Below are 458570 nucleotides of genomic sequence, written 5' to 3'. Positions count from 1 at the left end.
ACGGTGGCGACGCGGACAAGATCGTGATCATGGGGGAGAGCGCCGGCGGCAACCTTGCGGCATCGACGGCGCTGCGTGCCCGTGATGCCGGTCTGAAGCTGGCTGGGCAGGTCCTGGTCTATCCGCCGACCGACCCCGAGGCGTCCACGCAGTCCCGAGTCGAGTTCGCCGACGGGCCGTTCCTCTCGGTCAAGGCGGTGGACACCATGTGGGGTGCCTATCTCAACGGCGCCGAGGTCACCGAGACCGTCGCACCCCTTCGTGCCGAGAATCTGCGCGATCTTCCTCCCGCGCTCATCTTCAGCATGGAACTCGATCCGACGCGCGACGAGGCCGAGGACTACGCGCGGGCACTGCAGGACGCGGGAGTTCGAGTCGAGCTTCACCGGTTCGAGGGCATGATCCACGGGGTCTTCAACATGGACGCCATCGTGTCGGCCGCGCCCGAGATGTACTCCCTGACAGCACAATTCGTCGCCGACACGGTCACCGCCGAACCGGTATCCGTCCGGTAACCGGCGCAGCAGTGTCGGTCGGGTGACCGCACGTCGGCGAGCGTGGTGACACGCCCGCCGACGTGACACTCGACCGCCGACCCGACGGCCTGGCCCGGACCGAACGCGGTCTCCGCCGCAGACCCGTCGAGTTGCAGCGGTCGGCCATCTCGACCTTCGCGAGTGCTGAGAACGACACCTACACCGCACCGGGGGTGTACGGCGGAGCACTCGGCCGTTCCCGGCTTGCCTTCAGCAGCGAGTCCCCGGCCTCTCAGGGCCACTACCCGAGGAGTTCACCATGCCACGCGCATATTCCAGCGGCGTCATCGACGCCTCGGCCGACCAGGTCTGGTCCGTTGTCAAAGACTTCGGCCGCGTCGACAGCTTCCTGCCCCCGGTGGCGCACAGTGAGCTGATCGACGGCGCCACCACACAGATCGGTGTAGTGCGTCGACTCACCCTCGCCGACGGGGGCGCCACCCTCGACGAGCGCCTGCTCGACCTCGACGACCGCCGCCGCCAGTTGTCTTACGAGTTCGCCGGCGACAATCCGTTCGGTGCCCGGAACTACCGGGCCACCGTGCGTGTGAGCCCCATCGGCGAACCCGAAGGCGCCTTCGTGGAATGGTGGGCGGACTTCGAGGCCGACCCGGCCGAGGTCGACACCCTGGTCGGTGTCTTCGCGGACGGGGTCTTCGGCAGCGGCATCCGCAGCCTGCGCACGATGTTCGCCGATCGGAATGTCGTCGCCCGGGCCCGTCGCCACTCGGTGTCGGACCTGCTGCACCGCTCGGCGCAGCGATATCCGGACAAGACCGCCGTGGTCGACGGTGACCGACGGTTCACCTTCGCCGAGTTCGACCGGGTCGTCACCCGGTTCGCCGGTGTCCTCCACGCCCACGGACTCGCCAAGGGCGACCGGCTCGCCTTGATCGCCCGCAACTCCTGGCAGTTCGGTGCCCTGGCGTTCGGTGCGGCACGCATCGGCGTGGTGCTCGTGCCGATCAACTTCATGCTCAACGCCGAGGAAATCGCGTTCATCCTGGGTCATTCCGGGGCAAACGGAGTGATCGTCGACGACGAGTTCTCTGCGGTCGCCGATGACGCCATCGCTGCAGCCGCTCCGGATCTGAAGCTGTCGGCGATCATCGGCCCCCACGGCGCCGAAACCGGTGCGGGCTGGGAGTCGGTCGCCGATTGGGAGGCAGGCGAGGTGCCCATCCTTCCCGACGTGGCCGTCGCCGACGACGATCCGGTACGCATCATGTACACCTCGGGTACCGAGTCCCGCCCGAAGGGCGTCCTGCTCTCCTCCCGCGCACTGATCAGCCAGTACGCCTCGTGCGCGATCGACGGCGGCATGAGCCACGACGACGTCGAGGTACACGCGCTACCGATGTATCACTGCGCACAGATGGACTGCTTCTTCTCGGTGGACGTCTACCTGGGCGCCACCAGCATCATCCTGCGCGGCCCCGACCCCACCCAGATCCTCGAGACCATCCAGCGGGAACGGGTCACCAAGCTGTTCTGCCCACCCACCGTGTGGATCTCGCTACTCGGCCACCCCCACTTCGACGACTACGACCTGTCCTCCTTGCACAAGGGCTACTACGGCGCCGCACCGATGCCGGCAGAGGTGTTGCGTGAGCTCACCACACGGCTACCGCAGGTACGCCTGTGGAACTTCTACGGCCAAACCGAGATGTCCCCGATCGCCACGATCCTCGCCCCCGAGGACCAACTGACGCGTGCCGGCAGCGCCGGCCGGCCCGCCCTCAACGTGGAGACCCGGATCGTCGACGACGCCGGCCAGCCCCTCCCGCCGGGCGAGGTGGGCGAGATCGTGCACCGCTCCCCGCATCTGACGCTGGGCTACTACAACGATCCCGCCAAGACCGCGGAGTCCTTCGCCGGTGGGTGGTTCCACTCCGGTGATCTGGGCGTCATCGACGAGGACGGCTACCTCACGATCGTCGACCGCAAGAAGGACATGATCAAGACCGGCGGCGAGAACGTCGCGTCGCGGGAGGTAGAGGAGGCCCTGTACCTGCTGGACGGGGTCGCCGAGGTCGCGGTGTTCGGGGTGAGCCATCCGTATTGGATCGAGGCGGTGACCGCCGTGGTCGTCCCGAGGAGCGGTGTGGATCTCACCGAGGACGACATCAAGGCTCACGCGCGCGACAAGCTCGCCGGATACAAGCAGCCGAAGTACGTCGTGGTCACCGACGCCCTGCCGAAGAACCCCAGCGGCAAGATCCTCAAGCGCCAGCTCCGGGAACGTTACGACCACCTCTCGAAGGAGATGAGCCGGTAATGGCCGACAGGGACGAATTCCGACTCGACGGGGAGGTCGCCCTGATCACGGGGGGCGCGCGCGGTCCGCGGTGCCGATGGACTTCGTCGCGCTGAACGGTGGTCGAGTTCGAGACGAACAACTACAAGGTCGTCGCCTCGGTACAGGAGATGTGGGCCTCACCCAGTTCGGGTGGTGCCCACATCTCCTGTGACCTGCTCTGGCGAACGCACGGGGCGGGAGCGGATATCAGGTATCAGAGCTGGTCCAAACCGTCGGCAACGACGATCCATCCGAGACGTCTTGCCGTCTTGATAGGCAAACCGGTGTGGGGCATGACCGACGCGACGGCGATCACCATCATGCCGTTGAGCGCAGGTCCGGTATGTGTGCGCGCCCACCCCTCATCGGTTCCCGGCACGTCGAACTCGACGATCTTGCCGGGGCGGCCTTCCCATCCTCCGAGGAGCTCGGCCCACAGAATCAGCCCCGCGATCAGCGTTGAGAAGATCTGGATGGGGCCGTGCTATGGCAGTGGAGGAACCAGTATCTCGTCCGGCTCCTTGTCCGGCCGCAGTCCCTTCCAACTCGGGTGGCGCAGACTGTCGCCGGTGAACTCGCGATACTCGACGTCCCCGACCAGCACCGGCTCGGCCCATCGGGCGGCCCGGACGACGGGCGCCGGAGGTATCACGTCGAACGGATCGCTGGGCCGCTCGAGTTCGTCGAGCCGCTCCCACAGGGCGCGCCGGCCGGCGGTGGTGAAGCCGGTGCCGAGGTTGCCGATGTGGACGAGACGGCCGTCGTCGTCGTGGGCGCCGAGGACAAGGGAGCCGAACGTCGCGCGGTGCATGCCGGTGCCCGGCAACCATCCCGCGATCACGGCCTCGGTGCTCTTGCGCAGGGCGGTCTTGATCCATGCCGTAGCGCGGCGTCCCGGTTGGTAGACGGAATCGGTCCGCTTGCAGACGATGCCTTCGAGACCGTGATCGCGGGCAAGGTCGAGGAGGATCTTCGTGTCGGTGCCGACCCAGTGCGGCGGCGTGCGGACCAGGGGGCCGGACATCGACAGGTCGACCAGCCGACGGCGACGTTCGAGGTACGGCAGCCGGGTCGTCGGCGCGCCGTCGAGCGCGAGCAGGTCGAATGCGTAGAACTCCACGGGGATGGTCCGGATCAGGGCCGCCGTCGGTTTCGCCACGTGGATGCGGCTCTGCAGCCGGGCGAACGCCGGCGCCCCGGACCGCGGATCGGGAGCGACGATCTCCCCGTCGACGACCATCGGCCGACCCCGGGACACCGCCGACAGTGCGATCGTCAATTCCGGGTAGACCCCCGAGACGTCCTTGCTGTTGCGGCTGTAGAGCCGGCACCGCTCGCCGTCGCACACCGCCACCGTGCGGGCGCCGTCCCACTTCATCTCCACCGCCCAGCCGGTGCCGATCGGCGGCCGGCCGGGCGTGGCCAGCATCGGGGCGGGCACCGCGGAGCGGGAGGCGGGCATGGGTCGAATTATCCCGTGTGCCGTGCCCGGCTGCAGGGCAACTGTTCGGATCACCCTGTACCGGAATGAATTACACGCGTGTATTCCGCTGCCGTCCGGTGGCGCCGGTGCATTGCCGCAGTTTTCGTGCCGGTGGCGAGACCTGTCGCTCGTCTTGACGAAACTCCTGCGGAGTGTCTACCGTCACATACATCCACTCAGCGGACATGCGTTCGCATTACGAACATACGGATCGAGGATCGGGTATGAACGAGCGGCACCTCGCCGGCCCAGACGAGTCTCAGGCTCGGCGCGCAGCCTTCGGCAGCTTCGTCGGCGCCGTCATCGACTGGTACGACTTCATCCTCTACGGCCTGGTGGCCGCGCTCGTCTTCAACAAGGAGTTCTTCCCCAACGTCAGCCCGGCCATCGGCACGCTCGCCGCGTTCGCGACTTTCGGCGTCGGATTCCTCTTCCGGCCGCTCGGTGGGGTGGTCTTCGGTCACTTCGGTGACCGCCTCGGTCGCAAACGGATGCTGGTGCTCACCATCGTGATCATGGGAAGCGCCACTGCCCTGATCGGCCTGCTGCCGAGCTTCGCGTCGATCGGGTGGTGGGCGCCGGTCCTGCTCGTCACGCTGCGGGCTGTGCAAGGATTCGCCGTCGGCGGTGAATGGGGTGGTGCCGCGTTGATGGCGGTGGAGAGCGCGCCACCGAAGAAGAAGGCTCTCTACAGCAGCGGCGTACAGGTCGGCTACTCCGTCGGCCTGATTCTCGCCACCGGTTTCGTCATGCTGATGAGCAGTGTCACGACCGACGAGGCTTTCACCCAATGGGGGTGGCGTGTTCCGTTCGTCGCCAGCATCGTGCTCGTCGCCTTCGGCCTGTGGGTACGCTCCAGCGTGGAGGAGAGTCAGGAGTTCACCGAGAAGGTCGAGAGGCTCGAAGCGGAGCTCGGCGAGCAGAGCCGCAAGCGCATCCCCCTCGTGGAAGCACTGACCAAGCATCCCAAGGCTTTTCTGCAGATCATCGGTCTGCGCTTCGTCGAGCTGTTCTCGATGTACATCGTCACGACGTTCGCGCTCAGCTATTCCACCAACGAACTCGGCATGGAACGCAGTTTCATGCTCAACGTCGGCCTGCTCGTCGGTGCCCTCGGAATGGTGACCATCCCGTTGTTCGCGTGGCTGTCCGACCGGTACGGGCGTCGCCGGGTGTACATGCTCGGTTCCGCACTCGGCGCCGTCTGTGCGTTCCCGTTCTTCGCGATGCTCGAGGGCGGCTCGATGATCGGAACCGTCATCTTCGCGGTGCTGTTGGTCAACATCGCCCACGACATGGTGGTCAGCGTGCAGCAGCCGCTGTTCACCGAGATGTTCGGCGCGGAGTACCGCTACAGCGGCGCCGGGGTGGGCTACCAGGTGGCCAGCGCGGTCGGGGGTGGCTTTACCCCCTTCATCGCGGCGGCCCTGGTCACCGTCTCCGGCGGGTCGTGGCACCTGGTGGCGGTCTATCTCGCCGGCGGATGCGTGATCTCCGGGATCATCGCCTGGCGGCTCGGACACGACCACGGTGACGCCGGCCGGGCCGCCCGGGCGTCGCGGACATCGACTGTCGCGACCGCGCCCTGAGACGCGGATCGACCGGAGGCGGCGACGGACGGGGCCAGGGGCGTGGGCGCTCGAAATCTCCTACGCGTAATGGCTTCTCGATCACGAAATGCTGCACGGATCGGTTGATCCGCCTCGCCGGGCCGGGTGCGGCCGAGCATGGAAGGGGAACCGCCGGCACCGCGCACGGCTCATGGGCCGCTGATCGCGAGATCGGCCCCGATCCGCTGGGCTGCTTCCTGCAATCGGGAGACCACTCGTGCCTCGACGTCCGCGCCGGAATGCGCGATGTTCTGCAGGGAAGAGTTGAGCGCGGCGACGATCCGGCCGGTTCGGTCCCGGATGGGCACGGCGACGCCGCGAACCCCCAGTTCCAGTTCGTCCTCCGACAGCGCCCAACCCCGCTCGGCCGTGGTCAGGATCTCGGCGCGCAGCCGGTCCGGGTCTACGAGGGTCTGCTCGGTGAACGCCCGCAGTTCCGTCGTCTCCAGGTAGCGGTCGAGTTCGTCGGCGGTAAGGCCGGACAGCAGGACCCGGCCGTGCGAGGTCGCGTACGCCGGGAAGCGCATGCCGACCGAGATCGCGATACGCACGATCCGCGGCGAACGGACTCGCGCGACGTAGAGTGCGTCCGATCCGTCGAGCACGGTGACCGAGACGGTTTCCTCGAGTTCGGCGGCGAGTTTCGCCAGGTGCGGTTCGGCCAGCTGCGGGAGCGCCAGCCCGGACAGGTAGGAGAAGCCGAAACGGAGAACGCGCGGGGTCAACATGAAGCGACGACCCTCCTGCCGCAGGAACCCGAGATCGACGAGGGTCAGCAGGATTCTTCGCGTTGTCGATCGGGTGATCCCCACCACCTGGGCCACCTCGCTGAGAGTGCGCTCCCGGTGCTGTTCGTCGAAGCACTCGAGCACCGCGAGCCCACGGTCCAGAGACTCGAGGAAGTACCGTTCACCGGCGGCCGATCGCATGAGCCAATCCTAGGCACGCGACGTGTCTTCGCCTGCCCACGGCTGGGCCTCCCGGGAGGCAGGCCGGTGCCGGATCACGATCGCATGGTTCGTGCCCGGCCGGTACCGTCGCCCCCGGCGAGGCCGCGGAGGTACACCGCGATCGGCCGGGCCAATTGCGCGACGCTCGCGGCGGTGCCGGCGGCGAGTCCCTCCAGCGACCGGGCGCCGAGCAGCCGGTCCACGGTCAGTCCCTCGGCCAGGCTCACGAGATCGGCAGCCGCGGAGTCGGCGTCGTCGGCGCCGCAGGCGGCCACGAGGTCGCGCGCGGCGGCGCGGGAGAACAGGGCGGCTGCAAGGCCGGCGCGTTGCTCGGCACCGATGGCCGGGTCGGTGGCCAGGGCATACCGCACGAGCAGATCCCGGCGGCGGTGGGCCAGGTCGCGGTCGAGTGCCGTCGCGACCGCGCGCGCGGCGGCGTCGACGTCGACCGGGGTCGTCGGGCGGGTGAGACCGGAGTGCTCGAACGCGTCTCGTGATCGCTCGGCGAGCCGGTGCACGGCGGCGTCGAGCAGGGCTCCGCGGGTGCGGAAGTAGTACGAGCACGAGCCGTCGGGCAGGGCGAGGGCGCGGTCGACGGCGCGGTGGGTCAGCGCGCGCAGTCCGTCGCGGGCGATCAGGTCGAGGGTGGTCTCGGCGATCAGGGTGCGACGGTCGGGGCTGCTGGCCATGATTGAACTCTACATATGTAGAGTCCTCTACCAATGTAGAGGAGGTGGGATGGCCGAGGATCCGTACCAGCGGGCCGGCGCCGCCGCCCTGGGGCGGCTGCACCGCGACCTCGCCGCGCAGCGCACCACCCCGCGCGGCGTCTACCTGTGGGGGCCGGTCGGTCGCGGCAAGACGTGGCTGATGGAGCGGTTCCTCGAGGCCGTGCCCGGTCCCGCGCGACGGCACCACTTCCACGGCTTCTTCGCCGGCCTGCATGCGCAGGCGCATCGCCTCGGCTCGATCGACGACGCCGTCGACGCCGCGCTCGGCGACGCCCGTGTGCTGTGCTTCGACGAGTTCCACGTCCACGACGTCGGCGACGGCATGCTCGTCGCGCGCGCCGTACGCATCCTTCACGAGCGGGGCGTCGCGCTCGTCGCCACCTCCAACTACCCGCCCTCGGGCCTGTTGCCCAACCCGCTGTTCCACCACCTGTTCGAGCCCACCATCGCCCTGCTCGAACGCCGGCTCGAGGTGGTCGAGGTCGGCGGGCCGATCGACCGTCGCCGCACCGGTACGGCCACCCCGGGCGACGGGTTCGCCTCGGGTGAGTTCCTCCCGCCCGGCGCTCTCGACGTTCCGGAGCCGGGGGAGCGGCGAACCCTGCGACCGTCGGGCCGCGCACTACCCGTCCTCGCCGTGCGCGGCGACGTCGTGTGGTTCGACTTCGCCGACCTGTGCCGCGCCCCCACCGCGCCCGCCGACTACCTCGCCGTCCTCCGCGAGCACGGCGAGTGGGTCGTCACCGGTGTCCCGCCGCTGCGCGAGCTCGACGCGGACGCCCTGCGCCGCTTCGGCAACGTCGTCGACGTGCTGTGCGACGCCGACGTCCGGCTCACGGTGTCGGCCACCGTCGCGCGCGCCGACTTCGCGACGTCCGTCCCCGCCGAACCCGACGTCGACCGGCTGCTCAGCCGCCTCGCACTGCTCCGCGAACCCGCCCGAGCCTGGATTCAGGACAGCCAAACCTTATAGACTGCCGCGGTGGTACCACGTTCTTCCGAGCTCGTCGACTGTCCGACGGTTCCGTTCGTCCGACATCTCGCCGAACACGGCGAACGGACCGCACTCGTCTGCGACGGCACCGAGATCACCTATCGCGACCTGGCCGAGCGGGTCGCCGCCGTCGCCGACCGCCTCGGCACCACCCGGCGTCTCGTCCTGGTCGCCGGGGCCAACGCCGTCGACCCGATCGTGGCCTACCTGGCGGCGCTGTCCGCCGGCCATCCCGTGCTGCTCGTGCCCGGCGACCGGCCCGACGCCCTGGCCGCGACGATCGAGGCCTACCGGCCCGACGTCGTCGTCGACGGCGGCCGGATCGAAGAACTCGCCGACGGCACCCACGACCTGCATTCCGACCTCGCGCTGCTGCTCAGTACGTCCGGCTCGACCGGCTCGCCCAAGCTCGTGCGCCTCTCGCACCGCAATGTGCAGGCGAACGCCGAGGCCATCGCCGACTACCTCGACATCCGCGACACCGACCGCGCGATCACCACCCTGCCGATGCACTACTGCTACGGCCTGTCGGTCCTGCACAGCCACCTGCTGCGGGGCGCCGGGACCGTGCTCACCGACCGGTCCGTCACCGACCCCGGATTCTGGGACCTCGTGCACCGGCACCGGGTCAGCGCCCTCGCGGGCGTGCCGTACACCTTCGACCTGCTCGACCGCGTCGGCTTCGCCGACATGGACCTGCCGAACCTGCGCTACGTCACCCAGGCCGGCGGCCGTCTCGACCCGGATCGCGTCCGCCGCTATGTCGACCTCGGCCGGCGCGACGGGTGGCAGTTCTTCGTCATGTACGGCCAGACCGAGGCCACCGCCCGCATGGCCTACCTGCCCCCGCACCTCGCCGCGGAGCACCCCGGCACGATCGGCGTCCCCGTTCCCGGCGGCGCCTTCCGCATCGACCCCGTGCCCGAGGCCGGCGACGGTGCCGGCGAACTCGTCTACACCGGGCCCAACGTCATGCTCGGCTATGCCACCGACCCGTCCGAGCTGGCCCTCGGGCGTGTCGTCGACGAACTGCGCACCGGTGACCTCGCCGTCCGCACCGACGCCGGGCTGTACCGGATCGTGGGCCGTCGCTCCCGCTTCGCGAAGCTGTTCGGCCTGCGCATCGACCTGCAGCGCATCGAATCCGTCCTCGCGCGCCACGAGCTCGTCGCGTGCTGCGCCGGCGGCGACGACGAACTGATCGTCGCCGTCCAGGGAGCCGACGCCGCGCCCGTGCGGGCGGTCGCGGCCCGCGCGAGTGGGCTGCCCGAGTCCGCGGTGCGGGTGTGCGTCGTGGCCGAGTTGCCCCGCACCCCCAACGGCAAACCGGACTACCGCGCCGTCGCCGCGCTCGGCGCCGCCCCGGAACCACCGCAGCCGGCGCCCGAGGCGCGGGCCGTGGACCCCCGGCAGCTGCGGGCGCTGTACGCGGACGTTCTCCGCCGCGACGACGTCACCGACGACAGCACGTTCGTCGACCTCGGTGGCGACTCGCTGTCGTACGTGCGCATGTCGGTGCGGCTCGAGCGGCTGCTCGGGCATCTGCCCGCCGACTGGCCGACGACGCCCCTGCGCGAGCTGAGCCCGTCGACGCACCGGACACCGCAAGGCTGGCGGACCGTCGAGACCAACGTGCTCATCCGCGCTGTGGCGATCGTGCTCATCGTCGGCTCGCATCTGCACCTGTTCGCCCTCGTGGGCGGGGCGCACGTGCTGCTCGCGGCCGCTGGCTACAACTACGCGCGATTCCAACTGCCCAAGCCCCGCGCCGAGCGGCTGCACACCACCCTGCTCAGCGTCGCCCGGATCGCCGCACCGGCCGTCGTGTGGATCGGCGCGGTGCACGCGCTCACCGGCGAGTACCGCTGGTCGAGTGTGTTCCTGCTCAACGGGGTGCTCGGACCGCCCGCGTGGACGAAGGAATGGCGGTACTGGTTCATCGAGGCGCTGGTGTACGCGCTGGTGGCGGTGGCTCTGTTGCTCGCCGTGCCGTGGTTCGACCGGCACGAGCGACGGTTCCCGTTCGCGTTCCCGCTCGCGCTGGTGGGCGTGGGCCTGCTGACCCGGTACGAGGTGCTCGGGCCGGACATGCCGACCAGTCAGATCCTGGCGTCGTACGTGGTGTTCTGGCTCTTCCCGCTCGGCTGGGCGGCCGCCCGGGCGACCGCGGTGTGGCAGCGGCTGGTGGTGTCCGTCCTGGCGGTGGCGACGGTGCCAGGGTTCTTCCATGCCGAAACCGACCGCACCGCTCTCGTGATCGGCGGCCTGCTCCTGCTGATCTGGGTGCCGCGGACCTGGTGGCCGGCGCTGCTGGTGCGGCCGGCCGAGGTGCTCGCCGCCTCGTCGCTCTACATCTACCTGACCCACTTCACGGTCTATCCGCTGCTGCGGGACATCGACCCGTGGCTCGCGTTCGCGGCGTCGCTCGTGGTGGGTGTGGCGTACTGGCAGCTGTGGGTGCGGCTCGGCCGGCTGTGGGGCCACTTCGGCCGGGTATCCGTCCTCACCATGCTTGCGCGGCGCGGTGCTACCCGCGCGCGTGAGAACGCGCGCGGGTAGCACCGACGGGCGCGGATATCCGGCGCCTTCTCGTCAGGGCAGCAGCCGGTCGATGAAGCTGTTGCTGAATACCCGATGCGGGTCGAGCCGGTTGTACACCGCCCGCGCGGAGTCCCAGTTCTCGTCCGCGGGCACGCCTTCCCGGTAGGTGTCGGGCAGGACCTGCTCGATGACCCGCTGGTCCGTGTACGGCAGTTCGGGGCCGAACGCCCAGCCCTTGGACCATTCGGGCCGGAAAGTGGAGTCGGCGTTGTTGTAGTGACCGCGCATCCACTGCTCCATCTCGCGGTAGAACGCGAACATGCCGGGGGTGCCCGGCACCCCGAGCACGTTGAGCCAGATCGCGGTGTCCCACTCGGGGTGGTCGGGTCGCGGCCGGGTCGCGGAGATGGTCGGCGGCCCGGCGGACGGGACCCGCACGTCGTCGGGTTGATCGAGCCCGCAGCACCGGATCTCGACCGGGCCGTTGAGCGGGTACTGCCCCAGCGCCCGGTAGTGCTCGATGCGTTCGTGGAACCACTGCGTGAAGTCGTGGATCACGTTCGCGATGTGGGCGCGGTTGGTGAGGACCGCGCCGCCGCCCTCCGTGAGCCGCAGGGTGGTGGCCTTGATGTAGAACTGCAGGTCCTTGGACCAGCCCCAGATGTCGCTCGAGTTCGTGGCGGCGAGGCCGGCGACGGTGGTGTTGTAGTAGACCTGCCCGAAAGCCGGCGCGATGGCGGGGTTCCCGGCCGTCATCTGCCCGAGCAGGTCGGTGACGGGCTCGGGGACGTTGTCCGAGAACGGATAGTTGTACGGGCCGAACACCTCTCGGGACGTCACCGGCTTCTGCGGAGCGAGGGACCACACCTTCATCCACGGCTTGTCGGTGAACGGATACCAGATCGCCTCCGCGCGCCCGCAGGCCCGCACGAAGCTCTCGAAGGTGCGTCCCGGTGCTCCGGCAGGCGCGAACAGCTCGCGCCAGTCGATGTCGGTGTAGCTCTGGCACCGCATCCGGGTGTCCGGGCCGGCCTGCAGGGTGACCGAGGTGACGAACGTCCGGCCGAGGTGGGCGAGCAGCGCAGTGATGTCCGCGTCGGCGCGCGTGTAGGTGCGCAGCGCGTACTCGCTGCCGTTCCACGCCACCGTGGTCAGTTCCGTGACGAGATTGCTCAGCGAGCCGAAGGTGTGTCCCGGGACGTTCTTTTCGCCGTCGGCGGGCAGCGCCGCACCGTGCGCGTTGACGGCCAGTGCACCGGCGATGGACAGCACCCCGGGTGCGGGGAGGTTGGCCCAGCCGAGGCCGTGCCCCTGCAGCGCCGTGGTGATCGCGTCGAGTGTCGCTCCGGCTCCGGCGGTGACGGTGGCGGGGTCCGAACCGGAGTGCACCGACACCCCGTTCAGATGCGCCATCGTGTCCGCCAGGATCACCCTGTCCACCGGTGCGCCGTTGACGATGGTCAGCGGAGTCCAGCCGTGCATCGCGCCACGCGGCCGGACGGTGTAGCCGTGAGCGTGGGCCCAGTTCGCGAGCCGGACGACGTCCTCGGGACTGCGCGGGGCGCACGTCCAGATCGCGTCGAGCATGATCTCCTTGGACCAGTTCTGGTAGGCCTGCTGGTAGAGGGCGATGCCGTCGGGAAACGCGGCCGGGGTGGTCAGGGTGGCACCGGACGAGCCGGCCGGTACGGCGTGGACGGGGGTCCAGCCGCCGAGCGCGGTGGCGGCGAGCGCGCCCGCGCCGGCGGCGAGGAAACCCCGGCGCGACAGGCGCAGGGGTTCGGTGCGAATCGTCATGAACACACTGCTTTCTCACCGGCCCGTGGCGGGCCGGTGCTGGGGGAGGACGGGGTGTCAGGCGATGGTGAGGACCACGTCGGTGAGGGCGGGCGCGAGGTCGCGCTCGACCACCGCGGCGGTCGCGAGCAGCCGGTCGCCGGTGCGCCAGGCGCGCACCCGCAGGGTCTCGCCGGGAAAGACGACGCCGGCGAACCGGGCCGTGAATCCGTGCACGGACGCGGCATCACCGTCGAGCGCCGCGTCGGTGAGCGTCTTGCAGACGATCCCGTACGTGCACAGCCCGTGCAGGATCGGAGCGGGGAACCCGGCGGCCTGCGCGAACTGCGGGTCCGAGTGCAGCGGGTTGCGGTCGCCGCACAGCCGGTACAGCAGGGCCTGTTGCGGCAGCGTCGCGACATCCACCTCGAAATCGGGTGCCCGGTCCGGCAATTCGACGGACTCGGACGGTCCGCGTTCGCCGCCGAAGCCGCCCTCGCCGCGGGCGAAGATGGACGAGCGGGCCGTCCACAGCGGGTTGCCGGCCGGATCCGTGGTCGTCGACTCCTGCACGATCACCGCGGCCTTGCCCTTGTCCCACACCTCGGCGATTCGGGTCACGGTGCGGCCCTTGCCTTCCGGTGGCAGGGGAGCGTGCACCGTCACCTCCTGGCTGCCGTGCACCACCTTCGCCAGGTCGATCTCGATGCCCGGGAACGAGACCTTCGGCGGCTCGGTGTCGTGGAACGTCGCGGCGACGGTGGCGAAGGTGGGCAGGACCTGCGGATCACCGTCGCGCAGGTAGCGCAGCTCACCGAGGTCGGTGGGACGCGCGCCGGCGCCGAGACCGAGGTGATAGAGCTGAACGTCGCTGCTGCTCCAGGCGAATTCCTGGGCGGGCAGTTCGGCGCCGAGTGCGACGGCGGGATCGATGGGCACGCGGGACCCTTTCTGTTCGGCGGACGGGGTTCGGCCGGATCGAGTGCGGCTCAGTGCTGTTCGGCGGTCTCGGAGATCGGCCGCGCGGCGGGCTGCTCCGGTCGGCCGAGGGCGTCGAGGACCGCGAGATAGGCGAAGGTCATGGCCGGGCCGATCGTGGCGCCGGGGCCGGCGTAGGTGTGGCCCATGACGGGACCGCTGGCGTTGCCGGCCGCGTAGAGACCCTCGATCACGGTCCCGTCCTCGCGCAGGACCCGGGCGTCGGCGTCGGTGCGCAGGCCGCCCTTGGTGCCGAGATCGCCGGGCACCACCTTGATCGCGTAGAAGGGGGCCTTGTCGATGGCGCCGAGGCTCGGATTGGGCTTGTTGCGCGGGTCGCCGTAATAGTGGTCGTAGCCGGATTCGCCGCGTCCGAAGTCCTCGTCCCGGCCCGCGCGGGCGAAGCCGTTGAATCGTTCGACGGTCGCGGTGAGGGTCTGCGCCGGCACGCCGATCTTCTCGGCGAGCTCGTTGATCGAGCCGGCCTGGACCACCACACCCGCCTTCAGCCACCGCTTGGGGAAGGGACTGCGGGGCGTGATGCCGGCGAAGGTGTAGCGATTGCGGTAGCGCTGGTCGAGGATCATCCAGCACGGGATGTTCTCGCCGGGTCCGTCGCCCCGGCCGTGGCGGCCACCGTACATGGCGTGCACCGCCTCGACGTACGGAGCGGATTCGTTGACGAAGCGCCGGCCGGCCGCGTTGACCATCATCGAGCCCGGCAGGCTGCGCTCGGACAGGGCGAACCACGGGCCGCCGGTGAGCGGGAAGGACGGACCCCACCAGGCGTCGTCCATGAAATCGACGGCGGCACCGAGAGCCTGGCCCGCGCGGATGCCGTCCCCGGTGTTGGCCTTCGCGCCGACGGTCCACTCGGTGCCGATCGGGGCGCGCTGATACTGCGTACGCATCTGCTCGTTGTGCTCGAAGCCGCCGGAGGCGATCACGACGCCGCGGCGGGCCCGGATGGTGTCCGTCCGTCCGTCCGACTCGACGCGCACACCGCGCACCACCCCGTCCTCGACGACGAGGTCCGTCAGGGCCGTGTTCAGCAGCAGCGGTACCCCGGCGTCGCGCAGGCCGACGCGGAGTCCGGCCATGAGCGCCTGGCCGCGGACCAGCAGGTGCTTCCTCATCGCGCGGGCCCACAGGTATCGCATGCCGACCTTCGCGGCGCGGACCGGTCCGCGCGGGTTGCGCATGAGGAGGTTGAGCCACTTGTAGTCGGCCTGGGTGATGACGAAGTTCGGCGGGCCCTTGACGTAGTCGGGCTCGAGCAGGGCGAGATCGTCGCCGAGGCGCTTGCCGTCGAACGGTTTCGGCTCGACGGACCGCCCGCCGAGCCGGCCGCCGGGGGCCTCGGGGTAGTAGTCGGAGTAGCCCGGCACCCACTGCAGTTCCAGGGCGCTGTGCTTCAGCACGAAGGACAGCATCTCGGGCCCGCGGTCGATGTAGGTGTCGATCTTGTCGGCGGGCACCACGTCGCCGATGATGCTGTGCAGGTAGGTGCGGGCCGAGTCCGGGGTGTCGGTGACCCCGGCGGCCCTCAGGGCCTCGTTGTTCGGGATCCAGACCCCGCCGCCCGAGCGCGCGCTCGAGCCGCCGTAGTGGGGTGCCTTCTCGATCAGGACGACGCTCGCGCCCTGGTGCGCGGCGGTCAGCGCGGCGGTCATTCCGCCGGCACCGCTGCCGACTACGACGATGTCGTATTCCTGCTTGATCATGTAGAACACGTTATAGAATGATGGCGCGGTGAGTCCATCCCTTCTGCCAGGAAGAATCACCCGCACACCACGGGCCGAACGGAAACAGGTTGCAGAACATGCCGGTCGCCGGTGAACAGGAAGGAACCGCAATGCTGCCGACGCAACTGCGCACCCGGCTGGCGGACGAGCTCGAGGCCGCCGAACGCGACCGCACCCCCGTCGGCCCGCTCGTGGCCCGGCACCCCGACATCGACGTCGTCGACGCCTACGAGATCCAGCTGATCAACATCCGTCGCCGGCTCGCGGCCGGTGCCCGCGTGGTCGGCCACAAGGTCGGGCTGTCCTCGCTGGCCATGCAGCAGATGATGGGCGTGGACGAACCCGACTACGGCCACCTGCTCGACGACATGCAGGTCTTCGAGGACCGGCCCGTCGACACCTCGCGGTACTGCTTCCCGCGGGTGGAAGTCGAGGTGGCCTTCGTGCTCGGCAAGGACCTGCCCGGCGCGGACTGCACCGAGAGCGACGTCCTCGACGCCACCGTCGCGTTCGCGCCGTCCATCGAACTGATCGACAGCCGGATCAAGGACTGGAAGATCGGCCTCGCGGACACCATCGCCGACAACGCCTCCTCCGCCGGATGGGTGCTCGGCGCGCAGCGGGTGGCGCCGTCCGGCGTCGACATCAAGGGCATCGACGCCGTGCTCAGCCGCAACGGCGAACGGATCGCCGAGGGGCGCAGCGACGCGGTGCTCGGCAATCCCGTCACCGCCGTCGCCTGGCTCGCCCGCAAGGTCGAGAGTTTCGGAGTGCGGCTGAAGGAGGGCGACATCGTCCTGCCCGGCTCGTGCACCCGGGCCGTCGACGCGCGCCCCGGCGACGAGTTCCACGCCGAGTTCGCGGGACTGGGCTCCGTCTCGCTCACGTTCTCGTGACCACCCGGTCCCGACTGCAAGGAGAAACAATGGCCAAGGCAAGTGTCGCGATCGTCGGGTCGGGCAACATCAGCACCGACCTGCTCTACAAACTGCAGCGTTCGGACCTGCTCGAGCCGCGGTGGATGATCGGCATCGACCCGGCGAGCGAGGGCCTCGCCCGCGCCCGCACGCTCGGCCTGGAGACATCGGCCGAGGGCATCGACTGGTTGCTCGCGCAGCCGGAGAAGCCGGACCTGGTGTTCGAGGCGACGTCCGCGTACGTGCACCGGGCGGCGGCGCCGAGGTACGAGGCGGCCGGCATCCGGGCGATCGACCTCACCCCTGCCGCCGTCGGACCGGCCGTCGTGCCACCGGCGAACCTCGGGGCGCATCTCGACGTGCCCAACGTCAACATGATCACCTGCGGCGGTCAGGCCACCATCCCGATCGTGCACGCCGTCTCCCGGGTGGTGGACGTGCCCTACGCCGAGATCGTGGCGTCGGTGGCGTCGGTGTCCGCCGGGCCGGGCACCCGCGCCAACATCGACGAGTTCACCAAGACCACCAGCCGGGGCATCGAGACCATCGGCGGTGCCCGCAAGGGCAAGGCGATCATCATCCTCAATCCGGCGGACCCGCCGATGATCATGCGCGACACCATCTTCTGTGCCATCCCCGAGGACGCCGACCGGGACGCGATCGCCGAGTCCATCCACCGCGTCGTCGCCGACGTGCAGGAGTACGTGCCCGGCTACCGCCTGCTCAACGAACCACAGTTCGACGAGCCGACCGTCGTGTCCGGCGGGCACGCCACCGTCACCACCTTCGTCGAGGTGGAGGGCGCCGGCGACTTCCTGCCGCCGTACGCCGGCAACCTCGACATCATGACCGCGGCCGCCACCAAGGTGGGCGAGGAGATCGCCCGCGCGCTCCTCTCGGCGGACTCCCTCCCCTCGAACTCCACCGTGAAGGCCTGACTCCGATGACCTCTTCGAACTCCGACCTCCGTCGCGACGACATCTTCTTCGAGCCGTCGTGGGACATCCGCGTGACCGACACGTCGCTGCGCGACGGCTCGCACCACAAGCGTCACCAGTTCGACCGGGAGGAGGTGCGCGCCGTCGTCGCCGCCCTCGACCTCTCGGGCGTCCCCGTCATCGAGGTCACGCACGGCGACGGCCTCGGCGGGTCCTCGTTCAACTACGGGTTCTCGAAAGTGCCGGAGCAGGAACTGATCAAGATCGCCGTCGACACCGCGCAGCACGCGAAGATCGCCTTCCTCATGCTGCCCGGTGTCGGCATCAAGGAGGACATCATCGAGGCGCAGGACAACGGCGCCTCGATCTGCCGCATCGCCACCCACTGCACCGAGGCGGACGTGTCCGTCCAGCACTTCGGGCTCGCCCGCGAGCGCGGGCTCGAGACCGTGGGCTTTCTGATGATGGCGCACACCGTCACCCCGGAGAAGCTGGCCGAGCAGGCCCGCATCATGGCCGACGCGGGCTGCCAGTGCGTGTACGTCGTCGACTCGGCCGGCGCGCTCGTTCTCGAGCAGGTCGCCGAACGCGTCGAGGCGCTCGTCGCGGAACTGGGTTCCGACGCGCAGGTCGGCTTCCACGGGCACGAGAATCTCGGCCTGGGCGTGGCGAATTCGATCGCGGCGGTCCGCGCGGGTGCCAAGCAGATCGACGGGTCGGCCCGCCGGTTCGGCGCGGGTGCCGGCAACACCCCGGTCGAGGCGTTCGTCGGCGTATGCGACAAGGTGGGGATCAAGACCGGCATCGACTTCTTCGCCGTCGCGGACGCCGCGGAGGACGTCGTGCGCCCCGTGATGCCCGCCGAGTGCCTGCTCGACCGTCAGGCCCTGATGATGGGCTACGCCGGGGTGTACTCGAGCTTCCTGCGCCACGCCGAGCGCCAGGCCGAGCGGTACGGGGTCTCCGCCGCGGAGCTGCTGGTGCGGGCGGGCAAGCGCAAGCTCATCGGCGGCCAGGAGGACCAGCTGATCGACATCGCCCTCGAACTCCAGCGCGAACAGCAGACCGCCTGACCGACCGAATGTCACATGGCGTCAATTCGATCGACGCAATGTGACATTCGGCCCCAACGGGTTTCGACGCTCAGCCATCCGGGTTCGCCACCGGTAGCGTCCTCACGGTCCATCAGCGAGGTCTGTCGCTGTTCGAATTCGAATCGCCGCGACCCTTCGAACACCGCACCGACCTCCTCGAACCCCGTTGCCGCCACCGGCCGTGTGCGACCGTCCCCGCTGCGCCGGAGCAGGCGATGACCCGTCAGACGGCTCCACAACACCTCGACCGCGGCCGCGCCCACCAGCAGGCAGGCCAGTCCCGGAATCGTCATCGCGAACAGCGCGCCCATCGTTCCAGGGTATCGAGCCGTGGAACGCGGCAACGATTCCCGGAGCGCAGGGGCGGGTATCGAGGTACTTCGCCGGAGCTCGGACGCCGCCGGTGCTCGCGCTGCGGGACTCGTCCGGGGTGCTGTCGGGTGGATGAGGGACGGTGCATGTGCCACCGACGCGGTCAAGCCTGCCCGGGCCGTCTCCGGGCCGGGCCGGCCCGGCCCGACAGATGCCGCGATGTCCTGGCCGATATCCGGGGGGACCGTGAACCGATCGTGGGCGAGAGCCGCCACAGTCCGGTGGCGGCGAGAATGTGCCACAGCGCGTGGCCTTGCAGGACACTACTCGGCCGGCAGAGCGAGGTCCGGTCGCCGATGGTGCCGAGCACGGCGCCGGACGCGAGAAGCAGTGCCGCGATGATCGTCGTGCGGCGCAGGTGCGGACGGACGCGGGCGCGTTCCAGCGCGAGTCCCACAGTGACCGCGGCGAGCAGTGCCTGCACGATCGTGGAGGCGCTCGAGCCGGCTGCGACGACGGGAACCATCACGAACGGAACGACGAGCCACCACCGCGGCGACAACCGTCGGTCGAACCGGTCGGAAGCGGCGTCGACGGCTGTGTAAGCGAGCAATGTCGCGATCGGTATGTCGTGTGCGTAGGCCTGCCACGGCGGGTTCGGTCCGTGCGCTATGAGGGATCCGGCGCCGACCGCGATGACGAGGAGACCGTAGGTCACCGTCGCCGTGCCCTGCCGACGACGTGCGAGCACGGCCAGGCCGGCGATCACGAAGGCCAGGCTGGTGGCGGCAGCCGCTGGTTGCCCGAGAAAGCCTGCGTCTCGATAGAGCTCGCAGACGTTCGCCAGCATCATGGCTCGAGGCTATCCGTTACCGGTCCGCATCGGACATACACAACGGCAGCCGTCTCGACCTGGCTGTCGGGCCGAACGGTGCCGGGGTGGCCGGCACCGGTTGCTCATCTCTTGGTTCGTCGACTGCCACCGTGCCAGTCCTGCTCCACTCCCACCTCGTCGGGAGCGACGCCGAGACCGGGCAGCTGCGGCAGTTCGCGCAGGCTACGTTTGAGTTCGGCGAAGCCGGGGAAGCTCGCCAGCCCGACGACGTGGTCCCACAGGCGGAGGGCGTCCTCTTCGCCGGGTAGCCGGCTGATCACCGGCCCGAAGAAGGCCACGCCGTTCGGCGGCTGGAAGTGGATGATCGGCGTGCCGACGTCTCTGCCGGTCAGGCGCAGTGCCTCGTCGGTCTCCGCCTGGATGAGCGCATCGAGCGAGGGGTCGTCCAGCGCGTCCGCCACCTGCACGGGTAGGCCCGCCCGGGCCAGGATCGGCTCGAGGAAAGCCCGCGTTCCTTGCTGTTCCGGTCCGGCGGTGTTGTCGGCGTCCGGCGTGGTCTCGAATATCCACGCACCGAGCGCCCGGTACAGCGGATCCACCGCCTCGCGCCCGTGCTCGGCCCGCACTCGCGCCGCGACCCGGAGCAGCCGCAGCCCACTCGTGTGACCGGCTTCGTACTCGGGCGGGAAGTGAGCGTCGTAGTCGACGTGCGCGTTGATCAGGCGCAGCGAAATGAACCGCCAGTCGACTCGGAATTCGCGCTGGGCCGCCACCAGGCGCACCCACTTGCTGGTCATCCAGGCGAACGGGCACACCGGGTCGAAGTAGAAGTGGATATCTGCATCACTCATGCCTCGTCAGGCTACGGAGTGCTCGGGCGGTCGCCGGCACAGACACCCCTCTCGTCTGAGACGTCGTCGATCAGAGAAGATTCGGATCGCGGGGTCGACAGGCTGATCGCCTACGGCTTCACAAGTCCCGTTCGGTAGGCGATGACGACCAGTTGCGCGCGGTCGCGAGCACCGAGTTTCACCATGGCATGGCTGACGTGGGTGCGGGCGGTGGCCGGGCTGAGGCAGAGTTCGGCGCCGATCTCGTTGTTGCTCATGCCCATACCTACCAGCGTCAGGACCTCGCGTTCCCGGTCGGTGAGGACCTCGAGCCGACGATCGGCGGCCTTGTCGGCTGTGTGCTGTGCGGTGAACTGGGCGATGAGGCGGCGCGTGATGCGCGGTGCGAGCAGAGCCTCTCCGGCGGCGACCACGCGGATGCCGTGCAGGAGCTCGGCCGGGCCCGCGTCTTTGAGCAGGAAGCCGCTGGCGCCGGCCTGGAGGCCTTCGAAGACGTAGGCGTCGGTGTCGTAGGTCGTCAGGATGAGGATGCGTACGTATTGGAGCCCGTTGGTGGTGGCGATCTGCCGGGTGGCCTCGATGCCGTCCATCTTCGGCATACGGATATCCATGAGCACGACATCCGGGCGCAGGGCCCGGGCTTGCTCCACGGCTTCGGCGCCGGTTGCGGCTTCCCCGACCACCGTGATGCCGTCCTCGACCTCGAGGAGGATCTTGAAGCCGGACCGCACCAGATGCTCGTCGTCCACGAGTAGGACCTTGATCGGAGTGTCGCGGCCGGATGCGCCTGTCACCGGGTTCATACCTTCACCGTTGCGGCCGGGGCCAAGGGCAGCCGGGCGGTGACGGTAAAGCCGCCGCCCGGGAGCGGGCCGGCGTCGAAGTCGCCGCCCAAGAGCTGACAACGCTCGCGCATCCCCACGATCCCGCGGCCGCGTGTGTCCGTGCCGGCGAACCCGGCGTCCGCACGGTCGGCGCCTCTGGCTGCTTTGTCGGTGTCCCCATCCGCACGCGGGCCGTCGTTCGTCACGCGGACTTCCACGGCGTCGGGGCCGTAGTTCAGGGCGACCGCGACCCTGGTCGGTCCGACATGGCGAATCACATTGGTGATCGACTCCTGCAGGATCCGGTACACGGCGCTGCCTACCGCGCTGGGTACGGGCGGTGGGGGTGATGTCGTCTCCAGCTCGACGTCGAGCCCGGCTTCGCGTGCCCTGGCGGTGAGTTCGTCGACCTGCCCGAGCCCTGGGGGTGGGAGGCGGCCGTCGTGGTCGTCGCGAAGGACCCCGAGGATGGCCCGCATCTCCTGCAGGGCCCGGGAACTGGTCTGCTCTATGGCCTCGAGCGTCTGGCGTGCTTGTTCCGGTCGCTTGTCCAGCACGTGTGCGGTGACGCCGGCTTGGACGTTGATGATGGCGATGGCGTGCGCGACGGTGTCGTGGACCTCGCGCGCGATCCGGAGCCGTTCCTCGTCGACCCGGGCGCGTGCTTCGTCCTCACGAGAGCGTTCGGCCAATTCGGCGCGCTCGAGTGCTTCTTCCGCGATGACTCTCCTCGAGCGGACGCTCTCCCCGAGGGCGGCACTCATGCCCGCGGCGCCTATCCGGAAGTACACCCAGCCGACGGCGGCTGGGGGTTCGATGTCGGTCGCGGCGATCAGCCAGACCGCGGCCAGTGCTGCGATGCCCACAACGGCCATCACCAGCGAGCGACGTCCGTCGCCGCGGGCGGTGAGGGTGTAGAGGGCCACGAACAGGCCCAGCCATCCGGGGCCGTCCGGGAAGTCGAGGGTGTAGTACACCATGCTGGCGAGCGCGGTCACGGCGAACACTGCGACTGGCCAGCGGCGGCGCAGGACCAGGACCGCGCCACCGGCGATCAACAGCAGGTAGCCGAGGTTCCCGAGGTCGGACAGGGGGCGCAGCACTGCTTCGGGCTCCCCGCTGTTGCGGACGACGGTGCCCTGGACCTGCATGACAGTGATGAATACCGCCAGCAGCACATCCTGCGCCCAGGCGGGCGGGCGGAACAACGTGACGCGATCCGGCATGGCGCGATCATATGGTTCCGGGTGGGGAAAACAACTCCCGCGAACTGCGCGGCCGCCTACGTCGAGAAGCGTGGTTGTGCGCGAGCCACCTACGTCGAACTTCGTATCCGCTGCCGCCCGCTGTCCGAGGACACCCCGTTGCCGAGACGCGACGATCGTATGCGTCCGCTCAACGACGGAGGCCTCCATGAGCGCGGCCGGAACCCGTCGTTCGACCGAAAGGATCCGCAATGCCTGTCCTCGATTTGCTTGCCGCACCGGCGATCACGCACGTCTCCGTTGTCGCTGCCGGTTACGAGCTCGGCGTCGGGCGAACCGTGCCCACCGCGGCAGCCGTGCTGGGGCTGATCAGCGCCGTCGCCGGTGGGCTGGCCCTGGCCCGATCCCGCCGCACCGGCACCGGACGAGCTCGGACGATCGTGGCCCTGGTGCTGGGACCGATCAGCGTCATCGCCGGCGGGGTGCACGGGGTCAACTCCGCCGGTGGACTCGGCACCGGCAACGGGCTCGCCGGCGCCGTCCTCGCCGTGGCGCTCGGGCTGATCGGCACGGTCCTCGGTGGGCTGGCTCTGGCCCGCTCTCGTCGCACCAGCCGATCCGGTCACGATTCCAGGCCGGTGCCCGCGTCGTGACCCCCGCCCGCTCCGTGCACCGCCACCGAGTGCTGCGCGGGGCCTGGCGCCGGCTCGGCCCGGCGCAGCTGTCCGCCGCCACGGCCGCCGCCGGGCCCGGCGTTCCCCTGGTCGCAGACGGTGGCACGTGGCGAATCGAGCGCGCCTGGGCCTGCGCCCACCTGGGCGCCCGCTGCCGACGCGGGGGGCCTTGTCGAGCCGGCGCGGCCCGCGTCGAGGTGGCTGCGGTGACGAGCAGGACGAGCCCTGCCGGTGACGGGCAGTATGGGCTCGCGGTGCGGTGACGTCGAGCACCGTGAGCTGGTGGCCGGGTGCGTTCTCGGTCGTGAGCGGCGGGCCAGGTGGTGCGATGGTTACCCTCGACTGATGGCGGCATTCCCGGAGTCCACGGTAGGCACGAACTCGGCGGTGGCGCGCCTCGAGAGCACCTTTGCCGACGAGTTGGCCGCCCTGGCGGTGCCGTGGCAGGGCGCTCATGCCCCCGACCCGACGTTGCTGGTGCTCAACGAGCAGCTCGCGGTGTCGCTGCGATGGGACGTGGAGGTGCTGCGGAGCGAGGTCGGGATCGGGGTGCTGTCCGGATCGACGGCGCCGGCTGGGGCCACGCCGGTCGCGATGGCGTATGCGGGACATCAGTTCGGCGGGTACGCACCCCTGCTCGGGGACGGCCGGGCGTTGCTGCTCGGCGAAGTGGTGGGCAGTGACGGTCGGCGAGTGGATCTGCACCTGAAGGGCTCGGGGCCCACGCCGTTTTCTCGGGGCGGTGACGGCTTCGCGGTCCTCGGCCCGATGCTGCGCGAATACCTGGTCAGCGAGGCCATGTATGCCCTCGGTATTCCCACGACGCGTGCGCTGGCGGTGGTCGCGACGGGCCGCCGCGTTCGCCGAGACGGCGCCGAGCCCGGTGCCGTGCTCGCCCGGGTCGCGGCCAGTCACCTGCGGGTGGGCACCTTCGAATTCGCGGCCCGACAGGAGGGAGTCCTGCAGCGGCTCGCCGACTACGCGATCACTCGCCACTACCCGGAGTTGACCGAGCTGCCGGCGACGGGTGAGGGCAGTCGCTACCTGGCATTCTTCGAGGCGGTGGTCGAGGCGCAGGCAGCACTGGTGGCGCAGTGGATGCTCACCGGGTTCGTGCACGGGGTGATGAACACCGACAACACGACCATTTCGGGGGAGACCATCGACTTCGGTCCGTGCGCCTTCCTCGATGCGTTCGATCCGGCGGCGGTGTTCAGTTCGATCGATCACGGCGGCCGTTATGCGTTCGGCAATCAGCCCGCTGTCCTGAAGTGGAATCTGGCGCGCTTGGCGGAAACGCTGCTGCCGCTGCTCGATTCGACGCCGGATGACGCGATTGCCGCGGTGTCGGCAGTCCTCGATACCTTCGACGCGCGTTACGAGGGCCACTACGCCGCCGGGATGGCGGCCAAGCTCGGGGTGGCCGGCCCGCTCCTCGATCGAGCGCTGGTCGACGACCTGCTGAGGTTGATGGCCGAACACGGCGCCGACTGGACGGGCAGCTTCCGGGCGCTCGCGGACGAACTCCGTGGGCATTCGGCGCCGCTGCACGCCCTCGTCCCGCGCGAGCACATCGGGCCGTGGGTGGATCGCTGGCGCGGCGCCCTGAGCACACAGGGGCGTGGGACAGCGCAGACCGCGGACGCGATGGACGGCGTGAACCCGCTGTACATCCCGCGCAATCATCAGCTCGATGCGGCTCTGCGTGCTGCGGCCGACGGTGAGCTCGCTGCTTTCGAGAGGCTGCTCGAGGTCGTCACGCATCCGTTCGACCGCCGTGACGAGTGGTCCGACTACACCACACCCGCCCCCTCGTCGTTCAGTGCAACCTTCCGAACCTTCTGCGGCACATAACGCCCGAATACCCGCCGCTGGGCACTGCTGTGTTCGTGTCGGGGGACTCCCTCGCCGGTGCTGCGCCGCCGGGAACGACGTCGGCAGACCTCGCGGAGGCACCCCCGAGGACACGGACCCAGCTGGTGCGGGGCGGGTTCAGCCGTCCCGCCCGGCGCCGCGGTCGGGGGCGCTCATGTCCCCGGTGCCGGGTATGCCGTCGGCGCGCCCGTAGCGCAGGTACACGGTGCCCGTCGGGCCGGCGACCGGCGGTGCGAGGAGGGTGAGGTTGGTGGGCACCGCGCCGGCGTCGAACACCTTCTTCCCGACGCCGAGCACGATCGGGTGCACCCACAGGTCGAGCCGGTCGAAGAGTTTCTCGCGCAGCAGGGTCTGGACCAGGTTCAGGCTCCCGACGACCTTGACGTCCTCGTGCCGGTCCCGGATTTCGCGCACCGCGCCGGCCAGATCCGGGCCGAGTTGCGTGGATCCGGCCCAGGAGAGGTCGGGCCGGCCGCGGGAGGCCACGTACTTGGGGACGCTGTTGAAGAGCGTGGCGATCTCGTGGTCCTCGCCGCCGTCCTGGTACGGCCAGTAGGCGGCGAAGATGTCGTAGGTCCGGCGGCCGAGCAGCAGGGCGTCGGTGCCTTCGTAGGCGGCCCCGATCTGCGCGCCGGTGACCTCGTCGAGCAGGGGTACCTGCCAGCCGCCGAACGGGAACCCTTCCGGGTCTTCGTCGGGGCCGCCGGGTGCCTGTCCGACGAGGTCGAGGGTGGTGAACAGTTCGATGTCGATCAGGCCCATGGCTCGGCTCCCGGTGAAGTGATGTGTCTCGGTTGCAAAGGTAGACCTGCGGGCGTTGGCGGACTCATCGCTGTGACGGCATCGAACTTCGTCCTCCTCGACCGGCCTCGCGGTGCATCGGTCGCCACCGGTTCTGCGGTGGGCGTCCGTGCGTTACCCGGCAGTCCGGGCTCGGCGGGCGGTGCACATCTCCTCACTCGCCTCGATCGGGGTGGGGTCGCGCAGGTCGTGCCGGAGAACGGCCGCCCATGCGGTCGGCGGCGTCGCGCGGGCACCGTTGGGGGCAGTGCCCCAGGGGTATGGTTTCCCGACCGGGTGGTGTCGGAGAAGGGCGCTGGACAGTTTCAGCTCTTGACGTGACCGAGCAGTGGGCGAGTGATAATGTGGTGAGCTTCGGTGAGGATCGACCCGACCGCTGTCTCGCAGCTGCCGATGCCGTGGATCAGGCTTGGACTTGGCCGGCCCACCAGAGGCCGCCTTCTGCGGTGCCTCGGCGAACGTGCCGCTGCGCTGCTCGCCACCCGATGGATGGCAGTCGACAGGATCACCCTGTGCCCCAAGAGAATCGGTTCTATCATCTCGGGCCTGGTAGCCGGTCTGGTGGTCGATGGGGGTGGGGTCGTGGAAACGGTCGCGCGCCCGGGAGGCAGTGCCCGTGACGAAGTGTTTCGACCGGATTGTAAAAGGCTCTGTTGCGCAACGATTTTCGTGTGACAGCGCATGGTGCTGTAGCTGTTGGAACAACTCCGGTGCTCGAGTCCATTCGTCGATCCCTGTGTCGGCTGAGTGCGCCGACGCACGCTCCGTCGGTGGCGCGTCGACGATGAAGGCGCTCAGACTTCGACGGCGGTGCCGCAGATGCCACATTCCTCCAGCTGCCGGCGCTTCCATCGCGCGACCGGAACGAAGAACAACGTGAACTGGCTGAATTCCCGGATCCGTGCCCACTGTGTGGTGTTGTGGCAGCGCGGGCACGTTCGGGTCTGCCCGGAGCCGAGGTGTTGCCGCTTGGTGCCGTATCCGAATAGAAGGAACACCACGCCAGCATAGAGCGATGCTCAGTAGACGGTCGTCAGGTGGCAACGGTCTCGAGGGAGACCACGCGATGACCACAGCCGACGATATCGATCGGCACCAGTTGCCCGAAGACCGACTCGCCAGCCAACCCCGCCTGCCGGCGATCTGCTGTCGCCTCTTCCGCCGGCATACAGAAGCCGTGAGCCGGGTAGCCTCACGAGGACGAACATCGAGTGGAGGAAGGGCTATGACGACTGACTTCTCCGTCGGCGACCATGTCCGGTGGAACTCCGAAGCCGGATACGTCGAGGGCGTCATCATCAGGAAGCACACGAAGGACGTGGAGTTCAAGGGGCGCACACGGCGTTGCAGTGAGAGTGACCCTCAATACGAGATCAAGAGCGACAAGACCGAGCACATCGCGATGCACAAAGGCGATGCGCTGACGAAGCTTTAGGGGGCCGGAATCCCGATGGTCACTCGAGACGAGACGAGCATCATCGACGCGGTCCGGGAGGCAGTCGCTGCCATCCCTCCGGGCTCGGTTGCCTCCTATGGCGATATCGGCAAGAGAATCGGGGCGGGTCCACGGCAGGTGGGCCGAGCGATGAGCCTGCTGGACGACAACGTTCCCTGGTGGCGAGTCGTCTACGCCGACGGAACAACCGCCTCGTGTCACGGCGGTCGTGCACCGGCACTCCTGCTCGAAGAGGGCACCCCCGTGGCCGGGAAGCGGGTTGACATGCAACGCGCTCGGCAAGGATGGATGGACTGACGATCCCTGACGGTGGGTCAGCTCGAGGAGCACCGGGTGCGGCACGTCTATCGGGTGTCGGCGACGGCGCCGGTGCTCGATTCGCTCGAACAACTCGCCGCTCCGCGGCGCGGCGACGTCAGTCCGGCACGGTGATCCGGCCGTCGAGCACCGCCTGCTCGATGCTTGCGCGCAGTTGCGGGCAGCCGTCTCGCAGGGCGCCCGGGGTCGCGTCGTCCCGGAAGTTCGGGCACACCGACGCGGGGTTCTCGCACCACTGCACGCTCGTGTGGTCGAAGCTGTTCTTGCGCACCAGCACGCAGGTGCCGCACTCGCGGCACCGCACCTCGTGCAGGCCCGAATCCAGGTAGTTGATCTTGTCGATGGCGGTCTGCGCGCGGACCGCCTCGACCCGCGCGGGCTGGCCGGCGAAGTCCGGGGCCTTCGCCCACCGGCGCGCCCGGGTCGAGGGATCCATCGTCAGACCTCCGCTTCCTGCTTGCCCTGTTCCTGCTCGGCCTTCTGCCGCGCGAGGTTCTCGGCGACCTCCGCCTGCCACGCCTCGTTGGCCTTGGTGGTGTCCACCTCGTATTCGAAGCGCTGCGTCATCTTCTCGGTGACGTTGGCGACGTCGACGTAGAACTGCTCGTACCAGCGTCGCAGCTGATAGACCGGGCCGTCCTCCTCGCACAGCAGCGGGTTGTCGATCTTGGTCTTGTTCTTCCAGATCTCGACGTCCTGCAGGAAGCCCTCGCCGATGCCCTCGGTGAACTTCGCGGCGAGCTTGGCCGACATCTCGTCGGACATCCCGGTCGGCTTCTTGACGATGATGCCGTACTGCAGCACGAACGAGTCGTGGGTCACGGGGTAGTGGCAGTTGATCAGCACCGACTCGACCTCGTAGCCGCCGTAGCTGTTGGTCATCGGATTGATCATGTAGGAGGGACCGTAGTACGCCGCGAACGACTTCAGCAGCGACTCCATGCCGTACTGGGTGGACATGCCCTTGTCGGGCCGGCCGCGGGTGTTGAGGTACTGCGCGGCGACGTGCCCTTCGAAGACGTTCTTGAAGTAGGTCGGGAACGCGTAGTGGATGTAGTAGAAGTGCGCCATATCCACGACGTTGTCGATGATCTCCCGGCAGTTGGCGCCCTCGATGAGGATCGAGTTCCACGTCCAGTCGGTCCACTCGCCCGACCCGTACTGCTCGATGTCGGGGATCGTGACCTCCGGCGGCGGGGGGTTGCCCTCGGGGTCGTTCCATACGAACAGCTGCCCGTTCTTTTCCATCGTCAGCCAGGAGCGGGTGCGGGCGAGCGGCGGCACGCGACGGGCGTAGGGAATGCCGGTGCACTTGCCGTTGCCGCCCCACCGCCAGTCGTGGAAGGGGCAGGCGACGGAGTCGCCCTTGATCTCACCCTGCGACAGGTCGCCGCCCATGTGCCGGCAGTAGGCGTCGAGGACCTTCGGGTCGCCCTGGCTGTCGGCCCAGACCACGAGCTTCGTGCCGAAGGCCTCGACGGCGTGCGGCTTGCCGTCCTTGAACGTCCTGGCGAGCCCGAGGCAGTGCCAACCCCGCGCGAAACGCGTGCGGACCTCTCCGACGTCGATCTCGCGAATCTGTGCCATTGTCCCCTCACTTCCCTTCGGTTCATCTAGTAGAACACGTTATAGAATATTGCGGCGATCCGGAAGCGATCCGGGACTTTCGTCCCACAGAAAAGACGCCGACGTGCGGTGATTCCGCGGTCTCGACATGAATGGGAACGTGTTCTAGTCTCGAAGCAAGCGATCATTTCCGGAACAGACGGGAGCGTCCAGTGGGCGACCACGAGAGCCACGAGGTACTGCAGCGGATCGACGCGCTGCTGCCCGCCCTGCGGGAACGTGCACAGGAGACCGAGGATCTTCGCCGCATCCCCGACGACTCGATCAAGGCGCTGCAGGAGACGGGGTTCTTCCGGCTGCTCCAGCCGAAGCAGTGGGGCGGCTACGAGGCCGACCCGGTGCTGTTCTACACGGCTGTCCGCAACATCGCGAGCGCGTGCGGCTCCACCGGATGGGTGTCCGGGATCATCGGTGTCCACAACTGGCACCTGGCCCTGTTCTCGCAGCAGGCCCAGGAGGACGTATGGGCCGAGGACACCGACGTGCGCATCTCCTCCTCCTACGCCCCGATGGGCGCCGGCGAGGTCGTGGACGGCGGCTACCGGGTCAACGGCGCGTGGGCCTGGTCCTCCGGGTGCGACCATGCCACGTGGGTCGTCGTCGGTGGCCCAGTCCTCAAGGACGGCCGCCCCGTCGATTTCGGCAGCTTCCTGATCCCGCGCGCGGACTACGGGATCGACGACGTCTGGAACGTGGTCGGCCTGCGCGGCACCGGGTCGAACACGATCGTGGTCGAGGACGTGTTCGTGCCCCGGCACCGCTTCCTCAGCTTCAAGGCGATGAGCAACCTCACCGCCCCCGGCCTCGAGCGCAACACCGCGACGGTCTACAAGATGCCTTGGGGCACAATCCATCCCACCACGATCTCCACGCCGATCGTCGGCATGGCCTACGGCGCCTACCGGGCCCACGTCGAGCATCAGGGCAAGCGCGTGCGCGCCGCCTACGCGGGGGAGAAGTCCAAGGACGATCCGTTCTCGAAGGTGCGGATCGCCGAGGCCTCGAGCGACATCGACGCCGCGTGGCGCCAGCTGTCCGGAAACGTCGCCGACGAGTACGCGCACCTCGTCGCCGGCGAGGAGGTCCCGATGGAACTGCGGCTGCGCGCCCGTCGCGACCAGGTCCGCGCCACCGGCCGCGCCATCGCGTCCATCGACCTGCTGTTCGAGAACTCCGGTGCCACCGCCCTCGCCAACGGCACGCCGATCCAACGGTTCTGGCGCGACGCCCACGCCGGGCGTGTCCATGCCGCCAACGACGCCGAGCGCGCCTATGTGATGTTCGGCGCCGGCGAGTTCGGACTGCCGATCACCGACACGATGGTGTAGGGAGACCGAATTGACTGCGACGGAAGAGATCACCTACGAGTCGACGTCCCGGTTCGCTCAGGTGCGCCACGACCTGCGGCTGCACTACCACGAGGCGGGGGTCGGACACGACACCACGATCGTGTTGCTGCACGGCGGCGGTCCGGGCGCCTCCGGCTGGTCCAACTTCGCCCGCAACATCCCCGTGCTGGCCGAGCGCTTCCACGTCATCTGTGTCGACCAGCCCGGTTACGGCAAGTCCGACAAGCCCACCGAGCATCCGCAGTACTTCGTGCACAGCGCCACCGCGCTGAAGGACCTGCTCGACCACCTCGGCGTCGACGGGCGCGTGCACCTGCTCGGCAACTCGCTCGGCGGCGGTGCCGCGGTGCGGTTCGCACTGGACTTCCCGGACCGGGCCGGACGGCTCGTGTTGATGGGGCCGGGGGGATTGAGCGTCAATCTCTTCGCGCCCGACCCTACCGAGGGCGTGAAGCACCTCGGCCGGTTCGCGGCGCCGCCGGAGGGCCCGACCAGGGAGAAGCTCGAGGCGTTCCTCCGGGTGATGGTGTACGACCAGTCGCTGATCACCGAGGAGCTGGTCGAGGAACGCTTCGCCGCCGCGAGCACCCCCGAGTCGCTCGCCGCTGCGCGCGCGATGGGAAAGTCGTTCTCCGGACCGGACTTCGAGCTGGGGATGCTCTGGCGCGACGCGTACAAGCTGCGGCAGCGGGTGCTGTTGATCTGGGGCCGGGAGGACCGGGTCAATCCGCTCGACGGGGCACTCGTCGCGCTCAAGCTCATCCCCCGCGCCCAGCTGCACGTCTTCGGCGGCTGCGGGCACTGGGCCCAGCTCGAGAAGTTCGACGAGTTCAACCGCCTGACAATCGATTTCCTGACCGACCGGAGCGGTCGGGGCGAGCGAAGCGACGGGAGTGTCTGACATGGGTATCCGATCCCTCGCGTATCTGCGCATCGGCGCCACCGACATGGACGCCTGGCGCGAGTACGGGCTGAAGGTGCTCGGCATGGTGGAGGGCAAGGGTGTCCACCCGGACGCCCTGTACCTGCGGATGGACGACTTCCCGGCCCGGCTGATCATCGAGCCGCACGAGAGCGACCGGCTGCTGGTCGCGGGCTGGGAGACGGCGAACGCCGCTGAGCTGCAGGAGGTGCGCGACAACCTCGCGGCCGCCGGGGTCCCGTTCAAGGAGGGCACGGCCGAGCAGCTCGCCGACCGTCGTGTGGACGAGCTGATCGTGTTCCAGGACCCGTCCGGCAACACCCTCGAGGCGTTCCATGGGGTGGCGCTCGAGCACCGCCGCGTGGTCAGCCCGTACGGGCATCGGTTCGTCACCGGCGAGCAGGGACTCGGGCACGTCGTCCTGTCCACCCGCGACGACGAGGAGGCCCTGCACTTCTACCGCGACGTCCTCGGCTTCCGGCTGCGGGACTCGATGCGCATGCCGCCACAGATGGTGGGCCGCCCGGCCGACGGGAAACCGGCCTGGCTCCGCTTCTTTGGGTGCAACCCACGGCACCACAGCCTGGCGTTCCTGCCGATGCCCACGCCGAGTGGCATCGTGCACCTGATGATCGAGGTGGAGAACGCCGACGACGTCGGGCTGTGCCTGGACCGGGCGCTGCGCCGGAAGGTGAAGATGTCGGCGACGCTGGGCCGGCACGTCAACGACCTCATGCTCTCGTTCTACATGAAGACCCCGGGTGGCTTCGACGTCGAATTCGGCTGCGAGGGAAGGCAGGTCAAGGACGAGGAGTGGATCGCCCGGGAGTCCACAGCGGTCAGCCTGTGGGGTCACGACTTCAGCGTGGGGATGCAGCCGTGACCACCGCCGACGACGGTGGGATCGACCCCCGGGTCTTCCGGAACGTGCTGGGCCAGTTCTGCACGGGGGTCACGATCATCACCACCGTCGACGCGGGCGAGCCGGTGGGATTCGCCTGCCAGTCGTTCGCGGCGCTGTCGCTGGACCCGCCGCTGGTGTTGTTCTGCCCGACGAGGACGTCGCGGTCGTGGACCGCGATCGAACGATCCGGGCGCTTCTGCGTCAACGTGCTCGCGGAGGAGCAGCAGGACACGTGCGCCCGGTTCGGGTCCCGGGAGCCGGACAAGTTCGCCGGCGTCGAGTGGCGCCCGTCGCCGCTCGGCTCGCCCGTCCTGACCGGATCCCTGGCGCACATCGACTGCACCGTCGAGACCGTGCACGACGGCGGCGACCACTGGGTGGTGTTCGGACGGGTGTCCTCGCTCAGCGAGGTGCGCGACGAGAAGGAGCGGCCGCTGTTGTTCTATCGCGGCCAGTACACCGGCATCGAGCCGGACAAGACCGTGCCGGCCCCCTGGCGCGACGACCTCGAGGCGTTTCTCACCAGTACCTCGGAGGACACCTGGCTCTAGGGGGCCGGCACGGCCGGCCGGACGGTTACTCGCCGGGCTGGGGCACCTGGATGCTGTCGGGCAGCTGGTCGCGGGCCCGGTCGAGTTGCTGTTCGAGCTGCTCGACCATGCGGTCGTTGTTGAGCACCGTCACCACACCCGCCACGTAGGCGATCGACAGCACGAGCGAGACGATGCTGAGCACGATGCCCGCGATGGCGACGCCGCGCCCGGTCACGCCCAGTCGACGTGCCGCGCGAAGACCCACGATGCCGAGCACGAGCCCGACGACGGACAGCACCAGACCCACGGGGGAGAGGACGAGCGAGAGCACGCACACCAGGGCGGCGGTGCCGACGGCGAGTGCGAGGGCGGCGGCCACACTCGTCTTGGCCGGCTTCGTCGTCACCCGCTCCTCGAAGGGCGCGGCGGCGGTGGTGCGGTCCGTCACCCGGTCGTCCGTGACCACGCGCTCGCGGCCGGGAACGGGGTCGCGGCCGGGAACGGGGTCGCGGCCGGCGGCACTGGCACCGGCAGGCTCGCGTTCGATCATCGTCGGTCCTCCTGGTCGGGGTGCTGGCCGGGGGCGCCCTCGTCGACGTAGTACTCGGTGGTCACGACCCGCTTGTGGAGTCGCGGGCCGGGCGAGGGGGCGCCGTGTTGCGTTGTGTCACCGGTGCCACCGGGATGCGACGGTGTGGCCGACGGCGGAGCCGAGGTGGACACACCCGGCGCGCCTCCCTGCGGCGTCCGATGGGTCTCCGGTGTCCGGTCGGTGTCGCGCAGCCGATCGGCGTCGGGTGTCCGGTCGGTGTCCGGCGTCCGGTCGGTGTCGCGCAGCCGATCGGCGTCGGGTGTCCGGTCGACGTCCGGTGCGCGACCGGTGTCGGTGTCGGTATCCGCCCTGTCGTAGTAGCGGTAGAGCTGCGTCTCCTCCTCGGGGGTGAGACGGCCGTCCTCGTCGATGTTCGGGGCGCCGGTCACCGTGTCCTTGTCGAACGGCAGACGGATGTCCTTGCCGTCCAGCTCGGCGACGTCGATCGGCACGAAATGCCGACGGGTGCCGAACAGGCCGGTGACGACGGTGATCCAAGCAGGGTTCCCGGTGCGGTTGTCGAGGTAGACCTCGCCGACCTTGCCGAGCTTGTCGCCGCCGGGTCCGTAGACGGTGGCGCCGACAAGTGCATCGATGTCGCTGTTGTTGATCATGGTGACCTCACCGATCGATTGTGTCTTCGACTCGGTGGGTGCCCGCTGCGACGGGCGCCGAAACCCGAAGGCCGGATCAGATCGGTTCGGCGTCTCCGAAGGTCATCTGCAGACGGGGGATCGACGAGGTGAGCAGCGCGCGCCGGGGCAGCCCCAGCGCGCGCAGTTCGCCGGCGATGGGGTGGGTTCCGAGGCGCAGGGTGGCACCGCCGACGCGGCTGCGCACGCCGGCGGGATTCATCGCCCATCCGGTGCGCCGGGTGATCCCGTCCAGATGGGAGTAGGCCGTGACGGAGGCGGCGGCACCACGCCCGGGAACCGCGAGGCCCGGGCGCACCGACAGTTCCGCGATCAGCTGCCCGTCCCGGCTCACGGACGCGCGCTTGACGGCGCCGGCGTGGTCGGCGTCGAAGTCGGCGAGGATCTTGGGGAACCCCCAGATTCCCCGTCCTGCCGCCAGGGTGAACTCGCCGTCGACGGGCAGTTGATGGATCAGGGCGCCGGCGCCGCCGCGGGCGAGTTCCCGCAGATCCTGCAGCACGGTACCGCCGCGCCGGCGATGGTCACGAACGAGGAAGCACACGCCGAACTCGTTGTAGGGTCCGAGATCTCCGTCGACGTAGTCCACGAACACCAGGATGCAGATACCGCGCCCCGGGCGGTGGTGCAGCAGTTCGAGTCCCGTGTGATCGATCAGGGCCCGAGCCGGGGCGGCGGGCACCGAGTACATCGCCATGAATGCCGTCGCGGTCCGAATCCGCACCGGCATCTCGATCGGGGTGCCCGAGATCATGTGTGTCGTCACGTCCTGCCCCTCTGCGCGAACCGATCGCGAACCCGCGACCGGCCGGGTCCTGAATGAGAACGTGTTCTACTATTTGTGCTGCGTCCTGGAAGCGCAAGGTGATCGGCGAATACGCCCGGAAACGGGCAGCCGCGTGCCGAGGGGCGCGGCTGCCCGTGCGGGGATCGTCCGTCAGTCCGGCGCGCCGATGTTCATCTCGTCCGGGTGCATGCCGACGCGCGTGCCGTCGTCGAGGGTCGCGATCTCGCTTAGGTCGAGGTCGTCGAGTTCGAAGTCGAACACGTCGAAGTTCTGCGCGATCCGCGCGTCGTGGACCGACTTCGGAATCACGATCAGGCCGTTCTGCAGGTGCCAGCGGATCAGCACCTGGGCCGCGGACTTGCTGTGCCGGTCCGCGATGCGCGTGATGATCGGATCGATCAGCAGCGTGTTCGGCTTGGAATCGCGCCCCCACCCGGAATTGCTGGTACCGCCCAGCGGGCTCCACGATTCGACGGCGATACCGTGGTCGGCCGCGAAGGCGCGGATCTCCTGCTGGGGCAGGTGCGGGTGCAGCTCCACCTGGTCCACGGCGGGCAGCATGCCGCCGCGATCGACGAGCAGCTGCAGGTGGTGCGGCTCGAAGTTGCACACGCCGATCGCCTTTGCCCGGCCGGACCCGGCGATCTTCTCGAGTGCGTCCCAGGTGCGCAGCAACCGGTCGTTGTCCTGCAACGGCCAGTGGATCAGGTACAGGTCGACGTAGTCCGTGCCCAGGCGGCGGAGGCTCTCGTCGAACGCCTGCAGTGCCCGGTCGTAGCCCTGGTCGGCATTCCACAGCTTCGTGGTGAGGAAGACGTCCTCCCGCGGGACCGCGGAGGCCGCGATACCGCGCCCGACGCCCTCCTCGTTCCCGTACGCGGCGGCGGTGTCGATGTGCCGGTAGCCGGCCTCGTCGAGGGCGAAGCGCACGGCGTGTTCGGTCTGCTCGTTGGTGGCCTGCCAGACTCCCAGGCCGAGCTGCGGGATGGTGGTTCCGGAATTCAGCGTGATCACGGGAGTGCTCATCGTCCCAGGCTAACGACTGCCGGATCGCCCCGCGGCCCGAGCGAATGTACCCCTCACTCGATCAGGCCGACGCGATGGTTCATTCGCTCGGGCACGCGGGCGTCACATTCCGATCGCGGCCAGGAACTCGCGCGGCTGCCCGAACAGCTGGGCGGTGCCGTGGGCGCGCTTGAAGTACAGCTGCGCGTCGTGTTCCCACGTGATGGCGATGCCCCCGTGCAACTGGATCGTCTCCGCGGCCACCTGCTCGAACGCCTCCGAGCAGTACACCTTCGCCGCATACGCGTCCTGCGTATCCTGCGACAGCGCCGCCGCGTACGACATCGAGCGCGCGGTCTCCACCAGCGCGTACATGTCGGCCATGCGGTGCTTGAGCGCCTGGAAGGACCCGATGACGCGGCCGAACTGCTTGCGGTTCTTTGTGTACTCCACGGTCAGATCCAGCGCGGCCTGTGCCGCACCGACCTGCTCGGCCGACAGCGCGATCAGCGCGACGGTGCGCAACCGGTCCACGAGATCCTCCGGGCACGCGAGCGGCCGTCCGGTCACCCCGTCGAACCGCAACTGCGCGAGGCTGCGGGTCGGGTCCATCGTCGGCACCCGGCGCCGGGTCACGCCGGTCGCGTCCGGATCCACCCCGAACAGGGCGACGGCGTCCCCGTCGCGCGCGAGCACCAGCAGGGTGCTCGCGACGTCTCCGCCGAGCACGTAGTGCGCGGTGCCGTCGAGTCGGTCGCCGGTCGCGGTCACCCCCGGCGACGACCAGCCCGCCCCCGAGGCCCAGCACACGGCCGCGATCTCCCCGGCGGCGATGCCCGGCAGCAGCCGCGCGCATGCTTCGGTGTCGCCGGACAGCAGCAGCGCCTGCGCCGCGAGCACCGCCGAGCCGAGCATCGGTGACGGCGTCAGCGTCCGGCCGAGTTCCTCGAGCACGACGTGGGTCTCGGCGAGCGAGGCGCCCACCCCGTCGTAGTCCTCGGGCACGGCGAGCGCCGCCACCCCGATCTGCTCGACCATCCGCTCCCACAGGCCGGCGTCGTAGCCCTCGGGCGCGGTGATCGCCTTGCGCACCGCCGACGAGTCGGAGTGCTTGGCGAGCAGGTTGCGCACCGACTCGCGCAGCGCGGCGCGGTCCTCGGTTTCGAACGTCACGACGCCTCCAGCGCGTCGACGATCCGCGCCCGGTGCACGTCGGGCGTGCCCCATGCGGTGACGAGGGCGCGGACCTTCGTCAGCCACAGCGACAGATCGTGTTCCCGGGTGTAGCCGATGGCGCCGTGCACCTGCAGCGCGGTCCGGGCCGCACGGTAGGCGGCGTCGCCGCATGCGACCTTGGCGGCAGAGACGTCCCGCGACGCCTGCGGCAGCCCGTCGCGCACCGACAGCGCCGCGCCGTGCAGCAGCGGCCGGGCCATCTCCAGCGCGACGGCCACCTCGGCGAGGTGGTGCTTGACGGCCTGGAAGGAGCCGATGGCCCGGCCGAACTGCCGGCGCTGCTGCGCGTACTCGGTGGTGCGCTCGAGCAGCGTCCGGCCGAGCCCCTGCAGCTGCGCCGCGGTGGCGAGCGCGCCGAGGTCGAACGCGGCGCCGAAGTCGGCTTCACCCAACGACTCTCCCGCCGAGACGGGGAACAGCCGGCGGGCCGGGTCGACGGACTCGCGCGGCTGCCCGGGGGTGCCGACGGACACGGCTGAGCCGTCGACGTGCAGCACCAGGTCGGCGATGTCGGCGTCGACCGCGAACGGCACGTCCGGAGCGGCGGCGACTGTCGCGAGCGCGCCGGAGGTCAGGGCCGGCAACCGGTCCGGCGCCGCGGCCGCGAGCAGCACCGGGGCGACGGCGACGGTGTCGACGACCGGGCCCGGCACGGCGTGGCGGCCGAGTTGTTCGACGGCGACGACGAGGTCGACCGCGTCGGCACCCACGCCGTCGTGGTCCTCGCCGACGAGCAGGCCGCCGAGCCCGATCTCGGCGAGACGCTGCCACACCTTCAGACCGGGGCCGGTGTCGCCGGCGCTCCACGCGCGGATCACGGCCGGCATGTCGGACTTGGCGAGCAGCGCATCGATACTGGACGCGAAGTCCTCGTGGGAGGAGTCGAGCGCGAATCTCATCGGTCGCCCTTCGGGAGGCCGAGCAGGCGCTCGGCGATGACGTTCTTCTGGATTTCGTTGGTGCCGGCGTAGATCGGGCCGGACAGCGAGAACAGGTAGCCGTCCGTCCAGCCGTCGACCAGCTCGGCGGCGGCGCCCTGCAGATCGAGCGCCGTCTCGTGGGCGGCGATGTCCCACTCCGACCAGAACACCTTGTTGATGGACGACTCCGCGCCGAGCTGCCCGCCGTCCTGCAATCGCGTGACCGTGCCCCAGGTGGACAACTCGTAGGCGCGCGCGCCGATCCAGGTGTCGGCGACGCGGTTGCGCAGGGCCGCGTCGCCGTGCAGATCCGACGACTTGTACAGCTGCAGCAGCCGGTCGGCGGTGGCGAGGAACCGCCCGGGGGAGCGCAGCGACAGGCCGCGCTCGTTGGAGGCGGTGCTCATCGCGACCCGCCAGCCCTCGTTCACGCCGCCGATGACCCCGGACGCGCCGGGGTCGGCGGGGTCGTCGGGCACGAACACGTCCTCGAGGAAGATCTCGGCGAAGCCGGGCTCGCCGTCGAGCTGGTCGATGGGCCGGACGGTGACGCCCTCCGCGCGCAGGTCGAACATGAAGTACGTGATGCCCTTGTGCCGCTGCGCTTCCGGGTCGGAGCGGAACAGGCCGAAGCCCATGTCCGCGAAGGACGCCCGGGAGCTCCACGTCTTCTGCCCGTTGAGCAGCCAGCCGCCGTCGACGCGGGTGGCCGTCGAGCGCAGCGACGCGAGGTCGCTGCCGGACTCGGGTTCGGACCAGGCCTGTGCCCAGATGTCGTCGGCGCGCGCCATGCGGGGCATGATGCGGGCGAGCTGGTCGGGGTGGGCGTGCTCGAACAGGGTGGGGGCGAGCAGGAAGATGCCGTTCTGGCTGACGCGTCCGGGTGCCCCGGCGCGGTAGTACTCCTCCTCGAACACCACCCACTGCAGCAGCGAGGCGTCGCGGCCGCCGAGTTCCTCGGGCCAGGACACCACGGACAGCCGGGCGTCGGCGAGGGTGCGTTCCCACCGCCGGTGCTCTTCGAAGCCCTCCGCGGTGTCCATCGACTTCAGTGGGGTCTGCGGGACGTGCTCGGCGAGGAACGCGCGGACCTCGTCGCGGAAGGCGAGGGTTGCGTCGTCGAACTCGAGATCCACTACTTCGCTCCGTCCTGGGCCGTGGGGCCCGCGTTGCTCGCGGGGGAGGGGCGGGCGCTCGCCGCCATCGACTTGGCGTTCATGCCGCCGAGGGAGTCGGTGCCGACCTCGGCGTTGTGGGCGTGGGCGAAGTGGTGCAGGCCGAACACCGAGTCCATGCCGTTCCGCATGCCCATCTGGTCCTCGCACTGGTTGACGGCGCGCTTGGTCAGGGCCAGGCCGAACCGTGGCATTTCGGCGATACGCGCGGCCAGGGCGAGGGTCTCCTCCTCGAGCTTCTCGCGCGGCACGACGCGGTTGACCATGCCGACCTCGTATGCGCGCTGGGCGCCGAAGCGGTCGCCGGTGTAGAGGATCTCCTTGGCGAAGCGGGTGCCGAGGACCCACGGGTGGGCGAAGTACTCCACTCCGGGAATGCCCATGCGCACCACGGGATCGGAGAAGAACGCATCCTCCGACGCGACGATCAGGTCGCACACCCAGGCGAGCATGAGGCCGCCGGCGATGCACGCGCCCTGCACCATCGCGATCGTCGGCTTGGGGATCTCCCGCCAGCGGCGGCACATGCTCAGGTACACCTCCATCTCGCGGGCGTAGCGCTGGTCGCCGCCGGGCTTGTCGACGTGGTCCCACCACATGACGGCCTTGTTGTCGTAGTGCACGTGGTGATCACGCCCGGGGGTCCCCAGGTCGTGGCCGGCGGAGAAGTGCTTGCCGTTGCCGGCGAGCACGATCACCTTCACCTCGTCGTCCTCGACGGCCCGTTCGAACGCGGCGTCGAGGGCGTAGGTCATCACCGAGTTCTGCGCGTTGCGGTAGTCCGGCCGGTTGAGGGTGACGATCGCGACGCCGTCGCGCACCTCGTAGGTGACGACGTCGGGTTCGTAGGGGACGGTCATGACTTCTCCTCACGCAGAATGTTTTTCAGAACCTTGCCGGACGGGTTGCGGGGCAGGTGCCCGGTGAAGCGGACCGAGCGGGGCACCTTGAAGTTGGCCAGCTTCTCCTTGCAGAACGCGATCACGGCCTCCTCGGTCAGGCCGCTGCCCTCGAGGGCGACGACGTACGCGCGGCCGACCTCGCCCATGCGCTCGTCGGGCACACCGATGACCGCGACCTCGTGCACGCCGGGCAGACGCATCAGCGCCGCCTCGATCTCGGCGGGATAGACGTTGAACCCGCCGCTGATGTACATGTCCTTGAGCCGGTCGGTGATGTCGAGGTAGCCGCGTTCGTCGAGGGTGCCCACGTCGCCGGTGTGCAGCCAGCCGTCGGCGTCGATCGTCTTGGCGGTGGCCTCCGGGTCGTCGAGGTAGCCGAGCATCACGTTGGGGCCCCGCAGCAGGATCTCGCCCTTGTCGCCGATGCGGACCTCGAAGTCGGCGGTGGCGCGGCCGGAGGAGGTGGAGACGGTGACGGGATCGTCGTCGGTGCGGCACATCGTCGCGACCACGGCCTCGGTCTGCCCGTACGCGGTGAGCACCGCGTCGAAGCTCAGTTCGTTCTGCATGCGTTCGACGAGCGCGACGGGCACGGGTGCGGCCCCGGTGACCGCGATCCGCAGGGACGACATGTCGAATTCGTCGCGGCGGGGGTGGTCGAGGATGCTCTGGTAGATCGTCGGCGCCCCGGGCAGCACGCTGATCCGCCGGTCGGCGACGGTGGCCATCACCTTCTCGACGTCGAACACCGCCATCGGCACGACGGTGCTGCCCGCGAGCAGCGCCGCGACGAAACCGGCCTTGTATCCGAAGCTGTGGAAGAACGGGTTGATGACGAGATAGTTGTCGTCCGGCGTGAGTTCGGCGCAGTCCGCCCACGCCCGGGCGACCCCGATCAGCTGCCGGTGGGCGCTGAGCACACCCTTGCTGCGCCCGGTGGTGCCGGAGGTGAACAGGATGTCGGAGACGTCGTCGGGGGAGACGGCCCGCGCGCGGGCGTCGGCTTCGGCGCGCGCGTCCTCCGTCGCCGAGGCCAGGAACTCGTCCCAGTCCACCACGCCGTCGGCGGGGGCATCGGTCCCACCCAGCGGGACCCGCACGACGGTGGGAAGGTGCAGTTCCGGCGCCGCGGCGCGCAGGGCCGCGTACCGGTCGGTGCCGAGGAAGTCCCCGGCAACGACGAGGGCGCCGGCGTCGATCCGGTCGAGGATGTCGTGCGCCTCGTCGCCGGTGTATCGGGTGTTGACGGGGACGACGATGCCGCCGGCCCAGTGGATCCCGAGCGCGGCGACGATCCAGTGGTGCGTGTTGGGCGACCAGATCGCGACGCGTGCGCCGGGCCCGACGCCGTGGGCGACGAGGGCGGCGGCGAATTCGCGGACGTGGTCGCGCAGTTGTGCGAACGTCGGTTGCACGTCGCCGTCGACGATCGCGGTCCGGTCGGCGTGCGCCGATGCGGCGCGTTCGAGGGCCGCCGGTGTGGTTCTCGGTTGTGCGGTCACGGAGCTCCCTACCTAGCAAGTGCTTGGTAGGTTATCGTACAGACGTGCATCAGAGCGAGAGACTGGACGACACGGGTTTCGACAACGCCGCGTTCGCCGCCACCGTCCGGCAGTGGCTGGAGGACAATCTGACCGGCGAATTCGCCGAGCTGAAGGGCAAGGGTGGCCCGGGCAGCGAGCACGAGTACTTCGAGCAGCGCCTGGCCTGGGACCGGCATCTCGCCGCCGCCGGATGGACCTGCATCGGCTGGCCGGCCGAGTACGGCGGACGCGGCGCCACCCTCGAACAGCAGGTGATCTTCCACGAGGAGTACGCGAAGGCGAACGCGCCGGCCCGCGTGAATCACCTCGGCGAGGAACTGCTCGGGCCCACCCTCGTCGCCTTCGGTACCGAGGACCAGAAGCGCCGCTTCCTGCCCGGCATCCGGAACGTCACCGAACTGTGGGCCCAGGGCTACTCCGAGCCCGGCGCCGGTTCCGACCTGGCCAACGTCGCCACCACCGCCCGGCTCGAGGACGGCAAGTGGATCATCAACGGCCAGAAGGTGTGGACGTCCCTCGCGCACGTCGCACAGTGGGCGTTCGTGGTCTGCCGCACCGAACCCGGCTCTTCCCGGCACCATGGCCTGAGTTTCCTGCTCGTGCCGCTCGATCAACCGGGCGTCACGGTCCGGCCCATCCAGCAGCTCACCGGCACCTCCGAGTTCAACGAGGTCTTCTTCGACGACGCCGTCACCGACGCCGACCTCGTCGTCGGCGCCCCCGGCGACGGGTGGAAGGTCGCGATGGGACTGCTCACCTTCGAGCGCGGCGTCTCCACCCTGGGCCAGCAGATCGGCTTCGCCCGTGAGCTGCAGGGCGTCGCCGACCTCGCCGCATCCAACGGTGCCGCCGAGGATCCGCACATTCGCGAGCGGATCGCGCGCGCCCGCATCGGCCTGCGCGTGATGCGCGCCCACGCCGTGCGCACCCTCGGCGAGGCCGACCCCGGCCAGGCGTCGGTGGCAAAGCTGCTGTGGGCCAACTGGCACCGCGACCTCGGCAAGCTCGCGATGGACGTGCAGGGCCCGGCCTCGCTCGTCGGGCCGGAGCACGACCATGCCGGCAACCCGTCGGTGCTCTCGGATCCCGAGCATCTCGAGCTCGCCGAGTGGCAACGGCTGTTCCTGTTCACCCGCGCCGACACCATCTACGGCGGATCCAACGAGGTCCAGCGCAACATCATCGCCGAGCGCGTGCTCGGCCTTCCCCGAGAGGCCCGTCCGTGACCACTTCCCCCCTCGCCACGCCGCCCGTCGAGACCCCGGGCCACGGCCTGCTCGCCGGCAAGAAGGTCGTCGTCACCGCCGCCGCCGGCACCGGCATCGGTTTCGCGACCGCCCGTCGCGCCCTGCTCGAGGGCGGCGACGTGCTCGTCTCGGACTTCCACGAGCGTCGGCTCGGGGAGACGGTCGACAAGCTCGCCGCCGAGTTCCCGTCGCAGCAGGTCGACGCCCTCGTGTGCGACGTCTCCTCCACCGAGCAGGTCGACGCGCTGATCACCGGCGCCGCCGACCGGCTCGGGCGCATCGACGTGCTGGTCAACAACGCCGGCCTCGGCGGTGAGACCCCGGTGGTCGACATGACCGACGAACAGTGGGACCGCGTCCTCGACATCACCCTCACCAGCACCTTCCGCGCCACCCGCGCCGCGCTGCGCTACTTCCGGTCGGCCGGCCACGGCGGCGTCCTCGTCAACAACGCCTCGGTGCTCGGCTGGCGCGCGCAGCACTCGCAGGCGCACTACGCGGCCGCCAAGGCCGGCGTGATGGCGCTGACCCGCTGCTCGGCGATCGAGGCCGCCGAGTACGGGGTCCGGATCAACGCCGTCGCCCCGTCGATCGCGCGGCACGCCTTCCTCGCGAAGGTCACCAGCGAGGACCTGCTCGACCGGCTCGCCGCCGACGAGGCGTACGGGCGGGCCGCGGAGGTCTGGGAGATCGCCGCGACCATCGCCATGCTCGCCAGCGACTACACCACGTACCTGACCGGCGAGGTCGTCTCGATCTCCTCGCAGAGGGCCTGACCCGTGCGCGGTTCCGGTAGCCGCCGCCACCGGAACCGCGCACGGCAGCCTGAAAGGATGCCTCCATGACTCCTCCCAGAGACGATGCTGCCAAGTCCGGGCGTCGCGCCGAGTTGCTCGATATCGCCGCTCAGCTGTTCGCCTCGCGCGGGGTGCGTGCCACCACCGTGCGCGACATCGCCGACGCCGCGGGCATCCTGTCGGGCAGTCTCTATCATCACTTCGACTCCAAGGAGTCGATGGTCGACGAGATCCTGCGGGGATTCCTCGACGACCTGTTCGGCCGCTACCGCGAGATCGTCGCCTCGGGGGCGGACTCCCGCGCCACCCTCGAGGCGCTCATCACCGCGTCGTACGAATCGATCGACAAGTCGCACGCCGCGGTCGCGATCTACCAGGACGAGGCCAAGCGGCTCGTGGAGAACGAGCGGTTCTCCTACATCTCCGACCTCAACACCGAATTCCGCAACCTGTGGGTGGGGGTGATCGAGCGCGGCATCGCCGACGGCACGTTCCGGCCGGACGTCGACGTCGAACTCGTCTTCCGGTTCCTGCGCGACACCGTGTGGGTGGCCGTGCGCTGGTACCGGCCCGGCGGCACCCTCACCGCCGACAAGGTGGCGCAGCAGTACCTGTCCATCGTGCTCGACGGACTTGCCAACCCCTGAACCGACCTTCCCCGGAACCGACTAGGAGTCCCTCATGACCGAGGCATACATCGTCGACGCGGTACGCACCCCGATCGGCAAGAAGAACGGCGGCCTGTCCGCCGTCCACCCGGCCGACCTGGGCGCGCACGTGATCAAGGCGATCGTCGACCGCACCGGCATCGACCCGAGCGACGTCGACGACGTCGTCTTCGGCTGCGTCGACGCCATCGGTGGCCAGGCCGGCAACATCGCCCGCACCGCGTGGCTCGCCGCCGGCTACCCGCAGCACGTTCCCGGCGTCACCGTCGACCGGCAGTGCGGGTCGAGCCAGCAGGCCCTGCACTTCGGTGCGCAGGCCATCCTGTCCGGCACCGCCGACCTCATCGTCGCCGGCGGCGTGCAGAACATGTCGCAGATCCCGATCTCCGCGGCCATGATCGTCGGGCAGCAGTACGGCTTCGACACCCCGTTCGGCGGTTCGACCGGCTGGACCGAGCGCTACGGCGACCAGGAGGTCTCGCAGTTCCGCGGCGCCGAGATGATCGCCGACAAGTGGGATCTCAGCCGCGAGGACCTCGAGCGCTGGGCGTTGCAGAGCCATGAGCGGGCCAAGGCGGCCATCGCCGAGGGCCGGTTCGAGGGCGAGATCGTCCCGCTCGGCGACGCCACCGTCGACGAGGGACCCCGCGAGACGAGCCTCGAGAAGATGGCGTCACTCGCGACGCTCGTCGAGGGCGGCCGGCTCACCGCCGCCGTCGCCAGCCAGATCTCCGACGGTGCCTCGGCGGTGCTGCTCGCCTCCGACGAGGCCGTGCGCAAGTACGGCCTGAAGCCCCGCGCCCGGATCTACCACCTCAGTGCCCGCGGCGACGACCCGATCTTCATGCTCAGCGCGCCCATCCCGGCGACGCAGCATGCGTTGGAGAAGACCGGCCTGAGCATCGACGACATCGACCTGATCGAGATCAACGAGGCCTTCGCCCCCGTCGTGCTGGCCTGGATCAAGGAGATCGGCGCCGACCCGGCCAAGGTCAACGTCAACGGCGGCGCCATCGCGCTGGGCCACCCGCTCGGCGCCACCGGCACCAAGCTGATGGCGACTCTGCTGAACGAGCTCGAGCGCCGCGAGGGTCGCTACGGCCTGCTGACGATCTGCGAGGGCGGCGGCACCGCCAACGTGACGATCATCGAGCGGGTGTAGACAGGCGGCTGCGCCGCCGGTGTGTCCCTTGGGCTGTCAGGGCAGCCCAAGAGACACACCGGCGCGTCAGCGCAGGGTCGGATCGGTGACCCGGTCGCTGCTGCCGGCGGTGCGGAACGCGTGGTCGGCGAGGTCGGCGAGCGGATCGGCGGGCAGGACGTGGACGATCTGCTCGTGGACGATGCCCCCGTCCGGGCACCAGACGAGCACGCGCCGCGGTCCGGGTGCGACGCCGTGGGCGACCATCGAACCGGACGGTTCGACGGGCAGGCTGCGGGTGTGGCCGTCCGCATCGGGATCGACACGGCAGCTCTCCGGATGGACGGGCACACCGTGCACCGTCACCTTCACCCGCTCCCGGCCCGCGACGACGTCGGCGGTGGGCCCCGCCTGCGCCGTCGCCGGGACGGCCAGGGCCGCAACGATCGTGGACAGCGCCGCCGCCGTGACGCCTGCGGAACCGAATCTCATGGTTTCTCCCTCCCGTGCGGGCCTCTCCCACCCGCCCGGCTCAGCCTACGACACGGGTGGGCGCCGGCTCAGGACCGCAAGGACACCCGGGCGTGTAGTCCCTCCGGCATGAGGGTGAGCCGTTCGGCCACCTTCAGCCGATAGGCGGGGTCCATCGCCAGGTCGTAGCGGCGCAACAGGGTTCCCAGCACGAGCGTGGCCTCGTGCAGCGCGAACTGCCTTCCTATGCAAGCGCGTTCGCCGGTGCCGAACGGTTTGTACACGTGCGCGGGCCGGGCCCGGACCCGTTCGGGCAGGAAGCGGTCGGGGTCGAACTCGTCGGCGTCGTCGCCCCAGACCGCCGGGTCGCGGTGCACCGCGGGCAGCAGCACGAGCACCCAGTCGCCGGCACGCATCCGGTATCGGCCGGCGAGGGTGGTGTCCACCCTCGCCTCCCGCGCGTACGCGGGCGCGGTCGGCCACAGGCGCAGCGCCTCGTCGAGCACCCGGCGGACGTAGCGCAGCTTGGCGATCTGCTCGAATGCGGGCTCGCCGTCGCCCCAGATCTCCTCGACCTCCGCCCGCGCCCGCGCGTAGGCCTGTGGGTCGCGCATCAGGTAGTAGAGAGCGAACGACAATGCGCCCGAAGTTGTTTCGTGACCGGCGACGAGGAAGGTGAGCACCTGGTTGCGGATGTTGATCTCGTCGAGCTTGTTGGGATCGTCCTCCCGTGCCGCCCGCAGCATCAGCTCGAGCAGGTCGTCGGGGGCGGGGCCGGGGGCGTCGCGCCTGCTGTGGATCACCGCGTCGACGACGTCGCGCATGTGCGCCCGGTCGAGGTCGTACTGCCGCTTGGCGGCGGGGAAGAGGAAGCGCCCGACGACCGGCACGGTGCGCAGCATGCTGCGCTGCGAGAACGAGAGTCCGCCGACCATCGCCTCGACGAACGGGTGCCGCGCCGCACGCTCGAACGGCTCGAACGAGTAGCTGAAGCCGCTGCGGCCGATGGTCTCCAGCGTCAGCTTCGTCATGTCCGCGGCGATGTCCACGTCGCCGCCGCTGCGCGCCGTACGGTCCCAGTGTGCGACGAGCTGGGCGGTGACGTCGAGCATCGTGGCGTGGTACCGGCGCATCGCCTGCTGGGTGAACGCAGGCATCAGCAGCTCGTGCGCGCGGCGCCAGTTCGGTTCCTCGTTGAAGGCGGTGAACAGCCCGTCGCCGCCGATCGCGCGCAGGGCCTCCACACCCGGCGCGAGGTGCTTGGCGAAGCGTTTCTCGTCGGACAGCTCGGCCGTGAGCTCGCCGGAGCAGACGAACACGAAGCGGCGGCCGAAGGCCGTGCGCTCGAACACCGGGCCGAGGGCCTTGTGGATTGCCATCGAGTTCTGCACCGGGGTCTCGAGCGACATGCCCAGGACGTCGCCGACGAGGGGGAGACGTTTCGGCGGGCGCGGAATTTCTGTGTCGAACACCCGTGACGTGGCCATGGCCATGCTCCGACCCCCAGTTATTGAATCCGTGTACAGTAATCACGCTACGCCGGGACGGACGGGTGTCAAGAACTAGATTGAGTCCGTGGCCCGATCCCGCCGACGACTCGATCCCGAGCAGCGCCGCGCGCAGCTGCTCGACATCGGCGCGCGCCTGTTCGCCGAGCGCGCCTACGAGGACGTGTGGATCGAGGAGGTCGCCGAACTCGCCGGGGTCTCGCGCGGCCTGATGTACCACTACTTTCCGACCAAACGAGACTTCATGGCGGCGGTCGTCCAGCGCGAGTCCGACCGGCTGCTCGCCGTCACCGAACCGGATCCGCAGCTCACCGTCGCCGAGCGGATCATCGCGGGCCTCGACGCCTACCTCGACTACGTCGCGTCGCACCGGCAGGGCGTCGCGGCGGTCAACCGGGCCGCGGACTCCGCCGACGCCGGTATCCGCGCGATCGTCGACTCCGAACTCGGCGTTCAGCAGGAACGCATCCTCGACGCGCTCGCCCCGCCCGACGACGAACGCGAACTCGTCGCGGTGGCCGTGCAGGGATGGATCGCCCTCGTGCGCAGCGTGTGCGTCGACTGGCACGATCACCCCACGGTCACCGGGACGCAGCTGCGGGAGCTGTGCCTGAATGCGCTGCGCGGCATGCTCGGCGGTCGCCTCGGCTGAGGACCCGGGTTACCCTCGGTCCATGTGCCGGAACATCACGGAGCTGCGCGGGCTCGAGCCGGCAGCGACCGCCGAGGAGATCGAGGCCGCCGCCCGCCAGTACGTGCGCAAGGTCAGCGGCGTCCACAAACTGTCCGACGCCACCCGCGAACCGTTCGAGGAGGCCGTCGCCGAGGTCACGGCCGTCACCATGCGACTGCTCGACCGGCTCCCGCCGCGCCGGCAGCCGCCGCCGACGGTGCCGCCGCTGCGCCGGCCGGAGGTGCAGGCACGGATCGCGGCGCGCGGCTGAACGACGTCGCACCCCGAGTCCCGCGGCGGCCGTCAGCCGGGCGCGTGTGCCGCTCCCGCGGCGCGGGCGTGCACCCAGGCGACCACCTGGGTGCGGGATCCGACGCCCAGTTTGTCCAGGATGTGTTCGACGTGCCCGTCGACCGTCCGGTGCGAGATCACGAGCTGATCCGCGATCTCCCGGTTGCTGAGGCCCCGGGCGACGAGTTCGGCCACCTCCTCTTCCCTGCGGGTCAACGGGGAGGCGGTGGGTGACGCGGTCGCCGATCCGCCCGCGGGCGTCCCGAGAGCCGTGTCGACAGCCTGCTCGATGGCCGGGTGTGCCGGCGGTGTCGACAGGCGCGCATACTTCTTCGCTCCCAGCGACTGTCGGACCCGCTGTTCCCAGTGCGCCGAATCACCCGTGATATGGGGACCGAAGGCGGCGACGGACGTGCCGAGTCGCTGCCACACCGCCCTGGCCGCGCCGAAGAGCGTGGCGGACCGCTCGGTGTGACCGACGGCTTCCGCCGCCCAGGCGAGAAGTTCGATCGACAGGGCGGTGCAGATCTTGTCCTTGAAGTCGCGCTGGATGTGCAGTGCCTGTTCCGCGGCGTCGACGGCGTCGTCGATCCGGCCGAGGTGGAAGTAGGCCAGGCTCGAAACCCACAGGGCGTACGCCTTGTTCCACTGCTCGCCGTGCTCGTCCGCCACGTGGATCACGTGTGCACACGTGGCGAGTGCGTCGTCGAGCCGGCCGTCGTAGGTCTGGGCCATGGCCAGCTGGAACAAGGCGGTGAGGGTTGCTGCGCGATCGCCTCGGGTGCGATGAACGGCGATCGCCGCGTCGTAGAGATCGATCGCGTCGGTGGTTCGTCCGCAGAACAAGGCGTGCAGGGCAGCCCAGTGGTCGTGGTGCGCCTGCAACTCGGCATCTTCCAGTTCGGCTGCGATGGATCCGCATTCGGCAAGATGAAGTGCGGCTCCCTCCCGGTCCCCCTGGATCAGGGCCGTCCACGCGGTCACCCACAGGACGTGGCCCCGGTCGCGAGTGGACCGGGGCAGTCGTTGCAGAAGCCGCTCGAGCCTGGTGCGGCCGTGGGAGAGGTTGCCTCCCGCGATCCAGTGATACCGAAGCGCCACGGCGAGGGCGGCCGCGGCCGACAGGTCGCTGTCGTCCCGTAGCGACCAGTCGAGCGCGGCCATGAAGTTCGGATGGTCGATCCGCCACCGCGACAACAGTTCCGATTGTCTCGGCCCGTACCAGTCCGCCGCGTGACGTTGCGCCCGCTCGAGGTAGTGGTCTCGGTGCCGCCGGTACAGATCGTTCCGTCGTCCACCGGCGTCGAGCAGCTCGTGCCCGTACTCGCGCACGGTCATCAACTGCGAGTAGCGGAAGGCCTCTGCGGAACGATCGACCGTGACAAGCGATTTCGACACCAAACCGTCGAGCAGATCCATCACCTGTTCCGGGGGAAGGTCTTCGTCCCCGCAGATCGACTCGGCGGCTTCGAGATCGAAGCTGCCGGGAAAGACCGACAGCCGCGCCCACAGCGTGCGCTCCGGTGCGGAGCACAGTTCGTAGCTCCAGTCGATCAGCGCCCGGAGCGTCTGCTGCCGGGGCACGGCCGCGCGGTTGCCGCCGGTGAGCAGGGCGAAGCGCCGGTCGAGCCGTTCGACGAGCTGGGCGGGGGACAGGGTCCGCAACCGGGTTGCGGCGAGTTCGATGGCCAGGGGGATGCCGTCGAGCTGGATGCACAGCTGGGCGACGGCGTCGGCGTTGGCGTCGGTCATCCGGAATTCGGCGACCACACTCTGGGTGCGCTCGACGAGAAGCGTGACCGATTCGAACAGGGCCAGGTCGGCGGCGCGGTTGCCGGTCGATTCCGTCGGGGTGCTCAGCGGCGGCAGCACGTAGGTGAATTCGCCGCCGACGCCGAGCGGCTCCCGGCTCGTCGCCAGAACGCGCACCTCGGGTGCGCCGGTGAGGACCGTGGTGACGAACGCGGCCGCCGCGTCGAGCAGGTGCTCACAGTTGTCGACCACGATCAGCATGTGGCGGTCCCGCAGGTGATCGAGGATCTTGTCCCGCACGGGACGGGTGGACTGGTCGGTGACGCCGAGCGCCGCGGCCGCAGCCGACGGGAGCGCCTCGGGATCGCGGACCACGGCGAGGTCGATCCAGCAGAAGGCGTCGCGGAAGGCGCGGGCGGAGCGGAGGGCGATCTCCTCCGCCAGCCGAGTCTTGCCGACCCCGCCCGGACCGAGCAACGACAGGAGCCGGGCCTGTTGCAGGCGGGCCCGAGCCTCGTCGATCTCCCGGCGACGGCCGACGAAACTGGTCAGCGAGGGCGTCAGCCCTTTGGTGCGGGGCAGGGGGGACTCCATCTTCACGCTTCCCAGAGATAGTGGTCAGAACATACCCGAATGCGGTGTGACGCCCAACACAGGTATCGAAAGGGGTGATTTCCCCCGCGTGGGGGTGAGGTGACGCGGGTCATTGTCGTGGTCAGGCATCGAAGCGCCCCGGACGGGGCCGAACCCCATTGATCGTGAGGAGCCCGCACCATGACCGAAACCGATTTCTCCGCTCCCGACGTCGACGTCGTCGTCGTGGGAGCCGGCTTCGCCGGCCTGTACGCCCTGCACAAGCTGCGCGACACGATGAACCTGGCGGTGCGGGTGTTCGAGGCCGGCGCCGACGTGGGCGGCACCTGGTACTGGAACCGCTACCCGGGCGCTCGCTGCGACATCGAGAGCATCCACTACTCGTACTCCTTCGACGAAGAGCTGCAGCAGGAGTGGCGGTGGAGCGAGAAGTTCGCCGGCCAGCCGGAGATCCTGCGGTACCTCGAGCACGTCGCCGACCGCTTCGACCTACGCAGGGGGATCACCTTCGACACCCGGGTGATCGGGGTGCACTGGGACGACGAGAACTCGATGTGGACGGTGCACACCGATGACGGCCGCAGCGTGCGCAGCCGGTACTTCATCTCCGGCGCCGGCAACCTCTCGGTCCCCAAGACTCCCGAGTTCGGCGGCATCGAGAACTTCCGCGGCGAGGTCCTGCTCACCGGCAACTGGCCGCACGAGGGCGTGGACTTCGCAGGCAAGCGTGTCGCGGTCATCGGCGCCGGTGCGAGCGGCATCCAGGCGATCCCCCTGATCGCCGAGGAGGCGGCGGAGCTGATCGTCTTCCAGCGCACCCCCAACTTCGCCACCCCGCTGGGCAACGGGCCGCTCGACCCGGAGGTGGAGACCGAGGCCAAGCAGAACTACCGGAGTCTGCGCGACGCAGCCCGCAACCACTTCCTCGGCGTCCCGTTCGACCAGGTCCAGCCCTCGGCTTTGGCCGTCGACGCGCAGGAGCGCCGCCGGGTGTTCGACGAGCGCTGGAACGCCGGCGGGTTCCGGCTGTTCATCGACAGCTTCCAGGACATCCTGTTCGACAAGAAGGCCAACGACACCATCGCCGAGTACATCCGCGAACGCATCCGCGAGCGGGTGCAGGACCCGGCCAAGGCCGACAAGCTCGCACCCGAGGGCTACGCCTACGGCACCAAGCGTCCCCCGCTCGAGACGAACTACTACGAGGCCTACAACCGCGAGAGCGTGCACATCGTCGATGTGAAGGACACTCCGATCGACGAGATCACCGCCACCGGGGTCCGGGTGGGGGAGCGCACGTACGAGGTGGACACCGTCGTGCTGGCCACCGGCTTCGACGCCATGACCGGGCCGCTGCTGGCGATGGACATCCGCGGCCGCGGCGGACAGACGCTGGCCGAGAAATGGGCCCACGGGCCGCGGACATACCTCGGCATCATGATCCACGGGTTCCCGAACCTGTTCACCATCACCGGGCCGCAGTCGCCGTCGGTGCTCTACAACATGCCGCTGGCCATCGAGGACCACGTCGACTTCGCCACCGACGCGATCGACTATCTGCGCGCACACGACCTCGACGTGATCGAGCCGACCGCGCAGGCCGAGACCGACTGGCTGCACCTGACCAACGAGATCGCCGGGCAAACCCTCCTGCCGCAGACGAACTCCTGGTACATGGGCGCCAACATCCCCGGCAAGCCGAGGGCCTGCATGGTCTACCTCGGCGGTGCCCCGACCTACCGGCAGACCTGCGCCGAGGTCGTCGCCGGCGGCTACACCGGCTTCGACACGACGAGTTCGCGCGCGGTGGTCGCGACCGCCGTCTCCTGACCCCACCGTCCATTCCCCGGAAGGAAATGCCATGGCACTCGACCACCACGTCGAGCAACTGCTCGCGGGACTGCAGGCGCAAGGACTGAAATCGTTCGAGAACATGTCCGTCGACGAAGCCCGCGCGGTCGTGTCGACGTTCACCGGCTTGCAGGCCCCGTCCGAACCGGTCGCCCGGATCGAAGACCTCCACTATGTCAGCGACACCACCGAGCTTCCGCTCCGGATCCACCTTCCCGAAGGGACCGGTCCGCGCCCGGTGGTGCTCTACTTCCACGGCGGTGGGTTCGTCGCCGGTGATCTCGAGGTGGTCGACGAACCCGCCCGGGCACTCGCGAACGAGACGGGAACGGTCGTCGTGACCGCCGCCTACCGCCGGGCGCCCGAACATCGGTTTCCGGCGGCCGCCGACGACGCCTGGGCCGCGCTGAACTGGGTCGCCGCGCACATCGCCGAGCACGGCGGGGACCCGGGCAACATAGTGGTGATGGGCGACAGCGCCGGGGGGAATCTGGCGGCCGTCACCGCGCTGCGCTCGCGAGACCAGGGAGGGCCGGCCCTTCGCGGACAGGTGCTGATCTACCCGGTGATCGACCCGAACGCTCAGCTGCCGTCCCGAATCGACTACGCCGACGGCTACCTCATCACCGCCGCGGCCCTGGACTGGTTCTGGGAGCAGTACCTGTCCGCACCGGAGGACGCCGACAACCCGTATGCCGTCCCCACCCGGGCGGACCGCGTGGACGGACTCCCGCCGGCCCTCATCCTCACGACGGAGAACGAGGTCACCCGCGACGAGGCCGAACAGTACGGCGCTCGGCTGCGCGCCGAGGGCGTGGACGTCCGTACCGTCCGATTCGACGGGCTGGTGCACGGCGTGTACTGGATGTCCGGCGCGGTTCCCCGCAGCCGCGAGTTGCGCGCCGCCGTCGCCGATTTCGTCAAGAGCGTCGTCGCCCCCACGTCGGCGGCCTGACGGTCTACCGCCCGGCGGACGTGATGTCGTCCGCCGGGCGCGATGGACGTGCGAACCGGTCGGCTGCCCCGGTGACCGTGTCGGTGCCGGATGTCAGGATGCCGGCATGGACGAACGACCGGTGTTGGTTCTCGGTTCCACGGGCACCGTCGGGCGACGGGTCACCCGGCAGTTGCGCGAACGCGGGCACGCGGTCCGTGCCGGCTCCCGCTCGGGCGACGTGCCGTTCGACTGGTTCGATCCGCACACCTGGAAACCCGCGGTGTCCGGTGCCGGAGCGGTGTTCGTCATGGCGCCCGACGGCGTGCCGGTCGCGGACGGATTCGTCGATATGGCTGTCGCCGAGGGGGTTTCGCGATTCGTCCTGCTGTCGAGCAAGGCGGTCGACGTGATGGGCGATGAGCGGCTGCTGGCCGCCGAGCGTGCCGTCACGTCGTCCGGCGCGGAGTGGACCGTGGTGCGCCCCGACTGGTTCGACCAGAACTTCGACGAGGGTTTCCTGCGCGCTGCCGTGCTCGCGGGCGAGATCGTCCTGCCCCTGGGTGACATGCGTCAGGCGTTCAACGACGCCGGGGACATCGCCGCCGTCGCCGTCGCCGCGCTCACCGGGGACGGCCACGCCGGCCGGACCTACGAGCTGAGCGGGCCGGACGCGCTGTCGTTCGGCGAGGCCGCGGCCGTGATCGCCTGCGCATCGGGGCGCAAGGTCCGTTACCGCGGTGAGCCGGACGCCTACCTCGAGACGATGACCGGCCTCGGCCTGGACCGGGCGCAGGTGCTCGCCGAGATCGAGGCATTCGAGGCCCTGCGGGCGACCGGCGACGCGACCCCGAACGACGTTGTCGCCGAGGTGGCGGGCCGGCCGCCCGTGTCCTTCGAGACCTACGTGCGCGCCGCGGCGGAACGCGGGGCCTGGGCCTGACCGCGCAGCGCGGCCACTGCGTCGATCCGCTCCACGGCCTCGGCGACGATCCGGTCGATCAGCTCCCGGCAGCTCGGCAGGTCGTCGAGCATGCCGACGACCTGCCCGGAGGCCAGCACACCGGCGTCGGTGTTGCCCTCCACGAGCCCGGCCTTGAGCAGCATGGGGGTGTTGGCCGCCATGATGATCTGCTGCCACGTGCGGTCGCTCGCCCGCTTCATCGCGATGCCGTCCTTGACGAGCGTCGACCACTTCATCCCGGTCATGGCCTTGAACTTCGCCGCGTTCCTCGCGGCGGCGACCAGGCCTTTCGCGTAGCTGCCGCGCTCGAGGCTGTCGACGAGGTCGGTGTTGAGCACACGGTGCGGCATGCCGTCGACCTTGAGGGAGACCGTGGTGTCCTGCAGGCCCCGCCTCAGGTACTCCTGCTTCACCGAGTCGGGCACGGCGCTGTCGCTGGTGAGCAGGAACCGGGTGCCCATGGCGACGCCGGCCGCCCCGTAGGCGAGCGCCGCGGCGAGCCCGCGCCCGTCGAAGAATCCGCCGGCCGCGACGACCGGGATGTCGACGGCGTCGAGCACGCTCGGCAGCAGCAGCGTCGTGGCCACCGGCCCGGTGTGCCCACCGCCCTCGCCGCCTTGCACGATCACCGCGTCGGCCCCCCACGAGGCGACCTTCACCGCGTGCTTCGCGGCGCCGATGGACGGGATCACCACGATGCCGTGGTCCTTGAGCTTGGCGATCAGTTCCTTCCTGGGCGCGAGGGCGAAGGACGCGACCTTGACGTTCTCACGGATGAGCAGGTCGATGCGCTGGGCGGCGTCCGACGCGTCGGCCCGGATGTTCACGCCGAAGGGCTTGTCCGTCGCCGCCTTCGTCTTCGCGACGGCGGCCTCGAGTTCCTCGTACGTCATCGTCGCCGAGGCCAGGATGCCGAGACCGCCCGCGTTGGAGGTCGCCGCGGTCAGGCGCGGGCCGGACACCCAGCCCATCCCCGTCTGGACGATCGGGTGCTCGATGCCGACGAGGTCGGTCAGTGCCGTCGTCAGGCGCGGGCTCATACCGCCACCTCCCGATCCCGCAGGCCGCGCGGATCGAGGACCTCGCGGATCAGGCGCAGCTCCTCGGCGGTGGGCTCGCGGGTCACGCCCGCCTCGTCGAGGCCGGCCACCTCGAAGGAGGTGTTCTCCGCGACCTGCTCCGCCGTGACCCCCGGGTGCAGGGCCAGTGCCCGCATCGTGTGGCCGGGACCGCCGAAGTCGAACGACCCGAGATTGGTGACCACCCGGTGCAGGTGCAGGTACTTGAAGGCCGGGTTGGCCGGGTCCACCCTGTCGTAGCCGACGCCCGAGACGATGTCGACCTTGTCGCAGAACGCGCGCGTGTTGTGCTTGCCGACCCAGTAGCTCGTCGGGTGGTTGATGGTGTTGCCGGGGGCGCCCCGCACGCCGAACATCTGCCGGGTGGGGTGCTGCAGCGGGCCGAACGCGGAGAGATTCTGGTTGCCGTGCCGGTCGATCTGGTTGGCGCCCATCACCACGTGGCGGCGGCCGGAGGCGACGACGTCGAACACCTTGCGGAACGGCATCCAGCCCTCGATCGGGCCCTTCGCTCCGAGTGCGGGAGTGTCCGCGAGGATCAGCGCCTCCCCGTCGGTGATGAGCAGGTCCGGTTCGGTGGTCAGCCGGGCGAGGCGGGCGCCGATCAGCGGCAGCGTCGCCATCGGGCTGGCCATGATTTCGCCTGCCCCGGCGAAGATCTCGGCGCATGCGATGGCGCAGTACTCGGCCCGGGTCACCGTGCCCGTCGTCGCCGGGGTGGTCGTGTCGGTCATGCCTGCTCCTCGGTGAAAGTCTTGACGGCGGCTCGGTAGTCGTCCTCGCTGCCGGAGAGGAACCGGTCGACGAACGCCTGCCAGGTCTGCGGGTCCTTCGCGGCCTCGGCGTAGTGGCGCTGGAATTTCTCGTCGCGGCCGTAGCTGTCGCCGGCGAGGGTGAAGTGGGCGCCGTCCGGTGCCTCCACGACCCCGTCGACCATCAGGCGGTTGAGGATGATCGACTGCAGCGGAACGGACTTGACGAGTTCCTCGGTCTCGACGATGCGCTCGACCGAGACGTACCGCTTCTCCGCCGCCAGGCAGTACAGGTCGTCGAAGTAGGGGTCGACGCCGGTGTAGGCGGCGTTGCCGTGCGCGTCGCCGATGTTCAGATGTACCAGGGCGGCATCGAGATTCAGTGCCGGCATCGCGATCAGTGTCTCGGGCGTGCCGGACGCGTCGGGGTACGGGGAGGTGACGGTCCGCAATTCACCCTCCCAGAAGTCCGGGACGGCGGAACCGAGTCCCGCCCGGATCGGCAGGAACGGCAACCGGGCGGCGGCCGCCTCGAGGCCGCACTTGACCATGCCCTCGTCCATCTCCCGCGCGACGATCTCCCCGTTCGTGCGCGCCTTGGCGAACCACGGGTCGTAGAAGGGGGCCGAGTCGAGGGAGACGAACCCGTAGTACGCCTTCTTCACCTTCCCGGCCGAGCACAGCAGCCCCAGGTCCGGGCCGCCGTAGGTCACGACGGTCAGGTCCTTCACGTCCGAGCGCAGGATCGCGCGGACGAGCGCCATCGGCTTGCGCCGCGACCCCCAGCCGCCGATGCCGATCGTCATGCCGCTGCGCAGCTCGCCGACCACGTCGTCGAGCGACATCCTCTTGTCACGCATGGTGTTTCTCGTCTCCTGGTCAGTGGTTGGCGCGCGGTTTGCCGGTGGCGACGAACTCGTCGCGGTGCTCGTCCGCGATGCCGGCGAGGTTGAGTTCGAAGGTGAAGCCCTGCTCGAAGCGGTAGCTTTCCTTCACGTTCACCGGGTCGATGCCGTTGATGGCTTCCTTGGCGCACCGGATGACGCGGGTGTCCTTCGCCGCGATCTTCTCGGCGATCTCGCGGGCGGTGGCGTCGAGGTCGGCGCGCGGGACGACCTTGTACACCGAGCCGAAGTGCTCGAGCTGCTGGGCCGTGACGTTCTGCGCCGTGTAGTAGAGGGTGCGCATCATGTGCTGCGGCACCAGCCGGGCCAGGTGCGTGGCGGCGCCGAGAGCGCCGCGATCCACCTCGGGCAGGCCGAAGACGGCGTCGTCGGAGGCGACGATGACGTCGGCGTTGCCGACCAGGCCGATGCCGCCGCCGACGCAGAAGCCGTTCACGGCGACCACGACGGGGACGGCGCAGTCGTAGACGGCGCCGAAGGCGGCGGCGCAGCCCCGGTTGGCGGCGATGAGGGCGCCGTGGCCGTCGGTGGCCTGCATCTCCTTGATGTCGACGCCGGCATTGAAGCCGCGGCCCTCCGCGCGCAGGATCACCACGTGCGTGGCCGGATCCTTGCCCGCGGTGAGGACCGCGTCGGCCAGTTCGAACCAGCCCTGGGAGGGGATGGCGTTCACAGGCGGGTAGTCGACGGTGACCGTGGTGATGCCCGCGCCGTCGGTGGTCGAGGTGATGCCCATGGCAGGTTCCTAACGTCTGTACCGAACCAAGCGATTGCTTGGTAAGTTAGCACATGCGGGGCGCAGACCCCAGGGAGCGGAATCGTGGAGGCGGGGCGAGTATGTCGCCCGGATTCCCCGACAACGACATCTATTCGAGGAGAAGACAAGTGAGTGGACTGGTCAACGGGCGCGTCGTGATCGTCACCGGCGCGGGGCGCGGCATCGGGCGGGCCCACGCGCTGGCCTTCGCGGCCGAGGGCGCGAAGGTCGTGGTCAACGACATCGGGGCCGGCGCGGACGGTTCCGCGACGGGGGAGAGCCCCGCCGAGCAGGTCGTCGCGGAGATCCGGGCGGCGGGCGGCGAGGCCGTCGTCAACGGCGACGACGTCGCCGACTGGGCCGGCGCACAGAACCTGGTGCAGACGGCCCTGGACGCCTTCGGGCGGCTCGACGTCCTGGTCAACAATGCGGGATTCCTGCGGGACCGCATGCTCGCCAACATGAGCGAGGAGGAGTGGGACGCCGTGATCCGGGTGCACCTCAAGGGTCACTTCGCCCCGATGCGGCACGCGATGGCGTACTGGCGCGGGGAGGCAAAGGCCGGCAACCCGGTGGACGCGCGGATCGTCAACACCAGCTCGGGCGCCGGCCTGATGGGCAGCATCGGCCAGGGCAACTATGCCGCGGCGAAGGCCGGGATCGCGGCCCTCACGATCCAGGCGGCCGCCGAGTTCGCCCGGTACGGCGTCACCGTCAACGCGATCGCGCCGGCCGCCCGGACCCGCATGACCGTGGGCGCGGGGGGCGCGATGGCCGAGTCGATGGCCGCCCCGGAACAGGGCTTCGACGCGATGGCCCCGGAAAACGTCTCACCGCTGGTGGTGTGGCTCGGCAGCGCCGAGTCGAAGGACGTCACGGGCCGGGTCTTCGAGGTGGAGGGCGGCAGGGTTTCCGTCGCCGACGGCTGGCGGCACGGTGAGGCGATCGACAAGGGCGAGCGCTGGGATCCGAAGGAACTCGGCCCGGTGGTGGAGAAGCTGATCGCGCGCAGCGAGCCCCCCACCCCCGTCTACGGGGCGTAGGCAGCGAAGCTGCCGGTGCGTCCTTTGGGCGGTGGGAACGACCCGAAGGACGCACCGGCGGCGCAGCCGCCTACGCGGGCGAGCGGACGATGATGGTGGTGCCGGGGAAGTACGCGGCCAGCTCGGTGCGGGCGTGTTTGAGGGTCGCGGTGCCGTAGCCCTGCTTGCGCAGCTCCGGGTGGACCCAGATCGCGACGTCGACCTCATGGCCCTGCAGCTCGCCGAACGCGAAGCCGACCGGCTTGGGTTCGGTGCCGGACAGGTCCTCGGCGACCAGCCACACCGCGGACTCGTCGTCGATGCGCGACAGGCCGGCGGCGCGCTCCTGTTCCACCCGCGCTGCACCCGCGTCGCCGAGCTGCTCCTCGCACCGGACGCGGAACAGCTCGCGGTCCGGCTCGCTGTCGCTGAACTGACGCAGCCGGAAATGGGCGCCGGTGGCGTAGGGACGCTCGGCGGGCGTCCACTTGAGCACCGCGTCGAGGTCGTCGAGCTCCTCCCGGATCTTCTTGCGCTCCGCCTTGGTCAGCCGCCGGAACGGAAGGTTGAGCACCGCTTCGGCGCAGAACTCGTCCGTGTCGAGCAGCCGCGCGACGGTCGCGACGGCCTCGGCCCTGTCGTTGCTCTCGACGATGGCATCGAGGACCTCGTGCCGGCGTTCGAGCGCGCGCAGCAGTGCCGCCGCGATCTCCCGCTTGTCGAGTACCTGATCGTGGTTCGCGGTTGTCATCGGGTGACATCCCTTCTCGAGAGCAGCTCGACCGGGCACCCCACTGGTTCGTGCCCGGTCGTGCCGGCTCCCGCGAGGGTCACTCGCACACCACCACCGGGATGACCCGATCCGTCCAGGACTGATAATTGTCGAAATCCGCGTACATTGCCACCAGCCGCGGCCAGTAGTGCGACCGCTCGTCGGGCGTCGCCGCCCGTGCCGTCATCTGCCGCACCCGGGACTTCACCTGCACGGTCACCCGCGGATCGGCCTGGATGTTGCGGAACCACAGCGGGTGCTCGGGCAGGCCGCCCTGGGACGCGACGAGCACCACCCGCTCGTCGTCCTCGAGGAACAGCAGCGGAACGGTCCGCGGCCGTCCCGTCTTCCGGCCCGTGGTGGTCAGCAGGCAGACGGGGATGCCCCACGGAAAGGCGCTGCCCACCCGCCACTTTCCCCCGATCCGGCCGCCGGTGGCCTGATAGGCCGCCACGTTGGCGCGCGACATCCACTTGATGATCGGCACGGTCCACTTCGAGTCGAGACCCTTCGGCGCGGCGGGCCCGTTCATGTCAGATCCGCTCGATGATCGTGCCGGTGGCCAGCGCGCCGCCCGCGCACATGGTGATCAGCGCGGTGGCGCCGTCGCGCCGCTCGAGCTCGTGCAGCGCGGTGGTGATCAGCCGCGAGCCGGTCGAGCCGACGGGGTGGCCGAGCGCGATCGCGCCGCCGTTCACGTTGACCTTGTCCATGTCGGGCTCGTGCACCCGCGCCCACGACAGCAGCACCGACGCGAATGCCTCGTTGACCTCGAACAGATCCAGGTCGCGGATCGTCATGCCGGACTTCTCGAGGACGCGGCTCGTCGCCTGCACCGGGCCGTCGAGATGGAACTCGGGCTCGGCGCCGACGAGGGCCTGCGAGACGATCCGGGCCCGCGGCTTCAGGCCGAGCGCCGCGGCGCGGTCGGAGTCCATGAGCAGCACCGCAGCAGCGCCGTCGGAGATCTGCGACGAGGTGCCGGCGGTGTGGATGCCGCCGTCGAGGACCGGCTTCAGCTTCGCGAGCGATTCCGTGGTCGTCTCGCGCAGGCCCTGGTCGCGGGCGACGGTCTGCTTCTCGCCGGTGAGGGTGCCCTCCTTGTCGACGACGGGCGCGACGACGGGCAGCACCTCGCGGTCGAAGCGGCCCTCGTCCCACGCCTGCTTGGCCAGCGCCTGCGACCGGACGCCGAGCGCGTCGACGTCCTCGCGGGTGATGCCGCGACGGCGGGCGATGCGCTCGGCCGCCTCGAACTGGTTGGGCAGGTCGATGTTCCACGACTCGGGCCGCCGCGGGCCGGCGAGTTCGCCGACGTTCGCGCCGAGCGGCACCTGCGACATCGCCTCGATGCCGCAGGCGATGCCGACGTCGATGGCGCCGGTGGCGATGAGTCCGGCGATCAGGTGGTTGGCCTGCTGGGCCGACCCGCACTGGCAGTCGACCGTGGTGGCGCCGACCTGCCACGGCAGGCCGGCGTGCAGCCACGCGGTGCGGGTGATGTTGTTGGACTGCGCGCCGGCCTGGGTGACACACCCGCCGATCACCTGCTCGACGAGGGCGGGATCGAGGCCCGCGCGCTCGATCAGTCCGCTCTGTGCGGCCCCGAGAAGCTCGGCCGCATGCAGGCCGGCGAGCCAGCCGCCGCGCTTGCCGATCGGGGTGCGTGCCGCCTCGACGATGACTGGTGTGCCCACGGTGGGCTCCTTTCTGGTCCTTGTCCTCGCAAAGTAGAACAGGTTTCCGGGGCAGACAAGGCGGGGTCCGAATGATCGGGACTTGGCGATTCCTTGGCCTGCGGGCCGCCCTGTGCTTGAATGCTTTTAGAACGTGTTCCACATCACGACACGGTGCACTCGTCAGGGCAGGAGAGAATTCAGTGGCGCAGCCCAACATCCCCGAAGACATCGACTTCACCGATCCGGATCTCTACGCCGAGCGGATGCCGTTCGAGGAGTTCGCCGAGCTGCGTAGGACGGCCCCCGTCTGGTGGAACAAGAAATCCCCGGACGTCGGCGGATTCCACGACGAGGGATTCTGGGTCGTGTCCCGGCACGAGGAGGTCCGTGAGGTCTCCCGCCGGAGCGACGTGTTCTCCAACTGGGAGAACACCGCGATCCCGCGGTTCAACGACGACATCCCGCGCGAGGCCATCGAACTGCAGCGCCACGTCCTGCTCAACAAGGACGCGCCCGAGCACACCAAGCTGCGCAAGCTCGTCGCCCGCGGTTTCACCCCGCGCGCGATCAACGGCCTTCGCGACGAGCTGAACGCCCGCGCGAAGAAGATCGTCGAGGAGGCCTGCCGGGCCGGCGGGGGCGACTTCGTCACTCAGGTCGCCGCGGAGCTGCCGCTGCAGGCCATCGCCGAACTCATCGGCGTCCCGCAGGAGGACCGCGACAAGATCTTCGAGTGGTCGAATCAGATGACCGGCTACGACGACCCGGACAACACCGCCGACCCGGCGGCCGCGTCGATGGAGGTCCTCGGCTACGCGTACCAGATGGCCGCCGCCCGCAAGGAGTGCCCGGCCGACGACATCGTCACCACCCTGATCGAGGCCGACATCGACGGTGACGAGCTCTCGCCCGAGGAATTCGGCTTCTTCTTCATCGTGCTCGCCGTCGCCGGCAACGAGACCACCCGCAACGCGATCACGCACGGGATGGCGGCGTTCCTCGACAACCCGGAGCAGTGGGAGATCTTCAAGCGGGACCGGCCGAAGACCGCGGCCGACGAGATCATCCGCTGGGCCACGCCGGTCACGTCGTTCCAGCGCACCGCGCTCGAGGACACCGAGCTCGGCGGCCGGACGATCCGCAAGGGCGACCGCGTCGTGATGCTGTACGCGTCGGCGAACAACGACGAAGAGGTGTTCGAGAACCCCCGCACCTTCGATGTCCTGCGAGATCCCAACCCGCACCTCGCCTTCGGCGGTACCGGTGCGCACTACTGCCTCGGCGCGAACCTGGCGCGGATGGAGATCGACCTCGTGTTCAACGCGATCGCCGACTACATGCCCGACATCACCAAGGTCGCCGATCCGAAGCGGCTGCGCTCCGGCTGGCTCAACGGCATCAAGGAGTTCCGGGTGGACTACAAGACGCAGGGCGGCTGCCCGGTCGAGCACTGACCCGGGTGGGGCGGCGCCGAGAGATCGGGAATCCCCCGGTGCCGCCGCGCTTTCCGTGTGAGCGGGGCTGCGGGAGCCGGCGGCATGGGTGCACCCCGCCGAAATTGGGGGTGAGGGCGGGGTGCTCGCCCACAGTATTCGGCCGCCGAGGCGCCCCCGGCTTTCGGTCCTACTGGCCGGGACCTGTTTGCGCGACCGCCGCCGTGCCGGGTCCGGCCTGCGCGGGCCGAACAGCGGGACTCGGCGCCGAGCCCCGAGAGAACCTGCGCAGCAGGGGCCGTGCCTGTTGTTCCACCCAGTGAGACGTCTCCTCCCGCGCGCCGCGGTTGCGGAAATAGTGTCACGTGCTCCTGGAACGGAATCGGCGAAAGGCATCGAACATGGTGGAATGGGCGGAAGAATGCGACGTCCTCGTCGTCGGATCGGGCGCCGGCGGCTGCTGTGGCGCCTACACCGCTGCCCGCGAGGGACTGTCCGTCGTCCTGGTCGAGGCCTCCGAGTACTTCGGCGGCACCACCGCATATTCCGGCGGCGGCGGGGTCTGGTTCCCCACCAATGCGGTGCTGCGACGTGCCGGTGACGACGACACCATCGACGACGCCCTGACCTACTATCACGCGGTCGTCGGCGACCGCACCCCCCGCGACCTGCAGGACGCCTATGTGCGCGGCGGTGCTCCCCTGATCGACTATCTCGAGGCCGACGAGGACATCGAGTTCACGGCCTACCCCTGGCCGGACTACTTCGGCAAGGCTCCCAAGGCCAGCGCGAAGGGCCGTCACATCGCGCCGACGCCGCGGCCGATATCGGACGATCCCGAACTCAACGAGTCCGTCCGCGGGCCGCTGGGTCGCGAGCGCAACGGTGATCCGTTGCCGGACATCCTGATCGGCGGGCGCGCCCTCATCGGCCGGTTCCTGATCGCCATGCGCAAGTACCCGAACGTGCAGTTGCATCGGAACACTCCGCTCGAGGAACTCGTCGTCGAGGACGGCGCCGTGGTCGGCGCGATCGTCTCCCACGGCGACCAGCGGCGGGCGGTGCGGGCCCGCAAGGGCGTAGTGCTCGCCGCCGGCGGATTCGACCACAACGACGAGATGCGCGCGCAGTACGGCGTTCCCGGCGCGGCCCGCGATTCGATGGGGCCGTGGTCCAACCTCGGCAAGGCCCACCAGGCGGCCATCGCGATCGGTGCCGACGTCGACCTGATGAGCGAGGCGTGGTGGTCGCCGGGGCTGACCCACCCCGACGGGCGCTCGGCCTTCGCGCTGTGCTTCACCGGCGGCATCTTCGTCGACCAGGACGGCAACCGCTTCACCAACGAGTACGCGCCCTACGACCGGCTCGGCCGCGACATCATCGCCCGGATGGACAAGGGCGAGATGACGCTGCCGTTCTGGATGATCTACGACGACCGGGGCGGCGTCGTGCCGCCGATCGCGGCGACGAACGTGCCGCTCGTGGCGACCGAGAAGTACGAGGCGGCGGGACTGTGGAAGACCGCCGACACGCTCGCCGAACTCGCCGACCTGATCGGGGTGCCGGCCGAGGCGCTCGAGGCGACCGTCGCGCGGTTCAACCGCCTCGCCGCCACCGGCGTCGACGAGGACTTCGGCCGCGGGGACGAGCCCTACGACGTGGCGTTCACCGGCGGCGGTTCGGCGCTGGTCCCGATCGAGAAGGGCCCGTTCCACGCCGCGCAGTTCGGCATCTCGGACCTCGGCACCAAGGGCGGCTTGCGCACCGACACGGTCGGCCGCGTGCTCGACGGCGCCGGGACGCCCATCGCCGGGCTGTACGCGGCGGGCAACACGATGGCCGCCCCGAGCGGCACCGTCTATCCCGGCGGTGGCAACCCGATCGGCACCAGCGCGTTGTTCGCCCACCTGGCGGTCCGGCACATGGCCGGAGCATAGGAACGCCGCGACTCGTCCGGTCCCGCTCAGTGGGTCCTGCGTCACACTCGGAGCACTTCGTCCGTACGGTTCACATCGACGAACCGTAGGAGTTTTCATGAGTACATCGTTGGCACCCGAACGGTCCCCCTCGACCCGTGCCGAACGCCGTTACCAGCGGACCCGGCCCGTGGGGGCGGTGGTGGCGATCCTCATCGCCGTCGAGGTCATCAGCGCATTCGAGACGTCGATGATGTACGCGGCCCTGCCGACGTTCGCTCGCGTCTTCGAAGCCGACGCATCCGCGGTCGGATGGAGCGTGACGGCGTTTCTGCTGGTGGCGGCCGCCTCGGCGGCGGTGTGCGGCCGGCTCGGCGACATGTACGGCCGCGAACGGGTGCTGATGGTGGTGCTGGCCTGTGCCGCGACGGGATCCGTCGTCAGCATGGCGTTCGGGACCCTCGAGGCCATCATCGCCGGCCGGGCGATCCAGGGTGTGGCCGGAGCGATCCTGCCGCTGTGCATCGGCCTGGCCCGCGAACACCTGCCGGCCGAGCGCGTCCCCATGGCGGTCGCGCTGATCTCCGGGTCGGCCGTCGCGGCCGGCGCGGCCTCCCTGCTGGTCGCCGGCGTCCTCATCGACCTGGGCGACTGGCGGTACATCTTCGTCGTCGCCGCCGGCTACGCGCTCGTCTGTCTCTTCCTGGTCGAGGCCGTGCTGCCGTGGCGGCGCCGCACCGCTCGGCGGCAACCGATCGACGTCGTCGGCGCGGTCGGCCTGGCGGTGTCGGTGGCGTCCGTCCTGTTCGGTCTGACCCAGAGCCGCTCCTGGGGCTGGAGCGACGCCCGCGTGCTGGGTCCGATCGTCCTCGGCGCCGCGGTGTTCGCCTGCTGGGTGTGGTGGGAACTGGGCCGGACGTCTCCGATCGTGAACCTGCGCCTGCTCGCCGAGCGCAACGTCGCCCTGACGATGCTCGCCGGGGTCGCACTCGGCGTCGGACCGATCGGCGTCGGGACGATGATCATCCCGATCATCATGCAGAGCCCGGCCACCGCGCCGTTCGGCCTGGGGCTCTCGCCGACCTACGCCGGAACGCTGTCGTTCGTCGGCGCGATGATCGGCATGGCATTCACCCCGGTCGCGGGCAGGATCGCCGCCGCCGTGGGGGCGCGGACGTCGTTGCTCCTAGGCAGCGTGATGTTCCTCGTCGCGTGTGCCGGGTTCTTCTTCTTCCGCGCATCGGTGATCGGCATGACGCTGCTGGTCGTGGCCGTGTCGGTGGCGACGGCGTTCGCGTACACGGCGCTGCCGAACCTGCTCGTCGAGTCCGTCCCGGAGCACAACACCAGCGAGATGGCCGGCAGCCAGACGGTGCTGCGCACCGCGGCGTCGGCGGTGGGCACCTCGCTCGCCTCGCTCCTGCTCGCGTCCCTGGTGCTGCCCGGGACGGCGACGCCGACAGTGGCCGCGCTCGGGGCCGTCTGCGCGATGCTGGTCCTCTCCTGCGCCGTGACGATCGGGCTGGGTTCGGCGATCAGGTATCGGCGGGCGTGATTCCCGGCCCGTCCAGCAGCGTCAGATCGTCGGGGACGTCGATGTCCCCGGGATCGGCGAGGCGCGTGCAGTCCAGCCGTCGCACCCGGTCGCGGTTGCGGGTGAGGAATCGCCGGGCTCCCTCGTCGCCGACGGCCTCGCGGGCCGCCGCCTCGGCGTCGCGGCGGTCGAACACCACGGGATGCCCGGGGCGGTCCCCGAACACCGGCAGGGTGATCGTGCCCGGGCGGTGCGCGAGGAGTACGGTGCGGACGAGTTCGGCGGTGATGCCGGGGAAGTCGACGACCGTCAGCGCGATCACGTCGTGGCCGGTCGTGGCATCCACCCCGCACCGCAGCGACGTCGACATCCCCTCGGCCCAGCGCGGATTGACGACGGAGCGGACGCCGGGCGGACACGCGGCGACGACGTCGTCGGCGTAGGCGCCGGCGACCACCGTGACCTCGTCGCAGCCCCCGGCGGTGAGCGCGGCCACCACGGTGTGCAGCAGGGGGCGGCCGCGGTGGGGGAGCAGCGCTTTCGCGCGCCCGCCCAGCCGCGTGCCGCCCCCTGCCGCGAGGACGATCCCAGCGACGGTCATGGCCGGACCCTAGGGCGTGTTTCATAAGCGGTCGGGCCGGAGCCACTGATTGATGGCGGCGATTCGGACGGTGGCGGTATAGCGGACCGCAAGTTTGTCGAATCTGGTTGCCACCGCGCGGTTCTGCTCGAGCTTGTTGATACCGCACTCGACAGCATGACGCTGCTTGTAGTGCTCGGTGTCGAACTCCGGCGGACGTCCACCGGACGACCCCTTCCGCGTCCGGTGGGCAGCCTGATCGGACTTGACCGGAATGGTCGCGCGGATACCGCGTTTACGCAGGTAGGCGCGATTTCCGGTGCTGCTGTATGCCTTGTCGGCCAGCACACGATCCGGCCGGGTACGCGGCCGACCGCGGCCGGTCCGCGGCACACCGATCCCGTCGAGAACCGCGGTGAACTGCGGACTGTCCCCCCTCTGACCGGCGGTGACCACGCTCGACAACGGTTTGCGGCCCTGCTCGCAGGCCAGATGGGTCTTGGTGGGCCACCCACCACGCGACCGTCCCCACGCGTGATCATCCGGCTCGGTCTCCACCCCGCCGGGTGGCTCGATCTGCTGATCGCCGTCCCCGCGGGCCCCGGCCGCATGCTGGTGGGCCCGCGCGATGGTCGAGTCGACGCCGACGTCCCACACGATCGCGCCAGCAGCGTCGGCGAGTGCCTGCAACGCCGTCAGGATCTGTGCCCACACTCCGCCGCGTTGCCGGCGTCGGAACAGCTCGTACACCGTCTGCCACGGTCCGTACCGGGCCGGGACGTCCCGCCAGGGGGTACCCGTGCGGGTCCGCCACCGGATGCCGTCGATGGGCTGGCGTTTCGTCCGTTTCGGCGGGCGGCCCGCCTTCTTCCCCCGGGGCAGCAGCGGAGCCAACCGCGCCCACTGCGCGTCGGTCAGGTCTGCTCGCCCCGGCACCGCTACGCTGGGCACGAGGTCTTCGGTATTCAAGGTCTTGTTTGGTCGCTAAACCCAGATACCGGAGACCCCGCTCATTCAGTCGCAACGACACACCTACCGTGTCCGAACTCCCTCACAGTAAGCACTTTTGAAACACGCCCTAGCACATGAAGGGCGAGAGGCGCGTCATCCAATCGAACCATATCCCTGTCCCTCCTGCATCCTCTTAATGCGGCGGTGTTCCCGACAACCCCCAGTAGGTGGGTAAGTCCTCGCATTATGCCAGGATCGGTATGTCATATTGAGCAGGTGCAAAGCTCATTGGTGCGACAGTGCCTTCAGGCTCTCGATGATGACGAGATCGAAGAGATCCTCGCCTCAAGTTCGCGCTTGCGTGAGACCGTCCGCGCGGCGGCCAAGCAGCGGCGGGGAGCCAAGGTCAACGCCTCTATCTTTCGGCGATGGCTCTGCATCCCCAGCCAGTCCGATCCACTTCTCCGCTCGCTCCCTGGCTTATACGGACACGAGTACACGAAGGCCGCAGAGAACGGCTCTCCCTCCACCAAGACAGTCGGGGTGAGAGCACTCCTGGCCCTTGAGTCGGATCTCACCTTCACCGAATTCCGCAGGATACTGGCCGACCTCCGCGCAAGATTGCCGCAGGGCGCTGACGCTACAGATCCGGCCCCGGCGCCGGATGCGACCTCGGCGCTACGCGATCGCTCGACGACGGATGCGGACGGGATCGACCTCGCGGAACTGCCTGACGGGCTGCAATCGTCGGATGTCGAAACCACCCTCGGGAATCTTCGCAATCGGTCGGTTCAGCTGGCTAACCTCTTGACCGAGTGCGCAGACGGCGTCCTGCTCGGCAGTGCTGTTCCTGACGGTGTTTTCGCTGCAATCGAGGACTGGACCGCCGAACTGACCGACGCATGGACACAGATCGGACTCCTGCCACCACCAGCGGCCGGTGGATTCGAAGCGCTGGAGAACGTGCGAGACAAGCTCGCTGCGGCAGAATCCGCTGTTGAAGCGGCAAAGGCTGCGCGTGCCGAGAAGATGGCGACGTTGACGAGGCTGCGAGAGAACGCTGCCTCACTTGCCGACCTGGCCGACATGGGTGAGACGTTCAAAGCAGCCTACGAAGAGGCGCGTACCAAGATTGCCGAACTCGAGAACGAGCTTGACTCGGCCACCTCCACCCCTCAGGTCATGGAAGGCCCCCACACATCCGACCACCCCAAAATCGACGCCGAGTCCGTAACCGTCGCCGATTCCGTGGAAGACATCGAGGAAGCGGAACCGGGAGCCCCGGAGTCGGAGGCCACGGAGCCGGAAGTCGAGCCTGACCGTCCAGAGGTCTCGGTTCCCGACGCCGAATCCGCAGATCACGAGTACCGGACGGACGATACGGACTCCGAGGTCGGCCTGGACGATGCAGAAGCCCCAGAGCACCCGCCTACGGCGGCGCAACCCTCCGCACTCGCCTTCGAGTCAACGCGGTCGAGTACCTCTTCCGAGACGGACGATTCGGCTTCGCTGGACGGGGATGAGCCTGCGTCTGTCGCGTCGATCGTCGCTTCGGATACTCGGGCAGACTCCCCACTCGAGGGGGCAGAAGCAGCGGAAACAGGTTCGAAGACCGCTTTCGACGGCGACCTTGCCGAACATGTCCGGGCCGGGAGGTTTGCTGCAGCGTGGCTGATCGCGAAGGTCGCCGGTGAGTCGGAGGTGGACGTCGACGCCTACAGGCAGGCAGCAGTGGCGTTCCATGCCCCGACGGGAGGAAGCAACGCGTCCAGCGTGCTCACGCGAATAGCTTCCCTACCCGATGGCGCTGTGTTCGGTTCTCCTCAGACCGCACGAGTTGCTCTTGCGGCGACGCTGCGTGCGTCGCTCGCAGCCGGTTGGAGCCCCAGATCCGAGGTGGAGGAGATCGCTCGGCAGGCCAACCTCGACGAGGAATGGCGGGAGCTTCTCGAAGAGATCGTTGCAGCCAGCGACCGGAACTATCAGCACGTCCAGGACGGTGGCCGGAAGCTCGAACCGTCGGTCGACGACGTTCGCGACCGTGCAGTCCGGATCCGCGATCAGATAACTCCCATCAAGTTCACGCGGGCCAACAAGGTCCAATGGTTCCTCCTGCGCGAGCGGGAACCACTCGGAGAAGCGCTCGCGCTGGTAGCGAGCCCGAAGACGGACGACGACCGTCGAGAAGCGCTCGCTCGCGCCTTGTCAGCGCTGGAACAGCCCGACGAGCTCATCGAGTACGCAGACAAGAAAGTGAGTTCCCCGCAACAACGGCGAACCTCGATCGTTGCACACGCTCGGGTGTCGTTGTACAAGACGATCGAAAGCGTCGCCGACTGCGTCGCGGACGCCTTGGCCGCTGCGGCTTCGGTCGAGTTGAACAACAGGGACGGCGGCGACGACGAACCACGTCACCGACTGATGTCTGCAGCCGCAAAGGTAACCGTCGGCCATATCGTGGGTGGTCCCGGGAACGCTGCGCTTGTACGTCTCCGAGAGTGGATACTCTCGCCGGATGCTCCCACGGAGATGGGGGAGGACGAAATGCTCCGGAGCGAACTGCTCCATGTGACCAGCCTTCCCCGCGACGAACGAGGACTTCCGATCGTCGAGGACGAAATCGACAGCTCGAGAGTGCTTGAGCAGCTCCGTGTCCCCGGTACGGCGAACGAGATCTTCGACGATTACGTTGCTCGCGGGGATCTGCTGCAGGCCAACGAGGTTGTGAACAGAGCCCCGGAACTTCTCGACCTTGTCACGAACGAACGAAAGCGATGGATAACGAGGCTGCGTCGTGAGGTCGCGGCAGTTCGTTCGGAAGTGGGCCGAACCTATGCGGACGATTTCACTCAGACCGGTCTCGTCGATGCAGAAGCGCGTCTCGTGACACCGTCCACCTATGAGGAAGACCGCTTCGACCTCCAGATTATGGAGCTCGCGAAGCTTCGTGACGACCTGGCCGAGTACCGCGCTCGGAAGGCATACGAGTTGCGTGAACGAGTGACCAAGGAAGTCTCTATCGAAGCCGATCGGCAGGCGGTACTTGAGCTGATCCAGAGCGAGGATTTCGCGGGCGCCCATGAGCTTCTGGCTCTCGCCCGTAGCGGTCCCCTCCCGACGATCGAAGACTCCGACGACAGTGCCGGCGCCACCGTCTTCGATGCCTTCATGCGAGCACTGGGGGTACTCAAAAATCATGAAGGCGATCTGAGCAATATCCGCCAGATCGCAGCAGTGATCGAAAGCGCCGATCCCAGCACGTCCGTGATCGCGGACAGTGACCGTGGGCGGCTCGATCAGTGGGACGCGCTGATGTCGCTTCGCACACACAGGAATCGACGTCACGCAGCCATGGCTTCGATCCTGCGAGGAATCGGCCTCGACGTTCGCGGCGAGGTGTCCAAGCAGAAGACCTCCGGCAAGCATTTCGACCTGTACCGAGCCACCGCAACGCCTGTGGACAAGTCCCTGGTTCCGGGCCTCGGGTCCCAAGCGCCGCACTATATGGTCGCTGCCACCGGAGAACGCCCTCTACTGCGCCAAACCTTGTCCAGCGCCTTTCCGACGTACAACGGGCCGAACATTCTGCTGTTCGATGGAGTCCTGAGTTTCGAGGAGCGGCTTCTCTGCCTCAAGGTCTGCCGCGAGCAGAGGATCACAGCGATCGTCGTTGACCATGCCGTCGCTGCATGGATTGCCACCTACCATCCACGGTCGTTTCGTGCGGTGCAGCAGGTGACATTGCCGTTCACATGCTTCCCCCATTACACGGTCGTCGCAGGCAACGTTCCGGACGAAGTGTTCGTAGGCCGCGCCGAGGAGCAAACGCAGCTCATGGATCCGGCGGGGAGTATTTTCGTCTACGGTGGTCGACAGCTCGGTAAGTCGGCTCTGCTGAGAAAGATCGAACGCGACTTCAATCTCGTGGACGATCAGCATGCGATCTACATCGATCTGAACGCTCACGGCATCGGTACATGGAGCGAATCGGCCAAGCTGTGGCAAGTTCTCTACAACGAGCTGGCCCGGCTTGGAAGCTTCGGATTGAAGCAGAATCCATCCGTCCGCACATCCAAACCCGTCATCGATGCGGTCAAGAAGTGGCTGGCGGACAAGAGTACTCGTCGCCTGCTGCTGCTCCTAGACGAAGCGGATGCTTTCCTCGAGAAGGAGTCGAGTGGTGGACCCGAAGGCAACGCCAAAAAGCGATTCGAGAACGTCGCTCCCCTGAAGGGGCTTTGGGAGGACACCGATCGGCGCTTCAAGCCGGTGTTCGCCGGCCTTCACAAGGTGCAGCGACTGCAGAACGTGGCCAACACTCCTCTCGCCCACGGCGGACAGGACGTACTGATCGGCCCGCTGGCTGCGAAGCCTGCCCGAGACCTTGTGGTGAAGCCTCTCGAGGCTCTCGGCTACAAGTTCGAGAACCCTGATGCGGTATGGCGTCTTCTCGCCATCACCAACATGCAGCCGGGTCTGATTCAGGTGGTGTGCAGCGACCTAGTGGCGCATCTGCAGTCTCGACCGCTTCGAAAGAACGAGCCCATGGTCGTGATCACAGATGAGGATATCGATGCGATCACCCAGAATCCGGAAACCCGTGACAAGATCGCACAGAAGCTGCGGCTCACGATCGAACTCGAAGACCGGTATCGCGTCATCGCCCTCACCGTCGCGATCATGTGCATGGACGACCAGTTCCGGGCACGGTACTCGCCCAGTGAGATCCGAGAGCACTGCGAGCTGTACTGGCATGAGGGATTCAAGGATCTGAACAGCACGGAGTTCTCCGTATATCTCGACGAACTCGCCGGTCTTGGTGTTCTCAGCAAGGATCGTAGCTCGAAGTACTCCATGCGTTCCCCCAACACCGTGATGATGTTGGGAACCCGACGCGAACTCGAGGCTATCCTTGAGGAGGAATCCTTCCAGTTGGAAGATGCCTACAATCCTCGCTGGACACGGCGGCAGGTCCAGATCGACGGCGAGGACTTCCGCAGTCCGCTGTCGGAGTACGATCTCAGCGAGTTGGTGCCTGTCAGTACGAAATATGAAGCCCGGAACTATGTCGTCCTGGGGAGCGATGCGCTCGGGATCCGCAAAGTTGCTGGTGTTCTCAAGAGTCTTGAAAGCGATCGGAATCTTGACATCTCGATCGTGAAGTCCGAATCAACCGGATCGCTGAGTATGCTACGCGAGTTCAAGTTCTCGGGACCTGGAACGAGCCGCCCGCGCATCCTCGTGTTCGATGCGAGTGAGGCCACCCCAGCGGAAGCGGCGGACATCGCACTCGCGGTGAGGAGCCTCCGGAAGCGTGGATCCGGACATCTCATCCTTCTGCTCGGCCCCGGAGGAATCGATGCCGCGCGTAGCTTCACACGAGGACAATCCGTGGTTCGCACGGATGTCATCGAGCTGAAAAAGTGGTCCGGGGACGGAATTCGGTCCTGGCGCGACAATCCGTTCACATCACCCGAACTTCAGAGCAATCTCCTGGCGCACTCCGGCGGATGGCCCGACCTGGTCGAGCGCGCGGTCCACGAGGTGGATCGCGGACGTAGTCACAGCGACGAGTGGGCAAGACTCGCAGCGTTCCCTCGAAGCAGGGACGAGGCTGAACAATTCCTCGCCGAGACCGGAATCAACCAGGATCAGCGTAGCCTGCTCGCGGAGTGGGCGTCGTTCGAATCCACCGATTTCGAACCGGTCATCGACATCGCAGACGTTCTCGGCCGCAATCTCGATTCGCTTCGTGACACCGTGGCCGTCCTCGTCACGCTCGGTGCCGTGAACGAGCGAAACGGCGACTACATGGTCGATCCGGTCGTCATGCGTGCCTTGAGGAAGGCGGAATGACCTCCGGCCCCACTTCAGAGGAGTACCTGCGGCTCCCAGGGCCGCTTCGGTTCATTGCCGACGTGGCTTCGCACCTTCGCGCGGGACTGTCGGTGATCGTGGTGTTCCCCGACGCGGCCGTCGACACAGGTCTCGCTGATCATGTGTTGGAGGAGATCGCGAAGGAGAATGCGCGAAGTGAATTCTGCACGCAATCCTGCGATACGTTTCCCACTCGGGTGATCGATACGTTCGGCGCAGACCCTGTGCGATACGCGTCGTTCGACGAGTGGGAATCGATCATCCAGTGGGAGGCTTGGCACGACTCGTGGGTGGTGCTTTCGAGCTGGGACCATACCGACATTCCTGAGATCCTGGAGCGCTGGCCGGCGCAGGTACACGCGTCAGGGCTTTCCCAGAACGAACGGCCGAAGTTACTCGTCGGAGGGCGGCTGAGTGAGGTTCCGAGGCATGTACTGACACGTCTGGACTCAAGCTTGACCGCCGTCCATTGGTGGTGGGGCGTCCTCGACCGATTGGATACGGAGACTCGACTGGTGGCTCTCGCAGGTAGGACCATCGATCCGGTCGACACCGCTGTCATCGTCGAAGTGTCCGGGTGGGATCTCGCCTGTGTCGACTTCCTGATCGAGTTCTGGGACCGTTCCACTTCAGGTCTTGCACATGCAGTTCGTGAATACCAAGCACACGCACCCGGCGTCGACATCGATAGCCGTTCGAACCAGGACCGCCGACCGTCCGCCCTCCCACCAGCAGATCGAGAAGAAGCGTGGCAGAAAGGCCTTTTGGATAGGTGGGGGCACTCACTCCGGCGAAGCCCGCGCGTGCTCGACGACAAGTCGATCGACCAACGCATCTGGATGGCACACAACCGTGCCCTGATCTCGCACGTCGACGAGGAGCGGGCGCACTACGAGGAGATTATCCGTCGAGAAGCGCGACAACAGGTCTTCGACGAACTCGACCGGCGTGACGATAACATCATCGAGATCGGCTCACTGACATGGCTCGTGGCTTCGGGTCGCGTAAGGGTCAGTCGCGACGACCGCGAGCGACTGTGCACCTTCCGCGACCTTCGCAACGATCTTGCCCACAGGGTGCCGATCAATGACGAGCTTCTTATGAAAGTCGCCGGATATCTAGGGTTCGAGCGAAATCCGAGATGATTTTCCTCGCCACCGGTTTCCTGAGGTGGATGTAATCGGTCGTAACGTTTTTCCGCTCATCCAATGAGAGCTACCGACCAAATGCCGAGTGTGGCAGGGTCGGTGGAGGTAGCGGCTGCCGGGACAACACCTCTTTAGTGTCCTGAGTCAGGAATCCTGTTCAGATATGAGGTGAGACGTTCGAGGATCGTCGGCGGTTTTGGTCCACACGTAGGGCTTGGGATCGGTGTTCCACTGAGCGATCCAGGCTCGAATGTCCTTCTCCAAGTATAGAATCGACTTGTGTACGCCGCGGCGGATCTGCTTGGTGGTCAGTTCGGCGAACCACCGCTCGACGAGATTGAGCCAGGACGACCCGGTCGGGGTGAAGTGCAGAGAGGAACCGTGGATGCGCCAGCAGCCAGGTCTTGATCGCCGGAGTCTTGTGGGTGGCGTAGTTGTCCAATACCAGGTGAAGGTCGAGACCGTCCGGCGTCTGCCTGTCCAGAGTGATGAGGAACTTCTTGAACTCGTCGGCGCGATGCCGGCGGCACAGCGAGCCGATCACCTTGCCCGACGCCACGTCGAGGGCGGCGAACAACGTGGTGGTACCGGCCCGCACGTAGTCGTAGGTCATCCTCTGCGGCACCCCGGGGCATCATCGGCAATACCGGCTGTGACCGTTCCAGGGCCTGGATCTGCGACTTTTCGCCCACGCAGAACACCAACGCTCGCTCCGGCGGATCCAGGTAGAGGCCGACGATGTCGTGGACCTTGTCGACGAAGAACGGCTCGGTCGACAACTTGAACCCCTCGGCGGGATGCGGTTGCAGCCCGAACGCCCGCCAGATCCGCGAGACCGTCGACTGCGACAGGCCCATCTCGTTGGCCATCGTCCGCGTGGACCAGTGCGTGGCGCCCTTCGAGGTGGTCTCAAGCGCGCGTGTGACCACCTCGGCGACCTGCGCGTCGGTCACCGACCGCGGACCACCCGACCGGACATGTCCCGAGCCCGGCGATCCGACGCTCGATGAAACGAGACGCCACCGCCCCACCGCATGCGGCGTCGCGCCCAGGCGGGCGGCTACGTCCTTGTTCTACGCGCCCTCCGCACAGGCGAGGATGATCCGGCACCGCAGCGCCCATGCCTGCGGGGTCGATCGGCGCCGCACCCATCCCTTGAGGGCAGCCCGTTCGTCGTCGGACAATCTCAGCGCGGCCTTCGGCCGCCCGGTACGGGCCATCCGCCGATTCGACATTTCTGAATGAGACTTCTGACTCAGAACACTAGCCGCGCGCCGCCTCGGCTGCGGGGCGAACCGTCTTCATGGCCCGTTCGACCTCCCAGAAGGCGCGCAGCGACGCGATCCGGCCGTCGTCGTCCACGCGGTAGACGAACACCCCCTCGGCGTCGATCACGTTGCCGCCGAGGGTCGTGCGGATGGTGCCGATGTTGACGCACTCGTCGCCGCACACCAGCACGTCGTCGACGAGGAACTCGAGCTTGTCGGTGTTCGCGATGGTCATGTCGTAGAACCGCGAGATCGCCTCGCGGCCGTGATGGCCCTTGCCCTCCGGATCGAATCCGGACGGACCGACCGGGTCCTCGACGACACCGTTCTCGGCGAACAACGCGAGCCACTCGTCCTTGCGTTTACCGCTTGCCGCCGCCTGCGACGCCCGCGCGGCGACCCGGGCCGGGTGTTCCTCGCTCATGCCGATGCCTTTCCGTGGATGTACCTGTCGGCGAAACGGTGCAGGGACTCCTGCTTCGCCTCGAGGGGACTGTCGAAGCCGTGCCCGTCGAAGATCCACGGCACCACGATGATGTCGGTGACGCCGGCATCCTCGAGCTCGGCGTACCCGGCACGGCCGAACCGGTCCACGCACACCGCCTGGATCTCGAACGGATCGTCGGCGCGGCCGTGTTCGGCGCGCAGCTCCCGCAGCCGGGCGATCACCTGCACGAGGTCGTCGAACCGGATCATCGCCGAGGTCCAGCCGTCGCCCACGCGCGCCGCCCGGCGCAGCGCCACGTCGGTGTGGCCGCCGATGTAGAACGGCACGGGTTCGGTGGGGGCGGGGCTCATCTGCAGCCGGTCGAAGTCGAAGAATTCGCCGTGGTGCTCGACCATGCCGCCGCCGAGGATGAGCTTGATGACGTCGATCATCTCGTCCACCCGCTTGCCGCGCCGCGCGTACGGCACCCCGCACCACTCGAACTCCTCCGGGGCCCAGCCGATTCCCACTCCGAAGCCGAAGCGGTTACCGGTGAGGTTGGCCACCGAGCCGACCTGGCGCGCCAGCAGCACCGGGTTGCGCGAGCCGAGCTTGAGGACCTGGGTGTAGAACCGGAGTGTCGACGTGACCGCCCCCATCGCGGCCGCGGCGATCAGTGGGTCCGCCCAGGGCGTGTCCTCGGTCCACATCCGCGACCCGTCGGGGGTGTACGGGTAGTCGACGGTCTGCTTCTCCATGTAGAACAGGGAGTCGGGCAGCGCGATCGACCGGAACCCGCACTCCTCGGCGGTGCGGGCGAGGCCGGTGAGCTGGTCGAGGGGCGTCATCGCGACGCCGACGGTGAAGTCCACCACGGTCCGTGCCTATCGTTCCGGTCGGTCCGAGCCGACGACCCACATCGAGAAGTACTGCGAGCCGCCGCCGTACGCGTGCCCGAGTGCCTTGCGTGCGCCGTCGACCTGATGCTCCCCGGCGCGCTGCATCACCTGCATCGCGGCCTCGGCGAACCGGATCATGCCGGAGGCGCCGATCGGGTTGGAGGACAGCACACCGCCGGACATGTTGACCGGCAGCTGACCGCCGATGGCCGTCTCCCCGGCCTCGGTGAGCTTCCAACCGGAGCCCTCCGGGGTGAAGCCGAGGTTCTCGAGCCACATCGGCTCGAACCACGAGAACGGGACGTAGATCTCGGCGCAGTCGATCTCGGTGAGCGGGTCGGTGATACCCGCGGCCTGCCACAGCGCCGCCGCGGCCATCCGGCCTGCCTCGGGGTTGACCTGGTCGCGTCCCGCATACGTGGTCGGCTCGGTCCGCATCGCGGTGGCGTGGATCCACGCGACCCTCCGGCCCTGCGCCTCGACCGCCGCGGCCGAGTCCTCGTCGCCGATCACGACGGCGCACGCGCCGTCCGACGACGGGCACGTCTCGTCGTAGCGGATCGGATCCCACAGCATCTGCGACGCCTGCACCGACTCGAGCGTGATGTTCGGCTGCTTGAGGTGCGCGTACGGGTTCTTCGCGCCGTTGAGCCGGTCCTTCACGGCGACCATCGCGCCGATGTGCTCGGGTGCGCCCGATCGGCGGATGTAGGAGCGCACGTGCGGGGCGAAGTAGCCGCCGGCGCCGGCGCCGACCGGCATGGTGAACGGCACCGGGGTGGACAGCGCCCACATCGCGTTCGACTCGGACTGCTTCTCCCACGCCACGGCCAGCACCCGCCGGTGCACGCCGGCCTGCACGAGGCTGGCGGCGACATTGGCGGTGGACCCGCCGACCGAACCGGCGGTGTGGACCCGCAGCATCGGCTTGCCGGTGGCGCCGATCGCGTCGACCATGGTCAGTTCGGGCATCATCACGCCCTCGAACAGGTCGGGGGCCTTGCCGATCACGACCGCGTCGATGTCGTCCCAGCCGACGTCCGAGTCGGCCAGGGCGCGGTCGATCGCCTCGCGCACGAGGCCGGACATGGACACGTCGTGCCGTTTGGCGACGTAGTGGGTCTGCCCCGTGCCGAGGACAGCCGCGAGTTGCTTGGCCATGTCAGTTACGTCCCTCCAGAACGGCTACCAGATTCTGTTGCAGCACAGGACCGCTCGTCGCGTGTGCGAGGGCCCGCCCGGCCCGCCCGGCCATGATCGCCTGCGCGGCGCAGCCGATGCGCTCGAGGCCGCCGGAGAACATGGGGTTACCCGTGAGCGGGCCGCCGGTCGGGTTGACCGCCGTCGCGTCGGAGAGGCCGAGGGCCTCGCGCAGGATCAGCTCCTGATGGGTGAACGGCGCGTGCAGTTCGGCGACGTCGAACGCGGTGTCACCGCCGGTGACGGCCCGCGCGGCGGCCGACGCGGACGGCGCGGTCGTCAGGTCGCGGCCGCCGAGGTTCGGCGAGTCGATGCGATGCTCGATGCCCGTGATCCAGGCGGGGTTCTCGCACAGTTCACGGGCCCGGTCGCCGGCGGCGAGCACGATCGCGGCGGCGCCGTCGGTGACCGGCGCGCAGTCGTGCCCCCGCAGCGGATCGGCGACGTAGGGCCGGGCCAGCAGCTCCTCGACGTCGAAGTCGCCGCTGATCTGGGCGTTCGGGTTGTCCTTGGCGGCGGCCCGCGCGCGCACCGCGACCTGTGCCATGTCCTCCGCCGTCCACTTGCCGGCGTCGAGCCCGAACCGGGCCTGCAGCCCGGCGAGGGACACGGAATCGAGGCCGAGCGGGGCGACGAGGTACGGGTCGAGCTGCAGGCCGAGGACCTGACGCAGGGTGCCGGCCGACGACTTGCCGAAGCCGTACACCAGGGCGGTGTCGACCTCCCCGGTGATCAGCTTGACCCACGCCTCGTACAGCGCCCAGGCGGCGTCCATCTCGACGTGGGATTCGTTGATCGGCGGCACCGCGCCGATCGCGTCCACGGCCGAGATGAACGAGAACGCCCGGCCCGCGAGGTAATCGGACGAACCGGAGCACCAGAAACCGATGTCCGACTTGGTGATTCCCAGTTTCGAGTACAGCTCCCGGAAGCAGGGGACGAGCATTTCGACGCCGTTGGTGGTGCCGGTGGTCTCGCGCACGTGGGGTGCCTGCGCGAAGCCGACGACTGCGATGTCTGTCATGGTGGGCGCGGCTCCCTTACAGGTGGTGTTTGAAGGTCTCGTAGTCGGCGTCCGGTTCGCCGGTCGGCCGGAAGTACTCGATGTTGCGCAGCGTGTAGTCCCACTCCTCGCGCGGGCGCCACTTCGCCTCCACCCGCATGCCCATCCGGACGTCGGCGGCGTCGCACTCGAGGATCAGGTGCAGGAACGGGATGTCCGCACCGTCGAGCAGCACGTAGGCCGCGACGTACGGCGGCGTGATCTGCTGGCCGAGGAACGGCACGTTGACGATGCAGAACGTGGTGACGATGCCCTTGTCGGACACCTCGACCTGCTCCCGGGTGGGGATGCCGTCGGTGGGGTTCGCGCCGCGCGGCGGGATGTAGACCTTGCCGCCCGGTCCGGTGCGGCCGCCGATCAGCTTGCCCTCGGCCAGTGCGCGCAGGTAGTAGGACTCCTCGTAGGACGCGCTGTGCGTGTAGTGCAGATCCAGCGGCGTGATCATCATCGTCACCGGCTCGCCGGAGGCGTCCGTCCGGACCGTGACGGTCTCGGCCTCGCCCGGTTCGAAGGCTGCGATGTCACGAATGTGACCGGCGCGGTCGTCGGCCCACCGCACGCGTACCCGCATCCCGGTGCTCATGTCCTCGGGACCGGGGACGTCGACCGCGTGCAGCAGCGTCGTGTCGGCCCCGTCCAGCTGGATCAGCGCCCACGCGAACGGCCGGTCGAACGGCTGGCCCGGCAGCGGCTCGGGGTTCCACGTCCAGCTGCGCACCGTGCCGGACTGCCCCACCTCGACGAAGTCGGTGAGGGGTTCGTGGGTGACCGCGTCGAACTCCGGGGGCGGCACGAGGACGCGCCCGTCCGAGCCGCGGGCGCCGAGGATGCGCCCGTCGCGCAGGCCCGTGACGAACGCGCCGACGGTCGGCCCCGTGGATCGGGTGTAGTCGAACTTCAGGTTCAGTGGTGCGCTCAGCGGCTTCTCCGCGATCGCGCTCTTTCCCAGGCTCACAACTTCGAGTAGAACAGGTTCTAGAGACGGTGGCAAGGGTACCGTCCGAGCAGCGGTGTCCCCGGTCCGCCCCGAAAGGAATGGTGTGCAATGAAACTGGGTCTGCAACTCGGCTACTGGGGGGCGCAGCCGCCCGCGAACGCCGGCGAGCTCGTCGCCGCCGCCGAGGCGGAGGGTTTCGATGCGGTCTTCGCCGCGGAGTCGTGGGGCTCGGACGCGTTCACGCCGCTCGCGTGGTGGGGCTCGGGCACGCGGCGGGTGCGGCTCGGCACGTCCGTCGTGCAGATCTCCGGCCGCACCCCCACCAGTTGTGCCATGCACGCGATCACCCTCGACCACCTCAGCGGCGGGCGGCACATCCTGGGGCTCGGCGTGTCCGGGCCGCAGGTCGTCGAGGGGTGGTACGGCGAACCGTTCGCCAAGCCGCTCGCCCGCACCCGCGAGTACGTCTCGATCGTGCGCAAGGTGCTGGCCCGCCGGGAGCCGGTGACCAACCCGGGCCCGCACTACCCGCTGCCGTACGACGGACCCGGCGCCACCGGGCTCGGCAAGCCGCTCAAGCCGATCACGCACCCGCTGCGTGCCGACATCCCCATCTGGATCGGCGCCGAGGGGCCCAAGAACGTCGCGCTGACCGCCGAGATCGCCGACGGCTGGCTCGCCATCTACTACTCCCCGCGCCTGGCCCCGATGTACGACGAGTGGCTCGACGAGGGCTTTGGCCGGCCCGGCGCCCGGCGCACCCGCGACGACTTCGAGATCGCCGCGACCTGCCAGGTCGTCGTCACCGACGACCGGACGGGGACCATCGCCGGCCTCAAGCCCGTCACCGCCCTGTACGTCGGAGGCATGGGCACCCCCGAACTCAACTTCCATGCCCAGGTGTACCGGCGCATGGGCTACGGTGACGTGGTCGACGAGGTGACCGCCCTGTTCCGCGCGGGCCGCAAGGACGAGGCCGCCGCCGCGATTCCCGACGAGATGGTCACCGAGACGATGATCATCGGCGACCGCGACGAGGTGCGCGCCGGCGTGAAGCGCTGGTCCGACGCCGGCGTGACGATGCTGCTCGTCAGCTGCCGCGACGCCGAGCACGTGCGCTCCCTGGCGGACGTCGTGCTGCGGTAGGCGCCCGCTTCCCCCGAGCGAATGTATCGTTCACCTCCTCAGATCGACGGGATGCCACATTCGCTCGGTGGGGAGGTTGTCCACAGTCGGCGAGTTGCTCCACAGATTCGACGAATGCACGCTCCGCGGCCACACGAATCCGATCGAGCGGCGCACTGTAGGTCCATGAGAAGGGGTGAGTGGGCGGGGGATCCGGAGGCACTGGGCCGGCTGGGCGACAGCGGTGTGGTTCGCGACGCCGTGCTTCGTCGTGTCGGAGTGTCGGGGTCGGCAATTCACGAGCGGTGCCGTCCGGGTGGTCCCTGGCAACGGCTGCTGCCGGGCATCGTGATGCTCGGAAACGGACCGGCGTCGGCTCGGCAACGCACGATCGCGGCCATGAAGTACGTCGGCGACGACGCCGTACTCACCGGACGATCGGCGCTCGGAGAACATGGACTGGCGGGAGAACAATACGACGTCCACGTGCTGCTCCCGGCGAATCGTCGCGTGCAGTCGGCCGGATTCGTCCTCGTCGAGCGGACAACCCGAATTCCGGACCCTTTGATACGTAATGGCATCCGGTGTGCTCCCATCGAACGTGCCCTGCTCGACGCCGCGCGCCGGTGCACCACTCTCGATGCGACGCGGTCGTTGATCGCCTCGGCCGTCCAGCGTGGAGCGGTGTCGGTGGCAGCGCTGCAGGAGGAACTGGCGGAGGGGAGCGGGCGGGGTTCGGCTCTGCCGCGGCGGGTGCTCCGGGAGGTGGATGCCAACGTCCACTCGGTGGCGGAGGCGAAGGCCCGGGAGCTGTGGGAACGCAGCGGTCTGCCCGAGATGGTGTTCAACCGCGATGTTCTCGACTCCCGGGGCGGGTTCATCGCACGACCTGACGGCTGGATCGACGACGTCGCGATGGCCTGGGACATCGACTCCCTCGCGTGGCACCTGTCGCCCAAGGCGTACAAGGACACGATCGAGCGCCGGACCCGCATGCAGAACGCGGGCATCATCGTGCTGCCGACGATCCCGAGTGCGGTGGAGCGGTCACCGAGGCGTGTCGTCGACGACCTGCGCCGGCACTACGAGCTCGCGGCCTCTCGGCCGCGGCCCGACGTGCGACTACGGACGGTGGCACCGGGCTGAGCGAATGGACCATACCGTCGGACTACGGAGGTGAGCGATACATTCGCTCGGCCCGGGCCTCCGGCCCGTCAGGCGCCGGTGAACTTCGGGGTGCGCTTCTCGGTGAACGCGCGGGGGCCTTCCTTGGCGTCGGCGCTCTTGAAGACCTCGGCGCCGAGTTTCGCGTCGATCTCGAAGGCTTCCTCCTCGTGCATGCCCTCGGTGTCGCGGATGGTCTTCAGGATGGCCTGGACGGCGAGGGGGCCGTTGGCGGCGATGGTCCCGGCGATCTCGAGGGCCTTGTCGAGAGCCTGGCCGTCGGGGACGACGTGGCCGATCAGGCCGATCTCCTTGGCCTCGGCGGCCTTGATGTGGCGGCCGGTGAGCAGGATGTCGGCGGCGATCGTGTAGGGGATCTGGCGGACGAGCCGCACCGCCGAGCCACCGAGGGGGAACAGGCCCCACTTGGCCTCGGAGACACCGAACTTCGCGCTCTCCCCGGCGACGCGGATGTCGGTGCCCTGGAGGATCTCGGTGCCGCCGGCGATGGCCGGGCCCTCGACCGCGGCGATCAGCGGCTTGGTGAGGCGACGGCCCTTCAGCAGTGCGGGCAGCCTGGACAGATCCCAGCCACCGCCTTTGCCCTTCCCGTCGCTTCGCTCGCCCTGCTCGAACTTGTCGCCCGGGGCCGACCGATTCATCGCCTTGAGGTCGGCGCCCGCGCAGAACGCGCCGCCGGCGCCGGTCAGGATGGCCACCCGGATCTCCGGATCGTTGTCGACGCGGTCCCAGGCCTCGGCCATGATCGCCATCATCTCGCCGGACAGGGCGTTGCGGGCCTCGGGCCGGTTCATGGTCACGATCAGGACCGAGCCGCGCTGTTCGACGAGGCAGTGCGGGGCGTCTGCCGAAATGCCGGAAACTTCCGATGCGGTGGTGGACACTGAGGACTCCTGAGGGGTTGTGAACTGGATCTCATCCGGGTCTTGTCAGAAACGGTAACACGTTCTACTTTTGTGACGTGGCCCTTAACATCGCAGACCTCGTAGAGCACGCAATCGACCTCGTTCCCGACCGCGTCGCGCTCGCGTCGGACGGACGTGAGGTCACCTACGCGCAGGTGGAGGAGCGCGCCAACCGGCTCGCCCACTATCTGCAGGAACGGGGCGTGAAGCCCGGTGACAAGGTGGGTATCTACTCCCGCAACACCATCGAAGCGATCGAGGCGATGGTCGCGGTGTTCAAGATTCGTGCCGTGATGGTGAACGTCAACTACCGGTACGTCGAGAACGAGTTGCAGTACATCTTCGACAACTCGGACATGGTCGCGCTCGTCCACGAGCGCCGTTACTCCGACAAGGTCGCCGCCGTGCTGCCGCACTGCCCGCAGATCCGCACCGTCGTCGTGGTCGACGACGGCACCGATCTCGACTACGCGAGCTACGGGGGCGTCGACTACGAGTCCGCGCTGGCTCAGGGCTCACCCGAGCGCGACTTCGGCGAACGCAGCGCCGACGACCTCTACATCCTCTACACCGGCGGCACCACCGGCAGCCCCAAGGGCGTGATGTGGCGGCAGGAGGACGTGTGGCGCGTACTCGGCGGCGGCATCAACTTCATGACGGGCGAATACGTCGCTGACGAATGGGAACTCGCAAAGACCGGTGCCGCGAGCCCGCCGCTGGTCCGTTTCCCGATCCCCCCGCTCATCCACGGCGGTGCCCAGTGGGCGGTGCTGCAGTCGCTGTTCAGCGGCGGCAAGGTGATCATGCATCCCGAGTTCGACGGCCACGAGGTGTGGCGCGTCATCGAGGAGCACAAGGTCAACGTCATCTTCATCACCGGCGACGCGATGGGCCGCCCGATGCTCGACGCGCTCGAGAGCGGACGTCCGGGAACCGGTGAGAAGTACGATCTTTCGTCCCTGTTCGCGATGGCGTCGAGCGCCGCGCTGTTCTCCCCGGCGCTGAAGGAACGCTTCCTGGACCTGATGCCCAACACGGTGATCACCGACTCGATCGGCTCGTCCGAGACCGGCTTCGGCGGACTCGGCATCGTCGCCAAGGGCCAGGCCCACTCGGGTGGCCCCACCGTCAAGATCGACGCCTCCACGGCCGTGATCGACGACGACGGAAATCCGGTCGAGGCCGGCTCCGGGCAGGTGGGCGTGCTCGCCCGCAAGGGCCACATCCCCATCGGCTACTACAAGGACGAGGTCAAGACCAAGGCGACCTTCCGCGAGTACCACGGCGTCCGCTACTCGATCCCGGGCGACCATGCGCGGGTCGAGGCCGACGGCACCGTCACCATGCTCGGCCGCGGGTCCGTCTGCATCAACACCGGTGGCGAGAAGGTGTTCCCCGAGGAGGTCGAGGGCGCCCTCAAGGCCCACCCGGACGTGTTCGACGTCCTCGTCGTCGGCGTGCCCGACGAGCGCTGGGGGCAGCGGGTGTCCGCCGTGATCGCGCCCCGCGCCGGTACCCGCCCGGCGCTGGCCGACCTCGTCGAGGTGGCCCGCACGCAGATCGCCAGCTACAAGATTCCGCGCAGTGTCTGGTACGTCGACGCCATCAAGCGTTCGCCGGCCGGCAAGCCCGACTACCGCTGGGCCAAGGAACAGACCGAGCAGCGCCCAGCGGACGACCACCACACCAACGGCTCCGCCGCGGCGAGCTAGAAGGGACCGGGATGCACACCGATCTCAGCAGGAAATTCGGCATCCAGTACCCGATCTTCGGGTTCACCCCGTCCGAGCACGTCGCCGCCGCGATCAGCCGGGCCGGTGGTCTCGGCGTCCTCGGCTGTGTCCGGTTCAACGACCCGGACGAGCTCGACGCCGTGCTCACCTGGATGGACGAGAACACCGACGGCAAGCCCTACGGGGTCGACGTCGTGATGCCCGCAAAGGTTCCCACCGAGGGCACCGCCGTCGACCTCGACAAGCTCATCCCCGCCGAGCACCGTGCCTTCGTCGAGCGCACCCTCGCCGAGCTCGGCGTGCCGCCGCTCGACGAGTCCGCCGAACACGCGGCCGGCGTCCTCGGCTGGCTGCACTCGGTCGCCCGCGCACATGTGGACGTCGCCCTCGAGCACCGGCCTGCGCTCATCGCCAACGCGCTCGGCTCCCCGCCGAAGGACGTGATCGACCTCGCCCACGAGAAGGGGGTGCCCGTCGCGGCGCTCGCCGGGGCGGTCGAGCATGCCCGGCGGCACGTCGAGAACGGCGTCGACATCGTCATCGCCCAGGGGTACGAGGCGGGCGGGCACACCGGCGAGGTGGCCTCGATGGTGCTCTGGCCCGAAATCGTGGACGCCCTCGGCGATTCGGCGGCGGTGCTTGCCGCCGGCGGTATCGGCTCCGGGCGGCAGGTCGCGGCCGCGCTCGCGCTCGGCGCGTCCGGGGTGTGGATGGGTTCCTACTGGCTCACCACCTCCGAATACAAGCTCGGCGCTGCCGCCGACGGCCCGTCGTCGGTCCAGCGGGCCCTGCTGGGCGCGACATCGTCGGACACCGTCCGCTCGCGGATCTACTCCGGCAAGCCCGCCCGCCTGCTCAAGACGAAGTGGACCGAGGCATGGTCGAAGCCCGATGCCCCGTCGCCGCTGCCGATGCCGTTGCAGAACCTGCTCGTGAGCGAAGCCCACCAGCGGATCGCCGCCGCGGACGATCCCGAGGTCGTCGCGATGCCCGTCGGGCAGATCGTCGGCCGGATGAACGAGATCCGGCCGGTCGCGGAGATCATGGCCGAGCTCGTCGAGGGGTACGAGCGGGCCGTGGACCGGTTGAACGCAGCACGGTGACGGACCGGTGGTGACCGTCTACGATCCCTTCGATCCGCAGTTCCTGGCCGACCCCTACCCGGCCTACCGGATGCTGCGGGACGAGGACCCGGTGCACCGCCACGTCAGCACCCGGAACGGCATTCCGCCGTTCCGGGTGCTGTCCCGTTTCGAGGACGTGTGGAACGCGGTGCGCGACACCGAGACCTACTCGTCCGCTGGGGGATTGACGTTCGTTCCCGACGAGATCGGCACACTGGGTCTCGCCCCGACGATCGTCATGCTCGACCCCCCGCGGCACGGGCAGCTGCGCAGCCTGATCGCGAAGGGGTTCACGCCCCGGCGCGTCGCGGCGCTCGAGGACGCCGTGCGCGGGTTCGTCCGCGGCCGGCTCGATTCGTTCGCCGGGCGGCGCGAGGTCGATCTGCACCGCGAATTCTCCTCGACCGTACCGACGTTCGTCCTGGCGGAGATGCTCGGCGTGCCGGCGGCCGACCGGGCCCGGTTCGATCCGTGGGTCGCCGCGCTGACGGCGTTGCAGGACAGCGGATTCGACGTGGCCGCCATGAGCGCACCCGACGCCGTCGCCGAGATGTTCGAGTACTTCTCGCGCCTGATCGGCGAGCGCCGCCGCGAACCCGGCGACGACCTGATCAGCGCCCTGACCACCGTCGAGTCCGACGGCGAACTGCTCACCGACTGGGAGATCCTCGGGTTCTGCTTCGTCATGGTGGCCGGCGGCAACGACACCACCGGAAACCTGATCTCGCACGCCGTAATGCTGCTCGACACCGATCACCGCCAGCGCGACCTGCTCGTCGACGAGCCTTCCCGGATCCCGGGCGCGTTGACGGAGACGCTGCGGCTGGAGGGATCGGTGCAGGGACTCGCGCGCACCACCACCCGTGACGTCGAGTTGCACGGGGTGACGATTCCGGCCGGGGAGAAGGTGATGATGCTCTACGGCGCCGCCAATCGCGACGAACGCGAATTCGGCGACACCGCAGAGAAGTTCGACGTCACCCGGCCGATTCCGCGGCACCTCGGATTCTCCAGCGGTCCCCACTTCTGCATCGGCTCGCACCTGGCGAAGCTGCAGTCCCGGGTTGCGCTCGAGGAGTTGCTGGCCCGGTATCCCCACGTGTCGGTCGATCCGGCATCGGGGGTGCGTCTGCAGTCGTCGTTCACCCGCGGCTGGGTGAGCCTGCCCGCCCTCCTGCGTCAGCCGAGCGGGAGGTTGTGGCGGTGAGCGGGAGTATGTCGCGGCATCGTGCGGGTGCGTCGACCAGGATCCTCCCGCTCGGAACGAGAACCTCCCTGTCACGACCCACGGACACGCCGCGCGTTCGCGACGATCGCGTTGTGGACGAACCGCGGCAGCCCGGGCGCCAGCTCCTCCCACTCGGCGGTGGCGGCGTCGCCGGAGATATCCAGGGCCGCGATCTCGCAGTGCTGCTGCGGACTGCACGGGCCGAACCAGCGTTCGAGGTGGCGGCGGTGCTGCTCGGCGGCATCCATCGCTACCGGTCCGTCCGCCGGCTCGCCCGCCGCGATCGCCTCGACGAACGCTCGGATGTCGGCGGCGGCCTCGGCCTTGATCGTCTCCCAGTCCTCCCTGGTGTGCCCCGCGGCGCGGTGCGCCGCCCGCTCCCACTGGTCGTGATTCGGCCAGTCCGGCTCGGTGGCCACGAATCGTTCGGCGAACCGGTCGGTTCCGAAGATCTCCAGTTGCTCCTCAGGGGTGAGCGATACACCCGTGCGCCGCGCCTCGAGCTCGCGATCGAGCGCCGCGAGCAGACCGATGAGGTGGTCCCGGCGCTGTTCGAGAAGCCGCCGCTGGCGGCGGAGGTGATCGTCGACGGTCGCGCCCGGATCGGCGAGCATGTCGGCAATGGCATCGAGGCCGAAGTCGAGCGCGCGATAGAACAGGATGCGTCGCAGCCGCTCGACGTCGGCGGCCGAGTAGAGGCGGTGGTTGCCGGCGCTGCGTCCATGGGGCACGAGCAGGCCGATCCGGTCGTAGTGGTGGAGCGTGCGCACCGAGACGCCGGCCATCCGCGCGACGTCCCCGACCGTGTACTCGCCGTCCACACGTCGATGATGCGCCGTCACGGCCGGTGTCGTCGCGCCGCCCGGGCGTGGGCGACGGCGAGCAGGCCGGGGACCTGTGCGGCGGTGCGCACGCCCGGGTTCAGGATCGACACCCACCCCTGCGGCGCGTACACGGGATGGGGAAGCAGGAGATCGAGGGCGGTGTAGTCCACGGCGGCGCCGTGCCGCGCGTGCCCGGCCGGCGGGTAACCCAGCAGGTCGCGGAACTCGTCGCGACCGACCGCGACGTTGAGCCGGAACACCCCCGTCCGGTAGAGGTGGGACGCGGTGTCGAAGCCGTCGTAGTCGTGGACGACGACCGTGGCGAACGGGAACCTGCGGTCGGCGGGGGTGGTGCCGTCCGGATCGAAGAACAGGAAGGTGTCGCCCCACGCCTGCCGGGGCGCGCCGTTGTCCTCCCCGGCCGTCGTCGCCACCACCCCGGGCAGGGCCGCCGCGACGTCGATGATGTCGTCCACCGTGAGGGATCGGGGTTCGTTCGTCGTCATGGGGCGGACGCTACGACCTGACGCAACGTCAGGTTCATGTCCTCGTGCCGGATCGCCTATCGGCCCGATCCGGTGACCTGCGGCTGCAACTCGGCCGCCAGGTCGTCGGTCAGCGGCGTGAACTCGCGCTCGCCGCGGCGGCGGACCCATACCGGGTCGGCGCAGTGCCACCGCTCGGCGCTGAGTGTGCGGGTGAGGATCTTGAACGTGGCGGTGCGCGGGAAGTCCCGGCACACCCGGATCAGCGTCGGCAGCTGCTTGGGGCCGAGATCGCCCTGCGCGTCCAGGAACCCGGCGAGTGCGACGGGGTCGAACGCGGAATCCGCGGTCGGGATGACCGCGGCCATCACCCGGTCGCCGACCTGCGGATCCGGGACCGCGTAGACCGAGACCTGCGCGAAGCCCGGGTAGCGGAGCAGGGCCCGCTCGATCGGAGCGGCCGCGATGTTCTCGCCGTCGACGCGCATCCAGCCGGAACTGCGGCCGGCGAAGTAGACGAACCCGTCGGCGTCGGCGTAGCCGAGATCGCCGCTGTGGTACCGGCCGTCGCGCACCCGCTCGGCGTCGGCCTCCGGGTTCTTGTAGTAGCCGGCGAACAGGCCGGCCCCGGCGACGTTGACGAGCTCACCGGTCGCGACGTCGGCGTTGAGGATGCGGCCGTCGGCATCGAACTCGGCGACCGGACAGGGCGATCCGGTGTCCGGGTCGAGGATCCGCACGCCCTCGGGCAGCCGTCCCAGCGCCCCGGGCGGCGCATCGGGCGCCGCGGAGATCGAGATGCCGCCCTCGGTGGAGCCGAACCCGTCGACGACCGTCGCGCCGAACCGCCGGCGGAACTCGGCGATCGCGGGCGCCGTGCCCTCGTTGCCGTACATGATGCGCAGGGGATTGTCCGCCTCGCCGGGCTCCTCCGGGGTGGCGACGATGTAGGACAACGGCTTTCCCACGTAGTTGGCGTAGGTGACGCCGAAGCGGCGCACGTCCGGCAGGAAGCCGGAGGCGGAGAACCTGCGCCGCAGGGCGATCCCGGCCCCGGCCGCCAGCGCCACCGCCCAGCCGGCCATCATCGCGTTGGAGTGGAACATCGGCATCGACACGTACACGACGTCGTCGGCGCCGAGACCGAACCGTTCCGCGAGCATCACTCCGGGGCCGGTGATCTTCTCGTGGGTGCAGCACACGGCCTTCGGGTCGCCGCTGGTGCCGGACGTGAAGATCAGCATGAACAGATCGGTCGCGGCGACGGGCGCCGGCGCGGCGGTGGAACCGGTGTGGGGAGCGAGCAGATCGGCCCACTCGGCGGAGTCGACGTCGATCACCCGGACGCCGCCGAGGTCGAGTCCGTCCAGCAGCCGCGCGTTCGCGGCCTCGGTGAACACCACCTGGCAGTCCGCGAGCGCGATGTCGCGGGCGAGGGCCTGCCCGCGACGGGTGGTGTTCAGCCCGACCACCACCGAGCCGGACAGCGCCGCGGCGCCGAGCAGCATCGAGAACTCCGGCACGTTGTCCATGAGGATCCCGAAGTGCCGGGGTCTGCGTGGGTCGAGCAGTTCGTGCAACAGGGCGGCCCGGTCCCGGCCGGCCTGCACGTGCTCGCGCCACGACAGCGACATGTTCTCGAACTGCAGGCCACGATCGTCGACGGTGGCGAGCCGTTCGAGGAGCGCGGTCACGGTGGGGACGTCGGTCATGCCGGCATCCTGGGGCATCGCCGCGGCGGGTGGGGTGCCGGTTCCGCTGATCGGGACGCTCACGCCGGCGCCTCCGCGAGGGACGCGCCGAGGTGCCGCAGCTGCGCGGTGGCCGACCCGAGGTGGAACTCGTGGTGTTTGGCGGCCAGGAAGTACCGGTGCACGGGGTGGTCCTCGTCCAGGCCGACTCCGCCGTGGACGTGTACGAGTGTGTGCGCGACGCGGTGCCCGGCGTCGGCGGCCCAGAACGCGGCCGTGCGCAGCTCCCCGGTGTCGGGCAGCCCGGCCTCCGCGCGGAAGGCCGCCTGCCACAGGGTGAGCCGGGCGCCCTTGACGTCGATGTAGGCGTCGGCGAGCCGCTGGGCCACCGCCTGGAAGCTGCCGATGGGCCGATCGAACTGCACCCGCTCGCGGGCGTACCCGGCGGTGAGTTCGAGCGCCCGGTCGAGCACCCCGTACTGGTATGCGGCCGAGCCGAGCAGCCCGCGGTCGCGCAGCCACACGGTGACCGCGTGGCCGTCGGTGCCGAGCGCGCGGTCCCCGGGCACGGAGGCCGCGGCGAGGGTGAGCGTCCCGAGGCAGCCGAGGCCGGTGTCGTACTGGCGGGTCACGGTCACGCCGGGATCGCCGGGACGGACGAGGAGCACGGTGACGCCGTCGGGGGTCGAGGCCGGCACGAGGAACAGGTCCGCGGCAGGCGCGGCGTCGACGAGGGTCTTGGTGCCGTCGACGATCCATCCGCCGTCGGCGCGACGTGCCGTGGTGGTCGGCGACGTGGGGTCGTCGTTCAGTTCCTCCTCGAGGGCGGCGGTGAGGATCTTCTCGCCGGTGGCGGCGGGTTCGCCCCAGTCGCGACGCTGCGCGTCGCTGCCGAACTCGGCGACGGCGGCGGCGGACACGACGATCGAGGACAGGTAGGGGACGGCGGCGACGCCGCGGCCGAGTTCGGTGAGGATGCTCGTCTGTTCGAGCGGTCCGAAGCCGTCGCCGCCGACGGACTCGGGCAGTGCCGCGCCGAGGATGCCCGAGGAGGCGAGCGCGTCCCACAGGGTGTGGTCGATGCGGTCGTCGGCGGCGTCGAGCCGGCGCAGGTGGTCGTTGGTGACGATCTCGGTGACGATGCGGCGGGTGAGGCCGGCGAGGTCCTGCTGCGCCTCGGTGAGGGTGAAGTCCACGGTTTGTCCCTTCCGGTGGAGTGTCAGCGCTTGGCGGGTGGCTGTCCGAGGGCGGTCATCGCGATGATGTCGCGCTGGACCTCGTTGGTGCCGCCGCCGAAGGTGAGGATCAGGGAGCTGCGATGCATCCGTTCGAGCCGGCCCCGCAGCAGCACGCCCGGGGAGTTCTGCCGCAGCGTGGCCGACGGGCCGAGGATCTCCATCAGCAGGCGGTAGGCCTCGGTGGCGAACTCGGTGCCGAACACCTTGTTCGCCGACGCCGGTGCGGGTCCGAGCGGCGCAGTGCTGGAAGCGATCTCCCAGTTCATCAGCTTCAGGTACTCGGCCTTGGCGTGGACCCGGGCCAGGTTGATCTGCACCCATTCCTGATCGAGGACGCGGCGGCCGTCGGGCAGGCGGGTGTGCTGCGCCCACGCGCGCACTTCCTGCAGCGCGGTGAGGATCGGGCCCGCGGAGGTGAGCGCGACGCGTTCGTGGTTGAGCTGGTTGGTGATCAGCGCCCAGCCGCCGTTCTCCGCGCCGACGAGCGCGGACGCCGGGACGCGCACGTCCTGGTAATAGGTGGCGCTGGTGTCGGGGCCGGCCATGGTGTGCACGGGCGTGTAGGAGAACCCCTCGGCGGTGGTGGGCACGATGAGGACGCTGATGCCCTTGTGCTTCCGGGCATTCGGATCGGTGCGGCACGCGAGCCACACGTAGTCGGCGTAGGCGATCAGGCTCGTCCACATCTTCTGGCCGTTGATCACCCACTCGTCACCGTCGCGCACGGCGGTGGTGCGCAGCGACGCGAGATCCGTGCCCGCCTCGGGCTCGGAGTAGCCGATGGAGAAGTGCAGCTCGCCGGCGGAGATCCTCGGCAGGAAGGACTCCTTCTGCTCGGGCGTGCCGAAGTGCATGATCGTGGGCGCCACCGAGTTGACGGTGAGGAACGGGACCGGCGCGCCGGCGATCGCGGCCTCGTCGGTGAAGATGAGCTGGTCCATGGCCGAACGGTTCTGCCCGCCGTACTCCTCGGGCCAGCCGAGCGTGAGCCAGCCGTCCTTGCCCATCTGCTGGACGACCTCCCGGTACACGTTGCCGGCGCCGTACTCGCCCGTGGTCGCGGCGAGCGCCTCCCGTCGTTCGGGGGTCATCAGGTCGGCGAAGTAGGCGCGCAACTGCGTGCGGAGTTCCTCTTGCTGCGGGGTGTACGCGATGTCCACGAACCGCTCCGTTCGTCGGGTAGGCAGCTGGTCGACGGCCGAGGACCGGGACCGGCTCGGCGATGTTCCCGAATCATTGCACAGAACTGAAACGCGTTCTAGCCTGGTTTTCGAGCCGTCGCGCCAGCCCGCGCGTCCGGCGCCCGATCGGTCGAGCAAGCAAGAAGCGAGGTCTGTTCATGGAGGTCAAGGTCGACTTCGATCGTTGCGAGGCGAACGGCGTGTGCGTGGGAATCGCGCCCGAGGTGTTCGATCTGAACGACGACGACGAGCTGATCGTCACGCACCCCATCGCGCCGGAGCGGGAGGAGGACGTGCGCACGGCAATCGCCCAGTGCCCGCGTGCGGCGCTGAGCGAGGCCTGACGGCGCCCCTTGTCAGAAACGAGAACACGTTCTACATTTCCGGTGGTCGCCGGAAGCCGCGGCGACCAGGAGCGCGGCGGCCCCGGGTGGGCCGCCCGACATCGCTAGGGAGAGCGCGTCCATGAGTGCAACCGGCAACGGTCTCGGCCCCGCAGGAAACGGTGCGACGGACGAGGGGGGCCTGGGTCTCGACGGCAAGGTCGCCGTCGTCACCGGCGCCGGTGCCGGGCTCGGCCGGGCGGAGGCCGTCGCGCTGGCCCGGGCCGGCGCCGCGGTGGTCGTCAACGATCTCGCGGCGACCGATGCTGTCGAGGAAACCCTCGCCGAGATCCGCGACCTCGGCGCCGATGCGGCGTTCGTCGCCGGCAGCGTCGCGGAACGTGCCACGGCCGACGCGCTGCTCGCGACGGCACAGGAACGCTTCGGCGGCCTCGACATCGTCGTCAACAACGCCGGAATCGTGCGGGACCGCATGCTGTTCAACATGTCCGACGAGGACTGGGATGCGGTGATCGCCGTGCACCTGCGCGGCCATTTCCTGCTGTGCCGCAACGCGGCGGCGTACTGGCGTGGCGAGTCCAAGAAGGCCGGCGGTCCCGTCTACGGCCGGATCGTCAACACGTCCTCCGAGGCCGGCCTGCTCGGCCCCGAGGGGCAGGCCAACTACGGCGCCGCCAAGGCGGGAATCACGGCACTCACCCTCTCCGCCGCGCGGGGCCTGTCCCGGTACGGGGTGCGCGCCAACGCCATCTGCCCGCGGGCCCGCACCGCGATGACGGAGGGCGTCTTCGGTGCCGCGCCCCAGGGGGAGGTGGATCCACTGTCGCCCGAGCACGTCTCGGCACTGGTCGCCTACCTGGCGTCGCCCGCGGCGGACCGGATCAACGGCCAGGTCTTCGTCGTCTACGGCCCGATGGTCGCGCTCATGGCCGCGCCCGTCGTCGAGCAGCGCTTCGACGCGGACGTCCGGTGGACCCCGGAGAGCCTCGCCGAACGGGTCGGCGGCTACTTCGGCGACCGGGACCCCGCCCGTAACTTCTCGGCCGCGCAGGCACTCGCCCTCTGACGTCCCACTAGGCGGTACCCGAAGTGACATGCAACGTTGTCCTTCGGTAATATCGCGCCGTCCGGGGCCGATCCGGCTAGTGTCGGCCCGACCCCGGGCTCGCGTGTCGTCCGGCGATCCGGGCGCGTGAACGCGCGGCCGGAGGCCGCTCGGAGATCGTGTAGTACCTGTTCTAGTTTTGCGTCCCGCGACGCGGTTCGCGAAGGGGCGGCCGGCGCGGTTCCCGACCGAGTTCGGTCCCGTGGGCGGGCGGCGGATCCGATCTCGCGGTCCACTGAATTCCCAGTTCGAACCCCGATTTTCCGCTCGACGCGAGCGCCGCCGGTTCGGTCGGTGCGGCGGGGCTCCCGCCCGCAGAGGTAGCCGTGTCACGCCGCGCCGCAGTGGTCTTTGACACGTGAACACGTTCTAGTTAGTATGACGCGGGTCACAAGCTGACCCCTCGCCGGCCTCGGCCGGCGAGCGAACCAACGGAGGAGGAGACGGTGGTAGACCTCCTCGAGGTACCGCTCCGCGCGGTCGGTGGATTCTTCGCGATGACGGGCGAGACCGCCCGGGCCGTGTTCTCCCGGCCCTTCCAGCGACGCGAGTTCGTCGATCAGGCATGGTTCGTCGCGCGGGTCTCCCTCGTGCCGACGGTCCTCGTCGCGGTGCCGTTCACCGTCCTGGTCAGCTTCACCCTCAACATCCTGCTGCGCGAGATCGGTGCCGCCGACCTCAGCGGCGCCGGCGCCGCACTGGGCGCGGTCACCCAGGTCGGCCCGATGGTCACCGTGCTCATCGTCGCCGGTGCCGGCGCCACCGCCATTTGCGCGGACCTCGCCGCCCGCACCATCCGAGAGGAGATCGACGCGATGCGCGTGCTCGGCATCAACCCGATCCACCGCCTCGTCGTGCCCCGGGTCCTCGCGTCCACCGTCGTGGCGCTGCTGCTCAACGGGCTGGTGTGCACCATCGGCATCCTGGGCGGCTTCGCGTTCTCCGTCTTCCTCCAGGACGTGAACCCCGGCGCCTTCGTCAACGGCATCACCCTGCTCACCGGCTTCGGCGAACTCGTGATCTCCCAGGTCAAGGCCGGCCTGTTCGGCATGATCGCCGGCCTCGTCGCCGCCTACCTCGGCCTCAACGTCAAGGGTGGCGCCAAGAGCGTCGGCGACGCCGTCAACCAGACGGTCGTGTTCGCCTTCATGGCATTGTTCGTGGTCAACCTTCTCGTCACCGCCGTCGGCATCAAGCTGACGGGCGGGTGACCGGCACGGCGGTGATGTAGATGGCAGTGATCTCCTGGCGCTTCCCCCGCGTGCGGCGCCGTGTCGCCCGCGCCTCCGACTCCGTGGACCGGCTCGGCGAGCAGGCGCTCTTCTTCGGCAAGGCGCTCGGATACGCCCCGCGCGCGATCACGCACTACCCGAAGGAGACGGTCCGGCTGATCGCCGAGATCAGCATGGGCACCGGTGCGCTCGCCGTGATCGGCGGAACGGTCGTCATCGTCGGCTTCCTGACCCTGTTCACCGGCGGGATCATCGCCGTGCAGGGCTTCAGTTCCCTCGGCAACATCGGCGTCGAGGCGCTCACGGGCTTCTTCGCCGCCTTCATCAACGTCCGCATCGCGGCGCCCACCATCGCGGGCATCGGCCTGGCCGCCACCATCGGCGCCGGTTCGACCGCCCAGCTCGGCGCCATGCGGGTCTCGGAGGAGATCGACGCGCTCGAGGTCATGGCGATCCCGTCGATCCCGTATCTCGTGAGCACCCGCGTGATGGCGGGGATGATCGCGATCGTCCCGCTGTATTCGCTGGCGGTGATCGCCTCGTTCATCGCCAGCCGCTTCGCGACCGTCGTGCTCTACGGCCAGTCCGCGGGCGTGTACGACCACTACTTCGACACGTTCCTCATCCCCACCGACATCCTGTGGTCGTTCGTGCAGGCCATCGTCATGGCGGTCGCCGTCATGCTGATCCACACCTACTACGGCTTCAACGCCGGTGGCGGCCCGGTCGGTGTCGGCGTCGCCGTCGGCAACGCCGTGCGCGCATCCCTGATCGCCGTGGTGACCGTGACCCTGCTCATCTCGCTCGCGGTGTACGGGGCGACCGGCAACTTCAACCTGTCGGGATAGGCGCATGGACACACCTTCCTGGAAGAAGAAACTCGCGGCCCTCGGTCTCGTCGGGGGACTCACCGTCGCCGTCGCGCTGGCGCTGCTGATGTTCGCCGGTGCCTTCACCGCCACCACCCCGGTCACGGTCACCTCGGCGCGGTCCGGCCTGGTGCTGGAGCCCGACGCGAAGGTCAAGCTCCGCGGTGTCGAGGTGGGCCGGGTCCGGTCCGTCGAGCACACCCCTGACGGCGCGCTGCTGCAGCTCGCGATGGATCCCGGCCAGCTGCACCTGGTGCCGTCCAACGTGCGCGTGGCCATCGAGTCCACCACCGTGTTCGGCGCGAAGTTCGTCAATCTGCTCATGCCGGACGATCCGTCGCCGGTGCCGCTCCAGGAGGGTGCGATCATCGCGGCCGAGAACGTCACCGTCGAGTTCAACACGGTCTTCCAGCACCTGTCCGACGTGCTCGCGCAGGTCCAGCCGGAGAAGCTCAACGCCACCCTCGGGGCGATCTCCGAGGCCCTCAACGGTCGCGGCGACACCCTCGGCGCCACCCTCGTCGAGGCCGACGACTATCTCGCGACGATGAATCCCTCGCTGCCGCAACTGCAGTACGACCTCGCCGTGGCCGCCGACGTCACCAACCTGTACGCCGACGTCGCGCCCGACGTGATGAACCTGCTCGACAACGCCACCTCGATCGGCAACACCGTCGTCGACGAGCAGGCCAACCTGGACCTGATGCTGATGAACGTCACCGGCCTGGCGAACACCGGTCGCGACGTCCTCGGCGAGAACGAGGCGCAGCTGACCTCGGCGCTGGACCTGCTGACGGAGACCACGACGCTGCTCGGCGAGTACTCGCCGGAGCTGACGTGCTTCATCATCGGGCTCAACGACGCGCGAATCGCCTTCGAGCCCATGGCCGGAACCGGCAAGTACCCGGCCCTGATGCTGAGCACGAACTTCCTGGGCGGCGCCACCATGTACGACCACGAGAAGGACCTGCCGGTGGTGGGCGCGACGGGTGGGCCGAACTGCCACGGGCTGCCGGCCTTCGATCCCAAGCGCGACGGCCACGCCCCCTTCGTCGTCGCCGACACCCATCCCGTGCCGTTCCACCCGAACACCGAGACGTGGGTGCGGTACCCGACGATCTTCGGTTTCCTGTTCGGCGACATGCTCCCGGGAGGCGAGTGAGATGCCGGAGTCGCAGAGGCGGACGTGGACGCGCCCGGTGGGCCGGGCGCCGCGGGGGAGCGGGGTGATCCGGTGAGGGCCACCACGGTCAAGTTCCTCGCGTTCACCGTCGTGATGGTGCTGATCTTCGCGGCACTCGCGATCGTGTTCAGCCAGGTGCGGTTCACCGGCACGCAGACCTATCACGCGACGTTCACCGACGTGTCCGGGCTGCAGGCCGGCGACAAGGTCCGCATCGCCGGGGTGCCCGTCGGGTCGGTCGACAGCGTCGACATCGGTCGCGGCAACCAGGCCGAGGTGTCCTTCGACGTCGACGCCGAGCACACGCTGCTGGCGAGCACCAAGGCCACGGTGCGGTACGAGAACCTGGTGGGCGACCGCTACCTCGAGCTGCTCGAGGGACCGGGTACCGGCGAGACGCTGCCGGCCGGCGGCACGATCCCGGTGGCGCAGACGGAACCCGCGCTCGACCTCGACCTGCTGCTCGGCGGATTCAAGCCGCTGTTGCAGGGCCTCGACCCGCAGCAGGTCAACGACCTGTCCGGCGCGCTGCTCCAGGTCTTCCAGGGGCAGGGCGGCACCCTGGTGTCGCTGCTGGGCAACACCAACTCGTTCACGAACTCCCTCGCCGACCGGGACCGGCTGATCGGCGACGTCATCGACAACCTCAACGCCGTCCTCGCCACCATCGACGAGAACGACCAGCAGTTCACCGAGACCGTCGACCGGTTGCAGACCCTGGTGAGCGGGCTCGCGCAGGACCGCGACCCGATCGGCACCGCCATCCCGCGGATCGCGGCCGGCACCGGGGATCTCGCCTCGCTGCTGCAGAACAACCGGCCGGACCTGCAGTCGGTGATCGCCGAGACCAACCGCACCATGACGCAGCTCGACCTCGGGCGCGACGACATCAACCGGACGCTCGAGCGGCTGCCGAACGACTACAAGAAGCTCATCCGGGTGGGGGTGTACGGCAACTTCTTCCAATTCTTCCTGTGTGCCAACACGTTCAAGTTCTCGGGACCGGACGGGACCACCATCCGTTTCACGTCGGCCGAGCAGACGACCGGAAGGTGCGCGAAGATCGAATGAGTCCGATCCGTGAACGCAATCCCGTGCAGGTCGGCATCGTCGGCCTGTCCGTCGCGGCCGCGACGGTGCTCGCCGGCCTGCAGTACGACCAGCTGCAGTTCCTCTCCGGCGGCCTGACCTACTCGGCGTACTTCGCCGACGCCGGCGGTCTCGTGCCCGGCGACACCGTCACCCTCGCCGGCGTCGACGTCGGCGAGGTCACCGACGTCCGCCTCGACGACCAGCAGGTTCTCGTCGCCTTCACCGTCCGCGACGGCATCGCGCTCGGCGAGGACACCGGGGCCGACATCAAGACGAACACGGTGCTCGGCCGCAAGTCCCTCGCGGTGCAGCCCTACGGTTCGGGGACGCTCGACCCGCGCGAGCCGATCCCGCTGGCGCGCACCGACTCCCCGTACTCGCTCACCGACGCTCTCGGCGACCTCACGACATCGGTGTCGGATCTCGACACGGAGCAGATCAACGACTCGCTCAACGCGCTGTCGGATTCGCTGCAGGACACCCCACCCGAGTTGCGCGGGGCGCTCGAGGGAATGACCAGGCTGTCCCGGTCCATCAACGCGCGCGACGAGTCGCTCGAGGACCTGCTGGCCCGCGCCGAATCGGTGACCGGCATCCTCGCCGAGCGCAGCGACCGGATCAACGCCCTCGTGGTGGACGCCAACGCCCTCTTCGGGGAGCTGAGCGTGCGCCGCGACGCGATCACCGAGCTGATCGCGAACATCTCCGCGGTCTCACGGCAGCTGTCGGCGCTGGTGCAGGAGAACCAGGCGCAGATGGCTCCCACCCTGGAGAAGCTCAACGCGGTGACCGCCAACCTGCAGGCGAACAAGGAGAACATCGCCGGCGCCCTCGACGGTCTCGGCCCGTACATCAGCGCGCTCGGCGAGTCCGTGGCGAGCGGTCCGTTCTTCAACGCGTACGTGTCGAACGTCCTGCCCGCGCCGTGGTGGAAGGCCTTGGTCGACAGCACGGTCGCCCCCGAGCTGCTGCAACAGGACCTGCAGGACATCATTCCGAAGAACCCGCCGTCGATCACGAAGGATGGCGAATGAGCACCCACACCTTCGAGGCCCCCGGGGGGCGGCCCGGAAAGCGCCGCCGCCTGCTGATACCGGTGATCGCCGGTGTCGCGGTGGTGGCCCTGGCCCTCGTCGCATTCGCCGTGGTGCTGCCCGGCTGGGGGAAGCGCACGATCAACGCCGAATTCGTCTCCACGAGCGGCCTGTACGAGGGCGACGACGTGCGCGTGCTGGGCGTGAGCGTCGGCACGATCACCCGCATCGAGCCGGGCGACGACCTGGTGCGCGTGCAGATGCAGGTCGACGACTCCGTCGACATCCCGGCCGACGCCAAGGCCGTGATCATCGCGCAGAGCCTCGTGTCCGCGCGCTTCATCCAGCTGACCCCGGCGTACTCGGGCGGCCCGCAGTTCGCCGACGACGCGACGATCCCGGTCGAGCGCACCGCCTCGCCGGTCGAATGGGACCAGATCAAGACGGAACTGATGCGCCTGTCGGAGGCGCTGGGCCCCCAGGGCCTCGACCCCCAGGGCTCGCTCGGCCGCTTCATCGATACCGCCGCCGAGAACCTCGACGGCAACGGCCTGACCGTCCGTGCCACGCTGCGCGAACTGTCCGACACCATGCACACCCTGTCGGAGGGGCGCACCGACCTGTTCGGCACCGTCCGGAACCTGCAGGCGTTCGTGTCGGTGCTCTCGACCAGCAACGAGCAGATCGTCCAGCTCGGTGGCCGGCTGGCGTCGGTCTCGGACGTCCTCGCCCAGAGCTCGGGCCAGCTCGGCACCTCGCTCGCGGACCTCGACCTCGCGGTCGGCGACGTGCAGCGGTTCGTGCAGGACAACCGGGCAGCGCTGACCGAGTCGGTGCAGCGCCTCGCCGACGCCACCGAGGTGCTCGCACGCAAGCGGCCCGAGATCGAGCGGGTCCTGCACTCCGGCCCGACGGCGCTGGCGAACTTCTACGACATCTACAAGCCCGCCCAGGGCTCGCTCACCGGTGCGCTGGCGATCAGCAACCTCGCCAACCCCGTCGAGTTCATGTGCGGGTCCGTGGCCGCCGCGGCGAACGCCACCTCCGACCGCAGCGCGGAGCTGTGCCGCCAGCAGCTCGGGCCGGTCCTCCAGTCGCTGGCGATGAACTACCTGCCGATCATGACCAACCCCATCGCCGCGGTGGAGGCGTTCCCCGACCAGATCGTGTACACCGAACCGGGTCTCGAGGCGGAAGCCGAGGCGGCGGGCCGGGGCATCGCTCCCGCGGACGCCACTCCGCCGCCGGCCGGGCCGCTCTCGGATCTGCCCACCGTGACGGTTCCCCCCGACCTCGGTGCGCTGTTGCAGCCGGGAGGAGGACGATGAGCACCCGAACCCGGCACACCCGCCCGGCACGGCGGTACGCCGCCGCCGCGATGGCGGTCGCGGCGTCCCTGACGTTGACCGGATGCGAATGGGAGGGGCTCAACTCCCTCCCCCTGCCCGGCACCGCCGGGCACGGCGAGGACGCCTACCAGGTACGGATCCAGATGCCGAATGTGACCACCCTGACGCAGAACTCGCCGGTGCGGGTCGACGACGTCCAGGTCGGCAGCGTCACGAAGATCGAGGTCGAGGACTGGCACGCGCTCGTGACGGTGGCCCTCGACGGCGACGTCGAACTCCCGGCGAACGCCACCGCCAAGATCGGGCAGACCAGCCTGCTCGGCTCGCAGCACCTCGAACTGGCGTCGCCGTCGGACGAGCCGCCGCAGGGCCGGCTCGAGGACGGCGACCTGATCCCGCTCGAGCGGGCCGGGGTGTACCCGACCACCGAGCAGACGCTGTCGTCGCTGTCGGTGGTCCTCAACGGCGGTGGACTCGCGCAGATCAACGACATCACCACCGAGCTGAACGCGGCGCTGAACGGGCGGGAGGACTCGATCCGGAACCTGCTGCCGCGGCTCGACGAACTCGTCGGCACCCTCGACCGGCAGCGTGGCGACATCATCGCCGCGATGGAGGGCATCGATCGGCTCGCGTGGACGGTCGACGCGCAGAACGCCACCCTCGTCCGTGCGCTCGACGAGATGCCGGCCGCGCTGAACGTGCTGGTGGAACAGCGGCAGGACCTGACCACCGCGCTCACCTCGCTCGGCGAGATGAGCACCGTCGCCAGCCGGCTCGTCGAGAACAGCGGCGACGACCTGCAGACCAACCTGCAGGCGCTGGCTCCGACACTGCGTGCGCTCGCCGACTCGGGCAACGCGCTGACCGAGGTGCTCGGCGTGCTGCTGACCTATCCGTTCCCGCAGGCCGGCATCGACCAGGTGATCCGGGGCGACTACGCGAACCTCGCCATGACCATCGACCTCACCCTCGAACGGCTGGACCTGAACTTCCTCACCGGCACCCCGCTCGCCGGGCGCCTCGCCGGCCCGGAAGGCATCCTCGGCCGGGACGCCGGGCTGGCGGCCCAGTCCGCGGACCCCTTCCAGGCCCCGCTCCAGCAGCCGGCCGCGCAACCCGCGCCCGGCCCGGCCGCAACGCTGTCGGTCCCCGGTCTGGGGGAGATCACCGTTCCGGGGCTGCCCCCGCTGGGGGTGCCCGCGCCATGATGCTGTCGAAGTTCGTCCGGATCCAGCTCGCCATCTTCTCGGTGCTCACGGTGGTCGGGTTGCTGGTGATGTCGCTGCAGTACGTGCGGCTCCCGCAGCTGCTCGGCGTCGGCCGGTACACGGTGATCGTGGAACTGCCCTCCACCGGCGGGCTCTACCCGCACGCCAACGTCACCTACCGCGGCAACACCGTCGGGGTGGTCGACAAGGTGCAGCTGTCGCCGGCCGGGGTGGAGGCCATCCTGTCGATCGACAGCGACCGCTCGATCCCCGCCGACGTCGACGCAGCGGTCCGCAGCGTGTCCGCCGTCGGCGAGCAGTACGTGGACTTCGTTCCCCCGCAAGATGGTTCGAACGGGGAGTATCTGTCGGACGGCGACGTGATCCCGGCCGACCGGACGTCGGTGCCGCAGGAGGTGGGCGAGCTGCTCGACCAGGCCGACGTCCTGCTCGCCAGCATCAGCGACACACGGCTGCGCACCGTCGTCGACGAGTCGTTCGACGCGTTCAACGGGTCGGGGCCCGACCTGCAGCGGCTGATCGACTCGACCCGCCTGTTCGTGCAGGAGGCGAGCGCCGGCAGCGAGCAGACGAAGGCATTGCTCGATCAGCTCGGTCCGCTGCTCGACACCCAGGTCGTCACCAGCGACGCGATCCGCTCCTGGACGCGGGACATGCTGACGTTCACCGACGGGCTGCGGGCCGCCGACACCGACCTGCGGGCGGTGCTCGCGAAGGGGCCGGGCGCCGCGGCCGAGGCCGAACAGCTGCTGCAGGACCTGCGGCCGACGCTGCCGCTGCTGCTGGCCAACATGGTCGGCGTCGGGGAGGTGGGCGTGCTCTACAACGCCGGCATCGAACAGATCCTGGTGCTGTACCCGCCGATGACCACGGCGCTGATCACCGCGGCCGGCAGCGGACCGGCCGAGGACGGCGCGGTCGTCGACTTCCACCTGCAGCTGCACGATCCGCCGCCGTGCCTGTCCGGCTTCCTGCCGCCCGAACAGTGGCGCAGCCCTGCGGACACCACGATGGTGGACACCCCCGGCGAGGTGTACTGCAAGCTCCCGCAGTCGGATCCGAACGCCGTGCGAGGCGCGCGGAACCTGCCGTGCATGGAGTTCCCGGGCCGGCGCGCCCCCACGCCGGAGGCGTGCCGCAACGGGTACCAGCCCGAATACCTCGACAACCCGTGGCGGGGCGCCCCGACGCCCGTGCAGTCGGAAGGCGACATGCCGGTGCCCGCCTCGCACGCGACCGGGACGGGTGCGGCCGCGCCCGCCGGGGTGACGGCGCGCGGCATCGACCCGGCGACGGGAACGTACATCGGTCCCGAAGGTACGGTGTACCGCAACGTCGACACCGGCCCCGAGACCAGTTTGGAGACGTACATGAAGGCGCAGCAAGGCTGATGGCGGACGAAGAGACCCCCACGACATCGACGCCGGAGACCGGACCCGCCCGGCAGAGCCGGGTGCTCCCCGCGGTCGCAGCCCTGATCGTCCTCGCCCTGGTGGGCGCCGGAGTGTGGCTGTGGCTCGGCGCGACGGCCGACCGCGACCACGACGCCCGGCGGGCGGCGTACCTGCAGGCCGCGCGGCAGACCGTGCTGAATCTGACCACCATCCACCCGCAGAGCGCGGCCGAGGACGTACAGCGTCTGCTCGACGGGGCGACCGGTGACTTCAAGGCCGAATTCGAAGGACGCGAAGGGCCTTTCGTCGATGTGGTGACCAAGGCGAACGTGGACACCACCGGTGAGGTGATCGAGGCCGGAATCCAGGCCGAGGACGGCGCCTGCATGTCCTCGCTCGTGGCCGCGCGGTCGATGGTCAGCAACGCGGAACAGCCCGAACCCGAGCCCCGCGACTTCCGGCTGCGGGTGACGATCTGCGACGAGAACGGTCGGCTGCTGGCCTCGAAGGTGGATTTCGTACCATGACCGAGCATTCGAAGGACGAGGCCGTGACCCTCGAGAAGACCGACGACGCCGCGGGCGTGGAGGGCGCGGAAAGCGCTACGGCGCAGCCCGGCTCCGGGGGAGGTGCGCGCCGGATGCTGCTCGCGGCCCTCACCGCCGCGGCGATCGTGCTCGCCGGCCTCGTCGGCGTGGGCGTGTACGACAAGGTCGAGCGCGACGGCGCCGAGGCCGCCCGGACCGAGGCCCTGCAGGCCGCCGAGGAGCAGGCCGTCGCGATGCTCGCGTACGACCACGCCACGGTCGACGAGCAGGTCGCCGCCGCCTCCGACGGGCTCACCGGCGACTTCCGGGACGAGTACACGAACCTGATGAAGAACGTCATCGCGCCCGGCGCCAAGGAGAAGGCGATCACCGTGCAGGTGAGTGTGCAGGCGTCGTCGGTCGTGTCGGCCGAGGCCGATCGGGCGGTGACCCTGTTGTTCCTCAACCAGATCACCACCAGTTCCGTCAATCCCGAGGCGGTCAGCAGCGGCAGCCGCGTCCGCGTCGAACTCGAGAAGCACGACGGCCGTTGGCTGGTGAGCCGCCTGACCCCGATCTGAGCCGGGCGGACGGTCAGCGGCCGGGCAGGCGCACCATGTGCACGAAGAACCGGTCGATGTGCCGCACGGTGGCGACGAACCGGTCGAAGTCCACCGACTTGGAGACGTAGGCGTTGGCCCGCAACCGGTAGCTGCGCACCACGTCCTCCTCGGCGGTGGACGTCGTCAGCACGACGACGGGGATGGACGCCAGGTCGGGATCGGCCTTGACCGCCTCGAGCACCTGCCACCCGTCGTACTTCGGCAGGTTCAGATCGAGCAGCACCAGCGCCGGCCGCACGGCGCCGGCGTGGGCCCCGCGCCGGTACAGGAAGTCGAGAGCCTCCGCGCCGTCCCGCACCACGTGCAGCGTGCTGCCGATCTCGTTGGCCTCGAACGACTCCCGGATGATCAGCTCGTCCCCGGCGTCGTCCTCGACGAGCAGCACGTCGAGGGAATCGGCGGGCGTGGGCATGCGTGGTGCCGGCGTCCCGGTCGTCGCCTCCTCGACGTTGCGCTCGGACGACGACCGGACACCGTAGGCTTCGCGGTCCGGTGTGCTTGTCACTCGGGCTCGCCGACCTCCGCCGGCGCGATCAGCGCCGGACCGGCCGCGCCCTGATGCGCGAGTGCGTCGAGGAAGGAGCGCGCCCACCGGTCCACGTCGTGGGCGAGGACCTGCCGGCGCAGTGCCCGCATGTGCCGCCGACCGTCCTCGCGGGACTGGTTCAGCGCGGCCTCCATCTTGTCCTTGACGTCCTCGAGGTCGTGCGGATTGCACAGGAATGCCTGGCGCAGTTCCGCTGCCGCCCCGGTGAATTCGCTCAGGACGAGGGCGCCGCCGAGGTCGCTGCGGCAGGCCACGTACTCCTTGGCGACGAGGTTCATGCCGTCGCGCAGCGGCGTCACCAGCATGACGTCGGCCGCGACGAAGAACGCGATCAGCTCGTCGCGCGGAATGGGCCGGTGGATGTAGTGCACCACGGGCCGGCCCACCTCGGCGTACTCGCCGTTGATCCGGCTGACCGTCTGTTCGATGGCGCCGCGCATCTGCACGTACGACTCGACGCGCTCGCGGCTGGGGGTGGCCAGCTGCACCATCACCGTCTCGGCCGGATCCACCCGGCCCTCGGCGATCAGCTCGAGCAGCGCGTCGAGCCGGACGTCGATGCCCTTGGTGTAGTCGAGCCGGTCGACGCCGAGCATGATGTGCTTCGGGTTGCCGAGCTCCTTGCGGATCTGCTTGGCGCGGTCGCGGATCGACTTGCGGCGGGCCCGCTCGTCGAGCTGCCCGGAGTCGATGGAGATGGGGAACGCACCGACGCGCACCGCCCGGAACCCGACCTGCACCACCCCGAGCTTCGAGCGCACACCCACGGTGCCGCGGGAGGTCTGATGACCGGCCAGCCGGCGCGCGAGGTACAGGAAGTTCTGGGCACCGCCGGGCAGATGGAAGCCGATCAGATCGGCGCCGAGCAGGCCCTCGACGATCTCGGTCCGCCACGGCATCTGCATGAACAGCTCCACCGGAGGGAACGGAATGTGCAGGAAGAAGCCGATGGTCAGATCCGGCCGCAGCATCCGCAGCATCTTCGGCACCAGTTGCAGCTGGTAGTCCTGCACCCACACCGTCGCGCCCTGTGCCGCCGCCTTCGCGGTCGCCTCCGCGAACCGGCGGTTGACCTCGACGTAGGTGTTCCACCACTCCCGCCGGTACTCCGGCCGGACGATGACGTCGTGGTACAGCGGCCACAGCGTCGCATTGGAGAAGCCCTCGTAGTAGTCGGCGATCTCCTGCCCGCTCAGCGGCACCGGATGCAGCTCGAGGCCGTCCTCGACGATCGGGTCGAGCTCGGCGTCGGCGACACCGGCCCAGCCGACCCACGCTCCGCGGTTGTTGCGCAGGATCGGCTCGAGCGCGGTGACGAGGCCACCCGGGCTGCGCTTCCATCGGGTCGAGCCGTCCGGAAGACGCTCGAGGTCGACGGGCAGGCGGTTCGCGACGACCACGAAGTCCGAACCACCCACGTGCATCGACTCCTCACCTGCAGCCACGTGGTGCTCCTCTGTCCTTGTTCGCCGGTATCCGCTCAGTCCGTCTTCGGGTTCGGCCCGATGCCGAGCATGGACAGCAGCATGCGGCATTCGTCCGCATCCTCCGCGTAGGCAGCGACGACACGCTGTGCCTGACGGGCCGTCTCGTCCGCGACGGGTTCGAGTTCCTCGTCGGGGATGTCGTTCTCGGTGGTGGCGTCCGCGGCCATGGTGGTTCCTCCCGGGCTGGCTGCTCCGTTCGAGCAGGTCATTCGTAGTGCGACTCTATGAGAACCGGCGACTCCGACGCCAGCCGCTCCACGAGTTAGGGTTGGCTCACTTCTGGGAGCGGGGACGGGGAACGGAGAGTTTCGTGTGGTGGGAGGCATGAGCAGCGACGGTGCTCGCCGGATCGATCAGGGGAAGGAGCCGGGTCTGCGGCTGCTGCGGCACACGATTGCGAACCAGCGGGTCGCGCTGGCGATCGGCACCGCGCTGGTCTCGCTGCACCAAGTCATGGAGACCCTCGTCCCCGTCGCGATCGGGGCGATCATCGACGGACCGGTCACCAGCGGCGACGTCCCGACGCTGGTCGTCGCCCTCGCGGGCCTGGCCGCGTTGTTCGTCGTGCTCACCTACTCGTGGCGTTTCGGCGCGCGCCGGCTCGTCGCGGCGATCGAGGCCGAGTCGCACCGGCTGCGGGTCACGGTGGCGCGCCGGATCCTCGATCCGCGCGGGGTGCGCACCTCCCTGCGCATCGGGGAACTCCTGGCGGTGGCGACCACCGACGCCGGGCGGGCCGCGCAGATCCTGCACGTGGTGCCCGCCACCGCCGCGGCGATCACCGCGGTGGCCGGGGCCGCGGTGGCGCTGCTGCTCGTCGACGTCCCCCTCGGTCTGCTGGTGCTGCTGGGCACGCCTGCGATCCTCGTCGCGCTCGACCGCGCCACCCCGCTGCTGACCCGGCGGATGACCGCACAGCAGGAGGCGGTGGCGCGGGCGTCGGGCCTGGCGACCGATCTCGTCACGGGGCTCCGACCGCTGCGGGGCCTCGGTGCCGAGCCGGCCGCCGCCCGCCGCTACCGGGAGGCCAGCGCGGACGCGCTCGCCGCGACGCTCCGCGCGACCCGCGCCGCCGGCGTCTACACCGGCACCTCGGCGGCGGTGAGCGCGCTGCTGTCCGTCGCGGTCGCGGGCGTCGCGGGCTGGGCCGCGCTCGCCGGCCGGATCTCGGTCGGCGAGCTCATCACCGTCGTGGGCCTGGCCCAGTTCGTCGTCGAACCCCTCGGGACGCTCGCCGCCCTGCCGTCGTCGTGGGCCGCGTCCCGCGCCTCCGCCGACCGGCTGTCGCTGGTGCTGCACGCGCCGCCGCTGCTGCCGGCCGGAACCGGGACACCGTCGGACGGCCGCCTCGTGTTGCGCGGACTCGGCTACCGGTCGCTGCGCGGGATGGACCTGACCGTCGCGCCGGGGGAACTGCTCGGTGTCCTCGCCCACCGGCCGCAGGACGCGGAGGCCCTCGCCGACGTGCTGTCCGGGCAGGTGCCGCCGGAGGACGTCCGCGGCGAGCTGACCGTCGGGGGAGTCCCGCTCGGCGCGCTCGACCCCGTCGCCGCACGCCGGACCGTCCTCGCCGAACCGCACCACAGCGACCTGTTCGCCGGCACGCTCGCCGGCAACATCACCGCGGGCATGTGCGACCCGTCCGGGGGCATACCCCCGGAGGTGCTCCGCGCCTCCGCCGCCGGGCAGGTCGCCGACACCCACCCCGACGGTCTCGACCAGCGGATCGTCGACCGCGGCAGCAGCCTGTCCGGCGGGCAGCGACAGCGGGTGGCGCTGGCGCGGGCGCTGGCGCGGCGCGCCCCGGTACTGGTGCTGCACGAGCCGACCACCGCCGTCGACGCCGTCACCGAGCAGGCCGTCGCGGAGGGGATCGCGCGCGTCCGGCACGACGGGGGCGAGCACACGACCGTCGTCATCACCTCGAGCCCGGCGCTGCTCGCCGTCGCCGACCGCGTGGTCGTGGTCGACGACGGCAGGATTGTCGCCGCCGGCACCCACGCCGAACTGGCCGCCACACACCCCACCTACCGGGCGGCGGTGCTGCGATGACGACGCACGAGTCCGAGCTGTTGCCGATCGCCTCCGCCGGACGGTCGTGGCGCTGGCTGGGGGCGCAGCTGCGCGCCGCGCCGGGCCGGGTCGCGCTCACCGTGGCGGTGTCCGTCGGGGCCGCGGTGGCCTCCGTGGTGCCGGTGCGCGTCCTCGGCATCCTCGTCGACCGGGTGCGCGAACAGGCGCCGATGGCCACGCTCGGGTGGGTCGTCGCGCTGATCGCAGCCGCGGCGGTCGTCGGCGGGGTGCTCGACGGCGCCGGCCTGCACCTCGTTGCGCGACTGGGCGAGACGGTGCTGGCCCGGCTGCGCGAGACGGTCCTGGCGCGGGTGCTGCGCCTGCCCACCGAGACCGTCGAACGTGCCGGGCACGGCGACGTCCTCTCCCGTGTCGGCGACGACGTCGCGGTGCTGGCAAAGGCGCTGGTCTCGGTGGTGCCGCAGCTGGTGGCGGCGCTGATGCTGGTGGTGGTCAGCGTCGCGGCCATGGTCGGGATCGACTGGCGGCTCGGGCTCGCCGGGCTCGTCGCGCTGCCGCTGTATGCGCTCGCCCTGCGCTGGTACCTGCCCCGGTCGGCGCCGCTGTACGCCGCGGAGCGGGTGGCGATGGGAGAACGGTCGCAGGCACTCGTCAGCAGCATGCACGGTGTGCGCACCGTCCGCGCCTACGGGCTCGACCCGGCCCACCTGTCCGGCATCGACGCCGCGTCGGGCCGCGCCCGCGACCTCACCGTCGGCGTGTTCGGCCTGTTCACCCGGTTCGCGGGCCGCGCCAACCGGGCCGAATTCGTCGGTCTCTCGGCGCTTCTCGTCGCCGGGTTCGTGCTGGTGCGGGCGGATGCGGTGACCGTCGGCGAGGCCACCGCGGCGGCACTGCTGTTCCACCGCCTGTTCTCGCCGCTCGGGCTCCTGCTCTTCACCTTCGACGACGTCCAGTCCGCGGGCGCCAGCCTGGCCCGCCTCGTGGGCGTCGCCGAGCTCCCGGCGCAGCCGCCGGAGCGCGACGCTCCGCGCGACGTCCGACGCGACGGTCCGCCGGCGCTGGAACTGGCCGGGGTGCGGCACCGGTACCTGCACGGGCCGGAGGTCCTGCACGGCGTGGACCTGAAGGTCGGGCCGGGGGAGACGGTGGCCCTGGTCGGGTCGACCGGCGCCGGGAAGTCGACGGTCGCCGCGGCCGCGGCCGGCGTCGTCACGCCCGCCTCGGGGGAGGTCCGTATCGACGGCCGGTCGCTCGGCGAACTCGGACCGCGGCTGCGTCGCAGCGTCGTGATCGTCAGCCAGGAGGTGCACGTGTTCGCCGGGCCATTGCTCGACGACGTGCGGCTGGCCAGGCCCGGCGCCACCGCGGACGAGGTGGAAGCGGCACTCGACGCGGTCGGGGCCGGCGAGTGGGTCCGCGCGCTCGGCGACGGCCTGCACACGGTCGTCGGCGAGGGCGGACATCCCCTGACCGCGGCCCAGGCCCAGCAGCTCGCGCTGGCGCGGGTGCTGATCGCCGATCCACCGGTGGTGGTGCTCGACGAGGCGACCGCGGAGGCCGGCAGCGCGGGCGCACGGGCCCTCGAAGCGGCCGCGGCCGTCGTGACGCGGGGACGCACCGCCCTGGTCGTGGCGCATCGGCTGACGCAGGCCGCGGCGGCGGACCGGGTCGTCGTGCTCGAGGCGGGCCGGGTCGTCGAGGAGGGACCGCACGCGGCGCTCGTCGCCGCCGGGGGCCGCTATGCGCGGCTGTGGCGGGCCTGGCAGGCCGGCGGCTGAGATGTGCTGCCAGGGCCGCGACCTGCGGTGCAGGGTAGTGTGGATCGGTCCGTTGTGCCCGTGCGGCCGTACGGCCGCACCCGTGCCACCCACCTCAGGAAGGTTTTCATGCCCATCGCGACAATCAACGGCATCCCGCTGAACTACCAGGTCAAGGGGACCGGCGACCTCGTCGTGCTGATCATGGGGACGGGCAGCCCCGGCCGGGTCTGGGACCTGCACCAGGTCCCCGCGCTGGTCCAGGCCGGCTACCGCGTCGCCACCTTCGACAACCGCGGCATCGCGCCGTCGGGGGAGAGCCTCGGCGGCATGACCATCGACGACCTGGTGGCCGACACCGCCGGACTGATCGAGCTGCTCGGCGGTCCCGCGTACGTGGTGGGCACCTCGATGGGCGCGCGTGTCGCACAGGAGCTGACGCTGGCGCGCCCGGACCTGGTGCGCAAGGCGGTGTTCCTGGCCGGGCACGCGCGCATGGACCAGTTCCAGCTCACCCTGACCGAGGGCGAGCGGCAGCTGTACGACAGCCGTGTCGAGCTGCCCCCGAAGTACCGAGCGGCGGTCACGGCCGTGATGAACCTGTCGCCGGCGTCGCTGGCCGACCCGCACACCGCGCGGGACTGGCTCGACGTGTTCGAGTTCACCGGCGGCAAGACGTCGCCGGGCGTGCGGGCGCAGCTGGGAATGGACCGCGAGTTCGACCGTCGCGCGGCCTACCGGGCGGTGCGGGTGCCGTGCCTGGCCGTCGGTTTCGCCGACGACCGGATGATCCCGGCGTACCTGTCGCGGGAGGTCGCCGACGCGATCCCCGGCGCGAGCTACCAGGAGATCCCGGACGCCGGGCACTACGGCTACCTCGAGCAGCCGGAGGCCGTGAACAAGGTGCTGCTGGAGTTCCTGGCGAGCTGAACCTCGCCGTGGCCGGGATCGCGGCCCGTGGCGTGCCGGGTTTCACTCGCCGCCACGGCATTCCGCCGCGTGACCGAGATCCTTCGTGGGCGGTGGCGGACTCGTGAACCGGTGACACGGGTTCGGTGTCACCGGTTCACGGGTGAAAGAGGTGATCGTGTCACCTCGGTTCCGGCGGGACGGCTGCCGGGAGGGCGGGGTGCCGGGCTCGGCGTTCCGCTTCGGTGGTGCCGCCCCAGACGCCGTACCTCTGCCGGCTGTCGAGTGCATAAGCACGGCACGGGATTCGGACCGGGCAGGTGTGGCAGATCTGTTTCGCGGTGCGTTCCCGTCGTAGGCGGGCACCGCGTGGCTCGTCGTCCGGGCCGAAGAACACGGACGGCTCGACGAACCGGCAGTCGGCGCGGGCGGTCCAGTCCTCCCGCTCGTCGCGGGACGGCACGGCGAGTTCCGCGGAGGCGCGGGCGGGCGGTGTGCTCATGGTCGTCGGTGGGTGCGAGTCGACACCGCACTGTCGTGTGAGTGCACGGTCTCCCTGCCGCGTGCGCGGTGAGGAGGTGCGGGGCCGTGTCTGTCGGTAGTTGTGAACCTGTCCGGGCACGGATCCCGGCGGTCAGTGCATGTGGCTGCCGCCGTTGATGTCGACGGTGGTGCCGGTGAGGTATGCGGCGTCCTCGGAGGAGAGGAACGTGATGACCGAGGCCACTTCGCGGGTGCCGGCGGTGCGGCCGAGCGGGATGTCGCGGCAGATGGCGGCTTCCTGCTCGGGGGTGCTGCCCACCCGGATGCCGGTGTCGACCGCTCCGGGGGTGACGGCGTTGACGGTCACTCCGGTGTCTCCGAGTTCGCGGGCGAGGGACTTGGTGAAGCCGAGGACGGCGGCCTTGGCGGAGGAGTAGGGGACCTTGCCGAAGACGCCGCCGCCGCGCTGGGCGGAGACGGACGACATGTTGACGATCCGGCCCCAGCCGTTGTCGATCATCGCCGGCAGGAAGGCGCGGGTCACCAGGTAGGTGCCGGTGGCGTTGACGGCCATGACCTTGTTCCACAGTTCGAGGGTGGTGTCGAGGAACGGCACCGGTGACGTGATGCCCGCGATGTTGGCGAGGGCCCCGACGGGCGGGAGGGTTCCTGCGGCGACTTCGGCGGCGACGGCGTCGTGCGCGCGCTGGACGGAGGCCTCGTCGGCGACGTCGATGTCGTGGCCGAACGCCGGGACGGAGTAGTCGCTGCCGATCTCCGCGGCGACCTTGGCGGACTTTTCACCGTCCAGGTCGAGGACGACGACGGCCCAGCCGTCTTCGGCGTAGCGGCGGGCGGTGGCGATGCCGATGCCGCGCTCGGAGGTGGCGCCGGTGACGACGGCGGTGCGCTGGGTGGAAGACATGGGTTTCTCCTCGATGGCTGTTGATGGCTGGGTCAGGGAATGAGGGGGGAGATGAGGCGGGCCGCCTCCGCGGTGCCGGCGGGGCGCTGCGCGTCGGTGATGTCGCGGGTTTCGAGTTCGAGGCTGAAGTGGCCCGCGTATCCGAAGGCGGTGAGGGCGTCGATGCCGGCGGCGAAATCGGCGGCGCCGTTGCCGATGCCGAGATTGATGTTCCCCGGGACGGCGTCGCGCAGGTGCACATGGGTGATGCGATGGCCGAACAGGTCGACGAAGCCGACCGGGTCGCCGCCGGAAGCGACGATGTGGCTGAAGTCCATCACGATCCCGATCTCGGGGGAGAGTCGGGCGGTCAGTTGCGTGGCACGTGCGGTGTCGCAGCACAACCGGTACACGTGCAACGACTCGGTCCACAGGGCCACGCCGAACGTGTGGGCCGTGTCGGCTGCCCACTCCAATTGGGCGGCAACGGCATCGAGGTCCTCGTCCAATGACCGGACCGGGGTGTGGTCGAGGGCTCCGCACGGCAGGACCAGCGCCCGGGCCCCGACACCGGCGGTGAGGGTGAGCAGCCGATCGAGGTGACGTCTCCGCTCGTCGCGCTGTGCCGGGGTCAGGGGCAGGTTGAGGTCGCCGATGTCGCCGTTGACGCTGCGCACGCGCAGGCCCGACGCGGCCACCTCCTTGGTCACCTGTTCGACGCCGGCGGTGTCGAGCCCGAAGGGGACGTGGTCGCACACTCCCGGCAGGGCTCCGAGATCGATTTCGGCGAACCCGAGTTCGGCGATGGTGGAGAGCGCGTCGCTCAGCCCGAGGTGACGGAAGCTGATCGACGAGCAGCCGAGCCGGTCGTGGACCACGAGAACTCCTTCGAGGAAGCGGGGTGATGGGGACCACGGTAGAACGATTCACTGTCAACAGTCAACGGTCGAAGATTGACGGTTGACAGGGGCTGGTGGCGGCGGTCACACTCGGTGCACACTGTTGACAGTCGACATCCACTGCCCGATCCCCACCGGTCCTCCCGGTTCGAAGAGGAGATGTTCATGAGCACCGATGCTCTCCGGATGCGTGGTCCCGTCCACGGCACGAAAGACGCGAAACGCGTCGCGATCGGCTCCTCGGTAGGGGCGGTCATCGAGACCTACGACTTCATCGGCTTCGGCACCGCCGCTGCCCTGTACTTCGGTACCGCCTTCTTTCCCAGCGGCGATCCGGTCATCGGTACCCTCGCCGCCTTCGCCACCCTCGGTGTCGGATTCGCGGCCAGGCCCCTCGGCGGCATCCTCGGCGGACACCTCGGGGACAGGATCGGGCGCAAGCCCGTCCTGGTCGCCTCCCTCATCGTCATGGGCCTGGCCACGTTCGCGATCGGCCTGCTACCGACCTACACCCAGGTCGGACTCGTCGCCCCGGCCCTGCTGGTGACGGTGCGGATCGTCCAGGGTCTGGCCTTCGGCGCCGAGTGGGGCGGGGCGATCCTGATGAGCTACGAACACGCCCCCTGGAAGGCCAAGGGCCGCTACACCGGCATCGTCCAGGCCGGCTTCCCGGTCGGACTGCTGCTGGCGAATCTCGTCTTTCTTTTCAGCGTGCACCTCGACGGTGACTGGGCGTGGCGCGTACCGTTCCTCGCCAGCATCGTCCTGGTTGCCGTGGGCCTGATCATCCGGTCCAAGGTGCCCGAGTCGCCGGTCTTCGAAGACGTCAAGGACAGCGGCGAGATCGCCGCGTCCCCGGTGCTCGAGTCGATCAGGAAGGACTGGGGCGACATCCTGCGCGGCATCGGGCTGCGGGTCGCCGAAACCGCCGGATACGCCGTCTCGATCACCTACATGATCTCCTACCTGCACACCAACGACCTGGCCGGAAAATCCGAAACGCTCCTGGCGCTGTGCGTCGCCTCCGCGATCGGCATCGTCGCCACCTTCGCCTGGGCCGCCCTGACGGACCGCATCGGGCGGCGCCCGGTGTACCTGGGCGTGTGCGCCTTCGCCGCCCTGTTCGGCGTGCCGATGTTCCTGCTGGTCAACACCGGCCTGTTCGTCCTGATCGTCGCCACGATCGTCATCGCCTACGCGGTGTGCCAGAACGCCCTCGCCGGCGCCCAGGGTGCCTGGTTCCCCGAATTGTTCCAGGCGGCGCGGCGCGCGTCGGGCGCCTCCCTGGCCTACCAGATCTCGGCCATGGTCTCCGGCTTCACCCCGTTCGTCACCACCCTGCTCTACGTCTCTCTCGGCTGGGTCGGCCCGGCCCTGCTGTTCAGTGCCTTCGGGCTGATCGGCTTGATCACCGCCCTGCTCACCCGGGAGACCTGGGGTGCGGCCGAACGTCGCCTCGCCGACGAGGCCACCCGCTCAGAAGAACACGCCTCCGGCCCCGGCGGCGCAACGCTGCGCCACCGGTCCGGGACGGCATCGAGCACCAAGGAAAAGGAACTGCTGTGACCACCACTGCGCACGCCGGCGCCGTCCATCGCGACCGCCGCCTCGCCGCCGTCGACGAGTTCGCCTACCGTCTCAGGCACAATGTGCTCGACATGGGCCAGGAACAGGGCCAGGGCTACGTCGGACAGGCCCTCGGCGCGGCCGACATCCTGGCCACCGTCTACGCGGAGCACCTCCGGTTCCGTGCCGACGACCCGGACTGGGCCGGCCGCGACCGGTTCCTGCTCTCGACCGGCCACTACGCCATCGGCCTGTACGCAGCGCTCGCCGAGGCCGGGATCGTTCCCCGCGACGAACTGCTGACGTACGGCTCGGACGATTCCCGCCTCCCGATGTCGGGTATGTCGACCTACACCCCCGGCATGGAGATCTCCGGAGGCTCGCTCGGGCACGGTCTCCCCATCGCCGTGGGAATGGCCCTGGGTCTGCGCCACCAGGACTCGCAGGCACGGGTGTTCAACTTCCTGTCCGACGGTGAGCTCGACGAAGGTTCGACCTGGGAAGCGGCGATGAGCGCGCACCACCACCAGCTCGGCAACCTGATCGCGATGGTCGACATCAACGCCCTGCAGGCCGACGGCCCGACCGCCGGGGTACTGAGCACCGAACCCGTGCACGACAAGTGGACCGCCTGCGGCTGGCGCACCTACCGCGTCGACGGCAACGACACCGGCGCCCTGCTCGGCGCCTTCGACGAGGCCGCGGCCGGTGCCGCCGTGCGCGGCGCGCCGGCGGTCGTCCTGTGCGACACGCGAGTCGGCAAGGGCGTGCCGTTGCTGGAGACCAGGGAGAAGGCCCACTTCATGCGCATCGACGAGCACGAATGGCAGATCTGCCGCGACCAGTTGACCGCCGGATACGACCTCGAGGATGCTCGATGACCACCACCGCCCCCAAGCTCAAGACGTCGGCGATGATCGCCTCCTTCGTCGACCCCGGCCAGAAGACGACCGCCGCGCCGTTCGGCCACGCACTGGTCGCGGCGGCACGGGAGAACGACAAGATCGTCGGACTGTCCGCGGATCTGGCCAAGTACACCGACATGCACATCTTCGCCGAGGCGTTCCCGGACCGCTTCTTCCAGATGGGCATGGCCGAGCAGCTGCTGCTCGGCGCCGCCGCCGGCATGGCCGAAACCGGACTGGTGCCGTTCGCCTCGACCTACTCGGTGTTCGCCGCCCGTCGCGCCTACGACTTCCTGTGCCTGGACATCGCCGAACCGAACCTCAACGTCAACATCGTCGGCGGCCTGCCCGGCCTGACCACCGGCTACGGCCCGAGCCACCAGGCCACCGAGGACATCGCCATCTTCCGGGGCATGCCCAACCTGACGATCGTCGACCCGTGCGACTCGGTCGACATCGAGCAGGCGGTACCACAACTGGCCGCCTGCGAGGGGCCGACCTATCTGCGATTGCTGCGCGGCAAGGTCGCCACCGTCCTCGACGAGTACGACTACACCTTCGAGCTCGGCAAGGCCAAGGTGCTGCGCGACGGCAACGACGTGGTCTTCGTCGCCAGCGGCCTGATGACCATGCGGGCACTGCAGGCGGCGCAGGAGCTGTCCCGGCACAACGTCGATGTCGCCGTGGTCCACACCCCGACGATCAAACCGTTCGACGCCGCCACCGTGCTCGCCGAGATCGACACGGACCGCCTCGTGGTCACCCTCGAGAATCACACGGTCGTCGGAGGGCTGTTCGAAACGGTGGCCGCTGCCGCCGCCGAGGCGGGCCTGGGCCGGAAGATCACCCCGATCGCGCTGCCCGACCGCTTCCTCGACGCCGGTGCCCTGCCGACGCTGCACGATCGTTACGGCCTGAGCACCGACCGCATCGTCGCCCGCGTCCTGGACGAGCTGAGCTGAGCTGACGCAGTGTGGACGGGCCCGCGCCGCCGCCGGCGCGGGCCCGTATCATTGTCGACAGACTGCTGTCGACAGTCGCCCGCTGACACCGCCTGGAGGCATCAATGGCCGCACAACCTGCCGCGCTGCTCGGACTGGAGAAGACCAGTTTGCGCCAGCAGGCCGTCGCGGCTCTGCGCAGCGCGATCACCAGCGGCGCCCTCGCCCCCAGCAGCCCGCTCGTCGAAACCGAGCTGTCCGAGATGCTCCAGATCAGCCGCGGCACCTTGCGCGAGGCCATGCGCCAGCTCCAGCAGGAAGGCCTGATCTCCGCCGGCGCCCGGGGCCGGCTCTACGTGCGCCACCTCGACGCCAAGGAGATCCGCGACATCTTCGCCGTCCGCGCGGCCCTCGAAGCCCTCGCGGTCCGGGAGCTCGCCGAGCTTCCCGACCGCTCCACCGTGGTCCCGGCCCTGCGCGCGGCGCTCGACATCATGGCGCGTGCCGAGCACGATCTCGATGCGCGCATCGAGGCGGATCTGAACTTCCACCGCATCCTCTGCCGTCTGACCGGCAACGAGACACTGATGCACTCGTGGCAGTCCCTCGAAGGGTCGATCCGCATGTCCATCATGTTCGCCGGCCTGGAAAAGGCTGTCGGCAACATGGACGTCGGACGGCACAGCGCCATCGTCGACGCCATCGAAACCGGCGACTCCGACGAAGCGGCCGCCGCCGTGCGTTCCCATATGAAATGGGCTGCAGCCAACCTCGTTTCGTAGCCGGTTTCCCTCCGGTGCCGCCGGTCCGGCCGTCGTGGCGCTTCTCCGCGCCCGTTCGGGCGGTGGAGTGGTCCCCGCGCTTCGACAGGCCGCCGACGCATCCCCGCGACGAGGGGCGCGCCGGCGGCCTGTCCTGTGCGCGCGGGTGATGAATATGGGCATATGTCTTGACATATACCGGGGCTATGTGTGAGGGTCGTCACTACGGATTAGCACGTGCTAAACCGCTCGGATTACATCTGCAGACTCTTCCCTCCATCACGGTGTCGTCACGGTCGTAGAAACCGATCTCGGCGAGGCCCCCGAAGAACTCGTCCCAGTCGACGTCGCCGTCGCCGATCTTCAGGTGCTGGTGGACACGGACCGCGTTGCCGGGGGGATTGGTGATGTAGCGAAGGCCGTGCGAGGCGTGATGGTCCATCGTGTCCGCGACGTGCACCAGGCGGAGCATGTCGCCGGCGGTCCGCATGATCTCCAGCATGTTGCCGCCCATGTGATAGGTGTGGCAGGCGACGTACACCAGTCCGAAGTTCTTCGAATTGATACCGCGGATCATCCGGATGGCGGCCAGTCCGTCCTCCACGAAGTCGTCCGGGTGCGGGTCGATCCGGACGTCGATGCCCTCGCGTTCGATGATCGGGACGAGTTCCTCCATCGACCGGTAGAACGCCCGCTCGGACTCCTCGGCCTTCTCCGGCCGGCCCGAGAATTCGGTGTTCATCACGTTCACACCCAGGTCGACCGTGATCTGGATGGCGCGCTTCCAGTACCGCACCGCGGCTTCACGCGCATCCTCGTCCGGACCGGACCAGCGCAGCACGGGGAGCACGGAGGCGATGCCGACGCCCGCGTCGGCGCACGCCTTGCGGAACTTGGCCACCAGCGCGTCGTCCGCCTTCGGATGGTTGAAGAACGGGATCATGTCCACGTGCGGGGTCAGTTGCAGGTATTCGTAGCCGAGTTCGGCGACGACCCCGGGCAGCTCGAGCAGCGAGTGGGAGTGGTGGAACGGGGTGGGATCCAGTGCGATCTTCACGGCGGTCACGCTCCCGGGACGGACGCGCGGTCCACCATGTCCACGGCGACCCGCTCACCGGTCTCGAGCGAACGGACGCCGGCCTCGCACACCGCCGCGGCGGCGTAGCCGTCCCAGGCGCCGGGACCGTCGACGTAGCTGCCGGTCTCGGCGCCCGACCGTACCGCGTGCACCCAGCGCTGGATCTCGGCGTCGTAGGCGGCACCGAAACGCACCCGGAAGTCCGGCGTGATGGTGCCGCCCCAGACGCCGGGGCGGGTCTTGCGGACCAGTCCCACGTCCAGGCCGATCATCGCGGAGCCGAGCTCGCCGACGACCTCGGTGCGCACCTCGTACGCCAGGCCGGTGGTGACGAACGCCTCGACGTCGACGTGGCGGCCGGTCTCGGTGGTGAAGATGGCGATCTGCGGATCCTGCAGATCGGAGCCGGAGAGCGTGTTGGCCGTCGGCCTGATGATCTGCACGGAGGTGATCTCCTCGGCGAACAGGAACCGGGTGACGTCGACCTCGTGCACGATCGAATCCTTGACGATCATCGCGCTGTCGAAGTACGGCGGGACCGCAGGGTTGCGGTGCGCGCAGTGCATCACGAGCGGCTGCCCCAGCTCGCCCGCGACGAGGGCGGCCTTGAGCTGTTCGTACTCCGCGTCGAACCGGCGCATGAACCCGACCTGGATCAGCGTCCTGCCGAGCTGGGCCTCGCGCTTGACGATCTCGAGGGACGTCGCGGCGTCGGTGGTCAGGGGCTTCTCGCACATGACGGGCTTGCCGGCGTCGAGGCAGGCGAGCAGCTGCTTCTCGTGCGTGGGTCCCGGGGTGGCGAGCACGACGGCATCCACGTCGTCGGCGGCGATCGCGTCGAGCGGATCGGCGACGACGCGGGCGCCGGGCACGGTGGCGGCGACCTGCTCGGCCTTCTCGGTGAGGTAATCGTTGATCACGGTGACGCGCGCGCCGCTGATGCGGTCGGTGATGCGGGCGACGTGGTCGGCGCCCATCATGCCGACGCCGAGCACGGCGATGCGGAGATCGGTGTTGTCGGACATTCTCGGTGGCTCCTGACGTACTCAGACGAAGCGGACGGCTGGAATCCCGCAGGACCCCAGGTACTTTCGGGTACGCTGTGCGATCGGCAGCGGGGCGTCGACCGGGCAGGGGTACATGTCCTGCTCGACGATGGCGAACACGTCGATCCCGAGCTGCTCGACCGCCTCGAGCAGGGGCGGCATGTCCGGGATGCCGCGTGGCGGTTCGGTCATCGCGCCGAGGCGCACGGCTTCGCCGAACGGCAGGTCCTCGGCCTCGACCTTGGCGCGGACCTCGGGATCGACCTGCTTGAGGTGCAGGTAGCCGATCCGGTCGGGGTGCTTGGCGATGATCGCCAGGTTGTCGCCGCCGCAGTAGCTGATGTGACCGGTGTCGAGGCACAGGTTGACGAACTCGGGATCGGTGCCGTCGAGGAACCGGTAGACGTTCTCTTCCGTGTCGACGTGGCTGTCGGCGTGCGGATGGTACTGGGCACGCACGCCGTACTTCTCGAACATGGCCTTGCCGAGCTCGTTCATGCCGCCGGTCTTCTTGCGCCACTGCTCCGGCGTCAGGTTGCGGTCCTCGAGCACCTCGCCGGTCGCGGGATGCCGCCACATCTCCGGGATCACCACGACGTGGGTGCCGCCCACCGCGGCGGTGAGCTGGGCGACGTCCTCGATCTGGGACCACACCGCGTCCCAGGAGTCGTCCTGGTGGAGGTGCTCGAACACCGTGCCGGCAGAGAGCTTCAGGTCGCGGGCCGCGAGCTCGTCGGTGAGCTGCTGCGGCTCGGTGGGCAGGTAGCCGTAGGGGCCGAGTTCGATCCACCGGTAGCCGGCCGCCGCCACCTCGTCGAGGAAACGGGTGTAGGGCGTCTGCTGCGGGTCGTCCGGGAACCAGACGCCCCAGGAGTCGGGAGCGGAGCCGACGCGGATGGTGCTCATGTGGTGGGTGTCCTTCTCTTGGTGGGGGTCAGTTGTCGGTGGAGGACGATTCGGGCGCGGGTTCGGACGGGCGCAGGTAGGGACGCTGGACCCTCTTCCACGCCTCGTACACCTCGCGGGCCTGCTGTGTGGACTCGAGCGTCGAGGTCTCCGATACGGGTACGTCCCACCAGGATTCGCTGTCGGGTGCGCCGATGAGCGGGTCCGTCTCCACGTGGACGACGGTGGCGCGGTCGGACGCCTTCGCGGCCTCGAGGGCGTCGGCGAACTCCGCGGCGGTCGTCGCCCGCAGGACGTCCACGCCGAGGCTGGCGGCGTTGGCCGCCAGATCCACCGGCAGCACGCCGCCGTCCAGCCGGCCCCGGTCGCTGCGATAGCGGTACGAGGTGCCGAAGCGCTGCGAGCCGAGCGATTCCGACAGCGAGCCGATGGAGGCGAATCCGTGGTTCTGCACCAGCACCACGATCACCTTCACGCCCTCCTGCACGGCGGTGACGAGTTCGGTGGCCATCATCAGGTAGGAGCCGTCCCCGACCATCACGAAGACGTCCCGGTCGGGGCATGCCATCGCCACGCCGAGCCCGCCGGCGACCTCGTATCCCATGCACGAGTAGCCGTATTCCACGTGGTAGCCCTTGGGATCCCGGGTGCGCCACAGCTTGTGCAGGTCGCCGGGCATCGACCCGGCGGCGCACACCACGACGTCCCGCGGTTCCGAGATGGCGTTGACGAGCCCGATGACCTCGTTCTGGGTGAGGGCTTCGGCACCCGTCGCGACGTTCGTGCCGTGCACGCCGGGGGAGTAGACGGCGTCGACGGTCGCCTCCCAGTCGGCGGCGAGCTGCGCGACGAGGGCGCGGTAGCCGTCGGAGACGGCGTAGCCCGCCAGCGCCTCGTCGAGTGCCTCGATCGTCTCGCGGGCGTCGGCGACCACGCCGACGGCGCCCTGCTTGACCGCATCGAACGACGCCACGTTGATGTTGACGAACCGCACGTCGGGGTCGGTGAACGCGGTGCGGGACGCGGAGGTGAAATCGCTGTAGCGGGTGCCGATCCCGATCACCAGGTCGGCCTCGGCGGCCAGGGCGTTGGCGGCGGTGGTGCCGGTCGAGCCGATCGCTCCCACCGACTGCGGGTGGTCGTAGGGCAGCGAGCCCTTTCCGGCCTGGCTCTGCCCGACCGGAATCCCGGTGCGCTCGCAGAACCGCGCCAGCGCGTCCGTCGCGCGGCTGTAGACGACGCCGCCACCGGCGACGATCAACGGCCGGCGCGCCGACCGGATCGCCTCGGCCGCACGGGCCAGCGCTGCGCGCTCGGGCAGCGGGCGGCCCACGTGCCAGGTCCGTTCGGCGAACAGGGACACCGGCCAGTCGAACGCCTCCGCCTGCACGTCCTGCGGGATCGCGACGGTGGCGGTGCCGGTCTCGACCGGGTCGGTGAGGACCCGCATCGCGCCGAGCAGGGCCGCGGGCAGCTGCTCCGGCCGCCAGACCCGGTCGAAGAAGCGCGACACCGGACGGAAGCAGTCGTTGACGGTGACGTCCCCGGAGTCGGGACGTTCGAGTTCCTGCAGGACCGGAGCGCTGGCACGGGTGGCGAACGTGTCCGCCGGCAGGAGCAGCACGGGCAGGCGGTTGATCGTCGCGAGGGCGGCACCGGTGACCATGTTGGTCGAGCCCGGTCCGACGGATGCGGTCACGGCCCAGGCCTGGAGGCGGTCCTTCATGCGGGCGTAGGCGACGGCGCTGTGCACCATGGCCTGTTCGTTGCGGCCGAGCACGTACGGCAGGGAGGGCTCGCGCCCGGCGTCGAGGTCCTCGGTCTCGGCCTGCAGCAGAGCCTGGCCGAGGCCGGCGACGTTGCCGTGTCCGAAGATGCCGAAGCAGCCGGCGAAGAACGGGGTGCGCTCGCCGTCGCGTTCGACGTGCTGGGCGGCGAGGAACCGCACGGTCGCCTGCGCCACGGTCAGGCGCACGGTCTGCTCGGTGTCCGGCGTGCGGATTCCGGTGACCGCGCCGTCGCGGTCGGAGTTGATGGGCGCCACTGGTCTACTCTCCTGAGCTCTGGGGCGGGCGGCCGGTGTGGAGCGGCAGTCGGGGATCGATCTCCTGGTGTTCCCAGCTGGTGCGGAGCCAGGTGTGGGCGGGGTCGTCGCAGATGCGCCAGGCCCGTTCGGGGCCGGGTCCGGCCATCACGTTGAGGTAGTACATGTGGTAGCCGGGGGCCGCGATGGACGGGCCGTGGTAGCCGTGCGGGACGAGCACGACGTCGCCGCTGCGGACCTCCTCGAGCACCTCGATCGGCCGCTCGGGCGTGCCGTAGACCCGGTGGAAACCGAATCCTGTTGTGCCCGTCTCGCCTTCGTCGATCTCGAAGTAGTAGATCTCCTCGAGCTCGGACTCGGCGTCGGTGTTCTCGTCGTGCTTGTGGGCGGGGTAGGACGACCAGTTGCCGCCCGGGGTGATGACCTCGCACGCGATGATCGAGTCGGCGTCGAAGACATCCGCGGTGCCGAAGTTGTGCACCTGACGGCTGCAGTTGCCCGCGCCGCGCAGTTCGACGGGAACGTCGGCGGCCGGGACATACCGGAACGGCATCCGGCGGGTGGCGCGGGCACCGCAGAGCGCGAAGCGGCCACCGGCCGCGCTCGCGACCCGGAAGGAGCTGTCGACGCCGACGTAGGCGAAGTCGGTGGGGCCGTCGAAGACGCTCCGGCGGCCGGCGAGCGTCACCGTCTCGTCGGCGCAGCGCACCTCGGCGGAGCCGGACAGCGGCACGACGAGGATCTCGTCGTCGCCGGACCGGTGCTCGACGTGCTCGCCGGGGCCGAGTTCGACGACCCACAGGCTGGATTCGGACCACCCGGCGGTCTCGGGGGTGACGGCCACGGTGAACGGGGCCTCGCCGGTGGAGCGGGCGGGCAGGTAGTACTTGCTGTTCACGGCGCTCACCGCACCAGCGAGACGGCGGTCGCGACGGCGCCGGCGACGTCGTCGTCGTGCGGGTACAGCAGGGTGCGCCCGACGACGAGGCCGCGCACGGACGGCAGGCCCAGCGCCTTCTCCCAGGCGGCGAAGGCGGCGTCGGGATCGCTGGGGTCCCCGCCGAGCAGCAGGGTCGGCAGCGTGGTGGCGTCCATGACCCGCTCCATCTCGTCGACCACGGGCAGTTTCATCCAGGTGTAGGCGGAGGTGGATCCGATGCCCTGCAGGATGTGGATCGACTTGATGACCGCGTCGGGCGACAGGTCGTTGCGGACCTTGCCGTCGACGCGCCGGGAGAGGAACGGCTCGAGCATAGCGATCAGGCCGTGGTCGGCGAGTTCGTCGACGGCCCGGGCACACTCGGTCATCATCGACAGGGTGCCGGGATCGTCGAGCGCCACCCGGCAGAGCATCTTCGCGCCGTTCATGCGGTACCGGGCGGTCGACGCGGCGGTCGCGCCGGTCATCCGGTCGTCGAATTCGAAGGTGGCGCCGGCGAGCCCGCCGCGGTTCATCGAGGAGAAGACCACCTTGTCCTCGAGCGCGCCGAGCAGCACGAGGTCGTCGAGGATGTCGGAGGTGGCGAGCACGCCGTCGACGCCCGGGTCCGCCAGCGCGGTGCGGAGCCGGTCGAGCAGGTCGGTGCGGCTGTTCATGGCGGTGGGCCGGTCGCCGACGGCCAGGGCGCCGCGGGCGGGGTGGTCGGCGGCGACGATCATCAGGCGCCCGTCGCCGCGCGTCGCGGGCCGGGTGGCCCGCGCGGCCCAGGCCCGTTCGATGGCGCCCGGATCCTCGGCGCGCAGCTCGGTGATCTCGCCGTAGGTCCGCTGGGGCGGGGTCGACGGCAGGGTGGAATTCTCAGACATTGACGGCCTCCGTGGCGGTCGCGTCGGCGAGGTGGGCGACCTCGTCCGCGGTGGGCATGGCGGTGGAGCATTCGAGGCGGGAGGCCACGATGGCGCCTGCGGCGTTGGCGTAGCGCAGGGTCTTCTCGAGCGGCCACCCGGCGAGCAGTCCGTTGATCAGCGAGCCGCCGAACGCGTCGCCCGCACCGAGGCCGTTGACGACGTCCACGGGGTTGGGCGCGACGGTCACCGACTGCGAGCGGGTCTTGCCGAGCACGCCTTTCGGGCCCTGCTTGACGATCGCGAGCTCGACGCCGAGGTCGAGCAGGGCGTCGGCCGCGCGGTGCGCATTGGTCTCGCCGACGGCGATCTCGCACTCCTCACGATTGCCGACGGCGACGGTGACGTGCTGCAGTGCCCGCTGGACCTGCTCGGTGGCGGCCGCCGGGGAATCCCAGAACATCGGCCGGTAGTCCAGGTCGAGGACCGTGTGCCGGATTCGGCCGCGCGCCTCCCAGGCGGCGAAATGTGCACTGCGGCTGGGTTCTTCGGACAGTCCGGTCACCGTCGCCCAGAACAGCCGCGCGGTGCGGACGGCCTCGAGGTCGAGGTGTTCGGGCTGGATCTGCAGATCGGGAGCCGACGGACGGCGGTAGAAGTAGAGCGGGAAGTCGTCGGGCGGGAAGATCTCACAGAAGGTGACCGGGGTGGGGTAGCGGCCGTCGGTGATCAGGTGCCGGGTCCGGACGCCGAGCCGCTCGAGTTCGGCGCGGACGAACCGGCCGAACGGGTCGGCGCCGATCCCGGAAATCAGGGCGCTGCTGCGCCCGAGCCGGGCCGCGGCAACGGCCACGTTCGCGGCGCTGCCGCCGAGAAACTTGCCGAAGGTCGACACGTCCTCCAGTCCGACGCCGGTCTGGAGCGGGTAGATGTCGACGCCGCTGCGTCCGATGGCGAGCACGTCCAGCGGGCGCTCGGTCTGCGTCTGCGTGGTGGTCAAGGCTGCACTCCCGAAAGATGATGGTGGCAGTCCGCGGGGATCGCGGCGTCCACAGAAACTGTGCGCCATGTCACCGGCGCGTGTCAATGCTTTGTCCTGACATATTGACTTGCAATCAAGCGTATGTCCGTGTTCACATACACTTCAGCTGAATCCGCGGTCCGCCGGGCCGCCTCGCTGGAGATCGGAGTGGTCCGTGAGTGCACAGCTCGCAGTCGAGCTCGACCGTTCGAGCCCGGTACCGCTGTACTTCCAGCTTGCCCAGGCCATCGAAAAGGCCATCCTTGGTGGGGATCTCGCCCCCGGCGACCGGTTCGAGAACGAGCTCGCGCTGGCGCAGCGGCTCAATCTGTCCCGCCCGACCACCCGGCGCGCCATCCAGGAACTCGTCGACAAGGGTCTGCTGGTACGCAAGCGCGGGGTCGGCACGCAGGTCGTCCAGAGTCCCGTCCACCGTCCCGTGGAGCTGACCAGCCTGTTCGACGACCTCGCCCGCGCGGGGCAGACCCCCACCACGAAGCTCCTCGACTATCGGGTGGGCCCTCCGGCCGAGGAGGTCGCGCTCGAACTCAATCTCGGGCCGGACGCGGAGGTGGTGTCGATCCGCCGGCTGCGGTGTACCAACGGGGAACCGCTGGCGATCATGAACAACCACCTACCGGTCGCGATCGCGCCGGATGCGGACGAACTCGAGGATCACGGCCTCTATCAGTCGCTTCGTGCGCGCGGCGTGCACATCCGGCTGGCCCGCCAGCGCATCGGAGCGCGAGCGGCCACCCGCGAGGAGGCCGGCCTGCTCGACGAGAAGACGGGCGCGCCCCTGCTCACCATGAACCGCACCGCGTACGACGACTCGGGAACCGCCGTGGAGTTCGGTAGTCACTGCTACCGCGCGTCGCGCTACCACTTCGACACCACCGTCGTCGACCGCTGAGAACCCGCGGGCGCCTCTCGTGATGTCGTCGCGGCCGTCGTGGTGAACGCGGCAATCTCGGCGCATCTCCTCACGCTCGCGGCGCCGGCATCGGAGTCGCGGTCGCCGCGCTGACCGTCACCGTGTGCGGGGCAGCGGGGGCTGTGCGGCACCTGCCCGCCGGCGCGGAGTACTCGCTCGCCTCCGTCGTCCTGGCTCTGCTACGGGCACCGACGGTGTTCGAGAGTGCGCGGATGTCCCGCGCGCTCGGTGCCGCGGTGACCGGTTCGGCTCCCGAGCGGGTTCACCGATGACGTTCGGAACCGTTGCCGAACAGTATCTTTCGATTCCTATTCGGGCCTGGAGGCATGCGCACACCGAGGTCGAATCCGACAGCGACAGCGACGGGATCGCCCTCATCCTCGCCAACCCGGACGCGCTGGCCGCCGCCTTATCTCGGAGCGAGGGGACATTCGCACTTCAAGCTCTGTCCCGCATACCCGGTCGACCGCGTCGCGCGCCGGCCGGCGCGCGACAGGGCCCCGGACACGCGTTCGGGCGGAGGCGATCGTGTCGCCTCCGCCCGAACGTGACGGTCCTCGACGGATCCTCGAGGTCGCGGGTCCTACGCCTTGGGGACGCGGACGATGAGGGCGTCGCCCTGGCCGCCGCCGCCGCACAGGGCCGCGGCCCCGACACCGCCGCCGCGGCGGGCCAGTTCGAGCGCCAGGTGCAGCACGATCCGGGCCCCGGACATCCCCAGCGGGTGGCCCAGCGCGATGGCGCCGCCGTTGACGTTGATCCGGGCCGGGTCCAGCCCCAGCTCGCGGCCGGAGGCGATCCCGACCGCGGCGAACGCCTCGTTGATCTCCACCAGGTCCAGCCCGGCCGGGTCCAGGCCCTCCCGGGCGCAGGCCTTGGCGATCGCCCGGGCCGGCTGGGACTGCAGCGTCGAGTCCGGGCCGGCGACCACCCCGTGCGCGCCGATCTCGGCGAGCCAGGACAGACCCAACTGTTCGGCCCTGGCCCGGCTCATCACCACCACCGCGGCCGCCCCGTCGGAGATCTGCGAGGCCGACCCGGCGGTGACGGTGCCGTCCTTCGCGAACGCCGGCCGCAGCGCCGCCAGCGACTCGGCGGTGGTCTCCGGGCGGATGCCCTCGTCGGCGGTGACCACGACCGGCTCGCCGCGGCGCTGCGGGATCGACACCGGCACGATCTCCGCGTCGAACAGCCCGTCCTTCTGCGCGCGGGCCGCCCGCTGGTGGCTGGCGGCGGCGACGGCGTCCTGCTCGGCGCGGGAGACGAACCGGGTGCCGGTGTTGGCGGCCTCGGTGAGGTTGCCCATGGCCTGGTCGGTGAAGATGTCGTGCAGCCCGTCGAAGGCCATGTGGTCGCGCAGGGTCGCATCGCCGTACTTGAACCCGGCCCGGGAGTGCTCGAGCAGGTGCGGGGCCTGGCTCATCGACTCCTGGCCGCCGGCGACGACGATGTCGAACTCGCCGGCGCGGATGAGCTGGTCGGCCAGCGCGATCGCGTCGATCCCGGACAGGCACACCTTGTTCACGGTCAGGGCGGGCACGTCCATCGGGATGCCGGCGGCCACCGCGGCCTGCCGGGCCGGGATCTGGCCGGCGCCGGCGGTGAGCACCTGACCCATGATCACGTACTCGACCTGCTCCGGGGCCACCCCGGCCTTGGCGAGGGCGCCGGCGATGGCGACCCCGCCGAGGTCCGAACCGGAGAGGTCCTTCAGGGCGCCCTGCAGACGCCCCATCGGGGTCCGGGCTCCGGCAACGATGACAGAACTGGTCACGATGGGGTCTCCGATCTTGTTGTCGAGCAGTGGTATTCGACTACTTCTCTCAGACGAGCTCGTCGATGCGGATCTCGAGCGGCGCCGCGGTGGCCGCAACGACGTCGTCGACGGTCACGCCCGGCGCGAGCTCGCGCAGCGCGAGGGTCCCGTCGCCGACGACGTCGATCACCGCGAGGTCGGTGATGATCCGGTCGACGACACCCTGGCCGGTGAGGGGCAGGGAGCACGTGTCGACGATCTTCGAATTGCCGTCGCGGTCGGTGTGTTCCATGACCACGATGACGCGGCTGGCGCCGTGCACCAGGTCCATGGCGCCGCCCATGCCCTTGACCATCTTGCCGGGAACCATCCAGTTGGCCAGGTCGCCGGTCCGGGAGACCTGCATGCCGCCGAGCACGGCGGTGTCGATGTGCCCGCCGCGGATCATGCCGAACGACAATGCCGAATCGAAGAATGCGGCACCGGGATTGACGGTGACCGTCTCCTTGCCCGCGTTGATCAGGTCCGGGTCGACGTTCTCCTCGGTCGGGTACGGGCCGGTGCCGAGGATGCCGTTCTCCGAGTGCAGCGTCACCTGCACGTCCGGCGGAAGATGACCGGGGATGAGCGTCGGCAGCCCGATGCCCAGGTTGACGTACTCGCCGTCGATCATCTCCGCGGCCGCGCGGGCCGCCATCTGGTCTCGGGTCCATCCCCTGGTGCCGGTCATCGTGCCGCCCCTTCCGTTGCCTGGACTGTCCGCTTCTCGATCCGCTTGTCCTGCGGACCGGTTTCGACGATGCGCTGCACGAAGATTCCCGGCAGGTGCACCTGCGCGGGATCGAGCTCGCCGGGCTCGACGAGTTCCTCGACCTGCGCGATCGTGACCTTCCCGGCCATCGCGGCCAGCGGGTTGAAGTTCATCGCCGTCTTGTCGAAGATCAGGTTGCCGGCGGTGTCGCCCTTGACGGCGTGCACCAGCGCGAAGTCGGCGGTGATGCCCTCCTCCATCACGTACCGCTTGTCGCCGAAGGCCCGGGTCTCCTTCGGCGGGGAGGCCACGGCCACCGAGCCGTCGACGTGGTACCGCCACGGCAGTCCGCCGTCCGCGACGGGGGTGCCGACACCCGCCGGGGTGAAGAACGCGGGGATGCCGGCGCCACCGGCGCGCAGCCGCTCGGCGAGGGTGCCCTGCGGGGTGAGCTCGACCTCGAGCTCACCGGCGAGATACTGGCGGGCGAACTCCTTGTTCTCCCCGACGTAGGAGGCGGTGACCCGGCGGATCTGGCGCGCGTTCAGCAGCAGGCCCAGGCCGTGGTCGTCGACGCCGCAGTTGTTGGAGAACACCTCGAGATCACCGACGCCGGACTCGACCAGCGCGCGGATCAAGGCGTCGGGGATGCCGCACAACCCGAACCCGCCGACGGCGATCGTCGCGCCGTCGGACACGTCCGCGACGGCGGCCGCGGGCGTGTCGAACACTTTCGTTCCCATCACAGACCCCTTCTCGAGACTTCGGTCCCTCCGGACCCCGGTGCAGGATGCGTTCATTCAATGGACGATGACGCATCGGTCGAGTACCACTACATGCTCTGTGTTTGCCGATTTCAAGGCCTTGCGAGCGGCGCATTCGAGATTGCTCGCCCATCGGAACGTCGATTTCGACGGCGTTCACTGAGTGGACGTATTCTCGTGTCATGGAGGAGGCACAGAGACCCCACGTGATCGGCCGCGTCAGCGCGCTGCTGCGCGCGATCGCCGGGCACGAGCCCACCGGCTCGTCGACCTCGGATCTGGCCCGGGCGACGAACCTCGCGCGCCCGACGGCGCACCGCCTGCTGACTTCGCTCACCGACGAGGGCCTCGTCGACCGCGACCCGAAGACCGGTCGATGGTCGCTGGGGCCCGAGCTGTACCTGCTCGGCTCGCTGGCGGCCGGCCGTTACGACATCACCGACCTCGCCCGCGACATCCTGCGCGACCTCGCACGGGAGACCGGCGAGAGCGCCTTCCTGTCCGCCCGGCGCGGGGACGAGACCGTGTGCCTCGCCAGCGAGGAGGGCAGCTTCCCGCTGCGTTCCCACGTCCTCCACGTCGGGATCCGGCTGCCCCTCGGTGTCGCGTCCGCGGGGCTCGTCATCCTGTCCCACCTGTCCGACCGCGACATCGACGAGTACCTGTCCCGTACCGACCTGACCGCCGGGTGGGGGCCGGACCACAGCCGGCAGGCCGTCGAGGAACGGATCGCCGCGACGCGCCTGGCCGGCTACTCCACCAATCCCGCCCTGCTCGTGGAGGGAAGCTGGGGGATGGGGGCCGCCGTCTTCGACCACCGGGACGCGCCGGCCTGGGCGCTGAGCATCACCGGGGTGGAGAGCCGTTTCCGCGCCGACCGTCGTCCCGAACTCGGGGAACTGCTGCTCCGGCAGGCGCATCGTCTCACCCAGTTGCTGCGCCACCGCCCCCGGCGGTCCGGGTGAGGGACGATCGTCCGGACGCGCACCCGGATCGGGCCGCCGCACCGCCCGCACTCGCGTCGCGTCAGCCCGGCCCTCGCCCCGTGAGCACCGCGCGGGCCATCTCGGCCAGCTGCGCCGGACGCTGTGCGAGGGCGTCGATGTCGACCTCCTGATCGCCCATCGCGCCGGCGCGGAACCTCGCCGCCACACCCTCCGCGATGGCTGCGAGCTTCCACAGCGCGAAGCCCTGGTGATAGCGCAGGTCGTCGAGGTCACGGCCGGTCGTGTCGGCGTACCGGGAGGCGACCGTGTCGACGTCGAGGAAACCGTCGGCGGGATCGGGCGCCCAGCCGATCACGTCGGCCGACGCCCAGGTGGCGGTGAGCCACCCGAGGTCGGCCATCACGTCGCCGATGGTCCACAGCTCCCAGTCCAGAACCGCGCGCACCTGCCCGTCGGTCCCGATCAGCAGGTTGCCCGGCCGGAAGTCGCCGTGCACCAACCCGGTCCACCGTTCGGCGGGCAGCTTCCGGGTCAGGAGCTCGTGGACGTCCCACACGGGCCCGGGACCGACACCGCCGGCGGTGAGCTGACGGCTCCAGCGCCGCAATTGGCGCTCGAGGTAGCTGCCCGGTTTGCGCAGTTGCGCCAGCGGTCCGGTCGTGGTGTCCACCGCGTGGATCACCGCGAGGGTGTCCACGATGCTGCGGGAGGCGGTCGGTCGGTTCGGCCGGGGGATCGCGGCGACCGTCTCGGCATCGTCGAGGACGATGCCCTCGACGTGCTTCATGACGTAGAAGTCCGCCCCCGTCACCGACGGGTCGGCGCAGCAGCCCGTCACCGGCGGCACCGGCACCGGGCCGCCGGCGAGCAGGTCGAGGATGCGCCACTCCCGCACGACGTCGTGGGCGGAGGAGAGCAGTTCCCCGGTCGGCGGCCGGCGCAGGACCCAACGCGTCCCCGCCTCGTCACGGACCCGGTAGGTGAGGTTGGACCGGCCTCCGGTGATCAGTTCGAAGTGCAACGGGGGTGCGACGTCCGGGAGGTGCTCGACGAACCACGCGGTGACGCGCGCTGCGTCGAGGCCGATCGGCTCGCTCGCGGCATCCACCTGAGCCATCGCGCCCTCTCTGCTCGTTCGGATCCGGTGCGGATCCCTCATGCTTACTCGCCTCGCGCACCGATCGGTACGTGCCGTGCCGGACCACCGGGGAAATTCGGGGCGCGGTCCACGCGCCCCAGACGCCGTCGGGCCCTGACCGGGTCCTCCGCCCGCCGGCGACCCGGGACTCGGGGATCGGGCAAGCCCCGTCGAGCCCGCGCCGACCGTGGCCCGGGCCGCCTGCCCCGGTCACATCCGGATGGCCCGAGCGATTGACATCACACCGCCTCGGGCGCAAACTATGCGAGCGCTCAGCAACTTGAATCTGACGTCAAGTTACGTGACTCCCTGCTGTGAAGGAGCACCCGGATGACCGACGCACCCGCCGCGGCGACCCGCGGCGTGGCCACCACCGACGACCTGGTCCTGACCGAGCGGCGCGGCCCCGTCGCCCTGCTCACCCTCAACCGGCCGACCAAGCTCAACGCCTGGAGCAACGCGCTCGAGGACCGCTACTTCGACCTGCTCGCCGAGGCCGACGACGACCCGCAGGTGCGGGCCGTCGTCGTCACCGGTGCCGGCCGCGGATTCTGCTCCGGCGCCGACCTCGACGACCTGCGCCACGTCGCCGACGCGTCGGACGACGACCTGATGCGGCCACGCCCGCGCGACTTCCCGCTGCGGGTCCGCACACCGCTCGTCGCCGCGATCCGTGGACCCGTCGCGGGACTCGGCCTGGTCGAGGCTCTCTACTGCGACGTCCGCTTCGGCGACCCGACCGCCCGGTTCACCACCGCGTTCGCGCGCCGCGGGCTCATCGCCGAGTACGGCATCAGCTGGCTGCTGCCCCGCCTCGTGGGCCACAGCCGCGCCACGGACCTGCTCCTGTCGAGCCGTATGGTCGACGCGGACGAGGCCCACCGGATCGGCCTGCTCGACCATCTCGTCACCACCGGCGACGTCGTCGACGCCGCCGTCGCCTACGCGACCGACCTCGCCGCGCACTGCTCGCCGCGGTCGATGGCGACGATCAAGCAGCAGCTGCGCGACGACGCCGACCGGTCCTACCCGGACGCGCTCGCCGCCGCGGACCGCCTGATGCGCGAGGCCTTCCGCGGTCCCGACGTCGCCGAGGGCGTCGCCAGTCACCTCGAGCGGCGCGCCCCCGCGTTCGCCGCCCTGCCCGGGAGTGCCCATGCCCCTGCGTGAAACCGTCGGCATCGACCCGGACGCGATCCTGCGCTGGTTCGGCGACCTCGGCATCGAGCACACCGCGCCGCTGACCTTCGACCGCATCGGGCTCGGGCAGTCGAACCTGACCTACCTGGTGCAGGACGGCGACGGCCGCCGGTGGGTGCTGCGGCGACCGCCGCTCGGGCACCTACTGGCGTCCGCGCACGACGTCGCGCGCGAGGCCCGCATCCTCTCCGCGCTCGAGGGCACCGACGTGCCGACGCCGAAGGTGTTCGGGCTCACCGACGATCCGGCATTCAGTGACGTGCCGCTGGTGCTCATGGAGTTCGTCGACGGACAGGTGGTGGACCGGATGTCCGTCGCCGAATCCCTGACGCCGGAGCGCCGCCGCCGGATCGGGCTGTCGCTCGCGCGGACGCTCGGCCGGATCCATGCCGTGGACCTCGAACGTACGGGGCTCGACGCCCTCGCCCGCCCCAAGCCGTATGCGGAGCGGCAGCTGCACCGCTGGGCCGGCCAGTGGGAGAAGTCGAAGACCCGCGAGCTGCCCGAACTCGACGACCTGACCCGCCGGCTCCTGGCCGCCGTGCCGCCACAGCACGAAATCACCTTGGTGCACGGTGATTTCCACCTGCGCAACGTCATCACCTCGTGCGAGAGCGGTGACGTCGTCGCCGCGCTGGACTGGGAACTGTCCACCGTCGGCGACCCCCTCGCCGACGTCGGGTCGTTGTTCGCGTACTGGCCCGAGCCGGGGGAGGACACCGGCGGCGACTTCCCCGCCTCCACCCTCGAGGGCTTCCCGAGCCGCGCCGAACTCGCCGCCGTCTACCTGGACGAGACGGGCCGCGACCCGGCGGCGCTGAAGTTCTGGCACGCGCTGGGGCTGTGGAAGGTGGCGGTGATCGCGGAGGGTGTGATGCGCCGCGCCCTCGACGAACCGCAGAACAAGGCCGCGGCCGGCACTCCCACGGTCGCGCGCATCGACGCCCTCGTCCACAAGGCCCGCGAGATCGCCGACGAAGCCGGCATCTGACGCCCCCACCACCCTCGACACGCAGGAGACGACGATGTCCCCCGACGAGCAGACGACCTCGCGCGACCTCTCCGGGCGCGTGAAACATCTTCTGGACCAGTATGATCCGAGCACGACCGGGCCGGAGGACTTCCTCGGCGCTCGGTTCGACGCGGGTCTCGCCTGGGTGCACTTCCCGCCGGGCCACGGCGGACTCGGCCTGCCGCAGAGTCACCAGGCGCAGGTCGAGGCCGAACTGGCCGCCGCCGGAGCACCCCGGCCCGCCGCGGGCCGCAACGGCATCGGCCTGGGCATGGCCGCGCCCACCATCGCGGCGTTCGGCACCGAGGAGCAGAAACGCCGGTTCCTGCGTCCCCTCTACACCGGACGGCACATCTACTGCCAGCTGTTCAGCGAGCCCGGCGCCGGCTCCGACCTGGCCGCCGTCGCGACCCGCGCGGTCCGCGACGGCGACGACTGGATCGTCAACGGCCAGAAGGTGTGGACGTCGGGCGCGCAGAACGCGCAGATGGCGATCCTGGTGGCCCGCACCGACCCGAGCGTGCCCAAGCACGCCGGCTTGACGTACTTCCTGCTGGACATGAGCGATCCGGGCGTCGACGTGCGACCCCTGCGGCAGATCACCGGCGAGGCCGAGTTCAACGAGGTGTTCCTCACCGACGTGCGGGTACCCGACGCCAACCGGCTCGGCGACGAGGGGCAGGGCTGGCGCGTCGCCACGACCACCCTCAACAACGAACGCGTCGCGATCGGCTCCGGCGCGCCCCGCGAGGGCGGCATGATCGGCAAGGTCGCCGCGACGTGGCGCGAGCGTCCCGAGCTGCGCGACCCGGCGCGGCACGACCAGCTGATGCGGCTGTGGGTGGAGGCGGAGGTGACCCGGCTGACCGGAGAACGCCTGCGCCAGCAGCTCGCCGCGGGCCAGCCCGGTCCGGAGGGCTCCGGCATGAAGCTCGCGTTCGCCCGCCTCGCCCAGACCGTGTCGGGATTCGAGGTGGAGTTGCACGGCGAGGACGGCCTCCGATACGACGACTGGACCCTGCGCCGGCCTGAGGCGGTGGACTTCACCGGCCGTGAACCCGGATACCGGTACCTGCGCGCCAAGGGCAACTCGATCGAGGGCGGCACGTCGGAGATCCTGCGCAACGTCGTCGCCGAGCGGGTGCTCGGGCTGCCGCCGGAACACCGTGTGGACAAGGATATTCCGTGGAAGGACCTGGCGCGATGACCGACCTGCTGTACTCCGACACCGAGGACGCCCTGCGGGACAGCGTCCGTCGCGTGCTCACCGATCGCTGCCCACCGTCCGTCGTGGTGACCGCGTACGACGCCGCGCCCGCCGACTTCTCGGGCGTGTGGAAGACGGTCGCCGCCGAACTCGGGCTGGCGGGGCTGCTGGTGCCCGAGTCGCTCGGCGGCGCCGGCGCGAGCACCCGCGAGGCCGCGGTCGTCATGGAGGAGATCGGCCGGGCCGCCGCGCCGGTGCCGTACCTGTCGAGCGCGGTGCTCGCCACCGTCGCGCTGCTGCGCGCCGGCGACACCGGGACCGTGCCGGCCCTCGCGGAGGGCGCCGCGACCGGCGCCCTCGTCGTGCCGTTGTCGACGGCGCCGGACGCCGCGATCACCGGGGTGCATCGCACGGCCGACGGCCTGACCGGACGGGTCACCAGCGTCGCCGGGGCACACGAGGCCGATGTGCTCGTCGTCCCCGTCGCGGGGCCGGACGGCCTCGAACTGCACACCGTCCGGTCGGACGCCGCCGGCGTCACGGTGACCCCGGTGCTGTCGCTGGACATGACCCGGCCGATCGCCGACGTCGAGTTCGCCGGGGCCGCCTCCACCCGCGTCGACGGCGGCGACGCGGCCGCCGCGGTGACCGAGGCGCTGCAGTGCGGGGCGGTGCTGCTCGCCTCCGAGCAGCTCGGGGTGGCCCAGTGGTGCCTCGAGACCACCGTCGCCTACGTCAAGGAGCGCCGCCAGTTCGGCCGCGCCGTCGGTTCGTACCAGGCGATCAAGCACCGGCTCGCCGATCTGTGGCTCGAGGTGGGCGCGGCGCTGTCGGCCGCCCGGTACGCGGCCGACGCGTACGCACGCGGCGACGACGACACCGCGATCGCGGCGGCGGTCGCCCAGTCCTACTGCAGCGACGTCGCCGTCCACGCTGCCGAGGAGTGCATCCAGTTGCACGGCGGCCTCGGCATGACCTGGGAGTACCCGGCGCATCTCTACCTCAAGCGGGCCAAGGCCGATCAGCTCGCGCTCGGCGTCCCGTCCCGGCACCGCGCCCGGCTGGCGGACCTCGTCGGCCTGCCGGTCTCGTGACCGAAACGATTGCGCTGCAACAACACACGAAAGGACAGGTGCCGCCACGATGAGCTGGTACGACGACAGGCCCTGGATGGCCCAGTACGATCCCCGCGTGACCGAGGTCGGACCCGTCCCGCGACGGACCACGCTCGAGGTGTTCGCCGACGCCGTCGCCGCCGCGCCGGACGGGCCGGCGATCACGTATCTCGGTGCGACGCTGACCTATCGGGAAGTCGACGAGCTGACCGACGGCGTGGCGGCCTACCTGCTCGAACACGGCTTCCGCAGGGGCGACCGGCTGGCCGTGTACCTGCAGAACGTGCCGCAGTTCGTCCTCGCGCTGTTCGGCGCGTGGAAGGCCGGCGGCGCGGTGGTGCCGCTGAACCCGATGTACAAGGACGAACTCGACCACATCCTCACCGACGCCGGCGTCGTCGCCGTCGTGTGCGGCGAACAGGCGTGGGCGGACCGGGTGGCGGAGCGGGCCGCCGGGGCGGGCGTGACGATCGCGCTGACCGCGAGCGAACTGGACCTGCAGACCCGGAACGACGAGCGGCTCTTCGCGGGCGTCGAGCGCCGCCGTACGCCGGGCGTCCCCGACCTACTGGAGGTCGCCCGCGAGTGGGCGGGCCGCCCCGTCCCCGATCCGGGCCTGATCCCCGACGACATCGCGCTCGTCTCCTACACGTCCGGGACGAGCGGACTGCCCAAGGGCGCCACCAACACCCACGCGAACCTCACCGTCAACTGCGTACTGCTGCGCCTGTACGACGAGATTCCGGCGGGTTCGCCGATCTTCGCTCTCGCGCCGCTGTTCCACATCACCGGGATGGTCGTCCAGTTGCTCACCGCGGTGGATCTGGCCGGTCCGCTGGTGCTGGCCTACCGCTTCGACGCCGGGGTGGTGCTCGACGTCCTGAAGCGGGAGCGGCCCGCGTTCATGGTCGGCCCGTCGACCGCGTACATGGCGCTGCTGGCGCATCCGTCGTTCTCGTCGGACGCGTTCGAGTCGCTCCTGACCCTCAACTCCGGTGGCGCGCCGCTGCCACCGGCCATCGTCGAGCGCTTCCGCGAGCGGACCGGCCTCTACATCCGCAACGGTTACGGCCTGACGGAGACCAGCGCGCCCTGTGTCGTCGTGCCCTCCGGCCGCGAGGCGCCGGTGGATCCGGACTCGGGCACGCTGTCGATCGGCCTGCCGCTGCCCACCGCGATGGTGCGCATCGTCGACGAGGACGGCAAGGACCTCGGACCGGGCGAGGTCGGGGAGATCGCCGTCGAGGGTCCCATGGTCGTCCCCGCCTACTGGAACCTGCCCGAGGCCACCGCCGAATCCATCCCGGGCGGGCGGCTGCTGACCGGTGACGTCGGCTTCATGGACGCACAGGGCTGGGTGTACGTGGTCGACCGCAAGAAGGACATGATCAATGCCTCCGGGTTCAAGGTCTGGCCCCGCGAGGTGGAGGACGTGCTCTACCGGCATCCGGCGGTCCGCGAGGCCGCGGTCGTCGGCGTGCCCGACTCCTACCGCGGCGAGTCGGTCGCTGCGTTCGTGAGCCTGCGCCCGGACCAGGACGTCGACCCGGACGAGCTGGTGGCGTGGTGCCGCGACCGGCTGGCCACCTACAAGGCCCCGCGGTCGGTCGAGATCCTGGACGAGCTGCCCAAGACCACCAGCGGGAAGATCCTGCGCCGCGAGATGCGCAGGGTCGCGTCGTCCTGACCCGAGGAGGGAAACACGTGCCGAGCATCGACGAGGTTCTGGGCCTGCGCGAAATCGCCCCGGCGACGTTCCGCGCCGACCCGGTGCCGACCGAGATGGAGCGGACCTTCGGCGGCCAGGTCGCCGGGCAGGCGCTTTCCGCGGCGGCACGGACCGTGCCGCCCGAGTTCGGCGTGCACTCGGTGCACGGGCACTTCCTGCGCCCCGGCCGGCCGCTCGACCCCACCGACTATCGGGTGGACGCCGTGCGGGACGGCGGCAGCTTCCGCACCCGGTACGTCACCGCGGTCCAGGACGGCGAGACGGTGTTCACCCTGACCGCCTCGTTCCACCGCGGCGACGACGGGTACACCCATCAGGCGGCCATGCCGGCGACGGCCGGACCGGAAGAGATCGCGGAGAACGGCCGCCCGTGGGCCGCGTGGTACGACTTCCCGGAATGGGACGACTGGGAGCGCCGCTGGCTCCCTGCGGACGAGGCCACGCCCGACGTGCCGTCGCGCCGGCGGTTGTGGATACGGCACCGCACCCCCCTGCCGGACGACCCGGTCCTGCACGCCTGCGCCCTGACGTACTGCAGCGACATGGCGCTGCTCGACATCGCCGTCCTACCGCATCCCGACAGGCCGATCCAGGGAGCGTCCCTCGATCACGCCGTGTGGTTCCTGCGGCCGTTCCGGGTGGACGAATGGCTGCTGTTCGATCAGGTGTCGCCGTCGTCCGAATCGGGGCGCGCCCTGATCCAGGGACAGATCTTCGACACGGCCGGACGACTTGTCGCCGCCGTCGCGCAGGAGGGCATGGTGCGGTTCCACACCGAGCGCGCCGCGGCGGTCGGCGCCAGACGCGCGGAAGGCCGGGCGGAATGAACCTCGCTGCACCCATCTCCGAACGCACCGCCGTCCTGGTCGACTTCGGCGGGGTGATCACCACGAGCGTGTTCGCCGCGTTCGAGGAGTTCGGCGCGACACTCGGCGATCCGGGACTGCCGCTGCGGCTGCTCGGCGGCGACCCGATCTCGCGCGGGCTGCTCGCCGAGCACGAGTCGGGGCGCATCGACGCGGAGGAGTTCGAGCAGGGCTTCGCCGAGCGGTTGCGCGCCCACGGGGCGGCCGTGACCGCGGAGGGACTCGCCGCCCGGATGCAGGCCGGGATGCGGCGCGACGACCGGACGGTGGCCCTCGTCGACGACCTCCGGGCGGCCGGCGTGCCGGTCGCATTGGTGTCCAACGCCTTCGGCCGGGACTGCTATGCCGGCTTCGACCTGGCCGCGCTCGCGGACGAGGTGGTGATCTCCGCCGAGATCGGCATCCGCAAGCCGTCGCGCCGCATCTACGCCCTCGCGTGCGAGCGGCTGGGGGTGGCGCCCGAGCAGGCCGTGATGGTCGACGACCTGCAGCAGAACCTCGACGGGGCGGCGCGGATCGGCATCGCCGGCGTGCTGCACACCGACGCCGACACCACGCGCCTCGAGCTCGCCGAGCGGTTCGGCTTCGTGACGGGACGAGTGCCCGGTCAGGTGTGAGCCGTCGGCGCGCGGGTACCCGCCACCCATGACCAACGCACAGCCCCACAGCCCCGACGCCGCGACGGTCGACGTCGCGGGTTCGCCGGACGAGTCGGTCAAGGAGACCCAGCTGCTGCAGGTGCTGACCAAGGCGGCGAACACCCTCAACGAAGCCGGGGTGCCGTTCGCGGTCGGCGGTGGATGCGCGGTGTACGCGCGCGGTGGGCCCGCGTCCGACCACGACGTGGACCTGTTCGTCCGCCCCCGGGACGTGGACGCCGCGCGGGAGGCGCTCGTCGCCGCCGGCATGCGTCCGGTCGATCCGCCCGAGAACTGGCTGAGCAAGGTCTACGAGGGGGAGCATCTCGTGGACCTGATCTTCCGCCCCAACGACCGGGACGTCGACGATTCGATGCTCGCCCGCGCCCAGTGGATGCGCATCGGCCCGACCGCGGCGCCGGTGATCAGCGGCACCGACCTGATGAGCGACAAGCTCAATGTGCTCGACGCGCACCGCTGCGACTTCGCGCCGCTGCTGCGCATCGCCCGCGCCCTGCGCGAGCAGGTGGACTGGGCCCAGGTGGCCACCGCCACGGCGGCGTCGCCGTACGCCCGCGCCTTCCTCGGCCTGCTCGCAGACCTGGGCATCATCGAACCCGGCTCGGAGGTCCGGCGATGAGTCACGAACACCCGGAGCAGGATCACCCGCAGTATGTGGTGGCGCACCTGCACCGCGCCCTGGCCGAGGATCCCCGCACCGCCGAACAGGGCGTGCGCGTCACGATCCGCGGCACCGACGTGTACCTGACCGGCGAGGTCGCCAGCGCCGCACGCCGCGACGCGCTGACCGTGGTGGTACAGGAACAGCTACCGGACGTCACCGTCCACAACGACGTGCACGTGGTCGACTCGCGCGACCCCGGAACCTCGGTGGAGGAACTGCGATGAGGATTGCCGCCGTCGGCGACGTACACCTGGCCGAGGACGCCCGCGGCCATCTGCGGCCCGCCCTCGAACACGTGCACGAGCATGCCGACGTGCTGCTGCTCGCCGGTGATCTCACCCGGCACGGCACCGTCGACGAGGCGCGCGTCGTCGCCGACGAGTTCGGCGACCTGCCGGTGCCCGTCGTCGGGGTGCTCGGCAATCACGACTACCACAGCGACGCCGCGGACGAGATCACCGAACTGCTCCGCGACCGGGGCATCGTCATGCTCGAGGGTGAGTCGGTCGTCCTCGAGGTGGGCGGGGCGCGGCTCGGTGTGGCGGGGACCAAGGGATTCGGCGGGGGTTTCGCGGGCAAGTGCGCGAGCGCGTTCGGTGAGCCGGAGATGAAGCAGTTCGCCGGGCACACCGTGGAACTGGCCGACAGGTTCCGCAGCGCCGTCGCCGAGCTCGACGGTGCCGACGTCCGCGTCGGGCTGCTGCACTACTCGCCGATCAGCGACACCCTGCGCGGCGAACCCGCCGAGATCTACCCGTTCCTCGGGTCGTATCTGCTCGGCGAACCGGTCGACGAGTTCCACCTGGACCTGGCCGTGCACGGGCACGCGCACGCCGGGTGCGAGCGCGGCACCACCCCGGGCGGCGTGCGGGTCCGCAACGTCGCGCAGCCGGTCATCCGCACCGCCTACGCGGTCTACCGGTTCGAGAACTGATCGCTGGGGCCGGTCGCGGGGTGGCGGGCCCGACACTCGACCACCCCGCGCGAGCCCTCAGGCGTCGTCGGTCATCTTCAGCACGAGCTTGCCGGTGTTCGCACCGTCGAACAGCATGTTGAGCGTGCGCCCGAAGGCCTCGGCGCCGCCGCTCTCGACCTGCTCGCGGGTGACCAGTTCGCCGCGGCGGATCCACTCCGACACCGCGGCCATGCCCTCGGGGAAGCGGTCGAGGTAGTCGAAGACGATGAACCCGGCCATGGAGGCCCGGTTCACCAGCAGGGACAGGTAGCGTGACGGCCCCGGCTGCGGGTCGGTCGCGTTGTAGCCGGAGATGGCACCGCACAACACGACTCGCGCATTCTTGCGCAGCACGGCGAGCGCCGAGTCGAGCGTCTCACCGCCGACGTTGTCGAAGTAGATGTCGATCCCGTCCGGCGCGGCGGCGTGCAGCGCCCGGCCCACGGAACCGGCCTTGTAGTCGATGGCGGCGTCGAAGCCCAGTTCGTCGGTGAGCCACGCGCACTTGTCGGGCCCGCCGGCGATGCCGATGACGCGACACCCGCTCAGTTTGGCGATCTGCCCGGCGATGCTGCCGACGGCCCCGGCGGCGCCCGAGACGAGCACGGTGTCGCCCGGCTTCATCCGCCCGACGTCGACGAGGCCGAAATATGCTGTCATGCCAGGGAATCCGAGGGCGCCCAGCCACACCGGCGGGGCCGCAAGGGATTCGTCGACCGGGACGACGCCGCTACCGTCGGAGACGGCGTAGTCGCACACCCCGAAGTGTCCCGAGACGAGTTGCCCCTCCTTGTAGTCGTCGTGCCGGGATTCGTGTACCCGGCCGACGGCATGGGCGCGCATGATCTCGCCGATCGCGACCGGCGGGATGTACGAACGGACGTCGTTCAGCCACCCCCGCATGGCGGGGTCGAGGGAGACATACTCGACGCGGACGGTGAACTCGCCGTCGGCGGGCCGCGGAACGGGTGCGGTGGTGATGTCCCAGGTGGACTCGTCGGGGCGGCCGACCGGTCGTCGCGCCAATCGGACCTGCTTGTTCACGGACGCCATGCGTATTCCTTTCGGCAGCGGAACGTCTACTGCGGTGCGGTGATTCGGACTCCTCGCGAGAATTCCGGGCAGTTGAATCCGACACCGGATTCAACTATACATGGCGGGTGACCGGGATCACCCCGGCCGTCGCGGATGCCCCGAGAAACGGAAGGTCGACATGACACGCCAGCTCGACACGGTCCCCACCGATTCCGATGCGCTCGAGGCCGCGCTCGCCGAGATCCGGCGGGTGCAGGAGGCCCACTGGCCGCCGGAGGTGCCGCGCACGGTGGAGTACCCGATCGAGGGTCGCGGGCTCGTGGACTACCTGCGGCACTGGGCGAGCGTGCGTCCCCACGCCCCCGCGATCGAGTTCTACGGTCGCACCGTCGGCTATGCCGAGTACGACGACCTCTCCGACCGGTTCGCCGGCTGGCTGCTCGCCCGCGGCGCCCGGGCCGGCGACCGCGTCGGTGTCCACCTCGGCAACTGCCCGCAGTTCCACGTCGCGATGCTCGGGATCCTCAAGATCGGCGCCGTCCACGTGCCCGTGAACCCGATGCTGCGCGAGCACGAACTCGCCCACGAGCTCGCCGACGCCGGCGTCACGATCCTGCTCACGCAGCCCGAACTGCTCCCGCTCGTGGAAGCGGTCCGGCCGCGCACCCCTGTGCGGCACGTCGCCGTCACCGCCCTCGGCGACATGCTCGCCGGTGTGGCGCCGGGGGAGGTGCCACCGCCCTTCCCGGTCGCCGATCCCGCCGTCGGCGACTGGGCGGGCATCGTCGACAGCCCCCGCGCTCCTGCCGTCGCGACCGATCCGGACGCGCTCGCCGCGCTGAACTACACCGGTGGCACCACCGGCATGCCGAAGGGCTGTGAGCACACCCAGTGGCACATGGTCTACACCGCCGCCGCGGCCACCGTCGGCGGCGGCCGCCGGGTGGGGGAGACGACGGTGGTGCTCAACTACCTGCCCATGTTCTGGATCGCCGGCGAGGTTTTCGGCATCCTCAATCCCCTCGTCAACGGCGGCACCGTCGTGCTGATGACCCGGTGGGACGCGGACGCCGCGCTGGCCCTCGTCGAGCGGCACGGAGTCACCAGCACGGTCGGCACCGTCGACAACTACGTGGAGCTGTTGGAGGCGCCCGGCTTCGACGGCAGCCGCGCCGCCAGCCTCGACAACGCCATGGCGGTGTCGTTCGTGCTGAAGCTGGATCCGGCGATCCGCCGGCGGTGGCGCGACGCGACCGGCCACACCCTGCGGGAGGCGAGCTACGGCATGACCGAGACGAACACCGCCGACACCTTCACCCTCGGCTTCCAGGACGGCGACGTCGACCTCCAGAGCGAGCCCGTGTTCTGCGGCCTGCCGGTGCCGGGCACCGACATCCTGATCGTCGACGAGACGGGCGTTCCGGTGCCGATCGGCGTGACCGGGCAGATCATCGTGCGCAGCCCCTCGGTGACGACCGGGTACTACCGCAACGCCGAGGCCACCGCGGACTCGTTCCAGGGCGCCTGGTTGTGCACCGGTGACGTCGGTCGGTTCGACGAGCGGGGCGCGCTGCACTACCTCGCCCGCAACAAGGAGATGATCAAGACCAACGGCATGAGCGTCTTCCCCGCCGAGGTCGAGGCGCTGCTGCGCATGCATCCGGACGTCGCGACGGTCGCGGTGGTCCCCAAGTCCGATCCGGACAGGGGACAGGTCGCGTTCGCGTTCGTCCAGCCGGTCCCCGGCACGGCCGTCACGGCCGAGGGGCTCGTGGCGTGGGCGCGGGAGAACATGGCCGGCTACAAGGTGCCGATCGTCGAACTCGTGGCTGCGCTGCCCATGACCGCCACCGGCAAGATCCGCAAGGGCGACCTGTTCGCGCGGGCGGAGGAGCGCAACTAGGGCGGGCCGGAGCCGGGCCGGGAGGGGTGCAGCGCAGCCTCCCCAGCCGACCTCGATGATTGGTAGGCTAACCAAACCAAGGATAGCCTGAGCTATCTTCTTGTGCGATCGATCCATCCGCGGCTGCGGCCCCAGAGCACGGAAGAGCGACCAATGACCGACCGATCCTGCAACGACAGCGGTGACTCGCCGTCGCCGGACGGCGAACCACCGGAACTCCTCGACCTCGTCGGGATCGGATTCGGGCCCGCCAATCTCGCTTTGGCGATCGCCGTCGAAGAACACAATGCCGACGCCCCGCACGATCCCGTACGGGCACGGTTCTTCGAGCGGCAACCCGCCTTCGCGTGGCATCCCGGCATGCTCCTCGAGGGCGCCACCATGCAGATCGCCTTCCCGAAGGACCTGGTCACCTTCCGCAACCCCACGAGTCCCTACACCTTCTTCGCCTACCTGCACGACCGGGGCCGGCTCGTAGACTTCGTCAACCACCAGACGTTCTTCCCGACGCGGCACGAATTCCAGGACTACCTGCAGTGGGCGGCCGGCCGCGTCGACGCCGACGTGCGCTACGGCACCGAGGTCACCGCGGTCGAGGCCGTGCACGACGAGGCAGGCATCGCCGACCGCCTCGCCGTCCACACCGCCGACGGCACCGTCGTGCACGCCCGGAACGTCGTCGTCGGCGTGGGGTTGCGGCCCCGCATCCCCGCGTGGGCCACCGAGACCGCGCGCTGCTTCCACAACCACCGGTTCCTGTTCCATCTGGCCGAGATGCCCGCGCCCGTGCACCAGCGGTTCGTCGTCGTCGGCGCCGGCCAGAGCGCCGCCGAGGTGGTGCAGTACCTGCACGGCCACTATCCGCAGGCCGAAGTGCACAACGTCTTCGCCCGCTTCGGCTACAGCCCCGCCGACGACAGTCCGTACGCCAACCGCATCTTCGACCCGGCCACCGTCGACGAACTGCACGCCGCACCCGAGGCCGAGCGGGCACGACTGCTCGCCCTGCACCGCGGCACCAACTACTCCGTCGTCGACCCCGACCTGATCACCGCGCTGTACGCGGCCGAGTACCGCGAACGCGTCAGCGGACGGCGGCGGCTGTTCATGCGGCGCGCCTCCGAGATCGCCGCGGTCACCGAGTCGACCACCGGAATCGAGGTGGACGTGCGCAGCACGATCGACGGACTCACCGACACCCTGATGTGCGACGCCGTCGTCCTCGCCACCGGGTTCGAGCCCGCCCCGCTGCCGCCCCTGCTCGGCGCCCTCGCTTCCGCGTCGTCGCCGCTGCGCACGGTCGACCGGGACTACCGGCTGCCCACCGCCGGCGACGTCCGTGCCGGGATCTATCTGCAGGGCGGCACCGAGAAGACCCATGGGTTGACGGCGTCGCTGCTGTCGAACGTGGCGATCCGGTCCGGGGAGATCCTCGGATCCGTCCTCGAGCGGCGCGGAGGAAAACTACCAGCGGGTCATGACCGGACCCCCGGGCTTGCTAGGGTACGAAAGCAGCACACCTATGCGACAAGTGAGGCGAGATGAGCACGAATCCTTTTGACGACGAAGACGGCCGCTTCTACGTCCTCATGAACGACGAGGAGCAGTACTCGCTGTGGCCGACTTTCTCCGAGGTGCCGCAGGGGTGGCGCGTGGTGTTCGGGGAGGAGTCGCGTGCAGCATGCGTCGAGTACGTGGAGAAGAACTGGACCGACATGCGGCCGAAGAGCCTGCGTGACGCCATGGAGGCAGACGAGAAGGCCCGCAACGCGGGCGCCTGACCTGCCGCGGTAACCGCGTCGACCGAGAGTCACGCCGTGGGTGCACCACCCGCGGAGTGACTCTCGTGGCGTTTCGAGCCCCGGTACGGACGCACCCGCCGGACGCGGCGCAACTGCGGCCGGCGAAGCGACCCCGCCCGCAGCACGCTCCGCGGATGCCGGACCGTGCGGGCCAGCCACTCGCCGAGCGTCACCCCTGCCGCCAGCGCGCACCCGATGCCGAACGCCGAGAACAGCGCGGTCAGCCCGAGCAGCAGTTCGCTGCCGATCACCGCGTACAGGCCCCGATACAACGACAGGCCCGGCAGCAACGGGGTGATACCGGCGACCGCCACCACCAGCGGCGGGGTCAGCGCCCGTCGCGCCATCAAGCCACCGGCGAAGCCGACCACCGTCGCGGCGGTCGCCGACGAGATGATCGGACCCACCGCGAACTCCATCGACATCAAGAACACGAGGCTGCCCACCGCACCGCCGAGCGCGGCGGCCGTCAGCGCCCGTCGCTCGGCGTAGCACGCCAGCGCGTAGAACAACGCCGACGCCGCACCGGCGAGCACCTTCACCGGCAGCGCGGTCGCCGTCGGCAGCGCATCGTTGCTGATCACCGGCAGCTCCGCGCCGAGCGCCTCCATCACCTTCAGCGCCGTCGCCACGCCGGCGATGATTCCGCCGGTCATCATCACCAGCTCGAAGAACCGCGCCGACGCGGTGATCGGTGCCCCGGTGATCGCGTCCTGCACCGAACCGACCAGCGACAGTCCCGACAGCAGCACCGTCACGCCGGCCGCGATGATCAGGCCCGGCGGCACGTCGACACCCAACGGTTCGCGCAGGTTGAACAACAGGATCGCGGGCGTCGCGGCGATGATGCCGCCGACCACGTGCTGGAAGAAGAACGGCAGGCCCATGCCGTTGAGGACGCGGTTCGTCCGGTCGATGACCGCCGTGGATGCGAACGCCATCACCGCCACGAGCGCGCCACCGCCGAGCAGGACCGAGATCGACGCGGCCATCGCCGCCCACGCGAACGTCGCCACCCAGCGGTGATACGGGTGCGGCGCCGTCGTGATCGCCAGCAGATCCTCGCGGGCCTGCGCCGGCGAGATCGCCTCCCGTCGGATGCGCCGGGTCAGCCGGTCCACCGCGGCGAGCCGCGTGAAATCCATCGACCGGTACTGCACGACGCGCATCGTGCTCGCCGGCGGCATCGTCGGCCCCCGGTACGCCGAGAGCACGATCGAGTTGTAGGTGACGTCCACGTCGCACTGGGCCAGGCCGTACGTCGCGGCGACGAAACGGACCTGCTCGGAGGTGTCGATCGCACCCGTGCCCGCGGCCAGCAGCACCTCGCCGACGCGGACGGCGACGTCGAGCGCCTCGGCGACCGTCGCGTCGTCGGTCAGGTCGATCGGCTGCAGCGGCGCCGGCGCCTCGGTGATGGTGTCGAGGGTGGCGCGACGGTCGAGGACGAGCTTCCCGAAGGCGGTTGCCAGCGTCCCCACCGTTACGTGCTCCCGTCCGTCCGGTGTTCGGCGATGCGCGCGGTAACAGCAGCCATGGATCCACCGTAACGAACCCGGGCGGTCGCATGTGGAGCGGGCGCTACCGATATGATGGGGCCGCTCGACTGCCTCCTTAGCTCAGTGGTAGAGCACTCGCCTTGTAAGCGAGCGGTCGTCAGTTCAATCCTGACAGGGGGCTCCACCAGCGGAAACGCTGCACGGCAGGTCAGGGGCCGGTTCCGGGAACGGGAGCCGGCCCTGTTCTGGTTCTTGCCCACATTCTCTCGCTCGACGCCGTCGTGGCCGGCCTGCAAGCCCGCGGGCGCGAAGCTCGTCGCGGCTCCCGTGGCGCCGCAGAGTGCGCGGTGTCAGGAGGATCGCCGGGAAATGTCGCGGTGGGATGTCGAGATCCCGAGCACGGCTCCGTCCCTGAGGTGAACACGGCCACAATGGGCTGTACCGCATCAAGGAGAACACGATGGCCAAGTACCTGCTGCTCAAGCACTACCGTGGCGCGCCCGCACCGGTCAACGACGTGCCGATGGACCAGTGGACGCCGGAGGAGATCTCCGCCCACATGCAGTACATGAACGACTTCGCCGCTCGGCTCGAGGGCACCGGAGAGTTCGTCGACGCGCAGGCGCTGTCCCCGGAGGGGACGTTCGTCCGGTACGACGGCGAGGGGCGGCCGCCGGTCACCGACGGCCCGTTCGCCGAGACCAAGGATCTGATCGCCGGCTGGATGGTGATCGACGTCGACAGCTACGAGCGGGCGCTGGAGCTGGCCGGCGAGCTGTCTGCGGCTCCGGGGGCGGGTGGGAAGCCGATTCACGAGTGGCTCGAGGTGCGCCCGTTCCTGTCCGCGCCTCCGACCGTCACGGAGTGAGGCACGGTGGATGAGACCCTGCTGCGGACCCTCACCCCCACGGTGATCGGGATCCTCGTCCGCCGCGGAGCCGACTTCGCGGCGGCCGAGGACGCCGTGCAGGACGCCCTGGTCGAAGCGGTGCGCGTGTGGCCGGACGATCCGCCGCGGGACCCGAAGGGCTGGTTGGTCGCCGTGGCCTGGCGCAGGTTCCTCGACGCCACCCGCGCCGAGTCCTCCCGGCGGCGGCGCGAGGTGCTCGTCGAGGTCGAGCCCGGGCCCGGCCCGGCCGAGGCAGTGGACGACACGCTTGCGCTGTACTTTCTGTGCGCGCACCCGTCCCTGACGCCGGCCTCGGCGGTCGCGCTGACACTGCGCGCGGTCGGCGGTCTGACCACGCGACAGATTGCGCAGGCCTACCTCGTGCCCGAGGCAACCATGGCCCAGCGCATCAGCCGGGCCAAGCGGACCCTCTCGGGTGTCCGGTTCGACCGGCCCGGTGACGTCGCCACGGTGCTGCGCGTGCTCTACCTCGTTTTCAACGAGGGCTACTCCGGCGACGTCGACCTCGCCGTCGAGGCGATCCGGCTCACTCGCCAGCTGGCGGCCATGATCGAGCATGAGGAGGTGGCGGGCCTGCTCGCGCTCATGCTGCTCCACCACGCACGGCGCCCGGCGCGGACCCGTACCGACGGCAGCCTCGTGCCGCTGGCCGAGCAGGATCGCAGCCTGTGGGACACCCGTCTGATCGCCGAGGGCGTCGACGTGCTCCAGGCAGCGCTCGCCCGCGACCGACTGGGGGAGTTCCAGGCCCAGGCCGCCCTCGCCGCGCTCCACGCCGATGCCCGCACGGCCGAGGAGACCGACTGGGTGCAGATCGTCGAGTGGTACGACGAGTTGCTGCGGTTCACCGACAACCCGGTGGCCCGCCTCAACCGCGCCGTCGCGGTCGGCGAGGCCGACGGCCCGCGGGCCGGTCTGGCCGCCCTGGCGGGGCTCGACCCCGCCCTGCCCCGCCATGCCGCCGCCGCGGCGTACCTCCACGAGCGTGCCGGTGACCTGGTGACCGCAGCACGGCTCTACACCGAAGCGGCCCGATCGGCGCCCAACCTCCCCGAACGCGACCACCTCACGCGTCAGGCTGCACGGCTGGGCGCAGAGCTCCGCCGTCGAGGCGGCCGTTCGAATCCCGGAAACAGGACCGCCAGGGTCCCCCACTACTGACACCGTGTATGCCTCTGATCGGTGCATATGGGCGTTGGAGACATCGGCCCGCCGCGGCCCGGAGGGACGTGGTCGTGACGAGCATCACTGTCATATGTGCTTTCGGGCCCTAAAATTCCCGGCGTGCTTCCCGAACCGAACGATCGTATTCTCACGTCCGTCCGAAAAGGCGCCGTGCGGCTCGGCATCGTGTGTGGGTCGCTCGCCCTCGCAACCGGACTGGCACCTCTGGCTGACGCGGATCCGGGTACCGCGGACCCACATGCCCGCCCTGCCGGGCCCGAATTCGCTCCGATTCCGAGGATCGTGGCCTCGCCGCTCATAGACACCGCCGACGAGAGGGGCGGGGACAACTACCGCGCACCGGCTCCGGCGACCCCCTTGGTGCTGCGTGCGGCCGACGACTTCGATCGCCCGGACGGCCCGCTCGGCCCGAACTGGATCACCTGGGGTGGAGGCACACTGAAGATCGTGAACGGTCATCTCGACGGCCGGGGGACTCCGTCGACTCCGTTGAGTCTTGCGTTCTGGAGTGAGCCGATGCCGAGCGAGACGCAGGTGATGCGGTGTGTGGTCCGCTGGAACGGACGCGAGCCGGAGCACTCGTCGATCGGTCCGGTGGTGCGCGCCAATCCCGGTGTCGACACCGGTGTGCAGTTCGCGTTCACCGACAGCATCATGGCGTTGTACCACGAAGATCCTGCCAACCCGAACGGGTTCACCCCCGTGGCGGGGACTCCGCAGTACGCGTCCACGTCGAGGTTTCCCGAAGGCGCAGTGATCGAGCTGCGGGCCGAGGGAGACCTGTACACAGCCCGGGTCAACGGCAAGATCGTGCTGCAGGGGACCGTGGGGGCCGACAAGATCCCGTTCACGAATCGGTACGTCGGCACGGTGATCCAGGACGACAGCCGGGAACGCGGCGGTGGCCAGCCCCCCGCTCAGCTCGACGATTGTCGGGCGTTGACCCCGTGACGTCGCATTCCTGTCTCCTTCAGCACAGGCCACGATGCCGCAGCCAACCCCTGCGCGCCGAGTTGCCGCTGTCCAACGCCCGGACGCCGCCCGGCTGTGCGAGCGGATCCGCGGCCAGCCGGAAATCGTCACCCGGGATGAGCACATGGCCCGGACAGCTCGCTCCAACGCCCTCGAAGCCACCCGCCAGGCCGACACCACCGCGGTAGCCGAGCCACTCGAGCCGCTCACCGTCGCAGCAGCTGGAAAGCACCGTCGGGTCGCTCGCCGACCGCTGCCACTCGCAACGATCGAGGGTTGATCCGGCTCGGAGAGATCATCCAGGACACGGTCGAGCGGAAAATGCACGACCCGGCCCTCATCGGCCGCGAACTCGATAGCGTCTCAGGCACCGGTCCCGCCGAGACTGGACCGATGCACCCCATCAGGTTTCGGACGGCCTTGTCACCTGTCGATAATGCTAGCCTTCGGTTCGTCGACAGCTGACGGTCCGGCACGCTGATACCGAATGCCATATCAGCGTGTCGAGTCTGCCACCGCCACTATGCCGGTTCGGCTTCGTCGCCGAGGTCGGGCGCGTGGCATGGCAGCTCGTCTCTTCCGCTTCGGTGCCGGCATCGGTGTTGGGGCCGGTCTCGTTGCGCTGGTGTGCGGCGAGTGCTTCGCCGACGGTGCGCAAGTAGGCGGTGCCGGCAGTGCGCAGTGCGTCGTATAGTCCCGCCCGCCCGGTGTCCTGCCCGACCGGCGCTATTTCCCCAGCGGTGTGCTGTGCGGAGGCTGGCGGGTCGAGGGGCACGGTCGGCTTGCCATACGCCGTGTCGGCCTTGTTCGTGGGTCATGGCAACCTCCCTGCTCGAAGCGCCGGACTGGGCGACCTGCTTGTTCTGCCCTTCTGGCGCAGGGAATGTGGACCAGCATGAGGACCGGGGAGTGCCATCTACTCACGGGAACGTAGGTTCGACATCGGTAATGCCCCGGGGCTGGCGGCCGCGTACACCGGTCCCCGGTGCGGCTGCGGTGTGTCCCCGACATCGGATACTGGGCTGTCCAGCGCGACAGCCGGAGCACACACACGGCCGTGGGTGTGGGGCGTACCGGGGCGGCGTGGCTACTCTCCGAGATATGACCCTGTGCCCCAACATATTACGATGTTCAGGCAATTGGTGCGGTGGGAGGATTGTGCCATGATCACCCCCTGGTCGGAAAGAGCAGGGCATCAGCCGGGCGACCGCGCAGTTGTGTGGGGATTTCCCCGTATCCTCGTACACCGACGTCGAAGCCGTAGTCCAGGAGATCAGGGCGCGACTGTAGATCGTGCGCTCGATGGTTGGGGTGCAGGCCTGGACCTTCGGACCCGAAGTGGAGTTCCAGGCCGCAGGCATACAACGAATTCCCCTTTTCGATCACCGGGGAAGAATTCGGCATGCTGGTGGTGATCGGGCAGTTCGCCGCGCAATTGTGGGTGGGATTACGGGTGGCGATGGGTTCGGCTGATCCGTTCCTGTGCATGCTCGCCGCGGTGGCGACGATGTGGATCATGTTCCAGACGTTCGTCGACATCAGCTGCACGGTGACGGCGGTGTTGCCGCGCTATTCTGAAACTGTCCGCAGAGGTGGCACATGGCATTGAAGGAACGGCGAACAAGCCTGATTGTTGCGTTGAAGCGGTCGAGCCGACACGCTGGAACAGGTTGCTGCGATGGCAGGCGGTGATCCGCGGGCGACTCAGCGCGACGACGCGACGGCCATCGGTGCCGAACTCGGGGCAGCGGGTTTCGAGGACGCCGAGCAGATCGGACGCGGCGGCTTCGGCATGGTCTACCGCTGTCGGCAGCGGGCCTTGGACCGTACGGTCGCCGTCAAGATCCTCACCGTGTCATTGGACGAGGAGAACCTTGCCCGGTTTCTGCGTGAGCAGCGGGCCATGGGCCGGTTGACCGGGCATCCCAACATCGTCCATGTCCTGCAGGTCGGGACGACCGACAGTGGCCGGCCCTATCTGGTGATGCCGTACTACCCCCAGACTTCCCTCGACGCATGGATCCGCCGCCAAGGTCCGTTGTCGGTCGACGACGCCCTGCGGATGGGGGTCCGGCTTGCCGGTGCCTTGGACACGACCCATCGGCTGGGAGTCTTGCACCGCGATGTCAAACCGGCGAATGTCCTTCTCACCGAGTACGGCGAGCCGGTGCTGACCGACTTCGGGATTGCCCACATCGAAGGGGGCTTCGAAACCGAAACCGGGGCGATCATCGGGTCGCCCGCATTCACCGCGCCGGAGGTGCTCAGCGGCGAGCGTCCCAGTGTGGCCTCGGACATCTACGGCCTCGGAGCGACGTTGTTCGCAGCTCTGACCGGGCACGCTGCCTTCGAACGCCGACAGGGTGAGCAGGTGGTCGCCCAATTCCTGCGGATCACCACCCAGCCGGTCCCGGATCTACGCGAAAACGGATTTCCGGATGACATCAGCCGCGCTGTTGAACGCGCCATGGACGCCGATCCCCGCCGACGCCCGAGCACTGCAGCAGCCTTTGGGCACGAGCTGCAACAAATCCAGGTGAGTCGAGGGCAGCGAGCCGACGAGATGGCGCTGCTCGAGTACAGCGGCCGGCTCCGGCCCGGATTACCCGATGCTGTGAGACCTGTCCGCCGAGTGGGGAACCTGCCCGCCGAATCGACCACCTTCGTGGGGCGCCGGCGAGAAGTTTCCGCCGCGAAGAAGAGATTGACGGCCTCCCGCGCGCTGACGCTGACCGGGATCGGTGGGGTGGGTAAGACGCGGCTGGCGCTGCGGGTCGCGACGGAGCTGCAGCCGAGCTACCGCGACGGTGCGTGGCTGGTCGAGTTGGGAGAACTCAACGACGAGGCGCTACTCGTCGATGTCGTGGCCGAGGTACTCGACGTCCGAGATTCGCCGGGTCGATCGCTGGAGGATGCAGTAGTCGACTTCGTGGCCTCGCGACAGCTTCTGCTGGTACTCGATAACTGTGAGCAGATTGTCGACGCTGCGGCGCGGCTGGCGGACCGGTTGTTGCGACACTGTCCGGATCTACGCATTCTGGCCACCAGCCGTGAACCCCTCGGTATTCGCGGTGAGGTGGTCATGCGGGTATCGCCGCTGTCGGTGCCGCCCTTGGATCAATTGGGATCGGTCCGGGAACCGCGCCGATTCGATGCGTTGAAGCTGTTCGTCGAGCGGGCAGCAGCCGCCGTGCCGGACTTCGAGTTGACCGAGTACAACCGTGCCGCTGTGGTGGAGGTCTGTACCCGGCTCGACGGACTGCCCTTGCCCATCGAGCTGGCGGCGGCCCGCATGCGGGTGATGTCTGCCGAGCAGCTCCGGCAACGCTTGGCCGAGCGGTTCACCGTCCTGACCACGGCGGAGCGGCACGTGCCCACACGACAACGGACGCTGCGTCTGTCGATCGACTGGAGCTACGATCTGTGCACGCCCGCCGAACAGCAACTGTGGCAACAGTTGTCGATCTTCGCCGGCAGTTTCGGCCTCGAGGCGGTCGAGTACCTGAGTGGCGGCACCGCGACCTCTACCGACGTTCTCGACCGGGTCACTGCGCTGGTCGACAAGTCGATCATGATTCGAGAACAGCACGATGATCAGGTTCGCTTCCGGATGCTCGAGACGATCCGGCAGTACGGTCGCGAGAAGGCTCAACAGTGTGATGAGTACCTCGGGTGGCGCCACCGCCACCGGGAGTGGTTCGAGCAGATGGTCCTGCGGGCAGAAGCGGAATGGATCAGTCCCCGGCAGCTGGACTGGATCACCTGCTTGAACAGAGAGTTGCCGAATCTGCGTGAGGCCCTCGAGTTCGCTTCGACCGAACCGGCCGCGTCCAGATCGGATCCCGCATTACGGATGGCCACCGCGCTGTTTCCGTACTGGCTGGCACGGGGGCTGCTCAACGAAGGCCGCCACTGGCTCGGACGTATGCTCATGCATCCTCTCGCCTCCAGCAATGACAGGATCGACGCCCTCTATGCCCACAGTGTTCTCGCCGAACTGCAGGGCGATTTGGCTACCGGGGCTGAGTTGGTCGAGCAGTGCAAAGCCCTGGTCCAGGGCGCGAACGACCCGCTCCTGGATGCCCGCGCCGATCACGCCGCCGGCCTTCTCGCTTTGTACAGCGGTGATCTGGTCCAGGCCTGCACGCATTTGGAGCGTGCACTCGCGGTCTTCGATGCGGAACATCACCTTTCGCGGCACGTCTGGATTCTGGTGATGCTCGGTCTCGCATACGAATTGCGCGGCGATACCGACCGAGCGATCGAGTGCCACCGGAAGGTGCTGGCCATCACCGAAGCGCACGGTGAGTTCGTGTATCGGTCCTACTCGCAGTGGGCCTTGGGTGTTGCGCTGTTCCAGGAGGGCGATCACCATGAGGCTCGGGTGATGCTCGAGCAGGCGCTCGGTGTGATTCGGCGTGTCGGCGAACCTCTGGCTGCTGCGGTATGCCTCGAGGCGCTGGCGTGGACCGAGGACGTTGAGAACCGTGCCGAACGCGCTGCCGTACTGATGGGCGCAGCGGAGTCGTTGGGACGTGCGACCGGAAGCTCATCGCTACTCTTCCGTGCGCTTGACCGCAATCATGCGGAATGCGAGAAGTCCGCGCGGATTACTCTCGGTAACAACGAATTCGAAGCCCGACTGCGCCACGGGAGAGGACTCGGGCTCGACGATGCCGTCGACTACGCTCTGGATGGCTGATCGCCTCGTCGACGGACCATCCCTTCATCTCGTTCGTGAAGCCCCCAGGTCTGTCGAGACGCGGTGGTGGATAACCGAACACCCTGCCGAGGAGGAGGCAGGGCGCTCGGCTCCGGCCGATCGCTCAACTGAGACCACGACCACCGACAGGGGAGAGGCAACCGTGGGGATGGTGGGTAGTCCGGCATCGGCTGGATCGGTCGGACCTTTCGCCAGCGGATCGACGGAGGGGCGCATCGACCAACTCTGGACGCGCTGTCAGATGGCGTGGCAGTGGCCGCCGTCGACGTGGACGGCGGTGCCGGTGATGTAGCCCGCTCGGGGCGAGAGCAGGAAGGCGGCGGTGTCACCGAACTCGTGAGCTTCGCCGACCCGACCGAGCGGGATCCGCATCCGGTCGGCCATCGTGTGTAGGTATTCCTCGACGTCGCGGCCCGCCTCGAGTGCGGGGCGCTGGATCTGGCCGCTGCGGATGACGCCGACGAGGATTGCGTTGACCCGGATCCCGTCGGGCCCGAGTTCGGTGGCGAGCGCATTGGTCATGCTCAGCCCGGCGGCGCGCAGAGGGGCACTCGGCATGGCTTTGCGTCCGGGAGTGCGGGCGCCGGTGCTCAGGACGTTGACCACGGCCCCGCGGCTGGCTCGCAGGTGCGGAAGGGCGAGGCGGATCGTCCGGGCGGCGGCGAGGAACTTCAGTTCGTAGTCCGCGATCCATTCCTCGTCGGTGATGTCTTCGAACCGGCCGCCGGTATGCACGCCGGCGGCATTGAGCAGTCCGTCGACGCGGCCCCACCGGTCGGTGGTGGCGTCGATAAGGGTGGTGAGGTCGTCGATGCGGGTGACGTCGGCGGGGACCGCGTGCACGTCGTGACCGAGGGCGGTGACGGCGTCGTCGAGTCGACGCTTGTCGCGGCCGCAGATGGTGACGTGGGCGCCTTCGGCGAGCAGCGAGCGCGCGGTCGCCAGACCAAGGCCGTCGGAGCCGCCCGTGATCACGAACGCCTTACCGTGCACACCGAGATCCATCCGTCTGCCCTTTCTCCTCGAGTTTCGCGCCCCGAGACCCGGGGTCGACGTAAGCGGTCAAACCAACTCGGAGGCGCGTCGACTCCTCTGGGACAGCTTTGCTGCGCACGCTTCGGCCAGTTTGCGCTTTGCCGTCAGCCCCAAGCCGAGCGTCGGACGTGACTGCAGCAGGGTGTGCAGTCGTAGGTAGAAGGTGTACGGCGTGACGCCGAACTGGGGAAGAATGTATTCGTCGCCCCCGCCGAAAGGGAGCCACTTGGTTGCGAAGTCGATAAACTCTTGGTCTTCGGTGGTCATCGATCTCTCCTTTCGTTCACGTTGTGCCTCGGGGCGCAACGGACCGGACGGGAAGTACTGATCCGTAGATGGATCGGCCCAGTGTGAGAAGTTCGGGCGTTCCGGCATCCAGTGGGCTGGTCTCCAGTGTTGCAAACAATCATTTGTTTTTCAATACTGCGGATTGATTCCCCTGGGTGCACTCGGCCGACGCAGGGGCGCCCTTTCGGACAGCTGCCGCTGATCGACGGGCGGATGCACAACGCGACTGTTCGCACACACTGCAGCGCAGGACTATCGCGGCGTGTCCTGCGGTCCCGCCCTCGAATCGAAGGCCCGTGCAGTGTCTGCATTGACGTGTTCAAACCCTGCTCTTCCGCCACAGGACTGACTCCCGCCGTGACCGCACCGCCGTTGCGAGGTGGGAGATCAGCGTGTCGAGGTGTCGTGCACCTTGACCACTTCCAGCATCGCCTTCACATTGGTGATCTTGATGCGGGGACGTCCGTGTTCCCTGCCTTGCTTGCGTTCGGCAGCGTCGATGGCCTGCCATCCTCGGTAGTCGACGACCTCCGGCTGTCGTTCGGTGACGAGGGCGCTCAGTTGTTCCCTGCTGCAGTCGGAAGCGGGTCCCTCCAGTGTGCCGGCGAGGAAATCCTCGAGCAATACCTTGACGGTCTCCTGGGCGCACTTCTTGTTGGTTCCGATGACGCCGGAGGGTCCGCGCTTGATCCAGCCTGCGGTGTACACACCGGTCAGGGACTCGCCGGTCTGCGGGTCGATGACCCGCCCGTCTCGATGGGGGATCGTTCCTGTGGCGTCGTCGAAGGGGACGCCGGGAACGCCTGCGCCGCGATATCCGATGGAACGCAGCACAAGACCCGTCTCTATGGTCTCCGTCCGGTCGGTGAGGCGGGCTTTGAGAGAGCCGTCGGCGGCCCGATAGAGTTCATTGTGTGCGATTTCGATGGCTTCGACATGGCCGGCGCCGAGCACCGCGGTCGGTGAAGCGAGATAGCGCAGCACGATTCGCTTGCGCGTCGGGTCGGGGACTCGGGTGGAGTACTCGCGGGCGAGCTCGGTCTTGAGCACAGTCGAGGGCTCGGCCGCGGGGTCCTCCAGCGCAGCTCTGCTGTGCTCGTCCAAGATCAGATCCTGAGAATCGACCACCACGTCGACCCCCTCGAGCGCTCCGAGAGCCAACAGCTCCGGGGTAGTGTATGCGGCTTGAACCGGTCCGCGACGACCGAGCACCAACACCTCGCGAATACGGCTGTGTCGCAGAGCGTCCAATGCGTGATCGGCGATGTCGGTTCCAGCGAGATCGTCCGGGTCGGAGACCAGGATACGTGCCACGTCCAAGGCGACGTTGCCGTTGCCGACGACGACGGCACGTTCACCGGACAGATCGAACTGCAGGTCGGCATAGTCCGGGTGACCGTTGTACCAGGCCACGAACTCGGTCGCAGCGTGACTGCCGGGCAGGTCTTCACCCGGAACGCCGAGACGACGGTCGCGTAGCGCGCCGACCGCGTAAATGACGGCGTGGTGGTGCGACATCAGCTCCGGGTGGCTCAGGTGCTTGCCGATTTCGACGTTGAGGTGAAACTGCAGAGCCGGCTTGGCTGCGGCGTTTCGGAAGAGATCGGTGACAGCCTTGGTGCGCTGATGGTCGGGAGCCACACCCGCCCGCACGAGCCCCCAGGGGGTGGGGAGCCGGTCGAACATCTCGACCTCGACGGCCCCGTGAACGTTGGTGAGCAGATCATCGGCCGCATAGCAGGCCGCCGGGCCTGAGCCGACAATCGCAACCCGCAACGGTTGGTCCTGCTCGGGCAATGCGATCGTCGATACCGAAATGTTCGGCATGCCCTTGGACTGGAGCGGGTGCTTGTCGAAATAGTCTGCGTTGATGCTGGCGTACCGCACGTCGGTCCCGGTGAGGTCCCACTCCGGGTAGATGGCGCCGACCGGGCATGCGTCCATGCACGCCCCGCAGTCGATGCACGTCACGGGATCGATGTAGAGCATCTCCGTGTTCAGGTATTGCGGGTCCCCCGGGGTGGGGCGGATGCAGTCCACCGGGCACACCGGCACGCAGGAGGCGTCGTTGCAACACGGTTGGGTGATCACATAGGCCATGACAAGTGTCCTCGGTACAACCCTGCAGAAGGGGATGGAAGTGGCGATGGATGGCTGGTCGCCATCGATGAAAGCGTGGTCGGTGACGAGTGAGTGTGTCGGAGTAGCCGGGTCAGCGCTGGAAGGTAGAGGGGGCGGGCGCGGAGACGTTGCCTTTGCTCCGCGCCCGCCCGTGTGTCCCGTCCTAATTGTCGACGAGGGCGATCGCTCCCTCGGGGCAGTTTCGCATCCCGAGTTCGGCGGCTGCCTCCTGGCCGGGCGCCACTTCGATGGTGGAACCGCGGTCGGCGTTGTAGCCTTCGTCGTCGAGTCGGTACACATCCTTGGCGAGGATGAAGCACCGTCCATGACCTGAGCACAGTGTGCCGTCGATCTCTACCTTCATCGTGATCCTCCATCACGTCGTTCATGCGTGGTTCACTACATCCACGACCGAAGTGTCCGGTCGCGCCACTGGTCGGCGCGTCTACGCCCGGAGCATGCTGGTCAGAAGACCAGGTGCAGATCCTTCATCGTGCGCAGAATTCCGGTCTCGTAGCTCGGCTCGGTTCCCGGCTTGATACCGAAATCGGGGATCCGCTTGAGCCACTCGTCGAAGGTGGCACGCAGTTCCAGTCGTGCCAAGTTCGACCCGATGCAGCGATGCTGGCCTACGCCGAAAGCGGTGTGGAGCACCGTCTGCCGGGTGATATCGATCTTCCCGGGATTTTCCACCACACGGGGATCGCGCGATGCTGTGCTGTAACCGAGCAGAACAAAATCCCCTTCCTTCATCGGCGTGCCGGCGACCTCGGTGTCTCGGGTGCAGGTGCGCCCGAGGGCAACCACCGGTGGGAAGACCCGGACGAATTCCTCCACCGCCCGTTCGATCATGTCGGGATTGTCGACAAGGGCTTCACGATCCCCCTGATGCGTGGCCAGGTGATGGATGGCACCCGCCATGACGTAGGTGGTGGTGGCGATGCCACCGAAGGTCAGGTCGACGAGAATGCTGACCCGGTCCTCCCACGGTGCAGGCTGACCGTCCTCGTACTCCACGCCGGCGGCGATGACGTCGACCAGGTCACCGCGCGGGGGCTGGTTCTTGCGGATCTCCAGGTATTGGCCGAGGTACTCGAAGACCTTCGCCATGTGTCCGGGCCGTTCCTCCGGCGGAGCGAAGGTGCCGTTCTCCACGCCGGTGACGAGCATGTCGAGGTCGTCGATCGGCACGCCGAGCACGTTCTTGAAGAAGGCCCATCCCGGTAGCTTCGATCCGAATTCGCTGACGAATTCGCATTCGCCCTTGTCGATGAATCGGTCGATGAGGGTGTTCACGTCGGCGCGGATCTGATCCTCGTACCGGGCGACGGTGGTCGGGCTCAGGTACGGGTTCAGGACCTTCCGCCATGCCGTGTGCTTGGGCGGGTCCGATTCCTCGGGCATGAGGTACGGCAGCCCCTCGGGGCGGTTCGGCATGTATCCCTTGGCGCTGCTGAAGGTACGCCAGTCCTGGCCGACCTTCCGCACGTCTTCTTGACGGGTGACCATCCAGTACCCGTTGCCGACGTTGCTGCGCACAACCGGGCACTTCGCGACCATCTCGTCGAGGATGTCGAAGAAGTGCTCGTTGAACTTCGGGTCGTCGATATCGAAGTCGTTGAACATGTCTCGTCCGAAGCGTCCCTTGAGGGACTCGACGTCCGGGGTGGTGCGCGTCTGCTCTTGAGTCATGCCTCGTTGCCTCTCTGGGTGGACTTGGCCCGACGGTCCGGGTCAAAAAACAAGTGTCTGTTTTTTCCAAGGCTAGATGCCGATCGGTGTGACGTCAACCACCCTTCGGTCAGGGTTGTGAGTGCCGGCACTCTCGGCTGCTTCTGGCGGCGCCACCATCCCTCCTCGGCCTGACGGGGTAAAGGCGGCTTCATCGTCGTCTACCCGGCTTGTGCCGAAACCTATTGACGCTGTTTGCCCCCCGCGTTACCGTCTCTGGAAACGAATGATTGTTTTCCACGGTCGTTCACCCGATGCGAGGAGGAAGAAATGTCCGGAAGGCTGGCAGGTAAGGTCGCCGTCATCAGCGGAGCGGGATCGGGAATCGGAGAGGCGACAGCGGAGGTCTTCCATCGGGAAGGTGCCAAGGTCGTGGTGGCCGATATCTCCGGAAAGCAGGAAGAGGTGGCCAAGCGCCTCGGCGAGGGCTGTATTCCGGTCCACGTCGACGTCTCCAAGTCGGCCGACGTCGAGGCGATGATCCAGGCAGCCATCACCCACTTCGGCCGTCTCGATGTGCTGTACAACAATGCAGGCATCGACGGCGACCAAGCGGCCACCGGTGAATACACCGAGGAGGCGTGGGACCAGGTGCTGAATGTGAACCTCAAAGGTGTATTCCTCGGCATGCGGCACGGCATCCCGGCAATGATCAAGAACGGTGGGGGCTCCATCATCAGTACGGCCTCGATGGCCGCCAACGTCGCCTTCGCGAACATGCCCGCCTACTGCGCGAGCAAGGCAGGCGTCGTTATGCTGACCAAGACTGCTGCCGTGGAGTACGCCAAGGACAACATTCGCGTCAACGCCATCCTGCCCGGCGTGATCGGCACCGGAATGACACCCCACCTTCCGGCCGATCTCATCCAAGGCATCAAGGACGCCACCCCGTTGAATCGCATCGCCAGTCCCTCCGAAGTGGCGAACCTTGCTCTGTTCCTCGCCTCCGACGAGTCCTCGTTCATCACCGGCGACGACATTCTCGTGGACGGCGGCTACACCCTGGTCTGAACGCGTCAGCGTCGTGACAGGGCGGCCGGGACAAGCCGTGACCCGGCCCATTGAAGGGAATGGGGCTCGGCATGCAGGCTGTGCTGCCGTCGATGATCGGTTCCGGTGGCGGGAAGATTGTCAATGTCTCCTCGGTCGCCGCGCTGATCGGCATGCAGAACACGGCCGCGTACGCCGCTGCGAAGGGAGGCATCCTCGGCCTCTCCCGCCAAGCTGCCATCCAGGACGCCTCCGAGAAAATCCGGGTCAACGTCCTCGCGCCCGGCACTATCGAGACTCCCATCCTGGGCGATATCCCGAAGGAGCTGTACGACGTGATGATCGCCGGTACCCCGGCCGGCCGACTGGGCAATCCCGACGACGTCGCATCCATGGCTTTACACCTGCACGGCTCCGGTGGTGACCTCGTCACCGGACAAACCTTCGTGGTCGACGGAGGTGGGACCGCCCACTGAGCCTGTAAATCGGCAAATGCGACGCGGTGCGCCGTGTCGGATAACGAAGTGCTACAGCGTTATCCGACACGGCGCATGGTGTCCGCGACATTCCCACCCAGGAGAACGCGACGACACACTGCGTGCAGGACCCGTCCAGAGCCAAGTTATCGAGTACGAAGTGAACGCGATGTGTACGCCCATGGTAACGAGGCCGAAGACATCACCACTGACGTCGGCAACCTGAACCACACCGGAGACCGCTGCCCCCGCGTCACATGCAGTGAGAACCAGGACCAACGAGATCCATGACTAACCGGGCGCCAAGACCAAGATCAGTCCGATGGTGAATCCTCTGCTTTCCTACGCCCGCGTGGAGTTCCGGCGCTTCCTCCAACTCAGTCGTCAGGACGGGTGAGGCAGACCCACGCGCAGGGTCTGCCTCACGTGCTCCGGCCCAAGGGGCGGAACCTGAGGGACGGTCACGGTCGCCACGGCGTGGCGATGCGTGTCGACAGCGTGGGCACTTGTGGCTGCGAACGCTATTGCAGGCCGTCGAACGCACGTCGGGCACGATTCCACAAGAATCGGTCCGGCGGGGGTACCCCCGGGCATGCGTCAGCGCGGGTACCGGGGCTTGGCAACGCACATCCCCATCCGAAAAAGCGTGCGACGAGAGGGCCGATCGGGACGGCCACGCCTGAATCAGCATCCCACCCGTGCCGTGCGGAACGGTGGAAGTCGGCGTTCCTGCCCGAGGACCGAGAGTGCAGCGACGAGGCTGGCAGCCCCCATCGCCAACCAGGCAAACGAGTACGAAGCGGTCGTGACGAGAACCCCCATTATCGAGAGTCCTACGACACCACCGCCGAAGTATGCACCTTGGACCACACCGGAGGCCGGTGCCACCGCATCGCAATACCGGCTCGTGACCCCGTGTACGAGCAGCGGGATCCACGACCAGCCGGGCACCAAGACCAAAATCAGTCGGGCGACAAATGCTCCGGGAATCCCTGACGCCAACAGAACGAAACCCCACCGCCGCCGGCCACCATCATCATCCAGGCCACGGGGAACGGGTCCGATCCCCGCCGGTCGACTATCAGAGCACACGTCAGACGGAACAGGATCGATCCACAGGCACAGGCGGCAACGACGAACGAGACGGACGCGATGTCCAGGCCGGCAGTGGGAGCGGCGATCACCACGAAGGCCGTGGCGCCGCCCAATGCCACGTTGCCGGCCAGGACCCCGGTCATCATCACCACCAGAGGGACGCAACGACACCTTCTCCAGAGCAGCGGCCGGGACGGAACGCGTCCGTTGCGATTGTGCCCCGCGTAGCCACAGCACGATCAGCGCGGCGACCAGACCCCCGATGCCGAGGGCGGACCGCCATCCGATCAGTCTCTCCAGCACCGGCGCGGTTGCTCCGGCCACCATCAGCGCCGTCACGGGACTGGCACTTGCCGCCGCGAACGCAAGCGCGCGTCGTTGGACGCGCACACCCGACATGATCACCACGTTCACTGCGGGTGTGGCCAAGGCCGGAGCGAGTCCGACCACCGCGAGTGCGAGTACCAAACCCGCACCGGAGTGCGCGGCCCAGGTGAAGACAAGACCCAGGGCGAACGCACCGAGGCCGGCGGCGCGCAGTGCTCTCACGGCGCCCATCGGTCTGCGAGTACGGCCCTCGGAAACGCGGCAACGGACGCCACCAGCCGATAGCCGGAGAACGCGAACCCGAGGACAGCTTCGTCGAGGTGCAGATCGGATGTTCTCGCCCATCGCGCTGACCAGAAGCTGGGCAGAATGCGCATGGTGTTCAGGGAGATCGCGTCCACTATGTGTCTGCTACGAATGCTCGCCGGCGACTCTACCGATACCGGAGTGTCGTCCGTGCTGCCCTCGATCAGGATTTCTTCTCGCGCCTGTGCGGGGCTTCCGCCCTCTTCGTCCAACTCGTCGTCCTTTTCACGACGGTGAGGCAGACCCGCATACAGGGTCTGCCTCACCCGGTCCCGCCGGCGGAGCTGGGGCATCCGAGCCCCGTCGGCGTGACGCTCCGCGCTGACGGGCTCGATCTCGGCGCAGTGACTCATCGCCCGTGGTGGAGGCGGGCGTGGCTGTCTCGCCGTCGCTCGCGGACACAACTCGAGATCACGAGGACCGCGGGTTGCCCGCACGCAGGGTCTGCCGCCTCAGTTGTACTTTCCGAGATAGCCCGCATCGACGGGGATAGTGGCGCCGGTGACGTACTTCGCATCGTCCGACGCCAACCATGCGACCGCACCCGAGATCGCCTCCGGCTCCATCCACGGCACCGGCAGCAGGTTCATGGCGGTGAAGGTGTCACCGAAGTCGTCGAACGTGGGATTCTCCACTCCCGGTGCGAAAGCGGACCAGATCGCGTCGTTCTGGATCATCTTCGTGTCGACGGAGCTGGGGTGGATGGTGTTGACGCGAATGAACTGGGGTGCAAACTCGTTCGCCAAGGTCCGCATGAGTCCGACGACGGCGTGCTTGCCCATGTTGTAGTGCACCTGGTTGGGGAAGCCCCGCATCCCGGCGGTCGAACTGATGATGATCACCGAGCCGCCGCGGCCGCCGTCGACGATGTGGGGAAGGGCGGCACGACACGTGTTGTAGGGTCCGTGCATCTGTACATCGATCATCTCGTGGTACGTCTGTTCGGGCATGTCGAGGAAGGGAGCGCTGGACCAGATCCCGGCGTTGGCCACGACGATGTCCAGGCGGCCGAACTCCGCGACCCCGGCATCGACGGCGGCGCGCAGAGAGTCGAGGTCCCGCACGTCTGCCGTTCGCGCCACGATCCGTCCACCGGCTTTGTCGACGAGCCGGGCGGTTTCGGCGAGGTCGTCCTGGGTCGCCAGGTCGTACGGGACGCTCGCCATGTTCGCGCAGAGATCGACGGCGATGATGTTCGCGCCCTCCTCGGCCAGGCGCACGGCGTGTGCGCGTCCCTGCCCGCGGCCGGCTCCGGTGATGAAGGCGACCTTGTCCTGCAGTCTGTTCATGTGGATCTCTCCTGGGACGATTGCTCGATGGGTGGTGTTGTTGTGAGACTGATCTGGGTGGTGACGGCGTCGTCGGCGGCTCAGCCGCCGAGGCGTGAGGGATCGATGGTCAGCGGACGCTGATAGGAGATGTCCGAACGGTCTCGGCGAGGCTGGGGACCCGTCCGCATGAGGGTCTTTGTCCGTTCCGGAAGGTTTTTCACCACTGTCATCGCGACCTGGTCGAGTTGGTCGGGGATCGAGTCGAGCGGTGCCCAGTCCCGGATGCAGGCGCGCGCGGCGATCGCCCAGTGGCCGTCGCGTTTTTCGAATCGGTCGAGGTAGCGGCCACCGCTCATGGTCAGGGGTGTTCCTTCACGGTTGAGCCCGACGAACATGTAGTACGTCTCGGTGTGGGCGACATCGCCGTCGAGCTCGCAGGTGATGTTGAAGATGGCATGTTGGTGGGACAGGTGGGTCCGGGTGTGCATGTCGATCGCCCAGTCGGCGAACTCCTCCGGGCTTCCGACGAAGACGCCGTGGTCGTCGATGGCGTCGGGATGGTAAACCGACAGCAGCAATTCGCGATCGAGCCGGTCCACCGCCCGTGAATAGGTCATCAGGCAGTCGCGGATGCTCTGCCTGTCCTGCAGCTCTCGAACCGAGGCGGCCAGCTCGGTCAGGGACGGGGTTTTCTCGATCTCGGGATTGGCGGTCATCACTGCTCCTTGTCGTCCAGCGGGGCGCATCAGGCGATCGGGTGGTCCTCGCGTACACAGGCGATGTAGTCCCGCCACACGATGCGGCCGGCGAGGACGTCCTCGCAGGTGTAATCCTGGGTAGGGGTGTCCCACCGCAGATCGGTACTGACGAACTGGAGCAGCGCTCCGAACGTGACTCGAGGCGAGAGGAACGTTTCGCTCCAGGCCGATAGGCGGGTGTCGGTGTCGATGGGTTCGCACCCGTCGGTGCGCAGGGCCTCGACCGTGCGCGGGATGTCGTCGACCAGGAACGTCATGTGGTGAAAACCCGGGCCGCGGCGGCGCATCGCTTCGGAGATGAGCGAATCGCTGCGCAGCGGCTGCATCAGTTCCAGTTTGAACCCGGGCAGCATCCAGTGCGTCAGCCGGATCCCGGTCTCGTCGTTGTCCCCGCCGCACAGGAACGTCCCGCCGATCACGTCACGGAAAAACGTTGCGGCTTCGGCCATCGACGAGACCGCGAAGGCGACGTGGTCCACCTTGGTGATCCGCTCGGCGGTCCGGCCGCCACAGACCGTGGGATCGTCACCTGTCGAGGACATCGTGGTTCCTTCCGTCGAGTTGTGGGGATCGAGTGCTGTGCCGGTTATTCCGGGGCGGGCTCTGCGGATCGTCTGGCCCGAGGACGTGTCGCCTACCGGACGGCCGTACGCGATTCCGTGTCCAGAGTCTGCGCCGCCTCGTGTAGCGCGGCTGCGTCCGCGAGTTCGGCGGTGAACTGGGTACGGGTGATCGACCACAGACGCAGAGCGGCCAGGGCCGAGATCGCGAGCGGGATCGAGGCCGCCAGGAAGATGTACTTGGGGGCAACGGATTCGGAGGCGTAGCCGGCCAGGATCGGGGTGATGATCGCGCCGATACGGCTGATACCGACCATCAGGCCGTAACCCCGAGCGCGGGCGAGCGCCGGGTACATCGGTGGTGCCATGGCGGTGTAGGAGGACACGGACACGAACACGGCCAGTCCGAGTGCGGTGGCCATGACGAGGGCGAGGGGTCCGCCCATGGTGAGGGTGAAGAGCACCAGGCTGACCACGGCCAGGCTCAGTGCCATCCAGGCGATTCGGGTGGCGAGGAATCTCAGGCCGATGAGCCCGAAGACGATCGATCCGGCGAGGCTGCCGATGCTGATGATCGTGCCGGCGATGGCGCCGTCCTGAGTGCTGCCGCTGGCGTCGGCGATCAGCTGCGGCGTCCAGGTGCCGACGAAGTAGTACGCCGCGGTGAGGAAGGCGTAGCCGATCCACAGCAGTACGGTGCGCTCGCGCAGTTCGGCGCTGAGCACCCGAGGCTTGCCGGGGGCGGGGGGAGCGACGGTGGTCGACGACTGCGGTTGCTGCTCGGTGGGGGTGTAATCCAGGCCCAGTTTCGTCGCGATGCGAGCGACCTTGTCCTGTGCCCCCGGCTTGTCGGTGGTCAGCAGGAAGGTCAAGGTCTCGGGCAGCAGAGCGGCGACCAGGACGAGTCCGAGGAAGCTGACGGCGGCCCCCACCCAGAACATCGCCTGCCATGCCCCGCCGAAGATCGACATGAGGGACACGCCGGTAAGGCCGGCGAGGGTGCTGCCCAAGGGAAATCCGACGGTGACGATGCCGATGGCGAAATTGCGGCGCGCGGCCGAGGAGTACTCCTGGGCCACCACGATCATGGTGGCGCTGATGACGCCGACACCGATGCCGGTGAGGAAGCGGCCGCCGAGCATGACCGCAGAGTTCGGTGCCAGGGCGGTCGTGACCATCGAGACGATGTTCAGGGTCAGGCCCGCCAGGATCAGAAGGCGCCGGCCGTAGCGATCTGCCAGAGGAGCGACGAAGATCGCCCCCGCCGCCATGCCGAGGAGTCCGGCACTGATCAGGTATCCCTTTTCGCTGGGGGCGGCGAAGTCTGCCGGTAGATGAGGCAGCACGAAGCCCATGGCGAAGAAATCGAAGCCGTCGAGCATGTTGCAAAACATGCACAAGACAACGATGAGCCACTGATAAGGCCTCATCTTCGTTGAATTGATCTTGCTGATGACATCCATACCTTCTGCTCCCTCGTGGAACGGTGACGGGATGATGGCGTCTACCCAGCGCGCCGTGCCCGCCGGCTCGGCGGGCACTGGGTCGGTAGCTGCGGGCCGACGGAACCGATGGGACACTGACCTCGATCGAGGTGCGCCCTGACGTTCCGTGCCCGGACGGATTCGTCCTGGACGACGGTGCTTCCACCGTGGCGGGCATCGGCCGAGCCGGACGAACGCCATAAAAAACGATTGATTGTTTTCTGCGTCACACTGTGCGCTCCCACTCGGGGAATGTCAAGAAGTTTCAAAGCGATCTGTCGACTCGGTCACCGTCCCGGAGCGGATCTCAGCGGTTCCGGATGGCGGGGTTCGAAGAGGTCCCTGCCCTTCGGCCATCGTGCTCAGCACCTCCCGGACGAGAACGGCCATGTCGTGAGCCCACACGGAGGTCAGACCGCCATCGACGGTGAGAGATTGGCCGGTGACGAATCCGGAGCGGTCACCAGCGAGGAACACTGCCACGTCGGCGATGTCCTGGACTGTGCCGGCACGACCGAGCGGGTGCAACTCGCCCAGCCGTGGGGCCAGTCGGTCGAGGAACTCGTTGTGGCGTTCGCGGCCGAGGCGGGTGGCCTGGGCGAGGATGGGGGTCAGGATGACACCGGGAGTGATGACGTTGGAGCGAATCGCGTAGCGGCCCAGTTCGTGGGAGGCGGCGCGGGCGATCTGCTCGATTCCGGCCTTGACGGCCGAGTAGGACACCGATCCGATGCCGGCCAGTGTCGTGGCGATACTCGATATCGAGACGATGCTTCCGCCGGTGCCCTGGGCCTTCATACGCTGCCCGGCATGCTTGTGCCCCAGCAACACCGATCGTAGTAACAGATCGCTGGTGCGGGTGAAGGAGTCGGCGTCGACGTCGAGCAGGCGACCCTGGCCGCCGAGTGCGCCGGCGTTGTTGACCATGATGTCGATCCGGCCGAACGTGTCGACTGCGGCGGCAACGAGAGCCTGGATGTCGGTCTCGCAGGTGACGTCGGTGTGGTGGAACACGATCGAACCGGGATGGGTGTCGGCTACTTCGGCGCCGCGGTGGTCATCGATGTCTCCGACGAGCACCACGGCGCCGTTGTCGACGAACGCTTCGGTGACGGCGCGGCCGATCCCGCCCGCGCCACCGGTGACGACGGCTACCTTGCCGTTCAGTTCTCTGCTCACGAATCCCTTTCCGATCACTCGGTCCCGCAGAACCGTCCGTATGGGCGATGTCGGCCCCCGACGGCCGGTGGCGGATCGGCGGTGCGACCTACTCGCCGACGATGATCGATTCGGTGGGACAGCCGTCGGTGCGCGACGCAGATCCTCTACCGACACCCCAGGTCACAGGCCCGCGAACAGTCGGATCCAATACCTGAGCCGAGGGCCTCATCGCCAATGCTCCATGGGCATTCCCGCTACCGGAGACCACAACACCTGCACCTCTCGATTGCCGAGCCCACCCAAATAGAGCGTCTTCAGATCCGGTCCTCCGAAAGCGATGCTGGACAGGTTGGACACACGAGACCCACGGCTGTGCGAAATCTGATCCCAGGTCAGGCGCCCCTCGGCATGGGCCGAGGCGATCGCGTCCAGCTCACTGCGATTGACGTCTTCGAACACGACGGTCCAGGTCATATCCGGTGCGATGCGGATCAGGCGGTTGGAGATGACACAGACGATCCAGAGCGCGCCCTCCGCATCGACGGCCATGCCATCGGGGAAGGTGTCTTCCGGGTAGGTGATCCGGACAGGATTACTCAACAGGCCGTCTGCCGCAACGTCGTACCGGGTGGTGCGGCAGGCAAAGGTCTCGTTGACGAAAAGGTACTTGCCGTCGGGCGAGAGCCGTAGTTCGTTCGTCCAGTTCAGCCCATCTGCCGCAACAGTGACCTTGCCATCGTGCACCAGCAGGATCTGCCCGGTGTTCTCTTCCGCGGTGAAGTGGTCGTGCTTGCGTCTCAACGAGCTGATGGTGATCCAGGCCCGGTCACCGTCCACCAGCACGAAATTGGTGCGCGGTATAGCGGTCCCGTCGAGCTCGGTCGCGAAGGGGCGGGCCTCACCACGCCGTCCGACCCGCCAGACACCCCCCGCCTTACCCATATTGGCGAACAAGAAGTCACCGTCTGCCGTCAACGCGATACCGTTCGGCCGAAAGCCCTGCGCAATCAGATCTGCCTCGACGGCGGGGCCAGTGGTCCCGTCGGGCGCGATCCGCGCGATACCGAGCGTCCAATCGCCGGTGTAGATCGAGCCATCGCTTGCTGCCAGCACGCATTCCGGCCGGTTCAGGCCACTGCCGATCTGCGACAGATCCGCCGGCTGAAACGGCTCGATTTCGGTCAGCACCATTTGTCTTCTCTCCTGATTGCAATGGAGTCAGGCCGCGATCGGAGTGCGGTCGGGATCTCCGATCGCGGCGACTCTTTGGGGGCTCAGCGGTTGCGTCGGCGTGCACCAAGCGTGACGCTGCCGCTCACAAGGCCAGGTAACCGCCATCGACGGGAATCGTGACTCCTGTGACATACGAGGACATATCGGAAGCGAGGAACACCGCCGGGCCGGCGATCTCCTGTGTCTCGCCGACACGACCGAGCGGTAGTCGTTGGAGGAACTTCTCGCCCGCTTCACCGGTCACCGTCATCAGGTCGCTCTTGATCCTGCCCGGTGCCAGTCCGTTGGCTCGACCACCTGTCGGGCCGAGCGTTCGGGCGAAATACTGGACCAGTGAGCGGACGGCAGCCTTGGACGCGCCGTAGGCGGCACTCGATCTCGGCGCCGTGAATCCGGCAATCGACGAAACGAAGATCACGCTTGCGCCCGCATGCTTCAACGTGGGCAGCAGCGCGACTGTAATGTCCCATTGCGCAGTGAGGTTCACGCCGATGACCTGATCCCACTTCTCCGCCTGATCAGGATCGTTCGGTCTGATGCGGGGCGCGATGCCCGCATTGTTCACCAGCACATCGATATTTCCGTATTGCTCGGCCATCCGAGCGCCGAAGGCATTGACGCCCTCACGGTCGCTGATGTCCAGGATCTCGGCAGAGGCCGAACCACCCGAAGCCTTGATGTCCGCAACCACGACATCTGCTGCTTCCTTGTTCCTGTCAACCACCAGGACGTGTGCGCCTTCCGAGGCCAGAGCGGTCGAGATGGCCGAACCCAGGCCGCGGCCACCTCCGGTCACTACCGCCGTCTTATCGGACAGTCGTGTCATCTGCTTCTCTCCTTTCGCGAATCAACCGGCCGGTGTGGCAAGTCGATCGATTTCTGTGTGCATTCGGTGCCTTGGCCAGCTGTAAATCCGAGACGTCGCAGGATCACGACATGACGTATCCCTTGTAGCCGTTGCGGGTCACGTCCTCGCAGTACTCCCGGAACCTGGGATTGCCCCCAACGAAGAGCAACACCTCGCGTTTGTCGCGCCCCTCGATGTTCTTGTTGATGCCGGTGAACCAGGAGTTCGTCTGCCCAAGGAGCAACTTGCCCATCAACTTCGTGCAGTAGAGCGTATAGCTTTCGGCTGCATCGGGTTCCGGCTCTATGCGTTGGACATGGTTTTCCTTTGCATGGGCCATCATTTCGCTCAGCCAGTCGACGGCGAGCGCCGAGCAGCGCGGAATGTTGCAGAAGGTGGCCCCGCTCTGCGGTCCGACAAGCAGGAAGAAGTTGGGGAAACCGGGGCATTGCATACCCATGTAGGTGGTCACGCCATCAGCCCACGCATCCTTCAGTGCCACACCGTCCGTGCCGCGGATGTCGATACGGTTCCACGCTCCCTTGACTGCATCGAAGCCCGTGGCGTAGATGATGACGTCGAATTCGTGCAGGGTCTCGGTGGTCTGGATGCCATCGGGTGTGATTCTGGTGATCGGCGTCGTGTTCAAGTCGACCAGGGAGACGTTGTCCTGGTTGTAGACCTCGTAGTAGTCGGTTTCGAGAGGCACCCGCTTCATGCCGAAGCCGTGATCTTTCGGGATCAGCAGTTCGGCGGTGCGGGGGTCCTTGACCCGCTCACGAATCTTCTGGGCCACGAATTCCGAGACGTACTTGTTGGCTACCGGATCGGACAGCACGTCCTGATACGCACCGAGCCACAGCGAGAATCCCGGGCCCTTGTACAGTTCTTCCAGCTTGGCATCGCGCTCCTCCTTCGGAACGTCGAACAGGTTCTTCGGAATGAACTCGTGCGTATAGCCGGCAATGGATGCGTCGCACTTGGCAATGAACTCGTTGTAGTGCGATTTGATGTAGTCCATCCGCTCCTGGGTCATGGGACCGTTGCCCAGAGGCGTGCACCAGTTCGGTGAGCGCAGGAACACCGTCAGGTTCTTGGCGACCTTTGCCATCTCCTGAATGACCTGCACACCCGTTGAACCCACGCCGATCACGGCTACGCGCTTGTCGGAGAAATCCAGATCGGCGGGACCGAATCCGTTCGGGTCATGCGGCCAGTTCGCGGTGTGGAAGCTTTCGCCCTTGAAGGTGTTGATGCCGGGGGCGTTGGGCATCTGGGGCGCGGACAGCGGTCCGAGGGCCGAGAAGACGAAGCGTGCAGTCACCGGAGCGCGATACTGTTGTTCGAACTCGAGTGTCCAATAGTTGTTCTCGTCGTCGAAGACGGCCTTCTTGACCCGCGCGTTGAAGATGTAGTCCTTGCGGATGTCCATGAGGTCGGCCGCGCGGTGGATGTATTCGAGTACTTCCGGTTGGGCGGCGAAGCGCTCGGACCAGTTCCACTCCTGCATGAGCTCTTCATTCCAGAAGTAGCCGTACACTTCGCTCTCCGAGTCGACCCGAGCGCCCGGATAGCGGTTGTGATGCCACACACCGCCGATGTCGTTTGACCCTTCGACGCCCAGGACGGAGTAGCCCATCTCGCGCAGTCGATAGGTCTGGTACAGACCGGTCAATCCCGCGCCGATCACCACGGCGTCGAAATCGAGTTCTTTCGTCATTGCACTTCCTCTCGTTGGCCTGGGGGCGAGCGTTCCGGGCGGCCGAACAGGCGAGCCGCTTCGCTGCGTCGATCGAGCCCCGGACCAATAACAATCGTTTGTTTTTCATGCGCCGCACGTATCCACGGATATGTGTCACGCGTATGGGGCTTGCAGGGAATTCGAGGCCGGTCAGAGCCCCATCTGCTTGGCGATGATGCTGTGCTGGATCTCGTTGGTGCCACCGCCGACCATGCCGTGCTTGGCCTCGCGGAAGTAGCGCTCCATGTCGTACTCGGGCAGCGTCGCGTAACCGCCGAGGGCCTGCATGCCGTTGGTGGCCACCCGGAAGGCGGTCTTGGCGGCGAAGACCTTGGCCATGGAGACCTCCTTGAGCGCCTTCTCTCCACGGGCCAGCTTGGTGGCGGCGCTGTAGACCAGCAGGCGTGCCGCCTCGACCTCGCACTCGTCCTCGGCCATGCGGTGCTTGAGCACTTGGAAGGACGACAGTGGCCGGCCGAACTGGGTGCGGTCCTTGGTGTAGCGGATGGTGTCGTCGAGGGCGGTGCGGGCGTTGCCGACGTAGGTGGCTGCCAGGCTCAGGCGCTCCCATTCGAGGTGGCTGCCGACGACGGTCCAGCCGTCGCCCGGCTGGCCGATGATGTTCTCCACTGGGACGCGGGCGTCGGTGAAGAAGATCTCCGTCGTGCCGAGGCTGCGGCGGACGATGGTGTCGAGTTTGCGGACGTCGACGCCCTCGGTGGTGTTGGGCACCAGGATCATGCTCAGACCCTTGTGCTTGTCCTCGGACGTGCGGGCCATGACGGCGATGACTGTGCCCGGGAGGTGGGCTCCGGAGCAGAACACCTTGTTGCCGTTGATGATCCACGAGTCACCGTCTTGAACGGCGCGGGTGCGCAGGCCGGCGGCATCGGAACCGGCATTGGGTTCGGTGATGGAGATGCTGAACTTGATCTTGCCTTCCATGAAGTCCGGCAGGTACTTCTGGCGCTGCTCGTCGGTGCCGTGGAACGCAATGTTGGTGGCGGTGAACATCGAGGTCATGATCGCCGCGGCGAAGTCGAGGCTGTACTTGGCGATGGCTTCGCAGAAGATCGCGTACATCACCGGGTCGGCTTCGAGGCCGCCGTACTGCTCCGGGATGAGCAACCCGAGCCAGCCGCGGTCGGCGATCTTCTGGTACGCCTCCTCCGGGAACTCGCGGGCCTCGTCGTGCTTGCGGATGTACTCGATCCCGACCTCACGCTCCATGAAGGCGTGGACGGTCTCGTGCCACATCTGCTGCTCGTCGGTGAAACGGAAATCCATGAGTTCTCCTGGGGTGTGACGGGGGTGATATTCGGAGGACGCTGTGGTCTTGACCACCTTAACCGCATCTGATAGCAATAAACAAGTGATTGTTTTTTCAGCACCGTCCGCCCCGGTGTTCTCAGTCGGGCACCATGGAAAGATGTGAGCGTAGATGGGTCTGCAACACACGTACCAGGGCATACGAGTCCTCGACCTCAGCGAGAACATCGCCGGTCCCCTCGCGTGCATGATCATGGCCGACCTCGGCGCCGACGTGATCAAGATCGAACGCGCCGTCGGTGGCGATTCCACCCGGCTGCTCCCGCCGCAACGGGAAGGCACCGGAACGGTGTTTTCCACAGTCAACCGCAATAAGCGCAGCGTCGCCCTCGACCTCGCCACCAGGCAGGGGCGAGACGCCGTCCTGCGCCTAGCCCGCGACGTCGATGTGGTGGTCGAGTCGTTCCGGCCCGGTGTCGCCGAGCGACTGGGCCTCGGATTCGACGACGTCACCGCCGTCAACGACCGAGTGATCTACTGTTCGATCAGCGCCTTCGGCCGCGGACGACTCGGCCATGACCGCCCCGGCTACGACGCGCTGGTCCAGGCCTTCACCGGGATCATGAGTCTGACCGGTGACCCCGATGGCCGCCCGGCCCGCACCGCCCCCTCCCTCGTCGACATCTCCACCGGGATGTGGGCCGGCATGTCGATCATGGCCGCGCTGGCCAACCGGCCCCGTCAGGACGGTCCGGTCCGCCTCGAATCCACCCTGATCGACAGCGGCCTGTTCATGATGTGCCACCAGATCATCGGCCTCGTGGCCGCCGACTTCCACCCGCAACGACTGGGATCGGCCGCCCCCAGCACCGCGCCCTACCAGGAGTTCCCCACCTCCGACGGATCGATCATGGTCGCCGCCGCCACCAACCGACTCTTCCAAAAACTCTGCTCTGCAATGGAAGCCGAGGAACTCGTCGACGATCCGCGATTCGCGACCGTCACCGATCGGGTGCACCACCGCGAGGACCTCACCACCGAACTCGAGAAGGTGTTCGTCACCCAATCGTCCGGCTACTGGCTCGCGCGCATCGCAGCCGCCGGGGTGCCGGTCGGTCCCGTCCACTCCCTCGAGGAGGCCCTCGCCCACCCATTGACCAAGGAACGCGCACTGGTGGTCGACGACCCCGCTGCCGCACAGGTGCGCCTGCCGCTCGACCAAGACCGCGACCTGCCGCTCGTCTCTCCACCGCCGCTCGGCCAGCACACCGAGGACATCCTCCGTGAGGCCGGCTTCGCCCCCGAAGAGATCCGTGCCCTCGTATCCGCCGAGAACACCCTCCCGTGAACCGGAGACCCGCCGAGATGAATCCTGACACTACGACCGAACGCCGCTTGGCGCTGGAGCAACGGTACGCCCCGTGGCGGCCGCGTACCACCGCCCAACTGTTCGACGAGGTCGCCGCCGAGTACCCCGAGCGCCCCTTCGTCCTGACCGACGACCGCACCTACACCTACGCCGACATGCACCGGTGGACCCTTCGACTCGCCGCCGGACTGATGGCGGTCGGCGTGCGGCCCGGCGACCATGTCGCCGTGGACATGGCGAACTTCGCCGACTTCATCGCACTCAAGCTGGCAATCGCCCGGATCGGCGCGGTGTCCGTCGCGGTCAACTACCTGCTCCGGCACGAAGAACTGGCCTACGTGCTGCGCCAGTCCGACGCGAGCGTGCTGATCACGATGGACGAGTTCAGAGGGCTCGACTATCTGGACTGCCTCGACCGGATCGCTCCGGGCTGGGAGGACAACGGTGGGGGAGAGGCCCTGCCGCGGCTGCGGCACGTCTTCGTCCGCGCCGTGACCTCGGACCTGCCCCGCCGCGGCGCTCCGCTGTCCTGTATCGAGGCCGCCGGTGCCTCGATCCCCGACGAGCAGGTGCTCATGGTCACCCGCGGGGTCGGCGCGCGGACCGTCTCGGACATCCTGTACACGTCCGGGACCACGGGCAAACCCAAGGGGGTCATGCTCGTTCACGATGCGGTGACCCGCACCGCCTACAGCTCGGCCTATACGCGGGCCTTCCAGGACGGGCGTCGCATCGGCTACGCCCTGCCGATGTACCACGTCTTCGGCTACATCGAGGCGATGGTGGCGGCGATGTTCGTCGGTGGTGCCGTGGCACCACAGGTGACGTTCGATCCGGCGGCCATGCTCGCGTCGGTCTCACGCCACGACATCGACGAACTCATCTGCGTGCCGACGATGACCTCCCGGCTGCTCGACGCGGCCGCCGACGGAACCTACGACCTCTCACCCCTGTCGACGATGTTCTCCTCGGGCACCGCCCACAGCCCGGAGATGTGGCAGCGCATGCTCGACGTGCTCGGCGTCGAGGAACTGTTCACCGCGTACGGGCAGAGTGAGACCACCGCGTCGACGATGTGCACGCTGCCGGGAGACGCGCTGATCCGGTTCCAGACCACCAACGGCACCGTCAAGCCCGCCGGCGCCGCCGGCGACCCCGGCCTCGGCGCTGCCGTGGCGGTGTACAAGGTCATCGCGACCGACACCGGCGCCGATCTGCCGGTGGGAGAGATCGGTGAGCTCGTGGTGCGAGGCCCGGCGGTCACCCCCGGGTACTACAACAAGCCCGCCGAGACCGCGGCGCTGTTCACCGCGGACGGGTGGATGCGCACCGGCGACCTCGGTCGCCTCGACGCAGACGGTTACCTCACGCTGACCGGTCGGATCAAGGAGTCGTACCGCTGCGGTGGTGAGCTGGTGCTCCCGTCGGAGATCGAGGCCGTGCTCAACCGCCACGAGGCGGTGAAGGTGGCACACGTGGTCGGCGTTCCGCACGAGCGCATGGGCGAAGTCGGATGTGCCTTCGTCGTGCCTGCCGACGGCGCCTCGATCCAAGAAGACGAGTTGATCGCCTATTGCAGCGATCTGCTCGCCCGATTCAAGGTGCCGGCCCATGTCCTGGTGGTCGCCGAGCACGAGCTTCCGGTCACCGTGACAGGCCGGGTGCAGAAGTTCCGCCTGGTGCAGCGGGCGACCCAAGTGCTGGCCCAACGCGTCGAAACGGTGAGATGACCATGGCCCAACCCTCCAACGACATCGTCATCGTCGGCGGTGGCCTGGCCGCCGTGCGGACCGCGCAGGGGCTGCGGACCCTGGGCTACGACGGGCCGATCCGTCTGTATTCGAACGAGTCCGAACCGCCGTACGACCGCCCGCCGCTGTCGAAGGACTTTCTGACCGGTGAACTCGACACCGACGGCCTGCATTTGCTCCACGACAAGGCCCTGGCGAGACTCGACCTCGACATCCATCTGGATTCGGAAGTCGTCGCGCTCGATCCGGCCGGCCGCCGTCTGGCCCTTGCCGACGGCACCACCGTGCCCTACGGACGCCTCGTGGTGGCCACCGGGGCGCAGGCCCGCCGATTGCCGGGGTTGTCGCCCTCAGCGCGCATCCACTACCTGCGTACCGTCGACGATGCCCGTGCGCTACGCACGGCGTTGGCCGACGCCTCCCGGATCACGGTCGTCGGAACCGGCTTCATCGGGCTCGAGGTGGCCTCGTCGGCCCGCCACCTCGGTCTCGAGGTCGACGTCGTGGCCGCCGACGAAGGACCGATGATCGGCATCGTCGGTCGCCGGCTGTCCCAGTGGCTGACAGAGCTGCACACCGCGCACGGGGTGCGCCTGACCAATTCGGTCGTGGTGTCGTCGGTGGACGAGTCCGCCACGGGGGTGACCCTCACCCTCGACGACGGCACCTCCCGCTCCTCGGACATCGTGGCCGTGGGGGTGGGCGTCGGCCGCGAGCTGCAGTGGTTGCGCGAGGCCGGGCTCGAGGTGGACCGAGGCCTGGTGTGCGACGTCGACGGCCGCACCAGCGATCCGTTCGTCTTCGGTGTCGGGGACATCGTGTGCATGCACATCGGTCCCGAGCACGAGGACCTGCAGCACTGGACGGCCGCCGCCGACAGCGCCCGCCGCACCGCCCACGCATTGATGGAGGCCGAGCACTCCCACGACCCGGGCGACGGGTTCTTCTGGACCGAGCAGCACGGCCACCGATTGCAGTTCGTCGGTGCCGGCGGCACCGACGCCGAAGTGGACGTGCTCAGTGGATCGATCGACGAGGGGAAGTTCGTCGCGCACCTGCGCTGCGGGAGCACCGTCACCGGGGTGTTCGCCTCCAACAGTCCCCGCGAATTCCTCGAGGCGCGTCTGGCCTTTCAGAAGCAGGCCGCGGCCGGCGCCGTCGGCTGACGGCGAATTCTTACGATCAGGAGGTACCTGTGAGCATCGATATCGAACGCACCCTCCCCGTAGCGGACCGGGTGGCGATCACCGAGTTGTACGCGCGCTACTCGACGTCCTTCGACACCGGGGACGTCCCAGGATGCATCGAATTGTTCACCGAGGACGGCACATTCACCGTTACGGGGCGGGAACCGGTGGCGGGCACAGCGGCACTGGCGCAGTTCTTCGCCGCCGCGGCCCAACGGTCCGCCGGCACCCATCACATCGTCAGCAACATCCTGGTGGAGAAAATGTCCACGGATCGGGCGCGGGGCAGCGCGCGCGTGCTGGCACTGCGGGTCGACGGCGAGACCGTGCGTCTGGCCGCCCTGGGGCGGTACCGCGACGAGTTCGCCAAGGTCGACGGCCGTTGGCTGATCCACACCCGGTGCGTCGACTCCGGTGTGCCGGACTCGCTCGTCGGCGCCGTCGTCGTCCGGCCCGACTAGGCGTGGGCTGCGCCGTGGCCGACGCGCACGCTCGCCAGCACGATCTCGGCCACGCCCGCAGCGACCGCCTCGGCCGGCTCCGAGCCGTCCGCGGGCAACCATTCCGGGCACCAGTTCACCATGCCGAGGACGGCGCGTACGGCGGTCGGACGATCGAGGTCGGGGGCGAATTCGCCGGCCGCTACCCCGGCGTCGATGATGTCCCGGAGCCGGTGTTCGTAGGCGTAGCGCTTGGCCACGATCCGGGTGCGCTCCGGTGGTTGGATGTGGCGCCACTGGTGGTAGACGACTCGGGCGCGGTTGACGTCTTCGGCCACGACCCGCACGTGGGCCTCGACGAAGTGCCGCAGTTGTTCGGTCGGAGTGCCGGGCAACTCGGCCACAGCGTCGAGGTACTGGTCGATGCCGCTCTCGACGAGACTGACCAGCATCGTGTGCTTGCTGTCGATGTGGGCGTACACGCTGCCCGGCTGGATTCCCAGCGCCTCGCCGAGGTCGCGCACGGAGGTACCGGCATAGCCTTGCCGGCTGAACAGACGCACCGCTGCCGCCATGAGCCGTTCCTGCTTGGTCGGTTTCTTCGGTGCCGAAGCGCGGGCACGGGACTGCCGGGGCATGGCGCCTCCTTTCGAACGGGTGGCCGTGCAGTGCGGACACCACGGCATGACACCTGATTGTTCTCTACCCGGTTTCCGACGAGTACAGCGGTCTTGTTACCGGCCTCACCTGATGTTACATTCAAAAAACAAATGATTGTTCACCGCTCCTCGGTGACTCGAACGGAGGAAGTTCGATGAAGCAATTGGCCACCCCCTTCCAGGAGTACTCACAGAAGTACGAGAACATCCGCCTCGAACGAGACGGCGGCGTCCTCCTGGTCACCGTCCACACCGAAGGCAAGAGCCTGGTGTGGACCTCAACCGCACACGACGAGCTGGCCTACTGCTTCCACGACATCGCGTGCGACCGGGAGAACAAGGTCGTCATCCTCACCGGCACCGGCCCCTCGTTCTGCAACGAGATCGACTTCACCTCGTTCAACCTCGGCACCCCGCACGACTGGGACGAGATCATCTTCGAAGGCCAGCGTCTGCTCAACAACCTGCTGAGTATCGAGGTGCCGGTCATCGCGGCGGTCAACGGACCGGTGACCAACCACCCGGAGATCCCCGTCATGTCGGACATCGTCCTCGCCGCGGAGTCCGCCACCTTCCAGGACGGACCGCACTTCCCTTCCGGCATCGTGCCCGGGGACGGCGCCCACGTGGTGTGGCCGCACGTGCTGGGCTCGAACCGTGGACGCTACTTCCTGCTGACCGGCCAGGAACTCGATGCTCGCACCGCCCTCGACTACGGCGCGGTCAACGAGGTCCTGTCCGAGCAGGAGCTGCTGCCCCGCGCCTGGGAGCTCGCCCGCGGTATCGCCGAGAAACCGCTCCTGGCCCGCCGGTACGCCCGCAAGGTGCTGACCCGTCAGCTGCGGCGGGTCATGGAAGCCGACCTGAGTCTCGGCCTCGCGCACGAAGCGCTCGCCGCCATCGATCTGGGAATGGAGTCCGAACAGTGACCAGCACAGCACCCTCGACCGTAGCCGAGACGGGGACTTTCCACGTCGACCGCTACTTCGAGGACTTCCCGGTCGGCACGGTCTGCGTCACCGGCGGTCGCACCGTGGACATGTCCGACATCTCGATGTTCGCCGGCCTGACCGGCGACCACTATCCCCTGCACACCGACGAACAGTACGCCAGCCGAACCCAGTTCGGTACCCGAATCGCGCACGGGCCCTTCACCTTCTGCATCGCGGTGGGTCTGGTGGCCCTGGCCGGCTTCTACGGCGAAGCCATCGTCGCGATGCGCGAGGTCCAGTCGATCCGTGCCCTCAAGCCGGTGCGTCCCGGCGACACCGTGCACGTCCGGGTCGAAGTGGTGGCTGCCGAACCCGCACGAAAGCCCGACCAGGGCATCCTCTCCCTCGATTACACCGTGGTCAACCAGCACGACGAGACGGTGATGACCGTCCGAATGGTGTTGCTGGCCAAGCGACGTAGCCCCTTGGAAGGCTGACACATGACACTCTCTTCGACCGATCTCGGTTTCAACCCCATGGCGGGAAGCCCTCTCGAAGCAGCTTTCGTGGGTATCGCCGAAATCCCCTCCGGGCGCTATCCGAACCGCCCCTTCATCGGCTCCCTCGTCGAGGTCGCGGTCGCCGCGGTCCGCGACGCCGGCATGCAGATCTCCGACATCGACACGGTGCTGCTGATCCCGTGCCTGCACTCCGCGGACGATCAGGCCGACCTCATCTTCTCCCGTGTGGTGGAGGAACTCGGCCTGCACGGCCGCGCCAAGGCCAGCGCCATGCTGCACTCCGGCGGATCGACCAGCGACAACATCACCCGCACCGCCGCCGGCCTGATCGCCAGCGGACAGGCCAAGAACATCCTGGTGGTCCAGGCCGACAAGTGGGGCTCCGCCCCCGTCGCGGACATGGTCGACATGCTCAGCGGCTACGGCATCCCCCGCGAGTGGGAGCGCCCCACCGGCCTGACCTTCAACGCGGTCGGCGCCCTGATCACCCAGCGATACATGGCAGCGTCCGGCTCGACTCCGGAAGAGATGGCCGCGGTATGCGTCGCCCTGCGCCAGTGGGCCCGACTCAATCCGAATGCGATGTACAAGGACAAGGACCTGACCGTCGAGCAGGTGCTCGGCTCGAAGATGGTGTGCGATCCGATCCATGCCATGGAGTGCCCGATGTTGGCCGACGGCGCCACCGCGTACGTGATGACCAGTACCGAGAATGCCCGCAAGACGCATGACCGGTGGGTCCGGATCGCCGGCTCGGGCGGCTGCGTGTCGCACTACAGCATCGGTCAGGAGAACGACCTGGCCACCATGGGATGGCGGCGGGCCGGTGAACGCGCCTACGAACAGGCCGGCTGGGGCCCCGACGACGCCGACATCGCGCAGGTCTACGACTCCTATGCGGCCGTGCTGACCATCGGCCTCGAGGGCCTGGGCCTGTGCAAGCTGCATGAGGGCGCCCGGCTGTTCGCCGCCGGGGAGTTCTCTCCCGGCGGCCGCCTGCCGGTCAACACCAACGGCGGTCTGCTCTCGGCCGGGCACACCGGCGTCGGCGGCGGCACCGCCCTGCTGGTGGAGGGCATCCGCCAGCTCCTCGGCCGCGCCGAGGACGCCCGCCAGATTTCCGATTGCCGGCGTGCCGTCTGCGGCGGCTCCGGCGGCACCTATATGGACAGCCAGGTGCTCCTGCTCGAGCGCGTGGACAAGTGAGGGACAACATGACGACTTCTCTGACCGACGAGTACTACGCCGCGCTGAGCCGAGGCGAACTGGTGATCCAGCAGTGCGGTGGATGCCACAACCCCATCATGTACCCGAAGTACGTGTGCCCCTCCTGCGGCAGCACCGATCTCGGATGGACGCCCACTCCCGGCGCGGGACAGCTGCACAGTTTCGCGATTCAGCGAGTGGGGGCTCCAACCGGATTCGAGGACGACCTGCCGTACGCCGTCGGCGTGGTCAAGCTCGATGAGGGCGTCCAGCTCCTCGCCCGTCTCCGTCCCGATGCGAACGGCGGCTGGGACGCCTATCGCTGCGACATGCGGGTCCAGTTCGACACCACCCCGGACGAAGGCCGCCATATCGCCTGGTTCCGGGCGGAATAGGAAGCCGGTGCCGTGTCTATCCCCGAGATGAACATCGCGACCTTCCTCGCCAAGTCCGCAACCCACCACCCGGATCACCCGGCCATCGTGGCCGGGGCCCGGACCGTCACCTACCGCGAGTTCTACCGTCGTGCCCTGAGCATCGGCGGCGAACTGCTCGCCCGCGGGCTGCGTCGCGGAGACCGGGTCGCCTTCGCGCTGCACAACAGTCCCGAGGTCCTCGAGACCGTCTTCGGGTGCCTGGCCGCCGGGCTGGTCGCCGTTCCGATGAACGCCCGGCTGCACCCCAAGGAGATGGGCTACATCGTCCGCTCCTCGGGAGCGAAGGTACTCATCCACGGCACCGCCTTCACCGCCCAGATCGACGAGCACCTGGGCGAATTCGACGGCATGCAGTGGCGCTTCGAGGTCGGGGGCACCGCGGGCATCGAACCGTACGACCGCCTCCTCGACTCCGGCACGCCGCTCGAGGCGCCTGTGGAGGTGACCGCCGAGGACGCGAGCTGGCTGTTCTACACCTCCGGCACCACCGGACGCCCCAAGGGCGCGACCTGGACCCACCGGACCGGCCGCGTGGTAGTGATGAACTACCTCGCCGACGTCTACAACATCGACCATGACGATGTCGTGCTGCACGCCGCACCCCTGTCGCACGGTAGCGGAATCGTCGCTCTGCCCACCATCGCCCGGGGCGCAACCAACGTCATCCTCGATGCGCTGAGCTTCTCCCCGGAACTGCTGTTCGACACCGTCGCCCGGCACAAGGTCTCCCACATCGCCTTCCTCGCCCCCACCCAGATCGTCGCGATCCTCGACAAGTACGACCCGGACCGGTTCGATCTGAGCACCGTGAAGGCAGTGTGCTACGGGGGAGCCCCGATCTACCTCGAGCACCTCAAGGCCGCTGTCGAAACCTTCGGCCCGATCTTCGCGCAGATCTACGGCCAGGGGGAAGCTCCGATCACGGTCACCGGACTGACCCGGGAGATGCACGCCCGGTTCGCGGCCACCGACGATCCCCGCCTCGGATCGGCCGGCATAGCCCGCACCGACGTCGAGGTGCGGGTGGTCGATGCCGACGGCACTCCCGTCGCTCCCGGCCAAGCCGGCGAAATCATCGTCCGTGGCGACGTCGTCATGCGCGGGTACTGGAACAATCCCGAGGCCACCGCCGAGGCGCTGCGCGACGGATGGCTCTACACCGGCGACGTGGGCACCTTCGACGACCAGGGCTACCTCTACCTTCTGGACCGGACCAAGGACATGGTGGTCTCGGGCGGCAACAACGTCTACCCCCGAGAGGTCGAGGAAGTGCTGATCACCCACCCTGCGGTGGCCAGCGTGGTGGTCTTCGGCATCCCCGACGAGTACTGGGGCGAAGCCGTGCATGCCGTGGTCGTGACCGAACCGGGCCACCAGGTCACCGCCGAGGAGCTCATCCGCTTCTGCGGGGAGAACCTGGCCGGATACAAAAAACCCAAAGCCGTGGAGTTCGTACCGGAACTCCCGGTCAGTGCCTACGGGAAGATCCTGCGCCGCGAGGTCCGCGACCGCTACTGGGCCGGCCACGACCGCAAGGTCGGCGGCGGCGCACGCGGCGTGGCGACCGCGACGCCGTAACGACCTTGGCATGCCGGGCCGCCGCGACGGCGCCACGACCCTCGCGGTGGCCCGGCCGCCTCACAGAACCAGGAGTTTGCCGTGGACAGAGTTTTCATCGCCGGCGTCGGCATGACACCGTTCGTCAGCCGCACCGACCAGACCCTCGGCGAGATGGCAGCCGCGGCCGCCGCGCAAGCCTTGACCGACGCCGCCATCGAGCCCCGCGACGTCGGCCGGGTGTATTTCGGCAACGGCGCCGCCGGCCTGCTCACCGGCCAGGAAATGATCCGAGGCCAGGTGGCGCTTCGCCACACCCCCTTGGCTGGAATACCCCTGGTCAATGTGGAGAACGCGTGCGCCTCCGGCAGCAGCGCGGTGCTCGGGGCATACGACGCCATCCGCGCCGGCCGCTGCGACGTGGCCGTGGCCATCGGCGTCGAAAAACTCTCCCACAGCGAGAAACACCGCACCTTCGCCGCCATCCGCGGCGCGACCGATGTCGCCGAACTCGACACCGATGCTGCTGCCCAGGAACTGAAGAGTTCGGCCCTGCTCGACGTCTACGCCGCCGAGGCCCGCGAGTACATCGACACCTACGGCGCCTCGGTCGAAGACTTCGCCGCCGTGGCGGTCAAGAACCGCACTCACGGCGCCCTCAACCCCCGGGCCCAGTTCGGCACCCCGCAGACGATCGACGACGTGCTCGCCGCCCGCATGATCGTCGACCCACTGACCCTGCCGATGTGCTCACCGACCACCGACGGCGCCGCCGCCGTCGTGCTCGTGTCCGAGCGCTACCGCAACCGCAACGGGGCAGGCACGTGTCAGATCCGGGGAATCGACCTGGCCTCCGGCCACGGCGCCGGCTCGGAACCGGTCGCCCGCGCTGCCCGCGCCGTCTACGACGCCACCGGCATCGGCCCCGACGACCTCGACGTCATCGAGGTTCACGACGCCGCAGCACCGTCGGAGATCCTGCAGTACAGCGAAATCGGATTGTGCGAGGACGGGGAAGGACACCTGCTGCTGCGCAAGGGTCAGACCGCCCTCGGCGGCCGTACCCCCGTCAACGTCAGCGGCGGTCTGCTCAGCCGGGGACATCCCCTCGGCGCCACCGGCTGCGCCCAGATCGTCGAACTGTTCGACCAGCTGAGCGGACGAGCCGGAGCCCGGCAGGTCGAACGCGCCGGCGTAGGGCTGGCAGTCAATGCCGGCGGATGGCTGGCGGGCGCCTACGCCACCACCGTCGCCACCCTCCTCACGCGGTGACCGTCGTCGGCACCGTCCATCCAGCACCCAAGGAGACACCAGTGCGGCAAGACCTGGAAACGCTGTACTACGAGCAGGCCGACGACGGCGTCGTCGTACTGACACTCAACCGCCCGGATCGGGGCAACGGGGTCGTGCCGGAACTGGTCCGGGACTTCGTGGAGACCTTGACGCGGCTCGAGGCCGACAAGAGTGTCCGTGCCCTCGTCCTGACCGGCGCCGGGAAGCAGTTCTCCGCCGGTGCCGATCTGAAGGCGATGAAGGACTACCTCGAACATCAGCACCGCGTCGAGCACGAACCCTACAACGCCCGGGTACTTTTCCCCCTGACCCAGCGTGTCGTCGCATCCCGGCTGCCGACGATCGCGGCGATCAACGGGGGCGCCACCGCCGGGGGCCTCGACTTCGCCCTGGCATGCGACATCCGCATCTGCTCCACCAGAGCGAAAATGGGGGAGACCTACATCAACATGGGTCTTCCCCCTGGCAACGGTGGCTCCTACTTCCTGCCGCGACTCCTCGGATCGGGCATGGCGGCGGAATTGGCGCTGACCGGGGACGTCATCGACGCGCAGCGCGCTCTCGAGATCGGGCTGGTCAACCGTGTAGTCGAACCCGAGGACCTGCTCCCCGAGGCGGTGGCGCTGGCCGGCAAGATCGCAGCCAAGTCCTGGCGCGCGGTCGAGGCCACCAAACAAGCCTTGCGCTCGACGTGGCAAGTCGACCTGGCCACCTCGATGACCAACAGCTTCTGGGCGGTCTCGGCCCTGCACTACGGGCCGGATCTGCTCGAAGGGGTCTCGGCCTTCCTCGACAAGCGTCCACCACGCTTCAACGAGGATCGGACACACGCCGCGGATTCGCCCACCGCGGATCCGGCGGCATCGGCGCCCGCTCACGCCTCACTACAGTGACGCCTCACTACAGTGACACTGTGAGCACTTCGGAACGGGCACCTGCCGCCGCCACGCGCGAAACGATCCTCGCCGCGGCGACGGCACTGTTCGGTGACCTCGACTACCCGGCCACCTCCATCCGCGACATCGCCCGGGCGGTCGACATGCTCCCGGGCAGTATCTACGCCTACGTCGAGAGCAAAGAGGCGATCTTGTACGAGATCGTCTCCACCGGGATCGACCGGTTCGTCTCTGCGGTCGAATCCATCGACCCCGCCACCGCACCGGACGAACGACTCGAACAAGCCATCCGTGCCCACATCGACATCGTCGCCGAAAACCCGCAACGGGCCCTCGTCGTCTTCCATCAATGGCGGTATCTGGGCGACGAGTCCCGTGCCCAGGTGATCGCAGCCCGGCGCCGTTACGAAGAGTTCTTCCGCACCACCATCCGCGAGGGCGCCGAGACCCAGGTATTCCGCCCTGACCTCGACGTTCGCTACGCAACCTTGACGGTTCTCGGCGCGCTGAACTGGGCGCCGGAATGGATCCACGCCGACGATCCAGCGCGTGCGGACAGCGGGCGGAAGCTGGCATACATCCTTCTCGCCGGGCTGCGTCCATTCGACGAGAATGCACCGTAGCGGTCGATGTCGCAGCAGCCGGGAAGCGGCACGAACCCGATGCTGTCGCCTTGGTAACGACTGTTTGTTTGGGTTACATTCGTAAGAAGAACTGACCGTCCCGGACGGGGAAGGGGGAGGCATGCCACCGAGACAACGGCGTAACAACAGCCGTTCCGCAAAGAGCGGCCCGGTTTCGGCTGCGGAGATCCGTGCAGCCGCCTTGGCCTTGTTCAGCGAGCGGACGTTCCCCGTCATCGGGATGCGAGACATCGCTGAGGCGGTCGGGCTGCTGCCCGGTAGTCTGTACGCCCACATCAGCAGCAAGGAAGAGTTGCTCGCCGACATCGTCACCGAGGGCATCACGAACTATCTGGTAGAACTCCGCCCCTTCCTCGAATCCCAGGATCCGGCTCCCGATCGGATGCGCGGCGCCGTCAAGGCCCACGTGAAGGTGCTGGCGAAGACCCTCGAACAGACCCGGGTCGCCTTTCATCAATGGCGGTTCCTCGGTGACGGTGCCCGAGAGCAAGTAGTCGAGCTGCGTAAGCAGTACGAGAATGTATTTCTGCAGATCTATCGGGCGGGGGTCGCGGAGGGCACCTTCCGGAAGGCGCGCAGCGAGCGCATCGCAGTGCTTGCGGTGATCGGCATGCTCACCTCCGCATCGGAGTGGTATTCACCCGAAGGTCGGCTCGGTGCCGACGAGTTCGGTGAAGCCCTGGCCGAAGCCGCAGTGGACGGGCTCGTCGCGACGAGCTGACCGGCCGAGGACGGGTTCCAACTCCGTGGTGCATATTGAGCGACACTGCTAGTCGGGTCGCGACCGAGCGCCGGCACAGCGCACCGGGCCGGCACGCCCCGACGGGAGTGCACCACGGGACCGCCGCCGAGGTGCATCGTCGGCAGCCGCTCGGCGAGTACTGGGCTGCACACTCCGAGCGGTTCCGCCGCCCCACGGCGCCGGCCCTGTCCGGGCTCACTGGCCGCAACACCCGCCTGTCTCGAGCAGAGTGGCAACTACCGGCTTGATCATGCGCATGACCGTCAAAGCGTGGGAATGTGCTCGGCTCAGGTCTCGCTGTCCGGGTGGATCGGTGACGTGCGCAGCTCGCTCTCGTCGCCCTCGGAGACCTCGAACACCTGCAGGGGCGTGTTCGGGGGAGGGGTGCCCTCGTTCCGTCCGGGCGTTGCCGCCGCGGAGGGGGCCGTCGACGACTCGATCCGCCGGCGGAGCTCGGCGAGAAGCAAGTCGGTAGGCACCCGGGTGAGATCGGGCCCGGCACCGTCTTCCGGGATCTTTGTCACCGTGACCACCCCGGCACGCTCGTGGAAACGCATCGACCGATGCGATTGTCTCAGAGCGCGTGACGGCGAGTCATCGGTTTGCGGGGTCGGTGCGACGCATCGCGCGCCGGGCCTGCTCCTCGGTGAAGTTCGGTGTCAGGCGCAATTCCTCCAGGGGGACTTCACGTTCGGTGCTGCGGACCTCGACGCGCACGGGGTCGCCGGTGGCGTCGTCGGACAGGCCGAGGGGGCCGCCGCGCTCGCCCTGGAGGTACTTGTCGCCCCACTGCATCAGCGCGAGCACCGCAGGCAACAGGTCGCGGCCCTTCTCGGTGAGGATGTATTCGTACCGTGTCCGCTGCCCGGGCTTCTTGTAGGGCCGGCGCTCGAACAGGCCCTCGGCGGTCAGTTCGCGCAGGCGTGCGGCCGCGACGGCCTCGGTGATGCCGACGCGGCGCGCGAAGTCGTCGAACCGGGTGGTGCCGTAGTAGGCCTCGCGCAGGATCAGCATCGCCGAGCGGGTCCCCACCACGTCCATCGCCTTGGCGATCGAGCACTGGGAGGCCTGCCAGGCGTCGCGATCGGCGAGGAAGCCGTCCAACCGTGCCGCATGCATGCCCCCATCCTATCTGACTTGCCAAGGCCATAGTCAGCTTCTAACCTATCTGGCTATGGAAAGCCAAAGTCAGGCCTCGGTCCGGATCGGCCCGCTCCTCGCCGTCCTCTCGGGAGCGCCCTTCGTCGCGAGCCTCGATCTGTTCGTCCTCAACGTCGCACTGGGCGACATCGGGACCAGCTACCCCGGCAGCTCGCTGGGAGAGCTCAGCTGGGTGCTCAGTGGCTACGCGATCGTGTACGCGGCGCTGCTGGTCCCGCTCGGTCGCTGGGCCGACCGCATCGGCCGCCGGCGCGGCTTCCTCGCCGGCCTCGGGCTGTTCACCGTCGCGAGCGCGGCATGTGCGCTGAGTCCGTCGCTGTGGGTGCTCGTGATCTGCCGGCTGTTCCAGGCCGTCGGAGCCGCGGCGCTGACGCCGGCCAGCCTGGGGCTGCTCGTGAGCGCGGTGCCGGAGGCGCGACGTGCCGGTGCCGTGCGGATCTGGGCGGCCACGGGTGCTGCGGCGGCGGCGTTCGGCCCGGTGGTCGGCGGGCTTCTGGTCGAGGTCTCGTGGCGCTGGGCGTTCCTGATCAACGTCCCGATCGGGATCCTGCTCCTCGCCGTCGCGCGGCGCGTCGTGCCGGACATCCGCCCGGTCGATTCCGGCACCCGCCTCGACCTGGCCGGCGCCGCTCTGCTGACGCTGGGCATCGGTGCACTCGCGCTCGGACTCGTCCAGGGGCCGGAGTGGGGCTGGGCCGACGTCCGCATCCTCGCCGCGTTCGTCGTCGCCGCCGGGGCCCTGCTGCTGTTCGCGCACGTCAACGCCCGGCACCCCGCGCCGCTGATCGAGCCGAGTCTGCTTGCGGTGCGCTCCTTCTCCTGGTCGAACGTGACCGCCCTGATCTTCAGCGCGACGTTCGCGGCCGGTCTCCTGGCCAATGTGCTGTGGGTGCAACAGGTCTGGGGATACTCCGCCCTGCGGACGGGTCTGGCCGTGGCTCCCGGGCCGCTGATGGTGCCGCTCTTCGCCGCCGTCGGGCAGGTGCTCGCGCGACGTTTCACCCCCGGCACGATCGCCGCAGCGGGATGCGTGCTGTGGGGCGCAGGCGCCGGCCTGGTCCTCGCGACGGTGGGGCCGGAGCCGGAGTATGCGACCGCGCTGCTGCCCGGCTGGCTGATCGGCGGCGTCGGCGTGGGGCTGGCCTTGCCGACCATCCTCTCGGCCGCCACGGCGCAACTGCCCCCCGCACGCACCGCCACCGGCAGCGCGATCGTCACCATGAGCCGGCAGCTCGGCACCGTGCTCGGGATCAGCGTGCTCGTCGCGATCCTCGGGGCCGGTGACGATGCGGTGTCCGCCTTCCGATTCTCCTGGTGGACGATCGCGGCGGTTGCCGTCGTCGCCGCCCTCGCCGCCGGAGGTATGACCCCCCGCCCGTCCACACCGGAAGTGAAGGTCCTGGCATGACCCATCTCGCCCCCGCCCCCTTCCCGATCGAATTCGATTCCAGCTGGCTGGGATTCGGTGGCGTGCACGGCGGACTCGTCGTCGCGGCCCTGATCCGCGCGGCCGCCGTGGAAACCGGCGCAACGCCGCTCGCCGTCTCGGCGCACTTCACCGGCCCTGTGCAGCCCGGCCCCGTCGACGTCGCGGTCGACGACGTCCGCGGCGGCCGGACCGTGAGCGCCCGGGCATCGATGCCGGACTCGGTCACCGCCCTCGTCAGGCTCGCCCGGACGGTGGGTGAAACGACCTGGCCGCGTACGGGAAGCGATTTCGGCGGCACGGATCCCGTGACGCTGCCGCCCCTGGAGATCCCGGTCGACTTCGTGCCGTTCTCGCAGTACCTCGACATCCGGCCGATCAATGCGGCCCGGCCCTTCGGCCGGGGCGACGACCCGGAATTCGAGGTGTGGATACGGCTGATGTCCGCGGTCGGGTTCGCTCCGGTCGAGCGCGCCGCGATCCTCCTCGATGCGCTGCCGCCGGGGTTGTTCGCGACGATGTCCGCACCCGTCCCGGTTCCCACGGTGGAGTTCGCGGCGCATTTCGCCCCGTCGCGTGCAGCTGCCGACGGTTGGTATCACCTGCGGCACCGAACGGTGTGGGCCACCGAGATGCTGTGCGTCGACGAGGCGGAGCTGACCGACGGCGACGGCCACCTCGTCGGTCAGGCCCGGCAGCTGCGCCGCATCCTCGGAGGCTGACGGAGGCGTCGGTGATGCACATCACGGAGTGGGACGTCGAACCGCGGGTAACACCTAGAACGTACCGCTCGATGATCTTGATGGCGTCCCCAGTGGTGCACCCTGCTGCTGCGGGAGCGTCGTTCGTCCCCGCTCATGCGAGGACGGAAGGATCGTCACTCGACACAACGGAGGTAAACATGGTTCTCGGTTCCCTCGCTGCAACGCTGTTCACGCTGCTCGCCGGTCTCGGCATCCTGCTCTGACCCACGCTCGACCCACGCCGCAAGCGCTCCGCCTCGAAGCGGGAGCGCTTGCGGCGCGCGGTCCCGGCTCGTGCCGGGCCTGTCTCGACGGCCGACGGTCAGCGGCCGTTGCCGCCTCCATTGTTGCCGCCTCCATTGTTGCCGCCCCCGTTGTTTCCGCTGTTGCTGTTGTTTCCGCCGCCGTTTCCGTTGTCGTTGCTGGGCTTTTCGGGCTTGGGAGGCTTCTCCTCCGCCGGCGGTTGCGCCGGCGCCGGGGCCGGCACGGGAAGGGTGGTGAAGACGGGCCCGGTGTCCACGGCCGAGGGGGTGGGCGAACCCACGCTGCCGACCGGTGTCGGGGCGGTGGCGGGAACGCTGCTCGTCCCCGGCGTGGCGACCGGCGGTGTGTCGCCGCCCTGACCCCAGGCCAGCAGGAGGAGGGCGACCACCGCCGCGGCGGTGAGGCCGATTGCGAGCAGGATCCGGCGGCGACCGGAGTCGGGCGCCGCGTCGAACGTCGACCGCGTCGGGACGGGTGCCGGCACGGGCGGCCCGGCAACGGTGAACCCCCGGGTCGGCGCGTGGATCACCTCGGTCACCGGATCGGCGCGGTGCGGTTCCCGCAGTGTGGCCAGGTGCGGTTCCCGCAGTGCGGCCAGGTGCGGTTCCCGCAGTGCAGCGAGCATGTCCCGGGCGCTCCCGAAGCGGTGCTCCGGTTCGCGTGCCATCGCACGCTCGATCACGGCCACGAGTGCGGGGTCGACGTCCGGTCGCGCGGTGGCCAGCGGCGGCGGCGGCCCCTGCGTGATCGCCCGCGCCAGGGCCAGCAGGTTGTCGTAGTCGTAGGGTTTCCGCCCGGTCAGCGCCTCGTACCCCACGGCCCCGGCGGCATACAGATCGTCCGTCACGCTCGCCGGTGTGCCGGAGAGCCGATCGGGGCTCAGGTAGGCGACGGTGCCGACGAGTTCACCGGTACGGGTGTAGTCCTCGCCGGCGCTCTTGGCGATACCGAAGTCGGTCACCTTCACCGTTCCGGTCTCGGTGAAGAGGATGTTGCCGGGCTTGATGTCGCGGTGGAGAATCCCGGCGTCGTGCGCCGCGGCGACCGCAGCCACCACGGCGATCAGTATCGCGCGCACTCGGTCCTCCGGCATCGGGCCGAGGGCGATCTCGTCGGCGAGGGTGCGGCCGGGCAGGCGTTCCATCACGATGTACGGAACTCCGGCGTCCTCGCCGCTGTCGTGCACCGCGACGATGTGCGGATCGGTGAGGTTCGCGGCGGCTCGCGCCTCGGCTTCGAAGCGCCGGCGCACGTCGGGCTGGCGGCCGAACTCGCCGCGCAGCACCTTCACCGCGACGGGCCGCCCCAGCCGCGTGTCCCAGCCGTCGTGGATCTCGCCCATGCCGCCGCAGCCGAGCAGGCCGCGCAACTCGTAGCGGCCGGCGAGCAGTTCGGGAACGGGCATGGTTCCAACGCTAGTGCGGTGCCGGGGGTGGTACCAGGCAAGCCTCGCCGGACGGCCGTCGTCATGCGGTCCGAGTCGTGTGGCGCGGCGGGACGCCGCCGTCCCGTGACCGGTCAGGTGGGGGTGCCGGCCGCGGCCGCGCCGCATCCGGCTGCTGCGGCGTCCCGCAGGTCGTCGACGGATACTCCCGCGACCGCCGCTGCGGCGGCCACCCCACCGAACAGGGTGCCGACCAGCCCGTGCGACGGGCGCACCCCCGCACCGGCGTGGAACAGGCCCTCGACCGGTCCCGTCGCGCCGAGGCGGGTGAACGTCTGGCTCGGGGTGAACGCCGGGCCGTACGACACGCCGCCGGTGCAGCGCATGAAGCGTTCGTCGGTGACGGGAGTCCCCGTCTCCTCGTGGACGATGGCGTCGGCCAGGCCGGGAACCGTGCGTTCGGCCGACCTCACGAGCCGGTCGCGAAGCTCGCGTCGTCTCGCGTCGTAGCGCGCTGTCGAACCGCTTCCCGGTGTTATTCCCCACCAGGTGTGCTGTGCCGGGGCCGGGCCGATCAGCTGAACGTTGGTCTGCCCGGGCGCGCACAGCCGGGGGTTCTCCGGGTCGGCGAGGCTCGCGATCCACAGGCCGGCGGACGTGGACGAGGGAAGCTCACCCGCACGGAGCGCGGCGTACTCCGCATCGAAGTCGTCCGTGTCGGTGACGAGACGGGTCGCGTTCGGATAGCCCTCGGCGGCGAGGTCCCGGTCGAGAATCAGATAGACGACGGCGAGCGGCAGGGCCAGTTCGTAGCTGCGTACCCGCCGGAGGAGCCGGGAAGGCACACGATCCGGCGGCAGCAGCGACAGATACGTCTGCTGAATATCGACCGCCGACACGACCGCGGGGGCGAGAATCTCGCGTCCGGCCCCCGGAACGGTGTCGAGCGATGCGTCCTGTGTTCGTACGCCGCGAACTCTGCCGTCGTCGACGAGAATCCGGCTCACCTCCGTGCCGAGCAGTACGTCGCCACCATGGCCGCGCACCACCTCTGCCAGGCCCTCCGAGACGACCCGCGATCCGCCTTGCGGGTACGACAGGCCCTCGAGATAGGTGTGGATCATCCGGGCCGCCACCGGCAGCGACAGCCGCGACGGCGCCACGGCCAGACTGCCTGTCGTCCAGCCGAGAAGTGCGGTGGTGAGTTGCGGGGAGGCGTGCAGATGGCGCAGGTAGCCACCGGCGGTCGCGCGTCCGTAGCGCAGCAGGCCGCGTAGCCGCCACGGCAGCTGTGGCAGCTCACGCAGGTGCGGCCGCTCCGCGATCCGTCCCAGCTCCTCGGTGAGCAGCTCGACGGTGGTGAGGAATTCGTCGATCGTGTGATGCTCTGCCGGAAATGCCTCGTACAGAGTGGCTTTGAAGGCATCCATGCCCTTCGGGACCGCCAGTTCGCGGTCGCCGTTCAGCAGCCGGAACATTCCTGCGGGATCGAACTCCCGGAACGTCACGTCCACACCCAACGGTCCGAGTGCGTGTCGCACCGGCGCCTCGGAGGTGTAATGCAGCCCGATGTCGAACTCGTATCCGTCGTGGGTGAAGGCGGACATGTGCCCACCCGGCTGGTTGCGGGCGTCGGCCACCAGTACCCGGCGCCCGGCGGCCGCCAGATATGCCGCGGCCGTGAGCCCACCGGGTCCGGCCCCGATGACGATCACGTCGTAGTCGTAACGCTCTTCCATGCTGACCTCCGGATTGCGGGGAAATCGCCGGTTCGGGGCGCCGTTCAGTGGTGCCGGATCTCGCGGGTGGACGGGTGGCCCGCCACGTTGCGGACGAAGGTGACGAACGCGGCGACGATTCCGATGATGCTGCCCACGATTCCCAGTCCCAGCGCAATGCGCACCACGAGCGGCCAGTCGAACGAGGCGTCGCCGAAGTCGAACGGGAACACCTGCCAGATCCGCAGCAGCGCCAGCAGCGCGACCGCAGTGGTGACCACGTCTCCCAGCGCCTTGAACCAGACGGGATCCCACACGAAGTACAGGAGATTGGCGATCAAGCTCGCCAGGATCGAGGCATTGACGAAGCCGATGACCGACCGGGTGCCGTCGGTGAGGAATGGTACGGCTTCCCAGCCCGGCCACACGTTGGCGGCGTACAGCACCGCCGCATTGAGGAGCACCGCGACGAGATACCCGAATCGCCGGGCGGCGACCGGGGAGCGCGGACGGGTCGTGGTGGGTGTCATGGCGACCTCCCTCGGGCAGGACCGTCTTCCACGCTAGCCCCGGCGTACGGATCCGCGTCAGGGAAGAAGGTCCCCGGCCGGCCGATGAGTTTGCCGTCGCTCGGCGGTCGGAACAGGTGCAGCATCGTTCGCAGCGGAGGAGTGAGCACCATGTTCGACCGTTCCCCAGCCTTTTCCGGCTTCGCCGTCGACGACGTTGCCGCGGCCGCGAAGTTCTACGGCGACGTCCTCGGCGTCTCCGTGTCCGAGGAGCACGGAATGCTCCACCTGCACCTCGACGGCGGCCGCGACACGTTGATCTATCCGAAGGAGGACCACACCCCGGCCACCTACACGATCCTCAACTTCCCGGTTCGCGACATCGAGAAGGCGGTGGACGAACTCGCCGCGCGCGGAATCCGGTTCGAGCGCTACGAGGGTGTCGACGGCAAGGGCATCTTCCGTCGGGTGGGCCCGCCGATCGCCTGGTTCCGGGACCCGGCGGGCAACATCCTCGCCGTCCTCGAGGTGGACGAGGCCCCGGCCGACGAACAGATCCGCGCGCTGATCGAGGAACACACCGCGGCCCGCAACGCCAAGGACGTCGATCGGCTCGCCGCGTGCTATATCCCCGGTGCGACGGTGTTCGATCTGGCGCCGCCGCTGCGCAAGTCCGCTCCCGACCCGCAGGCCTGGGCGTCGTGGTTCGCGGGGTTCGACGGCCCTCTCGACTGCGAAGTGCGGGATCTGCGCGTCGAGGCGGCCGGCGACGTCGCGTTCTGCCACGCGCTGTCGCGGCTGGGAGCGACACAGCTCGGTGGACCGCGATTCGACATGTGGTTCCGTGTCACGTTCGGTCTACGCCGCGTCGAGGGGTCGTGGCGGATCGCGCACGAGCACGAGTCCACCCCGTTCCATATGGACGGTTCCTTCCGGGCCGTCACGGACCTGCAGGAGTGACCGGCTCAGTCCGGTGGCTGCAGTTCGTGCCTGCCGCTGTTGCCCGTGCCGCCCGAGTTGCTGCGCAGCCACCGACCGGGCAGCTTGCCCGCGAGGTCGCCCAGGGGGCCCACCGCCCCGCGGAGCAGTTCGACGGTCTCCTGCAGCACGTCGATGCTGGTGCTCATCCGCAGGATGCTGGGGGTGAGCTGCGCCAGCGTCTCGGACAGCGACACGATCTGATCGAGCGGACCGCCCTTGGCGAGGAGGCGCTCGAGGGCGCCCTGTTCGGCGAGGAGGGTGTCCAGCACTCCACCCCGCTCGAGGGCCCGCTCGAGCAGGCCGCCGGGCTGGAGGGCGATGTCGACGATGCCGCCGGGGGCGGTGAGGCGTTCGACGGGCCCGCTCTCGGCGAGCAGGCGCTCGAGCGGGCCGCTGGGTGCGGTGAGACGGTCGAGGAGGCCGCCGTTCGACAGCAGGCGGTCCAGCGCCCCGTCCTCGGCGAGGATCTTCTCGAGCGGACCGCCGGGGGCGGTGACGCGGTCGAGGGCGCCGCCGGGCTCGAGGAGGCGGTCGAGGGGGCCGCCGGGTGCGGTGAGCCGGTCCACCGGCCCGCCGGGGGCGAGGAGGCGGTCCAGCGGTCCGTCGGGGCGCAGCGCCTGGCCGAGAGGACGGTCGTCGGCGGCGAGCACGGAGACCTGTTGCAGCAAGCCCAGCGGTCCCCGCGGATTCGCCACGCCGACCGCGCTCAACCCCGCGTACGTCCGGGGGGAAATCGCCAGGCGGACGGTGGCGATCGCGCCCTCCGCCACGCCCAGGGCCGAGTCCGCTGCGGCGAATCCGAGGCGGACGGGAAACGCGAGCGCGGACGCCAGACTCATGCCTGTCACTGTAACCGGCACAACAGTCCGGCTCGGCGGGACGAGCCGTTACCGAAGGTCGTCAGGAGACGCGGAGCGTTCCGACCCGTACGTACGTCTCGGTGCATCCGCAGCCGTGGGCGAGGTCGGAGCAGTCGACCACCAGCATGTGCCGCACGCGGGAGGTGTCGAAGCAGTCGGGTTCGGTGCATTCCACGGGCACCGTCGCGTGCACGACGAGGGTGCCGTGACAGTGGTCGAGATCGGATCGGCACGCCCGGCACGTCATGGGCGGGACCTCCTTCGCGGTGGCTGTCTTCGTCCCGTAATAGCATCACGCGCCGACAAGGTGGTGGACGTGCGGGGCGTGTTACGCCGGATCAGCGCCGCCTGCGCCGGGCGACGAGGGCGACGGCCAGCGCGCCGGCGATCACCCCGATCCCGGCTGCGACCCACCAGCCGGGTGTGCTGTCGGATCCGGGAACCGTCACGGCGACGGGTTCGGATGTCGCGCCCGCCGCGCCGGGCGCGCCCGAATAGACCGCCGTGATCGTGTGGCTCCCGGCGCCGGAGACGCGGTGCTCGGTGGTGGCGCGGCCGTCGACGACCGCCACCGGTGGACCCAGGTCGGTGCCGCCGTCCCGGAACAGGATCGTGCCGCCGTCGACGTCCGGTGACACCGTCGCCGTGAGCGTGACGACCGTCCCGTCGTCGACCACGTCCGGGGCGTCGACGGTGACCGTGGCGGGCACCTCGGCGGTGTCGGAGATGGTGATGGTCGCCAGCGGGCCGGCGCCGGCGTTGAGCGGACCGGTCATGGTGTCCCGCGGCGAGCAGCGGGTCGGTCCCCACTGGTTGGTGCCGAGGAACGTGGCCTGGGTGAGCGAGGTGTTGTAGTTGGCGTCGTCGTCGACCAGGCCCGCGGCACCGGCCGTGCGGAGCATCGGCGTGATCACGCCCGCGTCGCCCGCGATCATGGTCACCTCCACCGCCGGCAGCCGGAACCAGCTGTCGCCGACGGGGCTGGGGGAGCCGTCGAGCTGCAGCTGCGTCTTCGGCGCCCGGATCCCGGCCTCGCTGTCGGCACCGGACGTGGGGCTGTTGCCGATGACCTCGTTGTTTCCGGACAGGCGCAGGATCGTGCCCGCCGGGTCGGGGACGCCGTCCTCGTTCACCCGCAGCACACCGGGCGGCACGTTGTCCAGGTTGAAGGCGGTGCCGGGTACGACAGCGGCGTCGACGAACGTCGCGTTGGCGGGAATGGCGAAGTCGTTCTTCAGGCGGGAGACGCTGCGGGTGGTGGCGCCGCGGCTCGAGTCGGGGTACGCGACGGGCGCCGTCTGGATGCGGTAGGTGAACCGCTCGCCGGGACGAACCCGGGCGGGCGCGTCCACCGTGGCCGACGACCCGAGCAGCTCGTCGACGTCGATCACCGACCGCACCCGGCACGCGATGCCGAACGAGACCTCGACCTCCTCCGCGGCCGCGGGCGGGCAGACCGCGATCAGGGACACGGCGACGGCTGCGGCCGACGCCGCCCCGCGGCGCACCCACTTCGGCGACACGGCGGCTCCTCCCGGTGCGGACACGTCCATGATCCCCGATCGCCGTACTCCGACGGCCCGAATTCGGCAGGGCCGGCATACAGGAAGTTCCCAGGATTCTCGCAGCGGCATGCCAGAGCTCTCCGGGAGAATCGACGCCGTGACCGACAAGACCCCCGAAGCGCGGATCCTGATCGTCGACGACGAGCCGAGCATCGTCGAACTGCTCTCGGTGAGCCTGAAGTTCCAGGGTTTCGAGGTCGAGACGGCGGGAAACGGCGCCGAGGGACTCGACCGGGCCCGGGCCTTCCGGCCGGACGCGGTGATCCTCGACGTCATGATGCCCGGGATGGACGGGTTCGGGATGCTGCGCCGGCTCCGGGCCGACGGTTCGGACGCGCCGGTGTTGTTCCTGACGGCGAAGGACGCCGTGGAGGACAAGGTGTCCGGCCTGACCCTGGGTGCGGACGACTACGTCACCAAGCCGTTCAGCCTCGAGGAGGTCATCGCCCGGCTGCGGGTGATCCTGCGGCGGGCCGGCAAGGTGTCCGAGGACGAACGCTCGTCCCGCATCACCTTCGCCGACATCGAACTCGACGACGACACCCACGAGGTGTGGAAGGCCGGCAGGCCGGTGTCGCTCTCACCCACCGAGTTCACCCTGCTGCGGTACTTCATGGTCAACGCGGGCACGGTGCTCAGCAAGCCGCGGATCCTCGACCACGTGTGGAGCTACGACTTCGGCGGGGAGGTCGGCGTCGTGGAGTCGTACGTCTCCTACCTCCGCCGCAAGGTCGACACCGGGGACAAGCCGCTGATCCACACCCTGCGCGGGGTCGGGTACGTCATGCGGGAACCCCGCGAGTGAGCCGCATGCGGGCGCTGCCGCTGCGGTTGGCGCTGGTCGCGGCGCTGGTGTCGTTGTCGGGGCTGGGGCTGCTGGCGTCCGGGGTGGCGGTGACGTCCGCTTTGCAGGGTTCGCTCCTCGCCCGCACCGATCAGGATCTGCGCACCGCGGCGCAGACGTGGGCCAAGCCGCCCGGTGCCGGCCGCGAGCTGCCGCCGCCGGACGCCCCGAGTTCGAATCGCCCGCCGAGCCCGTTCTATGTGCGGGTCGTCGGCCCCGACGGGGTGGAGCGGTTCGTCGTCAACGACGAGTCCACGTCGCCGGCGCTGCCCGGCGAGCCGGCGGGGGAGCCGGTGACCGTGGGTTCCGTCGACGGTTCCGACGTGCGCTGGCGGGTGGTGTCGACCCGCAGCGCCGCGGGCATCGTGACCACCGTCGGGGTCACGCTGACCTCGATCGAGGAGACCGTGGATCGGCTCGTCGTGCTGCAGGTCGGCATCGGCGCCGCGGTGCTGCTCGTTCTCGGGGTGGCCGGCTACTTCGTGGTGCGGCGCAGCCTGCGGCCCCTGGTGGAGGTCGAGCGCACCGCCGTGGCGATCGCGGGCGGGGATCTGCACCGGCGGGTTCCCGAACGGGATCCGCGCACCGAGGTCGGCCGGCTGTCGGTGGCGCTGAACGTCATGCTCAGCCAGATCCAGTCTGCGTTCGCGGCGACGGCGTCGTCGGAGGAATCCGCGCGCAGATCCGAGGAGAGGATGCGACGGTTCGTCGCCGACGCCAGCCACGAGCTGCGCACCCCGCTCACCACGATCCGAGGATTCGCCGAGCTCTACCGCCAGGGCGCGAGCAGCGACACTGCGATGCTGATGGACCGCATCGAGAGCGAGTCCCGGCGCATGGGGATCCTCGTCGAGGATCTGCTCATGCTGGCCCGCCTCGACGCGCAGCGGCCGCTCGAGCGGAAGCCGGTGGACCTGCTGGCCCTGGCCGCCGACGCCGTGCACGATGCGCGGGCCGTCGCGCCCGATCGCACCGTCGGGCTCGAGGTGGTCGACGGTCCCGGTACCCCGGAGGTGCTCGGCGACGACGCGCGGCTGCGGCAGGTCCTCGGCAATCTCGTCACCAACGCCCTCACCCATACCCCGGCCGACGCCCGCATCACCGTACGGGTGGGCACGATCGGATCCGATGCGGTGCTCGAGGTTCTCGACACCGGCCCCGGCCTGAGCGAGGCCGACCGTGCCCGGGTCTTCGAGCGGTTCTATCGCGCCGACACGTCGCGCACCCGATCGTCGGGCGGCAGCGGTCTCGGACTGTCGATCGTCGCGGCGCTGGTGGCGGCCCACGGCGGCCGCGTGGAGGTGGAGTCGGCCGTGGGCGCCGGTTCCACGTTCCGGGTGCTCATCCCGCGGATGCCGGTGGAGTGACGATCCGGCCCTCGGCTACGGTGACGTAACTGACTTTCGAGTAAGGAGACGTCGCGTGGGACTGTCGGGGACGGCGCAGCGCGCCCTGCGCAACGCCTGGGCGCTGTTCGTCGGCGACGGAATCGAACCGCCGCACGCCACCGCGTCGGCCGTCGTCGCCGACGGACCGCACCGTACCCTGCGCCGCTACGGCGAGCCCGACGCGGGTGCCCCCGTCCTGCTCGTGCCCCCGCTCGCCGCGCCCGCACGCTGCTACGACCTGCGGCCCGGGCAGAGCCTCGTGCAGCACCTCGTCGACGCCGGCCGCAGCGTCCACGTCCTCGACTTCGGCACCATGGACCGTTCCGACCGGCACCTCGGCTTCGAGCACTGGGTCGACGACATCGTGCCCGAGGCGATCGCGCGGGTCTCCGAACTGTGCGGCGGCCGCGACGTCGACCTGGGCGCCTGGAGCCTCGGTGGGACCCTGTGCCTGCTCACCGCGGCCGCCCACCCCGGGCTGCCGATCCGCTCGATCACCGCGTTCGGCACGCCGATCGACTACGCGCGCATCCCCTTCCTGGGGCCGGCCCGCCACCTCGGACGCGCCCTGGGCGAGCCCGCCCTCACCGCCGTGACCCACCTGCTCGGCGGCGTGCCCGCCCCGCTGGTGCAGATCGGCTACCGGGCCACCGCCCTCGAACGCGAACTGACCCGGCCGTGGTTCGTCGCCTGCAACCTCGCCGACGCCGACACCCTGGCCCGGATGGAGGCGATCGACCGGTTCCAGGCCGACATGCCCGGCTACCCCGGCAGGCTGTTCCACCAGATGGCGATGCGCATCACGGTCGCGAACGATCTCGCGACGGGCCGGGTCCGCTTCGACGACCGGACGATCGACCTCGCCGACGTCTCCGTGCCCGTGCTCGCACTCGGCGGCAGCGACGACGTGCTCGCGCCCGTCCCGGCGGTCGAGGCGATCCGCCGGGTGCTGCCCGGCTCGCCCCACGTGCGGTTCGAGGTCGTGCCCGGCAGTCACCTCGGGCTGCTCGCCGGCCTCACCGCCCGCGGCACGTCGTGGGCGCACTTCACCGCGTTCCTCGACGACCCGTCGGCGCCGGTGCCGACGGGTCCCGGCGCGTCAGTCGGGGACGTTGTCCGCGTACCCGAGTTCTCGTAGCGCGGCCTTCAGCTTCGCCTGCGCCTCGTCGAGCGACTCCGGCGACGGGTCCTTCTCGGCCTTGCTGATGTCGAAGTCGCCGAGGTCGTACGCCGGGAAGACGTGCAGGTGCAGGTGCGGCACCTCGAGGCCCGCGACGAGCAGGCCCGCGCGCGGCGCGTCGAACGCCGAGCACACCGCCCGGCCCATGATGCGGGCGACGTCGCCGACCTTGCCCCACACGTCGGCGTCGACGCTCTGCCAGTGGTCCACCTCCTGACGCGGCACCACGAGCACGTGGCCCTGGTTCACGGGGTTGATGGTCAGGAAGACGACGACGTCGTCGTCCTGCCACACGAACCGGCCCGGCAGGTCGCCGGCGATGATCATGCTGAACACGGAAGCCATACCGGGGAGAATAGGCGGACCGCCGCGCGCGCCGCCTCTCGTATCCTCGTCGCATGTCGTCGCCGCAGCCGCCCCGGACGGGCCCGCTGCGCGCGCTCGTCGCCGACCTGATCGACCGGCACCTGCGCATCGTCGCGGCGGGGGAGCGGCGCGTGGTCGGGCTCTGCGGCCCACCCGGCGCCGGCAAGAGCACCGCCGCCGACCTGCTCGTCGGCCTCCTCCGCGACGCGGGCATACCCGCCGCGGCCGCGCCGATGGACGGCTTCCACCTGTCGAACCACCGGCTCGACGCCCGCGGCACCCGATCCCGTAAGGGTGCGCCGGAGACGTTCGACGTCGCCGGGTTCGCGGCGCTGCTGCGCCGCATCCGCGACGACCGCACGGAGACCGTCCACGCCCCCGAGTACTCGCGCCGCCTCCACGAACCGATCGCCGCGTTCCACGAGATCACCCCCGAGACCCGCGTCGTCGTTACCGAGGGCAACTACCTGCTCCTCGGCGACGGCGGGTGGGAGCGGATCCGCCCGCTGCTCGACCTCGTCGTCTACCTCGACGCACCGGGCGACGAGCTCGCCGCCCGGCTCATCCGGCGCCATCGGGCCACCGGATCCACCGCCGAGCAGGCCGCCGAGTGGGTCCGCACGGTGGATATGCCCAACGCGCGCACCGTCGCGCGGACCCGCGACCGCGCCGACCTCGTGTGGTGCCCGGTGGAGGGGAACGACCGAGGCGCGGGAGCGGCCCGCTGGAGCCGCGCGGATGCGTCGGTCCGAGGCCCCGGACCGGTCCCGTAACCTGTGCTGCGTGCGCGTACTCGTTATCGGCTCCGGTGCCCGTGAACATGCCCTCGTCCTGGCCCTGACCCGCGATCCCGGCGTGACGGCCGTGCTGGCAGCCCCCGGCAACGCCGGCATCGGCCGGATCGCCGAGCAGTTCCCGGTCGACGCCGCCTCCGCCGAGGAGGTCGTCGCGCTCGCGAAGGAACAGAACGTCGACCTCGTGGTCATCGGCCCGGAGGTTCCGCTCGTCCTCGGTGTCGCCGACGCCGTCCGCGCCGCGGGCATCGCCTGCTTCGGCCCGTCCGCCGCGGCCGCCCGCATCGAGGGCTCGAAGGCCTTCGCCAAGGACGTCATGCAGACCGCCGGGGTGCGCACCGCGCACAGCGAGGTCGTCGACAATCCGGCCGAGCTCGACGAGAAGCTCGACCGCTTCGGACCCACCTGGGTGGTCAAGGACGACGGGCTCGCCGCCGGCAAGGGCGTCGTCGTCACCACCGACCGGGCCGCCGCCCGCGACCACGCGGCGGAGATCCTCGAGAACGGGCACCCGGTGCTGCTCGAATCGTTCCTCGACGGCCCCGAGGTCTCGCTGTTCTGCCTCGTCGACGGCGAGACCGTGGTGCCGCTGCTGCCCGCGCAGGACCACAAGCGTGTCGGCGACGGCGACACCGGCCCCAACACCGGCGGCATGGGCGCCTACACGCCGCTGCCGTGGCTGCCCGAAGGCATGGTCGACACGATCGTCGAGGACGTCGTCCGGCCCGTCGCCGCCGAGATGGTCCGCCGCGGATGCGGCTTCTCGGGCCTGCTCTACGCGGGCCTGGCCATCGGCAAGGACGGCCCGGCCGTCGTCGAATTCAACTGCCGCTTCGGCGATCCCGAAACCCAAGCCGTGCTCGCCCTGCTCGAGTCGCCGCTCGGGGAGGCGCTGAACGCGGTCGCGACCGGCACCCTGGCCGAGCTGCCGCCGCTGCGCTGGCGCGACGGCGCCGCCGTCACCGTGGTGCTGGCCGCCGAGTACTACCCGGCCAGCCCGCGCACGGGCGACGTCATCACCGGGGCCGACGCCGACGGGGTCCTCCACGCCGGCACCAGGCTCGCCGACGGATCGCTGGTCTCCGCCGGCGGCCGCGTGCTCAGCATCGTCGGCACCGGCGCCGACCTGACCGCCGCCCGCGACGAGGCCTACGCCACGCTCGCCGGCATCAAGCTGCCGGGCGGGCACTTCCGCAAGGACATCGGCCTCGCCGCCGTCGAGGGCCGGATCACCGTCTGACCGTCCCCGGCCGCCGGTCGCCCCCGGGCCCGCGACTACCGTCTGGTGACGTGCGGAGCGAATCGCAGCGATCCCGGATCCAGACCTTCCACGTCATGGACGTGTGGAAGGCCGCCACCGAGCGGCAGCGCACCCACGGCGACGTGCTGAGCCTGGCGGCGGGTCAGCCGTCCACGCCGGCACCCGCCCCGGTGCTGCGCGCCACCCACCGCGCGCTCGACGACGAGCTGCTCGGCTACACCGAGACGTTCGGGATCCTGCCGCTGCGCGCGGCGATCGCGGGCTACCACCGCGACCGCTACGGCATCGACGCCGACGCCGACGACGTGGTCGTCACCACCGGATCCTCCGGGGCGTTCACCCTGCTGTTCCTGGCCGCCTTCGACGTCGGCGACACGGTCGTCGTCGCCCGGCCCGGCTACCCCGCCTACCGCAACACCCTCGCCGCGCTCGGCTGCACGGTCGTCGAGCTGGACTGCGGGCCGCACACCCGCTACCAGCCGACCGTCGAGATGCTCGAGGCCCTCGACGGTCCGATCGCCGGACTCGTCGTCGCCAGCCCCGCCAACCCGACCGGCACCATGATCGAACCGGCCGAGCTGGCCGCGCTGGCCCGCTGGTGCGACGACCACGGCGCGCTGCTCATCTCCGACGAGATCTACCACGGCATCGAGTTCGGAACGCACGGTGCGCCCGCAACGAGCTGCGCGTGGGAGACCTCCCGCGAAGCCGTGGTGATCGGCTCCGTGTCCAAGTACTTCTCGATGACGGGATGGCGGCTCGGCTGGATGCTCGTGCCGGAGGGACTGCGCCCGCCGCTGCAGCGGCTGGCCTCCAACATGACGGTGTGCCCGCCGACGATCTCCCAGTACGCGGCCGTCGACGCGTTCGGCGCGGAGGCCCGGGCCGAACTCGACGGCCACGTCGCGCGGTACGCGGCCAACCGCGAGCTGCTGCTCCGGGGCCTGCCGGAGCTGGGGATCACCGAGCTTGCGCCCGCCGACGGCGCCTTCTACGTCTACGCCGACATCGGTCACCTGCTCCCGGCCGGCGAGAACTCCACCCGCTGGTGCGCCCGGCTGCTGCAGGAGACCGGAGTGGCGCTCGCGCCCGGCGTCGACTTCGACACCGTGCACGGCGACCGGACCGTCCGGCTGTCCTTCGCCGGTTCCACCGCGGACGTGCGGGCGGCGCTGGAACGGCTGCGCGCCTGGTTGCCCACACCGTGACGAAACCCGACAGATAGGTCCTACCTGCGAGTATTCGGGCCGTTTCCCTCAGGCGTGACCACCGGGACTGGCACCATGACAAGGGTGTCGATCGCAGCCACCCCGAAGGGCGAACGGCGCCGCCAGGCGCTCGTCGAGGCGGCGGCCGACCTGATCCTCGAGGGCGGGATCGATGCCGTCCGGCACCGCGCCGTCGCGCACCGCGCCGGACTTCCGCTCGCCTCGACCACCTACTACTTCCATTCCCTCGACGACCTGATCGCGAGCGCGGTGCAGCACAACGGGCGGCGCGAGCTCGACGCGATGCGCTCGCGGGTGCAGTGCGTCCCGCCGAGCGACCGCAGCCCCGAGTCCACCGCGGACCTGATCGTCGACCTGCTCGTCGGCCCCGGCGGGGTCGGCGAGATCGAACGCGAGCGCCTCATCGCCCGCTACGAACGGTGCGTCGCCACCGCCCGGCACCCCGAACTGCGCGACGTCCAGCATGAGTTGCGCGTGCAGATCGATCAGCTGCTCACGGACCTGCTGCAGCGGTGCGGGCGCTCGGTGCACGAGCCGCAGTTGCGGCGGCTCGTCGCGGTCGTCGACGGGGCCGTGCTCGGCGCGCTCGGCGATCTCGAGCCCGATCCGCGGGCCCTCGCGCGGGGCATCCTGCCCGACGTCGTGGAGCGGGTGGCACCGCCTGCCGAACAGGAGGCGTGACGGGGCGCCGTAAACTGATGTCCTGTGAGTCGCATCCCGAACGTTCTTGCCACCCGTTATGCCAGCCCGGACCTGACAGCGCTGTGGTCGCCGGAGCACAAGATCGTGCTCGAGCGCCAGCTGTGGCTGGCGGTCCTCCGGGCGCAGGCGGAACTCGGGATCGACGTCCCGCAGGAGGCCCTGGCCGACTACGAGCGGGTGCTCGAGCAGGTCGACCTCGAGTCGATCGCGGCCCGCGAGCGCGTCACCCGCCACGACGTGAAGGCCCGCATCGAGGAGTTCAACGCCCTCGCCGGCCACGAGCACGTGCACAAGGGCATGACCAGCCGCGACCTCACCGAGAACGTCGAACAGCTGCAGATCCTGCGCTCCCTCGAGCACGTGCACGCCCACGGCGTCGCGATCGCCGCGCGGCTGGCCGACCGCGCCGCCGAGTACTCGGCGCTGGTGATGGCGGGCCGGTCGCACAACGTCGCCGCGCAGGCCACCACCCTCGGCAAGCGGTTCGCGTCCGCCGCCGACGAGCTGCTCATCGCGCTCACCCGGTTGCGCGAGCTGATCGCCCGGTACCCGCTGCGCGGCATCAAGGGCCCCATGGGCACCGCGCAGGACATGCTGGACCTGCTCGGCGGCGACGCCGGCAAGCTCGCGCGTCTCGAGGCGACGGTCGCCGAGCACCTCGGGTTCGCGAACGTGCTCACCAGCGTCGGTCAGGTCTATCCGCGCTCGCTGGACCACGACGTGCTCTCCGCGCTCGTGCAGGTCGCGGCCGGGCCGTCGTCGTTCGCGCACACCGTCCGCCTGATGGCCGGGCACGAGCTCGTCACCGAGGGCTTCCAGCCGGGCCAGGTCGGCTCGTCCGCGATGCCGCACAAGATGAACACCCGTTCCTGCGAGCGTGTCAACGGCCTGCAGGTGGTGCTGCGCGGGTATGCGTCGATGGCCGCCGAGCTCGCCGGCGCGCAGTGGAACGAGGGCGACGTGTTCTGCTCGGTCGTGCGGCGCGTCGCACTGCCCGACGCCTTCTTCGCCCTCGACGGCCTGATGGAGACGTTCCTGACGGTCCTCGCCGAGTTCGGCGCGTACCCGGCGGTGATCGAGAAGGAGCTCAACCGCTACCTGCCGTTCCTGGCCACCACCAAGGTGCTCATGGCGGCGGTGCGCGCGGGCGTGGGCCGCGAGACGGCCCACGAGGTCATCAAGGAGCATGCGGTCGCCGTGGCGCTGGCGATGCGCGAGCAGGGCCGCGAGCCGGACCTGCTGGACCGGCTGGCCGCCGACGAGCGGCTGCCACTGGATCGAGCGGCTCTCGACGCCGCGCTGGCCGACCGGTCGGCGTTCGTCGGGGCCGCGGAGGCGCAGGTCGCCACCGTCGTTGCGGCGGTGCAGGACCTCGTCGAGCAGTACCCGGACGCCGCGAAGTACACGCCGGCGCCGATCCTGTAGGGATCGTCCGGAACGGGCTGCCGGGGGATTTGTCAGATGGGGGTAGCCGAAGTGCAGGGGAGAAGATGTTGGCTGGGAAGCCGGGTAATTCCGTACGAATTCGGGATGCGGTGCGGACACGAGCCGCGCTGCTCGACGCCGCGACGGAGGTCTTCCTCCGCGACGGATACGCCGCGGCGGCGACCGAGGAGATCGTCGCCGTCGCGGGCGTGACCCGCGGGGCGCTCTACCACCACTTCGCGAACAAGCGGGACCTGTTCCGCGGCGTCGTGGAACGGATGCAGGTGGAGACCGAGGAGACGCTCGCGGCGATCGAGGGGAACGATCCGTGGGACTCGTTCACCGCGGCGGTGCTCGCCTCGCTCGACGTCGTGTACGACCCGGCGATCCGCCGATTGCTGCTCATCGAGGCTCCCGCGGTGCTGGGCTGGGCGGAGGTGCGGGAGGGGCACCGCAAGAACACCATCATGATCACCGAGCGCGCGCTGCGGGCCATCGCGCGGCGCAGCGGTGAGCCGGCCCCGCAGTCCTCGGCGCTGGCGCACATGATCGTCGCGGCCGTGGAGGAGGCCATGCTCTACCTCGCCCACAGCGACGACCCGGTCCGCGAACGGCCGGAGGTGCAGGCGCAGCTGCTGCAGCTCCTCGAGGGCGTCCGGCGGCCGGCACCCGTCCAGGAGAGTGCGTGAGCGACTGCGTGTTCTGCGCGATCGTCGCCGGCACCGCGCCGGCGAGCATCGTGCTGGACGAACCGGACGTGTTGGCGTTCATGGACATTCGCCCGTTCACACCGGGACACCTGCTGGTGATCCCGAAGCGTCACGCGTCCGGTCTCGCGCACCTCGATCCGCAGGACGGCGCGCGGGTGTTCGACGCGGGCCGGCGCATCGCCACCGCACTGCGCGCGAGTTCGCTCCCGATCGAGGGGGTCAACCTCTTCCTGGCCGACGGCGTCGCCGCCGGCCAGGAGGTGTTCCACGTACACCTGCACGTCGTTCCGCGGCGTCGCGGCGACGGGTTCGGGCTGCGGGCGGTGCCGCGCACGCCGAACCGCACCGTACTCGACGGGACCGCCGAGACGATCCGCGCGGCGCTGAGTGTGGGTTCCGATTGAGGCCGGGTGAATCCTCCGGACTCACCCGGCCAGATCGTCCGGGCCCACTTCGTCGTCACGCCACGCCGACGCGCTGACGCCCTGGCCCGACCGCAGCCACAGGATGCCAACGGTCAGGGCCGAGGCGAGCGAGCCGACGAGGACGACAGCGCGGCCGGAACGTCCGCGCCTGCGGAGCCGGCTCACCGGGGAACGGGAGGAATCGGTCACCGCACCATCCTCCCTCATCCCTGATGCGGCGGACATGTGCCCGATGGGCGCCTGCCCCGGCCGGCGACTGCATTGCCCTCGTCTCCCGGGCGCGGGAGACTGTCTGTGGACGGCGACCCGGCGAGTCGCAGGCGTTCGAGGAGGCGGTCGTGGAGTTGCAGATCGTGGCGGTCGACGAGTCGGACGACATGAACCTCGTCGGGAGATCGCCGGGATGATCGACGGGCGGCCGCCTGCCCGCGTGGAGTCGAGTTCCGACGTCGCCGACCGTAAAGCCCTGCTGCGCACGATCGGCTACAAGCTGTGAGCGGCCCCGTGCCGGACCGTCGGTAACCGGGTGCCGAGCCCGCGCGAGAGGAGACGACCGTGTCCGCTCGAAAGTCCGTACATCCGGGGATTCACGGATACGCGCGCAGCGACTTCGCGGCCGTACGGCAGGCGTTTGCCGAGAACTTCGCCCGCCGTGGGGAGTTGGGCGCTGCCTGCTGCGTCTACTACCGCGGCGAGAAGGTGGTCGATCTGTGGGGCGGGGTACGGGACAAGGCGACCGGCGAACCCTGGGAACGGGACACCATGGCGCTGGTGTTCTCCGCCACGAAGGGGATGGCCGCCATGACCGTCGCGCTGGCCCATTCCCGTGGATGGCTCGATTTCGACGAGCGCGTCTGCACCTACTGGCCCGAGTTCGCGCAGAACGGCAAGGAACGGATCACCGTCCGCCAACTGCTGGCCCACCAGGCCGGGCTGTTCGGTTTCGACGAGCCGGTGGATGTCGGGGTCATTGCCGATCCGGACCGGCTGGCCGCGATCATGGCTCGCCAGAGACCGGAGTGGGAGCCGGGGGCGCGGCAGGCCTACCACGCGATCAGCCTCGGCTTCTATCAGGGTGAACTCGTTCGCCGGGTCGACCCGCAGCACCGCACGCTGGGGCAGGTCTTCCAGGACGAGATCGCGACCCCGCTGGGGCTGGAGTTCTACATCCGTCTCCCGGCCTCCGTTCCCGACGCCCGACTTGCCCCGCTGGTGATGCGGAACCCCTTCCTGAACCTCGCTGAGCTGTCGCCGCGGCTGTTTCCGGCGTTCCTGAACAAGCGGTCGGTGTTCTACCGCTCGCTGGTCGCCAACCCGGGAACGCTCGTGGCAATGGACGCGGACACGATCTACGCACGCGATCTGGAGGCACCGTCCGGCGGAGGCGTGGGCACGGCACGCGCCCTGGCGCACGCCTACGGCGTCCTGGCCACCGGCGGTGCGGAACTCGGCATGCGCCCGGACACGCTGCACGAACTGACGGCCCCGCCGGTGCCGCCCCGGAACGGATTCCACGACGCGTGCATGCTCGGGGACATCCGGTTCTCCCTCGGTTTCATGCGCCCGAGTCCCGACTGGTCTTTCGGCGGGCCCCGGTCGTTCGGCGCGCCCGGTGCCGGCGGCTCCTTCGGCTACGCCGATCCGGATGCCGGGATCGGCTACGGCTACGTCTGCAACCGCATGGGCAAGTCTCGAAACGATCCGCGCGACGTCGCTTTACGTGCCGCGATGACCCGCGCCGTAACGTCGACCTGAGCCGGGGCGGTCGCGTACCCGGCCCCGGGGGTCGATCGAAAGACCCCTCCGGAGAAGGTGTTCGGCGGATGTCAGGCCTTCGACAGCGCCGTCGGGTGGGGTTCGGTGTCGACGCCGGGGATGCCGCGCCCGCGCAGGGAAGCCCCGGCCGTCTCTGCCACGAAGTACAGCGCGACGAGGCCGACGACGCATGCCCCCATCATGTAGAAGGCGGGCACCAGGTCGTTGCCGGTCCGTTCCACCAGCCACTCGTTGACCGCCGGTGCGGTCCCGCCGAACAGCGACGTCGAGACGTTGTAGGCGATCGCGAAGCCGGCGAAGCGCACGTGGGTGGGGAACATGGCCGGGAATGTCGCCGAGATGGTCGACAGCTGCAGGACGTACAGCAGACCGAGGACGGTGAACGCGACGATCGCCCACCCGAAGCTGATGCTCATGAGCTTGTACATGGGAACCGCGAAGAGCAGCAGGCCGCCCATCGAGATCGTCCACATCGGCTTGCGGCCGATCCGGTCGGACAGGGCGCCCGCGAACGGGATGACGGCCATCATCGCGAGCTGGCCGATCACGACGAGGAACAGCGACGCGGTGCTCGACAGCCCGATGCGGTTCTCGAGGTAGGTGGGCATGTAGCTCAGCAGGGTGTAGTTGCAGACGTTGAGGGCGACGACCAGGCCCATCAGGGTCAGGATGGGCCGCCGGTACTGCACGAGCAGGTCCTTGAACTGCGTGCCGGTGTCGTGCTCGACGGCGCCCTCGGCTTCGAGTTCCCGGAACACCGGGGTGTCGTCGAGCCTGGACCGCAGGTACAGGCCCACCAGGGCGAGCGGTCCGGCGACGAAGAACGGCAGACGCCAGCCCCACGTGCTCATGAACGCGTCGGTGGAGACCAGGTCGACGAACAACACGATGAGCGCGCCGAACGAGAACCCGCCGAGGGTGCCGAACTCCAGGAAGCTGCCGAAGAACCCGCGCTTGCGGTCGGGGGAGTACTCGGCCATGAACGTCGCGGCGCCGCCGTACTCGCCGCCGGTCGAGAAGCCCTGGATCATGCGCAGCAGAACCAGCAGCAGCGGCGCCCAGAACCCGATGGACGCGTACGACGGGACGGCGCCCAGCAGGACGGTCGCGGTGCCCATCAGGATGATCGTGAGCGCGAGCACCTGCCGGCGGCCGAGGCGGTCGCCGAGGGGGCCCCACACCAGCCCGCCGAGGGGACGGACGAGGAAGGACACGGCGAAGACGCCGAGGGTGAGCAGGGTTGCCGACTCGAGATCGTCGGGGAAGAACGCGCCGGCGATGTAGGTGGCGGTGTAGGCGTACACGCCGTAGTCGAACCACTCGGTGAAGTTCCCCATGGCAGAGGCGCTGATGGCGCGCCGTAGATGCCCCGGTGGGACCTCCTGGGGCTCACCCTTCCGGCCGGCGTTGGTGGTGCTCACGACACTTCCCTTCGTTCGGACAACCGTCCCTGCGTACCCACAGAGCGCACGCGGGATCCGGTCGATGCGACGATGGAGAGAGTTCGTTACTGTTCCGTAATTGTTCTTCTGGGGTTTCCCGCATGGTGGACGCCGCCGCGCACGGGGGTGGGGGGTGCGAGCGGTTCAGTCGTGGTGCAGCGCGCCGGCCTTCAGCGCCGCGGCGTTGATGCGGGTGAGCACGTCGTGCAGTTCCTCCAGCTCGGCCAGGCTCACGCCGAGCTTGCGGACGACCGTCTCCGGGACCGTCGCGGCCCGCGCCCGCAGGGCCCGGCCTTCGTCGGTCAGGTCGACGACGAGTTGCCGCTCGTCCAGCGGGCTGCGGGTGCGGGTGATCAACCCGGTCGACTCGAGCCGCTTGAGCAACGGCGACAGGGTGGGGGAGTCCAGCTGCAGGGCCCGGCCGATCTCCTTCACCGACATCGGGGCGTCGCCCCACAGGGCCAGCATCACCAGGTACTGCGGGTGGGTCAGGCCGAGCGGCTCGAGCACCGGCCGGTACACCGAGAGCACCGCCCGGTTGGCGACGGCGAGCGCGAAGCAGACCTGACGGTCCAGGGCGAGCGGGTCGTCCGTCGCCCTCGCCGACCCGGCTTCGACCCCGGCCGACTGCGGGCGGGCCTCCGTGCTCATGGTCTCGATGCTACCCAACCGGTGACCTGCCCATTGCCGTCGCCTCGCACCCGCTGCCGCGCACCCTCCCGGCGGCGGTGTTACGCGGCGATGACGGGATTCCGGCCGATGTGAGCTCCACGAAATGCGGCGTTGTTCCAGGGATGACCAACGCGAAATCGACTGCACGTCTACTGATTGCAGGCCGCAGCCGGGCGAGATCACCGGCGCGCCCGCCGAATCCACCGATCTCCGAGGAGAACTCAGTGACCGACATCGAGCAGACCATTGCCGACAACATCGCCAGGTCCCTGGCCGAGATCCCCCATCCGGCACTGCCCAAGGGCACCAACCTCTACGGCTCGACCAAGATCTTCCCCGACTATCGGGCCGAGGACGGCGAGTGCTACTTCACCCTCGTGCACGGCATCGCCCACGAGTCGTCGGTGAGCTTCGTCGCGGTCCTGCAGGCCACGCGCGCGCTGCGCAAGGGCTTCGAGTCGGCCATCTACTTCTACGGCACCGGAGCGATGAATGCCGTTGCCACACGCGGCTTCCCGACGACAGGTGACAACGGGTTCCCGGGTGAGCAGAACATCAACGACGCGCTGACCACCTTCATCACGGAGGGCGGCAAGGTCTTCGTGTGCCGGTTCGGCCTCGCGCTGCACGGGCACCGGGAGGAGGACCTGATCGAGGGCGCCATTCCCGCCCACCCCCTGGACGTGCAGGACGCGATCATCCACTACGCCCGCAAGGGCGCCATCATCAACTCCACCTACATGGTCTGAAGGGTGACACCATGAGCGGTCTCTCGACCCGGGTCGACCTGGCCGTCCGCGGCATCCGGTCCCTCGAGGCGCCGGTGCACAGGCGTTCCGGCGCCGGCCCGAGCGACGACGGGCACGTCCTGATCGGCGGGGTGGGCGGCGCGATCCCTATCCGGTCCGACAGCCCGTACACGGTGGACGGCACCCGGCTGCTGCTGGACGGAACGGACATGGGCCTCGACGTCGAGCCGGTGCGCCGGCCCAGGTTCTACGACCTGCAGACCGCGGACGGCGTCTCCTACGAGAAGATCGCCCGCCTGCACGGCGCCGACGTCCTGGCCACCACCGTGGTGCAGACCTGTATCCGGTACGACCCCGACCAGCGCTGCCGCTTCTGCTCGATCGAGGCGTCGCTGGCGGCGGGTTCGACGGTCGCGGTCAAACGTCCCGAGCAGCTCGCCGAGGTCGCCGCGGCCGCGGTCCACCTCGACGGGGTCACCCAGATGATCATGACCACGGGCACCTCCGCCGGGACGGACCGGGGCGCCCGCCACCTGGCCCGCTGCGTGCGCGCGGTCAAGGCGGCCGTGCCGCACCTCGCCGTCCAGGTGCAGTGCGAACCGCCCGGCGATCTCGCCACCCTCACCGACCTGCGCCGGGCGGGCGCCGACTCGATCGGCATCCACGTCGAATCCCTCGACGACGGCGTGCGCCGGCGCTGGATGCCGGGCAAGGCGACGGTTCCGCTCGCCGAGTACCGGGCGGCGTGGGCCGAGGCCGTGCGCGTCTTCGGGCGCAATCAGGTCTCCACCTACCTGCTCGTCGGACTCGGCGAGGACGCCGACGAACTCGTCGCCGGCGCAGCCGAACTCATCGCGATGGGGGTCTACCCGTTCGTGGTGCCGTTCCGGCCCCTCGCCGGCACCCTCGCCGTCGACGTCGACGGGGCGACGGCCCCCGACGCGACGCTGCTCGAGGACGTCACCCGGCGCGTCGCCGCGCAGCTGCGGGCGGCGGGCATGGCCGGCTCCGACCAGAAGGCCGGATGCGCCGCGTGCGGCGCGTGCAGCGTGCTGCAGAACGCGGGAGGCTGACATGACATCCGAATCCGGTTCCCGGACCACCGAACTGTTCGACCCCGCGGTGCTCGCCGGTCCCGCACCGGCGCCGCCGCCCGGCTTCCTCGTGCGCGCGGCGGCCCACGCCGGCGACGTGGCCGCCTACCACCGGCTGCGCCGCGAGACGTTCGTGCTCGAGCAGGGACTGTTCGCGGGCAGCGACCGGGACGACCTCGACGACGATCCCCGCACCGTCGTCCTGGTCGCTGCCGCACCCGACGGCGCCGTCCTCGGCGGGGTGCGGCTCGCCCCGGCCACCGACGGCGTGGACCTCGGCTGGTGGACCGGCAGCCGCCTGGTCGTCGACAGCCGCAGCCGCCACGGCGGCGGCATCGGCCGGGCCCTCGTCCGCGCGGCCTGCGCGTACGCCGAGTCCCACGGCGTGCTGCGCTTCGACGCGACCGTGCAGGCACCCAACGAGCCGATGTTCACCCGACTCGGTTGGGTCCGCCGGGACGACGTCGTCGTCGCCGGTGCCCCGCATGTGCTGATGCAGTGGCCGCTCGACCGCATCGAACGGCTCGTCCGGTCCACGAAATCGGTCCTGGCGCAGGTCTTGGCGCCGTTGGACCGGGATCCGGACGGGCTCGGTGGCAACGGGTTTCGTGGTGACGACGGTGCGCCCGTCCCCGGCAGCGACCTCGTCGCGGCGTGCGACGCGATCGTGCCGGCGATGGTCCAGCGCGATCCCGAGTGGGCGGGCTGGTGCGCGGCCCTGGTCAACCTCAACGACCTGTCCGCGATGGGTGCGACGCCGGTCGGGATGCTCGACGCCGTCGGCGCCCCCAACCGCTCGGTGCTCACCCGCGTGCTCCGCGGGCTGGCGCACGCCGGCCGGATGTGGAACGTGCCGATCCTCGGTGGCCACACCCAGCTCGGCGTCCCCGCCGCGCTGTCGGTCACCGCGCTCGGCGCGGCGGCCGAGCCGATCCCGGCGGGCGGTGGCTCCGCGGGCCACGACCTCCGCCTCACCGTGGACCTGCGCGGCCGGTGGCGACCGGGATACACCGGACAGCAATGGGATTCCACCTCGACGTGCACGTCCGAGGAGCTCGCGCTGCTCGGGTCCTTCGTCCGCCGCGCGCGGCCGGCGGCGGCCAAGGACGTGAGCATGGCTGGACTCGCCGGCACCGTCGGGATGCTGGCCGAAGCGAGCGGCGTCGGCGCCGTCCTCGACGTCGCGAGGATTCCCCGGCCGGCGGGCGCGACGATGGGCGACTGGATGGCGTGCTTCCCGGGCTTCGCGATGGTGACCGCGGACCGGCCCGGACGCCCCACGCCGCCGAGCGGACCGGCTGTGTCCGCGGTGTGCGGGGAACTGACCACACGACCGGGGGTCGGCCTGCGCTGGCCCGACGGCATGATCACGAACGCGGTGCACGGCACCGTCACAGGATTGGGAAGAGCATGAGCGAGATCGGAATCTCGGTCGCGGCGGCGGAATTCGGCCGCGACATGGAGCAGTCCTACGCGACGATCGCGGCACTGATCGACCAGGCCCGCGCCCGCGGCAGCGACCTGCTGGTGCTGCCCGAAGCGTGCCTCGGCGGGTACCTGCCGAGCCTCGGCGGTGGCGACGAGAGCGAGGCGGCGCGGGAGCGGCGCCTGCGCGCGCTGCCGCCGGCGCTCGCACTCGACGGACCGGAACTGCGGCGGGTCGTGGACCTCGCCGGCGACCTCGTGGTGACCCTGGGCTTCTGCGAGGCCGACGGGCCGACCCGCTACAACGCGGCCGTGACGCTGCACGGCGACGGCATCCTCGGCTCCTACCGCAAGGTGCACCAGCCGCTGGGCGAGAACCTCTGCTACGACGCCGGCGACCGCTACGCGGCGTTCGACACGCCGATCGGCCGGATGGGCATGCAGATCTGCTACGACAAGGCGTTCCCCGAGGCGGCCCGCGCCCTGGCGCTCGACGGCGCGGAGATCGTCACGTCGCTGTCCGCCTGGCCGACGGCCCGGACCGCGCAGGCCGCGGCTCTCGCGGACGATCGGTGGACGCAGCGCTTCGACATCTACGACCGGGCCCGGGCCACCGAGAACCAGGTGGTGTGGGTGGCGTCCAACCAGGCCGGCACCTTCGGGTCGCTGCGGTTCGTGTGCAGCGCCAAGATCGTCGGGCCGGGTGGGGAGATCCTGGCGACCACCGGCACCGACCCCGGCCTCGCGTCCGCCCGGCTCGACGTGCGCGCCGAACTCGACGCGATCCGCGGCGGCGGCATGTACAACCTGCGGGACCGGCGGCCCGAGGTCTACGGCGACGTGGTGGCCCCCAACCTGGTGACCGGGACGCAGCTGAGCCGCGAGCAGCGGCCGGCGTCCCTCCGCGGCGCAGGTGTGCCGGCCCATGCCTGAAATGACCTGCACGGTGCGGTGGCCCGACGGCCGCGCCGGCGAGTACTACTCGCCGTCCCTGGTGATGCACGACCATCTGACCGCGGGCGCGGAGTACGCCGTCCGGGACTTCGTCGACCGCACTCGCCTGGCCCTCACCGAGGCGAGCGAACGCGTGCGCGTCAAGTTCGGCATGTACTGCACCTCCGCGGCCGCGACACTCGCGGAGATCGAGGCGGCGGCCGGTCGTTACGAACCCGATGCCGTCGTGCGGGTGCTGGCCCTGGATCCGCCCACCGTCGACGCCGCGCCGGGCGGCGCCGGCGCAGCCCACCGACCGGAAGGAACAGTCCGATGATCGAGAACCGTGACGTCGTCGTCGTGGGCGGGGGCCAGGCCGGTCTGTCCGTCAGCTGGCACCTCGTGCAGCGGGGCATCGACCATGTGGTGCTCGAACGGGACGGCATCGCCCACGAGTGGCGCGACAGCCGGTGGGACAACTTCACCCTCGTCACCCCCAACTGGCAATGCAACCTGCCCGGCTACAGCTACCGCGGCGACGATCCGGACGGGTTCATGACCCGCGACGAGACGTACGCGTTCGTCCGCGGCTACGCCGGCACCTTCCACCCGCCGGTGCGCGAGGGCGTCGCGGTCACGTCGGTGACGCAGGCGGCCGGCGGCGGCTTCGATGTGCAGACCACCGCAGGCCCGATCCGGGCGCGGCAGGTCGTCGTCGCCACCGGCGGCTACCACGAGCCCGTGGTGCCGCGGTACGCGGAGAAGCTGCCCGCGCACCTCACCCAGCTGCACTCCTCGCGGTACAGGTCGGCGTCCGCGCTGCCGGACGGTGCGGTGCTGGTGGTCGGCAACGGGCAGTCCGGCGCGCAGATCGCCGAGGACCTCATGCTCGCCGGCCGGCAGGTCCACCTGGTGACCGGGAGCGCACCGCGGGTGGCGCGGTTCTACCGCGGGCGGGACTGCGTGGCCTGGCTGCACGACATGGGCACCTATGACGTGCCCATCGCCGAACACCCCGGCGGAACCGCCAAACGGGAGAACACCAATCACTACGTCACGGGCCGCGACGGCGGTCGCGACATCGACCTGCGGTCCTTCGCCCTCGAGGGGATGCGCCTCTACGGCAGGCTGCTCGGTGTGGACGACGGAGTGCTGCGTGTGGCGCCCACCCTCGGCGCGTCGCTCGACGCGGCCGACGCCGTGGCCGAGAGCATCAAGGACATGATCGACGACCACATCGCGCGGGAGGGCATCGACGCCCCGCCGGAGGAGCGGTACGTCCCGGTGTGGCGACCCGCCGAGGAACCCACCGGCCTGGACCTGGACACCGCCGGGATCGGCTCGGTGATCTGGTCGATCGGATTCCGGACGAACTACCGCTGGCTGCACGCCGGGGTCTTCGACGGTGCCGGTCTGCCGTGCCACAATCGGGGCGTGACCTCGGTGCCCGGCCTGTACTTCCTGGGCCTGCCCTGGCTGCACACGTGGGGATCGGGACGGTTCGCCGGAATCGCGCGCGACGCCGAACACCTCGCGGACCGGATCGAGCTCGAGGCCGGACTGCGGGCCTCGATCGGCGCCCCGGCCTGACGGGCGCCGCATGACGCGCATCGCCGCCCTGGCCGGTCACTTCGGACGCGACGTGCCGCGGGCCCTGCTCAAACTGGAGACCCTGATCGAGTCCGCGCGACGGGACCGCATCGAGCTGCTGGTGCTGCCCGACGCGTGCCTCGGCGGGTACATCTCGGACCTGCGCCGGCCCGACCCGGACGACCTGCCGCCCGCACTGTGGCGGGACGGACCCGAACTCGACGCGCTCGCCCGGATGGCGGGCGAGATGACCGTGTGCGTCGGCTACACCGAACGGGACGGGGATCTGCGGTACAACGCCGCCGCCTGCGTCACCGGCGACGGGATTCTCGGCACCCACCGCAAGGTGCACCAGCCGGCCGGGGAATTCCTCGCCTACGCGCCGGGCGACCGGTTCGAGGCCTTCGACACCCCGGTGGGCCGCATGGGGATGCTGATCGACTACGACAAGACGTTCCCCGAGTCCGCCCGCACGCTGGCGCTGGACGGCGCACGGATCGTCGCCGCGCTGTCGGCGTGGCCCGCGAGCGTCACCGACCGGGCGGCCCGGCTGCCGCAGGACCGGCAGTCCCGGCTGTTCGACCTGTACGACGCGGCCCGCGCCGCCGAGAACCAGGTCGTGCTCGTCTCGTCCAATCAGACCGGGATGCAGGGCGGCATGCGCTTCCTCGGGCAGGCGAAGATCGTCGGCCCGGGTGGCGAGGTGCTCGCCCGCACGGGCACCAAGGGCGGGCTCGCCGTCGTCGACATCGACGTCGAGGTCGAGGTGGAACGGGCCCGCCGGGTGCTGCACCACCTGGCCGAGCGGCGCGTGGACACCTATCGGGGACTGCTCGACGAGAAGGGGGACATCGGGTGAGGATCGCTCTGCTCACGTACTCCACCAAGCCGCGCGGCGGTGTCGTCCACACCCTCAATCTTGCCGAGGCCCTGGCCCGGACGGGCCACGACGTCGCCGTGTGGACGCTCGGGCGCGGCGGCGACGACGGGTTCTTCCGCGCCGTCGACCCGGCCGTGCGGGTGCGCGTCGTCCCGTTCGCCGGGGTGGAGGGGGAGGGGGTCGGGGAGCGCATCATGCGTTCGATCGCCGCGCTCGGCGCGGCGTTCACCCCCGGCAGGTACGACGTGGTGCACGCGCAGGACTGCATCAGCGCCAACGCCGTCGGAAACCGGTGCATCCGCACGATCCACCACCTCGACCGGTTCACCACGCCGCAGCTCGCCGCCTGTCACGAACGGGCCGTCGCCGAACCGTATGCGCGGATCTGCGTCTCGCGTGCGGTCGCCGAGGAGGTCCGCGCGGGCTGGGGTTTCACGCCCACGGTCATCGCCAACGGCGTCGACGCGCACCGCTTCTCGCGCGCCGAGCACGACAGGGCGGCGCGGGCCCGGTGGCGGGCGCAGCTGGGGGAGTACGTGCTGGCCGTCGGTGGCATCGAGCCCCGCAAGGGCAGCATCGATCTGGTGGAGGCGTTCGCCCTGCTGCGCCGTGAGCGGCCCGGGATGCGGCTGGTGTTCGCCGGCGGCGAGACGTTGTTCGACTACCGGCCGTACCGAGCCGAATTCGACCGTCGCTGCACGGAACTGGACGTGGATCCGACGATCCTGGGGACGGTGGCCGAGGACGCGCTGCCGGCGTTGGTCGCGCAGGCGTCGGTGTTCGCGTTCCTGTCCACGAAGGAGGGCTTCGGGCTCGCCGCGATGGAGGCCCTGGCCGCCGGAGTGCCCGTGGTGGCGCGGGATCTGCCGGTGCTGCGCGAGGTGTTCGGCGACACCGTCCGGTTCGCGTCGACGCACCGGGGGATGGCCGGCGCCCTCACCGAGCCGCCCGACGCCGCGCGGACACACCGGGGGCGGGCGCTCGCCGCGGCCCACACCTGGGACGACGCGGCGGCCGCGCACCTCGCGTTCTACCGCTCCGTCGTGCACCTGCAACCCGCGGAACACTCACGGGATGCGGCCCGGGGTCAGTGCCCGGCGGGCCGGTAGCGGCGGACCGGCCGGCCGGTGCCGCCGTATTCGAGACGCAGTTCGAGCAGGCCTGCGTCCAGGTAGTGCTCGAGGTAGCGGCGCACGCTCACCCGCGACAACCCGGCCAGCTCCGCGCACTCGGTGGCGGACAGTTCGCCGCGGGCGCGGACCGTGTCGAGGATCAGCCGGCCGGTTTCGGCGCTCAGTCCCTTCGGCAGCCGTACGGGTTCGGCGGCCTTGCCGCCGGCACCGAACAGGGAGTCGATGAACGTCTGGTCGGCGCTCGTCTGGGTCGCGAGCTCGTGCGCTCGGCGCCGGAAGTGCTCGAGCTTCTCCCGGAGCTGCGCGTACTCGAACGGCTTGACCAGGTAGTCGGTCGCTCCGCCGTGCAGGGCGCGACCGACGGTATCGATCTCCCGGGCGGCGGTGATCATGATGACGGCGACGGCGTCGCCCTCGGCGCGCAGCCGCTGAAGGACGTCGAGTCCCGACATGTCGGGCAGGTAGACGTCGAGCAGGAGGAGGTCGGGTGCGGTGGTCCGCGCGGCGTCGAGCGCCTCCGCGCCGCTGTGTGCCACCGCAACCGTGGTGAATCCCTTTGTCCGGTCCACGAATCGACGGTGGATCTCCGCGACCATGAAGTCGTCGTCCACGACGACGACCTTGTGCGTCGCCGCCTCGTCCGATCCTGGACGGTCGTGCATGGTCAGCCATCCTTACTGCGCGGGATGTGGACGGTGAACAAGGCGCCGCCGGTGACCGGGGCATCGGAGACGGTAGCCGATCCGCCGTGCTGGGCGCTGACCAGTCGCACCAGCGCCAGTCCGACCCCGCGTCCCCCGGGCGTGTCGGGTTTGGACGTGACGCCCCGGGCGAAGATCTCCTCCCGCAGGGAATCGGGCACGCCGGGACCCGAATCGGCGACCTCGACCGTGATGCCGTCGGAGTCGGTGATGCGGACGGAGATCCGCGCGTCCCGCCCGCCCTGCGACACGTCGACGGCGTTGTCGACGAGATTGCCGAGGACGGTGATGACGTCGGTGGCGAGTTCGGGGTCGAGGGCCCGCAGGCGCGAATCGGGCTCGAGGACCAGGGTCACTCCGGTCTCCGCGGCGAGCGATGTCTTCGCGATGAGCAGGGCGGCCACGGCGGGGTCGGAAATACGCTGCGTCACAGCGTCACTGATTTCCGCTCGGCGCCTGGTGAGAGTTCCGACGAAGTCGGTGACGGCGTCGTAGTCGCCGAGTTGGGTGAGCCCCGAGATGGTGTGGAGCTGATTGGCGAATTCGTGGGTCTGGGCCCGGAGGGTGTCGGTGACACTCTTGTGCGACGACAGCTGGCTCTGCAGCGACGCCAGCTCGGTGCTGTCGCGCATCGTGGTGACGGTGCCGATCCGCTGTCCCCGGCTCGTCGCGGTCCGGCGACTGAGCGCCAGCACCCGGGACGCCGTCGACAGCACGACGTCGCCGCTGTCGTCCCCGCTGAGCAGGTACTGACGGACCGCGGGTTCGAGGTCGACGTCGTCGACGCGGCGGCCGACGGCGTCCGCGGTGAGGTCGAGCAGCTCCTGTGCGCTGTCGTTGAGAACGGTGATGACGCCCTCGGTGTTCACCGCCACCACGCCCTCGCGGATGTTGTGCAGCAGCGCCTCGCGGTGGTCGGCGAGGTTGGCGATCTCGGCGATCTCGAGCCCCCGGGTGTGGGTCTTGATCCGTCGCGACAACAGCCACGAGCCGAGGAGCCCGAGCCCGGCGCCGATGCCGAGATACAGCAGCAACCGGGCTCCGGCGCTGCTGAGGAGGTCCCACAGGGACGGGTAGTCGTCGCTCACCGCCACGATCGCGAGCACGGACCCGGCCGGCGACAGGATCGGGACGTGTCCCGCGATGGCCCGACGGCCGTCGACGACCACGTCACCGGACCAGGCCCGGCCGCTTGCCACGTCGCTGGCCCCGAGTTCCGCAGCCGCGCCGAGCCGGGTCGGGTCCGACGACACGAGGACCGTGCCGTCGGCGGTCACGATCTCGGCGAGCGTCGCCCCGGACAGGTTCACGGCGCGGTCCACTTCGGGCGCGAGAACCGTGCCGGCGGACGGTGCGGACAGCAGTTCCCGCACCACGGGCGTCGAGGCCACGTTCTCGGCGACCGCGATCATCCGCTGACCCTGCAGGTCGCGGAATCCGACGGTCGACTGGTGCACCGACACCGCGGCGACCGCCAGCAGCACCACCGCCACGACGGCGAGCTGAAGGAGCAGAACCTGCCCGGCGAGGCTGCGGATACGGAGGGGACGTGGTGACCACAATGAACTCAAGTTCCGTTTCGTACTCAAGAGTGACGTGACTCACTGACGGGTTCAGTATTGCCGAAGGTCACATTTTTCGGCGAAAGAAGGAACGATGTCCAGGACAGCCGGCGGAGGCCGCGTACGTGCGGTCCTACTGCTCGTGCTCGCGGGGATTCTCGTTGCCGGATGCGGCGTCACCCGCGGCGAGGACGAGGGTCTGCACCGGGTGCGGATGATGGTTCCCAACAGCCCCGGCGGAGGCTACGACCTCACCGCCCGGACGGCGGTGAAGATCATGGAGGACGACGGCATCACCGGCCGCGTGGAGGTCTTCAACGTCATCGGCGCAGGCGGAACGGTGGCGATGGCCCGGCTCATGAACGAGGCGGGCAACGACGACCTCATGATGATGATGGGCCTCGGGGTGGTCGGCGCCGGCTACACGAACGGCTCGACGGCCCGGGTGTCCGACGCTACGGCCCTGGCCAGGATGGTCGAGGAGCAGGAGGGCATTCTCGTCCCCGCGGACTCGCCGTTGCGCACCGTCGACGACTTCGTCGCCGCGTGGCGCGCCGACCCGTCGGCGATCACGATCGGCGGTGGATCGTCACCCGGAGGTCCCGACCACCTGTTCCCGATGGAGACGGCACGTGCGGTGGGAGTGGATCCGAAGGCAGTGAACTTCGTGTCCTACGACGGCGGCGGTGATCTGCTGACCGCGCTGCTCGGCGAGAAGATCACCGCGGGCACGTCGGGGCTCGGCGAGTACGTCGACCAGATCGAGGCGGGCCAGGTCCGGGTCCTCGCGGTGTCGGGCAACGAGCGCGTTCCCGGCATCGACGCACCGACGCTCCGTGAGGCGGGCATCGATCTGACCTTCACCAACTGGCGCGGAATCCTTGCGCCGCCCGGAATTTCGGACGAGGCCAAGGCGGCAATGGTGGAGGCGCTCGCGAAGTTGCACGACACCCCGGCATGGAAGGAGGCTCTGGTGAAGAACGGGTGGAGCGACGCGTTCGCGACCGGACCGGAGTTCGAGCGGTTCCTCGAAGAGCAGGACGAGCGGGTTTCGTCCACGCTGTCCGAGCTGGGGCTGGCATGAGTACGCGGGCAGCGGCCGATGCGACGCCGGCCCGCCGGATGAAGGATCCGGCCCAGTTCGTCGTCTGCGGTGTGCTCGTGGCGGTGGGAGTCTTCCTGATCGTCGACGCGCTCACTCTGACAGCGGGTTTCGTCAAGGTCGACCCGGTGGGGCCTCGGCTGTTCCCGATGGTCGTCGGCACCGGACTCGTCGTCTGCGCGGTGGCGCTCGCAGCGGCGATCCTGTGGGGATCGACCGGCGAGGAGGACGGCGGAGAGGACGTGGACCTGTCGTCGCCCGGGGACTGGCGCACGGTCGGGCTGCTGGTCGCGTTGTTCGTCGCGACGATCGCCCTCGTCGGCCCGCTGGGGTGGGCGATCACCGGAACCCTGTTGTTCGCCGGCGCCGCGACGGTCCTGGGAAACAGGCACTACGTGCGCAGTCTCGTGATCGGGGCGGTCCTCGGGTTCGGCAGCTTCTACGCATTCTACGTCGGGCTCGGAATACCGCTGCCCGCAGGCATTCTGGACGGAATTCTGTGACATGGACACATTGACCTGGCTGCTGCAGGGGTTCGAGCAGGCGGCGACCCCGATGAACCTGCTCTACGCGTGTCTCGGTGTCCTGCTGGGGACCGCGGTCGGAGTACTGCCGGGCATCGGGCCCGCGATGACGGTGGCGCTGCTGCTGCCCGTCACCTACAACGTGAGCCCGAGCGCCGCGTTCATCATGTTCGCCGGCATCTACTACGGCGGAATGTACGGCGGGTCGACGACCTCGATCCTGCTCAACACCCCGGGGGAGTCGTCCTCCGTGATCACCGCGATCGAGGGCAACCGGATGGCGAGAGCCGGGCGCGCGGCGCAGGCCCTCGCCACCGCCGCCATCGGCTCGTTCGTCGCCGGATCGATCGGCACGATGCTGCTGGTGCTCTTCGCTCCCGCGGTGTCGCGCTTCGCCGTGACTCTCGGTGCGCCGTCGTATCTGGCGATCATGCTGCTCGCGCTGGTCGCCGTCACCGCCGTCCTCGGCAGTTCCAAGCTCCGGGGCTGCATCTCGCTGTTCCTGGGCCTCGCGATCGGACTGGTCGGAATCGACTTCCTCACCGGGCAGCCCCGCGCCACCTTCGGCATTCCGCAGCTGTCCGACGGCATCGACATCGTCGTCGTCGCGGTCGCGGTGTTCGCGGTCGGTGAGGCGCTGTGGGTGGCCGCGCACCTGCGCCGCCGCCCCGCCGAGGTCATCCCGGTCGGCCGTCCGTGGATGGGCCGCAGCGACTGGAAGCGGTCGTGGAAGCCGTGGTTGCGCGGCACCGCATACGGATTCCCGTTCGGCGCGCTGCCGGCGGGTGGTGCCGAGCTGCCGACCTTCCTCTCGTACATCACCGAGAAGAAGCTGTCGAAGCACAAGGACGAGTTCGGCAAGGGCGCCATCGAAGGCGTCGCGGGACCGGAGGCGGCGAACAACGCCTCCGCGGCGGGCACCCTCGTGCCGATGCTGTCGCTGGGTCTGCCGACCAATGCGACCGCCGCGGTGATGCTGACCGCCTTCGTGTCGTACGGAATCCAGCCCGGGCCGACGCTGTTCGAGAAGGAACCGCTGCTGATCTGGACGCTGATCGCGAGCCTGTTCATCGGCAACTTCCTCCTGCTCGTCCTCAACCTTCCCCTTGCCCCGCTGTGGGCCAAGCTGCTCCGCACGCCCCGGCCGTATCTGTATGCCGGCATCCTGTTCTTCGCCGCGCTCGGCGCGTTCGCCGTCAACCTGCAGTGGCTCGACCTCGCCCTGCTGCTGACGTTCGGCCTGCTCGGGCTCATGATGCGCCGGTTCGGTCTTCCGGTCCTGCCGTTGATCATCGGGGTGATCCTCGGGCCGCGCATCGAACGCCAACTCCGCCAGAGCTTGCAGCTCGGGGGCGGCGACTGGGGCAGCCTCGTCACCGAACCCGTCGCCATCGTCGTCTACATCGTCATCGCACTGCTGCTCGTCGCGCCGCTCGCCGCCCGGTTCGTCCACTCGCGCCGGCCTGCCGTGATTCCGGCCGGCACCCCCGGTGACGACTCCAGCGAGACCCGAGAGAAGGCCCACGCATGATCGTCGTCGGATTCACCCCGGACCGGTACGGCGGAGCCGCCGTCGACCACGGCATCGCCGAGGCCCGGTTGCGCGGCACCTCACTTCTCGTGATCAACACCTCCAGGGGCGATGCCCTCGCCGACCGGTCGTTCGCCGCCCGGGCACAGCTCGAGGCGCTGGAGGAGAAGTTGTCCGGAAGCGGCGTCGAGCACGAGATCAGGCAGACGGTCGGCGACGAGACCGTCGACGTGATCCTGGACGCCATGGAGCCCGACGAGGCGCAACTGCTGGTGATCGGGGTCCGCGACCGCACACCCGTCGGCAAGTTGCTTCTCGGCAGTACCGCCCAGCGGCTGCTGCTGTCCTGCCGCAAACCGGTGCTGGCGGTCAAGCCCGAGGAGGGGTGAGGCTCCTCGCCGCTCCGGGTAGCTCACCCGCCGAGCCCGGTGACCCGCATCGTGAGGTTGAGCCGGCCCCGCGTCATCCCCGACGCGGGGTCGGCCGTGCCGGGAAAGACTTTGGGCACACCGTGATACGCGAGTCGCGACGGACCGCCGAACACGAACAGGTCGCCGGATTCGAGCCGGACGTCGCGGTGGGGCCGGCCGCGGCTCTCGGTGTTGCCGAACCGGAAGGTGCACGCGTCGCCGATGCTGAGCGACACGATGGGGGCGTCGCTGCGTTCGTCCTTGTCCTGATGCATGCCCATGCGGGCGTCGCCGTCGTAGAAGTTGATCAGCGCGGTGTCGGGGGTGTAATCGTCGCCGGCGTGCGGGTCGTCGTACGCGGCGACGAGGGCACGCCGCCCGAGGTCGCCCAGCCGGTCCGGGAAAGGGGCGACGGGAGCGTCGTTCACGTCCACCGCGGTGCGGGTGTAACGGTACGGCGACCAGTGCCACCCGAGGCAGACGGTCTGCACCGACATCCGGCCCCCGCCAGGCAGGGCGGTGTGACGGATCGGCACGGGCCCGCGCGCCCAGTCCCGGCAGGCGGCGACGAGGCGGCGTTGCTCGTCGACGTCGAGCCAGCCGGGCACGTGCACGGCGCCCGGGGCGATCTCGACGCGGGCGCGCGGCACGGGGAACAGGGCGTCGCTCACGGGTGCCGCCTCGTCTGCCATTCCCGGTAGCGCCCCGGAAGGCACACCGCGCACGGGCGGTATCCGGCTGCGACGGCATCGGATTCGTCGGCGAAGAAGACCCGGTCCCGGACGTACCCGCCGCGGGCGATCGCCCGCAGCGCCGCGCGGCAGTCGAGGCGACCGTAGATCCGGCCGCGCCGGTGCCCACCGACGGATCCGGGGGTCGGGCTGCGGTAGGGACGCCCGTCCGCGCCGAGCAGCGTGTAGCCGGTCATCGGGCGTCGTGCAGGACGAGGCCGAGGGTGTGGCGGACGCCGGCGCGGACGGTGCTGACCCCCGTGCCGGACGGGGGAGCGGGTCCAGCCGCGCGCGGAGGGGGTGGGCCGGTCGCGGGTGGTGAAGATCAGTCCGTGACCCTGCTGCAGCACGGTGGCGGTGCCGCGGGACTGCGCGCGGGCGCGTTGCTCGACGAGGAGGAACTCGCCGCCGAGGTGGTCGTGGCCGGGCCGGTCGAGGCCGATCACCACCTGCAGCGGGAACACCAGGTCGCCGTATAGGTCGCGGTGCAGGGCGTTCCAGTCGCCGGTCGTGTAGCGCAGCAGGATGGGCGTCGGCCTGGCCTGTCCGGCGGCGTGGCAGGCGTCGAGCCAGTCGCCGAAGTCGTCGGGCCAGGGCGCCGGGTCGCCGAGCCGCTGCGCCCAGCCCCGTGCGACGGGCAGCAGCCGGTGGTAGAACGCCGCGCGCAACCGGGTGATGCCCTCGGGTACGGGGTCGCCGAAGTAGCGGTAGGTGCCCTTGCCGAAGCGGTGCCGTTCCATGTCGATCGTGCTGCGGAAGCGGCGGTCGTCGTCCCACATCGCGGCGACGCGCGCGCACTCGTCCGCGGTGAGCAGCGGCCCGGTCTGCGCGCACCCCGTCGCGTCGAGTTCGGCGACGAGCGCCGGCCAGTCCTGAGCATCGACCCGCGCGGTGAGCGAGTCGGTCCGGTTCCCGGTGGTCATGGTTCCTCCTCCGCCCGGGCTGTCCCACCCGGCCCACCGGGTAGACGTCCGTCGGGCGGGGAACGTGAGATCCGAGCGGGAGGTTGTCGCGCCGAGGGGGCGGTTGTCGGGCACGCCACTCGCACGTTGCCACAACAACCTCCCCTTCGTCGCGGGAGTCACCCGTCGGCGAGCTTGGTGAGGAGGCGGGCCAGTTCGGTGCGTTCGGGGCCGTCGAGGTGGGCGAAGAACTCGGTGGCCTCGGCGTCGCGGGCCGCGTCGAGTTCGGCGGCGATGCGACGGCCCTCGTCGGTGAGGTGGACGCACACGGCGCGACGGTCGGCGGGGTCGGCGACGCGACGGGTCAGGCCCCGGGCCTCGAGCCGGTCGATCACCTCGGTGGCCGATCGCGGCGCGATGCGCAGCGCCTTGGCGACGTCGCCGAGGCGCAGCGGCTGAGCGGAGTGGCCGACGACGTGCAGCGCGCGGTGCTCGTGCGGGGACAGTTCCCACGGGACGAGGGTGGCGTGCCAGCGGCGTCGCAGCGTGCGGGTGGCCGTCATCAGCAGGTCGCGCAGCGCCGGGTCGGTGGGGGCGTCGGACATGATGCGGATCATACCTCACTTGACGGCTGCCTCTTAGTGAGGCAACCTCAACAAGTACGTTTCGTGCCTCACGAAGGAGGTGATGGGCATGATGCAGCCTCCGCCCGGCGGCGGGCCGGGACCGATGCGGCACGCCAAGCCCGACCCGCGCGACCGCGCCCAGCTCGAGGAATCCCCCGTGAGCGTGCGCCGCATCGGCGCGCTCTTCGCGCCCTACCGCTGGCAGGTCGCGCTCGTCGTCGCGCTCATCGTGGTGTCGTCGGTGATCACGCTCGCCAACCCGTTCCTCGTCCGCACCCTCATCGACCACGCGATTCCCGACCAGGACGTGCCGTTGCTGCTCGGCGCCGTCGGCGCGATGCTCGCCGTCACCGTCGTCGCCTCGATCCTCGGGGTGGTGCAGACGTGGATCTCCACCACGGTGGGCCAGCACGTCATGCACGACCTGCGCACCCGCGTGTTCGACCACCTGCAACGGCAGTCCCTCGGCTTCTTCACCCGCACCCGCGGCGGGGAGATCCAGTCACGCCTGACCAACGACATCGGCGGCATGCAGAACGTCGTCACCTCCACCGCCACCTCGATCGCCGCCAACGTCACCACCGTCGTCGGCACGGCCGTCGCGATGGCGGTGCTCAGCTGGCGGCTGTCGCTGCTGTCCCTGCTGGTGCTGCCGCCGGCGATCTGGCTCACCCGCAAAGTCGCCCTGATGCGCCGCGAGATCACCGCCGTGCGCCAGCGTCGCCTCGCCGACATGCAGACCCAGATCGAGGAGAGTCTCTCGCTCAGCGGCGTCCTGCTCGGTAAGACCCTCGGCACCGGCCCGGCCATGTCGACACGCTTCGCCCGCACCTCCACCGAACTGGCCGACCTCGAGGTCCGTTCCCAGCTGTCCGGTCGCTGGCGCATGGCCACGATGAACATCGTCTTCGCCGCCATCCCCGCCCTGCTCTACCTCGTCGCCGGCCTGCCCGCGACGTCGGGCGGGATGACCATCGGCACCCTCGTCGCCTTCACCGGCCTGCAGGCCACCCTGTTCCGGCCGCTGATGAGCCTGCTCGACGTGGGCGTGTCGGTCACCGGTTCGCTGGCGCTGTTCAGCCGCATCTTCGAATACCTCGACCTGACCGTCGAGATCGGCGAACCCGCGAACCCGGTGCGGCTCGACCTCGACCGGATCGCCGGCGCCGTGCGGTTCGACGACGTCCGCTTCCGCTACGACGGCGCCGACCGGGACGCGCTGGCCGGCATCACCCTCGACGTGCCCGCCGGCTCACACGTCGCTCTCGTCGGCGAAACAGGTTCGGGAAAGACGACTCTCGGGTCGCTCGTCGCGCGGCTGTACGACCCCACGTCGGGGCGGGTGACGATCGACGGCGTCGACGTGCGCGACCTTCCGCTCGCCGACATCGCGAGCCTGGTCGGGGTCGTCTCCCAGGAGACGTACCTGCTGCACGCCACGGTCCGGGAGAACCTGCGCCACGCCAAGCCCGACGCGACGGACGCCGAGATCGAGCAGGCCGCCCGCGCCGCGCACATCCACGAGCTCCTGTCCTCGTTGCCGGACGGCTACGACACCGTCGTCGGGGCGCGCGGACACCGCTTCTCCGGCGGCGAGAAGCAGCGCCTCGCCATCGCCCGCACCCTGCTGCGCGACCCGCGCATCCTGGTGCTCGACGAGGCGACGAGCGCGCTCGACAACGAGACCGAACGCGCGGTGCAGCAGGCCCTGGACGCGGCCCGCCGCGGCCGCACGACCCTCACCGTCGCGCACCGCCTCTCGACGATCCGCGACGCCGACACGATCGTCGTCCTCGACCGCGGCCGCATCGTGGAGCAGGGCAGCCACGACGAACTGCTCGCCCGCGGCGGCAGATACGCCGCGCTCGCGGCCCGCACGGAACCGCAGGAAGTCGGCGTGTAAGCGGCGCTCCCCGCGGATCAGCCGGACACCGAGAGGACGCCGGTGCGCAGGCGCCGCACCGCGTCCGCCGCCGGCACCACGGCGGCGCACCGCGCCGCGAGGTAGTGCAGCGCCTCGGTGTGCTCGCGCCGGGAGAAGTCCGCGACGCCGTCCGCGACGACGAAGACCTGCACGTCCTGCATGAATCCGTCCAGCGCGGTGCTCAGGCACCCGATGTGGGCGTAGACGCCGGTGACGACGAGCTGGTCCCGGCCCCACGCGCGCATCCGCTCCCGCAGGTCGGTGCGGATGAACGCGCTGTAGCGCCACTTGGTGAGCTGCACGTCGTCCTCGCGCGGCGCGAGGTCGGCGACGACGGACGTCAGGGCCGGATCGTCGGCCAGGCCGGGACCCCAGAAATCGGTGAGCAGCGCCCGCTCGGCCGGATCCTGGTCGCCGGGCTGGGCGGTGTAGACGACGGGAATGCCCGCCTCGTACGCCGACCGCCGGATCGCGTCGATGTTCGGGACCACCGTCGCCAGCGGATCCGCCGCGCGGTCGAAGGCCCGCACGAAGTACTCCTGCATGTCGTGCACGAGCAGTACCGCCCGCCGCGGGTCGATGGTCCAGTCGACGGTGTTGGCGGGCAGGTCGGTCGGCAGGGGATAGGACACGGACTTCGGCAGGGCCATCGCAGGATTCGCTTTCTGTGGTCGAGCGGAGTCGGGATCAGTGCTGCAGGGTGGCGGCGAGCGCGCGACGCAGTCCGGCGCGGCTGGTCTTGCCCACACCGGTGCGGGGGAAGGTGTCGACGAAGACCACCTTGTCGGGGATCTTGTACGCGGCCAGGCCCCGCTCGCGCAGGAAGGTCCTCAGCGCCGGGGCCTTCGGGGCCTCGCCGTCGGCGACGACGAACACACACGTGCGCTCCCCGAGGTAGGCGTCGGGCACGGCCACCACCGCGGCGTCCAGGACCCCGGGGTGGGCGAGCAGGTGGTTCTCCACCTCCTCGGCGGCGATCTTCTCGCCGCCCCGGTTGATCTGGTCCTTCGCGCGGCCCTCGACGACGACGTAGCCGTCCTCGGTCAGCCGCACGAGATCTCCGGTGCGGTAGAACCCGTCGGCGGTGAACGCCGACGCGTTGTGCCCGGGCGCGTCGTAGTAGCCGCGGATCGTGTAGGGACCGCGGGTGAGCAGGTGGCCCGTCGCGCCCGGGGCGACGGGACGGTCGGCGTCGTCGACCACCCGGATCTCGTCGTGCGGGCTGATGGGCCGGCCCTGGGTGCCGACGATGGTGGCCTCGGGGTCGTCGAGCCGGGTGTAGTTGACCAGGCCCTCGGCCATCCCGAACACCTGCTGCAGGGTGCAGCCGAGTTCGGGCGTCACGCGCGCGGCCGCCTCGGCGCCGAACTTCGCGCCCCCCACCTGCAGGACCTGCAGCGACGACAGGTCCCGGTCGATACGGGGCCGCGCCGACAGCCACGCCAGTGCGAGCGGGGGCACGAGCGACGCCATGGTGACCCGCTCGCGCTCGATCAGCGCGAAGGCGGTGTCGGGGCTCGGGTCCGGCGCCAGCACGATCGTGCCGCCGGCGTGCAGGACCCCGAGGATCCCGGGTGAGCTCATCGGGAAGTTGTGCGCCGCCGGCAGTACCACCAGCATCCGGGTGCCGGCGTCGACGCCGCAGATGCGGGCCGACTCGCGCACCGAGTACAGGTAGTCGGTGTGGGTGCGCGGGATCAGCTTCGGGGTTCCGGTGGTGCCGCCCGAGAGCTGCAGGAAGGCGACGGATTCCGCTTCGACATCGGCGAATTCGCCCGGCTCGTGCTCGCGCAGCGCGTCGAGCGGGGTGAACTCCTGGGCGTCGCCGGCGACGACCACGACCGGCGGACGGTCGAGGTTCGTGCACACCTGCCGGGCCAGGCCGCGGTAGTCGAATCCGCCGTGCTCGCCGGCGATCACGTACGCGGCGGCGTCGGTGAACCGGCAGAAGTACCCGATCTCGGCGCTGCGGTGCGCGGGCAGCGCGAACACCGGCAGCGCACCGAGCCGGAACACCGCGAAGACCACCTCGGTGTACTCGACGATGTTGGGCAGCTGCACCAGCACCCGGTCGCCCGGCCGGACGCCCGCGGCCGCGAGCCCGGTGGCGATCCGGTCCGCGGCGCCGGTGAGTTCGCGGTAGGTGAGGCGGCGTTCGGTGCCGCGGGCGTCACGGCCGACCACGGCGACGCGCTCGCCGTGGCGGTCGGCCCGCACGGACAGGAACCGGACGAACGTCTCGTCCGTCCAGTAGCCCGCGGCGCGGTAGAGTTCCGCGAACTCCTGGGGGTAGCCGGCGGTGGCAGCCAGGGGAGTCCGGGTGGCGGCGATCGTCACGGAGTTCCTTTCGATCCGGTTCAGGCGCGCAGCGTGGCGCCGCCGTCGACGTACAGGGTCTGCATGGTGATGTGGCGGGCACGGTCGGAGAGCAGGAACTCGACGGCGTCGGCGATGTCGGCAGGGTCGGCGATGCGGCCCAATGGAATCCCCACCTTGAACGAGGCGGCGTCGCCGTCGATCGCGGTGCGGGCGCCCGCGTCGTCGGCCGGATCCGGCCACAGGGACCGTTGCATCGCCGTGTCCGTGGAGCCCGGGGCGACGACGTTGGCGCGGACCCCGAACCGGGCCAGCTCGAGGCCGAGCACACGAACGATCATGTGGGCGGCGGACTTCGACGCGCCGTATGCGCCCATTCCGGCGCGGGGCACACCCGCCGAATTGGAGCCGACCGTGACGATCGCCCCGCGGCGACGCTCGCGCATCCCGCGACCGACGACGCGCAGCACGTTGATCAGGCCGGTGACGTTGACGTCGAACATCCGCTGCCACTCGGCGGGATCGGAGTCGAGCACCGACCCGGTGGTGAAGACGCCCGCGACGTGGGCCAGCGCGTCGACCGGCCCGTGCTCGGCCTCCACTCGTGCGACCGCCTCGGCGACGCCGGCCGCGTTGCACACGTCGAGACCGTGCACGGGGGCGGCCACGTCGAGCAGCGCGGCGGTCTCGGCGAGGCCGTCGACATCGCGGTCGGCGAGGACGACGCGGTGCCCGGCCTTCGCGAGGGTCAGGGCGGTGGCGCGGCCGATGCCCTGGGCGGCGCCGACGACGAGGGTGACGGACCGGCTCACCGCCGCACCCCCAGCGCCTCGAGCACCGTGCCGAACTTCGTTGTGGTCTCCGCGAGTTCGTCGAGCGGATCCGACCCGGCGACGATGCCGCCGCCCGCGTGGGTCGTGAGCGTGGTGCCGTCGGCGTCGAGGACGGCGCAGCGGATCGTCACCATCCATTCGCCGTCGCCGTCCCGGTCGGCCCAGCCGACGGCGCCGGCGTAGAAACCGCGGTCACCCTCCAGTTCCTGGATCAGCGCCCGGGCGGGGGCGGTCGGCGTGCCGCAGATTGCGGGGGTCGGATGCACGGCGAGGGCGAGGTCGAGGGCGGTGACCGACCGGTCCCGCAACCGGCCCGAGATCGGGGTGCCCAGGTGCCAGAGCTGCCGGGTGGTCGTCAGGGTCGGCGAACCGGGGATGTCGAGGTCGGTGCACAGCGGTTCGAGGCTCGCGCGCAGGGCGTCGACGACGTGGGCGTGCTCGGCGAGGTTCTTCTCCGACGCGGCGAGGCGCCGGCCGGTGCGCCGGTCGACCTCGGGGTCCGGGTGCCGGGGCGCCGAACCGGCGAGCGGATGACACGTGACGAGGTCGCCGCGGCGCCGGACGAGCACCTCGGGACTGGCCCCGACGAGGTGCCGGCCGGTCCACGGTCCCCCGGCGGCGGTGAGGTCGACGACGAATCCGTTGCCGGAGGGGTCGTTTCCGGCCAGGCGGGCGAGCAGCGACGCCGGGTCGACGGGTGCGTCCGCCCGCAGGAGCAGCGCGCGGGCCAGCACCACCTTCGCCAGGTCGTCGGCCGGGTCGCGCAGTTGCCGCAGCGCCGTGGCCACCCGGTCGAGGTGTTCGTCCTCGGTGGGCAGCGTCGCGGCGATCCGCACCGGCGGCAGCGCGACGGTGACGTCCCCGACGGGGTCCGGCTGGTGCCGCAGCGCGACGGGCGCGGTGAGGGCGGCGTGGTGGTCGGGTGCGAACGGCAGCGCGCCGACGACGGCGGCCACCGAGCCGGCGCGCAGCGCCGCCGCGGCCTCGCCGGCCGAGTCGAACCGGGCGTCGACGCCCTCCGCCACGACGGTGCCGTGCGGACGCGACAGCACGAACGGGGCGGCGGACCCGATCTGCCGCGGGGCGGCGGTGCCGATCTGCCGCGGGGCGGCGGTGCCGTGCGCGGCGACGGCCGGTGCTTGCATGTGCGCAGACCTCTCGTAGTGGTGACAGGGACGGTCGCGGTGCCGTGCACCCGACCCAGCAGAACATATACGGTTAGCCTAACCTTTGGTATCGTCACGTTTCGCGCCGGACCGGCTTCACCTCTCGTGATGCGATACGGCACAGTCGAATTCGACCGTAGAAAGGGGATCGATCGTGCCCACGTCCGGCCCGTCGACCTCGGCATTTCCGCTGACGCGGGCCCAGTCCGGCGTATGGTTCGCCCAGCAGCTCGACCCCGCGAACCCCGTCTTCAACACCGCGGAATGCGTCGAACTCCGCGGCGACGTCGACGTCGCCGCGGTGACGCGGGCGGTCCGGGAGGCCGTCGCCGAAGCCGAGGTGCTCACCGCGGCCTTCGCCGTGGAGGCCGACGGATCGGTCCTCATCCGTCCCGGCGCGCACGAGGCGCCGGAGCCCGCCGTCGTCGATCTGCGCCGCGAGCCCGAGCCGGAGGCGGCCGCCCGGCGCTGGATGGCCGGCGACCACACGCGCGTGCTGGATCCCGCCCGCGAGCCGTGCCTGCGCGTCGCCGTGCTCCGCCTCGGCGACCGGCACGCCGTCCTCTACCTGTGCATCCACCACCTGGTGATCGATGCCTACGGCTTCGGCCTGCTCACCCGGCGCATCGCCGAGCGCTACACCGCCGACGTGCTCGGGCTGCCGGTCCCACCGGCCAGGTTCGCCCCACTCGCCCCCGTCGTCGCCGAGGAAGCCGCCTACCGTGCGTCCGCGGACTTCGCCGCCGACCGGGACTTCTGGGCCGGCTACCTCGACGGCGCCGAGGACGCCGTGACCCTCGCCGACGGTCCCGGCGGCATCGCCGTCCGCTGCCGCGGCGTGCGCCTGACCCTGACCGCCGAACAGCAGCAAGGGCTCTCGCGGATCGGCAAGGCCACCGGCGCGAGCTGGGGCGACGTCGTCACCGCCGCCGTCGCCGCGTTCCTGCGCGCCGCGACGGGACGCGGCGACGTGATCGTGGGATTCCCGGTGATGAACCGGCTCGGCAGCGCCGCGACGACCGTGCCGATGTCCGCGGTCAACGTCGTGCCGCTGCGCCTGCGTCCCGAACCCGCCCGCACCCTCGCCGATCTCGTCGCCGAGGTGCGTGCCGCCGTGGCGGACTGCCGCCCGCACCACCGCTACCGCGGGGAGGACATCCAGAACGACCTGCGCCTGCCCGCGGGCTCCCGGGGCGTCGTGGGGCCGTCCGTCAACGTCAAACCGTTCGGCGACCGGCTGCGCTTCGCGGACCTGCACGCCGCGGTGCACTCCGTGGCCCGGGGCCCGCTGCAGGACTTCATGGTGACCGTGCGGCCGCTCGACCACACCGGCGGCCTCGAAGTCTGGGTGGACGCGGATGCCGACGCCTACACCGCCGACGACCTCGCGCGGCACGCACGCCGTCTCGAACTGCTCCTCACCCAGGTCGTCGCGCTCGCCGATCCGCACCGGCCGCTGGCCCGGCTGCAGATCCTCGGCGCCGGCGAGCGCCGCCGCCTCCTCGTCGAGCGCAGCGGCGACGACCTGCCGGTGCCGACGGACCTCACGCTGCCGGACCTGCTGGCCGCGCAGGTGGCCCGTGACCCGGACGCACCCGCGGTGCGCGATGCCGCCACCGCCCTGACCTTCGGTGAACTGGCCGCGCGCTCGCGCCGCCTCGCCCGTCACCTCCTGAGCCTCGGGCTCGGCCCACAGCGGCGCGTCGCCGTCGCGCTGCCGCGCCGCGCCGACACGCTGGTTGCGCTGTTCGCCGTCCTCGAGGCCGGCGCCACGTGCGTTCCGCTGGACCCCGACCATCCCGCCGAGCGGCTCGCCCACGTGCTCGCCGAGACCGCACCCGGTGTCGTGCTCACCGGCGGCGACGGCGCCGCACGTATCGCCGAGATCTCCTGCACCGCAGGCCTACCCGATCCGGTGAACCTCGACGGGCTGGACCTGTCCGGCTACGACCCCGAGCCGCTGACCCGCGCGGAACGCGGCCGCCCGCTGCACGAGCTCGACGTCGCCTACGTCATCCACACCTCCGGTTCGACCGGCCGGCCCAAGGGCGTGGAGGTCCCGCACCGCGGCGCCGTCAACCTGTTCCACAGCCACCGCGAGCGCGTCTTCTCCCGTGCCCGCGCCGAGGCCGGCCGCGACCGCCTGCGGGTCGGGCACGCCTGGTCGTTCGCGTTCGACGCCTCGTGGGGCCCGCACCTGTGGCTGCTCGACGGACACGAGCTGCGCATCGTCGACGAGGCCACCCAGCGGGACCCGCACCGGCTCGCCGAACTCGCCGGCAGCGAGGGCTGGCACTTCGTCGAACTGTCGCCCGCGCAACTCGAGCAGATCGTCGAGGCCGACCTGCTGCCCGCCGGTACCGTGCCGACGCTCGGCTTCGGCGGCGACGCCGTCACCGACGCCCTGTGGCGGCGTCTGCGTGAGCGCGACGGCGCCGCGTTCAACTTCTACGGCCCCACGGAGGGCACCGTCGACGTCCTCGTCGCCGAGGTGGGGGACGCGGCGGAACCCGTGATCGGCCGGCCGGTGGCGAACCTGCGCGCCTACGTGCTCGACGCCGCGCTGAACCCGGTCCCGGAGGGCGTGGACGGAGAACTGTACGTCGCCGGCCCCGGCGTGGTGCGAGGCTACCTCGGCGCGCCCGGCGCGACCGCGGCGCGGTTCGTGGCGAACCCGTTCGGCGACAGCGAAAGCCGCATGTACCGCACCGGCGACGTGGTGCGGTGGACCGCGGACGGCCACCTCGTCTACCGCGGCCGCCGGGACGACCAGGTCAAGATCCGTGGCTTCCGCGTCGAACTCGGCGAGGTCGAGGCGGCGCTGCAGGAGCTGCCCGGCGTCGCGCGGGCCGTCGCCGTGGCGCGTCCCGACGCGACCGGCACCGCGCGGCTCGTCGCCTACCTGGTGGGCGGCGACGGTGACCCCGCGACGGCCCGCGAGCTCGTGGCGCGGCGGCTGCCGGCGCACATGGTGCCGTCGGCGTTCGTGTTCCTCGACGCGCTGTCGCTCACCTCCAACGGGAAGGTGGACCGCACGTCGCTGCCGGAACCGGACTTCGGGGCCCTCGTCGGCGGCCGCGCGGCCGCCACCGAACGCGAACGCGTGCTGTGCGCGGTGTTCGCGGACGTCCTGGGCCTCGACACCGTCGGCGTCGACGACGACTTCTTCCTCCTCGGCGGTCACTCCCTCGCGGCGGCCAAGCTGATCGCGAAGGTCCGCGACGCGCTCGGCGTGGAACTGCCGATCCGCACCGTCTTCGACCACCCGACCGTCGAGGGGCTCGCCGCGCAGTGCCCCGACGGTGCCGCGGCCCTGCGGATCCCGCTGCGTCCGGTCGAACGCGGCGACCGTGCACCGCTGTCGGCGGGGCAGCAGCGGCTGTGGTTCCAGTTCCGGCTCGAGGGCCCGAGCCCGACCTACAACGTCCCGCTGACGCTGCGCCTGCGCGGCGTCCCCGATCCGGCGGCGCTGCACGAAGCGGTGCGCGCGGTGCTGGACCGGCACGAGGTCCTGCGCACCGTGCTCGAGGACCACGACGGCGTCGGCATGCAGCGCGTGCTCGCCGCACCCGGCGTGCCGTTCACCGCCCGCACCGTCGAGGGGGCCGACCTGGACGCGGCGGTGGCGGCCGCGGCGCGGCACGTGTTCGACCTCGAACGCGAGATCCCGATCAAGGTGATGCTTTTCGAGGGCGGATCCGCGGAGGCCGTGCTGCTGGTGCTCGTGCACCACGTCGCCGCCGACGAGTTGTCCGCCCCGATCCTGCTGCGCGAGCTCGGCGCGGCCTACGCCGCCGCGGCCGCCGGGAGTTCCTGGACGCCGGCGCCGCTGCCGGTGCAGTACGCCGACTTCGCGGTGTGGCACCGCGAGATCCTCGGCGACGGCGACGGACTCGCCGCCCGCCAGCTCGACTACTGGCGCGCCCGGCTCGACGGGATGCCGGAGGAACTCGACCTGCCCACCGACCGGCCCCGCGGCGCGACGGCCACGTTCGCGGGCGGCACGGTCGAACGGCTGGTACCGCCGCACGTGGCCGATGCGCTGCGGGCCGTCGCGCGCGGTGCGGGCGCCACGATGTTCATGCTCGTGCACACCGCGGTCGCCGTCGCACTCGCGCGCAGCGGCGCGGGGGAGGACATCCCGATCGGCTCGCCCACCGCAGGCCGCCCCGCCGCCGAACTGGACGACCTCGTCGGGTTCTTCGTCAACATGGTGGTTCTGCGGACGGACCTGTCCGGCGATCCCGCGCTCGCCGAACTGCTCGCCCGGATCCGCAGCACCGACCTCGACGCCTACGCGAACCAGGACCTGCCGTTCGACCGGCTGGTCGAGGCCCTGAACCCCTCCCGCAGCGCCGGCCGGCACCCGCTGTTCCAGGTGCTCGTGCAGCACCGCACCCCGCCGGTCGTCGACGCCTTCGCCGGCCTGGAACCGCGGGTGTCCACCGTCGACACCGGCGCCGCCCTGTTCGACCTGACCTTCGACGTGGTCGAGGACGCGGGCGTCGGCCTGCGAGTGCGGGTGGAGTACGCGCGGGACCTGTTCGACGCGGCCACCGCCGATGCGCTCTCCGCCCGCGTGGTGCGCGCCTTCGCGGCGCTCGCGAGGGATCCGCGGACCCGGCTGTCCGCGCTCGACCTGCTCGCCGACGACGAGCGCGACCGTCTCTGCTCCGGCAGCCCGTACGTATGTATGGACGACGTCGAAGACGTCGGCGTGGATACCCTGGGTGAGCTGTTCACCCGCCAGGGGCGGCGCACCCCGACCGCGACCGCGCTGGTCACTGCCACCGGGACGCTCACCTTCGGGGAACTGCACGCCCGTACCAGTCGGCTCGCGCGGCACCTGATCCGCCGCGGCGTGGGACCCGAGACGGTGGTCGGGCTGATGCTGCCGCGCGGCACCGACGCGATCGTCGCGGCCCTCGCGGTGTGGCAGGCCGGCGGCGCCTACGTCCCGATCGATCCCGGGTACCCGGCCGAGCGCATCGAACACATGCTCGCCGACTCGAGGCCCGTCCTCGTCCTCGACGAGGCCGCGCTCGCCGCGGTGGACCCCACGCTCCCGGACACCCCGCTCGAGCCGGGCGAGCATCTCGGCGCAGTCTCCGGCGACGGGGCCGCCTACGTCGTCTACACCTCCGGCTCGACCGGGCTCCCCAAGGGCGTCGTGGTGCCGCACCGCGGCGTCGTGAACCTGGTCGCGACCCAGCGGCGCCGGACCGTCGGCCGCGCGGAGGACCGGCCGCTGAGGGTGCTGCTGACCTACGCGCTGTCGTTCGACTCCTCGATCGACCCGCTGCTGTCCATGCTCGCCGGGCACACCCTGTACCTGCCGGACGCCGACCTGCTCGCCGACGCCGCCGCCACCGTCGCCTACGTGCGCACCCACCGCATCGACGCCGTCGACTGCGTACCGCTGCTCATGACCGAACTGCTCGCCGCCGGCCTGTGCGAGCCCGCGGCGCCGCACCGTCCCAGCCTGCTCGCCGTCGGCGGCGAGGCCGTGTCCGCGGACCTGTGGTCGGCGCTCGGCGCGTTCGACGGGGTACGGGCGCTGAACATGTACGGCCCCACCGAATGCACGGTCGACGCCACGGTCGCCGAGATCCGCGGGGCGCGCCCGCACATCGGGGCGCCGATCGACGGCGCCCGGGTGTACGTGCTCGACGACCGTCTGCGCCTCGTCGCGGCGGGCGTGGCCGGAGAGCTGTACGTCGGCGGGCCCGGCGTAACCCGCGGCTACCTGAACCGCCCCGGGCCGAGTGCGGCCCGCTACGTGGCCGATCCGTTCGGCGCTGCGGGCGCCCGGCTCTACCGCACCGGAGATCGGGTGCGGTGGATCGACGCGGGCGGCGACCGTCCGGTGCTCGAGTACCTCGGCCGCAGCGACGATCAGGTCAAGATCCGCGGGTTCCGCATCGAGCTCGGCGAGATCGAGGCCGCGTTGTCGGCGCACCCGGCGGTCGCGGGCTGCGTGGTCGTGGCCCGGGAGGACGAGCCGGGCCGCCGCCGGCTCGTCGGCTACGTCACCGGCGCCGGAGCAGATCCGGAAGTGGTGCGGCAGCACGTGTCCCGTAGTCTGCCCGAGCACATGGTGCCGGCCGCGATCGTGGTGCTCGACGAGTTCCCGGTCACCCCCAACGGTAAGGTCGACCGGCGGGCGCTGCCCGCCCCGGTCTTCGCGCCCGCCGGGGCGTCCCGGGCCCCGGCGAACGACCTCGAGCGGCGCCTGTGCGCGGTGGTGGCGGAGGTGCTGCGCCTGGACACGATCGGACCCGACGACGACTTCTTCTCCCTCGGCGGTGATTCCATCGTCTCGATCCAGCTCGTGTCGAGAGCCCGGGCGGCGGGACTGCGCTTCGCCGCCCGCGACGTCTTCGAGCACCGCACCCCGGCGGGCCTGGCCCGCATCGTGCAGGTCGACACGGCACCGGACGAGACGGAACGCACCGCCGCCCTGGGTCTCGTCCCGGCGACCCCGATCGTGCACGACCTCCTCGACCGCGGCGGCCCCTACCGGGGATTCGCCCAGTCCCGCCTCCTGCACGCGCCCGTCGGGGTCGACCTCGGCACCCTGGTCGCGGCGGTGGGCCGGGTGCTCGCGGTGCACGACGCCTTGCGTGCCGTGTTCGATCCGGCGGCAAGGACATTCGACGTCCGTGCCGCGGACACCGTCGATCCGGCCACGCTCGTCACGCGGGTGGACGTCCGGGGACTCGACGAGCGGTCCCGCTCGACGGTGCTGTCCGAGGAGACCGACGTCGCCTGTGCCGCCCTGGATCCCGAGACCGGTGACATGATGCGGGTGGTCTTCTTCGACGCCGGCCCAGGGCGTCCGGGCCGGATCCTGGTGGTGGTGCATCATCTGGTGATCGACGGGGTCTCGTGGCGGATCCTGGTCCCGGACCTGGCCGTCGCGTGCGAGGGCACCGAACCGGCCGGCGGGGGAACGCCGCTGCGGACCTGGGCGCGGGGGCTGCTCGACCAGGTTCCGGCGCGGCGCGGCGAACTGGGGTTGTGGCGCCGCGCCCTCGAACCGGCCGGATGCGTGCGGATCGCGGGGCGGCGGGTGGATCCCGCGCGCGACACGATGGCGACGGTCTCGCGGGTGCAGGTGCAGGTCCCGGCGTCGGTGACCGAGGCGCTGCTGACGACGGTGCCGGAGCGCTTCCGCGCCGGCGTCGACGACGTGCTGCTCACCGCGCTGGCGCTGACGGTGGGCCGGGTGTGCGGCGGTGGGGCGGTCCCGGTGGACCGGGAGGGGCACGGACGCGAGGAGCAGGTGGTGCCCGGCGCCGACCTGTCCCGCACCGTCGGCTGGTTCACCAGCCTGTATCCGGTCCGCCTCGACGTCTCCGGGGTGGATCTCGCCGAGGCGTTCGCCGGCGGCGACTGCGCCGGGGTGGCGCTCAAGCTCGTCAAGGAGCAGTTGCGGGAGATCCCGGACAACGGAATCGGGTTCGGCATGCTCCGCCATCTCGATCCCGAGTCCGGGACCGAACTCGGGGCCGCACCGGCACCGGAGATCGGGTTCAACTATCTCGGCCGGCTGACCCTCGGCGAGGGGGACGGCGGACCGTGGACGGCCGCTCCGGAGGCCGGCGTGCTCGGCGGCACCACCGACGAGGCGATGCCGGTGAGCCACGCGATCGAGGTCGGCGCCGTCACCGAGGAGACGCCGGCCGGACCGGTGCTCCGCGCGACGTGGGGTTACGCCACCGGGGTCGTGCCGGCGTCCGTCGTCGCCGAGTTGGCGCACGGCTGGGTCGCGGCGCTGTGTGCGCTCGCCGACCACGCCGCGCGCGACGACGCCGGTGGCTTCACTCCCTCCGATCTGACGCTGAGCGACCTCGACCAGTCCGAAATCGACGATTTCGCACTGGAATTCGGGTGAGTGCCTCGGCGCTGGGCCCGGAGGTGCGCCGCATCATCGATGCGGACCGTCGACAGCGGAGTAACGACGTGTTCTTCGATCGGGACGGACAGGACACCGTCCTTCCTGGGGCGTCGGTACGCTCCGGACCGCGTAGGCCACGGAGCAGTGGTCGGGGTCCTACAGGGGCAGGGGACGGTTGTCTACCACGCTTTTCATGACGAGAGTGGAGCTGAGGCGCCCGACGCCGGGGAGGGTGGCGAGGGATTCGTCGTAGAGCTTCTGGAAGGCGGGCAGGTCGCGGGTGATCACCCGCAGGAGGTAGTCGGGGTCGCCGAACAGTCGTTGCGCTTGCAGGACATGGGGTATGGCGGCGACGGCCGGTTCGAATGCCTCGAGGGTGTCGCGGTCGACGGTGCGCATGGTGACGAAGACGAGCGCCTCGAACGTCAGGCCCAGGGCGCCGGCGTCGAGCTGGGCGCGGTAGCCGGTGATCGCGCCGGAGCTCTCCAGCGCGCGTAGGCGGCGGTGGCAGGGCGAGATGCTGAGTTGGACCCGATCGGCGAGTTCGGTGACGGTGAGCCGCCCGTCTTGTTGGAGCTCGGCAAGGATCTTTTTGTCGACGTTGTCCATGTGGAAGATTTTCCCCCAATTACACGGTTCTTGTGAAAACTATGGGAACGAATTCCAGGTCGATCTCCCTAATCTCTCTATCGGGAACCGCCAGGCGTCCTGGCGGTCCGAGAGTGTGAAGGATGAGTGAGGTCATGGCGGGCGGTACCGTTGCTGCGTTCTGGGCGGTGTCGTTTCTGTTCGTGCTGACGCCGGGGGCGGATTGGGCGTACGCGATCGCGGCGGGGCTGCGGCACCGCACCGTGGTGCCCGCGGTCGGTGGGATGTTGTCGGGGCATCTGGCAATGACCGCGGTGGTGGCGACCGGCGTCGCGGCGCTGGTGGCCCGTTCGCCGTTGGTGCTGACCGCGTTGACGGCGGTCGGGGCGGCGTACCTGGTGTGGCTGGGGATCGCGATGCTCGTCAAGCCCTCGGCTCTGCCGCAGGCCGGGGCGGAGCAGGCGCCGGAATCGTGGGTGCGGCAGGCGGTCAAGGGTATGGGGACCAGCGGGCTGAATCCGAAGGTGCTTCTGCTGTTCCTGGCGCTGCTGCCACAGTTCACCGACACGGACGCGCGGTGGCCCCTCGCGGTGCAGATCGTGCTGCTGGGTGTGGTGCACACGGTCAGCTGCGCGGTGGTCTACACGGGGGTGGGGACGGGGGCGCGGGTGGTGCTGCGCACCCGCCCCGCCGCGGCGCGGGTGGTGACCTGGATTTCCGGTGCCGCGATGATCGGAATCGGTGCGGTACTGCTGATCCAGCGGGTGGTCGGATAGGACTCGGCGACAGCACGCGTTCACGTGCGGTCCGGAACGGCGCGTGCGCGCGACGCCGACCATTTCCGGGGAAACGGCACCTGCAGCGTTCCCGGCGTGACCGGGATGTGTTCGGCGGCGGCATGTAGTCGATTGTTCCGCGCGACGACGGCGCCGCCGCGGATCATCGTCTCGACCAGTTCGGCGGCGAGCGCCTCGGGTGTGAGGCACAACAACCGTGCGGCGTCGGTCAGCCAGGCGCGTGCATGCAGGTAGGGCTCGACCTCGTCGGCGGGAATGCCGCCTCGAATCATCAACGCGAAGACGAAAATTCGACGTGCGCCGTACCGCACCGCGCCGTCCGGGTCGTCGACGTGACGCTGGCCGCGACGCCGTGCACTGGCCAGTGCTCCGTCGGTGTCGGCGGGAATCGGTCCGTGCGCGGGCAGCAGCACCCGTGGCCGAAGGTCGGTCAACCGGTGCAGCGATTGCAGGGCCGTGCGGGCCGCGTCAGGGCCGTCGAGGGCACTGTCGACCCAGCCGACGTCGTAGTCGGACAGCGCGTCTCCGACCACCAGTAGTCGCTCCTCGGGCTGCCACAGCGCCAGGTGGCCGGGTGTGTGGCCCGGGGTGCGGACACCTCCCAGTCGGTGTCGCCGAGCCGGAGCACCTGCCCGTCGTCGAGCGGTTCGTCGACGGTGTACGGGGCGACCGGCTGGTCGAGGTATTCGGCGAGACAGCAGCCCGGGTCGCGTCGGGCGACGGCGTCGGCGTCCGGGGCGCCGGCCGCAATACCGGCACCCCTCGCCTGCGGTAGCGCGTTGCCGCCGACGTGGTCGGCGTGCCAGTGCGTGTTCACGACCCGGGTGAGATTGTCGCTGTGCGCGTGCACCCATTCGGCTGTCTGCTGCGCATGGCCGACGAAACCGCTGTCGACGAGCGCCGCTTCCCGCCCGTCGAGCAGAAGCAGGTTGGTATCGGGAAACGGCCGCTGCCGCCAGATCACCCAGGCGGGCAACTGCTCGTCCGCGCCGCCGTCCACCCTGGTCACCATCCCGCGGGGCGGCCCTTGAGCTGTTCCCAGTACCGACGGTGGGCGCGCCGGGACGGCTCGCTCGTCATGCCGGCGGCCAGCTCCTTGCGGTCGAGCGGGTCGCACAGGTCCGCGATGTCGCGCAGGGCGGGGGCCTGCAGGGCGCGCTTGGTGTAGGCGTAGTTCTCGATGCAGTCTTCGGGGGTCAGTTCGGCGATGGCGACGGCGCGGCCGAGCAGTTCCTCCGCCGGTACCAGCTCGTGCACGATGCCCATGGCGTGCGCCTCGGCCGAGGTGAAGATCTCGCCCTGCAAACAGGTTCGCGAGGCCACCGGTTCACCCCAGGCGTAGGCCAGCATCCGCAGATATACCGCGGGCATCGGGATGCCGATCGGCACCTCGTTGATCCCGAACCGGGCCCCGTCGGGGACGGCGACCCGGCGGTCACACACGGCGGCGGTGATCAGGCCCCCGGCGAATGCGTGCCCGTTCACCGCGGCCACCGTCGGCCGTGGATAGGTGAACAACCGCATGTTCGTCGCCCGGTAGTCCTGGAACCACGACGCGACCTCTGCCTCGTCCCCGGCGAAGAGCGGAAAGTGCTCGGCGAGATCGAGTCCGGCCGAGAACCGGGTGCCGGTGCCGGTCAGCACGACCGGGGACTGTGGGTGGTCGCGTTCGAGTCGATCGAACGCCTCGTGCAGGTCTGCGAAGAAGGCGCGGTTCTGTGCGTTGACCGGATTGGTGTTCATCGTCACGACGGCGACGCGTCCGCGGCGTTCGATGGTCCAGCTCATGTCGGTTCCTCCGTATCGAAGGTGAGTGTGTCTCGTGGTGTGGGTTTCAGGCTTCGAGCCCGAGCATGTCGATGGCGTGTTCTCGCATTTCCACCTTGCGGATCTTCCCGGTCACGGTCATGGGGAACTGGTCGACGCAGTGCACGTACCGGGGGATCTTGTAGTGCGCGAGCCGGCCTCTGCAGAATTCGCGGAGCGCCGCCGCGTCCCAAGGTGCGGCACCGTCACGCAGCCGCAGCCACACCATCAGCTCCTCGCCGTACTTGGCGTCGGGCACCCCGATCACCTGGGCGTCGAGAACGTCCGGATGGGTGTAGAGGAACTCTTCGATCTCCCGCGGGTGGATGTTCTCGCCGCCGCGGATCACCATGTCCTTGATCCGCCCGGTGATGGCGACGAAGCCCGCTTCGTCCATCACCGCCAGGTCACCGGTGTGGATCCAGCCGTCGGCATCGACCGTCTCGGCGGTCTTGTCGGGCTGGTTCCAGTAGCCGAGCATCACCGAGTAGCCCCGGACGCACAGCTCCCCGGGTTGCCCGGAGGGCACGGTCTCACCGGTTGCCGGGTCGACGATCTCGAGTTCCACGTGCGGGTGGGCCCGCCCGACGGTGGAGACCCGTCGGTCCAGGGAGTCGTTCGCCCTGGTCTGGGCGGAGGCGGGGGACGTCTCGGTCATCCCGTAGGCGATGGCCATCTCGGGGGCCCATTGGGTGACCTGCTTCATCACTTCCACCGGGCACGGCGAACCGGCCATCGCCCCGGTGCGGATCGAGGACAGGTCGTAGGAGTCGAAGCCCGGGGCATCGAGCAGGCTGATGAACATCGTCGGCACCCCGTACAGGGACGTGCATCGCTCCTCGGCACACGCGCGCAGCGTCGCCACCGGGTCGAACGCCGGGGCCGGGATGACGACACACGCGCCGTGCGTGCTGGCCCCGAGGTTCCCCATGACCATGCCGAAGCAGTGGTAGAACGGCACCGGCACGCAGATCCGGTCCTGTTCGGTATAGCCGAGGAGTTCACCGACGAAGAACCCGTTGTTGAGGATGTTGCGGTGGGAGAGGGTCGCGCCCTTGGGAAAACCGGTGGTCCCCGAGGTGTACTGGATGTTGATCGGATCGTCGGGGGTCAACCCGTCCTGCACCTCGGCGAGCCGGTCCGGCGAGGCCTGAGCGCCCCGGCGCAGCAGCGCCGCCCACTCCTCGCCGCCCAGGTGGACCACCTTCTCGAGACTCCGGCACCGGGGCGAGACCTGCACGATCATCGCCGCGTAGTCCGAAGTCTTGAACGACGGGACCGCGAACATCAGCCGGATTCCCGACTGGGTGAGGACGTACTCGAGTTCGTGGGCGCGATAGGCGGGGTTGACGGTCACGAGGATCGCGCCGACCTTCGCCGTGGCGAACTGCACGATCGTCCATTCGGCGCAGTTCGGGGCCCAGATCCCGACCCGGTCACCGAGGGTGATTCCCTCCTCGAGCAGCGCTCGTGCCAGAGCGTCGACGTCGGCCCGAAGGTCGGCGTACGTCCACCGCCGCCCGGTAGGTACGTCGACCAGAGCCTCGCGGTCGGGAAACCTCGCGACGGTCCGGTCGAAGTTGTCACCGATCGTCATCTCGAGCAGTGGCTGCTCGGCCGGACCGACGGTGTGGCTCAACCTGGTGTTCATGTGTGTTCCTCCGTTCTCGAGGAGGAATATGGCCTGGGAGAGGACCGGTGCGGGACCCCCGAAGGTAGGTCCGGCGGCCCGGCACCCACCTTCGGGGGTACGACGTTGCCACGGTGTGACGGCACTCACTAGCTTCAATGGCAGATGCGTAGTTGGAGGCCCACATGATCACGTCATTCGAATCAGGTACGCCGGTCGAACGGCGCATCCTCGCGCGCTCGCTGGAGACTCTCCGCAAGCACGCCGGAATGGACATGGTGTTCGGCGGGCCGGTGCAGCACGGCGCCGTGGCGATGGAGATCACCGACCTGACCGGCGTCCGCACCCGCTCGGCGGTGAACCTGGTGGTCCGCAACGGTGAGGGACTCGGCGGAAAGGCGCTGATGCTCGCCCGCCCGGTCTCGGTGGCCGACTACTTCTCGGCCCAGGGCATCACCCACGTGTACGACCACGCCGTGCGCCCGGAGGCGATCGAAACCCTGGCCGCCTTACCGATCATCGTCGACCGGATACCTCGCATCCTCATCTACCTGGCGGCCCGTACCCACGTGCGCCTGGGCGACCGCTGGTTCGACAGCTTCACCCCACTCGTCCGGCGACTCGAGCGCGACATCGCCGTCGAGGACGAGGTAGGGCGGCGTCTCAGCTTGATGCGGACCGATATCCAGGCCGACCGGCCGGCGCTCAGCCGCGCCGACCTGCACGACATCGCTCAGGAACTGGCGGACCTGGCCGGGCAGATCGAGGACGACGTCCTGCGTGCCCGGATCGAGGCGGTCGGGAACCGGTTCGCGCCCGTGCTGACGCCGGCTGCATCGCAGGAACCACCCACTGTGCTGCGGCCCCGCGAGATCGACGTGCTCGAACACGTTGCGCGGGGTCTGAGCAACCGGGAGATCGCCGAGACCCTCGGCCTGTTGCCCAACACGGTCAAGTCCTACCTCAAGAGCGCCATGCGCAAGCTGCACGCGAGCAACCGCGTGCAGGCGATCCTCGCCGCCCGCGAGCGCGGCCTCATCCGCTGACCCCTCTCCGCCCGCAGCCCCGCACCTCCAGCGGACATTCCCTGCCCACGACGTACCCACGAAAGCAGCTACCCGGCAACACAACCCACTTTGGGGGGTGTAGCGGTCGGTGTAACGGCGCTCACACTGCTCGTCGTACCCCAGCCCCTCCGCCAGCCGGACGGGCCCACCGAGCAGGAGATCACGATGTCCCGAACCGTCGACACGGTGACGAGCCCACCGACCACCCCGATGCGCCGCGTCGCCATTGCAAGCTGCACCGGCACCACCATCGAGTTCTACGACTTCTTCATCTATGGCACCGCGGCAGCGCTGGTCTTCCCGAAGGTCTTCTTCCCCGCCCTCGGTACCGCCGCCGGCACCGTCGCCTCCTTCGCCACCTTCGCCGTCGCGTTCGTCGCCCGCCCCCTCGGAGCCGCGATCTTCGGCCACTTCGGCGACCGGATCGGCCGCAAGAAAACGCTGGTCAGCACCCTGCTGCTGATGGGTATCAGCACCGTGCTCATCGGACTGCTCCCCGGCGCCGCCACGATCGGCGTAGCCGCACCGCTCGCGCTGATCGCACTGCGGATCACGCAAGGCCTCGCCGTCGGCGGTGAATGGGCCGGGGCGACCCTGCTGGCCACCGAATACGCCCCCACCGACAAACGGGGCCTGTACGCGGTATTCCCACAGCTGGGACCGTCACTGGCCTTCGCGTTGTCCAACGGCACCTTCCTGGCGGTCAACCTCTTCGTCGGCGAGACCTCGCAGGCGTTCCTCGACTACGGCTGGCGAATCCCCTTCATCGCCAGTGCCCTCCTCGTGCTGATCGGCCTCTACGTCCGGCTCGCGGTCGAGGAAACACCGATGTTCGCCCGGCGATCCACCCAGGCCCGCCGCGCCGGCGCCGGACCCCTCCTCGGAGTCTTCAAGAATCAGCCCCGTGAGCTGCTCCTCGCCGCCGGATCCTTGGCGATGATGTTCGCGTTCTTCTACATCGGCACCGCCTACCTCACCTCGTACGCCACTGCCACCCTCGGCCTGAGCCGCACCACAGTGCTCTCCCTCGGCCTCCTCGCCGCCGCCGTCTTCTGTGCCGCGATCATCCTGTCCGCCATCCACTCCGACCGCATCGGCCGCCGAAAAATGGTGCTCGCCTCCTGTCTCGTGGCCATCCCCGGAGGACTGGTGCTCTTCCCCCTCCTCGACACCGGCTCCCCGGTCGCGTTCCTCGCCGGCCTGGCCCTCACCCTGGCCATCATGGGCGTCTCCTACGGGCCCGCGGGCGCACTGCTGCCGGAGATGTTCCACACCGAGTACCGCTACACGGGCGCCGGCATGGCCTACGCCATCGCCGGGGTCATCGGCGGCGGCACCGCTCCCATGCTGGCCGCGCACCTCACCTCCCAGTACGGCAGCGCCGCCGTCGGGTGGATGCTCGCGGGCTTCGGTCTCCTGAGTCTGTTCTGCGCACTCATGCTGCCCGAAACCCGGCACCGCGACATGGAAGAGACCGGAACCGACGAGGACAGCCGAGCGGCCCACCCCGTTCCCGAAACCGCCTGATCCGACACCACCGACACGAGAAAGGGAAAACGATGACAGACACGATCGATGCCTGGATGCAGCACCCGACCCAGCGATGGCTGGACATGCCCTTCCTGGACTCCCTGCGCCGCTGGTCGAAGGGAACCATCCCCGAGGCCGAACCGCCGGTGTTGTGGACCCTCGACCGCATGGACGAAGCGGGCGTCGAACTGGCATGTTGAGCGCCCGGTACGCCCCGGCGGGACCGCTGATCAGCAACGACAAGGTCGGCGACATCGTCGAACGTCACCCGGGTCATCGTGGGTCACATCGGCGTGCCATGGACACATGAAGCCATTTCACTGGCCACGAAGTACCCGAACGTCTACATCGACACCTCCGCATACAAGACCTCCCGCTATCCGGCGGAGATCGTCGACTACCTCCGCGGACACGGCCGGCACAAGGTGCTCTTCGGTTCCAACCACCTCGCCTGGCCGGCACCCGACTGCCTGTCCGGGTTGGACAAACTCGAGTTCGACGAGAAGACCCGTACGGCGTTCCTGCGCGAGAACGCGATTCGCGCATTCAATCTCCCGTTCTGACCGAAGCAGACATCGCTGAGCAGTCCGGTCATCCGCCAATCGGCGGTCAACCCACACCGAGGAAGCATTTGTTCACCAATATCTTCACCGAGACCTTCGGGATCGAGCACCCCATCGTGTGCGGCGGCATGACCGCCGTCGGCACCGCGGACCTGATCAGCGCGGTGGCCAACGCCGGAGGACTCGGGTTCCTCACCGCCCTGACCCAACCCACCCCTGAGGCGCTGATCAAGGAGATCGCCCGCTGCCGCGACCTCACCGACAAGCCGTTCGGCGTCAACCTGACGATCCTCCCGACCATCCGGCCGGTGCCCTACGACGAGTACCGGGACGCCATCGTCGACAGCGGCATCACCATCGTCGAAACCGCAGGCGGCAACCCGCGACCGCACCTACCTGCGTTCAAGGCCGCCGGTGTGAAGGTGATCCACAAGGCGGTCTCGGTGAGGCACGCCCTCAAAGCCGAACAACTCGGCGTCGACGCGATCAGCATCGACGGCTTCGAGTGCGCAGGGCACCCCGGCGAGGACGACGTCCCCGGGCTCGTGCTGATCCCCGCCGCGGCCCGGGCACTGTCCATCCCGATCATCGCCAGCGGCGGAATCGCCACCGGCGCCGGTCTCGTCGCCGCCCTCGCGCTCGGCGCCTCCGCGGTGAACATGGGCACCCGTTTCATGGCGACCACCGAGGCACCCATCCACGACAACGTCAAACAGCAGATCGTCGACAACACCGAACGCGACACCGTCATCGTCTTCCGCGAGTTCCGCAACTCCGCCCGCGTCGCACGCAACTCGGTCTCCGAAGAAATCGCCACCATCTCACGCCGAACGGGTGCGACCTTCGACGACGTCGCCCACCTGGCCAGCGGTGCCCGTGGCCGCGAACAGGTGTACGGCAACGGCGACGTCGAAGGCGGACTCTGGTGGGCCAGCCAGGCCCAAGGCCTGATCCACGAGGTCGCCAGCTGTGAGGAAGTGCTCGGCTCGATACTCACCGAAGCCCGGCAGATCATCGCCGAGGAATTGCTCGGCCAGATCACCGGCTGAACCACCTTCACGATGGACCGAAGGGCGAGCGCGCCTTTCCGAAACTGCTACGAAGGCGCACGGACCGGCTACGGACCGTGCGCCTTCGTGGCCCCCTCATCCGGAGCGACGAAAGCTGTCCTCGCGTGCTGTCCCTCATGGGGCACGAGGATCGGCGCAGACAACTGTGCGCAGGACCGGGGACGTAGCGCTTGGCGCCCGCACCGAGTTCGGTTAGCCTAACCAATCAGGTCCGGGCGGGTGCCCGGCGAACAGACATGTGGGAGTAAGCGATGCGGGTTGAGGGACGGGGCCGGCTGCGCCGCGCAGCGGTGTTCGGCGCGACGGCGGTGCTGGCCGTGGGCCTGGTGGGGTGCGGCAGCGACGGTGGCTCCGGCGAGGAACCGGCCGCGGACGCCACGCGCACGTTCGAGGCGCAGAACGGGCCGATCGAGATCCCGTCCGACCCGCAGCGCATCGTCGCCTGCGGCTACGCGGTGCTACCGCTGCTCCAGGCCGACGCGAATCTCGCCGCCGCCTGCGAATGGACCCGCGAGCTCGACAACATGGACGCGGAGACCAAGGCCGCGTACGAGGCGCTGCCCAAGGTGGCGCCGGACGGGGCCGTGAGCGAACTCGACTACGAGGCCGTCGCCGCCGCCGCGCCCGACCTGATCATCATGGGCGTGCCCGCGCGCGTGCAGTCGCAGCTCGACACGGCCAAGCTCGAGGCCCTCGCTCCGGTGGTCTTCCTCGGCCTGACCAACCCCGGTGACTGGCGCGGCCTCGGTGAGCAGTACGCCGACGCCGCGAACGTGTCCGACGCCTACGGCGAGTACAAGGAGCAGTACGAGGCACGCGCCGCGGAGATCGCCGGGAAGTACCGCGGCACCCTCGGGAACCTGACCTTCGCCGGCGTCTGCAACGTGTGCGGCACCGAGCCCGGTGAGTTCTTCCGCGAGTACGCCTCGTCGTACACCACCAACCTGTTCGAGGACCTCGACCTGCAGTTCCCCGGTCAGCCCGCCAACCCCGAGGACGTGCACGGCGAGTACCTCTCCGTCGAGGAGATCGGCCGGAACCTCGGGAACGTCGACGTCATCGTCTACGGCGTCGAGGCCGACGGCTCGGTCTCGCCCGAGCTGCAGGAGCTGATGGCCTCCCCGCTGTGGCAGTCCCTGCCCGCCGTGCAGGCCGGAAATCTGGTTCCGGTCAAACATTCCCACGCCGCGACCTACGAGACCGCGCTGCTCGCACTCGATTCCATCGACGAGGCGCTCGCCGCGCTGCCCGCGAACCGGCAGCAGTAGCCCTCCCGGCACCCACGGCCCCCGCGTCCGGCGACCCGGGGGCCGTGTTCGTCGCACCTCGCACCCGTTCGTTAGGCAGATATGACCCGCACCTCCGCGCTCGAAGACATCGTTCCCCTCTCGCCGCTGCAGCAAGGCCTGCTATACCTCAGCACCGTCGCCGCGCCCGACGACACCGCCCGTGCCGCCGGAGCCGTCGAACCGGACGCCTACACCGTGCAGTCCGTGCTGCGCCTGACCGGGCGGGTGGACGAGGACACCCTGCGGACCTCCGCGCAGGCGCTGCTGGACCGGCACCCCGCCCTGCGCACGTGCTTCCGCCCCCGCAAGGACGGCCGCACCGCCGGCCTCGTCGTGCGCGGCACCGAAGCCCCCTGGCGCAGCGTCGATCTGACCGGTCTCGAGCCGGACGTCGCGGAGCGTCACCTCGCGGACCTGCTCGCCGAGGATCTACGCGACTGGTTCGACCTCACGCGGCCGCCGCTGATCCGCTGGCTGTTCGTGCGATTCGGGCCGGACGACGTGCGGCTCGTGCTCACCGCCCACCACATCGTCGTGGACGGCTGGTCCACCCCGATCCTGGTGCGCGAACTCCTCGAGATCTACGCCGCGGGCGGTGCCACCACCGGCCTGCTTCCGGTCCGGCCCTACCGCGACTACCTCGCGTGGCTCGGCAGGCAGGACCACGACGCCGCCCGCGCGTTGTGGCGCGAATCCCTCGACGGGCTCACCGAACCGAGCCTCGTCGCCCCGCCCGGCGCCACCCGGGCCACGACGCCGACCGCCGCCGTCGCCGTCGAGGTGCCGGCCGGACTCGGCGACCGGCTCACCGGCCTGGCCCGCGACGCCGGCGTCACCCTCAACACCGTCCTGCAGACCGGGTGGGCGCTGCTGCTGTCCGGGCTGCTCGGCCGCGACGACGTCGTCTTCGGCGCCACCGTCTCCGGGCGACCGCCGGAACTGGCCGGCGTCGAATCCATGGTCGGGTTGTTCATCAACACCGTGCCCGTGCGGGTGCGCCTGGATCCCCGCGCCACCGTCACCGAGCTGCTGCGGCGCGTGCAGCTGGCGCAGTCCCGCACCGTCGACCACCAGTACCTCGGCCTCGCCGAGGTACAGCGCGACGTGGGACTGGGGGAGCTGTTCGACACCCTCACCGTCTTCGAGAGCTATCCCGTGGACCGCGACGCGCTCGACCGTGCCCAGCGCGCCGGCGGGGTCACGATCGCCGCCGTCGAGGGCCGCGACGCCACCAACTATCCGCTCGTGCTCACCGCGGGCGTCGCCGACACCCTCGTCATGACCCTCGACTACCGGCCCGGCCTGTTCACCGCGGACGACGCCGCCGCCCTCGCCGGCCGCCTCGTCCACATCCTCGGTGCCCTCGCCGCCGCGCCGGACCGCCCGGCCGCCGCGCTGGACCTGCTCACCGGCACCGAACGCGGTCGCGTCCTCGGCACGTGGTCCGTCGCGCCGGCCGCGCCCTCGGACGGCACCGTCGCGGCGCTGCCCGCCTCGGCGGGTCCGGACACCCTCGCGGTGGTGTGCGGCGCCGAAGAGCGCACCTTCGCGGAGCTCGGGGCGAACTCGGCGCGGCTCGCGCGCCTGCTGATCGGGTTCGGTGTCGGACCCGACGTGCTCGTGGGCCTGGCTCTGCCACGCTCCGCCGCCACCGTGGAGGCCGTCCTCGCGGTGCTCGCCGCCGGGGGTGCCTACCTGCCGCTCGATCCGTCGTACCCGGCGGAGCGGTTGGCGCACATGGTCGCCGACGCCCGCCCCGGTGTCGTGCTCACCACCCGTGCCGTCGCCGACGAACTCGGAGCGACCCTCACCGGCAGCGGCGCGCGCCTCGTCGTGCTCGACGACCCGGACCTGCGCGCCCGGCTCGCCGCGCTGCCCGCCGCCGCGGTGGCCGACGCCGATCGTCTCCGCCCGCTCCGCCCCGGTCACGCCGCGTACGTCGTCTACACCTCCGGCTCCACCGGCCTCCCCAAGGGTGTCACCGTCACCCACGCCAATCTCACCGATCTCGTTGCCGCGCAGCGAGAGACGATCATGCGGTCGGCGTCCGGCACGTGGCGGGTGCTGCTGACCTACCCGTTCGCCTTCGACTCGGCCGTCGCCGCCCTGACCTGGCTGCTGTCCGGGCACACCCTGCACGTGCTGCCCGACGAGCACCGCACCGACACCGCGTTCGTCGTCGACTACGTGCGGACCCACCGCATCGATCATGTCGACTGCGTGCCCGTGCTGATGAGCGGACTGCTCGACGCCGGTCTGCTCGACGGTGACCGCCCCCGGCCCGCCAAGGTGACCGTCGGCGGCGAGGCAGTCGGATCGGCGCTGTGGCGGCGCCTCGGCGCCGCGGACGGCGTCGAGGCCTACAACTGCTACGGCCCCACCGAATGCACGGTCGACGCAACCTGCTCCCGTATCGCGGGAGACACCGTGACCATCGGCGGACCGACCCCCGGCACCCGGCTGTACGTGCTGGACCGGTGGCTGCGACCGGCACCGCCCGGCGTGGCCGGGGAACTGTACGTCGCCGGCGGGGGTGTCGCCCGCGGTTACCTGGGACAACCCGGCCGGACGGGGGAGCGGTTCGTCGCCGACCCGTTCACCGGCCGGGGCGAGCGGATGTACCGCACCGGCGACGTCGTGCGATGGTTGCCGGACCCGGTCGACACCGAACGCGGTGCCCTCGAATACGTGGGCCGCGACGACGACCAGGTCAAGATCCGCGGGTTCCGCGTCGAACTCGGCGAGATCGAGGCCGCGCTGGGTGCCGTGCCGGGGGTGCGTGCCGCCGTCGTCGTCGCGCACACCGACGCCCGCGACGTGCGCCGCCTGGTCGGCTACGTCACCGGAACGGCCGAGCCCGTGACCGTCCGCACCGCCGTCGCCGCCCACCTGCCCGAGTACCTGGTGCCCGCCGCGATCCTGCGGGTCCCGGAACTGCCGACCACCGCGAACGGCAAGGTGGACCGGAAGGCCCTGCCGGAGCCGGACTTCGGGGCGCTCGCCGGATCCGGTGCGCCACGCACCGCGACGGAGTCGGCGCTGTGCTCCGCGTTCGCGGAGGTCCTCGGCCTCGACCGCGTCGGCGTCGACGACGACTTCTTCACCCTCGGCGGCGATTCCATCGTCTCGATTCAACTGGTGTCCCGCGCTCGCGCCGCCGACGTCCGGATCACCGCGCGCCAGGTGTTCGAACTGCGCACCGTCGCCGCGCTCGCCGCGGCCTGCGAGTCCGACACCGGTGACGAGCAGCCGGCGCGGCCCGCCGGCGCGGCCACCGGCCCGGTGCCGCTCACCCCGATCGTGCGCGAAACCCTCGACCACGGAGGGGATCTGCGGCGCTTCGCGCAAGCCCGCCTGCTGATCGCTCCGCCCGGGCTCACCGAGGCGCACCTCGTCGCGGCCGTCGACGCACTGCTGCGCACCCATCCCATGCTCCGCTCGCGCCTGACCGTCGCCGGAGGCGACGCGGACTGGGTGGTGCCCGAGGGTATTCCGGACGCGGCGACGGCGGTGCGCCGGGTCTACGCGGCAGGTCTCGACGACGCGCGGTGGCGCGCCCTGTTCGAGGCCGAACGCGACCGCGCGCTGGCTGACCTCGACCCCGCGGCCGGGCAGATGATCCGCGTGGTGCTCCTCGACGCCGGCCCCGACGTGGCGGGCCGCGTGTTCGTCGCCGTGCACCACCTCGTCGTCGACGGTGTGTCGTGGCGGATTCTCGTGCCCGACCTCGCGGCCGCCGTCGATCGGGTGCGCCGCGGCGCCGCGCCGGACCTCGAGCCGGCCGGCACCTCCTTCCGGGACTGGGCGCTCGGGCTCACCGAAGCCGCCACGTCCGATCGCATTGCGCAGTCTCTGCCGCGCTGGCAGGAGATCGCCGAGACCACCGAACCGCCGCTGGGCGCCCGCCCGCTGGATCCGGCGCGCGACACCGTCGCCACCGCGCGGTCGCGCGAGGTGCGGGTACCCGTGGCGGTCACCGAGCAGATCCTCACCACCGTGCCCGCCGCGTACCGGGCGGGCGTCGCGGATGTGCTGCTCACCGCCCTCGCGCTGGCCGTGACGTCGGTGCGCGGCGGCGACGTGCTGCGCGTGCACCTCGAGGGCCACGGCCGCGCCGAGCACGCCGTGCCCGGCGCCGACCTCACCCGCACCGTCGGCTGGTTCACCACCCTGTACCCCGCCGTCCTCGACGTGTCCGGCATCGACCCGCACGAGGCCCTCGCCGGTACCGCGGCAGCCGGAACCGCTCTGGCCCAGGTCAAGGAGTCGCTGCGGGCCCTGCCCGACGACGGCCTCGGATTCGGGCTGCTGCGCCGGCTCGCTCCCCAAGGAACGCGGCACTTCCCGGGGTACCGGGCCCCCGACGTGATGTTCAACTACCTCGGTCGGATGACGCTCGGGGAGAACGCAGGTCAGGCGTGGACCGCCGCGCCGGAGGCGGGCGCCCTCGGCGGCGCCGTCGATCCCGGCACACCCCTCGACCACGTCCTCGACGTCAACGCCGTCACCGAGGACGGCCCCCGCGGCCCCGAGATCGTCTGCGAATTCACGGCGGCGGGCGTCCTCGACGAGGAGACCGTCGCCCTCGTCGCCGGCCGGTGGGTGGAGGCGCTCGCCGCGCTGGCCCGGCACGCCGGCACCCCCGGCGCCGGCGGACCCACTCCGTCGGACCTGACCTACCGGGGGCTGGCGCTGCCCGAACTCGCCTCGCTCACCACCGAACTCGGCCCGATCGACGACGTCGTGCCGCTCACGCCGCTGCAGCGCGGCATGTTCTTCCTCGCCGGTCTCGACGACGGCACCGGCACCGACGTGTACTCGATGCAGACCGTCCTCGATCTGCGCGGCGACCTCGACCGGGACACGTTGCGGCGCAGCGCCGTCGCGCTGCTGGACCGGCACGCGACCCTGCGCACCGGATTCCGCACGACCGCAGCCGGTGACCCCGTCGGCGTCGTTCTCCGGGATCCCGGCCTGCGGTGGACGGACGTCGACCTCACACACGACCCCACCCCCGTGACCGAATGTCACACCGCTTCGGTCAGATCGACGCGATGTGACATTCGGCCCGTCGAGGAGCGCAGCGACGACCTCGTCGCCGCCGACCGCGCCACCCGGTTCGACGTCGCGGCCGCGCCGCTGGTGCGGTTCACCCTCGTGCGCGTCGCACCGGACCGGCACCGGCTGATCTTCGCCGCCCACCACCTGCTGCTCGACGGCTGGTCGTCGCCGCTGCTGATGCAGGAACTGTTCACCCTCTACGGCGCGGGCGCCGACCCGGCGTCGCTGCCCGCGGTCCGCCCGTTCACCGACTACCTTGCGTGGCTGGGCGACCGCGACACCGACGAGGGCTTGCGCCGCTGGACCGAGGCGCTCACCGGCGTCGAGGAACCCACGCTGCTCGCCCCGGCCGGCTCGTCGCTCGACGCCACGCTGCCCGCCGAACTCTCGGTGCCGGTGCCGGCCGGCCTGGCCGCGCGGCTGCAGCGCCGCTGCCGCGACCTCGGCGTCACCGTGAACACCGCGGTGCAGACCGCGTGGGCGGTTCTCCTCGGCGCCCGGCTCGACCGCACCGACGTGACCTTCGGCGCCGTCGTGTCCGGCCGCGTCCCGGACGTTCCCGGCGTCGAGACGATGATCGGCCTGTTCATCAACACCGTGCCCGTGCGCGTCGCGCTGCGCCCCGGCGAGCCCGCCGCCGAACTGCTCCGGCGCGTCCAGGACGAGCAGAACCGGCTCCTGGATCACCAGTACGTCGGCCTCGCCGACATCCAGCGCGCCGTCGGCCTCGGCGAACTGTTCGACACCCTCATCGTGTTCGAGAGCTACCCGATCGACACCGACGCCCTCGCCCGCGCGCAGCGCTCCGGTGGTCTCGATGTCACCGACGTCCGCGGTCACGACGCCACCAACTTCCCGCTGGTGCTCGTCGCCGAACTCGACGACGAGCTCGCCCTCACCCTCGAGTACCAGCAGGCGTTGTTCACCGCCGCCGACGCCGGCGAGCTCGGCCGGCAGCTCGTGGGCCTCCTCGACCAGCTCGCCGGGGAACAGTCGCTGCGCGTCGCCCAGCTCGACGTCCTCGGTCCGGCCGAGCGAGGGCGGTTGCCCGAACTCTCGTCGACCGCTCCGGCACCGTCGAACGGGCACCGCACCGTGGCCGACCTGCTCGCGGCGCAGATCGCCCGCACCCCGGACGCGGCGGCCGTCGTGTGCGGCGCCGTGCGGCTCACCTTCGCCCAGCTCGGCGCCGCGTCGGCACGTCTGGCACGACGGCTGATCGACGAGGGCGTCGGGCCCGAGACGCTCGTGGGCCTGGCCCTGCCGCGCTCGGCGGACATGATGGTCGCGCTCTGCGCCGTGCACGCCGCCGGCGGCGCCTACGTCCCGATGGACCCGGCGTACCCCGCGGAGCGCCTCGCGCACATGGTCGGCGACGCGCGGCCGCGGGTCGTGGTCACGAACGGTGCCGTGGCGCAGACGCTGCGACCGGTGCTCGGTGGGGTGCCGGTGCTCGACCTCGACGACGAGACGGTCCGTGCCGACGTCGGGGCCCGCCCGGCCGCACCCGTCGCCGACCACGAGCGCACCGCACCGCTCCGGCCGGAGCACCCCGTGTACGTCATCTACACGTCCGGCTCCACCGGGTTGCCGAAGGGCGTGGCGATCACCCACGCGAACCTGCTCAACCTGTTCGACAGCCACCGCGCCGACCTGTACGTGCCCACCGTGGCGGGGGCGGGCCGGACGAGCGTGGGCGTCGGGCACGCCTGGTCGTTCGGGTTCGACGCCTCGTGGCAGCCGATGCTGTGGCTGCTCGACGGCCACGCCGTGCATGTGTTCGACGAGGACACCCTGCGCGATCCCGAGGCGATGGTCGCGTACGTCGCCGAACACGAACTCGACTTCCTCGAGGTCACCCCGTCGTTCCTCGACCGCATGGTCGCCGCCGGGCTGTTCGACGGCGGACACCGGCCCGCCACGGTCGGGTTCGGGGGCGAGGCCGTCAACCCGGCGCTGTGGCGGCGGTTGCGGGAGCTGACCGACGGACGTGCGTTCAACCTCTATGGGCCTACCGAGTGCACCGTCGACTCGCTCGTCGGACAGGTCACCGACGCCGACACCCCGTGCCTGGGCCGGGCCGTGCACGGCGCCGCCGCCTACGTCCTCGACCGGATGCTGCGCCCCGTGCCGGTCGGCGTCGCGGGTGAGCTGTACGTCGCCGGATCCGGCGTGGCCCGCGGCTACCTCGGCCGCCCCGACCTGACCGGCACCCGCTTCCTGCCCGACCCGTTCGGTCCGCCGGGAACCCGCATGTACCGCACCGGCGACGTCGTGCGCCGGGTCCCGGCCGGCGACGGCCGTATCACCCTCGAATTCCTCGGCCGCGGCGACGACCAGGTCAAGATCCGCGGCTTCCGGGTCGAGCTCGGCGAGGTCGAGGCGGCCCTGACCGCGGTGCGCGGGGTGCGCGACGCCGTCGCCGTCGCCCACACCGACGAACGCGGCGTGCGCCGGCTCGTCGGCTACGTCGTGCCCGACGGCGACGTGGACCCGGCCGTCGTGCGGGCCGTGCTCGCCGAGCGGCTCCCGGACTACATGGTGCCGGCCGCGGTGCTCGTGCTGGCCGCATTCCCCGTCACCGCCAACGGCAAGGTGGATCGGAAGGCGCTGCCGGAGCCGGACTTCGGGGCACTCGTCGGCTCGGGTGCGCCGCGCACCGAGCGGGAGGCGGTGCTGGTGGAGGTGGCCGCCGAGGTGCTCGGCCTCGACCGGGTGGGCATCGACGACGACTTCTTCGCGCTCGGCGGTGACTCGATCGTCTCGATCCAGTTCGTCTCCCGCGCCCGGGCCGCCGGGCTCCGGCTCACGGCCCGGCAGGTGTTCGAGCTGCGCACCGTCGCGGCCCTGGCCGCGGTCGACGAGACGGACACGGCCCCGGCGGCGGTGCCCGCGGTCGCCGCGACGGGCGACGTGCCGATCACCCCGATCGTGTGGGAGGCCCTCGCGTGGGGCGGCGACCTCGCCCGGTTCTCGCAGGCGCGGTTGCTCGTCGCGCCCGTCGGCCTCACCGTGGACACGCTCGGGAAGGCCGTCGCGGCGCTGCTCGACACCCATCCGATGCTGCGGTCCCGGTTCGCCGTCGCCGGGGGCCGACCCCGCTGGACCGTCCCCGAGACCGCACCGGGCATCGAGACCCTGGTGCGCCGCGTCGAGGTCGGTGAGGTCGACGACGAGCAGTGGGCGGATCGGTTCGCTGCCGAACGCGAAATCGCCTACAGGGCACTCGATCCGGAATCCGGAGTGATGGTGCAGGCGATCTTGTTCGACTTCGGGCCGCACCGCCCCGGCCGCGTGTTCGTCGCCGTGCACCACCTGGTGATCGACGGTGTGTCGTGGCGCATCCTCGTGCCCGACCTCGCCGACGCCGTCGAACAGGCCGGACGCGGCGAGACCGTCGCGCTGACGTCACCCGGCACGTCCTTCCGGGCGTGGGCGACCGGCCTCGCCGTGGCCGCGCGCTCCGAGCGGATCAGGGCCTCGCTGCCCGCCTGGCAACCCGCGGTCGACGCGGTCGAACCACCTCTCGGCGTCCGGGCCCTCGACCCGGCACGCGACACGGTCTCGGCGCTGCGCTCGACGCACGTGCGGGTTCCCGCGCCGGTCACCGAGGACGTCCTCGCCTCCGGGGCCGTGAACGACGCGCTGCTCGCGGCGCTCGCCGTGGCGGTCGCCTCGGTCCGCGGCGGCGACGTCGTGCGCGTCGAACTCGAGGGTCACGGCCGCGAGGAACAGGTCGTGCCCGGAGCCGACGTCGCGCGCACCGTCGGGTGGTTCACGTCGATGTTCCCGGTCGCGCTGAACCTGGCCGGTATCGACCCCGAGGACGCCCTGACCGGCGCGGCCGCCGCGCGCGAGGCCCGCGCGCGAGTCGCGCACGCGCTGAACGCCGTGCCCGACAACGGCATCGGCTTCGGACTGCTGCACCGCCTCGCGCCGGACCACGTCTTCGACCGCTATCGGCGGCCCCAGGTGGTGTTCAACTACCTCGGCCGGATGACGCTCGGCGAGGACACCGGCGCCCCGTGGTCGGGCGCACCCGAGGCCGTCGCGCTCGGCGGTTCCGTCGACCCGGCCACGCCGCTCGACCACGTCCTGCACGTCGACGCCGTCGTCGAGGACACCCCGGAGGGGCCCGTGCTCGACTGCGAATTCGCCGCGCCCCACGAGGTGCTCGACGAGCACACCGTCGCCGTCGTGGCCCGGCGCTGGGTCCAGGCCCTCACCGCGGCCGCCCGCATCCCCGAACCCGTTGCAACCGAGAAGGAGTGACCTCATGTCAACACAGTCCGGCATCCTGGACCGCGAGACGATCCGCACCGATATCGCACGGCTCCTCGAGATCGAGGCCGACGAACTCGACCCCGCGCTCAGCCTCGTCGACCAGGGCCTCGACTCGGTGCGTCTGATGGCGCTCGTGGAGCAGTGGCGCGGCGCCGGCGCGGATGTCGACTTCGTCTCGCTGGCCACCGAACCGCGGCTCGAGGCGTGGTACGACCTGCTCGCCCCGCGGTGACCCGGCCGTGGCCCTGATCGACAAGCTGGTCCTCGACGTCGACCCCCTGCGCACCAGCCGCGAATTCCGCTACATCTTCACCGCCCGGGTCGTGTCGCTGTTCGGCCTCGGCTTCCTCGTCGTCGCCGTGCCGCTGCAGGTGTACCGGCTTACCGGGTCCACCGCGCAGGTCGCCGCCGTGTCGGCGGTGCTCGGCGTGACCACCTTCGCCGCCACGTTCGTCGGCGGGGTGCTCGCCGACCGCTACGATCGCCGGCGCGTCATCGCCGTCGCCCGGGGCACCGCGGGCGTGGCGTTCGCGGTGCTCGCACTCAACGCGTTTCTGCCCGACCCGAAGATGTGGGTCGTCTATGTGGCGGCCGTGATCGACGGCGCGTGCGGCGGCATCTCCGCGACCGCGCTCATGGCCGTCACCCCCAGCCTGCTGCCGCGGGAGAAGATGGCGGCGGCCGGTGCGCTCATGGCCCTCACCGGCGACCTGGGCGCGATGGTCGGACCCGCACTCGGCGGGGTCGTCATCGCCGCCGGCGGAGTCGGGGTGGCCTACGCTCTCGCGGCATTCACCACCGCCGTGACCACGTTCTGCATCACCCGGCTGCCGTCCCTGCCGCCGACGCACGTCGCCGACGAGTCGCCGCTGCGCTCGGTGCTCAGCGGCTTCCGCTACGCGTCGGGGAACCGTGTCATCGGCGGCGTGCTCGTCTGCGGATTCGTGACGATGCTGCTCGCCGGCTGGTCGGTGCTCGTCCCCGAGTACGCCACCGAGGTGCTCGGCGCGGGACCGTCGGTGGTGGGGCTGCTCTACACCGCCCCGGCCGTCGGCGCGGTGATCGGCTCGCTCACCAGCGGCTGGACCGGCCACCTCCGCCGATCCGGGCAGGTGGTCTTCCTGCTCATGGCCGTCTCCGCCGCCGGGCTCGTCGGGGCGGGCCTCACCGCGACCGTCGCGGTGGCGCTGCTGGGCCTGGCCGCGCACGGCTTCGGCGACGCGCTCACCGACATCGTCCGGTACGCGACGGTCCAGAAACACACCCCCGACGAGTACCGGGGGCGCATCGCCGCGGTGTGGGCGGCGCAGGTCACCGCCGGTGCCTCCGTCGGCGCGGTGGTCGCGGGCGCAGTGGCGGCGCTGGTGCCGATCTCGGCGGCGCTGCCCGCGTACGGTGCCGTCGGGCTGGTGATCACCGCGCTGCTGTGGGCCACCTTGCGCACGCTGCGCCGGCTCGACGAGGGGACCTCGCTCGAGCGCGTCGCCTGAGCCCGTCCTGCCGAACGCCGCTGCGCCGGCACCCGTGTGCGGGTGCCGGCGCGGGCCGGTTCCGCTCGGTCGAACACGATCACGCCGCGGATGTTCTTGCCGGCGTGCATGTCCTCGTATGCCTCGGCGACCTGGTCGAGGGTGTAGCGGGTGGTGATCAGCGCGCATACCCCCGAGATCGTGAGCTACGCGGTCCGAAGGCTCGCACCGGCGTGAGACCCGCCTCGTCGTACCGCTGTTTCCGGACTCCGGCGAGGGGAATCCCGACGGCATGTCCACCAACGAACCGTTCGTGCCGTTCGAGCGCACACCCGGAGAAGAGATCGATGCTGCGCACCCCTCTGCACGCTGGATGACGAGTGACGCAGCGCAGGCCCGGGACTACGACACCTGGTTCGCCAGCCCGTGGGGCGCCCACGCCTGGGCCGTGGAGCGTGGCGCGATCGATGTGGCCCTGCCGGAGGTGGCAGGCCGCACCGTGGTCGAGATCGGCTGCGGGACCGGACGGCTCGTGTGCCATCTTGTTCACCGTGGTGCCCGTGTGCTCGGTGTGGACCTGTCGGCGGGCATGCTGGCCGTCGCGGCCGGCCGGGCACCCGGCCGGGTCGTGCGCGCCGACGCCGCCCGCCTGCCGGTGCCGGACGCTGCGGCCGACGCGGCCGTCACCGTCGCGACCCTCGAGTTCACCGACGCCGCGGCCGTGCTCACCGAGATGGCTCGCATCACTCGTCCGGGCGGGCGCATCGTCGCACTCACCCTGAACCCGACCAGCCCTTGGGGGTGGCTCGATCGGCCCACCCGCCGAGCGCCGTACTCGGACGGACGCTTTGTCACGCGGCGAGAGCTGCGCCGTCTGGGCGCTCGACACGGCCGAGCCCGGGTGCAGGGCCGGTTGTTCACCGCGGCGCATCCGCGGTTCGGGCACCGGCTCGAGCCGCCGGCGGCCCTGATCGGCCGGATCGTCCCGCAGTTCGGTGCCGTCCAGGCGCTGGTCGTCGACCGGACGCGATGAGAGGTGAGTCGCCGTCGCGACAACCATATTTCTGCAACTGGGGGGTTGCAGTCGAGGAAGAAAGGTGCAACCCTGGAGTTGCACAACCCCTACCCGAACTGGAGGCGATCATGGCCCCGCTCGACATCACCCGCACCATCGACATCGCGGCACCGGCCACCAAGGTGTGGTCCGCCCTGACCGAACCCGCACTGATCGCGCAATGGTTCGGCGACAGAATCGAATTCGACGCATCGCCCGGCGGTACCGGCACGTTCGGCTGGACGGGCCACGACGCCGGACCCTTCCGGGTGCTGGTCGAACACGTGGACGAGCCGAAGACACTGATCTACCGCTGGGCACGCGACGCGAATGTGGACCCGGTACCGGGCAACTCCACGGTCGTGCGGTTCGACCTGGCCGAGATCGACGGCGGCACCCGGTTGACGATGGTGGAGACCGGCTTCGAGGAACTCGTCGACCCGCAGTCGGCCCACGACGGCAATGTCGACGGCTGGCGTGCCGAACTCGGCGATCTGGTGGAGTTCCTGGAATCCCGGTGAACGATGTGCCGAAGGGCGTTCCAGCGGTGCTCGCGGTACTGGCCGACGAGACCCGCTGGAACATCCTCACCGCGATCGGCGCCGAGGACCTGTCCGCCAGTGCGCTCGCGGGGCGGCTGCCGGTCAGTCGTCAGGCGATCGCCAAGCACCTGACCGTGCTGGCCGACGCCGGGCTCGTGGAGTCGGTTCGGGTCGGACGGGAGATCCGCTACCGGGCGGTCGGTGCCCGGCTCGGCGAACTGGCCGGCGAGCTGGAATCGATCGGACGGCAGTGGGACCGCCGGCTCGAAGCGATCAAGCGCATCGCCGAACGTCCCTAGCCGCACGGGCGGCCGGAGCGCGGCGAGGCCCGAGCGGCGACGCGCTCGGCGAGGAGGGTGGAGCGCCGTCCCGAGGGGTTGTCCATCGACACCCTCGGGGTGGTGGTGCCGGTCGCCGCCGGCACCGACCCTGTAGTGGTCCGAGGAGAGATTCGCCTCTCCGATCGAGTACCACTGGAGGGCAGGTCGATTCATGGCGGCGAGTGGAGAGCGCAGGACCCGGGACCGGGTCCTGCGGTTCGTGACCGCAACGGGAGCGGCGACGGCACTGATCGTGGGCGGGTTCACGTCTCCGGTCGGCGCGGCCGGCTTCGCCTCGGCGGCGGGGGAGATCCCGCCGGGCCTCGAGCCCTTCTACACCCAGCAGCTCCAGTGGGGCTCGTGCGACGGCTACAGCACCGACGGATCGGACCTGGCCGGGGCCGGGCTCGAGTGCGCGCGGGTGACCGTGCCGATCGATTACGAGAACCCCCAGGGCGATACCGCGCAGATCGCCCTGTCCCGATCACGGGCGACGGGGGAGAAGGTCGGGTCGCTGCTCGTCAACCCGGGTGGACCGGGAGCGTCCGGCCTCGGGATGGCCGTCGTCGGCGCCGGCACCGAGCTCGCCGAGCGGTTCGACGTCGTCGGATTCGACCCGCGCGGCATCGGTGCGTCGACACCGCAGATCGACTGCCTGACGCCCGAGGAGACCGACGCGTGGCGGCAGGACCCCGCGGTGGACATGACCCCCGAGGGGATCGCCCGGGCGGAGCAGAACCGCCGGGAGTACGCGGCGCGCTGCGCCGAACGCACGGGCACCGACGTGCTGGCGCACGTGGGCACCCGCGACGTGGTGCGGGACATGGACGTCATCCGGGCCGTTCTCGGCGACCCGAAGCTGAACTACCTCGGCTACTCCTACGGAACCCGGCTCGGTTCGGCCTACGCGGAGGCGTTTCCCGGCAACGTGCGGGCGATGGTGCTCGACGGGGCGCTCGATCCTCAGCAGGACCCGGTCGAGGAAGCGGTGCGGCAGGCCGCCGGTTTCCAGCAGGCCTTCGACGCATTCGCCACGGAGTGCGCGACCCGCGAGGACTGCCCCCTCGGCTCCGATCCCGCGGTCGCAGTCGAGCGGTTCCGCTCGCTGGTCGATCCCCTGATCGATCGGCCGGCCGCGACGGAGGATCCGCGGGGGCTGAGCTACGCGAACGCGATCAGCGGCGTCATCGCGACCCTGTACTCGCCGGAGGGCTGGGAATACCTGCGGGACGGGCTCGCCGAACTGGTGCAGGGCCGGGGCGACACACTGCTGGTGCTGTCCGACATGTACGAGGGCCGGTTCGCCGACGGTTCGTACTCGAACTCTGCCGAGGCGATGGCGGCGGTGCGGTGCGTCGACGACGCCGCCGTGACCGACCCCGCCGTGGCCGGTGAACTCGACACCCGGTCCCGGCAGGCGGCCCCGTTCCTCGACGACGGCCGCGGCACCGGCAACGCGCCGCTCGGTGCGTGCGCCTTCTGGCCCGTGCCGCCGACGGGAGATCGGCACGCCGTGGAGGTCGACGGTCTGCCCCCGATCGTCGTGGTCTCCACCACCGAGGATCCGGCGACGCCGTATCAGGCGGGTGTGGACCTGGCGAAGCAACTGGACGCGGTGCTCGTCACGTACCGCGGAACCCAGCACGGCGTGGTGCTGAGCGGCCAGTGGTGCGTCGACCTGCCCGTCGCGCGTTACCTCGTCGATCTGGCTGTGCCGGAGGGGGATACGACATGCTGAGCCGGACCGGAGCCGATCCGTCGTGACAGACGTTCGGGGCGCCCGCGGTGGTCACCGCGGGCGCCCCGCGAATTCGGAGCCGAACGGCAGGGTTTCCCAAGGCTGCTGCCAGCTGCGCGGGTCAGTGTGGAGTCGTCCAACGGGCGGGGAACCACCTCGCCCCCGACGAGAGGACTGCGAAGTCGTGAAGGTTCTGAACACGAAGCTGGGCAAGGTCGCGGCGACGGGGACGATCGCGTTGGCCGCAGTGGGCGCCGGCGCCGGCGTCGCGAGCGCCGCACCCGGTTCGTCCCCGGTTCAGCAGCAGCCGGCGCCGCAGCACCAGCCGGCCCCGCAGCATCAGCAGCCCGGGCCGCAGGGGCACGGGTTCTGGCTGTTCGACCAGTGGGTGCCGCTGCCGTGGTGACGACTGCGCCCGTCCATCCCGGCTGAGGGTGCGCGGCGACCGTGCCGCTCCGGCGCGGTCGCCGCGTGCCGCCCTCACGCTCGTCACCGCGGCTCCGGGTCGGCGCCGGGCCGCACCCTCGGCCGACCTGGCAGACTCGATCGGGAAGGCGATGAGGAGACAGACGGTGACGGAAACGGTGGACGGCGCTGACGACGTGCAGCTGAGGCAACCACGAGTCGAGCCGGCGCAGCTCAACCTGGACCCGCCGCAGATCGCGCTCCAACGGGAGTTCCGCCGCGTCCTGATGGTCTACAAGTTCGGTATCGACGAGATGATGACCAAGATCAACATCCTCCGGGAGGAGTTCGGCTTCGCCCACGACCACAACCCGATCGAGCACGTCAAGTCGCGGCTGAAGACACCGGAGTCGGTCGTCGAGAAGGCCGTCCGCAAGGACCTGCCGCTCACCCTCGACGCGATCCGCGAGAACATCTACGACATCGCCGGCATCCGCATCACCTGCAGTTTCATCTCCGACGTCTACCGGATCTTCGACTTGATCACCGGGCAGCGCGACGTCCGGGTCGTCCAGGTCAAGGACTACATCGCACATCCGAAGCCCAACGGGTACCGGAGCCTGCACGCGATCGTCGAGGTCCCCGTGTTCATGTCCGACCGGGTGCAGCCGGTGTTCGTCGAACTGCAGATCCGCACCGTCGCGATGGACTTCTGGGCCAGTCTCGAACACAAGATCTTCTACAAGTACGACAAGGCGGTGCCCGTCGGACTGCTCGACGAACTCCGGGCAGCGGCCGCGACCGCCCGCGATCTCGACGTCCGGATGGAGGCCCTGCACGACCAGGTGCACGGGCCCGACTCGTCGCCCTGACCTCCTGCGGGGCGAGCGAATGTATCGCTCGCTACCGCTGAGGAGATGGACGATACATTCGCTCGGCCCGGGGCGGCCCGGGGCGGCGCGTCGCGCGTCGCTCGGCCCGGCTCAGGCGTCGTGCTCGGTGAAGTCCCGGTCGTGATCCGTGGTACGGCCGTACCCGGTCTCGGTCATGCCGTGCCGCCAGTAGCCGATGACGAGGGTGGACCTGCGGTCGAAGCCCGCCTCGTTCCGCAGGTACCTGCGCATCCGCAGCACAGTCGCGGATTCGGCCGAGACCCACGCGAACCGCTTCAATTCGCCGTCGGGGATCGGCACGGCGGTCGCCGCGTCGGCCAGGTGTGTGGTGGTGCCCGCGGGCGCCCCGTCGCGGTGCACCCAGCGGATCTCGATGTCGGCGGGGGAGCGCAGATCCTGCCGTTCACCCTCGTCGGCGACCTCGACGACGGCGGTGCCGCGGGCGCCCTCGGGTAGGCGTTCGAGCATGCGGCCGATCGCCGGCAGCGCCGTCTCGTCGCCGACGATCAGATACCAGTCGGCCGGGGGCGCGACGATCCCGCCGCCGCCGGCCGCCGCGATGCGGTCACCCGGACGGGCCCGCTCGGCCCAGGCGCTGGCCAGCCCTTCGTCGCCGTGCCGGACGAAGTCGATGTCCATCTCGGAGGCCGCGGGATCGAGCCGCCGCACGGTGTAGGTGCGGACCTGTGCCTTGAGCGTGGGGTCGGGCCACTCGAGGCGACGGCCGCCGGTGTTGACCGGCAGGTCGAGGTCGCCGTTCTCCCGCGGGAAGATCAGTTTGATGTTGGGCACGCGGGTCGGGTCGCTCGCGTAGACCTCGACCCCGCGGCCGGCGAACGTGACGCGGCGCATGCGGGGGGTGATGTCCTCGACCTTCGCGACTTCGATGACGCTGGGCAGCAGCCCGTCTTCGTTCGACATGACCCACACCTTAGGTGAGCCTTTCCAACCTAAGGGGTGCTGGGTGGTTCGGCGGGCCGGTTCGGCATCGTCGCGGCCGTCACCGCCAGGCCCACCGCGGCCACGAGAAGGGCGACGAACACCGGAGCCACCGCGTCGGCGAGCCGCTCCGGCTCCAAGGGGCCCGACCCGGCGACCCCGTCCGCGGCCAGCGCCGAGTTCGCCAGCGCGCCGAACACCGCGACCCCGACGGCGCTGCCGATCGATCGGGCGAACGAATACGCCCCCGTCACCACGCCCCGCTCGGCCCACGTCACGCTCGACTGCGCCGAGATCAGCGCCGGGCTCGCGATCAGGCCCATCCCGAGACCGACCAGCACGCAGCACACCGCGACGTGCCACACCGGCGATTGCTCGTCGAGCAGCGTCAGCAGACCCGTGCCGGCCAGCACCGGCACGGACCCGATCATCGCGGTGTTGCGGAACCCGATCCGCAGGTAGAACCAGCCGGAACGAGCCGCCGCGAGCGGCCAGCCGATCGTCATCGTCGACAGGGTGAATCCCGCGACCAGTGCCGTGGTGCCCAGCGACCCCTGCACGAACGCGGGCACGTAGGAGGTCAGCCCCAGCACCACGGCGCCGACGAGGGCAGCGACCGCGCTGCTGGTCAGCACCACACGACGGGCGAACACCCACGGCGGCAGGATCGGCTCCGGCGCCCGCCGCTCGACCCACACGAACAGCAGTAACAGCGTCGTGCCGGCCGCGAACACCCCGGCGCTCGGCGCCGATGCCCACGCCCACGCCTGCCCGCCCTCGAGCAGACCCAGGATCAGCAGACCCGAACCCGTGGCGAGCGTCGCGGCGCCGGCCAGATCCACCCGCCGCCGGGCGGCCGGGGGCCGTGGCTCGGCGAACGCCCGCAGCAGCACCCCCGCGGCCAGCGCACACAGCGGCAGGTTGACCCAGAAGATCCACCGCCACGACACATAGTCGGAGAACACGCCGCCGACGGCGGGGCCGACGATCGCCGACATGCCCCACACGCTCGCGAGGTAGCCCTGCGCCTTTGCGCGCTCGGCGACGGTGTAGATGTCGCCGGCGATGGTCTGCGCCATCGGCAGCACGGCCCCCGCCCCGAGACCCTGCACCGCGCGGAAGGCGATCAGTGCCGGCATGCTCCACGCCAGCGCGCACAACGCCGAGCCCAGCGCGAACAGCGCGATGCCGAACAGCAGCACGGGTTTGCGCCCGTACACGTCCGACACCTTGCCGTAGACCGGCACGAGCACGGCCTGCGTGAGCAGGTAGCTCGAGAACAGCCACGGGAACTGCGTGAAGCCGCCGAGGTCCGCGACGATGGTCGGGACGGCGGTGGCCAGGATGGTGCTCTCGAGTGCGACGAGCGCGGTGGCGAGCATCAGAGCCGCGAGAATCGGTCCGCGTTCCGAGCGCAGACCCACGTCGATCCGGGGTGCGGCCGACATCACGCTCCTGTTCGGGGTGGGGTTCCGGTCACGATCATTGTCATAGTGAACGATCCGGCGATCGGACGGGGGTGCGGTGCAGGTCGGCGCGGCGCACTAGGGTGGCAGCGTGCGTCCATCACTCCAGTCCTACCCCCACCTCGCCGGCGGCAAGGTCCGGGACCTGTATGTCATAGACGACGAGCACCTGCTCCTCGTGGCCAGCGACCGGATCTCGGCATACGACCACGTGCTCGACACCCCGATCCCCGACAAGGGCCGGGTGCTCACCGCGATGAGCGTGTTCTTCTTCAACCTGCTCGAGGTGAACCACCACCTCGCCGGGGAGCCCGACGACGAACGCATCCCCGCCGAGGTCCTCGGCCGCGCCCTCGTCGTCAAACGGCTGAAGATGGTGCCGATCGAGTGCGTGGCCCGCGGCTTCCTCACCGGGTCGGGCCTGCTCGACTACCGGAAGACCGGCGCGGTGTGCGGCGTCCCGCTGCCCGAGGGCCTCGTGGAGGCCAGTCAGCTGCCGGATCCGATCTTCACCCCGGCGAGCAAGGCCGAACTCGGCGACCACGACGAGAACATCACCTTCGAGGAGGTCGCCGACAAGGTCGGCGTGGATCTCGCCGTGAAGCTGCGCGAGGACACCCTCGACATCTACGGCCGTGCCGCGATGTACGCGGCGGACAAGGGCATCCTGCTCGCCGACACGAAGTTCGAGTTCGGCCTCGACGACGACGGCAACCTCATCCTCGCCGACGAAGTGCTCACCCCGGATTCGTCACGCTACTGGCCCGCCGAGGGCTACGAGCCCGGCAAGGTGCAGCCCAGCTTCGACAAGCAGTTCGTGCGCAACTGGCTGACGGGCCCCGAGTCCGGCTGGGACCGTGCGTCCGACACCCCGCCGCCGCCCCTGCCGCAGCACATCGTCGACGCCACCCGGGAGCGCTACATCGAAGCCTACGAACGGATCTCGGGCCTGTCGTTCGCCGACTGGTGGGGGCCGAGCGCATGACCCCGCCGATCGCCAAGCGGGTCCCGTCCGAGCGGGTCCATCACGGACACACCTTCGTCGACGAGTACGAGTGGCTCCGCGACAAGGAGAATCCCGAGGTCATCGCCCATCTCGAGGCCGAGAACGCGTGGACCGAGAAGCAGACCGCGCATCTGGCGCCGCTGCGGGAGCGGATCTTCGAGGAGATCAAGTCCCGCACGCAGGAAACCGACATGTCGGTGCCCACCCGCATGGGGGACTGGTGGTACTACGCCCGTACCGTCGAGGGCAAGCAGTACAGCATCCAGTGCCGCTGTCCGATCGCCGACCCCGACGACTGGAATCCGCCGGAGCTGGCGCCGGGTGTGGAACTGCCGGGCGAGCAGGTGCTGCTCGACGGCAACGTCGAGGCGGCCGGGCACGAGTTCTTCTCCCTCGGCGCGTTCTCGATCAGCCACGACGGGACGCTGCTCGCGTACTCGGTCGACGTCGTCGGCGACGAGCGCTACACGCTGCGGTTCAAGAATCTCGGCACCGGCGAGCTGCTCGCCGACGAGATCCCCGGGACCGCACCCGGCGCGACGTGGGCGATCGACCACAGCCACATCTTCTACCTCACCGTGGACGAGTCGTGGCGGCCGGACACCGTGTGGCGGCACCGTCTCGGCACGTCCCACACCGAGGACGTCAAGGTCTTCCACGAGCCCGACGAGCGGTACTGGGTGTCGGTGGGTACCACCCGCAGCGAGAAGTACCTGATGATCTGGGTGGGATCCAAGATCACCACCGAGGGCTGGGTGCTCGAATCCGCGGATCCCACCGGCGAATTCCGGGTTCTGCTGCCGCGCCGCGAGGGCGTCGAGTACGGCGCCGAGCATGCCGTCATCGGCGGCGAGGACCGGTTCCTGGTCATGCACAACGACGTCGTCGAGGTGGTGAACGACGCGACGGGGGAGATCACCCGCGAGAAGGCGGAGAACTTCGTCCTCGCCGAGGCGCCAGTGGACGATCCGTCGGCGCTGCGCACTCTCATCGGGCACCGGCACGACGTGCGTCTCGAGGACGTCGACGCGTTCGCCGGGCACCTCGTTCTCGGGTACCGGCGGGAGGCGCTGACCCGGCTCGCGGTGTGGCCGCTGACCGCCGACGGCTACGGCGAGCTGACCGAACTCGAGTTCGACGAGGAGCTCTTCGCCGTCGGCCCGGGTGCGAATCCGGAATGGCACCAGCCGATGCTGCGGCTCGGCTTCACGTCGTTCATCACCCCCAGCCGGGTCTACGACTACGTCGTGGATTCGGGAGAGCTGTTGCTGCGCAAGGCCCAGCCGGTGCTCGGTGACTTCGACCCGTCGAACTACGAACAGCGCCGGGACTGGGCGGTGGCCGAGGACGGCACCCGTATCCCGCTGTCGATCGTGACCCGCAAGGGCACGCCCGAGAACTCGCCGGCGCTGCTCTACGGTTACGGGTCGTACGAGGCCAGCATCGACCCCGGTTTCTCGGTGGCGCGCCTGTCGCTCCTCGACCGGGGCATGGTCTTCGCGGTGGCGCACGTGCGGGGCGGCGGCGAGATGGGCCGGCACTGGTACGAGAACGGCAAGACGCTGGCGAAGAAGAACACCTTCACCGACTTCGTCGCCTGCGCACGGCACCTGATCGACGCCGGTGTCACCGGCCCGGACCGGCTCGTCGCCGACGGCGGCAGCGCGGGTGGCCTGTTGATGGGCGCGGTGGCGAACCTGGCGCCGGAGCTGTTCGCCGGGATCCTTGCGAACGTGCCGTTCGTCGACCCGCTCACGTCGATCCTCGATCCGTCGCTGCCGCTGACGGTGATCGAATGGGACGAGTGGGGAAACCCCCTCGACAACCCCGAGGTGTACGAGTACATGCGCTCGTACAGCCCGTACGAGAACGTCGAGGCGAAGGAATACCCGGCGATCCTCGCGATCACCAGCCTCAACGACACCCGGGTGCTCTACGTCGAGCCGGCCAAGTGGGTGGCCAAGCTGCGCGCCACCAAGACCGGTGACGCCCCGTTGCTGCTCAAGACGGAGATGAGCGCCGGCCACGGCGGCGTGTCCGGCCGGTACGAGAAGTGGCGCGAGGTGGCCTTCGAGTTCGCGTGGGTGCTCGAGACCTCCGGGGCATACCGCGGCTGAGAACCGCCGGGGCCGAATGTCACATGCGTTCGATGTAAACGACACGGTGTGACATTCGGCCACAACGGCCGCCGCTCAGCGCGGGGCGTAGCGGATCTGCGGACGGCCGGCACGGCCGTACTCGGTGTGCCGGGAGGCGACGCCGTCGTCGGCCAGGCGCTCCAGATACCGCCACGCCGTCACCCGGGACACGCCCACCGCGCTGCCCACCTCGGCGGCCGTCAGCGGGCGCGACGCGTCCCGCAGGCACCGGGCCACCGCATCGAGGGTTTGCGGCGCAACGCCTTTCGGGGACGAGGCGCGCGGATCGGAGGTCCGCAGCGCAGCCATCGCCCGGTCGATGTCGTGCTGGCCGGTGGCCGTGCCCGACGCGCCGAGCGCGTCGCGGTAGGCCAGGTAGTGGTCGAGCTTGTCGCTCAGGGCCGCGAATGTGAACGGCTTGAGCAGATACAGCACGATGCCCCGGGCGACGGCGGTGCGGACGACCTCGAGGTCGCGGGCGGAGGTGACGGCGATGATGTCCGGGCTCGGGCGGATCCCGCTCATCGCTGCAGCCACGTCGAGGCCGCTCATGTCGGGCAGGCCGATGTCCAGCAACACCAGATCCACCGGCTCGGCGGTCCGCGCGGCGTCGGCGACGGCGCGCAGCGCGGCCTGCCCGGTGTTGGCGACGGCGACGACCCTGAACTGCGGCAGCCGATCGACGTAGGCGCGGTGGGCATCGGCGATGCGGGGCTCGTCCTCCACGACGAGGACGCGAATCATCGTGCGCCGCCTCCGTGCTCGGCCTGCAGGGGGATCTCCGCGACGACCATCGAACCCAGCGACGGTTCGGTCCGCAGAGTGCCGCGGTGCCGCGCCACCACCTGCGCGACGAGGGCCAGGCCCAGGCCGTGGTGGTCCGCCTTCGTGGAGTAGCCCCGCGCCATGGCACGGGCGAGGGTTTCCGGCGACATCCCCGGCCCGCTGTCCGCCACCTCGACGATCATGTTCGAATCATCCTGCCGTATCGTCACTTCCACCCAGGGCTCGTCGACGGCCCGCGCGGCGTCGATGGCGTTGTCCACCAGGTTGCCGACGAGCGTCACCAGGTCCCGGGTGCCGAGCGGCGTCGCGCCCAGTGCGGTGTCGTCGGTGACTGTCAGCTCCACGCCGCGCTCGGCGGCGTCGTTGATCTTCCCCAGCAGCAGGGCGACCAGCGCGGGTTCCTGCACCGACGCGGTGAGCCGGTCGATGAGCTGCTGCGACAGGCGTAGCTCCTCCGTCGCGAACGCGACCGCCTCCTCGGGGCGTCCCAGTTCGACCATCGTGACGATGGTGTGCAGCCGGTTCGCCGACTCGTGCGCCTGCGCGCGCAGCGCGTCGGCGAATCCGCGCACCGAGTCCAGTTCGCCCAGCACCCTCCGCAATTCGGTGCGATCCCGCAACGTCATCACCGTGGCGATCCGTCGGCCCTCCCACTGCACCGGGCTGCGGTCGACGACCAGGACGCGGTCCTCGGTGAGAAGTACGTCGCCGCGGGCGTCCAGGTCCGAGCCGGCCACCCGCAGCGCCTCGGGCAGGTCCTTCGTCGTGACCGGGCCGTCGCCGAGGCCGAGCAGGCGCCGCGCCTCGTCGTTGACGACCTCCACACGTGCGGGCTCGTCGGTGCCGAGCACGATCAGGCCCTCGCCGATCGCGTGGAGGACCGCGTCGTGGTGCTCGTAGAGCCGGCGCAGCTCGTCCGGTGCGAGTCCGAGGGTCTGGCGGCGCAGGCGCCGGCTGACGAGCACGGCGCCGGCGGCCGCGACGGCCAGGGCCGCGGCCGACAGGCCCAGGAGGGCGGGCAGCCCACGGGCGAACTGGTCGGCGACCTTCGCGCGGGTGACGCCGACGGCGACCAGGCCGACGACGCGTTCGTCGTCGAGGATCGGCGCCACCGCCCGGATGGACGGGCCGAGCGAGCCGGCGTAGGTCTCGGTGAACGCGGTGCCGGCGAGGGCCGGTTCGATGTTGCCGCTGAACGGCAGACCGATCATCGCGGGGTCGGTGTGGGTGTACCGGGTCCGGTCCGGCGCCATCACCACGATGAAGTCGGTGCCCGTCGCCTCCCGGATCCGTTCGGTGCGCGGTTGCAGCACCGCGGTCGGGTCCGGCGTGCGCAGCGCCGCGGCCGTCGAGTCGGACCCGGCCAGGGATTCGGCGATGGCGAGGACGGTGCGGCGGGTGGCGTCGTCGCTGTCGCGGCGCTCGTCGATCCCGACGAGGACGGTACCTGCGGCGATGACCAGGGCGAGCACAGCCAGCTGCAGCACCAGCAGCTGACGTGCCACGCTCATCGACGGCCGGTGCGCGGTCGGCGGCACGGACGTACTCCTTCCGGATGCCGGTGGGTCCGCCTCGTGAGCGCGACATCACCTGAACGAAATGAACGCAATCTTCACCGGGTGAGGCTGCGCTACCACCATTTCTATCAGGAACGTGACCGCGATCACGAAGTCCCCCGAAACGTCCCATCCGAGAGGATCCGCCATGAGCACGTCCACAGACTCCCGGCCACCCGGTGCCAAGTCGCCGGCCAAGCGCAAAGACCGGACGCACTGGCTCTACGTCGGTGTCATCGTGGCGGTGGTGGCCGGCGTCCTCGTCGGCTGGCTCGCCCCGGACGTCGCCAAGTCGTTCGGCGTCCTCGGTACGATGTTCGTCGATCTCATCAAGATGATGATCAGCCCGGTCATCTTCTGCACGATCGTCCTCGGCATCGGCTCGGTGCGGGCCGCCGCCAGCGTCGGCAAGGTCGGCGGCCTGGCGATGGTGTACTTCCTCGGCATGTCCACCGTCGCGCTCGCTATCGGCCTGGGGGTGGGTAACCTGCTCGATCCGGGCAGCGGCCTGAACCTCTCTCCGGAGACCGCCGGCACCGGTGCCGCGCTGGCGGACAAGGCCCACGCCGCGGGCGGGACCATGGACTTCATCGCGTCGATCATCCCCACGTCGCTGCTGTCGGCGCTGACCGAGGGCAGCGTGCTGCAGACCCTGTTCGTCGCACTGCTGGTCGGCTTCGCGCTGCAGGCCCTCGGGAAGACCGGCGAGCCGGTCCTGCGAGGCATCGGCTACGTGCAGAAGCTCGTGTTCAAGATCCTGTCGATGATCCTGTGGCTCGCTCCGATCGGTGCCTTCGGCGCCATCGCCAACGTGGTCGGGCAGACCGGTCTCGGCGCGGTCGTCCAGCTCGGCACCCTCATGATCGGGTTCTACCTCACCTGCGTGCTGTTCGTGTTCGGTGTGCTGGGCTCCCTGCTGCGCATGGTGTCCGGGGTGTCGATCTTCAAGCTGGTCAAGTACCTGGCCCGCGAATACCTGCTGATCTTCGCGACGTCCTCGTCCGAGTCCGCGCTGCCCCGGCTCATCGCGAAGATGGAGCACGTCGGTGTCGAGCGCACCACCGTCGGCGTCGTGGTCCCCACCGGCTACTCGTTCAACCTGGACGGCACCGCCATCTACCTGACGATGGCCTCGCTCTTCATCGCCGATGCGCTCGGTTCGCCGCTGTCCCTGGCCGAGCAGCTCTCCCTGCTGGTGTTCATGATCGTCGCGTCGAAGGGCGCGGCCGGAGTGAGCGGCGCGGGCCTGGCCACGCTCGCCGGCGGCCTGCAGAGCCACCGTCCGGAGCTGCTCGACGGCGTCGGCCTCATCGTCGGCATCGACCGGTTCATGTCCGAGGCGCGCGCGGTCACCAACTTCTCCGGCAACGCCGTCGCCACCCTGCTGGTGGGAACGTGGACCGGCACCGTCGACCGCGGCCGCGTCCGCGACGTCCTCGCCGGCCGCATCCCGTTCGACGAGGAGACCATGGTCGACGACGGCCACGGTCCGGTCGCCGAGCCGAAGCCGGCCGTCGCCGCCGAGCCGGAAGAGAAGGTGCTGGCACGCGCCTGACCCGCCTCCGCGAAACCCCTTGTGGCCGAATGTCACACCGGTTCGATTAGATCGAGCCGGTGTGACATTCGGCCACAGGCGTTCGGTCAGACGTGCGTCCGGGACAGCGCGGCGAGGTGCGCCCCGACCCGCTCGACGAGGTGGTCGAAGAACAGCGGCGGGTCGGTGGCGACGACGATCTCGGCGTTCGGTTGCCGGCCCCACATGCCGGACCAGTCGGCGACGGTGGTGCCGCGGGTGAGCCGGCCGTCGAGTTCGACGTCGACCGTCGCCGGACGGGTGGTGACGGGCACCGCTCCCAGGGCGACCGCCGCCGCGAACGGATCGTGGACGTGTGCCAGGAAACCCTGATCCTGATCGCGGTGGAATTCCATGTAGAAGCGCAGGGCGTCGGACAGGTACCGCACGACCGGGTGGGACGCCTCCGAGCGCAGTCCGCGCGGATCGTCCGGCGAGAGGATTTCGGCCGGCACGCTCCCCGCGGTCTCGGCGAGCCGTCGCAGGTGTTCCGGTCGCATCGCGATGGACTCGGTGGTGTCGAGCGAGCACACGATCGGCCGACGGCCGGGCTCGACCGCGGAGAACGCGTCGAACACCGCCTTCGCGGCCTCGGGGTCCACCGCGACGTTCCACTCGGAGGTGGGTGTGGTGTTGCCCGGGTAGTTGAACGCCCCGCCCATCACGACCAGACGACGCAACCGGTGGGGGAGTTCCGGGTCGAGCCGGACCGCCAGTGCGAGATTGGTGAGCGGACCGGTGACGAGCCCGACGAGTTCGCCGGGGTGGGCGCGGGTCAGCTCCACCCATGCCTCGGCGGCGCTGCGGCCCGACGGGCCGCGTCCGGGGGCGGGCAGGTCGGCGTAACCGACGCCGCGCGGGCCGTGCGTGTCCTCGGTGGTCATCAGCGGCGCGACGAGCGGGGCCTCGGAGCCGACGGCGACCTCGATGTCCGGCCGGCCGCACACCTGCAGCCACGCCAGGTTGTTCGTGGTGACCTGCTGCACGGGCACGTTCCCCGCGGTGGAGAGCACCGCGACGATCTCCGCGTCCGGACTCGCCAGCAGGTAGAGCAGGGCGAGTGCATCGTCGATGCCGGTGTCGACGTCGGCGACGAGGCGGGTGGGTTCGGGCACCCGCCCATCCTGCAGTACGCGGCCGCGGCCCGGAACGGTCGGGGCGGGCCGGATGGGTGTGGATGCCGACCACACCGCGGACGGACGGCCGATCGCGGCTCGGGCAGTGCGAGTGCGGTCTCAGCCGACGATGCGCCGCAACTCCTCGCGGCAGCGGCGGTAGACCTCCACCGGTTCCGCGGCCTCGCCCGCGAGGGCGAGTTCGCCCCAACGCTCCCAGCTCGTGCGCCACACGGCCACGGCCGTCTCGGCGACCAGCAGGATCGTCGCCGGGTCGTAGTGCGGGAGCTGTTCGGTCAGGCGGGCCCGGAGGCGGGACGTGAGGACCTGCTCCTGCGATGCGGCGAGCGCCTGCAGGTCGGGCTCTTTCGCCAGCAGGCGCGCGACGCGCCGGTGTTCCTCCAGGTCGGGGTCGGTCTCCCGGCTCATCACCGCCTCCGCGGCGGCCTCGACGCTTCTCAGGACGGCGGCGGGATCCGGGCCGGAGACCTCCAGGGCGTCGATCACCAGGAGCAGGCGGCGCTGTCCGGGCAGGGCGGCCTGCTCCTTGGAGGTGAAGTACCGGAAGAAGGTGCGGGCCGAGATGCCGACCCGGTCGGAGATCTGCTGGACGGTGGTCTCGCGGACGCCCTGTTCCTCGAACAACTCGAGGGCAGCCCGGTGGATCTCCTGGTGGGTGTCCAGGCGGCGCCGGGTCCGCAGATCGCGGGGGATGTCGACGTTCATGCGGTCCTTCCTCAGCCGGTGTCCTGCGATTATGACCACCTCCGTCGATGCCGGCGTGCGGGCGGCGACCCGGCCGTCGCCTCGGGTTGCCGGCTCAGGAGGGCGGTGTCGTGTCGACCAGGCCGGCGGGGAGCTGGCGGAACATCTCGGCGAGCTGAGGCAGGAAGTCGCGGAAGCCGCTGCTCTTGCGCCAGAACATGCCGATGCGGCGATGCGGGACGGGATCTTCGAAGCGCAGCAGCCGGATGTCCGGCGGCTGGGTGACCGGGGTGGTGACGGCCAGGCGGGGCAACAGTGTCACCCCGACCCCGGCGATCACCATCTGACGCAGGGTCTCCAGGCTCGTCGCCCGGAAGCCGTTGCGTTCGGCGGCTCCGGTCAACCGGCACACCTCGAGGGCTTGGTCCCGCAGGCAGTGACCGTCCTCGAGCAACAGAAGGCTCTCGTCCGCGATCACCGACATAGGGGCAGGTTCGGCCGTGGCGGCCAGCGGATGCGTGGCCGGGACGGCGAGCACGAAGTCCTCGGAGAACAGGTACTCCTGGTGCAGGTGTTCGTCGTTGACCGGGAGCGCCAGCACGGCGACGTCGAGGTCGCCGCCGCGGAGCCGCTCGAGGAGGTCCTCGGTCTTCTCCTCGATCAACAGCAGTTCGAGGTCGGGGAACCTCGCCCGCACCTTCGGCACGACATGGGGGAGCAGGTACGGCGCGAGGGTCGGGAACAGGCCGATGCGGAGCGTGCCCGACTCCGGGTCGGAGGACTGCCGGGCGATCTCGCGAATGTTCGCCGTCTCGCTCAGAATGATCCGGGCCCGCTCCACGATCTGCCGGCCCGCGTCGGTCAGGGTGATCTGACGCGGGCTCCGCTCGACGAGTTCGACGCCGAGTTCCTGTTCGAGCTTGCGGATCTGGGTCGACAGCGTCGGCTGACTGACGTAACAGGCCTCCGCCGCCCGGCCGAAGTGGCGGTGATGCGCCACCGCGGCCAGGTACTCGAGATCACGCAGGTTCACGAGGGACGAACTATCGGACGACCGCGGCGACCGAGTCCTCGGCCGGGGCGCTGGTGCGGATGAGATGGTCGAACGCGCCGAGCGCTGCCGTCGCTCCGGCGCCGGCGGCGATGATGATCTGCTTGTACGGCACCGTGGTGCAGTCGCCGGCGGCGAACACGCCGGGCACCGAGGTCTGGCCGCGGTCGTCGACGACGATCTCGCCGCGCGGCGACAGCTCGATCGTCCCGGTGAGCCACTCGGTGTTGGGCAGCAGGCCGATCTGGACGAAGATGCCCTCCAGTTCGAGCGTGTGCGCGGTCTCGGTGGTGCGGTCCTGATAGGTCAGGCCGGTGACCTTGTGGCCGTCGCCGAGGACCTCGGTGGTCAGCGCGCTGACGACGATGTCGACGTTCGGCAGGCTGCGCAGCTTGCGCTGCAGCACCTCGTCGGCGCGCAGCGCCGAGTCGAACTCGAGGAGCGTGACGTGCGCGACGACGCCGGCGAGATCGATCGCGGCCTCGACGCCGGAGTTGCCGCCGCCGATCACGGCGACGCGCTTGCCCTTGAACAGCGGTCCGTCGCAGTGCGGGCAGTAGGTCACGCCCTTGTTCCGGTACTCGGTCTCGCCGGGCACGTTCATCGAACGCCACCGTGCACCCGTGGACAGGATCACGCTGCGGGCGAGCAGGGAGGCGCCGCTCTCGAGCTCGACCTCGACGAGGCCGCCCTCGGTCGCAGGCACGAGCTTCGCCGCGCGCTGCACGTTCATGATGTCGACGTCGTACTGGCGGACGTGGTTGTCGAGTGCGGCGCCGAGCTTGGGGCCTTCGGTGTAGGGCACGGAGACGAAATTCTCGATCGCCATCGTGTCGAGCACCTGGCCGCCGAAGCGCTCGGCGACGACACCGGTGCGAATACCCTTGCGGGCGGCGTAGATCGCGGCCGCGGCACCGGCCGGGCCGCCGCCGACGACGAGCACGTCGAACGGGTCCTTCTCGTCGATCGCGGCCGCCGCCCGGTCCGCGGCGCCGGTGTCGAGCTTGCCGATGATCTGCTCGAGGCTCATGCGGCCCGAGTCGAACAGCTCGCCATTGAGGTACACCGTCGGCACGGCCATCACCTGACGTCCGTCGACCTCGTCCTGGAACAGGGCGCCGTCGATCGCGACGTGCTTGATGCGCGGGTTGAGCACGCACATCAGGTTCAGGGCCTGCACGACGTCGGGACAGTTCTGGCAGGACAACGAGAAGTAGGTCTCGAAGTGCAGCTCGCCGTCCAGGTCTCGCACCTGCTGCTGCAGCTCCTCGGGCTCCTTCGACGGGTAACCGCCGACCTGGAGCAGTGCAAGCGCGAGCGAGGTGAACTCGTGGCCCAGCGGGATGCCGGCGAAGCGGACCTCGATGTCGGTGCCGACGCGGCGCACCGCGAAGGACGGGCGACGCGCGTCGTCGTCGCGACGCTCGTAGGTGACCTTGTCCGACATCGCCGCGATCTCGGTGAGCAGTTCGGCGAGTTCGGCGGACTTGGGTCCGTCGTCGAGGGAGGACACGAGCTCGATCGGCAGGGTCAGCCGCTCGAGGAGGGACTTCAGTTGGCCGGCAAGCGAGGCTTCGAGCATAGGGATCTACTCCATCGACGGGGCGGAACGGTGATCGGGGCGAAGGGAACTGCGCCGGGTGGTTCGGCGCTCCGGGGGTGGCGCGGGGTCCGGCGGACCGGACCCCGCGCCGCACTACCGGGGTGTCGAATCCGGGTGCGTCAGATCTTGCCCACGAGGTCCAGCGACGGGGCGAGGGTGTCGTCGCCCTCTTCCCACTTGGCCGGGCAGACCTCGCCCGGGTGCGACCGGACGTACTGGGCGGCCTTGACCTTGCGGACGAGTTCGGCGGCGTTGCGGCCGATGCCCTCCGCGGTGACCTCGGTGAACTGGATGATGCCGTCCGGGTCGACGAGGAAGGTGCCGCGGTCGGCCAGGCCCTCGTTCTCACGCAGCACCTCGAAGTTGGTGCTGATCTGCAGGGTCGGGTCGCCGATCATGGCGTACTTGATCTTGCCGATGGTCTCGGACGAGTCGTGCCACGCCTTGTGCGTGAAGTGGGTGTCGGTGGAGACCGAGAAGACCTCGACGCCGAGCTTCTGCAGCTCCTCGTAGTGGTCGGCCAGGTCGCCGAGCTCCGTCGGGCAGACGAAGGTGAAGTCGGCCGGGTAGAAGAAGAAGATCGCCCACTTGCCCTTGATGTCCTCGTCGGACACGGAGACGAAGCCGCCCTCCTGGTAGGCGGTCGCGGAGAAGGGCTTGATCTGCTTGTTGATCAGGGCCACGTTGAACCTCTGTTCGGTCGATATGGGTTTCTGACGTTGTGAACACTAACGACTTTCGATAGATAATGCCAATCGACCGGCCTGATTCGATTGATAGTCTGCATCTATCGGTATGATTGGTCGCGCCCGTCCCGCACCATGAAGACGGCGAGAGTTGTTCTCTCCGCTGCCGAGCGGAGCCGGCGCAGCCGTGAGGCTCAGCCCGCCTGCAGGAACGGGTAGTCGGTGTAGCCCTCGGCGCCCGGCGAGTAGAACAACGCCGGCCGCAGCTCGTTCTCCGGGTGCTCGCCGTGCCAGCGCTCGACCAGATCGGGATTGGCGATGAGCGCCCGGCCCACCGCCACGGCGTCGGCATGGGCGGCCTCGATCAGCTGCACCGCCTCCGCACGGGTGGTCGGCGACGCGAAGCCGCTGTTGGCGATCAGCCTGCCGCCGAAACGCCGGCGCAGCTCCTGCACCAACTCACCGGCCGGGTCCGCGTGCAGCACGGACAGGTAGGCCAGATTCAGCGGGCGTACCTGCTCGAGCAGGGTGCCGTAGGTGGCCAGGACGTCGTCCCGGTCGGTTTCGTAGGCGTCCTGGATGTTGTGCTCCGGCGAGATCCGCAGCCCGACCCGGCCGGCGCCGATGGCCGATGCCACCGCCGTGACCACCTCCACGACGAAACGGGCCCGGTTCTGCGGCGAACCGCCGTACTCGTCGGCGCGCTGATTGGCGGCCGGGGAGAGGAATTCGTGCAGCAGGTAGCCGTTGGCGCTGTGGATCTCCACGCCGTCCAGCCCGGCCTCGATCGCCCGGCGGGCCGCGGCGACGAAGTCCCCGATGATCGCCCGCGCCTCCTCCGTGGTCAGCGCGTGCGGCACCGGGTACGGCTGCTTGCCCTTCTCCGTGTGCCCCACACCGTCGATCGCGATCGCGCTCGGGGCGACGACCCGCCGGCCGCCGTTCACGTCGGGGTGCGTGACCCGGCCGCCGTGCATCACCTGCAGCACGATGCGGCCGCCGCGGTCGTGCACCGCCTCGGCCACCCGCCGCCAGCCGGCCTCCTGCTCGCCGGTGACGATCCCCGGCTGGCCGACGAAGGCCTGCGATTCGTGGTTCACATAGGTGCCCTCGGCGATGATCAGCCCGGCACTCGCCCGCTGCCGGTAGTGCTCGACCACCAGGTCTCCGGGGACGCCGGAGGCGCCGGACCGCAGCCGGGTCAGTGGGGCCATGACAACGCGATTGGCGAGTTCGAGGTCTCCGAGGGTGACGGGTGTAAACAAATCCATGTCGGGCGCAACCGGGCTGGCGTACCCGCGATTCCCGAACGTGACCGACTGCGACCGGCGTCACGCCCGCCGCGACGGTTGTGCCGGGTCATGCTGCGCGCGAAGATGGTCCGATGACCGGCCACGTCGAGGTCCGGGCGTACGCCGAGCTGAACGACTTCGTGGCGCCCGAGTCGCGGGGCATCGCGGTGCGGCGGCCGTTCCGTGCCCATCAGACGGTCAAGGACGTCGTCGAGGCGATGGGCATACCGCACACCGAGGTCGATCTGATCGTGGTCGACGGCGAGCCGGTGGATTTCGCGTACCGGCCGCGCTCGGGCGCCCGCATAGCGGTCTATCCCTTGTTCGAGGCGCTCGACATCGAGCCGATCACCCGGCTGCGCCCGGTTCCCCTGCGTGACCCCCGGTTCGTGGTCGACGTCAACCTGGGCCGGCTGGCGCGTCTGCTCCGGTTGCTGGGGTTCGACGTGATCTGGACCTCCGATATGGACGACGCGGAGCTGGCGAGGATCGGGCGTGCGGATCAGCGGATCCTGCTGACCCGCGACCGGGGACTGCTCGAGCGCCGGGAGATCACCCACGGGCTGTTCGTGCACGCCGACCGCCCGCTCGAGCAGATCGTCGAGGTCGTCCGCCGGCTCGATCTCGCGGCGCGGTTCGCCCCGCTCACCCGGTGCCTGCGCTGCAACGGCCGGCTCGACCCGGTGCCCAAGGACGAGGTCCTCGATCGGCTCGAGCCGCTCACCCGCCGCTTCTACGACGAGTTCTCCCGGTGCACGGACTGCGGCCGCATCTACTGGGCCGGGTCGCATCACCGGAAGCTGGTCGCCCTCGTGCGGGAGATCGCGGCGGAGGTCTGACGTCCTCAGATGCGCACCTCGACGTCAGATGCGCAACCCGACGTCGACGATCGCCTGCGCGACGGCGCGCACCGGCGCCTGATGGCGGCGCGCGTAGGCGCGGATCAGCTCGAACGCCGCGGCCGGCGTGACGCCGCGGGCCTGGGCGGTGATGCCCTTGGCCTGCTCGACGACGATGCGGGTGTCGAGCGCGGTCTGCAGTTGCGCGGAGAGCTGCTCCTGCTGGCGCAGCTTGTCCGAGTTGACGATGTAGCCGGTGGCCATGTCGGCGAACACCTGCGCGGCGGCGAGCTCGTCGTCGGCCCATTCCCGGGGCTCGCGGCAGTAGAGGTCCAGGGCGCCGACCTTGACCTCGCCGAGCTGCATCGGGACACCGGCGACGGCGGCGATCTCCCGCCGTCGCGCCTCGGCGGCGAACTCCGGCCACAGATCGTCGCGGCGGCGCACATCGGAGACGGCGATGGTCTCGCCATGGGCGAAGGCGTGCGCGCACGGTCCGGCGGCGAATCGCTCCTGGCACCGCTCCATCGCTTCGATCTGTTCGCCGGCGGCGGTGACGAACCGGAGCCGGCCGTCGATGTGCAGAGTCACTCCCGCTCCCGACAGCTCGAGCACGGTGGTCACCTTGCGGACGACTGCGTCGAGGGCGGCGTCGACCTCGTACGGGGTGAGGAGGCGCTGCGCGAACTTCGACAGCGCAGCGACGAATTCCCTGTGCCGGTAGGCCATCACCACCCCCTGTGCCGCGCGGACGGGCCCAGTTTCCGTCGTCTGTACCGGAGTGTTCCCCGAAACGCCGAGATAATGCCGCGAAAGTCCGGATCCGGCCCGCTCCACGTCGCCGAGTGGCGTCGAGCGGCCGGATCCCTAGGATTCGATCACGCGATCCGGGCGCCGCGAGGGCGCGGACGACGGAGAAGGAGGCAGCGCGATGACCGACGAAGCCGGCGCTCGGGACGTCCCCGTCCCCGCGGCGAGACCCGAGTTCCGGTCCAGCTACCGCCACGGCTTCCTGCGGGTCGCGGCCTGCGCGACGCCGACGACGATCGTCGATCCGGCGGCCAACGCGGCGGCGGTGCTGCGGGCCGCCCGGGTCTGCCATGACGACGGGGTCGGGCTGGCGGTGTTTCCCGAGATGACGTTGACCGGGTACTCGGTCGAGGACCTGTCGATGCAGGACACCGTGCTGGAGGCGGCCGAGCGGGCGCTGGCGGAGATCGTCGCCGGCTCGGCCGGCCTGCTGCCCGTCCTGCTGGTGGGCCTGCCGCTGCGGCATCGGCACCGGATCTACAACGCCGTCGCGGTCGTGCACCGCGGCCGGGTCCTGGGGGTCGCCCCCAAGTCGTATCTGCCGACGTATCGGGAGTTCTACGAGCGCCGGCAGATCGCGCCGGGGGACGATGCGAGCGGCACGGTCCGGGTCGCCGGTCACGACGCACCGTTCGGTCCCGATCTGCTGTTCGAGGCCACCGACGTTCCCGGTCTGGTGCTCCACGTGGAGATCTGCGAGGACATGTGGGTCCCCATCCCGCCCAGCGCGGAGGCCGCCCTGGCCGGCGCGACGGTGCTGGCGAACCTGTCGGGCAGCCCGATCACCGTCGGCCGCGCCGAGGACCGTCACCTGCTGGCTCGCTCGGCGTCGTCGCGGTGCCTGGCCGCCTACGTGTACTGCGCGGCGGGATCGGGGGAGTCCACCACCGACCTGTCCTGGGACGGGCAGGCGATGGTGTACGAGAACGGGATGCTGCTCGCCGAGACCGAGCGGTTCCCGCGCGGCGAACAGCACGCGGTGGCCGACGTCGACCTCGAACTGCTGCGCAACGAGCGCACCCGCATGGGCACCTTCGACGACAATCGGCGTCATCACGCGGCCCGCCTCGACGCGTTCCGCCGTATCGCGTTCACCCTCGCGCCTCCGCTCACCGACATCGGGTTGCGGCGCCGGGTGGAGCGATACCCCTTCGTGCCGTCCGATCCGGCCCGCCTCGAGCACGACTGCTACGAGGCGTACAACATCCAGGTCGCCGGGCTCGAGCAGCGCCTGCGTGCGCTGAGTGGTCCGACGCGGGGCGGTCCGAAGGTCGTGATCGGCGTGTCGGGCGGACTGGACTCCACGCACGCGCTCATCGTCGCCGTCAAGGCGATGGACCGCCTCGGCCGTCCGCGCGAGGACGTGCTCGCCTTCACCCTCCCGGGGTTCGCGACGAGCGACCGGACCCGGGAGAACGCCCGCCGGCTGTGCCACTCGCTCGGGGTGACGCTCGAGGAAATCGACATCACCCGTGCCGCGCGCGTGATGCTGGAGGACCTGGGTCACCCGTTTGCGCGCGGCGAGCGGGTCTACGACATCACGTTCGAGAACATCCAGGCCGGGCTGCGCACCGACTATCTGTTCCGGGCCGCGAACCAGCGCGGCGGCTTGGTGCTCGGGACGGGCGACCTGTCGGAGATCGCGCTGGGCTGGTCCACGTACGGCGTCGGGGACCAGATGTCGCACTACAACGTCAACGCCGGGGTGCCGAAGACGCTCATCCAGCATCTGATCCGCTGGGTCGTCTCGTCCGGGCAATTCGACGACGAGGTCGGCGCCACCCTCGAGGCCGTGCTGGGCACCGAGATCAGTCCCGAGCTCGTCCCCGTCGAGGAGGGGGAGACGCCGCAGAGCACCCAGGCCACGATCGGTCCCTACGACCTGCACGACTTCTTCCTGTTCCAGGTGCTGCGCTTCGGGTTCCGGCCGTCGAAGATCGCCTACCTCGCATGGCAGGCCTGGCACGAGGCCGGCGCCGGGGAGTGGCCGTCCGGCCATCCCGGGCATGCCCGCCGCGAGTACGACCTGCCCGAGATCCGGCGGTGGCTGGGTGTGTTCGTCCAGCGGTTCTTCGCCTTCAGCCAGTTCAAGCGGTCCGCGATGCCGAACGGGCCGAAGGTCGCCGCCGGGGGGGTCCCTCTCACCGCGCGGGGACTGGCGTGCGCCCTCCGACGCGTCCGCGCGCATCTGGCTCGACGAACTCGATCGGGAGGTGCCGGAGGACCGGGGCGGATCAGGTTCCGAGGAACTCCGTCAGCGGTGAGACGGCTCGTCGCCCGCGCATCGCCGCCGAGATGCCGTCGAGGATGTGCTCGAGGACAGCCGCCGACGTGGCGAAGTTGATCCGCACGAATCCCGCTGCCGCGCTTCCGAAGGGTCTGCCGCCGTCGACCAGCACCCGGCCGAGGTCCCGGATCCGGCGGATCGGATCGTCGACGGGCGCGGCCGAGACATCGACCCAGCTGAGGTAGGTGGCTTCCGGCAGATGGTGGCGGGCTTCCGGCAGGTGCTCGCGCAGGACCGTGTCGACACGTCGCCGGTTGCGGTCGAGCACTCGGAGCAGCGTGTCCTGCCAGCTCTGGCAGCGTTGCCATGCGGCCAGTGTGCCGAGCACCGCCGGGGTCGATACGGTTCCGTACAGGTCGGGCGGTTCGCCGTCCCGCACGGCGAGCAACTGCTTCGACCCGTAGTGCGCGACGGCGCAGCGCAGTCCGGCGATGTTGAAGGCCTTTCCGGCCGACGTGACGGTGATCGTCCGAGCTGCCGCCTCCGGACTGATCGACGCGAACGGGATGTGCCGGTGCGGCGCGTAGATCAGCTCCGCATGAATCTCGTCGCTGACGACGAGAAGGTCGAACTCGACGGCCAGTTCGGCGATGCGGGTGAGTTCGGAACGGGTGTGGACGCGTCCGGTCGGGTTGTGCGGATCGACCAGGACGAGCACTTTCGGGCGCTCGGCGGCGAGCGACGCCCTGAGCGTCTCGAAGTCGAGCCGCCACCCGTCCTGTGTGTCGGCGAACGGGAATTCGACCGTCCTGCGGCCCATGGCCGCGATGGTGGCCAGGAACGGCGGGTAGTTCGGAGTCTGGATCACGACGGCGTCGCCGCGCTCGGTGTGCAGGTGCAGGATCAGTTGCAGGGCCTGGATGAGATCGGTCTGCTCCCGGACGTCGGCGGGGTCGACCGTCCATCCGTATCGGGACTGCATCCGCCGGGCGAATTCCGCACGCAGCGGGGTACCGCCGAGCCAATCGGGGTAGCCGAGTTCTCCCGACCGGGCCGACTCGCACAGCGCGTCCCGGATCTCGGGGGCGATCGGGAAGTCCATGTCGGCCACCCAGGCCGGTAGGGCGCCCGCGCGGACGGCACGTGCCCACTTGACCCCGGTGCGACGGACGAGATCGCCGATCTCGATATCGTCGAATCCGGGATACCGGGCCTCCGATGCCGGAGGCAATCCGGTCATCGGACGGTCCCGGAACGGGGGTCCCCCGAGCAGTCCATGCAGTGAGTGTGCCCGTGCCGCGTACCGGACGGAAGCGAACCCGAAATCCGATCCGCCTTCGTCCGCAGCTGCCCGTGCACTCCGCGAGTGGTCGATCGACGTTCGAAAGCGCCTGCCTGCCGTGCCCGTCGCGCAGCACCTGGCACGGGGTGTGGTTGACGGCGCCTGCGTGATGGGTGGAGCCTGACGACATGGCGAGGCGGTTGCCGGAGTGGGAGTTGCTGGTACCCGGGGAGGGGCCGTATGTCGGCACGATCCGGATCGAGGACGAGGCGGGGCGGCCGGTGCCGATCGCCGGCGGCGTTGCGGTGGGGGCGTGCGCGTGGCGGGCGGAGTGTCTGCATTGTGACTGGCTGGGCAGCACGGCGGTGCGGGTCGGTTCGGGCGAGGCGTTGCGTCCGGGGCGCCTGACGCGGGAAAAGCTCGAGGAGGAGTGGGTGCGCCACATCTATCGGGTGTCGGCGAAGGCGGCGGTGCTCGATGCGCTCGAGCAGCTCGACCGGTTGGCGGCCGAACAGCAGGCCCTGACCGAAGTGGTGGACGAGGGGGTACGGCGCCTGCGCGCCGAGGGTGCCTCGTGGGCGCAGGTGGGGGAGCTGGTGGGGATGACGCGTCAGTCGGCGTGGGAGCACTGGGCGGACTCGTCGGCGGCGCGCCGGCACCGCCGATGACGATTGAAGAGTGCGCGCGCCGTAATCGGGGCTGTCAGCCCCTCCTGACCCCTGACGTTGATGTGGCGGCGTGAACAGTGGAGTTCTGCGCAACGGTGAAGTGCCGGTCGGTGCCGGGGCGCTCGATTTCGTCCAGGGCGGCCACGGCGAGGTCCTCGGCGGTGATGCGGGAGGTGCCGTCCGGCTCGGTGAGCAGGGTGGTGGTTCCCCGGCGGTACGTGCCGGTGCGGGTACCGGGTTCGAGGATCGCGGGCGGGCTGAGATAGGTCCAGCGGTGGTTCGGGTGCTGGACGCAGGTGCGGAGTTGGGTGGCGCTGGCGTCGGCGATCGCTCGCCATTCGATCGGCACATAGTTCGGATCGTCGATGACCAACAGGTCGCCCTTGTGCGGTGAGCGTAAGGGCCCGGCCCCGCCGATGACGAGTAGACGGGCGCCGGCCCGGCCTGCCGCGTCCAGAACTGCGGTGGTCAGCGGTGCGATCGTCTGCTCCTGGCCGGGAGCGGCACGGACGGCGAGGATCGCGGCGTGGGCGTCGGCGAGTGCGGCCTCGAGTTGCCCGGGTGCGCCGGCATCGACAGCGAGGGGAGTGACGGCGGGGGTCGGGTGTGTACCGGGGTGCCGGGCGGCGGCGGTGACGCGGTGCCCGCGGGCGGCGGCTTCGGTGACGAGGCGCGAGCCGACCATGCCGGTGGCGCCGATGACGGTGATGTTCACGACGGGAGTCCTTTCCTCGTACGGGGACGAGGGATGACCTGTCCGGCGCCCAGCGCTGCGAGGGCGAACGCGAAGCCGACAAGTTGGAGTGCGCTGAGGGTTTCGCCTGCCACGACGACGCCGAGGACGGCGGCCACGAGTGGGGAGAGCAGTCCGAGCAGAGCCGTCGCGGTGACCGGCAGGGTGCGCAGGCCGTTGAACCAGAGGGAATAGGCAAGAAGCCCGCCGACGATGCCGAGCCAGAGGTAGCCCGCCACGGCGGGGGCGCCGATTCGGCTGGGAATCCCCTCGAACAACAGCGTCGGGGCCAGCAGCACCAGGCCTCCGGCGGTGAGCTGCCAACCTGCGAAGCCGATCGCGCTGACTTCCTCGGGCCGGCCCCACCGTTTGGTGAGAACGACGCCGATTCCCATCGCAGCGGCACCGGCCAGACCGGCGATGATGCCGGCGGGGTCGAACATCGCTCCGGGGCCCAGCACCACCAGCCCCACCCCGACCACGCCGACGACGCCCCAGCCCAGGCGCCAGAGCGAGAGGCGTTCGGACAGAACGATCACGGCGAGGACGGCGACGAGGATCGGCTGGGTCGCCCCGAGAGTGGCGGCCACTCCGCCGGGCAGTCGTTCCGCGGCGAGGAACAGCAGCGGGAAGAACAGGCCGATGTTCAAGGCGCCCAGCACCGCGGCCTTCCACCACCATGCCCCGCGCGGAAGCGTGCGGGAGAGCAGGAGGCCGAGTGCGCCTGCGGGCAGAGCGCGCATGAGCGCGGCGAACAGGGGGTGGTCAGGCGGCAGCAGTTCGGTGGTGACGAGGTAGGTCGTGCCCCACACCACCGGGGCCACGGCGGTCGCCGCGGTGAGCGCCGCACGATTCGTCACCGGGCCGGGTGACGTGGGCGGAGAAGTGGTCGTCGTAGTCACCCCACCACTGTCGTGCCCTTTCGGTTGATGAGTCCAACACATGCTTTTCATCACAACGATCGCGATGCACGATAGATGGATGGAGTTGCAGCAACTGCGGTATGTGCTCGCCGTGGCAGAGAAGAAGAACTTCACCCGAGCGGCCGAGCAGTGCTTCGTCGTCCAATCGGCGCTCAGTCACCAGATCAAGGCGCTCGAACAAGAGCTGGGCGTGCCGCTGTTCGCCCGGACCAGCCGTCGGGTCGAGCTCACTGATGCCGGGGCGGCGTTCCTGCCCGCGGCGCGGGCGAGTCTGGAGGCCGCCGAGCGTGCCGCCGCCGACGCGGCCGCGACCGTAGGGCAGATCCGTGGCCCGTTGACGATCGGTGTCATCCCCACCGTGACCGCCATCGACATTCCCGCTGCGCTGGGCGAATTCCACCGCGCTCACCCGGCGGTGAGCATCGCGCTTCGAAACGGCGGCAGCGACGAACTCGTGACCGCGATCCGCGCGGGCGAGGTCGACATCGCCGTGCTGGGCCTGCCTGACGCGACCACCCCTCACCGTGTCCGGTTCATCGAGTTGGCCCGCGAACGTCTCGTTGCCGTTCTCGCCGCTGATCATCGACTGTCGGGGCGGCGCCGCCTGCGCCTACGCGATCTGGCAGACGAGACCTTCGCGGATTTTCCCGCCGGGACGCAGGGGCGCGCACAGAGCGACCGGGCCTTCGATGCTGCCGAACTCCGGCGCGAGGTGACCTTCGAATCGATGTCTACCGATCTGATCCTCGACCTCGTGAAACAGGGCCTCGCCGTCGCGCTGCTGCCCCCCGCCTTCGTCCCCTCGAACCCGAACCTGGTCCAGGTGCCCGTCAGCGACGGGCCGACCCGAGTCGAATACCTCGCCTGGAGCGACTTCGACCCCGCGCCCGCCGCGGTGGCATTCCTGGACGCATTGCACTCTCAGATGGCATCGAATCGACTGAATTCCCAACCTATTCCGATGCGACCATCGTCCTGGGAGTCGGATGCTCAGGCGAGGACGTTGTCGCGCAGGTAGTTCGCCAGCTGGGTGCGGGACCGGACGCCGAGTTTCCGGTACAGCCGTCCCAGATGCATTTCGATGGTCTTGACGCTGAGGAAGAGCTGCTCGGCGATCTCACGGTTGGTGCCGCCGCGGGCCGCGAGCCGGGCCACCTGGAGTTCCTGCGGGGTGAGCCGGTGTCCCGCGGCAGCGGCGGGCGCGTCGACCGGCCGGCCGACAGCGCCCAGTTCCGTCGCGGCCTGTGCGGCCCACGTGCGGGCCCCGATGTGCCGGAACGCGTCGAACGCCACCTCCAGATGCTTGCGGGCGTCGCGCCGGCGCCCGGCGCGGCGCAACCGTTCGCCGTAGCACAGCGCGGTCCGGGCGGTGTCGAACGGGGACGGCGAGCGTGCGTGCAGTTGCAGGGCTTTGGTGAACCAGGTGTCGTACTCCGCGTCGTCGCCGATCAGTGCCCGGCCGCGGCAGATCAGGGCTCCGAGGGCATCGGGCAGCGCGAGTTCCGTGAGCAGCCGCAACTGTTCGCGAACCGCGTCCGGCACGTCGCGTCCTGTTCGGACGTACGCTTCGATCAGGTCTGCGGACGACGCTCGCGCGACGAGGAGACCGTCCGCGTACCCGGACGGTCGCCGGTTGGCCTCCTCCAGATGGTCGACGGCACGGTCGGGCCGATTCAGGCTCAGTTCCAGCAGCCCGAGTCCGTCCAGGGCGTCGCGATGCATCTCGCCCAGACGGGTCCTCTCGCGGATCCGCAACGAGTCGGCGGCGTGCGCCCGGCAGGCCTGTTCGTCACCGAGTTGCGCCTCGAGTTCCGCCAGGCATCCGAGCGCCGCGCAGAGCGCGAGCAAATCGTCTGTGTGGGTGGAGAGTTCGACGGCCTCGGTGGCCGCGCGACGACCGGAGTGCAGGCGTCCGAGGCGGCTGTCGGCCAGCGCCGTGACGTACAGCGCCAGGGGCAACTGCCCCCAGGCGCCCTCGGCCCGGAGCCGGTGGACCAGCGGGTCGAGCACCTGCCGCGGATCGCCGTCCTCCCCGTGCCAGGCCACCGCGCCCAGCTCCGCGAACAGGACCCATTCGACGTCGGCGTCGGTGCCCCACCGTGCGAGCGCCGCCGCATCCTGCAGCCAGCGCATCCCGTCGGAGGGGTTGCCGGACAACGACAGCGCGTTGCCGATGACGAGCGAGCCGAGGAGCGTCGTGTCGGTGTCCCGGGGCGGCGCCGATCGGATCGCCCGGCGAGCGAGCCGCAGTGCCCCCTCGGGCTCGCCGGCGACGAGTGCTCCCTCGGCCGCCATGGCCAACAGGTGGGCGCCTCGCGCCGGGTCTCGTCGACCGATGTCCGCGGCGCCCGTCTCCCACACCCGGCGTGCGATACACGCTGCGCCGGTGTGGAGTTCGACCCGTCCGCGGACGCCGGCGCTGGCGGCCCGCAGGGCCGGATCGGTGGTGTGGTCGTCGGATCGGTCCAGCAGCCGCAGCGCGGTCGTGCTGCGGCCCGCGCGCCGGGCCGCGTCGGCCGCCGCGCAGAGACGCCGGGCCGTACCCGCCTCGTCGGCGGAGAACGCGGCAGCCTGCTCCATGACGACCGCGGCGGCCGCGTACCCGCGCCGTTCCGACGTCAGCCGCGCGGACTGCTCCAGTTCCCGGGCGGTGCCCTCGTCCGGGGCGAGGGTGGCTTCGGTCAGGTGCCACGCACGTCGGTCCTGCTGCGCCGGATCGGTGAGCATCTCGGCCACTGCGCGGTGCAGCGACCGCCGCCGCGTCGGCGGGAGATCGGATACCGCGGCGCTGCGGATCAACGGATGCGGAAAGGACAACCGGCCGCCCGCGAACGACGTCAACCCGGTGTCCTCGAGCGTTCCCAGGGCACCGCCGGCGATCCCCAGGTGCGCCAGGACGGCGGACACCACCGGCAACCCGTCGTCGGCCGCCACCGCCGCGACCTGGAGGGCTCGGCGTGTCGCGTCGTCGAGCGCGGCGATGCGCGCGCCGAAGATGCGGGTCGCGGCCGACCCGGCGCGTACCGGGAGGCGCAGCGGACGGGTTCCGGTGAGTTCGTCGCACGAGAGAGTGCCCGCCAGCTCCAGCAGCGCCGACGGGTTGCCCCCCACCTGTGCGGCCGCCGCCGCCACCACGTCGTCCGGCGGGCGCCGGCCCAGGAGGGCGGCCAGCAGCTGACCGGCCGCCTCGTCGTCGAGACCCCGCACCACCGACGTCTCGACGCCGGCCGGACCCTGCGGCTCGCGGGTGGCGACCAGAATCCCGATCCGCTCGGTGGTGAGCCGCCGAGCGGCGAAGGCGACGGCGTCCAGGGTCGGCCGGTCCAGCCACTGGGCATCGTCGATCACCACCAGCAGTGCCGCGCTGCGTGCGGCCGCTGTCAAAATCCGGAAGAATCCGGCGTAGATCGCGAATCGGTCCTCCGGCCCGGGAATTTCGCGCGCGGTGGAGCCGCACAGCGCGCGCACCCTGGGCAGCGACGCGATGGGCCCCGGCACCGGCGCCAGCAGGCGTTCGAGCGCCGCGAAGGGGAACGGGGCCTCGGCTTCCGCACCCGTCACCGACAGCACGCCGAGCCCGGAGGCATGCTCGCGGGCGTAGTCGAGGAGGGCGGTCTTGCCGATTCCCGCTTCCCCGCTCAGCACCACTGCTCCACCCGCTCCCTGCCGGAGTGCGGCAAGCAGCCGATCGATGCGTGCGCATTCCGGTCCCCGCCCGAACAGCACAGCTTCACCGTAGCCCCCGGGCGGGGGCCGGGACCCTCTTCTCAACCGAAATGGAAGCATCGGGGCCGGCCTCGACCGAAACGAGACCCGTCGGTACGTGGTCATGCCCGAGTCGTCGCGATGCAGGGTTTTCCCCGTCGCCCGGCGTCGGGTTCTTCGGCGATGCTGATACACAGCCGATCCATTTCCGTGCCGTGGGCGCGTACCGGTCGCGGCACGCGATGCGAGGAGAAACACCATGAGCAGGAATACGTTTCGCGCGGCGGTAGCGGCGACCGCCATGGCCCCCATGATCGCCCTCGGCACCGGCGCCGCGACAGCGGCCCCCGCCATCCCCACCGCGCCTGCCCCGATCGCGGAATCCGTCCAGCCGGCGGTCCTCGGCCCGTTCGGTGTCGTGTGCGTTCCGTTGCTCTTCGTTCCGGTCGTCGGAGTGCCGCTGTTCGTGGTCTGCCTCGTCTGACACCGGGTCGACCCCTCGTTGCGGCGAGCCGGCCCGGCCGGCCCGCCGCAACGAGACACCCGTACCTGCCGAGATGCGCAGCCGGCATCTCGGCGGCCCCTCCCTACCGTGACGGTCGTGTACCGAGGCGACCGGTGGGTATCCCGAAGGACGGATCGCCGGCATCGGCAGGGCGCCCGGCACGGACCACGGGAGGAAACGAACAGTGACCGACTTCGGCTACACCATGCTCTGCGAGCAGTCCCGGCCGGACCACCTCGTCCGCGACGTGCAGATGGCTGAGAAGGCCGGCTTCGACTTCTCGGTGATCAGTGACCACTACAACCCGTGGCTGGAGGAACAGGGGCATTCCGGCTACGCGTGGTCCATCCTTGGGGCCGCGGCCCAGGCCACCGAGCAGATCCCGCTCATGACCTACGTGACCTGCCCGATCCTGCGGTACCACCCGGCGGTGGTGGCGCAGAAGGCGGCGACGATGCAGATCCTGTCCGGGGGCCGGTTCCGCCTCGGCCTGGGCGCGGGCGAGAACCTCAACGAACACGTCGTCGGCAAGGGCTGGCCCGCGGTGGGCACCCGTCACGAGATGCTCGCCGAGGCCGTGGAGATCATTTCGGCGCTGTTCGACGGCGGCAACGTGAACTTCCGCGGCGACTACTTCGACGTCGAGTCCGCGCACCTGTACGACCTGCCCGAGACCCGGGTGCCGATCGGCATCGCCGTGTCCGGTTCGCAGTCGTGCGCCCTCGCCGGGGAGAAGGCCGACCTGATGGTGGCGACCGAACCCGAGCCGGAGCTGACCCGGATGTTCGACGAGGCCGGGGGAGCGGGCAAACCGCGAGTCGGGCAGATCGCCGTCTCCTACGACACCGACCGCGACGCGGCGGTGCAGCGGGCGCACGAGCAGTTCCGATGGTTCGGCCTCGGCTGGAAGGTCAACCCGGACCTGCCCGCGCCGTCCTCGTTCGCGGCGGCCACCCGGTTCGTGACGCCCGAGCAGGTCGGGGCGCAACTGCCGTGCGGCGACGACATCGACGAGTACGTGGACAAGATCCGGCCGTTCGTCGACGCGGGATTCACGGAGGTCGCCCTCGTCCAGATCGGAGGTGACCGGCAGGGGCCGTTCATCCGGTGGGCCGAACAGGAACTGCTACCGGCGCTGCGCAGCCTGTTGCCGGGCTCATGAAGCGCAGCCTGTTGCCGGGCTCATGAAGCGCAGCCTGTTGCCGGGCTCGTGAAACGCCGCGCGCTCGCGGCGCGATGGTCTCGGTAGTAGTCAGTTTTCGCTGACGCCGCAGACCTCGGACCCGCATGCCGCCGCGAGCGCACCCGACGGTCGCCGGCGTCGAAGGGTGCCGAGATGAACGTCGAACCGCGGATGGCCGGGTTGCGCCAATGGCGCACCGATCGCCTCGAGGATCTCGTGGCCCAGCTCGAACGCACGACCGATCCCGCGCTGCCCTGCTTCGCGCGCGACGTCGCGCGCACCGAGCTGGCGCTGCGCCGGGAGGGCGGAACGGTGGACTGGGTGTGCCGTGTCAGGGCACAGCCGAGGTCCGACGGTCGTTCCGTGCTGCTGACCCTGGCGTTGCCCACGACGCTGTCGGAGCCGGAGGTGCGCGACGCGGCTCTGGTCCGCGCCCGCGAACTGTTCGGGTCCGACGTCGTCGTCGACAGCGTGCAGTTCGGCGACTGAGGGGTTCGCCGAGCCGGTCAGGGTCCGAGCCGGACGGCCGAGACCAGGCCGGACACCGTGGCGACGGTACCGACCGCCACGAAGCCGGTCACCATGGTGGCGACGGCCCCCGCGGAGACGACCGTGCCGAGGACGGTGCCCACGCGGGGACGCAGGCCGGAGGCCGGACGGATCGGGGCCGGCTCCTCGAGGCGTATCGAGTGGGGCGCCGCCGGAATCGTCGCGGCCGGCAGAGCGAAGAGGGGGTCGGGTCGGTGGGCGATGTTCTCGGACATATCAGTGTTTCCCCGTCCGTCGTTGACACCTTGTGCCTCCAGTGTCGCGGCGGCGGGTCTCCGGCAGATGGCCGCATTTTGAACTCTGGGTTTCGTGGAGTCGGCGTCGTCGGTCCCGGTTCCGGGGCACCGCGGGCGAGGCAGCGGCGTGGCAGTACGGTGATCCGCCCGAGTGTGCCGGCCCGCACGCGCCCGGATGCCGGTCACCGCCCCCTGCGCGGTGACCGGCCCCGCCGGTCCGCAGCATCACCCGACGTTCCGGCGCGTTGCTCCTCGGAAGAGGGGCCGGTGGCGACGCCCCGGCCGCACGAGGGCGCAGCCCGTTCGACAGCCACCATCAATCGGAACGCACCGGGGATCGTCGCGGTTCCGGAGCCGAGGTCGCGAACGGGGTGAAAGTGAGGGTGAAAACCGGGGGAGGGCGGCGGACGATGGAACGGCGCTCCGGGTGGCCGTCCCGACGGACCCGCGCACCGGTGGCCGGCCCTGCGATGCGGGCCGGCCGCCGACATGCATAATGGCCGCAGCGTTGCTGACGCCCGTGCAGGGAAAGTCCGGTCCGAGTCCGGCGCTGACCCGCAACGGTAGGCCGTCCATCCGACGGTGAGCCCGATCGCCTGCACGGGGGTGCGCGACTCCGGTATTTCGTCGTGGTCTACGAGATGGAGTCCAGCAGGGTAGCCGGTGCCCGCTGTCCGGGGTCGCTGCCGTGCCGGAGTCTGCCTCGTGCCACCTGAGCAGAGCACGAGGTCCCATGCCCGTCGACTTCCGCCGTCCCGTGCGAGACGCCGCCGCGGTTCTCGCCGCCCTGACCGTCGCCACCGCGGCCCTGTCGGGTTGCTCGCGGGGCGCAGACACCGGCGCCACCCCGCCGGCCGCGGCCTTCGGTGAACCGGTGACGATCACCAACTGCGGACGCACCGCGACCTACGACGCGCCCCCGCAGCGGATCGTGTCGATGAACGACCACGTCACCGAAACCCTGATCCAGATGGGCGTGGGGGATCGCATCGTCGGTATGGGCTACGGCGAGAAGGACGACCCGCTGCCCGAGACGGCCGAGCAGTTCCGGGCGATTCCGTCGCTGGCTGCCGAGTACCCCACGTACGAGCAGATCCGCGACCTCGACCCGGATCTGGTCGTCGGCGGGATGCGCAGCGCATTCGACGACAAGACCGGACGCGGGCGGGACGCACTCGAGCAGGCGGGTATCCGCACGTTCCTGTTCTCCGAGTACTGCGGTGCCGGCTTCTCCGATATCGCGTTGCTGGAGAACGACTTCGCCCAACTCGGCGCCCTCCTCGGTACCGAGGAACAGGCCGCGGCCCTGACCGAATCGATCACAGCGGAACTCGACGCGGTACGCGCCCGCCTGGAGCGGGCCGCCGTCGCGCCGGTGCGCACCTTCTTCTACGACTCGGGCGAAGCCGAGCCGCTCTCGGTCGGCGGCGTGGGCATCGGCAACCTCATCGCCGAATACGCCGGCGCCGACAACATCACCGCCGAAGGCCCGAAACCGTACTTCACCACCGGCTGGGAGGTCGTCGGCGAGCGCGCACCCGAGGCGATCGTCGTACTCGACTACGGCGCGACCAGCGCGGAGGACAAGATCGCCTATCTGAAGAACCAGCCGATCGTGGCCACCACGCCCGCCGTGCGCAACGATCGTTTCGTCGTCGTGCCGCTCGACGACTTCTTCGAGAGCTCGCGCATGGTCGACTCGGTCGCGACGATCGCCCGCGGACTGCACCCGGCCGCATTCACGGATCCGGAATGACCCCCGCCGGTACCCTGGCCGACGCATCGGCGCCGCACGCCGGCGCCGCGGCGCCGGCCGCGCGGGGACGGGACGGGGGCGCGGCGCGTCGTTCGCTGTGGCTGATCCTGCCGCCGCTGCTCGCCGCACTCGTGCTGGCGCTGGCGGGCGCCGTGTCGCTGGGCACGGTGAACATCCCCTTCGGCGACGTGTGGGCGATCGTCGCGCACCGCCTCGCACCGGGGGCCTTCACGCCGTGGTGGACCGCGGCGCGGGAAGCGATCGTCGTCGAATCACGCCTGCCCCGGGCGTTGACGGCCGCCGTCGTCGGTGCCGCGCTCGCGATCGCCGGGGTGGTGGCGCAGGCGGTGACCCGCAACCCGCTGGCCGACCCCTACCTGTTGGGCGTGTCCTCCGGTGCCGGGTTCGGGGTGGTGCTGGTGACGGTCCTGGGTGTCGGCAGCGGCGCACTCGGAGCGTTCACCCTGCCGTTCGCGGCCTTCCTCGGAGCCCTGTTTCCGCTCGCCGGCGCGATCGCGGTGAGTCTGCGCGCCCATGCCGTCACCGCGATCGTCCTCGTCGGCGTGGCGATGTCGATGGTGTTCTCCGCGGCGACCACCTTCACCCTGCTGGTCCTGGGTGACGACCGTCAGATCGGTACGGTGATGCGTTGGCTGGCAGGAGGATTCGGGGATGCGACGTGGTCGATGCTCGCCGCGCCGGCGCTGGTCCTGCTCACCGTCGGCGGCGGCGTCCTGCTGTGCGGCCGGCAGCTGAACCTGCTGCTCGTCGGCGACGACGGGGCGACCGCCCTGGGAATGGACGTGCGGCGGTTCCGCATCCTGATCCTGCTGGCGGTCTCTCTGCTCACCGCCGCGGCGGTGGCCGTCTCGGGGACCGTCGGATTCATCGGACTGCTGATCCCGCACATCGCCGGCCATCTCGTCGGCCGCAACACCGTCCGGCTGATACCCGTGGCGGCGGTGGCCGGGGCGCTCGCGCTGGTCCTGGCCGACATGGTCGCCCGTTCGGTCAGCGGCTCGACCGAGCTGCCGGTGGGGGTCGTCACCGGTCTGCTCGGTGCGCCCGCCTTCCTCGTCATGCTGTGGCGCAGCTACGGGCGGGCACGATGACCCGCCTGCGCGCCACCGGGGTCCGCGCGCGGCTGGGCGAACGCACCGTACTCGACGGGGTGGACCTCGACGTGGCCCCGGGCCGGGTGCTCGCCCTCGTCGGGCCCAACGGCAGCGGCAAGACGACCCTGCTGCGCGCCTGTTACCGCGCGGTGCGGGTCGGGGCCGGCGCGATCACCGTCGGCGACGAGGACGTCACGGACCTGAAGCGCCGCACGCTCGCGCGCCTCGTCGGGGTCGGCGTCCAGGAGCCGGTCTCGCTCGGTGGGACGACCGTGCGCGAATCGGTGCAGCTGGGACGCACCGCCCGGCGGGGATGGCTCGAACCGTTCGGTGACGACGACCGGGTGGTCGTCGAGGATGTGCTCGGCCGGCTCGGGCTGCTGCACCTCGCCGATCGCGACGTGCTCGCCCTGTCCGGTGGGGAACGCCAGCGTGTGTCCATAGCCAGGGCCCTGGCCCAGCAACCCCGCGTGCTCCTGCTCGACGAGCCGACGAATCATCTCGACCTGCGCCACCAGCTGACCGTGCTGGAGTTGCTGCGCAGCCTCGCCGCGGACGGGCTCGCCGTGCTGGTGACGCTGCACGACCTGCGGCTGGCGACCGCGTACTGCGATCGCATGGCGGTACTGGACCACGGATCGGTGGTCGCTGCGGGAACCCCGGAAGACGTCCTGCATCCCGCCGTGCTGGCGGGGGTCTTCGGAGTTCGTGGCCGGGTGGCTGTGGACGGCGACGGACGACGCACGCTCGAGGTCTGGGGGCTCGCCGATGCCTGACGGGCACGCCGACGCCGCGGCGCGTGCCTACGCCGCGGCCCGAACCCTGCTCGGCGACTTCGCGCACACCGTCGACGTCGGGACCGCCGTCCTTCCGGGCACGGTGACGACCGATCCGCAGTGGCTGGCCGGACGGGTATCCGACACCGGCCGCAGGTGGGACTGCAGCGACCCTCGGGTCAACGGCACGCTCTGGTGGTACTCGGCCAGTTCGACCCTGGTGGCCGGACCCGTCGCGATGCTCCTGGCCACCGGCCACGCTCCCGATCCCGACCCGGCCCGGTTGCGCTGCGTGCTGCGGGAGGACGGCTACCTCGGCGCGGTGCGTTCCTCGCGCCTGCTGCCCGGGCGCGATGCCTTTGCGCGCGCTCTCGTGCCGGCGCTGTCGGCGATCATCGCGCCGCTCGCGCGGGTGTCGGGTGCGCCGGAGCGGGCGTTGTGGGCCGTCGCGTCCGACTCGATCGCCAACCGTGCCCTCGACGCCGGGCGTGCCGCCCACCGCGTCGACGACGGGTGCACCCTCGCCGCCGCGCTGTCGCGGCCGCCGCTGCTGCCACCGCGTTTCGTCGACGTCGATCCCACCGGCAGCGTCACGGCGGCAGCTCCCGGATCGCCGGAACCGGCGGACGGGCGACGCTTCGTGCGACGCAGCTCCTGCTGCCTGATCTACCGGGCGACCGACAGCGGCAAGTGCACGAGCTGCCCGCGCCGGTCACCGGCCGACCGCGCCGCGGCGCTGGGGCGGTACGTCGCCGCGCAGGAGTAGCGGATCAGGCTGCCGCGAGCGCGATCAGCGCGATCGCCGGTGGCGTGCACTGCGCCGCGGCACCCCCGAGCCCGGCGCCGCGGGGCCGGCTCATGGCCATGCGGTCCGAGACGAACAGGGCGATCCCGGCGAGCAGCATGAACGAACACGTGTAGAGCACGAGCGCGCGTCCGACCGTGTCCTCGCCGGCCCGCCACAGGGCCACCCCCATCAGCGCGCCGGTGCCGAGGAACAGGTTGTAGAAGCCGACGTTGAACGCCCACATCCGCACCGCTGCGACGTCGCCGGTGGGGATGCGGAACAGGTCTTCGTGTATCGACGGCCGCCGGAACAGCAGCGTCTCCCACACGAAGGCGAGCAGATGCACGGCCGCGCCGACCAGCGCGGCGACCTGCGCGAGAACGATCACGACGCACCTGCCTCCGCTGCGAGCGTGACCCCGTACCGGTCGGCGACCTCTCGGAGAATCCGACCCGTCTCGTCCGGTGGACGCTCGTGCCCGAGGGCGTCGACCGCGCCGAAGAAGCCGCCCATCGAGGTCCCGGCGGCGATCAGCAGGAAGGTCGCGGCGTCGGTCAGGACGGTGAAGGAGTTCACCGTTCCCGGCGCGAGGGTGATCGTGTCCCCGGCCGCGAGCTCGTGACCGGTCGCTGCGGCACGGACCAGGATCCGGCCGCTCAGCACGTGATACGACTTGGCCCACGGTTCGGCGTGCAGCGGCGCCGGCTCGGTGCGCGGGGCCTCGACGAGGAAGAGCTCGTAGGCTCCGCCGGCGTGTGCACCGGTGGACAGGACCGTGACGGTTGCGTCGGGCAGGGTGAGGCGACGGCCCTCGCCCATCCTGCAGAGTTCGATGTTGTCGGACATGTCTGTCACGTTAGGAACCGCCCGGCCGGTGGCCCATCCCCGAAAACGGGGATGGGTACAGGTCCGCCACCAGCGCATACTGGGTTCATGCTCGAGATCCGGGCGGAGAAGGTGGGCCGCGAGGTGGTGGCGCTCGCGGCCGCGGGCGCCGATGTGACGCAGGTGCACGGGCGCGCCATCGAACTCGTCGGCCGGACGGTGCGCAGCGACCTGACGTGCTGGGCGATGATCGATCCCCGGTCCCTGACGATCGGTTCCATGACGAGCGGACCCGACCGGGTTCCGCCGGAGTATGAGCCGCTGCTCGCCGAGAGCGAGTACCGCGGGCGGGATCCCGGCACTTTCGCCGAGCTGTTCCGCAACGGCCGCAGTGCGGCCCGGGGATCCGAGCTGCCCCCGGACGAGGTGGCCCACAGTCTTCGCCACGCCGAGGTGTGGCGTCCGCTCGGGTTGGACCACGAACTGCGCGTGATCTTCCGCATCGGCGGACTGTGCTGGGGTGCGGCCGGATTCGTTCGGTCCGGGGCGGACTTCACCGACTCGGAGGTCGAGTTCCTCACGCGGGTGGCGCCGGCGGTGGCGTCGGCGACCCGCGCCGCCGTGTGCGCCACCGCCGCCTCGCGCCTGGGCGACCCGGGTCCGGCGGTCGTACTCACCGGGACCGCGGGTGAGCCGCTCGCGCTCACAGCGGCCGCCCGCGACTGGCAGGACCGATTCGACGAGATCGCGCCCGGACGGCTGGCCGTCATGGTGCGCGCCGCCGCGTTCGGGGCGCGTGCGAGCGGTTCGGGTGTGTTCCGAACGCGGATCCGCGACGCCACCGGCGGGTGGATCCTGATGCGGGCCACCGCGCTGCTGGGCGGTGCCGAACCGCAGACCGTGGTCACCATCGAGCATGCGACCGGCCTCGAACTCGCCGAGTTGCTGCTCGCCGCATACGCGCTCACCGCCCGCGAACGGGACGTGTGCCTCGAGGTGATGGCCGGATACTCGACCGCCGAGATCGCCGACCGTCGCGGTATCACTCCGAACACCGTCCACGATCACCTCAAGGCGATCTACACGAAGACCGGAGTCCGCAGCAGGGCCGAACTCACCGCCCGCCTGCGGTCCGATCGGGACCTGCGCCGAACCACAGCCGCCGGGCCGGAGTGATCGCACCGGCCGAGCGCATCTGCCAAGATCAGGCATGCCCCTGAACCGGCGGATCCTGTCCGTGCTGTGCGCACTCGGCCTCCTGACCGCCTGCACGTCGACGGACGATGCCGCGCCCGGCCCGTCCGGATCCGCCGACACCGCGGCCGCGTCGGGGACCGCATCGTCGGCCGACCTCGCGCAGGCCGAGGCCGTGGACCGGATCGTGCGCGACACCATGGCGGAGACGCACCTGAAGGCGGCGGTCGTGCGCGTCACCGTCGACGGCAGGGAGATCCTCACCCGCGCCTACGGCGAATCCACCACCGGCGTGCCGGCGACGACCGACATGCACTTCCGCAACGGCGCGGTGGCCATCTCCTACGTCGCCACGCTGCTGCTGCAACTCGTCGACGAGGGGAAGGTCCGCCTCGACGACAAGGTCTCGACGTGGCTGCCCGACATTCCGAACTCGGACCGGGTCACCCTCGGGCAGCTCGCCCAGATGACCTCCGGCTACGCCGACTACGTGCAGAATCCCGAACTGTCGGATGCGATCTACCAGGACCCGTTCCGGAACTGGACGCCCGACGAGCTCATCGCCTACGGCACCTCCCAGCCCCTCTTCTACGAGCCCGGCACCAACTGGAACTACGCGCACACCAACTACGTGATCCTCGGCCTGGCCCTCGAGACGATCACCGGCCGGCCGGTGGCGGAACTGCTGCAGGAGAAGGTACTCGACCCGCTCGGGCTGGACGGCACGACGCCGTCGCAGACGCCGGCGATCCCGGAGCCGGTGCTGCATGCGTTCAGCTCGGAACGCCGGGAGGCGCTCGGGATCCCCGCCGCGACACCCTTCTACGAGGAATCCACGTTCTGGGACCCGTCCTGGACCATCACCCGCGGCGCCGTCCAGACCACCGACATCCACGACCTGCACGACACCGCGGTCGCCGTCGGCACCGGCACGCTGCTCTCCCCGGAGTCGTACCGGGCGATGGTGTCGACGGACCTGCGCGGCCGGACCACCGCGCTGCCCGGCTGCCCCACGTGCTTCCCGCAGTCCGAGGGCTACACCTATGGCCTCGGTGTGGTGGTCACCGGCAACTGGCTGATGCAGAACCCGTTGTTCGGTGGGTACGCCGCGGTCGAGGCATACCTGCCGTCGCGGAAGATCGCCGTCGCCGTCGCCGTCACCTTCGACCCGGCGGCGTTCGACGACACCGGTGCGTACCGGAACGAGGCCGACACGCTGTTCCGTCGGATCGGTGCGCACCTCGCCCCGGACGACGCACCCCCGCCGCGGCCCACCCGGTGACGAACCCCGCCGCGGCCCACCCGGTGACGAACCCCGCCGCGGCCCACCCGGTGACGAACCCCGCCGCGGCCCACCCGGTGACTCACGCCGTCACAGCAGCCCCGACAGGCGTGCCGAGCCGTCGAAGAGGAACCGCACGAGCACCGCGTCGTCCGGGGTGACCCGCGACGCCGACCCCTGCAGGTAGAGGCCGCCGACGACGAACGCCGAACGGTCCCGGATCGGCACCGCCAGCGCGGCCCGCCCGGTCCGGCACTCCTCGCCCTCGTACGCGTAGCCCGCGGCGGCGACGGCGCGCAGTTCCTCGGCGAGGACGTCGTGGTCGCAGATCGTGTGGTCGGTCAGGCGCCGCAGTTCCGGATCGGGACGCACGTGCGGATGGTGCGCCAACATGAGCTTGCCGAGGGCGTTGGCGTGCAGGTTCTTCGCCAGCACGCCGATGGCGATGATCTCGTGGTCGGGGTCCTTGTCGACGAACCGCAGCCGCCCGGCCGCGAACGAGGCGACGTGCACCCCGAATCGGGTGTGGGTGCGCAGCTCCTCGACGACGTCGTGCAGCGTCGGCGACGGGCTCGTCTCCGCGGCCGCCTGTGCGAGCTCCGCGGTGCGACGACCCAGCGCGAAGCCGGACAGGTCCGGCACGCGGACGAGGAATCCGTCGGCCACGAGCAGGTTGAGCATGCGGTACGCGGTGGTCGGCGGCACCCCGGCGAACCTGGCGATCTCCTTCGCGGACGTGCCGGGGCCGAGCTGCGCGACGGCCTCGAGCATCCCCAGCGCCTTCTGCACCGCGCGCGGCTGCTGTCCGCTGAAGTGCGAATCGTCCGCGTGCACGGACACGTGCGCGGTCAACCCGGGTTCCCGTCGCGGGGACGGGCGTCGTCGCCGGGGTGCGGGACGTCCGGGAGGATGCGCCGCCGCCCGTCCGCGCCGATCACGAGGGTCCCCGCCCCGGGGAGGATGTCCCCGGTCTCGACCGAGTCGAACGCACCGATGGTCGTCAGGCTGCCCGGCCGGACCCGGCGCAGCACGTACTGCCACACCGTGCCGGACGCCGCGACCGCCGAGAGTGTCGCGGGCACGACCCATACGCCGTGCGCGGTGCCGTCGACGGCGATGTAGCCGAGCAGGCCCATCCCCAGGACCGAGACGAACAGCGCGGCCGCCCGCGTCACGACGGTGTGCTCGCCGATGCGGTGCAGGAATCGCAGCGACGCGACGGCCACCAGCGTGTAGGCTACGACGAGGCCGATCTCCACGACGCCGTCGAACGCCCCCGAATCCGCCCCCGCGAGGGACGCGTACAGGCACGCGCCGGCGAAACCCGCGGCGGTGAAGGAGAGCACGCCCACGTGCGGGGTGCGGAACCGGTCGTGGACACGGGCGAGGGCGCTCGGCAGCACCCGCTCGACACCCATCGAGTACAGCAACCGGGAACCCGCCTGCGCGCACCCCAGGGTCGACGCGAGCCACGAGCACGTCATGCCCGCCTGCACCGCGAGCACCACACCGACGCTCGCGCCGGACGCCGTGCCGTCGAAGTACGCGCCGACGACGACGGCGCCGTGGCCGGACAACGCGGCCCACGCCGCGAACACGAACAGGACACCGACGACGACGGGGGAGATCAGCACGGTGCGAGTGACGGTCACCAACGGCCGCTTGGCCTCCGGGCCGAAGAACGCGGCGCTCTCGAAGCCCGCCATCGACAGCACGGTGAGCATCGCGAGGAACGGCATGAGGCTCAGGGGTGCGTCCGGCAGTTCGGTGGTGGCCGTGCCCGCACCGGCCGGGGTGCCGAGCATGAGCGCCACGATGAGCACGAGCGAGCACGCCTCGACGAGCAGGATGGCGCGCGTCGCGAACCGCACGCCGCGTACCGTGATCACCGCGACGCCAACCGCCACGAGACCGATCGTGACCGACCACGGCGCGGCGCCGGGCACGTGCATGCCGAGCAGGTCTGCGATGCGGAGCAGGCTCTGTGCGGCCTGCGACATCACCGAGATCGAGATGCCGAGATAGCCCAGCAGCAGCGCCGCACCCGTGGTGAGGGTCGCGCGGGCACTCAGGCCCTGGAACACGAAGCTGTAGAGCGACCCGGCCGCGGCGAGGCGCCGCGTGAACTGCGTGATGCACAGCGCCACCAGCACCACCACGGCGGTGGTCCCCGCGATCGCCAGCAGACCGCCGACGCCCGGCCGGTGGGTCACCATCCACAGCGCGATGAACACCATCCCGGTGGCCGGCGCGATCGTCGACAGGGACTGGCCGAGCAGATCGATCGGGGTGAGCTGACGGCGGCCGAGGGCGCGCAGCGGCGAATACACCGGATCCCGATGGGTTTCGGCGTCCCGTGAGCGGGCAATCGCGGCCCGGAGTGCGGTTGTCACGATCGTCGTATCCCGTCTGTGCGTCCGTGCAGCCGGCGGTGCCGGCACCTCGGGCGGTGAAACGCCTCAGGGCGAGGGACAACGTAGCGCCGCGGTGTTACGCGACGGTTACCTCCGCGAACGACATGTGGACGGCAAGTGGGAATCCGCCCGGCGCGGCGCTGTGGCCCGCGCCACCGCACGGCCCCGTGCCCCGTGCGGACACGGTCCCCCGAGCGCCGGAGACCGTGTCCCACCTGCAGTGTCCGCATGGGGCGCGCCGCCACGGCCGGTTCCACTCGCGGTGCCCCCGGACGTTTCCCCGACGACCCGTTCGCGACGCATCCGGTGCGCACGATTGACCGGCACGATCACTCGACTGCGAAGGGGACGACCATGATCTGGGCGGTGGTTGCGGCGCTCGTCGGCGGGACGTTGTTGCTCGCCGGGGTGCCGAAGGCCGGCGATCACGAGGGGCTGGTGCGCGTCGTCCGCGGCTATCGGCTGCTGCCGCCCGTGTTGGAACGGGCGGTCGCGCGGGTGCTGCCCGCCGCGGAGATCGCCGTGGGTGCCCTGCTGGTGCTCGGTGTCGCCGGCAGTGCCGCCGCGGCTGTCGCGGCGGTGCTGTTCCTCGGCTTCTTCGTCGGTCTCACCGTGAACCTCGCGCGGGGCCGGCGCGAGCTCGACTGCGGCTGCTTCGCGTTCGGCGGCCACGGCGAGGCACCGCGCATCGGCTGGTTCCACTCCGTGCGGGCCGGTGCGTTCGCCGCCGCGTCGATCGTGCTGGCCCTCAACGGACCCGCGACGATCGCCGCGCTCCAGCAGGTGGCGGCAATCGCGCTCGCGGCGCTCGCGCTCGCCGCCGGGCTCGCGGTGGCCCAGTTGCGCTCCGTGGTCCACGTCGGGCGCCGGCCCGTCGACGAGCACCTGACCGGCGCGTCCATCGAACTGCGCGCGGTCTCTGCCGTGTCGCGCTACGGGGCCTGAAACCATTTCTTCCACAACATTTTCCGAGACAGGACGACAGATGGACACCATATTTCTCGTTGCGATCATCGTGCTGGTGGTGGCGGTCGCCGTGTTGTTCCTGATGGTGCTCGCGCTGGCCCGCGAGATCGGCCGGGTGCAGGTCCGGCTCGGCCCCCTCGGGGCCCGCATGATGGACACCGGTCCGAAAATCGAGCAGGCCGGTCCGTCCTTCCGGGGCCTCACCGACCATGTGGGCCGCACCGTCGGCGTCGGCGGCCACCGCGACAGGCCGCAGCTGCTGCTGTTCACGGCGCCCACCTGTTCCACCTGCAAGAGCCTGCTGCCCGGCATCCGGGCGATGGCCAAGGCGGAGAAGGACCTCGACGTCGTGATCGTCTCCGACGGCACACCCGAGGAACACCGGCAGTTCCTCGCCGGAAGCAACATCGGCACCGAACTGAGCTACGTCGACGGCCGCGACGTCGGCATCGCCTACCAGGTCGGCACCACCCCCTACGGGGTGATCCTCGACGAGCACGGCAAGATCCGCGCTAAGGGGCTGTGCAACCACATGGCCCAGGTCGAGAGCCTGCTCAACGCCCTCGAGACCGGCACCCCGTCGCTGCAGCACCTGCACGAACAGGCCAAGGCCCGCGCCGCCGCGAGCGCCTGAATCCCGCCTTCCCCCTGGACGAACGGAGAGATGCGTTGGAAGAGATGTACGAGAACCGGTATCCGGTCGACGAGGAGACCGTCAAGGAACAAGCCGCCTGGATGGCAGGCAAGGGCGGCTCGTTCATGAGCCGCACCGGACGCCGGATGTCGGAACAGGTGTCGCGCCGCTCGATGATCAGCCGCCTCGGCCGCTGGACGATGGGCGTGTCGGGGGTGGCGCTCATCAGTTCGCTTCCGGTGACGCGCACCGCGTTCGCGCAGGAACCCGCCCCCGAGCCCGGCCCGGAACCGCTCGTGCCCGTGTACGACGGCAAGGATCCCGCCGAGTGCGAGTACTGGCGCTGGTGCAACATGGACGGCACCTCCTGCGCTGCCTGCAACGGAGGCGGAGTGACCACGTGCGCGCCGGGCAGCAAGCCGGGCGCCGAATTCTGGGTGGGCTGCTGCACCAACCCCGACACCGGCAAGACCTACCTGATCGCCTACTACGACTGCTGCGGCGCACCGTCGTGCTCCAACGCCTTCTGCGGCGAGCCCGACATGCAGGCCGTCATGTACAACCCGGTCTCGGGCAGCTACGACCAGGAGATCATCTGGTGCGTGTCCGACGAATCCCAGTCGTACACCTGCACCATGGCCCCCATCATCGGCGAGGACTGTCAGGCCCGTCCCGCCGACCGCCCGAAGGTCGGTGCCGGATCATGACATCGCGTTCCCGCCGCCTCGTGCGTCCCGCCGCGGCCGTCGTTCCGCTCGCGCTGCTCGTCACCCTCGCCGGTTGCGGCTCGTCCGGCGACGACGCGAACACCGCCGGCGACGTCACCTATCCCACCGTCGAATTCAGCACCCCCGGCGAGGGCATCTCGCTCGGCCACGACGACCAGGAGATCGGCGACACCATCCCCGAACCGCTGCACGTCGCCGAGATCGACCCCATCCGACGTGACCAGCTCGTCGCCGTGGCAGGCGGATTCGGCAAGCTCGAGCTCGGCGTCAACGTCCTCGACCCGAAGACGGGCGTCGCCGGCAGCCGCATCGTCGTCGGCCCCGGCATCTGGGACCCCGTGATCCACGGCTTCGTCGGCGAGACCCCGTCCGATCCGGCCGTTCTCGCCGCCGAGGTGTGGCGCCCCCGCGGCTCGCGGGGGGCCGCGGACTTCACCGTCAGCACCTACTCCGGGAATCTGCTCGAGCCGGCCGAGGCGCTGCTGCCCGACGTCGCGCGCGTGCACTCGCGGCCCGGTTCCAACGCGGTCACCTCCGACGGGCGGTACTTCGTCACGTGGGACGACGGGCTCTACGGCGTCCGCGTCGTGGACCTCGAGACGAAGCAGCAGAGCGGGGCCGTGCAGATCGTCGGCTGCGGACCGTTCACCTGGACCGTGGACCACGAGATCTACAGCGTGTGCGAGGAGACCGGCGAGCTGATCCGGATCTCCGTCGGCGACGACGGCGTGCCGGCCGAGACCGCCCGGGCGAAGGTGCTGCCGGAGGACTTCGTCAGCGCCCGGAAGGTCGGGTGGGCCGCCGAGGCGCGCAAGGCCCTGCTGGTCGGGGAGAACGGCGACGTGTACGTCTTCGACTTCTCGAACGGCCTGCCGCAGGGCGCGGTGACGCCGATCGGCAACGCCGGTCAGCCCGACGGGCGGTTCGCGAGCGACGTCATCGACAACACCGGCACCCGGATCGCGATCGCCTACACCGACTCACCGATCCATCCCAGTTCCGCGCGCGGCGGCGACCTGGCCCGCATCGTGCTGTCCGACGCCGCGAACCTCGCCCCGATCCGGTCGCTGAGCCTGCAGGACCTGGGGCTGACCGACATCGCGAGCATGGCGTTCTCCGTCGACGGCGCGACGTTCTACGTCCTCGGTGGCAATCCGGAGGGTCAGGGCGAGGCGGCACAGCGCATCGTCGGGTTCGACGCCGCGACCGGGCAACAGGTCTCCTCGGCGGAGATCAGCGGCAACGTCGAGGATTTCACCGACCTGCTCACCCCCGAGGTGATCGGATGAGACAACCCGACAACGGGTTGGGCCGGCGCCGATTCCTCGCCCTGGGCTCCCTCGGAGCCGGGGCGCTGGGAATGAGCGCGCTCGGGTTCGGTGCCGCCGGCTGCGCTACCGCATCGTCCGGTACGCAGCCGGCGGCCGCCGGCTCGGACACACGATCGGCGGCGTCCGATCTCGACTACATTTCCCCGGCCGATCCGGAGATCGCCGCCGCCGAGGCCGCCCGCGGGTGGAACGGCACCGTGGCGTCGTTCGCGCTCGCCGCCGGATTCTCCACCGTCGACCTGGGCGGACGCCTGGTCGACACCTGGACCTACGGCGGGCACGCCGTCGCCCCGGAACTGCGGGTACGCAAGGGCGACCGGCTCGACGCCGTGGTGCGCAACGACCTGGACGCCGACACCACGCTCCACTGGCACGGCATCCGGATCCGCAACGACATGGACGGCGCAGCGCCCGTCACCCAGGCGGCGATCGCACCGGGCACGACGTTCGACTACAGCTTCGTCGTCCCGGACCCCGGCACCCACTGGTACCACTCGCACAGCGGCCTGCAGGCCGACCGCGGCCTGTTCGGCGCCCTGATCGTGGAGGACCCCGACGACCGCACCGGCGCCGACGCCGACGCCGTCCTGGTCCTCGACGACTGGGTCGACGGCCTGGGCACCACGCCCGACGCCGTGCTCACGGCGCTCAACCCCGCGATCTCCGGCGGTCACGGCGGCCACGGCGGGGGTGCGGCACCCGGCGCGCACCCGGCCGGCGACATGGACGTCGCCCGGCGGCTGGTGAGCGCCGGGCACGGCGACTCCGCGCCCCTCGGCGGGATGACCCAGCACATCGCGTATCCGTTGCACCTGATCAACGGTCGTCCTCCGAATGATCCCGCCCCGGTCGTCGCCGCGGCGGGACAGCGGTTGCGGCTGCGGATCGTCAACGCGGCGGCGGAGACCCCGTACCGGTTCGCGGTGGCCGGGCACGAACTCACGATCGTCGCGGCGGACGGCTTCGACGTGCAGCCCACCGTCGCCGACACGATCGTCGTCGGAATGGCGCAACGCTACGACGTCCTCGTCACCGTGAAGTCGGGCGTGTGGCCGATCGTCGCGAAGGTCGAAGGGCGGCAAGGGTATGCCTCGACGGTGCTGCGCACCCCGGATGCGGTGCCGATGGCCGACGCCGACGTGGGCGATGCGATCCCCGAACTCGGCGGCCGGCTCGTCGCGGAGAACGCGTTGCGGCCTGCCGACACCGTGCGGCTCGACCCGCGCGAGCCCGACCGGGACTACCGGATCGAGCTGATCCAGGCAGGGGACCGCTACGTGTGGGGCATGGCCGGCGCCGACGCCGGCCGCCTCGTCATGAAACAGGGTGAACGCGTGCGGATCACGATGAAGAACTCGTCCACCATGTGGCACCCCATGCACACGCACGGACACACCTTCGCGATCGGCGCGTACGGCGGGTTGCGCCGCGACACGGTCAACGTGCTGCCCGGCACCGAACTTGCGATCGAATTCGATGCCGACAATCCGGGCGAATGGATGTTCCACTGCCACAACGCCTACCACTTCGAAGCCGGCATGACCGCGAACCTGCGGTACATCCGATGAGAGGAATCGCCATGAGAAGGTCCGTCACCCTGCTCGCCGGCCTGCTGACCGCGGCGAGCCTGTCCGCGTGCGGCAGCGCCGGAGGTTCGGCCGAGCCGGCCGTCGTCGTGGAGGTGAAGAACATGGCCTACAACCCGGAGTCGGTGACGATCGAGAAGGGGCAGACCGTCGAATGGCGATTCGACGACGGCGGACTGCCGCACGACGTCGTGGGCGAGGGCCCCCTCGAGGGGGAGCTGAAGAGTGAACTCCTCACCGAGGGAACGTATTCCTACACCTTCGACGAAGCCGGCACGTTCACCTATCACTGCACGCCGCACCCGATGATGGTCGGCACCGTGATCGTCCGGGAATGACCCGGCGGCCGGGGTGGGCTGCGGCCCTGCTGCTTCCGCTCGTCACGGCCTGCGGCCCGTCCGAGCGGCCCCCGGACGCGGTGGTGGTCGTCAGCAACGTCCACTTCGCTCCGCCCGACGTGACCGTGCCGGCCGGCGGCACCGTCGAATGGCGGTTCGAGGACGGCGGGGTGCTGCACCAGGTCACGTCGGAGGGGCGGTTCGACAGCGGGATCACCGGGGGAGGCACGTACTCCCACACCTTCGACGAACCGGGAACCTACGAGTACACCTGCTCGGTCCACCGGTACATGACCGGCACCGTCACCGTCACCGAATCCTGAACCAGTCGTCCGAATCCGGAGAACACCGACCCCCTTGGAGGAAGTCATGACAGCAGTACTCACGCACGAGCCGCTGACGACGGACGTGCCGGACATTCGTCCCACCCTGCAGAAGGCCGTGCCGTCGCGCACCCGGGCGGCGCTGATCGCCGCCGCCGGCGTCGCCGGTGCCGGGGCGGCGGCGCTCCTCACGCCGTCGGGACCCGCCGCGACGACCGCCGCGGTCGTGGGTGCCGGCGCCGTCACCGCCCTGGCCGCGAACTGGTCGACGTGCGGCATGTCGGTCGCCGGCGTCGTCGCGGCTCCGAAGCAGCCCGACCGCGCGGGCTCGTCGACGCCGGTGCGCCGGCTCGGCTGGCACGCGCTCGGGTCGGTCGCGACCGGCGCCCCCACCGGTGCGCTCGTCGGCGCGCTCGGTGCGCTCGTCGCCGGATCCGTCCCGGTGACGTGGGCGCTCGTCGCGTGGGGCGTCGTCGCGTTCGCCTACGGTCTGCACGAGCTGGGTCTGGTGACGCTGCCGACGCCGATGCGCCGCCGGCAGCTGCCGCGGCACCTGCGCCGGTCGATGGCCCCGTGGAAGGTCTCGCTGCTCTTCGGCGCCATGATCGGACCCGGCTTCGTGATCTTCATCCGGTCGAGCGCGTACTACCTGCTGGTGCTCGGCGTCGCCGTGGTCGGCTCCCCGGCGCTCGGCGCCGCCCTGTTCACGCTCGTCTCGCTCGGCCGGTGCCTGCCGAGCCTGCTGGCGATCCTGCACACCCGCGGCGGCGGGTCGATGCCGGGCTTCCTGTCGGCGATGTGCGTGGTCGACCGCCGCGTGCAGACGCTGACCGGCGCCGTGCTCGTCGCCCTCGGCGCGTTCGCGGTCGTCGCCGCACTCTGACGTGCCGGTTCGCGGCGGTTTCCGGGCGCACTACCGCACCCGGGACCGCCGCGACTAACGTCGGGCGGCATGACGACTTCTCTGCAGAACATCGGCATCAACACCCTCGGCGGGGTGCCCACCTCCCTCGCCGAGTTCGACGGCCGCGCGGTCCTCGTGGTCAACGTCGCCTCCAAGTGCGGCCTGACCCCGCAGTACACGGCGCTCGAGAAGCTCGCCGTCGAGTACGCGGACCGGGGCCTGACCGTGGTCGGTGTGCCGTGCAACCAGTTCATGGGCCAGGAGCCGGGCACCGCCGAGGAGATCCGGACCTTCTGCTCCACCAACTACGGCGTCACGTTCCCGCTGATGGAGAAGATCGACGTCAACGGCGAGAGCCGGCACCCCCTCTACACCGAGCTCACCCAGCACCCCGACGCGAACGGGGAGGCCGGCGACGTGCAGTGGAACTTCGAGAAGTTCCTCGTCGCGCCGGACGGGAACGTCGTCGCCCGGTTCCGGCCGCGCACCGAGCCCGACGCCCCCGAGGTGATCGCGGCCATCGAAGCCGCGCTGCCCCGCTGACCGCGATGACCGACACCATCGATGCGCGGGCGGCCCTGTACGACGTGATCCGTGCGCGCCGCGACGTCCGCGCGGAGTTCACCGGCGAGCGCGTCGACGAGCAGGTCCTGTGGCGGGTGCTGGGTGCGGCGCACGCCGCGCCCAGCGTCGGCAACACCCAGCCGTGGGACTTCGTAGTGGTCCGCGACCCGCAGCGGCTCGCCGAGTTCGCCGACCACGTCGCCGGATGCCGTCGCGCGTTCGCGGACTCGCTGCCGGAGGAGCGGCGGCGCACCTTCGACCCCATCAAGGTCGAGGGCATCGCCGAGTCCGGCACCGGGATCGTGGTCACCTACGACCCGTCGCGGGGCGGGCAGCACATCCTCGGCCGGCACACGATCGACGACGTGGGCGTGTTCTCGGCGGTGCTGTCGATCCAGAACCTGTGGCTCGCGGCGACCGTCGAAGGACTCGGTGTCGGCTGGGTCTCGTTCTACGACGAGGCGTTCCTCGCCGACTTCGTCGGGGCGCGGACCCCGGTGCGGCCGATCGCGTGGCTGTGCGTCGGCCCCGTGACGCGGTTGCAGGAGGTGCCGGACCTCGAACGGTTCGGGTGGCGGACCGGCCGGCCCCTCGCCGACGCCGTGCATGCCGAAACCCTTCAGGTCCGCGACGCCTGACGTTCACCCGGCCCTGGCACCGTGGAGCCCATGAGCGGCCAGCTGATCGTGTCGGTGTCGGGCATCAGGGACGAAACCCGCCCGGCGGTGGACGACTTCGCCCGGGAGATGGACGCCCGCGGCGTGCCGCTGTCGCTGCTCGTCGCGCCGCGACTGAAGGATCACTACCGGCTGGCGCGCGACCCGCACACCCAGGAGTGGCTGCTCGAGCGTCGCGAGGGCGGCGACGCCATCGTGCTCCACGGCTACGATCAGGCCGCGACCAAGCGGCGGCGCGCCGAGTTCGCGGTCCTGCCCGAACACGAGGCGCGGCTGCGGTTGCTCGCCGCCGACCGGGTGCTCGAGGAGACGGGGCTGCGGACCCGGCTGTTCGCGCCGCCGCGCTGGCTCGCCTCGCCCGGGGCCGTCGCGGCGCTGCCCGCCACCGGTTTCCGGCTCCTGGCCGGCGCCGCCGGAATCCACGACCTCGACCGCGATACCGTCACCCATGCACGGGTGTTCGGCATCGGCGAGGGCGCCAAGGCCGAACCGTGGTGGTGCCGGGCGATGGTCATCGGCGCCGCCCGGGTCGCACGGCGCGGCGGGCTGCTGCGGCTGTCGATCTCCGGCAAGCAACTCGACCGGCCGGGGCCGCGGCAGGCGATGCTCGACGCGATCGACCTCGCCCTGCACCTCGAGGCGCAGCCCTCCGTCTACCGCTGGCCGCCGCGCCTGCGCACACTCGGCGCGGCCTGAGCCCGAAGATCCGCCCACACGAACCTACCCTGCAGTAGGTTGGCGGGCATGGACGCAGACGTGATCGTGGTGGGCGCCGGCCTGGCCGGGCTCGTCGCCACGGCCGAACTCATCGACGCCGGGCGCACCGTGGTGCTCGTCGACCAGGAGAACTCGCACAACCTCGGGGGACAAGCCTTCTGGTCGTTCGGCGGGCTGTTCTTCGTGGATTCCCCCGAGCAGCGCCGGCTCGGCATCCGCGACTCGTACGACCTGGCCCTGCAGGACTGGATGGGCAGCGCCGCCTTCGACCGGGAGGACGAGGACTATTGGCCGCGCCGCTGGGCGCAGGCCTACGTCGAGTTCGCGGCCGGAGAAAAGCACGCGTGGCTGAAGGAACGCGGGCTGAAGCTGTTCCCCATGGTCGGCTGGGCCGAACGCGGCGGCTACGACGCCGGCGGTCACGGCAACTCCGTGCCGCGCTTCCACATCACGTGGGGCACCGGACCGGCCCTCGTCGAGATCTTCGCCCGCAGGGTGCTCGACGGCGTCGAGCGCGGCCGGGTGATCCTGCGGAACCGGCACCGCGTCGACGACCTCGTCGTCACCGGCAACGCCGTCACCGGGGTGCGCGGAACTGTGCTCGAGCCGTCGTCGGCGGCGCGGGGCGTGGCGTCGTCGCGCGTGGCGACCGGCGAGTTCGAACTCTCGGCCGGCGCGGTGATCGTCACGTCGGGCGGCATCGGCGGCAACTACGACCTGGTGAAGAAGAACTGGCCGAAGCGGCTGGGAGACCCGCCGAAGCACATGCTCACCGGCGTGCCGGCGCACGTCGACGGGCGGATGCTCGAGATCACCGAACGCGCCGGCGGGCGCGTCGTCAACCGCGACCGGATGTGGCACTACACCGAGGGCATCACCAACTACGACCCCGTCTGGCCCAACCACGGCATCCGCATCCTGCCCGGCCCGTCGTCGCTGTGGCTCGACGCCACCGGCAAGCGACTGCCGGTGCCGCTGTTCCCGGGCTTCGACACCCTCGGCACGCTCGAGCACATCGTGCGCAGCGGCCACGACCACACCTGGTTCGTGCTCGACCAGAAGATCATCGAGAAGGAGTTCGCGCTCTCCGGCCAGGAACAGAACCCGGACCTGACCGGACGCGACATCCGCAAGGTGCTGCAGCGGGTCAAGCCCGGCGCACCCGGACCGGTGGAGGCGTTCAAGCGCCGCGGCGTCGACTTCGTCGTCCGCGACACCCTCGCCGAACTGGTGGCAGGAATGAACGAGATCACCCCGGATGCGCCGCTGGACTACGCGACGGTCAAGCAGGTCGTCGAGTCCCGCGATCGCGAGATCGCGAACAAGTACACCAAGGATCTGCAGGTCGCGGCGATGCGCGCGGCCCGCGCCTACCTGCCGGACCGGATCACCCGCATCGCCGCCCCCCACCGGCTGCTCGATCCCAAGGCCGGACCGCTGATCGCGGTCAAGCTGCACCTGCTGACGCGCAAGACGTTGGGCGGTCTCGAAACCGACCTGTCGGGCCGGGTGCTGAAGGCCGACGGCTCGGTGTTCGAGGGCCTGTTCGCCGCCGGTGAGGTCGCCGGATTCGGCGGCGGCGGGGTACACGGCTACCGCTCGCTCGAGGGCACGTTCCTCGGCGGCTGCATCTTCTCCGGCCGCGCCGCCGGGAGGGCCGCAGGCCGCTGACGCGGCCGGTGCGTCCTTTGGGCGGCTACTGCAGCCCAAAGGACGCACCGGCGGTTACGCCTCGACCGAATCCTCGGCGGGCAGCACCCGGAACTCGGTGCCCTCCGGCGCCATCTCGGAGTAACGGCCGTAGAAGATGCCGGTGGCCTGCTCCGCGACGATGCCCTGGTGGATCGGCACGGCCACCCGCGGATTGACCGCGCGCAGATAGTCCACCGACTCCCAGATCTTCAGCCACGGTGCCGCGGCGGGCAGCGCGAGCACGTCGACCTCTTCGTTCGGGATGTACAGCGAATCGCCCGGATGCAGCAGCCGCGCCGGGTTCTCGGCGTCGCCGAGCAGATAGGCGGTGTTGTCGATGACCGGCAGTTCCGGGTGGATGACGGCGTGCCGGCCTCCGGTGCCGCGCACGCGCACGTCACCGACGGTGAATGCGTCGCCCGGGAGCACGGCCTTCCAGCCGCCGCCCAGCTGAGCGGCGGTCTGCGGGTCCGCGTACAGGGCGGCCCCCGGGTTGGCCTCCACCAGCGCCGGCAGTCGCGCCGGGTCGGCGTGGTCCGGGTGCTGATGGGTGACCAGGATCGCGTCGAGCCCCGTGATGCCCTCGAAGCCGTGCGAGAAATTCCCCGGGTCGAACAGGATCGTCGCGCCCAGGTGCTCCACGAGCAGGCAGGAATGTCCGAAGTGGGTCAGTCGCATGCACCCGAGTATGGACCGTCGCGTGCCGCGGCGCGCCGAGCGATCTCGCGTCCGGGTTGCGCCGAGCGAATGTATCGTTCCGTCGGCCTACGGAGATGAGCGATACATTCGCTCGGCCCGCGGGCGGGTCAGCGCAGCTCCTCGGACCCGCTCGCTGCCTGCTGGGCGAGCGAGCGGCCCCACTGCTCGGCCCGATCCTCCTCGCCGGGCTCGAGCTTCGACTGCTTGTCGACGAGGAAGCTCTCCGGATCGGCGACGAGCTCGAACCCGTGCTTGCGCAGCTTCTTGGCGATGCCCTTGCCGGCGCGCCCGGTCAGGACGGCCGCCATGTCGATGCGCGTGTCGAACGATGCGGCCTTCCCGCCGCCGGCCGGCAGCGAATCGAGCCACTCGCGGACGCCCTCGCTCTCGGCGTCCGGCTCGAGCGTCAGCCCGCTGTCGGGTTTCTCGGCCTGCTCGACCGCGCCGTGGCGCGTCGACTCCCGGCTCATGCCGTGCGCATGCGTCGGGCCGCCGACGACCACCAGGTCGTATTCGGACAGGTTCTCCTCATGCGCCTGCGTCACGGGGACCGTGCGCACCGCGTCCGCCGGTCCCAGCCCGCGCGCGACGGCTTCCGCCACGTGACGGGTGTTCCCGAACATCGATTCGTACACCACCAGTGCTCGCATGCCGCGCCTCCTCGGCTGGGCGGAAAGTCGACGACCGTCCAACTCAGCATAGGAGCCGTCGGACCGAGCGAATGTGACTTTCCGTCGGCCTACGGAGATCAGCGATACATTCGCTCGGGTGGGTGGCGTTGTGAGGAGCTGCGAGGAGAGGATCGGGGCATGACGGATACGGTGCAGACGACCGGGGGAACGGTTCGGGGCACGCCGACCGACGGAGTGTGGGCCTTTCTGGGCATTCCGTACGCGGCCGCCCCGGTGGGGGCGGTGCGGTTCGCGGCCCCGGGCCCGGCGCCGCGTTGGGACGGTGTCCGCGACGCCACCGCGCCCGGCCCCACCTGCCCTCAGGCGCCGTACGCCGCTCCGGCGGCCGCATTGCTCGGCAACGTCATCGCACCCGGCGACGAGTGCCTGAATCTGTCCGTGTGGACACCCGATCCGGGCGCCTCCGGGTTGCCGGTGATGGTGTGGATCCACGGTGGCGCGTTCACCCGCGGCTCGAACCGGATCGACAGTTACGACGGACGCGCCTTCGCGCGCGACGGTGTGGTGCTGGTCGGCATCAACTACCGGCTCGGCGTCACCGGGTTCCTGTCGCTCGACGGCGCGCCGGACAATCGTGGCCTGCTGGATCAGCTCGCCGCGCTGCGCTGGGTGCAGGACAACATCCGGGCCTTCGGCGGCAACCCGGACAACGTGACGGTGTTCGGCGAGTCGGCGGGCGGGATGAGCGTGGCCACGTTGCTGGCCTCGCCCGCCGCGAGCGGACTGTTCCACCGCGCCGTCGTGCAGAGCGGCAACGCCACGGCCGCCTCGGACCTCGAGGACGCGCGCCGGGTGGGGGCTGTCCTCGCCGACCGCCTGGGTGTGCCGGCCACGGCCGAGGCGTTCGGGGCCCTCGCCCCGGACGTCCTGCAGGCGGCCCAGGACGCTCTCGGCCTCGACCTCGCCCAGAATCCGGACCCGGCCCGGTGGGGCGGGTCGGTGGTGCAGCGCGGCTTGGGCGTGATGAGCATGTTCCCGACGATCGACGGGGAGATTCTGCCGTCGTTGCCGATCGACGCGATCGCCGCCGGAGCGGGCACGGGTGTGCCGGTGCTGGCCGGCACGACCACGGACGAGTTCCGCTTCTTCCTGGTGCCGACCGGTATCGCCGCGGCGATCACCGACGACAACCTGCCGTTCGTCCTGCAGCGGTACGGGATCGATCCCGCGCTCGCCGACCTGTACGCGGCCCACCGGCCGGGCGCGACTCCCGGCGACGTGCTCGCCGCCGTCCTCACTGATTACGCCTTCCGGTCGGGCACGGTCACCCTGGCCGACGCGGTCGCCCGCCGCGGTGGCACGGCGTGGTTGTACGAGTTCGCCTGGCCGAGCCCGGTGCAGGATCTGCGGGCGTGCCATGCCCTCGAGATCGCGTTCGTCTTCGACCGCCTCGACGTCTCCCACCGGCTCACCGGCGATCGGCCCCCACAGGCCCTCGCCGACGAGATGCACCGCGCCTGGGTGCAGTTCGCGACCACGGGAGGTCCGGGATGGGCGCCGATCGGTGCCTCGCGGCCGGTCCGGGTGTTCGGCGGTGAGGGTGATCCGGTGGTGGCCGATCCGCGCGCCGACGAGCTGGCGTGCTGGATCGGGTGACGTCGCAGCGGAATCCGTGAGGGCAGCGCCCGCGGCGGGTAGGGCGGCCGCACGGTATCCCGGTGCCCGGAGGCGTCGCCCTCCGGGCCTTCGTCGAGTGCACCGGGCTGTGATGACGCATCGTTTCACCGAGCCGACTCCGATCGGTGCCCGGGTCGGTAACGACGGGAACAGTGCTGCGCCCTCGGGTCCGCTCGCTCGGGTGCCGGCCGGTCGGCGAGGGTGACGGGCGTGAGGATCTGGATGCTCGTCGACCTCGAACCCGGCTACGAACGGCTGCACGTCGGGGACACGATCGAGGGCACGACCGAGTGGTGCCTGCCGCACATGCTGCCGCCGGAACTGATCAGCCGGAACCTGCCCGCTCGCGTCGAGCGGGTCCCGGCGCGCACGCCGGGTGGGTTCGACCGGGTCGCGCACCTCGGGGACGGGGTGTCGGCGCTGCTCCCACCCGGATACCCGGAGGACGGGCAGGACACGGTCTCCGGCTGCCTGCTCTACGACCGCTACCTCGGTGTGTTCCACCACACGGTGCCGACCGCGCGGGGCCGGATCGTGCGCCGGGGCTGGATCACCCAGCTCGCGAATCGCACGCCGACCCGGTATCCGGGCTGGTATTCGGTGCACCCGTCCGGGCCGCCGACGCTGTGGGAGGGCGGTGGCCGCATCCCGGCGGAGCGGACCGTCACGTGGGACTGTGTCCTCCTCGACACGCAGGGGTGCTGAGCGGCCGGTGCTACGGCTCCGGGCCGGCGACGATCTGCTCGACCCGATCGTGGAAGATCCGCCAGCGCCGCTCGTTCTCGTGCGTGAGCACCGCGCTCTGCGCCGCGAGATCGGCGGCGTGGTCGATCATTTCCGCGGCCGAGAAGACGTAACGTGGCGCGATGCGGTCCCCGGCGAGGTCCGCGCGCAGGGCGGCTGCGGTGAAGTCGATGCGTCCCAGGATCGCGACCGCCCGGTCGAGGTTGCGGGCGACGAGTTGGGCCGTCGTCGCGCACTGCCAGTCGTTGGTGACGATGCGGTGCCGTTCGGCGAGCAGGTCCGCCAGGCCCGGGTAGGCCAGCAGCGCCTCGAGCACGTCCCAGGCGGTCGCCATGGCGTCGGCGAGCCACTGCCCGGTCGTCCGGTTCGCCTCGGCGAGCGCCCCGAGGTCGGCCTTCAGTCTGGTGATCTCGGCGGGTTCGTCGCCGCTCTCCATGAACAGGATGCCGAGCGTCTCGGTGGCCCGATCGTCGTTGAGGTCGGGCGCGCCGGCGAACGGGCTCGGCGACGTCCGTTCGAGTGGTGCGACGACCGACCACCGCTCGGCGAGCGCCTTCAGGGCACGTGAGCTGCGGTGCAGCCGGATCACGTCGTGGAACGGCGATTCGGAATAGAACTTCTCGTGCTCGCGGTGGAACCGGGCGAGGTTACGCACCGTGAGCAGCAGCTGGTCCCGCTCCGCCTCCATGGCACGAGCGTGACACAGCACGACGACGCGCTGCCGGCGAATCGGAGACCTTCCGCCGGCAGCGCGTCGTGGGTGCGGGCCTCAGCGGGGGCTGAACCGCCGCAGCCGCAGGCTGTTGCTGACCACGAACACCGAGCTGAACGCCATCGCCGCGCCGGCGATCAGCGGGTTGAGCAACCCGAGCGCCGCGAGCGGCAGGGCCGAGACGTTGTAGGCGAACGCCCAGAACAGGTTGCCCTTGATGGTGCGCAGGGTGGCGCGGGCGAGCCGGATCGCGTCGGGAGCGGCCCGCAGGTCGCCGCGCACGAGCGTCAGGTCGGAGGCCTCGATCGCGACGTCGGTGCCGGTGCCCATCGCCAGTCCGAGGTCTGCCTGGGCGAGGGCGGCCGCGTCGTTGACGCCGTCGCCGATCATGGCGACGACCCGGCCCTCGTCCTGCAGCCTCTTGACCACGTCGACCTTGTCGGCGGGCAGGACCTCGGCGATGACCTCGTCGATGCCGACCTGCTTCGCGACGGTCTCGGCGGCGCTGCGGTTGTCGCCGGTGAGCAGCACCGGCCGCAGGCCGAGTTCGCGCAGATCGGCGATCGCCGACGCGGAGGTGTCCTTGATGGTGTCCGAGACGACAACGATCGCCCGGATGCGCCCGTCCCAGGCGATCCACACCGGTGTGCGGCCCTCGGCCTCGGCGGCCCCGGCGCTCCGTCGCAGCGATTCGGGCGCGGTCAGCGACCACTCGTCGCGCAGCCAGGACAGCCGGCCCGCGAGCACGGCGTGTCCGTCGACGACACCGGAAACCCCTCGTCCACCGTGGTTTTCGAAGCTTTCCACCGGCGAGAGAGCCCCGGTGCCCGCGGCCCGGTCGGCGACGGCGCGCCCGATGGGGTGCTCGGAGGCGTGCTCGAGCGACCCCGCCAGGTGCAGCGCCTCGTCCTCGGAGCCGCCGTCCGCCGCGTGCACCGCGGCCACGGCCATGCGGCCGGTGGTGACGGTGCCCGTCTTGTCGAGCACGACGGTGTCGACGCGGCGGGTGGATTCGAGGATCTGCGGTCCCTTGATCAGGATGCCGAGCTGGGCGCCGCGGCCGGTGCCGACGAGCAGTGCGGTCGGGGTCGCGAGGCCCAGCGCGCAGGGGCAGGCGATGATCAGTACTGCGACGGCAGCGGTGAACGCCGCGGTCACCGAGTTGCCCGTGAGGAGCCAGCCGGCGAGGGTGAGTAGCGACAGCCCGATGACGATCGGGACGAACACCGCCGACACCCGGTCTGCGAGCCGCTGCACCTCGGCCTTGCCGTTCTGCGCCTCTGTCACCAGCCGCGCCATCTGAGCGAGCTGGGTGTCGGCGCCGACGCGGGTCGCGCGGACCACGAGCCGGCCGCCAGCGTTGACGGTCGCGCCGACGACGGGGTCCGCGGGCCCGACCTCGACGGGCACGGGTTCGCCGGTGAGCATCGACGCGTCGACGGCGGAGGTGCCGGAGACGACGACGCCGTCGGTGGCGATCTTCTCGCCGGGACGCACGACGAACCGGTCGCCGACGGTGAGCCGGCCGATCGGGATCCGGGTTTCGGTGTCACCGTCGCCCAGCACGGCGACGTCCTTGGCGCCCATGTCGAGCAGTGCCCGCAGGGCCGCGCCTGACTGCCGCTTGGCGCGGGCCTCGAAATAGCGCCCCGCGAGAATGAAGGTGGTGACGGCGGCGGCGACCTCGAGATAGATGTGCGGCTCGGAGCTTCCGGTGGGGAGCAGGTCGAACGTCATCCGCATCCCGGTCATGCCGGCGTGGGTGAAGAACAACGCCCACAGCGACCAGAGGTACGCGGCCGTGACGCCGACGGAGATGAGGGTGTCCATCGTGGCGGCGCCGTGGCGGGCGTTGGTCCAGGCGGCGCGGTGGAACGGCAGTGCCCCCCACACCACGACGGGGGAGGCGAGGGTCAGGGTCAGCCACTGCCAGTTGTCGAACTGCAGCGCCGGGATCATCGACAGCAGTACCACCGGCACGGTGAGGACCGCGGAGACGGTCAGGCGCTGACGCCAGGCGGCGGCCTCGTCCGGTTCGGGGGCGGCCTCGGTGGCCTCCTCGGCCCGGGGCGGGGCGGGGAGCGCGGCGGTGTAGCCGGTCGCCTCGACCGTCGCGACGAGGTCGTCGGGGGCGACCCCGTGCGCATAGGTGACCTTCGCCTTCTCCGTCGCGTAGTTGACGGTGGCGGTCACGCCGTCCATCCGGTTGAGCTTCTTCTCGATGCGCGCCGCGCAGGAGGCGCAGGTCATGCCGCCGATCGAGAGTTCTACCTCGTGCACCATCTCACCCGTGGTCATGGGCGGGTCCCTTCTCGGGTCGGCGGGTCACTGCGGGGCGAGGCGGTAGTCGCCGGCCTCGTCGAGCGCGGTGGCGACGGCCTCGTCGTCGATTCCGTCGACGCTGGTCACCGTGACGGTGGAGACGCCGCCCGCGACCAGTTCGACGTGTACGTCCTCGACGCCGGGCAGGGCGCGCAGTTCCTCGGTGACGGCGCCGGCGCAGTGGCCGCAGGTCATGCCGACGACGGGGAAGGCCTGGGTGTTCATTCGGGGGTCCTCACTGCTCGGTCCGGTCGGTTCGGTGGGGTGGCTGCCGCAGCGGCAGCCGCTGGCCGTGTCGGTCAGGGGCAGGAGCCGGGTCATCGCGATTCTCCTCTGCGTGGGTGCACCCCATTTATACCCCCTAGGGGTATTGAACCGCCAGGGCGGGACGTGCTCTTCATCGAATCTTCAGGAATGCCGCGTGCCGTCGGGGCGGGACAAGGCCCGGAAAGCGGCGGGCCGGCCCGCCTTATCCTGAGAACCTCCGACAGGACCGACGGCAAGGATGTGAGGCGACACCGAGGTGAACGACGAGACTTCGGCCCGCGCCCTGTTCCCGGAATCGGATCCCACCGCGACCGCCCACCGCGCCGCCGACTGGGCGTCGACCGCGCTGGGGCCGATCGACACCTGGCCTCCCGAACTGACGGCGGCCGTGCGGACCGTCGTTCCGTCGCGGGTGCCCATGCTGCTGTGCTGGGGCCCCGAACTGGTGCAGATCTTCAACGACGCCTTCCGGCCCCTCCTCGGCGAGAAGTTTCCGGCGGCGGTCGCCCAGCGGGCCTCCGAGTGCTGGGGCGAGATCTGGGACTTCGTCGGCGCCCTCTTCGCCCAGGCGCAACGCGGGGAGCCGACCCTGTCGGAGCGGATGCAGTTGTTCATGCACCGATTCGGCTACACGGAAGAGACGTACTGGACGTTCTCCTACAGCCCCGTCCGGGCCGCCGACGGCACCGTCGCGGGCATCTTCGTCGCCACCACGGACGTCACCGAGCAGGTGCTCGCCGAGCGCCGGGCCGCCGTCCTGCGGGAACTCGGCCAGCTCTCGATGACGGAGACCGATACCGCCGACGATGCCTGCCGGGCTGCGCTCGGCCTGCTCGCCGGCCACGAGGACGATCTGCCGTTCGGCAGTGCCCACCTGTGCCGCGACGAGGTGACGGTGACGGTCGCCGAGTTCGGCACCGCTCCCGGCGCCGCGTCGGACCTGCCGGAGGTGATCGCCCGGGTCGCCGAGTCCGGCAAGGCCGAGACCGTCGCGGACCTCGGCCGCGACGGCGACACCGCGGTGGTCCTGCCGCTCCCGGTCTCCGCTGGTGGCCCGGCCGGCTCCCTCGTGCTCGGCATCAGCCGGTTCCGCGAGCTGAACGAGCAGTACCGGGTGTTCCTCGATATGGTCGCGGTCCGCGTGTCCACGGCTCTGTCCGATGCGCAGGCCTACGAGGCCGAACGCCGGCGGGCGGCCGAACTCGCCGAGCTCGACGCCGCCAAGAGCCGGTTCTTCGAGAACGTCAGCCACGAGTTCCGCACCCCGCTGACGCTGCTCCTCGGGCCGCTGCAGACCCTGCTCGACGAGCACGCCGCCGCGCTGCCACCCGCCCAGGTCGACGCCGTCGCGGCGGCGCGGCGGGCCGCCCTGCGCCTGCAGCGGCTCGTCGACATGCTGCTCGACGTTGCGCGTGGGGACGCCGGCCGGCTCGACGCCCACACCGAGCCCACCGACATCGTCGCGGTGACGCGCGAGGCCGCCGAACTGTTCCGCGACGCCGCGGACCGCGCGGGGCTCGCGCTCCTCGTCGACGTCGACAATGTGCCGACCCGGTACGTGGCGACCGACCGGGCGATGTGGACGCACATCGTGCTGAACCTGCTGTCCAACGCGATGAAGTTCACGCCGGAGGGATCGGTCGCCGTGTCCCTGCGGGGTGACGGGGCGAACCTGGTGCTGCGTGTCGCCGACACCGGCACAGGCATCGCGGAGGCCGAGCGGGGCAAGATCTTCGACCGCTTCTACCAGATCGGCGACCGGTCCGGCCGCAGCCGCGAGGGCTCGGGCATCGGGCTGTCTCTTGTCGCGCAATTCGTTGCCGCCCTGGGTGGTTCGGTGTCCGTCGACGCCGTCGCCCCGCACGGCTCGGTGTTCACGGTGACGGTGCCCGCGGTGCCGAGCGCGCAGCCGGCACCACGCGCCGCGGACGACGTCGTGGCGTCCGCCGGCGCGGCGTATCTGGGGGAGGCCGAGGCGTGGCGGCCCGTCGCGACCCCCGGCGCCGGACCGCGCGAGGGGCAACCGCGCCTGCTCCTCGTCGAGGACAACGCGGACATGCGTGACCATCTCGTCGACCTGCTCGCCGCGCAGGGTTGGCACGTCGACGTCACCGCCGACGCCGAGTCCGCGCTCGAGCGGATCCGGACGGAGGTTCCCGACCTGCTCCTCAGCGACGTCATGCTGCCCGGACGTAGCGGGTTGTCGCTGCTGCAGGACGTGCGGGGCGACGAACGGCTGGTGCGGCTGCCGGTGATCCTGCTCACGGCCCGGGCCGGATCGGAGTCCGCCGTCGAGGGGCTGCGGGCCGGTGCCGACGACTACGTCGTCAAGCCGTTCCATCCCAGCGAGCTGATCGCCCGGGTCCGCGTGCACCTGGAGATGTCGCGGCTGCGGGAGGCGTTGCTCGCCGCCGGCGAGCGCGAGGCCGCCTCGCTCCGGACCGCCTTGGACACACGGAGTGTCACGAGCCGGGCCGTGGGCCTGCTCATGGCAGCGCACCGGGTCGACGCGGACACCGCGTTCGCGCAGCTGTCGGCGATGTCGCAGGCGACGAACGTCAAGGTCCGCACCCTCGCGGCCGAGATCGTCGAGAACTTCACGGCGTCGCTCGCCGAGCCGGGGCCGCCACAGCCGTGACGGGGCCGCCGGCGTCGGGCCCTGCCGATTCCGGACCGGCTCGGGTCGGCCGGTAAACTGCGGGCTGTCCGGTGTCCGTCCCCGGGCGCCAGCACTACTACCGAGGAGCAGCACGTGGCTCGTGTCGTCGTCGAAGTCATGCCCAAGGCCGAGATTCTCGATCCTCAGGGCCAGGCCATTGTCGGGGCGCTGTCGCGACTGGGCTTCGCGGGCGTGTCCGACGTCCGTCAGGGAAAGCGCTTCGAGCTCGAGGTCGACGGCAGCGTCGACGACGCCGAGGTCGAGAAGATCGCCGAGGCTCTGCTCGCCAACACGGTCATCGAGGACTGGACCGTGCGGCGGATCGACGGTGACGCATGAGTGCCCGCGTCGGAGTCATCACCTTCCCGGGCACGCTCGACGACATCGATGCGGCCCGCGCCGTCGAACTCGCCGGCGGTGAGGCCGTCAGCCTCTGGCACGGCGACGCCGACCTGAGGGGAGTCGACGCGGTCATCGTGCCGGGTGGCTTCTCCTACGGCGACTACCTGCGCTGCGGCGCCATCGCGCGGTTCGCCCCGGTCATGGGCAAGGTCGTCGAGGCCGCTCGGGGCGGGATGCCGGTGCTCGGCATCTGCAACGGCTTCCAGGTGCTGTGCGAGGCGGGTCTGCTGCCGGGGGCCCTCACCCGCAACGAGGGCCTGCACTTCATCTGCCGCGACCAGTGGCTGAAGGTGGAGTCGAACACCACCGCGTGGACCACCCGCTACGAGGCCGGGGCCGAGATCCTGGTGCCCCTCAAGTCGGGTGAGGGCCGGTTCCAGGCCTCGGAGAAGGTGCTGGACGAACTCGAGGGTGAGGGCCGCGTGGTGTTCCGCTACGCCGGCGACAACCCGAACGGCTCCCAGCGCGGCATCGCGGGCATCTCGTCGGCGAACGGCCGCGTCGTCGGCCTGATGCCGCACCCCGAGCACGCCACCGAAGCGCTCACCGGTCCCAGCGACGACGGGCTCGGCATGTTCTACAGCGTTCTCGACGCGGTCGTCTCCGCCTGATTCCCGTTCGTGGGCAGGGTCAGGTCGAAGCGGGCACCGCGCCCCGGCCCGTCGCTCGCGGCCGTGAGATTGCCGCCGTGGGCGCGGGCGAGACTGCGCGCGATGGTCAGGCCCAGGCCGCTGCCGCCGGGGCTGCGGGCCGGATCGATCCGGTGGAACCGCTCGAACACCGCGTCGAGCTGATCCGCGGGGATGCCGTCGCCCGTGTCGCGGACCCGCACCCGCACGGCCGCCCGGTCCGCGCGCTCGCACGTGACGACCACCCGGCCCCCGGCCGGCGTGTGACGCAGGGCGTTCTCGAGCAGGTTCGCCAGGATCTGCGCCACTCGCTGCGAATCGAACCGGACCGGCGGCAGCGCCTCGGGCAGCTCCGTCCCGAGCCCGACCTGCTTGTCGGCGAACCGCGGTGCCGCGGCCGAGACCGATGCCGTCACCGCCGCGGCGAGGTCGCCCTCCTCGGGGTGCAGGGCGAGCGCGTGCTCGTCCGCCGCGGAGAGGTCGGACAGGTCCGACACGAGACGCCGCAGCCGGTCGAGCTGGTGGTGCATCACCTGCCACGAGGTGGCGTCGGCGGGCAGTACGTCGTCCTCGATGCCCTCGAGGTAGGCCTCGAGCGTGGCCACGGGTGTGCGCAGTTCGTGGGCGAGATCGTCGAGCAGCCGGCGTCGTGAGAGCTCCGTGCTGTGCAGGCGGCCCGCCATGTCGGCGAAGGCGTTCTCGAGCCGGGCGAAGTCCGCGTCGCCGGACCGGGTGATCGGCACGTCGTAGCGGCCGCGGGCGACGTGGCCCGCGGCCTCCACCAGCCGGCCCACCGGCGCGGTGATGCGGCGCACCAGGACCACGGACGTGATCGCCGCGGCACCGAGCGCGACGGCTGCCCCGGCGGCGAGCGCGACCGCCCCGGCCTGCGCGAACGCCTCCTCGGTGTGAAGGCGGACCTGCGTGTCCTCCACGCCCGCGTGGGCGAGGTGGTAGTGGAACAGCGGGGCGGCCACCAGCGTCGCGACGACGGTGAGCGTCGCGGCCCCGACGAACAGCACGAGCAGTTGCGCGATCAGCAGCCGCCCGCGCAGTCCCAGCCGGTTCACCGCGCGGCCTCCATCGCATACCCGACCCCGCGCACGGTCCGGACGAAGCGCGGGGCGGCGGCATCGTCGCCGAGCTTGCGGCGCAGGGCGCGGATGTGGACGTCGACGATGTGCTCGTCGCCGAACCAGTTCGGCCCCCACACCTCGTCGATGATCTGCCGGCGTGAGAGCGCCGCCGAAGGTCGATCCGAAAGTGCCAGCAGCACATCGAATTCCGTGCGTGTCAGCTCCACCGGCGCGTCGTCGACCGAGACGGTGCGCGACACCGGATCGACGACGAGCCCGCCGATCCGGCGCGGTGCCTCCGCCGCGGTGCCACTGCGGGGCCGGCGCAGCATGGCACGCACCCGGGCGACGAGCTCCCGTGGCCCGAAAGGCTTCACGACGTAGTCGTCGGCGCCCACCGACAGGCCGATCACCTTGTCCACCTCGTCGCCACGGGCGGTGAGCATGAGCACGTACGCGTCCGAGAAGGTCCGCAGCTGCCGGCACACCTCGATGCCGTCGAATCCCGGCAGCATCAGGTCGAGCACCACGAGCACCGGGTCCGTCTGCCGAGCCAGCGCGACGGCCGTCGGTCCGTCGTAGGCGAGCGCGACCTCGAAGCCCTCCCGTTCGAGATAGCTGGCCACCACCTTCGCCAGGGCGGCTTCGTCGTCGACTACGAGGATGCGGGGGCCGGGGGTGTGCACGCGGCCAGGGTACCCAGCACTCGCGGCCGTCCGTTCCCTGTCGCGGGTCGGGTGTACAACTGGGTGGCCCTGTCCGCCGACCGAGGAGATCCCATGCCCAGCGCGGACAGTGTGCGCGCGATGATGCTGGCGCTGCCCGAGGCACGTGAAGTGGTGGTGGACAGCTGGGGTGACCAACCCACGTACCGGGTGCGGAACAAGATGTTCGGCCTCCTGGGTTACGGTGCGGCCACGGTCTGCCTCAAAGCCACCGTGGACACCCAGGCGGCCCTGCTCCACGAGGATCCGGACGTGTTCCGCGCGGCCCCGTTCTTCGGGCGCTACGGCTGGATCGACGTGGTTTTCGCCGCGGTCGACACGGTCGAGTTGGCGGAACTGATCGAGGATGCGTGGCGGCTGACCGCGCCGAAGCGGGTCGTCGCGGCGTTCGATGCCCGCCGGGAACATCGCTGACGAGCGAGTGCCGCAGGGTGCCGACCATGCCTCGGGTGACCATGCCGCGGGGGACGAGGGCCGGGCGCCCCCGGCTGCCCGCCACTCGGGTTGCGGCAGAGAATTGTTCGGCGACCCGTCGACGACGGATCGGATCGCGGTGACCCCGTGAACGTGCTGCATCGCGTATCGAGCAGGCGGATCTATCGACGCGTCCGTCGTCGGGGCCGCGCGTCCAGTTCGTCGCGCAGAGTCCGGTAGGTTGCGACGTCGATCTCGCCGGAGGCGAGCCGCCGGTCCAGGATCCGGCGGGCGTCGTCGCCGGGATCCGGTGGCGCCGCCGCCCGGACCACCGCCCACACCACCACCCCGGCGAGCAACAGCCAGAACACACCCATTGCGAGGGCGGCGGCCCAGCCTGCGCCGCCGTACCAACCCATCATCGCGCACCTCCTACGACGAGTGTGCGCGCCGCCGCGTGTGGGCGGGCGTTGCGGCCGATGAAGTTTCGATGAAGGACCGGCCGGGGCGGGGCTGCGGCCCCGGACTCGGCCGATACGGCGGGTACCGTCGAATCATGTTGTGGAACAAGAGAGTAGTAGCGGCAGCGGCGGCGGTTCCGCTCGCCCTGATGATCGTGGCGTGTGGCAGCGACGAGCCGCAGCAGCAGGCGGGGACGGCGACTCCGGGCACGTCCCAGACCTCGGTGCCGGCCGGGCAGGCGCAGTTCGTCGACGCGGACGTCGAGTTCCTGCAGGAGATGTATCCCCATCACGCGCAGGCCGTGCAGATGGCCCAGGCCGTGCCCGAACGCAGCGAGGATCCGCAGCTCATCGACCTCGCCGCCCGCATCGAGGCCGCGCAGGAACCCGAGATGGAGCAGATGGTGTCGCTGCTCGACAGCTGGGGGCAGGAGGCGCCGGACGAGGACGGGATGGGTCACGGCGGCATGGGCATGCCCGGCGGGATGCCGGGAATGATGTCCGACGACGAGTGGGACTCCATGATGGGGGCCCGCGGCATGGACTTCGACCGCATGTGGCTGACCATGATGATCGTCCACCACGAGGGCGCGATCGAGATGTCGCAGACCGAGCTGGCCGAGGGCGTGAACCCGGAGGCGCGGCAACTCGCCGAGTCGATCGTCGCGACGCAGCAGGCGGAGATCGACGAGATGCGCGCCATGCTCGAGCGGTAGTCGGTGCCGTGACCGGATCGTGACCGTCCCACCCCTTCCATTTATACCCCCAGGGGGTATCAATGGAGGGGTCCACGGAAACGGAAACGGATCGAGGCGGGAGCCATGACAGAGCTCGCACACCACGGACACGCTGCCCACACCGCGCCGCCCGGAGCGCGCGACGCCCACCGCGCCCGGGACCGGCACGCCGGGCACGGGCCGCACGGTGAGATCTTCCGTCGCAGATTCTGGGTGAGCCTGGTCCTCGCGGTTCCGATCGTGGCGTTCAGCGCCATGTTCGCCGACCTGCTCGGCTACGCGCTGCCCGACGCCGCGTGGGCCGGATGGGTCTCGCCCGTCCTCGGCACGGTCGTGTTCGCCTACGGCGGCAGCCCCTTCCTCGTCGGCGGGTGGAACGAGCTGCGGGACCGCCGGCCCGGAATGATGCTGCTCATCGCCATGGCCATCAGCGTGGCGTTCGCGGCGTCCTGGGTGACCACGCTCGGGCTGGGCGGGTTCGACCTCGATTTCTGGTGGGAACTGGCGCTGCTGATCGTGATCATGCTGCTCGGGCACTGGCTCGAGATGCGGGCGCTGGGCTCGGCGTCGCGCGCGCTCGACGCCCTGGCCGCGATGCTGCCCGACACCGCCGAGAAGGTGACCGCGGACGGCGTCGTGCAGGTCGCCCTCGCCGACCTGGCCGTCGGCGACGTCGCGCTGGTGCGCGCCGGTGCGCGCGTCCCGGCCGACGGCACGGTCGTCGACGGGCGCGCCGACGTGGACGAGTCGATGATCACCGGCGAGTCCCGCGCCGTGCCCCGCGCCGTGGGCGACACCGTCGTCGCCGGCACGGTCGCCACCGACAGTGCACTGCGCGTCCGCATCTCCGCGGTGGGGGAGGACACCGCGCTCGCCGGCATCCAGCGCATGGTCGCCGACGCGCAGGCCTCGTCCTCGCGAGCCCAGGCGCTCGCGGACCGGGCCGCCGCCTTCCTCTTCTACTTCGCCACCGTCGCCGGCGTCCTCACCTTCGCCGTGTGGACGCTGCTCGGCAACGTCGACGAGGCCGTCGTCCGTACCGTCACGGTCCTGGTCATCGCGTGCCCGCACGCGCTGGGCCTGGCCATCCCACTCGTCATCGCCATCTCGACCGAGCGCGCCGCCCGCGCCGGCGTGCTCGTCAAGGACCGGCTGTCGCTGGAGCGGATGCGCGGCGTGGACGTCGTCCTGTTCGACAAGACCGGGACCCTGACCCAGGGGCGGCACGTCGTCACCGACGTCGTCGCCACCGCCGGCACCACCGAGGACGACCTGTTGACCCTGGCCGCCGCGGTCGAATCCGACAGCGAGCACCCCGTCGCCCGCGCCGTCGTCGCCGCCGCGGGAGGGCGAGTCATGTTGCCGACGAAGGATTTCCGCTCCCTGCCCGGCCGCGGGGTGCGGGCCGTGGTGGACGGGGCGACCGTGTTCGTCGGCGGTCCGGCCGTGCTCGCGGACCTGCGGGCGCACGTGCCCGCCGACGTCGCGGCCGCGACCGACCGCTGGGTCGCCCGCGGGGCGTCGGTGCTGCACGTCGTGCGCGACGGCACGGTGCTGGGAGCCGTCGCCCTCGAGGACGCGGTGCGCGAGGAGTCGCGGCAGGCGATCGACGCCCTGCACGCGCGCGGGGTGAAGGTCGCCATGATCACCGGGGACGCGCGGCAGGTGGCCGACGCCGTCGCCGCCGACCTCGGTATCGACGAGGTGTTCGCGAACGTGCTGCCCGAACACAAGGACGCGAAGGTCGCCGAGCTGCAGGCCCGCGGGCACCGCGTCGCGATGGTCGGTGACGGGGTCAACGACGCGCCGGCGCTGGCGCGGGCCGACGTCGGCATCGCGATCGGCGCGGGCACCGACGTCGCCGTCGAGTCGGCCGGCGTGGTCCTGGCCGCAGACGATCCGCGCGCCGTGCTGTCGGTGATCGCACTGTCGCGGGCGAGCTACCGCAAGATGTGGCAGAACCTGGCCTGGGCCACCGGGTACAACGTCGTCGCGGTGCCCCTCGCGGCCGGTGCGTTGGCCTTCGCCGGGGTGGTCCTGCCGCCTGCGGTGGCTGCCGTGCTCATGTCGGTCTCCACGATCGTCGTGGCACTGAACGCGCAGTTGCTGCGCCGGCTGGAGCTGGATCCGGCGAAGGTCGCAGCCCGGAGCTGAGACGACCGTCGCCCGACGCGACGAAAGGGGCCCCGCCGCCGTCCCGATCGGCGGCGGGGCCCCTTCTCCTGCGGTCCGGAGCGCGGCCCCCAACCGGCTCCGGCGGGCACCGCCGAATCCCCCGATCGGCCGTGCCGGGCACCACTATGCCGCACGTCGTCGCCGTTGTCTCGAGTAGCATTACGCATCTTTGCCGGGGCCGTTCGGCCGTCCCCTTCCCGGGCCGGGAAGCGCGTGAGCGCGACGGCTCACCGTGAATTCCGCCTTTCACCGGCGCGGGCGCGTCCCGGCGTGTCACGCTCGAACGATGAAGACCAAGACTGCTGTGGTGGCGGCGGTCGCCGCCCTCTTCCTGCTCACCGCCTGCGGATCCGACGACGAGACGTCCGCGCCCGAGAGCACGACCCGCCCGGCCGGCAGCGTCGCCTCCAGCGTCGTCCAACGTGCCGTCGACGCAGCGAAGTTGGGGACCTTCGTCGCAACCTTCCGGACGGGCTACCCGAACCTGGCCGACGGTCGGGACGACGCCTCCATCGAGGCGATCGTCACCGAAACCTGTCCCCTGATCGACGACGGGGCGAGCGACGAGGAGATCAACAGCCAAGTCGCGGAGCTGTCCGCCAACGGGGCGGTCACCCCCACCGATCAGCAGGTGGACCGCATCACCCAGCTCGTCCGCGCCGCCTGCTGACGGCGAACTCGGTGCCGTGGCGGCACACTCGTGTCGGTCCCGTCCGCTACCGTCCCGGCCATGGCACTGAACATCGGCATGATCACCTTCGACAGCGCCGACCCCGGCCCGCTTGCCACGTGGTGGGCCGAGCAGATCGGCGGCCGGATCGAGCAGGACAACGACGGCTGGTTCTACATCGTCGGAATGCCCGGCACCGCACAGAAACTCGGTTTCCAGAAGGTTCCGGATCCGACCCCGGGCAAGAACCGGGTCCACCTCGACCTGGTGGCGCCCGATCTCGACGCCGAGGTGCGCCGGCTCGTCGAGGCGGGCGCGGGTGAGGTGCACCGCCAGGACATGGGCGGGTTCCGGTGGGTGACGCTCACCGACCCGGACGGCAACCAGTTCTGCGTGGCGGGAGGGCACTGAGCGACGGCGGCAGCGCGGCCCCGGGGGCGGGATTCGATCCCGCCCCGTCGGCGCGGTCGCCGGCGACGCGGTGCGCTCGCGGAGACACTCCCGGTCGTGCATCACGGACGTGCCGGGGTGCGGGGTGGCGCGGCCGGGGTGTGTCGAGGCGGGTGCGGTGCGAGGATGCAGCCATGCCTACGACCACGCCCGCCGACGCACAGGGCCTGTGCAACTTCGTCGATCTGTCGCCGTCGCCGTTCCACGTGTGCGCGACCGTCGCGGCCACCCTCACCGACGCCGGCTTCACGCAGCTCACCGAGACCCAGGTGTGGCCGAGCGAGCCCGGCCGCTACTACCTGCTGCGGGGCGGCTCGTTGATCGCGTGGAGCACCGAAGGCGCCGACGGCGACCCCGCCCGCCCGTTCCGGATCGTCGGCGGCCACACCGACAGCCCCAACCTGCGGGTCAAGCAGCACCCCGACCTCGCCTCGGCAGGCTGGCAACTGGTCGGTCTCGAACCGTACGGGGGAGCATGGCTGAACTCGTGGCTGGACCGCGATCTCGGCGTCTCCGGCCGGCTCACGGTACGGGCCGGCAACGGTGCCGAGGACGTGCTCGTGCGCGTCGACCGGCCGATCCTGCGTGTCCCCCAGCTCGCCATCCACCTCTCGGAGGACCGCAAGGGCGTGCAACTGGATCCGCAGCGCCACGTCAACGCCGTGTGGGGGGTGGGCACCGCGCCGCGGTCCTTCCTCGCCTTCCTCGCCGAGGCGGTCGAGGTCGAGGCCGACGCGATCCTGGGCTGGGAGCTGATGACCCACGACCTGGCCCCGTCCACCCTGGTCGGGGCGGACGCGGACCTCGTCAGCGCGCCACGGTTGGACAACCAGGGCACCTGCTACGCCGGGACCGCGGCGCTGCTCGCCGCCGTCGGCCACGTCGCCGAGCACGGCGGCCCGGTGCCGCTGCTCGCCCTGTTCGACCACGAGGAGGTCGGCAGCATGTCCGACCGCGGCGCGTTCTCGGACCTGCTGAACACCGTGCTCGAACGGGTCGTGCTGGCCCGCGGCGGGAGCCGCGAGGACTTTCTGCGGACCATGGCCGGCTCGGTGGTGGCCTCCGGCGACATGGCTCACGCCACCCACCCGAACTACCCGGACCGCCACGAGCCCGCCCACCGCATCGCGGTGAACGGCGGCCCCGTGCTCAAGGTCAACCAGAACCTGCGCTACGCCACAGACGCCGCCGGCGCCGCCGCGTTCGCGCTCGCCTGCGATCAGGCCGGGGTGCCGCTGCAGCGCTACGTGCATCGCGCCGACCTGCCGTGCGGCTCGACGATCGGCCCCATCACCGCCTCCCGGACCGGGCTGACGACCGTCGACGTCGGGGCTCCGCAGCTCGCGATGCACTCGGCGCGCGAGCTCATGGGAGCGAAGGACGTCACCGCGTACGCCCGCGCTCTCCGGGCGTTTCTCACTCCGGCGAACTGACCGGCACGGCCCGGCATCCGGTGCCAGACTGAGGGGACAATTCGCCCGACCGCGAACGGTGGTGATCCTGTGACCGGCCCGTCGTTCCCCGACCATCTGCTCACGCTCGCCGAATGGACGGAACTGCCCGAATACGAGCAGTTCCACGTCGAGGTCTGCGAAGGGGTGCTGTCGGCGTCGCCGCGGCCCGGATACCTGCACCAGCACGTCGCGTTCGGGCTCGTCGCTCAGCTCGCCGATCAGCTGCCGAAGGAACTGGCCGTGCTCGGCGACGTGGAGGTGCTGCTCACCGAGTCCCCGCTGACGGTGCGCTGCCCGGACGGCATCGTCGTCGACCGGGCGCTGGTCGACGCCGACCCCGACCGCGCGACGGCCGCCGACGTGCGGTTGGTGGTGGAGGTCATGGCCGAGGGCAGCGTCCGCACCGATCGCGTCACGAAGTTCTCCGAGTACGCCGAGGCGCGCATCCCCGCCTACTGGATGATCGACCTCGTCGAACCCGCGACGCTGGGGGTGTTCGTGCTCGACGACGGGTGGTACCGCTACGAGGGGGAGTACACGGGCAAGGTGCTGCTTCCGGCCGCGGGTCACCGGGTGAGCGTGGATCTCGACGCGTTGACGGCGGTGCGGCCGCCGCGGGGCGTCGCACCGGTGGACGGCGCCGGGCGTGCACCCGGATAGACTGGCCGCGGCAGCGCGCGCCCGGCCTGCCGTTTCGATCCCAGAGTGAAGGGACCCGACGCCCAGTGTCACCGCAGGTGGATACCGTCACCCACGCCGCCGAAACCCCCGATGTCGCCCAGCCCTCCCGCGAGCTGGGGCTGAAGGACGACGAGTACGCCCGCATCCGCGAGATCCTGGGCCGTCGTCCCACGGACGCCGAGCTGGCCATGTACTCGGTGATGTGGTCCGAGCACTGCTCCTACAAGTCCTCCAAGGTGCACCTGCGGTACTTCGGGGAGACCACCACCGACGAGATGCGGGCGTCGATGCTCGCGGGTATCGGTGAGAACGCCGGCGTCGTCGACATCGGCGACGGCTGGGCGGTCACCTTCAAGGTCGAATCCCACAACCATCCGTCCTACGTCGAGCCGTACCAGGGCGCCGCGACCGGTGTCGGCGGCATCGTCCGCGACATCATGGCGATGGGCGCCCGCCCGATCGCGGTCATGGACCAGCTGCGCTTCGGCGCCGCCGACGCGCCCGACACCCGTCGCGTCGTCGACGGCGTGGTCCGCGGCATCGGCGGCTACGGCAACTCCCTCGGCCTGCCCAACGTCGGCGGCGAGACCGTCTTCGACGCCTCCTACGCCGGCAACCCGCTCGTCAACGCGCTGTGCGCCGGCGCGATGCGCAAGGAGGACCTGCACCTGGCGTTCGCGTCGGGCACGGGCAACAAGGTCATCCTGTTCGGTGCGCGCACCGGTCTGGACGGCATCGGCGGCGTGTCCGTCCTGGCGTCGGAGACCTTCGAGGGCGACGAATCTTCTTCCGGCCGGAAGAAGCTGCCGGCCGTGCAGGTGGGGGACCCGTTCACCGAGAAGGTGCTCATCGAGTGCTGCCTCGACCTCTACCGCGAGAAGCTCGTCGTCGGCATCCAGGACCTCGGCGGCGCCGGCCTCGCCTGCGCGACCTCCGAGCTGGCCGCCGCCGGCGACGGCGGCATGCACGTCGCACTGGAGCGGGTCCCGATGCGCGCGAAGGGAATGACGCCCGCCGAGGTGCTCTCGAGCGAGTCCCAGGAGCGCATGTGCGCCGTCGTGACCCCGGAGAACGTCGACGCCTTCATGGCCGTGTGCAAGAAGTGGGACGTGCTCGCCACCGTGATCGGCGAGGTCACCGACGGCGACCGGCTCGTCATCACCTGGCACGGTGAGACCGTCGTCGACGTGCCGCCGCGCACCGTCGCGCACGAGGGCCCGGTGTACCACCGTCCGGTGCAGCGCCCGGAGTCCCAGGACGCGCTCGTCGCGGACACCACCGCCGGACTGCAGCGCCCGCAGACTCCCGAGGAGCTGAAGGCGACCCTGCTGAAGATGATCGGCTCGCCGCAGCTGTGCAGCCGCAGGTGGATCACCGAGCAGTACGACCGCTACGTCCGCGGCAACACGGTGCTCGCCGAGAACGCCGACGCGGGCGTGGTCCGCGTGGACGAGAAGACCGGCCGCGGCATCGCGCTGGCCACCGACGCGTCGGGCCGCTACACCCAGCTGGACCCGTACGCCGGCGCGCAGCTCGCCCTCGCGGAGGCCTACCGCAACGTCGCCGTCACCGGTGCCACCCCCAAGGCCGTGTCCAACTGCCTCAACTTCGGCTCGCCCGAGGATCCGGGCGTGATGTGGCAGTTCCAGCAGGCCGTGCGTGGTCTCGCCGATGGATGCGCGCAGCTCGGCATCCCCGTCACCGGCGGCAACGTCAGCTTCTACAACCAGACCGGGGCCACCCCGATCCTGCCGACCCCGGTCGTCGCCGTGCTCGGCGTGATCGACGACGTGCACCGGCGCATCCCCACCGGCCTCGGCCTCGAGCCGGGCGAGACCCTGATCCTGCTGGGGGAGACCCGCGACGAGTTCGACGGCTCGATCTGGGCGCAGGTCGAGCACGACCACCTCGGCGGCGTGCCGCCGAAGGTCGACCTCGAGCGGGAGCGGCTGCTCGCCGAGATCCTCACCGCCGGTTCGCGCGACGGCCTGATCTCCGCCGCCCACGACCTGTCCGAGGGCGGCCTCGCACAGGCGGTCGTGGAGGCCGCGCTGGCCGGCGAGACCGGCTGCCGGATCCTGCTGCCGGAGGACGCGGATCCGTTCGTGACCCTGTTCTCCGAGTCCGCCGGCCGGGTGCTGGTGGCGGTGCCGCGCACCGAGGAGACCCGCTTCACCGGCATGTGCACGGCGCGCAACATGCCGTGGGTGCGGATCGGGGTCGTCGACGAGGGCTCCGACTCCGTCGAGGTGCAGGGCCGGTTCTCGGTCTCGATGGCCGAACTGCGAGAGGTCTACGAGGGCACACTGCCGGCATTGTTCGGGTGAGCGATGGTCGGATCCCAGGTCGATCGGCTGGCGTTGATCGAGGCCCGGCAGGGCCGGATCATCGACGCGGTCACCGAATTCGGTGACCGTCATCCCCACACCGCTCAGGCGTGGGGACTGCTGAGCCTGGATTTCACCGGCATCGCCTTCGCGGCCCTGTTCTTCTGCTGGTCGCTGACCCCGTCGCTGCTGCCCCGCGACTGGTTGTTCCAGGGCATCATCGGCGGCATCAACGTCGCCATCGGCTACGGCGTGGGGTGTGCCGTCGGCTGGGCCGGGTACCGGCTGCTGCTGGCGAACCGACCGTGGTGGCCGCCGCCGCTGCCCGTGCTGCGGGCGATCAAGGTCGCGGTCCCCGTCGCGGCCGTGCTCGCGTCGCTGGTGGCCCTGGTGTTCGCCTCGCGGCAGCAGCGTCAGCTCGCCGCGCTGATGAATGCCGAGGGCACCACCACCAGCGGGTATCTGCGGACCCTGGTGCTTGCCGCCGCCGTCGCGATCACCCTGATCGCGACCTGGCGGGGGCTGCGCGAACTCGCGGGAATCGTCGCGTGGCAACTCGTGCGGCGCCTGCGCATGCCGCCGGGTGCGGCTCGCTCGCTCGGTGCGCTGCTGGTGGTGCTGGTGGTCTTCATGCTGATCGACGGTGTGCTGGCCCGGGGTGCGTACGCGGGACTCAACGTGGTGTTCGGTCTCCAGAACAGCGAGACCCGCCCCGGGATCACCCAGCCGCTCGTGCCCGAGAAGTCCGGGAGCCCGGAGTCGTTCGCGGCGTGGGACACGCTCGGTTACCAGGGCCGCGACTTCGTCGGCCGGGGACTGAGCGCCGCGGAGCTGACCGCGATCAACGGCGCCCCGGCGAGGGAACCGATCCGGGTCTACGCCGGGCTCGAGACCGCCGACACCCCCGAGGCGCGTGCCGACCTGGTGATCGACGAGCTCGAACGCACCGACGCGTTCGACCGCGAGGTGCTCGTCGTCATCCCGACCACCGGCACCGGATGGGTCAATCCGACCGCGGCGATGATGATGGAACTGGTCCACAACGGCGACGTCGCCCTCGTCGCGTGGCAGTACTCGTACATGCCGAGCTGGATCTCGTTCCTCGCCGACCGCGAGAAGGCCGCCGCCGCCGGCGACATGCTGATCGACCGGGTGCACAACCGGTGGCTCGCCCAGGCCGCCGAGCATCGCCCGAAGCTGTACCTGTACGGGGAGAGCCTCGGAACCCAGTCGGGGGAGGGCGCTTTCGACACGCTCGCCGAGATCCGCGACACCGTCGACGGTGTCCTGTGGGTCGGTCCGCCCAACTCGAACCGCCTGTGGCGTCAGCTCGTCACCCGGCGCGACCCGGGCACCACCGAGGTCGAGCCGGTGTACGCGGACGGTCTGGTGGTGCGCTTCGCCGACAACCGCGCGTCGATCGGCGAACCCGACACTCAATGGTTGTTCCCCCGGATCCTGTACCTGCAGCACGCCTCCGATCCGGTGGTGTGGTGGTCCCCGGACCTGATCTTCAGCCGGCCGGACTGGCTGTCCGAACCGCCCGGACCCGATCGGCTGCCGCAGATGCGGTGGTTCCCGTTCGTGACGTTCTGGCAGGTCTCGGCGGATCTGACCAACGCCGCGGGGGTACCCGACGGTCACGGCCACAACTACGGCACCACGGTGCTCGACGGGTGGCTCGCGATCGCCCGGCCCGAAGGCTGGGCGGAGACCGACACCGAGCGGGTGCGGTTCGCGCTGAGCGTCATCGACGACCTGCAGGGACCGGAGAAGTGAGCCGGCCGGGACGGGCTCGCCGCCGGCCGTGGCTCGGTCCGGTCGTCGCCGCGGCGGTCGTCGGCTGGGGTGCGGTGCTGCCGGCCACGCGCCTCGGGCCGCGGGGGCGGGCCGTGCTGTCCGCAGCGGTCGGCGCCGCGGCGGTGGGTGCGGCGCGGGCCTCGGGCCTGGAACGGGCGACGCTGGGACTGGACCCGGTGCACCTGGTGTCCGGCGCCCGCTGGGGTGCGGCCGCCGCGACCGTCCCGCTCGCCGCCTACGGGGTGATGCTGGCCGTCCCGTCGCTGCGTGCCCGGCTCGTCGACGAGGCCCGTGCCGAACGTGAGGACTTCTACGAATGGGTGGGCCTGCACATTCCCTTCGGCACCGTCGCCGCCGAGGAACTCCTGTTCCGCAGCGTGCTCGCGGCGCTGCTCGGTCCGGGTGGGGCGGGGTCCGGCCTGCACGCGGCGGCCTTCGGGCTGTGGCACGTGCGGCCCGCGAGGGACGCCGGTCACCACGTGCTCGGAACCGTGCTGGTCACCGGACTCTCGGCGGTGGTCTTCGACGGGCTGCGCCGGCGCAGCGGCAGCGTCCTCGCGCCGGCACTGCTGCACCTGGCCCTCAACGCCGGCGGCGCGGTGGCCGTCCGCCTGGCCGGCCTGCCGCCCGAGGAGGACGCCGCCGCGCCGCGGCGGCGTTAGGCTGGCTCGCCGTGGCACCGCGCAGACCCGTCGACCCCGCCGAACTCCGCGCCGCCCTGCTCCGGGTCGGTCCGTGGCTGCGGGCGGAGACCGACGACGCGCCCGCCCGCACCGACCTCGCGACGGCCGTGCGCCTGAGCGCCCGTGCCCTCGAACAGGTGGCGCCCGGATCCGGCGTCGAGGTCCGGGTGCCGCCGTTCGTGGCGGTGCAGTGCATCGAGGGACCCCGCCACACCCGGGGCACCCCGCCCAACGTGGTCGAGACCGACCCGCGGACGTGGCTGCGGCTGGCCACCGGTCTCGTCGGCTTCGCCGACGCGGCCGCCGAGGGATCGCTGGACGCGTCCGGCAGCCGGGCGGGGGAAATCGCGCACTGGATGCCGCTGCTGCGGTTGTGAGTGGGGGGCTACGGGACGCCGGATGGGGCCCCGGCGGCCCGTCGGGGCGGGGCACCGTCGCGCGACCCGTAGAATGGTGTTGCCTCTCTTCTGTCCAGCCCCCAGGGAGCACCCCGGTGACCAGTGCCGATCTGTCGGTCCACACACGTAATCTCCTCGCAGCCGAGGAACCTGAGAACGAACCTCGCGAGGAGTGCGGAGTCTTCGGAGTGTGGGCTCCGGGCGAGGATGTGTCCAAGCTCACGTACTACGGCCTCTATGCGCTGCAGCACCGCGGCCAGGAGGCGGCCGGCATCGCCGTCGCCGACGGCTCGCAGGTTCTCGTCTTCAAGGATCTCGGGCTGGTGAGCCAGGTCTTCGACGAGCAGACGCTCGCCGCCATGTCCGGTCACATCGCGATCGGGCACTGCCGCTACTCGACCACCGGGTCGACCACCTGGGAGAACGCCCAGCCGATCTTCCGCACCACCGCGGCCGGCACCGGCGTCGCGCTCGGCCACAACGGCAACCTGGTCAACACCGCCGAACTCGCCCAGCGCGCCCGCGAGCTGGGCCTCGGCGAGGACCGGCGGGCGGTCACGGCGACCACCGACTCGGACATCGTCGGCGCGCTGCTCGCGCACGCCGCCGCCGACAGCACCGTCGAGCAGGCGGCCCTCGAGCTGCTGCCGACCCTGCGTGGTGCCTTCTGCCTCACCTTCATGGACGAGCACACGCTCTACGCCGCCCGCGATCCGTGGGGAATCCGGCCGTTGTGCCTGGGTCGCCTGGACCGTGGCTGGGTGGTGGCCAGCGAGACCGCCGCGCTCGACATCGTCGGTGCGTCCTTCGTGCGCGACATCGAGCCCGGCGAGCTGCTCGCCATCGACGCCGACGGCGTCCGCTCGACCCGCTTCGCGAACCCCGAGCCCAAGGGCTGCGTGTTCGAGTACGTCTACCTCGCGCGTCCGGACTCGACGATCGCGGGCCGCTCGGTGCACGCGACCCGCGTCGAGATCGGCCGGCGCCTGGCCAAGGAACACCCGGTCGACGCGGACCTGGTCATCCCGGTCCCCGAGTCGGGCACCCCGGCCGCCGTCGGCTACGCCCAGGGCTCCGGCATCCCCTACGGTCAGGGCCTGATGAAGAACGCCTACGTGGGCCGCACCTTCATCCAGCCGAGCCAGACCATCCGGCAGCTCGGCATCCGGCTCAAGCTCAATCCGCTGCGCGAGGTGATCCGCGGAAAGCGGCTCGTCGTCGTCGACGACTCGATCGTGCGTGGCAACACTCAGCGCGCCCTGATCCGCATGCTCCGCGAGGCCGGTGCGCTCGAGATCCACGTGCGGATCGCGTCGCCGCCGGTGAAGTGGCCCTGCTTCTACGGCATCGACTTCGCGTCCCCGGCCGAGCTGATCGCCAACGGCGGCGGCACCCGCGACGCCTCCGAGCTGACCGGGCACGACTTCGACGAGATGGTGGAGATGGTGCGCCGTTCGATCGGTGCGGACTCCCTCGGGTACATCTCGATCGACGGGATGATCGGCGCCACCGAGCAGCCCGCATCGCGCCTGTGCGCCGCGTGCTTCGACGGGCACTACCCGATCGCGCTGCCGAAGGAGCACGCCGTCGGAAAGAACGTGCTCGAAGGCATGCTCGGCGGGGCCGCGGGCACCGCGCCGGTGCTCGACAACGACAACGCGGACGCGTTGAGCCGCCCCTAGACCCACCCGCCGCCGCGATGGCGGCGGCCACGGTTTCGCGTCGTCGCGCGTCGGCGGTCCGACCCGGTCAGGTACCTTGAGGTGCGCGATCGGCGGGCTTCGGCGTGCGTGCGCGCGCCCGGCAGCGATGCCGACACACCTGTTCACCACAACTCGAGGCTGGAGCCGACAACCCATGACCGAGGACACAACCCCCGGAGCTTCCTACGCAGCGGCGGGCGTGGACATCGAGGCCGGCGATCGAGCCGTCGAACTGTTCGCACCGCACGCGAAGAAGGCGACCCGCCCGGAGGTGCTCGGCGGCCTCGGCGGATTCGCGGGTCTGTTCGCGCTCAAGGGTGACTACAAGGAACCGCTGCTCGCGGCGTCCACCGACGGCGTCGGCACCAAGCTCGCCGTCGCGCAGGCCCTCGACAAGCACGACACGGTCGGTCTCGACCTCGTCGCGATGGTCGTCGACGACCTCGTGGTCTGCGGCGCCGAACCGCTCTTCCTGCAGGACTACATCGCGGTCGGTCGCGTGGTGCCCGAGCGGGTGGCCGAGATCGTCGGCGGCATCGCGGCCGGCTGCGTCCAGGCCGGTTGCGCGCTGCTCGGCGGCGAGACCGCCGAGCACCCCGGCGTGATGGCCGACGGGGACTACGACCTGTCCGCCACCGGTGTCGGCGTCGTCGAGGCCGACAGGCTGCTCGGACCCGACCGGGTGCGCCCGGGCGACGTGGTCATCGCCATGGGCTCGTCGGGCCTGCACTCCAACGGATACTCGCTGGCGCGCAAGGTCCTTCTCGACATCGGCAAGATGAGCCTGACGGCACACGTCGACGAGTTCAGCCGCACCCTCGGCGAGGAACTGCTCGAGCCGACCCGGATCTACGCGAAGGACTGCCTCGCGCTGGCCGCCGAGACCGAGGTCCGTACCTTCTGCCACGTCACCGGCGGGGGACTCGCGGGGAACCTGGCCCGCGTGATGCCGAAGGGACTCGTCGCCGAACTCGACCGCACCACGTGGAGCCCGGCTCCGGTGTTCGGGCTCATCGCCCAGCGCGGCCGCGTCGAGCGGGCCGAGATGGAGAAGACCTTCAACATGGGCGTCGGCATGGTCGCGATCGTCGCGCCCGAGGACGTCGACCGGGCCCTCGCGGTGCTCACCGCGCGGCACATCGACTGCTGGACCCTGGGCACCGTGCGCAAGTCGCAGGACCAGGACGACGTGCGGGCCGTGCTGGTGGGCGACCACCCGCGGTTCTGACCCGGCGCCGGCCCGAGTCCGGCATCCGGGAACGCCCCACCCCGGAACCTCTCCATACCCGAAACACGCAGCGCCCGGGCCGTTCAGGACGGCCCGGGCGCTGCGCGTCGTGGTGATGAAGAAGTTTTCGGGATCGCCTCACCGCCCGACCGGGTCCGCAGAGCTGTGCGGGATCCGGGCGGAGGGGAGGGGTGCCCAGCGGGAGGGGGGAGTCGGTGGTCCGACTCCCCCCTCCCGTGCGTGAGGCTCGGGTCAGCGACGCCAGTCGTCGTCGTAGTCGTCGTCCCAGGCGGAACGACCGTCCGGGCCGGAACGCTGGTCCGCGAAGACCTCGTCCCGGTGCGAGTTGGGTGTACCGCCAGACAATTCCCGCTGGAGGCTCTCGAAGTCGGTGGCCGGTGAGCTGTACTTGAGCTCCCGTGCAACCTTGGTCTGCTTTGCCTTAGCCCGGCCGCGGCCCATGGCTAACCCCCTCGCGCCTTGACGGGGCGGCCTGGGGAATTTGGCGGCCCCGGTTAATTGAGTATTTTCCTGGCCACCACTCTAGCGTGCAAAAGTCGGTTCCGCCTCCACACACCTGGTTGCGGCAGTGTCCGATTGGTCTCACCCACAGGCGACCTGGGCAAATGCGGTGCCGGTGGCGCTCAGAGCACCCCGGGGATCGCCCGCACCGTGCCGACCCGGATGCCGCCGCCGAGCACCGGCTGCGAGGCGAGCTCCGCGTGGTCCTCGGACCATGTCACGCCGAGGTGGTGCAGCAGGGCGGCCGTGAGGGGGAGCCGGGCCCGCTCGTGGCCGTCGTCGATCTTGAGGGCGAACGCGGTGCCGTCCGGCAGGGCGCCCGCGTGCACGCCGTCCGCGCCGGCCTTGCACAGCAGCCCCGGCACCGCGGGCATCAGCCGGGCGTCGTCCTTGCCGCTGCCCGAGACGAGGCGCGGATGACGCCGGATCGCGTCGGCGACGGCCCGTTCCGGCGTCCCGGGCGCGGCCGTCGCCAGCCGCGAATAGGCGCGGGCGAGGTTGAACAGCGGTAGCGGCACGATCGGCAGTCCGCACCCGTCGATTCCGAGATCGGTGTCCTCCACGTCCCCGGCGAGCTCGAGGATCGTCTCGAGCACGGCCTGCTGCAGCGGATGGGCGGAGTCGAGGTAGCCCGGCTCGTCCTGCTCGGCGCGGACGGGCCAGCCGTTCGCGGCGCACGTCGCGAGCATCGCCGCGTGCTTGCCGGAGCAGTTCATGTACACCGTCCGCCGTGGGCGGCCGGCCGCGACGATCGTCGCGCGGGCCGGTTCGTTGCCCGGCAGGTCCGGCGGGCACTGCAGGTCGTCCTCGGTGAACCCGTGCCCGGCGAGCAGCGCGTGCACGAGCCGGACGTGATCCTCCTCGCCCTCGTGGGAGGCCGTCGCGATGGCCAGTTCCTCCGTCGAGCTGGGCACGAATCCGTGGCGCAGCAGGGCCACCGCCTGCAGCGGCTTGTTCGACGAACGCGGGTAGACGGGCGTGTGGATCTCTCCGAGGGCGATCCGCACCTCACCGTCCGGCCCGACCACGACGAGCGAGCCGCGGTGCACGCATTCGCGGAATCCGGACCGCACCACTTCCACGAGTTCGACGCTCAATACTCCACCTGCACCTCTCGTCCGGCGACTCGTCTGCGAGCCTTGTCGGCGACACTAGGGGACAAGTCGGCCTGCCGTTCGAGCATCACCGCGATCCGCGCCGGGTCCCGGCCGGTGAACAGCTCCCGCACGGTCACCCCGTGCTCGGGCACGTGCACGACGGTGATCCCGTCGCCCGCCTCGACCGGGCCCTCGACGATCACCTTCAGGTACGCGCCGGTGTCGCCGCGGGCCGCGAACCGCTTCACCCAGCCCGGTTCCTGCGCCCACACCCCGAACGTGCCGCACGGGGTGCGCGGTCCGGTGACCTCGAGGAGCAGGCCGGCGGAGCCGATCCGCCAGCGCTCGCCGATCACGGCATCCGACGTGGCGATCCCGCTCACGCGCAGGTTCTCGCCGAACCAACCCGCGGGCAGTTCGCGGCCGAGCTCGTCGGCCCAGCGGCGCACCTCGTCCTCGGCGTACGCGTAGACGGCCTTGTGGCGGCCGCCGTGGTGGGCGGTGTCGCACTGCCGGTCGCCGTGCAGGCCGAGCTGCCGGACCGGCACGGGCCCGGGCACGGGCCGCTTGTCGATGGCGGTGTACGGAACGCGGCGGGTGCCGCTGTGGCGGACGGCGTGCACCACGCAGACCGCCTCGACCCGGCCGGTCGGGACGTACGGGTGGCTCACCGCCCGCGGAGCCGTTCCACGGCGAGCCGGCCGGCCTGCACGGCGGCGTCGTCGGGCACCGAGTCCGGATCGATCGCCGCGGCGCAGGGTCCGGCGACGAGCGCCGTACCGACGGGAACGTTCCGCTTGACGAGGGCCAGCGCGACGGGACCGAGCTCGAAGTGGTCGACGACGGTGCCCACCCGGCCGACGGCGCGACCGTCGGCGGTCACCGGGTCGCCGGGTTCGGGCCGGCCCTCGGCGGAACCGTCGAGGTGCAGCAGGACGAGGTGCCGGGGCGGCTTGCCGAGGTTGTGCACCCGCGCGACGGTCTCCTGCCCCCGGTAGCAGCCCTTGTCGAGATGGACGGCGCCGCGCTCGGCCGGGCCGCCGATCCAGCGGGCCTCGTGCGGGATGGTGCGCTCGTCGGTGTCGAGGCCGATGCGCGGGCGCAGCGAGACGACCCGCAGCGCCTCGAACGCCCAGGTGCCCGCCGGGCGGGCACCGGCGTCGACGAGGGCGGTGAACACGTCGGCGAGCCGTTCCCGGGGTACGAGAAGGTCCCAGGCGTCGTCGGTGGGCCAGGGCATGCGCCGGACGAGCCCGCCCCCGGGCAGCGCGGCCGCGGCGTAGACGTCGGCGGGCAGGGCGTCGATGCCCAGCGCGGCCAGGACGGCGGCATCGCCGGCGTGCGGACCGAGCAGGGTGAGCACGGCCAGTTCGTTGCCGTCCCGCGGCTCGGCCTTGGACCAGAACACCATCTTGGTGAGGAACGCGAGCAGGTCCGGTCCACGCTGCGGCTCGGTGTCGATCCAGGTGACGCCGTCGAGATCGGTCTGCACGAAGTGGTGCTCGACGCGGCCCTGCGCATCGAGGCTGAGGTTCTCCGCCGAGGTGCCGTCGCGCAGCTGCGCGACGTGCTGGCTCGAGATGGTGTGCAGCCAGCTCAGGCGCTCCTCGCCGGGAACGGCGACGACGAACCGGGTCGAGCGGTCGACGACGGCCACGCCGGTGAGGGCGGCGCGCTGTTCACCGAACGGGTCGCCGTAGTGCCACGGCAGTCCCGCGTCGGGGGTGCCGGCCGGCGCAGGGACGGCGCCGGGGCGGGCAAGGAGTGGGCTGTCGGTCACGGAGGGAGTGTCGGCCACGACACCAGTCTAGGAGCGCGGGTCTGTACCGGGAGGAATGGATAGGGTGTGCGCATGGCTGAGCGGGTGCTGGTGACGCTGGACGGCGAGGTTCGGGACGCGGATGTGCCGCTGCTGCACGCGGACGACATCGGGGTGCTGCGCGGCGACGGGGTGTTCGAGACGCTCCTCGTGCGTGGCGGGCGGGCACGCACCGTCGAACAGCACCTGAGCCGGCTCGTGTCGTCCGCCGCGGCGGCGGGACTGCCGGCCCCCGAGCGCGACGACTGGCGGCTGGCGATCGAGGTCGCGATCGAGCAGTGGGACGCGGAGCGGGAGGGGGCGTTGCGCCTGGTGTACACCCGCGGCCGGGAGGGCGGGAGTGAACCGACCGCGTTCCTGTTGCTGACGCCGGTGGCCGAACGGGTGTACAAGGCCCGCAAGGACGGGGTGTCCGTGGTGACGCTCGAGCGCGGCTACTCGGTGGATCTCGCGTCGAAGGCGCCGTGGCAGCTGCTCGGGGCCAAGACCCTGTCCTACGCGACGAACATGGCGGCGCTGCGGCACGCCGAGTCGCTCGGCGCCGACGATGTGATCTACATCAGCAGCGAGGGGTACGTGTTGGAGGGGCCACGTTCGTCGGTCCTCATTGCGCGCGGCCGCACGCTCATCACTCCGCCGCCGGAGCAGGGGATCCTGCCCGGCACCACGCAGCAGGCGCTGTTCGACGTCGCGGGCGACCACAATTTCGTGGTGCGGTACGAGCCGGTCCGTCCTGCAGATCTTGTTGTGGCGGAAGGTGTTTGGCTCGTCTCGAGCGTTGCTCTGGCGGCGCGGGTGCACACCCTCGACGGGCACGCCCTGTCCCGCCGTGCCCTGGTCGGTGAGGTAGAGGCGTTGGTGGACGCCGCGGTCGAGTGAGCGCCGCCGCGGCCCGGCCGGGGGCGTGCCGCTCGCGCGATCGGAAGCATGTGTCGGTCGACACCGTCGACGCTTCTGTCCACTTCTACTACTGTTAGTAGTAACAAGGTCTCCGGCGCGTGCGGCGGATGGTCCCTTGTGCACAGAGTCCGAGGCCCCGAGCCCGCGCCCCGGATTCGGAGCCTGTCCCTGGGCGTCACCTCGGAGTAGCCATGGATGTGTTGGACCTGTCCCGGTGGCAGTTCGGCATCACCACCGTCTATCACTTCATCCTCGTCCCGCTGACCATCGGTCTCGCCCCGCTCATCGCGATCATGCAGACCATGTGGGTGGTCACGAAGAAGGACCACTGGTACCGCCTGACGAAGTTCTTCGGCAAGCTCTTCCTCATCAACTTCGCTCTCGGCGTGGCCACCGGCATCGTCCAGGAGTTCCAGTTCGGCATGAACTGGAGCGAATACTCCCGCTTCGTCGGGGACGTCTTCGGCGCCCCGCTGGCGCTCGAGGGCCTGGTGGCGTTCTTCCTCGAGTCGACCTTCCTGGGCCTGTGGATCTTCGGATGGGGCCGGCTGCCGAAACTGCTCCACCTGGCGACGATCTGGCTGGTCGCGATCGGCGTGAACGCCTCCGCGTACTTCATCATCTCGGCCAACTCGTTCATGCAGCACCCCGTCGGTGCGACGTACAACCCCGAGACCGGGCGTGCGGAGCTGACGAGCATCTGGGAACTGCTGACCAACAACACCGCGCTCGCGGCGTTCCCCCACACCGTCGCCGGGGCGTTCCTCACCGCCGGCACCTTCGTCGCGGGCATCGCCGGCTGGTGGATGGTGCGCAACATGCGGCGCGCCGCGCAGGCCGAGCCGGTCGAGGCCGACCGGCTCGAGGGTGAGGCCCGCGGGATGTTCCGCCCCGCCGCCCGCCTCGGCATGCTGGTCATGATCGTCTCCGGTGTCGCGCTCTTCGTCAGTGGCGACATCCAGGCGAAGCTCATGTTCGAACAGCAGCCGATGAAGATGGCGTCGGCGGAGTCGTTGTGCCACACCGAGACGGACCCCAAGTTCTCGGTCCTGACGATCGGCACGCACAACAACTGCGACGGTGTCATCCACGTCCTCGAGGTGCCGTTCGTGCTGCCGTACCTCGCGCAGGGCGAGTTCACCGGCGTCACCCTGCAGGGCGTCGAAGACCTGCAGGACCAGTACGAGGAGCAGTTCGGCCCCGGCAACTACCGGCCCAACCTGTTCGTCACCTACTGGTCGTTCCGCGCCATGATCGGCCTGGCCGCCGGTTCGGCCGCGCTGGCCCTGGCCGGGCTGTGGGTCACCCGCCGCGGCCGCGTCCCCGACCAGAAGTGGTTCGGCTGGTTGAGCATCCTCGCCATCCCCACGCCGTTCCTGGCCAACAGCGCCGGCTGGATCTTCACGGAGATGGGACGCCAGCCGTGGGTGGTGCACCCCAACCCGACGGGCGTGGACATGATCCGGCTCACCGTCGACCAGGGCGTGTCGAACAACTCGTCCGGCGCCGTGATCGCCTCGCTGGTGGCCTTCACCGTCGTCTACGGCGCGCTCGGCGTCGTGTGGTTCTGGCTGATCCGCCGCTACACCATCGAGGGCCCGTTGCCGCACGACGCCCACCCGCCGGGTGAGCACGACGACGAACCCGACGACACCGGCCGGCCCAAGCAGCTGTCCTTCGCGTACTAGGAGATCGGTCATGGGACTTCAAGAGGTCTGGTTCGTCCTGATCGCGGTGCTGTTCACCGGGTACTTCGTGCTCGAGGGTTTCGACTTCGGTGTCGGCATGCTGATGCCGGTGCTCGGCCGGGGCCGCACCGAGACGGCCGACACCCGCCGCCGGGTGTTGCTCAACACCATCGGACCGGTGTGGGACGGCAACGAGGTGTGGCTGCTCACCGCGGGCGGCGCGATGTTCGCCGCGTTCCCCGAGTGGTACGCGACCCTGTTCTCCGGGTTCTACCTGCCGCTGCTGCTGATCCTGCTCGGCCTCATCGTCCGGGTCGTGGCGATCGAGTACCGCGGCAAGATCGACGACCCCACCTGGCGGCGGCGCTGCGACTGGGGCATCGTCTTCGGCTCCTGGGTGCCGGCCGTGCTGTGGGGCGTGGCGTTCGCGAACATCGTCCGCGGCGTCGCCATCGACGAGAACAAGCAGTACATCGGCGGCTTCTTCGACCTGCTGAACCCGTACGCGCTGCTCGGCGGCGCGACCACCGCACTGGTGTTCGCGCTGCACGGCGCGGTCTTCATCGCCCTGAAGTCCGCCGACGAGGTGCGCGAGGACGCCGTGAAACTCGCCGCCCGGCTCGCCGTTCCGGCGGTCGTCGTGGCCGGTGCCTTCGTGGTGTGGACGCAACTCGCCTACGGCAAGACCTGGACGTGGCTCGTCGTCGGCGCCGCGGCGGCCGCGCTGCTCGCCGTCGTCGCCCTCACCCGCGCGGAGCGCGAGGGCTGGGCGTTCGTGTTCACCACCGTCGCGATCGTCGGCACCGTCGTCCTGTTGTTCGGCTCGCTGTTCCCGAACGTCATGCCGTCCACGCTCGGCGACACCCTGTCGCTGACGATCGAGAACGCGTCGTCGAGCCCGTACACGCTGAAGGTCATGACGTGGGCCGCGGTGATCGTCACCCCGGTGGTCCTGATCTACCAGGGGTGGACGTACTGGGTGTTCCGCCAGCGCATCTCCACCAAGCACATCCCGAAGTCCATCGGCCTGTCGCTCGGGACGAAATGACCGCGCCCGCCGACGCCCCGGTGCGTCCGTTCGGCTCCGCCCCCGGAGCGTCGGACGCGCCGCGGCGTCGCGGGCCGATCGACCCACGGTTGTGGCGTTACTCCGCCACCGCCCGCGGCTATCTGGCGCTCGCCGTCGTCACGGCCTCGATCAACGTCGCGATGATCGTCGTGTCCGCACTCGCGATCGGTGCGGTCCTCGCCGGGGTGCTCACCACCGGCTCCACCGACCTCGGCGCATGGCGGACCGAACTGCTGACGCTAGCCGCGGCCGTCACCGTCCGGACCTTCGTCACGTGGGTGCAGTCCCGGTTCGCGCACCGCTCGGCGAGCCGGGTCGTCGCCGAACTCGAGCACGAGGTGCTCGCGGCGGCGACCCGGTTGCCGCCGCGCGAACTCGAACCACGCCGCGACGAGATCGCCACCGTCCTCACCCGCGGGCTCGGCGGGCTCTCCGAGTACCTCACCGGGTACGTGCCGGCCCTGCTGCTCGCCGTCACGCTCACCCCGATCACCGTGGTGGTCATCGCCTTCCAGGACCTCACCTCGGCGATCATCGTCGTCGTGACGCTGCCGCTCATCCCGGCGTTCATGATCCTCATCGGGCTGCTGACCAAGGGCAAGGCCGACCGCACGCTGCGCACCATGACGACGCTGTCGGCCCAGCTGCTCGACCTGATCGCCGGTCTGCCCACGCTGCGCGCGCTCGGCCGCGAGCAGGGGCCGGCGCAGAAGGTGCGCGAACTCGGCGACGACCACCGCCGCACGACCATGTCGGCGCTGCGCGTGGCCTTCCTGTCCGGCACCGTGCTCGAATGGCTCGCCACCCTGTCCGTCGCGCTGATCGCGGTGAGCATCGGCCTGCGCCTCGTCTACGGCGACATGGCCCTCGAGGCGGGCATCGTCGCGCTGATCCTCGCCCCCGAGGCGTATCTGCCGCTGCGCACGGTGGGCGCGAAGTTCCACGCTGCCGAGGACGGCAAGGCCGCCGCCGAGCGCGCCTTCACGATCCTCGACCGTGCCCCCGCGACCACCGCGGTGTCGGAGAGCGCCGAATTCGATGCCACCGCAGCCGAACTGACGTTGACCAGCCTCAGCGTCGCGAGCCGCGACGGCTACGCCCCGTTCCGGCTCGACGCCGTGTGCCGGCCGGGCGCCGTGACCGTGCTGACCGGAGCGAACGGCTCGGGCAAGTCGACGGCGCTGCTCGCCGTCCTCGGCCTCGCCGCGCCGGTGGAGGGCCGCGTCGAGGTCGGTGGCCGTCCCGTGGTGGCCGACGACGCGTGGTGGGGGCAGGTGGCGTGGCTGCCCCAGCGGCCCGTGCTGCTCCCCGGCACGCTGGCCGACAACCTGCGCCTCACCGGCGTGGACCTCACCACCGCCGGGATCGACGACATCTGTGCGGCAACGGGATTCGACGAGGTGCTCGAGGAGCTCCCGGACGGCTGGAACACCGTCGTCGGCGCCGGCGGCAGCGGGCTGTCGCTCGGGCAGCGGCAACGGCTCGCCCTCGTCCGCACCCTCGCCGCGGACCGGCCCGTGCTGCTGCTGGACGAGCCGACCGCCCACCTCGACGACGCGACGGAAACCACGGTCCTGGCGACGGTGCGGGACCTGGCCCGTCGCGGACGCACCGTGGTGATCGTCGCGCACCGCCCGAGCATCCTGGCGGTCGCCGACACCGTCGTCCGGGTCTGCTCCCACAGCGACGCGACCTCCGGCACGGGGGAGCGGTGATGAACGATCTGCGTCGCGCGATGGCGCTGCTCGAACTGCGCCCCGGCCGGGTCGCCGCCGCCGTCGCCGCCGGCGTCGCCACCCTGGGCAGCGCCCTGGCGCTGGCGGGCCTGTCGGCCTGGCTGATCATCCGTGCGTGGCAGATGCCGCCGGTGCTGGACCTGACGGTCGCCGTCGTCGCGGTGCGGGCCCTGGGCATCTCCCGCGGCCTGTTCCGCTATCTCGAGCGGCTCGCCGGCCACGACACCGCGCTGCGCGGCACCACCGCCGCTCGCACCCGGCTCTACCGGCGCCTCGCCGACGGCGACCCGGTCGCCTCCGCCGGCCTGCGCCGCGGGGACCTGCTCGCCCGCACCGGCGCCGACGTCGACGCCCTCGGGGACGTGGTGGTCCGGGCGCTGGTGCCCATCGCCGTCGCCGCGGTCCTCGCCCTCGCCGCCGTCGGCTGGCTCGCCCTGATCTCCCCGGCCGCGGCGGCGGTCCTCGCCGTCGCGCTGCTCGTCACCGGCGTCGCGGCCCCGTGGCTGTCCGCCCGCGCCGCGGCCCGCGCCGAGGCCGACAGCGCCGCCGCCCGCGTCCGGTTCTCCCGCGACGCGGTCACCGCGCTCGACCACGCCGCCGAGCTGCGGGTCGCGGGCCTGCTCCCGCAGGCCGTCGGCCGGGCGCACCGCGCGGGCGTGGACGCGGTGCGGGCCACCGACCGCGCGGCCGTCCCCGCCGCGTACGCGGAGGCCGCCACCCCCCTCGCGGTCGGGGCGAGCGTCCTGGGGTCGCTGCTCGTCGGCATCGCGGTCTTCGCCGAGGGCGGGATGAGCCCGATGTCCCTCGGGATCCTCGTGTTGCTGCCCCTGTCCGCGTTCGAAGCCGGCGCGGCGCTGCCCGGCGCGGCCGTCACCCTCACCCGCGCCCGGATCGCGGCGCGCCGCGTCGTCGACCTGCTCGACCGCGCCGACCGGCCGGTGCCGCACGGCACCCGGCCCGTCGCGGAACCGTGCCACCTGCGTGCCGTCGATCTGCGCAGCGGCTGGCCCGGCGGACGGGACGCCGGGCCCCTCACGCTCGACCTGCCACCCGGCGCGCGCGTCGCCCTCGTCGGGAGCAGCGGCAGCGGCAAGACCAGCACACTGATGACCCTCGCGGGGTTGCTCGAGCCCGTCGCCGGGACGGTCACCCTCGGCGGCGTGCCGCTCGCCGAGCTCGAACCGGCTGCCCTGCGGCAGAAGGCCGGATTCTTCGCCGAGGACGCCCACCTGTTCGAGACGTCCGTGCTGGAGAACCTGCGGGTGGCCCGCGGCGACCTCACCGAGGCCGAGGCGCTGGACGTGCTCGGCGACGTCGGGCTGGGGGAGTGGGTGGCCGGGCTTCCCGACGGACTGCACAGCACCCTGGCCGGCGGTGCGCGGGCTGTCTCCGGGGGCCAGCGGCGCCGGTTGCTGCTCGCGCGGGCCCTCGTGTCCCCCGCACGGGTGCTGCTGCTCGACGAGCCGACCGAGCATCTCGACGCCGTCGACGGTGCGCAGTTGCAGCGGCTGCTGCTGGACCGGGACGCCGGCTTCGTCGCGCCCGAGCGCACCGTCGTCGTCGTCACGCACCAACTGCCCGGCGACACCGCGGCCGACCTCGTCGTTCGCCTGGGGAAAAACTCGTTGCCCGCGGTCTGAGCGGGGCGTACTTTCGGGCGTACACGAGAAAGGAGGTGGTCTGAATTGAAGTATCGGACACGTGAGGTGGCTGCGCGCTAGCCGCTGTCATCGACGACGGGATTGTCGACCGCTGCAGCGGCCGGCGAATACCACGCAGTCACCCGGCCCCCGAGCCTCCCGGTCCGTCCGACCGGGAATCGCCGAGACGATCCGTCCCGGCGTAGCGCTCGGGGGCCGTTCGCGTCCGTCGCTCGGGGGCCGTTCGCGTCCGTGGGCGGAGGCCGTGCGCGGGCCGCGCGACCACGTCCCTCGGCTCGGGGACCGGCGGAACGGGCCGCGTGCCCGGAGGGCGGTTCCGAAGGAGTGCCGGGCGGTCAGCCGATGTAGCGTGCCAGCCGCGCGGACATGTGCGGCTGCAGTTCCCCGTCCGCGGTGACGCGTTCCTCGACGTAGGCGAGATCGCCGCCCTCGACGATGCCGTACAGGCGCTTGGCGCCGCCGACCACCTCGCCGGACTGGCTTCGGATCACCACGTCGGTCGCCAGCTCCCAGGACGACTGGGTCAGGGCGGTGCCGTAGTACAGCTCGACGACGCCGGAGCTGTGATTGAGGAGCAGCTCGAGGGTTTCCGGATCCTCGCTGCCGGGCGCGCCGGTGCCGGAGACCCGCCAGAATCCGCTCTCCCGCCGGTCCGGGCCGCGGTAACCGCCCTCCTCGTCGAGGCGCCACGAACGGGCCTCCCACACGAGGTAGTTGCCGCCGTCGTGGGTGACCACGATCTGCTGGCCGAAGCGGTAGTCGCCGGTGCGGGGATCGTTGCCCTCGCCCTCGCCGCGCCACACGCCCACCATGGGCAGCAGCGCCAACAGCTCCGGATGCATGTCCGGGCCGAGGCGCAGGTTTGCGGTGTCGTCGGGGACGGGCAGGCCGCTCAGGATCGGGACGTTCTTGTCGGCAGTCGCCTTGGCCCGTTCGAGGGCGTCCGCGACCGCCTTGTCGCCGCTCCCGCGGACGACCTCCCGTTCCTCACCGGACTCGGCACTCACGGCTGATCGGTCACCAGACGGTAGAGGACGTACACCGCGAACCACGTGATGAGCACGGCCGCCAGGACAAGGAGAGCTTCGAAGAAGATGACCACGGCCATATCCTAGACGGCGCCCGGAGAGCGCGAAAACCGACGTCCTCACCGGGCGCGCAGTGCGGCGCGCGGGATAGTACCGTGCAGTGGGCCGTGTGGGCCCTTTCGTCCGGAAAGTCCGACTCGGAGGTCGTGTGCGCCCCATCCGTCTGCTGCTGCCGGTTGTTGCGGCGCTCGCGACCCTGTCCCTGACCGTGCCCGTCGCGGTCGCCGCCCCCGGGACGGGGTCGAGCAGCGGTTCGTCCGGGCCCGCCGTCCACCCCGACAACTACGCCCTGGAGTGCCCCGACCTGCTGATCGTCGCGGTCTCCGGCGCCACCGACTCCGAGGCCGGCCGCGATCCCGTGGTCGAGGAGTCGCGGCAGCTGTGGTCGAACTGGGTGGGCAACGTGACGGTCCCGGCCGGCGAGGCCACCGCGGACCGTCCGGGCTCGATCGGCTGGATGTACGTGCCGTACCCGGCCACCTACGGCCTGGGCCTGTTCGAGGACGTGCCGACCTATCAGGACTCGGTGGCGGCGGGCGTCGCGTCGACCAACCGCATCCTCGACGAACGCAAGAGCGCCTGCGGGGAGCGCACCCGGTTCGCGCTCGTCGGCTACAGCGTCGGCGCCGAGGTGATCGAACGGGTGAGCCGCGAACTCGGGCACCGGCCCGCCGACGCCCACGTCGCGCCGGACGACATCGCCGGGGTCGTCCTCGTCGGTGACCCGTACCGGCCGGCGGGGGTCGACTCGATGGGCGAGCCCGGTCCGCCCGGTGGCGGGTTCATGTCCTCGGAACCCGCCGACTACGGGGCGCTGGCCGACCGGGTCGTGTACTCGTGCCGGCGTTACGACGTCGCGTGCGACGCACCCGAGGACATCGCGGTGCTCGAACTGGTCCTCGGCGTGCTCGGACAGATGCGGTTCACGCTGCTGAACCCGTTGCAGACCGTCGGCGACCTGGGCGGTGCGCTGGCGGTGACGGCGGCCCGCGCGGCCGCCCACATCGTCACCCGCGACGACTGGTGGGAGTCCGACGAATCCCTCCTCGACGTGCTGCGCAAGGTCGTCGACACGACGTACCCGGTGGACCCGAGCGTCGACGTGAGCCCCGAACGGATGCGGGAGATTCTCGACTGGGCCTTGGGACCGGGCCGGCCGGTCGTGGTGGAGAAGCTGCGCGCCGAGGGAGCCGGCTTCGCCGACGACAACAGCGGCATCGTCGACCTGTTCCTCGAGCCGTACCTCCTGCTGGGCTTCATCCAGCACATCGGCTACTGGAACACGAACCCGCACGATCCCTGGTACTCGGACAGTGAGCGGATCGTCGACTGGATCGTCGCGCTCGCCGACGCCGAACGGACGGACCGGCAGCCGCAGAACTGACCACGGACGACGGCGGGCCCGTTCCCGGAGGAACGGGCCCGCCGAACGGTCTGCTACTTCGCGACCGTGACCTCGACGTGGTGGACGCCGGGGGCGGCCGGGCTCACGGCGACGTCACCGTTGCCGCGGCCGGACAACGCGCGGACCTTCCAGTCGCCGGGTGCGGCGAAGAAGCGGAAGTCACCGGTGCCGGAGGCGACGACCTCGGCGGTGAACTCACCGGTGCCGTCGAGCAGGCGCACGAAGGCACCGCCGACCGGCTGGCCGTCGGCGTCGACGACACGGCCGGTCAGGACCGTCTCCTTCTCGACGTCCACGCCCGCGGGCAGGGTCTGGGACTGAACGGGTGCACCACACATGGTCAGCGAACCTCCAACTCGATCGGGGCTCCGACGAGCGAGCCGTATTCGACCCAGCTGCCGTCGTAGTTCTTGACGTTCTTCTTGCCGAGGATCTCCTGCAGCACGAACCAGGTGTGGCTCGAGCGCTCACCGATCCGGCAGTAGGCGATGGTCTCGCGGCTGTCGTCGAAGCCCTTCGCCCGGTAGAGGGCCTCGAGGTCGTCGTCCGACTTGAAGGTGCCGTCCTCGTTGGCGGTGGTGCTCCACGGGATGTTGATCGCACCCGGGACGTGGCCGCGCTGCTGGGCCTGCTCCTGCGGCAGGTGGGCCGGGGCGAGGATCCGGCCGGAGAACTCGTCGGGGGAGCGGACGTCGATGATGTTCTTGGTGCCGATCGCGTCGATCACCTCGTCGCGGAAGGCGCGGATCGAGTAGTCCGGCTCCTGCGCCTTGTACTCGGTGGCCGGGCGGGTGACCTCGTCCTTGGACAGCGGGCGTCCGTCGAGCTCCCACTTCTTGCGGCCACCGTCGATGAGCTTGACGTCCCGGTGCCCGTAGAACTTGAAGTACCAGTACGCGTAGGCGGCGAACCAGTTGTTGTTGCCGCCGTAGAGCACGACGGTGTCGTCGTCGGCGACGCCCTTCGCGGACAGCAGGGCGGAGAACTGCTCCCGGTTCAGGAAGTCGCGACGGACGCCGTCCTGCAGGTCCTTACGCCAGTCGAGCTTGATCGCGCCCTCGATGTGCCCGCCGTCGTAGGCTGCGGTGTCCTCGTCGACCTCGATGAACACGGTCTTCGGTGCGTGAAGGTTCTGCTCTGCCCAGTCTGCTGAGACCAGGACGTCGGAGCGAGCCATGGAGTTTCCTTTCGGTGTTGACACTCTCGGTCGAGTGGAACGGTGCGGAGGGAACGGTGGTCAGGCGGCGACGGCCCGGAACCTGGCCACGAGCGGGTAGATCGCGCAACCGAGGCACACCCCGAACGCGGCGTTGAGCAGCGCGGCGAACAGCGCGAACCCGGTGGCGACGAGACCGGCGAGGTCGGCGCCGAGGAGGAATCCGAAGGTGCCCACGGCGGCGAACACGAACCCGACGAGCTGCGCGAACCGCAGCGGGGCGACCGGTTCCTTCTCGGTGGGCGCGCCCAGCCGGGGCGCGACGAGCCGCGCGAAGAGCAGGCCGTAGGGGCTGCGGCGCGGGCCGAGGGCCGCACCGGCCGCGAACACCGCGGTCTGGACGGCGAGCAGCACGCCGGCCACCGTCGTCGAGACCGTCGCGACGGCCAGGACGACGACGAGGACGGCGGTGGTGATCCACGCCGCGAACCGGGGGCCGCGGACGTCTACCTGCTGACCCTGGCGGGCGGCGGGGGCGGTGGTGGACATGAGGGGTGCTCCTGCTGGGAGGGGACGCATGGGGGCGAACCGTCGCGGTGGCAACCGCGGGGATCACACCGGTGACGGCAGCGGATGCCGCGGAGACGGTCGGGCGTCTCGGCCGGGGTGATCAGCAGCAGGTACAGCAGAAGCCGCCGAGGCGGCACAGATCGACTGTGCGGCGTCGGGTGAGCATGAGCTCTCGGCAGGTCGACACGGCAGGCAGCTTAGCCGACGTCTCGACGGATCGGGGCCCAGGGGGTGCGCAGCGGCACCAGCGCGGCCCGCAGGTCCGCCGCGGCCGGCACCCCCGAAACCCGGTACCTTTCGGTGCCGGCGGCGTCGAACAGGAACGTCGTCGGCAGCGACAGCACGCCGAGTTCCCTTGCCAACTGCGGGTTCTCGTCGATGTCCAGTTCGAGGTCGCGGGGTGCCGGCAGCCCGTCGCCGGTGGCCGCGAGGTCGGCGACCACCTGAGCGACGACCCGGCGCACCGCGGCGCACGGTCCGCACCAGTCGGCGGAGAAGTGCAGCACCACCGGCGCACTGCCGGTGCCCACGCCCACCGCGGCCAGCAGGGGGCCGGGCCCCGGCGCGGGGGCGGCCGCGACGGCGCGGACCTTGCCCGCGCGGGCCCGCAGGACGGTCCCGGTGATCAGGGCGGCAGCCACCACCACCAGCAGTACGACGACGGCGGTCACAGGCGCTGAACCTCCTCGAGGTCGATCGTGGTCTGGTGCGCCTCGCCCTCGATCACGATCGTCGAGCCGCGGGCTTCGACCGCGGTCGGGCGCACCCCGAACGGCAGGTTCTGGGGTTCGATCGTGGTGGTGAACAGGCCCAGCACCGCCGGCTTCAGCGGATCCGGCACGGTGAAGTCCGCCTGTCCCTCCGGGCCGAAGTACAGGTCCGACGCGACGATGCGCACCGTGTCGCCCTCGAGCAGCAGGTCCGCCTGGACGCTGACCTCCGCGGAGACCGGGCCGACCGGAACCGTGCCGGTGAGGACGACCCCGCCCGCGGTGGTGCGTCCGGAGCCGCCGGACCCGCCGGTGCCGTCGGACTTGTCGGCCGGGGGAGCGGACACCTGCAGGTCGGGAATGCCGTAGAGCTGACCGAGCTCGGTCGCGTCGATCATCACGCGCCCGTACAGCAGGTCCACCGGCACCGAGCGGATCGAACCGTCGAGCAGCTCGCCCGCGGCCGCATGGGCACCGATCAGGTTGGCCTCGATCGTGATGTCGCCGAGCGTCCCGCTGGGCACGCCCTGCGCCCGGATCTCCACGTTCTCGTAGCGGCCCGCCCGGGCCTGGGTCAGGAACGGGAATCCGTGGATGGTCACTGCCGGGTCCGCCGTCAGCGCCCCACCCTCCCGCAGCGACCGCGAGACCCGGTACTCGGACCACGCCGCGGCGCCGAAATCGATCAGGAGCGCGACTCCGACGAGCGTCACGAGAGCGAGGATGAGTTTGCGCACCGCACCATTGTGACGGACGGCTCGCGCCGCTTCCCGAGTGCGGTTGCCCGGTGAACGCCGTCGTGGCGTTAATCTGTAGCGCGTCGTTTACACGAGTTTCGCGCAGCCCGCGAAGAATGGAGGCACGGTGGAGCTGTTGCTGCTGACCTCCGACCCCAACCCGGACGCGGTCCTGCCCTCGCTGTCGTTACTCGCGCACTCGGTGCGCCCGGCACCGACCGAGGTGTCCTCGCTCCTCGAGGCCGGTTCCGCGGACATCGCCATTGTCGACGCCCGCACGGACCTGGCCGCGGCCCGCGGCCTGTGCCGGCTGCTCGGCAGCACCGGGTCGGCGATACCGGTCGTCGCCGTGCTCACCGAGGGCGGCCTGGTGGCGGTGAACCCGGAGTGGGGGCTGGACGACATCCTGCTGACCACCACCGGCCCCGCCGAGCTGGACGCGCGGCTGCGATTGCTGGTCGGCCGGTCCGGCGGTGCGGCGGGCCCCGAGAACACCGGCAAGATCACCCTCGGGGAGCTCTCGATCGACGAGGGCACCTACACCGCTCGCCTGCGTGGCCGCCCCCTCGACCTGACGTACAAGGAGTTCGAGCTCCTCAAGTACCTCGCGCAGCACGCCGGCCGGGTGTTCACCCGCGCGCAACTGCTGCAGGAGGTCTGGGGTTACGACTTCTTCGGCGGCACCCGCACCGTCGATGTGCACGTGCGGCGCCTGCGCGCCAAGCTCGGCCCCGAGTACGAGTCCCTGATCGGCACGGTCCGCAATGTCGGCTACAAGGCGGTGCGGCCCACCACCAAGACCGGGAAGGGCGGCTCCACCACCATCGAGTTCGAGGACGCCGAACTCGCGGACTAGGCTCGCCGTCGTGGAATTCGTCAGCCGACTGTCCGCCGAGCAGGCCGCCGAGGTGCGGGCGCTCGTCGCCCGCGCCCACGCCGCCGACGGAACGGCCCCCGTGTCCGAGCAGGTGCTGCACTCCCTCACCGGCGACGGCGACGTCCGGCACCTGGTGGCCGTCGATGCCGCCGCGATCGTCGGCTACGCCAATCTGGTCCCCGGTCACGGGGAGCACCCGGCGATGGCCGAGGTGGTCGTCGATCCGCCGCACCGCCGCCGCGGCGTGGGGTCGCGGCTCGTCGCCGCGGCCCTCGACGCCGGTGGTGCCGGCACCCGGGTGTGGGCACACGGCGACCTCGAGTCCGCGCGGGCGCTCGCGGCGCGGCTCGGCCTGACCCCGGTCCGGGAACTCCTGCAGCTGCGGCGCCCCCTCGGGGAGCCCGAGCTGCCGGCCCTGCAGGTCCCCGACGGGCTGATCCTGCGGACCTACCGCGGACCCGAGGACGACGCGGAACTGCTGCGGGTCAATGCCGCCGCCTTCGCGTGGCACCCCGAGCAGGGCCGCTGGACCGAGCGCGACGTCGCGCAGCGCCGCAGCGAGTCCTGGTTCGACCCGGCCGGGGTGTTCCTCGCCTTCGACGAGCAGGACCCGGACCGGCTCCTCGGCTTCCACTGGACGAAGGTGCACGCCGCCACGGCGGACCAGCCGGCGATCGGGGAGGTGTACGTGGTGGGCATCGATCCCGGGGCGCAGGGGCGCGGTCTCGGCCGGCTGCTCACGCTCGCCGGGTTGCGGTATCTGCGGGAACGCGGGCTCGGCGCGGTGCTGCTGTACGTCGAAGGCGACAACGACGCCGCGCTGCGCACCTACGGCCGGCTCGGATTCGAGCGATTCCACGTGGACCTCGCATACGCGAGAGCGTGAGCGGAGCACGTACCGAACGAGTCCGGCCCGTGAATGTCGTGTGACGTCGACCATACGGACTGCAGGTGTACTTTTCGCGTTCACGTCGCGTTCACCTTCGGGCGCCCAACCGTCAACCCGTCCTCATTAACTTTCCATTACGGGCCGCAGCATGCCGGTCCGGCGCCGGGATCACCCCGCGCCTGATGCCGCCGCCCGTGTCGCGGGCGTGCCGGTCGCGAATTCCGGAGGAGTACGAGTGAACCTCAAGCGCAATGGCGCCCTGCTCGGTGTGGTGGCTGCAGGTGCCCTCACCCTGGCCGCATGCGGCAGCGACAACAATGCCGCCTCGACGGACGTGGACGCGTCCGCATCGGCAGCGACGTGTGAGGGCAAGGAGACGCTGTCCGCCGCCGGGTCGTCCGCGCAGAAGAACGCGATGGACCAGTTCGTGTCCACCTACATCGCGGTCTGCCAGGAGAAGGGCAAGAACGTCAACGTCGCCTACAACCCGTCGGGTTCCGGTGACGGCCGCACCCAGTTCATCGCGAAGCAGATCGACTTCGCCGGCTCCGACTCCGCCATCAAGAGCGAGCAGGCCGCCCAGGCCGCCGAGCGCTGCGCCGGCAACCCCGCCTGGAACCTGCCGCTGGTCTTCGGTCCGGTCGCCGTCGCGTACAACGTCGAGGGCGTCGACAACCTCGTGCTCAACGGCGAGACCGTCGCCAAGATCTTCAACGGCACCATCAAGCAGTGGAACGACCCGGCCATCGCGGCTCTCAACGAGGGTGTGAGCCTTCCGGATTCGGCCATCACCCCGATCGTCCGCTCGGATTCGTCGGGCACCACCGACAACTTCCAGAAGTACCTCGAGGCCGCCTCGAACGGTGCCTGGACCACCGGCGCCGGCTCCGACTTCACCGGCGGTGTCGGTGAAGGCGCCAAGGGATCGGCCGGTGTCGCCCAGGCCGTCGCCAGCGCCCCCGGCGCGATCACCTACGTCGAGAAGTCCTTCGCCGACCAGAACAACCTGAACGTCGCACAGATCGACAACGGATCCGGCGCGGTGGAGCTGACCGACGAGACCGCGTCGAAGGCCATCGAGGCGGCGACCTTCGCTCCGACCGGTGAGGGCGACCTGACGCTCGACCTGACCTCGATCTTCGGTACGAAGGAGGAGGGGGCCTACCCGATCATGCTCGCGACCTACGAGATCGTGTGCTCCGCCGGTTACGATGCCGACACCTCCGCGGCCGTGAAGTCGTTCCTCGTCAGCGCCGCCAACGAGGGCCAGGAAGGCCTCGCCGAGCAGGGCTACGTGCCGCTGCCCGAGTCCTTCAAGGCGAAGCTCACCGAGTCGATCAACGCCATCGCCTAGCCGATGAGCGCCGCGGACCGTACCGTCAATCCCCAGCAGAGAGAGATCGCGAGCGCAGATGAGTGACGCGCCCACCAAATCCGCACCTCGCACTCCCGGGTCCGGCAGCGATGCCGGGCCCGGGGCGGGCGGTCCGCACGGCAACACCCCGGAGGCCACGATTACCACTCCAGCGCGCGGCGACAGCAAGCCGCTGACCAGGCCGGGCGACCGGATCTTCCGTTCACTGGCCTCCGGGTCCGCCGTTCTCATCTCGGTGATCATCGCGGCCATCGGCGTGTTCCTCGTCTGGCGTGCGGTGCCGGCGCTGCAGCGCAACACCGTCAACTTCCTCACCAGCCGCGAGTGGGTCACCCAGGACATCGCCGCGATGGCGTTCGGCGTCCTCGACCTGTTCCAGGTGACCGTGCTGGTGTCGTTCTTCGCGCTGGTGCTCGCGATGCCGGTCGCACTCGGCATCGCGATCTTCCTCACCTCGTACTGCCCCGAGCGCATCAAGAAGCCCCTGGCGTACGTCATCGACCTGCTCGCCGCCGTGCCGTCCATCGTCTACGGCCTGTGGGGCCTGCTGGTCCTGGCCCCCGCGATCCGGCCGCTGGCGACGTGGCTCAACGAAAGTCTCGGCTGGTTCCCGCTGTTCGCGTCCGGCTCGGGTTCCATCCTCGGCGGCGGCACCATCTTCACCGCGGGCATCGTGCTCGCCGTGATGATCCTGCCGACCATCGCCGCGGTGAGCCGGGAGGTGTTCGTGCAGACGCCGACGTCCCATATCGAGGCGGCGCTCGCTCTCGGTGCGACGCGCTGGGAGGTCGTCAAGACCACGGTGATCCCGTTCGGCAAGTCGGGCTACATCAGCGGCTCGATGCTCGGTCTCGGCCGCGCACTCGGCGAGACCATGGCGCTGTACCTGATCCTGCGCACCACGTCGCAGCCGTTCTCGTGGTCGCTGTTCGACGGCGGTGCCACCATCGCCTCGAAGATCGCCCTCGGTTACGCCGAGTTCAACAACGACATCCAGGCCGGCGCCTACATCGCCGCGGGTCTGGTGCTCTTCGTGCTGACCTTCGTGGTCAACGCCGCGGCGCGTGCGGTCGTCGCAGGAAAGAAGGACTGAAGCCATGACGACCACTCTCCTCGAGACACCGGTCAAGGGCCCCACCTTCCGGGGCGTCGGCACCCGTCGGCGCGTCTCGGATCTCACCGCCACCGTCCTGGTCACCGTGTCGGTGCTGATCGCTCTCGTGCCGCTGGCATGGGTGCTGATCACCGTGATCGTCAAGGGTCTTCCCGCCCTGACCAGCGCCACCTGGTTCACGAATTCCTTGAGCGGTCTGTCCGCGTCCGCGATGGGCGGTGGCATCTACCACGCCCTCGTCGGGACCCTGCTGCAGGGCCTGGTGTGCGCGGTGATCTCCATCCCGATCGGCATCTTCGTGGCGATCTTCCTCGTGGAGTACGGCGCCGGCACGCGACTGGGCAGGATCACCACCTTCATGGTGGACATCCTCAGTGGTGTCCCCTCCATCGTTGCCGCGCTCTTCATCTACGCACTGTGGATCGCCACCTTCGGCTTCCCGAAGTCCGCCTTCGCGGTGTCCCTGGCGCTGGTCCTGCTCATGGTTCCCGTGGTGGTGCGCAGCACCGAGGAGATGCTCCGGATCGTGCCGCAGGATCTGCGCGAGGCCTCCTACGCCCTCGGTGTGCCCAAGTGGAAGACCATCGCGCGCATCGTGATTCCGACCGCGCTGCCCGGCATCATCACCGGCGTCATGCTGGCCCTGGCCCGCGTCATGGGCGAGACCGCTCCGCTGCTGATCCTGGTCGGCTACGCGCCGTTCATCAACTTCAACCTGTTCGGCGGCGAGATGGGCAGCCTGCCCGGCGTCATGGTGGCGGAGATGAACAACCCGACCGACGCAGGCACGATGCGGATCTGGGGCGCTGCCCTGACCCTCATCCTCGTCATCGCCATCCTCAACATCGTTGCCAAGGTGGTCGGCCACTTCTCCCAGGTGCGCACCAAGTAGGTCACCTCATGTACACACCCTTCGATTTCGATACACCAATAGGGAGCCGGTAATGGCCAAGCGTCTGGACCTCAAGGACGTCAACATCTTCTACGGCAAGTTCCACGCCGTCTCCGACGTGACGCTGTCCGTGCCGCCGCGGAACGTCACCGCGTTCATCGGACCGTCGGGCTGCGGCAAGTCGACCGTGCTGCGCTCGCTCAACCGCATGCACGAGGTGACCCCCGGTGCCCGCGTCGAGGGCTCCGTGCTGCTCGACGGCGAGGACATCTACGACTCGTCCGTCGACCCGGTCGGCGTCCGCAAGACGATCGGCATGGTGTTCCAGCGCCCCAATCCGTTCCCCACCATGTCGATCCGCGACAACGTCGTCGCCGGCCTGAAGTTGCAGGGCGTGCGCGAGAAGAACAGGCTCGACGAGATCGCCGAGCGGTCGCTGCGCGGCGCGAACCTGTGGAACGAGGTCAAGGACCGCCTCGACAAGCCCGGCGGCGGCCTGTCGGGTGGCCAGCAGCAGCGCCTGTGCATCGCCCGCGCCATCGCGGTGCAGCCGGAGGTGCTCCTGATGGACGAGCCGTGCTCCGCTCTCGACCCGATCTCCACCCTCGCCATCGAGGACCTGATCGCCGAGCTGAAGCAGGACTACACCATCGTGATCGTCACGCACAACATGCAGCAGGCCGCGCGCGTGAGCGATCAGACCGCGTTCTTCAACCTCGAGGCCACCGGCAAGCCGGGCCGGCTCGTCGAGATCGACGACACCGAGAAGATCTTCTCCAACCCCACCCAGAAGGCCACGGAGGACTACATCTCCGGTCGCTTCGGCTGAGCCGGCTGCGACTTCGGCACCGCGGACGCGGAAAGGCCCCGCCCGGAAACTCCGGGCGGGGCCTTATGCCGAGTCGGGTTACTGGTCCTGCGGGTACACCGTGAGCTTGTCGACGCGCTCACGCATCGCCCGGAAATCCTCGTCGGTGGGGAGCTTGCCGGTGACCAGGAAGATCACGCGACGACCCACCTCGACGGCGTGGTCGGCGAACCGTTCGTAGAACCGGCCCAGCAGCGTCACATCCACAGCCGCGGCCACGCCGTGCTTCCACTCCCGGTCCATGAGCACGGTGAACAGGTGACGATGGAGATCGTCCATCGCCTCGTCCTCCTGGTGGAGCCGGGCCGCCCGCTCGGGGTCGCGCGTCTCGAGGATCTCCCTGGTCGCTGCGCCGAGCGAGACTGCGATGCGGCCCATCTCGGCGAAGTAGCCGTTGACCTCTTCGGGCAGAACATGATTGGGGTGCCGACGTCGCGTCGCCTTGGCGACGTGCAGTGCCAGCGCACCCATCCGGTCGATGTCGGCGACGATCTGGATGCCACTGACCACGGAACGCAGATCACCGGCGACCGGCGCCTGGAGGGCGAGGAGCGAGAAGGCCTTCTCCTCGCACTGGGTACTCAGGTCGGTGATCTTGTCGTGCTCGCCGATGACGGTCTCGGCGAGCGCCAGATCCGCCTGGAGCAGCGCCTGGGTGGCCCGCTCCATCGCAAGGCCGGCAAGGCCCGCCATCTCTCCGAGGAGATCGGCGAGCTCGGTCATCTGTTCGTGGTATACGACGCGCATAATGGCACAGACTACGGCGCAGACAAAGCCGAGTCACGAGCAGCGGGTGAACGCCGGGTGAATGGACGGGCTCGAGGTGCTGCTCAGGCGCAGGAATCGTCGCCCGCGTTGGTGATCGACAGGTCGACCGGCAGCTCGTTCTCCTCGGCGGCCTGGATCGGCACCGTCGGCAGGACCGAACCCACCTCGGTCGGAGCCGCGATGCTGCCGACGAACCCGGTGCCGAGGACGAGTTCCACGATGCCGCCGAGGTCCTGGGACTCCTGCAGCACGGCCCCCGGAACTGCGGAGGCCAGCGTCAACGCCTCGGCCTCCTGCCCGGGCGAGAAGCGGACGACGGTCTCCTTGCTCGTCCCGGAGTAGTTGCCGACGCTGTAGATCGGGAAACCGTAGGCGCCGAGTTCTTCCGCGGTCCGGGCCGCGAGGCCGGATTCGCCGGAGGCGTTGGACACCTGCACCGACACCGTCGAGGGGTCCACCGCGGTCTGTGCAGGCAGCGGGGCTGCCGGCGGCGCTGACGATTCCGGCTCGGGAACATCGCGTTTCTCGCCGGGGAGCGGTTCGTCGTCGATGATCGCGTTGAAGATCGCCTTGATGTCGTCGAGACGCGGAATCTCGTTGCCCCACTCGTTGGTTCCGGCCGTCGGCACGGTGAGGAAGGTGACGGCGCCGGCTTCGACCCGCTGCAGCGAGCGGCCGAGCCGGACGAGGGACTCGGTGTCGACGTTCTCGACGAACGTGGCGCGGGTGAACGCGTTGATGAACCCGTTCAGCTTGCCGGGGTCGAACAGGACCTTGTTCGACATGGCCGAGCGCAGCAGTGACGACAGGAACTTCTGCTGCCGGGTGATACGCCCGTAGTCGCCGTTGCCCTCCGACTCGACCTTGCGGGCCCGCACGTAGTCCAGGGCCCGGCGGCCGTCGAGGGTGTGGGTGCCCGCCGTCTCGATGATGGTGCCGAGTTCCCCGTCGACCAGGGGGGTGGGTGTGCACACCTCGACGCCGCCGACCTCGTTGACCATGCTCTCGAAGCCCGCGAAGTCGATTCCGACGAAATGCCCGATCTTCAGGCCGGACAGCTTCTGGATCACCTTCACCAGGCACTTGGGCCCGCCCAGCGCGTAGGTGGCATTGAGCTTGTCGCCCTCGGCTGCGGGGAACGTCTCCGACGTGTACTCGCCGGTGGTGCTGTCCCAGCCGCGGCACACGGGCCGCGTCACGTCCAGGTCGCGCGGAAAGGAGACGGCGACGACGCGACTGCGGTCGGCGGGGATGTTGACGAGGATGACGGTGTCGGCGCGTGCGCCCTCGGCGTCGGCGACGGTGCCGGCGCCGACCGCGCCGCTCGCCCCGGCGCGGGTGTCGGTGCCGATGATCAGGTAGGTCTCGTCGCCGGTCTGCCCGCCGGGGTCGACGATGTCGGTGGATTCGGTGTCCAGCGCCGCGATCTGGGCGAATCCGGCCTCGGTGGAACGCACGTAGCCCCACACCAGGCCGCTGCCGACGAGGGTCAGCACGGACAGCAGCGCCAGAACGGTGCGGCCCACGGTCGCGAGGCGCCGGCGTTTGCGGCGCTTGTTCAGAGCCAGCCTGCTCAGGCCGTCGCCCCCGACGGCCTGGGGCAGCGCGGGCGGCTGGTCGGGGTCGTCGCTCCGCCGTCCGGCACGGTCGTCGCGCGGGGGTGGGGGCGGCGGGCCGGTCGGCGGGGCCGCGGCCACGGGCGGGATCTTCTCGGTGGGGTCGTCGTCGACGGCCGGCGTCCGCCGCGGCCGGCCCGGCTGCGGGCCCGGCACGGCCGGTTCGGGTTCGGGGTGCCGCCCGGGCGGGCTGTCGCGCCCGACCTTGTTCATCAGCGCGGCGACGGTGACCTGATCGGGATTCTCGTCGGGGGCGGCCGAGCGGCGGGGGCGGCCGGTATCGGCGCCCCGGCCCGACGGCGCGGGTCCGGCGTCGGCGGGCGGCGCAAGACCCTCCGGACGTCGTCGCACCCGGCCGGAATGTGAGCTGCGATACCCGGAGTCGGCGATAGGACGTTCCCAGGGAGCGCGACTGTCGGGCAGGCCCGACTCGTGCTCCTCACCCACCGATTCCCTCGCCTCTCCGCGGATGTTCCGCTCTCGTACGCATCCGCCACCACGGCGATTCCGTCATGATACTGGCGGCCTCGATCCGGATCGAGGCGTCCGCCGAGCACCGGTCCGGTTCGTCCGGCCCGCACGGCGGACCCTGCGGTCAGCCGCCCGAGTGCATGACGTCGGCGCCCGCCGGCACCATGCAGTCCTCCGGGTCGTCGAGCCAGCCGTCCGGCAGTGCGACGGTACCGGGGGAGCCCTGGCGACCGCGCGGGCCCTCCGCGTCCTTCGGGAAGGGCACGGTCGGATCGAGCCGGCCGAGCAGGTCGTCCAGCTCGGCGAGACCGGACACGCGCGCCAGGGCGTTGCGCACGTCGGATCCGGCCGGGAAGCCGCGCAGGTACCAGGCGATGTGCTTGCGAATCTCACGCATGCCGCGGTCCTCGCCGTGGTGGTCGGCGAGGAGTTCGGCGTGCCGGCGCATGATGGCCGCCACCTCGCCCAGGTTCGGCGGGGTGGGCATGGGGGTGCCGTTCAGTGCGGCGCTGAGTTCGGCGAACAGCCAGGGCCGGCCGAGGCATCCGCGTCCGACGACGACGCCGTCGCAGCCGGTCTGCTCTATCATCTTCTGGGCGTCCTCGGCGGCGAAGATGTCGCCGTTGCCCAGCACCGGCACGTCGGTGACGTGCTCCTTGAGGCGGGCGATCTCGTTCCAGTCGGCCTCACCCGAGTAACGCTGCGCGGCCGTGCGGGCGTGTAGCGCGACGGCGGCGGCGCCCTCGGCCGCCGCGATCCGGCCCGCGTCGAGGTGAGTGTGATGATCGGCGTCGATGCCGATGCGGAACTTCACGGTCACCGGGATGTCGGTGCCCTCGGTGGCGCGGACGGCGGCCGCGACGATGTTGCCGAACAGCCGCCGCTTGTACGGCAGCGCCGAGCCGCCGCCCTTGCGGGTGACCTTCGGCACGGGGCAGCCGAAGTTCATGTCGATGTGGTCGGCGAGGTTCTCGTCGACGATCATCTTCGCGGCCTGGTACGTGACGTCCGGGTCGACGGTGTACAGCTGCAACGATCGCGGCGTCTCGGTGGGACCGAACGTCGTCATGTGCATCGTGACGGGGTGGCGTTCCACGAGTGCCCGGGCGGTGACCATCTCGCACACGTACAGCCCCGACGTGCTCCCCGACCGCTCGAGTTCGAGTTCGCGGCACAGGGTGCGAAAGGCGACATTGGTGATTCCCGCCATCGGCGCGAGTACGACCGGGCTGTTCAACTCGAGCGAGCCGATGCGAAGGGGTGACATGAAAAAACCTCGAAGACGGCGTGAAGAAGAAGGGCGTGCAACTGTGCCCGGCACCGAATCCGGTACCGGGCACAGGATAGCTGTTCGGGGCCGCTGCTCCCGAATCACGGAACGGCCTGGATCAGGACGCGGCCTCGTTGCGCTCGCGGCGGGCGGCCTCGCGGGCGAGGGACCGATCGCGCATCTCCTCGAACTTCACCGCCTGCTTCTCGAGATCCTCGAGGAAGGTGCCGAGCTCGTCGAGGATGCGGGCGCCCTCGGCACCGAAGTCCTCACGCTCGAAGATGCGCCACTTGCGGAGCACCGGCATGACCACCTCGTCGAGGTGCTGACGCAGGTCGTAGATGCCGTGCTTGGCCATCAGCACGCCGTTGCGGCGGAAGTTGGGCATACCGGCGCCGGGCATCTGGAAGTTCTTCAGCACGTCTGTGATCGCCGCGAGGGTCTGGTCCGGGGCGACGTCGAGGGCCGCTTCGCAGATGTTGCGGTAGAAGATCATGTGCAGGTTCTCGTCGGCGGCGATGCGCTGGAGCATCTTGTCGGCGATCGAGTCGTGGCACGCCCGGCCGGTGTTGCGGTGCGAGACGCGGGTGGCCAGCTCCTGGAAGGTGACGTACGACACCGAGTGCAGCATCCCGACCTCGTTGGGCGAGGCGAACCCGTTGGTCATGTGCTCCATGCGGGCGTTCTCGAGGGCGACGGGGTCGACACCGCGGGTGACGACGAGGTAGTCGCGCATCACGATGCCGTGGCGGTTCTCCTCGGCGGTCCAGCGGCCCACCCAGGTGCCCCAGGCGCCGTCGCGCGAGAAGCTCTCGGCGATCTCGCGGTGGTAGGACGGCAGGTTGTCCTCGGTGAGGAGATTGGTGATCATCGCGGCCTTGGCGACCTCGTCGAGCTTCGACTGCTCGGGCTCCCAGTCCACGCCACCCATGGCGGCGAAGTTGCGCCCCTCGTCCCAGGGCACGTAGTCGTGGGGGTGCCAGTCCTTGGCCATCGAAAGGTGGCGGTTGACGTTCGCCTCGGCGACGGGCTCCAGCTCGCGCAGAAGCTCCAGCTGAGTCAGAACTCGCGTCATTCCGTTTACCTCTCCATAACTGTGCGTGTCACGTACGAATTACAGCCTACGGCACCGTAGGTTCGGCACCCGTTTGTCTGTTACCTGTTCCAAGTTCGGCCGACCGGGGCCTACCCGCCGATGGGATCACTCACAGACGGCGACGTCGTTATCATACCGGGGCGCGAACGGCGTCCCGGGGCGACGCGCGGGGGCAATCCATATCCCGCCGTGACCTCAGCGCTTGCCGGCGCCGAGGAGTCCGCCGAGCAGCTCGCCCAGGCCACCCCCGTTGCCGCCGAGAACGCTGCCGAGCACTCCGTCGAGACCGCCGCCGCTTCCGGTGCCGTTCGTCGCGCTGCGCAGGAGCCCGCCCAGCAGCTCGCCCAGGCCGCCCTGGCCGCCGGAACTTCTGCCGACCTGCTCGGCCAGGTACGTCAGCACGATCGGGGCGAGGATGGGCAGCAGCCGTGCGACGAGGTCGTTGCCGCCCGCGCCGTCGGCTCGGCCCAGCGTCTGCACGACCCGGTCCTTGTGGTCGCCGAACACGTTCGCCACGATCCGGTCGCCGTCCGCGGTGTCCACGTCGGTCACGTCCACTCCACCGTCGAGCAGGGCCGGGTTCCGGTGCTGGTCGAGCGCGGACAGCAGGGACGAGGCGCCGTCCGGATGCCGTGTGTTCGCCTCGAGGCCGCCGACCAGCGTGGGCAGGGCGGCCCGCACCGCCGTCGCCGCCGTCTGCTCGTCCACGTCGAGCCGGCGGGCGATCTGGTCGACCGGAATCCGCGAGAGGAGATCGTCGAGGGAAGGCATGGGAACCGAGGGTAGCCACCGTGGTCGCCCGCTCCGGGATCCCGCGTCGGCGTTTCGGCTACGCGGACGCCCGCCGCCCCGCGATCACCGCGCACAGCAGGGCGACCCCCAACCCGCTGAGCAGTAGCACGAACCCCGTCTGGTTGGTCAGCGCGGTAGCGTGGTTGACCTGCACGTAGTCGCCGAACCGCTGATAGACCCGCACCGCGAAGGCGCCGGCCGCGACGAGGCCGATCACCACCCCGGCCCAGCCGGCCACCGCCGAGTCGAACAGGGCGGCCAGGAGCAGCAGCACGGCGGCGAGCACGAGCGGCGCCGCCAGGGTCTGATGGACGGGCAGGTCGGCTGCGCCGAGGGCGGAGACGTCGCCGGCCGCGATCCCGTCGCGCAACTCGGTCAGCGGGACGTCGGTCGGCCGGGTCCCGGCCAGCACCGGGAGAAACGAGCCGATCCCCAGGGCGACGGCGGACAGGAACAGACCCAGGTCCACGAAGCTGCGCACGCCACTCCCATCGATCGTCGGATCGGTTTTGTGAGCGACCACACCCTAACCGCAACTCGGGTGCGGCAGCAGCGCGGAACCGACGATTCGGGCGCCGTGTCGGGCTTGCGGGTACGTAATCTGAGGGGAGCGGCACACCCGGACCCGGAAGGGGAACAACGCAATGGTGGGCAACGAGACGGTGCAGCGGTCGGGGCTTCCGCCGTGGGCCAAGAAGGCCCTGTGGAGCGTCGGGGCCCTGCTCGCGCTGGTGGTCGCGTACTTCGTGCTGGCGGCATTCGTCCCCCGGTGGTGGGCGCAGCGTATCGCCGGGCTGGCCGATGCCGGCTTCGCCCGCGGGATAGCCTGGGGCCTGCTGTTCGGCCTCGTGTGCACGTTCGTGCCGTTGGCCCTGTTCGCCGCCGCATGGCGGATCAGGACGTGGCGCCGGCACCGCGTCCTGCAGGTGGTGTTCGCCGCCGCCGCCGTGGTGGTGGCGATCCCCAACCTGATGACGTTGAGCATCGTGCTGGGCAACGGGAACGCGGCCCATGCGGGGGAGCGGATCCTCGACGTCGACGCCCCCGGCTTCCGGGGCGCGACGCTCGTCGGTGCCGTCGTCGGCGTGATCGTGTTCCTGGTGTTCGCGGCCCTGAGTTACACGTACCGCAAACGCGGTCGCGACCTCGAGCGGGAGCGTGACGAGCGGGGCCGGCAGGAGCCGGAGCTACGAAGCGACCGGCCGGGCAAGGTGGCCGGCGCTCCGGAGTAACGGGCGACGACGAGCCGCCTCGTGCCGGGGCGCTCCCGTCCTTCCGGACGGACGAGGGTGTGGTGCCCCCACCAGGGCTCGAACCTGGGACCTGCGGATTAAAAGTCCGTAGCTCTACCAACTGAGCTATAGGGGCGTGGGCGCACAGTCTAGCTGCATCGCGCCGGACAACAGTATCGGACGCGCGGGCCGTTCGAAGGCTCGGGTGCGCACCCCCTGCGGCGCACCCGAGCCGCGCAAAAGCATACCACTTGGTGTGTTCTCTGCGAAGGCCGGAAAACGCCTGGTTGCGGGCGTGGGGGCCGGACGGCGGCTACAGTGGCGTCCGGGGGGGACTGCCGGTCACGTACGGAGGCACGAACCCCCCATGTCACGTCAGCAAGAGCGGGCGCGGCGCACACGCGCGGCGATCGTCGAATCCGCGGCGATCGAATTCGCCCGGCGCGGATACGGCGCCGCCTCGGTCAACGCGATTCTCGAGCACTCCGGGGCCACCAAGGGTGCGATGTACTTCCACTTCGATTCGAAGGAAGCGCTCGCCCGGGCGGTGCTCGCGGAGGGCCTCGAGCGCTACCGGGTGATCGCCGACCGGTGGCTGGACGCGCCGGGGCTCGATCCGTTCGAGCGGCTGTACGGCCTCGTCGGAGATCTCGCCGATGCCCTGCACGGCGACGTCATCATCCAGGCAGAGTTCAAGCTCGTGACCGAGCCCGAGTTCGACGCGGAGGCCAAACTGCGCGGCAGCTCGGTGTGGGGGAAGGCCGGTCACCGGCTCGCCGTCGAGGCGCAGGAAGCGGGGCTGTTCCGTGCCGGGGTCGACCTCGAACGGTTCCTGGGTGTGCTCAGTGCGTGCCTGGCCGGGCAGCGCTACTTCCACGACCTCACCGCGGAGGACGTCGACGTCCGGGCCCGGTTCGCGGAATGCCTGGACGTCTGCCTCGAGGCGACGGCTGCGCCGCAGTGGCTCGAGCGGCGGCGTGGTGCGCCGGAGTTGCGCCTCGAAGGCGAACAACCGGCGTGACCTGCTGATTTGTGAATCCGGAAACCCGTGTCCTAAGCTATCCAAGCTCCCAACGGAACGCGAACCCGTTGAGGGTGCGGGTCGGAGTAATCCGGCGGGCCCCCTTCGTCTAGCGGCCTAGGACGCCGCCCTTTCAAGGCGGTAGCGCGGGTTCGAATCCCGTAGGGGGTACGCTTGCGGAAGCAGTATCACCGCATGCAGTACGGTTTGACCACAAGTGAAGAGCATGGCCCTGTGGCGCAGTTGGTTAGCGCGCCGCCCTGTCACGGCGGAGGTCGCGGGTTCGAGTCCCGTCAGGGTCGCAGAGTTGGCAATTGGCATTCGGTTCGGGTGCCGTCCGGCCAGGTAGCTCAGTTGGTACGAGCGTCCGCCTGAAAAGCGGAAGGTCGCCGGTTCGATCCCGGCCCTGGCCACCACACAATTTCATACGGTAGACCCACCGCTCGGCGGTGGGTTTTCTGTGGAAACCCCTTCGGGGGTGCACACGGCCCTGTGGCGCAGTTGGTTAGCGCGCCGCCCTGTCACGGCGGAGGTCGCGGGTTCGAGTCCCGTCAGGGTCGCTTCACGGCGAAGGCCCGGTCCCGAAACGGACCGGGCCTTCGCCGTCCCGACCGGTTCAGCCGCGGGCCCGGAGTTCCCGGCGAAGAAGCTTGCCGGACACGGTCTTCGGGATCTCGTCGATGATCTCCACCAGCCGCGGGTACTTGTACGCCGCCATTCTCTCCCTGGCGAAGGCGATCAGTTCCTCCGCGGTGACCGAATGCCCCGGACGGAGGCTGACGAACGCCTTGACCGTCTCGCCGCGGTAGCTGTCCACCACCCCCACCACCGCGGCCTCGCGCACCGCTTCGTGCTCGTAGAGCACGTCCTCGACCTCTCTCGGCCAGACCTTGTACCCACCGGCGTTGATCTGGTCCTTCTTGCGGTCGACGATGTAGAACCAGCCGTCGGCGTCCATGTACCCGACGTCCCCGGTGTGGAGGGCACCCCCGGGCAGTGCGGTCGCGGTCTCCTCAGGCTTGTTCCAGTAGCCGGCGACCACCTGCGGGCCCGACGTGACGAGCTCGCCCACCGCACCGACGGGAAGGTCGTTGCCGTCCTCGTCGACGATCCGCACGACGGTGTCGAAGGTCGGGACTCCGACCGACAGGGCGCCGGACGCCTCGTCCACCGGAGCCCGGGTGCCGAACGGAACCGCATGCGAGGGGGAGGTGGTTTCGGTGAGGCCGTAGATGTTGTGGATGTACGTCCCGGAGAATCTCTCGAACGCCGCGACGGTGCTCGGTGGTATCGGCGCTCCGCCGGAGAAGATCTTGGTCAGCGTCTTCAGCGACTCCCCGCGGGCGCCGGGGGCGTTCATCAGCGCGATGAACACGGTGATCGAGCCGACCGTGAACGTCGCCCGCTCCACCGCCACCGTTTCGAGGGTCACGCCGGGGTCGAGCCGGTACATCAACACCAGCGGCGCACCTGTCAGCAGGGCGACAGCGATGTGCCCGACGAGCCCGGTGATGTGGAACAGCGGGGCGATTCCCAGCACGACGTCGTCCGCGCCGAGTCCCACCCATTCCCGGTAGGTGCGGGCGTTGAACACCACGTTGCGGTGAGTGGTCATCGCGCCCTTCGGTGGCCCGGTCGTACCGGACGTGTAGGTGAGGAACGCGATGTCGTCCGGGCCGAGAGTGTGCACGGGGACGGGCCGTCCCCGGAACTCGGCCAGGAGGGTCTGCAGGTCGAGGGTGTCGGGCAGATCGAGGCGTTCGATGCCGGAGAAGATCCGCTCGTCTCCGCGGGTCTGGTATTCGAGTTCGGACGTGGTGATCACGATCCGGACGGCGGTGCCGGCGACGACGTGCTGTGCGACGTCCCGGTACAGCCCCTGGAGTGCGACGAGCACGGTAGCCCCCGAGTCCAGGAGGATTTCGCCGAGCTCGCGTTCCTTGTTCATGGGGTTGACGGAGACCGGGATGCCGCCGGCCTTCCAGACACCGAGCTGCGCCACGACGAACTGCGGGACGTTCTGCAGGAACAGCGCCGCCCGCTCACCCGGGCGGAAGCCGTGGGCCGTCAGTGCGGCCGCGAACGCGTCGGACTGCTCGTCGAGTTCGCGGCGGGTCAGGCGCCCGTCGAAGTAGCGGATGATGTCCGCGTCCGGATCGTGAGCGACGGTGGCGCGGAACATCTCCAGCGCGTCGGTGTACTCCGGCTCGATGTGGATCGGCAGGCCGGGCGCGTAGCGCGCGAGCCAAGGCTTGCTGTCGTAGACGCCCGTGCGTGCGTCGCGGGGTCCGGCTGCGCTCATCGGATGACGACCGGATTGACCGGAGCGCCCGTGCCGCCCACGACCTTCAGTGGTGCCGCGGTGTACAGGAAGGTCCAGCGGTTGTCGGCGGCGCACGCGTCGGCGAGGTCCTCGAGCCAGGCGATCTCGGTGAGGGCCACACCGAGATTGCGCATGAGCGCGCAGTGCAGGGGCAGCGCCACGCCACTGGCCGGGTCGGTGGTCACCTCGTTGGCGATGGTGTCCGTGACCAGGTTGGGGATCTCCCGGTTCCGGAACCATTCGACCAGTTCGCGGCTGTAGGTCAGGCCGGGTTCGCAGAAGTCGGTGTAGAACTCGGTGGTGTCGTCGAGGCTGTACCAGTACTTCAGCCAGCCGGTCCGGATCACGAGGATGTCGTGCGGTTCGATGGTCACGCCCTGGGCGGCGGCGGCCGCCTCGAGGTCGTTGTGGTCGAAGGTCTCGCCGGCGCCGAGCCAGTCCTTGCCCCGGTGGCGCGCCATATCGATCAGGATCCCCCGGCCCACAACGCCCTTCTCGGCGATCGGCAGCACCGAGGCCTTGTCCATGCTGCCGACGGTGCTGCGCGCGTCGTATCCGTTCCAGAGTTTGCCGTCGTACCAGACGTGGCCGAGGGCGTCGTACTGGGTGGAGCCCTGCAGGAAGAGGGTGGCTGTGTCGTCGGCGTAGTGCAGTCCGCCGGGGAACTGCGGAGCGTCCTCGCCGTCCCACGACGATTCGTCGAGGGTGTTGCGGCGATCGATGCCGCTGCGGCTGGGCCACAGGGGATCGCCGGGGGCCTCCTTGCGGCCCATGTGGATCTGCAGGGTGAACACGTCGCCGGACTTGACCTCGCCGATTCCGCCGAGAACCTCCTTGGTGCCGAGGAAGTTCAGAGCTCCGAGCTCATCGTCGGCGCCCCAGCGTCCCCAGTTGCTGGGGGCGTCGTCGCCGAGCAGTTCGCGCATGGACGGGGCGTCGGACATACCGTCTCCTTTTCGGGTCGAGGTGCACTCGTCGCTCACCGAGCGTTCGTACGGTAAGCGTGCGCTTATGGTGTAGGTCACATCGCCGGGTGTCAACCCGCGGAGGACGAGGGCGCGCCGCCCGCTCGCAATGCGCACCGCAGGCCCGGTCCGGTGTCGTCCCGGCGGGTCTTCGACGGCGGAACGGCTCGCCACCCTGTACGTTCAGTTTGCACTGGACCTGGTGCGGTTCCGGCGCTGATCCGCAGGGCTGCGCCGGGTTGCACGTCGGACGAGAACATGTTCTAGAGTGAGTTCGATCTTCTGGACGGACCCGCTCCGGCGACACGACGAACGAGGTGATCTGTGCGAATAGCTCTGCTGTCGTACCGCAGCAAGCCGCACTGCGGTGGTCAGGGCGTGTACGTTCGACACCTCAGCCGCGAGCTCGCGGCGCTCGGCCACGACGTCGAGGTGTTCTCCGGCCAGCCGTACCCCGAGCTGGACGACGGGGTGACCCTGGTGAAGGTGCCCAGTCTCGACCTCTACCGCGAGGACGATCCGTTCCGCTTTCCGCACCCGCGCGAGATTCGCGACGCGATCGACCTCCTGGAGCTGGGCACGATGTGGACGGCGGGTTTTCCGGAGCCGCTGACCTTCAGCCTGCGCGCCGCCAGGCTGCTGCGGGCCCGGGCCGCCGAGTTCGACGTCGTGCACGACAATCAGTGCCTCGGCTACGGCCTGCTCCGCATCGCGGACGCGGGCCTGCCACTGGTCGCGACGATCCACCACCCGATCACCCGCGACCGGGAACTGGACCTCGCGAGCGCGCCGACGTTGCGCCGCAAGCTCACCCTGCGCCGTTGGTACGGGTTCCTGCGCATGCAGGCCCGGGTGGCGCGGCGCATCCCCACCCTGCTCACCGTCTCGAAGTCCTCCGAGGACGACATCCGTACCGCCTTCGAGATCCCCGAGGGGCGGCTGCGCACGATCCCGCTGGGCGTCGACACCGAGGTCTTCGCCCCGCCGACGGCCGAGCGCGTGCCCGGCCGCATCGTGTGCGTGGCCAGCGCGGACGCGCCGCTCAAGGGCGTCGCCAACCTGCTCGAGGCGGTGGCGAAGCTGCGCACCGAACGGCGGGTCGAGCTGGTGCTCGTCACCCGGCTCGCGCCCGGCGGGGTCACCGAGAAGCTGATCGAGCAGCTGGCCATCGGCGACGCGGTGCGCACCGTCTCCGGGATCGACGACCGCGAGCTGGCCGAGCTGCTCGGTTCGGCGCAGGTGGCTGTGGTCCCGTCGCTCTACGAGGGGTTCTCGCTGCCCGCGGTCGAGGCCATGGCCTGCGCCACCCCCTTGGTCGCGAGCCGCGCCGGCGCGATCCCCGAGGTGGTCGGCGACGCGGGCATCCTCGTGCCTCCGGGGGACAGCGAACAGCTGGCCGCGGCGCTGGCGCGGGTTCTCGACGATCCCGCCGAGCAGATCCGTCTCGGGTCGGTGGCACGGGCACGCGTGCTCGAGCGATTCAGCTGGGCGGCCGTGGCCGCCCGGACCGTCCGGGCCTACCAGGACACCGTGGCGGCGCAGGCAGGAAGGACGAACACCTGATGCTGACAGTCGATTTCGACCGGCTCGGGGTCAAGCCCGGCGACCGTGCCATCGACATCGGGGCGGGCGCGGGCCGGCACTCGTTCGAGCTCTACCGTCGGGGCGCCGACGTGGTGGCGTTCGACCGCAGCGCGGAGGACATGAAGGCCGTCGGCGACATGTTCGCGGCGATGGAACTCGAGGGCCAGGTCCCCGAGGGTGCCCTCGCCCGGGCCGAGGTGGGCGATGCCCTCGCCCTGCCCTACGACGACGAGACCTTCGACGTCGTGCTGATCTCCGAGGTGCTCGAGCACGTGCCCGAGGACGACCGTGCCATCGCCGAATTCGTGCGTGTGCTCAAGCCGGGCGGCGTCGCGGCCGTCACCGTGCCGCGGTGGCTGCCGGAGAAGATCTGCTGGGCGCTGTCCGACGCGTATCACGAGGTCGAGGGCGGGCACGTGCGGATCTACAAGGCCGACGAGCTCGCGGCCGAGCTGACCTCGGCAGGCCTGACGGTGCGCGGCCGGGAGCACGCGCACGCCCTGCACTCGCCGTACTGGTGGCTCAAATGCGCTGTGGGCGTCGACAACGACGACAACCCCCTGACGAAGGCGTATCACCGGCTCCTCGTGTGGGACCTGATGCAGGGGCCGTGGCTGACGCGCACCGCCGAGTCGTTGCTGAACCCGGTGCTCGGCAAGAGCGTCGTGTTCTACCTCGAGAAGCCGACGGTTCCCGTTGCCGGCCGCTGACTTCCGCCCCGGCGGGGCACGGCCGGCGGTTCCGGCCGTGCCGGGAGTGCTGTCCGAGGAACAGTGCCTGCACACCGCCCGCGCGATCGCCGACATGCAGGAGTCCTCCGGAGCGATCCCGTGGTTCCCCGGTGGTCACACGGATCCGTGGGACCACATCGAGTCCGCGATGGCTCTCACCGCCGCGGGGTTGCTCGAAGAGGCGGAGGCGGCCTTCGACTGGTCCCGTCGCACCCAGCGGCCGGACGGCTCGTGGCCCATGCAGTTCCGCGAGGATGCCGTCGAAAACCACGACGCCGACTCGAACTTCACCGCATACATCGCGGTGGGGGTGTGGCACCACTACCTCGTCACAGGCGACGTCGACCACGTGGAACGGCTGTGGCCGACGGTGCGGACGGCCCTCGACCATGTGCTCGAGTTGCAGGCGCCAGGCGGTGAGATCTACTGGGCACGAGGAGAACACGGCGCGGCCGACGAGGCCCTGCTGACGGGGTGCTCGAGCATCCACCACAGCCTGCAGTGCGGCCTGCGCCTCTCGGAGGTGGTCGGCGATCCCCACCCGGACTGGGAGGTCGCGTGGTATCGGCTCGGGCACGTGCTGCGCCGGCACCCGGAGGCGTTCGCGCCCAAACCGGAGTACTCGATGGACTGGTACTACCCGGTCCTCGGCGGCGCGGTGCGCGGTGCGCCGGCCCGGCAACGGATCCGGGAACGCTGGGACGATTTCGTGGTCGGAGGTCTCGGAATCCGCTGCGTCGACCATCGGCCGTGGGTGACGGGGGCCGAGACCTGCGAACTCGTGCTCGCGCTGGACGCGATCGGTGAGGCCGCGACGGCCCGGGAACTGCTCGCGGCCATGCAGCATCTGCGCGATCCGGACGGGTCGTACTGGACCGGAATGGTTTTCACGGACGGTAAGCGCTGGCCCGTGGAGAAGAGCTCCTGGACCAGTGCCGCCGTGATCCTCGCCGCCGACGCGCTCTCACGCAGCACCGCGGGCAACGGTGTGTTCCGCGATGCCGCCGCACCCTCCGGATGGGTCGCGACCGAGAACTGCCACGAGGACTGCCGGGTGACGGTCTGAGCCGTCAGCCCGGCAGCACTCCGACGGTGCCACCGGTGCGTTCGAGCACCCGCAGCGACCCGGTCACCGACACCTCGGCGAACTCGCCGCTGCCGAGCGCGCGCAGGTAGACCTCGTACGGGGGTCGTCCGCCGTCCTTCGGGTCGGGGAACACGTCGTGGATGATCAGGGCCCCGCCGACACGCACCCAGGGAGCCCAGCCCGCGTAGTCCGCCTGCGCCGCCTCGCTGCTGTGACCGCCGTCGACGAACACGAACGCCGCCGGGGTCCGCCAGAACGCCGCGACCTGGCCCGACCGCCCCAGCACCGCCACGACGTGGGATTCGAGGTCCGCGTCGGCGAGGGTGTGGCGGAACCGGCCCACCGTGTCGAGCCGGCCGGTGTGCGCGTCGACGAGGGCCGGATCGTGGTACTCCCACCCGGGCTGGTGCTCCTCGGACCCGTGATGATGGTCGATCGTGACGATCGTGCCGCCGGTGGCCTTCGCGGCGGCACCGAGATAGACGGTCGAGCGCCCGCAGTAGGTGCCGACCTCGACACCGACACCGTCACCGAGGTAGCGCACCGCGGCGTCGTGCAGGGCCGTGCCCTCGTCGATCGGCATGAAACCCGGTGTCGCCTCGGCGAGTTCGATCATCTCCCGGGGCAGGGTGGTACGGGTCATGACGGCGGTCTCCGTTCGCTGCGGTCCGGTGGCGGGTGCTGAAGCGGCGTGTACTGACGAGCACATTACCCATCGCCGGTTCCGGTGCGGTACCCCGCGCACGGTGGGCGCCGGTCACGCGCCGTAACCGCCGTCGACGTCGAGTGTCTGCCCGGACACGAAATCCGCGCGGTCCGAGGCGAGGAACGCGACCGCCTCGGCGATGTCCTCGGCGTCGCCGAAGCGGCGCAGCGGAATGTTGTTCCGCGCGAACGACAGTGCGTGCTCGTCGAGATCGCCGGACCCGATCAGCCGGGCGGCCGTGCCGTCGGTGAGCATGCCCGGCCCCACCGCGTTCACGCGCACACCGAACCGTCCCTCCTCGGCCGCCAGGCCCCGCACGAGGGCCTCGATCGCACCCTTGGGCCCGGCCGACAGACCGTCCCGGACGGGGAACCGGCGGGTCGCGGCGGTGGTCACGGCGACGATGCTGCCCCGCGACTCCCGTAGCCGGGGCAGGGCGGGACGGACGAGGTTGAAGAACGCGCCCGCGTCGCCCACGAGCTGGTCGCGGAACTGCGCGGGCGTGACCCGGCTCAGGTGCAGCATCGGTACGTGCGGCCCCGCCGCGTAGACGAGAGTGTGCAGCGCACCGAAGGATTCGATCACCGCGTCCACGCCGCCGGCGGCCGCGGCACTGTCGCCCAGGTCCACCTGCAGCGACAGCACCTTCGCGCCGAGCGCGGACAGTTCGGTCGTCAGGGCTGCGGCGGCCGCCCCGCTGCGGCGGAACATGAACGCGACGTCGCTGCCGCGCTCGGCCAGCACCCGGCACACCGCTCGGCCGATCCCGCCGGTGCCGCCGGCCACGAGGGCCGCGCCCGGCCGGTCCGCGAAGTCCTGCACTCGTCACTCCCTGTGTTCTCGTGCCGCACGGTGAGCCGGTGGCAGGCTCACTTCGCCGCCTTGCGGCGCTCGGCGAGCACGCCGCCGATCATCGAGTCGAGCTTGGTGCCGAGCGGCCACCCCACGTAGTGGCACAGGAACAGGGCGATCTCCTTCAGCTGCTGTTCGTCGAGTTCCTCGTTGTGGAGGGCGGCGCCGACCTGGATCTCGGCCACGTCGATCAGTCCCTGTGCGGTGAGCGCACCGAGCAGCAGCAGCCGCCGGTCGCGGATACTGAGCCCGGGCCGGGACCAGATGTCGGCGAACAGGTGGTCCGCGGTGACGGCGAAGTGGTCGCCGGGCCCGTCCTGCATCTCCCAGCCGTACACCTTCGACATCATGTCCAGGCCGCGGCGGCGGCGATCGTCGGTCATATGCGTTCCTCCTGTCGGTTCCGGCTCTCGACGTCTCCGGTGCCGACGCCGAGTCCGGGTCCCAGACCGGTCAGTGCCCGCGTGGCCAGGGGCAGGTCGACGCCGAGACGGGCGCCGAGGCCGAGGGCCAGCGACAGGTCCTTCTCGCCCAGGGCGCGGACGTGGTCGAGGATCGGGAACCAGAAGTCGTCCGGCGGGATCGGTGCGGTGGTGTCCCGGAGCATGATCGCCCCGGCGCCACCGGTGATCGCGTCGGTGTGGCGGACCACCTTCCCGAGCGCGGTGATGTCCAGCCCGGCCGCCTCGGCGAGGCGCTGCGCCTCCGCGGCCGCGGTGAACGACACGAAGTGCAGTAGATTCCGGGCCAGCTTCATCCGGGTGCCCGCGCCGACCGGACCGGCGTGCACGACGAGGTCGGCGAACCGCGAGAACGGCTCGCGTACCGCGTCGAACGCCGCGTCGGAGGCGCCGACCATCACCGCGAGCCGGCCCTGCTCGGCGCCGGGGGCCCCGCCGCTGACGGGCGCGTCGACCAGTTCGACGCCGCGGTCGGCGCATTCGGCGGCGAGCTCGACGGCGGTGGTGTCGGCGATGGTCGAGTGGACCGCGATCACCGTGCCGGGCCGGGCCGTGTCGAGCAGCCCGGCGACGACGGTGCGGACCTGCGCGTCGTCGACCACGGTGACGCAGACGACGTCGCAGTCGCGCGCCAGGTCGGCGGGGTCGCCGGCGACCCGGGCGCCGGCCGCGGTGAACGGCTCGACGGCCTCGGGCCGGGCGTCGAGGACGGTGAGCCCACCCGGCCGGTCCAGCAGCCGCTTCGCCATCGGCGCGCCCATGTTGCCGAGGCCGATGTAGCCGAGCCTGGTCACGAGCGGATCACCTGGCCGCCGTCGACGTTGAAGATCTGCCCGGTGATCCAGTTCGCCTCGTCGGAGAGCAGGAACAGGCACATTCCCACCAGGTCCCCGGGCGTACCGATCCGCTTCAGCGGCAGTGTGGAGACCATGTCCGCCACCATGTTTCCCGGCGTGACGGTGCGGGTGGCCTCGGTGTCGATCGGACCCGGGGCGATCGCGTTGATGCGGATGTTCGAGCCGCCGAGTTCGACGGCCAGCTGCTGGGTCAGGCCGTTGACACCGACCTTGGCCAGGCCGTAGAAGCCGGAGTACACCCACGCGGCGGTCGAGGACTGGTTGACGACGGAACCGCCGCGGTCCGTCATGTGCGGCCACGCCGCGCGGGTGATGTTGAGCGCGCCGTCCATGTTCACGCTCATGAACTTCTTGTAGTAGTCCCACGGGACGGTGAGCAGCAGGTCGAGCTTTATGCCCCCGTAGATGGCGGCGTTGTTGACGACGTGGTCGATGCTGCCGAACGTCTCGACCGTGAAGGCGGCGAGCTCGGTGGCCGAGTCGGGATCGGAGACGTCGACGGTCTTGAAGACGGCGATGCCGCCGTCGGCGACGATCTGCTCGGCGACCTGCTCGCCGCGTTCGGTGTCGATGTCCGCGACGACGACGGAGGCGCCCTCGGCGGCAAGAGCTCTGGCGTACGCCTCGCCGATTCCCTGCGCCGATCCGGTGACGATCGCGGTGCGGTCGGCGAAACGCGTTGTGCTGCGGGTCATGTTCGTCAGCCTCTCTGCTTCGCCGCCGGTTCGGCGACGAGCTTGGTCTCCAGGTATTCCTCGAATCCGGCCACACCCATCTCGCGGCCGATTCCGGACTGCTTGTAGCCGCCGAAGGGAGCGTCGGCGGCGTACCAGATGCCTCCGTTGACGCCCAGGGTGCCGGTGCGGACCCCCTCGACGACCCGGCGGACCCGGTCCTCGTCGGTGCCCCAGACGGCTCCGGACAGGCCGTAGGGGGAGTCGTTGGCGATGCGGATCGCCTCGTCGTCGCCGTCGTAGGGGAGGACCACGAGGACCGGCCCGAAGATCTCCTCCCGGGCGACGCGAGCGGTGTTGTCGACCCCGGCGATCAGCGTCGGTTCGAGGAAGAAGCCACGCCGGTGCTCGGCGGGACGGCCGCCGCCGACGACGATCGTCCCGCCCTCCTCGACGGCGAGCCGCAGGTAGCCCTCGACCCGTGCGCGCTGGTGCTCGGAGATCAGCGGACCGCACACCGTGCCGGGCTCGTTCGGGTCGCCGGGCCGGATGCCGCGCAGGGCGTCGGCGGTGACGCGGACCGCCTCGTCGTAGCGGTTCCGGGGGACGAGCAGACGGGTCGTGATGGCGCAGCCCTGCCCGGCGTGGGTACACACGGTGAAGGCGGCCATCGAGCATGCGGCTCCGAGGTCGGCGTCGTCGAGCACGATGAACGCCGACTTTCCGCCGAGTTCGAGGAACACCTTCTTCAGCGTCTCCGAGGCGGCGCGCATCACCGACCGTCCGGTGGCGGTGGAGCCGGTGAACGACACGAGGTCCACCCGCGGGTCGGTGGCGAGCAGGGCGCCGACGGCATGGTCGCTCGACGTCACGATGTTCACGACGCCCGGCGGGATGTCGGTTTCCTCGGCGAGGATCCGGCCCACGACCGCGGCGCACCACGGGGTGTCGGGCGCGGGCTTGAGCACCACCGTATTGCCGGCGGCGAGCGCGGGACCCAGCTTGGCGAAGTTGATCTGGTGCGGGAAGTTCCACGGTGTGATCGCCCCGACGACACCGACCGCCTCGCGGAGCACGTAGCGGTGGGTGGGGATGCCCATCGGCGCGGCATTGCCGAGATCCTGTTGCCACGGGTAGTTCTCGGCCAGGTCGGCGAAGTACCCGAGATCGTCGACGGGGCCCTCGAGATGGGCGGCGGAGGTGAGGAACCGGGGTGCGCCGACCTCGGCGATGGTGATCGCCCGCAGTTCCTCGATGTGGCCGCGCAGCGCATCGCGGAGCTGACGCAGGCAGCGGGCGCGGAAGGCGTGCTCGCGGGACCAGCCGGTGGTGTCGAAGGCGCGACGGGCCGCCTCGATCGCGGCGTCCATGTCGGCGGCGGTGCCGTCGGCGGCGGTGCCGAGCACCTCCGCGGTGGCCGGGTTCACGACCTCGAACGTGCCGCCGGAGCCGGGAACCAGCTTGCCGTCGACGAGCAGAGCCGAGCTGTCGCCGGGAATCAGGGACATCGGACGTTTCCGTTCTGGAGATTGGAAAGTGTCAGGTGTAGTAGGAGATTCGGATGCGCACATGGCGGGGACCGGTCGGTACGCGATGCTGACGCCTTCGCTGCGTGCCTCGGGTGCCCCTTGTCTGGACAGTTGTCTGGACTATAGTTCGGACAAGTGCGTGACGCAATGCCCCGCGTCGCCCGGCGAAGCGGCACGCGTGCGGAGGGGCCGGACGATGGGACTGGGCACGAGTCGGCGCACGGCACGACGGTCGGTCCCCGGCGTGGGTACGCCGCGGCCCCGGGCCTCGGCGGCTCCTCCGGAGCCGGCTCCCCACGGGGTCGAGTGATCGGCCCGGAGCGGGCGGGGAACGCCCGATCGCGCGGCGTGGATGGGGAGTGGTGGTCCCGCGGGGTCTACGGGCGGGCGAGTAGCGACGGCACGACGAACGCGTACAGCTTCGCCCGCAACCGGTCGAGCGAGCCCGCACTGGCGCCGAGCGCACTGATGTAGTTCATCTCGATCTCCGACAGCCATTCGTAGAGCAGGTCCAGATCGACATCGGCGCGAAGCTCTCCGGACTCCCGGGCCTCGAGCAGAATCGGCTCCCACAGTTCGCGGGTGAGTTGGACGGCACGGCCCGAGGTCGCGAGCAGGGTTGTGGCGAGTGTTGCCTCGGCGGGGGAAACGAGGAGATGGATCATCGGGTCGCGGAGGCCTCGGCGGATATTGGCGCACAGGCCCTCGACGATCCGTTCGCCGAATGTCGGGTAATTCCGGATGCGCACTCGCCACGGCTCCATGTTCATCCGTGCGCGGCGGACGATCGACGCCACAATGAGCGATTCGCGGTCCGAGAAGTAGCGGTAGACGGTCGCCCGGGACATGTTTGCAGCTCGCGCGACGTCGGCCATCGTGGTCTTCGTGATACCGAACTGTTCGAAGCATGATTCGGCGGCGACAAGGATCGCTGCGCCGACGTCCGTGGTCTCGGTGTCCGTCTTGTGTGCCACGCATGCACCATACCGCCGGGTAATCTGGATAAGACACTAGACGCCACATGTCTCATGTGCCACGCTGGGGTCATGCAGCGTGAAGACAAGATCGACCTCACTCGGCGCCTGATCGCGCACGTCGACAACAACAGCACCGACTACGCGGACGAGATGCTTCGTGTTCCGTTCTCCGTGTTCAACGACCCCGAACTGGCGAGCCTCGAGCGTGACGCCGTGCGCCGATTTCCGCACATCGTGGCGCACATCGACGAGCTGAAGAAGACCGGCGACTTCGTCACCACCGAGCTCATCGGCACGCCGCTGCTGGTGATCAGGCAGTCCGACGGCAGCGTCAAGGCGTTCTCCAACGTGTGCCGGCACCGAGGTTCCAAGGTCGAATTCGAGGAATCGGGATGCAAGCGCCTCTTCAGTTGCCCCTACCACAACTGGGCGTACGGCCGTGACGGTGCGCTGCGGGGAATGCCTCACGCCGAAGGGTTCGACGGCCTGGATCGATCGCAGTACGGGCTGGTCGAGTTCCCGTGCGAGGTGCGGCACGGGCTCGTCTGGGTCGTGCCGACGGTCGGTGCCGAACTGGACATCGCGAGGGTGCTCGGTGAGAAGCACGACGCCGAGGTCGCCGACACCGGTATTGCCACGTCGTTCCAGGTCCGCAAGGAGACCTGGAAGCTCGACATGAACTGGAAGATCGCGGTCGACGGCGTGCAGGACTCCTACCATCTGTGCCAGCTGCACACCAAGACCGTGTGCAACTTCCTCGAGGGCAACATCACGGCCTTCGATCTCGTCGACAGGTCGTGGCGAATCGTTGTGGCGCGCAAGGCGATCACGGAGGTTCGCGATGCGGATCCGGATTCCTTCGATGTCCGCGACTACTCGCTCGCGAACTACACGATCTATCCCGGCACGATGCTGGTCACCGAGCCGAATCACTTCGAGGTCTGGACCATCGTCCCCGACGTCGACGATCCCAACGTCTCGTACTGCACCATCCGGTTGCTGTCTCCGGCCGAACCCACGACTCCCCGGGAGAAGCGGGTACTCGAGAAGAACTGGGAACTCCTGATGGAGACTCTCCACGCGGAGGACTGGTTCGTCACGAAGACGATCACCGACAACGTCGCGCACGGCCAGGTGGACGAACTCGTCTACGGACGGAACGAACTGCCTGGGCAGGTCTTCCACAAGATGATCTCGGGCGATGCCGCTGCGATCGCGGAGGAGCGGCGGAAGAAGGCCGGCGTGACGACATGACCTCGCGTGAGTTGCTCGAATCGTCTCCCGCACCGGGTGTACTGCAACTGACGTTGAATCGTCCGGAGGTACACAACGCGATCTCGCTGTCGCTGCAACGGGCACTCGACGAGACGCTGACCCGTGCAGCGTGCGACGACGCCGTCCGGGTCGTGGTGATCGCCGGGTCCGGTGAGCGCGCCTTCTCTGCAGGGTACGACCTGCAGGAACTCGCGGCACTGTCGTCGGACGCGAACCTGGAGGCGATGCTCGAGCGCGAGGAACTGCTCTGGCGGTATCTCGAATTCGCCAAGCCCACGATCGCGGCAGTTCAGGGCGTGTCGTACGGCGCCGGGACACTGCTCGCTGTCTGCTCCGACCTACGGGTCGGCGGATCGTCGACACAATTCACCGTGACTGCGGCGAAGTACGGTGGTGCGAACCTGACCTGGGTGCTCGACACCTTGATCGGGGCCGGACAGACGCGAGATCTGCTCATGACCTCGCGTCCCGTCGCCGGCGACGAGGCATATCGGATGGGCCTGCTCACCCGATACGCAGGTGACGGTGACGTTCTCGGGACCGCGCTGGAGGCCGCGGCGCAGATCGCAGCGCAACCGCCCGAGGCGGTCCGGGAGATCAAATCGCTTCTGCTCGCCGGGCATGGTAAGGATCTGCGCAGCCGCTACGACCGCGAGAACGCGGTCGCACGCACCGCGCTGCGCCCTCGCCCCATCGGCGACATGTTCACGGAATTCTTCGGTGCCCGTGCGGGAACCGACTGAAAGGGGCATCATGGACGTCTCGCTACGCCCGAACGCACCGATCGATATCTGGAATCCGGACTGGAACGATCCGTTCGATCCGACAGTCGAGGCCGGCGACGAGTTCGCCGAGCTGGTCGCCGCAGTCCGTGCGGTACAGGAGGCTTTCACGCGGTCGCGTCCCGACCCTGCCGCCGCGTCGGGTATCGCCGGGACACTGCGTTCTGTTGCACAGCGATTGGAAGAACTCGAGGTAGGCGAGGACGATCAGATCGCGGGTCATCGCTGGGATCTGGCCGGTCGGGGACAGGCCCTGGCGCCGCCGCTGCACATCGACGCGGTGACGGAAACGACCGCTCGTGGGCGGGTCACGGTCGGGCGCTTCCATGCCGGTCGTTACGCGATGAACGGTGGTGTCACACCGCTGATCTTCGACGAGATCATGGCCCGGCTGGCCAATGATTCCGGACGTCCCTGGGCGCGTACGGCTTATCTGAACGTGAACTTCCGGGCGCCTGCCCCACTCGACGTCGAACTCCGTGTGGAGGCGGAGTACCTGCGACAGGACGGACGCAAGCGGTTCATGCGCGGAACCATGTACAACGGCGATGTGCTCGTCGCCGATGCGGACGGACTCTGGGTGGAACTGAAACCCGAACAGACGCTCAATATTTCCGAAGGAGGAGACGTATGAGTGGTTACTCGTTGCTCGAGGGCATGCGCATCCTCGAGGTCGCACAACTGGCGCCCGCATCGGTCGGTGGGCACCTTGCCGACCTGGGTGCCGAAGTCATCAAGATCGAATCAGGGCCGCTCGGCGATCCGGTGCGCATCGGCGGCAGCCGCGCGATCGGCGACCAGGACGGTCCGTCGTTCATGCATCTGAGGTGGAACCGGGGTAAGAAGAGCGTTGCACTCGACCTGCGGTCCCCCGAAGGCGCGCAGGCTTTCCTCGATCTCGCCCGGACGTGTGACGCGGTCGTCGAGGGCATGCGCAGCGGTTACCTCGACTGGCTCGGTGTCGGCTACGACCAGCTGCGAGAGGTCAATCCGAAGATCGTCTTCTGCACGGTCTCGGGTATGGGATCCGATGGGCCCTACAGCCGGCTCGGGACCGGGGGTCCTGTGTTCGATGCGTACGCGGGGCTGCGCGACGTGCGCACACCGGAGGAACCGCCGACCGACGGGATCGCGGGGTCCACGACTGCGCCGATCGCGATGTACGCGCTGGGTGCCTACGGCGCGATGGGCCTGCTCGCAGCGGTACATCGTGCCGATCGCACCGGTCGCGGCTGCAAGCTCGAGGTGGCGGGCATCGACGTGGCCGCGTCGTGGATGCCGGACCTGGTCGATGCCGAACTCAACAAGGATCGATCCATCCATCGCCCCACGTGGCTGCCGGACGGACGGCTGCCCGATTGGCCGCGACTCGAGGCGTACCGCACGAAGGACGACGAGGCCGTGCTGTTCGGCTCGCACGTCGACAAGTTCTGGCGCAACTTCTGCATGGCCGTCGACCGGCCGGATCTGCTCGAGATCGATCTGGCGGGTACCGATCCGGAAGCGCCGGCGCGCGCCGACCGTGTATACCGCGAGCTTCGCGAGATCTTCCTGCAGCGCACCCGCGACGAGTGGGTCGCGCTGTTCCTCGCGCACGACATCGCGGGTGGACCGGTGAACAGCGTCCGGGACATGATCGCCGATCCACACTTCGCCGGTCGCGCGAACACGTACCGCGTCGAGTACGAGGGAGTGGGTGAGCTCGAGTTCGTGGTGAGCCCGGTCCGGGTGCAGGATGAGAAGTTCGCGCCGTCGCTACCGCCGGAGCTCGGGGCGGACACAGCGGAAGTCCTCCGAAAAGTGTTAACACGCAGTGTATCCGACCATTCCGACGCGATAGGACCGATCTCGCGCGGGTAGGGGCGGCAAGGTCGGAATCCCCGCATTCTGTTGTGCCAACTATCTACAGATGTTAGATTAACTGCGACCTCGGTGACGGCGATCACACACCGCCTCGGTGGGTGATCCGGCCCGACGGTCGCGCAGCAACTCCAGACGCGCCGCCCGACGGAGGCGCGTCCGAATCGGGTGGACGGGCCCGGCGCGGGCCGCACCCCCACCGCCGTGAGCGAGAGCGGGGTACGCCGCCACGGCGAGCATGAGGAGACGACAATGAATCTGACCGATCTGGTTCGATACTGGGGCAAGACTCGTCCCGCCCAGCAGGCGATCGTGTTCGGCAACACCTCCCAGACGTGGTCCGAGGTGGACGCAGTCACCGACGCGCTGGCCCGTGGCCTCGCCGCCCGGGGCGTTCGTAAGGGTGACCGCGTCGGGGTGATGATGCTCAATCGACCGGAACTGGCGCACGTCATCCTCGCGACACTCAAGCTCGGTGCGATCAGCGTCCCGCTCAACTTCCGACTGCTCGGCAAGGAACTGGCTCCGATGCTCGTGGATTCGGCGCCGCGGGTCGTGATCGTGGAGAACGAGCTGGCTCCGTTGCTCGAGGAGGCAGCGGCCGAAACCGAGTTCGAGATCTTCGCGATCGGGGGAAGCGACCACCGTGCATACGAGACGCTGCTCGACCCCGGAAACGTGCCGGACGTTCACATCGAGGCGTCCGATCCGGCATTCATCTGCTACACCTCGGGCACCACGGGTATACAGAAGGGTGCGCTCGTCACACATCGCAGCGCACTCGCGCCCGGTATCGCGCAGGTGCTCAGCCACGGCATTTCCCGCCGCGACCGCGTGATGTGCTCGGCGCCCCTCGTCTACACCGGCTCGGTCCTGTCGATCTTCATGCAGCTCGTGGTGTTGCCGGGATCGACGATGGTGCTGCTGCGCGAGTTCGATCCGGCGATCGCCCTGGACACGTTCGAGCGTGAGCAGGTCACCGCGACCACAACAGTGCCGGTGATCTGGGAGCGCATGGCCCAGCTCCCGGACTTCGGAACCCGCAAGCTCGCGAAATTCACGTTCGCCGGCGCCGGTGGCGCACCCGTGAGCCTGGACCTGCTCGACTTCTACAACAGCCGCGGCGTGCCGCTCACCCAGGCATACGGACTGACCGAGGCCTCGGGAATGGTCTCGACGCTGTACTACGAGGACGCTCGTACCCGGCCGGGCTTCGCCGGCCTGGCCCTGGCCGGCACCCAGGTGCGCATCGGCAGCATCGCCGGTGGCTTCGCCGCACCGAACGAGGTCGGCGAGATTCTGGTGCGCGGCGAGCACGTCATGCGGGAGTACTGGAACAAGCCCGAGGCGACGGCGGACACGCTTGTCGACGGCTGGTTGCGCACCGGCGATCTGGGCCTGCAGGACGAAGGCGGCTTCCTCAAGGTCGTCGACCGCCGCAAGGACATGCTCATCTCCGGTGGACTCAACGTATACCCGGCCGAGATCGAGAAGGCGCTGCACGGCATCGACGGCTTGGTCGACCTCGCGGTGATCGGCGTCAAGGACGACCGATGGGGTGAGGTCCCGATGGTGGTGTTCCACAGTCAACGGCCGGCGGACGACATCGTCACCGACATCGCGTGCGTCGCGAGCGGGAACCTGGCCAGATTCAAGCGCCCCGCGGTGGCGCTCGCGCTCGACGAACCGCTGCCGCGCACCTTCTCGGGCAAGCTTGCGAAGGCTGTTCTCCGAGAGCGCTTTCAGACGCCGCCGGCCCATGCGATCCCGGTACCCCGAGAGGCGCAGTCGGCGGATGCCGCGACGTCCCGGTCCTGAGGTTCATTTCCCCTTCTCCGAGAGGACACGCACCGTGAGCAGTACCCGCGATGTGGACATCACCAAGATCATCGACGACTCGCCCCTGTCATCCCTGCAGAAGCGTGTCCTCGCCCTGTGCCTCGGTCTCGCGATCCTCGATGGCATCGACGCACAACTCATCGGGTTCGTCATTCCTGCCATGTCGGCGGACTGGGGACTGTCGCCCGCGTCCTTCGGCTTCGCGCTCGCGCTGAGTACCGGCGCGATGGTCGTGGGCAGCCTGCTCTTCGGGCCGCTGGCCGACCGCTACGGCCGCCGCAGGATCATCATGGTGTGCACTGTCATCTTCGCGGTGTTCACGCTCGCCACCGCGCTGGTGACCTCCATGACGGCGCTGATCGTGCTGCGCGTGATCGCGGGTCTCGGCCTCGGCGGTGTGACACCGAATCTCATCGCGATGGTGAGCGAATACAGTCCTGCCCGGATGAGGGCGACGATGGTGACCGTGACGGTCGCGGGCATGTCGCTGGGTGGCTTCGTCGGTGGTTTCGCGGCCGCGTTCCTCATCCCGAAGTTCGGGTGGCAGGCGCTGTTCGTCGTCGGTGGCGTGTTACCGCTGATCTTGATGGCTGTGGCGATGCGGTGGCTGCCGGAATCCGTGAAGTTCCTCGTTGCCCGAGGCCGCAACGAGGAGGCCGCGCACATCGTCGACGAGATCGCGCCCCACGCACGCGTCACCGCCACGGCCAGGTTCGTGCAGGACACGTCGACCGTGACGAAGTCGCCGGTGAGCGTCCTGTTCCAGGGCGGCCGCGCGGTCGACACGGTCCTGTTGTGGGGCGTGTTCGTCATCAACTTCCTGGTCATCTATTTTCTGCTCAGCTGGATGCCGACGCTGTTCGGCGAAGGCGGTCGGAGTGCATCGACCGCGTTGCTCGCCGCGTCGCTGTTCAACCTCGGCGGGATGACGGGTGCGCTGACATTCGGCCGGATCACCGACCGGATCGGCAACGGCTTCGTCGTGGTGATGGCGGGCTACACGCTCGGAGCCGTGTTCACTGCGCTGGTCGCGATGCTTCTCGGCAGCGGATGGTTGCTGCTGCTGGCGGTCTTCTTCGTCGGATTCGGCATGTCCGGTAGCTCGGCCGGCATCATCGCGATCGCAGCCACGGTGTATCCGGTTGCGGTCCGCGCGACGGGTGTCGGCTGGGCAATGGGCATCGGGCGAATCGGCTCGATCGCGGGTCCGGCGGTCGGCGCGCTTCTGATCGCGGCGGGGTTGGGTGCGCAGAGCATCTTCCTCCTCACGATCGTGCCGACGCTGCTCGCTGTCGTGACTCTCGGGGTCATGTCCATCCGGAATCGCCGAGTGCAGAGCAACCGCCGTTCCGAGACCGCTACGACACCCCACACCATGGCTGCAGCCGAATAGCCCTACGCGGTTGACGGTTATTCACCGCATGGAGTTCTGCTGGTGAATAACCGTTTGCCGTTCGTGGCCGCCGCAACAGGCTCATGTTGTGCCATTTACCTACAGATGTTAGATTGCGATGACGTCGGTGACGATCATCACATCCTGCAGAGCCCATCGCCTCTGCCGAACAGCGGACGGAGCGGACAGTGCCGGTGAAGTTGTCCTATTGCCGCCTGTGCCCCGCCTCGTGCGGGGTGCGGGTGGAGGTCGACGGCGATCGGATCCTCGGCATCGTCGGCGACGGACTGCACCCGTTGTCGGGCGGCTACTCGTGTCCGAAAGGACGTCGTGGTGGCGACTTCCATCAGGGGCCGGATCGGCTCACCACCTCGATGCGCCGCACCCCCGGCGGCAACTTCGAGCCCATCCCGGTGGAGGTCGCGATCGCGGAGATTGCCGAGCGCCTCGAAGCGATCACGGGGGAGCACGGTCCGGACGCACTGGCATTGTTCATGGGAACCCAGCAGAACTTCGCGGCGCTGACCGGCCCGATGGCGCGGGCGTGGTTCCGCACCACCGGATCCCGGAAACTGTTCTCGACCATGACGATCGATCAGTCCGCCAAGTGGATCGTGCAGTCGCGGATGGGGGAGTATCTCGGCGGGCGCCAGCGCTTCGACACCGCGGACGTGTGGCTGCTGGCCGGCACGAACCCGATGGTGTCGCTCAACGGCGGTGACGGGGACGGCGCGATCACTCAGAACCCGTCCGTGACGATCCGCAGGGCGCGCGAGCGAGGGCTGAAGCTCATCGTCGTCGATCCTCGGCGCACCGAAACTGCGGTTCGTGCGGACCTGCACCTGCAGCTCCGCCCCGGCACCGATGCCGCACTGTTCGCAGGACTGCTGCACGTGATCCTGTCCGAGGGTTGTCACGATCACGGGTTCTGCGAGCGCTTCGCAGACGGCCTCGAGGAGCTCGGCGCGGCGGTCGCACCGGCGACACCGGCGCACACCGAAGCGGTGACGGGCGTGCCGGCCGCCGATGTCATCCGCGCGGCCCGGATGTTCGCGGCGGGGCGGCGGGGCATGGCGACAACGGGCACCGGGGTGTGCATGGGCCCGCATTCCAATGTCGCCGAACACCTGGCCGCGTGCCTGAACGTCGTCTGCGGTCGGTACCTCCGCGAAGGCGAGGTGACACCCAACCGCAACGTTCTCGCACGGACGACCCCGTTGAAGGCGGAGGTTCGTCCGCCGTACCGGACCTGGGAATCCGGGTTCCGCAGCCGCATCGGCGGGATCGGCACGATGAACGGCGAGCTGCCGTCGGGCATTCTTGCCGACGAGATCCTCGAGCCGGGCGCCGACCGGGTGCGGGCACTGGTGGTCTCGGGCGGGAACCCGGCGCGGGCCCTGCCGGATCGGGAGAAGGCCGAACGTGCACTGAGCGAGCTGGAGCTCTTGGTCTGCGTCGACACGCGAATGTCCGACACCGCCCGGCTGGCCGACTATGTGATCGCGCCGACGATGGCGTACGAGCGACCCGACCACACCTTGCTGATGGAGTTCTTCTTCGCCCGGCCCTTCGCGCAATACACACCACGACTCGTGGCTCCGCCCGCAGGCGTGATCGAGGACTGGGAGTTCTTCTTCCGCCTTGCCTCTGCGGCCGGGCACACGGTGAAGTTCGCCGGGCGGGTGCTCGATCCGGACGTGCCGCCCACCTCGGACGAAATGCTCGCGATGTTCGCAGAACGCGGGCGCGTTTCCATGGACGAAGTGATGTCGGCACGACGCGGCACGCTCGCGCCTCCGGAGGAGAAGGTGGTCGGTCCGCCCGCAGAAGGAGCGTCCGAACATCGCCTCGCCCTGTGCCCGGACGATGTGAGCGCAGAAATCGCTGCTGCACTGGGTGAGTCGACGCCACAACGCGGGCTCACCATGCGGCTGACGGTGCGCCGCATGCGGGAGCTGATGAATTCGGTGGGCCGGGATGTCAGCGGGCTCGCACGCTTCGGCTACAACCCCGCACACGTGAATCCGCAGGACCTGCGGCAGCTCGGCATCGAACACGGCGACATCGTGCGCATCCGCTCGGCCCACGGCCGCATCCGGGCTGTCGCACACACCGACCCCACCGTCCGACAGGGCACGGTCTCGATGACCCACTGCTGGGGTGCGTCCGACGCCGACGCGGACCCCCGCGGAGTCGGCAGCAATGTCAACGACCTGACCGGCTACGACCGAGTCCAGAACATCAACGCGATGCCGGTGATGACTGCGGTGCCGGTGGCCGTCGAATCGGAGGTCCCCGCCGGTGCTCACTGACACTTCCGCCACGACGGTAGGCGCACGCATCTGTCCGCTGTGCGAAGCGACGTGCGGTCTGCTCTTCGAACTCGGCGGACGCACGGTGACGTCGGTGAGGCCGAACCCCGACGACGTGTTCACCGCAGGGCACAGTTGCGCGAAGGGGCTGGGCCTCGGGCAACTGGAGAACGACCCCGACGTCATCCGCACTCCGTTGATCCGCGACGGGGACGATTTCCGTGAGGCAACGTGGGACGAGGCGTTTGCCGAGATCGGTCGGCGACTGCCTCCGATCATCGCGGCGGACCCCAACAGTTGCGCTGTCTACTCGGGCAACCCGGCCGCGCACCACCTGGACCCGTCGTTCTACACGTTGCCGCTGATCTCGGCGATCGGCACCCGCAATGTCTACTCGCCCGCCAGCATCGACACTCTTCCGAAGAACTACGCGAACGCATTGCTCTACGGAACCGGGCTCGGAATGGCGGTCCCCGATATCGACCGCACGTCGTATCTGCTGATCCTGGGGTCGAATCCGCTCGTGTCGAACGGGAGCACCGTCACCGCGCCGGGAATCGGGAGGCGTTTGGAAGCGCTGCGAGAGCGCGGTGGCACCCTGGTGGTGGTCGACCCGGCGCGCACCCGGACGGCGGAGGTCGCCGACCTCCATCTCGCCATCCGGCCCGGTACCGATGCGTTTCTCCTGCTCGCACTCGTCTCGGTGATCGCGACCGAGGGGCTTGCTGCGCCCGGGCGCCTGACCGGGTACGTCGACGGATTGGACGACGTCCTTCGGCTCACAGAACAGTTCACCCCGGACGCGGTCGCGGAGATCTGCGGTATCGACGCCGACGTGATCCGCCGGATCGCACGGGATTTCGCCGCTGCCGACTCGGCCGTTGCCCATTCCCGGATGGGTTCGTGCACACAGGAGTTCGGTTCGGTCGCCAACTGGATGGTCGAGATCCTCAACATCGTGACCGGCAACCTCGATCGGCCGGGGGGCGCGATGTTCCCCGTGCCACCGGCAGGCGGTCCGACCACCTGGCCCGCCAACCCGAAGGCTCCGCTCGTGTTCGACCGATGGCGGTCGCGGGTCCGGAACATGCCGGAGGCGATGGGAGAGATCCCCGCGGTCTGTTTCGCCGAGGAAGTCCTGACCCCGGGCCCGGGACAGGTGCGGAGCCTGATCACGATCTCCGGCAACCTGGCACGGTCGTTTCCGAACAGCCACGCTGTCGAGGCCGCCCTGGCCGATCTCGAATTCATGGTGTGCATCGACGGGTACCTCAACGAGACGACCCGCTATGCCGATGTCATCCTGCCACCTCCACCGCTGACGACGCGGGGCCACCACGACCTCGCGCTCACCCACTTCCAGGTGCGCAATGTGGCCCGGTACACGGCCCCGTTGCTCGAGCCGAGTCCGGGCCAGGTCCCCGAGTGGCAGATTTTGCTGCGCCTCGCGGCAATCGTCCGTGGCGAACCGGAGCGGCCGGTCACCGAGCTCGACGACGAGGTCGCCACCACAGCGATCCGTCGCGCAGCGAAGCTCGCGGGCTGCGAACTCGACGACGTCGTACGGGCGACCGCGGGCCGCACCGGCCCGCAGCGGCTGCTGGACCTGCGGTTGCGCAGCGGCCCGTACGGCGACCGGTTCGGTGCCGTTCCCGGCGGACTGACCCTCGAACTGCTCGAACGCAATCCCAACGGCATCGACTACGGGCCGTTGCAACCGCGAATCCCCGAGGTGCTGCGGACCCCGAATGGACGGATCAACCTCGTCCCCGATGCGTTGACCGCCGACCTGCCGCGCCTGCGTGACACGCTGGCACAACCCGTGCCGGAGCTGGTCCTCGTCAACCGGCGACAGCGTCGCGGTATGAACTCCTGGCTGCACAATGCGCTGCCACAGCCCGACACAGGTCAGTGTGCGCTGTTCATGAATCCGTTCGACGCTGCCGCACGCAACCTCGTGGACGGCGACACGGTGCGTATCGCATCGAAGACCAGCGCTGTCGTCGCCGAACTGCGCATCACCGACGCGATGCGTCAGGGCGTGGTGAGCCTGCCGCACGGGTGGGGTCACGACGGCCGTGGTCTCCGCACCACTCGCTCGGCCGCTGCACCCGGTGCGAACGTCAATGCCCTGGTCGACGACACCGTGGTCGAACCGCTGACAGGCGCCCCGATCTTCAACGGTTTCCCCGTCGACGTCACCCGCGTGGAAAGGCCGCAGTCATGACCGGGGAGTCGGGTGCTCTGACCGGCACCACGATCGGTGTCGTCGGCGCCGGGATGATGGGATCGGCCCTCGCGTACACGTGCGCACGGGCCGGCGCCGACGTCGTGCTCGTTGCGCGGACCCTCGAGGGTGCGCGCCGCGGAAGGGCGTACGCCGACCGGCGCGAAATGCGTGCACTGCAGGCCGGGACGACGGATACGGCGGTCTCACAGGCGTTGCTCGCCCGCATCACGCCTACCGAACGGGTTTCGGACCTCGCGCCGGCCTCGTTGGTGGTCGAGGCCGTGGCGGAGAACGTCGCCGCCAAACAACAGGTCCTGCAGTCGGTCGAGGCCGTCACCGACCCGGGCACCTTCCTCGCGTCGACGACGTCGACCCTGCCGATCACAACCCTCGCATCCACGCTGGCACGTCCGGAGAACTTCGTCGGGATGCACTTCTTCTCGCCCGTCGACCGGATGGCGTTGGTGGAGACGATCACCGGTACGCGCACGTCGGAGACCACTCTCGCGGCATCCTTGACGTACTCACGGAAGCTCGGGAAGACGCCCATCGTGGTGCGCGACAGCCGGGGGTTCTTCACCAGCCGGGTGATGCAGCCCTATCTCGACGAGGCGATGGTCGCGGTCGGGGAAGGAATCGATCCGGTCCTCGTCGAGCGTGCGGCGCTCGAAGCGGGATACCCGGTGCCGCCATTGCAATTGCTCGACGAGATCACGTTGACCCTCAACCGCGCGGTGCAGCGAGAGAACCGAGCCGCTGTCGGGACCGCCGGCGGCGCGTGGCGGGCGACTGGTGCGGACCGTGTCCGCGACCGGATGATCGACGAGCACGGTCGAGTCGGTCGATCGGTGGGACGCGGATTCTACGAGTACGACACCGACGGCACGCGAATCGGGTTGTGGCCCGGCCTTCGCGACGTGTTCGGGACGACCCGGAGTATCCCGGTCGACGACATGCGCGACCGGTTGCTCTTCGTCGAGGTGATCGAAGCGCTGCGTTGTCTCGACGAAGGTGTGATCGGTTCCGAGGCCGACGCAGACACCGGATCCGTTCTCGGCATCGGATTCCCCGCGCACACCGGTGGGGTCGTGTCGTTCCGGCGGTCCTATACCGGTGGTGCGGAGGGATTCACGGCTCGCGCCCGCGAACTTGCCGACCGCTACGGCCACCGCTTCCTCCCGCCGGAACAGAGTTCGGAAGCACACGATCAACCGGAGTATCCATGACATACGTAGTCACCCAAGCCTGCTGCAACGACGCGACGTGTGTCGCGGTGTGTCCGGTGAACTGCATTCACCCGACTCCCGACGAAGCGCAGTACGCGCGCACCGAGATGCTCTACATCGATCCGGACACCTGCATCGATTGCGGGGCGTGCGCCGACGTGTGTCCGGTGGAGGCGATCGCGCCCGACAGCGATCTCACACCCGAGACCGAGATCTACAAGGATCTCAATGCCGCATACTTCCTGGGGAACCCGACCGTGTCCGGCCCGACGGAGGTGCCGAAGGAGCCCGTCGTCGTCGCCGAGCGGCCCGGTCCGCTGCGGGTGGCGATCGTGGGTTCCGGTCCGTCCGCCTTCTACGCTGCCGAGGAATTGCTGAAACGGCGTGACATCGACGTGGAGGTCTCCATGTTCGAGCGGCTCCCCGTCGTCGGTGGGCTCGTCCGCTTCGGTGTGGCACCGGATCATCAGACGACGAAGGCCGTCGAGCGGGTCTTCGCCCGTACCGCCGGCCGCAACGGCTTCCGCGCATTTCTCGGTGTGGAGGTCGGACGTGACCTCAGCGTCGACGAACTGCTCGACCACCACCATGCGGTGATCCACGCAGGCGGCGCTTCCGACGACCGGAAGCTCGGTATCCCGGGCGAAGACCTGCCGGGCAGCTTTGCCGCACGTGAATTCGTGGCCTGGTACAACGGGCATCCGGACTACGCCGACCGTACGTTCGATCTGTCGGGGCGTCGCGCCGTGGTGATCGGCAACGGCAATGTCGCGTTGGATGTAGCGCGGATCCTGGCACGCGATCCCGAGCGGCTCGTGCCCGGCGACATCGCGGAGCATGCTCTGGATGTACTGCGCCGCAGCGCGATCGAGGAGGTGGTGGTGCTCGGGCGCCGCGGCCCCGAGCACGGGGCGTTCACGACACCGGAACTGCTGGCGCTGGGCTCGTTGCCCGAGCTGGACGTGACCGTCCACGGCGGTTACGACGCGCCGGAGGGCGCCTCGATCAAGCTGCAGACGATCGCCGAGTACGCGCACCGGCGTCCGCAACCGGGCAGGCGGAGGATCACGCTACGCTTCCAGGCCGCGCCGGTCGAGATTCTCGGCGGCACTCGCGTCGAGGGTCTGCGGATCGCACCGTACGGCCAGGCGGGGCCCGGCGAGGACCTCGACGCGTCTCTGGTGTTGCGGTCGGTGGGGTATCGCGGCCGTCCGGTGTCGGGTCTGCCGTTCGACGCGGTCCGCGGAACGATACCCAACGTCGCAGGTCGCGTCGTCGATCCGGCCGGCAACCGTCCGATATCCGGTGTCTACGTAGCAGGCTGGATCAAGCGGGGGCCGACCGGCGTGATCGGGACCAATCGATATTGCGCAGCCGAGACCGTCGAAGCGATCGTTGCTGACCACGAACGCGCCCTCCTGTCGCGGCCGAGCCGCACGGGCGACGATCTGGCGGCGATCGTCGAGACGCGCTGTCCGGACGCGTTCGGCTTCGACGGCTGGCGGCGCATCGACCGGTACGAACGTACCGAGGGGCGTCGCCAAGGCCGTGCCCGTCGGAAACTGGTCGAGGTCGATGCGATGCGCGCCGTCGCCCATGGTGCGGACGCCCATTCGTACTTGCCTCAATAAACGACAACCTTTAGATTTAACAGGCGGGTGTGATCTGCGCCTCACCGAGGTGGGCCCGCATCGACGACACACATTCATGGAGGGCTACATGAGCGGCACCGTTGTAGACGCTTTGACCTACTGGTCTCGGTCGAAGCCGGATCTGCCCGCGATCGATTTCGACGGCGATGTCGTCAGCTACGCAGAGCTGTCGAGCTGGGCAGACGGTGTTGCGCACGACCTCGCCTCCCGTGGCGTCGCGCCGGGTGATCGAGTGGGCTTCCTCGGTGCCAACAGCCTGGAATGGGCCGTGGCCTCGCTCGGCGCCATGAAGGTCGGCGCCATCGCCGTGGGTTTCAACCAGCGCATGCTCACCGGCGAGCTCACCACCCTCGTCGACGACTGTGAACCCTCCGTGGTCTACTGCGAAGAGGCACTGCTGCCGCGACTCGAAGAGGTCCAGCAGGCACGCAACACCTTCTCGGTCGCCGTGTTCGAGAAGGATGTGCGCCCGCTGCGCGGCCGCGAACACGCGAAGTACCGCTCGCCGGTCGTCGATCTCGACACTCCCACTGCCATCGTGTTCACCAGCGGCACCACCGGGAAGCCGAAGGGTGTGATCTTCACGCACGCCACGATTGCCGGTGAGATGCACGAGTGGTCGCTGATGGAACCGATTCAGCCGAACGGTCTGCGCCCGGTACTGGTGCTGCCGCTGTTCACCGCCGCCGGCATCGTCTGGGGCATCTCGCGTGTCGTGCTGCACGGCGGAACCTTGTTCCTGCAGCCGGGATTCGACCCGTCGTCGGCGCTGCGCGTCCTCTCCGAGGACAAGGCCAACACCCTGACCGGGCCCCCGATTCTCTTCGAACAGATCGCGAAGGTGCCCGGATTTGCCGACACGGATCTGAGCCACATGATCACCGCACACGTCGGCGGTGCCCGCGTGCCTGTCGACCTGCTGCACAAGTGGCAGGCCCAAGGGGTGTCCCTGAGGCAGATCTACGGTCAGACCGAGATCGGCGGATCGGCCACCGCAATGCCGCGGGACGAAGCCGCGGAACACCCCGACAAGTGCGGGTGGGGCGGCATCTTCACGAAGATCCGGGTGGTCGACCCCGAAGGAAACGACCTCCCGCCCAACGAAACCGGTCAGATCCTGCTGCGCGGACCGGGCATGATGCCGGGATACTGGCGCAACGAGGAGGCCACCCGTGCGACTCTGATCGACGGCTGGCTCCAGACCGGCGACCTCGGCAAGCTCGACGAGAACGGCTACCTCACGTACGTCGACCGCCTCAAGGACATGATCATCTCCGGTGGCCTGAACATCTCGCCCGCCGAGATCGAGACCGTCATCAATCAGATCCCAGAGGTCGAAGAGGTCGCGGTGATCAGCGTCCCCGACGCCAAGTTCGGCGAGACGCCGGCAGCGCTGGTCAGGACGAGCGCGCAGATGAAGGAATCCGAGGTCGTCGCCTTCTGCAACGAGCGTCTCGCCGACTACAAGGTGCCGCGCTACGTCGTCTTCATGGACGAGCCGCTGCCCCGGATGCCCAGCGGGAAGATCGCGAAGCGCCAGTTGCGCGACGCCTTCGCGGATGTGCCCGACAACTACGAGAAGGTCCGGTAATCCAGTGGTGAACCCGCAGAAAGTTGCTGTCGTTACCGGCGGGGGGCGCGGCATCGGCGCGGCCATCTCGCAGCGGCTCGCCGCCGATGGATTCGCCGTCGCGGTCAACTATTCACGTAGTGCGCGCGATGCCGAGGACGTAGTCGCGAAGATCGTCGCGGACGGCGGACAGGCCGTGGCAATCCGGGCCGACATCTCGAAAGCCGCCGACGCGGAACGGCTCATCGCCGACACGACGGCCCGACTGGGTGCTCCCACCGTGCTCGTCAACAATGCGGGCATGAACAAGGCCGGTGCGGCCCGTAAGCAGTCCCCCGACGAGTTCGACGAAGTCATCGCGGTCAATCTCAACGGCGCGTTCTACTGTACACACTTCGCATTGCCCGCAATGTACGACGCAGGTTGGGGCCGTGTGGTGTTCGTGAACAGCCCGTCGGGCGGGCGCCGGCCGTCGCCCGGCATGAGTGCCTATTCCGCAGCCAAGGCCGGTCTCGTAGCCATGACCAAGACGATGGCGGTGGAGGTGGCCCGTCGCGGCATCACGGTCAACTCTGTGATGCCCGGCTTCGTCGCCACGGACATCGTGTCGTCGGGAGGCGAAGCCGGCGTGGAGGCCCTGACCAGGCACTGGCCGTCGATTCCGCCCGAGTCGATCGCCTCGACGGTGTCGTTCCTGGTGAGCGACAACGCCGCCGACGTCTCCGGTGAGGAGATCGGTGTGTGGCGGGGTGGTCCGGTCGGCGTCTGAGATGCGACCACGATGCGACCCGTGCCGATTCGATCGGCACGGGTCGCATCGTTGTTGCGTGCCCCCTGCACCCGTGCGCGTTTCTGGTAGCTCTCGCTACCAGAAACGCGCACGGTGTTGGGTAGGTGTTACACCGACACCGGGGCTCGGTCGTCGTCCTGCTTCAGGACGGACGACGACCGGGTACGGGACAGGACGGTTGCTGCGAAACCGAGCAGCGAGACGACGCAGACCAGGAGGCTGAGCCACACCGTCGTGTCGTCGAACGCCAAGGCGACTGCGATGACCGGGACGATTGCCGCGCCGAGCGCGTTGCCGGCCTCACGACCGAGACCGAGGCCACTGTAGGCGTGCTGCGTGTGGAACAACTCGATGACGTACGCGCCCATCGGACCGAAGATGGCGGCGACTCCGACCCCGTTGCCCAGTGCCATGACCACCCAGTACAGCAACGGAGGAGTTGCTGCCCCCGACAGGAGTGAAATGCCCACCCACGCGAATACGGCGCTGTAGAGGAAGCCGAACATGATCACAGGCTGTCGTCCGACACGATCCGACAGTGCTCCGAAGAGCGGGATCAGAACGGTATTCGTGAGTTGCGCAGCGATCAGACCGACCAGTACTTCGGTTCTACCGAAACCGAGCTGGTTGGTGCCGAAGGTGCCCATGAACACGATGTAGAAGTAGCCGATACCGGTCTGTCCGATGGTCATCACAAGGACGGTCAGAAGGGCGCGCGGCTGCTGTCGGATCACATCGAGAATGGGACTCTTCGACAGGGCGTCGGATTCCTTGATCTCGCGGAACGCGGGCGTCTCGGGCAGGGCACGACGGAGCCACAGGCCGTAGGCGAGGATCACGACGCTGAGCAGGAACGGAATGCGCCAGCCCCACGCGAGGAAGGCCTCTTGGGACATCAGGGCGGACACCAGGAGGAGCGACAAGGTTCCGAGCACGCCACCGAGTGCCGCGCCCATGCCGGGGAGGGAGCCGAGCAACCCACGCTTCTTCTCGGGTGCGAACTCGACGGCGACGAGGGCGGCACCGCCGTACTCACCGCTGGCCCCGATACCCTGGAGAATGCGCAGGAAGACCAGCAGAGCCGGTGCAGCCCATCCGATCTGCGCGTAACTGGGCAGAAGCCCGACGAGGAGGGTTGCCCCTCCCATCAGCAGCATCGTGAAGACCAGGATCTTCTTGCGTCCGATGCGGTCACCGAGGCTGCCGAGAATCACGCCACCTACCGGGCGGACGAGGAAGCCGACCGCGAACGTGGCGACCGCCTGTAGTGTTCCCAGGAACGGGCTCGAGCCGGTGAAGAACACGCTGGCGAAGACAATCGACGCCGCCGAGGCGTAGAGGCTGAAGTCGTAGTACTCGAGCAGGGTTCCTACGAAGGCGGCACGGCTTGCGCGTCGTGAGTCCGCGCGGGAGGGCCCGGAGGTCGTGTTCGGGGGAGGGCCTGCAGCCGCGGTCGTACGTTCGGTCATGCGAAACCTCGATGTGAGTGATGGGCGATCTGCCCGAATGATGTAGTGACGGAAACCACATTAAGCTATAGGCATTAGATTTGTCTATCGGGGTCCGTTGTGCCCGCGCCGTGTGACATCGACGTTGATGCCGGTGAGGTGCGACTGATTGCTGAGGACGTCGTATCCGTCTTTCCCGATGGGGGAGAGTCTGTTCACGTTCGCACCGGGCTGGCGCCGCGCCACCTCGAGGCTGCGAGCGGAGCTCTGACCCCATCCGTGTGTCATCGCGACCACGCCCGGCTTGAGGGCCTCGTCGTATGCCAGTACCGCGTCGACCGACCCGTAACGGTTGTGGACGGTGACGTCGTCACCGGCTACCAGTCCGCGCCGCTCCGCGTCGGCCGGGTTCATCCACAGGGGATTATTCTGGTGCACTCCTTGTTTCAGTACCGGAAGGTTGTGCAGCCAGCTGTTCACCATGTACAGGGTGCGGCGTGTGATGAGCTTGAGCTGGTCGGCACTCTCGGTGGACAACTCCTCGAGAATGTCCTCGGCGGTGCGGTATGCGCGCCGGAAAATTGCCGGGCAGCAGTCGATCAGGCCGTCGTCGTGCTGCACTGCGATGGTGAACACGTGCGACGGGTCCGCCTCGGGCAACACCGCGGTCTGGCAAGGCATTTCCTTCAGCCGCTCGATACTCAGGCCCGAGTCGCGCATGGCGGCATCCGCGTTGGCGAGGGGGTCGGGATCGGGACTGTCGAGCAGCGTCTCCACGCCCATCTCCTGCTGGATTCGTGACAGGATCCACCAGTCGTCGCGCCGGTCGCCCCTCGGCGGTACCACCGCGGGGGTGTACTGCACGTAGGGCTCCATCGCGACGCCCATCGTGTTCAGGAAGTTGAGGTCCTCGTGTTCGAGCCAATCCGTGGCGGGGAGAACGTAATCCGCCATCTCGCCGGTGACCGTGCGGTACAGGTCGATCGTCACGATCAGTTCCAGGTCTTTCAGGGCGCGGCGCAGGCGCTCTTCTCCGCCTACCGACAACAGCGGGTTACCGGAGATGACGATCAACGCTCTGATCGGATCATCCCGAGTCTCGATGTACTCCGACAGCATTGCTGCGGGCAGATCCCCACTGACAGTGCGGACCTCGCCCACGTTGTTATGGAAGAACGGATTCTCGCGCTTGCGCTTCGAATTTTGCACGACGTCGGTCATGCCGCGGGAGTAGATGTTGCCGCCTCGGCGGCCGAGGTTGCCGGTGAAGAGACTGATCATGTTGAGCATCCAGTACGCCAGCGTGCCCTGGCGTCCCTGGTTCACGCCGGTCGCCATGTAGATGCTGGCGGTGGGGGCGGTGCAGAAGTCCTCGGCGACCTTCCTGATGACGTCGGCCTCGATGCCGGTCGCCGCCGTTACTCGCTCGACGGGATACCCCCGGAGGAAATCGAGCAGCCCGTCGATGTTGCGTGCATGCTTCTCCACCGCGGTGCGGTCGTACCCGATCCGGAACACGATCTCGTGCAGGATCGCCGCGAGGAAGTAGAAGTCGGAATCGGGTTTGATCAGCAGCACGTCACCGGTGTCCGGTCCCGACGACTCGATCCGCCGCGGGTTGACGAACAGGACGGTCCCTCCGCGCTGCTTGACCGCCTTGATCTTGGCCATCGGGTTCGAGATGTGCATGAGGGTCATGTGCGAGACGAGGGGGTTGCTGCCGAGACACAGGAAATAGTCGGTGTGCAGCAGATCCGGGATCGGATGCGCCATCGACGCCCCGTAGATCGCCTCGCTTGCAGCGTATTTTGCAGAGGTATCCTGGGTGCCGGCGCTGAAACGCATCCTGGTGTCGAAACCACGCGCGAGTGCCGCCGCGTTGGCGTAGTAGGTGCCGTTGAACGCCGACGGGTTGCCTTGGTAGACGGCGAGCGCGTTGCGCCCGTACCGCCGGCGGATGTCCCCGAGCTTGTCGGCGATCTCGCGTACCGCATCGTCCCAGTCGATCGGTACGAAGTCGCCGACCTCCTCGTGGCGAGGATTCGTGCGCTTGAGCGGGCGGTCGAGGCGGTTCGGATCGTCGTGGACCTGGAGGAAGTGCACACCCTTGTGGCAGGCGAATCCCTGGTGGATCGGGTGATCCTTGTCCGGCTGCAGTGAGACTACCTGGTCGTCCCGGACGTCTGCGACGAGACCGCACCCCGGTTCGCAGATGCGGCAGAACGTGTGGACCCGGCGCGTCGTCACCTGGTCAACCGCCCACGGCGGCTGCGCAAGTCGATGCCGCCCACGGCGGCTGCGCGAGTCGATGCCGCCTGCGCCTCGTCCCGATAGTTGGACGGCCACTTCTTGCCCAGGGTCAGTCCCCCGTCGACTCCGAGGGCCTGGCCCGTGACGAACTCGGAGTCGTCCGAGGCGAGGAACGCCGCGGCGTGCGCAAGGTCCTCGGGTTCGCCGGCTCGCGGGATGGGCTGGAACGTCGTCAGGCTGCCCCGTACGGCGTCGACGCTGCGGTCGAGTGCTTCGTCCTCGAGTCCCGCACCGTGGCCTACGATGCGGGTGGCGACTCCTCCGGGGACCAGTGCATTGACGCGGATCCGGAATTCGGCCAGCTCCACGGCCGCGGTCCGGGTCAGTTGGAGCACGGCGGCCTTCGCGGCGCTGTAGGGATGCGGTCCGAATCCGGTGCGCACGCCCGCGACGCTCGAGACGTTGACGATGCTGCCGGAGCCCTGGTCGCGCATCACGCGCGCGGCATGCTTGGTTCCGAGGAACACGCTGCGTGCGAGCACGGCGAACCCGTCTTCCCATTCCTCGAGGGAGGTGTCCTCGAGGAATGTCCAGGCACCGACGCGGCCCGCGTTGTTGACCATGCAGTCGAGCCGTCCGAACCGGTCGACCGCCAGCGCGACGGCGGCCTCGACCTCGGATTCGGTGCGTACATCGGTGTGCAGGTAGGCACCGCGGGGACCGAGGGCGGCAGCAACGGTCTCCCCGCGAGCGTCGTCGATATCCGCGACGATCACACGCGCCCCGCGCTCGACGAACACGTGAGCAGTGGCTGCGCCGATTCCGCTCGCGGCTCCCGTCACCACGGCAACCTTGCCGTCGAGGTTCGTCATGGTGGACTCCTTCGGTTGTGCTCGCCGGTTCCTCGAGCTTTAATCTAAAGCCATTAGTCTTCTTCTGTCGAATCCTTCGTCCCTGGGGAGAGCCATATGTCCGATGCGACACCGATCCTGACCGAGCGGCCGCGGCCGGGCATTCTCCTGATTCGCCTCAATCGCCCGGACGAGCTCAATGCCATGAACGTCGACCTCATCGACGCGCTGCACGAGGTGCTCGCCGAGGTGCGGGACGATTCGACCACCCGCGCGATTGTGCTCACCGGTGAAGGACGTGCCTTCTGCGCAGGTCTGGATCTGCGCGGATACGGAATCCCGCAGGGTGCGACCGAGGGGGAGGGTCGCGCGCAACTCGGACTGCGGGTGCAGAAGCACATCGCGGGTCTCGTCGATGCATTCCGCGGTGCGCGGCCACCGATCATCGCGGCCGTCAACGGGGCCGCGGCGGGCGGCGGAATGTCACTCGCCCTCATGTCCGACATACGCATCGTGTCCGAATCCGCGGTGTTCCATGCCGCGTTCATTCGCCGCGGCCTGTCCAACTGCGACATCGGAATGAGCTGGCTCCTGCCCCGCATGATCGGCTTCTCCCGGGCTGCGCAGATCATGCTCACCGGCAGGTCCATCGACGCCGCCGAAGCCGAACGGATCGGGCTCGTCTCGTCCGTCGAACCCGCCGACAAGCTGCTCGACGTCGCGCTGGACACCGCCGGGGCCATCGCACAGAACAGCCCGTTCGGCGTCTGGATGACCAAGGAAGTGATGTGGTCGAACCTGGAGGCGCCCAGCATGCGCGCTGCAATCGACCTCGAGAACCGTACGCAGATCCTCAGCTCGTTGACGCGCGATCACAAGGAAGCCGTCGTCTCGTTCCTCGAGAAGCGGCCGCCGGCGTTCCAGAATCACTGACCGGCACCGATTGATTCGACGACACACCGAAGAGGCAGTGAAAGCAGCATGAGAGTTGGAATCGCCGCAGGGTATTGGGGTTCGGGCCCGCCGCGCAATGTCGAACGGATGCTCGCCGAGGCCGAAGCGCTCGGGGTCGACAGCTTCTGGACCGCCGAGACCTACGGGTCCGACGCGCTGACACCTCTCGCGTGGTGGGGTGCGCAGACGTCGAGGATCAAGCTGGGGACGTCGGTGTGCCAGATGTCGGCGCGCACACCGACGGCGCTGGCGATGGCCGCGCAGACCCTCGATCACCTCAGCGGTGGTCGCGTGATCATCGGCATCGGCGCGTCCGGGCCGCAGGTCGTCGAGGGCTGGTACGGGCAGCCCTACCCGCGACCTCTCGAACGCACCCGCGAGTACATCGAGATCATGCGGCAGGTGTGGGCGCGTGAGGAGCCGGTGACCTACTCGGGACGGCACTACCAGCTGCCGCTCCAGGGCGGCTCCGGACTGGGGAAGCCGCTCAAGTCGATCGTCCACCCCCTGCGTAACGACGTCCCCGTCTACATGGGCGCCGAGGGCCCGAAGAACGTGGCGCTCGCCGCCGAGATCGCCGACGGCTGGACGCCGCTGTGGTTCTCGCCCAAGAGCGACGAGTTCTACCGCACGGCACTCGCCGAAGGCTTTTCGCGTGAGGGAGCGCGCCGCACCGCCGACGACTTCGAGGTTGCGAACGTGTGCTGGCTCCTCGAGAACGACGACGTGGAGAAGGCCGCCGCCCGGCTCAAGCCGACGGTCGCGCTCTACGCCGGCGGTATGGGGGCCAAGGGTGCCAACTTCCACAACGACGTGTTCGCCCGCATGGGGTGGGGCGAGGTGTGCGCCGAGATCCAGGAGCTGTACCTGAGCGGGCGGCCCGAGCTCGCCGCACAGGCCGTGCCCACCGAGATGGTCGAGGACGTCGCCCTGGTCGGTCCCGCGGACAAGATCATCGAAGAGATCGAAACCAAGTGGAAGTCCACGTGCCTGACCACCCTCATCCTCGGTGGGTGGCCGAAGCCGGAGAACCGCGAGCGCATTCTGGAGGCAGTGCAGTCGTGACCCTCGATCCGAGAACCCCGATCCTGGTCGGCACCGGCCAGGTCGACGAACGCGGCCGCGGCGTGGAGCCCGTCGATCTCATGGTGCGCGCGGCGCGCGAGGCCGCTGCCGATGCCGGGTCCGCGCGCCTGCTCGAACTGGTCGACTCCGTCCGCGTGGTCGGGCTCCTGTCCTGGCGTTACCGCGACCCGGGCGCACTCGTCGGCGAGCGCATCGGCGCGACCGTACGGCACACCGGTTACTCCGGAAACGGTGGGAGCACGCCGCAGGTGCTGGTCAACGGTTCCGCCGAGGACATCGCCGCTGGCCGCGCCGACGTCGTGCTCATCGGTGGCGCCGAATCCTGGCGGACCCGCATGAAGCTGCGGGCGCAGAAGCAGCGACCCGAGTGGAGCGTGCAGGACGAGTCGGTGCCCGCCGCCGAGATCATGGTCACCGATGTGCCGATGGCGGACGAGAGCGAACGCCGGATCGGTCTGGACCGGCCCTCGTACGTCTATCCGCTGTTCGAGCAGGCGCTGCGGGTCTCGGCGGGACGCTCCCTCGAGGAGCACCGCGAGTTCATCGGGGGCCTGTGGTCGCGGTTCAGCAAGATCGCGGCAACGAACCCGAATGCGTGGGTGCAGCGGGAGTACACCGCGGCGGAGATCGCGACACCGTCGCCCGAGAACCGGATGATCTCCACGCCCTACACCAAGCTGCTGAACTCGAACAACATGGTCGATCAGGGCGCGGTGCTGCTGATGTGCTCGGTCGAGACGGCCGCCCGGCTCGGTATCCCGCGGGAGAACTGGGTCTTTCCGCAGTCCGGCACCGAATCGCACGATACGTATGCGATCGCCGAACGGGGTGCCCTCGACGGGTCACCGGCGATTCGCATTGCGGGGGCGCGGGCTCTCGAGCTCGCGGGTATCGGGCTGGACGATGTCGCGCACGTCGATGTGTACTCGTGTTTTCCGTCGGCGGTACAGGTTGCGGCGAACGAGCTGGGGTTGGCGCTGGATGATCCGGGTCGGCCGCTGACCGTGACCGGTGGTCTGACGTTCGGGGGTGGCCCGTGGAACAACTACGTGAGCCATTCGATCGCGACCATGGCGAAACGGGTGCGTGAGTCCCCGGGTTCGTACGGTCTGGTGACCGCCAACAGCGGCTATCTCACGAAGCACGCCATGGGCGTGTACCGGACGGAACCTCCCGCCGGAGGATTCCGGCGGCTGGACGTGCAGGCCGAGGTGGCGGGGCAGCCCACGACCGCCGCGCTCATGTCCTACGCGGGCACGGCGTCGGCGGAGTCGTGGACCGTGGTGTACGGCCGCGACGGTTCGCCGGAGCGTGGTTTCCTCGCGGCACGCACTGCCGCAGGGGAGCGAACCCTCGCGGCGACCACGGACGCCGAGGATCTCGCGCGCCTCACGGAGGGCGATGTTGCAGGTCAGCACGTTTCGATCACGGAGGACGGGCAGTTCCACTTCGCGCGACGTTGACGGCATTTATCTAACGACATAAGGTTATTGCACTGACGGACACGACAGGCTCGTGTCACGAATCGAGGAGTTCACAGATGTCTGTCGAAGACTTTCGTGCACTGTACGAACAGCATGTCGGCTACGTTGTCGCCGGAAACATGAAGGCCGCTCTCGCCGACATGGTGCGAGAGAACATTCCGCAGGTCTTCGACGGAATCGACACCCCCCGCGAGGCCACGAAAGGCTTCGAGATCAAGGACGTGCGCGCCGAGGGCGACCGGATGGTGGGCGAGACCGTCTACGACATGGGCGACCGTTCGATCGGGCTGCGCTCCATCTGGGAGCTCCACGACGGACGCTGGCTCGCGGCGAAGCTCGAGAACTTCCCCGCCGGAACGGAGGCGAACGCATGACCGCAACAGAACTCGCGACCGAACCGTGGGGACCCGCGCCGGACGGACTCGATCAGCCGTACTGGGACGGTCTCCTTGCCGGTGAGCTGCGCCTTCAGCGCTGCAGCGATTGCCGCACGTGGATCTGGGGGCCGCAGGCCATTTGCGGTCACTGCCACAGCTTCGACCTCGGATGGGAAACCGTCGAGCCGGCCGGCACCGTCTACAGCTGGAATCGCAGCTGGTACCCGTACATGGACGAATATGCCGAGCGGTTGCCGTACGTGACGGTGCTCGTCGAACTGCCGCACGCCGGTGGCCGACGGGTGCTGGGCATTCTCGCAGACGACATCGACGCGAACCCCGAGATCGGCGACCGGGTCGTCGGAGTCTTCGAGCGGACCGAGGGCGCCGCCTGGCCGTTGCTGCGCTGGCGCCGGGCCGATTCGATCGTAGAGGGAGAAATGCGATGAGCGCCAACATCATGCGCGGCGCGACGGCCGTCGTCGGCGTCGCCGAACAGCATTACAAGCGCGGCGAAGCCCCGCACAGCGAGAAGCGCATGACTCTCGAGGTCATCCTCCGGGCGTGTGCCGACGCGGGTATCAACCCCCGCGAGATCGACGGCTTCGTCTCCTACGCGGGCGGCGCCAACGACGGCGCCATCATCGGCGGCGCACTGCTGATCGACGAACTGCGTTGGTCGAACATGATGTGGGGTGGGGGCGGCGGCAGCGTCGCAGCGGCCATCACGAATGCGGCCACTGCGATCGCCACCGGTCAAGCCGAGTGTGTTGTGGTCTATCGCGCGATGACGCAGGCGGATACGGGTCGGCTCGGATACGCGAAGTACCACTACGGCAGTCACTTCCTCGCGCACGGCATCGGCTCGCCCGCGCAGATCTGCGCGATGCGCACCCAGCGGATGCTCGAGCACGGCGGGGTGCCGCGGTCGGCCATGCGATCCCTGGTCCTCGCGTCGTACCAGCACGCGCAGAGCAACCCGACGGCGCAGGGTTACGGACGCCCACTCGACGAGGAGACCTACGAGGATTCGCGGTTGATCGCAGAGCCGTTCCACCTGTTCGACTGCTCCCGTGAAAGCGACGGTGCGGTCGCGCTGGTGCTCGTCTCGGCCGAGCGGGCGAAGACCTTGCGTCCCGACCCGGCGTATCTACTGGCAGGCGCGCAAGGTGCACCGGGCGGATACTCGGAACTGATCGACAACGATCTCGGCGAGCAGTACATGACCGCCGGATTCGGCCCGGCCAACAACGGAAAACCCGGTGTCGCCGAAAGGCTTTGGTCTGCAGCCGGTCTCGGACCGGATGATGTCGACGTGGTCCAGGTCTACGAGAACTTCAGTGGTCCTGCTGTCGCGGCACTGATCGATCACGGCCTCTGTCCGCCGGGGGAGGCTGCCGGCACCTTCATGACCGTCGAGAACCTCACCGCGCCGAACGGCAAACTGCCCATCAACACCAGCGGCGGCAACCTCGCCGATTCGTTCATCAACGGTCTGAACCTCGCGGTCGAAGCGGTCCGGCAGATCCGCGGCACCTCGACCAACCCGGTGGAGGGCGCGAAGACCTCCCTGTTCATCGGCGGCCCGATGGCGCCGTTGGTGAGCTCGGTGCTGTTCGGCCACGAAGACACCCTCTGACCGCCACGTCCGAAAGGCACGACATGAACGACCGTGACACCAATAGTCTGGACCGGAGCGAGCTGTTCATCGGCGGACGGTGGGTAGCGCCGAAGTCCGGTGGCGGCGTGGACGTCATCGAGGCGGCCACCGAGAAGGTGCTGGGTACCTCCGCTCTCGCGTCCGACGCCGACATCGATGCGGCCGTCGCGGCCGCGCGTACCGCCCTGACGGGTCCGTGGAGCAGGCTGACCAACGTCGAACGGGCCGACCTGCTCGACACGTTCGCGGCCGCCCTCAAGTCACGTGGTCGCGACACGTCCCGGCTGGTGAGCCGCGAGAACGGCATGCCGATCGCGCTGTCGGGCGGTGTGAACGGTTTCGGCCCCGCGGCGATGCTCTCGTACTACGCAGGTCTGATCCGCGAAGCGTCCAACGAGGACGTGCGGCCGAGTGCATTCGGCGGTCGCACCGTCGTGCGCCGCGAGCCCGTGGGCGTGGTCGCGGCAATCACGCCGTGGAACTACCCGCAGCCGCTCGCTGCGATGAAGCTCGCTCCCGCGCTCGCGGCGGGATGCACGGTGGTGCTCAAGCCCGCCCCCGAGACCGCACTCGATGCGTTCGCCTTCGCCGACGCCGCGCTCGAGGCGGGCCTGCCCGACGGTGTGGTCAACGTCGTCCCCGCCGACCGCGACGCCGGTGCCTACCTGGTTTCGCACCCGGGCGTCGACAAGGTGGCGTTCACCGGGTCCACCGCGGCAGGTCGCGCGATCGGGGCGGTCTGCGGTCGGCTGCTGCGGCCGGTCACGCTCGAGCTCGGCGGCAAGTCCGCGGCGATCGTCACCGAGCACGCCGATCTCGACGTCTTCGCGAAGAACCTGCTCGAGGTGTCGCTGGTCAACAACGGCCAGACCTGCCACGCGAGCACCCGGATCCTCGCCCCGCGCTCGCGGTACGACGAGGTCGTGGACGCGGTCACCGAGACCGTGCGGGCACTGACCGTCGGTGATCCGCTCGACAAGGCCACCAACGTGGGTCCGCTGGTCTCGGCCGCGCAGCGCGACCGCGTCCTCGGCTACATCGCTTCGGGCCGCGCCGACGGCTACCGCATCACCACCGGCGGCGGCGTCCCTGCCGACCAACCGCTGGGGTGGTTCGTCGAGCCGACCGTGTTCGCCGACGTCGACAACTCCGCGCGCATCGCGCAGGAGGAGATCTTCGGTCCGGTGCTGACCATCACCGCGTACGACGGTGAGAACGAGGCAGTTGCCATCGCCAACGACTCGGAGTACGGACTCGGCGGCACGGTCTGGACCACAGACGAACAGCACGGCCTCGACCTCGCGGCGCGGATTCACAGCGGCACAGTCGGAGTGAACTACTACGCCCTCGATCTGGACGCGCCGTTCGGCGGCGTCAAGTCGTCGGGGCTGGGCCGCGAGCTCGGCCCGGAGGGACTGGCACCGTACTTCACCGCGAAGTCGGTGTACTTCGGAACTCGCTGACCAGAGCCAGGTCTCGCGGCGAGCACACACTATTGGAGCACAAGATGGCACTACCTCTGCATGGTGTCCGGGTACTGGAACTGACGGACGGATTCGGCGACACCGCGGGCCGGTTCCTCGCCGACCTCGGGGCCGAGGTCGTCCGAGTCGAACTGCCCGGAGGCTCGCCTTCGCGCTCGGCGCACCCGGTCCGGAACGGCGTGAGCGTTCCGTTCGCGCTGCGCAACGCGAACAAGCTCGGCGTCACGCTCGATCTCGAGGAGGACGAAGGCCGGGACCGGTTGCGCGCCCTCGCGCGGCGCTCGGACATTCTGCTGGAGTCGTTCCCCCCGGGCTTCCTCGCTGCGCGCGGCGTGGGTACTGCGGACCTGTGCCGGGCCAATCCCGCGCTCGTGGCCGTGTCGATCACCGGTTTCGGTCAGGACGGTCCGTATCGCGACTGGGCGGCGACAGAGCCGGTCCTGTATGCGCTCAGCGGTGTATTGTCGCGTTCCGGTGAGCCGGGGGAGCAGCCTCTGCTGCCGCCCGACGGGCTGATCGACGAGTCGGTAGGCGTGCACACGGCGTGGTCGGCGCTACTCGCCTACTTCGACCGGTTGCACACCGGACGTGGCCAGACCGTCGACATCTCGGCGTTCGAGGTCATCGTGCACGGCTTCGATCCCGGATTCGGTGTGCAGGGCTCCGCTGCCGCCGGCCGTTCCGAGGACTTCCCGCGGGGCCGGCCCGACGCCGCCAACTTCTACCCGGTCTATCGCTGCGGCGACGGGCAGGTGCGCATCTGCCTGCTCGCGAAGCGGCAGTGGCGGGCGATGTTCGAATGGCTCGGTGAGCCGGAGGAATTCGCGGATCCGACATACGACACCATTCCCGCGCGATTCGCTGCGTCCGCTCGCCTCAATCCGCTCATCGAACAGCTGTTCAGCACCTATACCCGCGACGAACTCGTCGTCGAAGGTGCGGCCCGGGGCATCCCGATCGGTGGTCTCAACACCGTGTCGGAGGTCTTGACGACCGAGCATTTCGATGCGGCCGGTACGTTCGTCGATACCGAGATCTCACCCGGCGTCACCGCGCGAGTCCCGTCCGGGTACGCGAAGGTCGACGGGCAGCGAGCCGGAGTGCGCATGCGTGCGCCAGAACTCGGTGAGCACAACGACACGGTGTTCGGGTCCGACATCGACGGGGCTCACGATCCGATTCCCGCACTGCAGCGCGAACCGGGTGGGCGGCCGTTCGAGGGTCTTCGGGTCCTCGATATGGGTGTCGTGGTGTTCGGTGCTGAACTCGGGCGCCAGTTCGCGGACAACGGCGCCGACGTCATCAAGATCGAGAACTCGAACTTCCCGGACGGATTGCGTCAGTCGAAGCGGGGTGCGGCCCTCGCCGCGTCCGTGGCGTGGGGCCACCGTAACCGCCGCAGCCTCGGACTGAACCTGCGCAGTCCCGAAGGCATCCGCATCTTCAAGCGGCTGGCCGCCGAAGCGGACATCGTGCTCGCCAACTTCAAGCCCGGCACTCTCGCCTCGATGGGGCTCTCGTACGACGAGCTCGCCGCGATCAATCCGCGCATCATCGTGTCCGAGAGCAGCGCCTTCGGCAGTGTCGGCCCGTGGAACAAGCGGCTCGGCTACGGACCGCTGGTACGGGCAGCCTGTGGTGTCTCGGCGCTCTGGCGGTACTCGGACACCACTGATGCACTGTGCGACGGCTCGACTGTCTACCCCGATCACATCGCCGGACAGGTCACCGCAACCACGATTCTCGCCACGCTGATCCACCGGCTGCGGACCGGGCGTGGCGCCGCGATCGAGGTCGCTCAGGCCGACACCGCGATCGTGCAACTGGGTAGCCAGCTCGTCGCGGAACATCTCGACCCTGGGTCGATCGGCGCCCCGGGAAATTCCGATCCGTACTCGGCGCCCTCCGGGGTGTACCCGTGTGGAGGTGACGACGAGTGGTGTGTCGTCACCGTCCGCGACGACACGGACTGGGCGAGGCTGTGCGGTGTAGTCGGCCGGCCCGACCTCGCCGACGACCCTCGTTTCGCCACCGCCGAGCTCAGGATCGACCACCGCGCCGAGGCCGACGAGGTGCTGACGGAGTGGCTGCTGCGGCACACGCCGACCGAGGCGATGGAGACTCTGCAGGCGGCTGGAATACCGGCCGGGGCCATGATCCGGTTGCCGGAGCTGCTCACCAACCCTCAGCTGATCGCGCGCGGTGCGTACACCGAGCTCGAACACGAGCTGCTTCCGGCGCCGCTCCCGACCGCGAAGCAGGTGGCGCACTTCGCGACGTTGCCGGACTGGCCGCTGCGGCAGGCGCCCCTGGCCGGTCAGCAGACACGTGAGATCTGCGAGAGAGTGCTCGGGCTGAGCACAGTCGAGATCGATTCGCTCGTGCGCGACGGCGTGCTGCAACCGCCCGCCGACGATCCGGCGCTGTCGCCGGTTCCCTCCACTGTGTGACACAGCCGAGAAGGTCCCCGGAGCTTCCTCCGGGGACCTTCTACTGTTCGGGCCGACTTCCTGCGACCGGGTCGAGCGGGATCAGCGCGTCGACGGCGTGAACGTGATCGGCAGCTTCTCGCATCCACGGACCTGGGACGAATGGAAGACCGCGGGATTGTCCGGAACGAGCGCGTAGTCGGGAATCCGCTTGTGAATCTCCTCCATGGCGAGCCTCAGCTCGAGCCGCGCGAGATGGGAGCCGAGGCAGCGATGCGGGCCGGCGCCGAACCCGATGTGGCGGTTGGGGTGCCGTTCGATCTGCAGCTCGTCAGGGTTGTCGAACTCGTCGTCGTCACGGTTGGCGGAGGTCATCAACACCAAGAGTTGGTCGCCGGCCTTGATCGAGACACCACCGATCTCGGTGTCTCGGGTCGCACGCCGGCCGCCGCTCGTGGCAGTCTCGATCCGCAGGATCTCTTCCACCGCCGACGGAATCAGCGTCGGGTCGTCAAGGATCGCCTCGCGCTGCTCGAGATTACGAGACAGGTGGATGAGTCCCCAGGCGAGAGCGCCTTGGACGGTGTGGAGTCCCGCGACGAGAAGCAGGAAGAACATCCGGCACAGTTCCTCGTCGGTGAGCTGCCTGGGTGTTCCTTCGACGTCGAGTGGGGTGTTGATGATCTGCGCCGTGAGGCTCCCGGAGTTGTCGTCGCCGGAGCGGACCCGGGCGACCACCTGCCCGAAGTACTCGTAGATCTCGCCGGCGGCCTTCGCGCGGGCCTCGGCCGATTCCTCCTCGCTCGCGCCGGGGATGCCCTGGAGCGTGATGTCGGTCCACTCCGTGAATTGCGGTGCGTCGCTCAGTGGCCACCCCATGAGCGCAAGGAAGATCCGCGTCGGCAGTTCGTGTGCGAACTCGGAGATGAACTCGCACTCGCCCTTTTCTGCGAAGTCGTCGATCAGCGCGGTGATGATGCCCCGGATCTCGGGCTCGAGCGCCTTCATTTGCTTGGGACTGAACAGCGGCTGAAGTGCCTGCCGATAGTAGCTGTGTTCGGGCGGGTCGAGTTCGAGTGGAAGGAATTTACCCTGCGCGGCATTGAGCAGGTTGTTCGGGAAGCTCGAGAACGTCTCCGGATCCTGGAGCACCTGGAGTGCCTCGCTGTATCGGGTGACGACCCAGTGTCCGCCGTGATGTGGGGAGTAGAGGACCGGCCCTTGCTTGCGTAACGCAGCGACACGCTCCTGGAACACATCGGCCGGCACGGCCAGGGACGGGTCGTACACATCGAAGTCGGTGATCAGATGTGCGGGAATTTCGATCTGTGTCGTGATCATCGGCGATCCTTCGCGAGGGGAGTGATCCGGAGAGCGCCTCGGCGGGGAGGGGTCTTCCGGGGAGTCAGGTGATGTGGCGCTGTGACGAGCGCGGGCTGACGTGGGGAGGGGCGATTGCCTTGGGACGACGGTAGATCAGTCGTTTCCGACCGGTCAACAGCGTATGTGCTCATGTCTGCGTTTCGCAGGGGAATTGCTGTCGCGCAGTCGGTGCCCGCTTGACCGATTAACCGATAGCATTTAGATTGATCGGTGTGATGCGCAGCACTCGCGTGCTGCGGGTGGGGCGCGTATCACACGTAGCACGCGGTGCTTCCCTGTTCGTGTCCGTGAACTGAAATCTGTTGTGGGACAGAACGTACTGTCTGCAATCCCGGCGCCGTTCGTCGTCGCAGAATTGTCTCCCGGAGGGGCAAACATGGGCTTTCGTCGCGTAATCGCAGTCGAACGCAAGGGCGCGGCCGTGCTCGTCGCCGACGAGCAGATCGAGAGGCTGGACGCCGCCGGAATCGACCCCATCTGGCGAACCGACTCCGATCCCGAGGTCCCCAATTCCGGTGAAGTACCGGACGCCGTCGGATTTCCGGATCCGGGCGGAGTGTGGGTGATCGGCTGGGTGCTCGAGCCTGGTCGCATCGGCGACAGCGACAACGGAATCGTCGTCATGGACGACGAGGATCCGGGGTTTCATCGGACGGATTCCGTGGACGTGCACGTCCTTCTCGAGGGTTCGCTCGTGCTCGAACTCGACGACGGTGTGGAGATCGAACTGAATCCCGGCGACACGGTGGTGATCAACGGGAACAGGCACCGATGGCACAACCGAGGAGAACGGACCGCTCGGGCCATCGTCACCATCTGCGGCGCGTCACGCAATGACCGACAGGAGAACTGAAATGGAATCGGCAACCGAGAACACCGGGTCGAACGTGAACTATGCGCCGGCTGCGAGGAAGGCTCCGCTCCGGTGCGGAGTGTTCCTTCCGCCGTACCACAATCCCCGCCGTAACCCCACGATGGCGATCGAACAGGATCTCCGCCATGTCGAGGATCTCGATCGGCTCGGTTTCCACCAGGTGTGGTTCGGCGAGCATCACAGCGGTGGATACGAGGTCGGTCCGTCACCGGAACTGATGATCGCGGCAGCTGCACAGCGCACCGAGCGCATCGAGCTGTGCAGCGGTGTCATCTCTCTCCCGTACCACCATCCGTTGATGGTGGCCGACCGAATCACGTTCTTGGATCACATGACTAGAGGACGCATCAGGATCGGTGTCGGGCCGGGCGCGCTCGTGGCCGACTCGCAGATGATGGGCATGGACTACAACCTTCTGCGGCCGCGGATGGAGGAATCCCTCGACGCCATCCTGGAACTGCTCGAGACACCGGGGCCGGTCGACCGGAAGACCGAATGGTTCTCCCTCGAGGATGCCCGAGTGCAGCTGGGCCCCTATTCGTACCCCGGCGTGCCGATCACCGTCGCGGCGGCGATGTCCCCGTCCGGACCCAAGCTGGCCGGCAAGTACGGACTCGGTCTGCTGTCCATCGGTGGCACCAGTGACAAGTCGTTCGAATTGCTCGAGCAGACGTGGGGTATCACGACCCACGAGGCGAACGAGCACGGTCGGACGGTCGACCGCGGTGACTGGGCGATCGTCGGCAACATCCACATCGCCGACACCTTCGAGCAGGCCGTCGAGGACACCCGGTACGGGCTGCGCGACTTCATGGATTACCGCCACGTCGTCACCCCGATGAAAATGATCGAACCCGGCGAAGAAGTCGCGCACGAGGAACTGGTCCGGCGCGTCAACGAGTCCGGATACGGCTGCATCGGCGATGCGAACGACGCCATCGACTACATCCAGAAGATCATCGACCGCACCGGCGGCTTCGGCACCTTCCTCGCGACAGCACACGACTGGGCCGACACCGAGGCCACCTCACGCATGTACCGCATCCTCATGCGCGACGTCATGCCGCGCTTCACGGGCGCCTGCGAACCGCTGCTGAACTCCTATCACTGGACCCAAGCGCGCAAGGACGGCTTCAGTGAGCGATTCGCGACCGGCATCAGCCAAGCGACGCAGGACTACGAGCGTGTGAAGAGCGCGCGGTAGTCGATCCGGCAAGACCCCGCTCAACACCGTTATCCGACAGCAGGAGAATCGATGACCTCACTCGACGGAAAAGTAGCAATCATCACCGGCGGAGCTCGCGGCCAGGGTCGCGCCCACGCGCTCACGCTTGCCGCTGCCGGCGCCAGGATCGTGGTGTGTGACGTCGCCGCACCGATCAAGAATGTGCAGTATGCACTCGCGACACCGGGGGACCTCGAGGAGACGATCCAGCTGGTCAAGGAAGCCGGGGGTGAGATTGCCGGCATGCAGGCGGATGTGCGAAGCAGTGCGGACATGAAGGCTGTCGCAGATCTTGCGGTATCGCAATTCGGAAGGATCGACATCCTGCTGGCGAACGCCGGAATCCACGATCACTGCGAGTCGACGATCGAGATCGAAGACGACGCGTGGCAGACGATGCTCGACGTCAACCTCACCGGAGCGTGGAAGGCGTGCAAGGCTGTCGTACCGGTGATGATCGAGGGTGGTCGAGGCGGATCGATCGTGATCACCTCGTCGGTCGACGGACTCGGCGCTTCTCCCTCGTGGGGGCACTACGGCGCCGCGAAGCACGGACTCCAAGGCTTGAAGGACACACTCGCGTTCGAGCTCGCCGATCACAACATCCGCGTCAACACGGTCAACCCCACAGGGGTCAATTCGCCCATGGCGGAGGGACTGTCGAAGGTGTTGCCACACGTGGTGCGGAAGTGGAAGCACAACGACCGCACGAATCTGCTCGACGTGATGATGCTCGAACCACAGGATATCTCCGACGCCGTGCTGTGGCTCGTGTCCGACGGCGCGAAGTACGTGACCGGGATCGACCTGCCGATCGACGCGGGCTACCTGACCAAGCACTGACCGACCGGACTTTCTGCGACACCCGCCCGTAGGGCGAAGGAGCGATATGCCGATTCACGAAAGCGGTGCGATCCGATGACACCGGGTCCCGGGGTGGCCCGCGAGTTCCCGGCCACCGTCCTGGCCGGTCCGTACGCGGACGGCCTGGACCTGCCGTATTGGGAAGGTCTGCGGGCGGGTGAGCTGCGGCTGCAGAGATGCGGCCGGTGTGGACTGTGGATCTGGGGACCACGCTGGATGTGCGGACAGTGCCGGGCGTTCGACCCGGCATGGGTCGCCGTGGAACCGGTCGGACGGGTCTTCTCGTGGTCGCGGACCTGGCACCCCTTCATCCCGGAGCTGGCCGGCGAACTGCCGTACGTCACGGTTCTCGTCGAGCTCCCGCACGCCGGGGGGCGACGAGTGCTCGGTCTGCTGGCGGAGAACGACGATGCGGACATCGCCATCGGTGACTCGGCTGCGGGAATCATCCAGCAACCTGCCGACTCGCCCTGGCCGGTGCTCCGCTGGCGCCTCGCGAGTACTGCGAACGGGACCGAACGGGGAGACGAGCGATGACCGGCTCATTTCTCCGCGGTGCCGCAGCCGTCGTGGGCGTCAGCGAATTCCACTACAAACGAGGCGAATCGCCCGACAGCGAACTTCGGATGACGTTGCGCGCCATCGTCGAGGCTGCTGCCGAGGCCGGGGTGTCGCCCCGCGAGATCGACGGCTTCGTCTCGTACGGCGGCGGTGACAACGACGGGACCGTCGTGGGTGCGTCACTGATGTCGCACCGGATCCGCTGGTCCACCATGATCTGGGGTGGTGGCGGTGGTGGTGCCGCCGCGGCGATCACCAACGCGGCGGTCGCTATCGCAGCGGGCCAAGCACAGTGCGTGGTCGTGTACCGCGCCATGGCACAGCGGGATTCCGGCCGCCTCGGATATGCCAAGCACCATTTCGACGGTCACATGCTCCCGCACGGAGTCGGATCCCCCGCCCAGGCCTGCGCACTGCGCACCCAGCGGATGCTCGAGCACGACGGCGTCCCGGAATCCGCGATGAGGTCCCTGGTTCTCGCCGACTACAAACATGCGCAGCAGAATCCGGCTGCCGCGGCGTTCGGGCGTCCTCTCGACGAGTCGACCTACGAAGCCTCGCGGATGATAGTCGAGCCGTACCGGCTCTACGATTGTTCTCGTGAGAACGACGGAGCCGTTGCTCTGATCCTCGTCGCTGCCGAGCGCGCCGAGAAGCTCCATCCGAATCCGGCCTACGTGCTGGCCGGCAGTCAGGGCGCGGTAGGGGGCTACGCCGTCGACACGGAGAACGATCTCGACTACACCTCGGCGGGATTCTCCGGGGCGGCGGGGGTCGCGGAGAGTCTGTGGGCAGATGCCGACCTCGGTCCCGACCAGGTCGATGTCGTCCAGGTCTACGAGAACTTCAGTGGTTCCGGGGTGGCCGCGCTGATCGATCACGGGCTGTGCCCACCCGGCGCCGAAGCCGGCAAGGTCATGACCCTCGAGAATCTGACGGCTCCGCACGGACTGCTCCCGGTGAACACCAGCGGGGGCAATCTCGCAGATTCGTTCGTCAACGGGATGGGGCTGGCAGTCGAGGCCGTGCGCCAGGTGCGCGGAAGCTCGGCAAACCAGGTGCCCGGGGCGAAGGTGTCCCTGTTCATCGGCGGGCCCATGGCCGCACTCTCGAGTTCGGTACTTCTCTGCACGCGCGACGTGCTGTGAGCTGAAAGGAAGCAGGACATGAGCACCGACACCGACACCGACATCGATGGCGTCTCGATCGCCCAGCGGATCGTCGGGGCCTGGGAACTCGTCGAGTACTCGACAACCTCCGATACGGGAAAGGTCGACTACCCGCTGGGTCCCGAGGCTCGCGGACTGATCATCTACTCGGCGGACGGGTACATGTCGGCACAGATCATGCGTTCCGGCCGAACCCTCTACCGGACGCGCAACGTGCACAGCGGCGAGATGGGCGAACGAAGCGAGGCCGCCGGGGGGTACCTCGCCTATTCGGGTCCCTACCGTGTCGACGAGGACAACTCCGCTGTCTGGCACGAGATGGCGGTATCGCTGTTTCCGAACTGGATCGGCGACGACCAGAAGCGGTACGTGCGCTTCGAGGGTGACGTGATGACCCTGTCGTCGGATCCGCTCGTGTTCCGCACCACCACGCTGTCTCCGGCACTGGTCTGGCGACGGATCACACCCCGCGCGGTACGGACGGCGCCATGAGCCCGATGCAGCTCGTTCCTGCAGGCGAGATCCGGGTGCACATCGCACCGGCCAGATGAGAGGACGACACGTGTCGACTCGAGTGGACAGCAGCACCGGCCCGGCAACGGACACTCGGGCGCTCCGCGACGTCTTGGGACATTTCTGCTCCGGTGTGACGGTGGTGACGGCGATGGTAGGCGACGAACCGGCCGGATTCACCTGTCAGTCGTTCTCGGCGCTGTCGCTGGATCCGCCCCAGGTCCTGCTGTGCCCGAGCCGGCGTTCGACGAGCTGGCCGGCGATTCGTACCGCCGAGACGTTCTGTGTCAACGTACTTTCCTCGGGCCAACACGCTCTCAGTGACCGCTTTGCGAAATCGGGGGGCCGGAAATTCGACGGAGTGCGGTGGCGCCCGGCCGAGGGCGGCGCGCCGATCATCGGCGGGGTGGCAGCGTGGTTCGAGGTGGCGCTGGCTGCGGAGCACGACGGTGGCGATCACCTCATCGCGGTTGCCGACCTCCTCGGCTTCGGGTCCGATCCGACCACGCAGCCACTGGTTTTCCATCGGAGTCGATACGGCGGGGTTGTGGAACTGAGTCTCGGGTCGATCGAAAGGGGGACGTGATGGGACGACCGGCAAAGCCTCTGATCAGCCGGAGTTCGACGATCGCGGCAAGCATCGAGATCATCGACACCGAAGGTATGGCTGCGTTCAGCCTGCCGCGCGTGGCCAAACACCTGAACGTGAAAACCTCCTCGCTGTATCACCACTTCGCCGATCGCCGTGAGCTCATGACAGAGGTGGCGAAGGAGCTCATGACCGGGGCCACGGTGCCCGAGTATTCGTCGGATACCGACTGGGTGGAATGGTTCGTCGAACTCAGCCTCAACTACCGCGACGCGATTCTCCGCCATCCCAATGCCGCTCTCGTGCTGGTGCAGTTTCTTCCGCGCGACGTCCTCACGAGAACGTACGAAATGTGTGCCCGAATCCTCGAGGACGGGGGCGTACCGGCGCGCCTGCACGTGGTGATCCTGGACGGACTGGAGAAACTGGCACTCGCCACCACTCTGAGCGATCTCATGCGCGACCCGGTCGGCAGCACGGAGGTCTTCCCGAATGTCGACGAGCGGAGACACCCGACGCTCACCCGCGCGCTGGCAGCCAACCGATGGTCGTCGCGCGAGCTCTTCGTGGTAGCGATCCGAGGATTCCTCGCCGGTGTGATGGGTGTGGCCACCGCACCGGTGAGCGACGAAGGTCTGCGGGACCTCGTCGGATCGTAAGCGGTAAGCCGTTGCTTCTTATGCCTTCTCGGTGACGAGCAGCTCGGTGTACCGGTGAATTCTGTCAACTCGATGATACGGAGTAAGCCATCGTGACCCTTGATCTGTACGTGGACGGCACGTGGAGTGCCTCCACGAGCGCGGAGCGTATCGACGTCGTCAACCCGACCACCGAGGAACGCATAGGGGATGTCCCCGCCGGGGCTGCCGCAGATGTCGATGTGGCGGTGGCTGCCGCGCGGCGGGCCTTGGAGCAGTGGTCACAGACCGCGCCGCACACGCGGGCGGAGTTCGTCTCGCGTCTGGCCGACGAACTGGAGCGGCGACAGGAGGAGATCACCGATATCGTCGTCGCCGAGGTCGGCACCCCACGCAGGGTGGCGCGTTGGGCCCAGGTCGGACTGGGTATCGTCGACCTGCGTGAGGCCGTGACCGCGGCGAGGGACTTCCCGTGGGAAGAACAGCTCCGCAACTCCCTGATCGTGCGTGAGCCTGTCGGGGTGATCGGGTGTATCACGCCCTGGAACTACCCGTTGCACCAGATCACCGCCAAAATCGGGGCTGCGCTCGTGACCGGGTGCACGGTGGTCGTCAAGGCCAGCGAGGTTGCCCCGTTCACCGCCCACGCCCTGGCGGAAGCGGTCGACGCTGCCGGAGTTCCGGCCGGCGTATTCAATCTGGTTCACGGGTACGGTCCGATCGTCGGCGAGGCCATCGCCATTCATCCGGACATCGATATGGTCAGCTTCACGGGATCGAACTCGGTCGGCAAGCGAGTCCTCGAACTGGCCGCCGGGACAGTGAAGCGGGTGTCGGTCGAACTGGGTGGAAAGAGCGCCGCTGTGCTGCTCGACGACCTCAGCGACGAGGAGTTCGGTAAGGCCGTGCCGCACACCGTGCGTGCCTGCTACATGAACGGCGGACAGTCCTGCAGTGCGCAGACTCGTTTGGTCGTACCGCGCTCCCGCCTGGCCGAGGCGGAGAAGCTCGCCGCGAAGGCGGCCGCGGCATATGCGCCCGGCGATCCCGCCGACGGCGACACGAAGCTCGGACCCATGGTTACCGCATCTCAGCGTGAGCGGGTCCTCGACTACATCCGTGCCGGCGTCAAGGAGGGCGCAAAGCTCGTCGCCGGGTCGGTCGACGCACCGGCCCGTACCGGATTCTTCGTCGAACCGACCGTGTTCTCGGAGGTGGACCCGGACAGCACGATCGCTCAGGAGGAGATCTTCGGTCCGGTGCTGTCGATCATCGCGTACGACACACCCGAGCAAGCGATCGAGATCGCGAACGGCACGATCTTCGGTATCGCCGGCGCTGTGTGGTCCGGCGACCCCGAGCGCGCGAAGTCGGTTGCGCGCAGGATGCGTGCGACGCAGATCGAGGTCAACGGTGGAAAGTTCAACGGCGCTGCGCCTTTCGGCGGATTCAAGCAATCCGGCCTTGGGCGTGAGGGCGGGGCATTCGGCCTCGAGGAGTTTGTCGAAATCAAGAGTCTGCAGCTCTAGCGACGTTCTTGCGGGGACCGCCGCGGTCCCGCGAAGGAGTGAGCACGATGGTCTACACCGATCTTCCGTACGACGAGGCGACGAAAGCGGGTTTTGCCCGGGCGTTGTTCGATCACCTCGACCACGACACCACCGATATGGCGCCGGAGATCCTCGAGGTCGATCCGCGCGTCTACACCGATCCGGAACTGGCGGCCCGCGAGCGCAGAGAGCTGTTCGGATATGTGCCGATCATCGCGGCGCACAGCACCGAATTGCCCGGCAACCACGACTTTGCGACGGTCCAGTTGCCGAACAACGAGATTGTTCTCGTTCGGCAGGCGGACGGTGGGGTTCGTGGGTTCGTGAACACCTGCCGGCATCGAGGCGCCCGGCTCGTTCCCGAGGAGAGGGGTTCGAAGCGCATCTTTTCGTGCCGCTACCACGGGTGGGCGTATGGGAGCGATGGCAGTCTGCGGTCGATCGCGGACGAGCCGACGTTCGGTAGGGTCGATCGTCGCTGCATGAGCCTGCTGGAGGTTCCGGTCGAGGAGCGACATGGTTTCGTCTGGGTCGTCGACTCCGCCGCGGGTGATCGAACGATCGACATCGCGGAGTGGCTCGGCCGGGAGTTCGACGAGTCCCTCGCCGCCATGGAGATGGACAAGTACCACTGCCATATCGCCCAGAACTTCGATGTGGACATCAACTGGAAGGTCTTGATGGATGCCTTCCTCGACGGCTACCACATCACCTCGACCCACGCCGGAACTGTTGCGCCGTACTTCTACAACAACGCGCAATCCTGGGAACCCATGGGCAGGCACGGACGAATGGTCACGGCACGCAAGAGCATCGACACGGTGCGAGGTGTCGCGCCCGCGGACGCCCCGATCGACCGGCACATCACCGTTGCGCACTTTCTGATGCCCAATATGTCGGTGCTGCGTCAACCGGATCATCTGGAGGTGCTCAACTTCGTCCCTGCTCCGGGCACGCCCGTCGGGGCTCGGATGCAGATGCGTCTTCTCACTCGGGAACCTGCCGTGACGGACGAGCAGAAGGCGCGGTGGGACAAGAACTGGAACATTCTGATGGCGGTACTTCGAGAGGAGGACCTCGTCGTCAACGAGGGTCTGCAGAAGGCCGTTACGAACACGGACATCGGACCGATCTACTTCGGGCGAAACGAGATTGCCAACCAGCATTTTCATCAGTGGATGGCGCGTGCGTTCGAGGATTCGAGGAAGTGGGGCTGAGCTCCGAAGTGCTCATTCCGGGCTTGTCGCCAGTACCGATAGACATTAGATTACTGCCCGTGTGATGCAGGGCATACCGCGGTGGTAAAGGGCTTATCCCGCAGCCCCGCACCTCGACGGTCGCGATGAGCTTGCAATCGAACGATTCTGCCCCGTTGTCGACACACGTCGACAACCGCCACTCGCGCGTTCATCGGCATCGAACCCAGATACCCCACAACCCGAAGGAACCAACATGTCGCAGATCTCCGGCCTGGGGAAGGAAAGGGCCGTCTCGGGTGCCCGATCCGTGGTCCTCACCTGCTTGGCCATCACCATCCTCGATGGTGTCGACCTCATCATGTTCGGCGCAGTGCTTCCGACGTTGCTGGAAATCGAACAGTGGGGGATCACCACCGCCTCGGCAGGGTTGATCGGCAGCTTGTCGCTGTTCGGAATGATGGCCGGCGCAATGCTGGCCGGCTACCTCACGGACCTCGTCGGCCGGCGACCGATCGTGCTCGCCTGCATTGTGAGCTTCAGTCTGTTCACCGGGTTATGTGCCATTGCGCCGAATCTCGAGACCTTCGGCCTCTTCCGGTTGCTTGCCGGCCTCGGCTTCGGCGGAGCCCTCCCCACCCTGATTGCGCTCACCCAGGAATACGTCAAGGTCGACCGACGGCAGTTCTACAACGGCGTCATCCAAACCGGTTTTCCCATCGGCGGGTGCGTGGTCGCCATCGCCGCCATCTTCATGATCCCTGCCTTCGGCTGGGAATCGATGTTCGCAGTGGGTGGCCTCCTTGGGGTCGTGTTGTTCGTCATCGCATACCGAAGCCTGCCCGAATCGATCGCTTTCCTCGTGAGCAAGGGCCGGCACGATGAGGCCCGCGCGTTGACGCAGCGTTACTCGGTTGATCACGGTGCCGAATCCGGCCTGGCCCTGGAGGAGTCGAAAACCGCGAATGCCGGTTCCAAGTCGGGTCTGAAGCTCCTGTTCGCACCCGGATACAGGATCGCGACGATCATGTTCCCGCTCATCACCTTCTTCGGCCTTCTCGTCTCGTACGGCATGAACACCTGGATTCCTCAGATGCTGAGGGCCTCCGGCTACGATCTCGGGTCCGCGTTGACGTTCCTGCTCGCCTTCAACATCGGTAGCGGGTTCGGCATGGTGGTCATCACCGGTCTGGCGGATCGACTGGGATCGCGTCCGGTGATCTCGGTGAGCTTTGTCGGGGGAGCGATCGCAGTGTCCGCCCTGACCCTGCAGCCGGCACAGGCGCTCGTGTTCGGGTTGGTTCTGCTGATCGGCTTCTGTGCGTCCTCCACGACGGGCGTTTACGGATTCGTCGGGGTCTTCTACCCGGCCGCTGCGCGTGGCACAGCGCTCGGACTGGCGGTGGGGCTGGGCCGGTTGGGTGGTGTCTGCGGGCCCATTCTCACCGGAATGATCATGAGCTCTGCGCTCGGAGCGGACTGGGCCTACTACGCCTTCGCGTTCGCTGGAGTGGCTGCCGCAGTGCTGGTGTCGTTGGTTCCCCGAAGGACCAATGCCATGCATCGGACGGACGCGCCTGTCGAAAAGGCCGCGGAGCCTGCCTGATCGATTCCGAAACGTGAGGGGGCTGGGAGACGGAGGCGCGCACGTAGCCTTCATCTGCGACCCGAGCTTCGCGACGTTCCTGCTGTGTCGCACTGGCGGCTCTATCGACAGCAGAGGGCCGGCATCAGGGCTCCGGCGGTTGTGTAACCTACGTACGTTAGATATTGTGGTGTGATGTCGCCCACATCCGGCCCGGCGCTCCCGAGCCTCTCGGTCGACGAGGGCGGACAGGGGTGTCACCGACCGTACCGATGGCGCAGAAGGGCCGACCGCTATGAGGATGAAGACGAGATTGACCTGCCCGTGTGGAGCCGTGGTCACGGGCACGGATGAAGACGACCTGGTTGCGAAGGCCCGGTCGCACCTGAGCGAGTCACATCCCGGAATGGAGTACTCGCGCGATGAGATTCTCTTCATCGCGTACTAGCAGTGTCGCGTACTAGCAGTGTCGCGTACCGGCAGTGTTTCGCCAATGGTCAAGCGGCTGTTCATCAACGACATCGATGCGGTGAGGAGTCGATTCCCGCGCAAGGGTCCTCGACACGTCGATCCGGCTCGGCTGATTTACAAAGAACGATTGACGTATCACTTCTCATGTATGTAAGCTGAATCACATGACGGTGCGAACCCTGTAGGGAAGTCGCCGTCCTCCAGCATCTTCCATCCCTCTGTTACATGTTCGAGCTGAGGAGCTTTGATGAAACTCGAAGGTAAGGTCGCGCTGATCACCGGTGCCGGGTCCGGGTTGGGACGCGAGGCGTCGCAGTTGTTCGCGTCGGAGGGCGCGAAGATCGCGGTGGTCGATATCGATCCGGAGCGTGCGAAGGGCACGGTCGAGTTGGTCGAGCAGCAGGGTGGTTCGGCGATCGCGGTCACCGCCGATGTACGCGTCGAGCAGCAGGTGGTCGATGCGGTGGCGGCGACGGTGGCGGCGTTCGGCAAGCTCGACATCGCGTGGGCCAATGCCGGGATCGTCTCGCGCGGTGGTGTGCCGTCCGTTGCGGGTGGTGAGCAGGTCGAGTTCCAGGATCTGACGGACGCGGACTGGCAGGACGTCATCGGGGTGAACCTGTCCGGCGTGTTCTACACCGCGAAGGCGGCGGTGCCGGCGTTGCGGGCCAATGGTGGCGGTGTCATCCTGGCGACCTCGTCGGCGGCGTCGTTCGTGGCGTACCACAGCATCGCAGCGTATTCGGCGACGAAGGCCGGTGTGAACGGGATGGTTCGCGGTCTGAGCCTGGATCTGGGCAAGTACGGGATCCGGGTGAATGCGATCGCCCCGACGCACGGGATGTCGCCGAACTTCCTGGCGCCGGCCGGTGCTCCGGTGGTGGGGCAGTCGTACGAGGAGGTCGTCGGTCCGTGGGACCCGAGTGTCTCGCCGATTCCGCTCAAGCTCAATCGTCCGCCGTCGCTGAAGGACAATGCGCGGGCTGCGTTGTTCCTCGTGTCGGACGAGTCGGCATACATATCCGGTGTCACCCTGCCGACCACCGACGGCGGCACCTTGTCTCGTGTGGCGATGATGTTCCCCGAAGACGGGAACAACCCGCCGCCGATGGTCACCGGCGAGGAATGACGATGACTGCCCACGACACGGAAGCGCAGTCAGGCACGCGCCGACTCGTCGTGGATCGGTCGGCGTGCGCCGGGCACGGCCTCTGTTACGGCCGCGCCCCCGAAATCGTCGACTGCGATGATGCCGGATACCCGGTGCTCGTGCAGGAAACGCTCAGGACCGAGGAGCACATCGTGGCGGCCGAGGAGGCCGTCGCGATGTGCCCCGAACGAGCCCTGAGCCTCGAAACACTCTGACTTCTCGAGCAACACAGACCCTTCGAACGGGGCGATCAGCATGACCATCACCGACGAAATGTCGACACCTGTCGTCGACTTCGACATCTACGACCCGTCGCTCACGGACCCGGTGGACACCGTGCAGGAGAAGGTCGCCGAACTCGCGGCCAAAGGCCCTGTCGTCTACTCGACCGCGCACGGCGGCCACTGGATCGTCACCCGGTACAAGGAGCTCCACGAGGTCCTCCGCGACCCGGAAACCTTCTCGAGTTACCCGAACAACCTCGTCAATGCCGGGGACGGCAAGTTTCTGCCGCTCGAGCTCGACCCGCCGGAGCACACCGGATATCGGGTGGCCCTGCAGCCGCTGTTCTCCCCGAACCGGATGAAGGCGCTGTCCGAGCAGATCCGGGGCGTGGTCAACGAACTGATCGACAGTTTCGCGGGCAAGGGTGAGGCGGAGTTCATCGCCGACTTCGCGCACGAGCTGCCCACCCGCGTCTTCCTCGCGTTGATGGACTGGCCACTCGAGGACGCCCCGATACTCACCGAGGCCACCGACACCGCCCTGATGGGCAAGCCCGGCGCCAGCGAGGACGAGTCGGCGAAGGCACGCGCCGAGGCAGCCCAGCAGATGTTCGCCTACTTCCAGAAGATCGTCGACGAGCGTCGCGCGAACCCCGGTGAGGATGTCACCTCCGCACTCATCCGCACCGAGGTCGACCTCGAGGACGGCAAGCGACTGCTCACCGACGAAGAGCTGACCCGCATGTTCTTCCTCCTGCTCATCGCAGGTCTGCACACCGTTCAGGGATCGCTGGCCTGGGCCGTGATCCACCTGGTGAACAATCCTCGTCAGCGCGCCGCGCTCATCGAGGACGACTCGCTGATCCCGAACGCCGTCGAGGAGGTCCTGCGGATCGAGGCTGCAGTGAGTATGGGCCGCCGTGCGACCCGCGACGTCGAACTCGGCGGGGCGAAGATCAAGGCCGGCGACCAGTTGCTGCTGGTGCTCTGTTCGGCCAACCGCGACGGAAGCGAATTCGAGGATCCCGACGAGTTCGTGATCGACCGGTCACCGAACCGGCACCTGACATTCGGTGCCGGTCCGCACCGGTGCCTGGGCTCACATCTGGCCCGCATCGAACTGTCGATCGCGCTCGAGGAATTGCACCGCCGGATTCCGGACTACGAACTCGTCGAATCCGATCCGCCGATCCTGCACGCAACGCAGGTGCGGGGCTGCTTGCGGCTTCCGATCAGGTTCACACCGACGACCTGAGCGTCGGATCGGTAGGTTCCATGGATTCAGAAGGGTGCAACGCGTTGACTGCCAGTAACGTATCCGAGGATCTGCTCGTCGACTTCGACGTGTACGACCCAGCTCTCGCCGCTCCGGTCGATGTCTTCCAGGAAAAGGCCGCCGAACTCCGTGCCCGCGGACCGATCGTCTACTCCCCGCACCACGGTGGGCACTGGATCGTCACGCGGTACGCGGACATCTTCCGCATCCTGCGCGATGCCGAGACGTTCTCCAGCTATCCGAACAACCTGGTCGATGCCGGCCAGGGCAAGTTCATCCCGGTCGAGATCGATCCGCCCGAGCACACGCAGTATCGTCAGGCGCTCCAGCCACTGTTCGGTCCGGCGCGGATGAAAGAGCTCGAGCCGAGGATCCGCGAGATCATCAACCAACTGATCGACGGCTTCGCGGACTCCGGCCGGTGCGAATTCGTTGCCGAGTTCGCGCATGCGCTGCCGACTCGTGTCTTCCTCAGTCTCATGGGCTGGCCTCTCGACGATGCCGAACAGTTCACGGAGTGGACGGATATTGCGCTCCAGGGGATTCCGGGAGCCGGCGAGGAGGAATCCGCCCGTGCCCGGGCAGAAGCGGCAACGAACGTGTTCGAGTACTTCGGTGCATTCGTGGATCGGGTGCGTTCCGGGCAGGAGGACTCGGAGAGCGTCACCGCACAGATCATCGATACCCCGATCCGGATGGACGGAGTCGAGCGGCACCTCACTGACGAGGAACTGCGCCGCATGTTCTTCCTGCTGCTCATTGCCGGACTGCACACGGTGCAGGGTTCACTCGGTTGGGCCATGGTGCACCTTGCGAACAACCCGGTGCAACGGCAGGCGCTCATCGACGACAGCAGCCTGGTGCCGGACGCAGTCGAGGAGATCCTCCGCATCGAAGCCGCCGTCAGCATGGGCCGGCGGGCCACCCGCGATGTCGAGATCGCCGGCGTCAACATCAAGGCCGACGATCAATTGTTGCTCCTGCTGTGTGCGGCCAACCGCGACGAAGCCGAGTTCGACAATCCGGACGCGTTCGTGATCGATCGTGGCCCGAACAGGCATCTGTCGTTCGGCGCAGGGCCGCATCGGTGCCTCGGGTCTCACCTCGCCCGCCTCGAGCTCACCTTGGCGATGGAGGAGATACATCGGAGAATCCCCGACTACGCGCTGGTCGACAGTGATCCGCCGTTGATGCACGGCACGTCGGTGCGTGGTTGCGTGCGGCTACCGCTCACATTCACACCGGAATCGCGAAGCTGACACGAGGAAGGGGACCCGATTCGATCGGGTCCCCTTCCTCGTGTGCCGGGGCTCAGGCCTTCAGCAGATCACGGTGGATGATTTCCTTCATGATCTCGTTGGTGCCACCATAGATCCGCTGGATGCGGGCGTCGATGAAGGCCTTCGCGACCGGGTATTCCATCATGTAGCCGTAGCCGCCGTGGAACTGCACACCGGCGTCGATCACACGGCCCTGCAACTCGGTGGCCCACAGCTTCGCCTTGGACGCGTCGACCGCGGTGAGCGTGCCCTTGTTGTGTTCCCGGACGCAGCGATCGAGGTAACTGCGTGAGACCTCCACCGCCGTCTGCAGTTCCGCGAGAGTGAAGCCCATTCCCTGGAACTCGCCGATGCGCTTGCCGAAGGCGGTGCGTTCCTTGACGTAGTCGAGTGTCCAGCTCATGACGGCCTCGGCGGACACCTGCGCGGCGATGCCGATACCGAGCCGCTCCAGCGGAAGGCTCTGCATGAGGTAGCCGAAGCCCTGCCCCAGCTCGCCGAGCACATTCTCCTTGGGAACGCGGACATCCTCGAAGAACAACTCGGCCGTGTCCTGGGCGTGCAGACCGACCTTGTCGAGCTTGCGGCCGCGGGAGAACCCGGGCGTTCCGTCTTCGACCACGAAGAGGCTGAACCCTCGCGAACCGGCTGCGGGGTCGGTCTTGGCGAAGACGATGACGAGGTCGGCCAGGATGCCGCTCGTGATGAACGTCTTGGACCCGTTGAGGACCCAATGGTCGCCGTCGCGCACTGCGGTGGTGGTGATGCCCCGCAGGTCGCTGCCGGCGGCCGGTTCGCTCATCGCGATCGCGCCGATCGTCTCGCCCGTGACGAATCCGGGCAACCACCGCTGCTTCTGCTCATCGGTGGCATGGCGGAGCAGGTAGTTGAGGACGATGTCGTCGTTGGTCGAGAACCCGGACTGCAGCGCGGACGCGCCCACCCGCGCAATCTCGGACTGGATCACGACGCGAAAGCGGTAATCGAGCTCGCCGGGCCCGCCGTACTGCTCAGGGACGCTCAGGCCCAGCAGTCCTTGCTTACCCGCGGCGAGCCAGGTTTCCCGGTCGATGAGCCGGTCGGCGTCCCACTTCTCGAGATTTGGGACGACGTGCTTGTCGACGAAGCTCCGCACGGAGTCGCGAAACAGTTCGTGGTCGTGTTCGAAGAGATCGCTCTCCATGTAATCCTCCTGATGCGGGGCGCCCGCAGGCGCCCCGCTGTGGTGTTCGGTGTCAGTTCTCGCCGACGAGTTTCTGGATCTCGCGGCGGAAGACCTGGTTGGCAACCTCGTTGCGGCCCAGGAGCATGTTGCCGGCGTTCGCGCTGTCCATGGCGACCTGCGAACCACGCAGGATCGGGAAGTCCTCGTTGTGGAGGACCGCGATCAGGATCTCGACGTTCTTGTCCCAGATCCGATTCCAGCGCTCCTCGGTCATGCCGCTGTCTTCGAGCGTCGGTGCGATCAGACGGATCTCCATGTGGCAGCGCTGCGGATCGCTCCGGTGGGGGCGGAAGGTGAGCAGCTGGAAATGGTCGGGCTGCTTGAGCAGGGTGCTGTTGGGACCCACCAGGTGGCTTTCCGTCACGTGCTCGGCGAGGCTGCGATCGCCGGGGTCTTCCTCGATCCACCGGTCGATGGTCTTGCGGAGATTGAGGAACCGGCAGTGATGTCCGAAGTCCTCGAAGGCCATGACGTTGGTGTGGATGTGCTTGGCGGCGGTGTTCGGGTGCGCGTACTGGATGTGGTAGCCGTCGAGGAACGCGTCCTGCATCAGCTTCCAGTTGACGGGCTCGTCGAAGCGCTGAACTCGGGTAGTCACCATTTTGTCCATGCCGTATGACCCCATGATCGAGTCCATTTCGGGGCCGAGCCAGTCTGCGACATCGATGGTGGCGTCGGCGTCGTCGACAACCCAGACGAATCCGTGACGTTCCTCGGTCGGGAGTTGCACGAGGTTCCGTTCGGAACGGTCGGCGTCACCGAACGTGTTGTCGCGGGTGATGGTGCGCAGCGCGCCGTCGGTGTCGTAGGACCAGCGATGGTACGGGCAGGAGAACAGGCGGCAACGGCCCTTCTCCTCCTTCTCGACCATCGCGCCGCGGTGACGACATTGGTTCACCAGGGTTTTGACGCTGCCGTCGCGCTGACGGACGACGATGACATTGTTCCGCGGCAACTGGAGGGTGACGAAATCGCCCGCGCGGGGGATCTCGGAGCCGTGGATGATGATCGACGGAACCCGGCCGAAGACACGCTCGCGTTCGAGCTTGGCGATCTCCGGATCGGTGAACTCGACGGGTTCGAACCACGTGACGTGCTCGAATTCGTCGGTGGTGTCGTTGCGCAGATGGTCGAGAGCGCGGCGAATGCGTTCCTCGCGGGGAATTCCGACCTCTGTCATGGCTGCCCTCCAGGCGGTGGTTCGGATCGATGACGCTAAATCTAACTCAAGTAGTTTTAAGTGTAAACCCCGGACCGGTTGCGGGTGGCGCTTCGGCCGTTGCGGCCCTATACCGATCGGCATTAGATTTATGAGAACTGACCCGCAGATGAGGAGCGAACAGGATGATCTCGTATCAGTGGTGTTCGGAACTGGATTCCGGCGATCGGGACGAGGTGCTGGCTCTTGTCGCCGCGGCCGCCGAGTACGACGAGGAAGCCGGGTTCTCGCGGATCCACCCCGGTGATGTGACCTCGACGAGTCGCGACGGCGTCCGCGTCTCCCATCTGCCGATCAAGGCGCGCAAGGACCTGAGCGCGCGCGACGACGCGCCGCTGGTGATTGTGGCCTACCTGCACCTGCAGGTGGACGGCGAGGGGCTGGGTACCGTGCAGTTCGTCGTCCATCCGGACTACCGGTCGCGCGGTGTGGCCACGATGCTGGTCGAGGAGATCGGCCTGGGCACGACAGCGGACGGCGGCTGGGAGCGCACCGGTGCGGTGGCTCTGCGCTGCTGGGCGTACAGCACGCACCCCGCGTCCGAACGTCTCGCGCGACGGTTCGGCATCCCGGCGGTGGGCAGGCTGTGGACGTTGTTCCGCCACCTGTCCGGCCCGTTCGCGATCCCGCTCGACGAGGTCGCGGCGCCCGAGGGCATCACGACGGGCGACGCGCGTCCGCTCGGTGATCCGGCGGTGTCGCGGGCGATCGACGAGGTGCTGGACGCGGCGTCGCTCGTACTCGCGCAACGCGAGCGCCTCGCCGACGAGATCCGCCTCGGTTCCGGCAATGTGCTGGTCGCAACCGACTCTTCGGGAGCGAAGGTGGGGTTCGTGTGGTCCGATCCGGCGCTGTCCACCCACCTCGAGTTGGATGCGGCGTCGGTCCGGGCGCTCGTGCTCACGGAGACCGCCCGCGGGGCGGGCCTCGGGATGACGCTCCTCACGATGGCACTCGGGGCGCTGCGCGACGCGGGGGCCCAGATCGCCCTGATTCGTATCGACCCGGACGACGCGGGGGCGGTGCGCATGTGCCGGTTGATGGCATTCGAGCAGGAGGGGGAACATTCCTGCTACCAGGTCGGCGAGTGGGCCGAGGCGCCCAGCTTCCGAGTCCGCCCGGGTGAGACGAGCGACGAATCTTGTCCGACGTTGACCTAAAGGGTTTAGGCAACTACCGTCTGTGGTGCGCCTCACACTGATGTGTGGGTCCCCAACTTCACTACGTTCCCACGCAGGGCGCTTGCCCGCCCGGAGCTGGGGCGTGCAATCGGAGGAGAACACTCATGGGTCGACTCGAAGGCAAGGTCGCTTTCATCACCGGTGCGGCGCGAGGCCAGGGGCGCTCGCACGCCGTCCGGCTCGCCGAAGAGGGGGCATCCGTCATCGCGATGGACATCTGCGACCAGATCCCCACGGTCTTCTATCCGATGGCGACCAGCGACGACCTTGCCGAGACCGAGCGGCTGGTCAAGGAGGCCGGAGGCTCGATCGTCGCGTCCATTGGAGACGTCCGCAACATCGAGGATGTCCAGCGGGCCTACGACGCGGGCATCGCACAGTTCGGCAAGGTCGACATCGTGCTGCCGAACGCCGGCATCATGCCGGTGATCGGTCCCGGTGAACAGCGCCAGGCATGGCACGACGCAATCGACACCATGCTCACCGGGGTATGGCACGTGCTCGAGGTGACGGTGCCGCACCTCGTCGAACGGGGGGAGGGCGGGTCGATCATCATCACGAGTTCTGCGGCCGGCCTGACGAGCATCGGGCTGAACACCCTCCCCGGTCAGGTCGGGTACAGCGCCGCCAAGCACGGTGTTGTCGGTCTCATGCGGATCTACGCGAAACAGCTTGCCCCGAACAGTATTCGGGTGAACACTGTGCACCCGACCGGCGTGAACACGCCTATGGTGGCGAACGCGGAGTACGGCGAGTTCGTCAACTCCCATCCCGAGGTTGCCGCCGACGAGTCGTACAAGAACCCGATGCCGGTCGAATTGATCGAGGCCGTCGACATCAGCAACGCGATCGTCTACCTCGCCTCCGACGAGGCTCGTTACGTCACCGGTGTCACGCTCCCGGTCGACGCCGGCTACAACATCCGCTGAAGCGAAGGAGCTTTCACATATGACCACCACCGAAGCCTCGACGGGTACCACCCCGTCGATCGCCGACCGCGAACAGGTTTTCATCGGCGGCCGCTGGGTCGATTCGACCGGCGGCGAATGGGTCGACGTCGTCGACTCGTTCACCGAGGAGAAGGTCGCGCGGGTGCGCACCGCCACGGTCGAAGACGTCGCCAAAGCGGTTGCCGCAGCGCGTGAATCGTTCGACAAGGGCGAGTGGTCGTCTCGCAGCATGGCAGAGCGCGCCGATGTCGTCGACGCCATCGCCGACCGCCTCGAACGGCGGGTGGACGAGCTCACCCCGATCGGGGTCATCGAGGTCGGCGTGCCTGTGAGCGTCAGCCGGCCGACCCAGGAGATGGTCGGCGGGTTGTTCCGTGCGGTGGCCGCTGTGGCCCGCACGTTCGAGACCACCGAGGAGCGTCCGCGCGCAGCGGGCGGTGTCTCGCGCATCGTGAAGGAACCGACGGGCGTCGTTGCCGCGATCATCCCGTGGAACGGCCCGGTCGGCACGATCGCGTTCAAGCTCGCCCCGGCGCTGGCCGCGGGCTGCTCGGTCGTGCTCAAGACCGCACCGGAGGCACCGCTCTCGCCGTCGGTGTTCGCGGACATCATCGCCGAGCTGGTCGCGGAAGGTCGCATTCCCGAGGGGGTCGTCAGCGTGCTGTGCGCCGACCGCGAGGTGTCGGAGACGCTCGTGACCAACCCCGACGTCGACCACGTCACCTTCACCGGCAGCACCGCGGCGGGCCGGCGCATCATGTCGCTGGCAGGCGAGCGCATCGCGCGTGTCTCGCTCGAACTCGGCGGCAAGTCCGCGGCGATCATCCTCGACGACGCCGACATCAACCACGTGGTGCAGACGCTCCCCATGGGGGGCTGCATGCAGTCCGGTCAGGCGTGCATCGCCCTCTCGCGCGTGCTCGTCTCCCGCAAGCGTCACGACGAGGTGCTCGAGGTCCTGAAGGCCGCGTATGGCGCGTTGCCGATCGGCAACCCGTGGGAGCCGACCAATTTCCTCGGCCCGCTCGCGTCGAAGCGACAGCAGGATCGCGTCCTGGGATACATCGACATCGCGAAGGAGGACGGCGCGAAGGTCGTGCTCGGCGGCGGTCGACCGGAGGGATTCGACAAGGGCTTCTTCGTCGCACCGACACTGCTCGACAACGTCGACCCCGACTCCCGGATCGCGCAGGAAGAGGTCTTCGGTCCGGTCATCTCGGTGATCACCTACGAAGACGAAGAGGACGCCATCGCGATCGCCAACAACTCGATGTACGGGCTGTCGGGTGCGGTGTACACGGAGGACATCGACCACGGGTTCGAGGTTGCGCGGCGCATCCGCACCGGCACCATCAGCGTGAACACCGCGACGATGGACTTCACCCTGCCGTTCGGCGGCTATAAGCAGTCCGGCGTGGGCCGTGAGGGCGGCCTCGAAGGTCTCGAGGAGTTCTTCGAGATCAAGACCGTCCACATGCCCGCTCCGGCCCGGTAGGACCGACGACGACGCCCCGCGATTCGATCCGCGGGGCGTCGTCGTTGCGTCGTGGGTGGTCGTACGACTGCCGATCAGGTCAGTGGGCCGACACGCTCGGTGGGCCGACACGCTCAGTGGGCCGACACGCTCAGTGGGCCGACGCGCTCAGTTGGCTCTTGTCCGCGATCTCTACCTGAGCGTTGCGCACCACGCCGTGGAGGAAGCTGCGGATCATCTCCTCGAACAACTGCCGGGAGGTCATCTCGTTCTCGGCGAGAGCTCGCGCCAGCAGCGGCTGCGACTCCGGGTCGACGTTCGGGAAGATCGTGTTCTTCGTACTCGGCTTGCGCATCGCCTCGGTGAGCACTGCGCCCAGCGTCAAACGCTCCATGCCGTCGAGAATCTGGACGTGCAGGCGGGCCGGCACGCCGGACTCCTCCAGGAATCGGGCAGTGTCCTCGTAGGTGCCGATCAGCAGATCACGCGGAAGATACTGGAGCAGGATCGGCGCGGCATTGCGGTGCTTGAGGATCGACTGACGCAGATTCATGCTCAGCGTCACGAAGTACTCGGGCCAGTCCGGGCCGGGCCTGCGGCGTGGCAGGGTGCCGGCGCCGGCAATCTGTCGCGCGACAGCCTGGAGGATCTCCGACTTGTCGGCGAAGTGGTGGTAGAGGGAGGGCGCCCGTACCCCGAGGTGCTTCGCCAGCCGCGGCAGGCTGAAGGCATCGAGTCCCTCGGAGTCGATGATCTCGATGGAAGCCGCCACCGCGGACGCGCGACTGATGAGAGGCTTCGACGGTCGGGCCATCATCTACTTTCAGCTCGTGCGGTCCGCCGGGCGGGTCTGCCCGGCGGGTGACCTATAGATGCTATCTGTTCCGGTCCGGCCGGTGGTTACGCCGTGAGGACGGCCTCGTCGAGGAACTCGACCAGGCCGCGGCTCAACACGTCGTTGTCGTCGCCGCCCACCATGTGCCCGGCACCGCCCACGTCGATGTACCGCGCCCCGGGGATCAGTTCCAGGAGTTCGCGCGCACCTTCGATGCTGACGACGTCGGACTGGGCACCACGAATCAGGAGGGTCGGAACCGCGACGGCGCGCGCCGCGGCCCGGGCCCGCTCCTCGCGCTCCGCGGCAGCATCCGGAAGGTTCGTCCGATGCGACAGCATCCGCGGATCCCAGTGCCAGTACCAGCGACCGTCTCGCTCGCGCATGTTCTTACGCAACCCCTCCACCCGCGGCGGACGGCTCCGGTGCGGGTTGTACGCGATCACGGCGTCGAGCGCGTCGTGCAGGCTGTCGAAGCCCGCCAGTCCCGCGCGCATGAATCCGGTGATCTTGGCCAACCCCTCGGGTTCGGCCTTCGGGGTGATATCCACCAGCACCAGCGCGCGGGAGAGCCCCGGATTGTCTCCTTCGGCGACGAGTGAGGCCATACCGCCCATCGACGCTCCCACGAGCACCGGTGGCTCACCGAGTTCGTCGACGATCGTGCAGATGTCGCGCGCGTGTGCGTCGGAGCTGTAGTCGCCGTCGTCGGCCCATCCGCTGTGGCCGTGCCCGCGCGCGTCGATCGCGTATGAGCGCCATCCTTGTTCCGAGAGGCGGATTCCGGTGCGCTGCCACGAGTGCCTCGTCTGCCCGCCGCCGTGCAACAGCAGGACGGTCCCCTTCCGCTCGGACGGGGGCTCCCAGACATCGGCGACCAGGGAAACGCCGTCGCCCCGAAGTGTGGTCACGGTGCTGGAGATCGTCATCGTTTCGCCCTTCGTCGTCGGAGTCAGTGTCCGGAAGTCCCACCGTCGACGGCGAGCGTCGACCCGGTGATGTAGCCGGAAGCACGGCTGGCGAGGAACACGACGGCGGCGTCGATCTCGCGCTGCGTGGCGGTGCGACCGAGCGAGCAGCCGCGCAGGAACTCCTCGAGGGTATCCGACGACATCTCGGCGATCAGGTCGGTCTCGACGAAACCCGGCGCGATCGCGTTCACGCGGATCCCTTTTCGCTGCGACCACTGATGGGACAGATCGCGGGTGAGGCCGACGAGACCGGCCTTGCTCGCGGCGTAGGCGGCCTGGGGGAGCACCGACTTGACCAGCCCGAGCATGCTCGCGATGTTGACGATGCTCGAGCCCGGCTTCATCACGCGTCCGCATGCTTGCGCTGCCCAATACGCGCCGAGCAGATTCACGTCCAGCACGGAACGGAAATCCTCGGGTCGCTCGCGCGTCGCGGGTGCGGAATGGGTGACGCCGGCGTTGTTGATCAGGATGTCGAGCCGACCGAACTCGGCGACCGTGGCCCGGGCGAGGGCGTCGCACTGCTCGGGGTCGGTGACGTCGGTGGGGACGATGAGGCAGCGTCGGCCGGTGGCCTCGATCGTGGGGCCGACGGCGTCCAGCTTCTCGCGACGGCGTGCGGCGATCACCACGTCCGCCCCGGCCTCCGCGAGGGCGCGCGCGAACCCTGCTCCGAGGCCGCTGCCGGCGCCCGTGACGACGGCGACGGACCCGTCGAGCCTGAAGAGGTCGAGGATCGAGCCGGTGTCGTGTGCGGTATCTGTCGAGGTCATGTGGCTGCTCCCGGTGCTGCGTGTCATGGGGTTCGTCTGTGGGCCTTGCGTCCCTTAAAACTAATTACTTAAGATTAGAGCGTAGGTGATGTCCAGGGGAACGGAAACACTGATGGCCGGAAGCACCGATGTGGAGCAGGGCAAGATGCAGGTGATCGGCAAGGACGCACTTGCAGACGGCGTCGTGGCGGTGCGGTTCGCCGATCCCGACGGGGGGACCGTCCCCGCATGGGAACCCGGATCGCACATCGACGTCATCATCGACGAGTCGACGGTCCGGCAGTACTCGCTGTGCGGCGACCCGGCCGACGACACCTGCCTGACTGTGGCGGTCCTCCGTGAGGAGAACGGACGCGGCGGCTCGCGGTGGATCCACGACTCGCTGCAGGTCGGCGACCTCGTCAGCATCGCCGGCCCCCGCAACAACTTCAGCCTCGAGCCCGCGCAGTCGTATCTCTTCGTCGCGGGCGGAATCGGCATCACGCCGATACTTCCGATGGTGCGGGCGGCCGACGCGGCCGGCGCCGACTGGAGGCTCCTGTACGGCGGACGTACCCGCGCGAGCATGGCTTTCGCGGACGGCCTCGTCGCCCGGTATCCCGGCCGGGTCGAGCTCCGGCCTCAGGACGAATGCGGGCTCCTCGACCTGGCGGCAGCGCTCGACGCCCTCGGGGACGGCACCGGTGTCTACTGCTGCGGGCCGGAACCACTGCTGCACGCCATCGAGAACGAGTGCCGCAACCGCTCGGGTGTCACCTTGCACGTCGAACGGTTCGCCGCGAAGGAGCGGCCGGCCGACGCCGTCGACGGGGCATTCGAGGTGGAACTCCGGCAATCGGGCAAGACGATCACTGTCGACTCGGGCGAAACACTGCTCGACGCGGTGCTCCGCTCGGGCGTCGATTCGCCGTTCTCGTGCCGCGAGGGAACCTGCGGTACGTGCGAAGCCACTGTGCTGGAAGGAATTCCGGATCATCGCGACTCCGTCCTCACCGAGGACGAGCAGGCGGAGAACGACTGCATGATGATCTGCGTATCCCGCAGCTGCACCCCCAAGCTCACTCTGGATCTGTAGATCGGCCCATGGTGACCCTCCGTCTCGCCACTGCGCGAACGCGTGTGCGCACACCTGCCGTCTCGCCCGGTGTGCTGATCCCGGCGCTCTGCTTCGTCGTGATGATCACCTCGGTCATGCAGACCGCCGTCGTGCCGCTGATGCCCGATATCGCGGCGCAGCTCGGGGTGGGTACGAATGCGGTGGGATGGATCGTCACCGGGAATCTTCTGACGGCCACAGTCTGTACGCCGCTGCTGGGCAGGCTCGCCGACCGACGTGGACCACGAAGAGTGCTGCTGGGCATCCTGGGAGTGGTGCTCGTCGGTTCGTTGCTGTGTGTCGCGTGGGACTCGTTGCCGGTACTCATCGCAGGGCGAGCGCTGCAGGGGACGTCGTTCGCGCTGTTTCCGATCGGAGTCGCTGTGCTGCGCAGCGCTCTCGGGCCGTATCGGCTCACGGCGGCGCTCGGCATCATGTCGGGAACGATGAGCGTCGGCGGCGGTGCGGGAATGATCGCCGCCGGACTGCTGTACAGCGACGGCGACGACTATCGTCGCGTGTTCTGGCTGCTGGTGGCGCTCGCGGTGATTGCAGCTGCACTTGCGTGGGCGGTCGTTCCCGGTTCGCCCGGTTCCGGGACCGGATCCGGATCCGATCTCTGGGGTGCGGTCGGGCTCGCGGTCGGCCTGTCCGCACTGCTTCTGGCGCTCGCGCAGGGCGGGACGTGGGGCTGGGTGTCCGTGCCGACGATCGGTTGTGTCGTCGCGGGTGTGCTCGTGCTTGCCGCCTGGTACCGGCACGAGCGGCGATCCGATGCGCCGCTGGTGGCCCCAGCCCTCCTGACCGCACGTGCGGTGGCGCCCGCCCACCTTGCCGCGTTCCTCGTGGGAATCGCGATGTTCGTGCAGTTCCTGGCCACAGCCGTGTTCGTGCAGGCCGCCCCGGAGGAAGCGGGGTACGGGTTCGGTGCTTCGGTGCTCGAGACGAGCCTGCTGTACCTGCTGCCCGGGCAGGTTGTCGGCATCTCCGCGGCTGCGGTGAGCGGGTTTCTCGTGCGGAGGTTCCGCGCCGAGCGGGTGCTGATGGTGGCGTGCGCTATCGGCGTGTGTGGGTTCGCATTTGTCGGGTTCGCCCACGACCGCCCGTGGCAGGTGATCGTTGCGGTGGCGGTCCTCAATGTTTTCGTCAGCGTTGCCTACGGCGCCCTGCCGGCAATGCTCGTCGAGCATGTGTCGCTGCACGACACCGGTGTTGCGAACGGCATCAACGCCATCGCACGGACATTCGGCAGTTCGCTGGCGAGCGCGCTGGTGGGGATGCTCCTCGCGACGATCACGATCGCGGGTGCCGACATTCCCTCCGAGCGTGCGTTTGTGGCCGCATTCGTGATCGGCGGTGTGGCCGCGCTTGCCGCCGGGTTCGTCGCCGGTGCGAGCCGCCCTTTGCAATTTACAAAATTTGATTGACGTCTCATGAGTGAGCCTATAGCCTGAGGTGTACGCGATATGAGGACCCGCGCTCCTCTCGCGCTGAAAATTCTTGTACACAAAACAGATTCGTATTCTCTCGGTCAAGGAAGGCAAGGGACACATGGCTGCCACCGTCGGCTCGGCCCTGTATTGGTGGGCGAAGACCAAGGGGGAACAGAACGCGATCATCGTTGCCGGTGAGGCTCTGACCTACCGTGAACTCCAGGACTGGTCCAGCCGCGTCGCTCGTGAGATCGTCGACCGGGGCATCAAGCCGGGTGAGCGTGTCGGAGTGCTCGGCCCGAATTCGGTGACGTGGCCCGTGGTGGCACTCGGCGTACTCAAGGCCGGTGCGGTGCTCGTCCCGCTGAATCCCCGGTTCAAGCCGGCGGAACTCCGCAAGGTCGTCGATGACGCGGGTGCCGTCCTGGTCATCGCGCCGGAACAGTTCTCCGCAACGGTCGCCCAGGCGCGTGACCTCGGCGATCCCTTCGACACGTTCGGGTTCACCGACATCGCGGCGCTGCGGGAAGGGGAGCGCGACGACTTCCGCGTCGACCTCGCGCCCGACGACCCCACAGCACTTCTGTTCACCAGTGGCTCCACGGGGTTGTCGAAGGGCGTCATCTGCACCAATCGGACTCTGCTCAACATCGTGTTCGAGGCCACCCTCACCGAGGAAGGCTTCCGTCCGGGTTCCACGTCGCTGCTGGTGTTGCCGCTCGTGTTCACCCCGGGCCTCGTGTGGGGGCTGGTCATGTCCACGGTGCTCGGTGGCACGCTCATCATCGAGAAGGAACTCGATCCCGGTCGTGCCGCGGCACTGCTCGGTGAGCACAAGGTGCAGGCTCTGTTCGGGGTTCCGCTGATCTTCGAAGCGATCTCGCGGTCGCCCGAATTCGAGAAGGCCGACCTGTCGTCGCTGCGCACCGCGATCGTCGGCGGCGCGGCAGTCGCACCGGCCCTGTTGAAGCGGTGGGCCGACAAGGGCGTCGCGCTGCGTCAGATCTACGGCATGACCGAAGCCGGCGGCGTCGCGACTGCGACTCTCGTCTCCGAAGCCTTCGACCACCCCGACACCTGCGGGTCCGGCTCGATCTTCACCGAGACGAAGGTGGTCCGCACCGACGGCACCGACGCAGAGCCCGGCGAAGAGGGGGAGATCCTGCTGCGGGGACCCGGCGTGACCCCCGGCTACTGGAACGATCCGGAGTCGACGGCGTCCGCGTTGCGCGACGGCTGGCTGCACAGTGGGGACCTGGGCACCCTCGACGAGGGCGGGCGCGTCAAGTTCGTCGACCGCCTCAAGGACCTCATCATCACCGGCGGCATCAACGTCTCGCCCGTCGAGATCGAGCGTGTCATCAGTGGGATCCCGGGTGTCGAGGAGGTCGCGGTCATTGCCGCGTCCGACGAGCGTTTCGGCGAGACGCCCGCGGCGATCGTCACTGTGAAGGACGGGGTCGACGCGGCAACGATCGTGGAATACTGCGACCGTTTGGTCGCCGACTACAAGGTTCCGCGCTACGTCGTGATCCGGGACGAGCCGCTGCCCCGGCTCCCCAGTGGCAAGCTGTCGAAGACGGCGATCCGGTCCGAGTACCGGGACGTCTCCGAACGATTCGACAAGGTGCGCTGACGCACCCGTCGCGCAGAAAGGAGCCCTCGTGGCTCGGACCGGAACCGACGACGCGGTGATCCTCGAGCGGCACGGAGAGATCGCCGTCGTGCGCTTGAACCGTCCCGATCGGCTCAACGCGTTCACCAATGCGATGTGCTACCGGCTCATCGAGATCTTCGACGAGACCGACACCGACGACGAAGTACGCGCGGTTGTGCTCACCGGAACCGGCCGCGCGTTCTGCGCGGGCGCCGATCTCGCCGCAGGCGGCGACACGTTCGTCCTCGGCGACGATCCGGAGACCGGTGGAGCCCCCGCCGACACGGGTGGTCAGGTGACGCTGCGGATCTACCGTTCCCTGAAGCCGGTGATCGCGGCGATCAACGGGCCTGCAGCAGGCGTCGGCGTCACGATGACGCTTCCGGCCGACATCCGCATCGCCTCGGATACGGCCAAGTTCGGTTTCGTGTTCACTCGCCGCGGCTTGGTGCCGGAGGCATGCTCGACGTGGTTCCTCCCGCGGGCGGTCGGAATCTCCACCGCCGTCGAATGGACGGTCGGCGGCAAGATGGTGCCGGTCACCGAAGCTCTCGACCGGGGTCTGGTACGTGAGGTCGTGCCCGCCGATCAGGTACTGGATCGCGCACTCGAGGTCGCCCGGGAACTGGTTTCGGGCACGTCGCCGGTATCGGCGGCACTGACCCGTCAGCTGATGTGGCGGATGCTCGGCGCGTCGGAACCCGAGGTTGCGCACCGCGCCGAGTCGATCGGCATCTATGTCCGGGGCTCCTCCGACGACGTGCGCGAAGGTGTCGACGCCTTCCTCGAAAAACGTGATCCGAAGTTCCCTGATCGCGTCTCGGATGGACTGCCGGATCTGTTCGAGTGACACTGGTGCCGCGTCGGACGCTCCGTGCCACAGTCGCGGGCCCGATGCTTGACAATGGTCATTACTTGTATCATTGCCCGTAGGAGTCGGTGAGGACGAGTTCGGGGGTGCGACATGGCGCGACGGCGGGCGAACGTCCTCAGTGAGAACGCAGAGGTGGCGCGAGGGCAGATACTGAAGGCTGCCGAGTCGATGTTCCAGCGGTACGGGCTCACGAAGACCACGATGGACGACATCGCCAAGGAGGCCGGCGTTTCGCGGCCGACCGTCTACCGCTACTTCGGTGACCGCGACACGCTGATCACGGCCTTGATCGAGTTGCGGTCGCGCCGGCTGTTCGACAAGGCTCGTGCGTTCCTGAGGGAACGGACGACGTTCGCGGAGCAGATCGTCGACGGCCTGATCTTTCTCGTCGACCGTGGTCGCCACGATCCGATCGTCCGCTTGATCGTCAGCCCCGAACACATGGACATGGCGACGGCTCTGATCGGCAGCACCGGACTGGCGGTCCGGCTGACCCAGGAGATGTGGGCGCCGCTGCTCGACGAGGCCCGGGAACGAGGTGAGATCCGCGAAGGCCTCACCGACGAGGAGATCTGCCAGTGGATCGCGCTGGTGCAGCTCATCCTGGTCGGGCGGATGGATTTCGGCTCCGAGGGGGACCCGGAAAACAGACGGATGCTCACCAACTTCCTGCTTCCGGGAATCGTGACGGAGGAGGCGGCGGAACAGCTGCGGTCCGGTGGGGCAGCTGCTACTCCGACCCACTGAAGATCGCGGGTACGGAGTGGTAGACCCCGGACGCCGAACCGGGTAATGGCTCAGCGCGGCAGCGGAGTCACCCCCGCCGCCGCGAAGGCTCCCGCGACCACGTTCTCGTAGATGCGGTCGAGGTCGAGTTCGTCGCCGAGGAAGCCGCTGCGCACGATCGTGGCGAACCCGTGCATCGCGGTGAACAGGCTCACCGCGGCCTCGAGCGTGTCCTCCTCCGGCACCCCGCAGGAGGCGAGCATCGAGCGGAGCGCCCTGTTCGCGTCGAGGGCCGCCGCGATCAGGGCGCTGCGCTCGATCGGTTCCGTCGTCAGCGTCTGGTAGCGGTGCGGATGCTCGGCGGCCCACGCACGATGTGCATCGATCAGGGTGCGCAGGCCCTCCGGCCCGCTGCGCCCCATCGCCACCTCGCGCAGCCGCTCACCGAGGTCGGCCATCGTCCGCACCTGGATCTCGCCGCGGACGTCGTCGAGACCACGGACGTGGTTGTAGAGCGAGGCGGTGACGATGCCGAGGCGGCCGGCGAGGGTGCTCATTGTCAGCTGCTCCCAGCCCGACTCGTCCACCGCCTCCAGTGCCGCCTCGATCACCTTCTCGCGGCTGAGGTTTCGACGGCGCATCGGCCTCTTCTTCTCGGTTTCCATCCGCCCATCCTACGGGTCTTCCATTTCAAACGAATGTGTGTAGCTTATAAACGACGATCATTCGTAAACAAGTGCGAGGTGGTCCCGTGACGGCATCACGTATCGACCTGAAGAACCCCGATCTCTACACCGAGGGGGTACCCCACGACTTCTTCGCCGAGCTGCGGCACGGCTGCCCGGTCTACCGGCAGGACGAGGAGGACGGACCCGGCTACTGGGCGGTGACGCGCCATGCGGACGTCACCGCGGTCTCCCGCGACAGCGCGACGTTCTCGTCGGCGCTCGGCACGACCCAGATCGACGAGTTCGACGACGAGACGCGCCTCAAGCAGGCGGCGATGCTCGTCAACCTCGATCCGCCCGCGCACACCCGGCTGCGCCAGCTCGTCAGCCGCGGCTTCACGCCCCGGATGGTCCGGACGCTCGAGGGGCACATCCGGGACATCTGCAACCGCATCGTCGACGATCTGATCGAGCGGGGCCGCGACGGCGCGGTCGTCGACTTCGTGCCGGTGGCCGCCGCCCCGCTTCCGCTCGAGGTGATCGCCGCCCTGCTCGGCGCACCCACGGAGGACGTCGGCAGGCTCTACGACTGGTCCAATCGGATGATCGGGTTCGACGATCCGGAGTACGGCAACACCCAGGCCGACGGGGAACTCGCCGCCGCGGAGATCTTCTTGTACGCCAACGAGATCGCCGCGGCGCGCAGGGTGGAGCCGCGCGACGACATCGTCTCCCGGCTCGTCCGGCCGGACGAGAACGGTGACACGCTGACCGAGATGGAGTTCGACATGTTCTTCGTGCTGCTGGTGGTGGCCGGGAACGAGACGACGCGCAACGCCACCGCCGGCGGCATGCAGGCCTTCATCGACCATCCGGATCAGTGGCGCCGCCTGCAGGCCGAGCCGGAACTCGCCGCCGGCGCGGTCGAGGAGATCCTCCGCTGGGTCACCCCGGTGATCGGGTTCCGCCGCACGCCGACGTGTCCGGCGACGATCGGTGACCAGCCCGTCGAGGCGGGGGACAAGGTGGTGGTCTACTACCCGAGCGCGAACCGGGACGAGGACGTCTTCGAGGACCCGCACGTCTTCGACATCGGCCGGACCCACAACCCGCACGTGGCGTTCGGGGGCACCGGGGTGCACTTCTGCCTGGGCGCCCACCTGGCGCGCCTGGAACTGCGCATCCTGTTCGAGACCCTGGCGCGCCGGATCGAGCGCATCGAGCCCGCAGGGCCGGTCCGGCGGCTGCGCTCGAACTTCATCAACGGCATCAAATCCATGCCCGTACGGGTGTATCCGAAGGTCTGAAGCGAATTCGGGTGGGTGGGACCATTGCCTCGGACAGGCGACCGTAGTAATGTCCAGACACGTGTCCAGAAATGTGAATCTCGAATCCACCCGCCGCCGTCTCACCGAGAAGCAGGCCGACACCGTGGACCGTCTGACGCGCGCTGCCGTCGAGGTCCTGCGGGAAGAGGGGTTCGCAGGACTGACCGTACGCAACGTCGCCGCTCGGGCCGGTGTCGCACCGGCCACCGCCTACACCTACTTCTCGTCCAAGGAGCACCTCGTCGCCGAGGTGTTCTGGCGCCGGCTCGCCGCCTCGCCCGAACCCGAGGCGGCCACGACCGACCGGGTCGACCGCGTGGTCGCGGTGCTGCGCAACGTCGCGCTGATGATGGCCGACGAGCCCGAACTCGCCGGCGCGGTCACCAGCGCGCTGCTCGGCCGCGACCCCGACGTCGAACACCTGCGCGCCCGCATCGGCCTCGACATCCGGGACCGGCTCGCCACGGCCCTCGGCCCCGACGCCGATCCCGACGAGATCGAAGCGCTGGAAATGCTCTACGCCGGCGCCCTCGTCCGGGCGGGCATGGGGTACGAGACCTACGAGAAGATCGCCGATCGGCTGGAGACCTCCGCCAAACTTCTATTGGAGTAGCGCATGACCCAGGCTTCGCTCGAACCGCTCCTGTTCGATCCCTACGACTACGGCTTCCATGAGGACCCGTATCCGATCTACCGGCGCCTGCGCGAGGAGGCGCCGCTCTACCGCAACGACGACCTCGGCTTCTGGGCCCTGTCCCGGCACGCCGACGTCGTCGCGGGCTTCCGCGACCACACCCGGCTCTCCAGCGCGAACGGGGTGTCCCTCGACCCGGCGGCCTACGGCCCCCACGCCCACAAGGTCATGTCGTTCCTCGCGATGGACGACCCCCGCCACATGCGCATGCGCCGGCTCGTCTCCAAGGGCTTCACCCCGCGCCGGGTCGCCGACCTGCGCGGCCGCATCCTCGAGCTGACTCTCCACTACCTCGACACCGCCTTGGACAAGGACGAATTCGACTGGATCGCGGACTTTGCGGGCAAGCTCCCGATGGACGTCATCTCCGAACTGATGGGCGTGCCCGAGGCCGACCGCGCCGAACTGCGCCGGCTGGCGGATCTGGTGGTCCACCGGGAGCGGGGCGTACTCGACGTGCCCGTCGCGGCGATGGAGGCGTCGCTGAACCTCGTCGGCTACTACGCGGACATGCTGGCGCAGCGCCGCGCCCACCGGAGCGAGGACCTCACCTCGGCCCTGCTCGACGCCGAGGTCGACGGAGACCGCCTCGAGGACGACGAGATCATCGGCTTCATGTTCCTGATGGTCGTCGCGGGCAACGAGACCACCACCAAACTGCTCGGCAACGCACTGTACTGGGGCGCGAAGAACAAGACCGAGGTGGCCCGCGTCCTCGGCAACCCGGACGCAGCCCCGGGCTGGGTGGAGGAGACGCTGCGCTACGACACCTCCAGCCAGATCGTCGCGCGCACTGCCGCCACCGACATCGACGTGCACGACAGCACCATCCGCGCGGGCGACAAGGTGCTGCTGCTCATCGGTTCGGCCAACCGTGACGCCGAGGTGTTCGAGGATCCCGACACCTTCCGCATCGGCCGCGACAGCGCGTCCAAGATCGCCAGTTTCGGTGGCGGCGTGCACTTCTGCCTCGGTGCCCACCTTGCGCGCCTCGAGGCGAACATCGCGCTCGAACAGTTCGCCGCGCGCGTCGCCGACTACGACGTCGACTTCGACCGCTGTGAACGCGTCCACTCCACCAACGTCCGAGGCCTCGCGGCCCTGCCCGTAGAGGTGACCCGGCGACATGCCTAGATTCGAACCCAATCCGCCGCGCCGGCCCGCGATCGTCAGCGGCGCCTCCTCCGGCATCGGTACGGCCACCGCCTTCGCGCTCGCCGCCCTCGGTCACCCGGTCGCCCTCGGTGCGCGGCGCGTCGAACAGTGCGAGGCCCTCGCGGAGAAGATCCGCGGCGAGGGCGGCGAGGCCGTCGCGCACTTCCTCGACGTGGCGTCCACCGAATCGGTCGACGAGTTCGTCGCCGCCGCCGAGAAGGCCCTGGGTCCCACCGAGATCGTCCTGTCCGGCGCCGGTGACATGGATTTCCGGCTCGTGCACGAGATGGATCCGGACCGGTTCGAGTTCCAGGTGAACGTCCATCTCGTCGGCACGCAGCGTCTCGCCCATCGCGTGCTGCCGGGGATGATCGAACGGCGCCGCGGCGACTTCGTCGTCATCGGTTCGGACTGCGCCGACGTCGCGCGGCCCCGCATGGGCGCCTACGTCGCCGCCAAGACGGGCCTCGAGGCGCTCGTGCGTCAGATGCGGATGGAACTCGAGGGCACGGGGGTTCGCGCGTCGGTGGTGCGTCCCGGCCCGACACAGACCGGGATGGGACTCGATGCCCCCGCGGAGATCATCGAGCCGCTGATCGCCGACTGGACCAGATGGGGCTTCGCCCGGCACTCCTACTTCCTCCGCGCCTCCGAGATCGCGAACGCCGTCGTCGCCGTCGTCTCGGCCCCGCGCGGAACCCACCTGGTGCTGACCGAAGTGCAGCCGGAAGCGCCTCTGCAGAAGGATTCTCGGGGAAAGGACCCTGAATGACCACGATCACCACCCCCACGCGCGTCTCGGGGGGCGAGCACGAACACGGCCACCTCGAGGAACTGCGCACCGACCCGATCGGCCTGATGCAGCGAGTCCGCGAGGAGTGCGGCGACGTCGGCGCCTTCCAGCTCGCCGACCGCAACGTCGTGCTGCTCTCCGGGGCTCGGGCCAACGAGTTCTTCTTCCGCTCCGCCGATGAGGACCTCGACCAGCAGGCCGCGTACCCGTTCATGAAGCCGGTCTTCGGGGAGGGCGTGGTCTTCGATGCCAGCCCCGAGCGCCGCAAGGAGATGCTGCACAACTCCGCGTTGCGCGGCGAGCAGATGAAGGGCCATGCCGCCACGATCGAACGCGAGGTCCGTGACATCGTCGCCGGGTGGGGTGACGAGGGTGAGATCGACCTGTTGGAGTTCTTCGCGGAGCTGACCATCTACACGTCCTCGGCCTGCCTGATCGGCAAGAAGTTCCGCGACCAGCTCGACAGCCGGTTCGCGAGCCTCTACCACGACCTGGAGAAGGGCACCGACGCCCTCGCCTTCGTCGACCCCTACGCGCCCATCGAGAGCTTCCGTCGCCGCGACGAGGCCCGCCGCGGGCTGGTCGCCCTCGTCGAGGAGATCATGGTCGACCGCATCGCGAACCCGCCCCAGGGCAAGGAGGATCGCGACATGCTCGACGTCCTCGTCTCCATCAAGGACGAGAACGGCAAGGAGCGGTTCAGCGCGGACGAGATCACCGGCATCTTCATCTCGATGATGTTCGCCGGCCACCACACCACGTCGGGGACGGCGGCATGGGCGTTGATCGAGTTGCTGCGCAATCCGGAGTACCTGCGCGGGGTCACCGACGAGCTCGACGTCCTCTACGCCGACGGTGAGGGCGTGAGTTTCCATGCGCTGCGGCAGATTCCGATGCTCGAGTCGGTACTCAAGGAGACGCTGCGGTTGCACCCGCCGCTGATCCTGCTGCTGCGCGTCGCGCGCGGCGAGTTCGAGGTCGAGGGGTACCGGATCGGCGAGGGCGACCTCGTCGGCGCTACCCCGGCGATCTCCAACCGCATCCCGGAGGACTTCCCCGAGCCCGAGGCCTTCGATCCGGGCCGTTACCTCGATCCGCGGCAGGAGGACATCGTCAACCGCTGGACCTGGATCCCGTTCGGGGCCGG

At 69.6% G+C, this 458570-nt stretch carries 416 protein-coding genes, 6 tRNA genes and 7 pseudogenes (2 of these 429 running past the window's edge); 254 read left to right on the top strand and 175 right to left on the bottom strand.

Annotation, left to right across the window (positions count from 1 at the left end; translation table 11 throughout):
- From A4U64_RS20950 to A4U64_RS20945, 3 genes and pseudogenes are all read left to right on the top strand, one after another.
- Window positions 1-515 carry the 3' portion of a flavin-containing monooxygenase gene (locus tag A4U64_RS20950; RefSeq protein WP_029540854.1) on the top strand. 2038 nt of this gene lie to the left of the window's left edge, so 515 of the gene's 2553 nt are visible here — the last part of the coding sequence; its start codon lies off the left edge, out of view; it ends in the stop codon at window positions 513-515.
- Between the two features lie 280 nt (window positions 516-795).
- Window positions 796-1155: pseudogene (locus tag A4U64_RS28900) on the top strand (SRPBCC family protein); the annotation flags it as partial.
- Window positions 1156-1221: 66 nt separating this feature from the next.
- Window positions 1222-2814, top strand: a complete 1593-nt coding sequence (locus A4U64_RS20945) for an acyl-CoA synthetase (RefSeq protein ID WP_174824748.1) — start codon at window positions 1222-1224, stop codon at window positions 2812-2814.
- Between the two features lie 505 nt (window positions 2815-3319).
- On the opposite strand, the gene ligD is transcribed toward A4U64_RS20945, so the two are convergent.
- Window positions 3320-4297: a non-homologous end-joining DNA ligase gene (ligD, locus tag A4U64_RS20935; RefSeq protein ID WP_006943338.1), complete on the bottom strand. Its 978-nt coding sequence runs from the start codon at window positions 4295-4297 to the stop codon at window positions 3320-3322.
- Window positions 4298-4542: 245 nt separating this feature from the next.
- Between ligD and shiA the strand changes: the two genes are divergently transcribed.
- The gene (gene shiA, locus A4U64_RS20930; RefSeq protein WP_006943336.1) at window positions 4543-5907 is read left to right on the top strand and encodes a shikimate transporter; all 1365 of its coding nucleotides are present in this window, start codon (window positions 4543-4545) and stop codon (window positions 5905-5907) included.
- A 170-nt stretch (window positions 5908-6077) separates the two neighbouring features.
- Here shiA and A4U64_RS20925 read toward each other — a convergent pair whose 3' ends face one another.
- Both A4U64_RS20925 and A4U64_RS20920 read right to left on the bottom strand, forming a co-directional pair.
- A complete protein-coding gene (locus A4U64_RS20925) occupies window positions 6078-6857 on the bottom strand; it encodes an IclR family transcriptional regulator domain-containing protein (RefSeq protein ID WP_029540860.1) in 780 nt (259 codons plus the stop codon).
- A gap of 74 nt (window positions 6858-6931) precedes the next feature.
- Window positions 6932-7567 (bottom strand): TetR/AcrR family transcriptional regulator, encoded by a 636-nt coding sequence (locus A4U64_RS20920; protein ID WP_029540862.1) that lies wholly within the window; start codon window positions 7565-7567, stop codon window positions 6932-6934.
- 49 nt (window positions 7568-7616) lie between these two features.
- Between A4U64_RS20920 and zapE the strand changes: the two genes are divergently transcribed.
- Together zapE and A4U64_RS20910 are read left to right on the top strand one after the other, a co-directional pair.
- Window positions 7617-8582: a cell division protein ZapE gene (gene zapE, locus A4U64_RS20915; protein ID WP_006943332.1), complete on the top strand. Its 966-nt coding sequence runs from the start codon at window positions 7617-7619 to the stop codon at window positions 8580-8582.
- Window positions 8583-8591: 9 nt separating this feature from the next.
- A complete protein-coding gene (locus tag A4U64_RS20910) occupies window positions 8592-11162 on the top strand; it encodes an AMP-binding protein (protein WP_029540864.1) in 2571 nt (856 codons plus the stop codon).
- A 33-nt stretch (window positions 11163-11195) separates the two neighbouring features.
- Here A4U64_RS20910 and A4U64_RS20905 read toward each other — a convergent pair whose 3' ends face one another.
- The 3 genes from A4U64_RS20905 to kstD are packed head-to-tail and all read right to left on the bottom strand — an operon-like array spanning window position 11196 to window position 15622.
- The gene (locus A4U64_RS20905; RefSeq protein WP_029540866.1) at window positions 11196-12941 is read right to left on the bottom strand and encodes a cholesterol oxidase substrate-binding domain-containing protein; all 1746 of its coding nucleotides are present in this window, start codon (window positions 12939-12941) and stop codon (window positions 11196-11198) included.
- A gap of 57 nt (window positions 12942-12998) precedes the next feature.
- On the bottom strand, window positions 12999-13859 hold the full coding sequence (locus A4U64_RS20900; protein WP_006943326.1) for a MaoC/PaaZ C-terminal domain-containing protein: 861 nt from the start codon (window positions 13857-13859) through the stop codon (window positions 12999-13001).
- A gap of 50 nt (window positions 13860-13909) precedes the next feature.
- Window positions 13910-15622 (bottom strand): 3-oxosteroid 1-dehydrogenase, encoded by a 1713-nt coding sequence (kstD, locus tag A4U64_RS20895; RefSeq protein WP_081705089.1) that lies wholly within the window; start codon window positions 15620-15622, stop codon window positions 13910-13912.
- A 131-nt stretch (window positions 15623-15753) separates the two neighbouring features.
- Here kstD and A4U64_RS20890 point away from each other — a divergent pair, with 131 nt between their 5' ends.
- The 3 genes from A4U64_RS20890 to dmpG are packed head-to-tail and all read left to right on the top strand — an operon-like array spanning window position 15754 to window position 18571.
- Window positions 15754-16539, top strand: coding sequence for a 2-keto-4-pentenoate hydratase (locus A4U64_RS20890; RefSeq protein ID WP_029540872.1), 786 nt, complete (start codon window positions 15754-15756; stop codon window positions 16537-16539).
- A 29-nt stretch (window positions 16540-16568) separates the two neighbouring features.
- The gene (locus tag A4U64_RS20885; RefSeq protein WP_029540875.1) at window positions 16569-17498 is read left to right on the top strand and encodes an acetaldehyde dehydrogenase (acetylating); all 930 of its coding nucleotides are present in this window, start codon (window positions 16569-16571) and stop codon (window positions 17496-17498) included.
- A 5-nt stretch (window positions 17499-17503) separates the two neighbouring features.
- Window positions 17504-18571, top strand: coding sequence for a 4-hydroxy-2-oxovalerate aldolase (dmpG, locus tag A4U64_RS20880; protein ID WP_006943321.1), 1068 nt, complete (start codon window positions 17504-17506; stop codon window positions 18569-18571).
- Between the two features lie 11 nt (window positions 18572-18582).
- Here dmpG and A4U64_RS20875 read toward each other — a convergent pair whose 3' ends face one another.
- The 5 genes from A4U64_RS20875 to A4U64_RS20855 all read right to left on the bottom strand — a co-directional run bounded on the left by A4U64_RS20875 (window position 18583) and on the right by A4U64_RS20855 (window position 22640).
- Window positions 18583-18903: a DUF6191 domain-containing protein gene (locus A4U64_RS20875; protein ID WP_006943319.1), complete on the bottom strand. Its 321-nt coding sequence runs from the start codon at window positions 18901-18903 to the stop codon at window positions 18583-18585.
- Window positions 18904-19067: 164 nt separating this feature from the next.
- Window positions 19068-19757, bottom strand: coding sequence for a hypothetical protein (locus A4U64_RS20870; RefSeq protein ID WP_029540882.1), 690 nt, complete (start codon window positions 19755-19757; stop codon window positions 19068-19070).
- Window positions 19758-19861: 104 nt separating this feature from the next.
- Window positions 19862-20590, bottom strand: a complete 729-nt coding sequence (locus tag A4U64_RS20865; RefSeq protein WP_029540884.1) for a mycothiol-dependent nitroreductase Rv2466c family protein — start codon at window positions 20588-20590, stop codon at window positions 19862-19864.
- 110 nt (window positions 20591-20700) lie between these two features.
- Complete coding sequence (locus A4U64_RS20860) at window positions 20701-21393, bottom strand: response regulator transcription factor (RefSeq protein WP_029540886.1); 693 nt, start codon at window positions 21391-21393, stop codon at window positions 20701-20703.
- Complete coding sequence (locus tag A4U64_RS20855; protein WP_029540889.1) at window positions 21390-22640, bottom strand: sensor histidine kinase; 1251 nt, start codon at window positions 22638-22640, stop codon at window positions 21390-21392. Before A4U64_RS20855 ends, A4U64_RS20860 begins: the two co-directional genes overlap by 4 nt.
- 230 nt (window positions 22641-22870) lie before the next feature.
- Here A4U64_RS20855 and A4U64_RS20850 point away from each other — a divergent pair, with 230 nt between their 5' ends.
- Together A4U64_RS20850 and A4U64_RS20845 are read left to right on the top strand one after the other, a co-directional pair.
- Entirely contained in the window at window positions 22871-23272 is a 402-nt protein-coding gene (locus A4U64_RS20850; protein WP_006943309.1) for a DUF6223 family protein, read from the top strand.
- 366 nt (window positions 23273-23638) lie between these two features.
- Window positions 23639-25147 carry a protein adenylyltransferase SelO gene (locus A4U64_RS20845; protein WP_051359165.1) on the top strand — a complete coding sequence of 503 codons (1509 nt, stop codon included), beginning with the start codon at window positions 23639-23641 and terminating at the stop codon, window positions 25145-25147.
- Between the two features lie 138 nt (window positions 25148-25285).
- Here A4U64_RS20845 and A4U64_RS20840 read toward each other — a convergent pair whose 3' ends face one another.
- Together A4U64_RS20840 and A4U64_RS20835 are read right to left on the bottom strand one after the other, a co-directional pair.
- Window positions 25286-25930 carry a dihydrofolate reductase family protein gene (locus tag A4U64_RS20840; RefSeq protein ID WP_029540894.1) on the bottom strand — a complete coding sequence of 215 codons (645 nt, stop codon included), beginning with the start codon at window positions 25928-25930 and terminating at the stop codon, window positions 25286-25288.
- A gap of 833 nt (window positions 25931-26763) precedes the next feature.
- The gene (locus A4U64_RS20835; RefSeq protein WP_037200466.1) at window positions 26764-26970 is read right to left on the bottom strand and encodes a zinc-ribbon domain-containing protein; all 207 of its coding nucleotides are present in this window, start codon (window positions 26968-26970) and stop codon (window positions 26764-26766) included.
- Between the two features lie 224 nt (window positions 26971-27194).
- Here A4U64_RS20835 and A4U64_RS20830 point away from each other — a divergent pair, with 224 nt between their 5' ends.
- From A4U64_RS20830 to A4U64_RS29075, 3 genes are read left to right on the top strand one after another with little or no spacing between them, the layout of a single operon-like run.
- Window positions 27195-27404 carry a DUF2945 domain-containing protein gene (locus A4U64_RS20830; RefSeq protein ID WP_029540900.1) on the top strand — a complete coding sequence of 70 codons (210 nt, stop codon included), beginning with the start codon at window positions 27195-27197 and terminating at the stop codon, window positions 27402-27404.
- A 15-nt stretch (window positions 27405-27419) separates the two neighbouring features.
- Complete coding sequence (locus tag A4U64_RS27850) at window positions 27420-27722, top strand: MGMT family protein (RefSeq protein ID WP_006937742.1); 303 nt, start codon at window positions 27420-27422, stop codon at window positions 27720-27722.
- A 12-nt stretch (window positions 27723-27734) separates the two neighbouring features.
- Entirely contained in the window at window positions 27735-27857 is a 123-nt protein-coding gene (locus tag A4U64_RS29075) for a hypothetical protein (protein WP_006937749.1), read from the top strand.
- On the opposite strand, the gene A4U64_RS20825 is transcribed toward A4U64_RS29075, so the two are convergent.
- Both A4U64_RS20825 and A4U64_RS20820 read right to left on the bottom strand, forming a co-directional pair.
- Window positions 27841-28179: a hypothetical protein gene (locus A4U64_RS20825; RefSeq protein WP_006937751.1), complete on the bottom strand. Its 339-nt coding sequence runs from the start codon at window positions 28177-28179 to the stop codon at window positions 27841-27843. The two genes, A4U64_RS29075 and A4U64_RS20825, sit on opposite strands and share 17 nt — an antisense overlap.
- A gap of 2 nt (window positions 28180-28181) precedes the next feature.
- Window positions 28182-29330, bottom strand: a complete 1149-nt coding sequence (locus A4U64_RS20820) for a Rieske 2Fe-2S domain-containing protein (protein ID WP_065923063.1) — start codon at window positions 29328-29330, stop codon at window positions 28182-28184.
- Between the two features lie 191 nt (window positions 29331-29521).
- Here A4U64_RS20820 and hsaA point away from each other — a divergent pair, with 191 nt between their 5' ends.
- From hsaA to hsaB, 4 genes are read left to right on the top strand one after another with little or no spacing between them, the layout of a single operon-like run.
- Entirely contained in the window at window positions 29522-30697 is a 1176-nt protein-coding gene (hsaA, locus tag A4U64_RS20815) for a 3-hydroxy-9,10-secoandrosta-1,3,5(10)-triene-9,17-dione monooxygenase oxygenase subunit (RefSeq protein WP_065923062.1), read from the top strand.
- A gap of 10 nt (window positions 30698-30707) precedes the next feature.
- Entirely contained in the window at window positions 30708-31619 is a 912-nt protein-coding gene (hsaD, locus tag A4U64_RS20810) for a 4,5:9,10-diseco-3-hydroxy-5,9,17-trioxoandrosta-1(10),2-diene-4-oate hydrolase (RefSeq protein ID WP_006937757.1), read from the top strand.
- A 1-nt stretch (window position 31620) separates the two neighbouring features.
- Window positions 31621-32523, top strand: a complete 903-nt coding sequence (gene hsaC, locus A4U64_RS20805) for an iron-dependent extradiol dioxygenase HsaC (protein WP_006937760.1) — start codon at window positions 31621-31623, stop codon at window positions 32521-32523.
- Entirely contained in the window at window positions 32520-33095 is a 576-nt protein-coding gene (gene hsaB / locus A4U64_RS20800; RefSeq protein ID WP_065923061.1) for a 3-hydroxy-9,10-secoandrosta-1,3,5(10)-triene-9,17-dione monooxygenase reductase subunit, read from the top strand. The genes hsaC and hsaB overlap by 4 nt, the downstream gene beginning before the upstream one ends.
- Before the next feature lie 25 nt (window positions 33096-33120).
- On the opposite strand, the gene A4U64_RS20795 is transcribed toward hsaB, so the two are convergent.
- The 9 genes from A4U64_RS20795 to fadD3 form a co-directional block, all read right to left on the bottom strand.
- On the bottom strand, window positions 33121-33627 hold the full coding sequence (locus A4U64_RS20795) for a DUF4190 domain-containing protein (RefSeq protein WP_065923060.1): 507 nt from the start codon (window positions 33625-33627) through the stop codon (window positions 33121-33123).
- A complete protein-coding gene (locus A4U64_RS20790; RefSeq protein ID WP_065923059.1) occupies window positions 33624-34283 on the bottom strand; it encodes a PRC-barrel domain-containing protein in 660 nt (219 codons plus the stop codon). The genes A4U64_RS20795 and A4U64_RS20790 overlap by 4 nt, the downstream gene beginning before the upstream one ends.
- A 76-nt stretch (window positions 34284-34359) precedes the next feature.
- The gene (locus A4U64_RS20785) at window positions 34360-35076 is read right to left on the bottom strand and encodes an acetoacetate decarboxylase family protein (protein WP_043797523.1); all 717 of its coding nucleotides are present in this window, start codon (window positions 35074-35076) and stop codon (window positions 34360-34362) included.
- Between the two features lie 183 nt (window positions 35077-35259).
- On the bottom strand, window positions 35260-36135 hold the full coding sequence (locus A4U64_RS20780) for an aldo/keto reductase (protein ID WP_029540948.1): 876 nt from the start codon (window positions 36133-36135) through the stop codon (window positions 35260-35262).
- A 102-nt stretch (window positions 36136-36237) separates the two neighbouring features.
- Window positions 36238-37287, bottom strand: a complete 1050-nt coding sequence (locus tag A4U64_RS20775; RefSeq protein ID WP_065923058.1) for an acyl-CoA dehydrogenase family protein — start codon at window positions 37285-37287, stop codon at window positions 36238-36240.
- The gene (locus A4U64_RS20770; protein WP_006937774.1) at window positions 37284-38249 is read right to left on the bottom strand and encodes an acyl-CoA dehydrogenase family protein; all 966 of its coding nucleotides are present in this window, start codon (window positions 38247-38249) and stop codon (window positions 37284-37286) included. Before A4U64_RS20770 ends, A4U64_RS20775 begins: the two co-directional genes overlap by 4 nt.
- Window positions 38246-39406, bottom strand: coding sequence for an acyl-CoA dehydrogenase family protein (locus tag A4U64_RS20765; protein WP_006937775.1), 1161 nt, complete (start codon window positions 39404-39406; stop codon window positions 38246-38248). Before A4U64_RS20765 ends, A4U64_RS20770 begins: the two co-directional genes overlap by 4 nt.
- Window positions 39406-40305: an enoyl-CoA hydratase gene (locus A4U64_RS20760; protein WP_006937776.1), complete on the bottom strand. Its 900-nt coding sequence runs from the start codon at window positions 40303-40305 to the stop codon at window positions 39406-39408. The genes A4U64_RS20765 and A4U64_RS20760 overlap by 1 nt, the downstream gene beginning before the upstream one ends.
- On the bottom strand, window positions 40302-41849 hold the full coding sequence (gene fadD3 / locus A4U64_RS20755; RefSeq protein ID WP_065923057.1) for a 3-[(3aS,4S,7aS)-7a-methyl-1,5-dioxo-octahydro-1H-inden-4-yl]propanoyl:CoA ligase: 1548 nt from the start codon (window positions 41847-41849) through the stop codon (window positions 40302-40304). Before fadD3 ends, A4U64_RS20760 begins: the two co-directional genes overlap by 4 nt.
- Window positions 41850-41893: 44 nt before the next feature.
- Here fadD3 and A4U64_RS20750 point away from each other — a divergent pair, with 44 nt between their 5' ends.
- The 4 genes from A4U64_RS20750 (at window position 41894) to A4U64_RS20735 (ending at window position 45765) form a co-directional block, all read left to right on the top strand.
- A complete protein-coding gene (locus A4U64_RS20750) occupies window positions 41894-43117 on the top strand; it encodes an acyl-CoA dehydrogenase family protein (RefSeq protein WP_006937778.1) in 1224 nt (407 codons plus the stop codon).
- Window positions 43114-43914, top strand: a complete 801-nt coding sequence (locus A4U64_RS20745; RefSeq protein WP_006937781.1) for an SDR family oxidoreductase — start codon at window positions 43114-43116, stop codon at window positions 43912-43914. The genes A4U64_RS20750 and A4U64_RS20745 overlap by 4 nt, the downstream gene beginning before the upstream one ends.
- 65 nt (window positions 43915-43979) lie before the next feature.
- Window positions 43980-44582 carry a TetR/AcrR family transcriptional regulator gene (locus A4U64_RS20740; RefSeq protein WP_006937783.1) on the top strand — a complete coding sequence of 201 codons (603 nt, stop codon included), beginning with the start codon at window positions 43980-43982 and terminating at the stop codon, window positions 44580-44582.
- Window positions 44583-44616: 34 nt separating this feature from the next.
- On the top strand, window positions 44617-45765 hold the full coding sequence (locus tag A4U64_RS20735) for an acetyl-CoA C-acetyltransferase (protein WP_065923056.1): 1149 nt from the start codon (window positions 44617-44619) through the stop codon (window positions 45763-45765).
- Window positions 45766-45831: 66 nt separating this feature from the next.
- Here the strand turns inward: A4U64_RS20735 and A4U64_RS20730 are convergent, their stop codons facing one another.
- Both A4U64_RS20730 and A4U64_RS20725 read right to left on the bottom strand, forming a co-directional pair.
- Window positions 45832-46236: a hypothetical protein gene (locus A4U64_RS20730; RefSeq protein WP_065923055.1), complete on the bottom strand. Its 405-nt coding sequence runs from the start codon at window positions 46234-46236 to the stop codon at window positions 45832-45834.
- Window positions 46237-46304: 68 nt separating this feature from the next.
- On the bottom strand, window positions 46305-47702 hold the full coding sequence (locus A4U64_RS20725; protein ID WP_006937788.1) for a cytochrome P450: 1398 nt from the start codon (window positions 47700-47702) through the stop codon (window positions 46305-46307).
- A gap of 88 nt (window positions 47703-47790) precedes the next feature.
- Here A4U64_RS20725 and A4U64_RS20720 point away from each other — a divergent pair, with 88 nt between their 5' ends.
- Together A4U64_RS20720 and A4U64_RS20715 are read left to right on the top strand one after the other, a co-directional pair.
- Window positions 47791-48375 (top strand): TetR/AcrR family transcriptional regulator, encoded by a 585-nt coding sequence (locus tag A4U64_RS20720; protein WP_065923054.1) that lies wholly within the window; start codon window positions 47791-47793, stop codon window positions 48373-48375.
- Window positions 48376-48397: 22 nt separating this feature from the next.
- Window positions 48398-48667: a DUF2277 family protein gene (locus A4U64_RS20715; RefSeq protein ID WP_006937792.1), complete on the top strand. Its 270-nt coding sequence runs from the start codon at window positions 48398-48400 to the stop codon at window positions 48665-48667.
- A 32-nt stretch (window positions 48668-48699) separates the two neighbouring features.
- Here the strand turns inward: A4U64_RS20715 and A4U64_RS20710 are convergent, their stop codons facing one another.
- Entirely contained in the window at window positions 48700-51033 is a 2334-nt protein-coding gene (locus tag A4U64_RS20710) for an ATP-binding protein (RefSeq protein WP_198163319.1), read from the bottom strand.
- A gap of 180 nt (window positions 51034-51213) precedes the next feature.
- On the opposite strand from A4U64_RS20710, the gene A4U64_RS20705 reads away from it, so the two are divergent.
- The 3 genes from A4U64_RS20705 to A4U64_RS20695 all read left to right on the top strand — a co-directional run bounded on the left by A4U64_RS20705 (window position 51214) and on the right by A4U64_RS20695 (window position 54761).
- Complete coding sequence (locus A4U64_RS20705) at window positions 51214-52863, top strand: flavin-containing monooxygenase (RefSeq protein ID WP_006937797.1); 1650 nt, start codon at window positions 51214-51216, stop codon at window positions 52861-52863.
- Between the two features lie 31 nt (window positions 52864-52894).
- Complete coding sequence (locus A4U64_RS20700; protein WP_029540987.1) at window positions 52895-53839, top strand: alpha/beta hydrolase; 945 nt, start codon at window positions 52895-52897, stop codon at window positions 53837-53839.
- A 106-nt stretch (window positions 53840-53945) separates the two neighbouring features.
- Window positions 53946-54761: an NAD(P)H-binding protein gene (locus A4U64_RS20695; RefSeq protein ID WP_065923053.1), complete on the top strand. Its 816-nt coding sequence runs from the start codon at window positions 53946-53948 to the stop codon at window positions 54759-54761.
- On the opposite strand, the gene A4U64_RS20690 is transcribed toward A4U64_RS20695, so the two are convergent.
- From A4U64_RS20690 to echA20, 4 genes are read right to left on the bottom strand one after another with little or no spacing between them, the layout of a single operon-like run.
- Window positions 54722-55822: an NAD(P)H-dependent flavin oxidoreductase gene (locus A4U64_RS20690; protein ID WP_006937803.1), complete on the bottom strand. Its 1101-nt coding sequence runs from the start codon at window positions 55820-55822 to the stop codon at window positions 54722-54724. The genes A4U64_RS20695 and A4U64_RS20690 overlap by 40 nt on opposite strands.
- Complete coding sequence (gene ipdB, locus A4U64_RS20685) at window positions 55819-56595, bottom strand: cholesterol ring-cleaving hydrolase subunit IpdB (protein ID WP_006937804.1); 777 nt, start codon at window positions 56593-56595, stop codon at window positions 55819-55821. The genes A4U64_RS20690 and ipdB overlap by 4 nt, the downstream gene beginning before the upstream one ends.
- Window positions 56592-57473: a cholesterol ring-cleaving hydrolase subunit IpdA gene (ipdA, locus tag A4U64_RS20680; protein WP_185713882.1), complete on the bottom strand. Its 882-nt coding sequence runs from the start codon at window positions 57471-57473 to the stop codon at window positions 56592-56594. The genes ipdB and ipdA overlap by 4 nt, the downstream gene beginning before the upstream one ends.
- Window positions 57474-57492: 19 nt before the next feature.
- Window positions 57493-58254: a (7aS)-7a-methyl-1,5-dioxo-2,3,5,6,7,7a-hexahydro-1H-indene-carboxyl-CoA hydrolase gene (gene echA20 / locus A4U64_RS20675; protein ID WP_065923051.1), complete on the bottom strand. Its 762-nt coding sequence runs from the start codon at window positions 58252-58254 to the stop codon at window positions 57493-57495.
- Window positions 58255-58403: 149 nt separating this feature from the next.
- Between echA20 and A4U64_RS20670 the strand changes: the two genes are divergently transcribed.
- Complete coding sequence (locus A4U64_RS20670; protein WP_065923050.1) at window positions 58404-59318, top strand: SDR family oxidoreductase; 915 nt, start codon at window positions 58404-58406, stop codon at window positions 59316-59318.
- 70 nt (window positions 59319-59388) lie between these two features.
- Here the strand turns inward: A4U64_RS20670 and A4U64_RS20665 are convergent, their stop codons facing one another.
- The 3 genes from A4U64_RS20665 to A4U64_RS20655 all read right to left on the bottom strand — a co-directional run bounded on the left by A4U64_RS20665 (window position 59389) and on the right by A4U64_RS20655 (window position 61766).
- A complete protein-coding gene (locus tag A4U64_RS20665) occupies window positions 59389-60048 on the bottom strand; it encodes a GNAT family N-acetyltransferase (protein WP_029541002.1) in 660 nt (219 codons plus the stop codon).
- Window positions 60049-60127: 79 nt separating this feature from the next.
- Window positions 60128-60601 (bottom strand): nitroreductase family deazaflavin-dependent oxidoreductase, encoded by a 474-nt coding sequence (locus A4U64_RS20660; protein WP_065923049.1) that lies wholly within the window; start codon window positions 60599-60601, stop codon window positions 60128-60130.
- A 1-nt stretch (window position 60602) separates the two neighbouring features.
- A complete protein-coding gene (locus tag A4U64_RS20655) occupies window positions 60603-61766 on the bottom strand; it encodes a steroid 3-ketoacyl-CoA thiolase (RefSeq protein ID WP_050034578.1) in 1164 nt (387 codons plus the stop codon).
- Window positions 61767-61948: 182 nt separating this feature from the next.
- Here A4U64_RS20655 and A4U64_RS20650 point away from each other — a divergent pair, with 182 nt between their 5' ends.
- The 3 genes from A4U64_RS20650 to A4U64_RS20640 all read left to right on the top strand — a co-directional run bounded on the left by A4U64_RS20650 (window position 61949) and on the right by A4U64_RS20640 (window position 66652).
- The gene (locus A4U64_RS20650; RefSeq protein ID WP_029541008.1) at window positions 61949-63202 is read left to right on the top strand and encodes a cytochrome P450; all 1254 of its coding nucleotides are present in this window, start codon (window positions 61949-61951) and stop codon (window positions 63200-63202) included.
- A gap of 380 nt (window positions 63203-63582) precedes the next feature.
- The gene (locus A4U64_RS20645) at window positions 63583-65118 is read left to right on the top strand and encodes an FAD-binding protein (RefSeq protein WP_065923048.1); all 1536 of its coding nucleotides are present in this window, start codon (window positions 63583-63585) and stop codon (window positions 65116-65118) included.
- A 97-nt stretch (window positions 65119-65215) separates the two neighbouring features.
- Complete coding sequence (locus A4U64_RS20640; RefSeq protein WP_232334118.1) at window positions 65216-66652, top strand: MFS transporter; 1437 nt, start codon at window positions 65216-65218, stop codon at window positions 66650-66652.
- Here the strand turns inward: A4U64_RS20640 and A4U64_RS20635 are convergent.
- Together A4U64_RS20635 and A4U64_RS20630 are read right to left on the bottom strand one after the other, a co-directional pair.
- Window positions 66633-67232, bottom strand: coding sequence for a nucleotidyltransferase family protein (locus A4U64_RS20635; RefSeq protein WP_065923046.1), 600 nt, complete (start codon window positions 67230-67232; stop codon window positions 66633-66635). The genes A4U64_RS20640 and A4U64_RS20635 overlap by 20 nt on opposite strands.
- Before the next feature lie 21 nt (window positions 67233-67253).
- Entirely contained in the window at window positions 67254-68162 is a 909-nt protein-coding gene (locus A4U64_RS20630; RefSeq protein ID WP_065923045.1) for an IS5 family transposase, read from the bottom strand.
- Between the two features lie 357 nt (window positions 68163-68519).
- On the opposite strand from A4U64_RS20630, the gene A4U64_RS20625 reads away from it, so the two are divergent.
- Window positions 68520-74018, top strand: a complete 5499-nt coding sequence (locus A4U64_RS20625; protein WP_157127593.1) for a hypothetical protein — start codon at window positions 68520-68522, stop codon at window positions 74016-74018.
- A complete protein-coding gene (locus A4U64_RS20620) occupies window positions 74015-75184 on the top strand; it encodes a hypothetical protein (protein WP_065923043.1) in 1170 nt (389 codons plus the stop codon). Before A4U64_RS20625 ends, A4U64_RS20620 begins: the two co-directional genes overlap by 4 nt.
- Window positions 75185-75318: 134 nt before the next feature.
- Here the strand turns inward: A4U64_RS20620 and A4U64_RS20615 are convergent.
- The 6 genes and pseudogenes from A4U64_RS20615 to A4U64_RS20590 all read right to left on the bottom strand — a co-directional run bounded on the left by A4U64_RS20615 (window position 75319) and on the right by A4U64_RS20590 (window position 80999).
- Window positions 75319-76407: pseudogene (locus A4U64_RS20615) on the bottom strand (IS630 family transposase).
- Window positions 76408-76450: 43 nt separating this feature from the next.
- A complete protein-coding gene (locus A4U64_RS20610) occupies window positions 76451-76879 on the bottom strand; it encodes a nuclear transport factor 2 family protein (RefSeq protein ID WP_065923042.1) in 429 nt (142 codons plus the stop codon).
- Window positions 76876-77754 carry a TIGR03619 family F420-dependent LLM class oxidoreductase gene (locus A4U64_RS20605; RefSeq protein WP_050036270.1) on the bottom strand — a complete coding sequence of 293 codons (879 nt, stop codon included), beginning with the start codon at window positions 77752-77754 and terminating at the stop codon, window positions 76876-76878. The genes A4U64_RS20610 and A4U64_RS20605 overlap by 4 nt, the downstream gene beginning before the upstream one ends.
- 12 nt (window positions 77755-77766) lie before the next feature.
- On the bottom strand, window positions 77767-78942 hold the full coding sequence (locus A4U64_RS20600) for a thiolase domain-containing protein (protein WP_006937825.1): 1176 nt from the start codon (window positions 78940-78942) through the stop codon (window positions 77767-77769).
- A gap of 1 nt (window position 78943) precedes the next feature.
- Entirely contained in the window at window positions 78944-80005 is a 1062-nt protein-coding gene (locus A4U64_RS20595) for a thiolase domain-containing protein (protein WP_006937826.1), read from the bottom strand.
- Window positions 80006-80021: 16 nt separating this feature from the next.
- On the bottom strand, window positions 80022-80999 hold the full coding sequence (locus A4U64_RS20590) for a Zn-ribbon domain-containing OB-fold protein (RefSeq protein ID WP_006937828.1): 978 nt from the start codon (window positions 80997-80999) through the stop codon (window positions 80022-80024).
- A 90-nt stretch (window positions 81000-81089) separates the two neighbouring features.
- Between A4U64_RS20590 and A4U64_RS20585 the strand changes: the two genes are divergently transcribed.
- The gene (locus tag A4U64_RS20585) at window positions 81090-82127 is read left to right on the top strand and encodes an LLM class F420-dependent oxidoreductase (RefSeq protein WP_065923041.1); all 1038 of its coding nucleotides are present in this window, start codon (window positions 81090-81092) and stop codon (window positions 82125-82127) included.
- Window positions 82128-82292: 165 nt separating this feature from the next.
- Window positions 82293-83252 (top strand): hypothetical protein, encoded by a 960-nt coding sequence (locus A4U64_RS20580; RefSeq protein ID WP_029541024.1) that lies wholly within the window; start codon window positions 82293-82295, stop codon window positions 83250-83252.
- A gap of 68 nt (window positions 83253-83320) precedes the next feature.
- Here the strand turns inward: A4U64_RS20580 and A4U64_RS20575 are convergent, their stop codons facing one another.
- Entirely contained in the window at window positions 83321-84175 is an 855-nt protein-coding gene (locus A4U64_RS20575; protein WP_006937836.1) for a crotonase/enoyl-CoA hydratase family protein, read from the bottom strand.
- 77 nt (window positions 84176-84252) lie between these two features.
- On the opposite strand from A4U64_RS20575, the gene A4U64_RS20570 reads away from it, so the two are divergent.
- From A4U64_RS20570 to A4U64_RS20560, 3 genes are read left to right on the top strand one after another with little or no spacing between them, the layout of a single operon-like run.
- Entirely contained in the window at window positions 84253-85908 is a 1656-nt protein-coding gene (locus tag A4U64_RS20570; RefSeq protein ID WP_043797480.1) for an acyl-CoA synthetase, read from the top strand.
- An 11-nt stretch (window positions 85909-85919) separates the two neighbouring features.
- On the top strand, window positions 85920-87032 hold the full coding sequence (locus A4U64_RS20565) for an NAD(P)H-dependent flavin oxidoreductase (protein WP_043797477.1): 1113 nt from the start codon (window positions 85920-85922) through the stop codon (window positions 87030-87032).
- A 10-nt stretch (window positions 87033-87042) separates the two neighbouring features.
- A complete protein-coding gene (locus A4U64_RS20560) occupies window positions 87043-88260 on the top strand; it encodes a cytochrome P450 (RefSeq protein WP_231385862.1) in 1218 nt (405 codons plus the stop codon).
- Window positions 88261-88331: 71 nt separating this feature from the next.
- Here A4U64_RS20560 and A4U64_RS20555 read toward each other — a convergent pair whose 3' ends face one another.
- From A4U64_RS20555 to A4U64_RS20535, 5 genes are read right to left on the bottom strand one after another with little or no spacing between them, the layout of a single operon-like run.
- Window positions 88332-89102 carry a MerR family transcriptional regulator gene (locus A4U64_RS20555; protein WP_084648672.1) on the bottom strand — a complete coding sequence of 257 codons (771 nt, stop codon included), beginning with the start codon at window positions 89100-89102 and terminating at the stop codon, window positions 88332-88334.
- Window positions 89103-89119: 17 nt separating this feature from the next.
- The gene (locus tag A4U64_RS20550) at window positions 89120-89611 is read right to left on the bottom strand and encodes a DUF6194 family protein (protein ID WP_006937846.1); all 492 of its coding nucleotides are present in this window, start codon (window positions 89609-89611) and stop codon (window positions 89120-89122) included.
- 56 nt (window positions 89612-89667) lie between these two features.
- The gene (locus A4U64_RS20545) at window positions 89668-91302 is read right to left on the bottom strand and encodes a long-chain-fatty-acid--CoA ligase (RefSeq protein ID WP_044476046.1); all 1635 of its coding nucleotides are present in this window, start codon (window positions 91300-91302) and stop codon (window positions 89668-89670) included.
- A gap of 59 nt (window positions 91303-91361) precedes the next feature.
- Window positions 91362-92477: an acyl-CoA dehydrogenase family protein gene (locus A4U64_RS20540; RefSeq protein ID WP_065923040.1), complete on the bottom strand. Its 1116-nt coding sequence runs from the start codon at window positions 92475-92477 to the stop codon at window positions 91362-91364.
- Between the two features lie 23 nt (window positions 92478-92500).
- Window positions 92501-93679, bottom strand: coding sequence for an acyl-CoA dehydrogenase family protein (locus tag A4U64_RS20535; protein WP_065923039.1), 1179 nt, complete (start codon window positions 93677-93679; stop codon window positions 92501-92503).
- A 179-nt stretch (window positions 93680-93858) separates the two neighbouring features.
- On the opposite strand from A4U64_RS20535, the gene A4U64_RS20530 reads away from it, so the two are divergent.
- The 12 genes from A4U64_RS20530 to A4U64_RS20475 all read left to right on the top strand — a co-directional run bounded on the left by A4U64_RS20530 (window position 93859) and on the right by A4U64_RS20475 (window position 105642).
- Window positions 93859-94044 carry a ferredoxin gene (locus A4U64_RS20530; protein WP_006937853.1) on the top strand — a complete coding sequence of 62 codons (186 nt, stop codon included), beginning with the start codon at window positions 93859-93861 and terminating at the stop codon, window positions 94042-94044.
- Window positions 94045-94165: 121 nt separating this feature from the next.
- Window positions 94166-95110 (top strand): 3-oxoacyl-ACP reductase, encoded by a 945-nt coding sequence (locus A4U64_RS20525; protein ID WP_065923038.1) that lies wholly within the window; start codon window positions 94166-94168, stop codon window positions 95108-95110.
- Window positions 95111-95595: 485 nt separating this feature from the next.
- On the top strand, window positions 95596-96360 hold the full coding sequence (locus tag A4U64_RS20520; protein WP_006937862.1) for an MlaE family ABC transporter permease: 765 nt from the start codon (window positions 95596-95598) through the stop codon (window positions 96358-96360).
- A 20-nt stretch (window positions 96361-96380) separates the two neighbouring features.
- Window positions 96381-97229: an MlaE family ABC transporter permease gene (locus A4U64_RS20515; protein WP_029541049.1), complete on the top strand. Its 849-nt coding sequence runs from the start codon at window positions 96381-96383 to the stop codon at window positions 97227-97229.
- 4 nt (window positions 97230-97233) lie between these two features.
- On the top strand, window positions 97234-98412 hold the full coding sequence (locus tag A4U64_RS20510) for an MCE family protein (protein ID WP_006937867.1): 1179 nt from the start codon (window positions 97234-97236) through the stop codon (window positions 98410-98412).
- A gap of 72 nt (window positions 98413-98484) precedes the next feature.
- Window positions 98485-99504, top strand: a complete 1020-nt coding sequence (locus A4U64_RS20505; RefSeq protein WP_006937869.1) for an MCE family protein — start codon at window positions 98485-98487, stop codon at window positions 99502-99504.
- Entirely contained in the window at window positions 99501-100559 is a 1059-nt protein-coding gene (locus tag A4U64_RS20500) for an MCE family protein (RefSeq protein ID WP_006937871.1), read from the top strand. The genes A4U64_RS20505 and A4U64_RS20500 overlap by 4 nt, the downstream gene beginning before the upstream one ends.
- Entirely contained in the window at window positions 100556-101887 is a 1332-nt protein-coding gene (locus A4U64_RS20495; RefSeq protein WP_065923037.1) for an MCE family protein, read from the top strand. Before A4U64_RS20500 ends, A4U64_RS20495 begins: the two co-directional genes overlap by 4 nt.
- Window positions 101884-103119, top strand: a complete 1236-nt coding sequence (locus A4U64_RS20490) for an MCE family protein (protein ID WP_065923036.1) — start codon at window positions 101884-101886, stop codon at window positions 103117-103119. The genes A4U64_RS20495 and A4U64_RS20490 overlap by 4 nt, the downstream gene beginning before the upstream one ends.
- Window positions 103116-104531, top strand: coding sequence for an MCE family protein (locus A4U64_RS20485; protein ID WP_065923035.1), 1416 nt, complete (start codon window positions 103116-103118; stop codon window positions 104529-104531). Before A4U64_RS20490 ends, A4U64_RS20485 begins: the two co-directional genes overlap by 4 nt.
- Window positions 104531-105061, top strand: a complete 531-nt coding sequence (locus tag A4U64_RS20480) for a hypothetical protein (RefSeq protein WP_050034586.1) — start codon at window positions 104531-104533, stop codon at window positions 105059-105061. Before A4U64_RS20485 ends, A4U64_RS20480 begins: the two co-directional genes overlap by 1 nt.
- Window positions 105058-105642: a hypothetical protein gene (locus A4U64_RS20475; protein WP_029541061.1), complete on the top strand. Its 585-nt coding sequence runs from the start codon at window positions 105058-105060 to the stop codon at window positions 105640-105642. The genes A4U64_RS20480 and A4U64_RS20475 overlap by 4 nt, the downstream gene beginning before the upstream one ends.
- A gap of 13 nt (window positions 105643-105655) precedes the next feature.
- On the opposite strand, the gene A4U64_RS20470 is transcribed toward A4U64_RS20475, so the two are convergent.
- Genes A4U64_RS20470 through A4U64_RS28590 form a run of 3 tightly spaced genes read right to left on the bottom strand, consistent with a single transcriptional unit; the run spans window position 105656 to window position 107885 of the window.
- Entirely contained in the window at window positions 105656-106189 is a 534-nt protein-coding gene (locus A4U64_RS20470; RefSeq protein ID WP_102800445.1) for a response regulator, read from the bottom strand.
- Window positions 106186-107655: an alpha,alpha-trehalose-phosphate synthase (UDP-forming) gene (locus tag A4U64_RS20465; RefSeq protein WP_164528090.1), complete on the bottom strand. Its 1470-nt coding sequence runs from the start codon at window positions 107653-107655 to the stop codon at window positions 106186-106188. Before A4U64_RS20465 ends, A4U64_RS20470 begins: the two co-directional genes overlap by 4 nt.
- 56 nt (window positions 107656-107711) lie before the next feature.
- Entirely contained in the window at window positions 107712-107885 is a 174-nt protein-coding gene (locus A4U64_RS28590) for a hypothetical protein (RefSeq protein ID WP_006937887.1), read from the bottom strand.
- Between the two features lie 157 nt (window positions 107886-108042).
- On the opposite strand from A4U64_RS28590, the gene A4U64_RS20460 reads away from it, so the two are divergent.
- The 3 genes from A4U64_RS20460 to A4U64_RS20450 all read left to right on the top strand — a co-directional run bounded on the left by A4U64_RS20460 (window position 108043) and on the right by A4U64_RS20450 (window position 112442).
- The gene (locus A4U64_RS20460) at window positions 108043-109770 is read left to right on the top strand and encodes an ABC transporter transmembrane domain-containing protein (RefSeq protein WP_051359166.1); all 1728 of its coding nucleotides are present in this window, start codon (window positions 108043-108045) and stop codon (window positions 109768-109770) included.
- The gene (locus tag A4U64_RS20455) at window positions 109767-111533 is read left to right on the top strand and encodes an ABC transporter ATP-binding protein (RefSeq protein WP_065923034.1); all 1767 of its coding nucleotides are present in this window, start codon (window positions 109767-109769) and stop codon (window positions 111531-111533) included. Before A4U64_RS20460 ends, A4U64_RS20455 begins: the two co-directional genes overlap by 4 nt.
- A gap of 108 nt (window positions 111534-111641) precedes the next feature.
- Window positions 111642-112442, top strand: coding sequence for an alpha/beta fold hydrolase (locus A4U64_RS20450; RefSeq protein ID WP_006937895.1), 801 nt, complete (start codon window positions 111642-111644; stop codon window positions 112440-112442).
- 160 nt (window positions 112443-112602) lie between these two features.
- Here A4U64_RS20450 and A4U64_RS20445 read toward each other — a convergent pair whose 3' ends face one another.
- The 3 genes from A4U64_RS20445 to A4U64_RS20435 form a co-directional block, all read right to left on the bottom strand.
- A complete protein-coding gene (locus A4U64_RS20445; RefSeq protein WP_081636978.1) occupies window positions 112603-112923 on the bottom strand; it encodes a WhiB family transcriptional regulator in 321 nt (106 codons plus the stop codon).
- Between the two features lie 132 nt (window positions 112924-113055).
- Window positions 113056-113829 (bottom strand): SDR family NAD(P)-dependent oxidoreductase, encoded by a 774-nt coding sequence (locus tag A4U64_RS20440; protein ID WP_006937897.1) that lies wholly within the window; start codon window positions 113827-113829, stop codon window positions 113056-113058.
- Between the two features lie 32 nt (window positions 113830-113861).
- Window positions 113862-114686, bottom strand: coding sequence for a sugar phosphate isomerase/epimerase family protein (locus A4U64_RS20435; RefSeq protein WP_050034588.1), 825 nt, complete (start codon window positions 114684-114686; stop codon window positions 113862-113864).
- Between the two features lie 186 nt (window positions 114687-114872).
- Here A4U64_RS20435 and A4U64_RS20430 point away from each other — a divergent pair, with 186 nt between their 5' ends.
- The 4 genes from A4U64_RS20430 (at window position 114873) to A4U64_RS20415 (ending at window position 118901) form a co-directional block, all read left to right on the top strand.
- Entirely contained in the window at window positions 114873-116273 is a 1401-nt protein-coding gene (locus A4U64_RS20430) for an MFS transporter (RefSeq protein ID WP_065923542.1), read from the top strand.
- Window positions 116270-117154 carry a transketolase gene (locus tag A4U64_RS20425; RefSeq protein WP_006937900.1) on the top strand — a complete coding sequence of 295 codons (885 nt, stop codon included), beginning with the start codon at window positions 116270-116272 and terminating at the stop codon, window positions 117152-117154. The genes A4U64_RS20430 and A4U64_RS20425 overlap by 4 nt, the downstream gene beginning before the upstream one ends.
- Window positions 117151-118140 (top strand): transketolase family protein, encoded by a 990-nt coding sequence (locus A4U64_RS20420; RefSeq protein WP_065923033.1) that lies wholly within the window; start codon window positions 117151-117153, stop codon window positions 118138-118140. The genes A4U64_RS20425 and A4U64_RS20420 overlap by 4 nt, the downstream gene beginning before the upstream one ends.
- A gap of 104 nt (window positions 118141-118244) precedes the next feature.
- Window positions 118245-118901: a GntR family transcriptional regulator gene (locus tag A4U64_RS20415; RefSeq protein WP_065923032.1), complete on the top strand. Its 657-nt coding sequence runs from the start codon at window positions 118245-118247 to the stop codon at window positions 118899-118901.
- 202 nt (window positions 118902-119103) lie between these two features.
- Here the strand turns inward: A4U64_RS20415 and A4U64_RS20410 are convergent, their stop codons facing one another.
- Genes A4U64_RS20410 through iolC form a run of 7 tightly spaced genes read right to left on the bottom strand, consistent with a single transcriptional unit; the run spans window position 119104 to window position 126739 of the window.
- Window positions 119104-119937 (bottom strand): sugar phosphate isomerase/epimerase family protein, encoded by an 834-nt coding sequence (locus A4U64_RS20410; RefSeq protein WP_065923541.1) that lies wholly within the window; start codon window positions 119935-119937, stop codon window positions 119104-119106.
- Window positions 119938-119942: 5 nt separating this feature from the next.
- Entirely contained in the window at window positions 119943-120983 is a 1041-nt protein-coding gene (locus A4U64_RS20405; RefSeq protein ID WP_065923031.1) for a Gfo/Idh/MocA family protein, read from the bottom strand.
- Between the two features lie 21 nt (window positions 120984-121004).
- The gene (locus A4U64_RS20400; RefSeq protein ID WP_065923030.1) at window positions 121005-121910 is read right to left on the bottom strand and encodes a sugar phosphate isomerase/epimerase family protein; all 906 of its coding nucleotides are present in this window, start codon (window positions 121908-121910) and stop codon (window positions 121005-121007) included.
- Window positions 121911-121938: 28 nt separating this feature from the next.
- Window positions 121939-123954 carry a 3D-(3,5/4)-trihydroxycyclohexane-1,2-dione acylhydrolase (decyclizing) gene (gene iolD / locus A4U64_RS20395; RefSeq protein ID WP_065923029.1) on the bottom strand — a complete coding sequence of 672 codons (2016 nt, stop codon included), beginning with the start codon at window positions 123952-123954 and terminating at the stop codon, window positions 121939-121941.
- 4 nt (window positions 123955-123958) lie between these two features.
- Complete coding sequence (gene iolB, locus A4U64_RS20390; RefSeq protein ID WP_065923540.1) at window positions 123959-124852, bottom strand: 5-deoxy-glucuronate isomerase; 894 nt, start codon at window positions 124850-124852, stop codon at window positions 123959-123961.
- 5 nt (window positions 124853-124857) lie between these two features.
- Window positions 124858-125760, bottom strand: a complete 903-nt coding sequence (locus tag A4U64_RS20385) for a Cgl0159 family (beta/alpha)8-fold protein (RefSeq protein ID WP_006937913.1) — start codon at window positions 125758-125760, stop codon at window positions 124858-124860.
- Window positions 125753-126739 carry a 5-dehydro-2-deoxygluconokinase gene (gene iolC / locus A4U64_RS20380; RefSeq protein WP_029541107.1) on the bottom strand — a complete coding sequence of 329 codons (987 nt, stop codon included), beginning with the start codon at window positions 126737-126739 and terminating at the stop codon, window positions 125753-125755. The genes A4U64_RS20385 and iolC overlap by 8 nt, the downstream gene beginning before the upstream one ends.
- A 196-nt stretch (window positions 126740-126935) precedes the next feature.
- Here iolC and A4U64_RS20375 point away from each other — a divergent pair, with 196 nt between their 5' ends.
- Window positions 126936-127673, top strand: coding sequence for a GntR family transcriptional regulator (locus A4U64_RS20375; protein WP_006937917.1), 738 nt, complete (start codon window positions 126936-126938; stop codon window positions 127671-127673).
- Between the two features lie 604 nt (window positions 127674-128277).
- Here A4U64_RS20375 and A4U64_RS20370 read toward each other — a convergent pair.
- From A4U64_RS20370 to A4U64_RS20360, 3 genes are read right to left on the bottom strand one after another with little or no spacing between them, the layout of a single operon-like run.
- Window positions 128278-129468: an acetyl-CoA C-acetyltransferase gene (locus A4U64_RS20370; protein WP_065923028.1), complete on the bottom strand. Its 1191-nt coding sequence runs from the start codon at window positions 129466-129468 to the stop codon at window positions 128278-128280.
- 49 nt (window positions 129469-129517) lie between these two features.
- The gene (locus A4U64_RS20365; RefSeq protein WP_065923027.1) at window positions 129518-130180 is read right to left on the bottom strand and encodes a CoA transferase subunit B; all 663 of its coding nucleotides are present in this window, start codon (window positions 130178-130180) and stop codon (window positions 129518-129520) included.
- Window positions 130177-130944, bottom strand: coding sequence for a CoA transferase subunit A (locus A4U64_RS20360; protein WP_029541161.1), 768 nt, complete (start codon window positions 130942-130944; stop codon window positions 130177-130179). Before A4U64_RS20360 ends, A4U64_RS20365 begins: the two co-directional genes overlap by 4 nt.
- Window positions 130945-131147: 203 nt before the next feature.
- On the opposite strand from A4U64_RS20360, the gene A4U64_RS20355 reads away from it, so the two are divergent.
- Window positions 131148-131930: an IclR family transcriptional regulator gene (locus A4U64_RS20355; RefSeq protein WP_043801479.1), complete on the top strand. Its 783-nt coding sequence runs from the start codon at window positions 131148-131150 to the stop codon at window positions 131928-131930.
- Window positions 131931-131991: 61 nt separating this feature from the next.
- Here A4U64_RS20355 and A4U64_RS20350 read toward each other — a convergent pair whose 3' ends face one another.
- Complete coding sequence (locus A4U64_RS20350) at window positions 131992-133029, bottom strand: phosphotransferase family protein (protein WP_065923026.1); 1038 nt, start codon at window positions 133027-133029, stop codon at window positions 131992-131994.
- A gap of 351 nt (window positions 133030-133380) precedes the next feature.
- Here A4U64_RS20350 and A4U64_RS20345 point away from each other — a divergent pair, with 351 nt between their 5' ends.
- From A4U64_RS20345 to A4U64_RS20300, 10 genes are read left to right on the top strand one after another with little or no spacing between them, the layout of a single operon-like run.
- The gene (locus A4U64_RS20345; protein WP_065923025.1) at window positions 133381-134220 is read left to right on the top strand and encodes an enoyl-CoA hydratase-related protein; all 840 of its coding nucleotides are present in this window, start codon (window positions 133381-133383) and stop codon (window positions 134218-134220) included.
- On the top strand, window positions 134207-135241 hold the full coding sequence (locus tag A4U64_RS20340; protein ID WP_006942877.1) for a phosphotransferase family protein: 1035 nt from the start codon (window positions 134207-134209) through the stop codon (window positions 135239-135241). The genes A4U64_RS20345 and A4U64_RS20340 overlap by 14 nt, the downstream gene beginning before the upstream one ends.
- A 34-nt stretch (window positions 135242-135275) precedes the next feature.
- On the top strand, window positions 135276-136469 hold the full coding sequence (locus tag A4U64_RS20335) for an acyl-CoA dehydrogenase family protein (RefSeq protein WP_029541170.1): 1194 nt from the start codon (window positions 135276-135278) through the stop codon (window positions 136467-136469).
- Window positions 136466-137563 (top strand): acyl-CoA dehydrogenase family protein, encoded by a 1098-nt coding sequence (locus A4U64_RS20330; protein WP_006942879.1) that lies wholly within the window; start codon window positions 136466-136468, stop codon window positions 137561-137563. Before A4U64_RS20335 ends, A4U64_RS20330 begins: the two co-directional genes overlap by 4 nt.
- Before the next feature lie 49 nt (window positions 137564-137612).
- On the top strand, window positions 137613-139271 hold the full coding sequence (locus tag A4U64_RS20325) for an AMP-binding protein (protein ID WP_065923024.1): 1659 nt from the start codon (window positions 137613-137615) through the stop codon (window positions 139269-139271).
- Window positions 139272-139288: 17 nt separating this feature from the next.
- Window positions 139289-140140: an acyl-CoA thioesterase gene (locus A4U64_RS20320; protein WP_065923023.1), complete on the top strand. Its 852-nt coding sequence runs from the start codon at window positions 139289-139291 to the stop codon at window positions 140138-140140.
- Window positions 140137-140796 carry an HAD family hydrolase gene (locus tag A4U64_RS20315; protein WP_006942885.1) on the top strand — a complete coding sequence of 220 codons (660 nt, stop codon included), beginning with the start codon at window positions 140137-140139 and terminating at the stop codon, window positions 140794-140796. The genes A4U64_RS20320 and A4U64_RS20315 overlap by 4 nt, the downstream gene beginning before the upstream one ends.
- Window positions 140797-140824: 28 nt before the next feature.
- The gene (locus A4U64_RS28290; protein WP_029541180.1) at window positions 140825-141457 is read left to right on the top strand and encodes a nucleotidyltransferase; all 633 of its coding nucleotides are present in this window, start codon (window positions 140825-140827) and stop codon (window positions 141455-141457) included.
- Complete coding sequence (locus A4U64_RS28285) at window positions 141454-141726, top strand: BON domain-containing protein (RefSeq protein ID WP_006942889.1); 273 nt, start codon at window positions 141454-141456, stop codon at window positions 141724-141726. Before A4U64_RS28290 ends, A4U64_RS28285 begins: the two co-directional genes overlap by 4 nt.
- Window positions 141723-142436 carry a metallophosphoesterase family protein gene (locus tag A4U64_RS20300; RefSeq protein ID WP_006942891.1) on the top strand — a complete coding sequence of 238 codons (714 nt, stop codon included), beginning with the start codon at window positions 141723-141725 and terminating at the stop codon, window positions 142434-142436. The genes A4U64_RS28285 and A4U64_RS20300 overlap by 4 nt, the downstream gene beginning before the upstream one ends.
- A gap of 57 nt (window positions 142437-142493) precedes the next feature.
- Here the strand turns inward: A4U64_RS20300 and A4U64_RS20295 are convergent, their stop codons facing one another.
- On the bottom strand, window positions 142494-143510 hold the full coding sequence (locus A4U64_RS20295; protein WP_006942896.1) for an NADP-dependent oxidoreductase: 1017 nt from the start codon (window positions 143508-143510) through the stop codon (window positions 142494-142496).
- 160 nt (window positions 143511-143670) lie between these two features.
- Between A4U64_RS20295 and A4U64_RS20290 the strand changes: the two genes are divergently transcribed.
- The 3 genes from A4U64_RS20290 (at window position 143671) to A4U64_RS20280 (ending at window position 147176) form a co-directional block, all read left to right on the top strand.
- Window positions 143671-145395, top strand: a complete 1725-nt coding sequence (locus tag A4U64_RS20290) for an AMP-binding protein (RefSeq protein WP_065923022.1) — start codon at window positions 143671-143673, stop codon at window positions 145393-145395.
- 153 nt (window positions 145396-145548) lie between these two features.
- Window positions 145549-146940 (top strand): lysine N(6)-hydroxylase/L-ornithine N(5)-oxygenase family protein, encoded by a 1392-nt coding sequence (locus A4U64_RS20285; protein WP_065923021.1) that lies wholly within the window; start codon window positions 145549-145551, stop codon window positions 146938-146940.
- Window positions 146937-147176 carry an MbtH family protein gene (locus A4U64_RS20280; RefSeq protein WP_003936798.1) on the top strand — a complete coding sequence of 80 codons (240 nt, stop codon included), beginning with the start codon at window positions 146937-146939 and terminating at the stop codon, window positions 147174-147176. Before A4U64_RS20285 ends, A4U64_RS20280 begins: the two co-directional genes overlap by 4 nt.
- 29 nt (window positions 147177-147205) lie before the next feature.
- On the opposite strand, the gene A4U64_RS20275 is transcribed toward A4U64_RS20280, so the two are convergent.
- Window positions 147206-148678 (bottom strand): threonine/serine ThrE exporter family protein, encoded by a 1473-nt coding sequence (locus A4U64_RS20275; protein WP_006942907.1) that lies wholly within the window; start codon window positions 148676-148678, stop codon window positions 147206-147208.
- 127 nt (window positions 148679-148805) lie between these two features.
- Here A4U64_RS20275 and A4U64_RS20270 point away from each other — a divergent pair.
- From A4U64_RS20270 to A4U64_RS20240, 6 genes are all read left to right on the top strand, one after another.
- Window positions 148806-148880, top strand: a tRNA-Thr gene (locus A4U64_RS20270).
- Window positions 148881-149156: 276 nt separating this feature from the next.
- Window positions 149157-149564, top strand: coding sequence for a YciI family protein (locus A4U64_RS20265; RefSeq protein WP_006942909.1), 408 nt, complete (start codon window positions 149157-149159; stop codon window positions 149562-149564).
- Between the two features lie 6 nt (window positions 149565-149570).
- Window positions 149571-150767, top strand: coding sequence for an RNA polymerase sigma factor (locus A4U64_RS20260; protein WP_006942910.1), 1197 nt, complete (start codon window positions 149571-149573; stop codon window positions 150765-150767).
- 306 nt (window positions 150768-151073) lie between these two features.
- Window positions 151074-151742 (top strand): hypothetical protein, encoded by a 669-nt coding sequence (locus A4U64_RS20255; protein WP_232334117.1) that lies wholly within the window; start codon window positions 151074-151076, stop codon window positions 151740-151742.
- Window positions 151743-153069: 1327 nt separating this feature from the next.
- A complete protein-coding gene (locus tag A4U64_RS20245; protein ID WP_081637032.1) occupies window positions 153070-153372 on the top strand; it encodes an FtsW/RodA/SpoVE family cell cycle protein in 303 nt (100 codons plus the stop codon).
- Window positions 153373-153441: 69 nt separating this feature from the next.
- On the top strand, window positions 153442-156465 hold the full coding sequence (locus A4U64_RS20240) for a protein kinase domain-containing protein (protein ID WP_006942917.1): 3024 nt from the start codon (window positions 153442-153444) through the stop codon (window positions 156463-156465).
- A gap of 258 nt (window positions 156466-156723) precedes the next feature.
- Here A4U64_RS20240 and A4U64_RS20235 read toward each other — a convergent pair whose 3' ends face one another.
- From A4U64_RS20235 to A4U64_RS20215, 5 genes are all read right to left on the bottom strand, one after another.
- On the bottom strand, window positions 156724-157491 hold the full coding sequence (locus tag A4U64_RS20235; RefSeq protein ID WP_006942918.1) for an SDR family NAD(P)-dependent oxidoreductase: 768 nt from the start codon (window positions 157489-157491) through the stop codon (window positions 156724-156726).
- Window positions 157492-157548: 57 nt separating this feature from the next.
- Entirely contained in the window at window positions 157549-157788 is a 240-nt protein-coding gene (locus A4U64_RS20230; RefSeq protein ID WP_044476293.1) for a hypothetical protein, read from the bottom strand.
- A gap of 408 nt (window positions 157789-158196) precedes the next feature.
- Window positions 158197-159909: an FAD-dependent oxidoreductase gene (locus A4U64_RS20225; protein ID WP_065923020.1), complete on the bottom strand. Its 1713-nt coding sequence runs from the start codon at window positions 159907-159909 to the stop codon at window positions 158197-158199.
- A gap of 184 nt (window positions 159910-160093) precedes the next feature.
- Entirely contained in the window at window positions 160094-160294 is a 201-nt protein-coding gene (locus tag A4U64_RS20220) for a ferredoxin (protein ID WP_006942920.1), read from the bottom strand.
- Between the two features lie 101 nt (window positions 160295-160395).
- On the bottom strand, window positions 160396-161622 hold the full coding sequence (locus tag A4U64_RS20215) for a cytochrome P450 (protein WP_006942921.1): 1227 nt from the start codon (window positions 161620-161622) through the stop codon (window positions 160396-160398).
- Between the two features lie 309 nt (window positions 161623-161931).
- On the opposite strand from A4U64_RS20215, the gene A4U64_RS20210 reads away from it, so the two are divergent.
- Together A4U64_RS20210 and A4U64_RS20205 are read left to right on the top strand one after the other, a co-directional pair.
- Window positions 161932-162672: an SDR family NAD(P)-dependent oxidoreductase gene (locus tag A4U64_RS20210; protein WP_006942922.1), complete on the top strand. Its 741-nt coding sequence runs from the start codon at window positions 161932-161934 to the stop codon at window positions 162670-162672.
- Window positions 162673-162743: 71 nt separating this feature from the next.
- Entirely contained in the window at window positions 162744-163127 is a 384-nt protein-coding gene (locus tag A4U64_RS20205; protein WP_232334116.1) for an SDR family NAD(P)-dependent oxidoreductase, read from the top strand.
- Window positions 163128-164089: 962 nt separating this feature from the next.
- Here A4U64_RS20205 and A4U64_RS28890 read toward each other — a convergent pair.
- The 11 genes and pseudogenes from A4U64_RS28890 to A4U64_RS20150 form a co-directional block, all read right to left on the bottom strand.
- Entirely contained in the window at window positions 164090-164374 is a 285-nt protein-coding gene (locus A4U64_RS28890) for a hypothetical protein (protein WP_006942924.1), read from the bottom strand.
- A gap of 88 nt (window positions 164375-164462) precedes the next feature.
- Window positions 164463-164780: pseudogene (locus A4U64_RS29240) on the bottom strand (hypothetical protein); the annotation flags it as partial.
- A gap of 527 nt (window positions 164781-165307) precedes the next feature.
- Window positions 165308-166144: a mycofactocin-coupled SDR family oxidoreductase gene (locus tag A4U64_RS20190; RefSeq protein WP_006942926.1), complete on the bottom strand. Its 837-nt coding sequence runs from the start codon at window positions 166142-166144 to the stop codon at window positions 165308-165310.
- Window positions 166145-166224: 80 nt separating this feature from the next.
- Window positions 166225-166872, bottom strand: coding sequence for a nuclear transport factor 2 family protein (locus A4U64_RS20185; protein ID WP_232334115.1), 648 nt, complete (start codon window positions 166870-166872; stop codon window positions 166225-166227).
- The gene (locus A4U64_RS20180; RefSeq protein ID WP_006942929.1) at window positions 166872-167426 is read right to left on the bottom strand and encodes a VOC family protein; all 555 of its coding nucleotides are present in this window, start codon (window positions 167424-167426) and stop codon (window positions 166872-166874) included. The genes A4U64_RS20185 and A4U64_RS20180 overlap by 1 nt, the downstream gene beginning before the upstream one ends.
- A gap of 92 nt (window positions 167427-167518) precedes the next feature.
- Window positions 167519-168907, bottom strand: coding sequence for an MFS transporter (locus A4U64_RS20175; RefSeq protein ID WP_232334114.1), 1389 nt, complete (start codon window positions 168905-168907; stop codon window positions 167519-167521).
- A gap of 276 nt (window positions 168908-169183) precedes the next feature.
- The gene (locus A4U64_RS20170) at window positions 169184-170107 is read right to left on the bottom strand and encodes an SDR family NAD(P)-dependent oxidoreductase (RefSeq protein WP_044476301.1); all 924 of its coding nucleotides are present in this window, start codon (window positions 170105-170107) and stop codon (window positions 169184-169186) included.
- Between the two features lie 207 nt (window positions 170108-170314).
- Window positions 170315-171280 (bottom strand): SMP-30/gluconolactonase/LRE family protein, encoded by a 966-nt coding sequence (locus A4U64_RS20165; RefSeq protein ID WP_006942934.1) that lies wholly within the window; start codon window positions 171278-171280, stop codon window positions 170315-170317.
- A gap of 124 nt (window positions 171281-171404) precedes the next feature.
- Complete coding sequence (locus A4U64_RS20160; protein ID WP_006942936.1) at window positions 171405-172148, bottom strand: SDR family NAD(P)-dependent oxidoreductase; 744 nt, start codon at window positions 172146-172148, stop codon at window positions 171405-171407.
- A gap of 103 nt (window positions 172149-172251) precedes the next feature.
- Entirely contained in the window at window positions 172252-173889 is a 1638-nt protein-coding gene (locus tag A4U64_RS20155) for a flavin-containing monooxygenase (protein ID WP_006942944.1), read from the bottom strand.
- A 171-nt stretch (window positions 173890-174060) separates the two neighbouring features.
- Window positions 174061-175197 (bottom strand): acyl-CoA dehydrogenase family protein, encoded by a 1137-nt coding sequence (locus tag A4U64_RS20150; RefSeq protein ID WP_006942948.1) that lies wholly within the window; start codon window positions 175195-175197, stop codon window positions 174061-174063.
- 154 nt (window positions 175198-175351) lie between these two features.
- On the opposite strand from A4U64_RS20150, the gene A4U64_RS20145 reads away from it, so the two are divergent.
- The 4 genes from A4U64_RS20145 to A4U64_RS20130 are packed head-to-tail and all read left to right on the top strand — an operon-like array spanning window position 175352 to window position 179947.
- Complete coding sequence (locus tag A4U64_RS20145; RefSeq protein WP_006942951.1) at window positions 175352-176527, top strand: CaiB/BaiF CoA transferase family protein; 1176 nt, start codon at window positions 175352-175354, stop codon at window positions 176525-176527.
- A 17-nt stretch (window positions 176528-176544) separates the two neighbouring features.
- Window positions 176545-178278, top strand: coding sequence for a class I adenylate-forming enzyme family protein (locus A4U64_RS20140; protein WP_044476297.1), 1734 nt, complete (start codon window positions 176545-176547; stop codon window positions 178276-178278).
- 2 nt (window positions 178279-178280) lie between these two features.
- Window positions 178281-179465 carry an NAD(P)/FAD-dependent oxidoreductase gene (locus A4U64_RS20135; RefSeq protein WP_006942957.1) on the top strand — a complete coding sequence of 395 codons (1185 nt, stop codon included), beginning with the start codon at window positions 178281-178283 and terminating at the stop codon, window positions 179463-179465.
- A 29-nt stretch (window positions 179466-179494) separates the two neighbouring features.
- Window positions 179495-179947 carry a nuclear transport factor 2 family protein gene (locus A4U64_RS20130; protein ID WP_006942960.1) on the top strand — a complete coding sequence of 151 codons (453 nt, stop codon included), beginning with the start codon at window positions 179495-179497 and terminating at the stop codon, window positions 179945-179947.
- Here A4U64_RS20130 and A4U64_RS20125 read toward each other — a convergent pair.
- Window positions 179944-180564: a TetR/AcrR family transcriptional regulator gene (locus A4U64_RS20125; RefSeq protein WP_006942961.1), complete on the bottom strand. Its 621-nt coding sequence runs from the start codon at window positions 180562-180564 to the stop codon at window positions 179944-179946. The genes A4U64_RS20130 and A4U64_RS20125 overlap by 4 nt on opposite strands.
- Before the next feature lie 176 nt (window positions 180565-180740).
- On the opposite strand from A4U64_RS20125, the gene camK reads away from it, so the two are divergent.
- The 9 genes from camK (at window position 180741) to A4U64_RS20080 (ending at window position 188792) form a co-directional block, all read left to right on the top strand.
- Window positions 180741-181514, top strand: a complete 774-nt coding sequence (camK, locus tag A4U64_RS20120; protein WP_006942964.1) for a 6-oxocamphor hydrolase — start codon at window positions 180741-180743, stop codon at window positions 181512-181514.
- Complete coding sequence (locus A4U64_RS20115) at window positions 181511-182014, top strand: MaoC/PaaZ C-terminal domain-containing protein (protein ID WP_006942965.1); 504 nt, start codon at window positions 181511-181513, stop codon at window positions 182012-182014. Before camK ends, A4U64_RS20115 begins: the two co-directional genes overlap by 4 nt.
- 3 nt (window positions 182015-182017) lie before the next feature.
- Window positions 182018-183244 carry a thiolase family protein gene (locus tag A4U64_RS20110; protein WP_065923018.1) on the top strand — a complete coding sequence of 409 codons (1227 nt, stop codon included), beginning with the start codon at window positions 182018-182020 and terminating at the stop codon, window positions 183242-183244.
- A gap of 8 nt (window positions 183245-183252) precedes the next feature.
- A complete protein-coding gene (locus A4U64_RS20105; protein ID WP_006942967.1) occupies window positions 183253-183639 on the top strand; it encodes a Zn-ribbon domain-containing OB-fold protein in 387 nt (128 codons plus the stop codon).
- 12 nt (window positions 183640-183651) lie between these two features.
- Complete coding sequence (locus A4U64_RS20100) at window positions 183652-185259, top strand: class I adenylate-forming enzyme family protein (RefSeq protein WP_006942969.1); 1608 nt, start codon at window positions 183652-183654, stop codon at window positions 185257-185259.
- 81 nt (window positions 185260-185340) lie between these two features.
- Window positions 185341-186510: a thiolase family protein gene (locus A4U64_RS20095; protein ID WP_006942971.1), complete on the top strand. Its 1170-nt coding sequence runs from the start codon at window positions 185341-185343 to the stop codon at window positions 186508-186510.
- A gap of 41 nt (window positions 186511-186551) precedes the next feature.
- Window positions 186552-187424 carry an enoyl-CoA hydratase/isomerase family protein gene (locus A4U64_RS20090; protein ID WP_065923017.1) on the top strand — a complete coding sequence of 291 codons (873 nt, stop codon included), beginning with the start codon at window positions 186552-186554 and terminating at the stop codon, window positions 187422-187424.
- A 20-nt stretch (window positions 187425-187444) separates the two neighbouring features.
- Window positions 187445-188050: a TetR/AcrR family transcriptional regulator gene (locus A4U64_RS20085; RefSeq protein WP_065923539.1), complete on the top strand. Its 606-nt coding sequence runs from the start codon at window positions 187445-187447 to the stop codon at window positions 188048-188050.
- Window positions 188051-188291: 241 nt separating this feature from the next.
- Window positions 188292-188792, top strand: a complete 501-nt coding sequence (locus A4U64_RS20080; protein ID WP_006942977.1) for a TetR family transcriptional regulator — start codon at window positions 188292-188294, stop codon at window positions 188790-188792.
- Window positions 188793-189100: 308 nt separating this feature from the next.
- Here the strand turns inward: A4U64_RS20080 and A4U64_RS20075 are convergent, their stop codons facing one another.
- Window positions 189101-189370 (bottom strand): hypothetical protein, encoded by a 270-nt coding sequence (locus A4U64_RS20075; RefSeq protein WP_221776578.1) that lies wholly within the window; start codon window positions 189368-189370, stop codon window positions 189101-189103.
- A gap of 37 nt (window positions 189371-189407) precedes the next feature.
- The gene (locus A4U64_RS20070; RefSeq protein ID WP_006942980.1) at window positions 189408-189932 is read right to left on the bottom strand and encodes a winged helix-turn-helix transcriptional regulator; all 525 of its coding nucleotides are present in this window, start codon (window positions 189930-189932) and stop codon (window positions 189408-189410) included.
- A 55-nt stretch (window positions 189933-189987) separates the two neighbouring features.
- On the opposite strand from A4U64_RS20070, the gene A4U64_RS20065 reads away from it, so the two are divergent.
- Window positions 189988-191382 (top strand): MFS transporter, encoded by a 1395-nt coding sequence (locus A4U64_RS20065; RefSeq protein WP_006942981.1) that lies wholly within the window; start codon window positions 189988-189990, stop codon window positions 191380-191382.
- Complete coding sequence (locus A4U64_RS20060; RefSeq protein WP_006942982.1) at window positions 191379-192122, top strand: acyl-CoA thioesterase; 744 nt, start codon at window positions 191379-191381, stop codon at window positions 192120-192122. Before A4U64_RS20065 ends, A4U64_RS20060 begins: the two co-directional genes overlap by 4 nt.
- Window positions 192123-192465: 343 nt before the next feature.
- Here A4U64_RS20060 and A4U64_RS20050 read toward each other — a convergent pair whose 3' ends face one another.
- From A4U64_RS20050 to A4U64_RS20040, 3 genes are all read right to left on the bottom strand, one after another.
- The gene (locus tag A4U64_RS20050) at window positions 192466-193812 is read right to left on the bottom strand and encodes a serine/threonine-protein kinase (protein WP_050034603.1); all 1347 of its coding nucleotides are present in this window, start codon (window positions 193810-193812) and stop codon (window positions 192466-192468) included.
- Between the two features lie 113 nt (window positions 193813-193925).
- Window positions 193926-195530, bottom strand: coding sequence for a phytoene desaturase family protein (locus A4U64_RS20045; protein ID WP_065923016.1), 1605 nt, complete (start codon window positions 195528-195530; stop codon window positions 193926-193928).
- A 44-nt stretch (window positions 195531-195574) separates the two neighbouring features.
- Window positions 195575-196039: a hypothetical protein gene (locus A4U64_RS20040; RefSeq protein WP_050034604.1), complete on the bottom strand. Its 465-nt coding sequence runs from the start codon at window positions 196037-196039 to the stop codon at window positions 195575-195577.
- A gap of 150 nt (window positions 196040-196189) precedes the next feature.
- On the opposite strand from A4U64_RS20040, the gene A4U64_RS20035 reads away from it, so the two are divergent.
- On the top strand, window positions 196190-196978 hold the full coding sequence (locus A4U64_RS20035) for a nuclear transport factor 2 family protein (protein WP_043801617.1): 789 nt from the start codon (window positions 196190-196192) through the stop codon (window positions 196976-196978).
- Between the two features lie 5 nt (window positions 196979-196983).
- Here the strand turns inward: A4U64_RS20035 and A4U64_RS20030 are convergent, their stop codons facing one another.
- The 3 genes from A4U64_RS20030 to A4U64_RS20020 all read right to left on the bottom strand — a co-directional run bounded on the left by A4U64_RS20030 (window position 196984) and on the right by A4U64_RS20020 (window position 199382).
- Window positions 196984-197838 (bottom strand): hypothetical protein, encoded by an 855-nt coding sequence (locus tag A4U64_RS20030; protein WP_029541220.1) that lies wholly within the window; start codon window positions 197836-197838, stop codon window positions 196984-196986.
- 61 nt (window positions 197839-197899) lie between these two features.
- Window positions 197900-198106, bottom strand: a complete 207-nt coding sequence (locus A4U64_RS20025; RefSeq protein ID WP_006942989.1) for a hypothetical protein — start codon at window positions 198104-198106, stop codon at window positions 197900-197902.
- 91 nt (window positions 198107-198197) lie between these two features.
- Window positions 198198-199382, bottom strand: coding sequence for an Ig-like domain-containing protein (locus A4U64_RS20020; protein ID WP_050036273.1), 1185 nt, complete (start codon window positions 199380-199382; stop codon window positions 198198-198200).
- Between the two features lie 109 nt (window positions 199383-199491).
- Between A4U64_RS20020 and A4U64_RS20015 the strand changes: the two genes are divergently transcribed.
- Genes A4U64_RS20015 through A4U64_RS20005 form a run of 3 tightly spaced genes read left to right on the top strand, consistent with a single transcriptional unit; the run spans window position 199492 to window position 202794 of the window.
- Window positions 199492-200229: a response regulator transcription factor gene (locus A4U64_RS20015; protein ID WP_170914022.1), complete on the top strand. Its 738-nt coding sequence runs from the start codon at window positions 199492-199494 to the stop codon at window positions 200227-200229.
- On the top strand, window positions 200226-201635 hold the full coding sequence (locus tag A4U64_RS20010; protein WP_065923015.1) for a sensor histidine kinase: 1410 nt from the start codon (window positions 200226-200228) through the stop codon (window positions 201633-201635). Before A4U64_RS20015 ends, A4U64_RS20010 begins: the two co-directional genes overlap by 4 nt.
- A 55-nt stretch (window positions 201636-201690) precedes the next feature.
- The gene (locus A4U64_RS20005; protein ID WP_043801495.1) at window positions 201691-202794 is read left to right on the top strand and encodes an alpha/beta fold hydrolase; all 1104 of its coding nucleotides are present in this window, start codon (window positions 201691-201693) and stop codon (window positions 202792-202794) included.
- Here the strand turns inward: A4U64_RS20005 and A4U64_RS20000 are convergent.
- A complete protein-coding gene (locus A4U64_RS20000) occupies window positions 202756-203181 on the bottom strand; it encodes an HIT family protein (RefSeq protein WP_029541228.1) in 426 nt (141 codons plus the stop codon). The genes A4U64_RS20005 and A4U64_RS20000 overlap by 39 nt on opposite strands.
- A 53-nt stretch (window positions 203182-203234) precedes the next feature.
- Between A4U64_RS20000 and A4U64_RS19995 the strand changes: the two genes are divergently transcribed.
- From A4U64_RS19995 to A4U64_RS19965, 7 genes are all read left to right on the top strand, one after another.
- Entirely contained in the window at window positions 203235-203975 is a 741-nt protein-coding gene (locus A4U64_RS19995; RefSeq protein WP_050034606.1) for a nucleoside/nucleotide kinase family protein, read from the top strand.
- A 10-nt stretch (window positions 203976-203985) separates the two neighbouring features.
- Window positions 203986-205236, top strand: a complete 1251-nt coding sequence (purD, locus tag A4U64_RS19990; RefSeq protein ID WP_029541231.1) for a phosphoribosylamine--glycine ligase — start codon at window positions 203986-203988, stop codon at window positions 205234-205236.
- 50 nt (window positions 205237-205286) lie between these two features.
- Window positions 205287-206465: a pyridoxal phosphate-dependent aminotransferase gene (locus A4U64_RS19985; RefSeq protein ID WP_029541234.1), complete on the top strand. Its 1179-nt coding sequence runs from the start codon at window positions 205287-205289 to the stop codon at window positions 206463-206465.
- 84 nt (window positions 206466-206549) lie between these two features.
- On the top strand, window positions 206550-207167 hold the full coding sequence (locus A4U64_RS19980; protein ID WP_029541237.1) for a TetR/AcrR family transcriptional regulator: 618 nt from the start codon (window positions 206550-206552) through the stop codon (window positions 207165-207167).
- A 24-nt stretch (window positions 207168-207191) separates the two neighbouring features.
- On the top strand, window positions 207192-208613 hold the full coding sequence (gene purB, locus A4U64_RS19975) for an adenylosuccinate lyase (protein ID WP_043801500.1): 1422 nt from the start codon (window positions 207192-207194) through the stop codon (window positions 208611-208613).
- A gap of 110 nt (window positions 208614-208723) precedes the next feature.
- Entirely contained in the window at window positions 208724-209302 is a 579-nt protein-coding gene (locus tag A4U64_RS19970) for a TetR/AcrR family transcriptional regulator (RefSeq protein ID WP_006931853.1), read from the top strand.
- Window positions 209299-209727, top strand: coding sequence for an HIT family protein (locus A4U64_RS19965; protein ID WP_006931860.1), 429 nt, complete (start codon window positions 209299-209301; stop codon window positions 209725-209727). Before A4U64_RS19970 ends, A4U64_RS19965 begins: the two co-directional genes overlap by 4 nt.
- 21 nt (window positions 209728-209748) lie before the next feature.
- Here A4U64_RS19965 and A4U64_RS19960 read toward each other — a convergent pair whose 3' ends face one another.
- Window positions 209749-209937: a hypothetical protein gene (locus A4U64_RS19960; protein WP_029541253.1), complete on the bottom strand. Its 189-nt coding sequence runs from the start codon at window positions 209935-209937 to the stop codon at window positions 209749-209751.
- Between the two features lie 199 nt (window positions 209938-210136).
- Between A4U64_RS19960 and A4U64_RS29135 the strand changes: the two are divergent.
- A pseudogene (locus A4U64_RS29135) lies at window positions 210137-210244 on the top strand (adenosine-specific kinase); the annotation flags it as partial.
- Between the two features lie 59 nt (window positions 210245-210303).
- Window positions 210304-211503 (top strand): EstA family serine hydrolase, encoded by a 1200-nt coding sequence (locus tag A4U64_RS19950; protein ID WP_029541258.1) that lies wholly within the window; start codon window positions 210304-210306, stop codon window positions 211501-211503.
- Window positions 211504-211574: 71 nt separating this feature from the next.
- On the opposite strand, the gene A4U64_RS19945 is transcribed toward A4U64_RS19950, so the two are convergent.
- Both A4U64_RS19945 and A4U64_RS19940 read right to left on the bottom strand, forming a co-directional pair.
- Window positions 211575-212861 (bottom strand): MFS transporter, encoded by a 1287-nt coding sequence (locus A4U64_RS19945; protein WP_232334203.1) that lies wholly within the window; start codon window positions 212859-212861, stop codon window positions 211575-211577.
- Between the two features lie 249 nt (window positions 212862-213110).
- Complete coding sequence (locus A4U64_RS19940; RefSeq protein ID WP_050034609.1) at window positions 213111-213617, bottom strand: MarR family winged helix-turn-helix transcriptional regulator; 507 nt, start codon at window positions 213615-213617, stop codon at window positions 213111-213113.
- A 245-nt stretch (window positions 213618-213862) separates the two neighbouring features.
- Here A4U64_RS19940 and A4U64_RS19935 point away from each other — a divergent pair, with 245 nt between their 5' ends.
- The 8 genes from A4U64_RS19935 to A4U64_RS19900 are packed head-to-tail and all read left to right on the top strand — an operon-like array spanning window position 213863 to window position 221418.
- A complete protein-coding gene (locus A4U64_RS19935) occupies window positions 213863-214387 on the top strand; it encodes an MSMEG_0572/Sll0783 family nitrogen starvation response protein (protein WP_006931869.1) in 525 nt (174 codons plus the stop codon).
- 11 nt (window positions 214388-214398) lie between these two features.
- The gene (locus A4U64_RS19930; RefSeq protein WP_050034610.1) at window positions 214399-215460 is read left to right on the top strand and encodes an MSMEG_0568 family radical SAM protein; all 1062 of its coding nucleotides are present in this window, start codon (window positions 214399-214401) and stop codon (window positions 215458-215460) included.
- A gap of 1 nt (window position 215461) precedes the next feature.
- On the top strand, window positions 215462-216895 hold the full coding sequence (locus tag A4U64_RS19925; RefSeq protein WP_050034611.1) for an MSMEG_0567/sll0787 family protein: 1434 nt from the start codon (window positions 215462-215464) through the stop codon (window positions 216893-216895).
- Window positions 216892-217839, top strand: coding sequence for a carbon-nitrogen hydrolase family protein (locus A4U64_RS19920; protein ID WP_006931873.1), 948 nt, complete (start codon window positions 216892-216894; stop codon window positions 217837-217839). Before A4U64_RS19925 ends, A4U64_RS19920 begins: the two co-directional genes overlap by 4 nt.
- Window positions 217832-218176 (top strand): MSMEG_0570 family nitrogen starvation response protein, encoded by a 345-nt coding sequence (locus A4U64_RS19915; RefSeq protein ID WP_065923013.1) that lies wholly within the window; start codon window positions 217832-217834, stop codon window positions 218174-218176. The genes A4U64_RS19920 and A4U64_RS19915 overlap by 8 nt, the downstream gene beginning before the upstream one ends.
- Window positions 218173-219429, top strand: coding sequence for an MSMEG_0569 family flavin-dependent oxidoreductase (locus tag A4U64_RS19910; RefSeq protein WP_029541279.1), 1257 nt, complete (start codon window positions 218173-218175; stop codon window positions 219427-219429). The genes A4U64_RS19915 and A4U64_RS19910 overlap by 4 nt, the downstream gene beginning before the upstream one ends.
- A gap of 10 nt (window positions 219430-219439) precedes the next feature.
- On the top strand, window positions 219440-220288 hold the full coding sequence (locus A4U64_RS19905; protein ID WP_006931879.1) for a carbon-nitrogen hydrolase family protein: 849 nt from the start codon (window positions 219440-219442) through the stop codon (window positions 220286-220288).
- Window positions 220285-221418 carry an MSMEG_0565 family glycosyltransferase gene (locus A4U64_RS19900; RefSeq protein ID WP_065923012.1) on the top strand — a complete coding sequence of 378 codons (1134 nt, stop codon included), beginning with the start codon at window positions 220285-220287 and terminating at the stop codon, window positions 221416-221418. The genes A4U64_RS19905 and A4U64_RS19900 overlap by 4 nt, the downstream gene beginning before the upstream one ends.
- On the opposite strand, the gene A4U64_RS19895 is transcribed toward A4U64_RS19900, so the two are convergent.
- The gene (locus A4U64_RS19895) at window positions 221397-222104 is read right to left on the bottom strand and encodes a response regulator (protein ID WP_029541286.1); all 708 of its coding nucleotides are present in this window, start codon (window positions 222102-222104) and stop codon (window positions 221397-221399) included. The two genes, A4U64_RS19900 and A4U64_RS19895, sit on opposite strands and share 22 nt — an antisense overlap.
- A gap of 2 nt (window positions 222105-222106) precedes the next feature.
- Complete coding sequence (locus tag A4U64_RS19890) at window positions 222107-223732, bottom strand: sensor histidine kinase (RefSeq protein WP_065923011.1); 1626 nt, start codon at window positions 223730-223732, stop codon at window positions 222107-222109.
- A 67-nt stretch (window positions 223733-223799) separates the two neighbouring features.
- Here A4U64_RS19890 and A4U64_RS19885 point away from each other — a divergent pair, with 67 nt between their 5' ends.
- The 4 genes from A4U64_RS19885 to A4U64_RS19870 are packed head-to-tail and all read left to right on the top strand — an operon-like array spanning window position 223800 to window position 227251.
- Complete coding sequence (locus A4U64_RS19885) at window positions 223800-224789, top strand: Bug family tripartite tricarboxylate transporter substrate binding protein (RefSeq protein WP_006931886.1); 990 nt, start codon at window positions 223800-223802, stop codon at window positions 224787-224789.
- Window positions 224786-225310, top strand: a complete 525-nt coding sequence (locus tag A4U64_RS19880; protein WP_006931888.1) for a tripartite tricarboxylate transporter TctB family protein — start codon at window positions 224786-224788, stop codon at window positions 225308-225310. The genes A4U64_RS19885 and A4U64_RS19880 overlap by 4 nt, the downstream gene beginning before the upstream one ends.
- A 1-nt stretch (window position 225311) precedes the next feature.
- Window positions 225312-226862: a tripartite tricarboxylate transporter permease gene (locus tag A4U64_RS19875; protein WP_006931890.1), complete on the top strand. Its 1551-nt coding sequence runs from the start codon at window positions 225312-225314 to the stop codon at window positions 226860-226862.
- On the top strand, window positions 226859-227251 hold the full coding sequence (locus A4U64_RS19870; protein WP_029541295.1) for a universal stress protein: 393 nt from the start codon (window positions 226859-226861) through the stop codon (window positions 227249-227251). The genes A4U64_RS19875 and A4U64_RS19870 overlap by 4 nt, the downstream gene beginning before the upstream one ends.
- 23 nt (window positions 227252-227274) lie before the next feature.
- Here A4U64_RS19870 and A4U64_RS19865 read toward each other — a convergent pair whose 3' ends face one another.
- The 4 genes and pseudogenes from A4U64_RS19865 to A4U64_RS19850 form a co-directional block, all read right to left on the bottom strand.
- Window positions 227275-227964 carry an alpha-ketoglutarate-dependent dioxygenase AlkB family protein gene (locus A4U64_RS19865; RefSeq protein ID WP_065923010.1) on the bottom strand — a complete coding sequence of 230 codons (690 nt, stop codon included), beginning with the start codon at window positions 227962-227964 and terminating at the stop codon, window positions 227275-227277.
- Window positions 227940-228200: an Ada metal-binding domain-containing protein gene (locus A4U64_RS28585; RefSeq protein ID WP_050034615.1), complete on the bottom strand. Its 261-nt coding sequence runs from the start codon at window positions 228198-228200 to the stop codon at window positions 227940-227942. Before A4U64_RS28585 ends, A4U64_RS19865 begins: the two co-directional genes overlap by 25 nt.
- Window positions 228197-228926 (bottom strand): annotated as a pseudogene (locus A4U64_RS19855) (2OG-Fe(II) oxygenase). The gene A4U64_RS28585 and the pseudogene A4U64_RS19855 overlap by 4 nt, the downstream one beginning before the upstream one ends.
- A gap of 158 nt (window positions 228927-229084) precedes the next feature.
- Complete coding sequence (locus A4U64_RS19850; protein WP_006931898.1) at window positions 229085-229522, bottom strand: MarR family winged helix-turn-helix transcriptional regulator; 438 nt, start codon at window positions 229520-229522, stop codon at window positions 229085-229087.
- Between the two features lie 76 nt (window positions 229523-229598).
- Here A4U64_RS19850 and A4U64_RS19845 point away from each other — a divergent pair, with 76 nt between their 5' ends.
- Window positions 229599-231434, top strand: a complete 1836-nt coding sequence (locus tag A4U64_RS19845; protein WP_180987026.1) for an ABC transporter ATP-binding protein — start codon at window positions 229599-229601, stop codon at window positions 231432-231434.
- 17 nt (window positions 231435-231451) lie between these two features.
- Here the strand turns inward: A4U64_RS19845 and A4U64_RS19840 are convergent, their stop codons facing one another.
- Genes A4U64_RS19840 through A4U64_RS19825 form a run of 4 tightly spaced genes read right to left on the bottom strand, consistent with a single transcriptional unit; the run spans window position 231452 to window position 235749 of the window.
- On the bottom strand, window positions 231452-232105 hold the full coding sequence (locus A4U64_RS19840) for an isochorismatase family protein (protein WP_006931903.1): 654 nt from the start codon (window positions 232103-232105) through the stop codon (window positions 231452-231454).
- Between the two features lie 37 nt (window positions 232106-232142).
- Window positions 232143-233792, bottom strand: a complete 1650-nt coding sequence (locus A4U64_RS19835) for a (2,3-dihydroxybenzoyl)adenylate synthase (RefSeq protein ID WP_006931905.1) — start codon at window positions 233790-233792, stop codon at window positions 232143-232145.
- Between the two features lie 20 nt (window positions 233793-233812).
- Complete coding sequence (locus A4U64_RS19830) at window positions 233813-234583, bottom strand: 2,3-dihydro-2,3-dihydroxybenzoate dehydrogenase (RefSeq protein ID WP_006931907.1); 771 nt, start codon at window positions 234581-234583, stop codon at window positions 233813-233815.
- Window positions 234580-235749 carry an isochorismate synthase gene (locus tag A4U64_RS19825; RefSeq protein ID WP_029541313.1) on the bottom strand — a complete coding sequence of 390 codons (1170 nt, stop codon included), beginning with the start codon at window positions 235747-235749 and terminating at the stop codon, window positions 234580-234582. Before A4U64_RS19825 ends, A4U64_RS19830 begins: the two co-directional genes overlap by 4 nt.
- Before the next feature lie 175 nt (window positions 235750-235924).
- On the opposite strand from A4U64_RS19825, the gene A4U64_RS19820 reads away from it, so the two are divergent.
- Complete coding sequence (locus A4U64_RS19820; RefSeq protein ID WP_065923009.1) at window positions 235925-243667, top strand: non-ribosomal peptide synthetase; 7743 nt, start codon at window positions 235925-235927, stop codon at window positions 243665-243667.
- 159 nt (window positions 243668-243826) lie between these two features.
- Here A4U64_RS19820 and A4U64_RS19815 read toward each other — a convergent pair whose 3' ends face one another.
- The gene (locus A4U64_RS19815) at window positions 243827-244279 is read right to left on the bottom strand and encodes an Lrp/AsnC family transcriptional regulator (RefSeq protein WP_006931915.1); all 453 of its coding nucleotides are present in this window, start codon (window positions 244277-244279) and stop codon (window positions 243827-243829) included.
- 122 nt (window positions 244280-244401) lie between these two features.
- Between A4U64_RS19815 and A4U64_RS19810 the strand changes: the two genes are divergently transcribed.
- Window positions 244402-245034, top strand: a complete 633-nt coding sequence (locus A4U64_RS19810; protein WP_306430609.1) for a LysE family translocator — start codon at window positions 244402-244404, stop codon at window positions 245032-245034.
- 20 nt (window positions 245035-245054) lie between these two features.
- Here A4U64_RS19810 and A4U64_RS28580 read toward each other — a convergent pair whose 3' ends face one another.
- The 4 genes and pseudogenes from A4U64_RS28580 to A4U64_RS19795 form a co-directional block, all read right to left on the bottom strand.
- The gene (locus A4U64_RS28580) at window positions 245055-245489 is read right to left on the bottom strand and encodes a hypothetical protein (protein ID WP_198163317.1); all 435 of its coding nucleotides are present in this window, start codon (window positions 245487-245489) and stop codon (window positions 245055-245057) included.
- 21 nt (window positions 245490-245510) lie between these two features.
- Window positions 245511-246067: pseudogene (locus A4U64_RS28575) on the bottom strand (MBL fold metallo-hydrolase); the annotation flags it as partial.
- Window positions 246061-246843, bottom strand: coding sequence for an enoyl-CoA hydratase/isomerase family protein (locus A4U64_RS19800; RefSeq protein WP_065923007.1), 783 nt, complete (start codon window positions 246841-246843; stop codon window positions 246061-246063). The pseudogene A4U64_RS28575 and the gene A4U64_RS19800, both read right to left, overlap by 7 nt.
- Window positions 246844-246889: 46 nt before the next feature.
- On the bottom strand, window positions 246890-248512 hold the full coding sequence (locus A4U64_RS19795; RefSeq protein WP_065923006.1) for an AMP-binding protein: 1623 nt from the start codon (window positions 248510-248512) through the stop codon (window positions 246890-246892).
- 164 nt (window positions 248513-248676) lie between these two features.
- Between A4U64_RS19795 and A4U64_RS19790 the strand changes: the two genes are divergently transcribed.
- From A4U64_RS19790 to A4U64_RS19725, 15 genes are all read left to right on the top strand, one after another.
- Window positions 248677-249537, top strand: a complete 861-nt coding sequence (locus A4U64_RS19790; RefSeq protein WP_065923005.1) for a helix-turn-helix transcriptional regulator — start codon at window positions 248677-248679, stop codon at window positions 249535-249537.
- A 186-nt stretch (window positions 249538-249723) separates the two neighbouring features.
- The gene (locus tag A4U64_RS19785) at window positions 249724-251085 is read left to right on the top strand and encodes an MFS transporter (RefSeq protein ID WP_065923004.1); all 1362 of its coding nucleotides are present in this window, start codon (window positions 249724-249726) and stop codon (window positions 251083-251085) included.
- A 32-nt stretch (window positions 251086-251117) separates the two neighbouring features.
- Window positions 251118-251288, top strand: a complete 171-nt coding sequence (locus A4U64_RS28885; RefSeq protein WP_232334113.1) for a hypothetical protein — start codon at window positions 251118-251120, stop codon at window positions 251286-251288.
- Between the two features lie 93 nt (window positions 251289-251381).
- Complete coding sequence (locus A4U64_RS28880) at window positions 251382-251651, top strand: amidohydrolase family protein (protein WP_232334112.1); 270 nt, start codon at window positions 251382-251384, stop codon at window positions 251649-251651.
- A 68-nt stretch (window positions 251652-251719) separates the two neighbouring features.
- Window positions 251720-252700 (top strand): NAD(P)H-dependent flavin oxidoreductase, encoded by a 981-nt coding sequence (locus tag A4U64_RS19775; RefSeq protein WP_065923002.1) that lies wholly within the window; start codon window positions 251720-251722, stop codon window positions 252698-252700.
- A 272-nt stretch (window positions 252701-252972) separates the two neighbouring features.
- Window positions 252973-253989: an ABC transporter substrate-binding protein gene (locus A4U64_RS19770; RefSeq protein WP_006931919.1), complete on the top strand. Its 1017-nt coding sequence runs from the start codon at window positions 252973-252975 to the stop codon at window positions 253987-253989.
- A gap of 81 nt (window positions 253990-254070) precedes the next feature.
- Window positions 254071-263343, top strand: coding sequence for a non-ribosomal peptide synthetase (locus A4U64_RS19765; protein WP_065923001.1), 9273 nt, complete (start codon window positions 254071-254073; stop codon window positions 263341-263343).
- A 4-nt stretch (window positions 263344-263347) separates the two neighbouring features.
- Window positions 263348-263587 (top strand): phosphopantetheine-binding protein, encoded by a 240-nt coding sequence (locus A4U64_RS19760; protein WP_065923000.1) that lies wholly within the window; start codon window positions 263348-263350, stop codon window positions 263585-263587.
- Between the two features lie 7 nt (window positions 263588-263594).
- On the top strand, window positions 263595-264845 hold the full coding sequence (entS, locus tag A4U64_RS19755; RefSeq protein ID WP_029541337.1) for an enterobactin transporter EntS: 1251 nt from the start codon (window positions 263595-263597) through the stop codon (window positions 264843-264845).
- 271 nt (window positions 264846-265116) lie between these two features.
- A complete protein-coding gene (locus tag A4U64_RS19750; protein ID WP_232334111.1) occupies window positions 265117-265857 on the top strand; it encodes a class I SAM-dependent methyltransferase in 741 nt (246 codons plus the stop codon).
- Window positions 265858-265967: 110 nt separating this feature from the next.
- A complete protein-coding gene (locus tag A4U64_RS19745) occupies window positions 265968-266399 on the top strand; it encodes an SRPBCC domain-containing protein (protein WP_006931928.1) in 432 nt (143 codons plus the stop codon).
- Entirely contained in the window at window positions 266396-266719 is a 324-nt protein-coding gene (locus A4U64_RS19740) for an ArsR/SmtB family transcription factor (protein WP_006931930.1), read from the top strand. The genes A4U64_RS19745 and A4U64_RS19740 overlap by 4 nt, the downstream gene beginning before the upstream one ends.
- A gap of 193 nt (window positions 266720-266912) precedes the next feature.
- A complete protein-coding gene (locus A4U64_RS19735; RefSeq protein WP_065922999.1) occupies window positions 266913-268478 on the top strand; it encodes an alpha/beta hydrolase in 1566 nt (521 codons plus the stop codon).
- A gap of 184 nt (window positions 268479-268662) precedes the next feature.
- Entirely contained in the window at window positions 268663-268884 is a 222-nt protein-coding gene (locus A4U64_RS19730; RefSeq protein WP_006931934.1) for a hypothetical protein, read from the top strand.
- A 178-nt stretch (window positions 268885-269062) separates the two neighbouring features.
- Entirely contained in the window at window positions 269063-269755 is a 693-nt protein-coding gene (locus A4U64_RS19725) for a GTP pyrophosphokinase (protein WP_081636925.1), read from the top strand.
- A 111-nt stretch (window positions 269756-269866) separates the two neighbouring features.
- Here the strand turns inward: A4U64_RS19725 and A4U64_RS19720 are convergent, their stop codons facing one another.
- Window positions 269867-270697: a siderophore-interacting protein gene (locus tag A4U64_RS19720; RefSeq protein ID WP_065922998.1), complete on the bottom strand. Its 831-nt coding sequence runs from the start codon at window positions 270695-270697 to the stop codon at window positions 269867-269869.
- A 29-nt stretch (window positions 270698-270726) separates the two neighbouring features.
- Window positions 270727-272163 carry an MFS transporter gene (locus A4U64_RS19715; protein WP_065922997.1) on the bottom strand — a complete coding sequence of 479 codons (1437 nt, stop codon included), beginning with the start codon at window positions 272161-272163 and terminating at the stop codon, window positions 270727-270729.
- Between the two features lie 109 nt (window positions 272164-272272).
- Between A4U64_RS19715 and A4U64_RS19710 the strand changes: the two genes are divergently transcribed.
- Together A4U64_RS19710 and A4U64_RS19705 are read left to right on the top strand one after the other, a co-directional pair.
- Complete coding sequence (locus tag A4U64_RS19710) at window positions 272273-273166, top strand: phosphoribosylaminoimidazolesuccinocarboxamide synthase (protein WP_006931941.1); 894 nt, start codon at window positions 272273-272275, stop codon at window positions 273164-273166.
- Entirely contained in the window at window positions 273163-275304 is a 2142-nt protein-coding gene (locus tag A4U64_RS19705) for a S9 family peptidase (protein ID WP_065923537.1), read from the top strand. The genes A4U64_RS19710 and A4U64_RS19705 overlap by 4 nt, the downstream gene beginning before the upstream one ends.
- Window positions 275305-275379: 75 nt before the next feature.
- On the opposite strand, the gene A4U64_RS19700 is transcribed toward A4U64_RS19705, so the two are convergent.
- Both A4U64_RS19700 and A4U64_RS19695 read right to left on the bottom strand, forming a co-directional pair.
- Window positions 275380-276069 carry a response regulator gene (locus A4U64_RS19700; protein ID WP_006931945.1) on the bottom strand — a complete coding sequence of 230 codons (690 nt, stop codon included), beginning with the start codon at window positions 276067-276069 and terminating at the stop codon, window positions 275380-275382.
- Entirely contained in the window at window positions 276066-277622 is a 1557-nt protein-coding gene (locus tag A4U64_RS19695; RefSeq protein ID WP_065923536.1) for a sensor histidine kinase, read from the bottom strand. Before A4U64_RS19695 ends, A4U64_RS19700 begins: the two co-directional genes overlap by 4 nt.
- A 193-nt stretch (window positions 277623-277815) precedes the next feature.
- Here A4U64_RS19695 and A4U64_RS19690 point away from each other — a divergent pair, with 193 nt between their 5' ends.
- The gene (locus tag A4U64_RS19690; RefSeq protein ID WP_006931951.1) at window positions 277816-279222 is read left to right on the top strand and encodes a C4-dicarboxylate transporter DctA; all 1407 of its coding nucleotides are present in this window, start codon (window positions 277816-277818) and stop codon (window positions 279220-279222) included.
- Window positions 279223-279308: 86 nt separating this feature from the next.
- Here the strand turns inward: A4U64_RS19690 and A4U64_RS19685 are convergent, their stop codons facing one another.
- From A4U64_RS19685 to A4U64_RS19660, 6 genes are all read right to left on the bottom strand, one after another.
- A complete protein-coding gene (locus tag A4U64_RS19685; RefSeq protein ID WP_029541357.1) occupies window positions 279309-280355 on the bottom strand; it encodes a nucleoside hydrolase in 1047 nt (348 codons plus the stop codon).
- Between the two features lie 120 nt (window positions 280356-280475).
- Window positions 280476-281081, bottom strand: a complete 606-nt coding sequence (locus tag A4U64_RS19680) for a TetR family transcriptional regulator (RefSeq protein WP_006931956.1) — start codon at window positions 281079-281081, stop codon at window positions 280476-280478.
- Between the two features lie 94 nt (window positions 281082-281175).
- Window positions 281176-282093 carry a LysR substrate-binding domain-containing protein gene (locus A4U64_RS19675; RefSeq protein WP_006931958.1) on the bottom strand — a complete coding sequence of 306 codons (918 nt, stop codon included), beginning with the start codon at window positions 282091-282093 and terminating at the stop codon, window positions 281176-281178.
- A 10-nt stretch (window positions 282094-282103) separates the two neighbouring features.
- On the bottom strand, window positions 282104-283693 hold the full coding sequence (gene ahpF / locus A4U64_RS19670) for an alkyl hydroperoxide reductase subunit F (protein WP_006931961.1): 1590 nt from the start codon (window positions 283691-283693) through the stop codon (window positions 282104-282106).
- Window positions 283694-283833: 140 nt separating this feature from the next.
- Window positions 283834-284397 (bottom strand): alkyl hydroperoxide reductase subunit C, encoded by a 564-nt coding sequence (gene ahpC / locus A4U64_RS19665; protein WP_050034622.1) that lies wholly within the window; start codon window positions 284395-284397, stop codon window positions 283834-283836.
- 197 nt (window positions 284398-284594) lie between these two features.
- A complete protein-coding gene (locus tag A4U64_RS19660; protein ID WP_065922996.1) occupies window positions 284595-285671 on the bottom strand; it encodes an alkene reductase in 1077 nt (358 codons plus the stop codon).
- A gap of 113 nt (window positions 285672-285784) precedes the next feature.
- On the opposite strand from A4U64_RS19660, the gene A4U64_RS19655 reads away from it, so the two are divergent.
- A complete protein-coding gene (locus tag A4U64_RS19655) occupies window positions 285785-286531 on the top strand; it encodes a Mut7-C RNAse domain-containing protein (protein WP_050034623.1) in 747 nt (248 codons plus the stop codon).
- A 24-nt stretch (window positions 286532-286555) separates the two neighbouring features.
- Here the strand turns inward: A4U64_RS19655 and A4U64_RS19650 are convergent, their stop codons facing one another.
- A complete protein-coding gene (locus A4U64_RS19650) occupies window positions 286556-287260 on the bottom strand; it encodes a GAF and ANTAR domain-containing protein (RefSeq protein ID WP_206530702.1) in 705 nt (234 codons plus the stop codon).
- A gap of 202 nt (window positions 287261-287462) precedes the next feature.
- On the opposite strand from A4U64_RS19650, the pseudogene A4U64_RS19645 reads away from it, so the two are divergent.
- Window positions 287463-289605, top strand: a pseudogene (locus A4U64_RS19645) (NAD(+) synthase).
- Here the strand turns inward: A4U64_RS19645 and A4U64_RS19640 are convergent.
- The gene (locus tag A4U64_RS19640) at window positions 289576-290808 is read right to left on the bottom strand and encodes a MalY/PatB family protein (RefSeq protein WP_029541366.1); all 1233 of its coding nucleotides are present in this window, start codon (window positions 290806-290808) and stop codon (window positions 289576-289578) included. The pseudogene A4U64_RS19645 and the gene A4U64_RS19640 overlap by 30 nt on opposite strands.
- Window positions 290809-291038: 230 nt before the next feature.
- Here A4U64_RS19640 and A4U64_RS19635 point away from each other — a divergent pair, with 230 nt between their 5' ends.
- Window positions 291039-291518: a hypothetical protein gene (locus tag A4U64_RS19635; RefSeq protein ID WP_006931977.1), complete on the top strand. Its 480-nt coding sequence runs from the start codon at window positions 291039-291041 to the stop codon at window positions 291516-291518.
- Window positions 291519-291552: 34 nt separating this feature from the next.
- Here A4U64_RS19635 and A4U64_RS19630 read toward each other — a convergent pair whose 3' ends face one another.
- Both A4U64_RS19630 and A4U64_RS19625 read right to left on the bottom strand, forming a co-directional pair.
- Entirely contained in the window at window positions 291553-292233 is a 681-nt protein-coding gene (locus tag A4U64_RS19630; RefSeq protein ID WP_065922995.1) for an NAD(P)-dependent oxidoreductase, read from the bottom strand.
- A complete protein-coding gene (locus A4U64_RS19625; protein WP_065922994.1) occupies window positions 292230-293111 on the bottom strand; it encodes an EamA family transporter in 882 nt (293 codons plus the stop codon). The genes A4U64_RS19630 and A4U64_RS19625 overlap by 4 nt, the downstream gene beginning before the upstream one ends.
- Window positions 293112-293232: 121 nt before the next feature.
- Between A4U64_RS19625 and A4U64_RS19620 the strand changes: the two genes are divergently transcribed.
- Window positions 293233-294192, top strand: a complete 960-nt coding sequence (locus tag A4U64_RS19620) for a LysR substrate-binding domain-containing protein (RefSeq protein WP_065922993.1) — start codon at window positions 293233-293235, stop codon at window positions 294190-294192.
- Here the strand turns inward: A4U64_RS19620 and A4U64_RS29125 are convergent.
- On the bottom strand, window positions 294165-296960 hold the full coding sequence (locus tag A4U64_RS29125; protein ID WP_269465941.1) for an AAA family ATPase: 2796 nt from the start codon (window positions 296958-296960) through the stop codon (window positions 294165-294167). The two genes, A4U64_RS19620 and A4U64_RS29125, sit on opposite strands and share 28 nt — an antisense overlap.
- Window positions 296961-297138: 178 nt before the next feature.
- Between A4U64_RS29125 and A4U64_RS19610 the strand changes: the two genes are divergently transcribed.
- From A4U64_RS19610 to A4U64_RS19600, 3 genes are all read left to right on the top strand, one after another.
- Window positions 297139-297363, top strand: a complete 225-nt coding sequence (locus A4U64_RS19610; protein WP_157127591.1) for a hypothetical protein — start codon at window positions 297139-297141, stop codon at window positions 297361-297363.
- Between the two features lie 205 nt (window positions 297364-297568).
- Window positions 297569-298546: an LLM class F420-dependent oxidoreductase gene (locus A4U64_RS19605; protein ID WP_083662398.1), complete on the top strand. Its 978-nt coding sequence runs from the start codon at window positions 297569-297571 to the stop codon at window positions 298544-298546.
- A 174-nt stretch (window positions 298547-298720) separates the two neighbouring features.
- Complete coding sequence (locus A4U64_RS19600) at window positions 298721-299056, top strand: hypothetical protein (RefSeq protein WP_029541385.1); 336 nt, start codon at window positions 298721-298723, stop codon at window positions 299054-299056.
- Window positions 299057-299073: 17 nt separating this feature from the next.
- On the opposite strand, the gene A4U64_RS19595 is transcribed toward A4U64_RS19600, so the two are convergent.
- Window positions 299074-299331 carry a hypothetical protein gene (locus A4U64_RS19595; RefSeq protein ID WP_006932002.1) on the bottom strand — a complete coding sequence of 86 codons (258 nt, stop codon included), beginning with the start codon at window positions 299329-299331 and terminating at the stop codon, window positions 299074-299076.
- Window positions 299332-300085: 754 nt separating this feature from the next.
- Here A4U64_RS19595 and A4U64_RS19590 point away from each other — a divergent pair.
- The 4 genes from A4U64_RS19590 to A4U64_RS19575 are packed head-to-tail and all read left to right on the top strand — an operon-like array spanning window position 300086 to window position 303765.
- Window positions 300086-301108 carry an ABC transporter substrate-binding protein gene (locus A4U64_RS19590; protein WP_065922991.1) on the top strand — a complete coding sequence of 341 codons (1023 nt, stop codon included), beginning with the start codon at window positions 300086-300088 and terminating at the stop codon, window positions 301106-301108.
- Window positions 301105-302220 (top strand): FecCD family ABC transporter permease, encoded by a 1116-nt coding sequence (locus A4U64_RS19585; RefSeq protein ID WP_006932005.1) that lies wholly within the window; start codon window positions 301105-301107, stop codon window positions 302218-302220. Before A4U64_RS19590 ends, A4U64_RS19585 begins: the two co-directional genes overlap by 4 nt.
- Window positions 302217-302999, top strand: coding sequence for an ABC transporter ATP-binding protein (locus A4U64_RS19580; protein ID WP_065923534.1), 783 nt, complete (start codon window positions 302217-302219; stop codon window positions 302997-302999). Before A4U64_RS19585 ends, A4U64_RS19580 begins: the two co-directional genes overlap by 4 nt.
- Window positions 302992-303765: a (2Fe-2S)-binding protein gene (locus A4U64_RS19575; RefSeq protein WP_232334110.1), complete on the top strand. Its 774-nt coding sequence runs from the start codon at window positions 302992-302994 to the stop codon at window positions 303763-303765. The genes A4U64_RS19580 and A4U64_RS19575 overlap by 8 nt, the downstream gene beginning before the upstream one ends.
- 4 nt (window positions 303766-303769) lie before the next feature.
- Here A4U64_RS19575 and A4U64_RS19570 read toward each other — a convergent pair whose 3' ends face one another.
- Window positions 303770-304174 (bottom strand): DUF1304 domain-containing protein, encoded by a 405-nt coding sequence (locus A4U64_RS19570; protein ID WP_006932010.1) that lies wholly within the window; start codon window positions 304172-304174, stop codon window positions 303770-303772.
- A complete protein-coding gene (locus A4U64_RS19565) occupies window positions 304171-304632 on the bottom strand; it encodes a hypothetical protein (protein WP_043801529.1) in 462 nt (153 codons plus the stop codon). The genes A4U64_RS19570 and A4U64_RS19565 overlap by 4 nt, the downstream gene beginning before the upstream one ends.
- A gap of 87 nt (window positions 304633-304719) precedes the next feature.
- Between A4U64_RS19565 and A4U64_RS19560 the strand changes: the two genes are divergently transcribed.
- Together A4U64_RS19560 and A4U64_RS19555 are read left to right on the top strand one after the other, a co-directional pair.
- Window positions 304720-305787: a helix-turn-helix transcriptional regulator gene (locus A4U64_RS19560; protein ID WP_065922989.1), complete on the top strand. Its 1068-nt coding sequence runs from the start codon at window positions 304720-304722 to the stop codon at window positions 305785-305787.
- Window positions 305788-305821: 34 nt separating this feature from the next.
- Window positions 305822-307087 carry a serine hydrolase domain-containing protein gene (locus A4U64_RS19555; RefSeq protein ID WP_065922988.1) on the top strand — a complete coding sequence of 422 codons (1266 nt, stop codon included), beginning with the start codon at window positions 305822-305824 and terminating at the stop codon, window positions 307085-307087.
- Between the two features lie 90 nt (window positions 307088-307177).
- Here A4U64_RS19555 and A4U64_RS19550 read toward each other — a convergent pair whose 3' ends face one another.
- Together A4U64_RS19550 and A4U64_RS19545 are read right to left on the bottom strand one after the other, a co-directional pair.
- Window positions 307178-307939 (bottom strand): IclR family transcriptional regulator, encoded by a 762-nt coding sequence (locus A4U64_RS19550; RefSeq protein ID WP_006932018.1) that lies wholly within the window; start codon window positions 307937-307939, stop codon window positions 307178-307180.
- A complete protein-coding gene (locus A4U64_RS19545; RefSeq protein ID WP_084648670.1) occupies window positions 307936-309417 on the bottom strand; it encodes an APC family permease in 1482 nt (493 codons plus the stop codon). Before A4U64_RS19545 ends, A4U64_RS19550 begins: the two co-directional genes overlap by 4 nt.
- Before the next feature lie 438 nt (window positions 309418-309855).
- On the opposite strand from A4U64_RS19545, the gene A4U64_RS19540 reads away from it, so the two are divergent.
- From A4U64_RS19540 to A4U64_RS19485, 12 genes are all read left to right on the top strand, one after another.
- Window positions 309856-310446 (top strand): MauE/DoxX family redox-associated membrane protein, encoded by a 591-nt coding sequence (locus tag A4U64_RS19540; protein ID WP_306430610.1) that lies wholly within the window; start codon window positions 309856-309858, stop codon window positions 310444-310446.
- 40 nt (window positions 310447-310486) lie between these two features.
- Window positions 310487-311101, top strand: coding sequence for a redoxin domain-containing protein (locus tag A4U64_RS19535; protein WP_065922985.1), 615 nt, complete (start codon window positions 310487-310489; stop codon window positions 311099-311101).
- A 44-nt stretch (window positions 311102-311145) separates the two neighbouring features.
- Entirely contained in the window at window positions 311146-311808 is a 663-nt protein-coding gene (locus A4U64_RS19530; protein ID WP_029541405.1) for a methylamine dehydrogenase light chain, read from the top strand.
- Window positions 311805-313118 (top strand): hypothetical protein, encoded by a 1314-nt coding sequence (locus tag A4U64_RS19525; protein WP_065922984.1) that lies wholly within the window; start codon window positions 311805-311807, stop codon window positions 313116-313118. Before A4U64_RS19530 ends, A4U64_RS19525 begins: the two co-directional genes overlap by 4 nt.
- A complete protein-coding gene (locus tag A4U64_RS19520; protein WP_029541409.1) occupies window positions 313115-314728 on the top strand; it encodes a multicopper oxidase family protein in 1614 nt (537 codons plus the stop codon). The genes A4U64_RS19525 and A4U64_RS19520 overlap by 4 nt, the downstream gene beginning before the upstream one ends.
- Before the next feature lie 11 nt (window positions 314729-314739).
- Window positions 314740-315084: a cupredoxin domain-containing protein gene (locus A4U64_RS19515; RefSeq protein ID WP_029541412.1), complete on the top strand. Its 345-nt coding sequence runs from the start codon at window positions 314740-314742 to the stop codon at window positions 315082-315084.
- A complete protein-coding gene (locus A4U64_RS19510) occupies window positions 315081-315407 on the top strand; it encodes a cupredoxin domain-containing protein (RefSeq protein ID WP_006940361.1) in 327 nt (108 codons plus the stop codon). Before A4U64_RS19515 ends, A4U64_RS19510 begins: the two co-directional genes overlap by 4 nt.
- A 46-nt stretch (window positions 315408-315453) precedes the next feature.
- Window positions 315454-316290 carry a hypothetical protein gene (locus A4U64_RS19505; RefSeq protein WP_006940359.1) on the top strand — a complete coding sequence of 279 codons (837 nt, stop codon included), beginning with the start codon at window positions 315454-315456 and terminating at the stop codon, window positions 316288-316290.
- Between the two features lie 69 nt (window positions 316291-316359).
- On the top strand, window positions 316360-316854 hold the full coding sequence (locus A4U64_RS19500) for a glutathione peroxidase (protein ID WP_006940357.1): 495 nt from the start codon (window positions 316360-316362) through the stop codon (window positions 316852-316854).
- Between the two features lie 5 nt (window positions 316855-316859).
- Window positions 316860-317513 (top strand): 5,6-dimethylbenzimidazole synthase, encoded by a 654-nt coding sequence (gene bluB / locus A4U64_RS19495; protein ID WP_050034634.1) that lies wholly within the window; start codon window positions 316860-316862, stop codon window positions 317511-317513.
- Window positions 317514-317543: 30 nt separating this feature from the next.
- The gene (locus tag A4U64_RS19490; protein WP_029541421.1) at window positions 317544-318248 is read left to right on the top strand and encodes a DUF2334 domain-containing protein; all 705 of its coding nucleotides are present in this window, start codon (window positions 317544-317546) and stop codon (window positions 318246-318248) included.
- A gap of 48 nt (window positions 318249-318296) precedes the next feature.
- A complete protein-coding gene (locus A4U64_RS19485; RefSeq protein WP_006940350.1) occupies window positions 318297-319940 on the top strand; it encodes an FAD-binding dehydrogenase in 1644 nt (547 codons plus the stop codon).
- Between the two features lie 54 nt (window positions 319941-319994).
- On the opposite strand, the gene A4U64_RS19480 is transcribed toward A4U64_RS19485, so the two are convergent.
- Complete coding sequence (locus tag A4U64_RS19480; RefSeq protein ID WP_006940348.1) at window positions 319995-320639, bottom strand: MBL fold metallo-hydrolase; 645 nt, start codon at window positions 320637-320639, stop codon at window positions 319995-319997.
- A 128-nt stretch (window positions 320640-320767) separates the two neighbouring features.
- Window positions 320768-321310 carry a flavodoxin family protein gene (locus tag A4U64_RS19475; protein ID WP_029541426.1) on the bottom strand — a complete coding sequence of 181 codons (543 nt, stop codon included), beginning with the start codon at window positions 321308-321310 and terminating at the stop codon, window positions 320768-320770.
- A 159-nt stretch (window positions 321311-321469) separates the two neighbouring features.
- Here A4U64_RS19475 and A4U64_RS19470 point away from each other — a divergent pair, with 159 nt between their 5' ends.
- A complete protein-coding gene (locus A4U64_RS19470) occupies window positions 321470-322948 on the top strand; it encodes a carboxylesterase/lipase family protein (protein WP_065922983.1) in 1479 nt (492 codons plus the stop codon).
- Window positions 322949-323179: 231 nt separating this feature from the next.
- Window positions 323180-323674, top strand: a complete 495-nt coding sequence (locus A4U64_RS19465; RefSeq protein WP_232334109.1) for a hypothetical protein — start codon at window positions 323180-323182, stop codon at window positions 323672-323674.
- Window positions 323675-323684: 10 nt separating this feature from the next.
- Here A4U64_RS19465 and A4U64_RS19460 read toward each other — a convergent pair whose 3' ends face one another.
- From A4U64_RS19460 to A4U64_RS19450, 3 genes are all read right to left on the bottom strand, one after another.
- A complete protein-coding gene (locus tag A4U64_RS19460; protein WP_006940340.1) occupies window positions 323685-324401 on the bottom strand; it encodes a hypothetical protein in 717 nt (238 codons plus the stop codon).
- Between the two features lie 81 nt (window positions 324402-324482).
- Complete coding sequence (locus A4U64_RS19455) at window positions 324483-326723, bottom strand: heavy metal translocating P-type ATPase (protein ID WP_065922981.1); 2241 nt, start codon at window positions 326721-326723, stop codon at window positions 324483-324485.
- Window positions 326724-326750: 27 nt separating this feature from the next.
- The gene (locus tag A4U64_RS19450) at window positions 326751-327068 is read right to left on the bottom strand and encodes a heavy-metal-associated domain-containing protein (protein ID WP_006940337.1); all 318 of its coding nucleotides are present in this window, start codon (window positions 327066-327068) and stop codon (window positions 326751-326753) included.
- Window positions 327069-327270: 202 nt separating this feature from the next.
- On the opposite strand from A4U64_RS19450, the gene A4U64_RS19445 reads away from it, so the two are divergent.
- The 3 genes from A4U64_RS19445 to purQ all read left to right on the top strand — a co-directional run bounded on the left by A4U64_RS19445 (window position 327271) and on the right by purQ (window position 330686).
- The gene (locus tag A4U64_RS19445) at window positions 327271-329652 is read left to right on the top strand and encodes a PAS domain-containing hybrid sensor histidine kinase/response regulator (protein WP_029541438.1); all 2382 of its coding nucleotides are present in this window, start codon (window positions 327271-327273) and stop codon (window positions 329650-329652) included.
- A gap of 114 nt (window positions 329653-329766) precedes the next feature.
- On the top strand, window positions 329767-330012 hold the full coding sequence (gene purS / locus A4U64_RS19440; protein WP_006940332.1) for a phosphoribosylformylglycinamidine synthase subunit PurS: 246 nt from the start codon (window positions 329767-329769) through the stop codon (window positions 330010-330012).
- Window positions 330009-330686 (top strand): phosphoribosylformylglycinamidine synthase subunit PurQ, encoded by a 678-nt coding sequence (gene purQ, locus A4U64_RS19435; RefSeq protein ID WP_006940330.1) that lies wholly within the window; start codon window positions 330009-330011, stop codon window positions 330684-330686. The genes purS and purQ overlap by 4 nt, the downstream gene beginning before the upstream one ends.
- On the opposite strand, the gene A4U64_RS19430 is transcribed toward purQ, so the two are convergent.
- Together A4U64_RS19430 and A4U64_RS19425 are read right to left on the bottom strand one after the other, a co-directional pair.
- Window positions 330653-331774, bottom strand: a complete 1122-nt coding sequence (locus tag A4U64_RS19430) for a sensor histidine kinase (RefSeq protein ID WP_006940328.1) — start codon at window positions 331772-331774, stop codon at window positions 330653-330655. The two genes, purQ and A4U64_RS19430, sit on opposite strands and share 34 nt — an antisense overlap.
- Window positions 331771-332466, bottom strand: a complete 696-nt coding sequence (locus A4U64_RS19425) for a response regulator transcription factor (protein WP_006940326.1) — start codon at window positions 332464-332466, stop codon at window positions 331771-331773. Before A4U64_RS19425 ends, A4U64_RS19430 begins: the two co-directional genes overlap by 4 nt.
- Window positions 332467-332559: 93 nt before the next feature.
- On the opposite strand from A4U64_RS19425, the gene A4U64_RS19420 reads away from it, so the two are divergent.
- Window positions 332560-332919, top strand: coding sequence for an MmcQ/YjbR family DNA-binding protein (locus tag A4U64_RS19420; RefSeq protein ID WP_006940324.1), 360 nt, complete (start codon window positions 332560-332562; stop codon window positions 332917-332919).
- A 182-nt stretch (window positions 332920-333101) separates the two neighbouring features.
- On the opposite strand, the gene A4U64_RS19415 is transcribed toward A4U64_RS19420, so the two are convergent.
- Entirely contained in the window at window positions 333102-333341 is a 240-nt protein-coding gene (locus A4U64_RS19415) for a hypothetical protein (protein ID WP_029541442.1), read from the bottom strand.
- Between the two features lie 134 nt (window positions 333342-333475).
- Here A4U64_RS19415 and A4U64_RS19410 point away from each other — a divergent pair, with 134 nt between their 5' ends.
- From A4U64_RS19410 to purM, 12 genes are all read left to right on the top strand, one after another.
- Complete coding sequence (locus tag A4U64_RS19410; RefSeq protein ID WP_065922980.1) at window positions 333476-334096, top strand: DUF305 domain-containing protein; 621 nt, start codon at window positions 333476-333478, stop codon at window positions 334094-334096.
- A 105-nt stretch (window positions 334097-334201) separates the two neighbouring features.
- A complete protein-coding gene (locus tag A4U64_RS19405) occupies window positions 334202-336271 on the top strand; it encodes a copper-translocating P-type ATPase (RefSeq protein WP_029541448.1) in 2070 nt (689 codons plus the stop codon).
- 325 nt (window positions 336272-336596) lie between these two features.
- Window positions 336597-336962, top strand: coding sequence for a hypothetical protein (locus tag A4U64_RS19400; RefSeq protein ID WP_065922979.1), 366 nt, complete (start codon window positions 336597-336599; stop codon window positions 336960-336962).
- Window positions 336963-337022: 60 nt separating this feature from the next.
- Window positions 337023-337373 carry a VOC family protein gene (locus A4U64_RS19395; RefSeq protein ID WP_029541452.1) on the top strand — a complete coding sequence of 117 codons (351 nt, stop codon included), beginning with the start codon at window positions 337023-337025 and terminating at the stop codon, window positions 337371-337373.
- Between the two features lie 173 nt (window positions 337374-337546).
- A complete protein-coding gene (locus A4U64_RS19390) occupies window positions 337547-338845 on the top strand; it encodes a M18 family aminopeptidase (RefSeq protein ID WP_065922978.1) in 1299 nt (432 codons plus the stop codon).
- A 69-nt stretch (window positions 338846-338914) separates the two neighbouring features.
- On the top strand, window positions 338915-339526 hold the full coding sequence (locus A4U64_RS19385) for a Uma2 family endonuclease (protein ID WP_029541454.1): 612 nt from the start codon (window positions 338915-338917) through the stop codon (window positions 339524-339526).
- 65 nt (window positions 339527-339591) lie between these two features.
- Window positions 339592-341874 carry a phosphoribosylformylglycinamidine synthase subunit PurL gene (purL, locus tag A4U64_RS19380; RefSeq protein ID WP_050034640.1) on the top strand — a complete coding sequence of 761 codons (2283 nt, stop codon included), beginning with the start codon at window positions 339592-339594 and terminating at the stop codon, window positions 341872-341874.
- 3 nt (window positions 341875-341877) lie between these two features.
- Window positions 341878-343653, top strand: a complete 1776-nt coding sequence (locus A4U64_RS19375; RefSeq protein WP_065922977.1) for an alpha/beta hydrolase — start codon at window positions 341878-341880, stop codon at window positions 343651-343653.
- Complete coding sequence (locus tag A4U64_RS19370) at window positions 343650-344336, top strand: CPBP family intramembrane glutamic endopeptidase (protein ID WP_043801589.1); 687 nt, start codon at window positions 343650-343652, stop codon at window positions 344334-344336. Before A4U64_RS19375 ends, A4U64_RS19370 begins: the two co-directional genes overlap by 4 nt.
- An 11-nt stretch (window positions 344337-344347) precedes the next feature.
- A complete protein-coding gene (locus tag A4U64_RS19365; RefSeq protein WP_065922976.1) occupies window positions 344348-344734 on the top strand; it encodes a sterol carrier family protein in 387 nt (128 codons plus the stop codon).
- Window positions 344735-344850: 116 nt separating this feature from the next.
- A complete protein-coding gene (gene purF / locus A4U64_RS19360; RefSeq protein WP_006930220.1) occupies window positions 344851-346437 on the top strand; it encodes an amidophosphoribosyltransferase in 1587 nt (528 codons plus the stop codon).
- A gap of 175 nt (window positions 346438-346612) precedes the next feature.
- Complete coding sequence (gene purM / locus A4U64_RS19355; protein ID WP_006930215.1) at window positions 346613-347686, top strand: phosphoribosylformylglycinamidine cyclo-ligase; 1074 nt, start codon at window positions 346613-346615, stop codon at window positions 347684-347686.
- A gap of 252 nt (window positions 347687-347938) precedes the next feature.
- On the opposite strand, the gene A4U64_RS19350 is transcribed toward purM, so the two are convergent.
- From A4U64_RS19350 to ygfZ, 4 genes are all read right to left on the bottom strand, one after another.
- On the bottom strand, window positions 347939-348148 hold the full coding sequence (locus A4U64_RS19350; protein ID WP_006930206.1) for a DUF3073 domain-containing protein: 210 nt from the start codon (window positions 348146-348148) through the stop codon (window positions 347939-347941).
- Window positions 348149-348330: 182 nt separating this feature from the next.
- The gene (locus A4U64_RS19345) at window positions 348331-349305 is read right to left on the bottom strand and encodes an asparaginase (RefSeq protein WP_043801593.1); all 975 of its coding nucleotides are present in this window, start codon (window positions 349303-349305) and stop codon (window positions 348331-348333) included.
- The gene (locus tag A4U64_RS19340; RefSeq protein ID WP_006930202.1) at window positions 349302-349976 is read right to left on the bottom strand and encodes an MOSC domain-containing protein; all 675 of its coding nucleotides are present in this window, start codon (window positions 349974-349976) and stop codon (window positions 349302-349304) included. Before A4U64_RS19340 ends, A4U64_RS19345 begins: the two co-directional genes overlap by 4 nt.
- Entirely contained in the window at window positions 349973-351103 is a 1131-nt protein-coding gene (ygfZ, locus tag A4U64_RS19335; protein ID WP_043801598.1) for a CAF17-like 4Fe-4S cluster assembly/insertion protein YgfZ, read from the bottom strand. Before ygfZ ends, A4U64_RS19340 begins: the two co-directional genes overlap by 4 nt.
- 54 nt (window positions 351104-351157) lie before the next feature.
- On the opposite strand from ygfZ, the gene A4U64_RS19330 reads away from it, so the two are divergent.
- The 5 genes from A4U64_RS19330 (at window position 351158) to cydC (ending at window position 358157) form a co-directional block, all read left to right on the top strand.
- Complete coding sequence (locus A4U64_RS19330; RefSeq protein ID WP_029541472.1) at window positions 351158-352003, top strand: aminodeoxychorismate lyase; 846 nt, start codon at window positions 351158-351160, stop codon at window positions 352001-352003.
- A 212-nt stretch (window positions 352004-352215) separates the two neighbouring features.
- Window positions 352216-353712, top strand: a complete 1497-nt coding sequence (locus A4U64_RS19325) for a cytochrome ubiquinol oxidase subunit I (RefSeq protein WP_006930196.1) — start codon at window positions 352216-352218, stop codon at window positions 353710-353712.
- 10 nt (window positions 353713-353722) lie between these two features.
- Window positions 353723-354760: a cytochrome d ubiquinol oxidase subunit II gene (gene cydB / locus A4U64_RS19320; RefSeq protein ID WP_065922975.1), complete on the top strand. Its 1038-nt coding sequence runs from the start codon at window positions 353723-353725 to the stop codon at window positions 354758-354760.
- Window positions 354757-356496, top strand: coding sequence for a thiol reductant ABC exporter subunit CydD (gene cydD / locus A4U64_RS19315; protein WP_065922974.1), 1740 nt, complete (start codon window positions 354757-354759; stop codon window positions 356494-356496). The genes cydB and cydD overlap by 4 nt, the downstream gene beginning before the upstream one ends.
- Window positions 356496-358157, top strand: coding sequence for a thiol reductant ABC exporter subunit CydC (gene cydC / locus A4U64_RS19310; RefSeq protein ID WP_029541479.1), 1662 nt, complete (start codon window positions 356496-356498; stop codon window positions 358155-358157). The genes cydD and cydC overlap by 1 nt, the downstream gene beginning before the upstream one ends.
- Before the next feature lie 356 nt (window positions 358158-358513).
- Here the strand turns inward: cydC and A4U64_RS19305 are convergent, their stop codons facing one another.
- Window positions 358514-359185, bottom strand: a complete 672-nt coding sequence (locus tag A4U64_RS19305) for an FABP family protein (protein ID WP_029541483.1) — start codon at window positions 359183-359185, stop codon at window positions 358514-358516.
- Window positions 359186-359414: 229 nt separating this feature from the next.
- Between A4U64_RS19305 and A4U64_RS19300 the strand changes: the two genes are divergently transcribed.
- Window positions 359415-360650, top strand: a complete 1236-nt coding sequence (locus tag A4U64_RS19300; protein ID WP_065922973.1) for a cutinase family protein — start codon at window positions 359415-359417, stop codon at window positions 360648-360650.
- Between the two features lie 53 nt (window positions 360651-360703).
- Here the strand turns inward: A4U64_RS19300 and A4U64_RS19295 are convergent, their stop codons facing one another.
- From A4U64_RS19295 to A4U64_RS19275, 5 genes are all read right to left on the bottom strand, one after another.
- On the bottom strand, window positions 360704-361009 hold the full coding sequence (locus A4U64_RS19295) for a DUF1416 domain-containing protein (RefSeq protein ID WP_029541490.1): 306 nt from the start codon (window positions 361007-361009) through the stop codon (window positions 360704-360706).
- Window positions 361010-361011: 2 nt separating this feature from the next.
- Window positions 361012-361848: a sulfurtransferase gene (locus A4U64_RS19290; protein ID WP_006936411.1), complete on the bottom strand. Its 837-nt coding sequence runs from the start codon at window positions 361846-361848 to the stop codon at window positions 361012-361014.
- A 60-nt stretch (window positions 361849-361908) separates the two neighbouring features.
- Window positions 361909-362376: a DUF4395 domain-containing protein gene (locus tag A4U64_RS19285; protein ID WP_029541494.1), complete on the bottom strand. Its 468-nt coding sequence runs from the start codon at window positions 362374-362376 to the stop codon at window positions 361909-361911.
- A 218-nt stretch (window positions 362377-362594) separates the two neighbouring features.
- On the bottom strand, window positions 362595-363068 hold the full coding sequence (locus A4U64_RS19280; RefSeq protein ID WP_006936409.1) for a thioredoxin family protein: 474 nt from the start codon (window positions 363066-363068) through the stop codon (window positions 362595-362597).
- Window positions 363065-363844: an LmeA family phospholipid-binding protein gene (locus A4U64_RS19275; protein ID WP_050034647.1), complete on the bottom strand. Its 780-nt coding sequence runs from the start codon at window positions 363842-363844 to the stop codon at window positions 363065-363067. The genes A4U64_RS19280 and A4U64_RS19275 overlap by 4 nt, the downstream gene beginning before the upstream one ends.
- 127 nt (window positions 363845-363971) lie before the next feature.
- Here A4U64_RS19275 and A4U64_RS19270 point away from each other — a divergent pair, with 127 nt between their 5' ends.
- The 6 genes from A4U64_RS19270 to pstB all read left to right on the top strand — a co-directional run bounded on the left by A4U64_RS19270 (window position 363972) and on the right by pstB (window position 369820).
- The gene (locus A4U64_RS19270; protein WP_006936407.1) at window positions 363972-364700 is read left to right on the top strand and encodes a winged helix-turn-helix transcriptional regulator; all 729 of its coding nucleotides are present in this window, start codon (window positions 363972-363974) and stop codon (window positions 364698-364700) included.
- 10 nt (window positions 364701-364710) lie between these two features.
- Window positions 364711-365607, top strand: a complete 897-nt coding sequence (gene mshD / locus A4U64_RS19265) for a mycothiol synthase (protein WP_050034648.1) — start codon at window positions 364711-364713, stop codon at window positions 365605-365607.
- A gap of 238 nt (window positions 365608-365845) precedes the next feature.
- Window positions 365846-366964 carry a phosphate ABC transporter substrate-binding protein PstS gene (pstS, locus tag A4U64_RS19260; protein ID WP_006936405.1) on the top strand — a complete coding sequence of 373 codons (1119 nt, stop codon included), beginning with the start codon at window positions 365846-365848 and terminating at the stop codon, window positions 366962-366964.
- A gap of 58 nt (window positions 366965-367022) precedes the next feature.
- The gene (gene pstC / locus A4U64_RS19255; RefSeq protein WP_006936404.1) at window positions 367023-368078 is read left to right on the top strand and encodes a phosphate ABC transporter permease subunit PstC; all 1056 of its coding nucleotides are present in this window, start codon (window positions 367023-367025) and stop codon (window positions 368076-368078) included.
- Window positions 368079-368082: 4 nt separating this feature from the next.
- Window positions 368083-368991, top strand: a complete 909-nt coding sequence (gene pstA / locus A4U64_RS19250; RefSeq protein ID WP_029541511.1) for a phosphate ABC transporter permease PstA — start codon at window positions 368083-368085, stop codon at window positions 368989-368991.
- 52 nt (window positions 368992-369043) lie between these two features.
- The gene (gene pstB / locus A4U64_RS19245; protein ID WP_006936402.1) at window positions 369044-369820 is read left to right on the top strand and encodes a phosphate ABC transporter ATP-binding protein PstB; all 777 of its coding nucleotides are present in this window, start codon (window positions 369044-369046) and stop codon (window positions 369818-369820) included.
- Between the two features lie 78 nt (window positions 369821-369898).
- Here pstB and phoU read toward each other — a convergent pair whose 3' ends face one another.
- From phoU to A4U64_RS19215, 6 genes are all read right to left on the bottom strand, one after another.
- Window positions 369899-370606 carry a phosphate signaling complex protein PhoU gene (phoU, locus tag A4U64_RS19240; protein ID WP_010593878.1) on the bottom strand — a complete coding sequence of 236 codons (708 nt, stop codon included), beginning with the start codon at window positions 370604-370606 and terminating at the stop codon, window positions 369899-369901.
- Between the two features lie 83 nt (window positions 370607-370689).
- Complete coding sequence (locus A4U64_RS19235; RefSeq protein ID WP_029541514.1) at window positions 370690-372690, bottom strand: LCP family protein; 2001 nt, start codon at window positions 372688-372690, stop codon at window positions 370690-370692.
- A gap of 148 nt (window positions 372691-372838) precedes the next feature.
- A complete protein-coding gene (gene dusB, locus A4U64_RS19230; RefSeq protein ID WP_065922972.1) occupies window positions 372839-373981 on the bottom strand; it encodes a tRNA dihydrouridine synthase DusB in 1143 nt (380 codons plus the stop codon).
- A gap of 121 nt (window positions 373982-374102) precedes the next feature.
- The gene (locus A4U64_RS19225; RefSeq protein WP_006936396.1) at window positions 374103-375059 is read right to left on the bottom strand and encodes an acyl-ACP desaturase; all 957 of its coding nucleotides are present in this window, start codon (window positions 375057-375059) and stop codon (window positions 374103-374105) included.
- Window positions 375060-375275: 216 nt separating this feature from the next.
- The gene (locus A4U64_RS19220; RefSeq protein ID WP_065922971.1) at window positions 375276-375851 is read right to left on the bottom strand and encodes a DUF937 domain-containing protein; all 576 of its coding nucleotides are present in this window, start codon (window positions 375849-375851) and stop codon (window positions 375276-375278) included.
- A gap of 58 nt (window positions 375852-375909) precedes the next feature.
- Entirely contained in the window at window positions 375910-376353 is a 444-nt protein-coding gene (locus A4U64_RS19215) for a hypothetical protein (protein ID WP_029541520.1), read from the bottom strand.
- Between the two features lie 163 nt (window positions 376354-376516).
- Here A4U64_RS19215 and A4U64_RS19210 point away from each other — a divergent pair, with 163 nt between their 5' ends.
- Window positions 376517-377104 (top strand): hypothetical protein, encoded by a 588-nt coding sequence (locus tag A4U64_RS19210; protein ID WP_029541522.1) that lies wholly within the window; start codon window positions 376517-376519, stop codon window positions 377102-377104.
- 60 nt (window positions 377105-377164) lie between these two features.
- Here the strand turns inward: A4U64_RS19210 and A4U64_RS19205 are convergent.
- Window positions 377165-377240: transfer RNA gene (locus tag A4U64_RS19205), tRNA-Lys, on the bottom strand.
- A gap of 231 nt (window positions 377241-377471) precedes the next feature.
- Between A4U64_RS19205 and A4U64_RS19200 the strand changes: the two genes are divergently transcribed.
- The 5 genes from A4U64_RS19200 (at window position 377472) to A4U64_RS19180 (ending at window position 378685) form a co-directional block, all read left to right on the top strand.
- Entirely contained in the window at window positions 377472-378125 is a 654-nt protein-coding gene (locus tag A4U64_RS19200; RefSeq protein ID WP_006936388.1) for a TetR/AcrR family transcriptional regulator, read from the top strand.
- 98 nt (window positions 378126-378223) lie between these two features.
- Window positions 378224-378296: transfer RNA gene (locus tag A4U64_RS19195), tRNA-Glu, on the top strand.
- A 57-nt stretch (window positions 378297-378353) separates the two neighbouring features.
- Window positions 378354-378427 (top strand) — tRNA-Asp (locus A4U64_RS19190).
- 37 nt (window positions 378428-378464) lie between these two features.
- Window positions 378465-378541: transfer RNA gene (locus A4U64_RS19185), tRNA-Phe, on the top strand.
- 70 nt (window positions 378542-378611) lie between these two features.
- Window positions 378612-378685: transfer RNA gene (locus tag A4U64_RS19180), tRNA-Asp, on the top strand.
- A 56-nt stretch (window positions 378686-378741) separates the two neighbouring features.
- Here the strand turns inward: A4U64_RS19180 and A4U64_RS19175 are convergent.
- Together A4U64_RS19175 and A4U64_RS19170 are read right to left on the bottom strand one after the other, a co-directional pair.
- Window positions 378742-380427 (bottom strand): class I adenylate-forming enzyme family protein, encoded by a 1686-nt coding sequence (locus tag A4U64_RS19175; RefSeq protein ID WP_050034650.1) that lies wholly within the window; start codon window positions 380425-380427, stop codon window positions 378742-378744.
- Window positions 380424-381392 carry a cyclase family protein gene (locus tag A4U64_RS19170; RefSeq protein ID WP_006936384.1) on the bottom strand — a complete coding sequence of 323 codons (969 nt, stop codon included), beginning with the start codon at window positions 381390-381392 and terminating at the stop codon, window positions 380424-380426. The genes A4U64_RS19175 and A4U64_RS19170 overlap by 4 nt, the downstream gene beginning before the upstream one ends.
- Window positions 381393-381737: 345 nt before the next feature.
- On the opposite strand from A4U64_RS19170, the gene A4U64_RS19165 reads away from it, so the two are divergent.
- From A4U64_RS19165 to A4U64_RS19155, 3 genes are read left to right on the top strand one after another with little or no spacing between them, the layout of a single operon-like run.
- The gene (locus A4U64_RS19165; protein ID WP_006936381.1) at window positions 381738-382976 is read left to right on the top strand and encodes a glycosyltransferase family 4 protein; all 1239 of its coding nucleotides are present in this window, start codon (window positions 381738-381740) and stop codon (window positions 382974-382976) included.
- Window positions 382976-383707: a class I SAM-dependent methyltransferase gene (locus A4U64_RS19160; protein WP_006936380.1), complete on the top strand. Its 732-nt coding sequence runs from the start codon at window positions 382976-382978 to the stop codon at window positions 383705-383707. The genes A4U64_RS19165 and A4U64_RS19160 overlap by 1 nt, the downstream gene beginning before the upstream one ends.
- Window positions 383694-384794 (top strand): prenyltransferase, encoded by a 1101-nt coding sequence (locus tag A4U64_RS19155; protein WP_043799769.1) that lies wholly within the window; start codon window positions 383694-383696, stop codon window positions 384792-384794. The genes A4U64_RS19160 and A4U64_RS19155 overlap by 14 nt, the downstream gene beginning before the upstream one ends.
- A gap of 4 nt (window positions 384795-384798) precedes the next feature.
- Here the strand turns inward: A4U64_RS19155 and A4U64_RS19150 are convergent, their stop codons facing one another.
- The 7 genes from A4U64_RS19150 to A4U64_RS19120 all read right to left on the bottom strand — a co-directional run bounded on the left by A4U64_RS19150 (window position 384799) and on the right by A4U64_RS19120 (window position 390868).
- On the bottom strand, window positions 384799-385458 hold the full coding sequence (locus A4U64_RS19150; protein WP_006936377.1) for a class I SAM-dependent methyltransferase: 660 nt from the start codon (window positions 385456-385458) through the stop codon (window positions 384799-384801).
- A gap of 114 nt (window positions 385459-385572) precedes the next feature.
- Window positions 385573-386343, bottom strand: coding sequence for an SDR family NAD(P)-dependent oxidoreductase (locus A4U64_RS19145; RefSeq protein WP_084648669.1), 771 nt, complete (start codon window positions 386341-386343; stop codon window positions 385573-385575).
- A 47-nt stretch (window positions 386344-386390) separates the two neighbouring features.
- Window positions 386391-386756 (bottom strand): carboxymuconolactone decarboxylase family protein, encoded by a 366-nt coding sequence (locus A4U64_RS19140; RefSeq protein ID WP_006936371.1) that lies wholly within the window; start codon window positions 386754-386756, stop codon window positions 386391-386393.
- Window positions 386753-387595 (bottom strand): NAD(P)-dependent oxidoreductase, encoded by an 843-nt coding sequence (locus A4U64_RS19135; protein WP_051359241.1) that lies wholly within the window; start codon window positions 387593-387595, stop codon window positions 386753-386755. The genes A4U64_RS19140 and A4U64_RS19135 overlap by 4 nt, the downstream gene beginning before the upstream one ends.
- Window positions 387596-387624: 29 nt before the next feature.
- The gene (locus A4U64_RS19130) at window positions 387625-388386 is read right to left on the bottom strand and encodes an SDR family oxidoreductase (protein WP_065922970.1); all 762 of its coding nucleotides are present in this window, start codon (window positions 388384-388386) and stop codon (window positions 387625-387627) included.
- A gap of 5 nt (window positions 388387-388391) precedes the next feature.
- Window positions 388392-389873 carry an aldehyde dehydrogenase gene (locus A4U64_RS19125; RefSeq protein ID WP_050034655.1) on the bottom strand — a complete coding sequence of 494 codons (1482 nt, stop codon included), beginning with the start codon at window positions 389871-389873 and terminating at the stop codon, window positions 388392-388394.
- A 398-nt stretch (window positions 389874-390271) separates the two neighbouring features.
- The gene (locus A4U64_RS19120) at window positions 390272-390868 is read right to left on the bottom strand and encodes a TetR/AcrR family transcriptional regulator (protein ID WP_029541579.1); all 597 of its coding nucleotides are present in this window, start codon (window positions 390866-390868) and stop codon (window positions 390272-390274) included.
- A gap of 72 nt (window positions 390869-390940) precedes the next feature.
- Here A4U64_RS19120 and A4U64_RS19115 point away from each other — a divergent pair, with 72 nt between their 5' ends.
- From A4U64_RS19115 to A4U64_RS19060, 12 genes are all read left to right on the top strand, one after another.
- Window positions 390941-392125 (top strand): aromatic ring-hydroxylating oxygenase subunit alpha, encoded by a 1185-nt coding sequence (locus A4U64_RS19115; RefSeq protein WP_006936358.1) that lies wholly within the window; start codon window positions 390941-390943, stop codon window positions 392123-392125.
- Complete coding sequence (locus tag A4U64_RS19110; RefSeq protein WP_065922969.1) at window positions 392122-392889, top strand: enoyl-CoA hydratase/isomerase family protein; 768 nt, start codon at window positions 392122-392124, stop codon at window positions 392887-392889. The genes A4U64_RS19115 and A4U64_RS19110 overlap by 4 nt, the downstream gene beginning before the upstream one ends.
- A gap of 10 nt (window positions 392890-392899) precedes the next feature.
- Window positions 392900-393562, top strand: coding sequence for a PaaI family thioesterase (locus A4U64_RS19105; protein ID WP_065922968.1), 663 nt, complete (start codon window positions 392900-392902; stop codon window positions 393560-393562).
- Entirely contained in the window at window positions 393559-394788 is a 1230-nt protein-coding gene (locus tag A4U64_RS19100) for a CaiB/BaiF CoA transferase family protein (RefSeq protein WP_065922967.1), read from the top strand. The genes A4U64_RS19105 and A4U64_RS19100 overlap by 4 nt, the downstream gene beginning before the upstream one ends.
- Window positions 394789-395040: 252 nt before the next feature.
- Window positions 395041-396606: a class I adenylate-forming enzyme family protein gene (locus tag A4U64_RS19095; protein ID WP_006936345.1), complete on the top strand. Its 1566-nt coding sequence runs from the start codon at window positions 395041-395043 to the stop codon at window positions 396604-396606.
- Window positions 396607-396640: 34 nt separating this feature from the next.
- The gene (locus A4U64_RS19090; RefSeq protein WP_065922966.1) at window positions 396641-398020 is read left to right on the top strand and encodes an MFS transporter; all 1380 of its coding nucleotides are present in this window, start codon (window positions 396641-396643) and stop codon (window positions 398018-398020) included.
- A gap of 188 nt (window positions 398021-398208) precedes the next feature.
- Window positions 398209-400332 carry a molybdopterin-containing oxidoreductase family protein gene (locus tag A4U64_RS19085; RefSeq protein ID WP_065922965.1) on the top strand — a complete coding sequence of 708 codons (2124 nt, stop codon included), beginning with the start codon at window positions 398209-398211 and terminating at the stop codon, window positions 400330-400332.
- The gene (locus tag A4U64_RS19080; protein WP_065922964.1) at window positions 400322-402559 is read left to right on the top strand and encodes a molybdopterin-dependent oxidoreductase; all 2238 of its coding nucleotides are present in this window, start codon (window positions 400322-400324) and stop codon (window positions 402557-402559) included. Before A4U64_RS19085 ends, A4U64_RS19080 begins: the two co-directional genes overlap by 11 nt.
- Complete coding sequence (locus tag A4U64_RS19075) at window positions 402556-403788, top strand: 3-hydroxyacyl-CoA dehydrogenase family protein (RefSeq protein WP_050034660.1); 1233 nt, start codon at window positions 402556-402558, stop codon at window positions 403786-403788. The genes A4U64_RS19080 and A4U64_RS19075 overlap by 4 nt, the downstream gene beginning before the upstream one ends.
- The gene (locus tag A4U64_RS19070) at window positions 403785-405419 is read left to right on the top strand and encodes an FAD-dependent oxidoreductase (RefSeq protein ID WP_065922963.1); all 1635 of its coding nucleotides are present in this window, start codon (window positions 403785-403787) and stop codon (window positions 405417-405419) included. Before A4U64_RS19075 ends, A4U64_RS19070 begins: the two co-directional genes overlap by 4 nt.
- 88 nt (window positions 405420-405507) lie before the next feature.
- The gene (locus A4U64_RS19065; protein ID WP_050036282.1) at window positions 405508-407031 is read left to right on the top strand and encodes a class I adenylate-forming enzyme family protein; all 1524 of its coding nucleotides are present in this window, start codon (window positions 405508-405510) and stop codon (window positions 407029-407031) included.
- Window positions 407032-407038: 7 nt separating this feature from the next.
- A complete protein-coding gene (locus A4U64_RS19060; RefSeq protein ID WP_029541609.1) occupies window positions 407039-407779 on the top strand; it encodes an SDR family oxidoreductase in 741 nt (246 codons plus the stop codon).
- A gap of 128 nt (window positions 407780-407907) precedes the next feature.
- Here the strand turns inward: A4U64_RS19060 and A4U64_RS19055 are convergent, their stop codons facing one another.
- From A4U64_RS19055 to A4U64_RS19045, 3 genes are all read right to left on the bottom strand, one after another.
- On the bottom strand, window positions 407908-409269 hold the full coding sequence (locus A4U64_RS19055; protein WP_029541610.1) for an MFS transporter: 1362 nt from the start codon (window positions 409267-409269) through the stop codon (window positions 407908-407910).
- An 84-nt stretch (window positions 409270-409353) separates the two neighbouring features.
- Window positions 409354-411495 carry a molybdopterin-containing oxidoreductase family protein gene (locus A4U64_RS19050; RefSeq protein ID WP_065922962.1) on the bottom strand — a complete coding sequence of 714 codons (2142 nt, stop codon included), beginning with the start codon at window positions 411493-411495 and terminating at the stop codon, window positions 409354-409356.
- The gene (locus A4U64_RS19045) at window positions 411492-412370 is read right to left on the bottom strand and encodes a glucose 1-dehydrogenase (protein ID WP_029541613.1); all 879 of its coding nucleotides are present in this window, start codon (window positions 412368-412370) and stop codon (window positions 411492-411494) included. The genes A4U64_RS19050 and A4U64_RS19045 overlap by 4 nt, the downstream gene beginning before the upstream one ends.
- Window positions 412371-412466: 96 nt before the next feature.
- Between A4U64_RS19045 and A4U64_RS19040 the strand changes: the two genes are divergently transcribed.
- From A4U64_RS19040 to A4U64_RS19005, 8 genes are all read left to right on the top strand, one after another.
- A complete protein-coding gene (locus A4U64_RS19040) occupies window positions 412467-413282 on the top strand; it encodes an enoyl-CoA hydratase/isomerase family protein (protein WP_006936325.1) in 816 nt (271 codons plus the stop codon).
- A 48-nt stretch (window positions 413283-413330) separates the two neighbouring features.
- The gene (locus A4U64_RS19035; RefSeq protein ID WP_029541618.1) at window positions 413331-414368 is read left to right on the top strand and encodes an LLM class F420-dependent oxidoreductase; all 1038 of its coding nucleotides are present in this window, start codon (window positions 413331-413333) and stop codon (window positions 414366-414368) included.
- On the top strand, window positions 414365-415852 hold the full coding sequence (locus tag A4U64_RS19030) for an acetyl-CoA acetyltransferase (protein WP_065922961.1): 1488 nt from the start codon (window positions 414365-414367) through the stop codon (window positions 415850-415852). The genes A4U64_RS19035 and A4U64_RS19030 overlap by 4 nt, the downstream gene beginning before the upstream one ends.
- Before the next feature lie 77 nt (window positions 415853-415929).
- Complete coding sequence (locus tag A4U64_RS19025) at window positions 415930-416247, top strand: hypothetical protein (protein WP_029541620.1); 318 nt, start codon at window positions 415930-415932, stop codon at window positions 416245-416247.
- Window positions 416244-416699 (top strand): Zn-ribbon domain-containing OB-fold protein, encoded by a 456-nt coding sequence (locus A4U64_RS19020; protein WP_006936317.1) that lies wholly within the window; start codon window positions 416244-416246, stop codon window positions 416697-416699. Before A4U64_RS19025 ends, A4U64_RS19020 begins: the two co-directional genes overlap by 4 nt.
- Window positions 416696-417889, top strand: coding sequence for a thiolase C-terminal domain-containing protein (locus A4U64_RS19015; RefSeq protein ID WP_006936315.1), 1194 nt, complete (start codon window positions 416696-416698; stop codon window positions 417887-417889). The genes A4U64_RS19020 and A4U64_RS19015 overlap by 4 nt, the downstream gene beginning before the upstream one ends.
- 23 nt (window positions 417890-417912) lie before the next feature.
- The gene (locus tag A4U64_RS19010) at window positions 417913-419373 is read left to right on the top strand and encodes an aldehyde dehydrogenase (protein ID WP_065922960.1); all 1461 of its coding nucleotides are present in this window, start codon (window positions 417913-417915) and stop codon (window positions 419371-419373) included.
- A 44-nt stretch (window positions 419374-419417) separates the two neighbouring features.
- Window positions 419418-421844 (top strand): CaiB/BaiF CoA transferase family protein, encoded by a 2427-nt coding sequence (locus A4U64_RS19005; protein ID WP_006936308.1) that lies wholly within the window; start codon window positions 419418-419420, stop codon window positions 421842-421844.
- Window positions 421845-421925: 81 nt separating this feature from the next.
- Here the strand turns inward: A4U64_RS19005 and A4U64_RS19000 are convergent, their stop codons facing one another.
- Window positions 421926-423164 (bottom strand): cytochrome P450, encoded by a 1239-nt coding sequence (locus A4U64_RS19000; RefSeq protein WP_050034668.1) that lies wholly within the window; start codon window positions 423162-423164, stop codon window positions 421926-421928.
- Between the two features lie 418 nt (window positions 423165-423582).
- Between A4U64_RS19000 and A4U64_RS18995 the strand changes: the two genes are divergently transcribed.
- The 16 genes from A4U64_RS18995 to A4U64_RS18920 all read left to right on the top strand — a co-directional run bounded on the left by A4U64_RS18995 (window position 423583) and on the right by A4U64_RS18920 (window position 438350).
- Window positions 423583-424059: a cupin domain-containing protein gene (locus A4U64_RS18995; protein ID WP_006936304.1), complete on the top strand. Its 477-nt coding sequence runs from the start codon at window positions 423583-423585 to the stop codon at window positions 424057-424059.
- A 1-nt stretch (window position 424060) separates the two neighbouring features.
- Window positions 424061-425284 carry an LLM class flavin-dependent oxidoreductase gene (locus A4U64_RS18990; RefSeq protein ID WP_006936303.1) on the top strand — a complete coding sequence of 408 codons (1224 nt, stop codon included), beginning with the start codon at window positions 424061-424063 and terminating at the stop codon, window positions 425282-425284.
- A gap of 51 nt (window positions 425285-425335) precedes the next feature.
- Window positions 425336-426148: a mycofactocin-coupled SDR family oxidoreductase gene (locus A4U64_RS18985; RefSeq protein WP_006936302.1), complete on the top strand. Its 813-nt coding sequence runs from the start codon at window positions 425336-425338 to the stop codon at window positions 426146-426148.
- Window positions 426149-426223: 75 nt separating this feature from the next.
- The gene (locus tag A4U64_RS18980) at window positions 426224-426706 is read left to right on the top strand and encodes a Zn-ribbon domain-containing OB-fold protein (RefSeq protein WP_029541633.1); all 483 of its coding nucleotides are present in this window, start codon (window positions 426224-426226) and stop codon (window positions 426704-426706) included.
- Window positions 426703-427878 (top strand): thiolase C-terminal domain-containing protein, encoded by a 1176-nt coding sequence (locus tag A4U64_RS18975; protein ID WP_043799815.1) that lies wholly within the window; start codon window positions 426703-426705, stop codon window positions 427876-427878. Before A4U64_RS18980 ends, A4U64_RS18975 begins: the two co-directional genes overlap by 4 nt.
- 18 nt (window positions 427879-427896) lie before the next feature.
- Window positions 427897-428391, top strand: coding sequence for a lipocalin-like domain-containing protein (locus A4U64_RS18970; RefSeq protein ID WP_043799817.1), 495 nt, complete (start codon window positions 427897-427899; stop codon window positions 428389-428391).
- Between the two features lie 70 nt (window positions 428392-428461).
- Entirely contained in the window at window positions 428462-428998 is a 537-nt protein-coding gene (locus A4U64_RS18965) for a flavin reductase family protein (protein ID WP_043799818.1), read from the top strand.
- On the top strand, window positions 428998-429660 hold the full coding sequence (locus A4U64_RS18960; RefSeq protein ID WP_043799821.1) for a TetR/AcrR family transcriptional regulator: 663 nt from the start codon (window positions 428998-429000) through the stop codon (window positions 429658-429660). Before A4U64_RS18965 ends, A4U64_RS18960 begins: the two co-directional genes overlap by 1 nt.
- A gap of 92 nt (window positions 429661-429752) precedes the next feature.
- Window positions 429753-431168: an aldehyde dehydrogenase family protein gene (locus A4U64_RS18955; RefSeq protein WP_065922959.1), complete on the top strand. Its 1416-nt coding sequence runs from the start codon at window positions 429753-429755 to the stop codon at window positions 431166-431168.
- Window positions 431169-431215: 47 nt separating this feature from the next.
- Window positions 431216-432406: an aromatic ring-hydroxylating oxygenase subunit alpha gene (locus A4U64_RS18950; protein WP_006936291.1), complete on the top strand. Its 1191-nt coding sequence runs from the start codon at window positions 431216-431218 to the stop codon at window positions 432404-432406.
- Between the two features lie 235 nt (window positions 432407-432641).
- On the top strand, window positions 432642-433991 hold the full coding sequence (locus tag A4U64_RS18945; RefSeq protein ID WP_043799826.1) for an MFS transporter: 1350 nt from the start codon (window positions 432642-432644) through the stop codon (window positions 433989-433991).
- A 274-nt stretch (window positions 433992-434265) separates the two neighbouring features.
- Entirely contained in the window at window positions 434266-434418 is a 153-nt protein-coding gene (locus A4U64_RS18940) for a DUF1059 domain-containing protein (RefSeq protein ID WP_373867490.1), read from the top strand.
- 270 nt (window positions 434419-434688) lie between these two features.
- Window positions 434689-435570 (top strand): SDR family NAD(P)-dependent oxidoreductase, encoded by an 882-nt coding sequence (locus A4U64_RS18935; protein ID WP_065922958.1) that lies wholly within the window; start codon window positions 434689-434691, stop codon window positions 435568-435570.
- Between the two features lie 2 nt (window positions 435571-435572).
- Window positions 435573-435806 carry a ferredoxin gene (locus A4U64_RS18930; RefSeq protein WP_080688541.1) on the top strand — a complete coding sequence of 78 codons (234 nt, stop codon included), beginning with the start codon at window positions 435573-435575 and terminating at the stop codon, window positions 435804-435806.
- 40 nt (window positions 435807-435846) lie between these two features.
- Entirely contained in the window at window positions 435847-437070 is a 1224-nt protein-coding gene (locus A4U64_RS18925) for a cytochrome P450 (protein ID WP_006936278.1), read from the top strand.
- A 20-nt stretch (window positions 437071-437090) separates the two neighbouring features.
- A complete protein-coding gene (locus tag A4U64_RS18920) occupies window positions 437091-438350 on the top strand; it encodes a cytochrome P450 (protein ID WP_050034670.1) in 1260 nt (419 codons plus the stop codon).
- Window positions 438351-438402: 52 nt separating this feature from the next.
- Here A4U64_RS18920 and A4U64_RS18915 read toward each other — a convergent pair whose 3' ends face one another.
- Both A4U64_RS18915 and A4U64_RS18910 read right to left on the bottom strand, forming a co-directional pair.
- On the bottom strand, window positions 438403-439554 hold the full coding sequence (locus A4U64_RS18915; RefSeq protein WP_029541658.1) for an acyl-CoA dehydrogenase family protein: 1152 nt from the start codon (window positions 439552-439554) through the stop codon (window positions 438403-438405).
- Window positions 439555-439606: 52 nt separating this feature from the next.
- Window positions 439607-440776 carry an aromatic ring-hydroxylating oxygenase subunit alpha gene (locus A4U64_RS18910; RefSeq protein WP_006936272.1) on the bottom strand — a complete coding sequence of 390 codons (1170 nt, stop codon included), beginning with the start codon at window positions 440774-440776 and terminating at the stop codon, window positions 439607-439609.
- Window positions 440777-440940: 164 nt separating this feature from the next.
- Between A4U64_RS18910 and A4U64_RS18905 the strand changes: the two genes are divergently transcribed.
- The 3 genes from A4U64_RS18905 to A4U64_RS18895 all read left to right on the top strand — a co-directional run bounded on the left by A4U64_RS18905 (window position 440941) and on the right by A4U64_RS18895 (window position 444441).
- On the top strand, window positions 440941-441975 hold the full coding sequence (locus A4U64_RS18905) for an acetyl-CoA--Cys-GlcN-Ins acetyltransferase mycothiol synthase (RefSeq protein ID WP_006936271.1): 1035 nt from the start codon (window positions 440941-440943) through the stop codon (window positions 441973-441975).
- Window positions 441976-442100: 125 nt separating this feature from the next.
- Complete coding sequence (locus A4U64_RS18900; RefSeq protein WP_050034671.1) at window positions 442101-442925, top strand: mycofactocin-coupled SDR family oxidoreductase; 825 nt, start codon at window positions 442101-442103, stop codon at window positions 442923-442925.
- A gap of 19 nt (window positions 442926-442944) precedes the next feature.
- Entirely contained in the window at window positions 442945-444441 is a 1497-nt protein-coding gene (locus A4U64_RS18895) for an aldehyde dehydrogenase (protein ID WP_029541665.1), read from the top strand.
- A 130-nt stretch (window positions 444442-444571) separates the two neighbouring features.
- Here the strand turns inward: A4U64_RS18895 and A4U64_RS18890 are convergent, their stop codons facing one another.
- From A4U64_RS18890 to A4U64_RS18880, 3 genes are all read right to left on the bottom strand, one after another.
- The gene (locus tag A4U64_RS18890; RefSeq protein ID WP_050036283.1) at window positions 444572-445234 is read right to left on the bottom strand and encodes a TetR family transcriptional regulator; all 663 of its coding nucleotides are present in this window, start codon (window positions 445232-445234) and stop codon (window positions 444572-444574) included.
- 86 nt (window positions 445235-445320) lie between these two features.
- The gene (locus A4U64_RS18885) at window positions 445321-446184 is read right to left on the bottom strand and encodes an alpha/beta fold hydrolase (protein ID WP_050034672.1); all 864 of its coding nucleotides are present in this window, start codon (window positions 446182-446184) and stop codon (window positions 445321-445323) included.
- Window positions 446185-446207: 23 nt separating this feature from the next.
- Window positions 446208-446999, bottom strand: coding sequence for an SDR family NAD(P)-dependent oxidoreductase (locus A4U64_RS18880; RefSeq protein WP_029541674.1), 792 nt, complete (start codon window positions 446997-446999; stop codon window positions 446208-446210).
- 112 nt (window positions 447000-447111) lie between these two features.
- On the opposite strand from A4U64_RS18880, the gene A4U64_RS18875 reads away from it, so the two are divergent.
- The 5 genes from A4U64_RS18875 (at window position 447112) to A4U64_RS18855 (ending at window position 452806) form a co-directional block, all read left to right on the top strand.
- Window positions 447112-448074 (top strand): PDR/VanB family oxidoreductase, encoded by a 963-nt coding sequence (locus tag A4U64_RS18875; RefSeq protein ID WP_082120195.1) that lies wholly within the window; start codon window positions 447112-447114, stop codon window positions 448072-448074.
- A 71-nt stretch (window positions 448075-448145) separates the two neighbouring features.
- Complete coding sequence (locus A4U64_RS18870; RefSeq protein WP_232334106.1) at window positions 448146-449522, top strand: MFS transporter; 1377 nt, start codon at window positions 448146-448148, stop codon at window positions 449520-449522.
- A 124-nt stretch (window positions 449523-449646) separates the two neighbouring features.
- Window positions 449647-451164, top strand: coding sequence for a class I adenylate-forming enzyme family protein (locus A4U64_RS18865; protein ID WP_029541679.1), 1518 nt, complete (start codon window positions 449647-449649; stop codon window positions 451162-451164).
- 28 nt (window positions 451165-451192) lie between these two features.
- The gene (locus A4U64_RS18860; protein WP_029541682.1) at window positions 451193-452035 is read left to right on the top strand and encodes an enoyl-CoA hydratase-related protein; all 843 of its coding nucleotides are present in this window, start codon (window positions 451193-451195) and stop codon (window positions 452033-452035) included.
- Between the two features lie 114 nt (window positions 452036-452149).
- Complete coding sequence (locus A4U64_RS18855; protein ID WP_050034674.1) at window positions 452150-452806, top strand: TetR/AcrR family transcriptional regulator; 657 nt, start codon at window positions 452150-452152, stop codon at window positions 452804-452806.
- Window positions 452807-452856: 50 nt separating this feature from the next.
- Here A4U64_RS18855 and A4U64_RS18850 read toward each other — a convergent pair whose 3' ends face one another.
- On the bottom strand, window positions 452857-453450 hold the full coding sequence (locus tag A4U64_RS18850) for a TetR/AcrR family transcriptional regulator (protein WP_050034675.1): 594 nt from the start codon (window positions 453448-453450) through the stop codon (window positions 452857-452859).
- An 86-nt stretch (window positions 453451-453536) separates the two neighbouring features.
- Between A4U64_RS18850 and A4U64_RS18845 the strand changes: the two genes are divergently transcribed.
- The 5 genes from A4U64_RS18845 to A4U64_RS18825 all read left to right on the top strand — a co-directional run.
- Window positions 453537-454760, top strand: a complete 1224-nt coding sequence (locus A4U64_RS18845; protein ID WP_006936251.1) for a cytochrome P450 — start codon at window positions 453537-453539, stop codon at window positions 454758-454760.
- Window positions 454761-454833: 73 nt separating this feature from the next.
- A complete protein-coding gene (locus A4U64_RS18840; RefSeq protein ID WP_006936248.1) occupies window positions 454834-455394 on the top strand; it encodes a TetR/AcrR family transcriptional regulator in 561 nt (186 codons plus the stop codon).
- Window positions 455395-455397: 3 nt separating this feature from the next.
- Window positions 455398-456609, top strand: a complete 1212-nt coding sequence (locus A4U64_RS18835; RefSeq protein ID WP_006936246.1) for a cytochrome P450 — start codon at window positions 455398-455400, stop codon at window positions 456607-456609.
- A complete protein-coding gene (locus A4U64_RS18830; RefSeq protein ID WP_050034676.1) occupies window positions 456602-457402 on the top strand; it encodes an SDR family oxidoreductase in 801 nt (266 codons plus the stop codon). The genes A4U64_RS18835 and A4U64_RS18830 overlap by 8 nt, the downstream gene beginning before the upstream one ends.
- Window positions 457399-458570 carry the 5' portion of a cytochrome P450 gene (locus A4U64_RS18825; protein ID WP_006936241.1) on the top strand. 187 nt of this gene lie beyond the right edge of the window, so 1172 of the gene's 1359 nt are visible here — the first part of the coding sequence; the start codon lies at window positions 457399-457401; its stop codon lies beyond the right edge, outside the window. The genes A4U64_RS18830 and A4U64_RS18825 overlap by 4 nt, the downstream gene beginning before the upstream one ends.

This window comes from Rhodococcus sp. WB1, assembly GCF_001700945.1.
Classification (GTDB): Bacteria; Actinomycetota; Actinomycetes; order Mycobacteriales; family Mycobacteriaceae; genus Rhodococcus; species Rhodococcus aetherivorans.
The sequence above is the reverse complement of the archived record's forward strand: the minus strand, read 5'-3'. Positions and strand labels throughout refer to the sequence as shown.

Bases quoted from the DNA above. Each gene is read 5' to 3' on its own strand.
- A4U64_RS20790 (WP_065923059.1), bottom strand. From the start codon at position 34,283: ATGATCAACAACAGCGACATCGATGCACTTGTCGGCGCCACCGTCTAC.
- A4U64_RS19390 (WP_065922978.1), top strand. From the start codon at position 337,547: ATGCCTACGACCACGCCCGCCGACGCACAGGGCCTGTGCAACTTCGTC.
- A4U64_RS19480 (WP_006940348.1), bottom strand. From the start codon at position 320,639: ATGCGACTGACCCACTTCGGACATTCCTGCCTGCTCGTGGAGCACCTG.
- A4U64_RS19010 (WP_065922960.1), top strand. From the start codon at position 417,913: ATGAACGACCGTGACACCAATAGTCTGGACCGGAGCGAGCTGTTCATC.
- ipdB (WP_006937804.1), bottom strand. From the start codon at position 56,595: ATGACCGACACGACCACCCCGGCGACGACGGGCACGGTGACCCGGGCC.
- A4U64_RS19540 (WP_306430610.1), top strand. From the start codon at position 309,856: ATGATCTGGGCGGTGGTTGCGGCGCTCGTCGGCGGGACGTTGTTGCTC.
- pstA (WP_029541511.1), top strand. From the start codon at position 368,083: ATGACGACCACTCTCCTCGAGACACCGGTCAAGGGCCCCACCTTCCGG.
- A4U64_RS20825 (WP_006937751.1), bottom strand. From the start codon at position 28,179: ATGGATCCCTCGACCCGGGCGCGCCGGTGGGCGAAGGCCCCGGACTTC.
- A4U64_RS18865 (WP_029541679.1), top strand. From the start codon at position 449,647: ATGGCTGCCACCGTCGGCTCGGCCCTGTATTGGTGGGCGAAGACCAAG.
- A4U64_RS20690 (WP_006937803.1), bottom strand. From the start codon at position 55,822: ATGAGCCCGCGCCTGACGACGGCACTGACCGACCTCGTCGGCATCGAG.
- A4U64_RS20230 (WP_044476293.1), bottom strand. From the start codon at position 157,788: ATGACCACCGAAGACCAAGAGTTTATCGACTTCGCAACCAAGTGGCTC.
- A4U64_RS20190 (WP_006942926.1), bottom strand. From the start codon at position 166,144: ATGAACAGACTGCAGGACAAGGTCGCCTTCATCACCGGAGCCGGCCGC.
- A4U64_RS18900 (WP_050034671.1), top strand. From the start codon at position 442,101: ATGGGTCGACTCGAAGGCAAGGTCGCTTTCATCACCGGTGCGGCGCGA.
- A4U64_RS19020 (WP_006936317.1), top strand. From the start codon at position 416,244: ATGACCGCAACAGAACTCGCGACCGAACCGTGGGGACCCGCGCCGGAC.
- A4U64_RS19530 (WP_029541405.1), top strand. From the start codon at position 311,146: ATGTACGAGAACCGGTATCCGGTCGACGAGGAGACCGTCAAGGAACAA.
- A4U64_RS19350 (WP_006930206.1), bottom strand. From the start codon at position 348,148: ATGGGCCGCGGCCGGGCTAAGGCAAAGCAGACCAAGGTTGCACGGGAG.
- A4U64_RS18880 (WP_029541674.1), bottom strand. From the start codon at position 446,999: ATGACCTCGACAGATACCGCACACGACACCGGCTCGATCCTCGACCTC.
- A4U64_RS20335 (WP_029541170.1), top strand. From the start codon at position 135,276: ATGTCCCCCGACGAGCAGACGACCTCGCGCGACCTCTCCGGGCGCGTG.
- A4U64_RS19595 (WP_006932002.1), bottom strand. From the start codon at position 299,331: ATGTCCGAGAACATCGCCCACCGACCCGACCCCCTCTTCGCTCTGCCG.
- A4U64_RS20860 (WP_029540886.1), bottom strand. From the start codon at position 21,393: ATGAACCCGGTGACAGGCGCATCCGGCCGCGACACTCCGATCAAGGTC.
- A4U64_RS19910 (WP_029541279.1), top strand. From the start codon at position 218,173: ATGATCGAGAACCGTGACGTCGTCGTCGTGGGCGGGGGCCAGGCCGGT.
- A4U64_RS19175 (WP_050034650.1), bottom strand. From the start codon at position 380,427: ATGAGCGCAGCCGGACCCCGCGACGCACGCACGGGCGTCTACGACAGC.
- A4U64_RS19490 (WP_029541421.1), top strand. From the start codon at position 317,544: ATGAGCGGCCAGCTGATCGTGTCGGTGTCGGGCATCAGGGACGAAACC.
- A4U64_RS20450 (WP_006937895.1), top strand. From the start codon at position 111,642: ATGCCCATCGCGACAATCAACGGCATCCCGCTGAACTACCAGGTCAAG.
- A4U64_RS19555 (WP_065922988.1), top strand. From the start codon at position 305,822: ATGCCCCTGAACCGGCGGATCCTGTCCGTGCTGTGCGCACTCGGCCTC.
- A4U64_RS19295 (WP_029541490.1), bottom strand. From the start codon at position 361,009: ATGTGTGGTGCACCCGTTCAGTCCCAGACCCTGCCCGCGGGCGTGGAC.
- A4U64_RS20185 (WP_232334115.1), bottom strand. From the start codon at position 166,872: ATGCGCCCCGCTGGACGACAAGGAGCAGTGATGACCGCCAATCCCGAG.
- A4U64_RS19470 (WP_065922983.1), top strand. From the start codon at position 321,470: ATGACGGATACGGTGCAGACGACCGGGGGAACGGTTCGGGGCACGCCG.
- A4U64_RS19015 (WP_006936315.1), top strand. From the start codon at position 416,696: ATGAGCGCCAACATCATGCGCGGCGCGACGGCCGTCGTCGGCGTCGCC.
- A4U64_RS19815 (WP_006931915.1), bottom strand. From the start codon at position 244,279: ATGGACAACGTCGACAAAAAGATCCTTGCCGAGCTCCAACAAGACGGG.
- cydD (WP_065922974.1), top strand. From the start codon at position 354,757: ATGACCGCGCCCGCCGACGCCCCGGTGCGTCCGTTCGGCTCCGCCCCC.
- A4U64_RS20580 (WP_029541024.1), top strand. From the start codon at position 82,293: ATGAGAAGGGGTGAGTGGGCGGGGGATCCGGAGGCACTGGGCCGGCTG.
- A4U64_RS18875 (WP_082120195.1), top strand. From the start codon at position 447,112: ATGGCCGGAAGCACCGATGTGGAGCAGGGCAAGATGCAGGTGATCGGC.
- A4U64_RS20875 (WP_006943319.1), bottom strand. From the start codon at position 18,903: ATGGGCGCGCTGTTCGCGATGACGATTCCGGGACTGGCCTGCCTGCTG.
- A4U64_RS19475 (WP_029541426.1), bottom strand. From the start codon at position 321,310: ATGCGAGCACTGGTGGTGTACGAATCGATGTTCGGGAACACCCGTCAC.
- A4U64_RS20180 (WP_006942929.1), bottom strand. From the start codon at position 167,426: ATGTCCTCGACAGGTGACGATCCCACGGTCTGTGGCGGCCGGACCGCC.
- echA20 (WP_065923051.1), bottom strand. From the start codon at position 58,254: ATGGGCATCACCTCGACCACCGACGGCGCGGGCATCACCACGGTCACC.
- phoU (WP_010593878.1), bottom strand. From the start codon at position 370,606: ATGCGCGTCGTATACCACGAACAGATGACCGAGCTCGCCGATCTCCTC.
- A4U64_RS19735 (WP_065922999.1), top strand. From the start codon at position 266,913: ATGGCGGCGAGTGGAGAGCGCAGGACCCGGGACCGGGTCCTGCGGTTC.
- A4U64_RS19920 (WP_006931873.1), top strand. From the start codon at position 216,892: ATGAGCGAGATCGGAATCTCGGTCGCGGCGGCGGAATTCGGCCGCGAC.
- A4U64_RS19105 (WP_065922968.1), top strand. From the start codon at position 392,900: ATGGACGTCTCGCTACGCCCGAACGCACCGATCGATATCTGGAATCCG.
- A4U64_RS20350 (WP_065923026.1), bottom strand. From the start codon at position 133,029: ATGGCTCAGGTGGATGCCGCGAGCGAGCCGATCGGCCTCGACGCAGCG.
- A4U64_RS20135 (WP_006942957.1), top strand. From the start codon at position 178,281: ATGGCCCAACCCTCCAACGACATCGTCATCGTCGGCGGTGGCCTGGCC.
- A4U64_RS19000 (WP_050034668.1), bottom strand. From the start codon at position 423,164: ATGATCACGACACAGATCGAAATTCCCGCACATCTGATCACCGACTTC.
- A4U64_RS19100 (WP_065922967.1), top strand. From the start codon at position 393,559: ATGAGTGGTTACTCGTTGCTCGAGGGCATGCGCATCCTCGAGGTCGCA.
- A4U64_RS19930 (WP_050034610.1), top strand. From the start codon at position 214,399: ATGAGCGGTCTCTCGACCCGGGTCGACCTGGCCGTCCGCGGCATCCGG.
- A4U64_RS19765 (WP_065923001.1), top strand. From the start codon at position 254,071: ATGACCCGCACCTCCGCGCTCGAAGACATCGTTCCCCTCTCGCCGCTG.
- A4U64_RS19885 (WP_006931886.1), top strand. From the start codon at position 223,800: ATGTCCAGGACAGCCGGCGGAGGCCGCGTACGTGCGGTCCTACTGCTC.
- A4U64_RS19135 (WP_051359241.1), bottom strand. From the start codon at position 387,595: ATGGGCGCGCCGATGGCGAAGCGGCTGCTGGACCGGCCGGGTGGGCTC.
- A4U64_RS19660 (WP_065922996.1), bottom strand. From the start codon at position 285,671: ATGGATTTGTTTACACCCGTCACCCTCGGAGACCTCGAACTCGCCAAT.
- A4U64_RS20140 (WP_044476297.1), top strand. From the start codon at position 176,545: ATGAATCCTGACACTACGACCGAACGCCGCTTGGCGCTGGAGCAACGG.
- A4U64_RS19795 (WP_065923006.1), bottom strand. From the start codon at position 248,512: ATGAACACCAGGTTGAGCCACACCGTCGGTCCGGCCGAGCAGCCACTG.
- A4U64_RS19915 (WP_065923013.1), top strand. From the start codon at position 217,832: ATGCCTGAAATGACCTGCACGGTGCGGTGGCCCGACGGCCGCGCCGGC.
- A4U64_RS20515 (WP_029541049.1), top strand. From the start codon at position 96,381: ATGGCAGTGATCTCCTGGCGCTTCCCCCGCGTGCGGCGCCGTGTCGCC.
- A4U64_RS28285 (WP_006942889.1), top strand. From the start codon at position 141,454: ATGAGTCACGAACACCCGGAGCAGGATCACCCGCAGTATGTGGTGGCG.
- A4U64_RS20700 (WP_029540987.1), top strand. From the start codon at position 52,895: ATGGCACTCGACCACCACGTCGAGCAACTGCTCGCGGGACTGCAGGCG.
- A4U64_RS20125 (WP_006942961.1), bottom strand. From the start codon at position 180,564: ATGCCCCGGCAGTCCCGTGCCCGCGCTTCGGCACCGAAGAAACCGACC.
- A4U64_RS19405 (WP_029541448.1), top strand. From the start codon at position 334,202: ATGACAGAGCTCGCACACCACGGACACGCTGCCCACACCGCGCCGCCC.
- A4U64_RS19075 (WP_050034660.1), top strand. From the start codon at position 402,556: ATGACCGGGGAGTCGGGTGCTCTGACCGGCACCACGATCGGTGTCGTC.
- A4U64_RS20865 (WP_029540884.1), bottom strand. From the start codon at position 20,590: ATGAGTGATGCAGATATCCACTTCTACTTCGACCCGGTGTGCCCGTTC.
- A4U64_RS19045 (WP_029541613.1), bottom strand. From the start codon at position 412,370: ATGACGAACCTCGACGGCAAGGTTGCCGTGGTGACGGGAGCCGCGAGC.
- A4U64_RS19995 (WP_050034606.1), top strand. From the start codon at position 203,235: ATGTCGTCGCCGCAGCCGCCCCGGACGGGCCCGCTGCGCGCGCTCGTC.
- A4U64_RS19590 (WP_065922991.1), top strand. From the start codon at position 300,086: ATGCCCGTCGACTTCCGCCGTCCCGTGCGAGACGCCGCCGCGGTTCTC.
- A4U64_RS20295 (WP_006942896.1), bottom strand. From the start codon at position 143,510: ATGGCGTCCGTGAACAAGCAGGTCCGATTGGCGCGACGACCGGTCGGC.
- A4U64_RS19515 (WP_029541412.1), top strand. From the start codon at position 314,740: ATGAGAAGGTCCGTCACCCTGCTCGCCGGCCTGCTGACCGCGGCGAGC.
- A4U64_RS19880 (WP_006931888.1), top strand. From the start codon at position 224,786: ATGAGTACGCGGGCAGCGGCCGATGCGACGCCGGCCCGCCGGATGAAG.
- A4U64_RS20760 (WP_006937776.1), bottom strand. From the start codon at position 40,305: ATGACCGTCCCCTACGAACCCGACGTCGTCACCTACGAGGTGCGCGAC.
- A4U64_RS28590 (WP_006937887.1), bottom strand. From the start codon at position 107,885: ATGGCCGCGGACGCCACCACCGAGAACGACATCCCCGACGAGGAACTC.
- A4U64_RS19510 (WP_006940361.1), top strand. From the start codon at position 315,081: ATGACCCGGCGGCCGGGGTGGGCTGCGGCCCTGCTGCTTCCGCTCGTC.
- A4U64_RS19720 (WP_065922998.1), bottom strand. From the start codon at position 270,697: ATGTCGAACGAAGACGGGCTGCTGCCCAGCGTCATCGAAGTCGCGAAG.
- bluB (WP_050034634.1), top strand. From the start codon at position 316,860: ATGACCGACACCATCGATGCGCGGGCGGCCCTGTACGACGTGATCCGT.
- A4U64_RS20780 (WP_029540948.1), bottom strand. From the start codon at position 36,135: ATGAGCACTCCCGTGATCACGCTGAATTCCGGAACCACCATCCCGCAG.
- A4U64_RS19410 (WP_065922980.1), top strand. From the start codon at position 333,476: ATGTTGTGGAACAAGAGAGTAGTAGCGGCAGCGGCGGCGGTTCCGCTC.
- A4U64_RS19800 (WP_065923007.1), bottom strand. From the start codon at position 246,843: ATGAGCTGGACCATCGAACGCCGCGGACGCGTCGCCGTCGTGACGATG.
- A4U64_RS19620 (WP_065922993.1), top strand. From the start codon at position 293,233: ATGGAGTTGCAGCAACTGCGGTATGTGCTCGCCGTGGCAGAGAAGAAG.
- A4U64_RS18890 (WP_050036283.1), bottom strand. From the start codon at position 445,234: ATGGCCCGACCGTCGAAGCCTCTCATCAGTCGCGCGTCCGCGGTGGCG.
- A4U64_RS20110 (WP_065923018.1), top strand. From the start codon at position 182,018: ATGACACTCTCTTCGACCGATCTCGGTTTCAACCCCATGGCGGGAAGC.
- A4U64_RS18970 (WP_043799817.1), top strand. From the start codon at position 427,897: ATGAGCACCGACACCGACACCGACATCGATGGCGTCTCGATCGCCCAG.
- A4U64_RS20145 (WP_006942951.1), top strand. From the start codon at position 175,352: ATGGGTCTGCAACACACGTACCAGGGCATACGAGTCCTCGACCTCAGC.
- A4U64_RS20550 (WP_006937846.1), bottom strand. From the start codon at position 89,611: ATGACGACGAACGAACCCCGATCCCTCACGGTGGACGACATCATCGAC.
- A4U64_RS19485 (WP_006940350.1), top strand. From the start codon at position 318,297: ATGGACGCAGACGTGATCGTGGTGGGCGCCGGCCTGGCCGGGCTCGTC.
- A4U64_RS20445 (WP_081636978.1), bottom strand. From the start codon at position 112,923: ATGAGCACACCGCCCGCCCGCGCCTCCGCGGAACTCGCCGTGCCGTCC.
- A4U64_RS19745 (WP_006931928.1), top strand. From the start codon at position 265,968: ATGGCCCCGCTCGACATCACCCGCACCATCGACATCGCGGCACCGGCC.
- A4U64_RS19870 (WP_029541295.1), top strand. From the start codon at position 226,859: ATGATCGTCGTCGGATTCACCCCGGACCGGTACGGCGGAGCCGCCGTC.
- A4U64_RS19705 (WP_065923537.1), top strand. From the start codon at position 273,163: ATGACCCCGCCGATCGCCAAGCGGGTCCCGTCCGAGCGGGTCCATCAC.
- A4U64_RS19790 (WP_065923005.1), top strand. From the start codon at position 248,677: ATGATCACGTCATTCGAATCAGGTACGCCGGTCGAACGGCGCATCCTC.
- A4U64_RS19455 (WP_065922981.1), bottom strand. From the start codon at position 326,723: ATGACCACGGGTGAGATGGTGCACGAGGTAGAACTCTCGATCGGCGGC.
- A4U64_RS19125 (WP_050034655.1), bottom strand. From the start codon at position 389,873: ATGTCCCTGATTCCCGGCGACAGCTCGGCTCTGCTCGTCGACGGCAAG.
- A4U64_RS20345 (WP_065923025.1), top strand. From the start codon at position 133,381: ATGACCGACGCACCCGCCGCGGCGACCCGCGGCGTGGCCACCACCGAC.
- A4U64_RS19285 (WP_029541494.1), bottom strand. From the start codon at position 362,376: ATGTCCACCACCGCCCCCGCCGCCCGCCAGGGTCAGCAGGTAGACGTC.
- A4U64_RS19810 (WP_306430609.1), top strand. From the start codon at position 244,402: ATGAGTGAGGTCATGGCGGGCGGTACCGTTGCTGCGTTCTGGGCGGTG.
- dmpG (WP_006943321.1), top strand. From the start codon at position 17,504: ATGACCTCTTCGAACTCCGACCTCCGTCGCGACGACATCTTCTTCGAG.
- A4U64_RS19600 (WP_029541385.1), top strand. From the start codon at position 298,721: ATGAACGTCGAACCGCGGATGGCCGGGTTGCGCCAATGGCGCACCGAT.
- kstD (WP_081705089.1), bottom strand. From the start codon at position 15,622: ATGATCAAGCAGGAATACGACATCGTCGTAGTCGGCAGCGGTGCCGGC.
- A4U64_RS19695 (WP_065923536.1), bottom strand. From the start codon at position 277,622: ATGAGCGTGGCACGTCAGCTGCTGGTGCTGCAGCTGGCTGTGCTCGCC.
- A4U64_RS20080 (WP_006942977.1), top strand. From the start codon at position 188,292: ATGCGAGACATCGCTGAGGCGGTCGGGCTGCTGCCCGGTAGTCTGTAC.
- A4U64_RS20925 (WP_029540860.1), bottom strand. From the start codon at position 6,857: ATGCGATCGGCCGCCGGTGAACGGTACTTCCTCGAGTCTCTGGACCGT.
- A4U64_RS19635 (WP_006931977.1), top strand. From the start codon at position 291,039: ATGGCGAGGCGGTTGCCGGAGTGGGAGTTGCTGGTACCCGGGGAGGGG.
- A4U64_RS20070 (WP_006942980.1), bottom strand. From the start codon at position 189,932: ATGCATGCGGCACGGTTGGACGGCTTCCTCGCCGATCGCGACGCCTGG.
- A4U64_RS20830 (WP_029540900.1), top strand. From the start codon at position 27,195: ATGACGACTGACTTCTCCGTCGGCGACCATGTCCGGTGGAACTCCGAA.
- A4U64_RS20620 (WP_065923043.1), top strand. From the start codon at position 74,015: ATGACCTCCGGCCCCACTTCAGAGGAGTACCTGCGGCTCCCAGGGCCG.
- A4U64_RS20855 (WP_029540889.1), bottom strand. From the start codon at position 22,640: ATGCCGGATCGCGTCACGTTGTTCCGCCCGCCCGCCTGGGCGCAGGAT.
- A4U64_RS20735 (WP_065923056.1), top strand. From the start codon at position 44,617: ATGACCGAGGCATACATCGTCGACGCGGTACGCACCCCGATCGGCAAG.
- A4U64_RS20665 (WP_029541002.1), bottom strand. From the start codon at position 60,048: ATGACAACCGCGAACCACGATCAGGTACTCGACAAGCGGGAGATCGCG.
- A4U64_RS20610 (WP_065923042.1), bottom strand. From the start codon at position 76,879: ATGAGCGAGGAACACCCGGCCCGGGTCGCCGCGCGGGCGTCGCAGGCG.
- A4U64_RS19750 (WP_232334111.1), top strand. From the start codon at position 265,117: ATGTCCACCAACGAACCGTTCGTGCCGTTCGAGCGCACACCCGGAGAA.
- A4U64_RS20695 (WP_065923053.1), top strand. From the start codon at position 53,946: ATGGACGAACGACCGGTGTTGGTTCTCGGTTCCACGGGCACCGTCGGG.
- A4U64_RS19200 (WP_006936388.1), top strand. From the start codon at position 377,472: ATGTCACGTCAGCAAGAGCGGGCGCGGCGCACACGCGCGGCGATCGTC.
- cydC (WP_029541479.1), top strand. From the start codon at position 356,496: ATGAACGATCTGCGTCGCGCGATGGCGCTGCTCGAACTGCGCCCCGGC.
- A4U64_RS20890 (WP_029540872.1), top strand. From the start codon at position 15,754: ATGCTGCCGACGCAACTGCGCACCCGGCTGGCGGACGAGCTCGAGGCC.
- A4U64_RS19420 (WP_006940324.1), top strand. From the start codon at position 332,560: ATGCCCAGCGCGGACAGTGTGCGCGCGATGATGCTGGCGCTGCCCGAG.
- A4U64_RS20740 (WP_006937783.1), top strand. From the start codon at position 43,980: ATGACTCCTCCCAGAGACGATGCTGCCAAGTCCGGGCGTCGCGCCGAG.
- A4U64_RS19150 (WP_006936377.1), bottom strand. From the start codon at position 385,458: ATGACCCGTACCACCCTGCCCCGGGAGATGATCGAACTCGCCGAGGCG.
- A4U64_RS20885 (WP_029540875.1), top strand. From the start codon at position 16,569: ATGGCCAAGGCAAGTGTCGCGATCGTCGGGTCGGGCAACATCAGCACC.
- A4U64_RS20920 (WP_029540862.1), bottom strand. From the start codon at position 7,567: ATGGCCAGCAGCCCCGACCGTCGCACCCTGATCGCCGAGACCACCCTC.
- shiA (WP_006943336.1), top strand. From the start codon at position 4,543: ATGAACGAGCGGCACCTCGCCGGCCCAGACGAGTCTCAGGCTCGGCGC.
- zapE (WP_006943332.1), top strand. From the start codon at position 7,617: ATGGCCGAGGATCCGTACCAGCGGGCCGGCGCCGCCGCCCTGGGGCGG.
- A4U64_RS20330 (WP_006942879.1), top strand. From the start codon at position 136,466: ATGACCGACCTGCTGTACTCCGACACCGAGGACGCCCTGCGGGACAGC.
- cydB (WP_065922975.1), top strand. From the start codon at position 353,723: ATGGGACTTCAAGAGGTCTGGTTCGTCCTGATCGCGGTGCTGTTCACC.
- A4U64_RS20850 (WP_006943309.1), top strand. From the start codon at position 22,871: ATGCCTGTCCTCGATTTGCTTGCCGCACCGGCGATCACGCACGTCTCC.
- A4U64_RS20280 (WP_003936798.1), top strand. From the start codon at position 146,937: ATGAGCACGAATCCTTTTGACGACGAAGACGGCCGCTTCTACGTCCTC.
- A4U64_RS19170 (WP_006936384.1), bottom strand. From the start codon at position 381,392: ATGTCCGACGCCCCGTCCATGCGCGAACTGCTCGGCGACGACGCCCCC.
- A4U64_RS20490 (WP_065923036.1), top strand. From the start codon at position 101,884: ATGAGCACCCGAACCCGGCACACCCGCCCGGCACGGCGGTACGCCGCC.
- A4U64_RS19065 (WP_050036282.1), top strand. From the start codon at position 405,508: ATGAGCGGCACCGTTGTAGACGCTTTGACCTACTGGTCTCGGTCGAAG.
- A4U64_RS20105 (WP_006942967.1), top strand. From the start codon at position 183,253: ATGACGACTTCTCTGACCGACGAGTACTACGCCGCGCTGAGCCGAGGC.
- A4U64_RS20150 (WP_006942948.1), bottom strand. From the start codon at position 175,197: ATGGATTTCCGTTTCACCGACGAGCAGCAGATGTGGCACGAGACCGTC.
- A4U64_RS20240 (WP_006942917.1), top strand. From the start codon at position 153,442: ATGGCAGGCGGTGATCCGCGGGCGACTCAGCGCGACGACGCGACGGCC.
- ahpF (WP_006931961.1), bottom strand. From the start codon at position 283,693: ATGCTCGAAGCCTCGCTTGCCGGCCAACTGAAGTCCCTCCTCGAGCGG.
- A4U64_RS19840 (WP_006931903.1), bottom strand. From the start codon at position 232,105: ATGGCCCTGCCGAAGTCCGTGTCCTATCCCCTGCCGACCGACCTGCCC.
- A4U64_RS28585 (WP_050034615.1), bottom strand. From the start codon at position 228,200: ATGACCGGCTACACGCTGCTCGGCGCGGACGGGCGTCCCTACCGCAGC.
- A4U64_RS18980 (WP_029541633.1), top strand. From the start codon at position 426,224: ATGACACCGGGTCCCGGGGTGGCCCGCGAGTTCCCGGCCACCGTCCTG.
- A4U64_RS18925 (WP_006936278.1), top strand. From the start codon at position 435,847: ATGACCATCACCGACGAAATGTCGACACCTGTCGTCGACTTCGACATC.
- A4U64_RS19850 (WP_006931898.1), bottom strand. From the start codon at position 229,522: ATGATCCGCATCATGTCCGACGCCCCCACCGACCCGGCGCTGCGCGAC.
- A4U64_RS19565 (WP_043801529.1), bottom strand. From the start codon at position 304,632: ATGTCCGACAACATCGAACTCTGCAGGATGGGCGAGGGCCGTCGCCTC.
- A4U64_RS19210 (WP_029541522.1), top strand. From the start codon at position 376,517: ATGGTGGGCAACGAGACGGTGCAGCGGTCGGGGCTTCCGCCGTGGGCC.
- A4U64_RS28885 (WP_232334113.1), top strand. From the start codon at position 251,118: ATGACAGACACGATCGATGCCTGGATGCAGCACCCGACCCAGCGATGG.
- A4U64_RS28290 (WP_029541180.1), top strand. From the start codon at position 140,825: ATGACCAACGCACAGCCCCACAGCCCCGACGCCGCGACGGTCGACGTC.
- A4U64_RS20565 (WP_043797477.1), top strand. From the start codon at position 85,920: ATGCACACCGATCTCAGCAGGAAATTCGGCATCCAGTACCCGATCTTC.
- A4U64_RS18995 (WP_006936304.1), top strand. From the start codon at position 423,583: ATGGGCTTTCGTCGCGTAATCGCAGTCGAACGCAAGGGCGCGGCCGTG.
- A4U64_RS20430 (WP_065923542.1), top strand. From the start codon at position 114,873: ATGAGCACCGATGCTCTCCGGATGCGTGGTCCCGTCCACGGCACGAAA.
- A4U64_RS18990 (WP_006936303.1), top strand. From the start codon at position 424,061: ATGGAATCGGCAACCGAGAACACCGGGTCGAACGTGAACTATGCGCCG.
- A4U64_RS19535 (WP_065922985.1), top strand. From the start codon at position 310,487: ATGGACACCATATTTCTCGTTGCGATCATCGTGCTGGTGGTGGCGGTC.
- A4U64_RS20585 (WP_065923041.1), top strand. From the start codon at position 81,090: ATGAAACTGGGTCTGCAACTCGGCTACTGGGGGGCGCAGCCGCCCGCG.
- A4U64_RS20820 (WP_065923063.1), bottom strand. From the start codon at position 29,330: ATGGCACAGATTCGCGAGATCGACGTCGGAGAGGTCCGCACGCGTTTC.
- A4U64_RS20480 (WP_050034586.1), top strand. From the start codon at position 104,531: ATGGCGGACGAAGAGACCCCCACGACATCGACGCCGGAGACCGGACCC.
- A4U64_RS20440 (WP_006937897.1), bottom strand. From the start codon at position 113,829: ATGTCTTCCACCCAGCGCACCGCCGTCGTCACCGGCGCCACCTCCGAG.
- A4U64_RS20525 (WP_065923038.1), top strand. From the start codon at position 94,166: ATGAGTGCAACCGGCAACGGTCTCGGCCCCGCAGGAAACGGTGCGACG.
- A4U64_RS19330 (WP_029541472.1), top strand. From the start codon at position 351,158: ATGGCTGAGCGGGTGCTGGTGACGCTGGACGGCGAGGTTCGGGACGCG.
- A4U64_RS19895 (WP_029541286.1), bottom strand. From the start codon at position 222,104: ATGCACGACCGTCCAGGATCGGACGAGGCGGCGACGCACAAGGTCGTC.
- A4U64_RS20640 (WP_232334118.1), top strand. From the start codon at position 65,216: ATGAGTACATCGTTGGCACCCGAACGGTCCCCCTCGACCCGTGCCGAA.
- A4U64_RS20225 (WP_065923020.1), bottom strand. From the start codon at position 159,909: ATGGCCTATGTGATCACCCAACCGTGTTGCAACGACGCCTCCTGCGTG.
- A4U64_RS20705 (WP_006937797.1), top strand. From the start codon at position 51,214: ATGACCGAAACCGATTTCTCCGCTCCCGACGTCGACGTCGTCGTCGTG.
- A4U64_RS20715 (WP_006937792.1), top strand. From the start codon at position 48,398: ATGTGCCGGAACATCACGGAGCTGCGCGGGCTCGAGCCGGCAGCGACC.
- purM (WP_006930215.1), top strand. From the start codon at position 346,613: ATGACCGAGGACACAACCCCCGGAGCTTCCTACGCAGCGGCGGGCGTG.
- A4U64_RS27850 (WP_006937742.1), top strand. From the start codon at position 27,420: ATGGTCACTCGAGACGAGACGAGCATCATCGACGCGGTCCGGGAGGCA.
- hsaC (WP_006937760.1), top strand. From the start codon at position 31,621: ATGGGTATCCGATCCCTCGCGTATCTGCGCATCGGCGCCACCGACATG.
- A4U64_RS19225 (WP_006936396.1), bottom strand. From the start codon at position 375,059: ATGACGCGAGTTCTGACTCAGCTGGAGCTTCTGCGCGAGCTGGAGCCC.
- A4U64_RS19005 (WP_006936308.1), top strand. From the start codon at position 419,418: ATGGCACTACCTCTGCATGGTGTCCGGGTACTGGAACTGACGGACGGA.
- A4U64_RS20215 (WP_006942921.1), bottom strand. From the start codon at position 161,622: ATGACTCAAGAGCAGACGCGCACCACCCCGGACGTCGAGTCCCTCAAG.
- A4U64_RS20035 (WP_043801617.1), top strand. From the start codon at position 196,190: ATGTTCGACCGTTCCCCAGCCTTTTCCGGCTTCGCCGTCGACGACGTT.
- A4U64_RS20530 (WP_006937853.1), top strand. From the start codon at position 93,859: ATGGAGGTCAAGGTCGACTTCGATCGTTGCGAGGCGAACGGCGTGTGC.
- A4U64_RS19160 (WP_006936380.1), top strand. From the start codon at position 382,976: ATGCTGACAGTCGATTTCGACCGGCTCGGGGTCAAGCCCGGCGACCGT.
- A4U64_RS20460 (WP_051359166.1), top strand. From the start codon at position 108,043: ATGAGCAGCGACGGTGCTCGCCGGATCGATCAGGGGAAGGAGCCGGGT.
- A4U64_RS29125 (WP_269465941.1), bottom strand. From the start codon at position 296,960: ATGCTTCCATTTCGGTTGAGAAGAGGGTCCCGGCCCCCGCCCGGGGGC.
- A4U64_RS20160 (WP_006942936.1), bottom strand. From the start codon at position 172,148: ATGACACGACTGTCCGATAAGACGGCGGTAGTGACCGGAGGTGGCCGC.
- A4U64_RS19655 (WP_050034623.1), top strand. From the start codon at position 285,785: ATGACCGGCCACGTCGAGGTCCGGGCGTACGCCGAGCTGAACGACTTC.
- A4U64_RS19220 (WP_065922971.1), bottom strand. From the start codon at position 375,851: ATGCCTTCCCTCGACGATCTCCTCTCGCGGATTCCGGTCGACCAGATC.
- A4U64_RS19560 (WP_065922989.1), top strand. From the start codon at position 304,720: ATGCTCGAGATCCGGGCGGAGAAGGTGGGCCGCGAGGTGGTGGCGCTC.
- A4U64_RS18835 (WP_006936246.1), top strand. From the start codon at position 455,398: ATGACCCAGGCTTCGCTCGAACCGCTCCTGTTCGATCCCTACGACTAC.
- camK (WP_006942964.1), top strand. From the start codon at position 180,741: ATGAAGCAATTGGCCACCCCCTTCCAGGAGTACTCACAGAAGTACGAG.
- A4U64_RS18920 (WP_050034670.1), top strand. From the start codon at position 437,091: ATGGATTCAGAAGGGTGCAACGCGTTGACTGCCAGTAACGTATCCGAG.
- A4U64_RS20465 (WP_164528090.1), bottom strand. From the start codon at position 107,655: ATGCACGTGGGTGGTTCGGACTTCGTGGTCGTCGCGAACCGCCTGCCC.
- A4U64_RS18935 (WP_065922958.1), top strand. From the start codon at position 434,689: ATGAAACTCGAAGGTAAGGTCGCGCTGATCACCGGTGCCGGGTCCGGG.
- A4U64_RS20210 (WP_006942922.1), top strand. From the start codon at position 161,932: ATGTCCGGAAGGCTGGCAGGTAAGGTCGCCGTCATCAGCGGAGCGGGA.
- A4U64_RS20405 (WP_065923031.1), bottom strand. From the start codon at position 120,983: ATGTCCGACAACACCGATCTCCGCATCGCCGTGCTCGGCGTCGGCATG.
- A4U64_RS19715 (WP_065922997.1), bottom strand. From the start codon at position 272,163: ATGTCGGCCGCACCCCGGATCGACGTGGGTCTGCGCTCGGAACGCGGA.
- A4U64_RS20795 (WP_065923060.1), bottom strand. From the start codon at position 33,627: ATGATCGAACGCGAGCCTGCCGGTGCCAGTGCCGCCGGCCGCGACCCC.
- A4U64_RS20840 (WP_029540894.1), bottom strand. From the start codon at position 25,930: ATGGGCCTGATCGACATCGAACTGTTCACCACCCTCGACCTCGTCGGA.
- A4U64_RS19095 (WP_006936345.1), top strand. From the start codon at position 395,041: ATGAATCTGACCGATCTGGTTCGATACTGGGGCAAGACTCGTCCCGCC.
- A4U64_RS20475 (WP_029541061.1), top strand. From the start codon at position 105,058: ATGACCGAGCATTCGAAGGACGAGGCCGTGACCCTCGAGAAGACCGAC.
- A4U64_RS20325 (WP_065923024.1), top strand. From the start codon at position 137,613: ATGAGCTGGTACGACGACAGGCCCTGGATGGCCCAGTACGATCCCCGC.
- A4U64_RS19035 (WP_029541618.1), top strand. From the start codon at position 413,331: ATGAGAGTTGGAATCGCCGCAGGGTATTGGGGTTCGGGCCCGCCGCGC.
- A4U64_RS20015 (WP_170914022.1), top strand. From the start codon at position 199,492: ATGCCAGAGCTCTCCGGGAGAATCGACGCCGTGACCGACAAGACCCCC.
- A4U64_RS18975 (WP_043799815.1), top strand. From the start codon at position 426,703: ATGACCGGCTCATTTCTCCGCGGTGCCGCAGCCGTCGTGGGCGTCAGC.
- A4U64_RS19575 (WP_232334110.1), top strand. From the start codon at position 302,992: ATGCCTGACGGGCACGCCGACGCCGCGGCGCGTGCCTACGCCGCGGCC.
- A4U64_RS18855 (WP_050034674.1), top strand. From the start codon at position 452,150: ATGGCGCGACGGCGGGCGAACGTCCTCAGTGAGAACGCAGAGGTGGCG.
- A4U64_RS19415 (WP_029541442.1), bottom strand. From the start codon at position 333,341: ATGATGGGTTGGTACGGCGGCGCAGGCTGGGCCGCCGCCCTCGCAATG.
- A4U64_RS20645 (WP_065923048.1), top strand. From the start codon at position 63,583: ATGGTGGAATGGGCGGAAGAATGCGACGTCCTCGTCGTCGGATCGGGC.
- A4U64_RS19520 (WP_029541409.1), top strand. From the start codon at position 313,115: ATGAGACAACCCGACAACGGGTTGGGCCGGCGCCGATTCCTCGCCCTG.
- A4U64_RS19875 (WP_006931890.1), top strand. From the start codon at position 225,312: ATGGACACATTGACCTGGCTGCTGCAGGGGTTCGAGCAGGCGGCGACC.
- A4U64_RS20060 (WP_006942982.1), top strand. From the start codon at position 191,379: ATGACCCATCTCGCCCCCGCCCCCTTCCCGATCGAATTCGATTCCAGC.
- A4U64_RS19110 (WP_065922969.1), top strand. From the start codon at position 392,122: ATGACCTCGCGTGAGTTGCTCGAATCGTCTCCCGCACCGGGTGTACTG.
- A4U64_RS20500 (WP_006937871.1), top strand. From the start codon at position 99,501: ATGAGTCCGATCCGTGAACGCAATCCCGTGCAGGTCGGCATCGTCGGC.
- A4U64_RS19500 (WP_006940357.1), top strand. From the start codon at position 316,360: ATGACGACTTCTCTGCAGAACATCGGCATCAACACCCTCGGCGGGGTG.
- A4U64_RS19905 (WP_006931879.1), top strand. From the start codon at position 219,440: ATGACGCGCATCGCCGCCCTGGCCGGTCACTTCGGACGCGACGTGCCG.
- A4U64_RS20365 (WP_065923027.1), bottom strand. From the start codon at position 130,180: ATGACCGGCACCAGGGGATGGACCCGAGACCAGATGGCGGCCCGCGCG.
- A4U64_RS18830 (WP_050034676.1), top strand. From the start codon at position 456,602: ATGCCTAGATTCGAACCCAATCCGCCGCGCCGGCCCGCGATCGTCAGC.
- A4U64_RS19140 (WP_006936371.1), bottom strand. From the start codon at position 386,756: ATGACCGACGATCGCCGCCGCCGCGGCCTGGACATGATGTCGAAGGTG.
- A4U64_RS20510 (WP_006937867.1), top strand. From the start codon at position 97,234: ATGGACACACCTTCCTGGAAGAAGAAACTCGCGGCCCTCGGTCTCGTC.
- A4U64_RS19395 (WP_029541452.1), top strand. From the start codon at position 337,023: ATGGCACTGAACATCGGCATGATCACCTTCGACAGCGCCGACCCCGGC.
- A4U64_RS20340 (WP_006942877.1), top strand. From the start codon at position 134,207: ATGCCCCTGCGTGAAACCGTCGGCATCGACCCGGACGCGATCCTGCGC.
- A4U64_RS20485 (WP_065923035.1), top strand. From the start codon at position 103,116: ATGATGCTGTCGAAGTTCGTCCGGATCCAGCTCGCCATCTTCTCGGTG.
- dusB (WP_065922972.1), bottom strand. From the start codon at position 373,981: ATGTCACCCCTTCGCATCGGCTCGCTCGAGTTGAACAGCCCGGTCGTA.
- A4U64_RS18910 (WP_006936272.1), bottom strand. From the start codon at position 440,776: ATGACAGAGGTCGGAATTCCCCGCGAGGAACGCATTCGCCGCGCTCTC.
- A4U64_RS20455 (WP_065923034.1), top strand. From the start codon at position 109,767: ATGACGACGCACGAGTCCGAGCTGTTGCCGATCGCCTCCGCCGGACGG.
- A4U64_RS20285 (WP_065923021.1), top strand. From the start codon at position 145,549: ATGACCGACCGATCCTGCAACGACAGCGGTGACTCGCCGTCGCCGGAC.
- A4U64_RS20065 (WP_006942981.1), top strand. From the start codon at position 189,988: ATGGAAAGCCAAAGTCAGGCCTCGGTCCGGATCGGCCCGCTCCTCGCC.
- A4U64_RS19040 (WP_006936325.1), top strand. From the start codon at position 412,467: ATGTCCGATGCGACACCGATCCTGACCGAGCGGCCGCGGCCGGGCATT.
- A4U64_RS18885 (WP_050034672.1), bottom strand. From the start codon at position 446,184: ATGACGATCTCCAGCACCGTGACCACACTTCGGGGCGACGGCGTTTCC.
- A4U64_RS20360 (WP_029541161.1), bottom strand. From the start codon at position 130,944: ATGGGAACGAAAGTGTTCGACACGCCCGCGGCCGCCGTCGCGGACGTG.
- A4U64_RS19290 (WP_006936411.1), bottom strand. From the start codon at position 361,848: ATGGCTCGCTCCGACGTCCTGGTCTCAGCAGACTGGGCAGAGCAGAAC.
- A4U64_RS20870 (WP_029540882.1), bottom strand. From the start codon at position 19,757: ATGATGCTGGCGAACGTCTGCGAGCTCTATCGAGACGCAGGCTTTCTC.
- A4U64_RS18930 (WP_080688541.1), top strand. From the start codon at position 435,573: ATGACTGCCCACGACACGGAAGCGCAGTCAGGCACGCGCCGACTCGTC.
- A4U64_RS20415 (WP_065923032.1), top strand. From the start codon at position 118,245: ATGGCCGCACAACCTGCCGCGCTGCTCGGACTGGAGAAGACCAGTTTG.
- A4U64_RS20495 (WP_065923037.1), top strand. From the start codon at position 100,556: ATGAGCACCCACACCTTCGAGGCCCCCGGGGGGCGGCCCGGAAAGCGC.
- A4U64_RS19680 (WP_006931956.1), bottom strand. From the start codon at position 281,081: ATGAACGTCGACATCCCCCGCGATCTGCGGACCCGGCGCCGCCTGGAC.
- A4U64_RS19325 (WP_006930196.1), top strand. From the start codon at position 352,216: ATGGATGTGTTGGACCTGTCCCGGTGGCAGTTCGGCATCACCACCGTC.
- A4U64_RS19940 (WP_050034609.1), bottom strand. From the start codon at position 213,617: ATGAGCACGGAGGCCCGCCCGCAGTCGGCCGGGGTCGAAGCCGGGTCG.
- A4U64_RS20220 (WP_006942920.1), bottom strand. From the start codon at position 160,294: ATGAAGGTAGAGATCGACGGCACACTGTGCTCAGGTCATGGACGGTGC.
- A4U64_RS20710 (WP_198163319.1), bottom strand. From the start codon at position 51,033: ATGGAGTCCCCCCTGCCCCGCACCAAAGGGCTGACGCCCTCGCTGACC.
- A4U64_RS20265 (WP_006942909.1), top strand. From the start codon at position 149,157: ATGGCCAAGTACCTGCTGCTCAAGCACTACCGTGGCGCGCCCGCACCG.
- A4U64_RS19525 (WP_065922984.1), top strand. From the start codon at position 311,805: ATGACATCGCGTTCCCGCCGCCTCGTGCGTCCCGCCGCGGCCGTCGTT.
- A4U64_RS19700 (WP_006931945.1), bottom strand. From the start codon at position 276,069: ATGATTCGCGTCCTCGTCGTGGAGGACGAGCCCCGCATCGCCGATGCC.
- A4U64_RS19760 (WP_065923000.1), top strand. From the start codon at position 263,348: ATGTCAACACAGTCCGGCATCCTGGACCGCGAGACGATCCGCACCGAT.
- A4U64_RS18850 (WP_050034675.1), bottom strand. From the start codon at position 453,450: ATGGAAACCGAGAAGAAGAGGCCGATGCGCCGTCGAAACCTCAGCCGC.
- A4U64_RS19825 (WP_029541313.1), bottom strand. From the start codon at position 235,749: ATGCAAGCACCGGCCGTCGCCGCGCACGGCACCGCCGCCCCGCGGCAG.
- A4U64_RS18945 (WP_043799826.1), top strand. From the start codon at position 432,642: ATGTCGCAGATCTCCGGCCTGGGGAAGGAAAGGGCCGTCTCGGGTGCC.
- A4U64_RS20770 (WP_006937774.1), bottom strand. From the start codon at position 38,249: ATGAGATTCGCGCTCGACTCCTCCCACGAGGACTTCGCGTCCAGTATC.
- A4U64_RS20725 (WP_006937788.1), bottom strand. From the start codon at position 47,702: ATGGCCACGTCACGGGTGTTCGACACAGAAATTCCGCGCCCGCCGAAA.
- A4U64_RS19770 (WP_006931919.1), top strand. From the start codon at position 252,973: ATGCGGGTTGAGGGACGGGGCCGGCTGCGCCGCGCAGCGGTGTTCGGC.
- A4U64_RS20845 (WP_051359165.1), top strand. From the start codon at position 23,639: ATGGCGGCATTCCCGGAGTCCACGGTAGGCACGAACTCGGCGGTGGCG.
- A4U64_RS20355 (WP_043801479.1), top strand. From the start codon at position 131,148: ATGGAGGAGGCACAGAGACCCCACGTGATCGGCCGCGTCAGCGCGCTG.
- A4U64_RS20420 (WP_065923033.1), top strand. From the start codon at position 117,151: ATGACCACCACCGCCCCCAAGCTCAAGACGTCGGCGATGATCGCCTCC.
- A4U64_RS19580 (WP_065923534.1), top strand. From the start codon at position 302,217: ATGACCCGCCTGCGCGCCACCGGGGTCCGCGCGCGGCTGGGCGAACGC.
- pstB (WP_006936402.1), top strand. From the start codon at position 369,044: ATGGCCAAGCGTCTGGACCTCAAGGACGTCAACATCTTCTACGGCAAG.
- A4U64_RS20635 (WP_065923046.1), bottom strand. From the start codon at position 67,232: ATGACCGTCGCTGGGATCGTCCTCGCGGCAGGGGGCGGCACGCGGCTG.
- A4U64_RS20040 (WP_050034604.1), bottom strand. From the start codon at position 196,039: ATGACACCCACCACGACCCGTCCGCGCTCCCCGGTCGCCGCCCGGCGA.
- A4U64_RS20785 (WP_043797523.1), bottom strand. From the start codon at position 35,076: ATGATCTCGGGCACCCCGATCGAGATGCCGGTGCGGATTCGGACCGCG.
- A4U64_RS20595 (WP_006937826.1), bottom strand. From the start codon at position 80,005: ATGACAGACATCGCAGTCGTCGGCTTCGCGCAGGCACCCCACGTGCGC.
- A4U64_RS20300 (WP_006942891.1), top strand. From the start codon at position 141,723: ATGAGGATTGCCGCCGTCGGCGACGTACACCTGGCCGAGGACGCCCGC.
- A4U64_RS19130 (WP_065922970.1), bottom strand. From the start codon at position 388,386: ATGACCCGCAGCACAACGCGTTTCGCCGACCGCACCGCGATCGTCACC.
- A4U64_RS19945 (WP_232334203.1), bottom strand. From the start codon at position 212,861: ATGGGGAACTTCACCGAGTGGTTCGACTACGGCGTGTACGCCTACACC.
- A4U64_RS20025 (WP_006942989.1), bottom strand. From the start codon at position 198,106: ATGACGTGCCGGGCGTGCCGATCCGATCTCGACCACTGTCACGGCACC.
- A4U64_RS20905 (WP_029540866.1), bottom strand. From the start codon at position 12,941: ATGACGATTCGCACCGAACCCCTGCGCCTGTCGCGCCGGGGTTTCCTC.
- A4U64_RS18940 (WP_373867490.1), top strand. From the start codon at position 434,266: ATGAGGATGAAGACGAGATTGACCTGCCCGTGTGGAGCCGTGGTCACG.
- A4U64_RS18985 (WP_006936302.1), top strand. From the start codon at position 425,336: ATGACCTCACTCGACGGAAAAGTAGCAATCATCACCGGCGGAGCTCGC.
- A4U64_RS19845 (WP_180987026.1), top strand. From the start codon at position 229,599: ATGATGCAGCCTCCGCCCGGCGGCGGGCCGGGACCGATGCGGCACGCC.
- A4U64_RS19450 (WP_006940337.1), bottom strand. From the start codon at position 327,068: ATGACCCGGCTCCTGCCCCTGACCGACACGGCCAGCGGCTGCCGCTGC.
- A4U64_RS19865 (WP_065923010.1), bottom strand. From the start codon at position 227,964: ATGGCAGACGAGGCGGCACCCGTGAGCGACGCCCTGTTCCCCGTGCCG.
- A4U64_RS20235 (WP_006942918.1), bottom strand. From the start codon at position 157,491: ATGGATCTCGGTGTGCACGGTAAGGCGTTCGTGATCACGGGCGGCTCC.
- ligD (WP_006943338.1), bottom strand. From the start codon at position 4,297: ATGCCCGCCTCCCGCTCCGCGGTGCCCGCCCCGATGCTGGCCACGCCC.
- A4U64_RS20730 (WP_065923055.1), bottom strand. From the start codon at position 46,236: ATGAGATTCGGTTCCGCAGGCGTCACGGCGGCGGCGCTGTCCACGATC.
- A4U64_RS19055 (WP_029541610.1), bottom strand. From the start codon at position 409,269: ATGACCGAACGTACGACCGCGGCTGCAGGCCCTCCCCCGAACACGACC.
- A4U64_RS19070 (WP_065922963.1), top strand. From the start codon at position 403,785: ATGACATACGTAGTCACCCAAGCCTGCTGCAACGACGCGACGTGTGTC.
- A4U64_RS19785 (WP_065923004.1), top strand. From the start codon at position 249,724: ATGTCCCGAACCGTCGACACGGTGACGAGCCCACCGACCACCCCGATG.
- A4U64_RS20545 (WP_044476046.1), bottom strand. From the start codon at position 91,302: ATGACCGACGTCCCCACCGTGACCGCGCTCCTCGAACGGCTCGCCACC.
- ipdA (WP_185713882.1), bottom strand. From the start codon at position 57,473: ATGCGTGACAAGAGGATGTCGCTCGACGACGTGGTCGGCGAGCTGCGC.
- A4U64_RS20030 (WP_029541220.1), bottom strand. From the start codon at position 197,838: ATGAGTCTGGCGTCCGCGCTCGCGTTTCCCGTCCGCCTCGGATTCGCC.
- A4U64_RS20045 (WP_065923016.1), bottom strand. From the start codon at position 195,530: ATGGAAGAGCGTTACGACTACGACGTGATCGTCATCGGGGCCGGACCC.
- A4U64_RS19585 (WP_006932005.1), top strand. From the start codon at position 301,105: ATGACCCCCGCCGGTACCCTGGCCGACGCATCGGCGCCGCACGCCGGC.
- A4U64_RS20000 (WP_029541228.1), bottom strand. From the start codon at position 203,181: ATGGCTTCCGTGTTCAGCATGATCATCGCCGGCGACCTGCCGGGCCGG.
- A4U64_RS20290 (WP_065923022.1), top strand. From the start codon at position 143,671: ATGACACGCCAGCTCGACACGGTCCCCACCGATTCCGATGCGCTCGAG.
- A4U64_RS20400 (WP_065923030.1), bottom strand. From the start codon at position 121,910: ATGAGCACCATCCGCGTCGGCTCCGCTCCCGACTCCTGGGGCGTCTGG.
- A4U64_RS20165 (WP_006942934.1), bottom strand. From the start codon at position 171,280: ATGGTGCTGACCGAAATCGAGCCGTTTCAGCCGGCGGATCTGTCGCAG.
- A4U64_RS18905 (WP_006936271.1), top strand. From the start codon at position 440,941: ATGATCTCGTATCAGTGGTGTTCGGAACTGGATTCCGGCGATCGGGAC.
- purQ (WP_006940330.1), top strand. From the start codon at position 330,009: ATGAGTGCCCGCGTCGGAGTCATCACCTTCCCGGGCACGCTCGACGAC.
- A4U64_RS19115 (WP_006936358.1), top strand. From the start codon at position 390,941: ATGCAGCGTGAAGACAAGATCGACCTCACTCGGCGCCTGATCGCGCAC.
- pstC (WP_006936404.1), top strand. From the start codon at position 367,023: ATGAGTGACGCGCCCACCAAATCCGCACCTCGCACTCCCGGGTCCGGC.
- A4U64_RS20050 (WP_050034603.1), bottom strand. From the start codon at position 193,812: ATGCCCGTTCCCGAACTGCTCGCCGGCCGCTACGAGTTGCGCGGCCTG.
- A4U64_RS19505 (WP_006940359.1), top strand. From the start codon at position 315,454: ATGACAGCAGTACTCACGCACGAGCCGCTGACGACGGACGTGCCGGAC.
- A4U64_RS19460 (WP_006940340.1), bottom strand. From the start codon at position 324,401: ATGGAGGCGGAGCGGGACCAGCTGCTGCTCACGGTGCGTAACCTCGCC.
- A4U64_RS20660 (WP_065923049.1), bottom strand. From the start codon at position 60,601: ATGAACGGGCCCGCCGCGCCGAAGGGTCTCGACTCGAAGTGGACCGTG.
- A4U64_RS19925 (WP_050034611.1), top strand. From the start codon at position 215,462: ATGACATCCGAATCCGGTTCCCGGACCACCGAACTGTTCGACCCCGCG.
- A4U64_RS20600 (WP_006937825.1), bottom strand. From the start codon at position 78,942: ATGGCCAAGCAACTCGCGGCTGTCCTCGGCACGGGGCAGACCCACTAC.
- A4U64_RS18950 (WP_006936291.1), top strand. From the start codon at position 431,216: ATGGTCTACACCGATCTTCCGTACGACGAGGCGACGAAAGCGGGTTTT.
- A4U64_RS20205 (WP_232334116.1), top strand. From the start codon at position 162,744: ATGCAGGCTGTGCTGCCGTCGATGATCGGTTCCGGTGGCGGGAAGATT.
- A4U64_RS19610 (WP_157127591.1), top strand. From the start codon at position 297,139: ATGAGCAGGAATACGTTTCGCGCGGCGGTAGCGGCGACCGCCATGGCC.
- A4U64_RS20175 (WP_232334114.1), bottom strand. From the start codon at position 168,907: ATGGATGTCATCAGCAAGATCAATTCAACGAAGATGAGGCCTTATCAG.
- A4U64_RS19375 (WP_065922977.1), top strand. From the start codon at position 341,878: ATGGTCGGATCCCAGGTCGATCGGCTGGCGTTGATCGAGGCCCGGCAG.
- A4U64_RS20155 (WP_006942944.1), bottom strand. From the start codon at position 173,889: ATGACGAAAGAACTCGATTTCGACGCCGTGGTGATCGGCGCGGGATTG.
- A4U64_RS18915 (WP_029541658.1), bottom strand. From the start codon at position 439,554: ATGGAGAGCGATCTCTTCGAACACGACCACGAACTGTTTCGCGACTCC.
- A4U64_RS19650 (WP_206530702.1), bottom strand. From the start codon at position 287,260: ATGGCCTACCGGCACAGGGAATTCGTCGCTGCGCTGTCGAAGTTCGCG.
- A4U64_RS20075 (WP_221776578.1), bottom strand. From the start codon at position 189,370: ATGCGTTTCCACGAGCGTGCCGGGGTGGTCACGGTGACAAAGATCCCG.
- A4U64_RS19690 (WP_006931951.1), top strand. From the start codon at position 277,816: ATGAGCACGTCCACAGACTCCCGGCCACCCGGTGCCAAGTCGCCGGCC.
- A4U64_RS18895 (WP_029541665.1), top strand. From the start codon at position 442,945: ATGACCACCACCGAAGCCTCGACGGGTACCACCCCGTCGATCGCCGAC.
- A4U64_RS20385 (WP_006937913.1), bottom strand. From the start codon at position 125,760: ATGTCTGAGAATTCCACCCTGCCGTCGACCCCGCCCCAGCGGACCTAC.
- A4U64_RS19640 (WP_029541366.1), bottom strand. From the start codon at position 290,808: ATGACCGGATTGCCTCCGGCATCGGAGGCCCGGTATCCCGGATTCGAC.
- A4U64_RS19025 (WP_029541620.1), top strand. From the start codon at position 415,930: ATGTCTGTCGAAGACTTTCGTGCACTGTACGAACAGCATGTCGGCTAC.
- A4U64_RS18960 (WP_043799821.1), top strand. From the start codon at position 428,998: ATGGGACGACCGGCAAAGCCTCTGATCAGCCGGAGTTCGACGATCGCG.
- A4U64_RS20945 (WP_174824748.1), top strand. From the start codon at position 1,222: ATGTTCGCCGATCGGAATGTCGTCGCCCGGGCCCGTCGCCACTCGGTG.
- A4U64_RS20315 (WP_006942885.1), top strand. From the start codon at position 140,137: ATGAACCTCGCTGCACCCATCTCCGAACGCACCGCCGTCCTGGTCGAC.